Source organism: Mangrovibacter yixingensis (assembly GCF_020523985.1).
GTDB classification, from domain to species: domain Bacteria; phylum Pseudomonadota; class Gammaproteobacteria; order Enterobacterales; family Enterobacteriaceae; genus Mangrovibacter; species Mangrovibacter yixingensis.
Window position 1 is genome coordinate 748,484 of record NZ_JAIVKM010000001.1, and the last position, 461,373, is coordinate 1,209,856.

General features: G+C 48.9%; 410 protein-coding genes, 4 tRNA genes, 2 other RNA genes, 8 pseudogenes and 2 other annotated features (2 of these 426 only partly in view). Of the genes and pseudogenes, 248 read left to right on the forward strand and 176 right to left on the reverse strand.

What is annotated here, in order from left to right; genetic code table 11:
* Positions 1–164, forward strand: the end of a protein-coding gene (gene dacC / locus LC084_RS03555) for a serine-type D-Ala-D-Ala carboxypeptidase (RefSeq protein ID WP_226569409.1). Its footprint begins 1,045 nt before the window's first position; 164 of the gene's 1,209 nt are visible here — the last part of the coding sequence; its start codon lies off the left edge, out of view; its stop codon occupies positions 162–164.
* A gap of 61 nt (positions 165–225) precedes the next feature.
* On the opposite strand, the gene deoR is transcribed toward dacC, so the two are convergent.
* From deoR to LC084_RS03570, 3 genes are all read right to left on the reverse strand, one after another.
* Positions 226–993, reverse strand: coding sequence for a DNA-binding transcriptional repressor DeoR (gene deoR / locus LC084_RS03560; protein WP_226569411.1), 768 nt, complete (start codon positions 991–993; stop codon positions 226–228).
* A 69-nt stretch (positions 994–1,062) separates the two neighbouring features.
* Positions 1,063–1,671: an undecaprenyl-diphosphate phosphatase gene (gene ybjG / locus LC084_RS03565; RefSeq protein WP_226571122.1), complete on the reverse strand. Its 609-nt coding sequence runs from the start codon at positions 1,669–1,671 to the stop codon at positions 1,063–1,065.
* On the reverse strand, positions 1,668–2,285 hold the full coding sequence (locus tag LC084_RS03570) for a phosphatase PAP2 family protein (RefSeq protein ID WP_404808323.1): 618 nt from the start codon (positions 2,283–2,285) through the stop codon (positions 1,668–1,670). Before LC084_RS03570 ends, ybjG begins: the two co-directional genes overlap by 4 nt.
* A 289-nt stretch (positions 2,286–2,574) precedes the next feature.
* Between LC084_RS03570 and LC084_RS03575 the strand changes: the two genes are divergently transcribed.
* On the forward strand, positions 2,575–3,786 hold the full coding sequence (locus LC084_RS03575; RefSeq protein ID WP_226569415.1) for an MFS transporter: 1,212 nt from the start codon (positions 2,575–2,577) through the stop codon (positions 3,784–3,786).
* A gap of 25 nt (positions 3,787–3,811) precedes the next feature.
* Here LC084_RS03575 and LC084_RS03580 read toward each other — a convergent pair whose 3' ends face one another.
* Positions 3,812–5,017 (reverse strand): MFS transporter, encoded by a 1,206-nt coding sequence (locus LC084_RS03580; protein ID WP_226569417.1) that lies wholly within the window; start codon positions 5,015–5,017, stop codon positions 3,812–3,814.
* Positions 5,018–5,228: 211 nt separating this feature from the next.
* On the opposite strand from LC084_RS03580, the gene LC084_RS03585 reads away from it, so the two are divergent.
* Positions 5,229–7,460 (forward strand): TonB-dependent receptor, encoded by a 2,232-nt coding sequence (locus LC084_RS03585; protein ID WP_404808348.1) that lies wholly within the window; start codon positions 5,229–5,231, stop codon positions 7,458–7,460.
* 41 nt (positions 7,461–7,501) lie between these two features.
* Entirely contained in the window at positions 7,502–8,506 is a 1,005-nt protein-coding gene (locus tag LC084_RS03590) for an ABC transporter substrate-binding protein (protein ID WP_404808324.1), read from the forward strand.
* A gap of 61 nt (positions 8,507–8,567) precedes the next feature.
* On the opposite strand, the gene ykgO is transcribed toward LC084_RS03590, so the two are convergent.
* Positions 8,568–8,708, reverse strand: a complete 141-nt coding sequence (ykgO, locus tag LC084_RS03595) for a type B 50S ribosomal protein L36 (RefSeq protein WP_072567575.1) — start codon at positions 8,706–8,708, stop codon at positions 8,568–8,570.
* Positions 8,708–8,971 (reverse strand): type B 50S ribosomal protein L31, encoded by a 264-nt coding sequence (locus LC084_RS03600; protein ID WP_226569421.1) that lies wholly within the window; start codon positions 8,969–8,971, stop codon positions 8,708–8,710. Before LC084_RS03600 ends, ykgO begins: the two co-directional genes overlap by 1 nt.
* Positions 8,972–9,128: 157 nt before the next feature.
* Here LC084_RS03600 and LC084_RS03605 point away from each other — a divergent pair, with 157 nt between their 5' ends.
* Positions 9,129–9,734, forward strand: a complete 606-nt coding sequence (locus LC084_RS03605) for a class I SAM-dependent methyltransferase (RefSeq protein WP_226569423.1) — start codon at positions 9,129–9,131, stop codon at positions 9,732–9,734.
* 304 nt (positions 9,735–10,038) lie between these two features.
* Here LC084_RS03605 and LC084_RS03610 read toward each other — a convergent pair whose 3' ends face one another.
* A complete protein-coding gene (locus LC084_RS03610) occupies positions 10,039–11,721 on the reverse strand; it encodes an aspartate:alanine antiporter (RefSeq protein WP_226569425.1) in 1,683 nt (560 codons plus the stop codon).
* Between the two features lie 389 nt (positions 11,722–12,110).
* On the opposite strand from LC084_RS03610, the gene ybjM reads away from it, so the two are divergent.
* A complete protein-coding gene (gene ybjM, locus LC084_RS03615) occupies positions 12,111–12,500 on the forward strand; it encodes an inner membrane protein YbjM (RefSeq protein WP_226569427.1) in 390 nt (129 codons plus the stop codon).
* A gap of 183 nt (positions 12,501–12,683) precedes the next feature.
* Here ybjM and LC084_RS03620 read toward each other — a convergent pair whose 3' ends face one another.
* Entirely contained in the window at positions 12,684–12,953 is a 270-nt protein-coding gene (locus LC084_RS03620; RefSeq protein WP_226569429.1) for a GrxA family glutaredoxin, read from the reverse strand.
* 212 nt (positions 12,954–13,165) lie between these two features.
* Here LC084_RS03620 and LC084_RS03625 point away from each other — a divergent pair, with 212 nt between their 5' ends.
* The 10 genes from LC084_RS03625 (at position 13,166) to rlmC (ending at position 22,145) form a co-directional block, all read left to right on the forward strand.
* Entirely contained in the window at positions 13,166–13,474 is a 309-nt protein-coding gene (locus LC084_RS03625; RefSeq protein ID WP_226569430.1) for a YbjC family protein, read from the forward strand.
* Positions 13,458–14,180, forward strand: a complete 723-nt coding sequence (gene nfsA, locus LC084_RS03630; protein WP_226569432.1) for an oxygen-insensitive NADPH nitroreductase — start codon at positions 13,458–13,460, stop codon at positions 14,178–14,180. Before LC084_RS03625 ends, nfsA begins: the two co-directional genes overlap by 17 nt.
* Positions 14,181–14,271: 91 nt before the next feature.
* Positions 14,272–15,174, forward strand: coding sequence for a 30S ribosomal protein S6--L-glutamate ligase (rimK, locus tag LC084_RS03635; protein WP_226569434.1), 903 nt, complete (start codon positions 14,272–14,274; stop codon positions 15,172–15,174).
* An 87-nt stretch (positions 15,175–15,261) separates the two neighbouring features.
* The gene (locus LC084_RS03640; protein WP_226569436.1) at positions 15,262–15,741 is read left to right on the forward strand and encodes a YbjN domain-containing protein; all 480 of its coding nucleotides are present in this window, start codon (positions 15,262–15,264) and stop codon (positions 15,739–15,741) included.
* A 456-nt stretch (positions 15,742–16,197) separates the two neighbouring features.
* The gene (gene potF / locus LC084_RS03645) at positions 16,198–17,310 is read left to right on the forward strand and encodes a spermidine/putrescine ABC transporter substrate-binding protein PotF (protein ID WP_226569438.1); all 1,113 of its coding nucleotides are present in this window, start codon (positions 16,198–16,200) and stop codon (positions 17,308–17,310) included.
* Between the two features lie 152 nt (positions 17,311–17,462).
* On the forward strand, positions 17,463–18,596 hold the full coding sequence (gene potG / locus LC084_RS03650) for a putrescine ABC transporter ATP-binding subunit PotG (RefSeq protein WP_226569439.1): 1,134 nt from the start codon (positions 17,463–17,465) through the stop codon (positions 18,594–18,596).
* A gap of 10 nt (positions 18,597–18,606) precedes the next feature.
* Entirely contained in the window at positions 18,607–19,575 is a 969-nt protein-coding gene (gene potH, locus LC084_RS03655; protein WP_226569442.1) for a putrescine ABC transporter permease PotH, read from the forward strand.
* Positions 19,575–20,420 (forward strand): putrescine ABC transporter permease PotI, encoded by an 846-nt coding sequence (potI, locus tag LC084_RS03660; protein WP_036107653.1) that lies wholly within the window; start codon positions 19,575–19,577, stop codon positions 20,418–20,420. The genes potH and potI overlap by 1 nt, the downstream gene beginning before the upstream one ends.
* Positions 20,421–20,487: 67 nt before the next feature.
* Positions 20,488–20,961, forward strand: coding sequence for a YbjO family protein (locus LC084_RS03665; protein ID WP_226569446.1), 474 nt, complete (start codon positions 20,488–20,490; stop codon positions 20,959–20,961).
* A gap of 59 nt (positions 20,962–21,020) precedes the next feature.
* Complete coding sequence (rlmC, locus tag LC084_RS03670; RefSeq protein ID WP_226569447.1) at positions 21,021–22,145, forward strand: 23S rRNA (uracil(747)-C(5))-methyltransferase RlmC; 1,125 nt, start codon at positions 21,021–21,023, stop codon at positions 22,143–22,145.
* A 69-nt stretch (positions 22,146–22,214) separates the two neighbouring features.
* Here rlmC and LC084_RS03675 read toward each other — a convergent pair whose 3' ends face one another.
* The 6 genes from LC084_RS03675 to LC084_RS03700 form a co-directional block, all read right to left on the reverse strand.
* Positions 22,215–22,943, reverse strand: coding sequence for an arginine ABC transporter substrate-binding protein (locus tag LC084_RS03675; protein WP_226569449.1), 729 nt, complete (start codon positions 22,941–22,943; stop codon positions 22,215–22,217).
* A 162-nt stretch (positions 22,944–23,105) separates the two neighbouring features.
* Complete coding sequence (artM, locus tag LC084_RS03680; RefSeq protein ID WP_226569451.1) at positions 23,106–23,774, reverse strand: arginine ABC transporter permease ArtM; 669 nt, start codon at positions 23,772–23,774, stop codon at positions 23,106–23,108.
* On the reverse strand, positions 23,774–24,490 hold the full coding sequence (gene artQ / locus LC084_RS03685; RefSeq protein WP_226569453.1) for an arginine ABC transporter permease ArtQ: 717 nt from the start codon (positions 24,488–24,490) through the stop codon (positions 23,774–23,776). Before artQ ends, artM begins: the two co-directional genes overlap by 1 nt.
* 8 nt (positions 24,491–24,498) lie before the next feature.
* Complete coding sequence (artI, locus tag LC084_RS03690) at positions 24,499–25,230, reverse strand: arginine ABC transporter substrate-binding protein ArtI (protein ID WP_226569455.1); 732 nt, start codon at positions 25,228–25,230, stop codon at positions 24,499–24,501.
* A gap of 19 nt (positions 25,231–25,249) precedes the next feature.
* Positions 25,250–25,978: an arginine ABC transporter ATP-binding protein ArtP gene (gene artP, locus LC084_RS03695; protein ID WP_226569457.1), complete on the reverse strand. Its 729-nt coding sequence runs from the start codon at positions 25,976–25,978 to the stop codon at positions 25,250–25,252.
* A 226-nt stretch (positions 25,979–26,204) separates the two neighbouring features.
* On the reverse strand, positions 26,205–26,699 hold the full coding sequence (locus tag LC084_RS03700) for a lipoprotein (RefSeq protein WP_226569459.1): 495 nt from the start codon (positions 26,697–26,699) through the stop codon (positions 26,205–26,207).
* A gap of 192 nt (positions 26,700–26,891) precedes the next feature.
* Here LC084_RS03700 and LC084_RS03705 point away from each other — a divergent pair, with 192 nt between their 5' ends.
* Positions 26,892–27,722: an N-acetylmuramoyl-L-alanine amidase gene (locus tag LC084_RS03705; RefSeq protein WP_226569461.1), complete on the forward strand. Its 831-nt coding sequence runs from the start codon at positions 26,892–26,894 to the stop codon at positions 27,720–27,722.
* A 114-nt stretch (positions 27,723–27,836) separates the two neighbouring features.
* On the opposite strand, the gene LC084_RS03710 is transcribed toward LC084_RS03705, so the two are convergent.
* The 7 genes from LC084_RS03710 to aqpZ form a co-directional block, all read right to left on the reverse strand.
* Positions 27,837–28,847: an NAD-dependent epimerase/dehydratase family protein gene (locus LC084_RS03710; RefSeq protein ID WP_226569462.1), complete on the reverse strand. Its 1,011-nt coding sequence runs from the start codon at positions 28,845–28,847 to the stop codon at positions 27,837–27,839.
* A gap of 85 nt (positions 28,848–28,932) precedes the next feature.
* Positions 28,933–30,387, reverse strand: coding sequence for a DUF2867 domain-containing protein (locus tag LC084_RS03715; protein ID WP_226569464.1), 1,455 nt, complete (start codon positions 30,385–30,387; stop codon positions 28,933–28,935).
* A complete protein-coding gene (gene ltaE / locus LC084_RS03720) occupies positions 30,387–31,388 on the reverse strand; it encodes a low-specificity L-threonine aldolase (protein ID WP_226569466.1) in 1,002 nt (333 codons plus the stop codon). Before ltaE ends, LC084_RS03715 begins: the two co-directional genes overlap by 1 nt.
* A gap of 112 nt (positions 31,389–31,500) precedes the next feature.
* On the reverse strand, positions 31,501–32,472 hold the full coding sequence (gene hcr, locus LC084_RS03725; protein WP_226569468.1) for an NADH oxidoreductase: 972 nt from the start codon (positions 32,470–32,472) through the stop codon (positions 31,501–31,503).
* Between the two features lie 11 nt (positions 32,473–32,483).
* Positions 32,484–34,136, reverse strand: a complete 1,653-nt coding sequence (gene hcp, locus LC084_RS03730) for a hydroxylamine reductase (protein WP_226569470.1) — start codon at positions 34,134–34,136, stop codon at positions 32,484–32,486.
* A gap of 142 nt (positions 34,137–34,278) precedes the next feature.
* Entirely contained in the window at positions 34,279–35,178 is a 900-nt protein-coding gene (locus LC084_RS03735; RefSeq protein WP_226569472.1) for a lysine exporter LysO family protein, read from the reverse strand.
* Positions 35,179–35,363: 185 nt separating this feature from the next.
* Entirely contained in the window at positions 35,364–36,059 is a 696-nt protein-coding gene (aqpZ, locus tag LC084_RS03740) for an aquaporin Z (protein ID WP_226569474.1), read from the reverse strand.
* A gap of 394 nt (positions 36,060–36,453) precedes the next feature.
* On the opposite strand from aqpZ, the gene LC084_RS03745 reads away from it, so the two are divergent.
* Complete coding sequence (locus LC084_RS03745) at positions 36,454–38,112, forward strand: ATP-dependent nuclease (RefSeq protein ID WP_226571124.1); 1,659 nt, start codon at positions 36,454–36,456, stop codon at positions 38,110–38,112.
* 264 nt (positions 38,113–38,376) lie between these two features.
* Here LC084_RS03745 and cspD read toward each other — a convergent pair whose 3' ends face one another.
* Positions 38,377–38,598, reverse strand: coding sequence for a cold shock-like protein CspD (gene cspD, locus LC084_RS03750; RefSeq protein ID WP_036107699.1), 222 nt, complete (start codon positions 38,596–38,598; stop codon positions 38,377–38,379).
* A gap of 323 nt (positions 38,599–38,921) precedes the next feature.
* On the opposite strand from cspD, the gene clpS reads away from it, so the two are divergent.
* Positions 38,922–39,242, forward strand: coding sequence for an ATP-dependent Clp protease adapter ClpS (gene clpS, locus LC084_RS03755; RefSeq protein WP_226569476.1), 321 nt, complete (start codon positions 38,922–38,924; stop codon positions 39,240–39,242).
* Positions 39,243–39,270: 28 nt separating this feature from the next.
* Positions 39,271–41,550 carry an ATP-dependent Clp protease ATP-binding subunit ClpA gene (clpA, locus tag LC084_RS03760; RefSeq protein ID WP_226569478.1) on the forward strand — a complete coding sequence of 760 codons (2,280 nt, stop codon included), beginning with the start codon at positions 39,271–39,273 and terminating at the stop codon, positions 41,548–41,550.
* 297 nt (positions 41,551–41,847) lie between these two features.
* Here clpA and infA read toward each other — a convergent pair whose 3' ends face one another.
* The 5 genes from infA to trxB form a co-directional block, all read right to left on the reverse strand.
* Positions 41,848–42,066 (reverse strand): translation initiation factor IF-1, encoded by a 219-nt coding sequence (gene infA / locus LC084_RS03765; protein ID WP_001040187.1) that lies wholly within the window; start codon positions 42,064–42,066, stop codon positions 41,848–41,850.
* Between the two features lie 270 nt (positions 42,067–42,336).
* Complete coding sequence (aat, locus tag LC084_RS03770; RefSeq protein WP_226569480.1) at positions 42,337–43,062, reverse strand: leucyl/phenylalanyl-tRNA--protein transferase; 726 nt, start codon at positions 43,060–43,062, stop codon at positions 42,337–42,339.
* Between the two features lie 241 nt (positions 43,063–43,303).
* Positions 43,304–45,022, reverse strand: coding sequence for a heme ABC transporter ATP-binding protein/permease CydC (gene cydC, locus LC084_RS03775; protein WP_226569481.1), 1,719 nt, complete (start codon positions 45,020–45,022; stop codon positions 43,304–43,306).
* Positions 45,022–46,785: a heme ABC transporter permease/ATP-binding protein CydD gene (cydD, locus tag LC084_RS03780; RefSeq protein ID WP_226569483.1), complete on the reverse strand. Its 1,764-nt coding sequence runs from the start codon at positions 46,783–46,785 to the stop codon at positions 45,022–45,024. Before cydD ends, cydC begins: the two co-directional genes overlap by 1 nt.
* A 114-nt stretch (positions 46,786–46,899) precedes the next feature.
* The gene (trxB, locus tag LC084_RS03785) at positions 46,900–47,865 is read right to left on the reverse strand and encodes a thioredoxin-disulfide reductase (RefSeq protein WP_226569486.1); all 966 of its coding nucleotides are present in this window, start codon (positions 47,863–47,865) and stop codon (positions 46,900–46,902) included.
* 488 nt (positions 47,866–48,353) lie between these two features.
* Here trxB and lrp point away from each other — a divergent pair, with 488 nt between their 5' ends.
* The 5 genes from lrp to serS all read left to right on the forward strand — a co-directional run bounded on the left by lrp (position 48,354) and on the right by serS (position 56,459).
* Positions 48,354–48,848, forward strand: a complete 495-nt coding sequence (gene lrp, locus LC084_RS03790; protein ID WP_000228469.1) for a leucine-responsive transcriptional regulator Lrp — start codon at positions 48,354–48,356, stop codon at positions 48,846–48,848.
* A gap of 118 nt (positions 48,849–48,966) precedes the next feature.
* Entirely contained in the window at positions 48,967–52,947 is a 3,981-nt protein-coding gene (locus LC084_RS03795) for a DNA translocase FtsK 4TM domain-containing protein (RefSeq protein WP_226569488.1), read from the forward strand.
* A gap of 163 nt (positions 52,948–53,110) precedes the next feature.
* Complete coding sequence (lolA, locus tag LC084_RS03800) at positions 53,111–53,722, forward strand: outer membrane lipoprotein chaperone LolA (RefSeq protein WP_226569490.1); 612 nt, start codon at positions 53,111–53,113, stop codon at positions 53,720–53,722.
* 7 nt (positions 53,723–53,729) lie between these two features.
* Entirely contained in the window at positions 53,730–55,073 is a 1,344-nt protein-coding gene (locus LC084_RS03805; protein WP_226569492.1) for a replication-associated recombination protein A, read from the forward strand.
* Between the two features lie 93 nt (positions 55,074–55,166).
* A complete protein-coding gene (gene serS, locus LC084_RS03810; RefSeq protein ID WP_226569494.1) occupies positions 55,167–56,459 on the forward strand; it encodes a serine--tRNA ligase in 1,293 nt (430 codons plus the stop codon).
* 87 nt (positions 56,460–56,546) lie between these two features.
* Here the strand turns inward: serS and LC084_RS03815 are convergent, their stop codons facing one another.
* Both LC084_RS03815 and LC084_RS03820 read right to left on the reverse strand, forming a co-directional pair.
* The gene (locus LC084_RS03815) at positions 56,547–57,071 is read right to left on the reverse strand and encodes a GNAT family N-acetyltransferase (protein ID WP_226569496.1); all 525 of its coding nucleotides are present in this window, start codon (positions 57,069–57,071) and stop codon (positions 56,547–56,549) included.
* Positions 57,071–57,634: a helix-turn-helix domain-containing protein gene (locus LC084_RS03820; RefSeq protein ID WP_226569498.1), complete on the reverse strand. Its 564-nt coding sequence runs from the start codon at positions 57,632–57,634 to the stop codon at positions 57,071–57,073. The genes LC084_RS03815 and LC084_RS03820 overlap by 1 nt, the downstream gene beginning before the upstream one ends.
* Before the next feature lie 391 nt (positions 57,635–58,025).
* Between LC084_RS03820 and LC084_RS03825 the strand changes: the two genes are divergently transcribed.
* Positions 58,026–59,174 (forward strand): MFS transporter, encoded by a 1,149-nt coding sequence (locus LC084_RS03825; protein WP_226569500.1) that lies wholly within the window; start codon positions 58,026–58,028, stop codon positions 59,172–59,174.
* Positions 59,175–59,402: 228 nt separating this feature from the next.
* On the opposite strand, the gene pflA is transcribed toward LC084_RS03825, so the two are convergent.
* The 4 genes from pflA to ycaO form a co-directional block, all read right to left on the reverse strand.
* Positions 59,403–60,143, reverse strand: a complete 741-nt coding sequence (pflA, locus tag LC084_RS03830) for a pyruvate formate lyase 1-activating protein (protein WP_226569502.1) — start codon at positions 60,141–60,143, stop codon at positions 59,403–59,405.
* Between the two features lie 280 nt (positions 60,144–60,423).
* Complete coding sequence (gene pflB, locus LC084_RS03835) at positions 60,424–62,706, reverse strand: formate C-acetyltransferase (RefSeq protein ID WP_226569504.1); 2,283 nt, start codon at positions 62,704–62,706, stop codon at positions 60,424–60,426.
* Positions 62,707–62,757: 51 nt separating this feature from the next.
* The gene (gene focA, locus LC084_RS03840) at positions 62,758–63,615 is read right to left on the reverse strand and encodes a formate transporter FocA (protein WP_226569506.1); all 858 of its coding nucleotides are present in this window, start codon (positions 63,613–63,615) and stop codon (positions 62,758–62,760) included.
* A 392-nt stretch (positions 63,616–64,007) separates the two neighbouring features.
* Positions 64,008–65,777 carry a 30S ribosomal protein S12 methylthiotransferase accessory factor YcaO gene (ycaO, locus tag LC084_RS03845; RefSeq protein WP_226569508.1) on the reverse strand — a complete coding sequence of 590 codons (1,770 nt, stop codon included), beginning with the start codon at positions 65,775–65,777 and terminating at the stop codon, positions 64,008–64,010.
* 319 nt (positions 65,778–66,096) lie between these two features.
* On the opposite strand from ycaO, the gene serC reads away from it, so the two are divergent.
* The 13 genes from serC to LC084_RS03910 all read left to right on the forward strand — a co-directional run bounded on the left by serC (position 66,097) and on the right by LC084_RS03910 (position 80,174).
* Positions 66,097–67,185, forward strand: coding sequence for a 3-phosphoserine/phosphohydroxythreonine transaminase (gene serC / locus LC084_RS03850; protein ID WP_226569510.1), 1,089 nt, complete (start codon positions 66,097–66,099; stop codon positions 67,183–67,185).
* A gap of 85 nt (positions 67,186–67,270) precedes the next feature.
* On the forward strand, positions 67,271–68,554 hold the full coding sequence (aroA, locus tag LC084_RS03855) for a 3-phosphoshikimate 1-carboxyvinyltransferase (RefSeq protein ID WP_226571125.1): 1,284 nt from the start codon (positions 67,271–67,273) through the stop codon (positions 68,552–68,554).
* Between the two features lie 158 nt (positions 68,555–68,712).
* A complete protein-coding gene (gene cmk / locus LC084_RS03860; protein ID WP_226569512.1) occupies positions 68,713–69,396 on the forward strand; it encodes a (d)CMP kinase in 684 nt (227 codons plus the stop codon).
* A gap of 130 nt (positions 69,397–69,526) precedes the next feature.
* A complete protein-coding gene (gene rpsA / locus LC084_RS03865; protein ID WP_036107757.1) occupies positions 69,527–71,197 on the forward strand; it encodes a 30S ribosomal protein S1 in 1,671 nt (556 codons plus the stop codon).
* 87 nt (positions 71,198–71,284) lie between these two features.
* The gene (gene ihfB / locus LC084_RS03870; protein WP_036107772.1) at positions 71,285–71,569 is read left to right on the forward strand and encodes an integration host factor subunit beta; all 285 of its coding nucleotides are present in this window, start codon (positions 71,285–71,287) and stop codon (positions 71,567–71,569) included.
* Between the two features lie 171 nt (positions 71,570–71,740).
* Entirely contained in the window at positions 71,741–72,082 is a 342-nt protein-coding gene (locus LC084_RS03875; RefSeq protein ID WP_226569514.1) for a hypothetical protein, read from the forward strand.
* Entirely contained in the window at positions 72,072–74,102 is a 2,031-nt protein-coding gene (locus tag LC084_RS03880) for a DNA internalization-related competence protein ComEC/Rec2 (protein WP_226569517.1), read from the forward strand. Before LC084_RS03875 ends, LC084_RS03880 begins: the two co-directional genes overlap by 11 nt.
* A gap of 38 nt (positions 74,103–74,140) precedes the next feature.
* Positions 74,141–75,889, forward strand: coding sequence for a lipid A ABC transporter ATP-binding protein/permease MsbA (gene msbA / locus LC084_RS03885; RefSeq protein ID WP_226569519.1), 1,749 nt, complete (start codon positions 74,141–74,143; stop codon positions 75,887–75,889).
* The gene (lpxK, locus tag LC084_RS03890) at positions 75,886–76,866 is read left to right on the forward strand and encodes a tetraacyldisaccharide 4'-kinase (protein WP_226569521.1); all 981 of its coding nucleotides are present in this window, start codon (positions 75,886–75,888) and stop codon (positions 76,864–76,866) included. Before msbA ends, lpxK begins: the two co-directional genes overlap by 4 nt.
* A 36-nt stretch (positions 76,867–76,902) precedes the next feature.
* Positions 76,903–78,126, forward strand: coding sequence for a winged helix-turn-helix domain-containing protein (locus LC084_RS03895; protein WP_226569523.1), 1,224 nt, complete (start codon positions 76,903–76,905; stop codon positions 78,124–78,126).
* Positions 78,127–78,185: 59 nt separating this feature from the next.
* The gene (locus tag LC084_RS03900; protein WP_036107787.1) at positions 78,186–78,368 is read left to right on the forward strand and encodes a Trm112 family protein; all 183 of its coding nucleotides are present in this window, start codon (positions 78,186–78,188) and stop codon (positions 78,366–78,368) included.
* The gene (kdsB, locus tag LC084_RS03905) at positions 78,365–79,114 is read left to right on the forward strand and encodes a 3-deoxy-manno-octulosonate cytidylyltransferase (protein ID WP_226569525.1); all 750 of its coding nucleotides are present in this window, start codon (positions 78,365–78,367) and stop codon (positions 79,112–79,114) included. The genes LC084_RS03900 and kdsB overlap by 4 nt, the downstream gene beginning before the upstream one ends.
* 166 nt (positions 79,115–79,280) lie before the next feature.
* Positions 79,281–80,174 carry a YcbJ family phosphotransferase gene (locus LC084_RS03910; RefSeq protein WP_226569527.1) on the forward strand — a complete coding sequence of 298 codons (894 nt, stop codon included), beginning with the start codon at positions 79,281–79,283 and terminating at the stop codon, positions 80,172–80,174.
* Here LC084_RS03910 and elyC read toward each other — a convergent pair.
* Positions 80,154–80,927 carry an envelope biogenesis factor ElyC gene (gene elyC / locus LC084_RS03915; RefSeq protein ID WP_226569529.1) on the reverse strand — a complete coding sequence of 258 codons (774 nt, stop codon included), beginning with the start codon at positions 80,925–80,927 and terminating at the stop codon, positions 80,154–80,156. The genes LC084_RS03910 and elyC overlap by 21 nt on opposite strands.
* Positions 80,928–81,058: 131 nt before the next feature.
* Between elyC and cmoM the strand changes: the two genes are divergently transcribed.
* From cmoM to LC084_RS03950, 7 genes are all read left to right on the forward strand, one after another.
* Positions 81,059–81,844: a tRNA uridine 5-oxyacetic acid(34) methyltransferase CmoM gene (gene cmoM / locus LC084_RS03920; RefSeq protein ID WP_226569531.1), complete on the forward strand. Its 786-nt coding sequence runs from the start codon at positions 81,059–81,061 to the stop codon at positions 81,842–81,844.
* Positions 81,841–83,163 carry a chromosome partition protein MukF gene (mukF, locus tag LC084_RS03925; protein ID WP_226569532.1) on the forward strand — a complete coding sequence of 441 codons (1,323 nt, stop codon included), beginning with the start codon at positions 81,841–81,843 and terminating at the stop codon, positions 83,161–83,163. The genes cmoM and mukF overlap by 4 nt, the downstream gene beginning before the upstream one ends.
* On the forward strand, positions 83,144–83,857 hold the full coding sequence (gene mukE / locus LC084_RS03930) for a chromosome partition protein MukE (protein WP_226569534.1): 714 nt from the start codon (positions 83,144–83,146) through the stop codon (positions 83,855–83,857). Before mukF ends, mukE begins: the two co-directional genes overlap by 20 nt.
* Positions 83,854–88,314: a chromosome partition protein MukB gene (gene mukB / locus LC084_RS03935; protein ID WP_226569536.1), complete on the forward strand. Its 4,461-nt coding sequence runs from the start codon at positions 83,854–83,856 to the stop codon at positions 88,312–88,314. The genes mukE and mukB overlap by 4 nt, the downstream gene beginning before the upstream one ends.
* A 314-nt stretch (positions 88,315–88,628) precedes the next feature.
* Positions 88,629–90,401: a L,D-transpeptidase gene (gene ldtD / locus LC084_RS03940; protein ID WP_449826307.1), complete on the forward strand. Its 1,773-nt coding sequence runs from the start codon at positions 88,629–88,631 to the stop codon at positions 90,399–90,401.
* Between the two features lie 178 nt (positions 90,402–90,579).
* Positions 90,580–91,128 carry a YcbK family protein gene (locus LC084_RS03945; protein ID WP_226569540.1) on the forward strand — a complete coding sequence of 183 codons (549 nt, stop codon included), beginning with the start codon at positions 90,580–90,582 and terminating at the stop codon, positions 91,126–91,128.
* A gap of 29 nt (positions 91,129–91,157) precedes the next feature.
* Positions 91,158–91,805, forward strand: coding sequence for an MBL fold metallo-hydrolase (locus LC084_RS03950; protein WP_226569542.1), 648 nt, complete (start codon positions 91,158–91,160; stop codon positions 91,803–91,805).
* 88 nt (positions 91,806–91,893) lie between these two features.
* Here LC084_RS03950 and LC084_RS03955 read toward each other — a convergent pair whose 3' ends face one another.
* The 4 genes from LC084_RS03955 to pncB all read right to left on the reverse strand — a co-directional run bounded on the left by LC084_RS03955 (position 91,894) and on the right by pncB (position 97,687).
* Positions 91,894–93,084 carry an amino acid aminotransferase gene (locus LC084_RS03955; protein WP_226569544.1) on the reverse strand — a complete coding sequence of 397 codons (1,191 nt, stop codon included), beginning with the start codon at positions 93,082–93,084 and terminating at the stop codon, positions 91,894–91,896.
* Positions 93,085–93,270: 186 nt separating this feature from the next.
* Entirely contained in the window at positions 93,271–94,362 is a 1,092-nt protein-coding gene (locus LC084_RS03960) for a porin (protein ID WP_319004391.1), read from the reverse strand.
* A gap of 544 nt (positions 94,363–94,906) precedes the next feature.
* Positions 94,907–96,307, reverse strand: a complete 1,401-nt coding sequence (gene asnS / locus LC084_RS03965; protein ID WP_226569546.1) for an asparagine--tRNA ligase — start codon at positions 96,305–96,307, stop codon at positions 94,907–94,909.
* A gap of 177 nt (positions 96,308–96,484) precedes the next feature.
* A complete protein-coding gene (gene pncB / locus LC084_RS03970; RefSeq protein WP_226569548.1) occupies positions 96,485–97,687 on the reverse strand; it encodes a nicotinate phosphoribosyltransferase in 1,203 nt (400 codons plus the stop codon).
* 267 nt (positions 97,688–97,954) lie between these two features.
* Here pncB and pepN point away from each other — a divergent pair, with 267 nt between their 5' ends.
* The 3 genes from pepN (at position 97,955) to LC084_RS03985 (ending at position 102,589) form a co-directional block, all read left to right on the forward strand.
* Positions 97,955–100,567: an aminopeptidase N gene (gene pepN / locus LC084_RS03975; RefSeq protein WP_226569551.1), complete on the forward strand. Its 2,613-nt coding sequence runs from the start codon at positions 97,955–97,957 to the stop codon at positions 100,565–100,567.
* Between the two features lie 168 nt (positions 100,568–100,735).
* A complete protein-coding gene (gene pyrD, locus LC084_RS03980; protein WP_226569553.1) occupies positions 100,736–101,746 on the forward strand; it encodes a quinone-dependent dihydroorotate dehydrogenase in 1,011 nt (336 codons plus the stop codon).
* Between the two features lie 300 nt (positions 101,747–102,046).
* Entirely contained in the window at positions 102,047–102,589 is a 543-nt protein-coding gene (locus tag LC084_RS03985; protein WP_226569555.1) for a cell division protein ZapC, read from the forward strand.
* Here LC084_RS03985 and LC084_RS03990 read toward each other — a convergent pair.
* Positions 102,577–103,695 carry a YcbX family protein gene (locus LC084_RS03990; RefSeq protein WP_226569557.1) on the reverse strand — a complete coding sequence of 373 codons (1,119 nt, stop codon included), beginning with the start codon at positions 103,693–103,695 and terminating at the stop codon, positions 102,577–102,579. The two genes, LC084_RS03985 and LC084_RS03990, sit on opposite strands and share 13 nt — an antisense overlap.
* Positions 103,696–103,794: 99 nt before the next feature.
* Here LC084_RS03990 and rlmKL point away from each other — a divergent pair, with 99 nt between their 5' ends.
* From rlmKL to rmf, 6 genes are all read left to right on the forward strand, one after another.
* Positions 103,795–105,912: a bifunctional 23S rRNA (guanine(2069)-N(7))-methyltransferase RlmK/23S rRNA (guanine(2445)-N(2))-methyltransferase RlmL gene (gene rlmKL, locus LC084_RS03995; RefSeq protein ID WP_226571127.1), complete on the forward strand. Its 2,118-nt coding sequence runs from the start codon at positions 103,795–103,797 to the stop codon at positions 105,910–105,912.
* Positions 105,912–107,822: an ABC transporter ATP-binding protein gene (locus tag LC084_RS04000; RefSeq protein ID WP_226569559.1), complete on the forward strand. Its 1,911-nt coding sequence runs from the start codon at positions 105,912–105,914 to the stop codon at positions 107,820–107,822. Before rlmKL ends, LC084_RS04000 begins: the two co-directional genes overlap by 1 nt.
* A 16-nt stretch (positions 107,823–107,838) precedes the next feature.
* The gene (gene pqiA, locus LC084_RS04005) at positions 107,839–109,095 is read left to right on the forward strand and encodes a membrane integrity-associated transporter subunit PqiA (RefSeq protein WP_226569561.1); all 1,257 of its coding nucleotides are present in this window, start codon (positions 107,839–107,841) and stop codon (positions 109,093–109,095) included.
* A gap of 1 nt (position 109,096) precedes the next feature.
* Positions 109,097–110,734 (forward strand): intermembrane transport protein PqiB, encoded by a 1,638-nt coding sequence (gene pqiB, locus LC084_RS04010; protein WP_226569563.1) that lies wholly within the window; start codon positions 109,097–109,099, stop codon positions 110,732–110,734.
* Positions 110,734–111,303 (forward strand): membrane integrity-associated transporter subunit PqiC, encoded by a 570-nt coding sequence (pqiC, locus tag LC084_RS04015; protein WP_226569565.1) that lies wholly within the window; start codon positions 110,734–110,736, stop codon positions 111,301–111,303. Before pqiB ends, pqiC begins: the two co-directional genes overlap by 1 nt.
* A 254-nt stretch (positions 111,304–111,557) precedes the next feature.
* Positions 111,558–111,725: a ribosome modulation factor gene (rmf, locus tag LC084_RS04020; protein ID WP_072006934.1), complete on the forward strand. Its 168-nt coding sequence runs from the start codon at positions 111,558–111,560 to the stop codon at positions 111,723–111,725.
* 72 nt (positions 111,726–111,797) lie between these two features.
* Here the strand turns inward: rmf and fabA are convergent, their stop codons facing one another.
* Complete coding sequence (gene fabA / locus LC084_RS04025) at positions 111,798–112,316, reverse strand: bifunctional 3-hydroxydecanoyl-ACP dehydratase/trans-2-decenoyl-ACP isomerase (RefSeq protein ID WP_226569566.1); 519 nt, start codon at positions 112,314–112,316, stop codon at positions 111,798–111,800.
* 68 nt (positions 112,317–112,384) lie between these two features.
* Positions 112,385–114,151 carry an AAA family ATPase gene (locus tag LC084_RS04030; protein WP_226569569.1) on the reverse strand — a complete coding sequence of 589 codons (1,767 nt, stop codon included), beginning with the start codon at positions 114,149–114,151 and terminating at the stop codon, positions 112,385–112,387.
* Between the two features lie 174 nt (positions 114,152–114,325).
* On the opposite strand from LC084_RS04030, the gene matP reads away from it, so the two are divergent.
* Complete coding sequence (matP, locus tag LC084_RS04035) at positions 114,326–114,781, forward strand: macrodomain Ter protein MatP (RefSeq protein ID WP_226569571.1); 456 nt, start codon at positions 114,326–114,328, stop codon at positions 114,779–114,781.
* Positions 114,782–114,860: 79 nt separating this feature from the next.
* Here the strand turns inward: matP and ompA are convergent, their stop codons facing one another.
* Positions 114,861–115,931 (reverse strand): porin OmpA, encoded by a 1,071-nt coding sequence (gene ompA / locus LC084_RS04040; protein ID WP_226569573.1) that lies wholly within the window; start codon positions 115,929–115,931, stop codon positions 114,861–114,863.
* A 359-nt stretch (positions 115,932–116,290) separates the two neighbouring features.
* Positions 116,291–116,809 (reverse strand): SOS-induced cell division inhibitor SulA, encoded by a 519-nt coding sequence (gene sulA / locus LC084_RS04045; RefSeq protein ID WP_226569575.1) that lies wholly within the window; start codon positions 116,807–116,809, stop codon positions 116,291–116,293.
* A 216-nt stretch (positions 116,810–117,025) separates the two neighbouring features.
* On the opposite strand from sulA, the gene LC084_RS04050 reads away from it, so the two are divergent.
* Positions 117,026–117,664: a TfoX/Sxy family DNA transformation protein gene (locus LC084_RS04050; protein WP_226569577.1), complete on the forward strand. Its 639-nt coding sequence runs from the start codon at positions 117,026–117,028 to the stop codon at positions 117,662–117,664.
* On the opposite strand, the gene yccS is transcribed toward LC084_RS04050, so the two are convergent.
* Both yccS and LC084_RS04060 read right to left on the reverse strand, forming a co-directional pair.
* Positions 117,657–119,783 (reverse strand): YccS family putative transporter, encoded by a 2,127-nt coding sequence (yccS, locus tag LC084_RS04055; RefSeq protein WP_226571128.1) that lies wholly within the window; start codon positions 119,781–119,783, stop codon positions 117,657–117,659. The two genes, LC084_RS04050 and yccS, sit on opposite strands and share 8 nt — an antisense overlap.
* Before the next feature lie 17 nt (positions 119,784–119,800).
* Positions 119,801–120,247, reverse strand: a complete 447-nt coding sequence (locus tag LC084_RS04060; RefSeq protein ID WP_226569579.1) for a YccF domain-containing protein — start codon at positions 120,245–120,247, stop codon at positions 119,801–119,803.
* A gap of 122 nt (positions 120,248–120,369) precedes the next feature.
* On the opposite strand from LC084_RS04060, the gene helD reads away from it, so the two are divergent.
* A complete protein-coding gene (gene helD / locus LC084_RS04065) occupies positions 120,370–122,424 on the forward strand; it encodes a DNA helicase IV (RefSeq protein ID WP_226569581.1) in 2,055 nt (684 codons plus the stop codon).
* 3 nt (positions 122,425–122,427) lie between these two features.
* Here helD and mgsA read toward each other — a convergent pair whose 3' ends face one another.
* The gene (gene mgsA / locus LC084_RS04070; protein ID WP_226569583.1) at positions 122,428–122,886 is read right to left on the reverse strand and encodes a methylglyoxal synthase; all 459 of its coding nucleotides are present in this window, start codon (positions 122,884–122,886) and stop codon (positions 122,428–122,430) included.
* 179 nt (positions 122,887–123,065) lie between these two features.
* Here mgsA and LC084_RS04075 point away from each other — a divergent pair, with 179 nt between their 5' ends.
* Positions 123,066–123,482, forward strand: a complete 417-nt coding sequence (locus tag LC084_RS04075; RefSeq protein WP_226569585.1) for a CoA-binding protein — start codon at positions 123,066–123,068, stop codon at positions 123,480–123,482.
* A gap of 108 nt (positions 123,483–123,590) precedes the next feature.
* Here the strand turns inward: LC084_RS04075 and hspQ are convergent, their stop codons facing one another.
* Together hspQ and rlmI are read right to left on the reverse strand one after the other, a co-directional pair.
* Positions 123,591–123,908 (reverse strand): heat shock protein HspQ, encoded by a 318-nt coding sequence (gene hspQ, locus LC084_RS04080; protein WP_226569587.1) that lies wholly within the window; start codon positions 123,906–123,908, stop codon positions 123,591–123,593.
* A gap of 66 nt (positions 123,909–123,974) precedes the next feature.
* On the reverse strand, positions 123,975–125,201 hold the full coding sequence (gene rlmI / locus LC084_RS04085; RefSeq protein WP_226569589.1) for a 23S rRNA (cytosine(1962)-C(5))-methyltransferase RlmI: 1,227 nt from the start codon (positions 125,199–125,201) through the stop codon (positions 123,975–123,977).
* A 182-nt stretch (positions 125,202–125,383) separates the two neighbouring features.
* Here rlmI and yccX point away from each other — a divergent pair, with 182 nt between their 5' ends.
* Positions 125,384–125,665 (forward strand): acylphosphatase, encoded by a 282-nt coding sequence (gene yccX, locus LC084_RS04090; RefSeq protein ID WP_226569591.1) that lies wholly within the window; start codon positions 125,384–125,386, stop codon positions 125,663–125,665.
* Here the strand turns inward: yccX and tusE are convergent.
* The gene (gene tusE / locus LC084_RS04095) at positions 125,662–125,991 is read right to left on the reverse strand and encodes a sulfurtransferase TusE (protein WP_226569594.1); all 330 of its coding nucleotides are present in this window, start codon (positions 125,989–125,991) and stop codon (positions 125,662–125,664) included. The genes yccX and tusE overlap by 4 nt on opposite strands.
* 132 nt (positions 125,992–126,123) lie before the next feature.
* Positions 126,124–126,783 carry an FtsH protease modulator YccA gene (gene yccA / locus LC084_RS04100; RefSeq protein ID WP_226569596.1) on the reverse strand — a complete coding sequence of 220 codons (660 nt, stop codon included), beginning with the start codon at positions 126,781–126,783 and terminating at the stop codon, positions 126,124–126,126.
* A gap of 386 nt (positions 126,784–127,169) precedes the next feature.
* Between yccA and LC084_RS04105 the strand changes: the two genes are divergently transcribed.
* The 4 genes from LC084_RS04105 to LC084_RS04125 all read left to right on the forward strand — a co-directional run bounded on the left by LC084_RS04105 (position 127,170) and on the right by LC084_RS04125 (position 130,544).
* Positions 127,170–127,257: transfer RNA gene (locus LC084_RS04105), tRNA-Ser, on the forward strand.
* 352 nt (positions 127,258–127,609) lie between these two features.
* Positions 127,610–128,017, forward strand: coding sequence for a phosphoribosyl-AMP cyclohydrolase (hisI, locus tag LC084_RS04115; protein WP_226569598.1), 408 nt, complete (start codon positions 127,610–127,612; stop codon positions 128,015–128,017).
* A 30-nt stretch (positions 128,018–128,047) separates the two neighbouring features.
* Complete coding sequence (zigA, locus tag LC084_RS04120; RefSeq protein WP_226569600.1) at positions 128,048–129,268, forward strand: zinc metallochaperone GTPase ZigA; 1,221 nt, start codon at positions 128,048–128,050, stop codon at positions 129,266–129,268.
* 79 nt (positions 129,269–129,347) lie between these two features.
* Entirely contained in the window at positions 129,348–130,544 is a 1,197-nt protein-coding gene (locus LC084_RS04125; RefSeq protein WP_226569602.1) for a CobW family GTP-binding protein, read from the forward strand.
* Here LC084_RS04125 and LC084_RS04130 read toward each other — a convergent pair whose 3' ends face one another.
* Positions 130,545–130,781 carry a hypothetical protein gene (locus tag LC084_RS04130; protein ID WP_226569603.1) on the reverse strand — a complete coding sequence of 79 codons (237 nt, stop codon included), beginning with the start codon at positions 130,779–130,781 and terminating at the stop codon, positions 130,545–130,547.
* A 73-nt stretch (positions 130,782–130,854) separates the two neighbouring features.
* Between LC084_RS04130 and dksA the strand changes: the two genes are divergently transcribed.
* The 3 genes and pseudogenes from dksA to LC084_RS04145 form a co-directional block, all read left to right on the forward strand.
* Positions 130,855–131,274, forward strand: coding sequence for an RNA polymerase-binding protein DksA (gene dksA, locus LC084_RS04135; protein WP_226569605.1), 420 nt, complete (start codon positions 130,855–130,857; stop codon positions 131,272–131,274).
* A gap of 72 nt (positions 131,275–131,346) precedes the next feature.
* Positions 131,347–132,276: a GTP cyclohydrolase FolE2 gene (gene folE2 / locus LC084_RS04140; protein WP_226569607.1), complete on the forward strand. Its 930-nt coding sequence runs from the start codon at positions 131,347–131,349 to the stop codon at positions 132,274–132,276.
* Positions 132,266–132,535, forward strand: a pseudogene (locus LC084_RS04145) (gamma carbonic anhydrase family protein); the annotation flags it as partial. The gene folE2 and the pseudogene LC084_RS04145, both read left to right, overlap by 11 nt.
* 342 nt (positions 132,536–132,877) lie before the next feature.
* Here LC084_RS04145 and LC084_RS04150 read toward each other — a convergent pair.
* The gene (locus tag LC084_RS04150; RefSeq protein WP_226569609.1) at positions 132,878–134,617 is read right to left on the reverse strand and encodes an SgrR family transcriptional regulator; all 1,740 of its coding nucleotides are present in this window, start codon (positions 134,615–134,617) and stop codon (positions 132,878–132,880) included.
* A 97-nt stretch (positions 134,618–134,714) separates the two neighbouring features.
* Here LC084_RS04150 and LC084_RS04155 point away from each other — a divergent pair, with 97 nt between their 5' ends.
* Complete coding sequence (locus LC084_RS04155; protein WP_226569611.1) at positions 134,715–135,530, forward strand: shikimate 5-dehydrogenase; 816 nt, start codon at positions 134,715–134,717, stop codon at positions 135,528–135,530.
* Positions 135,531–135,590: 60 nt separating this feature from the next.
* Here the strand turns inward: LC084_RS04155 and LC084_RS04160 are convergent, their stop codons facing one another.
* The 6 genes from LC084_RS04160 to LC084_RS04185 form a co-directional block, all read right to left on the reverse strand.
* Positions 135,591–136,913 (reverse strand): ABC transporter substrate-binding protein, encoded by a 1,323-nt coding sequence (locus tag LC084_RS04160; protein WP_226569613.1) that lies wholly within the window; start codon positions 136,911–136,913, stop codon positions 135,591–135,593.
* On the reverse strand, positions 136,906–137,982 hold the full coding sequence (locus tag LC084_RS04165; protein ID WP_226569615.1) for an ABC transporter ATP-binding protein: 1,077 nt from the start codon (positions 137,980–137,982) through the stop codon (positions 136,906–136,908). The genes LC084_RS04160 and LC084_RS04165 overlap by 8 nt, the downstream gene beginning before the upstream one ends.
* Positions 137,976–138,812: a phosphodiesterase gene (locus tag LC084_RS04170; RefSeq protein ID WP_226569616.1), complete on the reverse strand. Its 837-nt coding sequence runs from the start codon at positions 138,810–138,812 to the stop codon at positions 137,976–137,978. Before LC084_RS04170 ends, LC084_RS04165 begins: the two co-directional genes overlap by 7 nt.
* Positions 138,813–138,825: 13 nt before the next feature.
* Positions 138,826–139,710, reverse strand: a complete 885-nt coding sequence (locus LC084_RS04175) for a carbohydrate ABC transporter permease (RefSeq protein WP_226569618.1) — start codon at positions 139,708–139,710, stop codon at positions 138,826–138,828.
* Positions 139,700–140,572 carry a carbohydrate ABC transporter permease gene (locus LC084_RS04180; RefSeq protein ID WP_226569620.1) on the reverse strand — a complete coding sequence of 291 codons (873 nt, stop codon included), beginning with the start codon at positions 140,570–140,572 and terminating at the stop codon, positions 139,700–139,702. Before LC084_RS04180 ends, LC084_RS04175 begins: the two co-directional genes overlap by 11 nt.
* Before the next feature lie 141 nt (positions 140,573–140,713).
* Entirely contained in the window at positions 140,714–140,941 is a 228-nt protein-coding gene (locus LC084_RS04185) for a YccJ family protein (protein WP_226569622.1), read from the reverse strand.
* Between the two features lie 449 nt (positions 140,942–141,390).
* On the opposite strand from LC084_RS04185, the gene LC084_RS04190 reads away from it, so the two are divergent.
* Positions 141,391–142,317 carry a DMT family transporter gene (locus LC084_RS04190; RefSeq protein ID WP_226569624.1) on the forward strand — a complete coding sequence of 309 codons (927 nt, stop codon included), beginning with the start codon at positions 141,391–141,393 and terminating at the stop codon, positions 142,315–142,317.
* A gap of 132 nt (positions 142,318–142,449) precedes the next feature.
* Here LC084_RS04190 and rutF read toward each other — a convergent pair whose 3' ends face one another.
* From rutF to rutA, 6 genes are read right to left on the reverse strand one after another with little or no spacing between them, the layout of a single operon-like run.
* Positions 142,450–142,935, reverse strand: a complete 486-nt coding sequence (gene rutF / locus LC084_RS04195; protein WP_226569626.1) for an NADH-dependent FMN reductase RutF — start codon at positions 142,933–142,935, stop codon at positions 142,450–142,452.
* Between the two features lie 8 nt (positions 142,936–142,943).
* Positions 142,944–143,534 (reverse strand): malonic semialdehyde reductase, encoded by a 591-nt coding sequence (locus LC084_RS04200; protein ID WP_226569628.1) that lies wholly within the window; start codon positions 143,532–143,534, stop codon positions 142,944–142,946.
* The gene (gene rutD / locus LC084_RS04205) at positions 143,519–144,346 is read right to left on the reverse strand and encodes a pyrimidine utilization protein D (protein WP_226569630.1); all 828 of its coding nucleotides are present in this window, start codon (positions 144,344–144,346) and stop codon (positions 143,519–143,521) included. The genes LC084_RS04200 and rutD overlap by 16 nt, the downstream gene beginning before the upstream one ends.
* Positions 144,343–144,741 (reverse strand): pyrimidine utilization protein C, encoded by a 399-nt coding sequence (gene rutC / locus LC084_RS04210; protein WP_226569632.1) that lies wholly within the window; start codon positions 144,739–144,741, stop codon positions 144,343–144,345. The genes rutD and rutC overlap by 4 nt, the downstream gene beginning before the upstream one ends.
* Positions 144,742–144,751: 10 nt before the next feature.
* Positions 144,752–145,450 carry a pyrimidine utilization protein B gene (gene rutB / locus LC084_RS04215; protein ID WP_226569634.1) on the reverse strand — a complete coding sequence of 233 codons (699 nt, stop codon included), beginning with the start codon at positions 145,448–145,450 and terminating at the stop codon, positions 144,752–144,754.
* Complete coding sequence (gene rutA, locus LC084_RS04220) at positions 145,450–146,541, reverse strand: pyrimidine utilization protein A (protein WP_226569636.1); 1,092 nt, start codon at positions 146,539–146,541, stop codon at positions 145,450–145,452. The genes rutB and rutA overlap by 1 nt, the downstream gene beginning before the upstream one ends.
* Positions 146,542–146,827: 286 nt before the next feature.
* Here rutA and rutR point away from each other — a divergent pair, with 286 nt between their 5' ends.
* Together rutR and LC084_RS04230 are read left to right on the forward strand one after the other, a co-directional pair.
* Complete coding sequence (rutR, locus tag LC084_RS04225; protein ID WP_226569637.1) at positions 146,828–147,466, forward strand: HTH-type transcriptional regulator RutR; 639 nt, start codon at positions 146,828–146,830, stop codon at positions 147,464–147,466.
* 400 nt (positions 147,467–147,866) lie between these two features.
* Complete coding sequence (locus tag LC084_RS04230; protein WP_226569639.1) at positions 147,867–150,473, forward strand: bifunctional diguanylate cyclase/phosphodiesterase; 2,607 nt, start codon at positions 147,867–147,869, stop codon at positions 150,471–150,473.
* A 127-nt stretch (positions 150,474–150,600) separates the two neighbouring features.
* Here the strand turns inward: LC084_RS04230 and LC084_RS04235 are convergent, their stop codons facing one another.
* The 15 genes from LC084_RS04235 to hisL form a co-directional block, all read right to left on the reverse strand.
* A complete protein-coding gene (locus tag LC084_RS04235; RefSeq protein WP_226569641.1) occupies positions 150,601–152,601 on the reverse strand; it encodes a methyl-accepting chemotaxis protein in 2,001 nt (666 codons plus the stop codon).
* Positions 152,602–152,884: 283 nt separating this feature from the next.
* A complete protein-coding gene (locus LC084_RS04240; protein WP_226569643.1) occupies positions 152,885–154,312 on the reverse strand; it encodes a hypothetical protein in 1,428 nt (475 codons plus the stop codon).
* Positions 154,313–154,573 (reverse strand): PAAR domain-containing protein, encoded by a 261-nt coding sequence (locus LC084_RS04245; RefSeq protein WP_226569645.1) that lies wholly within the window; start codon positions 154,571–154,573, stop codon positions 154,313–154,315.
* A 70-nt stretch (positions 154,574–154,643) separates the two neighbouring features.
* A complete protein-coding gene (locus tag LC084_RS04250) occupies positions 154,644–155,369 on the reverse strand; it encodes a T6SS immunity protein Tli3 family protein (protein ID WP_226569647.1) in 726 nt (241 codons plus the stop codon).
* A complete protein-coding gene (locus LC084_RS04255) occupies positions 155,366–157,519 on the reverse strand; it encodes a T6SS effector phospholipase Tle3 domain-containing protein (protein ID WP_226569648.1) in 2,154 nt (717 codons plus the stop codon). Before LC084_RS04255 ends, LC084_RS04250 begins: the two co-directional genes overlap by 4 nt.
* Positions 157,516–160,053, reverse strand: a complete 2,538-nt coding sequence (locus LC084_RS04260) for a type VI secretion system Vgr family protein (protein ID WP_226569650.1) — start codon at positions 160,051–160,053, stop codon at positions 157,516–157,518. The genes LC084_RS04255 and LC084_RS04260 overlap by 4 nt, the downstream gene beginning before the upstream one ends.
* A 337-nt stretch (positions 160,054–160,390) precedes the next feature.
* The gene (gene hisIE, locus LC084_RS04265) at positions 160,391–161,002 is read right to left on the reverse strand and encodes a bifunctional phosphoribosyl-AMP cyclohydrolase/phosphoribosyl-ATP diphosphatase HisIE (protein ID WP_226569652.1); all 612 of its coding nucleotides are present in this window, start codon (positions 161,000–161,002) and stop codon (positions 160,391–160,393) included.
* Positions 160,996–161,772, reverse strand: a complete 777-nt coding sequence (gene hisF, locus LC084_RS04270; protein ID WP_226569654.1) for an imidazole glycerol phosphate synthase subunit HisF — start codon at positions 161,770–161,772, stop codon at positions 160,996–160,998. Before hisF ends, hisIE begins: the two co-directional genes overlap by 7 nt.
* Positions 161,754–162,491 carry a 1-(5-phosphoribosyl)-5-[(5-phosphoribosylamino)methylideneamino]imidazole-4-carboxamide isomerase gene (hisA, locus tag LC084_RS04275; RefSeq protein ID WP_226569656.1) on the reverse strand — a complete coding sequence of 246 codons (738 nt, stop codon included), beginning with the start codon at positions 162,489–162,491 and terminating at the stop codon, positions 161,754–161,756. The genes hisF and hisA overlap by 19 nt, the downstream gene beginning before the upstream one ends.
* A 5-nt stretch (positions 162,492–162,496) precedes the next feature.
* Positions 162,497–163,087, reverse strand: a complete 591-nt coding sequence (hisH, locus tag LC084_RS04280; RefSeq protein WP_226569657.1) for an imidazole glycerol phosphate synthase subunit HisH — start codon at positions 163,085–163,087, stop codon at positions 162,497–162,499.
* Positions 163,087–164,154 carry a bifunctional histidinol-phosphatase/imidazoleglycerol-phosphate dehydratase HisB gene (gene hisB / locus LC084_RS04285; protein WP_226569659.1) on the reverse strand — a complete coding sequence of 356 codons (1,068 nt, stop codon included), beginning with the start codon at positions 164,152–164,154 and terminating at the stop codon, positions 163,087–163,089. Before hisB ends, hisH begins: the two co-directional genes overlap by 1 nt.
* Before the next feature lie 2 nt (positions 164,155–164,156).
* Entirely contained in the window at positions 164,157–165,242 is a 1,086-nt protein-coding gene (hisC, locus tag LC084_RS04290) for a histidinol-phosphate transaminase (RefSeq protein WP_226569661.1), read from the reverse strand.
* Between the two features lie 9 nt (positions 165,243–165,251).
* Positions 165,252–166,568, reverse strand: coding sequence for a histidinol dehydrogenase (gene hisD, locus LC084_RS04295; protein ID WP_226569662.1), 1,317 nt, complete (start codon positions 166,566–166,568; stop codon positions 165,252–165,254).
* 5 nt (positions 166,569–166,573) lie between these two features.
* Positions 166,574–167,473 carry an ATP phosphoribosyltransferase gene (gene hisG / locus LC084_RS04300; protein WP_226569664.1) on the reverse strand — a complete coding sequence of 300 codons (900 nt, stop codon included), beginning with the start codon at positions 167,471–167,473 and terminating at the stop codon, positions 166,574–166,576.
* Between the two features lie 46 nt (positions 167,474–167,519).
* Positions 167,520–167,642, reverse strand: a sequence feature (His leader region).
* Entirely contained in the window at positions 167,618–167,668 is a 51-nt protein-coding gene (hisL, locus tag LC084_RS04305; protein WP_110025554.1) for a his operon leader peptide, read from the reverse strand. (Overlaps the previous feature by 25 nt.)
* Positions 167,669–167,990: 322 nt before the next feature.
* On the opposite strand from hisL, the gene LC084_RS04310 reads away from it, so the two are divergent.
* Together LC084_RS04310 and LC084_RS04315 are read left to right on the forward strand one after the other, a co-directional pair.
* Positions 167,991–168,815 (forward strand): SDR family oxidoreductase, encoded by an 825-nt coding sequence (locus tag LC084_RS04310; protein WP_226569666.1) that lies wholly within the window; start codon positions 167,991–167,993, stop codon positions 168,813–168,815.
* 364 nt (positions 168,816–169,179) lie between these two features.
* The gene (locus LC084_RS04315; protein WP_226569668.1) at positions 169,180–170,529 is read left to right on the forward strand and encodes an APC family permease; all 1,350 of its coding nucleotides are present in this window, start codon (positions 169,180–169,182) and stop codon (positions 170,527–170,529) included.
* An 88-nt stretch (positions 170,530–170,617) separates the two neighbouring features.
* On the opposite strand, the gene sbcB is transcribed toward LC084_RS04315, so the two are convergent.
* The gene (gene sbcB, locus LC084_RS04320) at positions 170,618–172,042 is read right to left on the reverse strand and encodes an exodeoxyribonuclease I (protein WP_226569669.1); all 1,425 of its coding nucleotides are present in this window, start codon (positions 172,040–172,042) and stop codon (positions 170,618–170,620) included.
* Between the two features lie 256 nt (positions 172,043–172,298).
* Here sbcB and dacD point away from each other — a divergent pair, with 256 nt between their 5' ends.
* A complete protein-coding gene (gene dacD / locus LC084_RS04325) occupies positions 172,299–173,480 on the forward strand; it encodes a serine-type D-Ala-D-Ala carboxypeptidase DacD (RefSeq protein ID WP_226569670.1) in 1,182 nt (393 codons plus the stop codon).
* 10 nt (positions 173,481–173,490) lie between these two features.
* Here the strand turns inward: dacD and LC084_RS04330 are convergent, their stop codons facing one another.
* Positions 173,491–174,135 (reverse strand): helix-turn-helix domain-containing protein, encoded by a 645-nt coding sequence (locus LC084_RS04330; protein ID WP_226569672.1) that lies wholly within the window; start codon positions 174,133–174,135, stop codon positions 173,491–173,493.
* Between the two features lie 410 nt (positions 174,136–174,545).
* On the opposite strand from LC084_RS04330, the gene LC084_RS04335 reads away from it, so the two are divergent.
* The 4 genes from LC084_RS04335 (at position 174,546) to LC084_RS04350 (ending at position 177,332) form a co-directional block, all read left to right on the forward strand.
* Positions 174,546–174,911 (forward strand): hypothetical protein, encoded by a 366-nt coding sequence (locus tag LC084_RS04335; protein WP_226569673.1) that lies wholly within the window; start codon positions 174,546–174,548, stop codon positions 174,909–174,911.
* Between the two features lie 144 nt (positions 174,912–175,055).
* On the forward strand, positions 175,056–175,535 hold the full coding sequence (sbmC, locus tag LC084_RS04340; protein ID WP_226571129.1) for a DNA gyrase inhibitor SbmC: 480 nt from the start codon (positions 175,056–175,058) through the stop codon (positions 175,533–175,535).
* 230 nt (positions 175,536–175,765) lie between these two features.
* Positions 175,766–176,824, forward strand: coding sequence for an FUSC family protein (locus LC084_RS04345; protein WP_226569675.1), 1,059 nt, complete (start codon positions 175,766–175,768; stop codon positions 176,822–176,824).
* A 175-nt stretch (positions 176,825–176,999) separates the two neighbouring features.
* The gene (locus LC084_RS04350; protein ID WP_226569676.1) at positions 177,000–177,332 is read left to right on the forward strand and encodes a DUF496 family protein; all 333 of its coding nucleotides are present in this window, start codon (positions 177,000–177,002) and stop codon (positions 177,330–177,332) included.
* Positions 177,333–177,487: 155 nt separating this feature from the next.
* On the opposite strand, the gene putA is transcribed toward LC084_RS04350, so the two are convergent.
* On the reverse strand, positions 177,488–181,450 hold the full coding sequence (gene putA, locus LC084_RS04355) for a trifunctional transcriptional regulator/proline dehydrogenase/L-glutamate gamma-semialdehyde dehydrogenase (protein WP_226569678.1): 3,963 nt from the start codon (positions 181,448–181,450) through the stop codon (positions 177,488–177,490).
* Positions 181,451–181,868: 418 nt separating this feature from the next.
* Between putA and putP the strand changes: the two genes are divergently transcribed.
* The 5 genes from putP (at position 181,869) to phoH (ending at position 188,297) form a co-directional block, all read left to right on the forward strand.
* Entirely contained in the window at positions 181,869–183,380 is a 1,512-nt protein-coding gene (gene putP / locus LC084_RS04360; protein WP_226569679.1) for a sodium/proline symporter PutP, read from the forward strand.
* Between the two features lie 283 nt (positions 183,381–183,663).
* Positions 183,664–184,497, forward strand: a complete 834-nt coding sequence (efeU, locus tag LC084_RS04365; protein WP_226569680.1) for an iron uptake transporter permease EfeU — start codon at positions 183,664–183,666, stop codon at positions 184,495–184,497.
* A gap of 40 nt (positions 184,498–184,537) precedes the next feature.
* Positions 184,538–185,659 carry an iron uptake system protein EfeO gene (gene efeO / locus LC084_RS04370; RefSeq protein WP_036108022.1) on the forward strand — a complete coding sequence of 374 codons (1,122 nt, stop codon included), beginning with the start codon at positions 184,538–184,540 and terminating at the stop codon, positions 185,657–185,659.
* A 2-nt stretch (positions 185,660–185,661) separates the two neighbouring features.
* On the forward strand, positions 185,662–186,945 hold the full coding sequence (gene efeB, locus LC084_RS04375; protein ID WP_226569682.1) for an iron uptake transporter deferrochelatase/peroxidase subunit: 1,284 nt from the start codon (positions 185,662–185,664) through the stop codon (positions 186,943–186,945).
* Between the two features lie 563 nt (positions 186,946–187,508).
* Positions 187,509–188,297: a phosphate starvation-inducible protein PhoH gene (phoH, locus tag LC084_RS04380; protein ID WP_226569683.1), complete on the forward strand. Its 789-nt coding sequence runs from the start codon at positions 187,509–187,511 to the stop codon at positions 188,295–188,297.
* Between the two features lie 281 nt (positions 188,298–188,578).
* Here phoH and LC084_RS04385 read toward each other — a convergent pair whose 3' ends face one another.
* The 8 genes from LC084_RS04385 to lsrA all read right to left on the reverse strand — a co-directional run bounded on the left by LC084_RS04385 (position 188,579) and on the right by lsrA (position 196,337).
* On the reverse strand, positions 188,579–189,472 hold the full coding sequence (locus LC084_RS04385; RefSeq protein WP_226569685.1) for an SDR family oxidoreductase: 894 nt from the start codon (positions 189,470–189,472) through the stop codon (positions 188,579–188,581).
* A gap of 144 nt (positions 189,473–189,616) precedes the next feature.
* Positions 189,617–190,351: a beta/alpha barrel domain-containing protein gene (locus LC084_RS04390; RefSeq protein WP_226569686.1), complete on the reverse strand. Its 735-nt coding sequence runs from the start codon at positions 190,349–190,351 to the stop codon at positions 189,617–189,619.
* Positions 190,352–190,361: 10 nt separating this feature from the next.
* Complete coding sequence (gene lsrG / locus LC084_RS04395) at positions 190,362–190,652, reverse strand: (4S)-4-hydroxy-5-phosphonooxypentane-2,3-dione isomerase (RefSeq protein WP_226569687.1); 291 nt, start codon at positions 190,650–190,652, stop codon at positions 190,362–190,364.
* Between the two features lie 61 nt (positions 190,653–190,713).
* A complete protein-coding gene (lsrF, locus tag LC084_RS04400; RefSeq protein ID WP_226569689.1) occupies positions 190,714–191,589 on the reverse strand; it encodes a 3-hydroxy-5-phosphonooxypentane-2,4-dione thiolase in 876 nt (291 codons plus the stop codon).
* 57 nt (positions 191,590–191,646) lie between these two features.
* The gene (lsrB, locus tag LC084_RS04405) at positions 191,647–192,669 is read right to left on the reverse strand and encodes an autoinducer 2 ABC transporter substrate-binding protein LsrB (RefSeq protein ID WP_226569690.1); all 1,023 of its coding nucleotides are present in this window, start codon (positions 192,667–192,669) and stop codon (positions 191,647–191,649) included.
* Between the two features lie 52 nt (positions 192,670–192,721).
* On the reverse strand, positions 192,722–193,720 hold the full coding sequence (gene lsrD / locus LC084_RS04410) for an autoinducer 2 ABC transporter permease LsrD (protein ID WP_226569692.1): 999 nt from the start codon (positions 193,718–193,720) through the stop codon (positions 192,722–192,724).
* Complete coding sequence (gene lsrC, locus LC084_RS04415) at positions 193,720–194,769, reverse strand: autoinducer 2 ABC transporter permease LsrC (protein ID WP_226569693.1); 1,050 nt, start codon at positions 194,767–194,769, stop codon at positions 193,720–193,722. Before lsrC ends, lsrD begins: the two co-directional genes overlap by 1 nt.
* Complete coding sequence (gene lsrA, locus LC084_RS04420; protein ID WP_226569695.1) at positions 194,763–196,337, reverse strand: autoinducer 2 ABC transporter ATP-binding protein LsrA; 1,575 nt, start codon at positions 196,335–196,337, stop codon at positions 194,763–194,765. The genes lsrC and lsrA overlap by 7 nt, the downstream gene beginning before the upstream one ends.
* 253 nt (positions 196,338–196,590) lie before the next feature.
* On the opposite strand from lsrA, the gene lsrR reads away from it, so the two are divergent.
* The 3 genes from lsrR (at position 196,591) to LC084_RS04435 (ending at position 199,588) form a co-directional block, all read left to right on the forward strand.
* On the forward strand, positions 196,591–197,550 hold the full coding sequence (gene lsrR / locus LC084_RS04425; RefSeq protein ID WP_226569697.1) for a transcriptional regulator LsrR: 960 nt from the start codon (positions 196,591–196,593) through the stop codon (positions 197,548–197,550).
* Between the two features lie 78 nt (positions 197,551–197,628).
* A complete protein-coding gene (gene lsrK, locus LC084_RS04430; RefSeq protein ID WP_226569699.1) occupies positions 197,629–199,221 on the forward strand; it encodes an autoinducer-2 kinase in 1,593 nt (530 codons plus the stop codon).
* 16 nt (positions 199,222–199,237) lie between these two features.
* Positions 199,238–199,588: a cupin domain-containing protein gene (locus LC084_RS04435; RefSeq protein WP_226569701.1), complete on the forward strand. Its 351-nt coding sequence runs from the start codon at positions 199,238–199,240 to the stop codon at positions 199,586–199,588.
* 168 nt (positions 199,589–199,756) lie between these two features.
* Here the strand turns inward: LC084_RS04435 and LC084_RS04440 are convergent, their stop codons facing one another.
* Together LC084_RS04440 and LC084_RS04445 are read right to left on the reverse strand one after the other, a co-directional pair.
* Complete coding sequence (locus tag LC084_RS04440; RefSeq protein WP_226569703.1) at positions 199,757–201,916, reverse strand: heparinase II/III domain-containing protein; 2,160 nt, start codon at positions 201,914–201,916, stop codon at positions 199,757–199,759.
* Positions 201,917–201,918: 2 nt separating this feature from the next.
* Positions 201,919–204,072 carry a heparinase II/III domain-containing protein gene (locus LC084_RS04445; protein ID WP_226569705.1) on the reverse strand — a complete coding sequence of 718 codons (2,154 nt, stop codon included), beginning with the start codon at positions 204,070–204,072 and terminating at the stop codon, positions 201,919–201,921.
* Between the two features lie 371 nt (positions 204,073–204,443).
* Between LC084_RS04445 and LC084_RS04450 the strand changes: the two genes are divergently transcribed.
* Positions 204,444–204,782 (forward strand): cupin domain-containing protein, encoded by a 339-nt coding sequence (locus LC084_RS04450; RefSeq protein WP_226569707.1) that lies wholly within the window; start codon positions 204,444–204,446, stop codon positions 204,780–204,782.
* A 452-nt stretch (positions 204,783–205,234) separates the two neighbouring features.
* Here the strand turns inward: LC084_RS04450 and LC084_RS04455 are convergent, their stop codons facing one another.
* Positions 205,235–205,990: an oligogalacturonate-specific porin KdgM family protein gene (locus LC084_RS04455; RefSeq protein ID WP_226569709.1), complete on the reverse strand. Its 756-nt coding sequence runs from the start codon at positions 205,988–205,990 to the stop codon at positions 205,235–205,237.
* 493 nt (positions 205,991–206,483) lie between these two features.
* On the opposite strand from LC084_RS04455, the gene LC084_RS04460 reads away from it, so the two are divergent.
* Both LC084_RS04460 and LC084_RS04465 read left to right on the forward strand, forming a co-directional pair.
* Positions 206,484–207,746, forward strand: coding sequence for an alginate lyase family protein (locus LC084_RS04460; protein WP_226569710.1), 1,263 nt, complete (start codon positions 206,484–206,486; stop codon positions 207,744–207,746).
* Between the two features lie 455 nt (positions 207,747–208,201).
* Entirely contained in the window at positions 208,202–208,915 is a 714-nt protein-coding gene (locus tag LC084_RS04465; protein ID WP_226569712.1) for a FadR/GntR family transcriptional regulator, read from the forward strand.
* A 241-nt stretch (positions 208,916–209,156) separates the two neighbouring features.
* On the opposite strand, the gene LC084_RS04470 is transcribed toward LC084_RS04465, so the two are convergent.
* Complete coding sequence (locus LC084_RS04470) at positions 209,157–209,312, reverse strand: hypothetical protein (protein WP_226569713.1); 156 nt, start codon at positions 209,310–209,312, stop codon at positions 209,157–209,159.
* A 24-nt stretch (positions 209,313–209,336) separates the two neighbouring features.
* On the opposite strand from LC084_RS04470, the gene LC084_RS04475 reads away from it, so the two are divergent.
* Positions 209,337–211,238 carry a sodium:solute symporter family transporter gene (locus LC084_RS04475; protein WP_226569715.1) on the forward strand — a complete coding sequence of 634 codons (1,902 nt, stop codon included), beginning with the start codon at positions 209,337–209,339 and terminating at the stop codon, positions 211,236–211,238.
* Between the two features lie 623 nt (positions 211,239–211,861).
* Here LC084_RS04475 and LC084_RS04480 read toward each other — a convergent pair.
* From LC084_RS04480 to LC084_RS04495, 4 genes are all read right to left on the reverse strand, one after another.
* Entirely contained in the window at positions 211,862–212,743 is an 882-nt protein-coding gene (locus LC084_RS04480; RefSeq protein ID WP_226569717.1) for an NAD(P)-dependent oxidoreductase, read from the reverse strand.
* Between the two features lie 729 nt (positions 212,744–213,472).
* Positions 213,473–213,560 (reverse strand) — tRNA-Ser (locus LC084_RS04485).
* Positions 213,561–213,864: 304 nt separating this feature from the next.
* Positions 213,865–214,038 (reverse strand): hypothetical protein, encoded by a 174-nt coding sequence (locus tag LC084_RS04490; protein WP_226569719.1) that lies wholly within the window; start codon positions 214,036–214,038, stop codon positions 213,865–213,867.
* 270 nt (positions 214,039–214,308) lie between these two features.
* On the reverse strand, positions 214,309–214,530 hold the full coding sequence (locus LC084_RS04495) for a hypothetical protein (protein WP_226569721.1): 222 nt from the start codon (positions 214,528–214,530) through the stop codon (positions 214,309–214,311).
* On the opposite strand from LC084_RS04495, the pseudogene LC084_RS04500 reads away from it, so the two are divergent.
* The 3 genes and pseudogenes from LC084_RS04500 to LC084_RS23320 form a co-directional block, all read left to right on the forward strand.
* Positions 214,472–218,179, forward strand: a pseudogene (locus LC084_RS04500) (polymorphic toxin type 25 domain-containing protein); the annotation flags it as partial. The gene LC084_RS04495 and the pseudogene LC084_RS04500 overlap by 59 nt on opposite strands.
* A 4-nt stretch (positions 218,180–218,183) precedes the next feature.
* Positions 218,184–218,639, forward strand: a complete 456-nt coding sequence (locus LC084_RS04505) for a hypothetical protein (protein ID WP_226569726.1) — start codon at positions 218,184–218,186, stop codon at positions 218,637–218,639.
* A gap of 161 nt (positions 218,640–218,800) precedes the next feature.
* Positions 218,801–219,031 carry a DUF6911 family protein gene (locus tag LC084_RS23320; RefSeq protein WP_404808325.1) on the forward strand — a complete coding sequence of 77 codons (231 nt, stop codon included), beginning with the start codon at positions 218,801–218,803 and terminating at the stop codon, positions 219,029–219,031.
* 722 nt (positions 219,032–219,753) lie between these two features.
* Here LC084_RS23320 and LC084_RS23325 read toward each other — a convergent pair.
* Positions 219,754–219,904 (reverse strand): annotated as a pseudogene (locus LC084_RS23325) (Tn3 family transposase); the annotation flags it as partial.
* 81 nt (positions 219,905–219,985) lie between these two features.
* Between LC084_RS23325 and LC084_RS04515 the strand changes: the two are divergent.
* The 5 genes from LC084_RS04515 to LC084_RS04535 all read left to right on the forward strand — a co-directional run bounded on the left by LC084_RS04515 (position 219,986) and on the right by LC084_RS04535 (position 225,787).
* Positions 219,986–220,873 carry a LysR family transcriptional regulator gene (locus tag LC084_RS04515; protein ID WP_226569728.1) on the forward strand — a complete coding sequence of 296 codons (888 nt, stop codon included), beginning with the start codon at positions 219,986–219,988 and terminating at the stop codon, positions 220,871–220,873.
* A gap of 238 nt (positions 220,874–221,111) precedes the next feature.
* Positions 221,112–221,441: a DUF485 domain-containing protein gene (locus LC084_RS04520; RefSeq protein WP_226569730.1), complete on the forward strand. Its 330-nt coding sequence runs from the start codon at positions 221,112–221,114 to the stop codon at positions 221,439–221,441.
* A 2-nt stretch (positions 221,442–221,443) separates the two neighbouring features.
* Entirely contained in the window at positions 221,444–223,291 is a 1,848-nt protein-coding gene (locus LC084_RS04525) for a solute symporter family protein (protein ID WP_226569732.1), read from the forward strand.
* Positions 223,292–223,298: 7 nt separating this feature from the next.
* Entirely contained in the window at positions 223,299–224,339 is a 1,041-nt protein-coding gene (locus LC084_RS04530) for a carbon-nitrogen hydrolase family protein (RefSeq protein WP_226569734.1), read from the forward strand.
* Between the two features lie 590 nt (positions 224,340–224,929).
* Positions 224,930–225,787 carry a hypothetical protein gene (locus LC084_RS04535; protein ID WP_226569736.1) on the forward strand — a complete coding sequence of 286 codons (858 nt, stop codon included), beginning with the start codon at positions 224,930–224,932 and terminating at the stop codon, positions 225,785–225,787.
* A 580-nt stretch (positions 225,788–226,367) separates the two neighbouring features.
* Here the strand turns inward: LC084_RS04535 and fhuE are convergent.
* Both fhuE and LC084_RS04545 read right to left on the reverse strand, forming a co-directional pair.
* Positions 226,368–228,563: a ferric-rhodotorulic acid/ferric-coprogen receptor FhuE gene (gene fhuE / locus LC084_RS04540; protein ID WP_226569738.1), complete on the reverse strand. Its 2,196-nt coding sequence runs from the start codon at positions 228,561–228,563 to the stop codon at positions 226,368–226,370.
* A 362-nt stretch (positions 228,564–228,925) separates the two neighbouring features.
* Positions 228,926–229,113 (reverse strand): annotated as a pseudogene (locus LC084_RS04545) (methyl-accepting chemotaxis protein); the annotation flags it as partial.
* Positions 229,114–229,771: 658 nt separating this feature from the next.
* On the opposite strand from LC084_RS04545, the gene kch reads away from it, so the two are divergent.
* Complete coding sequence (gene kch / locus LC084_RS04550) at positions 229,772–230,941, forward strand: voltage-gated potassium channel protein (protein WP_404808350.1); 1,170 nt, start codon at positions 229,772–229,774, stop codon at positions 230,939–230,941.
* Here kch and LC084_RS04555 read toward each other — a convergent pair.
* From LC084_RS04555 to LC084_RS04565, 3 genes are all read right to left on the reverse strand, one after another.
* Positions 230,938–232,020, reverse strand: coding sequence for an NAD(P)H-dependent flavin oxidoreductase (locus tag LC084_RS04555; protein ID WP_226569743.1), 1,083 nt, complete (start codon positions 232,018–232,020; stop codon positions 230,938–230,940). The two genes, kch and LC084_RS04555, sit on opposite strands and share 4 nt — an antisense overlap.
* A gap of 375 nt (positions 232,021–232,395) precedes the next feature.
* Positions 232,396–232,524: non-coding RNA, RtT sRNA (locus tag LC084_RS04560), on the reverse strand.
* Positions 232,525–232,568: 44 nt separating this feature from the next.
* Positions 232,569–232,656: transfer RNA gene (locus LC084_RS04565), tRNA-Ser, on the reverse strand.
* A 201-nt stretch (positions 232,657–232,857) separates the two neighbouring features.
* Between LC084_RS04565 and ghrA the strand changes: the two genes are divergently transcribed.
* The 3 genes from ghrA to LC084_RS04580 all read left to right on the forward strand — a co-directional run bounded on the left by ghrA (position 232,858) and on the right by LC084_RS04580 (position 235,223).
* Positions 232,858–233,799, forward strand: coding sequence for a glyoxylate/hydroxypyruvate reductase GhrA (gene ghrA, locus LC084_RS04570; protein WP_226569745.1), 942 nt, complete (start codon positions 232,858–232,860; stop codon positions 233,797–233,799).
* 68 nt (positions 233,800–233,867) lie between these two features.
* A complete protein-coding gene (locus LC084_RS04575; protein WP_226569747.1) occupies positions 233,868–234,605 on the forward strand; it encodes a phosphatase in 738 nt (245 codons plus the stop codon).
* A 54-nt stretch (positions 234,606–234,659) separates the two neighbouring features.
* Positions 234,660–235,223 carry a TorD/DmsD family molecular chaperone gene (locus LC084_RS04580; protein ID WP_226569748.1) on the forward strand — a complete coding sequence of 188 codons (564 nt, stop codon included), beginning with the start codon at positions 234,660–234,662 and terminating at the stop codon, positions 235,221–235,223.
* Positions 235,224–235,287: 64 nt separating this feature from the next.
* Here the strand turns inward: LC084_RS04580 and csgD are convergent, their stop codons facing one another.
* Positions 235,288–235,935 (reverse strand): biofilm master transcriptional regulator CsgD, encoded by a 648-nt coding sequence (gene csgD / locus LC084_RS04585; protein WP_226569750.1) that lies wholly within the window; start codon positions 235,933–235,935, stop codon positions 235,288–235,290.
* A 667-nt stretch (positions 235,936–236,602) separates the two neighbouring features.
* Between csgD and LC084_RS04590 the strand changes: the two genes are divergently transcribed.
* On the forward strand, positions 236,603–237,133 hold the full coding sequence (locus LC084_RS04590; RefSeq protein WP_226569752.1) for an O-acetyl-ADP-ribose deacetylase: 531 nt from the start codon (positions 236,603–236,605) through the stop codon (positions 237,131–237,133).
* Positions 237,134–237,162: 29 nt separating this feature from the next.
* On the opposite strand, the gene mdoC is transcribed toward LC084_RS04590, so the two are convergent.
* Complete coding sequence (mdoC, locus tag LC084_RS04595) at positions 237,163–238,317, reverse strand: glucans biosynthesis protein MdoC (protein ID WP_226569754.1); 1,155 nt, start codon at positions 238,315–238,317, stop codon at positions 237,163–237,165.
* Positions 238,318–238,588: 271 nt separating this feature from the next.
* Here mdoC and mdoG point away from each other — a divergent pair, with 271 nt between their 5' ends.
* The 3 genes from mdoG (at position 238,589) to LC084_RS04610 (ending at position 243,001) form a co-directional block, all read left to right on the forward strand.
* Positions 238,589–240,124, forward strand: coding sequence for a glucans biosynthesis protein MdoG (mdoG, locus tag LC084_RS04600; RefSeq protein WP_226571131.1), 1,536 nt, complete (start codon positions 238,589–238,591; stop codon positions 240,122–240,124).
* Positions 240,125–240,138: 14 nt separating this feature from the next.
* Complete coding sequence (gene mdoH / locus LC084_RS04605; protein WP_226569756.1) at positions 240,139–242,652, forward strand: glucans biosynthesis glucosyltransferase MdoH; 2,514 nt, start codon at positions 240,139–240,141, stop codon at positions 242,650–242,652.
* A gap of 121 nt (positions 242,653–242,773) precedes the next feature.
* Positions 242,774–243,001, forward strand: coding sequence for a YceK/YidQ family lipoprotein (locus LC084_RS04610; RefSeq protein WP_226569757.1), 228 nt, complete (start codon positions 242,774–242,776; stop codon positions 242,999–243,001).
* Positions 243,002–243,056: 55 nt separating this feature from the next.
* On the opposite strand, the gene LC084_RS04615 is transcribed toward LC084_RS04610, so the two are convergent.
* Both LC084_RS04615 and LC084_RS04620 read right to left on the reverse strand, forming a co-directional pair.
* Positions 243,057–243,461 (reverse strand): MysB family protein, encoded by a 405-nt coding sequence (locus LC084_RS04615; RefSeq protein ID WP_226569759.1) that lies wholly within the window; start codon positions 243,459–243,461, stop codon positions 243,057–243,059.
* A gap of 128 nt (positions 243,462–243,589) precedes the next feature.
* A complete protein-coding gene (locus LC084_RS04620) occupies positions 243,590–244,510 on the reverse strand; it encodes a Kdo(2)-lipid IV(A) acyltransferase (protein WP_226569761.1) in 921 nt (306 codons plus the stop codon).
* A 217-nt stretch (positions 244,511–244,727) separates the two neighbouring features.
* Between LC084_RS04620 and trhO the strand changes: the two genes are divergently transcribed.
* Positions 244,728–245,777: an oxygen-dependent tRNA uridine(34) hydroxylase TrhO gene (gene trhO / locus LC084_RS04625; protein ID WP_226571132.1), complete on the forward strand. Its 1,050-nt coding sequence runs from the start codon at positions 244,728–244,730 to the stop codon at positions 245,775–245,777.
* Between the two features lie 49 nt (positions 245,778–245,826).
* Here trhO and solA read toward each other — a convergent pair whose 3' ends face one another.
* The 6 genes from solA to mdtH form a co-directional block, all read right to left on the reverse strand.
* Complete coding sequence (gene solA / locus LC084_RS04630; RefSeq protein WP_226569763.1) at positions 245,827–246,969, reverse strand: N-methyl-L-tryptophan oxidase; 1,143 nt, start codon at positions 246,967–246,969, stop codon at positions 245,827–245,829.
* A gap of 138 nt (positions 246,970–247,107) precedes the next feature.
* Positions 247,108–247,362, reverse strand: a complete 255-nt coding sequence (bssS, locus tag LC084_RS04635) for a biofilm formation regulator BssS (protein WP_036108130.1) — start codon at positions 247,360–247,362, stop codon at positions 247,108–247,110.
* Between the two features lie 270 nt (positions 247,363–247,632).
* Positions 247,633–247,878 (reverse strand): DNA damage-inducible protein I, encoded by a 246-nt coding sequence (gene dinI / locus LC084_RS04640; protein ID WP_226569765.1) that lies wholly within the window; start codon positions 247,876–247,878, stop codon positions 247,633–247,635.
* 68 nt (positions 247,879–247,946) lie between these two features.
* Entirely contained in the window at positions 247,947–248,990 is a 1,044-nt protein-coding gene (gene pyrC / locus LC084_RS04645; protein ID WP_226569767.1) for a dihydroorotase, read from the reverse strand.
* A 139-nt stretch (positions 248,991–249,129) separates the two neighbouring features.
* The gene (locus tag LC084_RS04650) at positions 249,130–249,687 is read right to left on the reverse strand and encodes a lipoprotein (protein ID WP_226569769.1); all 558 of its coding nucleotides are present in this window, start codon (positions 249,685–249,687) and stop codon (positions 249,130–249,132) included.
* Positions 249,688–249,823: 136 nt separating this feature from the next.
* A complete protein-coding gene (mdtH, locus tag LC084_RS04655) occupies positions 249,824–251,032 on the reverse strand; it encodes a multidrug efflux MFS transporter MdtH (protein WP_226571133.1) in 1,209 nt (402 codons plus the stop codon).
* A gap of 256 nt (positions 251,033–251,288) precedes the next feature.
* Between mdtH and rimJ the strand changes: the two genes are divergently transcribed.
* From rimJ to murJ, 4 genes are all read left to right on the forward strand, one after another.
* Positions 251,289–251,873: a ribosomal protein S5-alanine N-acetyltransferase gene (gene rimJ, locus LC084_RS04660; protein WP_226569770.1), complete on the forward strand. Its 585-nt coding sequence runs from the start codon at positions 251,289–251,291 to the stop codon at positions 251,871–251,873.
* Positions 251,874–251,884: 11 nt separating this feature from the next.
* Positions 251,885–252,523, forward strand: coding sequence for a DUF480 domain-containing protein (locus tag LC084_RS04665; protein ID WP_226569772.1), 639 nt, complete (start codon positions 251,885–251,887; stop codon positions 252,521–252,523).
* A gap of 1 nt (position 252,524) precedes the next feature.
* Positions 252,525–253,451: a Gfo/Idh/MocA family protein gene (locus LC084_RS04670; RefSeq protein WP_226569774.1), complete on the forward strand. Its 927-nt coding sequence runs from the start codon at positions 252,525–252,527 to the stop codon at positions 253,449–253,451.
* Positions 253,452–253,723: 272 nt separating this feature from the next.
* Positions 253,724–255,259: a murein biosynthesis integral membrane protein MurJ gene (gene murJ, locus LC084_RS04675; RefSeq protein ID WP_226569775.1), complete on the forward strand. Its 1,536-nt coding sequence runs from the start codon at positions 253,724–253,726 to the stop codon at positions 255,257–255,259.
* A 54-nt stretch (positions 255,260–255,313) separates the two neighbouring features.
* On the opposite strand, the gene flgN is transcribed toward murJ, so the two are convergent.
* The 3 genes from flgN to flgA all read right to left on the reverse strand — a co-directional run bounded on the left by flgN (position 255,314) and on the right by flgA (position 256,796).
* Entirely contained in the window at positions 255,314–255,742 is a 429-nt protein-coding gene (flgN, locus tag LC084_RS04680; RefSeq protein ID WP_226569777.1) for a flagella biosynthesis chaperone FlgN, read from the reverse strand.
* A 7-nt stretch (positions 255,743–255,749) separates the two neighbouring features.
* On the reverse strand, positions 255,750–256,040 hold the full coding sequence (flgM, locus tag LC084_RS04685; RefSeq protein WP_226569779.1) for a flagellar biosynthesis anti-sigma factor FlgM: 291 nt from the start codon (positions 256,038–256,040) through the stop codon (positions 255,750–255,752).
* Between the two features lie 93 nt (positions 256,041–256,133).
* A complete protein-coding gene (gene flgA, locus LC084_RS04690) occupies positions 256,134–256,796 on the reverse strand; it encodes a flagellar basal body P-ring formation chaperone FlgA (RefSeq protein ID WP_226569781.1) in 663 nt (220 codons plus the stop codon).
* 154 nt (positions 256,797–256,950) lie between these two features.
* On the opposite strand from flgA, the gene flgB reads away from it, so the two are divergent.
* The 11 genes from flgB (at position 256,951) to flgL (ending at position 266,858) form a co-directional block, all read left to right on the forward strand.
* A complete protein-coding gene (flgB, locus tag LC084_RS04695; RefSeq protein WP_226569782.1) occupies positions 256,951–257,367 on the forward strand; it encodes a flagellar basal body rod protein FlgB in 417 nt (138 codons plus the stop codon).
* A 3-nt stretch (positions 257,368–257,370) separates the two neighbouring features.
* A complete protein-coding gene (gene flgC / locus LC084_RS04700) occupies positions 257,371–257,775 on the forward strand; it encodes a flagellar basal body rod protein FlgC (protein ID WP_226569784.1) in 405 nt (134 codons plus the stop codon).
* A gap of 11 nt (positions 257,776–257,786) precedes the next feature.
* Positions 257,787–258,479, forward strand: a complete 693-nt coding sequence (gene flgD / locus LC084_RS04705) for a flagellar hook assembly protein FlgD (protein WP_226569786.1) — start codon at positions 257,787–257,789, stop codon at positions 258,477–258,479.
* 23 nt (positions 258,480–258,502) lie between these two features.
* A complete protein-coding gene (gene flgE / locus LC084_RS04710; protein WP_226569788.1) occupies positions 258,503–259,747 on the forward strand; it encodes a flagellar hook protein FlgE in 1,245 nt (414 codons plus the stop codon).
* A gap of 20 nt (positions 259,748–259,767) precedes the next feature.
* A complete protein-coding gene (locus LC084_RS04715) occupies positions 259,768–260,523 on the forward strand; it encodes a flagellar basal body rod protein FlgF (protein ID WP_226569791.1) in 756 nt (251 codons plus the stop codon).
* Between the two features lie 17 nt (positions 260,524–260,540).
* On the forward strand, positions 260,541–261,323 hold the full coding sequence (gene flgG / locus LC084_RS04720; RefSeq protein WP_226569793.1) for a flagellar basal-body rod protein FlgG: 783 nt from the start codon (positions 260,541–260,543) through the stop codon (positions 261,321–261,323).
* Between the two features lie 48 nt (positions 261,324–261,371).
* On the forward strand, positions 261,372–262,070 hold the full coding sequence (locus LC084_RS04725) for a flagellar basal body L-ring protein FlgH (RefSeq protein WP_226569795.1): 699 nt from the start codon (positions 261,372–261,374) through the stop codon (positions 262,068–262,070).
* 12 nt (positions 262,071–262,082) lie between these two features.
* Entirely contained in the window at positions 262,083–263,180 is a 1,098-nt protein-coding gene (locus LC084_RS04730; RefSeq protein ID WP_226569797.1) for a flagellar basal body P-ring protein FlgI, read from the forward strand.
* Positions 263,180–264,148 (forward strand): flagellar assembly peptidoglycan hydrolase FlgJ, encoded by a 969-nt coding sequence (gene flgJ / locus LC084_RS04735; protein WP_226569799.1) that lies wholly within the window; start codon positions 263,180–263,182, stop codon positions 264,146–264,148. The genes LC084_RS04730 and flgJ overlap by 1 nt, the downstream gene beginning before the upstream one ends.
* 76 nt (positions 264,149–264,224) lie before the next feature.
* Positions 264,225–265,883: a flagellar hook-associated protein FlgK gene (flgK, locus tag LC084_RS04740; protein WP_226569801.1), complete on the forward strand. Its 1,659-nt coding sequence runs from the start codon at positions 264,225–264,227 to the stop codon at positions 265,881–265,883.
* Positions 265,884–265,895: 12 nt separating this feature from the next.
* Positions 265,896–266,858, forward strand: coding sequence for a flagellar hook-associated protein FlgL (gene flgL, locus LC084_RS04745; protein ID WP_226569802.1), 963 nt, complete (start codon positions 265,896–265,898; stop codon positions 266,856–266,858).
* 78 nt (positions 266,859–266,936) lie between these two features.
* Here the strand turns inward: flgL and LC084_RS04750 are convergent, their stop codons facing one another.
* Entirely contained in the window at positions 266,937–268,166 is a 1,230-nt protein-coding gene (locus LC084_RS04750; RefSeq protein WP_226569804.1) for an MFS transporter, read from the reverse strand.
* Between the two features lie 94 nt (positions 268,167–268,260).
* On the opposite strand from LC084_RS04750, the gene LC084_RS04755 reads away from it, so the two are divergent.
* Entirely contained in the window at positions 268,261–269,220 is a 960-nt protein-coding gene (locus LC084_RS04755; protein ID WP_404808351.1) for a LysR family transcriptional regulator, read from the forward strand.
* 73 nt (positions 269,221–269,293) lie between these two features.
* Here LC084_RS04755 and rne read toward each other — a convergent pair whose 3' ends face one another.
* The gene (gene rne, locus LC084_RS04760) at positions 269,294–272,455 is read right to left on the reverse strand and encodes a ribonuclease E (protein WP_226569806.1); all 3,162 of its coding nucleotides are present in this window, start codon (positions 272,453–272,455) and stop codon (positions 269,294–269,296) included.
* A 573-nt stretch (positions 272,456–273,028) separates the two neighbouring features.
* Here rne and rluC point away from each other — a divergent pair.
* The gene (rluC, locus tag LC084_RS04765; RefSeq protein WP_226569807.1) at positions 273,029–273,988 is read left to right on the forward strand and encodes a 23S rRNA pseudouridine(955/2504/2580) synthase RluC; all 960 of its coding nucleotides are present in this window, start codon (positions 273,029–273,031) and stop codon (positions 273,986–273,988) included.
* 125 nt (positions 273,989–274,113) lie between these two features.
* Here the strand turns inward: rluC and LC084_RS04770 are convergent, their stop codons facing one another.
* The gene (locus tag LC084_RS04770) at positions 274,114–274,698 is read right to left on the reverse strand and encodes a Maf family protein (RefSeq protein WP_226569809.1); all 585 of its coding nucleotides are present in this window, start codon (positions 274,696–274,698) and stop codon (positions 274,114–274,116) included.
* 141 nt (positions 274,699–274,839) lie between these two features.
* Here LC084_RS04770 and yceD point away from each other — a divergent pair, with 141 nt between their 5' ends.
* From yceD to LC084_RS04880, 22 genes are all read left to right on the forward strand, one after another.
* On the forward strand, positions 274,840–275,361 hold the full coding sequence (gene yceD / locus LC084_RS04775) for a 23S rRNA accumulation protein YceD (RefSeq protein WP_226569811.1): 522 nt from the start codon (positions 274,840–274,842) through the stop codon (positions 275,359–275,361).
* Between the two features lie 16 nt (positions 275,362–275,377).
* Positions 275,378–275,548 (forward strand): 50S ribosomal protein L32, encoded by a 171-nt coding sequence (rpmF, locus tag LC084_RS04780; RefSeq protein ID WP_036108199.1) that lies wholly within the window; start codon positions 275,378–275,380, stop codon positions 275,546–275,548.
* A 12-nt stretch (positions 275,549–275,560) separates the two neighbouring features.
* On the forward strand, positions 275,561–276,595 hold the full coding sequence (gene plsX, locus LC084_RS04785; RefSeq protein ID WP_226569813.1) for a phosphate acyltransferase PlsX: 1,035 nt from the start codon (positions 275,561–275,563) through the stop codon (positions 276,593–276,595).
* Positions 276,596–276,601: 6 nt separating this feature from the next.
* Positions 276,602–277,555 (forward strand): beta-ketoacyl-ACP synthase III, encoded by a 954-nt coding sequence (locus tag LC084_RS04790; RefSeq protein WP_226569815.1) that lies wholly within the window; start codon positions 276,602–276,604, stop codon positions 277,553–277,555.
* Positions 277,556–277,572: 17 nt separating this feature from the next.
* Positions 277,573–278,502, forward strand: coding sequence for an ACP S-malonyltransferase (gene fabD, locus LC084_RS04795; protein ID WP_226569817.1), 930 nt, complete (start codon positions 277,573–277,575; stop codon positions 278,500–278,502).
* An 11-nt stretch (positions 278,503–278,513) separates the two neighbouring features.
* Positions 278,514–279,248, forward strand: coding sequence for a 3-oxoacyl-ACP reductase FabG (gene fabG, locus LC084_RS04800; protein ID WP_226569819.1), 735 nt, complete (start codon positions 278,514–278,516; stop codon positions 279,246–279,248).
* A 264-nt stretch (positions 279,249–279,512) separates the two neighbouring features.
* Positions 279,513–279,749, forward strand: coding sequence for an acyl carrier protein (gene acpP / locus LC084_RS04805; RefSeq protein WP_003857954.1), 237 nt, complete (start codon positions 279,513–279,515; stop codon positions 279,747–279,749).
* A gap of 87 nt (positions 279,750–279,836) precedes the next feature.
* Positions 279,837–281,078 (forward strand): beta-ketoacyl-ACP synthase II, encoded by a 1,242-nt coding sequence (fabF, locus tag LC084_RS04810; protein ID WP_226569821.1) that lies wholly within the window; start codon positions 279,837–279,839, stop codon positions 281,076–281,078.
* Between the two features lie 111 nt (positions 281,079–281,189).
* Positions 281,190–281,990: an aminodeoxychorismate lyase gene (pabC, locus tag LC084_RS04815; RefSeq protein WP_226569823.1), complete on the forward strand. Its 801-nt coding sequence runs from the start codon at positions 281,190–281,192 to the stop codon at positions 281,988–281,990.
* A gap of 10 nt (positions 281,991–282,000) precedes the next feature.
* Positions 282,001–283,020 (forward strand): cell division protein YceG, encoded by a 1,020-nt coding sequence (gene yceG, locus LC084_RS04820; protein ID WP_226569825.1) that lies wholly within the window; start codon positions 282,001–282,003, stop codon positions 283,018–283,020.
* Positions 283,010–283,663, forward strand: coding sequence for a dTMP kinase (gene tmk, locus LC084_RS04825; RefSeq protein ID WP_226569827.1), 654 nt, complete (start codon positions 283,010–283,012; stop codon positions 283,661–283,663). Before yceG ends, tmk begins: the two co-directional genes overlap by 11 nt.
* The gene (gene holB / locus LC084_RS04830; protein ID WP_226569829.1) at positions 283,660–284,664 is read left to right on the forward strand and encodes a DNA polymerase III subunit delta'; all 1,005 of its coding nucleotides are present in this window, start codon (positions 283,660–283,662) and stop codon (positions 284,662–284,664) included. The genes tmk and holB overlap by 4 nt, the downstream gene beginning before the upstream one ends.
* A gap of 9 nt (positions 284,665–284,673) precedes the next feature.
* Positions 284,674–285,471 carry a metal-dependent hydrolase gene (locus LC084_RS04835; protein WP_226569831.1) on the forward strand — a complete coding sequence of 266 codons (798 nt, stop codon included), beginning with the start codon at positions 284,674–284,676 and terminating at the stop codon, positions 285,469–285,471.
* Positions 285,472–285,768: 297 nt separating this feature from the next.
* Positions 285,769–287,202, forward strand: a complete 1,434-nt coding sequence (ptsG, locus tag LC084_RS04840) for a PTS glucose transporter subunit IIBC (RefSeq protein ID WP_226569833.1) — start codon at positions 285,769–285,771, stop codon at positions 287,200–287,202.
* 184 nt (positions 287,203–287,386) lie between these two features.
* Entirely contained in the window at positions 287,387–287,746 is a 360-nt protein-coding gene (gene hinT / locus LC084_RS04845) for a purine nucleoside phosphoramidase (RefSeq protein ID WP_226569834.1), read from the forward strand.
* Complete coding sequence (locus tag LC084_RS04850; RefSeq protein WP_264193401.1) at positions 287,746–288,120, forward strand: YcfL family protein; 375 nt, start codon at positions 287,746–287,748, stop codon at positions 288,118–288,120. Before hinT ends, LC084_RS04850 begins: the two co-directional genes overlap by 1 nt.
* A gap of 23 nt (positions 288,121–288,143) precedes the next feature.
* On the forward strand, positions 288,144–288,764 hold the full coding sequence (gene lpoB / locus LC084_RS04855; protein WP_404808352.1) for a penicillin-binding protein activator LpoB: 621 nt from the start codon (positions 288,144–288,146) through the stop codon (positions 288,762–288,764).
* Positions 288,718–289,545, forward strand: coding sequence for a thiamine kinase (thiK, locus tag LC084_RS04860; protein WP_226569838.1), 828 nt, complete (start codon positions 288,718–288,720; stop codon positions 289,543–289,545). Before lpoB ends, thiK begins: the two co-directional genes overlap by 47 nt.
* A gap of 22 nt (positions 289,546–289,567) precedes the next feature.
* Positions 289,568–290,596, forward strand: a complete 1,029-nt coding sequence (gene nagZ / locus LC084_RS04865) for a beta-N-acetylhexosaminidase (RefSeq protein ID WP_226569840.1) — start codon at positions 289,568–289,570, stop codon at positions 290,594–290,596.
* A 36-nt stretch (positions 290,597–290,632) separates the two neighbouring features.
* Positions 290,633–291,175, forward strand: a complete 543-nt coding sequence (gene ycfP / locus LC084_RS04870) for an alpha/beta hydrolase YcfP (RefSeq protein ID WP_226569841.1) — start codon at positions 290,633–290,635, stop codon at positions 291,173–291,175.
* 227 nt (positions 291,176–291,402) lie between these two features.
* Positions 291,403–292,707: an NAD(P)/FAD-dependent oxidoreductase gene (locus LC084_RS04875; protein WP_226569843.1), complete on the forward strand. Its 1,305-nt coding sequence runs from the start codon at positions 291,403–291,405 to the stop codon at positions 292,705–292,707.
* A 445-nt stretch (positions 292,708–293,152) separates the two neighbouring features.
* Positions 293,153–293,701: a glycine zipper 2TM domain-containing protein gene (locus tag LC084_RS04880; protein ID WP_226569845.1), complete on the forward strand. Its 549-nt coding sequence runs from the start codon at positions 293,153–293,155 to the stop codon at positions 293,699–293,701.
* Between the two features lie 495 nt (positions 293,702–294,196).
* On the opposite strand, the gene LC084_RS04885 is transcribed toward LC084_RS04880, so the two are convergent.
* The 4 genes from LC084_RS04885 to LC084_RS04900 all read right to left on the reverse strand — a co-directional run bounded on the left by LC084_RS04885 (position 294,197) and on the right by LC084_RS04900 (position 300,872).
* A complete protein-coding gene (locus LC084_RS04885) occupies positions 294,197–294,829 on the reverse strand; it encodes a TetR/AcrR family transcriptional regulator (RefSeq protein WP_226569847.1) in 633 nt (210 codons plus the stop codon).
* A 383-nt stretch (positions 294,830–295,212) separates the two neighbouring features.
* Complete coding sequence (locus tag LC084_RS04890; protein WP_226569849.1) at positions 295,213–296,217, reverse strand: L,D-transpeptidase family protein; 1,005 nt, start codon at positions 296,215–296,217, stop codon at positions 295,213–295,215.
* 146 nt (positions 296,218–296,363) lie between these two features.
* Entirely contained in the window at positions 296,364–299,810 is a 3,447-nt protein-coding gene (gene mfd / locus LC084_RS04895; protein WP_226571136.1) for a transcription-repair coupling factor, read from the reverse strand.
* A 225-nt stretch (positions 299,811–300,035) separates the two neighbouring features.
* Positions 300,036–300,872 carry an alpha/beta fold hydrolase gene (locus tag LC084_RS04900; protein ID WP_226569850.1) on the reverse strand — a complete coding sequence of 279 codons (837 nt, stop codon included), beginning with the start codon at positions 300,870–300,872 and terminating at the stop codon, positions 300,036–300,038.
* A 262-nt stretch (positions 300,873–301,134) separates the two neighbouring features.
* Between LC084_RS04900 and LC084_RS04905 the strand changes: the two genes are divergently transcribed.
* Positions 301,135–302,145, forward strand: a complete 1,011-nt coding sequence (locus LC084_RS04905; RefSeq protein WP_226569852.1) for a GlxA family transcriptional regulator — start codon at positions 301,135–301,137, stop codon at positions 302,143–302,145.
* A gap of 45 nt (positions 302,146–302,190) precedes the next feature.
* On the opposite strand, the gene LC084_RS04910 is transcribed toward LC084_RS04905, so the two are convergent.
* A complete protein-coding gene (locus tag LC084_RS04910) occupies positions 302,191–303,261 on the reverse strand; it encodes an acyltransferase family protein (RefSeq protein ID WP_226569854.1) in 1,071 nt (356 codons plus the stop codon).
* A gap of 157 nt (positions 303,262–303,418) precedes the next feature.
* Positions 303,419–306,931 carry a pyruvate:ferredoxin (flavodoxin) oxidoreductase gene (gene nifJ, locus LC084_RS04915; protein WP_226569856.1) on the reverse strand — a complete coding sequence of 1,171 codons (3,513 nt, stop codon included), beginning with the start codon at positions 306,929–306,931 and terminating at the stop codon, positions 303,419–303,421.
* Positions 306,932–307,512: 581 nt separating this feature from the next.
* On the opposite strand from nifJ, the gene nifH reads away from it, so the two are divergent.
* The 14 genes from nifH to nifM all read left to right on the forward strand — a co-directional run bounded on the left by nifH (position 307,513) and on the right by nifM (position 320,929).
* Positions 307,513–308,394: a nitrogenase iron protein gene (gene nifH, locus LC084_RS04920; RefSeq protein ID WP_226569858.1), complete on the forward strand. Its 882-nt coding sequence runs from the start codon at positions 307,513–307,515 to the stop codon at positions 308,392–308,394.
* A 62-nt stretch (positions 308,395–308,456) separates the two neighbouring features.
* Entirely contained in the window at positions 308,457–309,905 is a 1,449-nt protein-coding gene (gene nifD, locus LC084_RS04925) for a nitrogenase molybdenum-iron protein alpha chain (RefSeq protein ID WP_226569860.1), read from the forward strand.
* Between the two features lie 55 nt (positions 309,906–309,960).
* A complete protein-coding gene (gene nifK / locus LC084_RS04930; RefSeq protein ID WP_226569862.1) occupies positions 309,961–311,526 on the forward strand; it encodes a nitrogenase molybdenum-iron protein subunit beta in 1,566 nt (521 codons plus the stop codon).
* A 63-nt stretch (positions 311,527–311,589) separates the two neighbouring features.
* A complete protein-coding gene (locus LC084_RS04935) occupies positions 311,590–311,805 on the forward strand; it encodes a NifT/FixU family protein (RefSeq protein ID WP_226569864.1) in 216 nt (71 codons plus the stop codon).
* Positions 311,806–311,818: 13 nt separating this feature from the next.
* Positions 311,819–312,478 carry a NifB/NifX family molybdenum-iron cluster-binding protein gene (locus LC084_RS04940; protein ID WP_226569866.1) on the forward strand — a complete coding sequence of 220 codons (660 nt, stop codon included), beginning with the start codon at positions 311,819–311,821 and terminating at the stop codon, positions 312,476–312,478.
* Between the two features lie 278 nt (positions 312,479–312,756).
* Positions 312,757–314,133: a nitrogenase iron-molybdenum cofactor biosynthesis protein NifE gene (gene nifE, locus LC084_RS04945; RefSeq protein WP_226571137.1), complete on the forward strand. Its 1,377-nt coding sequence runs from the start codon at positions 312,757–312,759 to the stop codon at positions 314,131–314,133.
* A 9-nt stretch (positions 314,134–314,142) separates the two neighbouring features.
* On the forward strand, positions 314,143–315,528 hold the full coding sequence (gene nifN, locus LC084_RS04950) for a nitrogenase iron-molybdenum cofactor biosynthesis protein NifN (RefSeq protein ID WP_226569867.1): 1,386 nt from the start codon (positions 314,143–314,145) through the stop codon (positions 315,526–315,528).
* Positions 315,515–315,979, forward strand: coding sequence for a NifB/NifX family molybdenum-iron cluster-binding protein (locus LC084_RS04955; protein WP_226569869.1), 465 nt, complete (start codon positions 315,515–315,517; stop codon positions 315,977–315,979). Before nifN ends, LC084_RS04955 begins: the two co-directional genes overlap by 14 nt.
* 201 nt (positions 315,980–316,180) lie before the next feature.
* Positions 316,181–317,017: a Fe-S cluster assembly protein NifU gene (nifU, locus tag LC084_RS04960; RefSeq protein WP_226571138.1), complete on the forward strand. Its 837-nt coding sequence runs from the start codon at positions 316,181–316,183 to the stop codon at positions 317,015–317,017.
* Between the two features lie 29 nt (positions 317,018–317,046).
* Positions 317,047–318,255: a cysteine desulfurase NifS gene (nifS, locus tag LC084_RS04965; RefSeq protein ID WP_226569871.1), complete on the forward strand. Its 1,209-nt coding sequence runs from the start codon at positions 317,047–317,049 to the stop codon at positions 318,253–318,255.
* Positions 318,256–318,270: 15 nt separating this feature from the next.
* On the forward strand, positions 318,271–319,407 hold the full coding sequence (gene nifV / locus LC084_RS04970; protein ID WP_226569872.1) for a homocitrate synthase: 1,137 nt from the start codon (positions 318,271–318,273) through the stop codon (positions 319,405–319,407).
* A gap of 10 nt (positions 319,408–319,417) precedes the next feature.
* A complete protein-coding gene (locus tag LC084_RS04975; protein WP_226569874.1) occupies positions 319,418–319,684 on the forward strand; it encodes a nitrogenase-stabilizing/protective protein NifW in 267 nt (88 codons plus the stop codon).
* Positions 319,677–320,120, forward strand: a complete 444-nt coding sequence (locus LC084_RS04980; RefSeq protein WP_226569876.1) for a nitrogen fixation protein NifZ — start codon at positions 319,677–319,679, stop codon at positions 320,118–320,120. The genes LC084_RS04975 and LC084_RS04980 overlap by 8 nt, the downstream gene beginning before the upstream one ends.
* Positions 320,117–320,929, forward strand: coding sequence for a nitrogen fixation protein NifM (gene nifM / locus LC084_RS04985; RefSeq protein WP_226569878.1), 813 nt, complete (start codon positions 320,117–320,119; stop codon positions 320,927–320,929). Before LC084_RS04980 ends, nifM begins: the two co-directional genes overlap by 4 nt.
* Before the next feature lie 59 nt (positions 320,930–320,988).
* Here the strand turns inward: nifM and LC084_RS04990 are convergent, their stop codons facing one another.
* On the reverse strand, positions 320,989–321,519 hold the full coding sequence (locus LC084_RS04990) for a flavodoxin (RefSeq protein WP_226569881.1): 531 nt from the start codon (positions 321,517–321,519) through the stop codon (positions 320,989–320,991).
* Between the two features lie 358 nt (positions 321,520–321,877).
* Between LC084_RS04990 and LC084_RS04995 the strand changes: the two genes are divergently transcribed.
* From LC084_RS04995 to cobB, 8 genes are all read left to right on the forward strand, one after another.
* On the forward strand, positions 321,878–323,365 hold the full coding sequence (locus LC084_RS04995) for a PAS domain S-box protein (RefSeq protein ID WP_226569882.1): 1,488 nt from the start codon (positions 321,878–321,880) through the stop codon (positions 323,363–323,365).
* A complete protein-coding gene (gene nifA / locus LC084_RS05000) occupies positions 323,362–324,933 on the forward strand; it encodes a nif-specific transcriptional activator NifA (RefSeq protein ID WP_226569884.1) in 1,572 nt (523 codons plus the stop codon). The genes LC084_RS04995 and nifA overlap by 4 nt, the downstream gene beginning before the upstream one ends.
* A 163-nt stretch (positions 324,934–325,096) precedes the next feature.
* Positions 325,097–326,509, forward strand: a complete 1,413-nt coding sequence (nifB, locus tag LC084_RS05005; RefSeq protein WP_226569886.1) for a nitrogenase cofactor biosynthesis protein NifB — start codon at positions 325,097–325,099, stop codon at positions 326,507–326,509.
* Positions 326,509–327,030 (forward strand): nitrogen fixation protein NifQ, encoded by a 522-nt coding sequence (locus LC084_RS05010; RefSeq protein ID WP_226569888.1) that lies wholly within the window; start codon positions 326,509–326,511, stop codon positions 327,028–327,030. Before nifB ends, LC084_RS05010 begins: the two co-directional genes overlap by 1 nt.
* Positions 327,031–327,186: 156 nt before the next feature.
* Positions 327,187–328,386: a lipoprotein-releasing ABC transporter permease subunit LolC gene (lolC, locus tag LC084_RS05015; RefSeq protein ID WP_226569890.1), complete on the forward strand. Its 1,200-nt coding sequence runs from the start codon at positions 327,187–327,189 to the stop codon at positions 328,384–328,386.
* On the forward strand, positions 328,379–329,083 hold the full coding sequence (gene lolD, locus LC084_RS05020; protein WP_226569892.1) for a lipoprotein-releasing ABC transporter ATP-binding protein LolD: 705 nt from the start codon (positions 328,379–328,381) through the stop codon (positions 329,081–329,083). The genes lolC and lolD overlap by 8 nt, the downstream gene beginning before the upstream one ends.
* On the forward strand, positions 329,083–330,327 hold the full coding sequence (gene lolE, locus LC084_RS05025; RefSeq protein WP_226569893.1) for a lipoprotein-releasing ABC transporter permease subunit LolE: 1,245 nt from the start codon (positions 329,083–329,085) through the stop codon (positions 330,325–330,327). Before lolD ends, lolE begins: the two co-directional genes overlap by 1 nt.
* Positions 330,328–330,527: 200 nt before the next feature.
* Positions 330,528–331,358, forward strand: a complete 831-nt coding sequence (cobB, locus tag LC084_RS05030) for a Sir2 family NAD+-dependent deacetylase (protein WP_226571139.1) — start codon at positions 330,528–330,530, stop codon at positions 331,356–331,358.
* 98 nt (positions 331,359–331,456) lie between these two features.
* On the opposite strand, the gene potD is transcribed toward cobB, so the two are convergent.
* The 4 genes from potD to potA are packed head-to-tail and all read right to left on the reverse strand — an operon-like array spanning position 331,457 to position 335,247.
* On the reverse strand, positions 331,457–332,503 hold the full coding sequence (potD, locus tag LC084_RS05035) for a spermidine/putrescine ABC transporter substrate-binding protein PotD (RefSeq protein ID WP_226569895.1): 1,047 nt from the start codon (positions 332,501–332,503) through the stop codon (positions 331,457–331,459).
* Positions 332,500–333,291 (reverse strand): spermidine/putrescine ABC transporter permease PotC, encoded by a 792-nt coding sequence (gene potC, locus LC084_RS05040; protein ID WP_226569897.1) that lies wholly within the window; start codon positions 333,289–333,291, stop codon positions 332,500–332,502. The genes potD and potC overlap by 4 nt, the downstream gene beginning before the upstream one ends.
* Positions 333,288–334,145, reverse strand: coding sequence for a spermidine/putrescine ABC transporter permease PotB (potB, locus tag LC084_RS05045; protein ID WP_226569899.1), 858 nt, complete (start codon positions 334,143–334,145; stop codon positions 333,288–333,290). Before potB ends, potC begins: the two co-directional genes overlap by 4 nt.
* On the reverse strand, positions 334,129–335,247 hold the full coding sequence (gene potA / locus LC084_RS05050; RefSeq protein WP_404808326.1) for a spermidine/putrescine ABC transporter ATP-binding protein PotA: 1,119 nt from the start codon (positions 335,245–335,247) through the stop codon (positions 334,129–334,131). Before potA ends, potB begins: the two co-directional genes overlap by 17 nt.
* A gap of 322 nt (positions 335,248–335,569) precedes the next feature.
* On the opposite strand from potA, the gene pepT reads away from it, so the two are divergent.
* Positions 335,570–336,802 carry a peptidase T gene (pepT, locus tag LC084_RS05055; RefSeq protein ID WP_226569902.1) on the forward strand — a complete coding sequence of 411 codons (1,233 nt, stop codon included), beginning with the start codon at positions 335,570–335,572 and terminating at the stop codon, positions 336,800–336,802.
* Positions 336,803–336,854: 52 nt separating this feature from the next.
* Here the strand turns inward: pepT and LC084_RS05060 are convergent, their stop codons facing one another.
* The 8 genes from LC084_RS05060 to rluE all read right to left on the reverse strand — a co-directional run bounded on the left by LC084_RS05060 (position 336,855) and on the right by rluE (position 344,793).
* The gene (locus LC084_RS05060; protein WP_226569904.1) at positions 336,855–337,979 is read right to left on the reverse strand and encodes a ribosomal protein uL16 3-hydroxylase; all 1,125 of its coding nucleotides are present in this window, start codon (positions 337,977–337,979) and stop codon (positions 336,855–336,857) included.
* A gap of 81 nt (positions 337,980–338,060) precedes the next feature.
* Positions 338,061–339,527, reverse strand: coding sequence for a two-component system sensor histidine kinase PhoQ (gene phoQ, locus LC084_RS05065; RefSeq protein WP_226569906.1), 1,467 nt, complete (start codon positions 339,525–339,527; stop codon positions 338,061–338,063).
* Positions 339,524–340,198: a two-component system response regulator PhoP gene (gene phoP / locus LC084_RS05070; protein ID WP_226569908.1), complete on the reverse strand. Its 675-nt coding sequence runs from the start codon at positions 340,196–340,198 to the stop codon at positions 339,524–339,526. The genes phoQ and phoP overlap by 4 nt, the downstream gene beginning before the upstream one ends.
* 255 nt (positions 340,199–340,453) lie before the next feature.
* Positions 340,454–341,824, reverse strand: a complete 1,371-nt coding sequence (gene purB, locus LC084_RS05075) for an adenylosuccinate lyase (protein ID WP_226569910.1) — start codon at positions 341,822–341,824, stop codon at positions 340,454–340,456.
* Between the two features lie 20 nt (positions 341,825–341,844).
* Positions 341,845–342,474 carry a high frequency lysogenization protein HflD gene (gene hflD / locus LC084_RS05080; protein ID WP_226569912.1) on the reverse strand — a complete coding sequence of 210 codons (630 nt, stop codon included), beginning with the start codon at positions 342,472–342,474 and terminating at the stop codon, positions 341,845–341,847.
* 33 nt (positions 342,475–342,507) lie between these two features.
* Positions 342,508–343,608, reverse strand: a complete 1,101-nt coding sequence (mnmA, locus tag LC084_RS05085; RefSeq protein ID WP_226569914.1) for a tRNA 2-thiouridine(34) synthase MnmA — start codon at positions 343,606–343,608, stop codon at positions 342,508–342,510.
* 56 nt (positions 343,609–343,664) lie between these two features.
* Positions 343,665–344,123 (reverse strand): NUDIX domain-containing protein, encoded by a 459-nt coding sequence (locus LC084_RS05090; RefSeq protein ID WP_226569916.1) that lies wholly within the window; start codon positions 344,121–344,123, stop codon positions 343,665–343,667.
* 16 nt (positions 344,124–344,139) lie between these two features.
* A complete protein-coding gene (gene rluE, locus LC084_RS05095) occupies positions 344,140–344,793 on the reverse strand; it encodes a 23S rRNA pseudouridine(2457) synthase RluE (RefSeq protein ID WP_226569918.1) in 654 nt (217 codons plus the stop codon).
* A 110-nt stretch (positions 344,794–344,903) separates the two neighbouring features.
* Here rluE and icd point away from each other — a divergent pair, with 110 nt between their 5' ends.
* The 7 genes and pseudogenes from icd to LC084_RS05125 all read left to right on the forward strand — a co-directional run bounded on the left by icd (position 344,904) and on the right by LC084_RS05125 (position 350,023).
* Positions 344,904–346,154: an NADP-dependent isocitrate dehydrogenase gene (gene icd / locus LC084_RS05100; protein ID WP_226569919.1), complete on the forward strand. Its 1,251-nt coding sequence runs from the start codon at positions 344,904–344,906 to the stop codon at positions 346,152–346,154.
* Between the two features lie 294 nt (positions 346,155–346,448).
* Positions 346,449–346,577, forward strand: a complete 129-nt coding sequence (locus LC084_RS23195; protein WP_264193403.1) for a hypothetical protein — start codon at positions 346,449–346,451, stop codon at positions 346,575–346,577.
* A gap of 2 nt (positions 346,578–346,579) precedes the next feature.
* On the forward strand, positions 346,580–347,056 hold the full coding sequence (locus LC084_RS05105; protein ID WP_226569921.1) for a hypothetical protein: 477 nt from the start codon (positions 346,580–346,582) through the stop codon (positions 347,054–347,056).
* Between the two features lie 7 nt (positions 347,057–347,063).
* A complete protein-coding gene (locus LC084_RS05110; protein ID WP_226569923.1) occupies positions 347,064–347,534 on the forward strand; it encodes a hypothetical protein in 471 nt (156 codons plus the stop codon).
* A 65-nt stretch (positions 347,535–347,599) separates the two neighbouring features.
* Positions 347,600–348,349 (forward strand): annotated as a pseudogene (locus LC084_RS05115) (DNA circularization protein); the annotation flags it as partial.
* Between the two features lie 313 nt (positions 348,350–348,662).
* A complete protein-coding gene (locus LC084_RS05120) occupies positions 348,663–349,574 on the forward strand; it encodes a lysozyme family protein (protein ID WP_226569925.1) in 912 nt (303 codons plus the stop codon).
* Positions 349,571–350,023, forward strand: coding sequence for a lysozyme inhibitor LprI family protein (locus LC084_RS05125; protein ID WP_226569927.1), 453 nt, complete (start codon positions 349,571–349,573; stop codon positions 350,021–350,023). Before LC084_RS05120 ends, LC084_RS05125 begins: the two co-directional genes overlap by 4 nt.
* A 101-nt stretch (positions 350,024–350,124) precedes the next feature.
* Here the strand turns inward: LC084_RS05125 and LC084_RS05130 are convergent, their stop codons facing one another.
* Together LC084_RS05130 and LC084_RS05135 are read right to left on the reverse strand one after the other, a co-directional pair.
* Positions 350,125–350,553 (reverse strand): hypothetical protein, encoded by a 429-nt coding sequence (locus tag LC084_RS05130; RefSeq protein ID WP_226569929.1) that lies wholly within the window; start codon positions 350,551–350,553, stop codon positions 350,125–350,127.
* The gene (locus LC084_RS05135; protein ID WP_226569931.1) at positions 350,550–351,266 is read right to left on the reverse strand and encodes a hypothetical protein; all 717 of its coding nucleotides are present in this window, start codon (positions 351,264–351,266) and stop codon (positions 350,550–350,552) included. Before LC084_RS05135 ends, LC084_RS05130 begins: the two co-directional genes overlap by 4 nt.
* A gap of 564 nt (positions 351,267–351,830) precedes the next feature.
* Between LC084_RS05135 and LC084_RS05140 the strand changes: the two genes are divergently transcribed.
* Together LC084_RS05140 and LC084_RS05145 are read left to right on the forward strand one after the other, a co-directional pair.
* Complete coding sequence (locus LC084_RS05140; protein WP_226569932.1) at positions 351,831–352,280, forward strand: lysozyme inhibitor LprI family protein; 450 nt, start codon at positions 351,831–351,833, stop codon at positions 352,278–352,280.
* 187 nt (positions 352,281–352,467) lie between these two features.
* On the forward strand, positions 352,468–352,923 hold the full coding sequence (locus LC084_RS05145; RefSeq protein WP_226569935.1) for a tail fiber assembly protein: 456 nt from the start codon (positions 352,468–352,470) through the stop codon (positions 352,921–352,923).
* Here LC084_RS05145 and LC084_RS05150 read toward each other — a convergent pair.
* Positions 352,898–352,999: pseudogene (locus LC084_RS05150) on the reverse strand (tail fiber assembly protein); the annotation flags it as partial. The gene LC084_RS05145 and the pseudogene LC084_RS05150 sit on opposite strands and share 26 nt — an antisense overlap.
* Positions 353,000–353,043: 44 nt before the next feature.
* Between LC084_RS05150 and LC084_RS05155 the strand changes: the two are divergent.
* Entirely contained in the window at positions 353,044–353,385 is a 342-nt protein-coding gene (locus LC084_RS05155; RefSeq protein ID WP_226569937.1) for a DUF1493 family protein, read from the forward strand.
* Between the two features lie 3 nt (positions 353,386–353,388).
* Here LC084_RS05155 and istA read toward each other — a convergent pair.
* Positions 353,389–354,048, reverse strand: a pseudogene (istA, locus tag LC084_RS05160) (IS21 family transposase); the annotation flags it as partial.
* 267 nt (positions 354,049–354,315) lie between these two features.
* Here istA and LC084_RS05165 point away from each other — a divergent pair.
* The 3 genes from LC084_RS05165 (at position 354,316) to LC084_RS05175 (ending at position 356,190) form a co-directional block, all read left to right on the forward strand.
* The gene (locus LC084_RS05165; RefSeq protein WP_319004395.1) at positions 354,316–354,726 is read left to right on the forward strand and encodes a hypothetical protein; all 411 of its coding nucleotides are present in this window, start codon (positions 354,316–354,318) and stop codon (positions 354,724–354,726) included.
* Positions 354,727–355,146: 420 nt separating this feature from the next.
* Entirely contained in the window at positions 355,147–355,395 is a 249-nt protein-coding gene (locus tag LC084_RS05170) for a GlsB/YeaQ/YmgE family stress response membrane protein (protein ID WP_036108364.1), read from the forward strand.
* Between the two features lie 719 nt (positions 355,396–356,114).
* Positions 356,115–356,190: transfer RNA gene (locus LC084_RS05175), tRNA-Lys, on the forward strand.
* A gap of 15 nt (positions 356,191–356,205) precedes the next feature.
* On the opposite strand, the pseudogene LC084_RS05180 reads toward LC084_RS05175, so the two are convergent.
* A pseudogene (locus tag LC084_RS05180) lies at positions 356,206–356,526 on the reverse strand (tyrosine-type recombinase/integrase); the annotation flags it as partial.
* Between the two features lie 253 nt (positions 356,527–356,779).
* On the opposite strand from LC084_RS05180, the gene LC084_RS05185 reads away from it, so the two are divergent.
* The 8 genes from LC084_RS05185 to LC084_RS05220 all read left to right on the forward strand — a co-directional run bounded on the left by LC084_RS05185 (position 356,780) and on the right by LC084_RS05220 (position 364,747).
* Positions 356,780–358,549, forward strand: a complete 1,770-nt coding sequence (locus tag LC084_RS05185) for a copper resistance system multicopper oxidase (protein ID WP_226569938.1) — start codon at positions 356,780–356,782, stop codon at positions 358,547–358,549.
* 142 nt (positions 358,550–358,691) lie between these two features.
* Positions 358,692–359,510 (forward strand): copper resistance protein B, encoded by an 819-nt coding sequence (locus tag LC084_RS05190; protein ID WP_404808353.1) that lies wholly within the window; start codon positions 358,692–358,694, stop codon positions 359,508–359,510.
* A gap of 31 nt (positions 359,511–359,541) precedes the next feature.
* Positions 359,542–359,922, forward strand: coding sequence for a copper homeostasis periplasmic binding protein CopC (gene copC, locus LC084_RS05195; protein ID WP_226569940.1), 381 nt, complete (start codon positions 359,542–359,544; stop codon positions 359,920–359,922).
* Between the two features lie 4 nt (positions 359,923–359,926).
* On the forward strand, positions 359,927–360,847 hold the full coding sequence (gene copD, locus LC084_RS05200) for a copper homeostasis membrane protein CopD (RefSeq protein WP_226569942.1): 921 nt from the start codon (positions 359,927–359,929) through the stop codon (positions 360,845–360,847).
* 434 nt (positions 360,848–361,281) lie between these two features.
* Positions 361,282–361,842, forward strand: coding sequence for a helix-turn-helix transcriptional regulator (locus tag LC084_RS05205; protein ID WP_264193405.1), 561 nt, complete (start codon positions 361,282–361,284; stop codon positions 361,840–361,842).
* Entirely contained in the window at positions 361,829–362,638 is an 810-nt protein-coding gene (locus LC084_RS05210) for a PhzF family phenazine biosynthesis protein (protein WP_319004396.1), read from the forward strand. The genes LC084_RS05205 and LC084_RS05210 overlap by 14 nt, the downstream gene beginning before the upstream one ends.
* A gap of 107 nt (positions 362,639–362,745) precedes the next feature.
* Positions 362,746–363,165, forward strand: coding sequence for a winged helix-turn-helix domain-containing protein (locus LC084_RS05215; RefSeq protein ID WP_226569946.1), 420 nt, complete (start codon positions 362,746–362,748; stop codon positions 363,163–363,165).
* A 547-nt stretch (positions 363,166–363,712) separates the two neighbouring features.
* Entirely contained in the window at positions 363,713–364,747 is a 1,035-nt protein-coding gene (locus LC084_RS05220; protein ID WP_226569948.1) for an adenosine deaminase, read from the forward strand.
* A gap of 128 nt (positions 364,748–364,875) precedes the next feature.
* Here LC084_RS05220 and katG read toward each other — a convergent pair whose 3' ends face one another.
* The 4 genes from katG to LC084_RS05240 all read right to left on the reverse strand — a co-directional run bounded on the left by katG (position 364,876) and on the right by LC084_RS05240 (position 370,221).
* Positions 364,876–367,041, reverse strand: a complete 2,166-nt coding sequence (katG, locus tag LC084_RS05225; protein ID WP_226569950.1) for a catalase/peroxidase HPI — start codon at positions 367,039–367,041, stop codon at positions 364,876–364,878.
* A gap of 298 nt (positions 367,042–367,339) precedes the next feature.
* Positions 367,340–367,771 (reverse strand): hypothetical protein, encoded by a 432-nt coding sequence (locus LC084_RS05230; RefSeq protein WP_226569951.1) that lies wholly within the window; start codon positions 367,769–367,771, stop codon positions 367,340–367,342.
* Between the two features lie 88 nt (positions 367,772–367,859).
* Entirely contained in the window at positions 367,860–369,482 is a 1,623-nt protein-coding gene (locus LC084_RS05235) for an ABC transporter substrate-binding protein (RefSeq protein WP_226569953.1), read from the reverse strand.
* A gap of 286 nt (positions 369,483–369,768) precedes the next feature.
* The gene (locus LC084_RS05240; RefSeq protein WP_226569955.1) at positions 369,769–370,221 is read right to left on the reverse strand and encodes an NUDIX domain-containing protein; all 453 of its coding nucleotides are present in this window, start codon (positions 370,219–370,221) and stop codon (positions 369,769–369,771) included.
* Positions 370,222–370,426: 205 nt separating this feature from the next.
* Here LC084_RS05240 and LC084_RS05245 point away from each other — a divergent pair, with 205 nt between their 5' ends.
* Positions 370,427–370,894: a hypothetical protein gene (locus LC084_RS05245; RefSeq protein WP_226569957.1), complete on the forward strand. Its 468-nt coding sequence runs from the start codon at positions 370,427–370,429 to the stop codon at positions 370,892–370,894.
* A gap of 56 nt (positions 370,895–370,950) precedes the next feature.
* Here LC084_RS05245 and uspF read toward each other — a convergent pair whose 3' ends face one another.
* The gene (uspF, locus tag LC084_RS05250) at positions 370,951–371,385 is read right to left on the reverse strand and encodes a universal stress protein UspF (RefSeq protein WP_226569959.1); all 435 of its coding nucleotides are present in this window, start codon (positions 371,383–371,385) and stop codon (positions 370,951–370,953) included.
* 450 nt (positions 371,386–371,835) lie between these two features.
* Here uspF and LC084_RS05255 point away from each other — a divergent pair, with 450 nt between their 5' ends.
* The 4 genes from LC084_RS05255 (at position 371,836) to LC084_RS05270 (ending at position 374,358) form a co-directional block, all read left to right on the forward strand.
* A complete protein-coding gene (locus LC084_RS05255; RefSeq protein WP_226569960.1) occupies positions 371,836–372,621 on the forward strand; it encodes a DsbA family protein in 786 nt (261 codons plus the stop codon).
* Positions 372,622–373,024: 403 nt separating this feature from the next.
* On the forward strand, positions 373,025–373,255 hold the full coding sequence (locus tag LC084_RS05260) for a hypothetical protein (RefSeq protein ID WP_226569962.1): 231 nt from the start codon (positions 373,025–373,027) through the stop codon (positions 373,253–373,255).
* A gap of 248 nt (positions 373,256–373,503) precedes the next feature.
* Entirely contained in the window at positions 373,504–373,764 is a 261-nt protein-coding gene (locus tag LC084_RS05265; protein ID WP_226569963.1) for a hypothetical protein, read from the forward strand.
* Between the two features lie 156 nt (positions 373,765–373,920).
* Positions 373,921–374,358 (forward strand): DUF3574 domain-containing protein, encoded by a 438-nt coding sequence (locus tag LC084_RS05270; RefSeq protein WP_226569965.1) that lies wholly within the window; start codon positions 373,921–373,923, stop codon positions 374,356–374,358.
* Positions 374,359–374,406: 48 nt separating this feature from the next.
* On the opposite strand, the gene LC084_RS05275 is transcribed toward LC084_RS05270, so the two are convergent.
* Positions 374,407–375,591, reverse strand: a complete 1,185-nt coding sequence (locus tag LC084_RS05275; protein ID WP_226569966.1) for a NupC/NupG family nucleoside CNT transporter — start codon at positions 375,589–375,591, stop codon at positions 374,407–374,409.
* A gap of 902 nt (positions 375,592–376,493) precedes the next feature.
* On the opposite strand from LC084_RS05275, the gene LC084_RS05280 reads away from it, so the two are divergent.
* Positions 376,494–376,799, forward strand: coding sequence for a hypothetical protein (locus LC084_RS05280; protein ID WP_226569968.1), 306 nt, complete (start codon positions 376,494–376,496; stop codon positions 376,797–376,799).
* Positions 376,800–377,135: 336 nt separating this feature from the next.
* Entirely contained in the window at positions 377,136–377,846 is a 711-nt protein-coding gene (locus tag LC084_RS05285; RefSeq protein WP_226569970.1) for a CTP synthase C-terminal region-related (seleno)protein, read from the forward strand.
* Positions 377,847–377,909: 63 nt separating this feature from the next.
* On the opposite strand, the gene LC084_RS05290 is transcribed toward LC084_RS05285, so the two are convergent.
* Positions 377,910–379,076: an MFS transporter gene (locus LC084_RS05290; RefSeq protein WP_226569972.1), complete on the reverse strand. Its 1,167-nt coding sequence runs from the start codon at positions 379,074–379,076 to the stop codon at positions 377,910–377,912.
* A 91-nt stretch (positions 379,077–379,167) separates the two neighbouring features.
* On the opposite strand from LC084_RS05290, the gene LC084_RS05295 reads away from it, so the two are divergent.
* Positions 379,168–379,974 carry an AraC family transcriptional regulator gene (locus LC084_RS05295; protein ID WP_226569974.1) on the forward strand — a complete coding sequence of 269 codons (807 nt, stop codon included), beginning with the start codon at positions 379,168–379,170 and terminating at the stop codon, positions 379,972–379,974.
* Between the two features lie 21 nt (positions 379,975–379,995).
* Here the strand turns inward: LC084_RS05295 and LC084_RS05300 are convergent, their stop codons facing one another.
* From LC084_RS05300 to yeaG, 3 genes are all read right to left on the reverse strand, one after another.
* A complete protein-coding gene (locus LC084_RS05300) occupies positions 379,996–380,493 on the reverse strand; it encodes a YbaK/prolyl-tRNA synthetase associated domain-containing protein (RefSeq protein ID WP_226569976.1) in 498 nt (165 codons plus the stop codon).
* 257 nt (positions 380,494–380,750) lie between these two features.
* Positions 380,751–382,052, reverse strand: a complete 1,302-nt coding sequence (locus LC084_RS05305; protein WP_226571141.1) for a YeaH/YhbH family protein — start codon at positions 382,050–382,052, stop codon at positions 380,751–380,753.
* A 71-nt stretch (positions 382,053–382,123) separates the two neighbouring features.
* Positions 382,124–384,058 (reverse strand): protein kinase YeaG, encoded by a 1,935-nt coding sequence (gene yeaG / locus LC084_RS05310; protein ID WP_226569978.1) that lies wholly within the window; start codon positions 384,056–384,058, stop codon positions 382,124–382,126.
* 567 nt (positions 384,059–384,625) lie between these two features.
* Between yeaG and LC084_RS05315 the strand changes: the two genes are divergently transcribed.
* Both LC084_RS05315 and LC084_RS05320 read left to right on the forward strand, forming a co-directional pair.
* Complete coding sequence (locus LC084_RS05315) at positions 384,626–385,372, forward strand: MipA/OmpV family protein (protein ID WP_404808327.1); 747 nt, start codon at positions 384,626–384,628, stop codon at positions 385,370–385,372.
* Positions 385,373–385,505: 133 nt separating this feature from the next.
* Positions 385,506–386,360: an aldo/keto reductase gene (locus tag LC084_RS05320; protein ID WP_226569980.1), complete on the forward strand. Its 855-nt coding sequence runs from the start codon at positions 385,506–385,508 to the stop codon at positions 386,358–386,360.
* Positions 386,361–386,413: 53 nt separating this feature from the next.
* Here LC084_RS05320 and LC084_RS05325 read toward each other — a convergent pair whose 3' ends face one another.
* Both LC084_RS05325 and gapA read right to left on the reverse strand, forming a co-directional pair.
* Positions 386,414–387,295, reverse strand: coding sequence for a D-hexose-6-phosphate mutarotase (locus tag LC084_RS05325; protein ID WP_226569982.1), 882 nt, complete (start codon positions 387,293–387,295; stop codon positions 386,414–386,416).
* Between the two features lie 70 nt (positions 387,296–387,365).
* Positions 387,366–388,361 (reverse strand): glyceraldehyde-3-phosphate dehydrogenase, encoded by a 996-nt coding sequence (gene gapA, locus LC084_RS05330; RefSeq protein ID WP_036108473.1) that lies wholly within the window; start codon positions 388,359–388,361, stop codon positions 387,366–387,368.
* A gap of 343 nt (positions 388,362–388,704) precedes the next feature.
* Between gapA and msrB the strand changes: the two genes are divergently transcribed.
* The gene (gene msrB / locus LC084_RS05335; RefSeq protein WP_226569984.1) at positions 388,705–389,118 is read left to right on the forward strand and encodes a peptide-methionine (R)-S-oxide reductase MsrB; all 414 of its coding nucleotides are present in this window, start codon (positions 388,705–388,707) and stop codon (positions 389,116–389,118) included.
* 42 nt (positions 389,119–389,160) lie between these two features.
* A complete protein-coding gene (locus tag LC084_RS05340) occupies positions 389,161–389,442 on the forward strand; it encodes a YeaC family protein (RefSeq protein WP_226569986.1) in 282 nt (93 codons plus the stop codon).
* 239 nt (positions 389,443–389,681) lie between these two features.
* Here the strand turns inward: LC084_RS05340 and pncA are convergent, their stop codons facing one another.
* The 3 genes from pncA to sppA form a co-directional block, all read right to left on the reverse strand.
* Positions 389,682–390,323 (reverse strand): bifunctional nicotinamidase/pyrazinamidase, encoded by a 642-nt coding sequence (pncA, locus tag LC084_RS05345; RefSeq protein WP_226569987.1) that lies wholly within the window; start codon positions 390,321–390,323, stop codon positions 389,682–389,684.
* A gap of 11 nt (positions 390,324–390,334) precedes the next feature.
* Complete coding sequence (ansA, locus tag LC084_RS05350) at positions 390,335–391,348, reverse strand: asparaginase (RefSeq protein WP_226569989.1); 1,014 nt, start codon at positions 391,346–391,348, stop codon at positions 390,335–390,337.
* An 87-nt stretch (positions 391,349–391,435) separates the two neighbouring features.
* Positions 391,436–393,286, reverse strand: a complete 1,851-nt coding sequence (sppA, locus tag LC084_RS05355) for a signal peptide peptidase SppA (protein WP_226569991.1) — start codon at positions 393,284–393,286, stop codon at positions 391,436–391,438.
* A 176-nt stretch (positions 393,287–393,462) separates the two neighbouring features.
* On the opposite strand from sppA, the gene LC084_RS05360 reads away from it, so the two are divergent.
* The 4 genes from LC084_RS05360 (at position 393,463) to LC084_RS05375 (ending at position 397,355) form a co-directional block, all read left to right on the forward strand.
* Positions 393,463–394,014, forward strand: coding sequence for an NAD(P)H nitroreductase (locus LC084_RS05360; RefSeq protein WP_226569993.1), 552 nt, complete (start codon positions 393,463–393,465; stop codon positions 394,012–394,014).
* Positions 394,015–394,132: 118 nt separating this feature from the next.
* Positions 394,133–395,176, forward strand: coding sequence for a selenide, water dikinase SelD (gene selD, locus LC084_RS05365; RefSeq protein WP_226569995.1), 1,044 nt, complete (start codon positions 394,133–394,135; stop codon positions 395,174–395,176).
* Positions 395,177–395,179: 3 nt separating this feature from the next.
* On the forward strand, positions 395,180–397,153 hold the full coding sequence (locus LC084_RS05370; protein ID WP_226569997.1) for a DNA topoisomerase III: 1,974 nt from the start codon (positions 395,180–395,182) through the stop codon (positions 397,151–397,153).
* The gene (locus LC084_RS05375) at positions 397,074–397,355 is read left to right on the forward strand and encodes a YnjH family protein (RefSeq protein WP_226569998.1); all 282 of its coding nucleotides are present in this window, start codon (positions 397,074–397,076) and stop codon (positions 397,353–397,355) included. Before LC084_RS05370 ends, LC084_RS05375 begins: the two co-directional genes overlap by 80 nt.
* Here LC084_RS05375 and LC084_RS05380 read toward each other — a convergent pair.
* Complete coding sequence (locus LC084_RS05380; protein WP_226570000.1) at positions 397,312–397,728, reverse strand: pyrimidine (deoxy)nucleoside triphosphate diphosphatase; 417 nt, start codon at positions 397,726–397,728, stop codon at positions 397,312–397,314. The two genes, LC084_RS05375 and LC084_RS05380, sit on opposite strands and share 44 nt — an antisense overlap.
* 36 nt (positions 397,729–397,764) lie before the next feature.
* Positions 397,765–398,571: an exodeoxyribonuclease III gene (gene xthA / locus LC084_RS05385; RefSeq protein WP_226570002.1), complete on the reverse strand. Its 807-nt coding sequence runs from the start codon at positions 398,569–398,571 to the stop codon at positions 397,765–397,767.
* Between the two features lie 427 nt (positions 398,572–398,998).
* Here xthA and LC084_RS05390 point away from each other — a divergent pair, with 427 nt between their 5' ends.
* From LC084_RS05390 to LC084_RS05425, 8 genes are all read left to right on the forward strand, one after another.
* The gene (locus LC084_RS05390; RefSeq protein ID WP_226570004.1) at positions 398,999–400,219 is read left to right on the forward strand and encodes an aspartate aminotransferase family protein; all 1,221 of its coding nucleotides are present in this window, start codon (positions 398,999–399,001) and stop codon (positions 400,217–400,219) included.
* Positions 400,216–401,247, forward strand: a complete 1,032-nt coding sequence (astA, locus tag LC084_RS05395; RefSeq protein WP_226570006.1) for an arginine N-succinyltransferase — start codon at positions 400,216–400,218, stop codon at positions 401,245–401,247. Before LC084_RS05390 ends, astA begins: the two co-directional genes overlap by 4 nt.
* Entirely contained in the window at positions 401,247–402,728 is a 1,482-nt protein-coding gene (gene astD, locus LC084_RS05400) for a succinylglutamate-semialdehyde dehydrogenase (RefSeq protein ID WP_226570007.1), read from the forward strand. Before astA ends, astD begins: the two co-directional genes overlap by 1 nt.
* The gene (astB, locus tag LC084_RS05405) at positions 402,725–404,053 is read left to right on the forward strand and encodes an N-succinylarginine dihydrolase (RefSeq protein ID WP_226570009.1); all 1,329 of its coding nucleotides are present in this window, start codon (positions 402,725–402,727) and stop codon (positions 404,051–404,053) included. The genes astD and astB overlap by 4 nt, the downstream gene beginning before the upstream one ends.
* Positions 404,054–404,074: 21 nt before the next feature.
* Positions 404,075–405,061, forward strand: coding sequence for a succinylglutamate desuccinylase (gene astE, locus LC084_RS05410; protein WP_226570011.1), 987 nt, complete (start codon positions 404,075–404,077; stop codon positions 405,059–405,061).
* 399 nt (positions 405,062–405,460) lie between these two features.
* Positions 405,461–405,955, forward strand: coding sequence for an ATP-independent periplasmic protein-refolding chaperone Spy (gene spy / locus LC084_RS05415; RefSeq protein ID WP_226570012.1), 495 nt, complete (start codon positions 405,461–405,463; stop codon positions 405,953–405,955).
* A gap of 419 nt (positions 405,956–406,374) precedes the next feature.
* Positions 406,375–406,671, forward strand: a complete 297-nt coding sequence (locus LC084_RS05420) for a YfcZ/YiiS family protein (RefSeq protein WP_226570013.1) — start codon at positions 406,375–406,377, stop codon at positions 406,669–406,671.
* A gap of 445 nt (positions 406,672–407,116) precedes the next feature.
* Positions 407,117–407,665 (forward strand): HutD family protein, encoded by a 549-nt coding sequence (locus LC084_RS05425; RefSeq protein WP_226570015.1) that lies wholly within the window; start codon positions 407,117–407,119, stop codon positions 407,663–407,665.
* Between the two features lie 45 nt (positions 407,666–407,710).
* On the opposite strand, the gene yddG is transcribed toward LC084_RS05425, so the two are convergent.
* Together yddG and nadE are read right to left on the reverse strand one after the other, a co-directional pair.
* Positions 407,711–408,652 (reverse strand): aromatic amino acid DMT transporter YddG, encoded by a 942-nt coding sequence (yddG, locus tag LC084_RS05430; RefSeq protein WP_226570017.1) that lies wholly within the window; start codon positions 408,650–408,652, stop codon positions 407,711–407,713.
* A 126-nt stretch (positions 408,653–408,778) separates the two neighbouring features.
* Entirely contained in the window at positions 408,779–409,603 is an 825-nt protein-coding gene (gene nadE / locus LC084_RS05435; protein ID WP_226570018.1) for an ammonia-dependent NAD(+) synthetase, read from the reverse strand.
* A gap of 258 nt (positions 409,604–409,861) precedes the next feature.
* On the opposite strand from nadE, the gene osmE reads away from it, so the two are divergent.
* Positions 409,862–410,200 carry an osmotically-inducible lipoprotein OsmE gene (gene osmE, locus LC084_RS05440; protein ID WP_226570020.1) on the forward strand — a complete coding sequence of 113 codons (339 nt, stop codon included), beginning with the start codon at positions 409,862–409,864 and terminating at the stop codon, positions 410,198–410,200.
* A 194-nt stretch (positions 410,201–410,394) separates the two neighbouring features.
* Positions 410,395–410,628: a cell division activator CedA gene (gene cedA, locus LC084_RS05445; protein ID WP_226570022.1), complete on the forward strand. Its 234-nt coding sequence runs from the start codon at positions 410,395–410,397 to the stop codon at positions 410,626–410,628.
* A 100-nt stretch (positions 410,629–410,728) separates the two neighbouring features.
* On the opposite strand, the gene LC084_RS05450 is transcribed toward cedA, so the two are convergent.
* From LC084_RS05450 to hxpB, 4 genes are all read right to left on the reverse strand, one after another.
* Entirely contained in the window at positions 410,729–412,120 is a 1,392-nt protein-coding gene (locus tag LC084_RS05450; RefSeq protein WP_226570024.1) for an L-cystine transporter, read from the reverse strand.
* A 121-nt stretch (positions 412,121–412,241) separates the two neighbouring features.
* Positions 412,242–412,832 carry a metal-dependent hydrolase gene (locus LC084_RS05455; RefSeq protein ID WP_226570026.1) on the reverse strand — a complete coding sequence of 197 codons (591 nt, stop codon included), beginning with the start codon at positions 412,830–412,832 and terminating at the stop codon, positions 412,242–412,244.
* A gap of 105 nt (positions 412,833–412,937) precedes the next feature.
* Positions 412,938–413,699 (reverse strand): 2-dehydro-3-deoxy-D-gluconate 5-dehydrogenase KduD, encoded by a 762-nt coding sequence (gene kduD / locus LC084_RS05460; protein ID WP_226570028.1) that lies wholly within the window; start codon positions 413,697–413,699, stop codon positions 412,938–412,940.
* 96 nt (positions 413,700–413,795) lie between these two features.
* Complete coding sequence (gene hxpB, locus LC084_RS05465) at positions 413,796–414,461, reverse strand: hexitol phosphatase HxpB (protein WP_226570030.1); 666 nt, start codon at positions 414,459–414,461, stop codon at positions 413,796–413,798.
* 166 nt (positions 414,462–414,627) lie between these two features.
* Here hxpB and LC084_RS05470 point away from each other — a divergent pair, with 166 nt between their 5' ends.
* Positions 414,628–415,164 carry a YniB family protein gene (locus LC084_RS05470; protein WP_226570031.1) on the forward strand — a complete coding sequence of 179 codons (537 nt, stop codon included), beginning with the start codon at positions 414,628–414,630 and terminating at the stop codon, positions 415,162–415,164.
* 8 nt (positions 415,165–415,172) lie between these two features.
* Here LC084_RS05470 and LC084_RS05475 read toward each other — a convergent pair whose 3' ends face one another.
* Together LC084_RS05475 and pfkB are read right to left on the reverse strand one after the other, a co-directional pair.
* The gene (locus LC084_RS05475; RefSeq protein WP_226570033.1) at positions 415,173–416,033 is read right to left on the reverse strand and encodes a fructosamine kinase family protein; all 861 of its coding nucleotides are present in this window, start codon (positions 416,031–416,033) and stop codon (positions 415,173–415,175) included.
* Positions 416,034–416,190: 157 nt separating this feature from the next.
* On the reverse strand, positions 416,191–417,120 hold the full coding sequence (gene pfkB, locus LC084_RS05480; protein ID WP_226570035.1) for a 6-phosphofructokinase II: 930 nt from the start codon (positions 417,118–417,120) through the stop codon (positions 416,191–416,193).
* Positions 417,121–417,407: 287 nt separating this feature from the next.
* Between pfkB and LC084_RS05485 the strand changes: the two genes are divergently transcribed.
* The 3 genes from LC084_RS05485 (at position 417,408) to LC084_RS05495 (ending at position 419,285) form a co-directional block, all read left to right on the forward strand.
* Positions 417,408–418,166 carry a DUF481 domain-containing protein gene (locus tag LC084_RS05485; RefSeq protein ID WP_226570037.1) on the forward strand — a complete coding sequence of 253 codons (759 nt, stop codon included), beginning with the start codon at positions 417,408–417,410 and terminating at the stop codon, positions 418,164–418,166.
* A 266-nt stretch (positions 418,167–418,432) separates the two neighbouring features.
* Positions 418,433–418,675: a hypothetical protein gene (locus LC084_RS05490; RefSeq protein ID WP_226570039.1), complete on the forward strand. Its 243-nt coding sequence runs from the start codon at positions 418,433–418,435 to the stop codon at positions 418,673–418,675.
* A 271-nt stretch (positions 418,676–418,946) separates the two neighbouring features.
* Positions 418,947–419,285: a GlpM family protein gene (locus LC084_RS05495; protein WP_226570041.1), complete on the forward strand. Its 339-nt coding sequence runs from the start codon at positions 418,947–418,949 to the stop codon at positions 419,283–419,285.
* An 83-nt stretch (positions 419,286–419,368) separates the two neighbouring features.
* On the opposite strand, the gene LC084_RS05500 is transcribed toward LC084_RS05495, so the two are convergent.
* Positions 419,369–421,360: a methyl-accepting chemotaxis protein gene (locus LC084_RS05500; protein WP_226570043.1), complete on the reverse strand. Its 1,992-nt coding sequence runs from the start codon at positions 421,358–421,360 to the stop codon at positions 419,369–419,371.
* 309 nt (positions 421,361–421,669) lie between these two features.
* Between LC084_RS05500 and umuD the strand changes: the two genes are divergently transcribed.
* A complete protein-coding gene (umuD, locus tag LC084_RS05505; RefSeq protein ID WP_226570044.1) occupies positions 421,670–422,089 on the forward strand; it encodes a translesion error-prone DNA polymerase V autoproteolytic subunit in 420 nt (139 codons plus the stop codon).
* The gene (gene umuC, locus LC084_RS05510) at positions 422,089–423,351 is read left to right on the forward strand and encodes a translesion error-prone DNA polymerase V subunit UmuC (RefSeq protein WP_226571143.1); all 1,263 of its coding nucleotides are present in this window, start codon (positions 422,089–422,091) and stop codon (positions 423,349–423,351) included. The genes umuD and umuC overlap by 1 nt, the downstream gene beginning before the upstream one ends.
* Here umuC and LC084_RS05515 read toward each other — a convergent pair.
* Entirely contained in the window at positions 423,334–424,938 is a 1,605-nt protein-coding gene (locus tag LC084_RS05515) for an EAL domain-containing protein (RefSeq protein WP_226570047.1), read from the reverse strand. The two genes, umuC and LC084_RS05515, sit on opposite strands and share 18 nt — an antisense overlap.
* A 464-nt stretch (positions 424,939–425,402) precedes the next feature.
* The gene (gene betT, locus LC084_RS05520; RefSeq protein ID WP_226570049.1) at positions 425,403–427,397 is read right to left on the reverse strand and encodes a choline BCCT transporter BetT; all 1,995 of its coding nucleotides are present in this window, start codon (positions 427,395–427,397) and stop codon (positions 425,403–425,405) included.
* Between the two features lie 979 nt (positions 427,398–428,376).
* On the opposite strand from betT, the gene thrS reads away from it, so the two are divergent.
* The 14 genes from thrS (at position 428,377) to LC084_RS05590 (ending at position 441,338) form a co-directional block, all read left to right on the forward strand.
* Positions 428,377–430,305, forward strand: coding sequence for a threonine--tRNA ligase (thrS, locus tag LC084_RS05525; protein ID WP_226570051.1), 1,929 nt, complete (start codon positions 428,377–428,379; stop codon positions 430,303–430,305).
* A gap of 3 nt (positions 430,306–430,308) precedes the next feature.
* Positions 430,309–430,851 (forward strand): translation initiation factor IF-3, encoded by a 543-nt coding sequence (gene infC, locus LC084_RS05530; protein WP_226571144.1) that lies wholly within the window; start codon positions 430,309–430,311, stop codon positions 430,849–430,851.
* A gap of 90 nt (positions 430,852–430,941) precedes the next feature.
* Positions 430,942–431,139 carry a 50S ribosomal protein L35 gene (gene rpmI / locus LC084_RS05535; protein WP_001124225.1) on the forward strand — a complete coding sequence of 66 codons (198 nt, stop codon included), beginning with the start codon at positions 430,942–430,944 and terminating at the stop codon, positions 431,137–431,139.
* A 159-nt stretch (positions 431,140–431,298) separates the two neighbouring features.
* Positions 431,299–431,655, forward strand: a complete 357-nt coding sequence (gene rplT / locus LC084_RS05540) for a 50S ribosomal protein L20 (RefSeq protein WP_013366084.1) — start codon at positions 431,299–431,301, stop codon at positions 431,653–431,655.
* A 113-nt stretch (positions 431,656–431,768) separates the two neighbouring features.
* Positions 431,769–431,893 (forward strand) — a sequence feature (Phe leader region).
* On the forward strand, positions 431,774–431,818 hold the full coding sequence (pheM, locus tag LC084_RS05545; protein WP_106120997.1) for a pheST operon leader peptide PheM: 45 nt from the start codon (positions 431,774–431,776) through the stop codon (positions 431,816–431,818). It overlaps the preceding feature by 45 nt.
* A gap of 127 nt (positions 431,894–432,020) precedes the next feature.
* Positions 432,021–433,004, forward strand: a complete 984-nt coding sequence (gene pheS, locus LC084_RS05550; RefSeq protein WP_226570053.1) for a phenylalanine--tRNA ligase subunit alpha — start codon at positions 432,021–432,023, stop codon at positions 433,002–433,004.
* Between the two features lie 14 nt (positions 433,005–433,018).
* Entirely contained in the window at positions 433,019–435,406 is a 2,388-nt protein-coding gene (gene pheT / locus LC084_RS05555) for a phenylalanine--tRNA ligase subunit beta (RefSeq protein WP_226570055.1), read from the forward strand.
* 4 nt (positions 435,407–435,410) lie between these two features.
* On the forward strand, positions 435,411–435,710 hold the full coding sequence (gene ihfA / locus LC084_RS05560; protein WP_036108549.1) for an integration host factor subunit alpha: 300 nt from the start codon (positions 435,411–435,413) through the stop codon (positions 435,708–435,710).
* Positions 435,711–435,977: 267 nt separating this feature from the next.
* On the forward strand, positions 435,978–436,961 hold the full coding sequence (gene btuC, locus LC084_RS05565; RefSeq protein WP_226570058.1) for a vitamin B12 ABC transporter permease BtuC: 984 nt from the start codon (positions 435,978–435,980) through the stop codon (positions 436,959–436,961).
* Positions 436,962–436,972: 11 nt separating this feature from the next.
* On the forward strand, positions 436,973–437,524 hold the full coding sequence (locus LC084_RS05570) for a glutathione peroxidase (RefSeq protein WP_226571145.1): 552 nt from the start codon (positions 436,973–436,975) through the stop codon (positions 437,522–437,524).
* Positions 437,525–438,265, forward strand: a complete 741-nt coding sequence (btuD, locus tag LC084_RS05575; protein WP_226570060.1) for a vitamin B12 ABC transporter ATP-binding protein BtuD — start codon at positions 437,525–437,527, stop codon at positions 438,263–438,265.
* Positions 438,266–438,346: 81 nt separating this feature from the next.
* Positions 438,347–438,811 carry an NlpC/P60 family protein gene (locus LC084_RS05580; protein WP_226570062.1) on the forward strand — a complete coding sequence of 155 codons (465 nt, stop codon included), beginning with the start codon at positions 438,347–438,349 and terminating at the stop codon, positions 438,809–438,811.
* Positions 438,812–439,099: 288 nt separating this feature from the next.
* Complete coding sequence (locus LC084_RS05585) at positions 439,100–439,828, forward strand: EAL domain-containing protein (protein WP_226570064.1); 729 nt, start codon at positions 439,100–439,102, stop codon at positions 439,826–439,828.
* 55 nt (positions 439,829–439,883) lie between these two features.
* Positions 439,884–441,338, forward strand: a complete 1,455-nt coding sequence (locus LC084_RS05590) for a protein adenylyltransferase SelO (RefSeq protein ID WP_226570065.1) — start codon at positions 439,884–439,886, stop codon at positions 441,336–441,338.
* A gap of 4 nt (positions 441,339–441,342) precedes the next feature.
* Here the strand turns inward: LC084_RS05590 and LC084_RS05595 are convergent, their stop codons facing one another.
* Positions 441,343–442,404 (reverse strand): 3-deoxy-7-phosphoheptulonate synthase, encoded by a 1,062-nt coding sequence (locus LC084_RS05595; protein ID WP_226570067.1) that lies wholly within the window; start codon positions 442,402–442,404, stop codon positions 441,343–441,345.
* 112 nt (positions 442,405–442,516) lie between these two features.
* On the reverse strand, positions 442,517–443,347 hold the full coding sequence (gene ppsR / locus LC084_RS05600) for a posphoenolpyruvate synthetase regulatory kinase/phosphorylase PpsR (RefSeq protein WP_226570069.1): 831 nt from the start codon (positions 443,345–443,347) through the stop codon (positions 442,517–442,519).
* 646 nt (positions 443,348–443,993) lie between these two features.
* On the opposite strand from ppsR, the gene ppsA reads away from it, so the two are divergent.
* The 3 genes from ppsA (at position 443,994) to LC084_RS05615 (ending at position 450,412) form a co-directional block, all read left to right on the forward strand.
* Positions 443,994–446,372: a phosphoenolpyruvate synthase gene (ppsA, locus tag LC084_RS05605; protein WP_226570071.1), complete on the forward strand. Its 2,379-nt coding sequence runs from the start codon at positions 443,994–443,996 to the stop codon at positions 446,370–446,372.
* A 266-nt stretch (positions 446,373–446,638) separates the two neighbouring features.
* Positions 446,639–448,030 (forward strand): MFS transporter, encoded by a 1,392-nt coding sequence (locus LC084_RS05610; protein WP_226570073.1) that lies wholly within the window; start codon positions 446,639–446,641, stop codon positions 448,028–448,030.
* A gap of 3 nt (positions 448,031–448,033) precedes the next feature.
* On the forward strand, positions 448,034–450,412 hold the full coding sequence (locus LC084_RS05615; RefSeq protein WP_226570075.1) for a glycoside hydrolase family 3 N-terminal domain-containing protein: 2,379 nt from the start codon (positions 448,034–448,036) through the stop codon (positions 450,410–450,412).
* 69 nt (positions 450,413–450,481) lie between these two features.
* Here the strand turns inward: LC084_RS05615 and rprA are convergent.
* An RNA gene (gene rprA, locus LC084_RS05620) (antisense sRNA RprA) lies at positions 450,482–450,587 on the reverse strand.
* Positions 450,588–450,781: 194 nt separating this feature from the next.
* Positions 450,782–451,879 carry an AI-2E family transporter YdiK gene (ydiK, locus tag LC084_RS05625; RefSeq protein ID WP_264193406.1) on the reverse strand — a complete coding sequence of 366 codons (1,098 nt, stop codon included), beginning with the start codon at positions 451,877–451,879 and terminating at the stop codon, positions 450,782–450,784.
* A 232-nt stretch (positions 451,880–452,111) separates the two neighbouring features.
* Here ydiK and ydiJ point away from each other — a divergent pair, with 232 nt between their 5' ends.
* The 8 genes from ydiJ to sufE all read left to right on the forward strand — a co-directional run.
* Entirely contained in the window at positions 452,112–455,168 is a 3,057-nt protein-coding gene (gene ydiJ, locus LC084_RS05630; protein WP_226570077.1) for a D-2-hydroxyglutarate dehydrogenase YdiJ, read from the forward strand.
* Positions 455,165–455,575, forward strand: a complete 411-nt coding sequence (gene menI, locus LC084_RS05635; protein ID WP_226570079.1) for a 1,4-dihydroxy-2-naphthoyl-CoA hydrolase — start codon at positions 455,165–455,167, stop codon at positions 455,573–455,575. Before ydiJ ends, menI begins: the two co-directional genes overlap by 4 nt.
* A gap of 388 nt (positions 455,576–455,963) precedes the next feature.
* Complete coding sequence (gene sufA, locus LC084_RS05640) at positions 455,964–456,341, forward strand: Fe-S cluster assembly scaffold SufA (RefSeq protein WP_226570081.1); 378 nt, start codon at positions 455,964–455,966, stop codon at positions 456,339–456,341.
* Between the two features lie 2 nt (positions 456,342–456,343).
* Entirely contained in the window at positions 456,344–457,819 is a 1,476-nt protein-coding gene (sufB, locus tag LC084_RS05645) for a Fe-S cluster assembly protein SufB (RefSeq protein ID WP_226570083.1), read from the forward strand.
* A 23-nt stretch (positions 457,820–457,842) separates the two neighbouring features.
* Positions 457,843–458,589: a Fe-S cluster assembly ATPase SufC gene (gene sufC, locus LC084_RS05650; protein WP_226570085.1), complete on the forward strand. Its 747-nt coding sequence runs from the start codon at positions 457,843–457,845 to the stop codon at positions 458,587–458,589.
* Positions 458,564–459,850 (forward strand): Fe-S cluster assembly protein SufD, encoded by a 1,287-nt coding sequence (sufD, locus tag LC084_RS05655; RefSeq protein WP_226570087.1) that lies wholly within the window; start codon positions 458,564–458,566, stop codon positions 459,848–459,850. The genes sufC and sufD overlap by 26 nt, the downstream gene beginning before the upstream one ends.
* Positions 459,847–461,067 (forward strand): cysteine desulfurase SufS, encoded by a 1,221-nt coding sequence (gene sufS / locus LC084_RS05660; protein WP_226570089.1) that lies wholly within the window; start codon positions 459,847–459,849, stop codon positions 461,065–461,067. The genes sufD and sufS overlap by 4 nt, the downstream gene beginning before the upstream one ends.
* Before the next feature lie 23 nt (positions 461,068–461,090).
* Positions 461,091–461,373 carry the 5' portion of a cysteine desulfuration protein SufE gene (gene sufE / locus LC084_RS05665; protein ID WP_226570091.1) on the forward strand. It continues 134 nt past the right edge of the window, so the window shows 283 of its 417 coding nt (coding positions 1–283); it begins with the start codon at positions 461,091–461,093; its stop codon lies beyond the right edge, outside the window.

Below are 461,373 nucleotides of genomic sequence, written 5' to 3' on the forward strand. Positions count from 1 at the left end.
AAGGGGAAGTGGTTGGGACAATCAATTTCCAACTGAATGGGCAAACAATAGAGCAGCGCCCGTTAGTGGTAATGGAAGCAGTGGAAGAAGGCGGTTTCTTTAGCCGGATATGGGATTACATCCAGTTCAAATTCCACCAGTGGTTTGGTAGCTGGTTCTCCTGATTCTGGCGTATTGATTCCAAATCCTGTTACTTTATTGGCCCGGTTCGTCCGGGCCTTGTCATTATTTGCAGATAACGGTGATTGCGTTGGCGCGAGTGGCTTCCAGATACTCGGGCACAAGGGCCTTGTCTGTTACCAGTGAATCAAATGCACTTAGTTCACCCATGAATGCGCCACGAACTACGCCAAATTTACTGTGGTCGGCAACCAGAATATGGCGGCTGGCCGCTTTCATTGCCCAGTGTTTTACGGGCAATTCATTAATATTAAAACAAGTAATACCTTTTTGAAGGGAAACCCCGGCAGCAGAGAAAAATGCCAGATCAGGCCGCAGGTGATCCAGCGTGTCCTGAAAAGTGATGGGAGTAAAAACCGCGTTTTCATGGTGAAATTCACCACCACACAGAATGACCTTGCACAAAGGTTTTCCCTGCAGGCTGAGGAAGGTATTCAGGGAATAGCAAATACCGGTAAACGGCAAGTCATCAGGAATGGCATCAATAATTCGAGGGATGGTTGTGCCACAATCAAAAAAGACAGTGTGATGTGGTTTAACCAGTTTCGCTGCCAGGCGGCCAATTTGTTGTTTCTCTTTTACCTGACGGTGCTCTTGTACGCTGAGCAAATAATTACCGGCGTTAGCAGCACGCGCTGCTATTACCAGGTAACCACCTAATAACGAAACCGGCGCATCAGTGGTATTAATATCACGGCGGATGGTCATTTCAGACACCCCCAACAACCGGGCAGCCTCTTTTAAATGGAGTTTATCGCTGCGTTTAATTGCCAGCAGGAGTTGTTGGACCCGCTCGTCGTGTCGTGTTTCCATAGCGCTCTCATTAAAAAACCCGGCGGTCAGTGCCGGGTTAATGACAGCATATTAGCGCCATGTATGAGGTTAGTCACGCACCCAGCCTTTGTTGATAAGCGGGGAAAAACAGGCGCGATAAACACGTTGTGCAAGGTGGAAAAACTTAACACCCAGGCTTGGCCAGAGAATTTGGCTGGTAAGACAGGAAAGTAGACCCACCAGGAAACCACCTGCCATATCCAGTGGCCAGTGTATGCCAAGATAAACGCGCGACCAGGCAATGGCGCAACCTAAAACCAGCATGAGTATTCCGGACCAGACTCTGTGCCAGAATAAGAATGCAATTGCGAAGGTGAAAATAACGGTACCATGATCGCTGGGGAATGAATCATCAGCACTGTGGTGTAACCACTGGTAACCGATACCCTCTGCGAAAGGGCGCGGATGCGGGAAAGCCAGGCCCAGGCCCCAGGAAACGGCCAGGCTAACAGCCATCGCCACGGTTAGTTTGATAACCAGGTGCCGCTGGGTTGAAATCTGCTGGCGTGGGCCCCACAGCCACAAAGCGACTGCCAGTAAGGGCACAATTGAAATCATATCCCGCGCGATAAACACCGCAAGGCGGATCAGCCATTCCGGAGAAGCCGGTGTAGCGTTTACCAGCAAAAATAGTGTGGTGTTAAGTGTTTCCATTATCTCCCTCTTTTAAAACGCGCAATACCCTGAGATAACCCAAAATAACCGACAACCTGAACCAGCCACACCCACCAACCCGCCCACAGGTTATGGCTGAAAAAGTGTGCGCCACGCATCACCTGGCCATATCCCATGACAAGCCCTAACATGGCGCCACAGAACAAAACAAACCAGGCCAGCCGGGGTTTTTCTGGGTAAAACCAAAAGAAAAACGCCATTGCCATAAACCCGCTTGATGCATGCCCGCCAGGAAAACAACGCCCCGGCCCACTCAGTGCAGGCACATGGCCGAACAGTGGGTATTCCACTGCGTTGCCACCGAAAGCGAGCAAGTCCCATGGGCAAGAATGGTGGCTGGTTGCCTTCAATATGCCTACGGCAGCGGCACCAAGGCCCATTAATAGCGCGATAGCGACCATTCGTGAGTTCTTCTGCCATGCTCCTTTCACCAGCATGTAAGCAGCAGCGCCAATAACAAGGTACTTCAACAGCCGGTGATTAATCCTGTCGAGCCAGAGATTATCTTTCCAGGGAAAGTGGTGTGTTATTGGGTCGAACCAATAATTTGTCAGCGAGTAATCCAGTACCTCGTTACGCGAAAACCAAAAAAACACAACCCCTGATACGGCCAGGGCAAGAAGTTGATAACCATAAAAATGCAGCGGCAAAACGTAAAGGGAGTTTGTCCTGGTTTTTACCTGCGGATGGCTATTTTTGTAATGTGACATGGTTTATCAAAGGCACGGATTTAATAGTGGGCAATGCTAGACCGTTGTGCTTAAGAAAACCTTAAACAAAACTGACACAAAAGTGTTTTTTTTTATTCATTACAATTTGACTGGCACTTTCGCAACATTACCTTAAACTCTGCCCGACCGCTTATTGACAGTAATTAAGGATACAATGGGAAACAAGCGCAACTCATTCAGTTATATCGTTATTTTTCCACTTAGCCTGGTGCTGTATGAGTTTTCTACCTATATCGGCAACGACATGATCCAACCGGGAATGCTGGCCGTAGTGGCTCAATTCCAGGCGGATATTTCCTGGGTTTCTGGTTCGATGACTGCTTACCTTGCCGGTGGCATGGTATTGCAGTGGTTACTGGGCCCTTTATCTGACCGGCGTGGGCGGCGCCCTGTTATGTTGATGGGCGCGCTGTGGTTTATCCTCACCTGCCTGGCAACGCTGTTGGTGCATGATATTGTGACATTTACCGTGCTACGTTTTATGCAAGGCATAGGCCTGTGCTTTATTGGTGCCGTGGGGTATGCCGCGATACAAGAATCATTCGATGAAGTACGCTGTATCAAAATTACTGCGCTGATGGCCAATGTTGCGCTTATTGCGCCTCTGCTTGGGCCCCTGGTGGGGGCTGCATGGGTCTCTGTTGCGCCCTGGGAGTGGATGTTTGTGTTATTTGCGGTGTTGGCTTTAGTCGCCTTTATTGGGCTGCTGAAAACGATGCCTGAAACCGCCACTCGTATTGGTGAGCCGCTTTCATTGCCTGCGCTGGTTAAAGATTACAGGCAGGTGTTGCGTAATGGGCGTTTTGTTGCTGGTGCGCTGGGGGTTGGCTTTGTCTCATTACCTTTACTGGCGTGGATTGCACAGTCTCCGGTGATGATCATTGAAGAACAGGGGTTGTCTTCTCTGGATTATGGTTTGTTGCAGGTGCCGATTTTTGGCTCGCTAATTGCGGGGAACCTGGTGCTGGCAAAACTCACGGCGCGCCATGCTGTCCGCAAATTGATTTGGTTGGGTGGCTGGCCAATCACTCTGGGATTGCTACTGGCGGCATTGGCAACCTGGTCAAACCCACATGCCTGGATGTGGATGACCATCGGGCTGAGCCTTTATGCCTTTGGGATTGGTCTGGCTAATGCAGGGTTGGTGCGTTTAACTCTGTTTGCCAGCGACATGAGCAAAGGCACGGTTTCTGCTGCAATGGGAATGTTGCAGATGCTGATTTTTATTGTAGGGATTGAGTTCAGTAAACATGTTGAACTGGTGGGCGGAATAGGGGCGTTTTCTGCGGTAAACCTGGCCTGTGGTTTTATCTGGGCTGCCCTGACTACCTGGTTTTTGTGGGATAAATCCGCAGGTAGCAAGTAACAGCCCTTATCGAATGGATTGCGCTTTATATTGTGGTGCTGGGTGCCTGCTGGGGTTTTGCTACGGCACGGGCAACAACGGCAGCAACAATCATTAATGCCAGCACCACCACCATAGCGTTACGTAAACCGTAGTGCTCCCCGAGGTAGCCAAGCATTGGGGGGCCGACCAAAAAGGCAATATAGCCAGTTGCGGCAACCACACTCACCCGGGCTGGTGCATTGGGGCCAGTGTCGCTGGCAGCTGAAATGGTAAGCGGGAACCCCAGTGATGCCCCCGCGCCCCATAACAACACCGCACAACCCGCCACGAACGGGTTATCGACAAACACAATCAACCCAATTCCCAATGCGCCCAGTAATGCACTGGTGCGCACCACTGCAACCCGGTTATATCGGTCAATAAACCAGCCCCCGGTAAACCGGCCCAACGTCATTCCCAGTGTAAAGCCGGTATAGATTAATGTGCCGGATGTTTGGGAAAAACCATGCCCATCTACCATCAGTAAAGATAGCCAGTCGGTAGCAGAGCCTTCTGCAAGTGCCATCGCCAGAATCACAACCCCGATTAGCAGCAATTGAATATCACGCCAGAATGGAATATGTGCTGGCGGGTTACCTTGTTCTGTGGAAGTGGAATTGCCACTGTCATGAGGAGGAATGGCGCGCACAGCAATAACCAGTGGAACCAGGGCGGTGAGGCCAGCAGCAAATAAATGAAAACTAACGGGCAATTTCAATGCAGACAAGCCAATGCCCACACCCGCGCCGATTAATGTACCGAAGCTATAACACCCGTGCATCACCGGCAACAAGGTTTTACCCCGCAGGCGCTCAACAATGGCCCCTTCTACGTTCACCGCGACTTCCGATGCCCCAAGCCCGGCCCCCAGGCAAGCGAGACCCAGGGCAAATAACCTGGGCAGGCCAGGCAGTAATGCGACAGACATCAGCAAAATACCAGCAACCACCAACGACATCGCAAAACGAATGACCTTTCGGGTACCAAAGCGGTTGACCAGCCAACCTGAACTCAGAATGCCACTCATCGAGCCAAGTGAGAGCCCGAACAGCACGATCCCCATTTCACCAATCGAGACTTGCAAGTCATCGCGAATGGCCGGAGTACGAGAAGCCCAGGAGGCCATCAGCAGGCCGGGGAGAAAAAATAACGCGAACAGAGCCCATGTGCGCTGGCGCAAGGCGTGCGAAGAGGATAACGAGGAAAGCATAAAATCCCTGTAGCTAAGTTCCGAGAAATGCACAGTAACAACTGCATGAAAGGTTGTACATAAGTGTGCCAAGAAACTTTTTTGTTATGGCTATGATAACCAATTGATTATGTTTGCTTATATATAACTAATTGCCGGGAAAGTCTGATCTCGATCAAAAAGTGAGGCTCGTCACAGATCGTAATATAATATTTTATATTACGATGATGACATAATGAACAAAACAAAGCTTGCATTACTCATTCCGTTATTGGCAGGAACGATCCCCACTCCAGGGTTCAGCGCAGTTTCAGAAGACAGTTCGGCAGCCAGTAGTACGCCAGCAACCACCACTAAGTCTGGTAAAGAAGACAAAATAGTGGTGACGGCGAAGCAACAAAGTCAGGGCGACACAACTCAGGAGGCAAAATCCGGTGCCGGTTTTACCACGCAGCAGGTTAATTTAGGGCCGCTGGGTGATAAAAGCTGGACTGATACCCCGTATTCCACCACCACTATCACTCACCAAATGATTGATAACCAGCAGGCGAAAAGTGTCAGTGAGTTACTGAAATATGCGCCAAGTACTCAGATGGAAGCCCGTGGTGGTATGGATGTGGGCCGCCCACAAAGCCGTGGTATGGAAGGCAGTGTAGTGGCGAATACACGGCTTGATGGCCTGAACATGGTTGCCACCACGGCGTTTCCGGTAGAAATGCTGGAGCGCGTGGATGTGCTTAATAGCCTGACAGGTGCACTTTATGGCCCGGCAAGCCCGGCAGGGCAATTTAACTTTGTGGCGAAACGCCCTACAGACCAGCCTTTGCACCGCGTCACTCTTGGTTATCAGAGCCGTGGTGCCTACACCGGCCATGTTGATTTAGGCGGCCATGTTGATGACGGTAAATTTGGTTATCGAGTCAATTTATTGCACGAAGAAGGTGAAGGTGATGTTGCCGGTAGCACGTTGCGCAGGAAATTAGCCGCCGTAGCGCTCGACTGGAATATTCAGCCCGGAACCCAGGTTCAACTGGATGCCAGCCATTATGAGTTTATTCAGAAAGGTTATCCCGCCGGTTTCAGCTATGCCAATGGCATTAATCTTCCTTCGGCATCGAAATTAAACCCAAAAAATAGAAACTACGCGTTGGACACAGCAGGGGTTGATCTGACAACGGATACCATCAGCACCCGTTTGTTACAGGATTTCAATGATGGCTGGTCTCTGACAGCAGGTGTGGGTTACCAACAAGCGGACCGCGCAATGCGCTCTGTCTCAAATACGATTAGCGATAACAATGGCACATTGACCCGTAGCCTGTCAGATTCCAGTGCGGCCGGGCGTTTCAGAGTGCTGAGTAATATGCTCAGCCTTAATGGCCATGTTGATACTGGCAGTATTGGTCACGATCTTGCTTTCGCAACAACGGGGTATGTCTGGAGTATCTACTCTGCGAAAGGTAGCAGTGTGCGATACAACCTGGGAACAACAGATTTATATGACCCTGATTCTATGGATGAACCCGGTGATGGCAAAATTATCACCAATGGTGACCGTTATCGTTCCAGTACCAATACCCAGCAAAGCATCACCGCCGGTGATACCGTTACATTTACACCAAAATGGTCGGCCATGTTCTACCTTAGCCAGAGTTGGCTGGAAACTGCCAATTACTCCAGCTCCGGTACTAAAAGCAGCCAGGTTAACCAGGACGGCCTGAGCCCGAACGTCGCTTTAATGTATAAAATCACACCTGATGTGATGGCTTATGTGAGCTATGCGGATTCTCTGGAACAGGGAGATACCGTTCCCACCGGAGAAGGGCTGAGCAATGAAGGGCAGACCCTCGATCCGATTCGCAGCAAACAATATGAAGTTGGCCTGAAAGCCGAGGTGAACAACATGCACCTTGGTGCAGCGCTGTTTCGCCTGAAACGCCCCTTCGCCTATGTTGACTCAACCGACATGGTTTACAAAGAAGAAGGGGACCAGGTTAATAATGGCCTGGAGCTGACCGCATCTGGCCCGGTTATGGAAGGCCTGAATATCTACAGTGGCGTTACCTTCCTTGACCCGCAACTTAAAAATACTGTTTCCGAAAGCACCAGTAATAAATGGGTTGTTGGGGTACCAAAAGTACAGGCAAATATGCTGGTGGAATACAGCCTGCCGAGTATGCCGCAACTGGTCTATAGTGCCAATGTGCACTATACCGGTAAGCGCGCGGCAAACGATACGAATACCACCTGGGCCGGGAGTTACACCACACTAGATTTAGGTACCCGTTATTCCACGGTATTTGAAAATATTCCCACGACATTACGCCTTTCCGTTAATAACGTAACCAATCGCCGTTATTGGGCATCCATCTTCCCTGCATCCACTGATGGCTCAGGTACGTCCAACAGCGCTTTCCTGGGGACAGGCCGCGAAGTTCGTGCAACGGTAACGTTTGATTTTTGATTGATTCTGAGGCCGCTTCTTTATTGAAGCGGTAAAAACGAATGATACGATCTTTTCATGTAGTTGTTGCCAGCCTGATGGTGTTGCTGAACCTGGTTTTTACACCTGTTTTTGCCGCTCAACCATCACATAGTGATGTGCGCATTGCTACGTCCTGGCCTGCGCAAAACACCATTCTTGCCATGCTGGGTTACGGCAAAAATATTGTTGGTACTTCAGCAATAGCAAAACGTATTCCACTGTTTCGCCAGGCGCTACCAGATATTGTAAATGTGCCGGATGTAAGTATCACTTCCAGCCACGATATCAACCCTGAACAAATCCTCGCCCAACGTGCTCAATTGTTGTTTGTGCCTGAAAATATGCATATTGCTAAGCAGGATACTCTGGAACAGGCAGGCGTAAAAGTGCTGGCACTACCAGATAACTCGATGGCGGCAATGGTTGAACGGGTGGTGGAAACAGCACAGGTATTGGGGCCGGACGCGCAGCAAAAGGCGCAACTATTCCAGGCCTATTTTAATCACAATGTGGCACTGGTTCGCTCCCGCCTTGCTGGGATCCCAGACAACCAACGCTTGCGTGTTTACCATGCCATGATGACGCCGGTAATGACTTCGGGTAAACCCTCTTTAAATGATGACTGGATTACCCTTGCCGGGGGCAAAAATGTAGCGGCAACATGGTTTGGCGGCAAAGCCAATACTACTGGAGAAGTGCCGGTTGAGCGTGCTGTAGCTGCAGACCCGCAGGTTATCATCGCCATGACAAACCAGACTGCGCAAATGATAGAGCACTCACCTGAGTGGCAAAGCACCAGTGCGGTTAAAAACCATCGGGTGTTTGTGAACCCGCGAGGGATGTTCTGGTGGTGCCGGGAAACCAGTGAAGAAGCATTACAGTTTGTCTGGCTGGCTAAAAAACTCTATCCGGCGCAATTTCAGGATGTTGACATGAGCAAAATGACTCATGACTTTTACCAGAATTTCTTTGGGCTCAACCTGACTGCTGCACAGGTTCAAAACGTGCTGGCACCGCAGCGCTGATGCATTAAATTGAAAAGCCCCGGGTACAGTCCAGTTGTGCCGGGGCTTTTTCTTTACCACCTCAACGGCGTTTTTTCTTGCCCTGAACCGCTTTAAAGCGTGGGTTGCTCTTACAAATTACGTATACGCGCCCTTTGCGTCTAACCAACTGGCAATCCGGATGGCGTTGTTTAGCAGAACGTAATGAGTTCAGTACCTGCATTATTGCTTGTCCTTCGTATTAAAAAAACGACCAAAGCGCTGATTAAACCGGGCAGCGCTGCCTTCATTGGTGAAGGTTTTCTGCTTACCGGTGTAGTAGGGATGCGAAGCTGAAGAAACATCGATAGTGACATACGGGTAAGTGATGCCATCAAGTTCAATTTCGCGGTCTGTTTTAATGGTGGAACCCACTTTTATGTAGTGGTTTGCGCTGGTGTCATGAAACACCACTGTGCGGTATTCTGGGTGAAGTCCTGGTTTCATACTGCCTCATCAATTGCAATTAATGTTATAACATAACAATCATGATACGAGCTATGCTGGTCAAGTGCAAGTTGTCTGCTGTTTAACTATGTTGAATGGATGGTTGATAAGTTGAGCCTGTTCACCAGCCTGCTAAAAACAAAGGTGCAATAGCAAAATGAATAGATGGGATGAACGCTACAGCCAGAAAGGCTATGCCTATGGAACAGAACCGAATCAATTCTTAGTGGAGCAGGTTAATGCCCTTAACCTGGCAGCCCCACTGAATATTCTCAGCCTTGGTGAAGGTGAGGGACGAAATGCGGTTTACCTTGCCACTCAGGGCCACCATGTTCATGCAGTTGATGGTTCGGCTGTGGGTTTAGAGAAAGCCAAAAAACTGGCTGAGCAGCACCATGTTTCCTTAGTAACACAGGTAGCTGACCTCACCCATTTTTCCATCGAACAGCCTTGCGATGGGGTGGTAATGATTTTCTGCCACTTGCCTTCAACTGTACGCCATGCCATTCACCAGAAAATTATGGAAGCTCTGGTACCTGGTGGTGTTCTGATTTACCAGGCGTACTCAACCCGCCAGCTTAATTACCAAACCGGTGGCCCGCGTGAAGTGGATTTACTGGTGAATCTCAATGAGCTGGAAGAGAGTTTTAGTGATATGCGTGTCTTACATGCCTGTATGCATGACAAAGAAATTTATGAGGGTAAATACCATACGGGCCTGGCCTCAGTAACAGAATTTGTGGCAAGGAAATCATTCGAGTAGCTATTTTCTGGTAAGGGGAAATGACATTTTTAGCATGAGTTACAGCCACCATTAGAACGGACTGCCAGTATCTGCCGCTACTTTGCAGCCATTGGTACGATATGTGATAGGTAACTTGTTGATTTTACGACAGCTAAATCGCAGGCAATAAAAAACCCATCAATCTTGAACCAAAATGGCGTGATTGATGGGCTCCACAAATTTGGGGACATCAAAGAAAAGCAGTGGCACTAATTCAGACTGCATGCCCCAAAAAAAGTTCTTCGTTGACCTAAAAAAAATTTATTTTTTTCTGTGGTCAGCGTCACATACCCGGCCAGATAACAATAATCAGTGTCCCGGCCAGGGTTAACAACACGTTAGCGATAGCGTAAGTCCCGGCATAACCCAATGCCGGGATGTTACTGCGGGAGGCATCACTAATGATTTCCATTGCTGGTGCACAGGTGCGTGCGCCCATGATTGCGCCAAACAGCAATGCCCGGTTCATGCGTAGAACATAAGCACCAAACAGAAAACAAATTAATACCGGCACCAGGCTTACAACCAACCCAGAGGCCAGCATTTGCCCGCCAATAGCACCCAGGTTGTGGCCAATACCACCTCCGGCACTCAGGCCTACGCCGGCCATAAACACCATCAGGCCAAACTCTTTCACCATGTTGAGTGCGCCCTGGGGAATATAACCAAAGGTAGGGTGGTTGGCACGTAAGAAGCCGAGCATAATGCCGGCGAATAGCAGGCCTGCAGCATTACCAATGCCAAAACTGAAGGAGCTGAACTGAAAGGTAATCATCCCAATCATCAGGCCAATAATAAAGAAGGCGCAAAAAGCCAGCAGGTCGGTTATTTGGCTGTGAATGGAAATAAAGCCAATGCGTTCCGCCACAGTTTTAACACGGCGCGCATCGCCGCTCACCTGCAACACGTCGCCTTTGTTCAGAACGATATTATCGTCAATTGGCATCTCTATTTGGCTGCGGATAACACGGTTAAGGAAACACCCGTGGTCAGTAAGTTTAAGCTGTGCCAGGCGGCGGCCAACGGCATTGTGGTTTTTTACTACTATTTCTTCGGTAACAATGCGCATGTCGAGCAGGTCACGGTCAAAAACCTCTTTCCCGTTACGAAAACTGGGGTCAAGGCGTGCATGCGCATCGGGGTAGCCAACCAGGGCAATCTCATCACCCATTTGTAGCACCGCGTCGCCATCGGGGTTTGCCAGAATACCGTTGCGGCGAATACGCTCAATGTAGCAGCCCGTCTGGCGGTAAATACCCAGTTCACGCAGGTTTTTACCATCAGCCCAGGCAACCAACTCCGGGCCAACCCGGTAAGCGCGAATAACAGGTAAATACACTTTACGGTTAGAGTCGGTATCCAGACCACGTTCACGGGCAATTTGTTGGGCACTGGTTTGCAAATCCTGGTGCTGCAGTTTTGGCATATAACGTGCGGCAACAATCAGGCTGACAAGGCCAATCAGGTAAGTTAATGCATAACCCAGGCTCAAGTGATCAAGTGCGTTGACCAGTTCCGGGTGGTTCATTCCTGAATGGCGTAATGTATCGCCAGCACCAACCAGAACAGGTGTGGAGGTCATCGAACCTGCCAGCATACCGGCTGTAAGACCAATATCCCATCCGAAAAGCCTTCCCAGGCCCAGGGCTAATAATAATGCACTGCCCACCATCACCAGCGCCAGCATCAGGTAATTTTTACCATCACGGAAGAAAATGGAGAAAAAGTTGGGCCCCGCTTCCACGCCAACACAAAAAATGAACAACATGAAGCCCAGATTAAGTGCGTCTGTATTTATTGTGAAATGTTGTTGGCCTAATAATAAAGAAACAACCAGAACACCAATAGAATTACCAAGTTGGATTGAACCAAGGCGCAATTTACCCAAACACAGGCCAAGGGTGAGTACGACAAATAATAACAGGATGTAATTCCCGTTTAACAAATCTGCGACGTTTATGTTCACGGAAGCTAACTTCTTCTTTACTTGTAACTCGTTGAAAAAAATAATTGTTTTACGCACGCCTTTCGCATAAAAATAACACTATCTGGTGGTGTAAACTTCAGTGTTATATCGCCTGCAAAAAGTACGACGGGCGCTAGTGTAATCGTTATGGTTATCAACAGCCAGTAAGAAAAATGCTGGAAATGTCTTCTCTTGTTATAGCGGGAATAATTCACATTACCGGTAATGCCCATAGAGAAGATGCTTCATGTGAGGAGTACATGGCGCAGGCAGATTTTTTTGCACAGAAATAAGCAGTATGAAAGTGAGTGGGTAATACAGGCTTTTATAAGGACATTGTTAATGTGAGTACCTGTTGGGGGCTCAACGTAATGGAAAAGCAAAGGAGGATGACTTTGTTATTCAAACGTTCATGGGGAGGCGGTTTATGCTGTTTTATCCTGTTCATTCTGGCGTTTGTGATCCACAACCTTTTTTTAACTGACTCGGCCCCTGCCAGCGGCAAGATGGATCCTGGAATGCTGTTTTTTATTGTCCCCGGTGTGTTGGGAAGCTTTTGCGCACGTCGTGCGCGTTTCCTGGCTCCTATGGTGGGGGCATTGGTTGCCGTGCCAGTTTGTTTGTTGTTAATCAATCTGTTGGAGAAAGATGATGCTGGCCTGTTTCAGGAGCTTGCCTGGTTGTTAGGGGCGGTATTCTGGAATGCGTTGGGGGCACTGAGTGTGCTGTTCACTATCACCCTTGTCTGGCGGCAGGATGCCAGAAAACGCCGGGTTTAAATCTTAATCGGTTACACTGTAATGCTGTGAACAGGAAGGCGTTAGGTGTGGGCGACTGAAGAATCAGCAAACTGGTTTTCCTGATTTTTTATTTAACTTACCAGTTAATATTCCAAAATAGTTCACTGAATGGTCATCAATTTATCACCGGGTCAAAAGACCCGGTGTTTGTTTTTTGTTTTTTCAGTTTGCAGGTGAAAGAACAGGGTGTTGCTCAACCCAGGCAGCAAAGTCAGTAAAACCACCAATATGTTGTTTATCGACAAAAATTTGCGGCACTGTACTGACGGGTTTTCCGGCAGCTTGTTGCAGGTCAGCTTTAGTAATCCCTTCAGCATGAATATCAACATAGCGGAACTCAAAATCACTATGTGATGCACTGAGTTCTTCTGCCAGCGCTTTCGCACGGACACAATATGGGCATCCGGGCCGTCCAAAAATTACAGTAAGCACAGTTGCTCCTTAGCGGAAGTTATCTTGCTAACTATTTTGCTTACCTGAAAGCGTTGAGGGAAGTTGAGTTTGCCTGTTGCTTTGATAACTGAAAACAATGAAAGCCTTTAGAGTATTGATGCGGTTTTTTAATCCTGCGGGAGCCTGAAGCCAACTGTTGGCGGGGGGATGTTTCGGACTATACTGGTTAGCCACCACACAGGAGACTGACAATGCGTTCACTGGGGGCATTACCCAAATCTGTGCTGTTACTGGAAACTCTTGGTATTGTGCTGCTGTGTGTTGCCTGGCTGGTTGCTCATGGCGTGATATCCGTAACCGCCTTTCTTGCCACGGACATGGCTGTTATTTTGCTTATATTTAGCGGTATTGTATTGATGTTACCTGCTGCAATCGTGTTAATTGGCCAGATGGGGAAGCATGTGGCACCGTTATTATTCAACGGCTCGAATACGCAAACAGCAGAAAACAAAAAAGCTGCCGATCAGGCTAAGGATAAAAATAATGACGCCAACCATTGATTTATTGTGCGCACACCGTTCAATTCGCCATTTTATTGATAAGCCCATCAGTGATGAGCAACGTACAGCCTTGTTTTCCGCGGCACGTGCTACGTCTACATCCAGTTTTTTACAATGTACATCTATTATACGAGTGACAGACTCGGCCTTACGGGAACAACTGGTTACCTTAAGTGGTGGCCAGGCGCATGTTGCCAGTGCCGCAGAGTTTTGGGTGTTTTGTGCGGATTTTAACCGCCATTTGCAAATTTGCCCTGGCGCTCAGTTAGGTTATGCCGAGCAGTTGTTGCTGGGCGCGGTAGACACCGCGATGATGGGGCAAAACACACTGGTTGCAGCTGAGTCCCTGGGGTTGGGTGGTGTGTATATTGGTGGGATCCGCAATAATATTGAAGCGGTAACACGCTTGTTGAAGTTACCTAAATATGTCCTGCCGTTGTTCGGGTTATGCCTGGGCTGGCCGGATGAAATCCCGGAAGTAAAACCCCGTCTGCCGGAAAGCTTGTTAGTACATGAAAACCAGTATCAGCCGGTAGATAGCAGCGAACTGGCTGATTATGATGCAACCCTTGCGGATTACTACCTCAACCGCACCACACATAAGCGCAAGGATACCTGGAGCGATCATATCCGCCGCACGATTGTTAAAGAAAGCCGCCCCTTTATCCTGGATTTTCTGCATAAGCAAGGCTGGGTAACCCGCTAATTTTCTCTCTACTTTCCCCCTTACAGGGGGAAACGGGTGGTGGTACTATACGCGGGTTTTAAGGCTGGTCAGTCTCTTGCAGAGGTGCAGGGTGAAAATTGCCATTCTTTCCCGTGATGGAACACTTTATTCTTGTAAACGTTTAAAACAGGCGGCGCTCAATCGTGGGCATTTTGTCGATATTATCGATCCGCTGTCCTGCTATATGAATATCAACCCCGCCAGTTCTTCAGTGCATTATAAAGGGCGTCAGTTACCACATTATGATGCAGTAATTCCGCGTATTGGCTCGGCAATTACTTTTTATGGCACTGCAGTATTGCGCCAGTTCGAAATGCTGGGAAGTTATCCACTCAATGAATCGGTCGCCATAACCCGCGCCCGGGATAAGTTGCGTTCCATGCAGCTACTCGCCCGGCAAGGGATTGATTTGCCCATGACCGGAATAGCACACTCACCCGATGACACCCATGATCTTATCGAAATGGTCGGGGGCGCACCGCTGGTGGTGAAGTTGGTGGAAGGCACTCAGGGTATTGGTGTGGTGCTAGCAGAAACTCGCCAGGCGGCTGAGAGCGTAATTGATGCTTTTCGTGGTCTGAATGCCCATATTTTGGTGCAGGAGTTCATCAAAGAAGCACAAGGGCGGGACATTCGTTGTCTGGTGGTCGGTGGGCGTGTCGTTGCGGCCATTGAACGCCAGGCGAAGGAGGGGGATTTTCGCTCTAATTTGCACCGTGGAGGAAAAGCGGTTGTCGCCAGTATTACGCCACAGGAGCGTGAAGTGGCGATTCGGGCCGCGTCTACCATGGGGCTGGATGTCGCGGGGGTAGATATTTTGCGTGCCGCCCGTGGGCCTTTGGTGATGGAGGTCAATGCCTCGCCAGGGCTTGAAGGTATCGAAAAAACCACGGGCATTGATATTGCCGCACAGATAATCGGTTGGGTGGAAAGCCAGGCGCGGCCAGGCTTCTGCCTCAAAACAGGTGGCTAAGTGCTGTGTCGTTATCTGGTCGTGGTACAAGGCGCTATTTTTGCGTAAGCTATGGCGTCGATTTTTTATTGAAGAGGTTATACCCGTATGGATTCACTCGTCGTCCCTACCCTGGACACGCTGCGCCGCTGGCTTGATGATGCTGGCGTAAGCTTTTTCGAGTGTGATTCCTGCCAGGCGTTGCATCTCCCCCATATGCAGGATTTTGCTGGTGTATTTGATGCCAAGTTAGATTTGGTTGATAGTGTGCTGGTTTTCTCCGCCCTGGCCGAGGTCAAACCTTCTGCGCTTTTGGCTCTGGCAGGGGATATTTCGGCAGTTAATGCCAGCTCACTAACCGTGAAAGCTTTTCTTGATGTTCAGGATGATAACTTACCACGGTTGGTTGTTTGCCAGGCCTTACCTGTAGCGGTAGGGATTAGCCATGAGCAGTTCACACATTTCTTGCGCCAGAGTGAAGAGCAGATCTCAATGGTGATTTTGGAAGCCAGTGCCCAGCAAATGCTGTGGAGTGGAGAAGAAGACGAGACTTCCCGCAGCCAGGCAACCAGCCACCTGTTACATTGATTGTGCAATTAATTCCACAGTGAGCTATTTGCTCGCTGTGGTTTCTGTTTCCCCTGTGTTTATATCCTGTGCATCGCAGGTATGTCTTCACGCCTTTCAACCCACGCTTTAGCCTGCCAACATTCGGCGGTTCGTTTTCTGTGCTGCTATCGTCCCTACTTGATTTTTTTGGCTGTTTTTTATTCAAAGGGAGGTGGTGGGTATTTCTTGCTGTTCACTCATTTCCTGATTGATGCCTAAAAAATTGAAAAAAGGCGTTTTTTAATCCCGTCCAGCTCGCAAAATCCTGGCTACATTTACACTGCGTCATTGCTTGTTACTGGCCAGGCGCAAGTGCGAAATTTTTTTACGTCCGTATGACAAAGTATGCATGAATATTGCATCAGGTGAATGGCCTGATTTTACTCGACGCCATGCTGAGCGCGAGTTTTACCCTTTATTCAGAAGGAATAAGATATGTCCCGCCAAAGTAAAAAATGGTTGTCTGGTTTGGTGGCTGGCGTACTGATGGCTGCTTCTGCCTCAACGCTGGCTGCGGATGGAAAGACGCTGCATGTGTATAACTGGTCGGATTATATTGGGCCGGATACTGTAGCCAACTTCACCAAAGAAACCGGTATTAAAGTCGTTTACGACGTTTTCGATTCAAATGAAGTACTTGAAGGTAAGCTGATGGCTGGTAGTACCGGGTTTGACCTGGTGGTGCCTTCAGCAAGTTTCCTGGAACGCCAGTTGATGGCCGGTGTGTTTCAGCCCCTGGATAAAAGCAAACTCCCGAACTGGAAAAACCTTGATCCGGCACTGTTAAAGCTGGTTGCCAAACATGATCCAGGCAACAAGTATGCAGTGCCTTATATGTGGGCTACTACCGGGATTGGCTATAACGTCGATAAAGTTAAAGCGGTATTGGGTAAAGATGCGCCGGTAAACAGCTGGGATCTGGTGTTGAAACCCGAAAATCTCGAAAAATTAAAAAGTTGTGGTGTTTCATTCCTGGATGCGCCAGAAGAAATTTTTGCAACAGTGCTGAATTATCTTGGCAAAGACCCGAACAGCTCTAATGCCTCTGACTACAGCGGTGCAGCAACCGACTTGTTACTGAAACTGCGTCCGAGTATTCGTTATTTCCATTCTTCTCAATATATTAATGATTTGGCAAATGGCGATATTTGTGTGGCGATTGGTTGGGCAGGTGATGTCTGGCAGGCCGCTAACCGGGCAAAAGAAGCGAAAAATGGGGTGCATATCTCCTATTCAATTCCGAAAGAAGGTGCGCTGGCATTTTTTGACGTTTTCGCAATGCCTGCTGATGCGAAAAATAAGGATGAAGCATATCAGTTCCTTAACTACCTGATGCGCCCGGATGTTGTGGCTGATATCAGTAACCATATTTACTACGCCAACGCTAACAAAGCAGCAACACCGCTGGTGAATGCTGAAGTGCGTGATAATCCTGGAATTTACCCACCGCCTGATGTTATGGCAAAACTGTTTACCCTCAAAGTGCAGGACCCCAAATTGGATCGTGTTAGAACACGTGCCTGGACAAAAGTTAAAAGTGGTAAATAAGTCAGTAAGTTAATCGAATGAGGCAGTGCACCTTTTTAGTGCGCATTAAGGTGCAATTGCCTCTAAAGGATGCATTTGTGTTATGCATCCCAAGCCAGTGAATTGTACGCCTTTTAGCGTATTAGTTTGAGATTTGCCGGAGAGCACAATCAGTGAACGATGTCATTCCCCGCCCACAAGCGAAGAGTAGTAAGGCATTAACGCCATTACTGGAAATTCGGAATCTGACAAAATCCTTCGACGGCCAGCATGCTGTTGATGATGTCAGTTTGACTATCTACAAAGGTGAAATTTTTGCACTACTTGGTGCTTCAGGATGTGGAAAATCCACGCTGTTACGTATGCTGGCTGGGTTTGAACAACCGACAGCCGGGCAAATCATGCTCGATGGTGTTGACCTTGCCCATGTACCGCCTTATCAGCGCCCGATTAATATGATGTTCCAGTCTTATGCTCTGTTCCCACATATGACGGTAGAGCAGAACATTGCGTTTGGCCTCAAGCAAGACAAGTTACCCAGAGCGGAAATTAACAGCCGGGTGGAAGAAATGTTAAGCCTGGTGCACATGCAAGAATTTGCCAAACGTAAACCACACCAGTTATCTGGTGGGCAGCGTCAACGTGTTGCGTTGGCGCGCAGCCTGGCTAAACGCCCTAAATTATTGTTGCTCGACGAACCTATGGGGGCGCTGGATAAAAAACTGCGTGACCGTATGCAATTGGAAGTGGTGGATATTCTGGAGCGTGTAGGTGTGACTTGCGTAATGGTCACCCACGATCAGGAAGAAGCGATGACCATGGCCGGGCGCATTGCCATTATGAACCGTGGCAAGTTTGTGCAAATTGGCGAACCGGAAGAGATTTATGAACACCCGACAACAAGGTACAGCGCTGAATTTATTGGTTCTGTGAATGTATTTGAAGGCATCCTGAAAGAGAGCCACGAAGACGGCCTGGTAATAGATTCCCCAGGGTTGCGCCATCCATTAAAAGTGGACCCGGATGCTTCCGTAGTGGAAGGGGTGCCAGTCTGGGTAGCGTTGCGCCCAGAGAAAATCACTTTATGCGAAGACCCGCCAGCAGACGGTTTCAACTTTGCAGTTGGGGAAGTAGTGCACATTGCGTACCTGGGCGATCTCTCTATTTACCACGTGCGGTTGGGAAGTGGGCAGATGATTAGTGCTCAGTTACAAAATGAGCACCGGTACCGGAAAGGAATGCCTACCTGGGGCGATGAAGTGAAGCTTTGCTGGGATGCGGATAGCTGTGTCGTCTTGACCGTTTAGGAGTTGCACTATGAGTAGCTATACTGAGCCCACACCAACATCCACACCCCCCAGCCAAACGCCGTCAGGTTCTTTACGCAGCTGGTTGGGACGGATGCAAATGGCCCATGGACGCAAACTGGTTATTGCCTTGCCCTATCTGTGGCTGTGCCTGTTGTTCATGCTGCCATTCTTAATTGTTTTCAAGATTAGCCTTGCCGATATGGCGCGTGCCATTCCGCCTTATACTGACCTTGTCAGTTGGGCTGACCAGCAGCTATCGGTGTCAATAAATCTTGGTAACTTCCTGCAATTAACAGATGACCCACTGTATTACGAAGCCTACTTGCAATCGTTGCAGGTTGCGGCGGTTTCAACAATCTGCTGTTTACTGTTGGGTTACCCGCTTGCCTGGGCTGTGGCACACAGCAAGACATCAACACGTAATATTTTGCTGTTGCTGGTTATCTTACCTTCCTGGACATCATTCCTTATTCGTGTTTATGCCTGGATGGGTATTTTGAAAGAAAACGGTGTGCTGAATAACGTGCTGATGTGGTTGGGCGTGATTGACCATCCGCTGACTATTTTGCACACCAACCTGGCGGTGTATATCGGGATTGTTTACGCCTATTTGCCCTTTATGGTGCTGCCTATTTATACCGCGCTGACACGCATTGATTACTCTTTGGTAGAAGCTTCGCTGGATCTTGGCGCTAAGCCGTTGAAAACCTTTTTTAGTGTAGTTGTTCCGCTAACTAAAGGCGGCATTATTGCTGGTTCCATGCTGGTATTTATTCCCGCCGTTGGGGAGTTTGTTATTCCTGAATTACTGGGCGGCCCGGACAGCATTATGATTGGCCGTGTACTCTGGCAGGAGTTTTTCAATAACCGTGACTGGCCGGTTGCTTCCGCCGTCGCTATTACAATGCTGGTGGTGTTGATAGTGCCCATTATGTGGTTCCACAAATACCAGAACAAAGGCATGGGAGGGCATTAATGAATACGTTACCTGTTGTTCGTTCTCCATGGCGGATATTCATTCTGGTTGTCGGGTTTACCTTCCTGTACGCCCCGATGTTGATGCTGGTTATCTACTCGTTTAACAGTTCGCAATTGGTGACTGTTTGGGCGGGCTGGTCCACCAAGTGGTACGGCGAAGTGTTTCGTGACACCGCTATGATGAATGCTGTTGGGCTCAGTTTGTCCATTGCTGCGCTATCCGCCACGATGGCGGTTGTGTTGGGAACCATTGCCGCTGTGGTGATGGTGCGCTTCGGGCGTTTTCGTGGGTCCAACGGTTTTGCGTTTATGCTTACTGCGCCTTTGGTTATGCCAGATGTGATCACCGGGCTATCCTTGTTATTGCTTTTTGTCGCGATGGGCAGTTCGCTCGGGTGGCCGGGGGAGCGTGGCATGATGACTATTTGGCTGGCGCATGTGACATTCTGTACCGCGTATGTCTCGGTGGTGATAAGTTCTCGCTTGCGTGAGTTGGACCAGTCAATTGAAGAAGCGGCCATGGATTTGGGCGCAACACCGCTCAAGGTCTTCTTTGTGATAACAGTCCCGATGATTTCGCCAGCTATTATTTCCGGCTGGTTGCTGGCATTTACGTTATCACTGGATGACCTGGTTATTGCCAGCTTTGTTTCCGGGCCTGGTGCAACTACGCTGCCGATGCTGGTGTTCTCCAGTGTTCGTATGGGGGTTAACCCGGAAATCAATGCGTTGGCATCTATTATTCTCGGTGTTGTGGGGGTTATTGGCCTGATTGCATGGTGGTTTATGGCAAGGGCTGAAAAACAACGTATGCGTGATATCCAGCGTGCAAGGCAGCACTGAAAGGCCTAAAATCAGTGGGATATAGGCGTGCTGTTACAACAGCATGTACTGACAAGGAAACGAGGTTGTGGATATTTTGAGCAAATACCCCGCTGGTCAGGCAAAACTAAATGTGCCCACACTGGTTTATATTGCCGCTATTGGCATTATCACCACCCGCTGCCTGGATGTCCTGATGCTGTTTAACGCATTGGGTGTCCAGGGGAGTATTGATTTTATACAGCGCAGTGTCCAGACCTGGGCGCTGACGCTGATTTTCTTTGCCAGCCTGGTTTTACTCTTTATAGAAATACGCTGTGCTTTTGTTATCTTACGTGGGCGCAATTGGGGGCGCTGGGTTTTTCTGGCAACCCAGGTTATTTCTTCTGTGTATTTATGGTGCGCTTCACTGGGTTGGGGATACCCAGAGTTATTCAGTATTCCAGGTGAAAGTAAAAGTGCCATCCTGCACGACCTGTTCATGCAAAAACTACCGGATTTATTGGTTCTGGCCTTGTTGTTTGTACCGCCGCGCAGCCAGCGTTTTTTTCGGGTTCACTAAGCGGCAGGTAGCGCCTGGCCGTGGTAGAATCCCGTTCCGCGTATTTTCAGGGCTTTTTTATGCAGTGCGAACTCTATGCTGAAGGGCGTTGTCACTCTTGCCAGTGGCTGATGCTTCCCCTTGCTCAACAACTCGAAAAGAAAATGGCGCATTTGCGCGAACTGCTTGCTGCTATGCCGGTTGGCCAGTGGTGCCAGCCAGTAAGTGGCGCTGAACAGGCGTTTCGCAATAAAGCTAAAATGGTGGTGAGCGGCAGCGTTGAGCGCCCGATTTTAGGTGTTCGTAACAGGGATGCCAGTGTGGCGGATCTCACTGATTGCCCGCTATACCCGGCCGAATTTGCTGCGGTTTTTACAGCGATTAAACCCTTTATTGCCCGTGTTGGCCTTACGCCATATAACGTTGAACGGCAACGAGGCGAACTGAAATATATCCTGCTAACACAAAGCCAGTATGATGGCAGCCTGATGCTGCGTTTTGTTTTGCGTTCTACGGCTAAAATTGCCCGCCTGAAACAGGAACTGCCCTGGTTGCAGGAACAGGCTCCCCAATTGCGTGTGATTACGGCTAACATCCAGCCAGTGCATATGGCCATTATGGAAGGGAAAGAAGAAATCCTTTTAACCCAGGAAACGGGTTTGCGTGAAGAATTTAATGGCGTGCCATTGTGGATCCGACCGCAAAGCTTTTTCCAAACTAACCCACAGGTTGCCAGTGCATTGTATGCCACTGCCCGCGACTGGGTGCGTGCTTTACCTGTGCAACATATGTGGGATCTGTTCTGTGGTGTTGGCGGGTTTGGTTTGCACTGCGCCACGCCGCAAATGCAACTGACCGGGATAGAAATTGCCCCAGAAGCCATAGCCTGTGCACAGCAGTCAGCACAAGAGTTAGGGCTTAAGCATGTCGATTTTCAGGCGTTGGATTCCACATCCTGGGCAACGGGCCAGCAGGCGGTACCTGACCTGGTACTGGTTAACCCACCAAGGCGCGGGATAGGGCCAGAACTGTGCCGGTTTTTAACTGAAATGGCTCCGGGTTTTATTGTCTATTCTAGTTGTAATGCAGTGACAATGGCTGAAGATATTCGCCGCCTGGCGGGCTATGGGATTGAGCAGATTCAGTTATTTGATATGTTCCCCCATACTGCGCATTATGAAGTGCTGGCATTGCTACGCCGCTGAAGCTGCCTGTGCGATAAACAAAAAACCGCTGCACCAGAGTGACAGCGGTTTTTTTACGTCAGCTACTGATTATTGTGGGAACCATTTGTTACTGATTTTTTGGTAAGTTCCGTCAGCTTTGATAGCGTCCAGCGCCGTATTCAGTTGCTTCAACAGTGCGGTGTTTTGTGGGCGTACTGCAATACCCAGCCCGGTGCCAAAATATTGTGGGTCAGTCACATGCTCACCCACTGTTGCCAACCCAGGGTTGGTTTTCAGCCACTCATTCACCACCGCTGTATCACCAAAGACACCATCCAGGCGGCCATTTTTCAGGTCGATGATGGCATTCTGGTAACTGTCATAAGCCACAGTTTTAATCTCAGGATGTTTTTCCTGCAGATATTTCTGGTGAGTAGTCCCGTTTTCCATGCCAATCCGTTTGCCTTTTAAGTCTGCAAAGCTGGTGAACTGGCCTTTTTTGGCAATGACCACAGCAGAGTTAGCGTAATACGGTTGGGTAAAGGTGACTTGTTTGCTGCGTTCCGGGGTAATGTCCATGCCAGAGATAACGGCATCAAATTTGCGGAACTTGAGCGATGGAATCAGGCTGTCGAATGCCTGGTTGGTGAATGTGCAGTCTGCAGCCATTTTTTGGCATAAAGCATTAGCCAGGTCGATATCAAAACCAACAATGTGGTTATTGGCATCTAAAGATTCAAAAGGAGGGTAGGTGGCAGAAAGCCCAAAGTTAATCTTTTCTGCTGCACTCACCTGAAAAGCACTGGCCATCATGGCAACCAATAACCATTTTTTCATTGTGTGTTGCTCCTGTCTGTCATTGTTTTTTTATGTTCGTGATAGCGGGAGTATTATCTATAATGAATTTGTATGCAATTAAAATGTATAATTAGTTATTTGTATGGATAAAAAAAAGGCGACTTAAAGCCGCCTTTTGTACAGAAGTCTACTTTCGAAAAATTAATTTCGGCGTTCAAATGCCAAAGCGCGGCGTTCGATTACACGCATCAGTAATGTAAGAATACCATTTACTATCAGATAGATGATTCCTGCTGCACCGAACACCATGACATCATAAGTACGGCCATACAACAACTGGCCATAGCCCATCACTTCCATAAGTGTAATGGTATAAGCAAGCGAAGTACTTTTGAATACCAGAACAACTTCATTGGAGTACGAAGACAAAGCGCGTTTGAAAGCGAACGGCAGCAAAATTGCCAACGTGTCTTTACGGCTCATCCCCAGTGACTGGCAGGATTGCCACTGCCCGGCAGGGATCGCGCGAATTGCACCATAAAATAACTGTGTGGTGTAGGCCGCACTGTTAAGTGACAACGCCAGCATTGCACACAACCATGGCTCAGAAAGTAAATGCCATAGAACCGGGTAGTTTTGCAGCGAAGGGAACTGGCCAGGCCCATAGTAAATAAGAAAGATCTGCACCAGCAAAGGGGTGCCGGTAAACAGCGTTATATATCCGCGAACCAGCAGAGAAACTACGGGTGTTTTCAGCGTTAAAATTACCGTGAAAACCAGTGACAGAGCCAGTGCCAGAATAATTGAGGCAACGGTTAGTGTCAGGCTGGTGTGCAGGCCTTTTAATAACTCAGGTAAATAAGCGAACATTATTCCGGCCTCCGCTCAAAACGTGTCGTGCGCAGGTCAATACGTTTGAGAATATACTGGCTTATCAGCGTGATGACCAGGTAGATAGCGGCAGCAATGATATACCAGGTGAAAGGCTCCTGAGTCCGCGTAGCAATACTGCGGGTTTGCAACATCAGGTCGTTAACACTAATCAGTGAAACCAGTGCCGTGTCTTTCAGCAAAACCAGCCACTGGTTACCTAAACCGGGAAGCGCATGGCGCCACATTTGCGGCATAACAATGCGGAAAAAGATGGCTGCTTTGCTCAGCCCAAGAGCCTGGCCTGATTCACGTTGGCCATCCGGTACAGATTTCAGTGCGCCGCGCAGCGTTTGTGAGGCGTAAGCAGCATAGAGCAACGAAAGGGCGATAACCCCACACAGGAACGGGCTGACATCAAAGTTCTCAATCTGTACCTGAATATGGAGCTGAGTGAAGCCCAGTGGCAGGGTAAATCCATCTGAAAGCGTCAATAAAAGCTGTGAAGCGCCAAAATAGACGAACAGCACCACCAGAATTTCCGGCAGGCCACGCAATAAGGTGACTAACCCGGATGCCAGCCACGAAACGGCGCGCAGGCGTGATGACTCCAGCACTGCAAACATCATCGCCAGAGCAAGGCCTACTGCCAGTGCACAAACGGCAAGGCCGACGGTCATCCCGGCGGCACTTGCTAAAGGAAACATTTCGTTCATTCAGTTGCTTACTTCTGGAACCATTTGTTGTAGATGGCGGTGTATGTCCCGTCAGCTTTTACTTTGTCCAGCGCTGTGTTGAATTTTTGCTGCAATTCGGTGTTACCCATACGAACAGCAATACCCAGGCCAGTACCAAAGTAGTCTTTATCTGTCACTTTATCACCAACAGCAGCCAGTTTCGGGTCTGCTTTCAGCCATTCGGTTACCACGGCAGTATCACCGAATACTGCATCAATACGGCCATTTTGCAGATCCAGTTTAGCGTTCTGGTAGCTGTCATAAGGCACAACCGTGATTTCCGGATGTTTATCCATGATGAATTTCTGATGGGTGGTACCGTTCTGCACACCCACTTTTTTGCCTTTCAGTTCGGCAATGGTGGTGTATTTACCTTTCTGGCCAACAAACAGTGCAGAGTTGTCGTAATAAGGTTTGCTAAACAGCACCTGTTTTTCACGATCAGGAGTGATATCCATCCCGGCCATAACGGCATCAAAACGACGGAATTTCAGGCTGGGAATCAGGCTGTCAAATGCCTGGTTAGTAAAGGTGCAGGTTGCATCCATTTGTTTGCACAATGCGTTAGCCAGATCAACGTCGAAACCAACGATTTTGTTGTTAGCGTCCATAGACTCAAATGGAGGGTAGGAGGCTTCTGTTGCAAAGCGGATTGTCTGTGCGGCAGCCGCAGAAAGGCTCAGGCTGGCAAGCAGCGTGGCAATAATTACTTTTTTCATTGTCATTTCCCAAACAACATCAGTGAGAGAGATACTGTTTAAACGCATCGGTTTGCGGCTCGCTAAAGCAAGACGCATCGCCTTGTTCAACAATGTGGCCATTTTCCATGTACACAACACGGCTGGCTGTTTTACGTGCGACTTCCACTTCGTGGGTCACGATGACCTGAGTGATCCCCGTTTCTGAAAGCTCACGAATAATACTGACTATCTGCGCGGTAATTTCCGGGTCCAGCGCGGCAGTCGGTTCATCAAACAACAGAACCTGCGGTTCCATCATCAGTGCTCTGGCAATGGCAACACGTTGTTGCTGACCACCAGATAAATGTAATGGATAGCGGTCACTGTATGGGGTCAGGCGCAAGCGGTTGAGCAGCTTTTCCGCTCTGGAACGGGCTTCATCTTTGCTCAGGCCTAAAACCCGGCAAGGGGCTTCAATTAAGTTGTGCATCACAGACAGATGCGGCCACAAATTATATTGCTGGAACACCATACCCACATTTTGACGTAACAGGCGAATTGCCATATCACTGGGGGTTTTGGTGAAATTAAACTGGTTGCCCGCAATGTTCAGCGTCCCGGAACGTGGCATTTCCAGCAGGTTAAGTACCCGCAGCAGCGAACTTTTGCCTGCACCACTTGGGCCAAGCAGCACCAGCGTTTCGCCCTGAGGGCAATCCAGGGTGATATCGAACAGCGCCTGATGCGCGCCGTAGAAGCAATTAATGCTGTTTAGTTGAATACTCATGCGAAGCAGTCGAATAGCTATTGAGGCCGCAAATAGTAACGTTGGCAGAATACTTATGCAATATTTATGAGTTAAAACTTAAATTCAACTGGTAATGATAAGTAAATGTAGCATAAGATATCGGGGTCAGGGGGAGGTGAGTATAAATGTCGGTGATTTAACAAAATGCCAGACTATTTATACAGTTTACTTTTCCTGACCCGCAGAGACTGGCCGCTTGTTACTGTTAGTGGCGTTCAAGTGACTGGCGAAGTGTTCCGGCAACGGCTGTGCTGGAAGGTGTCAGGTAACGAACGTCATCCACTACCCAGCATTGACCTTCACGCACCATCAACACTTCATCTTTCCCGTTGTTTGTCCCTTGCTTAATACTCACACGCAGAGGGATGTTTTGCGCATCGCTATTGGGAATGGTTGACGCGCTGGCAACACTGGCGCTATCTGGGGCGGGAGTAAAGCTGGAGAATTTAAGCATACTGCTTTGCTGTTGTTGCACAAGTTGCCACAGGCTGTCGCTCAAATAAGGACGTAACCCGGTAATATCAGTTGCATTACGGTGGTCAGCCCGATAATCGTAAAATTGCTGTGCGACGCTGTCTGGACCGCCATCGACACATGGACCCACGCGAGTGCTGGTATCCTTAATGGCTGGGGTCACAGACGTACAGGCGCTGAGAACCAGCGTACTGGCAAGAGAGAAACCGGCCAATGTTTTACGCATTATTATTTCCTTATGTATTTTGAAAACGGATGTGAACAAGCAGACATCTTACAGAGGATAGCTTGTTAAGTGTTATTCGGTTGGTGCAGTTGTGCTAAGCGCGTAAGATAGTTGGACTTAACAGGATGTTTTTCCCCCAGTATTCACTGCGTTGGGGAAGCAAGAGTAAACAATGGCAGGAATGATTCGGTCATGATCAAGGCTTTTATTTATTTATCTTTGGCGCTGTTACTGGTGAGTTGCCGTGGCAATAATGATATTGAAGACCGGGGCGCCTACCAGGTTAATACCAGCCAGCATGCTTATGCTGCTTTTCCACGTGTACGGGTGCTGGTTATTCACTACACAGCCGGTGATTTCGACACATCCCTGAGCACACTGGTGGGTAATAATGTCAGCGCACACTATTTAATTCCGGAAGTACAGCCCAAACCGGGGGATAAACCTCTGGTGTGGCAACTGGTGCCTGAAAGTGATATTGCCTGGCATGCCGGTGTCAGTTACTGGCGTGGAACCACCCGGTTAAATGATGTTTCTGTTGGGATTGAACTGGAGAATGCTGGTTGGGTGCGGGAACACGGCGTGAAGCATTTTGCACCATTTCCTGTTTCGCAGATTAATGCTTTGATTCCTCTGGCGCGCGATATTATCCAGCGCTATCACATCAAACCGCAAAATGTGGTGGCCCATGCAGACATTGCACCGCAACGTAAACAAGACCCAGGCCCGCTGTTCCCATGGGAAATGCTGGCACACGAAGGCATTGGCGCATGGCCCGACGCAACTCGGGTTATGGCGTATCTTGCCGGGCGCCCGGCATGGCAGCCTGTACCTATGCGGGATATGCTGGCGTTGCTTTCACGCTATGGCTATGAAGTGACGCCCGGAATGAGCGATGCTGAGCAACACCGGGTTGTCGCTGCTTTCCAAATGCATTTTCGCCCAGCAAAATATGATGGCAAGCCAGATGCCCAGAGTGAAGCAATAGCTATGGCTTTACTGGAAAAATACCCACATCATTAATTCCCTTTACGTGCGCCTGGTCTGGTAATAACCCGGCTGTTGCGAGGCTAATAAATTAAGGGCGTAGCCATTTCTGGTTGCGCCTTTGGTTTATTCTCTATAGCTGAAAGCAAGTTAACGTAATCGCCCATGGTCTTTTAACCATTCAGCTGTCAGCCGTATGCCATCATCAAGGGAAACAATGGGTTGGTACCCCAGCTCTGTTTCAGCGCGCTGTGTATCCAGTGTGAAATCAAAATTAAGTTTAGAGACACCATAGTGGGTCAGAGCGGGTTCCCGTGAGGATTTATTGCCAAACCGCTCCATACCGCGGGCAAACATATCCAACATAGGGTAAGGCACTGAACGAATTCGGCACTTAATGCCCAGTTCATCAATCAAGCGTTGAACGATTAGCCGCAATGGGCGTGCTTCTTTGTTGGTAATATTATACGCCCGCCCGGAAGGAAGCTTGTCGCAAGCTTCACTGCTTGCCAGCCACATAGCATGTACGGCATTTTCCTGATAAGTCATATCGACCAATGCATCACCACCGCGTGGTAGCAAAATACTGCCATAGTGGCGCATCATTTGTACCAAACGTGGGAAAAACACTGTGTCATGAGGCCCGAACAAGCTTTGTGGACGTAAAACGGTAAAGCGAGTTTGCGGGTTGGACTGCGCAAGGTGGTGAATAACATCCTCTGCCGCTGCTTTACTGCGGGCAAACTCGTTGGCATAACGCACCGGGCGAAAATCTTCGTGTACGTTATGGTGGTGGTGGTAATCGAAATAGAGTGAAGGTGAGGAAATATGGACAAAATTCCGCACACCCCATGCCACAGCCCACTCACCCAGGCGGCGGGTAGCCCGGACGTTTGCCAGGTCAAAGGCATCCTGGGTTCCCCAGGGGGAAGTGAAACTTGAGCAATGCCATAAGGTATCGACACCTGTAAGCATTGCTTTGGCCTGCGAAGAGACGAGGTCTGTCAGGTTGGCATGGATAAATTCTGCACCCAGCTTTTCCAGCAGTTGCCCCATGGCTGCGTTATTCCCTGTGGCACGCACACTGACACCTTTGTGGCGCAGGTATTCCACCGCATTTCTGCCCAGGCCACTGGTTGCACCTGTGATCAGTACCTTCATGTAAACTCAGCTTTCTTTTGAAATGACGTGCGCATTTTTCCGTGAAAAGCGCATACATGCAATGGTTTGCTGGCAAGAAAGCAGGTTAATCCGAGGTTTTTTTACCAGATTGTTCGGCCAACTGAATGACTCGTCTGACCATGCCACGAAAAATAAACAGATGTGCGGGGATCATCACCAACCAGTAGAGCAGCCCAGGGAAACCATGAGGATGCCACCAGGCCCGAATATCCACTTCCCGGTAATCTCCTTTATCCCGCAGTGTAAAACACAAGCGCCCAAGTCCTGGGGCTTTCATGCCGAATAATAAACTTAACTGTTTCTCCGGGTCTGCTATCAGCACTTTCCAGCTATCCACCTTATCGCCTTTTTGCAACCAGAGCCTGTCGGGGCGCCCTTTGGGTAGCAGGTGGCCCAATAACCGGTCAATCAGGGCGCGTGTCGACCACAGTGGGCCTGCGAAGAAAAAGCCTTCTTTGCCTCCCACCTGGTTTATCACCTGCCATAAAGCGGCGGTTGACGCTGTGGTGTTTTGGGTGTGGCCAGCCTGTTTGGGATAGTAGCCATACTCAGGCTGCCAGCGGGCATGGGCGTGTTCATCAAACCCCCAGTCACTGGGGTGCGCCAGGTGTTTTTCTTCTTCCAGTGTTTGACGCACGGCGTCATCGAAAGAAGTTAGCTTACGTGGGAACAGTTGCTGCAGGCGACGGGCATCCGGAATCAGGTCATGGCCAATCCCCTGAATCAGGGCCTGGGCCGTGGCAGGGGGAACTGACGTTATCAGGTGCAAAAACCAAACTGAAATCCAGCGCACGGGAAGAGGGATAGCTAACAGTGGGCGGTGAACACCGCTGATAGCCATAAAGCAATGAAATTGTTCCTGGTATGAGAGTACATCCGGGCCAGCCGCTTCGAAAACCTGGTTATCTTTGGGAGAGTAAAGCGCAAATTGAGCCAGGTAATAGAGTAAGTCATCCAGGGCGATGGGGCTGGTACGTGAACGCACCCAACGTGGTGGTGTCAGCACTGGAAGGTTGTAAACCATATCACGCATGACTTCAAATGCTGCTGAGCCTGCACCAACAATAATGCCTGCCTGCAGCTCGGTGAGTGGCACGCCGGACTCACCCAAAATTTGTGCTGTCTGGTAACGGGCAAGCATATGGCCGGAACGCGCATTGGGTTCCCGGGATTGCAATGCGCTGAGAAAAATCAGGTGCCGAACCGGGTATTGCTTCAGCCCATCACGCAGGTGGCGGGCGCAACGGGCTTCCCGCTCAATAAAATCTGCACCATCGCCCATACTGTGAACCAGATAATAGGCAATATCGCACTGGCTCAAAAGAGGGGCCAGGCTGCGGCTATCCAGCAAATCAACCTGCTGGCACTGCACGTTTGCCCAGCGCTGTTCTTCAAGCCAGGTGATATTACGGGCTGCCGCAATGACCTGGTACCCCTCGGCTGCCAGGCGGGGAACCAGACGCTGGCCGATATAACCACTGGCCCCCAGAACCAGAACACGCAATGCGGGTTGTTTCATCAGCTATGGAAAAACGCACGCCAGTTATCTACCACGCTCTGTAACGCCGCACGGTCAACATCAAGGTGTGTGACTATGCGGGTAACCGGAGCGGCATTAAGTAAGATTCCCTGGCTGGAGAAGTAATCACTCAATCCCTGAACTTTATCCTGCGGGACCCGTACGAACAGCATATTGGTATCCTGGCGTGTGACATCTGCTCCGCTGTCACGTAATTGCTGTGCCAGCCAGGCGGCATTGTTGTGATCGTCCTGCAGGCGTTCAACGTTGTTTTGGAGCGCATATAAACCGGCTGCGGCAAGGAGACCTACCTGGCGCATTCCTCCGCCGCACATTTTACGCCAGCGCAATGCCCGTGAGATATAAGATTTGCTGCCTACCAGAAGGGAACCCGCAGGTGCACCCAGGCCTTTCGACAGGCAAATAGTCAGTGTGTCGCAATACTGGGCAAGTTCGCTTAGCTCACATTGGCAGGCTACAGCAGCATTGAGAATCCGCGCGCCATCAATATGCAGAGCAAGCCCTTGTTCACAGGTAAAAGACCAGGCACGGGCCAGATAATCTACGGGGAGAACTTTGCCGTTATGTGTGTTTTCCAGGCTGAGCAGGTGGGTTCGGGCAAAATGCACATCGTCTGGTTTGATTTTCGCGGCCACCTTATCCAGTGGTAATGTGCCATCAGGTGCGGCATCTATTGGTTGGGGCTGAATACTGCCCAACACAGCGGCTCCACCAGCTTCGTATAAGTAATTATGAGCACCCTGGCCGACAATATATTCTTCCCCGCGCTCACAGTGACTGAGTAGTGCCACCAGGTTTGCCTGTGTGCCTGTTGGCAAAAAAAGTGCCGCTTCTTTGTTGCACAACTGTGCAGCATAATCCTGCAAGGCATTAACTGTTGGGTCATCACCATAAACATCATCCCCTACCGGGGCATTCATCATGGCTTCGCGCATGGCAAAACTGGGGCGGGTTACGGTGTCGCTGCGTAAATCAATCACGAGGCTTCCTTAGTTTTTACGAAGGGAAGCCTTTGTTTTACCGGAACCGCCCGGTTTATGCCACTACTGGCATTTTGGTAACAATAGCTTTTCCCCATCTGTTGCTAATGAGTCAGGCCAGTTCCAGGTCACTTTGTGGCTGGCAAGCACATGCCAGCACATAGCCTTCAGCAATATCCTGGTCTGTCAGGGTGGCTGTGCTGGTTACCTGGTATTGGCCTTTGGTTATTCGTGTCTTACAGCAACCACATACACCGGCCCGGCAGGCACTGTTAACCGCAACCTTGTTTTGTTCCAGAGCTTCCAGCAGGCTCAGGCCAACAGGTGCCTGAAAGCGCCTTAGTGGCGATTGGGTTGTGAAAGTTAGCTTGCTACTGCCAGGTTGCCTGTCCGGAGGAACAAAGAAAACTTCTTTGCGTATTTCTGTTGCTCCTGCTTCCTGGGCCAGAGATTCGACTTGTGTCATGAAAGGTGCCGGGCCGCATGCCATTACGGTACGGCTGGCGATATTGGGTATGCTGTTCACCACCTCAGCGCTAATCCGCCCGCTCAGCATGCCTTTTTGCGCTTCCTGTTCTACCACCAGTGTAACTGGAACGGTTTCCCATTCACGGGCAAAGATAATGTCCTGTGTTGAGCGGGCACAGTAAATTACCTGAACATCGTCGTTCGGTCGTTTAGCCTGTAACCAGCGGTACATCGACATAATCGGTGTTACACCACAACCACCTGCTACCAGTAACCAGCTTTGTGCGGGGTTATCTGCGCAGGTAAATTCCCCTTGCGCATCTGACAGCCACAGTTCGTCACCGACATGAACGTTGCGGGTCAACCATTGTGACCCGGTACCATTTTCAATACGGCGAATAGTGAGCGACAGAAAAGGGCTGATGCCTGGAGTGGATGACAGGCTGTAGGCACGCACTGTATCGGGGGTATTACCGATACTCACCAGCGCATATTGCCCGGCTTTATAAGGGTAAAAGTCGTGGCAAATGAGTGCCAGCGTATACACATCTGGCGTCTCTTGAATAATGTGGTGTACCTGCATGCGGTGCTGGCAACGTGAATTAGGTGTTGTCATCGGCCCACTCCTTACGCGGTGAGTAACTGCTGCATATCCTGTTCAACGGAGGTAATTTGGCGCAGGCCAAATTTTTCGTTCAGGATAGCAAGCAGGTTTGGCGTGAGGAATGCAGGTGCTGTTGGCCCGGTGACAATGTTGGTCACCCCCAGCGAAAGCAGCGTCAGGAGTATCACAATGGCTTTTTGTTCAAACCAGGAGAGTACCAGGCTTAGTGGCAAATCATTGACGCCACAACCCAGTTTATCTGCCAGGGTGACAGCCAGCATGATAGCGGAATAGGCATCATTGCACTGGCCTGCGTCAATCAGGCGTGGCAGCCCTTCCAGTGTGCCAAAATCCAGCTTGTTAAACCGGTATTTACCACAAGCCAGAGTGAGCACCAGGCAATCATTTGGTACCTGGGTTGCGAAATCGGTAAAGTAACTTCTCTCACCTCGGGCACCATCACAGCCGCCAACAAGGAATACATGGCGTAATACACCACGGCTGACCATATCAATTAATGTGTCCGCTGCTCCCAGTAATGTCTGGCGGCCAAAACCCACTGTTATTAAGTGTTCTATTTCACTGTATGGGAAGCCTTGCATCTGTTGTGCCTGAGTAATCACGGGCGAGAAATCATCGCCTTCCAGATGTTTAACACCCGGCCAACCAACGATACTGCGAGTCCAGATACGGTCATCATAGGCTTCTCGGGTGGGATCAATAATACAGTTGGATGTCATCACAATGGGGCCAGGGAAACGGGCAAATTCGCTCTGTTGGTTTTGCCAGCCGCTGCCATAGTTCCCCACCAGATGGCTGTATTTGCGTAGTTCCGGGTATCCATGGGCTGGCAGCATTTCACCGTGCGTGTAGATATTGACTCCCATACCTTCCGTTTGTTGTAACAGATGTTGCAGGTCACGCAGGTCATGCCCGGAAATTAAAATACATTTACCGGCGACGGGTTTAACGTTTACCTGAGTCGGGGTTGGGTGCCCGTAGGCCGTGGTTTCACCGGTGTCCAGCATTTGCATAATTGCAAAGTTCATCTGGCCGATTTCCATCGCGCAGTCTAACAAGGCTGGCATATCGGCAGGCCATGTTCCCAGCCACGCCATAATTTTATGGTAACGGGCATAAATATCGTCGTTTTGTTGCCCCAGGACATGTGCATGTTCCATGTAGGCCGCAGCACCTTTGAGCCCGTACAGGCACAGCAGACGCAGGCCGAGAATATCTTCGCTAATCTCTGTTTTGTCATGGTTCGGAGCAAATTGAGCGGCCTGGCGCTGCAGTTCGCCCAGGTCATCACTGGCAAGGCGAATATCAGCCATTGGGTGTTTTACTACCAGGCCAGGGTTGCTAGCCAGGCAGCGCTGGCGCAGGGCTTCCCGGCGTTCAATCGCTTCATGGGCATAAGCCACAATGCGTGGGGAATCGAAGTTGACATTGGTGAGTGTGGCGAAAAAGGCACGGGGTGCAAAACTGTCAGTATCTTCATCCGTAATGCCTTTAGCTCGCGCTTCTGTTACCCATACCGATAGCCCCTGCAGGCAGGCAATCAACAGGTCTTGTAAGTCAGACGTTTGGGCTGTTTTTCCGCAAACCCCTTGAGCCCATGCGCAACCATTACCAGCTGGTGTCCGCATCGTTTGTTCACATTGCACACAAAACATAGTTGAACCCTTAAAGTTATATTTAAAATGCATGTTTAAGGGTAGGAGCAGGATGGGCTGGAGAAAAGGTATTTTAAATATAACTTTAGATTAGTTTGATTTACCGCAATTTTAGGGCGGTATTGCTACCGCCTGTGCTGGGTTAATGAGAAAAGAAAGCCATCAAAATAGGAACTAACAAGCTCAGTACGAAGCCGTGCACAATGGCGGGGGGCACTATTTCTATCCCGCCACTGCGTTGTAATACAGGTAGTGTGAAATCCATAGAGGTGGCACCGCAAATACCCAAAGCTGTGGAGCGGCTGCGGCGAATCAGGCCGGGAATAAGCATAATAGCAATCAACTCGCGGGCAAGGTCATTGAAGAACGCGGCACTGCCAATAACCGGGCCCCAGGATTCTGTCATCAAAATACCTGATAACGAATACCAGCCAAATCCAGAAGACATTGCCAGCCCGGCCTTAAGAGGCAAGCCCAGTAAAAAAGCATTAATCACGCCACCACACAGTGAGCTGGCTATCACCACGCCACTGACCATCATGCCCCGGCGGTTCAGGACAATCTGTTTGAGCGTCATACTGCTGTTACGTAACTGAATGCCAATCAGAAATAGCAAAAATATTAAGGTGTACTCACTGGCTTGTGTGGCATGGCGTAGCAGGCTCAGTCCACTCAGGCCGAGAATAAAACCGGCAACAACGACGCCGCAAAGTTTGAGTGATTCCAGAGCCATAGCAAGGCGTGATGGCAGGGCCTCTTGTTGGTGCTGGTGGCGCCATGGTCGCAGTGATTCCAGCAGCCACAATGCACCAATATTGAGAGTAAGAATGACAAAAACGCTAACGGCCGCATAGTGGAAAATTGATACCAGGTTGCTCCCCAGGTTATCCAAAAATGCCAGGCTGATCCCCATGAAAAACAAAATGATATAGACAATCCAGCTCAACATACGGTTGATGAGCTTCAACGCAGAACGGCTTTTGAACGGTAACAGATACCCCAAAATCAAGGGCAGAAGAATGATAAGCAGTCCCGCAAACATTTCAGAAGACATCCATGAGAGAGATAAAAGAGTTGTCACACTAACTAAAAAAAAGCAGTGAGTAAAGATTGATAATAAAATGTTAACGCAACAGTATTACGCAGGATAAAAAAAGCCCGGACAGACCGGGCATTAAAGGCAGGAAGGGTAACAACGAAATAATAAAGCGTTTTGCTGGTAAGTAATTACTGGCGCTTCTCTAATAAAGTACGGTAGATAATACCACCCAGGATACCGCCAATAATTGGCATTACCCAGAAGAGCCAAAGTTGTTGTAATGCCCAGCCACCCTGGAAAATAGCTACTGCGGTGCTGCGAGCAGGGTTAACAGATGTATTAGTGACTGGAATACTGATTAAATGAATCAGTGTTAATGCCAGGCCAATTGCAATAGGTGCAAAACCTGCGGGCGCTGCTTTGTCGGTCGCGCCATGAATAACTAACAAGAAACCACAAGTCAGGACAATTTCAATAATGATGGCGGAAGCCATTGAGTAATGGTCTGGTGAATGCTCGCCATAGCCATTTGATGCAAATCCACTTGCAGCTGCATCAAAACCTGCTTTACCACTGGCTATTAAATATAAAATAGCAGCGGCAATAATTCCGCCAATAACCTGAGCAACAATATAGCCAATAACATCTTTAGCAGGGAAACGCCCACCAGCCCATAACCCAAGCGTTACAGCCGGGTTAAAATGACCACCGGAAATATGCCCAACAGCGAAAGCCATCGTTAATACTGTTAAACCAAATGCCAGTGCCACACCCACAAACCCAATACCTAATTCTGGATAAGCTGCGGCAAATATAGCACTACCACAACCGCCAAATACTAACCAGAATGTTCCAAAAAATTCTGCTGCTAATTTTCTGGCCATATTCACCTCGTTAAGAAAGACAGATAATAAAATACGGATATAAGTTAAGAAAAAGCCATGCGTTACCATGGGAAAAATGATGGCGCATAATAGAAATACGAACCCACGCCAGAAAAATACTGGCGGTTGATGTAAAACTCATTCACTTTTTGTGGATATTATCACGAACAAAAAAAGTGTAGATGATTTTTGCTAGGGTGGTGGAAAATTCTTACTTATGGGTGATTTCTGTTTTATTGCTTTATTTCTGCCGCCGGGTAAAACAGATGCACACCATTATTTACCGGTTTTTACCCCGGTTGAGAGTTCAGGCATGTCTTCCGCTTTCTTGCGCCGCTATACTGAGAAAACAATGCGTTGCGTTGTGCATCGCCAGAAGCAAACAGGAGTGGCTATGCTGCTTGAACGTGTCGAGATAGTCGGGTTTCGTGGTATCAACCGTTTGTCGTTAACGCTTGAGCAAAACAATGTTCTGATTGGCGAGAATGCTTGGGGGAAGTCCAGCCTGCTTGACGCTCTGACGCTGTTATTGTCTCCGGGCCAGAAACTCTACCATTTTGTAAAAGATGATTTTTATTTTCCCCCCGGCGATGTCGCTGGCCGGGAGCACCACCTGCATATCATTCTTACCTTCCGTGAAACCGCACCTGGGCATTATCTTGGGCGACGCTACCGTTGCCTTGAGCCTCTGTGGGCAGAGGGTGGTGATGAACACCGGCGTATTTTCTATCGCCTTGAAGGTGCTTTGGGGGATGATGGCAGTGTTATTACGCTGCGTTCGTTTCTTGATCAACATGGACAGCCACTTAGTTTAGGTAACATCAATAATCTTGCTGAACATGTTTGCCGCCTGAACCCGGTGCTGCGTTTGCGGGATGCGCGTTTTTTGCGGCGTCGGCGGAGCGAAAAGCTGGCGCAACCTGTAGAAACCGAAATGACTGCCCAACAACTGGATATTCTGGCAAAAGAGTTGGTGAGGCGTCCGCAAAACCTAACCAATAATCAGCTTCGCCAGGGGCTCTCTGCGATGGTGCAGCTACTGGAACATTACTTTTCTGAGCAGAGTAATGATAACGGGCAATACCGCCTGATGCGTAAACGGTCTTACGATGAACAACGTAGTTGGCGTTACCTGGATGTTATCAACCAACTGATTGACAGGCCTGGTGGCCGCAATCATCGCATGATCTTACTCGGCATGTTTGCTACGCTTTTGCAGGCAAAAGGTGCTATCCACCTTCATCGGGATGCCAGACCACTACTGCTAGTGGAAGACCCTGAAACCCGTTTACACCCCATTATGTTATCGGTTGCCTGGCAGTTACTTAATTTATTGCCTCTACAGCGTATTACCACAACCAATTCAGGTGAGCTGCTATCACTCACTCCAGTCAAAGAGGTGTGCCGGCTGGTACGTGAATCATCCCGTGTTTCGTCGTGGCGTTTGGGGCCTGGAGGGTTAAATGCGGAGGACAGCCGTCGTATTGCATTTCACATCCGGTTTAACCGCGCGTCGTCGTTATTTGCCCGCTGCTGGTTGTTAGTTGAAGGGGAAACAGAAGTCTGGATGATGAATGAATTGGCCCGTCAGTGTGGTTACCATTTCGATGCCGAAGGGGTTCGGGTTATCGAATTTGCACAGTGTGGCCTGAAGCCTTTAATACGTTTTGCTCGCCGTATGGGGATTGAATGGCATGTATTGGTGGATGGCGATGAAGCAGGGAAAAAATATGCAGCAACCGTAAGAAGTTTGCTGGAGCATAATCGTGAACTGGAACGGGACCATCTCACGCCATTGCCTGCCCCCGATATGGAGCATTTTATGTACCGGGAAGGGTTTGATGATGTGTTTCATCGTATTGCGCAGTTGCCAGATAATGTGCCGATGAATGCCCGACGTATTATTACAAAGGCGATTCATCGTTCTTCCAAACCCGATCTGGCAATTGAAATCGCCGCTGTTTCAGCTCAGAGGGGGCTTGAGGCTATTCCGCCATTATTTAAAAAAATGTTTTCCAGGGTTATCTGGCTGGCTCGTGGCCGTGCAGATTAAGCTCATCAGATTTTTATTACACGGACATGGGGTGCATCACATAATCGGTATCAAGGGATACTGCTTGCTGCCGATACTTTGAATAAGTTCGGCGGTCAAGTTTTCAACAAGCTGGTTTGAATTTTATAGATGTGGCCCCATGTAATCAGAATGAGAAGTGCAGTACCTGGCTATAAACCGCAAGTTTGGTTTAAAAATCAAGAAAAATGCCAGGCTGGGTAGCTGGCATTTTGACAGAGGTGTGTTCACAATGAGAATGAAAGATTAAGTTACTGGTTCAGCTTCAACAGGAACGATAACACTTGCATGGTTGCCTTTAGGGCCTTGGTGTACATCGAACCTGACGACCTGCCCAGCCTTTAGAGTTCGGTAACCGTCCATCTGTATTGTAGAGTAGTGGGCGAAGATGTCCTCGCCGCCGCCTTCAGGGCAAATAAAACCGAACCCTTTGGCATTGTTGAACCATTTAACAGTACCCGTTTCCATGCTTCGACATCCTTTAGCTTTTTATTTAAGTAGAGATGGAATTGCCGGTAAGTGCAGTGGTTGCTGGTTAAAACGCCACCAATACACGACACTACAATTTAGATAAATCACGCACAGCGTCAAGAGATCTGGCTGCCGGAAGCATGAGAAATGCGCTAAAATTTGAAGCAGTTAACGCTATTTGCATAATTGTGAGCGAAGTCGCGAATGGCATTAATAGCTGATACTTATCTTGCATCTGAGTTAGATTCAGTATGTGTTTTATGAAACTCAAGGCTGGTTATTTTTTGCGGTCTGCTAACCTGAAATGATGAAGACTGGCGATGGGAAAAACGAACTCCGGGTTTGATTTTGAACAACTTGCGACAGATAAACTGGACGATGCGTTAAAGCCACCATCCATGTACAAGGTCATTCTGATGAATGATGATTACACACCGATGGAATTTGTTATTGACGTGCTGCAAAAGTTCTTTTCTTATGATGTAGAACGCGCAACGCAACTGATGCTTACTGTTCACTATCGGGGGAAGGCTATTTGTGGTGTTTTCACTGCCGAAGTAGCTGAGACCAAAGTTTCAATGGTGAACAAATATGCCAGGGAGAACGAGCATCCGTTGCTTTGTACGCTGGAAAAAGCCTGATTAAGGCAATCTATTGAGGGGGGTGCCTATGCTCAACCAAGAACTGGAACTCAGTTTAAACATGGCTTTCGCCAGAGCGCGTGAGCACCGACATGAGTTTATGACTGTCGAGCATCTGTTACTGGCTCTGCTCAGCAATCCTTCAGCCCGCGAGGCGCTGGAAGCTTGTACGGTAGATCTGGCAACGCTCCGACAGGAACTTGAGTCCTTCATCGAACAAACCACACCGGTTCTGCCCGCAACAGAAGAAGAGCGTGATACACAGCCTACGTTGAGTTTTCAGCGTGTGTTGCAACGGGCGGTGTTCCATGTTCAGTCTTCTGGTCGCAGTGAAGTTACTGGTGCGAATGTGTTGGTGGCAATTTTCAGCGAGCAGGAGTCGCAGGCGGCGTATTTGCTACGCAAGCACGAAGTCAGCCGTCTGGACGTGGTGAATTTCATTTCACACGGTACGCGTAAAGACGAATCAGGAAGTGCACCTTCCGGTGGTGCAGAAAATCCAGTCAATGAAGAGCAGGCAGGCGGGGAGGATCGTATGGAAAACTTCACCACCAACTTAAATCAGCTTGCCCGTGTTGGCGGGATAGATCCACTGATTGGCCGCGATAAAGAATTGGAGCGGGCAATTCAGGTACTGTGCCGTCGCCGTAAGAATAACCCGCTGCTGGTGGGGGAATCGGGAGTTGGTAAAACTGCGATTGCAGAAGGGCTTGCCTGGCGTATTGTGAAAGGTGATGTTCCAGAAGTGATGGCAGACTGCACTATCTATTCGCTGGATATCGGTTCGCTGTTAGCGGGCACCAAATACCGTGGTGATTTTGAAAAACGCTTTAAATCACTGCTTAAACAACTTGAACAGGATACCAACAGCATCCTGTTTATCGACGAGATTCATACCATTATTGGTGCCGGCGCGGCATCTGGTGGTCAAGTGGATGCCGCAAACCTGATTAAACCGTTACTTTCTAGCGGTAAAATCCGTGTTATTGGCTCAACCACTTATCAGGAATTTAGTAATATTTTCGAAAAGGATCGTGCTCTGGCGCGCCGTTTCCAGAAAATTGATATTACTGAACCGAGTGTTGAAGAAACCGTTCAGATCCTCAACGGTCTGAAGAGCAAATATGAAGCACACCATGATGTCCGTTACACCGCGAAAGCAGTACGGGCGGCAGTGGAGCTGTCAGTTAAATACATCAATGACCGGCATCTGCCAGACAAGGCTATTGATGTTATTGATGAAGCAGGTGCTCGCAGTCGTTTAATGCCGGTAAGTCGCCGTAAGAAAACAGTTAATGTGGGCGATATTGAGTCTGTTGTTGCGCGCATTGCGCGTATTCCGGAAAAAACAGTTTCTGCCAGTGACCGTGATACGCTGAAAAATCTTGGCGACCGCCTGAAAATGTTGGTTTTCGGCCAGGATAAAGCGATTGAGGCATTAACAGAAGCAATCAAGATGAGCCGTGCTGGTCTTGGTCATGAGCATAAGCCTGTGGGATCGTTCTTGTTTGCTGGACCTACTGGGGTAGGTAAAACGGAAGTCACAGTGCAACTGGCTAAAGCCATGGGCATTGAGTTACTGCGATTCGATATGTCGGAATATATGGAACGCCACACGGTAAGCCGCCTGATTGGTGCACCTCCAGGTTATGTTGGTTTTGACCAGGGTGGGTTACTGACAGATGCTGTCATTAAACATCCACATGCAGTTGTGTTGCTCGATGAAATCGAAAAGGCACATCCGGATGTGTTTAACCTGCTGTTGCAGGTGATGGATAATGGAACATTGACGGATAACAACGGCCGTAAAGCTGATTTCCGCAACGTGGTGCTGGTCATGACGACAAACGCTGGTGTGCGTGAAACGGAACGTAAATCCATTGGGCTTATTCAGCAGGATAACAGTATTGATGCTCAGGAAGAGATCAAGAAAGTGTTTACGCCGGAATTCCGTAACCGCCTTGATAACATTATCTGGTTCAACCACCTCTCTACTGATGTGATTCACCAGGTTGTCGAGAAGTTCATTGTGGAATTGCAGGTTCAGTTGGATGCGAAAGGTGTGTCACTTGAAGTTAGCCAGGATGCACGTAATTGGTTGGCTGATAAAGGCTATGACCGTGCGATGGGCGCACGTCCTATGTCGCGAGTGATTCAGGATAACCTGAAAAAACCACTGGCTAATGAGTTGCTGTTTGGTTCACTGGTGGATGGTGGCCAGGTGATTGTTGAACTGGATGAGTCGAAGGAGAAGTTGACCTACGATTTCCAGAGTGCTCAAAAACATAAACCAGAAACAGCCCACTAACAGGCATGTAGGCAGTAAGTAAGCTTTAACAAGTGGGTAAGCTAAAGACAAAAGGCCAGGTGAAAACCTGGCCTTTTCAATATGGTTGATGCCTGGCGCAGCTTACGTACACCAGATGATGGTTTTTCAGTACGCGGAAGGGGAGGTATTTACCGTAAACCTCTTTGAGCGACAAGCTGCAAAATCTGGCAAACCGTAATCGCTGTACCAGAGATCTTTCATCGAACATAAAGGCCAGGTTTCCAGCCTTTATGTTGTGCAAAACACACACCGCGTGACGCGGTGATAAAAAATCGCTTAACGACTACGGAAGACAATGCGGCCTTTGCTCAGGTCGTATGGGGTCAGCTCAACGGTAACTTTGTCGCCCGTCAAGATGCGGATATAGTTTTTGCGCATTTTACCGGAGATGTGAGCAGTTACAACGTGACCGTTTTCCAGCTCAACGCGGAACATGGTATTCGGCAACGTTTCCAGAACGGTGCCCTGCATTTCGATATTGTCTTCTTTGGCCATCTAATCCTCGGGGTATCACTACCATAGTTTTGAACCGGCAAGATAATGCCGAAGTTCTCGTATCATGTAAAGATTTCGTGTTTATTGTTCCATTACGCCACTTTTTCACGAGTTTGCTCAGGCCCAGCAAAGCTGTCCCCATCATCTGGCAAAAACACAAATGGAATACGCGCGGGGTTACCTGAAAGGCAATTCCTTTACGGTGAAAAGGTGTGCCGAAATCTGAGCGGCGATGATTATAACACCCTCAAGAAAAATATGCGTAACACATTATTCAACCCAGGATGGTTTCCAGTAAGGTCCGCTAAATATTACCTGAGGTACCCAGCATAAATGAGACAGAGGTTGCTTGCGCAGGCGGTCTAATTCATCAAGATAGGTTCTGCGTGGAATTTCTACTGCCCCAAGTGACTGGGTATGAGGGTTGATTACTTGGCAATCAATTAATTCACCACCCTGGCGGGAAAAATAATCGCAAAACACCAGCAGCGCTGTTTTAGACGCATTCTCCTGGCGGCTGAACATAGATTCACCACAGAATAATCTTCCCTGCATGACGCCATAAATTCCGCCTACCAGTTTTTCGCCATTCCATACTTCAATCGAATGAGCATGCCCCAGTTCATGCAGGCGTATCCAGGCACTTTTCACGTCCGGTGTAATCCATGTGCCTTCATCACGGTCGTCAGCACAGCCAGTAATTACCTGCTCGAAACAGTAATTTAGCGTGATGCGAAAAGGAGAGCGCTGATGAAACCGGCGCATACTTTTGCTGATATGAAATAAAGACGGGTAGAGCACTGCCCGGGGATCAGGAGACCACCAGAGAATAGGATCACCAGGTGAATACCAGGGGAAAATACCACGCTGGTAGGCCATCATTAACCGTGAGGGGCTCAGATCACCCCCTAACGCCAGCAACCCATTTGGCTCACGTAACGCAGTCTCTGGGGAAGGAAAATCAATAGAGTGACGAGAAAGTTGCACAAGGCGCATACAACCGGACTCCACACGACAAAAAGTTGCTAATAAACATTCAGATTCACTCTGCTTTATGTTACCGCTACCCGGCATCGTGCCGTGTTATTACCGGGTAATACTACAACAGATAAGTGAATAAGAGCCTGTCATCGTCACCATGTGTGCACAAAATATAATGCGCACCAATGATTATCGGCTGATACAGCCAGAAACTTCACCGGTAGCGAACAGATAATGAACTCTACCGGTAATGGTTTCACCGTTTGCAAAACTGTGCATAGCGGCCCATTTGTGCCAGTAACTCAGCGTGTGTACCTTGCTCAATAATGTGCCCGCTGTCCATCACAATTATTTTGTCAAAATTCACGAGCCCACTAAGGCGATGAGTGACCATCAAGACGGTTTTGCCCTGAGTAACACGGTGAATCAATTCGAGTATATGGTGTTCTGTCTGTGCATCAAGCCCTTCTGTTGGCTCATCCAAAAATAAAACCGGCGCATCATGTAAGAGGGCGCGAGCCAGGCCCATACGGCGTAATTCACCACCCGAAAGCTGGCGGCCACCTTCACCCAGCCACTGGTTAATGCCTTCACCTTCCAGTAATTTTTGCAGTGAAACTTGTTCCAGAACCGCAGTGATTTTCTCGTCACTGGCATCGGGTGAAGCAAGTAGCAAATTGTCGCGCAACGTGGCACTGAATAGGTGGATGCGTTGAGGAACAACACTCATTGATGCGCGCAGTGCCGCTTCATCAAAATGTTTTAGTGGCGTGTTGCCAAGATGGATATCGCCGCTTTGTGGATCCCAGGCTCGTGTGAGAATTTGCAACAAAGTGGATTTACCACAACCCGTTTGCCCTAATAAAGCAACATGCTCGCCTGAATTGATCTGTAGTGAAATATCTGTGAGAGCCTGCTGGTGCTGTTGCGGGTAGCTAAAGTTGACATGGCTAACAGCCAGTGTACCCGTTGAGGGTTGTGTGACACTTGCGTCAGCAAAGGCTACAGCGGGCTGCTGTTCGGTAAGTTGCGCGATGCGCACGGCAGAAGCAATCACCTGCCCAAGATGTTGAAATGCGCCTGTCACTGGAGCCAGTGCTTCAAAAGCGGCTAATGCGCAGAAAACAAACAAGGCAATCAAGGCTCCGGGAGACGAATCTCCTCCCACGCCGCCCGCAGCGAGCCACAACATAACGACCACTGCTATTGCGCCAGCCAGCAGCATAAGCGCCTGAGACAATGCTGTCAGCCCAGCCTGGCGGCGTTGCGCTTCATGCCACGCATATTCAGTTTCATCGAGTTCGTCACGGTAACGTTCATTCGCACCAAACAGGCTAAGCTCTGCCTGGGACTGTACCCAAGTTGTCAGGCGTTGGCGATAGACCCCTCGCAGGACTGTCAGCTGTTGGCCATTGTTTTTACCTGCCCGATAGAATACAGGAGGCATAATGAGCAGCGTTAACAGCATTATGCCGCCCAGTGTCAGCGCCAGATGAAGATCGAGCCAGCTCAACCCGTAAGTGACCACTAAAATAACAACCAGCGCGCCAATCAGTGGGGAGATAACCCGCAGATAGAGATGATCCAGCGTGTCTACATCTGCCACTACACGGTTCAGAACATCACCTTGACGGAACTGTTGTAAGCCAGCAGGGGAAAGGGGGAGCAATTTGCTGAATGTGAACACACGCAGATGTTCCAGTACGCGAAATGTGGCTTCATGGCTAACTAAACGTTCGAAATACCGCCCGGCAGTACGCAGAATTGCTGCAGCACGTACCCCAGCTGCAGGCAACATATAGTTAAAACTATACAACCCAGCAGTCCCAACGACCGCGGAAGCAGACAGGAACCATCCCGATAAGGTTAATAAACCGATACTGGCAAGCAAAGTGATAATTGCCAGAATAACACCTAAGAGCATCAGCCATTTATGGCGTTTCCATAACGCAAGCCAGGGAAGTAATGCTTTCATCAGATAGCCTCCTGACGATGTTGCAGCAGATCAGCAAACGGGCCAGTGTTACTACTCAGTTCAGCAAAGCAGCCTTGCTGCACGATTTTCCCATCCTGCATAACCCAGATTTGGTCCCAGTTTTTTATGTTATCAAGCTGGTGAGTCACCATCAGTGTACTTTGCTGCAAGGCGGCCTCGTTGAGCGCCTGCATAACACGTTGTTCACTTTGTGCATCCAGGCTGGCGGCTGGCTCATCCAATAGTAATAAACGGCAAGGTTGTATCAATGCGCGAGCCACTGCCACACGCTGTGCCTGGCCGACTGACAGACGAGATGCGCTATCACCAATATGTGTATCAACCCCATTGGGTAACTGGCCGATAAACTCATGTACCCAGGCGCGCTGCATGGCATCAGTGAGTTCTTCTTCACTGGCTTGTGGGGCCCCCAAGAGGATATTGTCACGCACTGTGTTTGCCGGTAATAGCGGGTTTTGCCCTACCCAACTTAAAAGATAGCGCCAGCTATTCAGGTCTAATTCCCTGAATTCGACACCATTGATAGTGAGTGACCCTTCATAAGCCAGAAAACCAGAAAGCAGGTTAACCAGGGAGCTTTTACCCGCACCACTCACACCAACCAGGGCAATTCGCTCACCAGGATTAATGGTGAAAGAGAGTGGCCCTGCAAGAATATGCCCTTCTGTTGAGAGAACCACCAGGTCTCTGGCTTCGAGAGTGACTGGCCCGTCTTCCAGTTGTTGTGTTCCTTGTTGCGGGTATTGCAACGGTGCTTCCATGAAGGTTTTCAAACTGTCAGCGGCCCCAATTGCCTGTGCTTTCGCGTGGTAAAAGGTACCCAAATCCCGTAATGGCTGGAAAAATTCCGGAGCCATAATTAGCGCCAGGAAACCGGCAAACAGGGTAATGCCAGTGCCGTAGTGGCCAAAATTAAATTCACCCAGATAGGAAAAACCAAAGTAAACGGCAACCAACGCAATAGATAAAGACGCAAAAAACTCCAGTACCCCGGAGGAGAGAAATGCCAGGCGCAGCACTTCCATCGTTCGTTGGCGAAAATCGCGGGAAACCTTACCCATTGCTTCAATTTCGGCTTCACCACGGTTAAAAATTCGTAATGTCTCCATTCCTCTCAGCCTGTCGAGGAAATGTGCGCTCAAGCGCGCCAGCGCCAGAAAGTTACGCCGGTTGGCATCAGCGGCACCCATACCGACCATTGCCATAAAAAGAGGAATGAGAGGTGCAGTACAAAGCAGAATTAATGCTGCAGCCCAGTTGACAGGAAACAGCGTAATCACAATTAACAATGGCACGATGGCAGCAAGTGACATTTGCGGCAAATACCGTGCATAGAAATCCTGCATATCCTCAATTTGTTCAACAATAAGTGTTGCCCATGCGCCAGCAGGCTTCCCCTGAATCCAGGCCGGCCCGGCTTGTTGCAGGCGTTCCAACGCTTGTTTGCGGATATGCTGGCGAATATGTTGCCCGGCATGGAAACCAGCCTTCTCACGTAACCAGACAACCCATGCACGCAGAATAAATACCAGAATCAGTAATGCGAAGGAGAGCAGCAAGGCTTCGCGGGGGATCTTCTCCATTATCATCTGGTTGAGTAGTGAAGCCAGTAACCAAGCCTGGGCAATAATCAGGATGCCACTTAACGTACCAAGGACACGGGAAATGCTGAGCCAGCGGCGTGAGAGAACACTTTGCTTTTTCAGCCAAAGAGTCAGTTCTTGTTGACGGGTTTTATTCATTGCGTTTGGTTTGCCGGGTTGATTAAATGCGCCGACGGGCGGCGAGGCCAGGCAATGTTACAACGCGCAGAAAAGAAAGGCGACCTATTCAGTCGCCTTATGTGTTTGGATCAATTACTTTGTTTCAGACAAACCATCCAAATACCGTTCTGCATCAAGTGCTGCCATACAGCCTGTTCCTGCAGAAGTGATCGCCTGGCGATAGATGTGGTCCATAACATCACCGGCAGCAAAGACACCGGGTACGCTGGTTTGCGTTGCGTTACCGTTAATCCCTGACTGCACTTTGATGTAACCATTTTCCAGTTCAAGTTGGCCTTCAAAAATGGCGGTATTGGGTGAATGGCCAATTGCAACAAATAAGCCTGCCACCTCGAGGTTTTCTGTTTCACCTTCAGGCAGAGTGCTGGCAAGACGCAACCCGCTAACCCCCATTTGGTCGCCGGTCACTTCTTCAAGCGTGCGATTGGTATGGAGCACAATATTACCGTTCGCCACTTTATCCATCAGGCGATTAATCAGGATTTTTTCCGCGCGGAATGTTTCACGACGGTGGATAAGGTGTACTTCAGAGGCGATGTTAGACAGATACAGCGCTTCTTCAACAGCAGTATTACCACCGCCGATAACGGCAACTTTTTGATTACGGTAGAAGAAACCGTCACATGTTGCACAGGCGGAAACACCACGTCCTTTAAACGCTTCTTCTGAAGGTAGCCCCAGGTAACGAGCTGATGCACCCGTTGCGATAATCAGCGCGTCACAGGTGTATTCACCGCTGTCTCCGACCAGCAAAAAGGGGCGTTGAGACAAATCAACGCGGCTGATGTGGTCGAAAATAATTTCAGTATTAAATTTAGTTGCGTGTTCGTGCATACGCTCCATCAACAGCGGGCCTGTCAGGTCGTTCGGATCGCCCGGCCAGTTTTCGACTTCAGTTGTGGTCGTCAATTGACCACCTTTTTCCATTCCGGTAATTAACACCGGGTTCAGGTTAGCGCGCGCAGCGTAGACGGCGGCAGTGTAACCGGCGGGACCGGAGCCAAGAATAAGAAGTTTGCTATGTTTAGCCGTGCCCATGAGATCCCCATTGTTGTTGGCAGACAGTGGGAGAGATTGTAGGAAATTTGTCACGCTAAAAAAAGAGTGCAGCGAAGTTGTTAACGAAATGTCTAATAGGCGAGACCTATGGATCGGGTGAAATTCGCCAAAATGAATAAATATCAGGCAAAAAACTGTTGTCAGACAAACACAAAGATGACGAATTATCACCTTTGGCAACTATAATCTGGCACGTTTCACTAAAAAATGATGTTTTACTTTGACAATCCGCTGGGCTTTTGCGAAAACATTTGTTGAAGAAAAGCATACTTGTTCTACGGAATGTCTGTTCCATATGAAAAGTTATGCATTTACCGTGCGATTGGCATCCTCCCATGGTGTGGACAGACGCCATGTGGGATTTCGATGGTAGCTTTCGGGCAAGCGGTCTTCTCAATCGTATCCTCGAACAGTGACGTAAAGGGGAAATGGCAGGAGTAGGGAAGGAATATAGAGAGACAATAATAATGGTAGATAGCAAGAAGCGCCCTGGTAAAGATCTCGACCGTATTGATCGTAACATTCTTAACGAATTGCAAAAGGATGGGCGTATTTCTAACGTCGAACTCTCTAAACGCGTGGGTCTTTCCCCAACACCGTGTTTAGAACGTGTTCGCCGTCTGGAAAGACAGGGCTTTATTCAGGGCTACACAGCGCTGCTTAATCCACATTATCTGGATGCATCACTTCTCGTTTTCGTTGAGATTACTCTGAATCGTGGTGCGCCGGATGTGTTTGAACAGTTTAATGCTGCTGTACAGAAACTTGAGGAAATTCAAGAGTGTCACCTGGTTTCAGGGGATTTTGACTATTTGTTGAAAACTCGTGTGCCGGATATGTCTGCTTACCGTAAGCTGCTGGGCGAAACTTTGCTGCGATTGCCGGGTGTGAACGATACCCGTACTTATGTCGTTATGGAAGAAGTCAAGCAGAGTAATCGTCTGGTTATTAAAACCCGTTAACACCAGACAGGTGCAAAATCGGCTGAGTTTGATTACACTCCTGTTAATCCATACAGCAACCGTATCGGGGAACCGGTACGGTTGTCGATTTTAGCATAACCCCCCTGGAGAGTTTTTCTTGAGCCAGGAATACACTGAAGAAAAAGATGTTGTACTCACTTCCCTCAGTAGCGGAAGGCGTGCACTGGAAGCCATTCTGATTGTGGTGGCCCTGTTCGCTGTCTGGCTGATGGTGGCGTTGTTGAGTTTTAACCCCTCAGATCCAAGCTGGTCACAGACCGCATGGCATGAGCCTATTCACAATTTATGTGGTAAACCCGGTGCATGGCTTGCGGACACGCTGTTTTTCATCTTTGGCATCATGGCGTATATCATTCCTGTCATCATCGTTGGCGCATGCTGGTTTGCGTGGCGGCATCGTGTGCAGGAAGAGTTAGTTGACTACTTTGCTGTTTCGCTACGGTTGATTGGCGTACTGGCGCTGGTCCTAACGTCATGCGGGCTGGCGGCTATAAATGCAGATGATATCTGGTATTTTGCCTCAGGCGGTGTGATAGGGAGCTTGCTGAGTACGGCGATGATGCCTTTGCTCAATAGCAGCGGTGGAACGCTGGCACTGCTTTGTGTCTGGGCGGCTGGGCTAACACTGTTTACCGGCTGGTCATGGGTCACTATTGCTGAAAAACTCGGTGCGATTGTACTGGGTATTTTAACCTTCGCCAGTAACCGCACGCGCCGGGATGATACCTGGCAGGATGATGACGAAGAATACGACGATTATGAAGAGCACGACGAATATGAAGAGGAACCACGCGAGCCAGTTAAGGCACAACAACGGGAATCCCGCCGGGCGCGTATTCTTCGTGGTGCTTTAGCACGCAAACACCGGTTGAGCGAGAAGTTTGCTAATCCACTTGGTCGTAAAACAGACGAAGCGCTGTTTTCTGGCAAGAGGATGGACGATTCTGATTTTGAGCCAACCGCGTCACCTTCAGCCTCTGCTGACGATGTGCTGTTTTCTGGAAATCGCGTAACTGATTCTTCAAGTGAGCCTGCGGATCATGACCCGCTGTTGAGCAGTTACCGTATTACTCAGGAAAATGAACATCCCCACCATGCTCAGCATACACAAGGTGTGGAGCCTGAAGTGGCAAGTATATTACCACCTGATGCCGGGCAAGCGGATGTTCTGTTGCAGGATTACTACTCCGGTATTGCGCCAACAGAAAACGTGCACCCGCAGCATGGTGTGCCGCCTGTATATGCACAGCAAGGCAACACACCTTATGCTGAACCCACCGCTCCCGCTGCGCAGCACTATCCTTCTGCTGGCGGGTACTCGGAGCCAGTTCAGAACACGGACGTGGCTTATTCACCGGTAGAAGAACCGTACTCTTATTCTGCAGAGCATTACGATGACGCAGAACAAACTGCTAATCTGCAAGATGCTTATCTCGCCCCTGAACAGGGCGTGAATACGGTAAATACCGAACAGGTGCAAGCGCCGTATCAAAAAAACGAGATTGGCAGTGAATATGGTGAAATGGCACCAACAGAGCAAAACAGTACTGTTGACCAGGTAGAACATAAAGCAGCACGGCCTCCTCTGTATTACTTCGAGGAGGTTGAGGCTAAGCGTGCAAAAGAGCGTGAGCAGCTAGCTGCGTGGTATGAACCTGTGCCGGATCCAGAACAATTGGCAGCAGAAGCGCGAGCACGTCAGGCTGCCCCATCATCAACGGGTTCATCACATACAGATAATGGCCCTTCGGTTTCTGCCGCTGCGGCGGTTGTAGCAGGTGCTGTCGGGGCAATGCAAAATTCTCATCAGTCTGCTTCTGGCACACATATTACCCCGCCCGTATTTGGCGTATCGTCCGATACACCACGTCCACAGGTGAAAGAAGGTATCGGCCCACAATTACCACGGCCAAATCGTGTCCGTGTTCCTACGCGTCGTGAACTCGCCTCTTATGGTATTAAGTTACCTTCACAGCGTGAAGCTGAGGCACGTATGAAGGCGGAAGCCGCTCGCCGTGAAGCACATCAAAACCATTCTGAATCTTCACCTGGGCAGGAAGACGACGATTCCCAATACCAGTCTGAACTGGCCGCACAATTTGCCGCTTCTCAGCAAGCGCGGTTTGGCCAGCAATATGAGCATGACTATGCATCTTCAGCTCCGGCCTCTACTCATGCCGGGCAAGACGAGGATGCAGAAGAACAGGCATTGGCTGCTCAGTTTGCTGCCACACAGCAAGCGCGTTATGGAGAAGAATATCAGCATGATTTCCATGCATCTTCCGCCAATAACTCCGCATCTGTAGGTGATTTTCTGGCACCCGTTACGCACCCGGTAGCTGACGGTCCATTTGAACCAGTTTTCACACCTGAATCTGTTCAGCCTGCAGTACCTTCGCAGCCTGTTGCTCCGCAAGGGTACCAACCTGCTGTGCAACCAAGTCAACCTGGTCATTCTACGCTGCAAGCCGAGCAACATGCCCAGGCTGCACACCAGCATGGGCATTCAGCTGCTCAATCATCACAACCGGGCCAGGATAGCCTGATTCATCCATTCTTGATGAGAAATGGTGACAGCCGTCCATTGCAACGTCCGACCACGCCGCTTCCTTCGCTGGATCTGCTAACGCCACCACCTTCTGAAGTTGAACCAGTGGACACCTTTGCGTTGGAACAGATGGCACGCCTTGTTGAAGCTCGCCTGGCAGACTTCCGTATTAAAGCGGAAGTGGTTCATTACTCACCAGGCCCTGTGATTACAAGGTTTGAATTGAACCTTGCTCCGGGCGTGAAAGCGGCTCGTATCTCTAACTTGTCACGGGACCTGGCGCGTTCATTGTCAACCGTTGCCGTACGTGTGGTGGAGGTTATCCCCGGGAAACCTTATGTTGGCCTGGAGTTACCCAATAAGAAACGGCAGACTGTTTACCTGCGTGAAGTGCTGGATTGCCAAAAATTCCGTGAAAACCCATCGCCACTGACTGTTGTTCTGGGTAAAGACATTGGCGGTGAACCCGTAGTGGCTGACCTTGCTAAAATGCCTCACTTATTGGTTGCCGGTACTACGGGGTCGGGTAAATCAGTGGGCGTGAACGCCATGATCCTCAGCATGTTATATAAAGCGACACCAGAAGATGTTCGCTTTATTATGATTGACCCGAAAATGCTTGAGCTGTCGGTGTATGAAGGGATCCCGCATTTGCTGACCGAAGTGGTCACCGATATGAAGGATGCTGCGAATGCACTGCGCTGGAGTGTTAACGAGATGGAACGCCGTTACAAGTTGATGTCTGCACTGGGCGTGCGTAACCTTGCCGGCTATAACGAACGTATTCTGGAAGCAGCACAAATGGGGCGGCCAATTCCTGACCCATTCTGGAAACCTGGCGATAGCATGGATGTTACCCATCCGGTACTGGAAAAATTGCCGAACATCGTTGTTCTGGTGGATGAGTTTGCTGATTTGATGATGTCTGTTGGCAAAAAAGTGGAAGAGCTTATTGCTCGCCTGGCGCAAAAAGCGCGTGCTGCAGGTATTCATCTTGTTCTGGCGACCCAACGCCCATCAGTTGATGTCATCACTGGGCTGATTAAAGCAAACATCCCAACACGTATTGCGTTTACGGTATCAAGTAAGATTGATTCCCGTACCATTCTTGACCAGGGTGGCGCTGAATCCTTGCTGGGCATGGGCGATATGCTTTATTCAGGGCCAAACTCAACCCTGCCTGTGCGTGTACATGGTGCGTTTGTTCGCGATCAGGAAGTGCACGCTGTAGTACAAGACTGGAAAGCGCGTGGCCGGCCACAATATGTGGATGGCATTACAGCTGACAGCCAGTCTGAAGGCGGTGCGGGAGGCTTTGATGGTGGTGAAGAGCTGGATGCGTTGTTTGACCAGGCTGTTGCTTTCGTTGTTGAAAAACGTAAAGCCTCCATCTCTGGTGTGCAACGGCAGTTCCGTATTGGTTATAACCGTGCAGCTCGCATCATTGAACAAATGGAAAACCAGGGCATTGTGAGTGAACAAGGCCACAATGGTAACCGCGAGGTGCTTGCACCTCCGCCATTTGAATAAGCTAGATCAGTTAAGATAAACCGGGAGCCGCTTTTGCGGCTCTTTTGCAAAGAAGCGTAAACAATTCAACTATCAGCTTTTTCTTCTGTTATTGCGATAGCTTTGAGGCCAGACTAGCCAGTTGAAAGACTTCACCTGGAATTGTGTTATTCGAGGATATGTAATGAAAAAAATCGCTATTGCCTGTGCGTTATTGTCAGTATTTACTGTCACTCAGGTGTGGGCGGATGCCGCTGGCGCTCTGAAAAGCCGTCTGGATAAAGTGAACAGTTTCCATGCCAGCTTCACGCAAAAAGTGACAGATGGCAGCGGCAATGAAATACAGGATGGCCAGGGAGAACTGTGGGTAAAGCGCCCGAATTTATTCAACTGGCATATGATTCAGCCTGATGAAAGCGAACTTATCTCCGATGGTAAAACGCTTTGGTTCTATAACCCGTTCGTCGAGCAGGCTAGTGCCACGTGGCTTAAAGATGCAACCAGCAATACCCCATTCATGCTGATTGCCCGTAACCAGTCTTCTGACTGGCAGAAATATAATATCAAACAGCAAGGGGACGACTTCGTTCTGACCCCGAAAGCCAGCAGCGGTAACCTTAAACAATTTACGATAAATGTCAGCCAAAGCGGGGCCATCCACCGGTTCAGTGCAGTTGAGCAGGATGATCAGCGCAGTGTTTACCAGCTTACTGGTCAGCAAGATGGCGCGATAGACATGAGCAAGTTTACCTTTACGCCGCCAAAAGGAGTAACGGTAGACGATCAACGTCAGTGAGGCGGTTGTGAGTAATTTGCCACTCGATTTTTCCGATAATGTTTTCCAGCCTCTGGCCGCGCGTATGCGGCCAGAAAATCTTGCTCAGTATATTGGCCAGCAGCATCTGTTAGGGCCAGGTAAGCCATTACCTAAAGCCATTGAGGCAGGCCAACTGCATTCAATGATTCTTTGGGGACCTCCAGGAACAGGAAAAACGACACTGGCAGAAGTAATTGGCCGCTATGCCAACGCGGATGTCGAGCGTATTTCTGCAGTTACTTCTGGTGTAAAAGAAATTCGTGAAGCTATTGAGCGTGCGCGGCAAAACCGCCATGCAGGTCACCGTACCATTCTGTTTGTTGATGAAGTTCATCGCTTTAATAAAAGCCAGCAGGATGCGTTTCTGCCACATATAGAAGATGGCACGGTAACCTTTATTGGCGCTACAACAGAAAACCCCTCATTTGAGCTAAATTCTGCACTGCTTTCCCGGGCTCGGGTGTATTTATTAAAATCTTTGACTACTGCCGATATTGAACAAGTGTTACTACAGGCCATGAATGACACTGAGCGGGGCTATGGCGGGCAAGATTTAGTATTACCCGATGAGACCCGTCAGGCCATTGCTGAGCTTGTGAATGGTGATGCGCGTCGCGCATTGAATACGCTGGAAATGTTGGCAGACATGGCAGAAACCGATGCCAGCGGTAAACGTATTCTGACTGAAGAACTGTTGCGGGAAGTGGCTGGTGAACGCAGTGCCCGTTTTGATAACAAAGGCGATCGTTTTTACGATTTAATTTCTGCATTGCATAAATCCGTCAGGGGCTCAGCACCAGACGCGGCATTGTACTGGTATGCGCGGATTATCTCAGCAGGTGGGGATCCTTTGTATGTTGCTCGTCGTTGCCTGGCTATTGCCTCTGAAGATGTTGGCAATGCTGACCCAAGAGCCATGCAAGTAGCGATTTCTGCATGGGATTGCTTTACCCGAGTCGGCCCGGCTGAAGGTGAACGGGCAATTGCACAGGCGATTGTTTACCTTGCGTGTGCACCGAAAAGTAATGCTGTTTATACGGCGTTTAAGGCGGCAATGCAGGATGCCAGGGAACAACCTGATTATGACGTTCCGGTACATTTACGTAATGCACCAACCCGGTTGATGAAAGAAATGGGTTATGGTGAAGACTATCGGTACGCACACGATGAAACAAACGCTTATGCGGCAGGCGAAAACTATTTCCCACCTGAAATGGCACAAACGCGCTATTATCACCCTACTAACCGTGGTCTTGAAGGCAAAATTGGCGAAAAGCTCGCCTGGCTTGCTGAACAGGATAAAAATAGCCCTATAAAACGCTACCGCTAATGCGGGCGTTGCGGTAAGGTTATCAACACTGCCCGTGATGCGTTTCACGGGTTTTTTTCTCCAATTCAATTCGATAACAAGCACAGGATAAGCATGCTCGATCCCAATCTGCTGCGTAATGAGCCAGACGCAGTCGCTGAAAAACTGGCACGCCGGGGCTTTAAGCTGGATGTTGATAAGCTGCGTGCGCTTGAAGAGCGCCGTAAAGTCTTGCAGGTAGAAACTGAAAATCTGCAGGCTGAACGTAACGCACGATCGAAATCCATCGGCCAGGCGAAAGCGCGTGGGGAAGATATTGAGCCATTACGCCAGGAAGTGAATAAGCTTGGAGAGGCGCTGGATAAAGCCAAGGCTGAGCTGGAAATCCTCCTGGCTGATATCCGTGAATATGCTCTGACCATTCCAAACTTACCTGATGATTGTGTTCCTCAGGGTAAGGATGAGAACGATAATGTCGAAGTATTCCGCTGGGGTGAACCGCGTCAGTTTGATTTTGAAGTACGTGACCACGTTACTCTGGGCGAAGCGCTGGGCGGTCTGGATTTCGCTGCTGCAGTAAAATTGACCGGGTCGCGTTTTGTGGTTATGAAAGGGCAAATTGCCCGCATGCACCGTGCTCTAAGCCAGTTCATGCTCGACCTGCATACTGAGCAACACGGTTATAGCGAAAATTACGTCCCTTATCTGGTTAACCACGATACGCTTTATGGTACCGGGCAGTTGCCAAAATTTGCTGGTGACTTGTTCCATACGCGTCCACTGGAAGAAGAAGCTGACAGCAGTAATTACGCACTTATACCAACTGCAGAAGTTCCTCTGACTAATTTAGCTCGGGATGAAATTCTCGATGAAGAATCCTTGCCTTTAAAAATGACGGCACACACACCGTGTTTCCGTTCTGAGGCGGGTTCTTATGGGCGTGACACTCGCGGTCTTATCCGCATGCACCAGTTTGATAAAGTCGAAATGGTACAAATCGTTCGCCCGGAAGATTCCATGGATGCGTTGGAAGAGATGACAGGCCACGCGGAAAAAGTTTTGCAGTTGCTTGGCCTGCCTTACCGTAAAGTGTTGCTATGTTCAGGTGATATGGGCTTTAGTGCCTGCAAGACTTATGATCTCGAGGTCTGGATCCCGGCACAGAATACTTACCGTGAAATCTCTTCATGCTCTAACGTGTGGGATTTCCAGGCTCGCCGTATGCAGGCTCGTTGCCGTAGCAAAACTGAGAAAAAACCACGCCTTGTCCATACTCTGAATGGCTCTGGCCTGGCTGTCGGTCGTGCGCTGGTGGCTGTGTTGGAAAACTATCAACAGGCCGATGGACGCATTCAGGTACCGGAAGTGCTGCGTCCTTATATGCGTGGTCTGGAATATATTGGTTAATCTGGTTTTCATCCTGTACCGATGTAAAACTCAGTGTAAAAAGCGCCTGTGGGCGCTTTTTTTATGGATTGAAAATATAAACCAGCTTCACAGCACACAGTACATCCAGGTTGTTGAATGAGTGTGTTTGCCATCAGTATCCAGAGCAAAACCAGGTGTCATTCCTGCAACCTCAAATCCGACGGACCGGTAGAGTTTTTCACCGGCATCACCAGTGCGGGTATCAAGAGTCATCAACGTTTTCCCCTGTTCACGGGCATACTGCATTATGTGGCGCATCATCGCGTGTCCCAAACCACATCGCCGCGCTTCAGGGTGCACAATCATTTTTGCTACCTCGCAACGGTGTGGTTGGTTAGGGGGCATGTTGGTAATCAATTGAACCGTTCCCAGTAGTTTGTTACCAAGGCATGCAGCAAAAAGTGCCCGTTCACCGCAGCCAACGGCAGGTTTCACACTCTCAAGCCAGAACTGTTGAGCATCTATTTGGTTGAACGGCTGGATAAAGCTGATTGATGCACCTTGTGCTACGCTCTCAACCAGAAGGGAGGTCAGTGGTTCAAGGTGTAGTTCCAGACCGGAACAATCAAGTTGTAACAGGGTGATAGTCACTACATGCTCCTCTTTGTCATAGCAATTATGTAACGTGCTGGCTGGTTGTGAGTTTTAAATTGCGAGCTGCCATATAGCCGATAACGCAGGCAGTCACCTTCATCCAATTGGTGAGTGGTATTTTCAATAGTCAGTTCAAGTGCACCTGCTAACACCACCAGATGGTGCTCATGGCCCGCAAATGCTGGTTGTGCATACTGAATGCATTGGTTTGCGAGCAAATTCCCTTCGATAACTTCCAGACACAGTTCAGCGCCAGGTGGTGAAACAATACGGCGCAGAAAACCGTTGTTATCATCTTGCCAGGTCTCCTGGTCTTTACGGCGAATCAGTGGTGTAAAGTTTTGCTCAAGGGGGGCAAGTAGCTGCGATATGGTCAGGGAGTAGGTACTGGCGAGCCGTCCGAGCGTATCTGCCGTAGGGCTGACTTCACCATTTTCAATACGTGACAAACTTGCGCGGCTAACGCCACAGTGTTCAGACAGTTGTTGTAGTGTCAAACCACGTGCGACTCGTAAGTTTCGTAATGATATGGCCAGCGCCTGCATGGGGAGGTTATTCATAACTCACCTTTATTTTCTCGTTTAAGGGAAAATATCCCTTAATTGAGATTATTGCAACAGAGAGACAGCAACAGGTATATATCCCTCATCTCTCATGGGCAGGATAAGGGAAAGAGAGCTGGCAGAGAATAAATGTGAATGGGTAAAATAAGGGAATACGCAAGGGAAATTATTCCATGAAATTTTTGATATTATTGTTTTTCGGTTTTCATATTTTTTATAAATAAAACAATTGGATAAAAAAATAAAGTGCAGATTTTTACGCATCTATCATAAGTAATTTGAATTAATGGATTATTCTTGCGCATACAGGGTTTATAGCGATATTGACTTTGTTTTTTTCAGTGGCATGATGCGCTCACTTTGTGGCCTCCCTCACGGTTTTACTTTAATGCGTACCTACTCTCGCCCAGTGCAATTACTGCTCTGTGGGCTACTTTTGTTGACTCTGGCGATTGCTGTTTTGAACACGCTTGTGCCGCTCTGGCTTGCTCATGAGCAATTGCCTGTCTGGCAAGTGGGGATTGTCAGCTCATCATATTTTTCAGGAAATTTATTGGGTACGGTACTGGCAGGATGGTTGATTAAACGCCTGGGCTTTAACCGCAGCTACTATCTTGCCGCAATTATTTTTGCCGTTGGTAGTGCAGGGTTAGGGCTCACAGTCGGATTTTGGTCATGGTCTGTTTGGCGTTTTATCGCAGGGATTGGCTGTGCATTACTGTGGGTCGTAGTTGAAAGCGCGCTTATGTGTGGTGGTACTTCTGCTAACCGTGGGCGTCTTCTGGCGGCCTATATGATGGTGTATTACGTTGGGACAGTTATCGGGCAATTGCTGGTCAGTAAAGTGAACACCGCACTGCTCAGCGTGCTGCCATGGGCTGTGGCGCTTGTTTTATCTGGAATGCTTCCACTGCTCTTTACCCGGATTACTGCGATGGAAAATATTAATCACCAGAGTACACCCGTATTTAGCATGTTGCGGTTGCGTCAGGCGAGACTGGGGGTTAATGGTTGTGTAATTTCAGGCGTTGTACTGGGCTCTCTGTACGGTTTAATGCCATTGTGGCTAAATCACCAGAATTATACTGATTCACAAACCGGTTTTTGGATGGCGCTAATGGTGAGTGCTGGCATTGTCGGGCAGTGGCCCGTTGGACGCCTGGCAGAGCGTTATGGTCGTTTACTGGTACTGCGCGTGCAGGTTTTTATTGTCATTATGGCCTGTGTTGCCATGTTATCTCAGGCAGCGCTCGCTCCTGCTTTGTTTATTCTTGGGGCTGCCGGGTTCACGCTTTACCCGGTTGCTATGGCTTGGGCATGTGAAAGGGTTGCCCCGCATCAGTTAGTTTCCATGAACCAGTCGCTACTGCTTAGTTATACGGTTGGTAGTCTCCTGGGGCCAATGTTAACTGCGATGCTGATGCAGCGTTACTCTGACAGCCTGTTGTTTATTACTATTGGTGCTGTGGCGTTTATTTACCTGCTGATGTTGCTGCGCAAGGCTGGAAAACACCCTACGCCTGTTGCTCATGCCTGATAAAAAAGCCTCTGCATAGCAGAGGCTTGAGCCTGATGACAAACCTCATGTACGCACAGACGAGAGGATGTCACCCAATAAAAAACCAGGAAAATCAATTCATTTATTTTCGGCTGCTAACTAAAAAGAAGGGAAAAACTACGCATTTCCCTTCTTTTTCATCAATCTGAATGCCTCTGCATAGTTGAGGCTTTCCAAATCTGTGAATGTGTACAGGCTGGCTCGGGCTTAGTACATCACTTTATGCCCATATTGCTCCAGAATCCCTTTAACACGCTCCATCGTCTCTTTCTTCGGTGGTTTGATGCCATCAAGTTTATATTCTTCACCCATCGCCACCCATTTGTGTTTGCCTAACTCATGGTAGGGCAGTAGTTCAATTTTCTCTACATTGCCCATATCGCGGGTGAATTCCCCTAAGCGGTGAGCCGAGTCATCATCGTCTGACCAGCCCGGAACCACTACATAACGAATCCAGGTGTTAATCTTGCGTTTCGCAAGGTAGCGGGCGAATTCCATTGTCCGGTGGTTAGAAACACCAACCAGGTTTTGGTGAATCTCGTCATTGATCTGTTTCAGATCGAGCATCACCAGGTCGGTTACGTCTAACAGTTCGTCAATCACTGGATCGTAACGCCTTACAAAACCATTGGTATCCAGGCAGGTGTGAATACCCTCTTTTCGGCAAGCCCGAAACCAGTCGCGCACAAACTCGGCCTGAAGGATAGCTTCACCGCCGGATGCTGTGACACCGCCTCCTGATGCATTCATAAAATGGCGATAAGTGACGGCTTCTTTCATTAACTCTTCAACGGTGACTTCTTTACCGCCGTGGGTATCCCATGTATCACGGTTATGGCAGTAAAGGCAGCGCATCAGGCAGCCCTGGAAAAAGGTAATAAAGCGAATGCCTGGGCCGTCGACCGTACCACAGGATTCAAAGGAGTGAATGCGACCAGTTACTGACATTGCGATGTATTCTCCCGTTCGGGCCTGAAATGTTCAGGCGCGTTTAGCGTGGTCAATCCGTAGAACGCCACGTCGAGTCTGTTTTGCGAGCTGGCCTGGCAGTCGAGTCAGCTTGCAAAACGGGCTCACAGAGGAGGTGCGGTTTACAAGAAAGGCCCCACCAGAGTGGAGCCTTTATTTTATACCCTTCATCTTCCAGGTTGTAGTACCGCCGTTACTTTATCCTTCCCGGCATGACCGGGAAGGGGAGCGACTAGTCTGGAAGGCGAAGCCTCAGTCATTACATGGACTGGGTGAAGGTACGGGTGATAACGTCCTGCTGCTGTTCTTTAGTCAGAGAGTTAAAGCGTACAGCGTAACCAGAAACACGGATGGTCAGTTGCGGATATTTTTCCGGATTTTCCATCGCATCAAGCAGCATTTCACGGTTCATAACGTTAACGTTGAGGTGCTGACCACCTTCAACAGACGCTTCATGGTGGAAGTAACCATCCATCAGGCCTGCCAGGTTAGTTTTACGCACTTCATCATCTTTACCCAGAGCATTCGGAACGATAGAGAAGGTATAAGAGATACCATCTTTCGCGTAAGCGAACGGCAGTTTAGCAACGGAGGTCAGAGAGGCAACAGCACCTTTCTGGTCACGGCCGTGCATTGGGTTAGCACCAGGACCGAACGGAGCGCCAGCACGACGGCCATCCGGAGTGTTACCCGTTTTCTTACCATAAACAACGTTAGAAGTGATGGTAAGGATAGACTGAGTCGGTGTAGCGTTGCGGTAGGTGTTCAGTTTCTGAATTTTCTTCATGAAACGTTCAACCAGGTCAACAGCCATGTCATCAACACGCGGGTCGTTGTTACCGAACTGCGGGTATTCACCTTCGATTTCGAAGTCGATAGCCAGACCGTCTTCGTCACGGATAGGTTTAACTTTTGCGTATTTGATTGCAGACAGGGAGTCAGCTGCAACAGACAGACCAGCGATACCACAAGCCATGGTGCGGATAACGTCACGGTCATGCAGAGCCATCAGAGAGGCTTCATAGCTGTATTTGTCATGCATGTAATGGATAACGTTCAGAGCGGTGACATACTGTTTTGCCAGCCAATCCATGAAGTGATCCATACGGTCCATAACTTCGTCGAAGTTCAGAATGTCGCCTTTCAGCGGTTCAGTTTTCGGACCAACCTGCATTTTCAGTTTTTCATCAACACCGCCGTTGATGGTATACAGCAGAGTTTTAGCCAGGTTAGCACGAGCACCGAAGAACTGCATTTGTTTACCAACAATCATCGGGCTTACGCAGCAAGCGATAGCGTAATCATCGTTGTCAAAGTCAGGACGCATCAGGTCATCGTTTTCATACTGAACAGAAGACGTGTCGATGGAAACTTTTGCAGCGAATTTTTTGAAGTTCAGCGGCAGTTTTTCAGACCACAGGATGGTCATGTTCGGTTCCGGAGACGGCCCCATGGTGTACAGGGTGTTCAGGAAACGGAAGCTGGTTTTGGTAACCAGAGTACGGCCATCAAGACCCATACCGCCCAGAGATTCAGTTGCCCAAATCGGGTCACCAGAGAACAGTTCATCATATTCAGGAGTACGCAGGAAACGAACCATACGCAGTTTCATCACCAGGTGGTCGATGATTTCCTGTGCTTCTTGTTCATTCAGGCGGCCAGCTTTGATATCACGTTCGATGTAGATATCCAGGAAAGAGGATACACGACCGAAGGACATGGCAGCACCGTTCTGTGATTTAACAGCGGCCAGGTAACCGAAGTAGGTCCACTGTGCAGCTTCACGAGCGTTCGCAGCCGGAACAGAGATATCGCAACCATATTTAGCTGCCATTTCTTTGATTTGGCCCAGGGCACGATGCTGTTCAGCAATTTCTTCACGCAGACGAATGGTTGCTTCCAGGTCTTCACCGTTTTCCAGTTTGGATTGCAGAGAAGTGAACTGAGCAAATTTGTCTTTCATCAGGTAGTCGATACCGTAAACGGCAATACGACGGTAGTCACCAATGATACGACCACGACCATAAGCATCAGGCAGACCAGTCAGGATACCTGCTTTACGGCAACGCAGGATGTCCGGAGTGTAAACATCGAACACGCCCTGGTTGTGAGTTTTACGGTATTCAGTGAAGATTTGTTTCAGGCGAGGATCCAGTTGGCGGTCATACGCTTTGCAGGAGTTCTCGATCATTTTGATGCCGCCGAACGGAATCAGACCACGTTTCAGAGGTGCATCAGTTTGCAGGCCAACAACTTTTTCCAGGCTTTTGTTGATGTAACCAGCATCGTGAGAAATGATGGTGGAAGCTACATTGGTATCAAAATCAACAGGCGCGTGAGTGCTGTTTTCGATTTTGATGCCTTCCATGACTTTGTCCCACAGCGCGGTAGTCGCGTCAGTCGCACCGGCCAGGAAAGCTTCGTCGCCTTCATACGGGGTGTAGTTCTTCTGGATGAAGTCACGTAAGTTAACCCCATTCTGCCAGTCACCTTTTGCAAAACCTTCCCAGGCTGTGGCTAATTTTTCATTAAGCTCGGACATGTAACACCTACCTTCTAATGTGGATTTCTTATTTACTGCTTAGCATTGACATTAATGCTTGTCGCCGCCACGCAGGTAAATTACCCAGTACGTCAATCCAACTAACAAGCCACCGCCAATAATGTTACCTATTGTTACTGGGATAAGATTATCAGTGATGAAATGCATCACAGTCAGATGAGGAAATTGTTCCGGAGTCAGGCCAACTGCAGACCAGAATTCCGGGCTGGCAAAGTTACGAACCACGATTCCCATAGGAATCATGAACATATTTGCAATACTGTGCTCAAAGCCGCTTGCGACGAACATCGCGACCGGTAATACCATAATGAATGCTTTATCCATCAGGCTACGGCCAGAGTAGCTCATCCAGACAGCCAGACAGACCATCAGGTTTGCCAGGATGCCAAGGCAAACAGCCTCAACAAAAGTGTGATGTAATTTATGGTCCGCTGTCTGGAGTACATTCAACCCCCAGGCGCCATGAGCTGTCATGTATTCACCGGACAGCCACATCAGCAATACAAAGAGTAGTGCACCAACGAGGTTACCGACATAAACATTTAACCAGTTACGGGCCAGTTGACCCCAGGTGATGCGCCCGCTTGCCTTAGCAACAACAATCAACACAGTTGAAGTAAACAGATCTGCGCCGCAAATGACACACAGAATAAGCCCCAGTGAGAAGCACACCCCGCCTATCAATTTTGCAACACCGAGCGGCATACCTGCAGTGCCGGTGGTTGCGGTTATATAAAAGACAAACGCAATTGAGATAAAGACACCCGCAGTAATTGCTAAATAGAAAGTCGTCAGCGGATGTTTAGTTGCTTTATAAACACCTGCATCTTCGGCAACTTTTGCCATGGCAGGTGGAAGTAAAAGATCAAAAGGGTTGTCAGCTTTCACACTAACTCTCTCTTAATTAATTCGGCGAGATGATACTAACAAAGCATTATAGAGTAGAATTTGATATGGATCATAACCCGCCAGTGTAATAGACCCGAAAACCACATGGATTCTTGCGGAAAACGGCATAACGTTATGAATCTAATGATAAAAATTTATTTTAAATTTTACAAATAGTTTTGAATTTTCTTTTAAACCCCCTGGTCAGCGTTAAAAAATCTGCCATAAATAAGCCAGATTAGTTACATATTATTCTGTGAGAATATATTTCAGTTACTCAATGTTAACCAATGAGTTACATATTAATAGTAATTAGCACAATAAAAAAGCGGGGCAAAAAAGTTGCCCCGTAATATAGCCTTTCGTTATCGCTGCGCCTACAGGCAAAAGCATTATTTATCCTGCTCACTCCACCAACGCTGTTTGGCGTTTTGTAGCTTCTGGTAAGCTGCCAGTAGTGACTGGTGTGCAGGCAAGGCTTTCAAGTCCTTATCTATTACTGGCAGGCCATAAAAGGCTGACTTACCAGTTAATGCGGCCTGTGCGTGTGCCAGCGTCTCTGCTCCGTACATACGAGTAAAGGCCGACTGATATTGTGCCGGGTCACGCTCTTCTTCATGTGCAAGCAATAATAAGGTTTGCAGGCAACGATAGTAGTTGGCGCGTTCATCGCTGAATATGGAAGCGTTGAACTCCATAGTCCATTCAGTCCAGATTAACGCCTGCTCCAGGGACCCACCAGCCAGTGCCAGCATCGCTTTTAACTCACCAATACGCAGGGTATACCAGCCATTTTTATTGCCGGTTGCCAGGCCTAACAACTCACGCACACGGGTGAAATCATCCAGGCCTTCATCGTCGAGTTGCTCAATCAGTGTCAGATATTCTTCGGGTTGCAGTTTACTGCCTGGCAACGCCATGATGGTTTCACGTAGATGGCTGCCCATATTGTTGTTCGCCAGCCACAAATCTTCAGCCGGGTAGATATCAGACATTCCCGGAACCAAAATACGGCATCCATAAACACCAAGGTGTTCATAATCGGCGATGTAGACTTCCTTGCCCTCAGTCTGGAAGATAGCCATCAGCGTGGCGAATTCTTCGTCGGTGGTACCTTTAAATGACCAGTCGACGAAAGGATAATCAGCATCGTCTTTAAACAGATCCCAGGAAATTAAGCCGCTGGAATCGATGAAGTGGGTTTCGAGATTAGCGTGCTCACCCACTTCTTCATCATCAAATGTTGGTGGGGTGAAGACATCGAGATCTTTCAGGCTGCGGCCCTGGAGTAATTCAGTGACAGTACGTTCCAGCGCAACACCAAAGTCAGGGTGCGCACCGAATGAGGCAAAACAGGTGCCATTGGCCGGGTTAAACAGCACCACACAGATGACCGGGTATTTTCCACCCAGAGAGCCATCATAAGCAAAGATAGGGAAACCTTCCGCTTCCAGTTTGGCAATGGCTTCCACTACGCCTGGGTAACGATCCATTACCTCATCAGGGATAGCAGGCAAGCTAATGGATTCGGCAATGATACGGTTTTTAATATGCCGCTCAAATACTTCGGATAACCCCTGAACGCGCGCTTCATAGCGGGTGTTTCCCGCAGACATCCCGTTAGAAACATACAGGTTGCCAACAATGTTCATTGGGATATAAATCGTCTGGTCGTCGGACTGGCGAGTAAAAGGCAGTGCACAAATACCGCGTTCTGTATTACCTGATTGCAGGTCAACCAACTGGCTGGCAGTCAGCGCCTGATCCGGATCGTAGAAGGCTCGCAGGTGTGCATCAAGGATCCCTTCAGGTAATTCATCATCGTCCGGCAGAGAAAACCACTTCTCGTTGGGGTAATGAACGAAAGGCCCATTAGCGATGGTGTCGCCTAACCAAAAGTCAGCGAAAAAGTAGTTAGTGGAAAGGCGTTCAAAATATTCCCCCAGCGCAGAAGCGAGAGCCGCCTTGCGGGTTGCACCTTTCCCGTTGGTAAAACACAGTGCACAGTCTTTGTCGCGAATATGCACAGACCAGACATGAGGAACAGGATTAAGCCATGAGGCTTCTTCAATATTGAACCCCAGATCGGCCAGTTTTTGCTGGAAGCGGGAGATAGAATCTTCCAGGGCGGCATCTTTGCCGGGAATATAAGTTTGAGTCATGGTGTCCACTTTGTTCGTACGAAAAGGGCGCAATGATACGTTTTTTCCCTTTCCTGTGCTATGGCTATGCCACTGAGCAAGGAAATCATCTTGAGTATGAACACAAAAAGTTTACTCATCTATAACATGCTGATTGCGTCACGGGTGTGACAAATAAAAAGATAAAATTATCAGTCAGACGGTATTTCCCCGAGTAATCTGCCAACCGTTGCTGGTCTGATGTTATCTGGCCTGCAGGAATAACCATTGCAGCATTGCCACGTGAGTGATAAAACCGGAGTCACAGGAAAAAACGATTGCTTTTATGTGGTGAGGGGAAATGACTCAGGTCTATAACTTTAGTTCTGGCCCGGCAATGTTGCCGGTAGATGTACTTCGTCATGCACAACAAGAATTGTGCGACTGGCAAGGGCTCGGCACGTCAGTAATGGAAGTCAGCCATCGTGGTAAACCATTTATTCAGGTGGCTGAAGAAGCAGAGAAGGATTTTCGCGACTTGTTGCAAATTCCCTCCAACTATAAGATTCTCTTCTGTCATGGCGGTGGGCGCGGTCAGTTTGCCGGTGTGCCACTGAACATTCTGGGTGATAAATCCACTGCGGATTATGTCGATGGTGGTTACTGGGCAAGCAGCGCAGTAAAAGAAGCCAAAAAATACCTCACACCCAACGTAATTGATGCGAAAGTGACTGTTGACGGTAAACGTGCGATTACTCCAATGCGTGACTGGCAACTGTCTGACAATGCAGCTTATCTGCACTATTGTCCGAATGAAACTATCGATGGTATTGCCATTGATGAAACGCCGGATTTTGGTTCTGATGTTGTTGTTGCTGCTGATTTCTCCTCAACCATTTTGTCTCGCCCTATTGATGTCAGCCGTTATGGTGTTATCTATGCTGGTGCACAGAAAAATATCGGTCCTGCTGGCCTGACTCTGGTGGTGGTGCGTGAAGACCTGTTGGGTAAAGCCAGCAAGGCTTGTCCGTCAATCCTGGACTATTCAGTGTTGAACGATAATGGTTCAATGTTTAACACTCCGCCAACTTTCGCATGGTACCTTGCTGGCCTGGTGTTTAAATGGTTGAAGGAGCAGGGTGGCGTTGCTGCAATGGATAAAGTGAACCAGCAAAAAGCTGACTTACTTTATAGTGTGATTGATAACAGCGATTTCTACCGCAACGATGTCGCTTCTTCAAACCGCTCTCGTATGAATATTCCGTTCCAATTAGCGGATAGCAAACTGGATGCGTTGTTTCTTGAAGAATCCTTTGCTGCAGGTTTGCATGCCCTGAAAGGCCACCGTGTAGTTGGCGGGATGCGTGCCTCTATTTACAATGCAATGCCGCTGGCTGGTGTACAGGCACTGACAGATTTTATGGCGGATTTTGAACGTCGCCACGGTTAATCGTCGTGTTTAATTCCTTGCCCCGTACCGCCTGGTGCGGGGTTTCTGCTTATTATGTTTTTTTGTTGAGAGCTTTACCTCCATGCTGGAATCCCTGACGTTACAACCCATCGCCCGGGTAGATGGAACCATCAACCTGCCAGGTTCAAAAAGTGTTTCTAACCGCGCACTGCTACTGGCTGCGTTGGCTCAAGGCACCACGGCGCTGGCAAATCTACTGGACAGCGATGATGTACGCCATATGCTTAATGCGCTCAGTGCGCTGGGTGTGAAATATACGTTATCTGCTGACCGTACCCATTGTGAAGTGACTGGACTAGGCGGCCCGCTGAAATCGACCAATGCCCTTGAGCTATTTCTCGGAAATGCCGGTACGGCAATGCGCCCATTAGCTGCAGCCTTATGTCTTGGCAGCAATGATATTGTGCTGACAGGCGAACCCCGCATGAAAGAGCGCCCGATTGGGCACCTGGTGGATGCCCTGCGTCAGGGGGGAGCCAGAATTTCGTACCTTGAGCAGGAAAATTACCCGCCATTGCACATTCAGGGTGGTTTTTCTGGTGGCCAGGTGGAAGTAGACGGTAGCGTTTCCAGCCAGTTTCTTACCGCTTTGTTGATGACTGCCCCGCTGGCCGCTCAGGACACTGTCATCACAATCAAAGGTGACCTGGTTTCTAAGCCCTATATTGATATTACACTGAATCTGATGCATACCTTTGGCGTGACGGTCGAAAATCAGCAATATCAAAAGTTTATCATCCGCGGTGGGCAAACTTACCAGTCTCCGGGTAAATATCTGGTCGAAGGGGATGCCTCTTCGGCATCTTATTTCCTTGCTGCTGCTGCCATTAAAGGTGGAACCGTCAAAGTTACCGGGATTGGCCGCAACAGTGTTCAGGGGGATATCCGGTTTGCCGATGTGCTGGAAAAAATGGGTGCTGAAATAACCTGGGGTGATGATTTTATTGCCTGTACACGTCGTGAGTTGCATGCCATTGATATGGATATGAACCATATTCCAGATGCCGCGATGACTATTGCGACCGCCGCTTTATTTGCACAGGGCACCACTACGCTGCGCAATATTTACAACTGGCGTGTGAAAGAAACGGATCGCCTTACCGCTATGGCGACAGAACTACGCAAAGTGGGCGCTGAAGTGGAAGAAGGGCATGATTTTATTTCAATCACTCCCCCAGCCCAACTGACCTTTGCGGAAATTGGGACATATAATGATCATCGTATGGCTATGTGTTTCTCACTGGTTGCACTATCTGATACGCCTGTGACGATCCTTGATCCCAAATGTACGGCAAAAACCTTTCCTGATTACTTCGAACGCCTTGCAAGCATCAGTGAATTAGCCTGATTAATGCGTGCCGCTCTGGGCGGCACGTGCTTACACAGCGTCTGGCTCATTCTCAAAAACGTGATATTTTCTTCTGAGGGTAACAGTCTGCGGCGATGCGGCGTATAATGCGCCGCGTTTATGCTAACGGCCTGTCACTCGTTACGAAGGAGAATACTATGACGCCACACGTTCCCGTAATTACCATTGATGGCCCAAGTGGCGCAGGTAAAGGAACTCTGTGTAAAGCGATGGCTGAAGCATTGCAATGGCATTTACTGGATTCAGGCGCGATTTACCGTGTCCTCGCATTGGCCGCATTACATCACCACGTTGATACTTCCAGTGAAGAAGCATTGGTCCCTCTGGCTGCACACCTGGATGTTCGCTTTCTCTCAGTGAATGGTAACCTCGAAGTGGTGTTGGAAGGCGAAGATGTCAGCGGTGAGATTCGTACTCAGGAGGTGGCCAGTGCAGCCTCTCAGGTTGCTGCGTTTCCTCGTGTACGTGAAGCTTTATTGCGCCGCCAGCGTGCGTTTCGCGAAGCACCTGGCCTGATTGCCGATGGCAGGGATATGGGAACAGTGGTATTTCCTGACGCACCTGTTAAAATTTTCCTTGATGCTTCGTCAGAAGAACGAGCGTTGCGCCGTATGCGGCAGTTGCAGGATAAAGGGTTTAGTGTTAACTTTGAACGCCTTTTGGCCGAGATAAAAGAGCGCGATGACCGTGATCGCAACCGGCCAGTTGCACCTTTGGTGCCTGCTCAGGATGCATTGCTACTGGATTCAACCCAGATGAGCATCGAGCAAGTAATTGAAAAGGCACTAGAATATGCGCGTGAAAAACTAGGGGATGTGTAAACATTCTTTTTTTGCGCAAGCATCAGAATTGTAGTACCTGCGGCAATGGAATGTTCGCGGGCATGTTAAACAACCCCATCCGGCACGGAGCCAGGTGGACGTTAAATAGAAGATCCTGAAGATTATCAACATGACTGAATCTTTTGCTCAACTCTTTGAAGAGTCCCTGAAAGAAATCGAAACCCGCCCGGGTTCCATCGTTCGTGGCGTTGTTGTTGCTATCGACAAAGACGTAGTACTGGTTGACGCTGGTCTGAAATCTGAGTCTGCCATTCCGGCTGAGCAGTTCAAAAACGCCCAGGGCGAACTTGAAATCCAGGTTGGTGACGAAGTCGACGTTGCTCTGGATGCAGTAGAAGACGGCTTCGGCGAAACCCAACTGTCTCGTGAAAAAGCAAAACGTCACGAAGCATGGCTGATGCTGGAAAAAGCATACGAAGAAGCTGCCACTGTTACTGGTGTTATCAATGGCAAAGTCAAGGGCGGCTTCACTGTTGAGCTGAACGGTATTCGTGCGTTCCTGCCAGGTTCACTGGTTGACGTGCGTCCAGTTCGCGACACGCTGCACCTCGAAGGCAAAGAGCTTGAATTCAAAGTGATCAAGCTGGATCAGAAACGCAACAACGTTGTTGTTTCTCGTCGTGCCGTTATCGAATCTGAAAACAGCGCTGAACGTGATCAACTGCTGGAAAACCTGCAGGAAGGCATGGAAGTTAAAGGTATCGTTAAGAACCTCACTGACTACGGTGCATTCGTTGATCTGGGCGGTGTAGATGGTCTGCTGCACATCACTGATATGGCATGGAAACGCGTTAAGCATCCGAGCGAAATCGTGAATGTAGGCGATGAAATCACTGTTAAAGTTCTGAAATTCGACCGTGAACGTACCCGTGTATCTCTGGGTCTGAAACAACTGGGCGAAGACCCGTGGGTTGCTATCGCTAAACGTTATCCGGAAGGTACTAAACTGACCGGTCGTGTAACCAACCTGACTGATTACGGCTGCTTCGTAGAAATCGAAGAAGGCGTTGAAGGCCTGGTACACGTTTCTGAAATGGACTGGACTAACAAAAACATCCATCCATCTAAAGTTGTTAACGTTGGTGATGTTGTTGAAGTTATGGTTCTGGATATCGATGAAGAACGTCGTCGTATCTCCCTGGGCCTGAAACAGTGCAAAGCTAACCCGTGGCAGCAGTTCGCAGAAACCCACAACAAAGGCGATCGCGTTGAAGGTAAAATCAAGTCTATCACTGACTTTGGTATCTTCATCGGCCTGGACGGTGGCATCGACGGTCTGGTTCACCTGTCTGACATCTCCTGGAACGTTGCAGGCGAAGAAGCGGTACGTGAGTACAAAAAAGGTGACGAAATCGCCGCTGTTGTTCTGCAGGTTGACGCAGAACGTGAACGTATCTCCCTGGGTGTGAAACAACTGGCTGAAGATCCGTTCAACAACTACGTTGCTGTGAACAAGAAAGGCGCTATCGTGACTGGTAAAGTCACTGCAGTTGACGCAAAAGGTGCTACAGTTGAATTAGCTGATGGCGTAGAAGGCTATCTGCGTGCTTCTGAAGCTTCCCGTGACCGCGTTGAAGATGCTACTCTGGTTCTGAACGTTGGTGATGACGTTGAAGCGAAGTTCACTGGTGTTGACCGCAAAAACCGCGTAGTAAGCCTGTCTGTTCGTGCGAAAGACGAAGCTGACGAGAAAGATGCAATTGCTTCTGTTAACAAACAAGAAGACGGCAACTTCTCTAACGCAATGGCTGAAGCGTTCAAAGCAGCTAAAGGCGAGTAATCGACCTTTCTGCTTAATCAGGGCGGCTTCGGCCGCCCTTGTTCAATGTAGCTGTAAACATTTTTCCTGATGGAAACCGGAGGAAACATGACCAAGTCAGAATTGATAGAAAGACTTGCCGGCCAGCAATCTCATATTCCAGCCAAGGCTGTAGAAGATGCGGTTAAAGAAATGCTGGAACATATGGCTTCTACCCTCGCGCAGGGGGAGCGTATTGAAATCCGGGGGTTTGGCAGCTTCTCATTGCATTACCGCGCACCACGCACCGGGCGTAATCCTAAAACTGGCGATAAAGTGGATTTGGAAGGAAAATATGTTCCCCACTTCAAACCAGGCAAAGAGCTACGCGACCGCGCCAATATTTATGGCTGATTTGCCTCTTTGGCTTAATTAGTTTGCACAAACGGCACCTCAAGGTGCCGTTTGCTTGTGCACAGAAAACCCCCAGCCAGGCTGGGGGGCAGTTTACCTGCTACCTGCCTTTTCCCTTCTCCCTGATTGATCTGGCCCAATTTCTCCTGTGGGCATCGCACAAAATATCCAGTGTTGCTGCAACCTCGCTTTATTCAGGAAGGCTGTACTCATAAATGGCAACTGGCTATGGGTTTTTCTTTCTGTATTGGCAAACTGGCAGCACAAGGAGAACATTGTGCTGCAATTACCCAAACTCAGTCTCTGGATTTTGGCAGGGATAAGCCCATTACTTTGGTTGCCAACCATTCCTCCATTCTGGCTTATTCTTGCGTGTACCTGCGCTGGAGTATGGGGGTTTTTGGGAAAACATTCTCTGATATGGCGTTATTGTGCCTGCTGCGCACTTGCGTTGAGCTGGGCGCTATTTCACGCGCAAACGGCCTTAACAACGATGGCCGAAATGAGTGGTAAACGGGAGACTTTCCTGGTCAGAATTATCAGCACTCAGGGAGAACGGCATCAGGGTAAAGTTGTGCAATGGGGGAGTGAAAAAATACTGTTTGCTCCTGGTGTAACACTGTATGGGGTTCTACCTGAATCTCAGCCTTGCCCCGGGCAGATTTGGCAGGTTAGTGGCACGCTGAGGCCAGTGCATGGGCAATATAATGCTGGAGGTTATTCACGGCAGCGTTCGGCACTGGCGAATGGCTTCGTGTTATCAGGACGCATGGCGGGTGTTCAGGTTATCAAGCCCACTTGTTCACTACGTAGTGCTCTGATTCACAGGGTAGAACAACAAACGGCACATTTCGTTTGGAAGCCAGTCATTCATGCACTGGCTTTTGGCGAGCGAGCTTCTGTTTCAGCAAATGTCAGGCAAATATTGCGAGAGACCGGAACTGCTCACCTGATGGCTATTTCCGGGTTGCACATAGCTCAGGCTGGTGGGGCGGGTTGGTTATTGGCGCGGTTGATTCAGTTTTTCCTGCCGGCTCACTGGATTCGACCATCGTTTCCCATTATTACCAGTATAATTTGTGCAGCAGGGTATACCTGGTTGAGTGGCGGAAACCCACCAGCGGTACGCAGCCTGATAGCGCTTAGTACGTGGGGGATCATTCGCTTATATCAGCGGCAGTGGGGGGCATGGGATGTTCTGGTTGTATGCCTGGCCTGTGTTTTATTATTCGACCCACTAACGTTACTTTCCGACAGTTTTTGGTTATCAGCCTTTGCTGTCAGCGCCTTAATTTTCTGGTGTCAGTGGCAACCGTTAAACGGAGCAAAAAAGAGTAGAAGAGTGCGTTTCGTTGTGGCTATGTTCCACCTGCAATGTGGTGCGAGCCTGCTGCTACTACCACTACAAGTTCCCTTATTCCAGGGGATATCTTTCACCTCACTGCCTGCTAATCTTGTTGCTGTACCTATAGTAACCTTTCTTATCGTTCCCTTAATATTTTTGGGCCTGCTGGCAAATATTTTTATGGCGCCCGATTTAATATGGCAGTGGGTGGATGTCCTACTGGGCGTGCTGTTTGGGGTACTGGCTATGCTGCCTGATGGGTGGTTACCCGTGGACTGGCGGATGAGCGCTGTTGCTTTTGTGCCCTGGTGCATGGTGATCATACTGCGGTTGCGGTGGTGGCGCTATTCGCCATTTACGTGTGCTGCTGTGCTTGTCGTTATTTGCACTCCCTGGTGGGGGCATAAGAATCAAAATAGCTGGCAAGTCCATATGCTGGATGTCGGCCATGGGTTGGCAATGGTTATTGAGCGTAATGGCTATGCTTTTCTGTATGACACAGGCAACCGGTGGGAAGGTGGTGATACCGGGCAGCAGATTATTTTACCCTGGCTTGACTGGCATAACCTTGTACCTCAAGGGGTGATTATCAGCCATGAGCATACTGACCATAATGGGGGGCTGGCTGCAATTCAGGCAAAGTGGCCGGGGATAACTCAGTGGCGTAATGGCCTGCATCCTGGGGCTTATCATTGCTATCAGGGCAGAAGCTGGTACTGGCAGGGACTGTCATTTGATGTTGTTTGGCCCCCACAGCAATATCAGGGTAGCGAGAATAACCGCTCGTGCGTTGTGAGTGTGAGTGATGGTATTCATCGAGTGTTGTTAACTGGTGACCTTGAGTTACCTGCTGAGTTATTGTTGACTAAAAACCCGAATTCCATGAAAGCCGATATCGTCCAGGTGCCACATCATGGTAGTAAAAGCTCTTCCGGAGTACGCCTTGTCAAGCGTGCAGAAGGCTCAGTAGCGTTGGCTTCAGTAGCGCGTTATAACCCATGGAATATGCCATCGCCAGCAGTTGTCGAACGCTACCAACAGAATGGCTACCAGTGGTATGACACCGCTTTGCATGGGCAGGTGAGTGTCAGTTTTTCGTTTTCAGGTTGGCGAATTTCTGCACAGAGGGCCCGCTTTTTCACCCCATGGTATCATCGCTGGTTTGGCGTGAGGCCAGATAACAGGTAGAATATGCGGCTATTTCAACAAGTGCTGGTTAATATTGAATGCATATCGATAAAGATCTCTCCACCTTACAGACCTTCCGGCGGCTTTGGCCGATAATTGCTCCGTTCAAATTAGGTCTGATTGTGGCGGGTGTAGCGTTGGTGGCCAACGCAGCCAGCGATACTTTCATGTTATCGCTACTGAAACCCCTGTTGGATGATGGTTTTGGTAAGACCGACCGTTCCGTGTTGATGTGGATGCCGTTGGTAGTTATTGGCTTAATGCTGCTACGTGGTATCAGTAGCTATGTTTCAAGTTATTGTATTTCTTGGGTTTCTGGTAAGGTTGTGATGAACATGCGACGCCGCCTGTTCAACCACATGATGGGGATGCCTGTTTCTTTTTTTGATAAACAATCTACGGGTACACTGTTATCGCGCATTACTTATGATTCGGAGCAGGTTGCTTCTTCTTCATCCAGCGCGCTCATTACCGTGGTTCGTGAAGGGGCCTCTATCATTGGTCTGTTTATCATGATGTTTTACTACAGCTGGCAACTATCTGTGATCCTCATCGTGCTGGCTCCTATTGTTTCTATGGCTATTCGCATCGTCTCTAAACGCTTTCGCAGTATCAGTAAAAGTATGCAGAATACCATGGGGCAGGTGACAACCAGTGCAGAGCAGATGCTGAAAGGCCATAAAGAAGTATTAATCTTTGGTGGGCAGCAGGTTGAACGTGAACGGTTTAACAAGGTGAGTAACCGGATGCGCCAACAAGGGATGAAAATGGTTTCTGCTTCCTCCATTTCGGACCCACTCATTCAGCTTATTGCTTCTCTTGCACTGGCTTTCGTTCTGTATGCGGCAAGTTTCCCAAGCGTTATGCAAAACCTGACTGCCGGGACCATTACCGTTGTGTTCTCTTCCATGATTGCACTGATGCGCCCATTAAAATCCCTGACAAATGTGAACTCACAGTTCCAGCGTGGGATGGCCGCCTGCCAAACACTGTTTTCTATTCTGGACAGCGAGCAGGAAAAAGATGACGGCACAAAAGTGATTGAGCGCTCAACGGGGGATATTGAGTTTCGTAATGTAACCTTTACCTACCCAGGCCGTGATGTTCCAGCTCTGCGTGATATCAGCCTGACCATTCCATCAGGTAAAACCGTTGCACTGGTAGGGCGTTCAGGCTCAGGTAAGTCCACCATAGCCAGTCTTATTACGCGTTTTTACGATATTGATGAAGGCCAAATTATTATTGATGGTCACGATATCCGTGAATATACCCTTGCATCATTACGTGACCAGGTTGCTCTGGTCTCCCAAAATGTACATTTATTCAATGACACCATCGCCAATAACATTGCTTACGCTCGTTCTGAACAGTACACACGTCAGGATATAGAGCAGGCAGCGAAAATGGCTTATGCAATGGATTTCATCAGTAAGATGGATAACGGGCTTGATACGGTGATTGGCGAAAATGGCGTTTTACTCTCCGGTGGCCAGCGCCAACGTATCGCTATTGCCAGGGCGTTGTTGCGTAACAGCCCAATACTTATCCTGGATGAAGCCACCTCTGCACTGGACACTGAATCTGAGCGTGCTATTCAGTCAGCTCTTGATGAACTGCAGAAGAACCGCACCTCGCTGGTGATAGCACATCGCTTGTCTACTATTGAACAGGCAGATGAAATCATTGTGGTAGAAGACGGGCGCATTGTAGAGCGCGGTGCACACCGTGTCCTGATCGAAAAAGCGGGTGTATACGCACAACTTCATCGGATGCAGTTCGGCGAATGATTTCCCGTATCTGGTCTGGTGAATCACCACTCTGGCGGTTGTTGTTGCCATTATCCTGGCTATATGGGCTGGTAAGCTATTGCATCCGGCTCAGTTATCGTATTGGGCTTCGCAAAGTCTGGAAAGCGCCGGTACCTGTTGTTGTGGTTGGCAACCTTACTGCCGGGGGAAATGGTAAAACTCCGGTTGCTATATGGTTAGTTGAGCAGTTACAGCAGAATGGGGTTTGTGTCGGAGTAGTTTCCCGCGGGTATGGTGGAAAATCCAGCCATTACCCTCTGCTTGTCGGTCCGGATACAGACACGGCGCAAGCGGGGGATGAACCAGTACTGATTTACCAACGCACTGGAGCACCTGTTGCAGTGGCGCCACGGCGTAGTGAGGCAGTTAAAGCTTTAATCGCCCGACATCCGGATGTGCAGATAGTTGTGACGGATGACGGCTTGCAGCATTACGCGTTGGGCCGCGATAAAGAGATTGTGGTTGTGGATGGTGTTCGTCGTTTTGGCAATGGCTGGTGGCTACCAGCCGGTCCAATGCGTGAACGCACTGCTCGCCTGAAAACTGTAGATGCGGTTATTGTTAATGGTGGCCAGGCAAAGCAGGGGGAAATCGCCATGCATCTTGCCCCTGGGTTAGCTGTGAACCTGGTCACAGGGGAAGAAAAGCCAGTCGCTGCTCTGGATGATCTGGTAGCAATGGCCGGTATTGGTCATCCACCACGTTTTTTTACCACACTTGAACAGCAAGGTGCGAAACTGGCAAAACGAATTTCACTACCGGATCACCAGTCACTTAACAGTGCACAGGTCGAAAGTTTACTTGGTAGCCACCAGCAACTGATAATGACTGAAAAAGATGCAGTAAAATGCCGCCGTTTTGCCCATGATAATTGGTGGTATTTGCCGGTTGATGCGCAAATGCACGGAGCAGGTGCTGACAAACTTCTGCAGGAGATAATTCGGATGGCACCCTGAACATGTGCCGCCATCTTCTGATTAATAAGGGGCAACATGTCTCAGGTCTATCTTTCCCGCAAAGCAGCCCGCCATTTGCACCTTGCAGCGCAGGGGCTACTAAATAAACCCTGCAAGCGTGCAGCACCTACTGATGTTCTCCGGGCCATACGCCAAATGGCCTTACTCCAGATAGATACGATTAATATCGTTGCCCGCAGTCCGTGGATTGTGTTGTTCAGTCGATTGGGGCGCTTCCCTTTTCCCTGGCTGGAAGCCGCACTGTCGCGTGGTGAATTGATTGAATACTGGGCTCATGAAGCCTGTTTCCTGCCGAAAGAAGACTTTGCACTGATACGTCATCGAATGCTTAACCCACATCAGATGGGCTGGAAATATTCCGCTGAGTGGATGGCTGCCCATGAAAAAGAGATAGCGGAACTGCTGGCGTGGATGGCCGAAAATGGGCCCGTGCGGGCGGCGGATTTTGCTCACCCCAGGCTCGGGAAAAGCGGGTGGTGGGAGTGGAAACCGCATAAGCGGCACCTCGAAGGATTATTCACTGCCGGGAAAGTGATGGTGGCATCACGCCATAATTTCCAACGTGTGTACGACCTGACACACAGAATCATGCCCGGTTGGGATGACGCACAGCAAGGGTTAACCCAAAGTGAAGCCGAAGGAGTGATGCTGTCACGCAGCGCGCAGTGCCTCGGTATTTTTAAACCGGCCTGGCTTGCCGATTACTACCGGCTTAAAAATGTTCAGGCAAACACAGTGACGGAACGTTGGCAGGAAGAGCAGCTTGTTACGCGAGTTGAAGTGGAAGACTTAGGAACAATGTGGCTCGATAACAGCCTGTTATCTCTATTGCCGCAGGCGGAGCAGGGGCGTTTGTATGCTACCCATTCAACAGTGTTATCTCCATTTGACCCGGTAGTGTGGGACCGGCGCCGAGCCTCACAGCTATTCCAGTTTGAATACCGGCTCGAGTGCTATACGCCCGCGCCAAAAAGACAGTACGGTTATTTTGTGCTGCCCATTTTACATCGGGGCCAGATTGTGGGGCGTATGGATGCCAAAATGCACCGCAAAACCAGCGTGCTGGAAGTGATGACACTATGGCTGGAGGAAGGAATTCGCAATAGCCAGCACCTGGAGCAGGGAGTCTGGCAGGCATTAGTTGATTTTGCCAGCTGGCAGGGAGCGACAGAGATAACATTAGGGCAATTGCCGCCAGCGCTCGCCAGCCTGAAAACGCGGAACATGCAAACCAACTAACCTTCAAAGCCAATTATGGTATGCTGAGCATAATTTTTCGGATCCATGACGGAGGAAATATGGATCACCGTTTACTTGAAATCATCGCCTGCCCGGTTTGCCAGGGCAAACTCTATTTTAATCAGGAAAAGCATACCCTTATTTGTAAAGTGGATGGTCTGGTTTTCCCAATCGATGAAGGTATTCCTGTCTTGCTCGAAACAGCAGCGCATCCGTTAGAAAATGACGAGGCTGGTGTATGAGTTTTGTCGCCATTATCCCTGCGCGTTATGCTTCCAGCCGTTTGCCTGGCAAACCGCTGGTGGATATTGCGGGCAAACCCATGGTGGTTCGGGTACTTGAGCAGGCACGGTTATCGGGCGCTGAACGGGTTATCGTTGCGACTGACCATGCTGATGTCGCTGCTGCAGTGCAGGCTGCTGGCGGCGAAGTTTGCATGACTCGTGTTGACCACCACTCTGGAACCGAACGCCTGGCCGAAGTCATCGAAAAATGCGCATTTGCTGATGACACTATTATTGTCAATGTGCAGGGTGATGAACCACTAATACCGCCAGTTATTATCCGTCAGGTTGCAGATAATCTGGCAGCCAGTGATGCTGGTATGGCGACGCTGGCTGTACCTATCGATTCGGCTGAGGAAGCCTTTAATCCCAATGCGGTTAAAGTAGTGATGGATGCCAAAGGGCATGCTCTCTATTTCTCGCGAGCGGCTATTCCCTGGGAGCGCGACCGTTTTGCTCAGTCCAAAGAGAGCATTGGCGATTGTTTTTTACGCCACATTGGAATTTATGCTTACCGTGCCGGGTTTATTCGCCGTTATGTAACCTGGGAACCATCACAACTGGAAAATATCGAAATGCTCGAGCAACTACGGGTACTGTGGTATGGCGAGAAAATTCATGTTGCGGTTGCGAAAGAAGTTCCAGGAACGGGTGTTGATACACCAAAAGATTTAGAACATGTGCGGGCTGTATTCCGCCAGTGATTATTTCGTGGCGGTACTCGCCGCCACGTTTCAATATAAATTCCCTATGCAATACAATCCCTTCAAATTTTCATCTCTTTTCTGCGCGTAAATTGATCTGGAAAAGTGACATCCCTGTTTATGGGGCTCATTATTACTAAAGCGGTTTTTCAATGGGCAGGTCAATATGCAGCAACTACGTGCAGAATTAAGCCATCTGTTGGGTGAACGATTAAGTCGCATTGAATGTATCAGTGAAAAGCCAGATACCGCCTTGTGGTCCCTTTATGACAGTACGGGTAATGCTTTACCTCTGCTGGCGAAAAGCTACAGTTCACCGGGTATGGCGTCGCAGATGGCAAGCAAAATCTCTTTATTAGCCCGTACAGGCACAGTTCGCATGCCAGTGGTATACGGCATTATCTCTCACGAAGAGCAACCCGGCCCGGATGTACTCCTGATGGAGCGGTTAAGAGGGATGCCGGTTGAAGCGCCTACCCGTACACCAGAACGCTGGACGCAGTTGAAAGACCAGATTGTCGAAGGGCTCCTGGCATGGCACCGACAAGATAGCCGGGGTTGTGTGGGTACTGTTGATAATACCCAAGAAAACCACTGGCCATCCTGGTACCGCCAACGCATCGAAGTGTTATGGAGCACACTGAATCAGTTCACCAATACTGGCCTGAGCATGCAAGACAAAGCCATTCTGCTCCGTACAAAAGAAAACTTACCCGGTCTTTTTGCTGGCTTCACCGATAACTGCGTGTTGGTGCATGGCAACTTCACCTTGCGCAGTATGCTGAAAGATTCAAGAACCGATCAACTTCTCGCTATTCTCAACCCCGGTATTATGCTGTGGGCTCCGCGCGAATTTGATCTGTTCCGCCTTAATGAGTCTGGGTTGTCTGAAAGCCTGTTTTGGCACTACCAGCAAAAGGCCCCGGTTGATGAGGCCTTTTTATGGCGGCGCTGGTTGTACGTTTTGTGGGATGAAGTCAGCCAGTTACTCAGCACCGGCCGTATGAATCGGGCAGCTTTTGATAAAGCCCGTAAAGAACTATTGCCTTGGGTGACCTAAAAACTTAAGCCATTGCCAGATGCGCCCCAAACTCTCATAAGCGGCACGGTCGCTGTGCATCAACCATAATGGCGATGGAATTATTTTCTCCCACGGGTTCAGGTCGGCGCTGATAGCCATTTGGTTCGCTGGCGCGGGTTGTGGATTAAGCCCTTGTTGGTGAAAGAAAATCACGGCTCTTGGCAAGTGAGATGCTGAACTTATCAAAATAAAAGGCTGTTGGCCGATAGCCTTTTTCACTGCTGCCGCTTCCTCTTGGGTGTCTTTTGGTTGGTCCAGCGTCATGATATGGCTGCGCGGTACCCCCAGGCTTTCAGCGACGCGCGCCCCAGCTTCTGCTGTACTTACCGGGTTTCCCTGCGCAGGTGCTCCAGTAAATATCAGTGTTGCATCCGGGTTTTTCAGCCACAATCTTACTCCTTCAGCTACCCTCGGCAGGCTGTTATTAATCAAATTGGAACTGGGCGCCCACTTAGGATCCCAGGTATAACCCCCGCCAAGAACCACAATATAGTGAACAGTCACCGGGCCTTGCCATGTCGGCCAGCTGGTTTCCAGAGGGCGTAATAACCGGTCTGCGACAGGTTGCAGGCTCAGGAGTAATAACCCTGCCCAACCTACAGTCATGATAACCTTGCCTGCTTTTTGCCAGCGGGTGAACCACAGCAAAATAAGTGCCACAGCCATTATGCAAAGAAAAAGCGGCAGAGGTAATAACATGCCGCCAATGAATTTTTTAAGGGTAAAAAGCATTATTCTGCATCCTTTTTGACCATATAACCGTTGATCAGGAATGATCTTACACCAGAGAGCTTCAATATCCTTGCGGCTGTGACAAAATAAGGGTTTTGCCATTTGCCCGTTTAGCGGGAGGAAGCAAGTTCGTGTCTGATCGTAACTTCGATGACATCGCGGAGAAATTCTCACGCAACATTTACGGCACCAGTAAAGGCCGTTTGCGCCAGGCCATACTTTGGCAGGATCTGGATTGTATTCTGCAAGGGTTTGGCACGCGTAAGTTGCGAATACTGGACGCGGGCGGCGGGCTAGGGCAAACAGCATGTAAATTGGCAGCAATGGGCCATGAGGTACTGCTGTGTGATCTCTCCGGCGAAATGATTAGCCGGGCAGAAGCGCTTGCCAGGGAGCAAGGTGTGAGCGGTAACATGCATTTTGTACAATCGGCAGTGCAACAGGTGCGCGAACATTTGGATTCCCCGGTTGATCTGATATTGTTTCATGCTGTTCTTGAATGGATAGAAGAACCCGAGCAAGTTCTGGCGAAACTGTGGGAATGCCTTGCTCCTGGAGGGGTGTTTTCGCTGATGTTTTATAACGCGAATGGTCTACTTATGCATAACATGGTCGCCGGGAATTTTGCCTATGTGGCGGCGGGTATGCCAAAACGTAAAAAGCGCACGCTTTCGCCAGATCACCCATTAAAGCCAGAAAGCGTTTACCTCTGGCTGGAGCAAATTGGCTGGAAAATTACCCGTAAAACCGGTGTGCGGGTATTTCATGATTACTTGCGGGAAAAACACCAGCAGCAAGACTGTTTTGAAGAACTGCTGGAGCTGGAAACTCGCTTTTGTCGTCAGGAGCCCTGGGTAAGCCTTGGGCGGTATATTCATGTGACGGCACAAAAGCCAGAAGCCAAGGATAAACTATGAGTGAATTTTCCCAGACAGTACCTGAACTGGTTGCCTGGGCCAGAAAGAATGACTTTTCAATTTCACTGCCTGTCGACCGGCTGGCGTTTTTGCTGGCAATCGCCACACTCAATGGTGAGCGGCTGGAAGGGGAAATGAGTGAAGGCGAACTGGTAGATGCATTTCGTTATGTTAGCGAAGCATTTGAGCAAGCCAGTGAAACTGTAGTCATGCGTGCAAACAATGCCATCAACGATATGGTACGCCAACGCTTAATCAACCGGTTTACCAGTGAGCAGGCAGAAGGCAATGCCATCTATCGTTTAACCCCTCTTGGGATTGGTATTACAGATTATTATATCCGCCAACGTGAGTTTTCAACGTTACGGTTGTCTATGCAATTGTCCATTGTGGCAGGGGAGCTCAAACGTGCGGCAGATGCTGCAGATGAAGGTGGTGACGAGTTCCACTGGCACCGTAATGTGTTTGCTCCCTTGAAATATTCTGTGGCGGAGATTTTCGACAGCATTGATTTAACTCAGCGCATTATGGATGAGCAACAACAACAGGTGAAAGATGATATTGCTCAACTGCTGAATAAAGACTGGCGAGCAGCAATTTCCAGTTGTGAGCTATTACTTTCTGAAACATCCGGTACGTTGCGTGAATTGCAAGATACGCTGGAAGCCGCGGGTGATAAACTGCAGGCTAACCTGCTGCAGATTCAGGACGCTATCCTTGGGCAGGATGATCTGGGTTTTATAGAGCGTTTAATTTTCGACTTACAGAGCAAGCTCGACCGTATCGTCAGTTGGGGGCAACAGGCGATTGATTTATGGATAGGCTATGACCGCCATATCCATAAATTTATTCGAACAGCTATCGATATGGATAAAAACCGGGTTTTCGCCCAGCGTTTACGTCAGTCGGTACAAAATTATTTCGATTCGCCCTGGGCGCTGACTTATGCCAACGCCGATCGTCTATTCGATATGCGTGATGAGGAGATGTCCTTGCGGGATGATGAGGTCATGGGTGAGTTACCCGTGGACCTTGAATTTGAAGAATTCAACGAAATTCGTGAACAACTGGCCGCGATGATTGAGCAGTCTCTGCAGGTTTACAAAACCAGAAACCTCCCACTGGATCTCGGCGTGGTGATGCGTGAATATCTGGCGCAATATCCACGTGCGCGGCATTTTGATGTTGCCCGGATAGTGGTTGACCAGGCTGTGCGGCTGGGTATAGCAGAAGCTGATTTCACTGGGCTGCCAGCTCAGTGGCAACTTATTAATGATTACGGAGCCAGGGTGCAGGCGCATGTCATCAACAAATATTGAACAAACGATGCCGGTAAAACTGGCACAGGCGATTGCCAACCCACTGTTCCCGGCCCTTGACAGCCAATTACGTTCTGGCCGTCATATTGGTCTTGATGAACTGGATAATCACGCCTTTTTAATGGATTTTCAGGAAGAGCTTGAACTGTTCTACATCCGTTACAACGTAGAGCTTATTCGTGCCCCTGAAGGTTTCTTTTATCTCCGACCCCGGTCAACAACCCTTATCCCACGCTCCGTGTTATCTGAGCTGGACATGATGGTAGGGAAAATCCTCTGTTACCTTTATTTGAGCCCGGAGCGGCTGGCTAATGAAGGGATCTTTACCCAACAAGAACTGTACGACGAACTGCTGTCACTGGCGGATGAAAGCAAGCTATTAAAACTGGTTAACAACCGCTCTACAGGTTCGGACCTGGACCGGCAGAAGTTACAGGAAAAAGTACGCTCTTCACTCAACCGGCTAAGAAGGTTGGGAATGATTTGGTTCCTCGGCCATGACAGTAGCAAGTTCCGCATTTCAGAGTCTGTTTTTCGCTTTGGTGCCGATGTTCGTGCTGGCGATGACGCGCGAGAAGCGCAGTTACGCATGATACGTGACGGAGAAGCCATGCCAGTAGAGCAGAGCCTGCAGCTTAATGATGAACAGGAAGATAATAATAATCAGGAGACAGCGGAGGATGAACAGGAATGATTGAACGCGGAAAGTTTCGTTCGCTAACACTGATTAACTGGAATGGTTTCTTTGCCAGAACGTTTGATCTCGATGAACTGGTTACGACTCTGTCAGGGGGGAACGGTGCCGGGAAATCAACCACGATGGCTGCTTTTGTCACAGCGCTTATCCCTGATCTGACTCTGTTGCACTTTCGTAATACAACCGAAGCTGGCGCAACATCCGGCTCTCGTGACAAAGGCCTGCACGGTAAACTCAAAGCGGGTGTCTGCTACTCCTTCCTGGACGTTATGAATTCACGCCATCAGCGAGTGCTGGTGGGGGTTCGTTTGCAGCAGGTTGCCGGGCGTGATCGTAAGGTTGATATCAAACCTTTCGCCATCCAGGGGCTGCCAATGGCGATTCAGCCCACTCAACTGGTAACCGAGGCGCTTAATGCTCGCCAGGCCAGAGTGCTGACCTTGCAGGAATTGAAAGACAAAACAGAAGCCATGGAAGGGGTGCAGTTCAAGCAGTTTAACTCCATTACTGATTACCATGCTCTTATGTTCGACTTGGGCGTTGTGGCGCGCCGTTTGCGCTCTGCTTCGGACCGTAGTAAATACTATCGTTTGATTGAAGCCTCACTTTACGGTGGGATCTCCAGCGCCATTACCCGCTCCTTGCGTGATTACCTGCTACCAGAAAACAGTGGGGTACGTAAAGCATTTCAGGACATGGAAGCTGCTCTGCGTGAAAACCGAATGACGCTGGAAGCCATTCGCGTTACGCAGTCTGACCGTGATCTGTTTAAGCACTTAATTTCTGAAGCGACAGATTATGTGGCGGCAGATTATATGCGCCACGCCAATGAACGGCGTATTCATCTTGATCAGGCTTTGGCTATACGTCAGGAATTATTTACCAGCCGTAAGCAACTGGCAACTGAGCAATATCGCCATGTTGAAATGGCTCGTGAGCTGGCTGAGCAGGCGGGCGCTGAAGGTGATTTAGAAGCCGATTATCAGGCGGCAAGTGATCACCTGAATCTGGTGCAGACGGCATTGCGCCAACAAGAAAAAATTGAGCGCTACGAGGCTGATCTTGAAGAGCTGCAAATTCGCCTGGAAGAACAAACTGAGGTGGTGGCAGAAGCTCAGGATCAGCATGAAGAGCATGAAGCGCGTGCTGAAGCCGCAGAGCTGGAAGTTGATGAACTAAAAAACCAGTTAGCCGACTACCAGCAAGCGTTAGACGTTCAGCAAACCCGTGCCTTGCAGTATCAACAGGCATTACAGGCCCTTAACCGAGCCCGTGAACTCTGCCATCTGCCAGATTTAACGGTAGAAAGCGCGGATGAATGGCTTGATACCTTCCAGGCAAAAGAGCAGGAAGGGACCGAGACGCTGCTTGAACTGGAACAGAAAATGCGTGTTTCACAGACGGCGCATGCACAGTTTGAAGAAGCCTGGAAACTGGTTTGCGCCATTAGTGGGCCGGTAAGCCGCAGTGACGCCTGGCAAATTGCCCGTGATTTATTGCGGGATGCAGCAGACCAACGCTACCAGGCCGAGCAAGTTCCGGCTCTGCGTATGCGCCTGTCTGAACTGGAGCAACGCCTGCGTGAACAGCAAGATGCTGAGCGCTTGCTGGCAGAATTCAGCCGTCAGCAAGGTCGTGAAGTATTAGCCGAAGAACTGGAAACCTGGCAGGAAGAATTTGAAGCTAAAATTGCCAGTCTGTCAGAGCGTGTATCTCAGGCCAGTGAAGAGCGTTCTTCTTTGCGCCAGGAACATGAACAACTCCAGCAGAAAATCCAGTTATTGACACAGCGTGCGCCAGTGTGGCTTGCCGCACAAAGTAGCCTGAGCCAGTTGTCTGAACAAAGTGGGGAAGAGTTTACTTCAGGCCAGGAGATAACTGAGCACCTTCAGCAACTACTGGAGCGTGAACGGGAAAACGTTGTAGAGCGTGACTCTGTCTCCGCCCGCAAACAGGCAGTAGATGACGAAATTGAGCGCCTGAGCCAGCCCGGTGGTGCTGAAGATGCTCGTCTGAACGCTCTGGCTGAGCGTTTCGGTGGTGTATTACTGTCAGAAATATATGATGATGTAGGGCTGGATGACGCACCTTACTTCTCTGCACTTTATGGGCCTTCCCGTCATGCTATTGTGGTCCCCGAATTATCGCGGGTACGTGAATATCTGGATGGCCTTGAGGATTGCCCTGAAGACCTCTACCTGATTGAAGGTGACCCACAATCATTTGATGACAGCGTCTTCAGTGTTGAAGAGCTGGAAAAAGCGGTGGTGGTGAAAATTGCCGACCGCCAGTGGCGTTACTCTCGTTTCCCTTCTGTGCCGTTATTTGGCCGTGCCGCTCGTGAAAGCCGTATTGAGAATTTGCATGCGGAACGCGAAGCACTGGCCGAAAAATTCGCCACACTCTCTTTCGATGTGCAGAAAACGCAACGCCTGCACCAGGCATTCAGCCGTTTTATTGGCCAGCATTTGTCTGTTGCGTTTGACGACGATCCGGAAGCCGCTATTCGCCAGCTGAATACGCGCCGCAGCGAAATTGAACGCACCCTGGCACAGCATGAGAGTGACAACCAGCAGCAGAAAACCCAGTATGAACAGGCTCGCGAAGGTGTCGCACTGCTTAACCGTCTGTTACCTCGTGCGAATTTGTTAGGTGATGACACTCTTGCTGATCGTGTTGAAGAGATTCAGGCGCGTGTTGATGAAGCGCAGGAATCTGCTCGTTATTTCCAGCAACATGGAAATCAATTGGCGCGTTTGGAGCCAGTTGCCAGCGTACTACAGAGCGACCCAGAGCAATTTGAGCAACTGAAAAGTGACTACGAGAATGCCAAACGTACTCAAACAGAGGCGCGCCAGCAAGCCTTCGCGTTGGCAGAGGTGGTGCAACGCCGGGCACACTTTAGTTACTCTGATGCGGTTGAAATACTCAGTGGCAATTCCGACTTAAATGAAAAATTGCGCCAGCGCCTTGAACAAGCAGAATCTGAGCGCAGCCGTAGCCGTGAATTATTACGTAGCCATGGTGCACAGCTTAATCAATACCACCAGGTTCTGGCTTCACTGAAAAGTTCATGGGAAACCAAAAACGAACTGCTGAGTGATTTGCATAAGGAACTGCAGGACATTGGTGTTCGGGCTGATGCTGGTGCTGAAGAGCGAGCCCGTACCCGCCGTGATGAATTGCATAACCAGTTGTCTGGCAACCGTTCTCGCCGTAATCAGTTAGAAAAACAACTGACGTTCTGCGAAGCTGAAATGGATAACCTGACCCGGGCATTACGCCGCCTGGAGCGCAGTTACCATGAAATTCGTGAACAGGTCGTGACTGCGAAAGCAGGCTGGTGCGCGGTGATGCGCCTGGTGAAAGAAAACGGTGTTGAACGACGGTTGCATCGCCGTGAGCTGGCTTATTTGAGTGGTGACGACTTGCGTTCAATGTCGGATAAAGCTCTGGGGGCATTGCGCCAGGCAGTAGCCGATAACGAACACCTGCGGGATGTGTTGCGCCTGTCAGAAGACCCCAAACGCCCGGAGCGTAAGATCCAGTTCTTTGTGGCGGTTTACCAGCACCTGCGTGAGCGTATCCGTCAGGATATTATTCGCACAGATGATCCGGTTGAAGCCATTGAACAGATGGAAATTGAGCTGAGCAGGCTAACAGAAGAACTGACCTCTCGTGAGCAGAAACTGGCAATCAGTTCTCGCAGCGTAGCAAATATTATTCGCAAGACGATTCAGCGTGAACAGAACCGTATTCGTATGCTTAACCAGGGGCTGCAAAGTGTTTCATTTGGGCAGGTTAACAGCGTGCGCTTGAATGTGAATATCCGTGAAGCTCATGCTACATTGCTGGATGTACTTTCCGAACAGCATGAGCAACATCAGGATCTGTTTAACAGCCAGCGCCTGACCTTCTCTGAAGCACTGGCAAAACTCTACCAGCGCCTTAACCCGCAGATAGACATGGGGCAACGTACACCGCAAACCATCGGTGAAGAACTGCTGGATTATCGTAACTACCTCGATATGGAAGTGGAAGTGAACCGTGGCTCTGACGGTTGGTTGCGTGCAGAGAGTGGCGCGTTGTCTACAGGTGAAGCTATTGGTACCGGGATGTCTATCCTCGTGATGGTTGTTCAAAGCTGGGAGGATGAATCGCGTCGCTTACGTGGAAAAGATATTTCACCATGTCGCTTGTTGTTCCTTGATGAAGCTGCTCGTTTGGATGCGAAGTCGATTGCGACACTGTTTGAATTGTGTGAACGCCTTGAAATGCAGTTAATTATTGCTGCGCCGGAAAATATCAGCCCGGAAAAAGGCACCACATATAAACTGATGCGTAAAGTGACTGCTCAGGGTGAACATGTTCATGTCGTGGGGTTACGTGGTTTTGCTCCACCGTTACCTGAAACGCCTCAAAATGAGGCCCCGCCAGCATCTGATGCTTCATGATTTTTAGATGAAAAAGTAAAACTGAAAACGGGCTACGGCCCGTTTTTTTACATGCAAAATATCACCTGGTGTGTTTGCCACGTGATATTTTTTTGATTTATCTTATCGCATTAAAAAATGCTGCTATCTGGCCTGTATTTAACTATCTTTACAAATCATGGCGACAAGCCGCCTGTCTCTTTATATACTTGGGGCAAGTATCACCAGGAGTTGTTAATTGATTTACCTGATGAAATAGCATTAAAGGGGGCAGGGACGTGCAAAGTAAGACGAAGCAAATCTTCCGTTGGTCAGTATTAAGTGCATCTTTTTTTGTGGGGCTGACAACGAGCGCACAGTTATGGGCTGATGAACCGGCCGTCATCCCCGATGATGCCAATGCGGTTGAAGTACCTCAGGTTGTAAGTGGTGATGACACTTCCAACACGGATACGCAGTCAGTGGCTGTGACTCCTGAATCAGTTGCTCAGGCTAAATTAGCGCTGCAGCAATTTGCAGGTGACTTCACTCCTGTTTACTTTGGTGAGCTGGCTCGGTTATATGCTTTACACCAAATGCAGCCTGTTTGGGATAATCGTGATGCGGTAAAAGCCTTTCAGCAACAACTGGCTGAAGTAGCGATGACGGGTATCCAGCCACAGTTTACGCAGTGGGTTGAACGGCTGACTGACCCTTCCGTAACAGGGATGGCAAGAGACATTGTATTATCCGATGCGATGTTTGGGTACCTGCAATATGTCGCAGGTGTGCCCAAAAACGGTAATGTATGGCTATATAGCTCAAAACCTTACAAATTAGCACCACCACCAGCCGCAGCTGTTGGTAAGTGGCAGGATGCTTTGCGTAATGGTTCTACCACCGTGTTTATCGATTCTCTTGCTCCACAGCACCCTCAATATGCTGTGATGCACAAGTCGTTGCTGAAACTGTTGTCTTCTTCGGCTACTGACTGGCCTCAATTGATGGCTAAAAAAACACTACGCCCGGGTGACCGTAGCCCGGATGTTTTAGTTCTGCGCCAGATCCTCAGTGATGTTGACAGTCTGTACAGCGCAGCTGGAATTGTTGCCCCGTTATCACCGTCAGCATCCCCCGCTACTGCTGTTAATGCAGCCGTAAGCCCTTCTGCGGTATCATCAGCAGGCGATAACAGCGAATCCATCGCTACGCCCGGCAGTGATATCTACGATAAAGCGCTGGTTGCACAAGTCGAACGTTTTCAAAAATGGCAGGGCCTTGCTGATGACGGTGTTGTTGGTCCGGCAACACGTAACTGGCTGAATGTTTCGCCAGCTCAGCGTGCGGCATTATTGGCGCTGAATATCCAGAGGTTGCGCCTGTTGCCTGGCAAAATGGAAACCGCCATTATGGTGAATATTCCTAACTTTTCGCTGACTTATTATTCAGGCGGTAATGAAGTGTTGGCGTCTCGAGTTATCGTAGGGCGACCGGACAGGAAAACACCGTTAATGAGTAGCGCGCTGAATAACGTGGTACTTAACCCACCATGGAATGTGCCGGGTACCCTGGCGCGCAAAGATATTCTGCCAAAAGTTTGGAATGACCCCGGTTATCTTGACCGCCATGGTTACACTGTCCTGAGTGGCTGGAGCAGTGATGCTGCAGTGATTGACCCGTTCATGGTTGACTGGGCAACAATTACGCCATCTAACCTGCCATTCCGTTTTCAGCAGAAGCCCGGCGCGCATAATTCCCTTGGTCGGTATAAATTTAATATGCCGAGCACCGATGCTATTTATTTACATGACACTCCAAATCACAATCTGTTCAACCGCGATGTGCGCGCATTGAGCTCTGGTTGTGTTCGTGTGAATAAAGCTTCTGAGTTGGCAAATATGTTACTGCAAGATGCAGGTTGGAATGATGCACGTATTTCCCAAACGTTAAAAGTAGGGGATACCCGGTATGTGCCTGTAAGGCATAAAATCCCGGTACGCTTGTATTATCTTACTGCATTTGTCGGCGCTGATGGGCATACACAATATCGAACAGATATTTACAATTATGACAACACTGCTGCTCTGGGGGCGAAAATATTGCCAAAAGCTGAACAGTTGATCCGCTAATTACCAGGCAAATAAGCAGTTTCTGGTTGTAAGAAATGTAATGAAGCGTAAAAATGGCCTGTTTTTACGCTTATTCCCCCGTTTACCCCACCTTGACTGTTCCCTGTATGCCAGGTAAGGTGCCTGAGTGCGCCTGAAATGGCTTTTTCTTACTTTTTTTACTTCAGAATACGACCAGATGAATAAATTAGATTATAACCGCCGCCGGTTACTGACGTTGGGCGGGATAGCACTGGGCGCGGCCGTATTACCAGGCCAGGCATTTGCAACCTTATCTACTCCTCGCCCCCGTATCCTGATGTTGAATAATTTAAATACCGGAGAATCCATTAAAGCAGAGTTTTTCGATGGTTCCCGTTATATCAAAGATGAACTTTCTCGCCTGAACCATTTCTTCCGTGATTACCGTGCTAACCGCGTTCGCGATATTGACCCCAAACTTTTCGACCAGCTATATCGTTTACAAGGCTTAGTGGGTACCCGAAAACCTGTGCAGCTCATTTCTGGTTATCGTAGCCTCGATACCAATAATGAACTAAGGGCGCACAGCAAAGGTGTGGCAAAGCAGAGCTATCACACTAAAGGGCAGGCAATGGATTTCCACATCGAAGGCGTTTCCCTGAGTAATGTGCGCAAAGCAGCCTTGTCGATGCGGGCAGGTGGTGTAGGATATTATCCTCGTAGCAACTTTGTTCATATTGATACAGGGCCGGTAAGGCACTGGTAAAAGTCCGGCACAGCCGGATGTGGAGAATTATGAATTATCACATTATTCCGGTGACCGCATTTGCGCAGAACTGTTCGTTAATTTGGTGTGAAGAAACCCAGCAAGCCGCTCTGGTTGATCCTGGCGGTGATGCGTCAGTCATTATTGATAATGTCACTCGTCAAGGCGTAAGCATAACGAAAATTTTGCTTACCCACGGTCACCTTGACCACGTTGGTGCCGCCGCAGAATTGTCAGCTCATTACAATGTTCCGGTCATTGGGCCGCAAAAGGAAGATGCATTCTGGCTGGAGGGGTTACCTGCGCAAAGCCGCATGTTTGGCCTTGAGGATTGCCAACCGTTAACGCCAGACCAGTGGCTTGAAGAAGGCGATATCGTCAGTGTAGGGAACGTGAACCTGGCTGTATTGCATTGCCCTGGGCACACACCTGGGCATATCGTATTTTATGATAAACAAAGTGAGTTGCTGATTTCCGGCGATGTGCTGTTTAAAGGTGGTGTAGGGCGTAGCGATTTCCCGCGAGGAGATCACAGCCAGCTGATTGCCGCAATCAAAAATAAACTATTACCCCTGGGCGACGATATCACTTTTATTCCCGGCCATGGTCCTCTTTCTACACTGGGCTATGAACGCCTTCACAACCCATTCCTGCAGGATGAACAGCCTGTCTGGTAGTTATCTGCAGATATAAAAATACCCGCTCAGATTGGCGGGTATTTTTGTTTCAGCACTATGATTGCTACAGGTGCGTTTTGTTCAGAAATTAAAGCACAGCCACAATAGCTTCACACAGCGGAGCCATATTATCAGGCGTCATCCCTGCAACGTTAATACGCCCTGAAGCCACGGCATAAATTCCGAACTCCTCACGCAGTCTCAGTACCTGCTCTTTACTCAGACCACTGAAAGAGAACATACCGTTTTGCTTGATAATAAAACTGAAGTCTTCTGTTGCGCCTTTTTCCTGTAGGGTATTAACAAACAGGTGGCGCATACGCTGAATACGCTCGCGCATCTCGGTCAGCTCTTGTTCCCACAGTGTACGCAATGCTTCATTGCTCAGGATAGTGGCAACAACCGATGCACCATGTGCGGGCGGGTTGGAATAGTTGGCACGAATACAAATTTTCATCTGGCTGAAAGCCCGGTCAGCGTTCTCGCTGTCAGCTGCAACCAGTGTACAGGCACCAACACGCTCATTGTACAGGCCGAAGTTCTTGGAGTATGAACTGGCAACAAGCAATTCTTTGTGCAGAGCCGCGAACAGACGCAGTCCCTGAGCATCTTCTTCCAGGCCACGAGCAAAACCCTGGTAAGCGAAGTCAAACAGAGGCAGCCAACCTTTTTCAACAGACAGTTTTGCCAGAGCCGCCCACTGCTCTTCGGTCGGGTCAATCCCTGTTGGGTTATGGCAGCAACCATGGAACAGTACCACATCGCCAGCCTGTGCTTGCTGTAAGCTGGCGACCATGCCATCAAAATCCAGACAATGGTTAGCCGCATCGTAATACTGGTACTCACACACTTCCAGGCCAGCAGCGCTAAAGACACTCTTATGGTTAGGCCAGCTTGGGTTGCTTACCCAAATACGTGGCGCAGAGGTGTTTTTAGCAATAAAGTCAGCAGCAACGCGCAGTGCACCTGTTCCACCTGGCGTTTGGGCTGTACGGGCACGTTTATCGGTAACGATGGCATTTCCCTGGCCAAACAATAATTCCTGAGTACAGCGGCCAAATTCCGGAATACCGTCAATGCCGAGGTAGTTCTTGGTGCTTTCATTTTCCAGCAAATAATGTTCTGCTTTCTTAACACTGGTCAGAACAGGGGTTTTACCGGTTTCATCTTTATAAACACCAATACCAAGGTTAATTTTCCCTGGGCGTTCATCAGCACGAAACAAATCGGCCAAACCCAGAATAGGATCAGCAGGCGCGGCAGTTATGTTCTCAAACATGACATTTTTCCATTGTGGTAACAGAAGGGAACTTCGCTATCAGGTTAACGGGAGTTAAGGCAATTGCCAACCGTTTGCCTTAAAAAGAGTGACCAGTGGCTAAAGTCAGGCTGTTGTGCTGGCTGGAATAAAAAAAACAGGGCCAAAGCCCTGTTTTTATATCCATAACAACAATGTTGTTCGGAATTAGAACTGGTAGGTTACGCCCACAGCAGCCATGTCGTCGTTACCGTTGATGCCGCCAACTTCTTTGGCATAAGCGGAGTTTTTGTCGATCAGGTTGATGTAGTAGTCAGCGTAAACGTTGAAGTTCTTGTTGAAGTAGTAGGTTGCGCCAACCTGGATGAATTCAGCCAGATCTGCATCGCCACCGTTGAAGTCGCCAGATGCTGCCAGGTCTTTCCCTTTGGTTTTAACATAAGAGATTGCCGGACGCAGGCCGAAGTCGAACTGGTACTGAGCAGTAACTTCAAAGTTCTGAGCTTTGTTTACGAAGTCTTTGTTGGCATCCAACAGCGTGTTGTGGCTTTCACCATAAGTTGCTGCCAGGTAGATGTTGTTGGCATCATATTTAGCACCAACACCCCAAGTTTCAGCCTTGTTGCCTTCGCCGTCAGCTTTCTGGTCAAGAGTACGGTTAGCGTTGGTGTAAGTAGAGATCAGACCAACACCGTTACCGAAGTCGTAACCCAGAGAGTAGCCAACGCCGTCGCCATTCTGCTGGTAAGTATTATCAAACTCATTTTTACCCTGGTACTGAACACCAAAGTTCAGGCCATCAACCAGACCGAAGAAGTTGCTGTTACGGTAGGTCAGCAGGCCAGAAGCACGGCTGGTCATGAAGCTATCGGTATAGTTACCGAACATAGTCATACCAGAGAAGCTCGGCGCCATATCGGTGTAAGCACCAACATCATAAGCGATACCGTAGTTACGGCCGTAGTCCAGTGAACCGTAATCGCCAGCTTTCAGACCAGCAAAGGCCAGACGAGTTTTGTTAGTCTGGCTGCCTTCCGGTGCGTTAGCGTAAGCACGGTATTCCCACTGGCCGTAACCGGTCAGCACGTCATTAATCTGAGTTTCGCCTTTGAAACCGATCTGAGCGTAGGAAGCATCAGAGCTGTCGCTGTCGCCATTAGTTACGAAGTCGTGTTCGCCAACAACTTTACCGTACAGATCCAGTTTATTGCCGTCTTTGTTGTAGATTTCAGCTGCGTTTGCAGCACCTGCTACGAGCAGAGCCGGGATTACCACTGCCAGAATATTGCGCTTCATCATTATTTATTACCCTCATTGGTTTTTTTGTAACACCTGTCACCTCCGTCAATAAACTCTGTAAAAAATTTACGGAACTTATGCCATTAGTGTGGTGTCTTTCTGTGTCTGAGAGGCATCTTTCCATCCATGTAACCGTTTCGCCAGCCTGAAAGTGCTACAAATGTCGCAATACCGTTTCAGGAAGAAAAAATGTGTAACAATTTATGTATTTTGAGGAACTTTGTGAAGTGCTTCAAATTTCGCAATCCTCTGGCTAATGAGAACGCAATAACCAACTTATATATATGAATTGCTTATGCATTATTCCCGATGAGCATTTTTGTGGGTAAAAAACAAACAATCGTGAGGGGATTTGCAGTAGGGATACAGGGGGGATTTACATTGCACAATATTTGTGCGCAATGAAACAAGTTGGTTAACGGTTACATTCCCGCACAGGTATTCAGGGTCAATTCTGGGTGTTTTATTAACAATAAGTGCAAAAAAAGACCGCAACTTGTGCGGCCTTTGTAGAAATATAACGAAAATTTTTCTCAATAACGCATCAGAAACTGGCGTTACGTGGTGTACGTGGGAACGGAATTACATCACGCACGTTCTGAACACCTGTTACATAGGCAATCAGGCGTTCGAAACCCAAACCGAAGCCAGAGTGTGGTACGGTGCCGTAACGGCGCAGGTCGCGGTACCACCAGTAATCTTCTTTGTTGAGGTTCATTTCAGCCATACGGGCGTCAAGTACATCCAGACGCTCTTCACGCTGTGAACCACCAATGATTTCACCAATGCCCGGTGCCAGTACATCCATAGCTGCCACGGTTTTGCCGTCTTCGTTCAGGCGCATATAGAATGCCTTGATGTCTTTCGGGTAGTTTTTCACGACAACCGGTGCTTTGAAATGCTGCTCGGCAAGGTAGCGTTCATGTTCAGACGCCAGGTCAACTCCCCAGTAAACCGGGTTTTCAAAGGGGTGACCGCATTTTTCGAGAATAGCAACGGCATCGGTGTAATCAACTTGAGCAAAGTCAGCCGCAACAAAGCGTTTCAGACGTTCAACCGCGTCACTATCTACACGTTGTGCGAAGAACTCCATATCATCCATACGCTCTTCAAGAACCGCATTGAAGACATACTTCAGCATCGCTTCAGCCAGCCCGGCTACATCATCAAGATTCGCAAAAGCCACTTCAGGTTCCAGCATCCAGAACTCGGCCAGATGGCGGCTGGTGTTGGAGTTTTCTGCACGGAAAGTCGGGCCGAAGGTATACACTTTCGATAACGCGCAGGCATAAGTTTCCGCATTAAGCTGCCCTGAAACGGTCAGGAAAGCTTCTTTGCCAAAAAAGTCCTGGTCAAAATCTACATGGCCTTTGTCATCGCGCGGCAGGTTTTCCATATCCAGGGTAGATACCCGAAACATTTCACCCGCACCTTCAGTATCTGATGCCGTAATCAGTGGGGTGGATACCCAGAAGAACCCTTGCTCATGGAAGAAACGGTGCAGTGCCTGGGCCAGACTATGGCGAACACGTGCAACTGCACCAATCAGGTTGGTACGCGGGCGCAGATGGGCTACTTCACGCAGGTATTCAATAGAGTGACGCTTGGCGGCCATCGGATAGGTATCCGGGTCGTCAACCCAGCCGGTTACTTCCACACTGGATGCCTGAAGTTCGACTGACTGGCCTTGACCAGCAGAAGCAACAACTTTCCCAGTGATAACAACAGAACAACCGGTGGTCAGGCGCAGTACTTCGTCATTGTAATTGGGCAGAGAATTATTAATGACGGCCTGTACCGGATCAAAGCAGGAGCCGTCATAAACGGCGAGGAAGGAAAAGCCAGCTTTTGAATCTCTTCGGGTACGTACCCAACCACGTACGGTGACTTCGCTGTCAACGCTTACGCGGCCCTGGAGTACGTCAGCTACAGGCACAACGCTCATAGTGTTCTCTCTGGTTAGTTATCAATAACGGTTAAATTGCATCCCGCAAAGGGGGATATCTATGTTACCTGGCGGACGCCAGCAAACAAGCAGAATTAGAAGGTGTGAAGCAATAAAACTGCTCTGTTGAGTAAAAAGGCACCAAAAGGTGCCTTTCTGACTGAGGAAATCCACGGCTTAGCTGGCTTTTTTCACCTGCGGCAGATCAAAAGCTTCACGCAGGGCACTGACAAACGCTTTATCATGGCAAATAGTTTTCCCAGGGCTGTCAGATAATTTTGCTACTGGCTTGCCATTACACTCCACCAGTTTAATGACGATATTCAGCGGTTTTACGCCGGGAATATCGCAGGTCAGGCGAGTACCAATCCCAAAACCCAGTTTCACTCTCGCCATAAAGTGACGGTAAAGCTCGATAGCTTTAGTGAGATCAAGGTTGTCGGAAAAGATCAGGGTTTTCGTCAGTGGATCGATTCCCATGCTCTCGTAGTGGGCAATGGCTTTCTCTCCCCATTCCACCGGGTCACCCGAATCATGTCGCAAGCCTTGGTAACGTTCGGCAAACTCCGGCCCAAAATCACGCAAAAATGCATCCATGGTGATGCAATCAGTTAGCGCGATACCCAGTTGATCCGGGTACTCTTCCAGCCAGGCTTCCAGTGCTGCTTTTTGGCTACTTGCAAGGTTCGGGCTAATTTGTTGATGTGCCTGGAACCACTCGTGAGCCTGAGTCCCCATTGGTGTTAATGAGAGCCGGCGGGCAAGGTCGTAATTACTGGTGCCAATAAACCATGGCTCATGGCTCAACCGTTCAACAATACTTTGCTGAATAACGCGAGAAAAACGGCGGCGAGTACCAAAATCCATTAGCTTAAAGCCAGACATATCAAGTGGGGCTGTAAGTGTGTTGAATTCCGCCAGTTTATGTTCAAGGTGGTCAAGCGCAAGAGCCTGGGGGACATCCGGTGTACGGAAGCGGTGTACGACTTCACTGATGACAGCCAGTAACGGGACTTCCCACATGATAACTTCACGCCAGGGGCCGCGTAGTCGAATATCTAGCTTACCGTTATTGTTACTGATAAGAACTTGCCGTGCGTCGTAGCGGAAGGTTCGCAGCCAGTTCAGATAATCGTCTTTAAAGAAAGGCAAACTTGCCAGCCAGTGGTATTCATCATCGGTCAGCGCCAAGTCCTGCATTGCTTCGACTTGTTCGCGAATCGCATCGGCATAGATCCCAAGCAGATCATCGCCGCGGCATCGAAATTCCGCAGCAACATCGACATCATAATAATGATGAAAAACTGCCTGCTGCATATGAAGCTTATAGGCGTCAGTATCCAGCAGAGAGTGTAAAATTGGGGAAGCGAAATGTGTCATGGTGCGTTTCAGCATCCTCTCACAGGAGCGTTTCCATTAATGGCCAACAGCAGCTAAAGATGCAGGAGTATACCTGGATTATCCGTTTATTAAAGCTGGATCACACCACAACTCGTAATTCTGGTCGAGCGCATTTTGTGCCTCATGTTATGAAAATGTATATTTTTACAGCTTAAATGCTGAAAAGCTGACGATTCTGCATGGAAACAACCCTGCAACAGGAATAGACTGAACCATCATAACCGCAGACTGCCTTAAAGGTGTTTTATGACACAACAGCCACAAGCTAAATATCGCCATGATTATCGTGCGCCGGATTATACCATTACTGACATTGAGTTAACGTTCGAACTAGATGCCGGGCAAACCCGGGTTACTGCGGTCAGCCAGGTACAACGGCAGGGGGAAGATGGGGCGGTTTTACGCCTTGATGGTGAGGATTTGACTCTGGTTTCCATTGACGTGGATGGGCAGCCGTGGGCGGATTACCAACAGGAGAGCGGAGCTTTGCTTCTAAGCAATCTCCCGGTACGCTTTACCCTGACTATCGTCAATGATATTCACCCGGCACAAAATACTGCGCTGGAAGGGTTGTACCAATCAGGTGAGGCGTTGTGCACACAGTGTGAAGCTGAGGGTTTTCGCCATATTACCTGGTATCTGGACAGACCTGACGTTCTGGCACGCTTCAGTACCAAAATTATTGCTGATAAACAAACTTATCCGTTCTTGTTATCCAATGGTAACCGTATGGGGCAGGGCGAACTGGATGGTGGTCGCCACTGGGTACAATGGCAAGACCCATTCCCGAAACCCTGTTACCTGTTTGCCCTGGTTGCCGGGGATTTTGATGTATTGCGCGACACTTTTAAAACCCGCTCCGGGCGCGATGTGGCGCTTGAATTATATGTAGACCGCGGCAATCTTGATCGTGCTGATTGGGCGATGGAATCGCTTAAAAACAGCATGAAGTGGGACGAGCAGCGCTTTGGGCTGGAATACGACCTGGATATTTATATGGTTGTGGCTGTCGATTTCTTCAACATGGGCGCCATGGAGAATAAAGGCCTGAACGTCTTTAACTCGAAATATGTCCTGGCGCGTGCGGAAACGGCAACGGATAAAGATTATTTAAATATTGAACGAGTTATTGGCCACGAATATTTCCATAACTGGACAGGCAACCGCGTGACTTGCCGTGACTGGTTCCAGTTAAGCCTGAAAGAAGGGCTCACAGTATTCCGTGATCAGGAGTTCAGTTCTGATTTGGGTTCCCGCGCAGTCAACCGTATCAGCAATGTGCGTACCATGCGGGCGATGCAGTTTGCGGAAGACGCCAGCCCCATGTCACACCCCATTCGCCCGGATAAAGTTATTGAAATGAATAACTTCTATACCCTTACTGTGTATGAGAAAGGGGCGGAAGTGATTCGCATGATGCATACGCTTCTGGGCGAAGCCGCTTTCCAGAAAGGGATGCAGCTTTACTTTGAGCGCCATGATGGCAGTGCGGCAACCTGCGACGATTTTGTTCAGGCGATGGAAGATGCTTCCAATGTTGATTTGTCACATTTCCGCCGCTGGTACAGCCAGTCAGGAACACCGGTTCTGAGTGTCCAGGATGATTACGACCCGGCAACGGAGCGTTATACCCTTACTATCAGCCAACAGACACCGCCAACTGCCGACCAGCCAGAAAAATTGCCGTTGCATATCCCGTTCGATATCGAACTGTATGATAACGAAGGTAAAGTGATTCCTCTCCAATACCAGGGTAACCCAATTCATCATGTACTGAATGTGACCCAGGAAAAACAGACATTCGTATTTGATAATGTCTGGTTCCAGCCGGTTCCCTCTTTGCTGCGTGAATTCTCTGCACCGGTGAAACTGGAATATAAATGGAGTGATCAGCAATTAACCTTCCTGATGCGCCATGCCCGCAATGATTTCTCACGCTGGGATGCGGCTCAAAGTTTACTGTCTACTTATATTAAGTTGAATGTGGCACGCCAGCAGGCTGGGCAACCGCTTTCACTGCCACTGCATGTTGTGGATGCCTTCCGGGCCATCTTGCTGGATGAGTCCATTGACCCGGCACTGGCTGCGGAAATTCTGACACTGCCTTCGCAAAATGAAATTGCTGAATTGTTCTCAGTGATTGACCCCGGCGCAATTGCTGCGGTGCATGAAGCACTCACACGGGCGCTTGCGGTTGAACTGGCTGATGAATGCCTGGCTGTGTTTAACGCAATGAAAGTCGATACTTACCGTATTGATCATGGTGATATTGGCAAACGTGCTCTGCGTAATACATGCCTGCATTTCCTGGCATTCAGCGACCCTGATTTTGCCGATAAACTGGTTAGTGCGCAGTATCACCAGGCAGATAACATGACCGATGCCCTGGCTGCATTGTCTGCCGCAGTCAGTGCGCAACTGCCTTGCCATACGTCACTCATGGCTGAGTACGATGAAAAATGGCACCAGGATGGCCTGGTAATGGATAAATGGTTCATTTTGCAGGCGACCAGCCCGGCAGAGAATGTACTGGAAAACGTTCGTGGGTTATTGCAACACCGCTCGTTCAGTATGAGTAACCCGAACCGTATTCGTTCCTTGATTGGTGCATTTACCAGTGGGAACCCGGCAGCTTTCCACGCTGCCGATGGCAGTGGCTATGCATTCCTGACGGAGATGCTGACTGAGTTGAACAGCCGTAACCCGCAGGTAGCTTCACGCCTGATTGAACCGCTGATTCGCCTGAAACGCTATGATGCCTCTCGCCAGACATTGATGCGCCAGGCGCTTGAAACACTGAAAGGGCTGGATAACCTTTCTGGCGATTTGTTCGAGAAAATAACCAAAGCACTTGGGTAATCAGTTCAGCAGGTTTGTCCTCAGGCAAGCCTGCTATGCCATTTGAAACTAACCGGGCAGTGAAACGTTTGCTTGTCCGGTTATTTTTTGCTGCAAGTCAATTCCCTTTCCTGTGCAGATGAATAATAATACTGCCCCGGTTTGCACACCGGGAATCCAGGAGAGTTCATGTACTACCCCTTCGTTCGAAAAGCCTTGTTTCAGCTCGACCCTGAGCGCGCGCACGAATTTACCTTTCAGCAATTACGCCGGGTAACAGGCACACCGCTGGAGTGGCTGGTTCGTCAATCCGTTCCGGCAAAACCCGTGACTTGCATGGGGCTGACATTTAAAAACCCACTCGGTCTTGCTGCTGGGCTAGATAAGAATGGTGAATGCATTGACGCCCTTGGCGCTATGGGCTTCGGCGCAATTGAAATCGGTACTGTCACACCACGGGCACAGCCAGGAAATGACAAACCACGTCTTTTCCGCCTGGTTACCGCAGAGGGGTTAATCAACCGGATGGGATTCAATAACCTGGGGGTTGATAATCTTGTCGAAAATGTAAAAAAAGCCCATTTTGATGGCGTCCTTGGGATTAACATTGGCAAGAATAAAGACACACCGGTTGAAAATGGCAAGGATGACTATCTGATCTGTATGGATAAGATTTATCCTTATGCCGGGTATATCGCAGTCAATATCTCGTCACCCAACACGCCTGGGTTGAGGTCGCTACAATATGGTGAAGCGCTAGATGATCTGTTGTCTGCCATTAAAAAGAAACAGCAACAGTTAACCGATATTCATCATAAATATGTGCCTGTGGCTGTTAAGATCGCGCCAGATCTTTCCGAAGAAGAATTGATCCAGGTAGCAGATAGTTTAATGCGCCATAATATTGATGGTGTGATTGCAACCAATACAACCTTAAGTCGTGAATTGGTTCAGGGCATGCCGAACTGTGATGAAACAGGCGGGTTGAGTGGGCGTCCGTTGCAATTGAAAAGCACGGAAATAATTCGTAGCTTGTCTGTTGAGTTAAAAGGTCAGATACCTATTATTGGTGTTGGTGGGATTGACTCTGTCATCGCTGCTCGCGAAAAAATGGCCGCTGGAGCCTCACTGATTCAAATATATTCCGGCTTTATTTTTAAAGGCCCACATCTGATTAAAGATATCGTTACTCATATTTGATTCCAGCCGATTAAGACAACCAGGGCTTTATTTTTAGCTCTGGTTGTTTTATATTCCTTTTTTGTTGCTTATTTGTGCTTTATAGTCTTTCATTGAAGAGTTGATATTTAATCGAAAGAACAGTTAAGCGACACCCCAAAATAACTCAGGTGGCAGGTTTGCAAGGCGTTTGCCTAATCTGCAAAGTTTTGTCAAGTTAGATGCCTACCATCTGAAGTACCAAAAGGGGATTTTGATTTTATTGTATGAAATATTGTATGAAAATTGTGTGAATAATTGTGTGAATTACGGGGTCGATTAATGAATATAAAACCCAATGATGCCTGGCAATGGTATTACGATGAAGAACATGACCGCATGATGCTTGATCTTGCGAATGGCATGGTTTTCCGCTCCCGTTTTCCGCGCAAAATGCTCACTCCCGATGCTTTTGAAACTAATGGATTTTGTGTTGATGATGCGGCGCTCTGGTTTTCATTTGAAGAGAACTGCCGTTGTTTTGACTTGAATGCAGAGCAACAGGCTGAATTAGTGCTGAATGCATTAGTTGCTATTCGTTACCTTAAACCCCAAATGCCAAAAAGCTGGCATTTTGTTGCTCACACCGAAGAGTGGCAGCCTGCGTTAGCATCCCCCGCCAATGTATGGCTTAGTGATGACAAGCAATGTGTCAGCCTGCTGGTGGTTGAACCCGGTGAAAACGCGGCATTGTGCCTTCTGGCGCAGCCAGTATTAACCCTTGCCGGGCGCACAATGCAATTAGGGGATGCCATTAAAATAATGAATGACCGGTTAAGGCCATTCACTGATGAGAATGCACTGAGCCTTGATCAGGCTGTTTGATTTTCAGTGACTTTGATATCGCCGCATGGCACGCAACTACAGGCAAGAATTGTGTCGCCGCTGATGGCGTTTTTTTTCAGTGGGGTGACTTGCCCTTCCACTAAACGCACCCGGCAACATCCACAAACCCCCGCCCGGCATGAATAGGGTACTTTTATTCCCTGTTGTTCCAGTTGCTCCAGCAATATTTGCTGGTTGTTCCCCCGGAACTCAGTACCTTGCCAGTCTATGTTTATTCCGGCCGCCTGAGTCGTAACTTCAACACCTTCATCTTCTGTTTCCCCAGCTATATAAACTTTTGCCGGTTTGGTTGCCAGAATTTGTACTTCATCGCCCTGGCGAATGATGCCACTGGTACGGGCAACCAGGTTTTGGCCGAAATCAACATCGCCATTGTCCTGAGCCGTGCGAAACCCTTGTAACGTTTTAAGTGGTTCGCCAGAAGGATGTTTGCGGCCTTTTTCCGGGCTGACAGTGGTCAGAACACAGCGGCTGCAAGGTTTTACAACATCAAATACTACACTGCCAATTCGAATAACCTGCCAGGTATCTTCATCCCATGGAGCGGCTCCGCTGACCACCAGGTTAGGCCGGAATTGGTTCATACTCACCGTTGCGGGGCAGCGTTTTTGTAAATCACGCAGCGAACTTTCACTGGTTAATAAAAAAGGGTAGCCATCAGCAAATCCTAAAGGAACATCATCCCGCTGTTTTACCCGGCGTGTCAGCGTTGGCCCAACCCAGCGCAGCTCTACAGGGTGAGGAAAAAATGAGCTTAACCAGCGGTTAACGTCATCTGGTGCAATCAGAGCAGTAAAATGATTTCCCCAAACTTCTGTGGGCGCCGGTGTGGGCTGAAAGTCGTTAAACAAAACGGTGGCATTGGAGCCATCAGGAGCCTGGAGAAACAGGCCATTATTCAACAGACCAGGCGTAAACAACACCATGTTTGGATACTGGCGCGCCGTGACGAAGGTGCCGTCGGTTTTGGTAATCATGAAGATGCGGTCAAAAGCCGGCCCCTGAATATCTACCTGGCTGTGTGAGACTTGTATCCCCCGCATCGACTTGACTGGATGAATAAACAAACGAGATAACGTAACCACATTGCCACCCTGTACGAATAAATAAAGGGGCAACTTTATGACATGTGTGCCGGATTAGCTATAATGCGCAACAATTTTAATGAAAGACAAAGTGAAACTATGAACTCTCTGTTTGCCAGCACGGCGCGTGGGCTTGAAGAACTCTTAAAGACCGAACTGGAAAACCTTGGCGCACAGCATTGCCGTGTTGTTCAGGGAGGTGTCCATTTTGATGCGGACACACAGTTGGTGTATCAAAGCCTGATGTGGAGCCGGCTGGCTTCGCGCATTCTGCTGCCTCTGGGCGAATGCAAAGTCTACAGCGATTTGGACCTCTACCTTGGGGTTATGGCTATCAACTGGCCGTCGTTGTTTGTGGAAAACGCCACGTTTGCTGTGCATTTCAGTGGGCTGAATGATGTCATTCGTAACAGCCAGTATGGTGCACTGAAGGTGAAAGACGCCATTGTTGACAGCTTTACTCGCAACAATTTAGCTCGCCCGAATGTTGACCGGGAAAAACCGGATGTTCGTATTCAGGTGCGTCTGGAAAAAGATGTTGCCAGTATTGCCCTCGATTTGAGTGGTGATGGCTTGCATCAGCGTGGTTACCGGGACAGCACCGGTCTTGCTCCAATAAAAGAAAACTTGGCTGCGGCGATAATTCTGCGTTCTGGCTGGGCACCTGGTACGCCACTACTGGACCCAATGTGCGGTTCCGGTACCTTACTGATAGAAGCCGCTATGATGGCAACAGACCGTGCGCCAGGGCTTTACCGCCAGCACTGGGGGTTTACCGGCTGGGCAGGGCACGATGAAGCGGCCTGGAAAACTGTTCGCACCGAAGCACAGGTACGTGCCCGACGCGGTCTGGCAGACTACACATCACGCTTTTATGGCAGTGATATTGATGGCCGGGTCATCGAACGTGCTAAGACCAATGCTCGCAAAGCGGGGCTTGCCGAAGTTATCCGTTTCACCGTAGGTGATGTGGCACAACTTACCCGCCCTCAGGAAGCAGAGCAAACAGGTACTATCATCAGCAACCCGCCTTATGGTGAGCGGCTGGATAGTGAGCCGGAACTCATTGCACTGCATCACGTACTGGGGCGCGTCGTTAAACAGCAATTTCCTGGCTGGGCCCTGTCTTTGTTCAGCGCATCGCCTGAGTTACTCAGTTGTTTACAGTTGCGTTCCGAGCGCCAGTTTAAAGCGAAAAATGGCCCGCTGGACTGCGTACAGAAAAACTACCAACTGGCTGCCACTGCACCTGAACAGGCAGGGCAGTTTGCACAAGATTTTGCTAACCGCCTGCGCAAGAATGCCAAAAAACTGGATAAATGGGCAAAACAGGAAGGTATCGAGTGTTACCGCCTGTATGATGCAGACCTGCCGGAATACAATGTCGCAGTTGACCGCTATGCAGATAACATTGTTATCCAGGAATATGCACCGCCTAAAACCGTCGACCCGGTAAAAGCCCGCCAGCGCCTGTTCGATATTATCGCTGCCACAATTGACGTTCTCTCTCTGGCTCCTGGGCAGCTCATCCTGAAAACCCGTGAACGGCAGAAAGGGAAAAATCAGTATCAGAAGCTTAGTGAAAAAGGGCAATATAAAGAAGTACATGAATATAATGCCCGCTTTCTGGTTAACCTGACTGATTACCTTGATACTGGGTTATTCCTTGATCACCGCATCGCGCGGCGTATGCTTGGGCAAATGAGCAAAGGGAAAGATTTTCTCAATCTATTCTCCTATACCGGGAGCGCGAGTGTTCATGCCGGTCTGGGTGGTGCAAGAAGTACAACAACTGTCGATATGTCACGCACTTATCTTGAGTGGGCTGAACGAAACTTACGGCTTAATGGCCTGAGTGGGCGTGCTCACCGCCTTATTCAGGCAGATTGCCTGGGCTGGCTTGCTGAGTCGAACGAACACTACGATCTGATTTTTATCGATCCACCCACATTCTCTAACTCCAAACGAATGGACAACACATTTGATGTCCAGCGAGATCATATTGCCATAATGCGTGATCTCAACCGGTTGCTGCGTGATGGCGGCACCATCGTTTTTTCCAATAATAAACGCGGTTTCAGAATGGACCACGAAGGGCTTGCCGCTATGGGCCTGGAAGCACAGGATATTACTGCTAAAACCCAGTCTCAGGATTTTGCCCGCAATCGTCAGATTCATAACTGCTGGCTTATTCGCCGCGTAACCAGGAAATCATAATGTCGTTAATTAGTATGCATGGCGCGTGGCTGTCTTTCAGCGATGCGCCGCTTCTCGATAACGCGGAATTACATATCGAGACTAACGAGCGTGTTTGTCTTGTCGGGCGCAATGGCGCGGGCAAATCAACGCTGATGAAAATTTTGAACAAAGAGATCCCACTTGATGATGGCCGCCTGATTTATGAGCAGGATTTGGTTGTCGCCCGCCTGCAACAGGATCCCCCGCGAGATGTGGGTGGCACTGTATATGACTTTGTTGCCCAGGGTGTGGAAGAGCAGGCGGAATACCTCAAGGAATATCATGAAATCTCACGCCTGGTCATGCAGGATCCCAGTGAGAAGAATCTAAATGCGATGGCCCGGGTGCAGGAACAACTCGACCACCACGGTTTGTGGCAGCTGGAAAACCGCATTAACGATGTTCTGAGCCAACTGGAACTGGACCCAAATACGGAACTGGCTGCGTTATCTGGCGGCTGGTTACGTAAAGCGGCATTAGGGCGTGCACTTGTCAGCGCCCCGCATGTTTTGTTGCTCGACGAACCAACTAACCATCTCGATATCGAAACCATAGACTGGCTGGAAACGTTCCTGAAAAGTTACCAAGGCAGCATTGTCTTTATTTCCCATGACCGTTCTTTTATTCGCAATATGTCCACACGGATTGTCGATCTCGATCGCGGTAAATTGGTTTCCTACCCAGGCGATTACGACAAATATCTGGTTGCACGTGAAGAAGCGTTACGGGTAGAAGAGTTACAGAATGCCGAATTTGACCGCAAACTGGCTCAGGAAGAAGTGTGGATCCGCCAGGGCATTAAAGCTCGCCGCACCCGTAACGAAGGGCGGGTAAGAGCACTAAAAGCCATGCGCCGTGAGCGAGGGGAACGCCGTGAAGTGATGGGGCGTGCCCAAATGCAGGTCGAAGAAGCCAGCCGTTCCGGCAAAATTGTCTTTGAAATTGAAAACCTGCATTACGCCATTGAAGACAAAGTGCTGGTGGATAATTTCTCTTCACAAATACAACGTGGCGATAAAATTGCGCTTGTTGGCCCAAATGGTTGCGGTAAAACCACCTTGCTTAAGCTAATGTTGGGGCAATTACAGGCTCAGTCCGGGCGAGTGCATGTGGGAACTAAGCTGGAAGTGGCCTATTTTGACCAGCACCGCGCTGAGCTTGATCCTGACCGTACCGTTATGGATAACCTGGCGGAAGGTAAACAGGAGGTTATGGTCAATGGCCGTTCTCGCCATGTTCTTGGCTATCTTCAGGACTTCTTATTCCACCCCAAACGCGCCATGACACCGGTGAGCGCATTATCTGGTGGTGAGCGTAACCGTCTGTTACTGGCCCGGTTATTCCTGAAACCCAGTAACTTATTAATTCTCGATGAGCCCACTAACGACCTGGATGTTGAAACGCTGGAATTATTAGAAGAATTGATAGACAGCTATCAGGGGACCGTTTTATTGGTGAGCCATGACAGGCAATTCGTTGATAATACAGTAACTGAGTGCTGGATCTTCGAAGGCGAAGGGCGTATTGGTCAGTACGTTGGTGGTTATTTCGATGCCAAGGGCCAGCAGGCTTCTGCACAACCATTAAAAACAACGGTTAATAATACGCCAGTTGAACAACCAAAAGTGCCAAAAGCAGAAACAGTCAAACGGCAGGCCAACAAATTAAGTTATAAACTCCAACGTGAACTGGAACAATTACCTGCTCAACTTGAACAGCTTGAAGCCGATATCGATGTGCTCCAAAGTCAGGTGAGCGATGGTGGTTTTTTTAACCAGCCTCATGACGTTACCCAACGGGTTTTGGAACAACTCTCTGCTGCAGAGCAGGCGCTTGAAACGGCTTTTGAGCGTTGGGAATACCTCGAAGGTTTGAAAAACGGCGATTAACACAAAGAGGCAGGATATGTGTACGAACCACCTGACACAGCAGGCCATTTTATGCGGCCATTGCGATATGCTGGTTGCTCTTCCTGCCCTTGGCACAGGCGAGAAAGCCTGTTGCCCACGTTGTGGAAATACGCTGACTACGCGTTGGGATGAACCCCGAAAGCGGCCAACAGCTTATTCGTTGGCCGCACTATTTATGTTACTACTGGCAAACTTATTTCCTTTCGTGAATATGAGTGTTGCTGGTGTGAATAGCGAAATTTCGCTGTTATCCATACCTGGTGTGATGTTTTCTGAAGATTACGGCAGTCTGGGGTCATTATTTATGATTTTGGTCCAGGGTGTGCCCGCTTTATCGCTTGTTGCCATACTGCTACTGGTTAATCGGGTGCGGCTTAGCCCGGTGTCAAAACGGCGCCTTGCCTGGCTATTATTTCACCTGAAAAGCTGGGGGATGGCAGAAATATTCCTTGCCGGTGTCCTGGTTAGTTTCGTGAAACTCATGGCTTATGGTGATATTGGTATCGGCCTGAGTTTTATTCCCTGGTGCCTGTTTTGTGTATTGCAACTGCGCGCAGTACAGTGCGTAGATCGCCGCTGGCTGTGGAATGATATTGCCCCTGTTCCTGCTATTCCCCTGCCATTTCAACCGGGTAAAACGGGCATGAAACAAGGGCTACGTTCATGTTCATGCTGTACTGCAATTTTACCGCAGGGTGTTGAGAAGTGCCCGCGTTGCCATAGCCATGGGCATGTACGCCGTCGGCATAGCCTGCAGTGGACGATGGCATTGCTCTTTACGTCTATTATGCTGTATTTCCCCGCTAACATACTGCCCATCATGGTTACCGACTTACTGGGAAGCAAACTGCCATCCACCATTATCGCAGGGGTAGTATTGCTGTGGAGCGAAGGGTCTTATCCAGTGGCGCTGGTTATCTTCATTGCCAGTATTATGGTGCCGACCTTGAAAATGATTGCTATTGGCTGGCTTTGCCTTGATGCCAAAGGTTTTGTGCAGCGTGACAGCGAAAGAATGCATTTGGTCTACGAAATTGTTGAGTTTGTTGGGCGTTGGTCGATGATTGATGTCTTTGTGATTGCCGTATTATCGGCACTGGTCCGCATCGGTTCATTAATGAATATTTACCCGGCGATGGGAGCGCTTATGTTCGCGCTGGTGGTCATACTTACAATGTTTGCTGCAATGACATTCGACCCGCGTCTCATCTGGGACAGGAAACCAGAATCAAGCCAAGAGGAGTTGTCGTAACATGGATTCAAACCGTGGGGAAGCAAAAGTGCATAAAGTGAAAAAATGGTCTCCAGTTTGGATCTTCCCGATCGTGACTGCTTTGATTGGTGCGTGGATCTTATTTTATCACTACAGCCATCAAGGGCCGGAGGTGACACTTATCACCACCAATGCAGAAGGTATTGTTGCTGGTAAAACGGCAATTAAAAGCCGCAGCGTGGATGTCGGGGTCGTGGAAAGTGCAGTGCTGACAGATGACCTGCACCATGTGGAAATCAAAGCACGCCTGAATACCGGCATGGAAAAACTTTTGCACAAAGATTCTGTGTTTTGGGTTGTGAAACCGCAGATTGGTCGTGAAGGTGTCAGTGGATTAAGTACGCTCTTGTCTGGTGCGTACATTGAGTTGCAGCCCGGAAAGAAAGGAGAAGCGCCAGAGCGTTATGACTTACTGGATTCTCCGCCACTTGCTCCTCCCGATGCGAAAGGGATTAGGGTTATCCTCGATAGTAACAGGGCGGGGCAACTTAACCCCGGAGACCCGGTATTGTTCAGAGGTTACCGTGTGGGGTCTGTTGAAACCAGTACGTTCGATGCTCAGAAACGCACCATGCAGTACCAGCTATTTATCAGCGCACCAAATGATCGCCTGGTCACCACAAATGTCCGTTTCTGGAAAGACAGTGGTATAGCCGTCGATCTGACATCGGCTGGCATGCGTGTTGAAATGGGTTCTTTATCCACCTTGTTCAGTGGCGGGGTAAGTTTTGATGTGCCGGATGGGCAATTAACCGGTGAGCCAGTGGCTGATCACAGCGAATTTCAGCTATTTGATGATCAAAAAAGCATTCAGGATTCGTTCTACACCGAGCATGCTGATTACCTGATGTTCTTTAAAGACTCCATTCGAGGCCTGCAACCGGGCGCGCCTGTAGAATTCCGTGGTATCCGCCTGGGTACGGTGCAGAAAGTGCCTTATCTGGTGCCGCAACTGCAGCAAAAGATTAATGAAGATTACCGCATACCGGTACTGGTACGCATTGAGCCGCAGCGTATTGAGAATGAGCTGGGTGAAGCGCCTGAAGTTCAGGGGCACCTGAAAATGCTGCTTTCCCGCGGGCTCAGGGCATCCCTGAAAACCGGTAATATTGTGACCGGGGCATTGTATATAGACCTCGACTTCTATCCTAAAGAAGCTGCTTATAAAGGCCCGCTGGAAATCGGTGCCTACCAGGTTATTCCGACGGTGAGTGGTGGTCTATCTCAAATCCAACAGAAATTGACGGATGCACTGGATAAAATCAACGCACTGCCACTTAACCCGATGTTAAACCAGGCAACCAGTACGCTGAAAGAAACGCAAAATACCATGAAGTCGTTGCAGTCTACGTTGAACAACCTGAATAAAATTACAGGCAGTGAATCCATGCAGGGGCTGCCAGCAGATATGCAAAAAACGTTACGTGAGCTTAACCGGAGTATGCAGGGCTTCCAGCCTGGGTCTGCTGCATATAATAAAATGGTGGCGGATATGCAGCGTCTTGATCAGGTTTTACGCGAGTTACAACCGGTTCTGCAAACCCTCAATAATAAAAGTAATGCATTGATCTTCGAGGCAAAAAGCAAAAAAGATCCACAGCCGAAGGGGGCTAAATAATGAAACAATGGATGGGGTTCGTGATAGCACTGGCTCTTTCGGCTTGCAGCAGCACTACTACCACTAAAATGTACCAGTTACCGGTGGATCACAGCCCGGTCGCATCTGTAAGTGGCAGCAGTGGAGCAGCTCAAAAACTTCTGTGGGTTTCGCAGGTTAATGTGCCAGATTTTCTGGCTGGAAGTGGTGTGGTTTATCAGACTTCTGATGTGAACTACGTGGTGGCTAAGCAGAACCTGTGGGCTAGTCCGCTGGACCAGCAACTGCGTGATACCCTGGTCGCAAATCTCTCTACTGCATTGCCCGGCTGGGTAGTATCTTCTCAACCACTGGGTAACGACCAGGACAGCCTGAGTGTGGTAATAAGCGGTTTCCAGGGGCGGTATGATGGGCAGGTTGTAGTGAGTGGTGAATGGCTGCTAAACCATCAGGGTGAGTATACGCGCCGCCCATTCTCCATTACTTTGCCGCAACAGGGTGATGGCTATGACGCCATGGTGAAAGCGCTGGCAGTTGCCTGGCAACAGGAAGCACGTAGTATTGCTAACCAGCTGCAGTCCCAACACTAATTTACATTTCTTTTATTCAGCACCTGTCTGGCATTTTTGTCGGCAGGTGCTTTTTTTTGCATCAGAGACTTATCTGCCTGGAGGATAATTTGAGGTGAAAGATTATGTCAATTATGCCTCATGAATATGACATTGGCGTGAATTTTGCGCATTGACGCTGCCCTGAAATGAGCGTATTCGTTATTAGTGATTGCACATATTGTAATCACTGTTTTCTTTTCCACCAGACAACAAATGAATGAGGGAAACGAGGCATGAAGAGACAAAAACGAGATCGCCTGGAAAGGGCTCACCAGAGAGGCTATCAGGCTGGTATTACTGGCCACTCAAAAGAGATGTGTCCTTATCAGACGTTAAATCAGAGGTCTCATTGGCTGGGAGGCTGGCGAAAAGCCATTGAGGACAAGGTGTCATTCGCTTGACCCTGTCTCTTTAGAGCAAAAAGAAACCTCCGCATTGCGGAGGTTTCGCGTTTTAGCCGGGTGGAGGCTAAATCAGAATGCAGACGTGTCTTTAAACAAGCCTACTTTGAGGTCTGAGGCGGTATAAATTACACGGCCATCAACCAAAACCTCACCATCAGCCAGGCCCATGATCAGGCGGCGGTTTACCACACGTTTAAAGTGAATGCGGTAAGTGACTTTTTTCGCAGTAGGCAGTACCTGGCCGGTAAACTTCACCTCGCCAACGCCAAGTGCGCGGCCTTTACCTTCACCGCCGAGCCAGCCCAGATAAAAACCGACCAACTGCCACATTGCATCCAACCCAAGGCAGCCAGGCATAACGGGGTCACCGATAAAGTGGCAGCCAAAGAACCATAAATCAGGATTAATATCGAGTTCGGCTTCAACATATCCTTTGTCGAAATTGCCACCGGTTTCAGTCATTTTGACAACCCGGTCCATCATCAGCATGCTAGGTGCTGGCAGTTGTGGACCTTCGGCGCCAAATAATTCGCCACGACCAGAAGCAAGTAGATCTTCTTTTGAATAAGATTCGCGTTTATCAACCATGTCTACAATAAGCCTTATTTTAGTGAAGCACGCAGGTTAGCGAACACGTGTACGCTGAACAAGTCCGATCAGTTGTGGTTGAACCAGTTCAACCAACGTAACGGCCATGGCAATCGATGCCTGGCATCCTGCTGGCTTGCCAGAGCGATGCGTTCCTGTACTAACTGCATAAGATTGTTACGCCCCTGGATTTCATCACCCCAGGGTAAACCTGTTAATAAAGGTAGAGCATCGAATACATCCTCGATAGCCCATATATAAAACTGCTCTTGTTCTACTGCGTTACGTAAAGGTTCACACAGGCTAAGATGTCGCACATTTGCCAGAGGAATAATAACGCCCTGGTTACCTGTAAGCCCACGCGCCGCACACAAAGCAAAAAAGCTTTCAATTTTCTCGTTGAGCCCGCCAACCGGCTGAGCACACCCAAATTGATCAACAGAGCCGGTAATGGCAATGTTTTGGGAAACAGGCACATCTGCCAGCGCACTAATAAAGGCACAAAGTTCTGCCATTGAAGCGCTGTCGCCATCAACTTCGCTGTAAGACTGCTCGAACGTTAACGACGCAGAGAAAGGCAACTGTTGGTCCAGATCCAGCTCAGCCATCAGAAAGGCCTGCATAATCATCATGCCTTTGGCATGAATATTCCCGCCAAGTTCCGCTTTACGTTCAATGTCTGTCAGTTCACCGTCCCCAACGTGCACAACGCAACTAATGCGTGATGGCTCACCAACTGGGCGGGGGTGGCCTGGAAACTCGATGACAGACAATGCATTGATTTGCCCAACCCGTTCACCCTGCGTTTCCACACGAACCTGATCGTCGAGAATATCATCCAAAATACGTTCTGCGAGATACCCCTCGCGCCAGGCTTGTTTATCCAGTAACCCTTGAAAGGATTCACTACTAAAGATAGTGGCATCCGTTGTGGTGGCGATGGAAGTGAAAAGGCGCTCGAACCACAAAGGGTTAACTGGCAGAGAGTATTGGTCTTCGGTATAGCGTGTTGCCAGCTCCAGTAGCCGTGGCCAGGCATCACTTGCAGGTTGTGGGAGGCCTTTTTGCAGTGCCCTGTTGTGTATCCAGTTGCGCCAGCGAATAATGTCCTGTTCATCATTAATCAGAATTTCATCTTCGTATTCGCTATAAACCGCTATTTCCGTCATTTCTGGTGTAAGCGCTTCTAACTCCGCCAGTTCATCACGGTCGCCAACTAAAATCAGGCGAATATTCAGTGGAATGGGTGGCATTGCTATGGGCAGTGGTTTTGTCTCATCAGGTGAAAACCAGGTAAATTCCTGACGAGTTACCCACTGTTTTACTCGTAACCACAGCAAAGGTTGCTCAAGAAGTAGGCGCAAACTAAGAATAAGCACACCGCCATTGGCACGGTGCAGTAGCCCTGGGTGGGCAGAAAACACGCCATTAAACTGGCGTACACAGCCACTAATTTGTTCTGTTTCGGCCCAGGCTGTGCTGAGTATATTTGGCCGGGTACAAAACAAGGCATCTTCTGTTTTCGGTGCTTCAAATGCTACGTCTGTACCGGAGAAACTATAGTGGCCTCCATACAGGGTATCTTTTCCAGAAAATTGCTGGGTAACCAGCTCATGAATTGTATCCAGATAAGGTTGTGTACCGGGTGCCTTGATTACCATAAAGCGTGAAGGTACAGAAGGATGCAGGAAGTGCGCCAGTGTATCTGTAAGGCGTGGCTGTATGCTCGCTAATGCCTGGGTAATAGCATCGTTATCACCTGGTTGTGTAAGCAGAGAGCCGTATGGCGTTGCATCCAGGGTAAGTGCTTGTGATGTCAGTCGATTAATGGTCAATGTGATATTTATAAGTTAGTTGCCAAAACAGCGATTATACAATAAGCCACTTCGTGGCACACCTTAAACAAGAATGCTTTCCCCGGCAGATAAACAACTTATCATTTCAGGTACGCGAACAGGCTTAAAAGCTGATATTCTGTAGCGGGTTAACACGGTTACGCTGAGATCATAATGAAATATCAACAACTCGAAAATCTCGAAAGCGGCTGGAAATGGAAATATCTGGTAAAAAAACACCGCGAAGGTGAGGCTATCACTCGCCATATGGAAGCCAGTGTGGCACAGGAAGCAGTCTCTGCTTTGCTGGAACTTGAAAATAATCCTGTGCGCGTTCTTAGCTGGATTGAACAGCATATGAACCCGGCACTTGCTAACAGGATGAAACAGACTATTCGTGCTCGCCGTAAGCGGCACTTTAATGCCGAACATCAGCATACGCGCAAAAAGTCTATAGACCTGGAGTTTGCTGTTTGGCAGCGTCTTGCATCACTTGCCCGGCGCCGTAATAGCACGTTATCGGAAACAATTGTTCAGTTAATTGAAGATGCAGAGCGGAAAGAAAAATATGCATCAAAAATGACAACACTTAAAGATGACCTCAGAGCATTACTTGGCGATAAAAAATAACCTGTCATTCGAGTGCTATTTTTCTCAATACTGAAAAACAAAAAACCCACTTAAAGTGGGTTTTTTGTTGCGCGGTAACTTAAGCCTGAGGCTGAGTTACAACGTCTTTAACGCCTTTAACTTCGATCTCAACACGACGATCCGGAGCCAGGCAATCGATCAGCGCTGCACGTGCTTTCACGTTGTTGCAGGTGCTGCCGGTAACCGGGTTAGATTCGCCCATACCACGTGCAGAGATTTTGTTAGCCGGGATACCTTTAGAAACCAGGTAATCAACAACGCTTTGTGCGCGCTGTTCAGACAGTTTCTGGTTGTAGGAATCAGAACCGATACGGTCAGTGAAGCCCAGAACAACAACAGAACCATCTTTAGGATCCAGGTTGCTCAGCTGAGTGTACAGCTGGTCAAGAGCCTGGCGGCCTTCAGGTTTCAGGCTGGATTTGCCGAAAGTAAACAGCACATCAGATTTCAGAGTGAAGTGCTTAGTGCTTACTTCAGGAGCCGGAGCCGGAGCAGGAGCCGGAGCAACTACCGGAGCGGGTTCGCTCTGACCGAAACGGTAGGAAACACCAACACTCAGCATACCGTTATCAGGACGGGTACCAACGGTACCAGCATCACCGATATTGTTAACCCACTGGTATTCCAGGCGGGTTGCGATTTCCGGAGTGATTGCATATTCAACACCGCCAGCGAATACTGGAGAAACGCCAGTATCGTGGTTTTTCAGGTTTTCTGAGCCATTGTTCAGTTTAGAATCAGCACGCCATACCATGCCACCCAGACGAGTATAAACATCCAGATCGTCCATTACTGGGTAGCTCAGTTTAGCAGTCAGCTGAACGCCTTGAGCTTTGAATGCACCGTTAGTTTCACTGCCTTTGTAAGGCATGCGACCTAACCAGTCATAACCCATTTCAAAACCAACGTACGGGTTAACCTGGTAACCGCCATATGCACCAGCACCCAGTTGGCTTTCATGGGTCGGGCCATTGTTTGCAGAATAGCCATTGCCATAGAAACCGGTATCGTGGTACTGGGACCAACCCAGTTTACCACCTGCATACCAGGTGTTATCCATCGGTGCTGCCTGTGCTACGGTAGCGAAACCAGCCAGTGCCACTGCAATTGCGATAGCTGTCTTTTTCATTTTTTGCGCCTCGTTATCATCCAAAAGGCCATAGGTCTTTAAATCAATCAAAACCCACGGTTAAATCCTTCACCCGGGTTATAGCTCAATTGCCACTCTACCGATAAGCTCGGTTTATAATGAGCAACCCTGGCGAGTTAAAGTCTACAACTTAGTTAGAAACTTACAAGTGTGAACTCAGTCAGACATATGAAAAAAATCTGACGATAGATTAAATTTTTACGGCAGAATGGACACGAGGTACTGCGCACAAAAAGTGAATCTTTTTGTGGAAATCCCGTCAGACACGGCTTTTCTGATGCTGATTATTTCCAGTTATTCAGATGAATCGCCACGTCCAGGAATTATCCTAAATTTACTTAGTGATACAAATTTGATTGAATTTTTATCCCGAAATTTTGTCTCTCGCTCAAATTAACCTGAGAAACAGGGCGCATGATAAACCCAATCGCCTGCCCTTCCTCGGCTGATTGCTGCAATAATGACCGTTCTTGATCACTCAATTCCTCTGGCAACCAGCCAATAACTACACTGTAGTTACCGGATTTTAAGGCTCTGGCCATAGCCGAAACAGTTGTGGGTTGTTGTTCCTGCCGAGCCTGAACATGCATAATTTTGGACAGGGGCAAGCCCGAAGAAACCAGCCATTGGCGGTTGAGTTTTTGCCCTGGTGTTATCCATAGTTGCCAACGCGCTTGTTGGCTTAACTGACGCAGCAGTGGTAAGAGGATCAATTGAGACATCCAGGGTTGGTCTTCACGAAACACCATTTCACTGACAATACCTTGTGAGATAACGGGCTGTTCTTCTAAACCAGCCTGATAATGCTCATTACGATGGTGAGTGACACTTCGGTTTTGGTAAGCCAATGCGTTCATAATGAATACCGCCTCTGTTACTGTATGAATATACAGTAATGCGCAATGCGCGAAAGATCAACAAAAAATTTTGGAAATTCCCTCGCAAAATAAACAACAACTAACATGAGGATGTAATGGAACCTTGCCCTGGAAGGGTAACTTTTTTATGGTTAATGCAGGCTATCCCGGTAAAGGGATTACTTGTTATTACATAATGAAATGTAAGGATTTTTTATGGGAAAGGTCTCCACTCCGCGCATTAAGGCTTCAATAGCAAAACTTTCTTCCCTTGGGCACATTTCTTCACGGACATTGTTTGGCGGGTACAGCATTATGTCTGACAGTGTTGCATTTGCCATGGTAAGTAAAGAGCAACTCTATTTAAGAGCCTGTGAGGAAAATGCGCGTTACTTTACATCGCGTAACTTGCCTCTTCTGGTCACACATAAGCGTGGGCGACCCTTGTCATTAAACTATTTTTGTGTCGATGAAGCGTTGTGGAACGATGATGCACAGCTTATTACACTGGCGAGTAATGCGCTTGATGCAGCTAAAAAAGAAAAGCAGGAGAAGCAGGCTGTCAGGCGCATAAAAGATTTGCCTAATGTGACTTTTGGGCTGGAAATGATGCTCTGGGAGGCCGGTATCCGGGATATTGAAACGCTAAAAAACAAAGGGGCTAAGGCATGCTGGATGATCCTGCGTCAGCGTTGTAATACCCTGGGGGCAAAAGTGCTTATGTCATTAGAAGGCGCGATTACGGGCTCCCATAGTGAAGCGCTCCCACGCCAAAGGCAGTGGGAGCTAAACGAATGGGCCAAACAACAACTAGAGCAAGAGGCAAAAAATAAGGCGCGGGGCAAATCTAACTGATCTGAGTACGTAGTTTTGAAAGCTCGGGCAATATTGAAACCAACAAGCCAATTTGTTGGAGAACTAAAGGTTCTTTGCCATCAGCTTTCTGGTCCTGATGCCCGATGCGTTGCACCAGCCCTGTAAGGGCTCGTTGAACTTTTTCTTCATCGTCAGGTTCGTGATGCAACGCATCATCCACATAACAGACGGCATCATCGAGAATAGCCAGGATGGTGTCGTTACTGAGCTTTTCCCGGTGAGCCCCAAGTGCAGAGATATAGCTATTAAATGTATGGTTCAGGCACAGCAAGCGGAAAGCTGCTTCACGAACTTGTGGTGTCATATGCGGCTCAGAAGACATGTTTGATACAACAGACGCCAGTTCGGCATCACGGTTGTAGGCATCCCGGCGCGCAATACGGTAAGCCAGGCGGTTATCCCTCCCCTGGTGATATTGCTCAAGTATCGCATCAAGATAACGGCAGTTAGCACTAATAGCGCGCTCAGCTACCTGTGGTAACCGCCTGAAACGCCAGTCTGGCCATATGAATGACACTGCAGCCCATGCAATAGCGCAACCCAGTAGTGTGTCAATAACCCTCGGTAGTGCAACTTCAAAGCCTTCACCCAGCAAATTAAAACACAGCAATACCAATAGCGTGATAAACATGGTGGCGTGAGCGTACTGAACATTACGGAATGCGAAAAATAATACGCCAGTGATGACTATTAAAATCAATTGGCCTTCCACCGAAGGAACTAGCCACAACACAGGGATACCGATAGCGACACCAACCAGTGTGCCGATGACGCGTAAAGCCAGGCGGTGCCGGGTGGCGTTATAGTTGGGCTGGCATACAAACAAGCTGGTTAACAGAATCCAGTAACCATGGTTCATCCCGGTAAATTGTATAAAAGCGTAGCCAATACACAATACAACGGACATCCGAATTGCATGGCGGAAGAGTGCTGATTCTGGTGTGAAGTTACGGCTTAATCGTGACCAGATATCACTGAACCCAGTTATCCCGTCGTCAGCCAGGCGGTTATCTGTATCCAGTTTTATTCCAGCTTCTGATTGCTCAGATTCAATGGTCGCCAGTTGTGCATCGATAGCACGTAAATTGTTTATCAGGTATTCCAGCGCAGTTAACTCGGGCATTAATGGCTGGCTGGCCTTAATGCGTGCCATTGCTGTATCCAGGTGAGTGAACGCATTGTCAAAGCGGGTATCGTGCGTATAAGGAGTGCGAGACAAAATGCATTGTGCGAGTTGGTTGCAGGCCTGAGACTGCATAAACAATATGCGCTGGAAGCGGAACATAATGTCGCTGTGGCGAAACTTATCTCTCAGGCTCTGATACTGAATGTGTGAAGAGTTAGCCCTTTCATGAATATCCTGGGCAACAAAATAATAGTGTAGTGTGCGACGGGTATTTTTTTGCCCCCGGTCTCCCCGCAAACGGGTAAGCAACGATGCTTTTGTCTGGTTCAGGGTGTTGACCACATCACTGTTAGCCATTGCCAGCTGGTAGAGTGGGGCCTGTGCGTCACTCTCAATATCGGGGTCAAATAAACGCGATTTAATTTCTAAAAAATGCGCCAGTTGTTTGTAGCAACGAGACAGGTTGTCCTGTAGTGGGCGTACCGGGAAGATTAAATGACCAGACAGGGTCAACAAGTTGTACCATATTGCACCGGCGAGCAAAAACAGAGGCTGCTGGTACCAGTGTTCGTACAGCGAAACACCGAGCATGGTATAGATAGCAATAAGCAGAGCACCAAAGGCGATGGTAGCATAACGCTGCCCAAGCCCACCGAGCAGAATAAAACCACAAGTCGAGCTCATCAGGCCCAGAGTGAATAACCAGGGCCAGGGGAATAACAGTTCAACAGATGCCGATGCGATAAAAAAGCACAGTAAGGTGATGAGTAGATTTTTGAGCCGGCCGGTCAGCCTGTCGTCCAGGTCGGTAAGTGCTGCGGCAACCACACCAAGTGTTAGCGGAATAGTGAGGCGGACTTCGCCGAGCCACCAAGGGAAAGCCGCTGCACCAAACAGAGCAACAAAAATTCGCAGGTTATAAAGCCAGCTACTTTTCCAGGTATAACGGTGCAGCCATTGGGATATTAACATCACTGACAGCGCCCCGTTTACTGGAAGCGGCCGCGGGCATTGGCTTCCCGGGCTGCCTGGGCTACTTCAACGGAAACAACACGACGGCCTACGGGCCATAAGGCAATAGCTGCCAGTTTAAAATTGGCGATACCAACAGGAATACCAATAATACTCAGGCATTGTATTATCCCGGTGCTGATATGCAGCAGGCACAACCACCAACCGAACACTACAAACCAGAAGACATTAAGCAGCGTTCCACCCGCATTCATCAGCTCATTTTTGCGCTCCGGGTATAACACATCAACATGTACAGCTTCATTGCCAAATGGGAAAAGTGAAAGGCGTGTAATTTCCCAGCATGAACGGGTCAATGGCAAAGTGAAGATCAATACAATGCTTACCAGTGTTGCCAGAAGCCAACTAAGAGTAGTCAGAAAACCACCCAGAACGAAGTTAAGAATGTTTAATACTGTTCTCATAATATCTCATAGGTATGTGACATGGCGGAGAATAACCCTAATGATTGTATCGTGTTTTTACTCTGGAGCACGATTTCTCTCGCAGGTACACTTACATAAAAACCGGATAATCAGGCCTGATAATGGAACTTAAAGCAACTGCACTGGGAAAACACCTGGCCCAGCACCCTTATAATCGGGTCACATTACTCAATGCTGGCGTAAATGTAGCTGGCGATAAGCATGAATATCTTATCCCTTTTAACCAACTGATTGCCATTAACTGTAAGCGGGGCCTGGTGTGGGGCGAACTGGAGTTTGTCCTGCCCGATAATAAAGTTGTCCGCCTGCATGGAACGGAATGGAGCGAAACTCAACGTTTCTGGCATCACCTCAATGAGCGCTGGCAACAGTGGGGCGAGGAAATGAGCCAGGTTGCCGCAGGGGCACTGAATAATCTGGTGGCCTGGTATCAGGAAGTTGCTCCCGAAGATAAATGGCTCAGCCTGGATAAGGTTGATGAAGTTTGTCAGCGTACACGGCAAGTGCTGCAGGCATTGCCTCTGCCTGACCAGCGGATCCCTGCCTTTGATGTTTGCCGTGATTCCTGGCTAACCTGCAAAAGCTGGTTGGATGATGCACAGGCTAAACGCCTTACGCATAACCAGCATTACACCGATGTTATGCTGGAACGCCATAAGGATTTCTTCGCTCAGGTGGAAAGTGCGCCGTTAAACGCTTCTCAAGCCCGTGCTGTGGTTAATGGTGAAAAAAATATGCTGGTACTGGCGGGAGCGGGAAGTGGGAAAACCTCTGTTCTGGTTGCCCGCGCAGGTTGGCTAATCGCACGTAATCTTGCAAATGCAGACCAAATTTTGCTGCTTGCGTTCGGCCGTAAGGCCGCACAAGAAATGGATCAGCGTATTCAGTCCCGGTTACATACCAGTGATATTACAGCACGTACTTTCCATTCCCTCGCGCGCTATATCATTGAGCAGGGGGGCCGTAAAGCACCACAAATCAGTGAACTGGAAACTAACACTTCACTGAGGCACCAACTGCTGCTTGATACCTGGGTAGAACAATGCCAGGAGAAGAAAGCACAGGCAAAGGGATGGCGTCAGTGGCTTGAGGATGAGCTTGAATGGGCTCTGCCAGAAGGTGATTTTTGGCAGGATAATGACGTTAAAAAGCGTCTTGCTCCACGGCTGGAGACCTGGCTTGGGTTAATTCGCATGCATGGCGGAACCCAGGCCGATATGATTTCCAGTGCACCAGAGGACATTCGTGACACTTTCCAAAAGCGTGTTCGCCTGATGGCACCATTAGTAAAAGCATGGAAAAAGTCATTGAAAGATGCCAATGCGCTCGATTTTTCAGGACTGATTCATCAGGCCGTGAATGTGCTGGAAAAAGGGCGCTTTATCAGCCCATGGAAGCATATTCTGGTTGACGAATTTCAGGATATCTCACCACAGCGTGCCGCTCTACTTGGCGCACTCCAACAGCAAAACTCACAAACATCACTCTATGCCGTGGGTGATGACTGGCAGGCTATTTATCGTTTTAGTGGGGCATCACTTGATTTAACTACCTCATTTAATGAGCATTTCGGCCAGGGAGATGAATGCGCGCTTGATACAACCTACCGTTTTCATTCCCGCATTGGTGAAATAGCTAATGCTTTTATCCAACAAAACCCAAACCAACGGGAAAAACCGCTGAACAGTGTGCGTAAAGGGGATAAAAAAGCGGTTAACTTACTTGATGAAACACAACTGCATGCTCTGCTGGACAAAATGAGTGGGTATGTTAAGCCCGATGAAACCATCCTTGTGCTGGCCCGCTACCATTTCTTGCGCCCGGAACTATTGCAACAGGCCGCTACACGCTGGCCTAAATTGCAGATTACTTTTATGACGGTTCATGCCAGCAAAGGCCAGGAAGCTGATTATGTAATTGTCTGTGGGTTGCAGGAAGGGAAAGATGGTTTCCCGGCACCGGCACGTGAAACCATTCTTGAACAGGGCCTGCTGCCAGCCGCTGAAGAGTTTGCCGATGCCGAAGAGCGGCGTTTACTCTATGTCGCTATGACCCGGGCAAAACAAAAAGTGTGGCTGCTGTATAACAAAAAGCAGCCATCCCGTTTTGTCGAAATACTGAAAGAGCTCGGTGTACCCGTTTTGAAAAAGCCCTGATAATTATTTCAGGCGTTCTGCCAGGTAGCGTTGATAATCCGGGATCTGGATATCAACTTCCTGGCTGAACTCCGGCGATTCAATAATAAAGTTTGCGGTAGAAGCATTGGTTGCGACTGGGATATTCCATACAGTAGCAAGGCGTAGCAATGCTTTTACATCGGGATCATGCGGGACGGCATTGAGCGGATCCCAAAAAAAGATCAGCACATCAATTTTCCCTTCAGAAATCATCGCACCAACTTGTTGGTCACCGCCCATCGGGCCACTGAGCATGGCATGCACGTTCAGCCCGGTCTCTCTTTGAATCAAGTTACCAGTGGTTCCTGTTGCATAGAGGGTATGTTTTTCAAGAATGGACTGATGCTTCCGGGTCCAGTTAAGAAGAAGTGTTTTACAGTGATCGTGTGCAACCAGCGCAATATGTTTGCTTTCGTTGAGCGTGCGAGTAGTCAGTTCCATAAAGAGTTCACCAGCCTGATAAAAGTTCCTACAGATTACTGGATGCAGCCCCAGCTTCAATACGCTAGCGCAAAAAAAATGATGTTGTTCAACTGGCTGACTAGTTTTTCCCGGTCTGCGCCAGGCTATAAAGGTAATGATATAGTAAACTCATAACAGGTTATGATAAGGAAAATACGATGACTGATAGTGAAATAGCACAGATTCTGCAACAGGCTCGCACCATTGCGTTGGTAGGTGCCAGCGATAAAGCTGACAGGCCAAGTTATCGGGTCATGGCCTTTTTACTTGATCAGGGCTATCACGTTATTCCTGTATCACCAAAGGTGGCAGGTAAAACCCTAATGGGCCAACAAGGTTATGCGTGTCTACAGGATATTCCTGAGCCGGTGGATATGGTTGACGTGTTCCGTAATTCAGAAGCGGCTTATGAAGTGACGCAGGATGCCATCGCTGTAGGGGCGAAAACTGTATGGATGCAGTTGGGCGTAATGAATGAACCTGCTGCGGTGCTCGCTAAAGACGCCGGGTTGAATGTTGTCATGGATCGTTGCCCGGCCATTGAAATCCCCCGCCTGGGGCTGAATAAGCAGTAATACTGCAATAGCCTTAACCGGTATTTAGCACAGGAATAATTACAGGCAGGAGAAAATCAGCCAGCCAGATATATGCCCCGAAAAGGGCTCGTATCTGGCTTGAGCCAGTTAGTTACGAAGTACGGGAGAAGCCAGTTTACGTTGTATGGTTGCAGCCAGTTCATCCATCGAGGGTTGCTCTGGGTGCTCATCGGCAATTTCCCCACTAAGTTGCGCCTCTGCCAGGTAAGTATGAACAGGCTGGCCTTCGTCATCTTCCATCACAACATGATACCAGGGGGCTTTACGCAAAGAGTAATCAGCCCCCAGTTCATCTTCTGCGGGTTCTTCCAGCGAATATTCTGCGTCAATATCCACTACCACACCGAGGTAACCCAGCAAGGAGTGACGCACTTGCTGACCAATACCGAATTTGCTGGCAATCATATATACCTCCCCGGGGTCTTGCCTTTACTATTACTCTAGATGTGGGCAAGACCTTTCCGTTTCAAGTTACATGATGCGACAGGCAAACCCTTTAAGGTATAACCCTTCCGGGTAAGTTGCGATAACCGGGTGGTCCGCTGCCTGACGGAACTGCTCTATAAATTGTATATCACGCCCGGCATCAATGGCGGCATCAGCAACAATTTTCTGAAATAAATCACTGGTCATCAGGCCAGAGCATGAGAAGGTAAGTAACACACCGCCCGGGTTGAGTAACTGGATAGCCAGCATATTAATATCTTTGTAACCCCGACAGGCCCCCGCCAGTTGGTTTTTGTTTTCAACAAACTTTGGCGGATCCATCACGATAACATCGAATTTTTCGCCCTGATCACGGTATTTGCGCAATAGCTTGAAAACATCATCGCGAACAAACTGAGCTTTGCTTAAATCCAGTTTATTCAGCTCGATGTTTTGGCGAGCGACATCCAGCGCTTCCTGTGATGTATCAACGCTGACAACTTCTTTACACCCACCGATTAATGCGGAAACTGCGAACCCTCCGGTGTAAGAAAAACAGTTCAGCACTCGCTTGTTTTCAACATAGCGGCGGGTAGCCAGACGGCTGTCTCTTTGATCAAGGTAATAGCCAGTTTTGTGGCCCTGGCGAATATCTACCAGTAATTGCATTTCATGTTCTTTAATCGGAAGCAGTGCTGGTGGCATGTCACCACTGATAAGCCCCTGCGCAAGTGGCAGACCTTCTTTTTTACGAACAGCCACGTCTGAACGTTCATACAATGAGCTTTCCGGATAACAAGTTTGTAATGCAGTAATCAGAGCTTCTCGTTGGTGTTCAGCACCCGCTGAGAGCAGCTGTAACACTAAAAAGGTTCCAAACCTGTCAATGGTAATTCCCGGGAGCCCGTCGGATTCACCGGCAACCAGGCGGTAGCTATCAAGGCCATCTTTTTCCGCCAGCCAGTCACGCCAATACTGTGCCTGGCGTAATTTACGGATAAAGAAGTCAACATCAATCTGCTCTGTAACATCAAATGTCCAGACGCGGGCACGGATTTGTGATGCCGGTGACAGCGCACCTCTGGCAATCCACTTCCCTTGATGGTCAACAATATCAACAGTTTCTCCGCTCCCGGCGTTCCCTTCAATCCGGGATACAGCCCCAGAGAAAACCCATGGATGGCGGCGCAGAAGTGATTTTTCACGGCCTTTAGCCAGTACCAAACGGGGTAGAGAACCAGACAACGAAGTAGAAATTGAGGGTTTACTCATCAAGGGTTACCTTAAACGCGAAACAGCATAGTGATTAATATCGGAAAGGTGCGTAGCGTAGCACATTGCGTGCCAGGCAGCATTATCGAACCGTTTACTGTTACGTTCGCCACCAGTAGATGCGAGCAAAACCAAGTCTTGTATATACTTACTTAAACAGATTTGAGCCGTGGAGAAGCGAAATGGCAGCATATTGTGTAATGGCTTGGGTTCATGGCCGTGTTCAAGGGGTAGGGTTTCGTTACAGTACGCAGTATGAGGCTAAAAAGTTGGGGGTGACGGGCTATGCTCGTAATATGGATGATGGCAGTGTAGAGGTGCTGGCTTGTGGGGAACCCGGGGCGGTGGACACACTGATTAATTGGCTAAAAGCGGGTGGCCCACGCAGCGCAAGGGTTGAGAAGGTACTGACAGAGCCTCATCACCCTCAGCGTGAGTGGACCAATTTTGGTATTCGCTATTAGATGCACTTAACCGGCTTTGGCAAACCAGCAATTTTAGTCGCCTGTTTGGCCGGGCCTTTAGGAAAAAGGCGGTAGAGATAGCGGCTATTTCCTTTTTCTTCCCCGAAAGTTTTTGCCATTGCTTTGACCAGCATGCGAATAGCGGGGGAGGTATTAAATTCCAGGTAAAAGTTGCGAACAAACATAACCACTTCCCAGTGTTCTTCACTCAGCGAAATACCTTCGTTTTGAGCAATAACTTCTGCCAGCGGTTTACTCCACAGCCCCGAGTCTTTCAGGTAGCCTTCGGTGTCTGTGTCAATTTCGGTGCCGTTAAACATCAACATACTATTTCGTTCACTAAACTCAGTCATCAACCAACAAGAATGGCACTCAGTGTAGCACTTTCTTTGCTGGCATAAAAAATTGCCCCGCTCAGTGGCGGGGCAATTCAGTAAAACAAATGCAGGGCGATGGAACTAGTCGCGGCTGGCAAAGCCCAGAATACTGAGCAGGCTGACGAAGATGTTGTACAACGAGACATACAGGCTCACAGTTGCACGAATATAGTTCGTTTCCCCACCGTGGATGATGTTACTGGTTTCATAAAGGATAGCCCCTGAAGAAATCAGAATAAACACAGCGCTAATAGCCAGGTGCAAGGCAGGAAGTTGTAGGAAGATGTTGGCGACCATGCCAATCAGCACCACAACAACCCCAGCCATTAACATACCGCCCATGAAAGACATATCTTTGCGGGTTGTCAGCACATAAGCGGAGCAGCAGAAAAACACCAACGCTGTACCACCCAACGCCATACCAATCACATCGCCCATTCCGGCAGACAGATAAGCGTTTAAAATCGGGCCCAGGATATAACCTAAGAATCCGGTAAAGGCGAATGCCGCAATAATGCCTGTAGGCTTATTAGCAAGGCGGTAAGTCAGGAACATTAAACCATACATCCCAACCAGGGTGAGGATAAGGCCGGGAGAAGGTAAGGCAAGCACTGTACTGGCGGTTGCAGTAATAGCTGAAAACGCCAGTGTCAGGCTCAACAGGAAATAAGTGTTTCTCAGCACCTTGTGGGTACTGAGTAGCGATGAGCGATCGCGGGTAGAGGTAACAATACGATCCATTTTTACTCTCTCTATAAACAGGTGTTATAGCGTTCAGAATAGGTAAGGCTATTTCACTAGAAAAGCGCGTTTACCCATCTTTACCTCTTCTGATGTGTTTCAGAGCCAGGCTGATGTTTTCATGACTTTTGGGCTGTAAGTTACCTGTCGGTTGCGATTAACCCATGGAACATTTGCACTAAAGCAAATACGCTTACCCACAATTGCCTGGTTCGGCTGGTTATAGTCAGGTAAGTAATAACGCTTTGTTGCTGATTTTATTGCCGAATAACTAACCATAATGCCGTATTTTCATGCAAATAACCCCGTTTTGTTGATTTTTAAAGCAAACGAACAAATTGGTGCTTTACATGACGCAAGGGGACGTTTATAGTGCGCCTCATTCCGGAAGTGTGGCCGAGCGGTTGAAGGCACCGGTCTTGAAAACCGGCGACTCGAAAGGGTCCCAGAGTTCGAATCTCTGCGCTTCCGCCATATTGAGAACCCCGTGATACATCAGTATCACGGGGTTTTTCTTTTTGTGCTGTGCCGCCATAAAAACCGTTTCCGCTATTGCGCGACGGCTATACTCCGTTGTCCATTTCCACCGCACATGACTTCCGCACACTCCCTGGTTCGCAATTGCACGGTTACCATCTACATACACACCCGGCCAGTAACCCGTCCTCTATCGGGGCGCGATTCCCCACCGCTAACCCTGTTTGATTTCTTCTAACCATATAATAAATAATGTTTTTAATGGTGTGGAAATACCTGTCGGTAGTAAAACGAGTGGTAAATGTAATTGTTATGTTATAACGTATCTGTAAAGTGTAGGGGGAGCTTAATGTTTCAATTAATAGAAAACGCGCAGGCTGGCGCAATATTCGCCCTTAACGAAGTCATACAGGCGATTCCCTGGAATGAGGACGGCCTGATTACCGCGATTGCTCAGCAGTATGACTCCGGTGAAGTGTTGATGCTGGCCTGGATGAATCTACAAGCGCTGCAAGAAACATTAACAACCCGGCGGGCATGCTACTGGTCTCGCTCCCGGCAAATGTTATGGCGCAAAGGTGATACTTCCGGGTGCATACAACAGGTACATGATATTCGCTTTGACTGTGACGGAGATGCACTACTACTGCTGGTGGATCAAACGGGTGGTGCCTGCCACACCGGCCGTCGTAGCTGTTTTTATAATGCAGTTAGGGGCGATGGAGTGGTTGTTCTGGCGAGCCCACTCAGGCTCTGACTAGTAAAAAATGATGTAGAGGAGCTGCAAATGTCGCAACAAACAACACTCAACCAGGATAAACGCTTACCGGTAACGGTACTGTCGGGTTTCCTGGGGGCAGGTAAAACAACACTGTTGAATTATATCCTGAACAATCGTGAAGGAAGACGTGTTGCTGTTATCGTCAATGATATGTCAGAGGTCAATATCGACGCGGCCCTGGTTCGAGATGGTGGGGCACAGTTATCCCGCACTGAAGAAAAATTGGTTGAAATGAGCAACGGTTGCATTTGCTGCACGTTGCGCGAAGACCTCCTTATCGAAGTCAACAGGTTGGCGAAAGAAGGGCGTTTTGACCACCTGGTCATTGAATCCACGGGAATATCAGAACCGCTTCCGGTAGCTGAAACCTTCACGTTTGATGACGAAGATGGCAGTAATTTATCGGCGGTTGCAAGGCTCGATACCATGGTCACTGTGGTAGATGCTTACAACTTCCTTAAAGATTACCAGTCTGATGACAGCATCCAGTCCCGCGGCGAATCTCTGGGAGAAGAAGATGAACGCAGTGTGGTTGACTTACTGGTCGACCAGATAGAGTTTTGTGACGTACTGGTCTTGAATAAAGCAGACCTCATCACCGCTGCGCAAAAAGATCAATTGATGGCTATTTTACGCTCACTCAACTCACGTGCTGAAATTGTGGTGGCGGAACATGGCAAAGTTGCCCTGGATAAAGTGTTAAATACCGGCTTATTTGATTTTGAAAATGCGGCGCAATCGCCTGGCTGGTTGAAAGAATTGCGGGGTGAGCACACGCCAGAAACAGAAGAGTACGGCATTACCAGTTTTGTTTTCCGTGCCCGGCGTCCTTTTCACCCAGAGCGATTTGCACAGGTTATTGATAAATCACTGACCGGGGTTGTGCGCTCGAAAGGTTTCTTCTGGCTTGCATCGCGCCCGGAATATGCAGGTTCCTGGTCGCAGGCCGGTGGTGTGGCCCGTCAGGGGTTAGCGGGCATGTGGTGGGCAAGCGTACCTCGTGAACGCTGGCCTCAGGATGAAGACTCCCTGAATTTCATTTTGTCTAACTGGGTGGATGGCATAGGTGATGCCCGGCAGGAAATAGTGTTTATTGGGATGAACATGAATGCAGCCGCCATTACTGAACAGTTGAATAATGCACTGTTAACCGACCAGGAAATGCAACAAGGGCCAGAACAATGGCGTAACTATGTTGACTCACTCGAACCCTGGTTTGTCCATTAAATATGCACGAAGTAATTCTCCTGTGAAACGACTTAGTTATGCATCATGGAGCCCGGCATTTGGGCATAAGGCTTAGTGTATGCGCAAAATACCGCTAACAATTTTGAACGGTTTTCTCGGTGCCGGAAAAACCACGTTGCTCAAAAGTTTGTTGGTACAGGCAAGTAAACAGCGACTGCCGGTGTGCGTTATTGTCAATGATATGAGTGAGCTGGATGTAGATGGTGTATTGATTTCTAATACAGAAGTTGTTAGCGCCAGCCAGCATAATTTCGCCAGCATTTCTGCTGACAGTATCAGTAGCCCTGATGGAATCAAAAAACTGGATAGTGCGTTACAAGCTATGCTGGCAGTAGCCCGGCCAGCCCTGTTCTTACTCGAGACATCCGGCAGTAGCCATCCATTACCATTAATTCGCTATTTTCGTGACCACCCTGACATCCAACTCACGGGCGTATTGGCGCTGGTCGATGCTGTGATGCTCAACAATGATTTTCACGCAGGGGAAACACTGATTCCACGCCTGGAAAACAACTTGCGGCAAGGTAAACGGAATATCGAAAACTTGCTGGCTGAGCAAATCATGTTTTGCAGCCAGTTACTACTGACTAAGCATGACAGGCTGGATAGCGCTACGGTAACGAGAGTCGCACAGGCCATTCACCCACTTAACCCTTATGTTCCTGTTAGTGCGGTTCCTTGGGGAAGTATGGATCTGGGCACAATTCTCAATCTGCCTGAGTATGATTTCCACCGTGTTGCGCTATTGATTAACGAACTGGCGCCAATAGTGGATGTGCCTGCCAGAGAACAGCAAAACGCCTGGTCTATGAATGCGTTGGTTATCAACGATAACAGGCCATTCCATCCACAACGGTTGTGGGATACCTGCCACCGCTTCATGGGAATGAGTATTTACCGTAGTAAGGGTTTTTTTTGGTTGCCAGGCCGGGCTGATCTTGCGCTGCTATGGAACCAGGCGGCAGGCAGTATCAGCCTTGAAGTGGTTAGCTACTGGAAGGCCGGTGTGTTGGAGAGTGCCGATAACGGACTGACTGCAGAGGAAATTGCTACCTTGCGACACCAGGTCGAGCAGTCACCAGGCCGATTTGGCGATCGTCATTGCCGTTTGACAATTATTGGTGAGAAACGGGAAGCCGAAGCCTTCACGGCCGAATTACAGGCCTGTTTTTTGACTGAAGCCGAAATTGCCTGGTGGCAAGCGGGTGGCGTATTTGAAGACCCCTGGCCACAGCGTATGGCCCGGTTGGTGTAGTTAGCCTGATATGGCGCGCATTTGGCTGCAAAAAGCACACTGGCAGCCGGCGACAGGAATGGCAGACCAGGTATGAGGAACCAATACCAAAGAAGACAACTTCAGCGGTGGTGTGTTGGTTGCATATTGGCTGGTCTGTGGCTTTATGATTAACGGTGAGTGTTCGATTTTTACCTGGAAGGCAACCGCTTTTGCTGATGCAAACGTGATGAGTAGCAGAGGTAAAGTCGTTTTCATGGCGATATTCCTGAATATCCGTGATTCATAAATGTAATGATATAACATAATTTTTAGGGTTGAGGAGTCAATTATGACGAAACCTTCCAATGCTGAGTTCCAGTCGTTGCTGGCTATGCCTCCCGAGGATTATATGAATTCGTGGCAAACCCAGTTTTTCCAGCGTTTGCTGCAGCATGAACGGCAGGCGCTTATCGAAAGCATTGCTGAGCTGAAATCACAGCTTCAGCACAGTGAACAACAAGGTGATGAAGCCGATAAAGCGATTCGTGAAGAGGAACTGAGGCTGCTTTTTCGCCAAATAGACAGAGAAAGCCGGTTACTGCCTAAATTTGATGCTGCATTAAAGCGGCTGGCACAGGGGGAATATGGCTACTGTTTGCAAACCGGGGAGCCCATTGGCCTCCCGCGCTTGCTACTGCGCCCAACAGCAGAACTGTCCATTGATGCCAAAATGAAGCAGGAGAAAGTTGAAGCACAGTATCGCAAATAACTGCATCCCAAAAAATTAATCTGCACTGCACATGAAATAAGAGACATTAAAAATAGAGTAAGGAAATTAGCTATGCCTGAGCCATCATCGCTCCGCTTGCCTGTCCTGGCTGATATTCAGTCTGCACAGAGTGAGTATCAACATATTGCACTTAACTGGGTTGGTATGGAGCAAATCGACTTGCCGCTTGAGTTTGAAGGGCGTCCTGTTATGGCTAAAGTGAATGCCGGTATCAACTTATTAAACAACCAACATGCCGCTAAAGGCATTCATATGTCACGGCTTTATATGCAACTGGATGACCTTACTCAGGGCGAGGTTACTCCTGGTGCAGTACAGGGGGTACTAAAAGCATTTCTTCGTTCGCATGAAGGCCAGAGCAGCGAAGCCAGCCTGAGTATTAAAGGGGAGTTGTTGCTGTCCAGAAAATCACTTATCTCAAACTATTATGGCTGGAAAGCATACCCCATTGAACTGACTGCAACATTGAATGAAGCCTGCGTATTTCACATCAAAGTGGGTATTCCATATGCGTCGACCTGCCCTAATTCAGCCGCACTAAGCCGCCAGTCGGCACAAGTTGCTTTTCAACGCGATTTTGAAGGCCAGGAAGATAACCTGACAATGGAAGCGGTCAATGAGTGGTTGGGAACGAAAGGTATGCCTGCGACACCACACAGCCAGCGTAGTTGGGCCTGGCTCGAGGCTGAATTAAACATGCAGGCAACACAATTCCCGTTTCGTCAGTTGATTGATGCAGGCGAAAACGCCTTAGGCACAGCGGTGCAAACAGTGGTTAAGCGTGGGGATGAACAGGCTTTTGCACAAGCCTGCGGAAGTCATCTTATGTTCTGTGAGGATGCCGCTCGCCGTCTTCACCAGAGGTTACTGAAAGAAAGCGGTTTCGCTGGGTTCTCAATTCGTGTTGAACACCAGGAAAGCTTGCATGCCCACAATGCAGTGGCTCGGGTTCGTTTTCAGAGAGTAGGCCATGTTGCGTAAAAAACCTTCCGGCCATTCACCACAGGTTTCAGTGAAAGCCTTTATTGACCCTACAGCGGTGATATGTGGGCATGTCATCATTCATGATTATGTCTATGTTGGCCCTTATGCTGTTATTCGGGCCGATGAACTGAATGAGCACGGAGATATGGAGCCTGTCACTATCCATTCTCATTCTAATATTCAGGATGGGGTGGTGATTCACTCTAAAGGTGGTGCGGCCGTCACTATAGGAAGCCATACATCTATTGCGCACCGGACTGGTCTTTGTGTCAGCACACTGCGTTGTTGCCGCACTGTGCTTCCTGTTTGTTATGGGGCCAATTGTACGTGTTGGTGAAAATGAACCGGCAGCAGATACAGATAAACAAATTTCACGGCCGCAATTACCCAACCGCAGTCACATCTGTAGTGTCATTGCGTAGTGAAACGGTGTAATGCTGCTGGCAGTATCCCCGGGCGTATTAATGCCCGGGTACAGATACTGGTGGAGTGGCTTATTTTGTCTTTGGTTTCATATTGCTACAAAGAATGAAACTGTAGCCGATGAAGACTTGATGGCGGGGGGATTGCAGCAGCACCATCCCGTACCTTCGCCTGGTTAATCAGGCATAATCCACGCCGAAGTAAAGTCAAACCACCCCAGGTTATTCAGGTGCAGCCCCTGTACACCCGCAGGGCCTTTCAGCCGCATCCAGTGGTGAAAAAGCGGTTGTAACCAGCCTGATTCAGTCACTTCCCCAATTAATTGCCTGGCACTTACCGTCCCAGTTCGCCAGTTTGAGAGCTGGGTATCAACCCTGGCTGTTTCGCCACCGAAAGCACAGCGCCGCAGTAATGGTGAACCCAGTAACCATGAAGCAACATGCCAGTTTTCTGGAACCGTGAAGTTAACGGTGCCCAGCCAGATATCGGCACGATGCTCCCCCGAGGCCCAGGTTGAGTAAGGTAGCGCTTCCCCTTGCAACTCGACGCCTTGTTCGGCCAACAACCCAGCCATGATGTTAAACAACATGGCGAATTCAGGGTGTGTCTGTGGGTATACCAGGCGCAAAACAGGGCGAGAGCCGCCGCCCGTAAAAGGGGAAACACTCGGTCCATCTTCCAGCGTATGGAACCAGTCTGGCAATACACTGCCGCCAGGCACCCATAGTGGGCGGATCTCTGCCTGTAACCGGGGCTGTATGTTCCATGGATTAAGAATGCTTCTCAGCCAGCGCCGCTGGCTGTCTGTTTGCCAGAATGCTGAACGGTTATCACACAGTAAAAAGTAACCGCCACGTTCCAGGAACATCTCCGGGTTTTCATCTGTGGGTTTTCCCGTCAGCTTTCGGGCAAGCCCGGCAATCCAGGCTTCATCACTCAGGCTGGAACTGAGCCAGGCAGAGGTTTTAATATCCAGCGGGGGGGCACCTGGCTCTGTAGAGGTTAAATCCGGCCAGGTAAAGACTTCGATTTCATCCAGCAGGCCACGCAGCCCATAGTAGTTATCAAAAGCTTTAAACCGCAGGAGCCAGTCGGTGTTTTTATCTACCTGATAAGGCCCTGAACCCACCGGTGTTGCCGGAGTCAGTCGGTCTGTACGCACAATCAAGGCATCAACATGTGCCAGTAGCTGTGGCAACTGGTTGTCTGGCTGGGATAATTCAATCTCCAGGCTGAGTGGGCCTGTTGCCCTGATTGCCTTCAGGTGGGAAAACAACGGCAGCCCGGCACTGCGTGCCAGTGATTTCACCACATCGCCGCTTGTTACCTGTTTGCCATCATGCCATTGCACACAAGGGCGCAGGAAAAAACGCCAGTTCATGGGCGTTGTTTGGTGCCAGCGGTGAGCCAGGTCTGGCTCCACTTCACCTTTTTCCTCATTTATTCTGGTTAACCCACTAAAAACTTGCCTGGCCAGATGTTGCTCTGAGCGGCGCAGGGCTGTGCCCGGTAGTAAACAAGGCATGGTGCGGTAATAAGGGATACGTAAGCGCTGGTAATCTGCCTGCACACTGTAGCCGAGTTTTGAGCGCAACAGTTGGGTCACCTGCTGTTTATCCTGCCCCAGTAACGCAACGGCTTCATCCAGCCGCCCGGCATCCAGCAACTGTTCGGCTTCGGCCTGGCTGAGTTGCGTGGGGGTGCGCAGAAGGTGTAACTGGGCCCGCATACCGCGACCGGGGCGTGATTGCCAATTAAGCCAGCCATTGCCCTGCATTTGTTGCAGCAATGTGCGCATATGGCGGCGGGTACAAAATAGCCGGTCTGCCAGTTCTTGTAGTGTCACACTGGCCGGTGTATTGCCATAAACCGCCAGTAACTTGAGGTATTTCTGTTCAGTGAGCCGGTTAGCCATAAAAGAGGAAGTTTTTCTCGCTAAAGTGAACAATTTTTCAGGTCATCTTTTTATTCAATACTCCACAGCAGAGAAAACTGCAACTCAGGAATCCACCATGACAAAAAGACTGAACAAAGATACCCAGATATGCATGTCACTGGCGGCTCGCCCCAGTAACTTTGGTACCCGGTTTCATAACTACCTGTACGATGCACTGGATTTAGATTATCTGTACAAAGCCTTTACCACCCAAAACCTGGCAGGTGCAATACAGGGGATACGGGCACTGGGTATTCGCGGGTGTGCTATTTCCATGCCTTTTAAAGAAGCCTGTATCCCGCTGGTGGATGAAATGGATGCCTCGGCACAGGGCATTCAGGCAGTGAATACGATTGTTAACACCAATGGGCATCTCAAGGCCTACAACACGGATTACATCGCGATTCGTCAATTACTGGCAGAGTACGCACTGGACCCGAACAAAGCCTTTGCTTTGAAAGGCAGCGGTGGGATGGCGAAAGCGGCAGCCTGCGCACTGAAAGATGCCGGGTTCAGTAAAGGCTATATTGTTGCCCGTAATGCCGAAGCAGGCCAGGCTCTGGCGGCATTATATGGTTATCAATGGTGTGCAACAGAAACGCAGTGCGCGGCAGAGATATTAATCAATGCAACACCCCTTGGCATGGATGGCGCACAGGCAAACCAACTTGCATGGGCGGAAGAGAAAATCCAGGCGGCCAGCACCGTGTTTGACATGGTGGCATTACCTGCCGTCACCCCGTTGATTCACTATGCTCAGGAACTGGGTAAAACAGTAATAACCGGTTCTGAAGTCTTTGCTATTCAGGCTGTTGAGCAGTTTGTACTGTATACCGGTATTCGCCCGTCAGCCGAACTTTTCAGCCAGGCTGCAGCCTGGTCTCGCCAGTAAAGAGTCCGTCAGTTAGCAGCCACGTCCTTGTGGCTGCCGGGTATTGCCAGCCAAAAAAGGTTATTTCACGGGAGCCAGCGCAGTGCTGTCTACATAGGGCTTCATGATGGTGTCTGCCTGTTCCTGCGCAGTTTTAGCGGCACTTTCCGGTGTTACTTTCGGGTCGTTAACCACTGCTGCTAACTGGTTCTCCATCGCCTTACGTACCGCAACCGTTTCATAGGTGGCATACCAGGGGTGAGCGTACTGTAACTGTTTAAGGGCAATTGCGGCTCGTGGGTCGTTTGCCAGGTAGGCTTTCATTTCTGGTGTGTCATAGGTGGCTTTACGTGGTGAGAAGTAACCCGTAAAGCGGCTCCATTCGCCATTGATTTTCGGGCTGACCAGGTAATTCAGAAATTCCCAGGCCGCTTTTTTCTGAGCGTCGGAAATACCTTTAAAGCTGACCAGGCTGGCACCGCCAATGGGCACAGCGCGCTGCTCTTTGGCAGGCAGCATGGCGACCCCTAACTCAAAATCTTTACTGTTATCACGCATAAAGCCCAGCGCCCCGGTACTGAGCATCGCCATCCCCAGTTTCCCGGAAAAGAATGCCGCGCTGATTTGTTTGGCATTCAGCACGCCAGAGGGCATGACATGGTCCTGGTATATCAGGTTCTGCCAGAAACGCAGGGCGCCAATAGTGGTGGGTGAGTTGTAATACACTTCGCCAGGCCAGGTGTCGTTAAAGTAGTTACCGCCATTGGCGCGAACTAATGCAGAGAGGATCCAGCCGCCGTAATCGTCATTGGTAGAAGGCATCATGATTCCCCATTGCCCTTCGTCTTTGTTGGTCAGCTTAAGCGCATCGGCGCGTAACTCTGCCCAGGTTTGAGGCGGCTGGGTTATACCAGCTTTAGCAAACAGTGTTTTGTTGTAATAGAGAATTGGCGTGGAGTTGTGGAACGGAATGGCATAAGTTTCACCCATCACCTGGGCATTTTTCCACATGGCAGGCCAGAAATTCTGCTCCAGAAAATCATTCGCTTTCAGGTTGCCGTATTTCAGAATCTCATCCATGGGCAGTATTTCTTTTTTCAGCGCCAGGTCGGTGGTGAAGTTGGCGGACATAATCACCAGCGCAGGTGGTTGCCCGGCTTTTTGGGCTGATTCTGCTTTAATTTTTGTGGTGTCGTAATTGCCGGTAAAAATACCGCGCACCTCAACATCTTGTTGTGAATCATTAAAGGTTTTAATGATACGGTTCATTTCCATGGTCAGCTTACCGTCAACCGGTGCCGGAAACATAAAATCTATCTTTTCTTTTGCCAGTGCGCTGGCAGTGAACGCCAGAGTTAAACTGCATACCAGAGCCGGTAACCGGGAAGGCGTGGCCTTAAACATGAATAGTCTCCTGATGTAATAAATTGAGCTGTGTGTCAGCATCAAAAAAGTGCAGATCTTCGGGGGAAAAGCCGGGCTGAATAATGTCGCCACATTCGGGGATGCTGCCTCGGTGGCGGCGGCAGTAGCGCATATTCCCAAACGGGGTGGCCAGGTGGAGTAAATAGTCGGCACCCATTAGCTCTCGCTGGCGAAGGGTGGCGGCAAAGGTGAACTGGCCGGGTTGTGGGGTATCGGTAATATGTTCTGGGCGAATCCCCACCCATACCCGGCCAGCCGGCCTGGTACTTACAGGCAAAGGAAGTGCTTGTTCCCCAAAAAAGACCTGGCCGTTTTTGCAGGGTAACAACAGCAGATTCATGGCGGGCGAACCAATAAACCCGGCAACAAAGACATTTGCTGGATGGTGGTAAATGTCAGCGGGGCGGCCAGTTTGCTGAATCACGCCATCTTTCATCACCACAATCCTGTCTGCCATTGACATCGCTTCGGTTTGGTCGTGGGTGACATAAATGGTGCTGATGCGCAGCGTTTGGTGCAGCGCCATGATGCTGTCGCGCACCTCGGTACGCAGCTGCGCATCCAGGTTTGAAAGCGGTTCATCCATTAAGAACAACTTCGGATCACGGACAATCGCACGAGCCATCGCAACACGCTGGCGTTGCCCCCCTGAAAGCTTGCCGGGTTTACTGTCCAGTAATGGGCCCAGGTGCAGCATTTGTGCAGCTTTTTCCAGGCGCGGTTGCCACCCGGATTTTGCCTCTTTGCGCACTTTCATGCCGAAGGTAATGTTGTCCCGCACCGATAAATGGGGAAACAGCGCATAGTTCTGGAAAATCATCGCAAAGTTGCGCTCACCGGCTGGCAGGCTGTTGATGGGTTCCCCATCCAGCCAGATTTCGCCGGTGGTGGCGTCTTCCAGCCCGGCAATCAGGCGCAGCAGGGTGCTCTTCCCACAGCCAGATGGCCCAACCAGCACCACAAACTCACCATCATGAATGTCCAGTGCCAGCGCGTGCAGGGCGGTTTTCCCATCAAAGGTTTTACTCAGGTTTTGCAACTTCAGCATGGCGATGACGGCTCCTCAGTGGGGCAACTGGCTTGTGGGTCATACAGCCAGGGGCCAGCAAAGTGCGCCAGAGAGTGCTGGTAACTCACCCATTGCTCACCTACCTGGCGGTGCATGGTGCACGCAGCGGGCGACATATCGTAATACGGGCGGTTATCTTCATGGTGGTAAGGAACCTGGTGTACGGTGCCGGGCACGGTGGCAATAATGGCCTGGCGGTATTGCGTCATACACAGGTTATGGTTATGGCCACAGAACACGCGAACAAGGTTTGGATGGCGGGCAATCAATTCCAGCAGTAAATGGCCATTTTCACAGGCGATAGGATCCATTTGCGCATTGCCCAGCGGCAAAGGCGGGTGGTGCATAAAGACGGCAGCCGGTTTGTCTGGGTTGTCGCCCAGTTGCTTATCGAGCCATGCCAGTGTTTCCGCAGTCAGCCAGCCACTTGATGTACCCGTCCTGCTGGTATCAATAAACAAAAGCCGGGTGGCAAAGTGGTCAACCGCATAGCGAATGTTGTCCGGATCATTTCCCAGTTGGGGGCATAACGGGCGCAAAAACTCCAGAAAATGGGCTTTATCATCGTGATTACCCGGAATCACCAGTAGCGGGTAACGCAAAGCACCGAGCACCTGGCGGGCCACCTGGTACTCTTCCGGGCGGCCACAATTCACAATATCACCACTGACAATCACGGCATCAGGCGCTTCGCGCAGTGCATTCAGTTGAGCCACCACATCTGCGTTGCCGGCATTTACATCAATAAACCCGTACAGTTTCTGGTTGTGGCTGCGAAAATGGGTATCAGAAATTTGTGCTAACAGCATAAAAAACACCTCGTTATTTAATACCCGAAAAACCAAAGCTTCTCAGGAACTGCTTTTGAAACAGAATAAAAACCAGCATTAACGGCAGGCACACCATCAGCGTACCGGCACTGATCATGCCCCATTGCCCGCCAGACTCCGCCCCCATGGCAAAGGACACCAGGCCCACAGTAAGCACTTGTTTATCCGGGTCGTTGAGAATCATCAGTGGCCACAAATACTCATTCCAGTGGTAGGTGATACTGACGGTGGCAAAGGCAAGAATGGAAGGCCACGAACCCGGCAACATGACGTGATACAACACCTGCCACCAACTACAGCCTTCCATTAGTGCCGCTTCTTCAATCTCTTTAGGGATAGCCATAAAAGCCTGGCGCATCACAAATACGCCGAAAGCAGAAGTGAAGTAGGGCATCATGACCCCGGTAAGTGTGTTGAGCAGGCCCAGACTTTTCAGTGTGAGCATGTTGGGCACCATCATGACGACGGGCATTACCATCAGTTGCACCAGAAACAGGGCGAACAGGGTTTGTTTGCCACGGAACTGGTGGCAGGCAAACACATAGCCTGCTGTGGTGGCAGTCACCAGTTGCACCACAAATGTTCCGCCAGCAAAAAACAGGGTGTTGGCATACAGGCTGAGCCAGTTGGCGCTCTGCCAGGCATCGCGAAAGTTATCCAGAGTGAGTGGCCCGCGGGGAAGCAGCGATGCCATATCGTCGCCAAAAGTTGTGGCACTGAATGCTGATGAGAGCATCCAGAGAAACGGGCTTACCCACAGCAAGGCCAGGCACAGTAACAGGAGTGTTAATGTGAGTGCGGGTACGGGCGTGGTGCGGGAGCGAGGCAGGGGGCGTGCCCGGGTTGCCAGAGTAACCGGAGATATATCAGCGCTCATAGTGGGCTCCTTTCTCCATCCACTTCAGGTTGAACAGTGAGAAAGCGAATAACCCGGCCAGTGTCAGGAAGGTTGCAGCTGACGCTTTACCCAGGTCATGGGTTTCCCAGGTGAGGTTCTGGATGTAATAAAGCAGCACAGTGGTGGCGTTATCCGGGCCGCCCTGAGTCATTACGGCAACGTGGTCGATTTGAGTGATGCCGTAAATCAATGCGGTGGTCAGGACAAAGCTCAGCGTTGGGCGCAGTAAAGGCAGAGTAACCAGAAAGAAACGCTGTGTGGATGAAGCACCTTCCATGCGCGCCGCTTCATGTGTTGAAGCTGGTATCCCCTGTAGCCCCGCCAGGAAAAACAGCATGTAATACCCAGCAAACTTCCAGACACCAATCAGCGCTAATGCAAACAACGCTGTATTGCTGCGCCCCAGCCAGTTGTTATTTTGTGGGCCAAACCACACAGACAGGTAATGGTCCAGTAACCCAAGCCCCGGCATAAAAATAAACAGCCACAAGGCAGCAGCGCTTACCATAGGCACAATCATGGGGAAGAAAAACGCAGTGCGCAGCCAGCGGTTCAACCGGTGGTTTTCCCACAGCGCAACGGCCAGTAATAACGCCAGTGCAATACCCGGAACTACGGTCAGCAGGATATACACCAGGTTATTGGTCAGTGCGCGCCAAAAGACCGGGTCTGCCAGCAGACGGGCAAAGTTCCCGAGCCCAACATAGGCGGGGTTTTCACTGGATAGCCGGGTATCAAACAGGCTGTCATAAACTGACCGCACCAGGGGAAACCAGGTAAACAGCACTAAAAAAAACAGCGATGGGGTAAGGATTAACCAAATTTGCCAGGTTCTGCGCATAACAGCATTTGCCTTATTACCACTCTCAGAAGGCAAACAGTCTGGTAAGGAAACACTGCAACAGCATGGCGTAAAGATGACGGTTTAATGAAAGGAACATATTGGCAAGGAGCAGCATTATGCTCCTTGCCGTTACAGCAATTAGACGTTTTGCCGTTCTATGGTTTGTTCTCCCCAGAACAGGGTTTGTTTATCGCTACTGGCGAAGGCTTTGATAAGTGCCATATCGTTGCCTTCTTCCCACATTTTCTCGGCCAGTTGTTCGTCATAATTGACTAATTCAAAAATCGCCTCAGCAATTTCTGGTGACGTGTTGCGCAAGGCGGCCCATTCGCCAACGTGGTGTAATTTACTTGCCTGGTTTGTCATAACGCCTCCTGTAACAGGGTATTTAGCCAAACATGTTTACCGCCACCCTGAGAGCTTTTCGCCACAAGCAGTGAGCAATGGCGTATTTATGTTGCGCATTGGTGGCAGCTGTTGCCATGCAGCATCAGGCGAGTACCACCCAGGGTTGCGGTATTGTAATGCCAGGGCGGCACAGGTGGTGAGAGCACTATCTTCTGTAGTGAAACTGCAGCATTTGGGTGAGTGCCGTTAGCCGGTACCCGATGTTCCCGTTACCTGTATCGACTCCCTGTTCTATTAAAGATAAGTGCCATGGTACAGAGTGCAAATCTTGCTGTGTTTTTTAGCCAGTGAGCGCGTATTACTCTGGGGAAAATGATATTTTTTATTCCCTCTTGAAGCGCAGGCTTCCCCGGCGCAAACTGGGCGCAATCTTTTCGTATAACAGGTTTTTTGCAGTGCAATCTTTGATGAAATTCTCTATTAAACCCCAGGAAGCCATTCTGATGCTTATCACGATGTTCTGGGGGGGAACATTCCTTGCTGTGCAGTATGCAACGGCAGACAGTGGCCCATTTTTCTTTGTCGGGTTACGTTTTGCTGCAGCGGCTGTAGCTGTGGGGTTGCTTTCGTTTCGCTCGCTGCGTGGGCTGACTTTACTGGAGCTGAAAGCCGGGGTGGCTATTGGGATTGCGATTGCTTTCGGGTACAGCCTGCAAACCTGGGGGCTGCATTTTATTCCCAGCAGTAAATCCGCTTTTATTACCGCGATGTATGTGCCGTTAGTGCCATTATTGCAATGGGTTTGCCTTGGCAAAATGCCCGGTGTCATGGCCTGGATAGGGATTGCACTGGCTTTTGTCGGGTTGGTATTGCTGGCAGGCCCACAAGGCTCGCTGCTGTCTCCGGGCCATGGAGAGGTGATAACGCTGGTTAGTGCACTGGCGATTGCAGCGGAAATCATCCTGATCAGTGCCTGGGCGGGCAAAGTCGATGTCAAACGCGTTACGGTCGTGCAACTGGCGACGGCGTCGTTAGTGGCGTTTGTGACTATGCTGCCTGCCGGTGAATCTGTACCGGCAATGACGCCGAGGTTGTGGGTTGTGGGCATTGGCCTGGGGATTTTTAGTGCCATTATTCAGGTGACTATGAATTGGGCACAGCGCAGTGTCTCCCCTACACGAGCGACGGTTATCTACACGGGTGAACCGGTCTGGGCGGGTGTGTTTGGGCGGTTTGCAGGTGAACGCCTGCCGTTGCTGGCTCTGGTTGGTGGGGTATTGATTGTGCTCGGGGTGCTGGTGAGCGAAATGCGCCTGAAGCACAGAAAAAAAGCGAAAGATGAGCCTGATGACAAACATCATGTTCGTACAGAACGAGAGGATGTCACCCTATAAAAAACCAGGAAAATCAATTCATTGATTTTCGGCTGCTCACTAAAAAGAAGGAAAAACCACGTTTTTCCCTTCTTTTTCATCAATCTGAAGATGCTGTTGTTCCTGTTTCTCAGGCGCCAGATAACTGAAGGCTCAAGCGGCGCTAATTAGTGGGTGGTAGCGGCGGTCAAACCACATCAGCCCATGGGGTTCACCTGCGCTCACAATGTCCTTGAGCTGGCAAAACAGAATATCGTGTGTGCCAACACTGACCACCTGGCTTATTTGGCAATCGAAGCTGACCAGAGCCCCTTCGAGCAACGGGCAACCCGTTACTCCAGTTTGCCATTGGGCTGCAGCAAACCGGGTTTCCATTGGGGTTTTGCCGCCAAACAACGTAGACAGTTCAGACTGGTTAGCCGCAAGGGTATTCACACATAAATGGCGGTTTTCTTTAAATACCGGCCACACGGAGGCCTGGCGGTTGAGGCAAACTAACAGCGTCGGTGGGTCGTCTGTTACGCTGCAAACGGCAGATGCGGTGAACCCGGCACGCCCGGCCGGGCCATCGGTAGTTATGATATTCACTGCCGCGCCAAGGCGCGACATGGCATCACGAAACAGTGTTTTCTCCAGCATGTTGCCTCCTACTCCAGCCCGCAGGCCACGTCGAAATCCAGCCTCGGCAGGCGCGCATGTACTTTGCTGCTGTCGCCATAACCAATATTGATAAGCAGGTTACTTTTCCAGCCTGAATCCGCGAAGAACGTTGTGTTAACTCTCTCCTGGTCAAATCCGGACATTGGCCCGGTATCCAGCCCCAACGACCGGCAGGCCATTATCAGATAAGCAGCCTGCAGACTACTGTTACGAAACGCGGTTTCTTCTGCCAGGGCCGGGCTTGATGTGAACCAGGCACGGGCATCTGCATGGGGAAAGAGTGTAGGGAGTTGTTCATAAAATGCCGGGTCCCACGCCACAATAGCGGTAACCGGGGCCAGCATGGTTTTTTCCAGATTTCCGCTGGACAGTGCGGGCTTCAGGCGTGCTTTCCCTTCCGCGCTTCGGACAAACAGAAAACGGGCAGGCGAACAGTTGGCGGAAGTTGGCCCCATTTTGACCAGATCATACAGTTGAACCAGTAACGCGTCCGGGACAGGCTTTTCCAGCCAGTGTCCGTGGGTGTGCGCACCAGTAAACAGTGTTGCCAGTGCCTCTGGTGTTAAAACTTCTTGCATAACATCTCCTTGTATCTTTCTTCGGCCGCGTCCGGGAGTAATAGAGCCAGCCCGTCAAGTAACAGGCTGTTAAATGTGTCACTGGCGGTAACGTTGCAGGCATGTGCTCCCCAGGGCATCACGGACAGGTGGCTCGTGGGAAGGCATTCATGCAACATTTGGGAGCAGTGCCAGGGCACCAGTAAGTCGTCCCGGGCGCAGATTAACAGCACAGGTTGGGTTATCTGGCCTGCTGTTTGGGTAAAGTCGGCCTGCTTCAGGGCGGATAAGCGAGCCCGTAAATTCGCTTCACCCTGAAAATGGGCATTGTGCAGCGCCTCTTCTGCTTCAAGGCGGGGCTGCTGTTCACCCAGCCATTGTGCCGGGTAGAGAAACAGCGGTTGCGCAAGGTTCCAGGCTGCGGGCCCGCCACTGCTTAATAGTTGCTCGCGGATGGCAAAACAGCGCCGGGTTTGTGCGTTCAGGCTTAACCAGCCATTGATTATCACCAACGCAGTAATAGATTGTGGGTAACTCAGAGCCAGTTGTATGCCAATCAAGCCGCCTAGCGCGTGGCCGATAACTGCGTAACGGGTCACACCCTGTTGCGCCAGCGCATGATGTAACTCATCAGCCATCATCGCCATGGTGTAGTCAGCCGGGAGTTCAGCCTGGTTTTCCCCAGTACCTCGCTGGTCATAAGTGATGACCTGGTATTGGGTTTTGAGGGCACTGATTTGCGCCACCCAGTAACCGCCACTGCCTCCCAAACCGGAACTGAGCACCATCACAGGTGCGCCGGGGTATGGCGCATCATGGATGTGCAGTTTCATGCAGAGGCTCCATTGCCAATATGGGCTGTAGTGGCGATTTCCACCAGGGCTTCAGGTTTAACCAGACCACACTGGATGCAAAAACGTGCCGGTTTATCGCCTGGAAAAAACTCTGCGTAAACTTCGTTAATCGCGGCGTAGTGATTCCAGTCGGTGATAAAAATAGCGTTGAATGTCACATCCTCCATCGTCCCGCCCGCTGTCTCGATAACGGTTTTGATCGTTTCTAAAACGTGGCGGGTTTGTGCCTTTGGGTCGCCGGGGTATACCACATTATTTTGTTTATCAAATGGCAGTGTGCCGGAGACATAGACCACACCATCTGCCAAAGTACCGGGTACAAAAGGTGCAATAGGGGTTGTGGTGCCTGGCGGAATAATGACTTGTTTTGGCATGGTATGTTCCTTACGCAATACGGGCTAATGGTTTGGTATCAAGGGTGTCGCAGAATGTTTGAACATTGCTGACCCAACCGAAGAAGGTTTCAATATTGAATAACGCGGCCTGTTGCGCGAACGCAGGGCCCGCCTGGTGCGTGGCGTCCTCCAGTACGATGCCAAAATATTCAAGGAAGAAGCCGTCGCGCAGGGTGGATTCCACACAGACATTAGTGGCAATGCCAGTAAAGAACAGTTGGCGAATTCCCCGGCTGCGTAAAATGCTGTCGAGCGGTGTATTAAAAAAGCCACTGTAGCGGGGTTTAGGGAGCAAAATGTCACCAGGTTCCGGTTTAAGCGCATCCACCAGTTGGTAATCCCAGCCACCTTTTGCCAGTAACTTACCTTCGAGTTCCGGGCGCTGACGCATGGTTTTTAGCGCGTTGGACTTGTGCCAGTTAGGTGACCCTGGTCCACCTGCCTCAACATATTGTTCATCCCAGCCATTCTGGAACCAGATAACCGGGATTCCGGCGGCCCGTGCGGCACTGACGGCAATGTTGATTTTTTCAATCACCGGGCCAGTAGCCGAAACATCAAACCCGGCAAGGTCGAGATAACCCCCTTTGCTGGCGTAAGCGTTTTGCATATCGACGACAATTAATGCACTTTGTGCGGGAGAAAACGTAATTGCCTCCGGACGAGCTTCAAGCGTCAAGTCTTTCATCAGGCAACCTCCTGTTGAGTGGGAAGAATGGCTTTACGGCAAGTCATTAATGGCTGGATGTGTTTGCCAAAGTTTTCAATACCTGCCAGGAAATCATCAAAAGTCAGCAGTACACCTTCACAGCCAGGGACGCTCGCCACTTCATCAAGCAGCCGTGCAACGGTAGACCATGAACCCACCAATGTGCCCATATTGATATTGACGGCAGAAGTCGGGTCGGCCATTTGGCGTACATTGGTATCGCTGCCAGAACGGGTATCTTTCTGGCTTTGTTCTGTAAGCCAGGACAAAGCGCCTTCGTCGGCACCGTCTTTGTAGTGTTCCCACTTGGCGCGGGCGGCTTCGTCTGTTTCATCGGCTATCACCATAAACAACACGTAGGAGCCCACATCACGCCCGGCCTGTTCTGCCGCGGCTTTCATGCGAGCGGCGGTGGGGGCGAAGGCGGTGGGGGTGTTGACACCTTTCCCAAAACAGAAGTTGTAATCGGCGTATTGCGCTGAAAAAGCCATTCCGGCATCACTTTGCCCGGCGCAAATAACTTTGACGGGTTGTTCCGGGCGCGGGCTCAGGCGGCAGTCGTTCATGGTGAAAAATTCACCTTTGAAGTCGCTCTGGCCTTTACCCCATAAATCCCGAAGAACTTGTACGTACTCGGTCAGGTAGTCATAACGGCGGGAGAAGTATTCATCCCCTGGCCACATACCCATTTGTTCGTATTCGGGTTTTTGCCAGCCAGTGACCAGGTTTACCCCAAAACGCCCACCGGATATGGAATCCACAGTGGATGCCATGCGGGCGACAATCGCCGGGGGCAAGGTTAGCGTTGCGGCTGTTGCGTAAATCTGAATTTTTGACGTAACAGCCGCCAGGCCTGCCATCAGAGTGAATGATTCCAGGTTGTGATCCCAAAATTCAGTCTTACCACCAAAACCACGCAGCTTGATCATAGAAAGGGCAAAGTCAAAGTGGTAATGCTCAGCCTTTTGCACAATGGCCTTATTAAGCTCAAACGTTGGCATGTACTGTGGTGCATTGGTTGAAATCAGCCAGCCGTTGTTACCGATAGGAATGAATACACCGATTTTCATCGCGGACCTCGCACGTCTTGGTTGAGTGAATGCATGGGCCTGGCATCCTGCCGGCATTTCCTGTCACCACGCTGTAGCTAAAATGTTGCAATTGTGATGCCAAAAATAAAAAGTATTTATTATTAAATAGTTAATAAATAACGTAAAAAAAGTAAGGTTAATAAAGTGGACTATTTGGTCAAAAATGGTGCACAAAAAAGCACCATCAGGGCGCACAAGCTTCAAGCTTGTCGAGTGGTGAGGCGGATTTTGTTATGCTGTCTGCATCCCTAAACGGAGAGTAAATATGGCCGGTGAAACGGTAAAAACAACAGGGCGGCGCTCCCGGGCGGTCGCTGCGAAAAAACAGGCAATTCTGGCCGCGGGGTTAGCTCTTTTTTCTCAATATGGTATTCATGGCACCAGCCTTGACCAGGTGGCAGAACAGGCCGGTGTTTCCAAGACGAATATGCTCTATTACTACCCGTCGAAAGAAGCGCTGTATGTCGCTGTGCTTAAAGAAATTTTGGAAATCTGGCTGGCACCTTTCAAGTCCTTTAGCGCTGACCAGGAGCCGTTGGTAGCAATAGGTGATTACATTCGCCGAAAACTGGAGGTCTCCCGCGACCATCCCCAGGCATCCCGTTTGTTTTGCCTGGAAATGTTGCAGGGCGCACCGTTATTAATGGCCGAGTTGTCTGGTGATTTAAAACAACTGGTGGATGAAAAATCTGCGATTATTGCTGACTGGGTTGCCAATGGGAAACTGGCTCCCGTTGACCCACAGCACCTGGTTTTTATGATTTGGGCCACCACCCAGCACTATGCTGATTTTGCCACGCAAATAGAGGCGGTTACCGGAAAAAATCTCAGTGACCCGCAATTTTTCGCCGATACCGTGGCAAGTGTGCAGCGCATAATCACCGACGGTATTCGGGTACGTTAACGGCCTGGGGGCAGGTAAACCTGTGGTAACCGAGCTTACCAGGGAACTATTTCAGTATATAGTTTGCGCCATCTCCCCCGTTATACCGTGCCTGCAGTTCCCCTCCCGAAAAACCGTTGATTCAGCACAATTGTACTTCCTCTATTTCCCTACTTCCCTTGCGTCTACTTGTTTTCCCACAGTTATTAATCATGTGGACTATCTTTAGTTTTATTACCAGGGGATAGCTGCAGACTGTGATGCATTGCCTAAAGTAACAGCAGTTAATGCCGATACTTCCAATACCTTTCGGTGCATCCCTCTTGAGCCGTAAATCCAGGTTGCAGCAATGGGTGAATGAAAACCGATGATACAGTCCGGGTTAAGGACGGTTTTGCTTCAAGACGAAAGGGCTGATGCCATGTACGAAAAAATACACAATGCCGGTACAAGTGGGCAGGGTGTTACGCCAGCATTGAGCCAGTTACAAGCGCTTGATGACGTACTTGCCATTGCTGAGTTCGATGGCAACGGATGCGTGCGCCAGGTGAATGAAAATTTGTTGAATCTGTTTGGCTACCAGTCAGAAGAAGTGGTAGGGCGCCATCATAGTGAGTTTTGCCTGCCTGATTTTGCTGACCACCCGCGCTACCTTGTACTGTGGCAGGATTTGATGCGCGGTATTTCGGGCTCAGGCCTGATTATTGCGTTGCACAAAACAGGACGTTTTATCTGGATTGATGTTACTTGGGTGCCTGTTGCTGATATAAGCGGGCAGATTACTGGCGTGCTGGCATTGGTTCGCCCGGCTAACGAACAGACCCGGCATGATTTTGAACAACCCGCGCTGATGTACCAACAATTCCAGGTCACCGAAGTGATTCACACCGCCGTAATGGTGAGCGATGGTGCAGGCCATATTCGCTATGTCAGTAAAGGCTTCACACAGTTACTTGGCTGGGAACTTAACGGGCTTAATGGCGTAAGCTCGGTTGATTTGTTACTGAGCGAACTTGATGAACCTGCCCGCCAGGCGGTTATCCGCGAACTGAGTAGCGGAGAGCCACTGGAAGGTGAATACTTAATTGAAGATAAAAGCCATCACCAGCATTGGGTAAGATTGGTGTGTTACCCAATAGTCAATCCCCAGACCCGGCAAGTGTTGCACCAGGTGTGGATGGTATACAGCGTCACACACAGTAAAATCTACGAAGCACTGCAGCAACAGGTTCTGGAAGCGCTGGTTCAGGAGCGCCCGCTGGTGGATGTGCTTGAGCTGATTTGTAATGAAGTTGAGCGTATCGCCCCGGATATTACAGCCACCATTCTTGAGCTGGATAACCGGGGGCGGCTGTTTCCCCTGGCAGGCCCTGGCATGGCAAAATCCTACTCGCGCCAGCTTGAAGGGTTACAGATTGGCCCCAATGTAGGTTCCTGTGGCTCTGCCGCCTGGTTTAACCAGCCTGTGCTGGTTACTGACATAGCCACAGACCCTCGCTGGGACGCCTTTCGCGATTATATCTTGCCGCTGGGTTATATTGGCTGCTGGTCAACACCTGTGTGTAATAACCAGGGCAAAGTGATTGGCACCTTTGCGTTCTATTTCCGCCAGCCGTTAACGGAGCGCATCTCATTACTGCACCAGTATCTGATTGATGTCTCGACCCATTTATGTTCACTGGCACTAACCCGTGAGCATGCGCGCCAGCGAATCAGCCAGTTGGCGTTTTACGACAGCCTGACTGGGCTACCAAACCGCAGCCTGTTACAGGCCAAACTGGACCAGGAAATTGAAGCAGCAGCATATCGCAACGAAGCGGTGGCTGTACTGTTTATTGACCTGGACCGTTTTAAACAGATTAATGACTCATACAGCCACCAGTTAGGGGATGATGTCCTGGTACAGGTTGCGCAGCGCCTGCAATGTGCATTACGCGTAACGGATATTGCAGGCCGCCTTTCCGGGGATGAGTTTTTAGTGGTGATGCCACAGTGCGACAAAGACCAGGCGCAGGAAGCTGTATCCCGTTTACAGTCGGTACTCCATGAGCCGCTGGAGTTACCGGGAACGGCGTTGTCAGTAACGGCAACTATTGGTCTTGCTATGTATCCTAACGATGGCAAAACAGTGGATGAGCTGATTCAGCATGCTGACCTGGCGATGTCTCAGGCCAAAAGTTGTGGTCGTGGGCAGTGGGCATTTTTCAGTAATGATATGGGCCAGACAGCACAGGAGCGCATGAAGCTCGAAAGTGCTTTGCGCCGGGCGGTGAAACAGAGTGAGTTGCAGCTCTATTACCAGCCCCAAATTACACTGCGTGATAACAGCATTTATGGCGTTGAAGCGCTGGCCCGTTGGATCCATCCTGAATTTGGCATGGTGCCGCCTTCGCGTTTTATTCCCCTGGCTCAGGAGTGTGGGTTGATTGCTGAGTTAGGTATCTGGGCGATGGATACAGCCTGTGAACAACTTGCCGCCTGGCAGGCTCAGGGCATTCCCGTACCGGCGGTGTCGGTTAATCTTTCTTCCACCAGTTTTCATGACCTGTCATTACCAGTTACTGTGGCAAAGATCCTCGAAAAGCATGGGCTGGAGCCCCATCACCTTACACTGGAATTGACGGAAAGTGTTTTGCTGGACAGTAACGTGAATACGGTGACATGCCTGAATGAAGTCAACGCGCTGGGCGTCCGTCTATCGATGGATGATTTTGGTACGGGTTACTCCAGCCTGAGTTATTTGCGCCGGTTACCGTTCAGTGAGCTGAAACTGGATCGCAGCTTTGTGGCAGATCTTGAAAACGATGAGATAGCCTGCTCCCTCAGTAAAGCAATTATGGGCATTGGGGAAAGCCTGAGGCTGATTGTGGTCGCTGAAGGTGTGGAAACCTGCGAGCAATTTAACCGTTTGCGTGACCAGGGCTACCCGGTAGTACAGGGGTATTTGCTTGCCCGGCCAATGACACCACAAGCACTACTAGCCTGGCTGGATGAGCGCCAGATGATAGCCAGTATACAGGGCAATTAATCTTTGCCCGTATCGGGCGCTTGCACGCGCTGAAAGAGATAAAGAGAGCCTGGTGACAGGCTCTCTTGCTATTAAAAATGCGGTAACGCTAACAGGAAATGGCACCATCCTGTGCCATTCGGGCAGATTATACGGGTGCTGGCAGGGCAGATACCTGCACTGGCCTCATCTGAACCTCGGGTGTTTCCAGTTCCTGCTCACTAACACGGAATACCGCTATTTCGCTGGCGAGTTCCTGCGCTTCCTGGCGTAATAGCGTGGTGTTATGGGCTGTCTGGTTAATCGTGGCAAGGTTTTCTGCTACGGTTTGCTCCATTTGGCTTACCGCCCGGGTGACTTCATCAATCCCTTTGCTTTGCTCATCTCCGGCCACACGAATTTCCGCCATGATATTTTTTACCTGTTCCACATCATTGACTAACTGAGCCAACTGCTTCCCGGCATTGTCGATAAACTGGCTTCCGGCTAAAACATGGTTGTTTGAATCGTCAATCAGCGCTTTTATTTCATGAGATGCAGTGGCACTGCGTTGTGCCAGTAACCGCACTTCTCCCGCGACAACGGCAAACCCCCGGCCTTGTTCACCCGCGCGGGCGGCTTCCACTGAAGCATTTAGTGCCAGGATATTGGTCTGGAAGGTGATGTCATCAATAACACGCAAGATTTCGCCAACTCTGCCGGATGCCTGGCGGATGTTATTCATGGAACTGATAACCTGCTTCATTACCTGGTCATTTTGTTGCGCAGTACCCGCTGTTTTTTCGGCCAGTTGGTCGGCAACACGCACGTTGTCGGCATTCTGTCGCACAGTAGCATTGAGTTGCTCCATTGCCGCGGCGCTTTGCTCCAGTGCGGCTGCCTGGCCTGCGATTTTATCCGCCAGCCCACTGTTGTTGTCTGCCAGAGCAGCAGCCCCCTCTGCGACAATTTCGCTGGTGCTTTGGGCGCTACGCACCACACTGGCGATTTTATCGGCAAACTGGTTAAAGGCATGGGCAATACCCGCTAACTCATCTTCGCCGTTGTCGTCCAGACGCCGGGTAAGGTCACCATCGCCGTGGGCAATTTCGTGCAGTGCCTGTTGTGTGGCATTCAGTCTGCGTGTCATGGTTTTACTGATTACCCAGAAACCCAGCATCAGCACAGCCAGAACGGGAACCAGAATAAACAAAATACCGTGGGTAATGGTTGCGGCCAGGCCCGATACCCTGGCATCAGGGGTAACCAGGCCAATAACCCAGCCAGTGCTCTTCATGTGAAACAGGCTGACCTGCGTATGTTCCCCCAGTAACGGGTCTTTCAGGTTGCCCACGGCGGTAACACTGGTGTCATCGTGAAACTGGTTAACTGCATTATTTACCGGTGTGAGCCAGGGGTGTTTTTCTGCCAGTTGTGCCAACGACATCAACTGTTTTTCATGGGCAACTGGCGAAAAAATAATTTGTTTGGTGGCGTCCAGAACAAAAGTATAGCCGCCGGTAACTGTTCCGCTTTTTTGCAGGTAAGCGCCGAGATTATCAAGCTGGACATCAATGGTGGCGACCCCGGCAAACTGGCCTGCTGCATTATGGTAAGGCACGCTGCAGGTCACCATATTCACACCAGAGACCGGGTCCTGGTAAACTTCAGACCAGGTGCACTGGTTACCTGGCGCATTTTTCACTGCGGTGTACCAGCTTTCGTTATGGTAATCCGCAGTAGACGGGTCGTTATAGCCATTAGAAAAGGTCAACTTACCGTCATTTCCTCGTGCCCAGAAAAAGCTGTGCCGGGCTTCACCCTCGCTGAAGGCATTCGGCTCAGGCCAGATACCGCCGCCCGCTATGGTGTTGTTTTGCTGGGCATCAATCATACCTGGCAGAACGTCTTTATAGAGGGCGTCCTGGTGAGGAAGTTGTTCCGCCAGGCGGGCCATACTGATGGCCTGGCCTTCAATTTTTTTCAGTTGCTGGTCAATATTGGCAGACAGGTTATTTCCCGCCTGGAGAATCAGTTGGTTGCTGGCATCAATGATTCGCGGCCGGGCGAACCACTGCATGGTGAAATACACAATCAGCACTGTGACGGCCAGAATAATGACGCCACCGGAAAGCAACTTTCCGGATAAACGCGCCGGAATGAATCGCATACAGACTCCTTAACACTTAAATAGAATACTTGCGCACAGCGGCCAGGGGACAGAAACGTCTAATGCGCTTCTGTTCCGGTGGGAGCCAGAAAGTTAAGCAGGGTAGTGATGCAGGTTTTTTTTATTGAATCCTGAAAGAGCTATCGGCAATGGCGTGATAAACCTGAGGGTAATAGGGGTGTTATAAGTATTTACTATGGAAGTTGTTCAGGTTGTGTGGGTAGCGGGCGGTTTCTTGCCCGGAAAGTACCGGGCTTATGGGTTGAGTAATAGGCTTATGAGTTTAGTAATAATAGCATTTGAGCTGCCTGAATAATGCGTTTTGGTACCGGAACTCGTTGAATACAATTATCGCCAATATGATGAGATAGAACACTAATATACTTGAAATCAAGTAATCCGACATATTTCCCTCCCCGGCTCCGGTTAAAAAGATGGCGCTAAATAAGTTACTGGCGAAAATGGTACATAACCCCATTGAAAGCGAGGCGAACAGGGTATATTTAAAGCTTTGAGCTTCCCGTGTCTCATAGTCAGTTTCATGGTAAGGCACATAGCTGCTCAGGTGGGTGATATTGATTTCACTGAGTGAAGGTGCTGCCGCCAGTAGCTGCCCTTGCTGGCCATGGCGAACCGCACTGGCGGCCCATTCCAACATAAGCCAGAGGTAACCCGTACTCCATTGGTCAGTAGGTTGCAGGGTATGCCACTTTTGGCTGCTGGCAGGAAACCCTGCGGCATTTATTGCCTCCTCCAGTAAATATTTCCCTTCTCCGCTGATGTTGGTGCGCCACAGGTGGCGTAACTTAGCACTGGGTACACGTTCTGTGGCAAACAGTATTTGTACTGTTTCTGTTAACGTATTTAATGGGCTGGTGACACTGCTAAAGTACCAGACCGGGACATGCTGTGATGCCACTTTCTCATTCCAGCAGAACAAAAAAGCTGTGCCGTGCTCACAAAATTCATCTTCTGGTTTCGTGTGTAGCTCGAGCGAAACCAGCAACCTGAACCCTGTGAAACCCTTTGCTATCCACTCATCCAGCATACTTCTGTCGGGGGTGGTCGCCTGGGTGTGGACAGCAACATCATTAAATTGTGGGTAATATTGCCTGAACAGTGTGACAGCATCCTGAAATACCTGATCATTGCCATGGCGGATAAATAACCATATTTCACTCAGCGCTTCCGGATTTTTCAATGCAGAAAAGGACAGTTTGCTCAGGAGTAATGACAAGGCCTGTTGGGTACGGCTAAGGCCATTATGTTCATCCGGCGTGATAGGCAATTTACGGGGAATATCTTTACTGGCAGGCATTTCTCCTTCCAGATTAAGTATTTTTAGTGTTGCATTATCTACCGGGAAGAGCGAAGCGTGCTCAGCGATTTGTATCGCCTCAGATGTTTTGTTTTTCCACCATATAAGATGCTGACCATAAAGCGAGTCACGGTTCCAGTGCCGTAGTTTTCTGAATAAATAGGCACAGAGAAACAGGCTTATAACCAGAGCCCCAGAAAAAAACGGGAGTAGTACGGTTTGTTGCAACAACCTGGATAATGTAAGTGTTGTTTCATCCAGTGTTGTTAAACCGAGTACCAGCACAACGATAGTGGTGCACAGTACCGTAATCCAGGCTGTTTTGTGAGGGAAATGAAGCGTATTCGCACTGGGATAAGGGTTTTTTGGTAAGGGATGACGTAAGTATATCATTCAGCATACCCCGGCATCGGGTAAGGAAGAGATGAGTGAACAACCACATTGTGTATGGCATTGTTCAACGGCTACAGGGCGACTATTCATCAGCCATCCAGGGGAGCCTTCTGTAACAATGGTTGGGCCGTGAATGGCACACAACGCCTGATCGCCCGCCAGCACAATAGGTATTCCGCCAAAGAGTGCACCGCTGGCTTGCGTAACGGAGCCACCTCTGCTGAGTTTATCGCCCAGGCGAATAACACGTTGTCGAATCATCTGAAAATCCTTTTATATGAGTGATGGTTAATGGTCTGAAAGAAAAAATTTTATTGCCAGGTATGAGCTACTATTCCAGCCCGGCACCCAGATCGCAGCGCATATGTGTCCAGCCGCGGTAATCCTTCACTTCCGGAATGGCTTCCGGCAGGTTCTGGAAGTTGGTGTAATGTTTATAAACCAGCTGGTTAAGCACCCGTGGCGGATCGATATATTCAAGGCCCCACCCTCTCCCGGGCGAACGGGGTGAAATATGGTACTGACGAGGCTTGCCACGAAACATAATGGAGTAATCAATACCGGGGCCGCCGGGCGCCAGCCTGGGGTCATCAAAGGGGTGGGAGGACATATAAATCCGGCCCTGTCTGGTCAGCAGGAAGCCCTGATCATTAACCACGGTGACTGAGACGATGTCATCATAAGAGGGAGTTTCCGTACCATCATCTTCATCGCCTTTGAACTTAACGCCTTGCCATGTTTTTCCATAGTCTTTGGAAACTCGCATACCGGCCTCACCCCAAATAGGCACCGCCATATACCGCTCCGATGTGTTAATCAGTTTACGAGTGAATATCCGATAAGACTGGTAATAAATTTGGCTGCGGATATCATTTTTTTGGTCAACAAACCACAGTTCACCTTCACAGTGCCAGCCTTTAAGCTCCAGCCAGCGGTGCTCATCGAAGCGGTACACCACCTGCACCGGTGGCTGGCGCGGGTGGCAGGCAGCGAGTAACCCGCAGGCCAGTAACGCTAACAGGCTGCGCCGTAATACTCTTTTTTTAACCGGGTTCATGGTTTGCTCCATCTGTGGTTGGCATTGGGCAACGGGGTACCCGCTGGGGCGGGCATATCCCACTGGGGCAGGGGGGTAACTTGTGGGTGTGGGTCTCGTGGGTGGCGCGGGGGTTCTGTGCGCTCTGCGGGTGCATATTCATTAACAACCCCAAACTCTCCACTGGGTAAAATATCATTGGGCTTATTCATAAAGTCTTTTGTGTCTTCCTTTGGTAATTCCCCCGTTTTGTAATACTTTTTGGTAAATTCATCCGGGTTATTCCAGTGCCGCCAGTCTGCCTGGCGAATCAGGCGTTGCCAGAAATCCGGGTCTTCAAAGGCCATGCAGTTGCCTATTGCCAGGTCCCAGGCCATTACTTTTTCGGGTACATCCGGGCTCATCACTATTGAAGAGTGCTGGCTCAGTTTTACCGGGTCGCCATATTTTTCCATCTGGTCAATCTCTTCATCGGTTTTATTACGAAACAGCACATACTCCCTATGCTGCGGGTTACCGCCCACATAACCTGAAGTGAAGGTGGTTTGGTAATGGGCGTTAATTTCCGCTATCTCTTTATCGGTCAGTTTCTGCCCAGGTCGGGGTGGTTGGCCGTACAAATTGATAACATTGCGGTTCTCTTTCACCTGCCAGACCAGGCTGTATGACCGGGCAGAATAGTCAATGTAGCGGTCTTCGCGCCCAATACCGCTGTGGTAGCGTTGTTTGCCTTCATCGGGGGTATGGCCCATCAGGGTAAAGGTGAACACTTCAGGCAGGGCATCACCGTTAACGGTGACCTCACTGTTCCATGGGTAACTGGCATTGGTGGGCCAACTGTCGTAGATAAAATCGCCGGGCTGTTCAGGGAGTTTTTCAAACGGTGCCTGCGCCGGGTTCCCGCCCACTGGGTAGCGCTGGCTGAAGACGCGCTGGAACAGATTGGGGTGCTTGCGGGCAAGCGGGTCTGGAATGCCACGCCAGCCCATGCCCTGCACATTGATAAGTGAAACCGTGCCGTCGTCCGGGCAAAAGTAGTTATATACCCGGCCAAAGTTATTCCGGCTGTGGCGTGGGTCGCTGTGCCAGTGGTGGTTAAGCCCCAGTGTGCCGTCATTGACCATGGCCTGGAGAAAATCCGGGGCGTAGTGCCCGTCTGGGGCATATTTCGGGTTAGTGGCCATCAGGTTGCAGAAGTTGGCGAAGGTTTGCTGGCGGGCGCGGGTGGTCTGCTGGCGGCCGGGCAGGCGGTTTTCCATAAAGCGTTGTTCAAGGGAGTAGGGTGAATGGCACAGAATCACACAGTCTGCAGGGGTTCTGTCTGCCCGCTTTACCAGCATATTGGCCAGCATTGCCAGCAGGGTGCCCTGGCTGTGTGCCACAATATTGATTGTATCAAACTCAGTATCTTTATTACCGCGGATTGCCAGGATCAAATCTGCCAGGCGCTGGGCGGCAAAAAACTGGTAAATGCGGTGCGGGTTTTGGTAAATCGGGTGGGTGAAATCATTGTGGTTAAATTTTGAGTGGCGGCTGTATGCACCGGCAAGCCAGGTGGCAACACCGCCAGCACCAGGGCCCAGCATATCAGGCAGGCAAGTCGTGGCGTTGGCAAAGGTGCCGCCGTCTTTTGCCCCGGCAAGGTTAAGAACATTGCCAAAGTTGTCGTTAAGAAAACCGCGCCCTTCAGGGTTAAGTTTTTTCAGGCGTTTGGCATCATTTTCCAGCCAGGCATCATAAGGCAGCATGGCGTCCGGGCCCAGTTTACGCACTTCTTCCCGGTAACGGCGCTGGTCTTCAAGCCAGGTGGCGTGGTCAACCGGGCGGTAGCCCCAGTGAAAAGGGATGACGGGTGAACGGCCACTGCCGGTAATACGCTGCGGCGGGTTGCTTAAGTCGGTTTGCCCGCCAAGTTCCCCCCATTGGTGAATATGCAGATCATTGCGTGCAAGGCGGGTATTCAGCCCGGCAACAATGCCTTTTTCCTGGTGCTGGTAGGCTTCACCTGTGTCGTTTACCCCATGAACCAGAATCACAATACAGGGCAGTGGCCGGCCCGCTGTAAATTGCTGCACCAGCATGGCACCGCTGGTTTCAACCGGCACACCAATAAAGTTCCCCAGTTCATGGTTGTTGTAAACCGGGCTGGCATTATCCTTATGCGTACTCATTGTTTGGCTTCCCGTTTGAGTGAAACAACGCAGGCTTCTGTTTCGGTGAGAGAAAGGAGTGGCGAGTGCCCGTTGGCATCGGTTTTCCCTTCAACCACCGAGCCGTCGGCTCTTTTTATTCTGAACGCCTGGTTTACCAGCACTTGCCCCGGCTCCCCGTCACAACACAGTTGCACCTTGCGCCCTAACGCTCCCGGGTTGAAAGCAGGCGCGACTAGTTTGGTGGTATCCCCTGGGTGCCACGCCAGTGTGGGGGATTTCTGGTCTATGCTGACAGGCGAAAATATTTCAACACTGCCGTTAGGGTGAATACGTATCCCGCCCCCACCACTGTGGAGGAATATGCCATTTTTGGCGCTGAGTTGGAGTTCGCCCTTGCTGCTGGTAAGTTGCATATTCTGCTCGGACAGCGCAGATAACGTGCCACGCTGCGCCTGGAAATTAAGATTACCGCTGGCCGCAATAAGCTTAATTCCAGCTTTACGCACAAAAGCGGAAATCCCCTGGCCTGCGGCAAGAGAAAGTGTTTTCAGAATATTGATACTGCCATGGTTTTCGGCGGTAACGATGGCATCTTTACCCGCAGAAAGTTGCAGGTTTTTGGGGGTGGCCTGGGTGATCCCTGCATCGCCCCAGGCGACAATTCCCGGTTGGTTGAGGTGTTGCAGCGCCTGGTTTGCTTCTTGCTGAGAGCCTGTATCTACGGTATCGCTCCCTGCCTGTTGCGCACTGCCTTGCAGACTGCGCGCCAGAACAAGGGCCTGCTCCAGTTGCCGGATGGTCTCCGGCATATCCAGTTGCTTACCCTTTGCACCCGGTTGGGAAGCCGTGGTCAGTAAGATGCCTTTTGCGGAGCGAATCGCGGTATGGTTATCGGTACGCAATTCTGCACCTTCTCCACGCGGCTTGCGCTCAGCATCCACCATTCGCCCCAGGTTGAGTTGCGATTTACCCGGCTCAGTAGCCAGTTTGATATGCTGCTCGCCCTTTTTATCTTCCATGCGCAATTTGTTCTTGCCATGGGTGCGAATAACATTGCGGGTACTGTTGGTGTAGTTAACCACGTCGGGATTAAAAGCGTTATGCAACACATGGGCGATATACGGGCGTTCGGGGTCGCCGCCTTCAAAAGCAACCGCAACCTCCATGTTATCGAGCAGTGGGAAGTGAATACCATATTGGTCACCGGCGTAAATTCGGGCCAGGCGTACGGGCATACTTTCTTCACCTTTATGCCATTCATCACGGTCAAAACTAAATTTCACTTTATAACGGCCAAATTTATCCGGCCGGGCTAGTTGGTCGTTGCGTTTTGAGCCTGAAACCCGTGCCGGAACAGTGCCGGTAATCACCGGACGAGGGCGATATGCGGGCCGCCATACCACTAAGTTGTTTTTGGGCATACCGGACAATTTCGCCTGGAAACCATGCCCACGCCCACCCTGGCAGACCAGTGACGTAACCAGAAAACCGGGCTCAAATACTTGCGGTGTATCCCCCGTTATCTGCACCAGCATTCCTGGCAAAATTGCCGGGTCGTCTGCTGTGGCATGCAACTGCACACGCGCACATAAATGGCGTTCGTGGCGAATACGGGCATAGAACCATGCGCTCTCTGCCACTTCACCGGGTGCCACCGCATAGCGGTCGCCCATTGATTGGGTGTTGTCGCCATACTGGTAATCGCAGCCCACCGTAAAGGGGGCTTCGCGCCCTTGGTCTGCGGTGGATTCCGGGAAGGGTTCTTCTTTATTGTGGTAGTAATAATTACGGCTGTGAGCGGCGCGCGGGGTTACCTGTGCATGGCTTACCATATCGCGAATAGTTAAGGTATCGCCCACCAACCCGGCTTCAGGAAGCGCCTGAATGGTATGGCCTCTGATATACATTTTCAGGCTGTCGCTAAAGACAATAACCGTCACATTTTCAACTTTTTCATGGGGCTCAAACCGAAACCAGATACCGGTTTCTGATAATACCCGTAGCACAAAGTCGTAGTCCGATTCGCCCCACTGGACCATCATTTCCCGCAGTGGATAGCGCCATGACAAGTTGTCCATATTAATTTCATAACCATGCAGGCCATGGGATTTTAAAATACGGGTGACAACTTCTGGTACGGAAACCTGCTGGTAAATAGCATAGCGGCGAGAATGGCGCAGTAATACCAGTGGGTGCTCAAGTGTGGCTTCATAATAGGATTCATCTTTATTGGCAGACAAACGTGAAAATGCGGTAATTATGCCGTGTACTTCCCGTAAGCATTGCCATTTGGGTAGGTTTTTCCTGTAGCGAGAATAATCCGGGTTAGGGCTGCGCATCACAAATATGGCTGGCTGCAGCATAATATTTTCAGGAGAAATATCTTGTTCAGGAGAAGTGAAGCGCAATGTATAACACCAGGGTTCACTCAGCGCTTCCTGCCCGGTAAATGACTCTATATCTGTTTCTATGGTGGTACGTTTAAATAGCAGTAAATAACGGTTGAGAGTGTCTGCCTGAATTTGTTGGTGCTTTTGGGGAATGTCCGCCATCTGAGCTTTCCATGATAATCGCGCTCGTGAAAGTTGGGCGGAGAGTAAGCCAGGAAAAAACAGCGGTAAATACGTTATTTATATGGTTATTCATCAGGAAAAAATAACAAATCCGCCTGAGGCCAGGAAGCGTGTGCGTTGGTGAGGTGTTTTATTTTTAATGAAAATGGCAGGCTGTTAATAATTTTATAATGGAGCGGTTTGTTTATTATTATACTGTTAGCCGTATTATGAATACGGGCACCTGTATTCAACATGTTTTTTGCAAGGTTGTTTGTTCAGCAAAATAAAACGCCGCAGTTGCAGCGTTTTATTGTGTCACGGAAAATAGAAGAGATTATTTATGCCGCGATTTCAGGTTATCAATTACTGTGCCTAAATCCAGTTCCTGATCCTGCAACAGTACCAGTAAGTGGTACATCAGGTCAGATGCCTCATTCGTCAGTTCATGCTTATCATGCACCGTTGCGGCGAGCGCGGTTTCCACACCTTCTTCACCCACTTTCTGGGCAATGCGCTTGGTGCCGCTGGCATAAAGTTTGGCGGTGTAAGAACTGGCCGGGTCCGCGTGTTTGCGCTCTGCCAGCAGGCTTTCCAACTCGTACAGGAAATGCCACTGATGGTGAGTATCACCGAAACAACTGGAAGTCCCTTTATGGCAGGTGGGGCCAATGGGGTTCACCATAACCAGCAGAGTGTCGTTGTCGCAGTCAGCGGTGATACTTACCACATTGAGAAAATGGCCGGAAGTTTCGCCTTTGGTCCACAGGCGCTGTTTAGTCCGTGACCAGAACGTCACTTTGCCATTTTGCTCTGTCTGCGCCAGGGCTTCCTGGTTCATATAACCCAGCATCAGGACTTCACCGGATACGGCGTGCTGCACGATAACCGGTAACAAGCCATCGGTTTTTTCCCAGTCCAGTTGCGCACGTTGTTGTTCTGTTAACACACTCGAATCTCCACACCTTGCTGCGCCAGATACGCTTTCAGTTCACCAATATTGATTAACTGTTTATGAAACACGGAGGCGGCGAGCGCACCATCCACGTTAGCGTCACGAAATGCCTCGAGGAAATGTTCCATTGTGCCAGCACCGCCAGAAGCAATCAGCGGGACATGGCAAACCTCGCGCACTTTTTTTAACTGAACCAGGTCGTAGCCATTACGTACACCGTCCTGGTTCATCATATTCAGGACGATTTCGCCCGCACCGCGCTTTTGCACTTCCTGCACCCAGTCCAGGGTTTCCCATTGGGTGACGCGGGTACGGCTTTCATCGCCAGTATACTGGTTAACATGGTATTTCCCGGTTTCATTGTCAAACCAGGTATCAACGCCCACCACAATACACTGAACGCCAAAGCGGTCAGCCAGGCGAGTGATGAGCGTTGGGTCTGCCAGTGCCGGGGAGTTAATCGAAATCTTATCTGCCCCGAACGACAGGATCCGTGCCGCGTCTTCCAGCGACTTAATGCCGCCAGCCACACAAAATGGGATGTCGATGACTTCCGCAACTTTGGCTACCCAGCTTTTGTCGACCACACGGCCATCACTGGAGGCGGTGATATCATAAAAAACCAGTTCGTCGGCACCTTCTGCCGCATAGCGCTGGGCCAGCGGGACGATATCGCCAATAATTTCGTGGTTACGGAACTGCACGCCTTTTACCACCTGGCCGTCTCGTACATCCAGACAGGGGATTATCCGTTTTGCCAGCATTCGATTGCCTCCGTTACGCTAAATTTACCTTCCAGCAGGGCGCGTCCAACAATCACACCTTCCACACCACTGCCACGCAAAGCGGCGATATCTGCCAGGCCACCAATGCCCCCAGAAGCCTGAAAGGCCACTTGCGGGTAATGTGCACACACATCGCGGTAAAGGCCGACATTGGAACCCGCCAGGGTACCGTCACGGGAAATATCGGTGCACAGCACATGTTTCAGGCCAAAAGGCAGAAAGCGCTCAACAACATTCTCCAGAGACTGGCCGGAGGTTTCTTGCCAGCCACTGACCGCGACTTGCTTATTTCCCTGCTGGTCAATGCGCACATCCAGAGCCAAAACCAGGGCGTCAGCGCCGAATTTAGTGAACCATTGCTCAACTGTTTCCGGCGATTTTACCGCAGTTGAACCCACCACCACTCGGGTGGCTCCGGCATTAAGCAGTGCGGCAACATCGTCTTCGCTGCGCACACCACCACCAACCTGAACCGGCACATCCACACCCGCCAGCAGGTTTTGCAGTAAAGGAATCTGGCGTTTCGCCGGGTCTTTTGCGCCGGTTAAATCCACCAGGTGCAACACTTGTGCGCCCATACCAGCGTAGGCCTGCAGGCGCGGCAGGGGATCGCTGCCGTAGTCGCGTTGCTGCCCGTAATCGCCCTGATGCAGGCGAACCACTTTGCCATCAATTAAATCCAGTGCGGGAATAATCATCTCGCTTACATCTCCAGAAAGTTTTTGAGCAACTGCGCACCGGCGGAACCAGAACGTTCGGGGTGAAACTGCACGCCGAAGAAGTTGTCTTTTTGCACGGCGGCGGTGAAGGCTTCGCCGTAACTGCATTGTGCAATGGTGTTGGCGCATACGGGCATCGCATAACTGTGAACAAAGTAAAACCAGGCACCCGGTTCGATGCCACGAAACAGGCGGTCACCGGCTTTAGGGTAAACCTTGTTCCAGCCCATATGGGGCAGCGGCAAGCCTGCGTCTTTCATTTTTAATACCGGCTGGTCAACCAGCCCCAGGGTTTCCACACCGTTATTTTCATCACTGGCGGTACCAAGCAACTGCATACCCAGGCAAACCCCCAGCAAGGGCTGAGTGGCGGTTTTCACCAGTTCAACCAGCTCGCGTTCACGCAACTGGTCCATGGCGGCTTGTGCAGTGCCTACGCCGGGCAGGATCAGTTTATCTGCCTGGCGGATAACATCCGCATCTTTACTGATGGTTGGTTCATAGCCCAGGCGTTGTACCGCAGAGCGGACAGACGACAGGTTGGCACACCCGGTATCAATAATGACGACATTCATTACAACACTCCTTTTGACGAAGGCAGTGCATCCCCTTCCACGCGAATGGCCTGGCGCAGTGTGCGGCCAAAGGCCTTGAACAGGCTTTCAACGCGGTGGTGATCATTTTTGCCTTTGGTTTTCAGGTGCAATGTCACGCCCATGGTATAAGAGAGCGAGCGGAAGAAGTGCTCGACCATTTCGGTGCTCAAATCGCCCACGCGCTGGTAATTGAACTCGGCTTTATATTCCAGGTGCGGGCGGCCAGAAATATCCATGGCGCAGCGTGCCAGGCATTCATCCATGGGCAGCACAAAACCAAAGCGCGCAATACCACGTTTGTCGCCCAGGGCCACACGCAGTGCTTCACCTAAGGCCAACCCGGTATCTTCAACGGTGTGGTGGTCGTCAATGTGCAGGTCGCCATGGACTTTAACGGATAAACGGAACCCGCCGTGGGTGGCAATTTGGTCCAGCATGTGGTCGAAGAAACCTACACCCGTGTTGATGGTGCTTTCACCTTCGCGATCGAGCCACACTTGTACGTCAATCTGGGTTTCGCGGGTATTACGCTCAACCCGTGCGTACCGGTCGCGCTGGGTGAGTTTGGTGCAAATATCGTCCCAGCTCAGGTTATCGGGTGCGTATTGCAGCCCCTGAATACCCATATTGCTTGCCAGCGCGATATCGGTTGCGCGGTCACCAATCACATAGCTGTTGGCGGCATCCATCACACCGCGTACCAGGTATTTTTCGACCAGCCCGGTTTTAGGTTTGCGGCAGGTGCAGTTGTCCTGCTGGAAATGCGGGCAGATAAGAACCTCTTCGAATTTTACGCCCTGCGAGCTGAGAACCTGCATCATCAGGTTATGCGGGCCATCGAAGTCTGCCTGTGGGTAGCTGCTGGTACCAAGGCCATCCTGGTTGGTGACCATCACTAACTGCCAGCCTGCTTTTTGCAGTTGCAGCAGGGCCGGAATAACACCGGGCTCAAAGGCGAGTTTGGCATAGCTGTCCACCTGGAAATCTTCCGGTGGTTCGGTAATCAGGGTGCCGTCCCGGTCAATAAAAAGATACTTCTGGCTCATACTTACTCCGCTGTGATGCTGGCTGACAATGCGTTCAGGGCGGTAACAACACGCTGGCATTCTGCTTCAGTGCCAATAGTGATGCGCAGGCAACCGCCAAGACCAGGTTGTTTACTCTGGTCACGTAAAATAATGCCTTGATCCCACAGGGATTTAAAGACAACACTGCATTCACTTAACTTGAATAACACATAGTTAGTGTCAGAAGGGTAGACTTGTTCTACACCCGGCAACGCCTGCAATGCACTGACCAGTTCGCGCCGGTTGCGTAAAATTTCTGCCACCCGGCCACGCATGGCGGTTAAACCTGCTTCACTTAATGCCTGGGCTGCAATATCAGCAACCGGTGTGCTCAGCGGATAAGGCGCAATTACTTTTAACAGCAAGTCGATAACGGGTTTGTTGGCGAGTGTAAAGCCACAACGCAACCCGGCCAGAGCAAACGCTTTCGACAGGGTACGCAGTACAACCAGGTGCGGGTAATCCTGCAACCAGGTGGTCAGTGTGGCTTGTGGGCAAAACTCAATATAGGCTTCGTCGGCAACCACAATGGCACGGTCGCGGGTCATTTCAAGCAGTGATTTCAGGTCTTCCGGGTTAATTACCTGGCCGGTCGGGTTGTTCGGGCTGCACACAAACACCACCTTAACGCCATCCAGTTGTGCCTGCATGGCGGGCAGGTCAAGCTGCCAGTTGGCGAGAGTAGGAACTTTGCGGCATTCCACACCAATGGTTTCTGCACTCACACTGTACATGCCATAGGTGGGAGGGCAAATCATAATGGCGTCCTGGCCTGGTTCACAAAATGCCCGCACCACCAGTTCAATACCTTCATCGGCTCCGCGGTTAACCAATACCTGGTCTTTATTCAGCCCGGCATAAGCGGCATAGCGGGTGATAACTGCTTCTGGCTGGCATTCCGGGTAACGGTTCAGGGTTTGTTGGGTCAGTTCGAATGCGACAGGGGTCGGGTATTCGTTAGCATTCAGCCAGACATCGCCTTTGCCGCCTAAACGGCGGGCTGACTGGTAAGGTGTTAACTGGCGTACATTTTCCCGTGCCAGTGCTTCAATAGACTTGCTGCTCATGTGTTTCCCTCAACCCTGTTTGTTGTTTTGCGCCAGTGCGGCAACACGCAATGTCACGGCATTTTTGTGTGCGGTTAATTGTTCCGCGGCGGCCAGCGTTTCAATGGTTTGCGCCAGGCTGGCGAAGCCTTGTGGCGACAGTTCCTGTACCGTCATACGTTTTTGAAAATCCGCCAGGCCAAGGCTTGAGCAGGTGGCGGTATAACCGTATGTGGGCAATACATGGTTGGTTCCGGATGCATAATCACCGGCAGATTCTGGTGACCAGTCACCCAGGAACACAGAGCCTGCACTGGTGATGTCATCAACCAGGCTGCGTGCTTCGCGGGTTTGAATAATTAAGTGTTCCGGACCATACAGGTTAGATATTTCCACGCACTGCGCCAGGTCACGCGCCACAATCAGGCGGCTTGCTGACAACGCCTGACGGGCAGTTTCAGCACGCGGCAATTCAGCCAACTGGCGCTCAACGGCCAGTGCCACACGGCTGGCGATGTCACGGTCTGGTGTCAGTAAAATGACTTGTGAATCCGGGCCGTGTTCCGCCTGGGAAAGCAGGTCGGAGGCAACAAAGTCTGGGTTGGCACCACTGTCGGCAATCACCAAGACTTCTGAAGGCCCGGCAGGCATATCAATGGCTGCACCATCAAGCCGCTGGCTGACCTGGCGTTTGGCTTCGGTAACAAACGCATTGCCAGGGCCAAAGATTTTGTCTACGGCAGGCACTGTTTCGGTACCGAATGCCAGCGCCGCTATCGCCTGAGCCCCACCGGCCTGGAAGACTTCTTTCACGCCACACAGGCGGGCGGCATAGAGAATTTCATCGGCAATTGGCGGCGGGGAGCACAGTACAACCCGGCGGCAACCGGCAATACGTGCCGGGGTTGCCAGCATTAATACTGTTGAAAACAAAGGCGCTGAACCACCAGGAATGTAGAGGCCAACCGCCGCAACCGGGCGGGTGACTTGCTGGCAACGCACGCCTGGCAATGTTTCGATATCAACCGTTGCCAGTTGCTGGGCACGGTGGAAGGTTTCAATATTTTTGACCGCTACAGCCATTGCCTGTTTAACGTCGTCACCCAGGCGTGCCACTGCAGCATCAATCTCAGCGTCGCTGACGCGCAATTCACTGACGGCGGTTTTATCAAAGCGGGCGCTGTATTCACGCAAGGCGTCATCACCACGATTTTTGACGTTATCGAGGATTTCGCTCACGGTGCGGGTGATGCTGTCAGAGGCAGAAATCGCCGGGCGCATCAATAGTGCGCGCTGTTGTTTGGCATCGCACGTATTCCAGTCAATCAGGGTATCGAAGCGGCTCATAGTCATTACTCCATCATTTTTTCAATGGGCAGGACGAGGATAGAACTGGCACCCAGCACTTTCAGTTTTTCCATGGTTTCCCAGAACAGGGTTTCACTGCTGACCATGTGCATGGCAACACGCTGTTTGTCGCCAGCCAGCGGCAGAATCGTGGGGCGTTCAGCACCTGGCAGCAGAGCAATCACTTCTTCCAGACGGTCACTTGGCGCGTGCATCATGATGTATTTGGATTCGCGTGCCTGAATCACGCCCTGAATACGGGTCATCAGGCGGTCGATCAACTGTTGTTTGGCACTGTCCATTTCGCCATCACGCTGAATCAGGCAGGCTTTGGAACGGTAAATTACTTCTACTTCACGCAGGCCGTTCGCTTCAAGCGTTGCCCCGGTAGAGACCAGGTCACAGATGGCATCAGCCAGGCCGGCACGAGGGGCCACTTCAACGGAACCATTCAGTAAGCAGGATTTGAACTGGATATTTTTTTGGTCGAGATAACGTTTGAGCAGGTGCGGATAAGAAGTAGCGATACGTTTGTTATTCAGGGCAGCCGGGCCATCCCAGGTTTCGTCTGCCGGCAGGGCCAGGGAGAGGCGGCAACCACCGAAATCGAGGCGGCGCAGTGTGAAGTAACGTGGGTCTTCACCTTGTGCCCGGCGAGTCAGCAGCTCTTCTTCCAGCACATTCTCACCAATAATCCCCAGGTCCACAACACCATCCATAATCAGGCCCGGAATATCGTCATCGCGTACACGCAGAATATCGATAGGCATATTCTCAGCCAGTGCAATCAGGCGTTGTGTGTGCAGGTTCACCTTAATGCCGCAGCGGGCGAGCAGTTCGCGTGAATCATCACTTAAACGGCCTGATTTTTGAATAGCTATGCGTAAACGTGAATTATCTAACATTATGTTGTTACCTCTTAACCTGTTTAACTCTGCCCGAAAAACGTAATAAAAAAGCCCCCGGAAGTGTGACCTTCCGGGGGCTTTCATTGCGTTCATGCACCACTGGAAGATCTGAATGTCTTCCAGCACACATCGCCTGAAAGACTAGTCAGGATGATGGTGATGATGGTGGTGTTTAAATTGAACGCTTTTCATAAAATTCTCTGTATGAATGACTATTCATTAAGTGGTACTTACCGTAAACCAGGTTAAGGGCTGAACGCAAGCCCTTTTTTTACAAGATTAAGAACTTTCATTTTCATCCTGACATTGTTGGTAACCCGCGACAGGCGTAGCGTAGTACTATGATTACTTGATTGTGCGATTAAGCCATCGGGTCAGAATTTAGCTATTAAGGAATGAAGCAGTTTGCGCCTGGGTTATTGTTACTGGCGGTAACATTGCAGAAAAAGCTCATGGCTTACCAGGAAAATCCTGATTTATACATAAGGTATCAACACCGTTAAGGAGAGCAGGCATGAAAAAGGTCGCCATTGTCGGTTTGGGCTGGCTGGGAATGCCTTTGGCATTGTCGCTTATGGCGCAAGGGTGGGAAGTGAAGGGCAGTAAAACGTCACAAGATGGTGTGGAAGCGGCTCGCATGTGTGGTGTCAGTTGCTGCCAGCTCCAACTCGAGCCTGAACTAACCTGCGATAACGATGCGCTGGATGAATTACTGGATGTCGATGCTCTGGTCATTACATTACCAGCCCGGCGAACAGGGCCTGGCGATAATTTTTACCTCACGGCTGTTCAGGAACTGGTTGATAGTGCTCTGGCACGCCATGTGCCGCGGATTTTGTTTACCAGCTCAACCTCGGTATACGGCGAGGTTGACGGTACGGTTAAAGAAAACACACCGCTAAACCCTGTCACGGCCAGTGGCCGAACGTTACAAGAACTTGAACGCTGGTTGCATAATTTGCCCGGAACTTCGGTGGATATTGTACGCCTGGCAGGCCTGGTGGGGCCACGACGCCACCCGGGGCGTTTCCTGGCCGGGAAAACGGTGTCGGGTGGCAATAATGTGGTGAACCTGGTGCATCTGGAAGATGTGGTGGCGGCAATTAGCCTGTTGTTGCAGGCCCCCAAAGGCGGGCGTATCTATAACTTGTGTGCTCCTTCACACCCAACCAAGCGGGACTATTACCCGACGATGGCTGAAAAGCTGGGTGTGGCCGGGCCGGTCTTTACGGATGAACCGGGGCAACCGGGCGGGAAGAAAGTGGATGGGAACCGGATTTGTAATGAACTTGGGTTTGAATACTTGTGGGCGGACCCATTTGTTATGCCGGTAGAATAATCTTAAAAATTCTGAAAAATAACTTATTCTCAATGAGATAGTTTAATGCGCTGAGTGGATTCTGAACCGGCTAAACAGTTTGGTGAACGGAAAGTGCGTTTTCATCCATTGTCAGTGTTTTGTCAGCTTGATTTTACACTCTGCAATGTGCAGAATACGCGCCCTGTAAAAATGATGATTAACCGACGTTTATTTCACGTCGGTTATTTTTTTGCATAAAAAACACTTCGTTTAAATAAGAGGCCGGGCTTTTTGTACCGGATAGATAGTCACTTTTAGATTTCGACCGTCGTGTCGCTCAAGGATACCAATATGGGGCAATTTATTGCTATTGCGATGGCTCATGCCGTAAGAGGTAACGTTCATGTCGCATAATGCCACTTCAGGTGCAACCCCTCGCGTGGGTTTACGTAAAACGCTTACCCTGCTCCCTGTCATTATGATGGGGCTGGCGTATATGCAGCCTATGACCCTGTTTGATACGTTTGGTATCGTGTCAGCGAAGACCGATGGTCACGTCGCCACGGCTTATGCTTTTGCATTAATCGCTATTTTGTTTACGGCGTTGAGCTACGGCAAACTGGTGCGCCGCTTTCCGTCAGCAGGCAGTGCGTATACCTATGCACAAAAATCTATCAGCCCGGTGGTTGGGTTTATGGTGGGTTGGTCTTCACTGCTGGATTATCTGTTTATGCCGATGATCAACATCCTGTTGGCGAAGATCTATTTTGAAGCCCTGGTGCCCAGCATTCCTTCATGGATTTTTGTTGTGCTGTTGGTGGGTTTCATGACTATCTCCAACCTGCGCAGCATTAAGGCTGTTGCCAACTTTAATACAGTGATTGTCGCTCTGCAGCTTTCGCTGATGGCAGTGATTACTGGGGTACTGATATATGGTGTATTCCACGGCCAGGGCGCCGCTACGCTGACCAGCAGCCAGCCGTTTTGGAACAGTCATGCCCATGTGGCACCCATGATTACTGGTGCGACGATTCTGTGTTTCTCTTTCCTGGGTTTTGACGGGATCAGTTCACTGTCTGAAGAAACCAAAGATGCCGACCGGGTTATTCCCAAGGCGATTTTCCTGACTGCGCTGATTGGCGGTGTGGTGTTTATTGTGGTGTCTTACTTCCTGCAATTGTGGTTCCCGCGTATTGCAGAAGAAGCGACCCAGCCAGACATCATGCTGGCGGTTGCCGGTAAAGGCTTCCAGTTTGGTGTGGTGGTATTCTCTACGGTAACCGTGCTGGCATCAGGGATGGCTGCGCATGCCGGGGTTTCCCGCCTGATGTATGTGATGGGGCGTGATGGCGCATTCCCGTCGCGTTTCTTCGGTTACCTGCACCCAGTATGGCGTACACCTGCAATGAACGTTCTGTTAGTGGGCGCGATTGCACTGTTGGCTATTAAGTTCGACCTGGAAACTGCAACCGCATTGATTAACTTTGGTGCGCTGGTGGCGTTTACCTTTGTGAACCTGTCGGTTATCTCGCAGTTTTGGATCCGTGAAAAGCGCAATAAGACACTGAAAGACCATCTCCAGTACCTGGTCTTGCCTGTGTTGGGTGCGCTTACTGTTGGCGCATTGTGGATTAATCTGGAAGAAAGCTCGATGATCCTTGGCCTGATTTGGGCGGCGGCTGGTCTGATTTACCTGGCCTGCGTGACCCGAGTCTTCCGTAATCCAGTGCCACAATACGAAGATATTGCCTGAGATTAACCTGACTCACCTGCCATAATAAACGGCCCCAATGTTGCTGCATTGGGGCCGTTATTTTTTGTAGGCTTCTTGCCAGAAGGCGTCAGTTCACCAGTTCCTGCACATATTGGTAGAGTGCTTTCAACAGTTGTTGTTTGTCTGCCTGGCCTTCGTATTGTTGCCAGAGTTGCGCCAGTTCGCTGGCATAGTGCTCCAGGTTTTCTGGGGAGAACACTTCGCGGCGATGTGCCAGCCAGCGCTGTTGTTCGGCTTCATCCAGTGTGCCGGGGAAGTTACGCGCACGGTAGTTAAACAACAATTTTTCAATTCTTGGATCGGCAAAGGTAATATCCAGCGCAGGCAGGTTTTTCGGCTCAGTTTCCTGAATAATCTTCATGCTATTGCGGTCTGCGTCGCTGAAAAAGCCATTATAGAGTTGTGCATCGACATTCTCTGCTGGGGTAAATGGCTCCGCGCCAGCAAATATAGCCACCACTTTTTCCCGCACCTCGGGGTTGGCCTGAAGCAGACGCAAGTTGGCCAGGCATTGTTCACGGTCAATATTCAGACGTTGTGCGTCTTCCGGGCGGAGTGTGCGCGCTTGAGCCAATACCGGGCATTTATTCAAGTGTATGAGTTTAACTGGCACAGGCAGGTGTTCGCCCAGTTCTGCTTTAGGGGTATATAACCGTTCACGCAGAGTATCTGCATCCAGCTCCAGCAGGGGAGAGACATCGGCGGCCAGGTCCACCATAATTACCGCGTTACGGTTGTCCGGGTGCCATGCCAAAGGCGCGACCCAACTGGTATTGCCGCGCCAGGCACCAAACATACCGGAAACGTGCACTAGCGGGGCCATTTTGGGAATATCAATCAGTGTCATCAGCTTTTGTTTGCTGCGGTACTGCCATAAATAGTCAAACAGCCGTGGCTGATGTTTTTTCACTAACTGCGCCATGGCGATAGTCGCCCAGACATCAGCCATCGCATCGTGCGCGTTGCTGTGCTCTATGCCATTGGCGGCAGTCAGGTGCTCCAGGCGGAAACTGGGCAAGCCATCTTCATTTTCTGGCCAGTTAATCCCTTCCGGGCGTAGCGCATAACAGGCGCGCATAACATCCAGCAAATCCCAGCGTGAATTGCCGTTTTGCCAGCTCCAGGCGTAAGGATCGTAGAAATTACGGTAGAAAATATTGCGGGTAACTTCGTCATCGAAGCGCACATTGTTGTAGCCCACGATACAGGTCTTTGGCACGGTGAAAATATCGTGAATACGCCGGGCAAACAGTGCCTCATTTTCACCCTGTTCCCGCGCCTGCTGTGGTGTAATTCCGGTAACCATTACTGCGCCAGGTTGTGGCAGGTAGTCATCCGCAGGCTGGCAAAAGAACACTTCCGGCTCACCTACGGGGTTGAAATCGCTGTCTGTGCGTATTGCCGCGAACTGCGCTGGCCTGTCCAGCGCCGGGTGCGTGCCGAAGGTTTCGTAATCATGGAACAAGAAGGTTGGTTGAGCGGCGTCAGTCATTGCAGGTAGTGTCCATCTTCGGTCAATACAGTTAACCATGAATTATGGCGAGTTAACGTTGTGATGACCACCGCTATCCGGCAGATAGCCGATTATTTGTGCTGTATGCAGTGGCTTTTAAAGCGCAAAGGACATAATAAGACAAACCGCAGCAGGTGTTTGTCACATTTTCTTGCAATTTCAACAGGAAACGACACGCCAGTTTCCGTAAAAAGAGCGGCGAGAGAAATAATTGACGTTGAATGAGGAAATTGCGTTGAAGCTCCGTTTTTTAATCACCGCCACATTACTGGCTACGTCCGTCGGCACGGCATGCGCGGCACCGGCCCAGGTACCAGATTTTTTCTCTGGTCCGCCAGCACCGCCTGCTATCCAGGCGGCTTCATGGGTGTTAATGGATTACACTACAGGCCAGGTACTGACTGCGCATAACGAGCATCAACAACGCGACCCAGCCAGCCTGACTAAACTGATGACGGGCTATGTGGTTGACCGTGCCATCGACAGCAAACGAATTACTGCTGATGACATGGTTACCGTGGGCAAAGATGCCTGGGCGAAGGGCAATCCGGTATTTGATGGTTCTTCACTGATGTTCCTTAAACCAGGCGACCGTCTGTCTGTTCACCAGCTAAGCCTTGGCCTGATTGTCGACTCCGGTAACGACGCTTGTGTGGCGCTGGCAGACTATGTGGCAGGTGGGCAGCCCCAGTTTGTCTCCCTGATGAACCAGTATGTCCAGAAATTACACCTGAACGACACCCACTTTGAAACAGTTCATGGCCTGGATGCCCCCGGCCAGCACAGCTCGGCCTATGACCTGGCCGTGCTTTCGCGAGCCATCATTCATGGCGAACCTTCGTTCTACCAGATGTACAGTGTGAAAACACTGAGCTGGAACGGTATCACCCAGAACAACCGTAACGGCCTGTTGTGGGACAAATCCCTGAATGTCGACGGGCTAAAAACCGGGCACACTTCGGGAGCGGGTTTTAACCTGATCGCCTCCAGTGTAAATGGCAACCAGCGCCTGATTGCGGTAGTTATGGGGGCCGATAGTGCCAAAGGCCGTGAAGATCAGGCCCGGAAGCTGCTCACCTGGGGCCAGCAGAATTTCCAGACCGTGGAAGTGATGCACAAAGGGCAAAAAGTGGGTGATGAGCGCGTTTGGTATGGTGATAAATCATCGGTACAGGTAGGCACAGATCAGGATCACTGGATGGTGTTACCTAAAGATGAGCTGCAGAATATCAAAGCGAAATATAGCGTCACACAGACCACCCTTGAAGCGCCGTTGAAGGCAGGTTCTACAATTGGCCAGATAACGTTGTACGATAAAGACAAAGTGCTGGCTCAGTGGCCGTTGGTGGCACTTAATTCAGTAGACAAAGGCGGCATGTTCTCGCGCCTGAGTGATTGGGTTCACCTGAAATTGTAATCTGTTGGAGTTAAACCAGCGGGCTTGTTGTATGCCTGCTGGTTGTTCTCAGACATAGCGAGTTTAAGGCAATGTTCTCTTTATTTGAGGAAAACAGCTCAGCCTTGAACTCGGGCTGTTTCAATAGAACTCGCAGGATATTTAAATTACGGGCATTGAGCTTGATACCTAATTTATTGAGTGAGTTCTTTCGGTAATTCAGTACGCTCTTTTCTTTCACTCTGAGTACCCGAGATATTTCTTTATTGGTAACGCCATTGATATACAGATGTAAAACCTTAAGTTCTTGCCCGGATAAAACACTATTTCTGAAAGCAGGTTGGCAGCCATCTTCTGAATTATGTTTTTTATCGAAAGATAATATATAATGCATAACTTGTATTATCTCGCTGACTTTTTGGTTGAGTGAAATGAAGAATGCATTGCAGAAGTTATACAGATGGTGCAGTACATTAAGCTCTGCCTGGCTTTTATAGAATAAAATAAAACAGTCACTTGGTTGGGTTTTTCCTATATCAAAGGGAAAAGAAAAAGAGTGACAGTCAATAATATAAAAATTGTTTACAGGGCGGGAGTGATTTCCTGGCAGGCAGTAAATAATAGAGTCAATACCAGCTTTAAGTGTATTATTGTCGGTTATTACTACAATAGCCATTGTCTTGTACTCATGCATTAAGCGTAACTGCGAATCATTACTATTTCATGTATCAATAATCGGTATCAATGGTTCGCTAATGGAATAGCCAAATGATAAGTGATAGTCGCGCCATGGTACATTTATTAAAAATTATTAATTACTATTTAACTTGTTGTTTTTAAATAAATTAATGTATTTAGAATTGTATGTTATAATTTGCTGATGAGAAATAACCTGCTGGCTAAAGGAAATGCAGTATATCAAGTGGCACTTTGGTGAATTTATTTTTGCACCACATTTACAACTTCTATTAAGAAAACATGCGAATACGGAATATCGCCTGCGCTTGTCTACTGCTGAAACCGCAATCCTTGAACAACTACTGGCTCACTGTGGTAATTTGTGCGAAAAAGAGACTCTGACGGCTTATGCATGGCAAGGGCGCCCGGTTAGTGTGGGGGGTATTACATATAGTGGAGGCAGATATCCTCACAGGTAGCCGCTGGGTAGTCAGTGCACGCCAACTCAGTTTTATGAACCAAATTATTTATCTGGTACATACCCGGCATCAACTAAATGCTGGTGATAAACAAAGCAGTTTAAATACCTATAATCAACAACAAAGTGGCTTTACCGTTTTTAATTATAGCTGGCGTTCGGTAAGCGAAAACGAAATAGTTATTTTCCAAGTGTCGCCGCATCATGAAGTATTGAAGGCGAAAGTTGATGGTTATATTGATGCCTGGGATAACCTGGTTGACAATAAAAAGACCTGGCTTGCTAAACACCAGTAATTTTTCTGCACAAGCCAGTTACTGCCGGCATATACCCGGCAGGAATTAAAAGCGATATCCTTCATGGTTTTCATTACACAGGTTGGTGATTTGCTGAACATTTGCTTAACTCAGTTGCAGGTGTGTCGGGTTTAACAGGAGAGTATTATGTACCAGATTCGTGATGTGCCTGTGCGCCATGTTGCTGGTTTTCACCTGGTTGGCCCCTGGGATGTTACGGTGAAGCAAGGGTTTGAACAGCTCATGTTATGGGTGCGCACCCAGCAACTCGACCCGGAAGAGTGGGTTGCCGCTTATTACGACAATCCAGATGTCGTTCCTCCTGAAAAGCTGCGTTGTGCAACCCTGATTCGGGTGAATGCAGATTTTACCGTACCGCCGGCAAGTGAAGGGGTGATTTGTACTGCGCTGGCAGGGGGAACTTACGCCGTGGCCTCCGTACAGGTCGATAATAATGATTTTGAAACACCCTGGCGGGCTTTTTTTACGGAACTATTGCAGGACAACTATTACCAGCCAGATGCTAAACCCTGCTATGAAGTTTACCAAAACGATGGCTCCCAAACTGGAACCTGGATGATAGATATGTATGTTCCGGTAATGAATAAACCTGCTTCGGTATAAGGCTAAACAAAGCATACCCGGCAACCAGTGGGGCACAGCTGCCGGGTAGCAAATCTCACTAGTTGATGAGTATCAGGGCTGTTTTTTCATAACCCCGCCTTTTTTTAACTACAAAACCCAATCGGCCGGTTAATTTCGGTTGCAAAAAATATGCTGCTGTTTGTAACAATAGGGATGAGCATTGAGAAAAAGAGAGTACAATTGCGCTTTTTGTATTCTGGAGAGCGGGTGTGCGTCCCGACAAGTCTTTAACACCATTTGAAATTCGTATCTACCGGCATTATCGCCTGGTACATGGCATTCGTATTGCCGTTGCTTTTGTGCTGGCTTTTATTCTGGTTCGGATGCTGAATATTCCCGAAGGCACCTGGCCTTTGATCACACTGGTTGTGGTCATGGGGCCAATCTCTTTTTGGGGCAATGTTGTGCCACGCGCTTTTCAACGTATTGGCGGCACGATATTTGGTGCATCACTCGGGCTGGTGGCCTTGAAACTTGAGCTGTATTCTCTGCCGCTGATGTTTTTGTGGTGTGGTATGGCGATGTTTATTTGTGGTTATCTCACCCTGGGGAAAAGGCCATACCAGGCTCTGCTCATTGGGATTACGCTTTCTGTTGTGGTAGGTGCACCTCCGGGAGACATGGCGACTGCGTTGTGGCGTAGTGGCGATGTTATCTTCGGCTCCCTGTTGGCTATGTTGTTTACCAGTTTGTACCCGCAAAGGGCATTTATTCACTGGCGTATTCAGATGGCTGAATACATTCATACCTTCAGTAATCTCTACCAGACCAGTGTCTCGCCTAACTTAGTTGAACGCCCCAGGCTTGAACGCCACCTTAACCGCATGTTGAATAATGTGGTGAAATTTCGTGCGCTGATAACGCCCGCCAGCAAAGAGACCCATATACAGAAAAGTATTTTTGAAGCAATTCAAACTATCAGCCGTAATATTATTTGCACGCTGGAGTTACAAACTAATGCGCACTGGGCTTCTCGTGAAAGCCACTTTTTGATGATTAACTCGCGTAAACTGCGTGATGCTCAGGCGCTGACTTATACCACGCTCACGTCGATTTCACAGGCGTTATATGAGGGGAACCCCTTGCCAGTGAAGGCCAACAGTGAGCGGCTTACGGAAATCATTGCCGAACTGCGTGAGCTGATGAAACAACAACCCCCTGGCGCATTACAAGAAACGTCGATTCACGGTTATGTGTGGCTTAACCTGGAGCTTGCACGCCAGTTGGAGTTGTTGTCGCAATTAATCTGTAAAGCATTGCGCAAATAACCCGCAACCAGTCGCAAATTAGTGGTGGCTTGTTTCGATTCAGCATGATTTACGGTTATGATGGCGAAAAGAGGGTGAACCCGTAAAAACATTGTCATCGACGGCCTCAGTCAGTATTTTAAAGACAAGGCGGTCTGCTTAACGAATCCGAGACTCAATAATTAGGGGTGTGAAAATGGAAAATGCCAAACCTTCATTCCAGGATGTGCTGGAGTTTGTGCGTCTGAATCGTCGTAAAAACAAACTGCAACGTGAAATCCAGGACGTTGAGAAGAAAATCCGCGACAACCAAAAACGTGTATTGTTGCTTGATAACCTGAGTGATTACATCAAACCGGGTATGAGTGTTGAAGCTATTCAGGGCATTATCGCCAGCATGAAAAGCGATTATGAAGACCGCGTTGATGACTACATCATCAAAAATGCGGAAATTTCGAAAGAACGCCGTGATATCTCTAAAAAGCTCAAAATGATGGGTGAGCTGAAAGAAGCTGAACCTAAAGCCTGAGTCTGAGAGCCGTAAGCCAGGCTTACGTACAACAGAAAAATAAAAACGCCCTCAAATTCTGAGGGCGTTTTCTTATTATACGTGATACGTGAGCTGGCTATTTTGAACACTGGCGGCAACTCTTTGCCGCTCAGGGTTCACGGGTAACCCGCTGTTTAGCCAATCGTCATCAGGCTGGCATTTCCACCAGCGGCGGCTGTGTTGACACTCAATGAGCGCTCTACATACAGGCGTTCCAGCAGAATGTTGGTTTCCCCACGAGCAAAACCCTGCACCGAAACAATCGCCCCGGCGCGGCTGGCAACGGTGACACAGAGGTCACGCAGTTGATCCGAGTCGCCGTGGAAAATTACTGCATCATACTGTGCATCGGCCAGTGTATCGGTAGCGGTAAAGGCAACACGTTCGGCAACAGCTTTGGGCAGTTGTTTCGCCAATTGTTGGTGTAAGGCATCGTCCGGCCACAATACCTGGCAACCCACACTGGTCACCGCAGCCAATTGCACCAGTGCATCCTGCTCGTTATCTGCCATACACAACACAGTTTCCCGCGGCAGCAACAAGTATGCATTACGCTCACCCGTTGGCCCAGGTAACAGGCGGCGGGTTCCACTCTGAGCCTGCTCGCCAAATTGCGCACAAAGTGACGCCAGCTCAGGCTTGCCAGCAGCCCACTCAGCCAGTGCTGTGTGTGCCGTCTGGATGGCTTGTTTGCTACCCGCTTCAACGGCCAGTTGCGTGTCGTTACGTGAAAGCGTGGCCAGAACGGCAGTTTCCGGGCGGTGTGACAACAACCGGTACAGGTACAACGGACCACCCGCTTTAGGGCCGGTGCCGGACAACCCTTCACCGCCAAAGGGTTGAACACCAACCACAGCCCCTACCATGTTGCGGTTAACATACATATTCCCGACATGGGCAGAGCCCGTCACCTGCGCAATGGTTTCGTCAATACGGGTATGTACCCCCAATGTCAGGCCATAACCGGCAGCATTAATTTGCTCAACCAGGCTGCTAAGGCTGTTACGGTTATAGCGCACCACGTGCAGAACCGGCCCGAAGATCTCACGTTGCAGTTCATCAAAACTGTTGAGTTCAATCAGTGTGGGTGGAACAAATGTGCCGCTTTGCCATTCGCGGGCATCGTCGCTGTTGTCACGTACTGCCTGGTAAACAGCATGGCCTTTACTGCGCATTGCCTGAATATGCTGTTCAATATTGGCTTTGGCCTCGGCATCAATTACGGGCCCTATATCGGTAGTCAGGCGGCCTGGGTTACCCATACGGCATTCTGCCATGGCACCTTTGAGCATGGTCAGTGTATGTTCGGCAACATCTTCCTGTATGCACAGAACGCGCAGCGCTGAACAACGTTGACCAGCACTGTCAAATGCGGAAGCAACCACATCCATCACTACCTGTTCAGTCAGGGCGGAGGAATCAACAATCATGGCATTCAGGCCACCTGTCTCGGCAATCAGTGGCGTTGGGCGACCCTGTGGGTCGAGGCGGGTGGCAATATTGCGTTGCAACAGGCTGGCGACTTCGGTTGAACCCGTAAACATGACCGCACGGACACGGTTATCTGCAGTAAGCTGCGCACCTACGCGCTCGCCACTGCCTGGCAATAATTGCACCACACCGGCAGGCACACCGGCCTGCAACAGAATTTGAATGGCCTGGGCGGCAATCAGCGGTGTCTGTTCAGCGGGTTTTGCCAGCACACTGTTCCCGGCTGCCAGCGCCGCGGCGATTTGCCCGGTAAAAATGGCCAGAGGGAAGTTCCATGGGCTGATACATACCACCGGGCCTAACGGGCGGTGGGTTTCATTATCGAAATCATGCTTCACCTGGTCTGCGTAATAACGCAGGAAATCTACCGCTTCACGCACTTCTGCAATGGCATTGGCAAAGGTTTTACCCGCTTCACGGACCAGAATACCCAGAAGAGCCTGTAACTGGTCTTCCATCAGCACCGCAGCACGTTCGAGAATAGCGGCCCGCTCAACAGGCGGGGTGGCAAACCAGATAGGTGCATTGTTAACCGCGTTGTTCAGTGCCAGATCAACTTCTTCTTTGCTGGCCTCGCGAACATAACCTACTGTGTCGGCAGGCTCTGCCGGGTTAATTACTGGCTGGAGTTCGCCTTCTGTTACATTACCTTCCAGTATTGGCAGGGCGCGCCATTTTTCATTGGCGGTGCTCAGCAAGGCAGAAGAGAGGGATGCCAGACGGTGTTCGTTTGCCATATCCAGGCCGTTCGAGTTATGGCGGTTTTCGCCATAGAGATCACGCGGCAATGGAATTTTTGGGTGAGGTAGCCCTGGCAATCCTTCCTGGTGTGCCAGTTTTTCAACGGCTTCTACTGGGTCTGCCACCAATTCATCAATTGGCAACGCGGTATCTGCAATACGGTTAACAAAGGAAGTGTTCGCCCCGTTTTCCAACAAGCGGCGTACCAGGTAAGCCAGCAGTGTCTCATGGGTGCCAACGGGCGCATAAATCCGGCATGGGCGGTTAAGTTTGCCTTCGGCAATTTTGCCCACAACTTGGTCATACAAGGGTTCTCCCATGCCGTGCAGGCACTGGAACTCATATTGGCCTGGGTAGTAATTCTGCCCGGCAAGGTGGTAAATAGCTGAAAGCGTATGAGCGTTATGGGTGGCGAATTGCGGGTAAATCAGGTTAGGGACTGACAGTAATTTGCGGGCACAAGCCAGGTAGGAAACGTCGGTGTACACTTTGCGGGTATAAACCGGGTAACCTTCCAGCCCGTCAATCTGCGCACGTTTAATTTCACTGTCCCAATACGCACCTTTCACCAGGCGGATCATCAGGCGGCGGCGGCTGCGGGTTGCCAGGTCAATCAGGTAGTCAATAACAAACGGGCAGCGCTTCTGGTAGGCCTGAATAACGAAACCAATGCCGTTCCAGCCAGCCAGTTCCGGTTCAAAACAGAGTTTTTCCAGCAAATCGAGCGAGATTTCCAGGCGGTCAGCTTCTTCGGCGTCAATATTAATGCCGATATCATACTGGCGTGCCAGCAGGGTGAGGGATTTCAGGCGCGGGTAGAGTTCCTCCATCATCCGGTCATACTGCGCACGGCTGTAACGCGGATGCAGGGCAGACAGTTTGATTGAAATCCCCGGGCCTTCATAAATACCACGCCCATTGGAAGCTTTACCAATTGCGTGAATCGCCTGTTGGTAAGAAACCATATAAGCCTGAGCATCGGCTTCAGTCAGTGCAGCTTCACCCAGCATATCGTAGGAATAACGAAATCCTTTCTCTTCCAGTTTGCGGGCATTAGCCAGCGCTTCAGCGATAGTTTCGCCGGTAACAAACTGCTCGCCCATCAGGCGCATCGCCATGTCCACACCTTTACGCACCAGCGGCTCACCACTTTTACTGATGATGCGGTTAAGAGAGTGAGAGAGATTCGCTTCGTTATGTGTGGCAACCAGGCGGCCAGTGAACAGCAACCCCCAGGTGGCAGCATTAACAAACAGGGATGGGCTGCGGCCCAGGTGGGAGTGCCAGTTACCATTGCTGATTTTATCGCGGATCAACGCATCACGAGTTGCCTTATCTGGAATACGCAATAAGGCTTCAGCAAGGCACATTAATGCCACACCTTCCTGTGATGAAAGTGAGAACTCCTGGAGCAGTCCTTGCACCATTCCGGCGCGTCCACTTGCACCTTTTTGGTTCCGAAGCTTGTCGGCAAGCTGCCAGGCAAGCTTATGTACCTGGCTAGAAAGTTCACCAGACAACCGTGCTTGTTCCAAAATCATCGGTACGGCATCGGTTTCCGGGCGCCGCCATGCTGCAGTAATTGCGGCTCGCGTCACAGATTGTGGTAGTATTTGCTCGGCAAATTCGAGGAATGGTTGATGCTGGTCATCACCACTTGCGGACGGTTCTTCACTTTCGTTCGCAGCACCCGCCAGTAAAGCCGGCAGTTCAGGCAACTCATCGTTGTTCTCCAGCCGTTCAAGGTAATTAAAAATTGCCTGCTTAATGAGCCAGTGAGGTGTGCGATCAATACGTGACGCAGCGGTTTTGATGCGTTCGCGGGTTGCTTCGTCCAGCTTCACCCCCATAGTGGTGGTCCCCATACCCTCAACTCCTGTGTTTGCGTTGTTCGGTTATTGTTAGTTATCAGGCAATATCCTCCATGTTGCAACTTTGTGCAACCTTGTTAAATGTGATTTAGGTTGCAAGCTTAAAAAAAGCTGATTTGTTAAAATTAAAAAACAGGTATGTTTATTGCTTAAGATCACTGTGAAGGTTGTTTTATGTGGTTCGTATGGCAGTTTTTTAAGGTGCAACTCGCAAAAGTGTGAGCGGGTACAACCAGGTGGCAAAAAAACACCTGGGCAGGGGTGAAATAATTGTAATCACCGTGTTAAATCAATTGTGAACACAACGATGCCTGCTGCGTTAACAATGTTGCAGAGTGATAACAAGGGTTGCGACCACGTTCCGGTGCAACCATCCGGGGTATAACCCGGCATAATAATCAGGAGAACTTTAATGTCTATGAGTACACCAATGCTGGTGACTTTCCTTATCTACATTGGCGCAATGCTGCTGATAGGGTTTATTGCCTGGCGTTCGACGAAAAACTTCGACGATTACATTCTGGGTGGACGCAGTCTGGGGAGCCTGGTTACTGCGTTATCAGCAGGCGCTTCGGATATGAGTGGCTGGCTGCTGATGGGCTTGCCCGGTGCGATTTTCCTGTCCGGAATTTCAGAAAGCTGGATTGCCATTGGCCTGGTTATTGGTGCCTGGGTTAACTGGAAACTGGTGGCAGGGCGTTTACGTGTGCACACAGAGCACAACAATAACGCACTGACTTTGCCGGATTATTTCACGGCACGTTTTGAAGATAACAGCCGTGCTTTAAGAATTATTTCTGCACTGGTTATCCTGCTGTTTTTCACCATTTATTGTGCCTCCGGGATTGTTGCTGGTGCGCGTTTGTTCGAAAGCACTTTTGGAATGAGCTATGAAACTGCACTGTGGGCGGGGGCTGCAGCAACCATTCTCTACACCCTGATTGGGGGCTTCCTGGCGGTAAGCTGGACTGACACCGTACAGGCATCACTGATGATTTTTGCATTGATAATCACGCCAGTGATTGTAGTGGCGTCTGTAGGGGGCCTGAGTGATTCACTGGAAGTCATTCGCCAGAAGAGCATCGAAAACGTCAACATGCTCAAAGGGCTCAACTTTGTGGCCATTATCTCTCTGATGGGCTGGGGGCTCGGGTATTTCGGCCAGCCACATATTCTGGCACGTTTTATGGCTGCCGATTCACACCACACTATTGTTAAAGCACGCCGCATTGGTATGGCGTGGATGATCCTGTGCCTGGCTGGTGCGGTTGCGGTTGGCTTCTTCGGTATTGCCTACTTCCAGAACAACCCGGCTCAGGCAGGGGACGTTAACCAGAATGGTGAGCGCATCTTCATTGCACTGACGCAAATACTGTTCAACCCTTGGGTCGCCGGGGTGCTGCTCTCAGCCATTCTGGCTGCGGTGATGTCGACATTAAGTTGCCAGTTGCTGGTGTGTTCCAGCGCAATTACCGAAGACTTGTATAAAGCATTCCTGCGCAAAGGGGCTTCACAGCGTGAACTGGTGTGGGTTGGGCGGATTATGGTTCTGGTAGTGGCTTTGGTGGCTATTGCACTGGCTGCGAACCCGGAAAACCGTGTGCTGGGCCTGGTAAGCTATGCCTGGGCTGGTTTTGGCGCGGCATTTGGCCCGGTGGTCCTGTTCTCTGTTATGTGGAACCGTATGACGCGTAACGGGGCACTGGCCGGGATGATTATTGGTGCTGTAACCGTTGTGGTATGGAAACAGAACGCCTGGCTTGGTCTGTACGAAATTATTCCAGGCTTCATCTTTGCAAGCATTGGGATTGTGGTGTTCAGCCTGTTGGGTAAAGCACCTTCCAATGCAATGGCTAAACGCTTTGCCGAAGCTGATGCACATTATAAAGGTGATGCGCCCGTTTCTCTGCAAGCGGACAGCTAATTCACTCTGCATTTTTAGCACTTGAATTCAGGCCTGGCAGCATATTGCCGGGCCTGTTTTTTTCTGGCTCAGCTCCCTGGTTTGTCTGCCTCCTGCCAGCACTTTAGTTGTAGATAACTGCGTAGCCAGCGCAGTTTTTTGCCGAATAACAAAATTTTTCCGGATTCTGTCGATTTTAATTAACATCCACTCTTGTTTTTCCGTTAAGACTAATGATAATCACTATCAGTGATATTTACTTTTCTTTACTGCAAAGATTTTTTCCTCGCACCGGGAGTGATTCATGTTTGTCCCCTTTTTGATCATGTTGCGTGAAGGGCTTGAAGCCGCATTGATCGTGAGCCTGATTGCCAGTTATCTGAAACGCACCAACCGTGGAAACTTGATAGGTGTGATGTGGGTCGGGGTTCTGCTGGCGGCCGGGTTGTGCCTGGGGCTGGGAATCGTTATTAACGAAACCACCGGTGAATTTCCGCAAAAACAACAAGAGCTGTTTGAAGCGATTGTTGCAGTTATTGCCGTGATTATCCTCACCTGGATGGTGTTCTGGATGCGCAAAGTCGCCCGTAACGTGAAAGTCCAGCTTGAGCAGGCTGTTGAAGTGGCGCTCAAAAAACAAAACGGGCAGGGCTGGGCATTAATACTGATGGTGTTTTTCGCGGTTGCGCGTGAAGGGTTGGAATCCGTGTTCTTCCTGTTAGCTGCATTCCAGCAGGACCTGGGGATATGGCCACCTTTAGGCGCCATGCTTGGTCTGGCAACCGCGGTGATACTGGGCTTTATGATTTACTGGGGCGGTGTCCGCCTGAACCTGGCTGCGTTCTTTAAGTGGACCAGCCTGTTTATTCTGCTGGTTGCTGCCGGTCTGGCTGCTGGTGCCATTCGCGCCTTCCATGAAGCAGGCATTTGGAACTACTTCCAGGACATCGCATTTGATATGAGCGGCGTGCTCTCCACGCACTCACTGTTTGGCACTTTGCTGGAAGGCATGCTCGGTTACCAGGAAACACCCAGCGTGAGTGAGGTGGCGGTGTATTTCCTCTATTTAGTACCCGCACTGTTTTTCTATTTTTTCCCTGCGCGCCCGGCGGCTCAGCCTGCCAGGAGCACTCGTTAATCTTTTTGTTTGCACTCTGACTTTGATAGGGATGGGTTTGATGAAACATTTTCGACACAGCACTCTGACACTTTCTTTAGCCGCGCTGTTTTATTCCGCAACGTCCCTGGCGGCGGATATTCCCCAGGTTAAGGTTACCGTTAATGACAAACAGTGTGAGCCAATGAGCATCACTGTGGATGCGGGTAAAACGCAATTTCTTATTCAGAACCACAGCCAGAAAGCGCTGGAGTGGGAAATCCTGAAAGGGGTGATGGTGGTCGAAGAGCGGGAGAACATCGCCCCGGGCTTCAGCCAAAAAATGACGGCCAACCTGCAGCCCGGTGAATATGAAATGACCTGTGGATTGCTGACCAACCCGAAAGGTAAGCTGATTGTGCGGGCAAACGGCACTGCGGAACCTGTCGCGAAAGATAATATCCTGGCGCTGGGCAACGCTATCACTCAGTACAAAGCCTGGGTGACGTCTGAAACTGCTGCGCTGGTCACTGGTACCAAAGCCTTCACCGACGCGGTGAAAGCGGGTGATATCGAAAAAGCACAAGCACTGTATGCCCCAACCCGCCAGCATTATGAACGTATTGAGCCAATTGCTGAATTGTTCTCTGACCTGGATGGCAGCATTGATGCCCGTGAAGATGACTATGAGAAAAAAGCTGAAGACCCGAAATTCAGTGGCTTCCACCGCCTGGAAAAAGCGCTGTTTGGCGACCATTCCACCAAGGGTATGACACCGTACGCAGACCAGCTGTACAAAGACGTTCTGGATCTGCAAACCCGTATTTCCGAACTGGCATTCCCGCCAGGCAAAGTGGTTGGTGGCGCGGCAGACCTGATTGAAGAAGTGGCTTCCAGCAAAATCAGTGGCGAAGAAGACCGTTACAGCCGTACCGACCTGTGGGATTTCCAGGCCAACGTTGATGGCTCCCAGAAAATTGTTGACCTGCTGCGCCCGCAACTGAGCAAAGCAAACCCGGAATTGCTGGCAAAAGTGGACGATAACTTTAAACGTGTGGATACCATTCTGGCGAAATACCGCACTAAAGATGGTTTCGAAAGTTATGAGAAACTGACTGATGCCGATCGCAAAGCGCTGAAAGGCCCGATTACCGCACTGGCGGAAGACCTTGCATTGCTGCGTGGCGTGCTTGGGCTGGATTAATCATGGCTGATAAACATTTATCCGCTGACGCCGAACCGGGGCGTCGGCGTTTACTGAAAGGGCTGGGGATGTTGGGGGGCGCACTGGCGATGGGCGGTTGCCCGGTCGCTCATGCGGCACCTGCCGCTCCGGCGGAGAAGACCACCGCTGATGAAGACGCCCGCAAGCAGGCAGTGGATTTTTACGGCGAGCACCAGGCTGGTATTCTGACTCCGCAACAGTCTTCCATCATGCTGGTGGCATTCGATGTGCTGGCAGCAAACAAAGACGACCTGGTTCGGCTGTTTAAGCTTCTGACCAAACGGATTGCTTTTCTGACTCACGGCGGTTTAGCTCCGGCCACGCCAAACCCACAAATGCCCCCGTTGGATTCCGGTATTCTGGGGGAGCATATCTGGCCGGATAACCTGACCATTACCGTATCCGTCGGCAGTGCGTTGTTTGACGAACGTTTTGGCCTGGCGGCGCAGAAGCCTAAAAAGCTCCAGACCATGACCCGCTTTCCTAATGATTCACTGGATGCGTCTTTATGCCATGGCGACCTGCTGATGCAGATTTGCGCCAACTCCGTGGATACCGTGGTGCATGCTGTGCGTGACATCATCAAACACACGCCTGATTTGTTAAGTGTCCGCTGGCGACGCGATGGCTTTATTGGCGAGCATGCTGCGCTGAGCAAAGGGAAGGTGACGCCGGTTAACTTACTGGGTTTTAAAGATGGCACCGGCAACCCGGACAGCAAGAACCAGCCGCTGATGAATGAAGTGATTTGGGTGACGCCCGGCCAACAGGAACCGGCCTGGACCCATGGCGGCAGCTACCAGGCCGTGCGCATCATTCAGTTTCATGTCGAGTTCTGGGACAGAACCCCGCTGCGTGAACAGGAGAATATCTTTGGCCGGGATAAAATCACCGGTGCGCCGCTAGGGATGAAGCATGAGCATGATGTGCCGGATTACGCCAGCGACCCGGATGGCAAAGTTATCCCTCTGGATGCGCATATGCGCCTTGCCAACCCGCGTACAGCACAAACTCAGGACAGCCTGATGATGCGACGGGGGTACAGCTATTCCCAGGGGATCACCGGTTCCGGGCAACTGGATATGGGCCTGCTGTTTGTCTGCTATCAGCATGATCTGGAAAAAGGGTTTATCGGGGTACAAAAACGCCTGAATGGCGAGCCGCTGGAAGAGTATGTTCGCCCGATTGGCGGCGGTTACTTTTTTGCCCTGCCCGGTGTGGCAAATGCACAGCACTACCTGGCACAGCAACTGCTTGAAGCCTGATTCAGACGGTGATGTGACGCTCCTGCCGGACTGGGGGCGTCAGAATTTTTCCTCACTTATTAATGCCTTATTGCCCGCTTTTTTTTTGCCATTCGGTCATCAGAATTTACTATGAGTTCTTTACTGTTATAAAACGGTAATATTTGTGTGCAATAACATTCACAGTGAATGGATGTGATGCAAGAAGTACAACGTAAAATAAATGTTGCATTTGTAATAGTTTTTGGTGTACTTAAAGCATAGCGTAACTCAACGAAGTGCGTTTTTACGCCGGAGATCGCGAATGGTTGTAGCGTCCTGTTATGGACTAAGTTGTAGAAAACACAGCCTTCTTCACAGGCCCGGGGCTTCCGACCCCGTAAAAGCCGTCACCCCTGAATACTCCCTGATGTTCAACTCTGAACCTGTTTTCACTGGTCTGCCTTGTGCAACCTATCGCACAGCAGTACCTGCTCCTCAGGCAATCTATGGCTTACAAGGAAGCCAACAACAAACCTCAACGTTAGTTAAAATCGTGTCTGTGCGCCAGATACGGGAATTGAAACCAACAGAAGGTGCCATCCATGGGAAGACAAAAAGCAGTGATCAAAGCTCGTCGTGAAGCCAAACGTGTGCTCAGACGGGATTCACGCAGCCATAAGCAACGTGAAGAAGAATCGGTCACCTCGCTTGTGCAAATGAGTGGTGTTGAAGCAATTGGTATGGCGCGGGACAGCCGGGACAGTTCGCCAATTGTTGCACGTAATGACGCTCAGGCGCAGTACCTGCATGCTATCGACAACAAACAGCTGATTTTTGCCACCGGTGAAGCCGGTTGCGGAAAAACCTGGATTAGTGCCGCTAAAGCTGCAGAGGCCCTGGTTCACAAAGAAGTGGACAGGATAATTGTCACCCGCCCGGTATTGCAGGCCGATGAAGACCTCGGCTTCTTACCAGGGGATATATCAGAGAAGTTCGCACCCTATTTCAGGCCGGTTTACGATGTCCTCGTCCGGCGTCTGGGGGCCTCATTCATGCAGTATTGTTTGCGGCCAGAGATTGGTAAGGTGGAGATTGCGCCCTTCGCCTATATGCGCGGGCGGACGTTTGAAAATGCGTTCGTCATCCTTGATGAAGCGCAGAATGTTACAGCCGCGCAGATGAAAATGTTCCTGACCCGCCTGGGGGAAAATGTCACGGTTATCGTTAATGGGGATGTCACCCAGTGCGATTTACCTCGTGGCGTGGCTTCCGGGTTAAGTGATGCGCTGGCGCGCTTTGCTAACGACGATATGATTGGCGTTGTGCGGTTTGGTAAAGATGACTGTGTGCGTTCTGAGTTGTGCCAACGCACACTGCTGGCTTATGACTAACCCGGTATAACACCGCGGTCGCAAGCCAGGCAGAACCTCTCCCTTCGGGGAGAGGTTCTGATTGATGAAAAAGAAGGAAAAAACGTGGTTTTTCCTTCTTTTTAGTTAGCGGCTGAAAATCAATGAATTGATTTTCCAGGTTTTTTATAGGGTGACAACCTCTCATTCTGTGCGGGCATGAGGTCTGTCATCAGGCTCAACCTCTCCCTTCGGGGAGAGGTTTTTTACATGTTGTGTTTCTTCGGTTGCGGTAAAGACCTGCCTTTCACGGCGTTTCGCCACTAAGCACCGGTAAGCTCCAGGTGCTGCAAATCTGCCAGTAATCCAGGCCCTTCAGGTATCCAGCCTAATTGTTGTTGCGTCCAGCTGGCGCTTGCGGTCAGGTTCATGCCAACAAACATGGCGAACCAGCCAAAATGGGCTTCTGCCTGCTCAGGTGCCAGCGACGTAAGCGGTAACCCCAGGCGGGTGGCAATGGTTGATGCCAGCGCATTCATCGACACACCTTCCTCGGCAACCGCATGGTAGCGCTTGCCCGCTTCCCCTTGCTCCAGTACCAGGCGGTATAGCCGCGCCACATCTGTAACATGGCAGGCTGAAAAACGGTTAGTCCCTTCGCCGGTATACGCGACTGTGCCTTTTCTCAGCGCTAGCTGAATATAAGGTGTCAGCAGGCCCTGTTTGCGGGTGTCGTGTACCTGTGGCAACCGCATTACCCGCACATCAATGCCCTGTTCCAGTAACTGGTTACCGGTTTGTTCAGAAATAATGCGTGGGTTAGGGTGGTTGAAATTCTGCACGGCTTCGGTTGCTGGCAGGCCGCCCCCGGCATCGCCAAGACCTACGCCAGAAGTCATTACCAGCGGGCGGTGGGTACCCTTGAGCACGCTTCCCAGCGCTTCAATTACCCGTCGGTCTTTTTCACAATTGGCGGCAAAGTGGGTGAAATCATGGTCAAACGCGGTGTGAATCACAGCATCTGCCTGATCAACACCGGGCAGCAGGCTGGCAGGGGATTCTAAATTTCCCCGCACCACATCCACCCCTTTGGCGCGCAATACCTGCTCGCCATTGTCTGAACGGGCAAGTCCAGTCACCTGGTGCCCCGCAGCCAGCAGTTCAGTAACAATATGGGAACCAATAAACCCTGTCGCACCAGTAAGGAATACACGCATAGTCAGTCTCCTTTATGTTCGGACACTGAGTGTGGCGTGAAATGGCAGGTGCGAACAGCCGTGAGGTTATCAGGGTATAAGGACTAACAGGTTATTCAGTCGCGAACGGCTAACAGGGCCTGCCATACCGGCAGGCGCAAGTTGTCAGGCAGAGGTTAATACAGCAAGCCATTCCGTAAGGTTTTTATCCAGCATATCCCCCCTGAACAGGGCGCTGCCTGATACGACACGGTCGACACCACAAGCACGCAGACTGGCGGCATCCTGCAAAAGAAGTGAGCCATCCACCGCAATGATTTTGTGTTGCCGCGTATTAGCTAACAACCGGAGTAAGTCTGCCAAACGCTGTTTCAACACTGGAACAGCGAGTTTACTGCCAAAGCCTGGGTTAACTGCCAGGATCTGAATCACTTCAACCTGGTCCAGCAATGGAACCAGGGTTTCCAGTGGTGTGCCCGGGTTCAAACTGATTCCGCGTATTACCGGCATTTCCCCGCCATCCACCGGCACAGTTTGCTCGCCCAGCCAGTGCAATACCGCATGTACGTTGCCGGGGGATTCGGCTTGTAGCGTAATGCAGTGTGCGCCTGCTGCCACGCAAGCCTGTGCAATGGGAAAAGGGTTATTCACCATCAGGTGTGCATCTTTCAACCATTCTTGTGGAAGCTGTTCTACCGCCCAGGGGCCGACTGTGAATTGCGGGCAAAACTGCCCGTCCATAATGTCAACATGGAGTAGTGGCTGTTCCCGTTGGCGGAGTACCTGCAAATGGTCGTTGAGGTGTAACCACTTCCCGGCCAGAATGCCGGTACTCAGCGGGTAACGCCGCAGCAACTGGACACAGGCAGCCCTGTCCAGCCCGGCAAAATGTGCGTTCATTGCGTGCTCCTTAGGGCAGAATACCAATAAAGGCAGTCTTCTTACGTGGGCAGGTCATCAATGGTTCAAGAGCTGCCACGCAGGCCAGGTAGTGCGGGGTGGTTTTATGAAATGACACGGCCTGCTCATTGACATAGGCTTCATAGATATAAAAACGTGTAGGGACTTCTGGGTCCTGCAGAACATCAAAGCGCAGGTTGCCTGGCTCCTGAACTGAACCCAAATGATTCAGACGGAATACGTCCAGAAACTGTTCGACTTTGTCTTCATGCACATTAATCTCAACCAGTGTGACATGCATATTCATTCTCCTTTGGGGCTGGGCCAGCATGGAGACAGCACTGGCCCTTATCACCGGTTTTTTAGCCTTTTTCACTCAGGAAAAGTTCATAAGCCTGCTGGACCGTGAAACCATCATGCACAATGGCATGAACGGCTTTAATCATGGCGACCGGGGCATCAGACTGAAAAATATTCCGCCCCATATCCACGCCACTGGCACCCTGATCGATAGCGCGGTAGCACATATCCAGAGCATCACGTTCCGGCAGCTTTTTCCCGCCAGCAATCACAATGGGAACCGGGCAACCTGCGGCAATGCGTTCGAACCCCTGGTCTACATAGTAGGTTTTGATTACCTGAGCCCCCATTTCGGCGGCTATTCGGGTGGCGAGCGAGAAATAACGCTGGTCACGTGCCATATCTTTGCCCACACCAGTAACTGCCATGGTGGGCATACCCACCCGCAACCCGGCATCCACAAGCTGGATAATGTTTTTGATGGACTGGTGCTCATGCTCACTGCCAATGTAGACCTGAGCGGCAACGGCGCAGGTGTTCAGGCGCACGGCATCGTCCATGGCGACGGCGACTGCTTCATTGCTGAGTTCGGTCAGAATCGAGTTGCCCCCGGAGGCTCTCAGTACAACGGGTTTATTGGTTGCAGGGGGGATTACACTGCGTAACACGCCACGGGTGCACATCAGCACATCTGCATGTTCAAACAGCGGTGCAATCGAAATATCGATACGCTCCAGCCCGGTTGTCGGCCCCTGAAAATAGCCATGATCAAAGGCCAGCATCACGGTTTTACCTGTTTTCGGGTTAAAAATCCGCGACAGGCGTGATTGCATGCCCCAGTCCAGCGCACCACAGCCTTTCAGGGCAAACACCGTGTTACGCTGCGCCTGGTCGGTGTGAAAGTTCTTGCCATCTTTGATGTCGTCTAAGTCAGCCATTTGTTCACTCCATCGGATAATAAAGCGGTAAAACCACGCCTGAAGCGTGCCGGAAAGTTAAAAGTCGTATTTATCGATATTGTCTTTGGTAAACACCACGCGTTCGGGCAGCAGGACAATCCCATTGCCTTTTGCTTCGTAGCTGTAGCCCTGCACACTATTTGGTGAGACTTCCACCTGGCCAACACCGGGAATATCCAGTTTGTCGCCAGCGTTCAGTTCACCTTTTTTCAGCAAGGTATTCGCAACGTAAACAGCAATTTTCCCCTGATTGACGACATCCCAAAGGCCAAAGGCTTTAACGGTATCTCGCTTAACATAGGGGCGCATAACATTGGGGGTGCTGAAGCCGACAATAGCGATATTGTTGCGTTTGAGGTTTTCGGCCGCCTGAGCTGCGGCGGGAAGAGCATTGGCATCCGGGGCGATAATTGCATCCAGATCAGGCCAGGCCTTGATAATCCCTTCGGCAGTTTGCAGTGATTTAGTGGCATCGTTATAGCCAAACTGGGTGGTGACGATTTCCCAACCAGGGTGCTCACTGGCAATTTTTTTCTTCGCTTCGTTCACCCACTGGTTCTGGTCGGTTACCGTTGGGCTGGAGTAAAAGAAGGCGACTTTGGCTTTATCTTTCTTCACTTGTTGTGCCGCCATATCAACCAACATGCCGCCTAACTGAGTCGGTGTTCCCTGGTCGATATAATAAGAGCGGCATTCGGGGCGGGTATCTGAATCCCAGGTAAGCACTTTTACGCCACGTTGCATGGCTCGCTTCAGCGCAGGGCACAGGCCATCAGGTGACACTGCCGAAATAATAATGGCGTTGTACCCCTGGTTTACGAAGTTATTAATTAACTGCACCTGGCCGGACACACTGGGTTCTGTTGGCCCATCGTAAGTGACATCCACGCCGAGTGCTTTACCAGCTTCTTTGGCACCATTCCCGCCACTGGTGAAAAAACCCACACCGACCAGTTTGGGAATAAATGCGATGCGCTCAGCAGCCTGCACAGACAGGCTTAATGTTGCCAGGCCGACAGCCCCCAGCCAGGCGATTTTTTTGATGCTTTGCATAGTCATTATTTGTTCTCTCCGAATAGTGCGTTGCATTGGCCGTGAAAAGTGGTAATCGCTAGCGTTGCCAGGCAGCCTGGGTACGCCGCAGCCAGTCGCGAATTTGCCCGCGATGAAGGCTGACGGAACGCCCGACAACAACAATAATGAGCAGTGCGCCAGACAGGGCGCTGGAAATTTGGTTGGGTACCCCCACCATCTGTAAACCTTGTTGCAGGAAACCCACCAGCAAGGTTGCCAGTGCTGTGCCCAGGATTGAGCCGGAGCCGCCGTAAATATTGGCGCCCCCCAGCACAGCCGCAGTAATCGCTGGCATTAAGAAGGCACTGCCCAAATCAGAACGGGCTGAGCCAAAATAGGAAACCTGCAAAATGGCAGCGATGGATGCGGCAAAACCGGTCATGGCGTAGAGCAAGAACAGTGTGCGGTTAACCGGTGTGGCGCTGTATTGGGCTGCTCGGGCGTTCTGGCCAGTCAAAAATACGTTGCGCCCCTGGTGGGTGTTATGCAGCCAGGCCCAGCAGAGCAGTACGCTGAATAAGAAGAACAGCAGAGGAACCGGTAGCCCCAACACCGACAGGTTGGCGAAGTTGGTGAAACTTTCCGGGAACCCCCCAATGCCTTCATAGCCGGTGGCACCTGCCAGGCCGGAAAGCAGCAGGGCACTGCCACCGAACAGGTACATGGTGCCGAGCGTTATCACCAGTGGGTTAATACCGGTGTAGAGAATCAGCGCGGCGTTGATAAGCCCACACACTGTGCCTGCCAGTACGGTGAGCACAATTGCCAGCGGTAGCGGAACGCCTGCCTGAAACAGCATCCCGAACGTAATGGCGCATAACCCAATGGTGGAGCCAAACGAAATATCAATACCACCACTGATAATCACCATGGTTAGCGGCAGGGCAACAAGGCCAATGCAGATAAAATCGCTGGTGCTGAACAGCAGCACATTGATGTTCAGCATTTGCGAATTAGCTGCACCAAACCCGAGAATTTCAATCACCAACAGTGCGGCCAGTGCCAACTCCCAGCCATAACGTTTGAGGTTATTCATCAGGCTACCCTCCGTTTTTTGTCATGGGAGGTTATTTCTGGCGGGGTTATCGCGTTCTTGCTGGCCGGGGGCTTTGGGGTGAAACGCGCATATTTCTGTTTGCGAATATTACGTGCCAGCGCCATACGTAACCGGCCATCAAAGACCAGTACGCCCAGTAACACCAGCCCGGCAATAAAATCATTCCACCAGGCGGGGATACGCAGCAGCACCAGTACGCTGTCTATTTGGGTGAGAAAATAAGCGCCGAGCACCGCGCCAATAATGCTCCCGGAACCGCCGAGCAGGCTGACACCACCCAGAACGCAGGCTGCAATGGCTTTCATTTCCAGCCCGGTACCTGCCTGGTTAGGAATAAAGCCGATTTGCGAGGCGAAGACGATCCCGGCAAGTGCGGCCATCATGCCATTAAACGCAAAGGCGGCCAGGCGTACTGATTCTGTACGCACCCCCAACTGGCGGGCACCCTGAAGGTTATCTCCCGTGGCGTAAAAATTGCGGCCCGTTTGTGTTTTTGCCAGGATCCACGCGAAGCCCAGCGCAAGGAAAATAATCACAATGCCAATAGGGGAAAGGCCTGGAATCAGCGGTTCGGAAAGGTTTTTTAATTCCGGGGGCAGGCCTTCAATCCATTTTCCACCTGTCCAGAGCAGCATAATGCCGCGATACAGGCCGAGGGTTCCCAGTGTGGCGACAATCGCCGGAATTTTCAGCCAGGCAACCAGAATGCCATTCACCAGGCCGGCACTCAGCCCCAGTAAAAGGGTGGCGGCAATGGCAGCAGGCAGGCTGTAACCGGCGTTGAGCATCAGCCCCAGTAATACTGCGCACATCCCGGTGATGGAACCCACGGAAACATCGATATTGCGCGTCAGCATGACCAGCGCGGCACCCATTGCCAGCAGCATCAGAATTTGCGCGCTGCTGAATACCATGGTGACTGTACCAATACCAAAGTAATGGCTGTCGAGCGCACCGGGTAGGGCAAACAAACACAGAATGGCGATAAACGCGGTCACTTCCCGGTTCTGCTGGATAAATTTCAACATACATGTTTCCCCTGTGTGCTGGCTAACGAGTCAGTTCGAGGCTGGGTTGCGGTGCGGCCTTCGCCAAAGGCGAGGCGCATAATGGTATCGACACTGATGTCTGCACCGCTCAACGGCAGGTTGTTGATTTCCCCCTGATGCATGACATAAACCCGGTCAGCCATCATGCTTATTTCCTCCAGGTCGGAAGAGATAAACAGGATGGCGACATTCTGGTCGGCAATGCTGCGGATCAACTGGTAAATGTCGTTGCGGGCACCCACATCCACACCGCGGGTGGGCTCATCCACAATCAGAATTTGCGGCGAGGCTTCCAGGCACTTTGCAATCAGGATTTTTTGTTGGTTGCCACCGGATAAGGTTCGTACTGGTTGTTCGGTATCGCTGAATTTAATATCCAGTGCCCGCCGGTAGCGCTCGAGCGTAGCGTTATCACGCTGTGTATGGGACCAAAAACCCTGCTGGTTGTGAGTAAGGGAACAGACATTCCACACCAGCGAAGCATCCAGATATAAGCCAGAGGATTGCCTATCTTCAGGCAAATACACCAGGCCGCGCGCCAGCCGTTGGCGGGTATTCAGGTGTGTGATATTCAGCCCGTTAAGGCACAGTTGCCCGGCAGATACCGGGCGCAAACCATACAGTGTTTCCGCAAGTTCGGTGCGCCCGGCACCAACAAGACCGGCAAGCCCCAATACTTCGCCTGCACGTACTTCCAGCGAAATATCCCTGAAACCTTCACCGCTCAGTTGTTCAACTGCCAGCACCGGGCTGCCTTTATCAATGTCCGGGCGGGAGCCGGGAATGTTGAGCCACAGTTTCTGGGTAGGAGAAAGGGCTTCATTGCGTGCCGCTGGTGTGATTGCCTGAATAATGTCGTCAGTAGAGAGTTCCTGCGTTTTTCCATTCAGGGCAATTTTTCCATCGCGCATCACGCTTACGACATCGGCAATCTGGCGGATCTCCGGGAGCTTGTGGGAGATAAACACAGTACCCACACCTTTGCGCTGTAGTTCCCGCACTCGGGAGAACAGGCGTTCAGTTTCGGCTGGCGTTAATGAAGCTGTAGGCTCATCAAGAATAAGAATGCGGGAATCACGCATTAGCCCGCGCATGATTTCCACCATTTGCCGGTCGGCGACATCCAGCATTCCCGCCGGGCTGGCGGTATCGAATTTACAGCCCAGTTCATTCAGTAACAGCGCCATTTTTGCTGTGGTTGCCTGAGAACCTTTCAGCCCAAACAGAATGTTTTCTTTTACTGTCAGGCTGGGGAACAGCAACGGCTCCTGAGGAACAAGGTAAATCCCCAACTGGTGTGCTTTAACTGGGGTTAACCGGCTGCAGACCGCACCATCAATAGCAATCGTGCCTGAATCTTGTGGCGTGACTCCGGCAATGATTTTCATCAGGGTGGATTTCCCTGCGCCATTGCCACCGAGTAACGCGTGTACCTCACCCCGTTGCAGTGTGAAATCGATCCTCTTAAGCACATCGACACCGGAAAATTGCTTACACAACTGGCTTACCTGTAAGAGTGGTGGGGCTGTCAGTTGACTGGTTTGCATTGCGCCTCCGTTCGTAACTGAACTCGGGGGGTTGAACAAATGTATTTTGAAAAAATAATTGTTCATAAACATAGTTGTGGGATGGGGATAAAACCTCAGAGTGGATCACGTTTCTGGAATATTTGTATTTTTATTTTTTATTTGTTCATCAAGAAAGTGAAGGCTGTGGTATATGTCACAGATATTAGTTGTCGCAATGAGAACAATTGTGTTTAAAATTTAAAAATGTTCACAGTAAAGCGAAATAACCACAATGAGTGAAACCACATTTATCCCTGATAATGAAATGAGTGAAGAGGAGCTGGTGGCGCGTATCGCCTGGTTCTATTACCACGACAGCTTAACGCAAAGTGAGATCAGCGAGCGCCTGGGGTTGACCCGCCTGAAAGTGTCCCGCTTGCTGGAGAAAGGGCACCAGTCAGGCATTATTCGGGTGCAGATTAATTCGCGCTTTGAAGGGTGCCTGCAATATGAAGACGCACTAAAACAGCACTTTGGCTTGCGCCAGGTGCGGGTGCTCCCAGCGCTACCCGATGCTGATATTTGCGCCCGGCTAGGGATTGGTGCCGCACATATGTTAATGGAGTCACTCAGCGCGCAACAGTTGTTGGCGGTGGGGTTCGGTAAAACCACCATGAGCACACTGAAGCGCCTGAGTGGTTTTATCTCTTCACAGCAAATTCGCCTGGTCACGTTGTCTGGCGGAGTTGGCCCTTATATGACCGGGATTGGTCAACTGGATGCCGCCTGTAGCGTCAACATTATTCCGGCTCCATTACGGGCATCATCAGCGGATATTGCCAAAACACTCAGAAATGAAAACAGCGTGCGTGATGTGCTGCTGGCCGCGCAAGCTGCCGATGTGGCCGTTGTCGGGATTGGCTCTATCAGCCAGCGGACGGATGCCACCATTTTGCATTCGGGGTATATCACCGAAGGCGAACAACTGATGATTGGCCGTAAAGGCGCGGTGGGTGACATTCTCGGGTATTTCTTTGATGCGCAGGGGCAAATTGTGCCAGACATGCGTATTCATAAGGAATTAATCGGGCTCAGCCTGGATGCATTAACTACTATCCCCCTGGTGATTGGTGTGGCAGGGGGAATGGAGAAAGCCGAAACCATTCTTGCCGCCATGAAAGGCGGTTATATCAACGCACTGGTCACAGACCAAAATACTGCAGCAGAAATACTGAAACTGATTGAAAAATAAATATTTTAATAATGAACACTTACCCTAATACACGGAGCAGTCAACGGCAGGAAGCGACATAACGCCGAGGATCTTTTTATGGCCCGACTCTGTACTCCTAACCTTTCACCACACTACCTGATGGCGTTGGATGCCGGTACAGGGAGTGTCCGCGCGGTTATTTTTGACTTTGACGGTAATCAAATCAGTGTAGGCCAGGCTGAGTGGCAACACCTGGCCGTGCCGGATGTACCGGGGTCAATGGAGTTTGACCTCACTAGAAACTGGCAACTCACCTGTAACTGCATTCGCCAGGCTTTGCATAATGGCAATGTTGCCGCGGAATCTATCGTTGCCGTTTCTGCCTGTTCAATGCGCGAAGGTATTGTGATTTATGACAGCAATGCCACGCCAGTATGGGCCTGTGCGAATGTTGATGCCAGGGCTGCCCATGAAGTCAGTGAACTGAAAGAACTGTATGACTACACATTCGAAAACGAGGTTTACCGTTGTTCCGGGCAAACGCTCGCACTGAGTGCCATGCCGCGTTTGTTGTGGCTTGCTCACCACCGGCCAGATATCTACCGCCAGGCTTCCACCGTGACAATGATCAGCGACTGGCTGGCCTTTATGCTCAGTGGCGAACTGGCGGTGGACCCTTCCAATGCGGGCACTACCGGGTTACTGGACCTGGTAACCCGGGACTGGAAACCCGGCCTGCTGGAAATGGCCGGGTTGCGCTCCGATATTCTTTCGCCTGTCCGGGAGACTGGCAGCTTACTGGGTGTTGTTACCGCTGAAAGCGCTGTAGCCTGTGGCCTGAAAGCGGGCACGCCGGTAGTGGTGGGCGGTGGGGATGTGCAACTGGGTTGCCTGGGGCTGGGTGTAGTTCGCCCGGCACAAACCGCTGTGTTGGGTGGTACTTTCTGGCAGCAGGTGGTTAATTTGCCTGAGCCGGTCACCGACCCAAACATGAATGTACGTATTAATCCCCATGTTATTCCCGGTATGGTGCAGACGGAGTCCATCAGCTTCTTTACCGGGCTGACTATGCGCTGGTTCCGTGATGCATTCTGCGCGGAGGAAAAACTTATTGCTGAGCGCCTGGGGATTGATGCGTATACCCTGCTTGAAGAGATGGCGGGCCGGGTGCCTGCTGGTGCATGGGGCGTGATGCCCATCTTTTCAGATGTGATGCGTTTTAAAACCTGGTACCACGCCGCGCCTTCGTTTATTAACCTGTCGATTGACCCTGAAAAATGCAATAAAGCCACGTTGTTCCGCGCTCTGGAAGAAAATGCAGCCATTGTCTCGGCCTGTAATCTTAAACAGATTGCTGAATTCTCCGGTGTGGAAGCAGATTCACTGGTATTCGCAGGTGGAGGCGCAAAGGGCAAACTCTGGAGCCAAATTCTGGCGGATGTCACCGGCCTTACAGTACGGGTTCCGGTAGTAAAAGAGGCGACGGCGCTGGGCTGTGCCATTGCTGCTGGTGTGGGGGCCGGTATATACCCATCACTTGCTGAAACCGGTGAGAAACTGGTGCGCTGGGACCGGGAACACCAGCCAGACCCGGCCAATTATGCGGTGTACCACGAAGCCCAGGAGAAGTGGCTGGCGGTTTATCAGGACCAGCGCGGGCTGGTGGACCATGGCTTAACCACATCAATGTGGAAGGCACCCGGTTTGTAACCCAGGAGAGCGAATCATGCTGAAAACCAGTGAACAGCAGCACCAGTACCGTTTTGGGGATAACGGGCCCAAGTACCTGGTTCGTGGCCCACAGTGCGATATGGGCGTAGTGGTACTGAATCCGGGCCAGTCGTTTCGCAACCATCGGCACAAAGAGGCTTGTGAGGTTTTTTATACGCTAAGCGGTGAGGTGTGCCTCTACCTGGAAGGGGTGCTGCATGTGTTGCAGGAAGGGGATGTTATGCAGTGTGAACCCGGCGAAGCACATTACCTGGTTAACCGTGGCGATGTTCCCTGGAAAGGGGTGTTTGTTAAATCCCCGCATTTAATGAATGACAGCCACCCGGCTGAGCCGGAAGCCTGGTAGCAAGCCGGGTGAATGTAATGCGGGTTGTTGCCGTATTTTGCGAACAGGGCAGAGGATTTGTCGTGTAACGGTTTGGCTCAGGGGAAAGGGCTTGCGGCAAAGACGTGTTCGAGCAACTTGCCCCGGCACCTGCAAAATCAGGTGCCGGGATGAGAACCCAGATAACTATCAACTCAGGTTAATTTCCGCGAATGCACCTTGCCAACGGTAAGTCGTCCCATCGAACACCAGGCTATGGGCCTGATTCTGTTGGTTTTCATCAAGGTTACAAATACCAAAGTAGTATTTATTCATTGTGGTGGTTTCAATGCAAATAACTGTACCTTGCTTATTAGAGCCTATTACGGTTACTGAGGTAACCAAACCACGGGCACCCACAGAGGCTTCAATAGATTCATTGAAGTAGCCGTGTGTTTCCAGCACAGATGCAAATACGTGATTTTGACCAGACTGGCGAATGATCAAGGCGGGCTCGCTACGAAGATTGAAATCAGGGTCATTGGCGCCTGTGCGAGTGAAGAAGACTTTGCCGCCCTGGGCTCCGCTGGTTACCAGTGAGTAATAGCTATTGCCGTGTAACCAGCTAACAAGTGAACTCCCTGCTACATTACCTGACCCCAGATTCCATAAATGTTGGTAGCCGTTATTTTCACCCATTGGGCGTAATTGGCTTTCCACGTTGTACTCAAAATTGGTACGCATGATTTGGCCGGAATAATGTACCGGAAGGTCGTACTGGTGCGGCTGGTCTGCATCAATACGGTAAATATCGATGATCAGCGGTTTCTCAAACTCTGGTAAGTCAGCGAGAAGGATACTGCGTTGCATGTCTGTGCCCGGGTAGTAACCAGAAATACGACCGCTCATTCCTTGTAACTTATTGTTTTCTGAGTTGAAAAAGTGTTTAGAACCAAATTTTGTTTCTGCCAGTGAAGTGTCGAAGTTATTTTGTGTCTTCTGGTCAACAGTGACAGTGTTATGCGCCACAGTTTGTTTACAGTAAGACTTATTCTCGGGAATATAACGGCCACCAAATTTAGGTTCAACGTTTACCCAGCGACCGAAGCCGTAGTCATGCAGAACTTCGTGGCCTCGATTAAATACACTCAGGTGCAGCCCATCATAGTGGCCATGATCCAAAGCTGAATGGTATTGATTATCTGAGCCGTGTTGACCAAACCAGAGCAGCGCCATGGTATCGTCATTTTTTTCATCGCGGTGGCGTAGAATACTTACGCCGCCTTTTTCGCCCTTAGGGCCGTCCGTCACAAATAAACTGCCCCAGTTGAACGGTTTGATATGATCTGCTGCTTCAACGGCATCTGACAGGGTCTTACCTGATGTATGAACCCAAACGTTTTGTTGGTGGGCGGCCATTCCCAGCAGTGTTTCAGACTGCTCGTAACGATGGAAACACACCGATGTTGCCATTATCACGCCTTCATCGTTGATAGAAATGGTTTTAGATGAATCATTTAGCGCTGGCAATGTGCCATCGGGGAAGGCTGTTTTGAACACCGCATATGATGTTGTTTTGATGACGGAGTCATTGAATGCGTAAATATTAAGTTCAGGTTGGCGACGCTCAATGGCTTCTGCAAACAAGTATATTGGACGCAATGAAAAACGATGGTAGTAAGGCCCCTCCATATAATAGCCATCGGGTGAAAACAGCTGCCCCAGTTGGGCTAAAAAGCCGCCACTGACTTTGTCAAGCTTCAAGCCATAAAGCGCTTTATTTACAGAATCTTGATCGTTAATTGCGTACCCACAAATCCCAACAGCCGCAACAGCCCATAAACCGTGGTTGTGAACAATATCGAAATCATGGCCATAAGTGACGACGAACAGGTCAATCATCTGCCTGAACAGGTCATTTTCAATCAGCGATTTTTGGTTTTCTTCCAGTGTGTGGTAGATACAGCTGTACGCACAAGAGGCATACAACATCCACATATTCTCGTTTAGCGTTTGGTGGAAGATTTTGCCTGGCGGGTTAGAGTCACGGCTGGTATTACTTTCCAGAGTCGGGTAAATCTTTGCATAGGCCGTTAGCATATCCACTATGTAATCCCGGTACTTTTGCTCTCCGGTAATCAGAAACAGACGGCCTGCCAGGTCTATGTGAATGTAGTTTTGCTTGTGGCGGTTATGTTCGTAACCGCCGCCTTCGCCATGCCCAGGTACTTCGATACCCACCAGCGCCATGTAATCATCCGTTTGTTTGATGTCACGGGCTAATGCTCTTCCTAGTATACTGTTAGTGTTAAGCGCTTTTTTGAGCTCTGCAGCTTCGTCAAAACTCAGTAAAAGTGGTTGATAATCCATGCTTATTTCTCCTGCTCTAATGCATATACTTCCAGTGAGTAGAAGCCATTCCAGTGGTATGTTTTACCGTTAAGTTCTACCTGATGCGGAGTGTGGTCATTCGCGCCGGGGAGGTTGCTGACCATCACTGTGACTAATGACTTCGCTGTTATAATTTCTACTATGCTGCCCACGGCGTTATATCCAAGGATGCGGATGTTTTTAACCTGGCCCCTTGCATTCACAGACTGCTCAAATTCTTCGTTGAAGTAACCGTGAGTTTCAAGTACAGAAGCAAACAGGGTGGATTCACCTTCGCTTCGCAATATAAACGCGGGTTCGCTACGCAGGTTAAAGTTTGGGTCATTTGCGCCAGTGCGGGTGAAGATAATTGCGTTGTGGTTGTTACTACTTGTACCTAACCAGGTGTGGTAAGCGTGGTTTTGTAACCAGGTCACCATGGCAGCCTCTTGCGCTTTGCCACTGGCCACTTTCCAAAGGTGTTGGTAACCAAAATCCTCACCAAGTGGGCTTAATTCACTGAAGCTTTGATAGTTGAAATTCGTGCAGACTATCTGGCCGTCATAGTTGTGTGCGTAGTCGTACTGGTGTACTCCTGTCGCCTGGATTCGGTACAGGTCAAGTAATAACGGTGATTCTAACTCTTCGATATTGAGCATAAAAACACTGCGTTGCATGCCAGTATTCGGGTAGTGGTCATTGGCAAATGCACTCATCCCCTTGATTTCACTGCTTTCAACTTTAAAAAAATGTGGGAGGCCATGAACGGAATCGGCGCGTTCGACATCAAAGCCATTCTGACACTGTTCATCAATGGTAATTGCGTTATGGGCAATAGTTTGGCGGGCGAAAGATTTGTTTTCTTCAAGGTAGCGTCCCCCAAATTTGGGTTCTGCATTGACCCAACGGCAGAAACCGTATTCACGTAATACTTCCTGGCCACGGTTATAAAAGGTGATACCAAGTGTGTCGAAGTGGCCATGGCCCATACCATGTTGGCCGTAATTCATAACTAACTGGGATACATCGCCCGTTTTATCCTGCATACGTATGAAGCCTTGCGCACCGGAACGGCCATCCGGGCCTTCGTTGAGCTCAACACCTGGCCAGAAAGGCAGGCTAATTTCGTGCTCTGCGGTGGCTTTTTCATAGGCATTAGAAAGCACAAGGCCACAGGGATGCATCCATACGGCATCCTGAATTTTCGCCATTCCCAGGATATTGTCATTCAACCCGTAGTGTTTGCTGTACAGGCTTACTGCAATTTGCACGCCGGTATCTGTAATCGCCATCGTACGCGAGGCATCGTTCAGTGCTGGGAATTCACCATTGGGGTAGGCTGTTGAGAGTAACGCTTGTACGGTATTCCCGATCACGCCATCTTTGTAATTGAAAATATCAACTTCAGACATGTGCCGGTGAACCACTTCAGCAAAGAGACAAAGTGGGTGAACCGCATAACGATGGTAGTAAGGCCCCTCCATGTAATAACCCGATGGTGCGAATAACTGAGAGATTTGAGCAAGAAACCCACCGGTATTGTTGTTATCTAAGCCGTAAACGGACATTTCCAGATATTCACGTTTGTTTATGGCTAAGCCACAAATCCCAACGGCTGCAACTGCCCAAATACCATGGTTATGGATACGGTCAAAATCATGTGAGTATTTGACTGTGAACATTTGCAGCATGGGTTCGAAGAGTTGTTCGACAACGGCTGTCCGCTCTGTTTCTGTCATGGTCGAAGCCACACAAGAATAGGCGAGACTGCTGAACATCAACCAACAATGTTCATTGAGGATTTGGTGGAAAAGGCGGCCTGTTGGGTTGGTGTTTTTCTGTAAATGGTAATTGAACGTGAGATATTTTTCGGCATAAATAGCCAGCAAGTCTTTAACAAATTGCGCGTATTTTTGCTCTTGCGTGATCAAAAACAGATGACCGGCTAAGTTCATGTGAGTGTAATTTTGCTTGTGGCGATTATGTTCGTAGCCACCTGCTTCACCATGCCCCGGCACATCCAACGGCAACCGCATGAAAGCATCGACTTTTTTACGGTTCTCTTCGATGGTTTTACCCATCAAACTTTGCCTTCCGACTTCGTTTCTTAGTCGTGCAATTTCTGTTTCAGCCAACAAAATCGGTTGTGTCGTCATTTCTTTATCACCATCAAATGAAGTATGTGTGTAACTTACCTCCTTATAAAGTAATACAATATTAATTTTGTTTGAAGTGTAAGGGACGAAAATGGCGACAAAAGTCACGTTAAGTTATCTATCATATTGTTTTTAATGGTATATTTAATGCGTGTTGTGGTTTTTTATAGGGTGAATATTAGTCTTCAATGGGAGATTCTGGCTTTTCAGCGTGATTTTAATCACATAAAATTTGAGTTATTGTATTATTAATTAGTGCAATAAGATACGATGATAATCGATTTACTAGTGGAAAGTGTTACCTCGAGTTTATTATTTTTAATAAACAGATGAATGGGATGCCATAAACGGAAACGGCCAGGAGTATAGCAATGAATGCTTTTTTTCTATTGGACAAGCACCCTTGGGAAGAACTGGGTGGTGGAATAAAACGTAAGATTGTAGCCTACACAGATGATCTAATGGCTGTCCATTTATGCTTTGACATAGGCGCTGTTGGTGCACCTCACACGCATGAAATTCATGATCAGATTGGGTATGTGGTTCGCGGAAGTTTTGAAGTGGAAATTGAGGGTGAGAAAAAAATCCTTAAAGAAGGCGATGCTTATTTTGCGCGCAAACATATGATGCATGGTGCGGTCGCTTTGGAACAAGATAGTATCCTTTTGGATATTTTTAATCCTGCCCGCCAGGATTTTATTAATGCATAATTAAATATAAAAATATTGAATAGCAGCATGTAGGGTAATTACATCGTCAAATAAATAATTAATCTCTCCTGAGTTAATTAATTTTCGTATTTTAGTGGCGCTGTTATGTAGCCCATGAGTGTATTACTCTATTGAAATGCTTTCAGGTAATATATTTAATTTTTCTATTGGCCGAAATCTGTATTTCGGCCAATATTTTTTCTTAAACAGAATACTTCCGGTTTTTCTGTAAAATATCTGGCAGCGCCCATCAGAAGATAAGTTGCTGCCAGATTAATGCTTAGAGCCTGTCCCATTAGGGCTATTTTACTTGCCATTTTGAACCTGGGCAGTGCTCGAAATCCTCATGTACTCCGTGTACGCTCCGGTTTCTGCACGCTGTCAGTGTCCAGACTGGTTGCGACAATAACGCCTGCTGGGATAGGCTGTTAGTGGGAATAGCTTGTCATTGATTATGAGCTGTATTTTATGCCAAGGCGCGTTCTTAACTGGCGGTCATCATTTGCGGACGATCCATAATCAATCGTCCAAAGTTCAACATAGGGCTGAAATTTCCCCATCTGATAGCCAACAATGATACCGGCATCCCATTGGGTATCCTTTCCGTCAGAAAGGCGCACTTTGTCATAGTTTTTGTTGTAGTTAGCCTCATAGGATAATCTAAGGTTCTTTAATGCTTCATCGGTAAATCTGTAAGAGCCAGTGAGTGTCCATTTGCCTTGTTCAATAGTTTTACCTGCAACACTCATTTTTGTGCCATCGGTCAGTGTCTTATTTCCAGCATCATCAGTATAAACTTGAAATTCGTGGCGGTACCTTAGTGCTGTAGTTAAGCCAAAAGAGGCAATATATCCCACACGAAATTGCGGTTTATATGTTGTTTTGGCATCACCAAAGGTAACTGGCATACCAGGCTGGACAAACCATTGTTTATTTATTCGGTAACGGACACCCCAGTCAAACTCTGAATCTCCCGCTTCGACTTTGTCCCAAAACTTTGTTTGGTCGCTACTGTGAAATTTTTGCTCAACGCCGTAATTCAACGTGGTGTCATTTGTGATTTTTGTCTGCCCACTAATTTTTATTCGGTGAGCATACTTCTCATCATCATGTTTATACTCCGTGCGGTAGTCTAATGTTGCAGCAGAAGCAGCACCAACGAAGCATGATGTAGCAAAAAATAAAGATATTTTGGCCGCTGATTTCATGATTTTCTCTCTGTAGAGGAAGGTGAAGTTATCTGTTTTTTGCTTTATATAATATTGAATTAATGTATTACAAATAAAAAAGGGGTTTGGAGGGGGATATTGTGACTGTAATCATGAAAGTCAGCTTGTTAACATTTTTGACGCGTCTTCATATAAAGAGAACGGATAGTAAGTTACATAAAATAAACACTTAACCACTTTTTCTAATATTAATGTCTGTTACTGGCCCTGTTTTCTTGTTTATATTCCGCTATATCGATGTTCTTAGATTTCAATGCCAAGGGAACGCGTGTTTTAGATCTCATTCAGGCGAAAAATATTGAGAAGCAGATACTGTATCAGTGGCTATTTTTGTTTAGTTAAAACAGGTAGTTATTTTTTTTCTGGGGAATGCAGCCTGCTTCCAGAGACATTGCAATTAGACTTTTGTCACAGACCAACGCTTTCTATTGATGTATTTGTATTATTTTATTATCAATAAAAGGGACTTAACATGACTAAACTTTTCAGCTATCGGAACCTTGCGACTTGCATCGGTGCCATTCTGGTTAGTAACAATACCCTGGCCGCCAACTTTGTATTTCTTGATGAAGCTATGTTGGAGCAAAACCGCACTGTTTTACAGTCAAATCAAGCAAGTACTTCAATGAAACAGGCTTTCGAACGTTTAATTGAAGAAGCTGACGTGGCTATGCAGGATGGGCCTTTCACAGTGACGGATAAAATCATGATGCCACCAAGTGGCAGTAAAAATGATTATCTGAGTATCAGTCCATACTGGTGGCCTGATGAGTCAAAAGCCGATGGACTGCCCTGGATTCGCCGGGATGGTAAAACGAATCCAGCATCTAAAACCACAGAAACCGACTCAAACCGAATAGGCCACTTTACGCGTTCTGTGCGCGCACTTGCTTTAGCTTACTATTTTAGCCAGGACGAGAAGTATGCTCGGCAAGGTATTGATTACGTTAGAGTCTGGTTCATGAATGATAAAACTAAGATGAACCCTAATGTCAATTATGGCCAGGGGGTGCCAGGGATTGCCGAAGGGCGGCGCAGTGGCATTATTGATACACGTGGCCTGGCAGAGCGTATGCTGGATTCAATTGCAATTCTTTCTCTCTCACCAGCCTGGACCAACGAAGATGAGCAGCGAATTACACAGTGGTATAGCGAATACCTGAACTGGTTGATTGTTGATGACTTGTCTGGCGGGCCTGCAGGTGAAGCGTATTCTGAAAATAACCATGGGACGTGGTACGACTACCAGGTTGCCAGTATTTCGTATTTTCTGGGCAACGAGGCGCTTGCAAAGCAAATGGTAGAAAAAGGAAAAATGCGGGTAGATACTCAGTTTGAGAAGGACGGCTCACAACCTCATGAAATCGCGCGTACTCGTGCTTATCATTACCATTACTTTAACCTGGATTCATTAGTTGGTATTGCCCAAATTGGAGACAAGCTGGGTATTGATCTCTGGCAGTATGAAAATAAAAAAGGCGGTTCTCTGGCGAAGGGGATCCAATTGATGGCTTCATTTCAGAACCCAGCCTCTCATTGGCCATATAGTGCTCAGGATAACCCGCGCCGGGTTGAGCGTATGGCGCCCATTTACCTGAAAGCAGGTGTGGCGATGAATAAACCTGAATGGATAAAATTAGCGAAAGATACTGATTTCGAACGTTTTACCGTGCAGAAACATCTGGCTGAAGTGTGGGCGCAACGGGATATCGAATTACTCTATGTGCAGCACTAGAATTTAGCCGAAATGCGAGAATACTTGTTGTGGCAGGAACCCGGAAAGCAAGCTTCGTCTACTTATGCGGGTTCACGATCTCGTGTTTTTTAATGTTTTGAATTATATAGAGTTACCTGTTTCTTTGGTGGTAGAGATGCCGTATACAAAACAGCGGGTAACTCTAAAACGTCTGGCCATGATAATCACCGCATCAGTATTTTATCGTGAGAAATTAATATTGTAGTATTTTTTGAACGCTAATTTACCCATACAGGGTATGAAAATTGTTAAAATAGTAGATTGGAATGTGATCATAATAAACCAATTTCATTGGAAACAGGATTTATAAAATAACATTAACTGGTTGATATATATGGTTATATTTTCCATTCCAGTAAACACTGCTTGGTGTGCTACATCTGGAATGCTATAGTTACACTTAAATAATACATATCTAACTACTAAGTGATTATATGTCTGGTGAATTTCATTCTATTTCTGGCTCTAAAAGAAGCCTGCATGTACAAGTAGCGCGCGAAATTGCCCGTAGCATTTTATCCGGGAAGATTACACAAGGGTCAATTCTTCCTGGCGAGATGGTTTTGTGTGAACAGTTCGGCATCAGTCGCACTGCGTTGCGCGAAGCAGTAAAGCTACTCACTTCTAAGGGTTTATTAGAGTCACGCCCTAAAGTGGGGACGCGTGTGGTAAACCGTGCCTATTGGAATTTCCTGGATTCCCAATTGATAGAATGGATGGATGGGCTCACAGAAACAGACCATTTCTGCCATCAGTTTTTAGGGTTGCGCCGTGCTATAGAGCCGGAGGCTTGCGCTCTTGCGGCTAAGAATGCAACAGCTGAACAACGTATTCAGCTTTCCGAAGCATTTCAAGAAATGGCAGAAGTCGCTGAATCTGCTGAATTGGATAAAAGACGTTGGATGGAAGTTGACATTCGTTTCCACAGCATCATTTTTAATTCCACTGGGAATGATTTTTTTCTGCCTTTTGGGCATGTTTTGACAACGATGTTTATCAACTTCATTGCTCATTCTTCAGAAGAAGGCAGCACTTGTATTAATGAACATCGCCAAATTTACGAAGCAATCATGGCTGGCAATGCTGACAAGGCACGCCAGGCATCAGTTAACCATTTGCTTGATTCAAAACATCGTTTGTCTTCATGACAACAGACTGTGCCATGGTTGAACAGTGACCATGGCAATAGTTTCTTCCAGATAAACTATTCTGACACCCACCTTTGTTAATGCTTCCGGTGTTGTTTCGCTGTGTGCCCTTTCGTCATTTCAATGAGTCCATGTTAACTGCTTTCGGGACAGGGCCGTTCAGACAGAAGAGCGTAATTGTTGCTTGTGTTGTCTGTGGTCGTTTTCCAGGTGCGTACTTATTTTGTCTCAGGTTCGTTAATTACAACATACTGTAGGCCTCACATGTAATAACCGGGATTTCAACAACCTGTTTCACAACAGTTCCTTCTTGCCGTACACCAGGTTTTAGCATGGCAACTATCATCCATTCACACATGCCGAGACGCACAGAGCCGGGGATACTTAACTCAGTCATTAATTTCAGATCCTGATCACTTGTATGATTATTTGCATCTATCATTATGCCTTTCCTGTCACGAATTTGAGTTATAATACTACAAATAGAGTTGATAATAGTTACTATACGGTAGCTGTTAAACAACTATCAAAGGTCATCAAGATGGAACTGAATACCCTTATTGTAGGCATCTATTTCCTATTCTTAATTGCAATAGGTTGGATGTTCAGAACGTTTACAAGTACCACCAGCGATTATTTTCGCGGTGGGGGCAACATGCTTTGGTGGATGGTCGGTGCAACTGCGTTTATGACACAGTTCTCGGCATGGACATTTACAGGTGCAGCAGGTAAAGCATACAGCGATGGTTTCTCTGTCACGATGATCTTTCTTGCTAATGCATTCGGCTATTTCATGAATTACGCCTATTTCGCGCCTAAATTCCGGCAATTACGTGTTGTTACAGTAATAGAAGCAATAAAAATGCGTTTTGGCACGACAAACGAGCAAGTGTTTACCTGGTCGTCCATGCCTAACAGCGTTGTATCTGCCGGTGTGTGGTTAAATGCGCTGGCTATTATTGCATCAGGTATTTTTGGTTTTGATATGACAGCGACAATCTGGATAACCGGTTTGGTTGTACTTGCCATGTCAGTAACTGGCGGTTCATGGGCTGTCATTGCATCAGATTTTATGCAAATGGTCATCATCATGGCGGTAACAATTACATGTGCTGTCGTGGCGGTAGTGCAGGGCGGTGGTGTTGGTAACATAATGTCTAATTTCCCTGTTGCAGACGGAGGCTCTTTTATTGCAGGTAACAATCTTAATTACCTGAGTATTTTTGGTATCTGGGCATTTGTTATCTTTGTTAAGCAGTTCTCTATTACAAATAATATGTTGAACTCTTACCGTTATCTTGCTGCAAAGGATTCGAAAAATGCCAAAAAAGCAGCATTACTTGCCTGTGTTCTCATGTCTGGTGGTGTATTTGTTTGGTTTATGCCTGCCTGGTTTATTGCCAGCCAGGGTGTTGATTTAGCAGCATCGTACCCTGAAGCAGGTAGCAAAGCAGGGGACTTCGCTTATCTTTATTTTGTTCAAGAATACATGCCAGCGGGAATGGTTGGGTTATTAGTTGCGGCAATGTTTGCAGCAACAATGTCTTCAATGGACTCTGGTCTGAACCGTAATTCAGGCATTTTTGTTAAAAACTTCTATGAAACGGTTGTACGTAAAGGTAAAGCATCAGAAAAAGAGCTGGTCGCGGTATCTAAAGTAACGTCAGCCGTATTTGGTATTGCAATAATCCTCATAGCGCAGTTTATTAACTCTCTGAAAGGCCTTAGCTTATTTGACACAATGATGTATGTTGGCGCGTTAATTGGCTTCCCAATGACTATCCCGGCATTCTTAGGTTTCTTTATCAAAAAGACACCTGACTGGGCTGGATGGGGTACGCTGATTGTGGGGGGGATTGTCTCTTATGTGGTCGGCTTTGTTATTACCGCTGATATGGTTTCATCAGTTTTTGGCCTTGAGAAATTGACCAGCCGTGAGTGGGCTGATGTTAAAGTTGCAATTGGCCTGGTCGCTCATATCGTTCTGACTGGCGGTTTTTTCATCCTGTCAACCATGTTCTATAAGCCGCTGAATGACAAGCGTCAGGCAGATGTTGATAAGTTTTTTGAAAACCTGTCAACACCACTTATTGCTGAGTCTGTACAACAGAAGAAACTTGATAACAAGCAACGGCAAATGCTCGGTAAACTTATCGCAGTAGCCGGTGTTGGTGTTATGTTCATGGCTTTGTTATCTAACCCGGTTTGGGGGCGTTTGGTCTTTATCTTGTGCGGTGCAATTATTAGTGGCATTGGTTTGTTGCTGGTTAAAGCAGTGGATTCAAATGTCGAAAAAGTTTCAGCGCCAGTGTCAGAAAGTTAATATTTAAAACACATTACTCTCTTTACGAAGCCAGTTGCTTTAATTAGCTGCTGGCTTTTTTTTGAGTGCAAGCCCCAGCCAGTGAGAGCAGATAAAGAACTGGCTATATGCCACAAAGAACGCGCCTGACAGATATCATGTGAATTGGCCGCGTTACAAGTTAAACAACAAAGGATTCCCGTGAGAAAGCAGAAGGGTTAATCACCCATAATAATGGCGCTGTAAATATTCATACAAATACCCTGTACAGGTGTTTATGGCCGAAAAAGCAGAGCTACCGGTATCAAGCATATAAGCAGCACTGCCGAATACAGAAAGGCTACCCAGATAAATATGGGCACTGTTGTCTGTATACTGCAGGGTATTAATAAGGATTATCTGGAGTGGGAAAGACGTTGGTTTTTCTGTTAATAAATGAGAGGCGTTAAATTGAAAACAGATATTGAGAGGCCTTGATTCTGGGTATATAGCGTATAGACCAGCAAACTTACAACGCAATGACCACTGTGGTTCAAAATAATTCTGGCTGGGGGAGGGGAGTATTAAAACAGTAGTAACAGCATTACTTCATGAAAAGTAGAAAAGCCCTGTTACTGGGCTTTTCTACTGAGGTATTTCTGTTATTAAGCGTTGAGTTCAGAAAAGTAGTCGAAAATAACAGGTACATCGTGCTGCCCGAGCCCTTTATCAACAGCAGCTTGCAGGCTTTTAGCTGTACCCTCTGCGATTAAGGATTCAGTACCGAGGTCCTTAACCATTTCAAGGAAGTAACCCAGATCTTTGTTTGCGTTAGCAATAGAGAAACCAAGCTTTTCTTCACCATCGACGGCGTAGAATTTGCAAAACTGCATAAACGGAGAATTGGACGGGCCTGCAGACATAATATCAAACAGTTGTTGACCATCAACACCTGCACGCTTCGCGACAGCAAAAGCCTGAGACATTGTGGCAACAGTGGTCATACCCATAAAGTTATTGACCAATTTAGTTACGTGCCCGGAGCCTGGCGCACCTAAATAGAATACGTTCTCGCCTTGCTCGTTCAGTATGGGTTTCACTTTGTTGAATGTGTCAATATCGCCAGCAGCCATAATGTTCAGAAGACCCTCTTTCGCATGCGCGGGAGTACGGCCTAAAGGTGCATCGATCATACCCGCACCAATTGCGGCAAGATCTGCACCTATCTTCTTCGTAGAAGCTGGAATAGATGTACCGAAATCGATGAGCGTTTTACCTTCCGACATACCGGCCAGAATACCTGTATCACCGTATACGACTTTTTCTACAACTTCAGACGTGGTCAGGCATAGCATAACGATGTCGCTTTTCTCTGCGAGAGCCTTACCTGAGGTTGCTTCAGATGCGTTGCCACGAGCCAGAACGGCGGCAACAGCTTCTTTGTTGAGGTCCATTACGTTAACTTCGTAGCCACGATTTTGTAAGTTTTCAACCATGTTGCCGCCCATCAGACCCAGGCCGATAAAACCAATGACAGGTTTAGTCATTTTATCTCCAAATGTGATATTGTATGATTATATTATTTTAATGATAATGTCCATTATGAAATTTGCAATCGAAAATGATGAGCCCTAAGACCTAGAGCACAGTTTTTTAGCTTAAGAGGTAAACGCGCCCTGGTTTCTTAGCCGACAGCCAGGCGTTGTTGCCAGGAAAAACGTCTGTGTATGAGCAGGTTTGCGAACAGGGCAGGCAATACACCAGCAGGTGGAATATGAACGGAAAGGGTAAAGAAATAGCGATGAGCTTATTATTCAGGCCTTAACACTTTCAACAAAACGCCTGTTTACAAGCCACATTTGAGTGATGTATTCCCCAAAATAATTCGCCGTGCAGGAAGGCGGCAGCGCAGAGAGTTGCCGGGAGCTTACTGGAGTAAGTGACCGGTGCGAACGAGCACAGCCAGTGTAGCTACAGTGTGAACGCAGCAAGGAATAGCTAGTGAGAGTAGTGTGCCGGTCTTAAAACTGGTAACAACCATCTGTTTACAAGCCACATTTGAGTGATGTATTCCCCAAAATAATTCGCCGTGCAGGAAGGCGGCAGCGCAGAGAGTTGCCGGGAGCTTACTGGAGTAAGTGACCGGTGCGAACGAGCACAGCCAACGCACCTGCAGGGTGAAGTATGCAGGGGAATGGCGAGGGTTCTCACCCTCCCTCGGGGAATTTCAGGCAATAAAAAAGCCTGTACGTGAGTACAGGCTCTTCTATGAAAGATGGCGGTGAGGGAGGGATTCGAACCCTCGATACGTTGCCGTATACACACTTTCCAGGCGTGCTCCTTCAGCCTCTCGGACACCTCACCAAATTTTTGTGTTACTGCGTGAGCAGCAACGGTGCGCTACTATAGGGAGTCATCCCCACACGGTCAAGAAGAATTTAGGGTTTACATACCGTTCGGTTAAAGCGCGAGCAAATCAGCGTTTATCTGGATTTACCACACAACCAGCCAGGAGAGCGGAACAGAACAGTGCCAGCAAAAAGACTATAAGGTAATGGGGTAGGAAATAAAAAAAGGCGAAGTTCGTGCAGGCAAATGCCCCACAAAACCTCGTCCGGTGTTATTAACGGGAAGTGATTACAGGTGTGCAGTAACCTGACTTGGTTGGCTAGTCATCATAAAAACCATGCAGGTCCTCAATGGGCTGAGTGGATTCTTCACTCCAGAGCGTCAGCCTTAATTCTCGTATTTTCATTGCCAGTGCTTCCGCTTCGTCATCCATCACGGTATCCGGAAACTTGTCGGTACTGTACTTGCCTGGGATTGCAGGAAAAAACATCACATAGTCCTCCGCAGATCACTGGAAGGGTTAGCATGGCGGACTTATGTGTGAAAACGATGACAGTGACGTGATGGTTTTAATGCAATAAATGAAATCCACAACCCAAACGGGATCAAGTACTGATTTACCTGCTTATATTGATGTTCTTTTAGGTCCTACCAATATGATTGCCCAGGATGTTGTCAGGACCCTGGAGCCATTCCTTCATCTGATCTGAAATCGTTCCTTTCCTGGGCCAAAGCGAGTGATGATTTTATTCGCTATACGCTCTCAGACGGTACCTCTGAAACCCAGGATAACGGCGAACTCTACCGCGCTGTTATTCAGGCAGGCGGAATTATCACTGCCAGTTTCACCAATAATCTCAGCAACACCACCTCTGGTGCCGGGCATGTTGGTACCACCATCGCCACCCCAACCCTTCCGGCACTGAGCCAGCATTACTGCAGAGGATGGCCTGGCGCTGTCTGCCGGGAAAAATATTACGGTCACCGGCGCAACGCTCACGTCCGGGGGCGATATGTTAATGCAGGCCTGGGGCGATATTGCAGTGAATGCCCAACAGGTTGATGACCAGTACACCACGTCTGGTTTACGTGGCCGCAAGGATACCAATAACGCATCGGTTACCTGGCAGGGCAGTAACGTAACCGCCGGGGGTAACCTTAGCGTGCAGGCAGGGCATGACCTCACCCTTGCTGCCAGCGATGTGAATGCCGGAGGCAGTGCGCAACTGGCTGCCGCAAATGATCTCAACCTGAACAGTGGGCAAACCAGCAAAAATACCCGTAATGGTGCGTCTGAAACCCACAGCACCGGGCTGGACCGCACCACGGTTTCTGCGGGTAATAACCTGGTCCTGCAGGCCGGGCAGGATATTAACGCGCACTCTGCGGCACTGGCGGCTGAGCAGGGTGTTGGCCTGCAGGCCGGGCGGGATGTCAACCTGCTGGCAGATGAAACCACTCAGGGCGACAGCTACCGCACCAAAAAGAAAACCGTGATTAACGACCAGGTGCGCCAGCAGGGCACTGAAATCGCCAGCGGTGGTAACACCGTGGTCATCGCCGGGCGTGATGTGAACAGCCAGGCGGCGCAGGTGACTGCCCAGGGAGATATTGGCGTACAGGCTGTCAACGATATCAACCTGGGGACTGCAACTGAAAGTGATTATCACTACCAGGAAGAAACAAAAAAGAAAAAAGGTTTTCTCAGTAAAACAACCACCCATACGATTTCAGAGCAAAGTGCCACCCGTGAAACAGGCTCACTGTTAAGTGGAGATAATGTCAGTGTCAGTAGCGGGCATGATCTGCTGGTGCAGGGTTCTTCGGTGGTGGGCGATGGCGCAGTGTCACTTGCTGCCAGTAATAATGTTGATATCACGGCAGCGACGAACACCGACACAAACTGGCAGTTTAAAGAGAAGAAGAAAAGCGGCCTGATGAGCTCCGGCGGAATCGGCTTTACGATTGGCAGCACGAAAACCAAACAGGACCTGAAAGAGAAGGGCACCACTCAGAGCCAGAGTACCAGCATCATCGGCAGCAACGGCGGCGATGTAACGATCACTGCCGGTAATCAACTCCATATTGCCGGTTCGGATGTGGTGGCCGGGCAGGACCTGGCCCTGAAGGGCGACAGTGTGGTTATTGACCCGGGACACGACAAACGTACCACTGACCAGACGTTTGAGCAGAAAAGCAGTGGGCTGACGGTGGCGCTTACGGGAGCTGTAATTGATGCTGTAAATAGTGCCGTCAGCACAGCTCAGGCTGCCAGCAAACAAAGCGACTCCCGGCTTGCCGCACTTCAGGCGACGAAATCGGTACTTTCAGGTGTTCAGGCGGTTCAGGCTAATTCTGTAGCGAATGCCACCGGACAGCCGGATGCGGGAATACATGTCAGTGTGTCTCTCAGTACGCAGAAATCAAAATCCACACAGCATCAGGAATCGGACACAGTCACCGGCTCAACCCTGAATGCCGGGAAAAATCTGTCTGTTGAAGCGACAGGCCGACAACAGCAGAGTAACAGTGGTGATATCGTCATAGCTGGCAGCCATGTGAAAGCAGCCGGAGACACCAGCCTGAAAGCTGAGCGGGATATCATTCTCACTGCAGCGGCAAATACCCAGAAGACAACGGGCAGCAACAGCAGCAGTGGTGGTGGTGTGGGTGTGAGCATTGGTGCCGGGCAGGGTGGTGTTGGTATCAGTGTGTTCGCAAGTGTCAATGCGGCGAAAGGGCATGAGAAAGGTGATGGTACGGACTGGACAGAGACCACTCTGGACAGTGGTGGAAAAGTTTCTGTGTCCGGCGGCAGGGATACCACACTTACCGGGGCTCAGGTTAATGGGAATCAGGTCACAGTTGATACAGGCCGTAATCTGACCATTACCAGTCTGCAGGACAGCAACAACTATGACTCCAAACAAAGCAGTGTCAGTGCCGGAGGGAGTTTTACCTTTGGTTCAATGAGCGGTTCTGGCTATATCAACTTCAGCCAGGACAAAATGCACAGCATTTACGACAGTGTGGCCGAGCAGAGCGGTATTTTCGCGGGAGAAGGAGGCTTTAGTGTTACCACCGGAAACCATACACAGCTGAATGGTGGTGCAATAGCCAGCACAGCTTCGGCGGCAGATAATCATCTGGATACCGGCACTCTGGGGTTCAGCGATATAGTCAATAAGGCAGATTATAACGTTTCACATACCGGTGGCGGGTTCAGCTCGTCCGGCAGTATCGGTGGTCAGTTTGCCGGTAACATGGCAACCACTCTATTATCCGGCATGAGCAGTTCAGGGCACGCAGAAGGCACCACGCAGGCTGTTGTCAGTCAGGGAACAATTACCGTACGGGACAGCTCAGGTCAGCAGCAGGACCTGAGTGGTCTGCAACGTGATGTGACAAAAGCTAACGATGCCATCAGTCCGATATTTGACAAGGAGAAGGAGCAGAACCGCCTGCAGGCTGTGCAAATGATTGGCGAAATCGGCTCTCAGGTTGGTGATATTGCCAGAACAGAAGGGCAGCTTCGTGCCATAGAGGCGGGTAAGGCCGAACTGGCCAAAAATGGAACTAAAGAGCCGGAGGAAGGAGCAAGTCAGGATGAATGGAATAGATACAATAAGTCAGTTGAAAATACAGAAAGTTATAAATCAACAGCGCAACGGTATGGTACGGGCAGTGACCTGCAACGGGCGATTACTGCTGCCACTGCGGCAATAAGTGGCCTGGCGAGTGGTAATATAAGCAGTTCGGTGGCTGGCGCAGCAGCGCCGTATATTGCGAATGAAATAGGGAAATACATCACCCCGAACAGTGCGATAGCAGGTGTCATGGCGCATGCGGTGGTGAACGCTGCCCTTGCACGGGCACAGGGGCAGAACGCACTGGTGAGTGCAACCGGCGCAGCAGCCGGTGAAGCGACAGGGATATTACTGGCGCAGGAGATATATGGAAAACGCCCAGAAGCGCTGACGGAGTCAGAACGGCAGACAATCAGTGCATTATCGACCCTGACAGCAGGTCTGGCTGGCGGGCTTGCAGGGAACAGCACAGGTTCGGTAGTATCAGGCGCTCAGGCCGGGAAGACGACGGTTGAGAATAATGCAATGTCTGGGCTTGTGCCGTCTCGCGTACAGCAGGATGCATCTCTGGCTTTTGATCTCGGTAGTAAAGGGGTCACTGACGATGAAATTATCAAAGCGGTAGACAAATCACATATCGATCCGTCATTAGGGGATACTGCAAAAATTCATGGGGATGTAAAGGGTCAGGTCGCTGGAGGTTATGTCGCAGGTGGATATCTGGAAGGTGTGCTTTCAGAGGATAAATTTGCAATTAATGCTGGGGTTACTAAGGTGTTAGGCTGGCGTGCAGATGCGTCTGCCGGTTTGACTTTTGGACCTTACCCGATTAAAGATTTCAATTCTACCTATGATTATTCTGGTGCCATATCGGCAGGTATTTTTTCATTTGAAGGGAGTATTGGTAAAGACGGCATTGGTGGCTCTTTCAGAGTTGGTGGAGGAATTGGTGCGAGTATCCGACAAAGTGAAAACAGTAGCAACCAACCAGAGATTAACGGTTCTGGTAGTACCGAACTAATCTCCTGGCCTATCAAAAAGGACTAACCAAATGATTTATGTGTTGTTAGGCATTGCACTTTCTGCTTTTGCCGTCGGAACGGTCATGTTTTATCGGTTTAGTAAAGTGACAGGAAGAAGCGTCCAATCACCTTTTACCCCGATGTATTTTTTTGATGCGCTCTTTTTTGGACTGAGCAGTAAACGTGAGATGAACATTGCTGCCTGTTCTTTTATGGTCTTTTTACTGAGCATTTGGGGGATCACCTATTTAAAATTGCGGACCAATTTTTGGGGGAGCCCTGAAAGTTATTTTGGTTTAGGGATTGCAGGGATTTTTTTTCTGATAATGCATTGCCGCTATGGTGCAAAGGATGTTGTTATCAAAAAAGATGGCCTTGCACCAATGAGGGAGTTAACCAATATCCGTCGGTCTGGCCTCACCAGCCCATTTTTGTGGTTAAGTCGGGCTGGGTACCTCGGATGTTTAATTGGCATGATACGCTGACGCAGTTTACTGAAATCTGCGATTAATCCCAATTCATCTGGTTGGGATTGTTGTTGAGAATAACTACCTGAGTGTGTCGGATAAGACAGAGCCTGGACTGGCAAAACAGACAATTAAGAACAGCAAAGACCCAGTAGAGCGCGAGAAATCTCAGCAGAAATATGACGAACTGCTTGAGAAAAACATTGCCAGTAATAATCACGTTAGGTGAAATCCTTGAAGACGAATATCAAGTAAGGACTTGCTGGGATACTTCTAAGCCTGATGCTGGAATAATGATACTTGGTGATTACTGGCCAGCAAGTCAGCTTACAAAAAATTATGACCTTGTTGTCAGGATCTTTAGGGAGTTCTTCGATACTGGCAACGTATCAAAAGAACTTCTTAATTGATATAAAAATCCCGCCCTCAGTTGGCGGGATTTTTTGCTCAGTAATTCTATTTGTTAATAACTGAATTCATCCCGGCAGGTTATTTTACAATGGCCTGCTTCTTACTTCTAAAGCCCCACAACCCTCGCAAGATTTTATCTTGCATGATTCTCCTTTTATTTTAATGAATTACGATTAATATAGGGTTGTATTTTTAACCCCGGATTAAAATATAGGGTCGTTGACGACTCTATGCAGACTCTCCCCTTGTGGTGTAAGCATATCTCTTTTTGTAAGCATACCTGTTTTAGTTCTATGCACTTTTTGAGATTTCCGGGGTTTCAGCCATCAGCCAGCGCTCTGTAATTTCCCGTGCTTCATCATCTTCGAAAAGTGAATCCAATTATTATGGTGAATTTGCAACAGGCAGCAATTTGAATGCCCCTGTCAATATTCAGCTTAATGCTTCAGATAATAAAGGTGTCGGGAATGCCTTAATCGGTGGTAGCCGCTCTGGATATCCAATAACTACCGCGATATTCATAATGAAGCAAAATCGGGCGGCAGCCAGTTTGGGCTGAGTCTGTCTGGCGGCGTTCAACAAAATGAAACATCAGGGCAATATAACGCCATGTCCGGGAGTACGCCATCAGCCACGCTTGCCATGGTTTCTGACAGTAGCGTCTTCGGTCCGAAAACGCGCGTCGGGGCAAAATGCCGCCAGCGTCAGAATGTACTGGCAAATGCCCCAGCATATTGATAGGCCTGTGCGCCAGGGGGTGACAGCCGGGTAAAATGTTCATCCTCCGGTGTTTTACCCGTTATTGTCCTTATATGCGAAAGTGCTTCCTGCATGTAGAGTGAGTTCCACAGCATCACAGCGTTATGTATTAATATCTGTATCCGTATTTTGGCGCAGCCACGTTAACTGACCATGGAACACTTATGCCCCCTTCAATGCCCGACTGGAACGATATGAGAATATTTCTGGAAGTTTATCGCAGTGGTAGCCTGTCGGCGGCCGCCAGGAAGTTGCGCATTGATGTTTCCACAGTATCACGCCACATTGCCAGTCTGGAAAAGGCGCTGTCAGCCCCGGTATTCCAGCGGTTGCCCTCCGGCCTGAAGGTAACCACGCGCGGGCGTGAAATTGTCAGCCATATTGAGTCAATGGAGTCACATTCACTGGCGATGGTCCAAACGGATAAAGCCATTCTCAGCGATTTGCCTGCCGGAGAAATCAGGATTGGTACGATGGAAGGTATTGCCTCATTTTATTTGGCCAGCCAAATTGGCAAGTTTAATGAAAAGTACCCCGACATTATGGTCGAGTTACTCACTTCACCTCATCAAGTACATGTGAACCGCCGCGAAGCTGATCTATTTCTTAGCTTTTATGCTCATGATGTTAAAGGGCTTGATATTCTCCCGGTAGGTAAATTCAGGCTGTATTTGTATGCCCATAGTGATTACTTGCAACAATATGGTGTCCCTGCAAACGTCAGTGATTTATCCCACCATAAATTCATCAGTTATATCGGCGACCTGATCCAACTTGATACCGTACGATGGCTTGATGATGCCATTAATAACCCGAAAATTATCTTTAGTTCCAGTAGTCTGGTAGCGCAAATGTTTGCAGCAGCCAGTGGGACAGGCATTGCGATGCTGCCTGAGTTTATGAAAGCAGAGCGATTTGGACTGCAGCGCGTGCTGGAGAACACGGTAGAAGTCAGCCGTGTCGTATGGCTTTCTGTTCACAGCGAACTTCGGTATCTGCCGAAGATGAAGGTATTCATCAACTTCTTACTGAATATATTCGAAAACGATTATCCAAACACACCAGGAATTCGTCTTGAATAGACGCATTGCACTTAAATAGTGCGGTTGCTATCGCGGAAAATATAAATTAACTCATTGTTTTTCAATTGGATAAGATATTAATGAGCCTGCTTTCCCTGTAGGAAACCTATTTATGAGTAGTTAATCCCATTCCTGGTGCATATTCACCTTTGCAAAAATGCAAAGGTGAATGCTAAATCACCAGTTTGTTGCAACTTTCCTCTTTGTTAGGATTTACGTACCAGATGAGGGGGTATGCATGCACAATGAAAAAAAAGTGACAGAACAGATAATTAATAATTTGTATTCATCCGCGGAGTTTAAATCATATAAAAACAATAAAGGTTTTACGGTTTTTACTCTAATGATTTTGACTTTCATTTTCTTTTTTTCACTACCGCTACTTAATTCGCTTTTCCCTGATGTGATGAAATACCAGATTGCAGGTTCATTTAATATCGGTTTGCTGTGGGTAATTCTTCAGTATCCATTGGGAGCTGCAATTGCATGGGGGTATGCAAAAAAGATGATGCATTATGACGATCCTGCATGGGTCAAACAATATCTGGAAGGTGGTGAGGCGAAATGAAAATGAAATGTCTTGTAGCTGCAATCATACTTTCTTTATTTTCTGCAACGGCGAATGCCGCCGATAATAGCATAGCCCAGCATCATAGCTTGATGACCTTTGCTATTTTTATCGTACTGTTTCTGGCCTCGCTGTCCATTACCTGGATAGCCTCACGGAAGAACAGTTCCGCCGGGGATTTCTATACCGCTGGGGGGCAAATTGGGCCGTTAAAGAACGGGCTGGCCATTGCCGGGGATTACCTCTCTGCGGCTGCGTTTCTGGGGGTTTCTGGCCTTATCGCACTGTATGGTTTTGATGGTGTGAACTATTTGATTGGTTTTTTTATCGCCTTTATTCCCGTGTTGTTACTGGTTGCGGAGCCATGCCGTAACCTTGGGCGTTATACCCTGGGCGACGTCCTGGCCTGGCGCAATGGTTTCAGGAGCACCAAGTTTGTTGCGGCAATCTCAAGCGTTATTGTGGCACTGTTCTATATGGTTCCGCAGATTGTAGGAGGCGCGGTGATCGTCAGAGCGCTGATTGGTATCCCTTATGAGATTTCCGTCATTGCGGTTGGCGTGCTAATGCTGATTTATGTTGCATTTGGCGGTATGCGTGCCACCACCACTGTGCAGGTCGTCAAAGCAGTGTTGCTGATATCCTGCTGCTTTATTTTGGTGGTGTTGTCCTGGCTACCTTTTAATTTTAACGGGCTGGCCTTCCTCAATACCCTGACCTCCGACCCGCGCCTGCAACACTATGTGATGACACTGGTCAGCGACCCGTCCTTCACCCCACAGGAAGCTGGGCAACGGTTTTTAGAGGCCGGGCTATACCTGAAAAAACCGCTTGAGCAGGTCTCACTCGGGTTGGCACTGCTGTTAGGCACAGCGGCAATGCCCCATGTTCTGATGCGCTTCTTTGCCGTGAGGAACGCGGTGGATGCCAGAAAATCTGTGTTGTGGAGCATGTTGTTCATCGGTGTCTGCCATCTGTTTATTATCGTGATTGGCTTTGCCTGTGCCCATTATCTCGGGGCGGATGCAGTCAAAGCTGCAGATAAAGGTGGCAACCTGGCAGCCCCTCTGCTTGCTCAGTATCTTGGGGGCGGCACGGACAGTTTGCTGGGGAATTTTATGCTGGCGCTGGTTGCGGCAATTTCATTCGCCACGATCGTTGCTGTTGTTGCCGGGCTGACACTGGCTGCCGCCTCCGCCATTGCGCATGATGTGTATGTCGGCACTATCAAAAATGGGGCTGCCACCGAGCGTCAGCAAGTTGCCGCCGCCAAAATAGCCACCGTATTGATGGCCGTTGTCGCTGTCATTGCGGGTATCGAAGCAAAAGGACAGAATGTTGCCCACCTGGTGGGTCTTGGCTACGCGGTCGCGGCATCGGCTAACCTGCCTGCGTTGGTGATGTCCCTCTACTGGCGGCGCTGTAACACCGCTGGCGTTATCGCGGGCATCGTCGGCGGCACTCTTCTGGCCATCTCAATGGTCATGATTTCACCATCGATGACCTACCCACTCCATCAACGCGCAATGCTGGAGAACCAGTTGAACACATTGGTTGCCAGTAACGACGGGTCACCTGCCACCTTAGCTAAGCGGAGCATGCTGGAAGCGCAGATTGCTGCAATACCGGACAATGCCACCAGTATTGTCGGGCTTAAAGCGCCACTGATCGAACTCAGTAACCCGGGCATTATTTCCGTACCGGCTGGTTTCCTGTTGGTTATCGTCTTCTCGCTTCTGTTCCGCGATGAACGTTCAGAACGTTTATGGAAAGAACTGGCTGTGCGCCGGGAACTGGGACCGAAACTGAATTTACTTTCTCACGTCAACGCGCTTCAGCGGAATGAATAAGGACTGAATGATGTTTTTACCTGAAGTAAAAGTGGCCGCTGTGCATGCAGCATCCGTGTATATGAATGCACAAGCCACACTGGAAAAAGCACTGGCTTACATTGCAGAAGCAAGCCGCAATGGCGCTGATCTTGTGGTATTTCCTGAATCCTATATTCCCGGATTCCCTGTATGGGCGGCCCTTTGGGGCCCTATACATAACCACCGCTGGTTTGAAAAAATGGCAGAAAACAGTCTGTTGATTGACGGCCCAGAAATAAGGGCGCTGTGCAGTGCCGCGGCGCGCCACGATATTCTGGTCTGCATGGGGTTCAGTGAACGCAGTCCGGTAAGTGTCGGCTGCCTGTGGAATTCCTCGGTGCTGATTAATCAGGACGGGAAAATCATTAACCATCACCGTAAGCTGGTTCCCACATTCTATGAAAAAATGGTCTGGGCACCGGGGGACGGCGCTGGTCTGAAAGTGTGTGAGACCCGCATCGGACGGGTTGGTGGGCTTATCTGCGGAGAGAATACCAATCCACTCGCGCGGTTTTCATTAATGGCTCAGGGAGAGCAAATTCATATTTCACAGTGGCCCTCTATCTGGCCAACAAAACGCCCCTCCACCGGGGATAATTTTGATAACCAGGCTGCCAATCGTATACGTGCCAGTGCGCACTCATTTGAAGCGAAGTGTTTTGGCATCATGAGCGCTTCGGTCATGGATGATGACATGAAAGCCATGCTAACAGCCCAGGATCACACGGTTGCTGATATTCTGGAAAACACGCCTCAGGCCGCCACCATGTTTGTCGACCCGACAGGTACGCCCATCGGGGATATGTTGCAGGATGAGGAAGGTATTGCCTGGGCAACCTTTGATTTAAAAAAGATCATTGATGTAAAACAGCTGCACGATGTCGTTGGCTATTACAACCGTTTTGACATTTTTAATCTGGAAGTCAATCGGAGCCGACATGTACCGGCAACCTTCATCGGAGAGGGAGAAATGCAGGACACCCTGCCGGGACAGCCCGATATTGTACATAGTCTGACAGAATCATAACGATGTCGGTGGTAGTGAACAGGTCTGGCCTGATATGCCAACTGTTGACTACTGCACCTGGCAGGGATATCCCCACTGATGGGGATATCCTGATACGTGCTCACTGTATAATGTGTCAGGTGGGCGGTTAATTGTGTAAGCTATCCGATACTCAGTTAAGGGGTTTGAAGGGCAATGATGTAAAAAACTATGCCAGGTACATATCTATTTGAATTTTATTGATTTATATAACCCTTATGCCTCCGGTACTTAAGCACCATAATCTGCGCAGAAGAGTGAGCACCAAAAGTTTCTGTTACGATAATGCGTGCCAAAAAACCGGACATGTTATTCAAACCGAGAAAAAATAACCATAAAGACACTGATGTTGTTTTCTACCTTAAAGAGATAGAGCAGGGGAGTAATAAAATATTAGAGATATCAGGAGATATAAAATCAGAAGAGTTTATATTTTTCAAATAAAAACAGCACGTTAACCGACTCCCCCCTAAATTTAATAGCTAAATTTTATTTCACTACCGCATAACTACCCTTTAACCTTAAGCGGGTGTCATTCAATGAGTTCGTATTTAACGTTTAAGGAGAAACAAGTGTTAAAAAGAATAACTCTTTTGGGGGCCTGTATTGCATTGACAGCCTGTTTTGGTGACAACAAAGAATTTCTCATTGATAACCCTACCGGGCAACCATTAGCTATTTCTATTGACGCTCAAAAAATAACGGTACCGGCAAAGGAATCACAAAGTATTAAACTGAGCGCTGGTCAACATACGTTGACATTGGCGAATGGTGAAACGGTAAAATTCAGCGTGTTTGACGCCTGGCCTCGATCGGGTAATAGCGGTATCATCAACCCTACACGCACCCGTTATATTTATGTGATACAAAAATATCTGGCCAAAGGCATAGAACCACAGGGTGAAAGCGGTGATGTTCACACCCTTTCTATTGACGGGCAAACTGTTACTGGCCCGTTCGAAGATCTGGGGAGTGAGATCTTTATTGATAATTCCCTCCATTATTGGGACCTTAACCCGACAGAGTCATTCCCGGCATCAATGTCATCTACATCTAAGGAAAATTATAAAACCAAAGTTTATCGCATTCAGGACTTTACGTATTATTATAATAATGAATTCTCTCCTTCAGCCGATTATAGTCAACATATACGTATCACCGAGTCGCGTTATCAGCCTCCTGAAATAACCGCACATTTTAGTTCTGCAGAACTTCAGAATAACCTGAGTGATGCCACCAAAATTTATACCGCTTTTATCCATGCTAAGTCTGCAGGGGAACAAAAAGATTTGCTGGAAGAGTTTCAAAAACAGGACCGAGAAAAATGGCACAAAACTAAAACAGATGGTAAGGAAGTGTCTCACTATTATGACGTTATGGTTAATCTCGAGTATATAATGATGGGTTCAATTCTCGAGCTTAAGCAGTAGCGTATTGTGCCCGGGCATCTACATCAACGGGATGTGGATGCCATAAATATCTGTATGTGGCTAATATTAAAAATAAACTTAAATAGAGAGCTAAGTAATTAAATTCAACTGACACTAGGAGAAAGCCACGAAGATATTGCGCATATAAAAATTTGGATGAAGAATCATTGTTGGTGATGGTCTTAATATTAAACTAAATAACTGCGCTGCATAATAGAACACTTAAAAGGCCCCTGCCTGGATTATGCTATCTGAACAATCGCCAGACATCTCAAATTACCAACTGAATATACCGGGCAGCAACCCTGAATCACCTGGTGCCGGAAGAGCACTGGCTGATGGTTTAAAAACCGTAAATCTCACAAGATGCCTGTAACCAGAACAGGTGAGCTTACAGTATCTGTTGTTATGATTAGCCGGCATGGTGTGAAAGGCTTTTCCGCACGCGCCGGTGTGCTGGTGAAGGGCTAACATCGCCCGGCGTTGCCGTTGCTCCGGGCGAATCAGTTAATTCGGCAAGCTAAGCTTTTACCCGCCGCAATGTGGCCTGCTGGCGGGAATATGCTGGTTGCCGTTACGCTTAAAACCGGTAATTTGCCGAAACACTGAAGTTACGCGGTTCACCGTACACCACGGAACCATTCAGGTTTTCATCATAGGTTTTATCGAACAGGTTATTAATATTGGCCTGCACCGCCAGGTTTTGGGTAACCTGGTAACGGCTGAATAAATTCACCACAGCATAGCTGCCTTGCTCAGCACGCCATGTGCCGTAAGCGGTGGACACATCTTTATAGGTCCGGTCCTGCCAGTTCACACCACCGCCAACGGTCAGTTTCGGCATGGCAGGCAGGCGGTAGCGAGTAAACAGTTTCACCGAAGTGCGCGGCAGGTTGGGGTTAACGGCGTTGCCTTCGTTGTCATCGGCAACATAACGCGTTGCACCAAAGGTCATCTGCCAGTTGTCTGTCAGTGCGCCATTTAGTTCGAATTCCACACCTTTACTTACCGTACCGTTTACGCCGCGGTAAGCCGAATCTGTTGAGCCAGAAATCAACTGCCCGGTGCTTTCCGCCACGTTATCCTGTTCAATTCTGAACACCGACAGGGTGGTGGTCAGGCGGCTGTTCATCCAGTCTGATTTCAGGCCAATTTCATAGTCATTGCCGGTAACAGGCGACAAATATTTCCCGCTGCTGTCACGGTAATCTTGCGGCTGGAATATTGAGGTATAGCTGGCGTAAGCAGACCAGTTGTCATTGATATCAAAGATAAGCCCGGCATAAGGCGTAGTATGGTTTTTCTCCATACTGTAGCTCAGAGTATCAATTCGCCAGTTGGTATAACGCGCGCCAAGGATCAGGTGCAGCGGGTCGGCCAGTGAAATACGCGTAGCGGCATACAGGGACTTCATGTGAGTGGTATCGTCCTGGGCTACAGTTTGCTGGCCCCACTGGGTTTCCGGGAAGTTTCCATCGTAATCATAAAAGCTGCCGAACTCATCCGGGAAAATATTGGCCCAGGTATTCAGGTAGCGGTTGGTTTGTTTACTGTAGCTGCCGCCAAACATCAGGTTATGCTGGCGGCCAAACAGGTCGTACGTCCCCTGAGAATAGAGATCCAGAGCATCCATTTTGCGTGTTCCGGAGTTCCAGCCGGTACCACCCACATAATCATAGCCTGCGCCATAACTGCCATAAGGCCCAATCAACTGGCCAGTATCTTTATTGACGACAGCATCCAGGTACATCATTTTGCTGTCGAATTTCGTTTGTGAATGGGTGGCGTTCAGGGTGGCTTCCCAGGTGTCTGCAAAGCGTTGTTTTAACGTAATAAAGAACTTATTGAATTCTTTATCGTTATACGCCCAGTCCGGGGCGGTACTGTGTGAGCGGTCATAGTGGCGTGTGCTGCCATCACTGTTCCACCATGGCAGGCCGTTCCAGGTGGGGCTGTTCACGTCAATACGCTGATATTCATAGCCAGCGGAAAGCGAAGTCGTGTCACTCAGGTCTGCATCAATAATGCCGGAGAAAAAGGTTTTTTTATTGTTATAGCGGTCCAGCCATGAGTCGTTATCCTGGTAACCGGCAATCAGCCTGGCGCGCACACTACCACTTTCAGTTACCGGGCCCTGCAAATCGGCAACGTAGCGTTGTTTATTCCAACTGCCATATTCGGCGGAAAGGTTGCCAGTGAAGGTGCGGCTGGTGGCGTGTTTGCGAACCATGTTGATAGCCGCGGATGGGTTGCCGGTGCCGGTCATCAGCCCGGTTGCGCCTCGCACCACTTCAACGCGTTCATACAGGGCGGTATCGGCCAGAGCGTCTCCCAGGTTCCACTGGGATTCAAAATAAGTGGGAATGCCATCAATCATGTAGTTATCAATTTGAAAACCACGCGAATAATAAAGACTACGGTCAGAGTCAGTAGTGCTTTTGCTAATCCCTGTGGTGTTTTCCATTACATCACCCAGGGTTTCCAGTTGCTGGTCTTCCATGCGTTGCTGGCTGATGATACTGACAGACTGGGGAATATCCCGCTGGATCAATGTCATTTTGGTGCCAACAGAGGTGGCAGGCACGCTGTAATCTTGGCTTTGCGCCGTGGAATTACGGGTGGATGTAGTGCCTTCAACAATCACCGTGTCTTCTGTATTGTCTGTTGTAGCCGCAAGGCCAGCCATGGGCATCAGTGCCAGAGAAATACTGGTTGTCAGCAATGAATAGCCGCTTTTGCGCAATAGTGGTTCCTTCCTGAATGGAAGTGCGAACATGAATATCCCCTTAGAACAATAAGTTGTTAAATTCCGCCCAAAGCTCGCCTCACCGATATATTGCGGCGGACAGAAAATTAATTATGCAAATAATAATGAGAATAATAACTATTAGTGGTTATGGATGTAACCACATGTGAAACTGGGTTTCAAGAAAAGTTTTTATTTACAGGCAGGAGGGAGTTTTTCGCCGGAATGTTGCTGTGCTGAACGTTAAGCCTGATTCGGGTGTGCCATGGGCTTCGCTGTTGCGGGTCTGCTCCAGACCCGCATTGGGATGAATAAGCTGCTATTACTTACCTACCTGGACTGGTGAGGAAAGAAGATCCCGGGGCGATAGCAGCCCGATGATTACTGGCCAGCTAACAATAAGTGAGGCTCCTGTATTTGGTCGCAGGCAGAAATACTGAGACGGCTTCATTCAGAACATGTGACTGGTCTTTAAGTGACTGGGCTGTAGCATAAGCCTGCTCAACCAGTGTCGCACTCTGCCGGGTGACGGTGTCCATTTGTGCGAAGCCTGGTTGATCTGCTCAATGCCACGGCTTTGTCTGCTTCAACGGGAACATTCAGCACCAGTATATTGGTCTGAAAGGCAATGATTTCGATAATACTGATAATGCTGAATGGGCGCCTGGCGTAATAGTCATGCTCAACTGGCCCCGGACAATGTTGTCACACAACGACTTCGCCTGCTCCAAAGGTGACAGAACCCGTCGGTTATCCATATATTACTTAAAGGTGTTGTCGACACAACGATTGCCTGATTGAGTGAGTTGCCAGAGCTAGCCATATCGCCTTTTCGGCGTAATCCATGGCTTTAACTCGCATAGTCCGGTTATGGTTAATTGGGGCGAAGATGGACAGCACTACGTGGAATTCTTTATTCACTTTATCCAGCGATTTATTACTGCCTGTCAGGGACTGGCGGTTGTACTGCTACTGCAAAGGTAAATAATCAGAAAAACAGTGAAGGTGATGAGAGAAAAGCGTCCAACAGTCATGAGCAATTCCTTTAGTAATTAAGCTCATTCTTGGTTAAGAAGTGTAACTTGATAATAGTTATCGGCCAGGGATATTCCTGGGCGTAACCGGATTTGTGCCAGTGAAAGTTTTTTTAACACTTATCATCTAAATACCCGGCCAGAGTGTGTGAAGCTCGCTACACTGGTTAACAGGGTTTAGTAAGAACTAACGGTATGAAATTTCTGTTGAATAAATTCAGGTTTGTTTTGGGGTGGTTGAAGCCACACTACTGGTTGAGTCTGTTAACTCTGTTCATTGGGGGGATTTTTCTGCGTCCGGTCCTGATGCAGGTGTGGCACACATTGCCGGTAGACATGGAGTATTTTACAGACTGGAAAGACGCTATTTCTACTTTTGGGCTGCTAAGGTTGCCCCAGGTGGTACTGGGTAGTGCAATTGTGCTGATGAGTATTGGGTTGTTTTTGCGGGCCAGGGTGGCATGGACTTTCGCGCTGCTACTGTTGGTAGTGGTGACACTATTCAACTTTTGGCTTACCGCGGGTAATTTGCGTATTGGCTATCTGGCCCTAATTGACACCTTATGTTTGCTTTATTTCTGGCGCGATTTCAGCCATTCCAGCCTTGCCGCAGGCACGCTATTCGCACTTATCAGCTTCGCGTCATTACTGACTTATGCTCTGTTTGGTTCACTTTACCTGGGGGCACAATTTCACCCGCCTATCACTGAGTTTGCTCAGGCTCTCTATTTTTCGACGGTCAGTATGTCGACAGTCGGGTATGGCGATATTATTCCGGTCACCAGTACGGCACGCTTTTTTACTGTATCCATCATTATTATGGGGATTACGGTCTTCGCGACATCGGTCAGCGCAATTATTGGCCCGGTGATTGGCGGTAATCTTAACCGTATGATAAAAGGACGAATTTCACACGCTATGCGTAAGAATCATATTATTATTGTGGGAGCCAGCCCGCTGGCAATGAGCGTTTATTCGGGTTTAAAACAACGTAATGAAACCGTGACAGTCATCGTCCCACCGGGGATTCCTCATGAATACCCGGCAGATGCAGACGTGATAGTCGATGACCCTTCGGCAAATCAGACATTACTTAACGCTGGTGCAAATAAAGCCAGAAATATTCTGGTACTGCGGGATGACGACTCTGATAACGCCTTTATTGTTCTGGCGGCCAAAGAAGTGGTTGCACCAGAAACAAAAATAATCGCACTGGTAAATTCCGACAAAAATTTGAACAAAATTAAGAGGGTTCAACCCGATATTGTTTTTTCACTGCAAACGCTGGCAAGCGAGATGCTGCTTGCCAGACTCAGTGGCGAAAAGATGACAAACCAGGATCTGATGCAACTGTTGTTCCACGAAAACCATTAGTGAGGCGTCTCAATTGTGTCTGCCGAGTTTTGCCACTCCTGGGCGAGTATTTCAACCAGCCGGGCTGCACTCTCTTTACGGGCCCGGTGTGCACCGGTTCCGGCCCACTGGGCACCAAAACCCGCCACACCAGATGACTGCGCAGCCGCTGCCAGTGCTTTACCCAGAGAATAGGCAACCGGGTAATCCGGAATGTTGTCAGGCGAAATCATATGAGTAGCCTTGCAGAATGCGTTATTCAGGCTACGTGCCGGGCGGCCTGAAATAGCTGAAGTCATGAATGTTTCATCGGGCTTTGCCTGGCCCAGGGCTTCACGGTAAGCGGTATTGGCAGCGGATTCCGGGCAGAGAATAAATGCTGTTCCCATCTGTACGCCCACCGCTCCTTGCTGAATTACTTTTGCGATATCTTCCCCGTTCATAATGCCACCGGCACAAATCACGGGCAGCGGAGTGGCCTCCTGTATCAGTGGCAATAACTCAGAGGTGCTTAACCGGGCATCTGTCTCTGTGGCCAGAAATGCACCACGGTGCCCACCAGCTTCAAACCCCTGCGCAATAATAAAATCCACACCAGCAGCGGCAATCAACCTGGCTTCACTAGGTGATGTGGCGCTGGCGAGCGTTAAACAGCCTACGGCCTTGAGTGCCTGAATGGCTTCTGGTTCTGGCAGGCCAAAATGGAAGCTTACCACTGCCGGTCGTGTATCCAGCAATACCTGCAACATTGCGCTGTTGTGGCAAAAGGTGGCGTATATTTCGTCCAGTGTGGTGGGTGCAGCGCTGCCAAAGTTGTGGAACATCTCGCTGAACTGCTTTATCCACGCCTGCTCTTTAGTGGGGTTGCGCGTGGCTGGTGGGTGGCAAAACACGTTCACATTAAAAGGTGCCCTGGTCAGTTCCTGAGTTTGGTTTATCATCTCCCGGGCCTGTTGTGTTGTTGCTGCACCAACGCTAATGGAACCCAGCGCACCACTATTACTGACTGCGGCAGCCAGCGCTGGTGTAGATACGCCAGCCATCGGTGCCTGAATAATGGGGTATTTTAGGTTTAAAGCATCACATAATGGATTCGTCATGGTAATCAGGTTGTTAGAAAGCACAGACCACCAAGTGTAGAAGACGAGACAGATATTGCCTGGGTTAGGTGCCTGAGCCGGGGGAGTTTTGTTGATTGTGGTGGTAACTCAGTTCAGAACGCAAAACCGGCAACAAAACGCCTGTTTATAAGCCACATTTGAGTGATGAATTCCCCAAAATAATTCGCCGTGCAGGAAGGCGGCAGCGCAGGGAGTTGCCGGGAGCTTACTGGAGTAAGTGACCGGTACGAGCGAGCACAGCCAACGCACCTGCAGGGTGAAGTATGCAGGGGAATGGTGAGGGTTCTCACCCTCCCTCAGGGAGTTTCGGGCAAAAAAAAAGCCCGTACATAAGTACGAGCTTCTCTATGAATATGGCGGTGAGGGAGGGATTGATTCGCTACGCTCACCCCTGCGGGGCAACCTGTTACACAGGTTGTCCTGATACCTGCGGTATCAGTCGAACCCTGACGAGGGTTCTCACCCTCCCTCAGGGAGTTTCGGACAATAAAAAAGCCCGTACATAAGTACGAGCTTCTCTATGAATATGGCGGTGAGGGAGGGATTCGAACCCTCGATACGTTGCCGTATACACACTTTCCAGGCGTGCTCCTTCAGCCTCTCGGACACCTCACCAAATTGTTGAACCACCAGAGTGGAACGGCGCTTAATTTAGGGAAAAGCGACGCCAGCGTCAATCAACTTTTTTGTAAAAAGAACCGTTTAGCCAAACTTCCAGCAAAATGCTGGCAAAACCAACAAAAAGCGCTGTTTTTTATCGCAGGGCTCTTGTGTTAATACCACTTTGCGGTAAGCCTGTACAAAACAGGAGGCTAAATGCAGATACTTTTCTACCACCCCGATTTTGATTCATCGCTCTGGGTTCGCAGTCTGGAGCAGGCTATACCCGGTGCTACAGTACGCATCTGGAAACCCGGTGATAACGCAACTGCAGATTTTGCATTGGTTTGGCACCCGCCGCGGGAAATGCTTGCCGGGCGGGATAACCTTAAAGCCGTTATTGCCCTTGGCGCTGGTGTGGATTCCGTGCTTAACCAGCTCAAACAAGACCCGGATTTTATCCCGGCGCATGTGCCGCTGTATCGCCTTGAAGATGCCGGTATGGGAAAACAAATGCAGGAATTTGCTGTAAGCCAGGTATTGCGCTGGTTTCGCCGGTTCGATGATTACCAGGATTTGCAGCGGGAAGGGCGCTGGGAACCCCTTGAAGAGTACCAAACCAGTGAGTTCACCGTTGGAATCTTAGGGGCTGGTGTGCTGAGCAAATGTGTGGCAGAAAGCTTGCTGCCCTGGAGTTTTCCAGTACGAACCTGGAGCCGCCAGGTAAAAGACTGGCCTGGTGTGCACAGTTTCGCTGGCAAAGCATCACTGAGCGACTTTCTATCAGAAACCCGGGTACTCATCAATTTGTTACCCCATACTCCGCAAACAGAAGGCATGATTGACCAGCAGTTACTGGCTTGCTTACCACAAGGCGCGTTTCTACTGAACCTTGGGCGTGGTGCGCATGTTGTTGAGGATGACTTGCTGGCAGCAATGGAGTCCGGCCAGATTACACGTGCTACGCTTGATGTTGTGCGGGAGGAACCATTACCTGCAAGCAACCCATTGTGGCGACATCCGCATGTAACAATTACCCCGCATATTGCCGCTTCCACAAGGCTTGAGGATGCTGTCATCTACTTAGCGAAGTTGATGAATGCGCTTGAACAAGGTGAAATTCCTCCCGGTCAGGTTGATAAGGTGCGCGGTTACTGATGTGCGGCTGTATCAACATCCGGAAAGATAACTGTTATCATTGTGGCTGTTTTTAACAGGAGATTGCTATGTACCCCGTAGATTTGCATATGCATACGGTTGCCAGTACCCATGCATACAGCACCCTTCACGATTACATCGCGCAGGCGAAAGCCGCGGGTATCAAACTGTTTGCTATTACCGACCACGGGCCTGAAATGGCGGATGCTCCACATTACTGGCATTTCGTTAATATGCGTATCTGGCCGCGGTTGGTTAATGGTGTAGGTATTTTGCGGGGTATCGAAGCGAATATTAAAAACACCGATGGTGAAACGGACTGCGTGGGGCATATGCGTGATTCACTGGATTTGGTTGTTGCGGGTTTTCATGAGCCTGTTTTCCCCCCGGCAGATAAAGACACCCATACCACCGCAATGATTGCAGCTATGGCATCGGGTAAAGTCCATATTATCAGCCACCCCGGTAACCCGAAATTTCCCGTCGATATACCGGCTATTGCCGAGGCCGCCGCGCGTTACAACGTGGCACTGGAGCTGAATAACTCCTCGTTTACGCATTCACGTAAAGGGTCTGAAGGTAATTGCACTGAAATTGCCGCGGCAGTTAAAGAAGCTGGAGGCTGGTTGTCATTAGGGTCTGATTCGCACACAGCCTTTACTCTCGGGCACTTTCATGAGTGTGAAAAAATCCTCAATAAAGTCGCTTTTCCCCGTGAACGCATTTTGAATGTTTCTCCACGCCGTTTATTGGATTTTCTTGAATCCCATGGTATGGCGCCAATTGAAGAGTTCGCAGAACTCTGATTTTGCTGTAATTGAGCTAATCCTACAGGCTAGTGCTTGAACAAGGTCATGATAATGAATGAGTTTTCTATTCTTTGCCGTATTTTAGGTTCACTTTTTTACCGTCAACCTCAGGACCCACTATTGGTGCCGTTATACACAGCGATTCAGGAAGGTAAGTTGGCGCAAAGCTGGCCGTTAGAGCAGGACGAATTGCTGGTTCGCCTGCAACAGAGCAACGATATGGCGGCAATAAGCGAAGACTTCCATACACTGTTTGTTGGTGATGAGTGTCGTGTTAGTCCTTTTCGCAGCGCCTGGGTCGAGGGAAGCCGCGAAGCAGAAGTTCGTGAGTTCTTGAGTAGCCGAGGCATGCCATTGTCAGACGCTCCGGCAGATCATTTTGGTGGCATATTGCTGGCTGCATCCTGGCTTGAAGATCAGGCTCAGGAAGATGAGTCCCTTGCTTTGGAAACGCTGTTTGACAGTTTTCTGCTTCCCTGGTGTGGCACTTTCTTGGGCAAGGTTGAAGCTCATGCTACAACAGCATTTTGGCGCACATTGGCACAGGTTGCCCGTGAAGCTATTCAGGCCATGTGGGACGAACTACAGGAAGATGGTGAGCAACCACAATCATAGCTCATTGCATCCTGTCGATTTATACAAAATTATTGATGTAAAAAACCGGCTTTATGCCGGTTTTTTACATCATATGGTTATTTGCCCAGGACACAGCCTGAGTTCGATTTTTTACTGAAATTTTACGGAACAGGTTATACAAGTGGGTCTTCACTGTATTTTCACTGATAAACAACGAGCGGGCGATTTCATTGTTAGAGGCACCGATACGCAGTTTATTAAGGATCTCTTTTTCACGCTGTGTCAGGGTGGAGGATTCATAGATATAAGGTTCTGAACGCGGAGAGGACTTCATCCAGTGGCTGGCAATCTGGCTTGAAAAGTCGTGTTCGCCACGCAAAATACTGCCAATACCTTCCAGTACGCTCTTTTCACTCTCACTGACAAAAAATACGCCCGCAATACGCTGCCAGTTACTGACATTATGCTCCGGCTGTGTGTTCGGCATATTGATGAGTAAAACCTGGCTGTTTGTTGAAGTATGGCTGAGTACCTCTTGCCAATAATGAATATAGTTACGTTCAGCAAATGCCATATCAAACAGGATAAGCGTATTGCCCGGAACCGCTTCCAGAGGCTGCTGGATGTTATGAATATGGCCATCCAGGTCGAGTTCTGTGCGCAGATACTGGAACAGGGCCGTGGAAAGCAATGACGGCCGTGTTATTAACAACAATGTTTGGGTATGTAAGCGATGGAATTCATGATACATGATGTAACTCCACGGGTTTATGGCACCTGCAATAGAACATATTCACAATTACGGTAAACCTTTTTCAACTGACAGGTGACGTGCTGCTGTGTGACGTTAATACCCTATCCATCCATTGAGGGCCCGAAATCAAAATGGCAATTAAAAGCTATTGTTTAAATCTATTCAGTTAGCTTGTTCAGGCAAACCTTTTGGCTGTAACATTTAGTAAAAATAGATTTAAAAATGTTTCATAGTGGTTTGTTGAATGAATAAAATCGAATTTATCTGAAAATAAAAAACTACTATATTTGGTGGGGTGTGTTTATTTAAGTTATTGATTTTTCTTCTATAAATATATTCAGTTTATGCTTTTTATCGAAAGGGAATAGTGCTTAATAAGTCAGTTTTCTTTTTTATAGTTTTCTTAAGATAAAACTGTAGTGGTGACATGATTTTATTTAGGTAATCGCAATGTTAATACTTGGCTTAAATCTGAAACAAGAGGTTGTATCAGTGAATTTCGTTGGATAAAAGACATGCCTGCTGGAACGGCATGGGCACCATTGAGACAAAACTGGGAGGCAGTAAGCAGTTTATGGTGAGCGGCCTGGCTACCCTTAAAAGATAGCCCATTGGGACTCACCGTTGGACAGGTGTTTTGTTCTGCCGTAGGGGAGGAATGTTTATGTCTCGTATTTCGGTTATTTCTGGTGATATCACCTCACTTGATGTCGATGTTATTGTCAACGCGGCTAATGCGCAGCTGCAAGGCGGCGGAGGGGTTGATGGGGCAATTCACCACGCAGCAGGTCCTGAATTATTGGAGCAGTGTGCTGCTATTTACCGGCAGAATGGCGCCTGCCCAACAGGGCAGGCGGTTATCACTGGAGCAGGCGACCTCCCAGTTAAAGCAATTATCCACGCTGTTGGCCCGGTCTGGCATGGAGGTGACCGCGACGAAGCTGGGTTACTGGCTGATGCTTATCATAACAGCCTGCAGTTGGCTGCTTCTCATGGTTTCCAGCGTATTGCTTTTCCGGCAATCAGTACGGGTGTCTATGGTTATCCTAAACCGGCTGCTGCACAGATTGCGATGAGTACCGTGTGTGATTTCTTGCATAACCACTCTTTGCCACATCAGGTGGTTTTTTGTTGTTACGATCAGGAAACCCATGATTTGTACCAACACTTACTAATGAATTGTGATGTGGTCTGACAGGTGACTGCTGCCAGACCAAAAGGTGATTATTGTGTGGCTTTAGTCTGCGTGCGCTGAGGTTTGCCGGAAAACAGAAACCGCAGTAACGGAATGCGCAAATGAACTTCATACAAAAGGATGGCAATACCCATTACAAACACCATACCGGTAAGAAAACCCAGCGTGTTGGATGCAATATGAGGCATGATAAAACCACCGAAAATAAGTGTCAGTGGGTGGTGTACCAGGTAGATAAACAATGACGCATTAACGAAATAGGTTACACGTGGTGAGTGGCTGTTAAGCAACGTGTGCCCGAAAGAAAAGACGACATTGACCATCCAAATACCCAGCAGCATTGTTATCACGCTGTCGGTTTCATAAAGCCACTTATCACCACTGCCATAGTGCTGGTTAAGCATATAAGCGATAACACCAGCCAGAGCGCCAGCCCAGCATCCCTTGTGGGGGGTGATAAAACGGGCTTTCAATGCCGGGTACTTGAATGCCAGTGCACCCAGTAAGAAAAAAGGCAGGTAAAACAGGGTTTGCATAATGGTGAAATTAAACAACCCATCCGTAAGAATTTGTGGCGCAAAAATAAAAATTGCACGGCGAAAGGCGGCATAAACTAACCCCAGTAACAAAAAAATAACTGAGAGTTTTCCCAAAGTTAATCTTTGTGGGTCAGGAAAGAGCCACGGGAAACCGTTGCCGTTTTTTATTCTTTGAAACAAAACCAAACCTAAGGTCGTCAGAATAACCAAAACCAGCAAGAACCACAGATGAGAAGTTAGTTCCCAAACCAGCGTGTTATATTTCTGGTACAGCGTAAAGCTATTCCATGATTGGTTTTTACCACTTACATGCTGCAACAGAAAGAACTGGGGCAGAGTCAGGAGCGGAATAGACGCCAGCATAGGAATGGCAACGCGCTCAGTGCGTAAGACCCACCAGCGTTTCCGGTTGTAACGCAGGTAAAGCATGTAGGAAAAGTAGCCCGAAATAACGAAAAAAACCTGCATTCTGAATGCGTGGATGAAGTCATTAAAAATGGTCAACCACATTGATGGTGTGGCGCTGTTTATGTGCCACTGATGTGTGGAATAGATTAACGATATATGGAATGGAATACCTAATATCATTAACCATGCCCGGATAGAATCGAGAAAAAATTCCCGTTGCACAGGTGTATTACTCATAAAACTCCAACAATCTCAGACTTTTCACCTTATCCTTAAACGGTGAATTGTTTACAGTCCGGGCTAACTTACACGAACAGATAGGGGCTGTCTCCAGGATTAAAGGACGTATTGGGAGCAAACTTGTTGCCAGTTGTTTAATCCATGAGCCAGCGTGTTGAACCAGGAGGGGATTTGGTTGTCGGAAGCCTGAAGTATACTTTAGAATGGATCGGATTGATTTAAGCACACAAAGGGGGATGTGCTGGTTAATATGAAACATAAACTAGAAATGATGAAAATGCGTTGGGTTGGCGCGGCAGTATTAATGTCGCTTTATACCTCATCCGTGTGGGCGTTCTCCATCGATGATGTCGCAAAACAGGCAAAATCCCTTGCGGGCAGCAGCTACCAGGCGCCAAAGAGCAATCTGCCGTCTGTGTTCAAGGACATGAAATTTGCCGATTACCAGCAGATTCAGTTCAATCACGATAAAGCCTACTGGCATAACCTCAAAACCCCATTCAGACTCGAGTTCTACCATCAGGGTATGTATTTCGATACGCCAGTCAAAATTAATGAAGTGACGGCGACCAGTGTGCATCAAATCAAATACAACCCGGATTATTTTAATTTTGGTAATGTGAAGCACGACAAAGACAGTGTCAAAGACCTGGGCTTCGCAGGATTTAAAGTTCTCTATCCTATAAATAGCAAAGATAAAGAAGATGAAATCCTCAGTGTGCTGGGGGCCAGTTACTTCCGTGTGATTGGTGCAGGCCAGGTATACGGGCTTTCTGCCCGCGGTCTGGCAATTGATACAGCTTTACCTTCTGGGGAAGAGTTTCCGCGCTTTCGTGAATTCTGGATTGAGCGCCCCAAACCGGAAGAAAAACGCCTGACTATATACGCATTGCTGGATTCTCCACGTGCGACAGGTGCTTACCGTTTTGTTCTGTTCCCCGGCCGGGATACGGTGGTTGATGTGCAGTCTAAAATCTACCTGCGCGATAAAGTGGGTAAATTGGGCATTGCACCGCTGACCAGTATGTTCCTGTATGGGCCGCAACAACCTTCACCAACAATTAATTATCGCCCTGAAATTCATGATTCAGATGGCTTGTCCATTCACGCTGGTAATGGCGAGTGGATTTGGCGCCCGCTCAATAACCCGAAACATTTGGCGGTGAGCACCTATACCATGGAAAACCCACAAGGCTTTGGCTTGTTGCAGCGTGGCCGCCAGTTCTCTCGTTATGAGGACCTGGATGACCGCTATGACGAGCGCCCAAGTGCATGGGTAGAGCCGCAAGGAAACTGGGGTAAAGGGCATGTCGAGTTGGTGGAAATTCCAACCAATGATGAAACTAACGATAATATCGTAGCGTTCTGGACGCCTGACCAATTGCCAGATCCTGGCAAGGAAATGAATTTCAATTACAAGCTGACCTTCACTAAAGACGAAAGCAAACTTCATGACCCGGCGAATGCGTGGGTGACGCAAACACGTCGTTCTACCGGTGATGTGAAACAAACGAATCTTATTCGCCAGCCCGATGGCACTATCGCATTTATTGTCGATTTTGACGGGCCGCAGATGAAAACACTGCCGGATAATACACCAGTGGCCTCTCAGGCCAGTATTGGGGACAACGGAGAAATCGTTGAAAACAGCGTGCGTTATAACCCGGTTACCAAAGGCTGGCGTTTAACACTGCGCGTTAAAATTAAAGATCCGAAAAAGACCACAGAAATGCGGGCTGCCCTGGTCAATGGTGATCAGACATTAAGTGAAACCTGGAGTTACCAACTCCCTGCTAATGAATAAGCTGACTGTAAACTATGCCTGATTATATTGATAATCTGCCGTTGCCGGACACGCAGAAATCAGCTCTGAAGGGGCTGGAAATTAAAGCGATACACCAGGCTCTGGAGCCTCAGTCTGGAGCTTTTACAAGGGATGATGATTCGCCATTAAGTTCCGTGAAGTCTCGCCTGGCCTTTAACTGGCCGGGTGTTGTGAACAGTAGTGTCATGGTGAAAGATAAAGAAGGCCGGGACCAGTTGCAGGCGATGCCTGCAACTCACCGTTCTTCAATGGCGCCGGAACCCTGGCGCACCAACCCTATTGGGCGTGTTTGGGATCGTTTGCTGGGGCGTGAACGTTCTCCTCGCCATCACTCCTTGTCTAAAGAAGAGCAAAAAGCAGAGCAGAAGTGGCGTATGGTGGGAACCCTGCGCCGTTATATCCTCCTGTTACTCACCATCTCTCAGACTGTTGTGGCAACCTGGTATATGAAAACCATTTTGCCTTACCAGGGCTGGGCGATGATTAATCCTGCGGATATGGTCGGGCAGGATTTATGGGTTTCGTTTATGCAGATACTGCCTTATGTACTGCAAAGCGGCATTCTGATTTTGTTTGCTGTGTTGTTCTGCTGGGTTTCAGCGGGTTTCTGGACCGCGCTGATGGGCTTTTTACAACTGCTTATTGGGCGGGATAAATACAGTATTTCTGCTTCGACGGTTGGCGATGAGCCGATTAACCCCGAGCACCGTACTGCGCTTATCATGCCTATCTGCAATGAAGATGTTAACCGGGTCTTTGCCGGGTTACGCGCTACCTGGGAGTCGGTAAAAGCAACGGGGCAACACGCACACTTTGATGTTTATATTCTGAGCGACAGCTACAACCCGGATATTTGCGTTGCCGAGCAGAAGGCCTGGATGGATTTGTTGGCCGAGGTTGGTGGAGAAGGGCAGATTTTTTACCGCCGCCGCCGGGTGAAACGTAAAAGTGGCAACATTGATGATTTTTGCCGCCGCTGGGGCAACCAGTACAGTTATATGGTTGTACTGGATGCTGACTCTGTGATGACTGGCGACTGTCTGACTGGCCTTGTGCGGTTAATGGAAGCAAATCCTAACGCCGGTATTATTCAGTCTGCGCCACGTGCATCTGGCATGGATACGTTGTATGCCCGTTGCCAGCAGTTTGCGACACGGGTCTATGGGCCGCTGTTTACTGCGGGTTTGCACTTCTGGCAGTTGGGTGAATCCCATTACTGGGGCCATAACGCTATTATTCGTGTCAAACCCTTTATCGAGCATTGTGCGCTGGCACCGTTACCAGGTGAAGGTTCCTTTGCTGGCTCTATTCTCTCGCATGATTTTGTTGAAGCAGCGTTAATGCGCCGTGCAGGGTGGGGTGTATGGATAGCCTACGATTTACCGGGCTCCTATGAAGAGCTACCGCCGAACCTGCTGGATGAACTGAAACGCGATCGTCGGTGGTGCCACGGCAACCTGATGAACTTCCGTTTGTTCCTGGTTAAAGGTATGCACCCGGTTCACCGCGCTGTCTTCCTGACTGGGGTGATGTCTTACCTGTCCGCGCCGTTATGGTTTATGTTTCTGGCGTTGTCCACCGCTTTGCAGGTTGTACATGCCCTGACGGAACCGCAATACTTCCTGCAACCACGGCAGTTGTTCCCCGTGTGGCCGCAGTGGCGTCCGGAATTGGCCATTGCATTGTTTGCGTCAACGATGGTGCTCTTGTTCCTGCCTAAACTGCTGAGCGTATTGCTGATTTGGTGTAAAGGTTCCAAAGAGTTTGGCGGGGCGTTTCGCCTGTTGATCTCGCTGATTCTGGAAGTGCTTTTCTCTGTGCTTCTGGCTCCGGTTCGTATGTTGTTCCATACCGTGTTTGTGGTCAGTGCCTTTTTGGGCTGGGAAGTGGTGTGGAATTCCCCGCAGCGTGACGATGACTCCACGCCCTGGGGAGAAGCTTTCATGCGCCATGGCTCTCAATTATTACTGGGCCTTGTTTGGGCGATTGGTATGGCGTGGCTGGATCTGCGTTTCCTGTTTTGGCTTGCGCCTATTGTGTTCTCGCTGATCCTCTCGCCGTTTGTTTCGGTGGTATCCAGCCGGGCAACTAACGGATTAAGAACCAAACGCTGGAAGCTCTTCTTGATTCCTGAGGAGTATTCACCTCCGCAAGTACTGGTGGATACAGAAAGGTATTTGAAAAGTAACCGTGAAAGTGAGTTGCTCAATGGCTTTATGTTGTCTGTTTTTCATCCAACATATAATGCACTGGCTACGGCAATGGCAACCGCCCGCCATGGTAAAAGTAATGTGTTGGAAATAGCACGTGACCGCCATGTTGAGCAGGCACTGAATGAAACGCCTGATAAACTTAACCGCGACCGCCGCCTGGTGTTACTCAGTGACCCGGTGACGATGGCAAGAATGCATTATCGCGTCTGGACTGCACCGGAAAAATACTCTTCCTGGGTAAATGCCTGGAAGCACATATCTGGGGATTCACAAGCCAGTCAGACACAGGCTTAGTTCAGTTTATTTAGCCGGCCTCGCGCCGGCTTTTTTCACTATGTTTAATTAAACGGCACACTATGTTTAATCAAACGACACATATGCATAACCAAACGAAATGATGATAAGGGCTGTAAATTTGCGAATTTTGGTTGTCTTGTCTATGGCCATGATATTGAGTGGTTGTGGCAGTATAATTAGCCGAACAGTTCCCGGGCAAGGGCACGGTAACCAGTATTATCCTGGCGTGCAATGGGACGTGAGAGATTCCTCATGGCGCTACCTGACGGTAATCGATTTGCCTTTTTCTCTTATTGCCGACACATTGCTATTGCCAGTTGATGCGCATCATGGGCCTTATGAGTGATACTTTCCGGTAAGTGTTGATTTTGCATGGTACTTACCGCAGGGCGGTGCGCCCGTTATTCCCGTTCATCCCACTCATCCATCGCTTCACTGCCTTCTTCATCATCATCTAAAGGTGACTCGTACTGGAATTCGCCTTCATCCCATTCGTGCAGCGTGTTTTCGTCAACCCACTCCTGCCGCAATTCTGTTTCGTCAAAATCACCATCGAACACGGCCTGCGCTGCGGGCCCGTACAGCACGGGAATATAGTCACCCTGTTCGTCGGCTTCATTTTCATCATCAAAAAAGCAGGCAACCCACATCTCTTCACCATCCTGAAGGATATATTTTTGAATATTAAGTTGCTGGATTTCGACATCATCTTCATTGAGGTCGGGGTGACTGGCAAAATACTCTTCACGGGCGGCATCAAGGGCTTCATCAAGCGTGGAGTAGTAGTTCAGTTCGCTGCCGGTCATACATAAACTCCTGTCACCATGTTGTCGGGGGTATCAGGAATTTATAGACAGCACTTTTAGGAGCGTCAACCAGATGTCGGTGAGAAATTAAAGTGAAACCTCTCAGTGTCAGGCTGAGAGGTGAATATTCAGTAACGGGAAGGTGTCCCTTCCGGGCGCGTTTTGAAACGGCGATGCAACCACATGTATTGATCCGGGGCGAGTAAAATACATTTTTCCACCACCTTATTCATCCAGGCGGCAGTTTGTTCAGCAGAGCCCAGTGGAATATCGAGTTCGGGTTCTAACACCAGCAATTCATAGCCTGTGCCGTTAGGTTTACGACGCGGAACAAAAGGCACAATACAGGCTTTAGACATCCTTGCCAGCATCCATGTGCCAGAGGTGGTTGCGGCTTGTTCGACTTCGAAAAAGGGAACGAATACGCTACTGCGCGGGCCGTAATCATGGTCGGGCGCATACCAGACAATTTCTCCACTTTTGAGTGCTTTCACCATGCCTTTAAAATCCTTCCGGTCAAGCATGGTTTTATTGGAGCGCATACGGCCCCATGTTTGCAGCCAGTCAATCAAGGGGTTGTCATTTGGGCGATACACACCAATACCTGGAGTTTGTATTCCAAAAATACGTGCGCCCAGTTCCAGTGTCAGAAAATGCACACCAATCAGCAAAATTCCTCGTTTCTCTGCGAGTAATTGCTTAACTTCTTCAACGCCAGAAATATCGAACCAGCGGGCAACACGCCAGTCGGGCCAGAACCAGGCCATTCCTGTTTCCATTAATCCCATACCGACAGATTCAAAATTTTTAACAATCAGTTCCTGACGCTCTGCGTTACTTTTGTGCGGAAAGCATAATTGCAGGTTACGTTGTGCAATACGGACTCTGTCTTTCATTACGTGCATCGCGACACGGCCCATGAAGCACCCGAGGCGATAAATTAGCGGATAGGGGAGCAATACCAGCACCCAGAGTAAACCAATACCAAGCCAGGTGAGCCAGTATTTGGGGTGAAGAAGTGAACGGGTGAATTGGGGTAAATGTGTCATGCAGCTCCCATCAGAAATAACTGATTTCCATAAGTCCTATTGTGGCATTCTTTGGGTAATGCCCAAAATATCTCAATACAGAACGGTTGTTTTAACACCAGTTATGCCACTAGTGCATAATTATAGCTGTGAAATGTAGCGTATTTTGTATGGATGTTATTTAGCGTAGATTGCTATATCATGCCCGGCTATTTTCCCCAGGAGCAGAATGAACACCATGCCAGTGTTACATAACCGTGTTTCTAATGAGGAACTGAAAGCCCGCATGTTGGCGGAAACAGAACCTCGCAAAACCCTATCATTTTATAAATATTTCGCCATTGAAGACCCAAATGCCACTCGCGATGCCTTGTACCAGGCGTTCAGCCAACTTGCAGTATTTGGCCGCGTTTACCTGGCACCAGAAGGGATTAATGCGCAAATCAGTGTGCCCGAGAGCAATGTAGAAGCTTTTCGTGAGCAGTTATATCGTTTCCATCCTGCCCTTGATGGTTTGCGTCTGAATATTGCTCTTGATGACGATGGCCGTTCATTTTGGGTTCTGCGCATGAAAGTTCGCCAACGTATTGTGGCCGATGGTATTGATGACCCTGCATTTGACCCCAGTGATGTGGGTGATTACCTGAAAGCTGAACAGGTCAATCAGATGCTCGATGACCCGGATACCGTTTTTATAGATATGCGTAACCACTACGAATATGAGGTGGGGCATTTCGAGGGTGCGCTGGAAATTCCGGCAGATACTTTTCGTGAGCAGTTGCCCAAAGCGGCTGAGATGATGGCGCCTTACAAAGATAAAAATATTGTCATGTACTGCACTGGTGGGATCCGCTGTGAGAAAGCCAGTGCGTGGATGAAGTACCAGGGATTTACCCGGGTTTCTCATGTGGAGGGCGGCATTATTGAATATGTGCGCAAAGCAAGAGAACAGGGGCTTCCTGTGCGGTTTATTGGTAAGAACTTTGTATTTGATGCCCGTATGGGGGAACGAATTTCACCGGATGTGATTGCACATTGCCATCAGTGTGGGGCTGTTTGCGACAGCCACACTAACTGTAAAAACGAAGGCTGCCATTTGCTGTTTATTCAGTGCCCGGCTTGCGCTGAAAAATATGATGGTTGCTGTAGTGAACAATGCCAGCAAGAGATGAAGTTGCCTGAGGCTGAGCAGCGTCAGCGAAGGGCCGGGCGCGAAAATGCTGCCCGCATCTTTAATAAATCCCGCCAGCGTCTGAAGCTCACACTGAATAACCAGGAAGATGAATAACGGACCCCGGCACAGCCTGAAACAGGTTGTGCCGGGAAAACAGAGTGCGTTATTTATCTTGCGCTGCAAACCTGCTCAGGCTGAAGGGATTTAAATCAAATGGGCTGTTTTTCCCCTGAGCAAACAGGCTGGCAATTTCACCCAGCACGGGAGCAAATTTGAAGCCATGGCCGCTAAGCCCGGTGATTACCATGACATTCGGGTTTTCGGGCAGTGTATCAATGATAAAGTCTTCATCGGGAGAGTTGTCGTAAGTGCAGGATGCACCATACAGGCATCCACCAATACCGGGCAGGAACTGGCGTAAGAAGGCAAAACACTCTGAGCCATCACCTGACTCAGCGCCGAAGGGAGTACGCTCTTCAGGTGTGTTGATTGGCTGCCCGCCATTATGTTTACCAATCTTTAATGCATTGTCGTTGGCTGGGAAACCATAAAACTGGTTACCGTCAGGCAGTTCGCCAGTAAATGCGGGAAAGCCGTTATCGGCACTGTAGCGCCCATCAGCCTGGAACCAGCCAAATACTTTACGTACCGGGCTGACTGGCAAAGAGGGAAGTAATTGGGTTACCCAGGTTCCCGCACTGACCAGCAGACGGCCTGCTGTAAAACTGCCGTCAGCGGTATCTACCTGAATGTTACCGTGCTGGTAATGTATGGCACTGACTGCACAGTTAAACAATTGTGCACAACCCGCTTCCCTGGCGAGTTTAATCCAGGTTGCTACGGCATTTTCACTTTTCAGTACACCGGCATTGGGTTCAAACAATGCTTCATAGTCATCGGGGATTTGCAGGGCAGGCCAGCGCTCAATGATGCTTGCCGCTGTCATGGTCTCTAAGGGAATGGACCACTGTTGCGCACTGTGGCGCATGTTGGCTAAAAATTCTGAGCCCTGGGGGCCAACATTAATCACGCCAGTACGCTGGAAGAGAGGCAGTTCTGTGTGCTGTTGCAGGGCATCCCATAAGGTTTGTGCGCGCAGTACCAGTGGTACATATTTCTCGCCTTCACCATAAGCATGGCGAATAAGGCGGGTGTCTCCGTGATGGCTACCTTGTTCATGAGGGGGAATGGCACTGTCAATCATTAAAACGGACAGGCCAGCCAGGCGGGCATAACAACCTGCAGCTGAACCAACAGAACCGCTGCCAACAACGATGAAATCGTAGTGGGTCACAAAAGTCTCCAAAATTAATACCCCTGCTGAAACAGGTGATAATGACAGAGTCGATATATAGCAGGGTAATTAACAATCGCGGGACAAACAACCCAGAAAATATGAAAAAGGCATCACAATGGATGCCTTTTGTTTACAGTTAACAACCGATTAATGCTTACGGTAATCGTTTTCCTGGTAATCATTTGATTCAATTTTTGCAATACCGGCTTCGAGAATGGAAATAAATTGCCGGGCGACATCTGTCGTTAGCCATAAGGTCTGACCAACTTCAGTTTCTTCTGGATCTTGATGATTTGCCGTCAGATAGTGTAAGCGCAACATAAGCGCATCGTAACTGTCTACGGTACTGATATCCCACCCTACGAGGGGATGAGTCTGGATCACATCGTTATTTTTTTCCATCATAACCCCCTTATACGTAACTACGGCGACGACGTTCGAGGTTTAATGCATGTTTATATGTGAAGCAGAAGTAAGTATATCAATAAATAAATATTGATGGGAGTGATAAACTAAGAACTAAACTTTTTTTACAATAATTTAGCGTTGTAGCACAATTAAGCATCAATTATCTCGGAGAAAACTGATTACTGCCGATAATAGCTCAGATAAAGACGAAAAAAGCCGGACGGCGTGCCCGGCAAAAATACCAAAAATGGAAAATGAGTAGTGTTATTCTCCGCAGAACCAGTCATCTGCGCTTTCCCAGGTTTCCTGCAAAATCTCGCTGATGCGCTCTTTGTCTTCCTTTGCACCACCAAAGACAGAAAGCTGATTGGCACCAGCATACCGCACAGAAACACTTCCTGGTTGCTCAGGAAACTGTGCTTCAATACGGCGGGATAATTCATTGGTCAGTGCTTCAATAGCACCGGGTGGCAGTGGCGAGCTTTTCGCCAGAGTAATTTCAATACGCATAACAAACCCCCCCTGTAAATATACTGTTTATATATACAGTAATACTTGTTGGGGGGCAAGTCAATTAATCAGGGCTTAATACTCCAGTTAAGTACTTCCCCGGCAAGGAACGGTACCAGTGTATCGCTTTCAAGCGAAATTTCTTCCGGCATGACTTCTTCACGGCGCACCAGTGTCAGCTGGTCTTCATTTTCCGGCAGGCCATAAAAGCGCGGCCCGTTCAGTGAACAAAATGCCTCGAAGTGCTGCATTGCATTCATTTCTTCAAATACAGTGGCATAAATAGCCAGTGCAGAAGGGGCATTAAAACAACCAGCGCAACCACAACTTGCTTCTTTACGGTGTTTGCCATGAGGTGCAGAGTCTGTGCCTAAAAATACCCGGTCACAGCCGCTGGCAACTAACTCGCGCAGCGCAACCTGATGCACATTACGCTTCAGTATTGGCAGGCAATAGAAATGAGGGCGAACACCGCCAACCAACATATGATTGCGGTTGAACATTAAATGCTGAGGCGTGATGGTGGCGGCTAATAATGAATTGCCATCGCGTACATACTGGGCAGCTTCTTTTGTGGTGATATGTTCAAACACCACACGCAGTGCCGGGAAACGCTGGCGCAGTGGCTCCATTACCGTCTCAATGAAGCGGGCTTCTCTGTCAAAAATATCAATGTCTGCATGGGTTACTTCGCCATGTACCAGTAACGGCATCCCAATTTTTTCCATACGGGCAAGAACTGGGTTGATGGCATCAATACTGCTGACACCGTGGCTGGAGTTGGTAGTGGCATTGGCCGGATACAGTTTCGCTGCGGTGAATACACCCTGGACAAATCCCTTTTCCAATTCATTCGGGTCCAGGTTGTCTGTCAGGTAGCAGGTCATCAGTGGTTCAAACTGGTGGTCGTCGGGTACGGCATCAAGAATGCGCTGACGGTAAGCAATCGCTGCTTCCACTGTGGTAACTGGCGGCACCAGGTTAGGCATGACAATCGCACGGCGATAAACGGCGCTGGTATAAGGCACAACGGCGCGTAACATATCGCCATCACGCAAGTGGAGGTGCCAGTCATCTGGGCGGCGGATGGTTAATACCTGGGGTGTGGTCATGAGATGCTCCGGCATTGAAAAAGTCAGTCACGTATTAGTGGGCTTTAGCCGGGCACAAAGGATAAGCGGAAACGTTTACGTTTGCACCTTTTTCCGTATAAATTTACTTGCCCGCCGGTTGGGCGGGCAAGTGTGGGTATTAAAGCAAGGGAATAACAATTTCACCGGGTTTCACTTCAATACCTTTGGCATATTTCTTCGCCAGTTTTTCACCGTTACTGCGATCATCTTTCAGGACATATGCTGGGTGTTTTTCAAACCAGGCACGGAGTGAGTCATTGAGATACGGATTTAGCGTTTGCAATACGGTTTGCATTTTTTGTGGTTCAACATCTGTATCAGTGACTTCGAGATCTTTGAGGTAAATAGCACCTTGTTCTGCATCAAAAGAAGGTGTTGCCTTAAGCGTCAGTTTCATGAGCGCCTGTTGATTGCCGAAAATGGATGTCAGTTTGATATCTGCATCCCCAGTGAGCTTAACTTTGCCAGGCTCTTCGCGGCCAATTTGTGTTTTCAGGTTTGACAACACAATGTGCGCATCAGCCACGCCAGGCAGGCCGATGGTTTTGTTGTACTGGTCATGTTTCACCAGTGCCTGGTTAATTTCCTGCTCACTGATGGTGTACTGTGTTAGCTGGTTGCAGGCAACCAGAAATAAAGCGCAAAACGCCACCATACCTAACAACACTTTCTTCATGTATATCCTCGATTTTCTTCATGAGTCAGCTTGCTGACGCAGAGCATCAAATATTTTTGCCTTAAAGGCCAGAAGAATAACCTGAAATATCCGGGCAGACCATCGGCTGTAGCTGCCTGTAGGCGGTTGCAGAAAGCTATGGGTTTGGTGCCATTCCTTGCTCTGAAGATGCCGATGAGCTGAATTGCCACCATAACCCGGCAAAAGTGGCTATACCAATAAAGGCCAGAACCAGCCAGGGCAACGTCGGAAGGTGCAGCGCTTTGCCTGTATCCAACAGCCAGCCGCCACCGGCATAACCAAGTGCACCGCCAAAAGCCAGCCCTAACCGGCTGAACCCCATATAACTACCACGGGCTCGTGGGTCTGCCAGTGATGCACTTAAGGTTTCCCTTGCGGGTTCTGCAATAATTGAACCGAGATAAAACAGGCAGATAAGGAGTAATAGTTGGTGCAAATTCGCTACCAGTCCGATGGGTAACAGGCTGAGGCTCATGAGCAGCAGGCCAGCCATCAGACGCTGCTCAAGGCGAAAATGCTTTTCACTCCAGCGGGCGATGGGGTACAGAAGTGTCAGTGACAGGCAGGCCTCAATGGCGTACATCCATTTTACTGCGCCTGGGTTGCCCGCAATATCATTGACCATCACTGGCAGCATCAGCATCACCTGAACGCCCAACATGTAGTATCCGGTAAGTGTCAGAACATATGCCACAAAGCGGCGGTCCTTCATGACACGCTGCATGCCAGCACGCAACGGAGTCCGGGTGGTGGAAAGCTTATAACGGGGCAGCAAAAACGCATTACACCCTGCACACACAATAAAGAGTGCAGCGCCGGCCCAGCAAACCAGACGAAAATCATATTGCAGTAACCAGCTTCCTAACATCGCGCCAATTACAGCACCAGCGCTGTCTTGCATCATCAGAATAGAGAAAAAACGCCCCCGTTGTGTCGGGCGAATCAGTTTTACAACCAGTGCTGAGCGGGGCGGGTCAAACAATGTCCCGCCAAGGCCAGACAGCAGGCAGGATACCCACAATACCCAGGGTTCATGGGCGACTGCCATGGCAGCAAAACCGCCAGCACGCATCAGCATCCCAGTGACAATCATGGGGCGGGCACCGAAACGGTCGGCGAAAGCACCGCCGAAGATCCCTAAGCCTTGTTGAATCAGCTGGCGTAAACCCAGGCCAATGCCTACCAACAGTGCAGCCCAGCCGAGCTTGTCGACAAAATGAATTGAGATAAGTGGAAACACGACAAAAAAGCCAAGTACTACCAGCATATTGTCGAGAAGAAGGAATGCTTTACCCAGGTTCCTTGCCTGCCTGACGCGCACCATTTCCCCTCCAGGGGAATGAAAGATAAGAAAGTTATCATCGCTGATTTCACTGTTTTTGCCCAGAGACATGCAAATAAATTTTTATTGGCTGCGATAACTCTCATTTGTGAATAAAATCAAAAAAGTGCCTGGTTCTTTACAGGCAGCGTAGCGCGCTTTTTATTATGATGCTCTGCACTATACTCGTCATCAGTATGCGAGTGAGGTTAATGACAGGGGATTTTGGCACTGGAAGCCCTGAAACAGGAGTGGGGAGATGTTTGGCTATCGTAGCAATGTACCAAAGGTCAGGCTGACCACTGACCGGCTGGTTGTACGGCTGGTGTATGACAGAGATGCGTTTCGGTTAGCAGAGTATTATGCACAAAACCGTTTGTTCCTTAAGCCCTGGGAGCCTATACGCGATGAAAGCCATTGTTACCCATCAGGGTGGCAAGCAAGACTGAGTATGATCAATGAACTGCATAAACAAGGTGGGGCTTACTATTTCGCATTACTTGACCCAGATGAAAAAGAAATCTGTGGTGTCGCGAATTTCTCCAATGTAGTTCGTGGTGCCTTTCATGCTTGCTACCTGGGTTATTCGTTGGGGGAAAAGTGGCAAGGCCAGGGGTTGATGTATGAAGCATTGACCAGCGCGGTTCGTTACATGCAGCGCACACAGAACATTCACCGTATTATGGCGAATTACATGCCGCATAATAACCGCAGTGGTAACTTACTGGCGCGCCTGGGGTTTGAAAAAGAAGGTTATGCCAAAAATTATTTGCTAATAGATGGTCAATGGCAGGATCACGTTCTTACGGCCCTGACTACCCAAGACTGGACCCCTGGGCGCTAAAAGGAGTAGGTATGAAACATCAATTTTCCCCTGAAGAAGCACGTGTGATTGGCGTTTTGCTGGAAAAGCAAGTCACTACACCGGAACAGTATCCGTTATCACTCAACGCCATTGTCACTGGCGCTAATCAAAAAACTAACCGTGAGCCAGTGATGTCATTAACTGATGCTGACGTTCAGTCTGTAGTTGATGAGTTGGTGCGCCGCCATCATATCAGCCCGCAAAGTGGTTTTGGTAACAGGGTAACTAAATATGAACAGCGCTTCTGTAATTCAGAATTTGGGCAATTAAAACTATCTGGGGCTCAGGTAGCCTTGCTGACGACATTGTTACTGCGTGGCCCACAAACGCCCGGTGAATTACGCATGCGTGCTGCTCGTATGCATGATTTTGTCGACATGCAGGAAGTGGAGCAAACACTGGAAGCCCTGGCCTGCCGCGAAGATGGCCCAATGGTAGTGAAACTGCCTCGTGAACCGGGTAAACGCGAGAACCGTTACCAACATTTGTTTGGTGATGGAAGTGAGCCAGTTATTGCGCATGGCAGTGATGAGGGTGAAACGGCTCCAACTGGGCTTGCGCTGCGTGTTGCTGCTTTGGAAGAAGAACTGGCCGCATTAAAAACACGGCTTGAAGCGGCAGGATTATAAAATGGCCAGGCTGCGGGTTGGTATCGCTGGGTTGGGCAATATTGCTCAAAAAGCCTGGTTGCCAGTGCTGGCACATGAACAGGGGTGGGAAATAACCGGTGCCTGGTCTCCCAACCAGGAAAAAGCCCGGCATGTTTGTCAGGCCTGGCGTATTCCTTGTGTTTCCAGCCTGGGCGATGTACTCGCTGGCTGCGATGCGTTATTTGTGCATACGGCGACGCACAGCCATTATGATGTGGTGAGCACAGCACTGCGGGCTGGGGTGCATGTTTGTGTAGATAAACCACTGGCGGCTACGCTTGGTGACGCCGAAAAGTTGGTTGACCTGGCACGGAAAAAACAGTGTGTGCTGATGGTCGGTTTTAACCGGCGTTTTGCCCCGCATTACCAGGCTTTGAAGGCGCGAATCGCGGGTAGCCTGGCTTCTCTGCGTATGGAAAAACACCGAACTGATAGTGTTGGACCCCAGGATTTACATTTCACTCTGTTAGATGACTACCTGCATGTAGTGGATACTGCACTTTGGTTGTCTGGCAGCGAAGGCCGGGTAACAAGCGGGCGCATTCAAACCAGTGAACAAGGCGAAATGCTGTATGCTGAACACCATTTCTCCGTGCAACAGGCTCTGGTCACAACCAGTATGCACCGCCGGGCTGGTAGCCAGGCTGAAACTGTTCAGGCGGTGACTGACGGTGGTTTGTTATGGGTAAAAGAGATGCGTGAGTGGACTGAAGAGTGTGGGCAAGGGGTTGTGTCTGTCCCGGTTCCTGGCTGGCAATCAACACTTGAACAACGCGGATTTTATGGTTGTGTACAGCACTTTATCAGTTGTGTGGAAAACCAAACAGCACCTCAAACTTCTGGCGAACAGGCATTGTTGGCCCAGCGCATTGTAGAAAAGTTGTGGCGTGAAGCGATTAGTGAATAGTGGGTTGGTTATGTCCTGTAACGCTCTGTGGCTGGTTTTTTGGGTTTTTACTCAGGTAGACTAAGCGCCTTTGTGCCCATGATGTATCGGTTTTGTTGTGTTCATCTTACTGATAAGAAAAATGTTTCATGGGCCTTTGTGTGTTGGTAGTGAATAAAAATTGTGCGTAATTATTCTGTGATGGCATGCGCTGGTTTTTTCAATATCAGTGTTTGCCGTCAGTCTGGCGCCTGCTTTGCAGGCGTTGCTGTTTTTGTGGAAACCGTACTGTAATGAACTTGTTAAAATCGCTGGCTGCAGTCAGTTCGATGACGATGTTTTCCCGTGTTCTCGGGTTTGCCCGTGATGCAATCGTGGCTCGAGTTTTTGGCGCAGGGATGGCAACAGATGCGTTCTTTGTTGCCTTCAAACTACCCAATTTGTTGCGGCGTATTTTTGCTGAGGGGGCATTCTCCCAAGCCTTTGTCCCAATTCTTGCTGAATATAAAAGCAAAGAAGGAGAAGAAGCAACACGGATTTTTATTGCTTATGTTTCCGGTTTGCTTACTTTAGCGCTGGCGTTGGTAACTGTGCTGGGGATGCTGGCTGCTCCTTGGGTCATTATGGTTACCGCCCCGGGCTTTGCTGATACCCCCGACAAATTTGCGCTTACTTCACAGCTTCTGCGAATAACCTTTCCGTATATTCTGCTAATTTCTCTGGCATCACTGGTTGGTGCCATTCTCAATACCTGGAATCGGTTTTCCGTTCCGGCATTTGCACCGACATTGCTTAATGTCAGTATGATTAGCTTTGCGCTGTTTGCTGCGCCGTATTTCCACCCGCCAGTGCTTGCCCTGGCGTGGGCAGTAACGGTTGGTGGGGTGTTGCAGTTGTTTTATCAGTTACCTCACTTGCGCAAAATTGGCATGCTGGTACTGCCGCGTATCAGTTTCAAAAATGAAGGCGCGATTAGAGTTTTACGCCAGATGGGGCCTGCCATTCTTGGTGTGTCCGTTAGCCAGATTTCGCTCATAATCAATACGATTTTTGCATCATTCCTGGTATCGGGTTCGGTTTCCTGGATGTATTACGCTGACCGGCTGATGGAGTTCCCTTCCGGTGTATTGGGTGTGGCTTTGGGGACCATTTTGTTGCCTTCATTGTCGAAAAGCTTTGCCAGTGGCAATCATGAAGAATATAACCGCCTGATGGATTGGGGCCTGCGCTTGTGCTTTCTGCTGGCGTTACCCAGTGCAGTGGCTCTGGGGTTGCTCTCTAAACCGCTAACAGTATCGCTGTTCCAGTATGGAAAATTCACGGCATTTGATGCGCAAATGACTCAACGGGCGTTGATCGCTTATTCCGTCGGTTTGATGGGGCTGATTGTCGTGAAGGTACTCGCTCCAGGGTTTTATTCCCGTCAGGATATTAAAACGCCCGTAAAAATAGCCATTGTTACGCTCATCATGACGCAGGTAATGAACCTGGCGTTTATAGGCCCACTTAAGCATGCCGGCTTGTCGTTGTCTATTGGCCTTGCTGCCTGCCTGAATGCTGCGTTGTTGTACTGGCAATTGCGTAAACAAGGTATTTTTACACCAGAGCCGGGCTGGCGGATATTCCTGTTTCGTCTGGTGTGTGCCGTTGTCGTTATGGCGGCGGTGCTGATAGGTGTGATGTATGTGATGCCTGCCTGGCATCATGGTGGAATGCCTGAGCGTTTGCTGCGCCTGGTGGCAGTCGTTATTGCCGGTGTGGTGGCCTATTTTGCTACTCTGTTGGTGTTGGGATTTAAGCTTAAGGAATTTGCCCGCAGAACACTGTAAGGCAGAAATGCGTGTGGGTAAGCTTGTGCCCCCTGGAAGCAGGGGGCTCAATAATCAGACGCTAAATTTTTTACCGTTGCGGTTAGGTGCCGCCGTTTGCCCATTAGCGCCATAAAGGCCTGGCTCTTGATGGGGGCGTAACACATCCAGCGCGTCTTTATTTCGCTCAAGCTGGCCTTCAAGTAACCAACCGTTGTGGGTGTTCAGGTCGTTCAGGTAACGCGTTTTTTTCTTGATTGTTTGCCAACGCAATTCTATCTGGTCATCATTGGCGGCAGCATGCCGGGGCCGTTGCTCCAGTCGCCGTTGTTGCTCCAGATAGTCGAGTGTTGCGAGTAGCGAGCTTTTCTCTTCAGTGACGCGCTGCAACGCAACGCCATTGACAAAACCCGCAGAGAGCTGGGCCTGTTCTGCGTCTAAAACGCGCTTAAGGTCATTCAGCACTGAAGTCATTTGATCCATCAGTTCTAACAGGCGGCTCATGGCTGAATTACTCTTCTAAATAGCTTTTCGCATCCTGAATCAGTGCATCGGCAATTTTACCGGTGTCCATTTTCAGTTCGCCATTTTTGATGGCCGTCTTGATAGCTTCAACACGTTCCATATTGACATCACTGGGGCCGGGTTGCATCAGTTTAGCCTGAGCATCGCTCAGGGTGACAGTGCTGCTGGTCTCAGAGCCTGTTTTGTTCAGGCGGACTTTCGCCGAAGTTGTGTCACTGCTTTCGCGTGTTTGAACAGTGCTCACGGGTTTTAGTGGTGATGTGCGCTCAATGCTCATATCTGTGTCCTCTGTGGTGGTCGCGCCAGGCGATACCTGTCATCTCGTTTCGTTGCTAAATTTATCGGCAGTCTGAACAGAATCTTTAAAAGATTATAGATTAATAAGAATATTCCCATCACTATCGACAATCCCACTGACCACCTGGCCTGAAGTCATTCTGACACGGGCATTTTGCGTAACGGCGGCATTGTTCAATGCCTTGCCTTCACTGTTCACGCTAAACCCTTGTCCCGACGCGATAACTTGTACTTTTTGCCCCGCCTTTACTCGCCATTGAACACGCAACATAGTGCGCATAATGGGCTGGCCCGCAGCAATATTGCGCAGTGTAACGGCATTAAGCGCATCTTCTACAGAAAACAGCGTATTTGGCGGTAACAGATCAAGACGGCCATATTTTAGCTCAACATCGCCCGGTGTCACCGGCGCTCCACGTTCTAAAACCTGGCTTGCCACCACATAGTTTCCCCTGGCCTGTACCGATACCAATACATAACGTTGCTGGTTACCACAACGCATCATCACGCTCAGATTCCCCCAAAAACGTCCTGTTGAAGGCAGGCGAAATTCAGGTGCAGCACACTGAGGCAACTGTGACTGGGGCGAGTTGATTTTCACCTTCACATCATCACTGACCCCGGCAAGGCGTTGTTGGAAAAACGCATTCATCTGGGAGTCGAGGTCACCTGCAAAACAGGTAAGCGGCAGCGCAATGAGTAGCACCGCTGCAGTGCTGAGTATTCGGGAAAACATAAGCACCTCCAGTTAGGGATGCTAAGGATTTTACCTGGAAGCAAAGAATTTCAAGGCGACAAATAGCGAAGCATTTTGCGTTTATTCCGGCGATAAAGCGCGCGCAAGGAGAATTAAGCTGTCGGCTATAACTCATCGTCTGCGCGGAGGAAACATGCTCGATAAACTGGATGCTGCACTGCGCTTTGGGCAGGAAGCACTCAACCTGCGGGCTCAGCGTCAGGAAATTCTCGCCGGGAATATCGCGAATGCCGATACCCCGGGTTATCAGGCCCGTGATATCGACTTTTCCAGTGAACTGAAAAAAGTCATGGATCGCGGCAGGGCGGCGGAAGGGGGACTTTCCCTGACGCTGACATCATCACGGCATATTGCTGCCGAGACATCGTCGTCACCGGCTATGGATTTGAAGTACAGGATTCCGGATCAGCCAGCCGCAGATGGCAATACCGTGGATATGAACCGTGAGCGAACTGCTTTTGCTGACAACAGCCTGAAATACCAGATGGACATCACCGCTATTACCGGCCAAATCAAAAGCATGATGTCGGTATTGCAACAACAGGGGTAACAGATGGCGCTTCTTAATATTTTCGATATAGCAGGTTCAGCGATGGCAGCGCAATCCGCCCGTCTGAACGTTTCAGCCAGTAACCTTGCGAATGCTGACAGCGTCGCCGGGCCAGATGGGCAACCTTATCGGGCCAAACAGGTTGTCTTTCAGGTGGATGCGCCGGTCGGTGCGGCAACTGGCGGTGTGAAGGTTGCAGGTGTCGTGGAAAGCCAGGACCCGTTCAAGATGGTTTACCAGCCGGGCAACCCGCTGGCGGATACCAATGGCTATGTGCGGATGCCAAATGTGGATGTTGTCGGTGAAATGGTTAACACCATGTCTGCATCGCGCAGTTATCAGGCTAACGTCGAAGTGCTCAACACCGTGAAAAGCATGATGTTGAAAACACTGACACTTGGTCAATAAAGGGGGAAACAATGTCTGTTTCAGTCAGTGTTAATGATACCAGTAGTGCGCTGGCGTCCAGTACCGCAACCAGTTCGACCACTTCGTCCAGTGGCCTGACAACAAGCAGTGCAGACGATTTACAAGACGAGTTCCTGACGTTGCTCGTCGCACAGATGAAAAACCAGGATCCGACCAACCCAATGGACAACAGCCAGTTGACCTCTCAGTTGGCACAGATAAGCACCTTGAGTGGTATTGAAAAACTCAATACCACGCTGGGTTCTATTTCCGGACAGATTGACGACAGCCAGCAATTGCAGGCTTCTTCACTGATTGGCCATGGTGTCATGATTACCGGCTCTACCGTACTGGCGGGCAGTGGTGCGACCACGCCGTTTGGTGTTGAACTGGAACAGGCATCAACGTCAACCACAGCCACAATTACCGACAGTACCGGCAAAGTGGTGCAAACCATTGACCTCGGTGCACTGAGTGCGGGTGTCCACACCTTCTCGTGGGATGGCACAACCTCAGATGGTTCAACGGTTGCAGATGGCTCTTACACTGTCACGGTTACAGCTACCAATGGCTCGACACAATTGACAGCGCAGCCGCTGCAATATGCGTTGGTCAATGGCATCACCAGTAGTGACAGCGGTAATTTGCTCGATTTAGGTACCTACGGCACCACTACGCTCAGCGAAGTGCGGCAGATTCTCTAACTTAACCATCAGGGGTAGGACACATGTCTTTTTCTCAAGCGGTCAGTGGCCTTAACGCTGCTTCCAGTAACCTGGACGTTATCGGCAACAACATTGCCAACTCCGCCACATACGGGTTTAAATCCTCCGGGATTGCTTTTGCCGATATGTTTGCCGGTGCCAGTTCCAAAGTGGGCCTGGGTGTAAAAGTAGCGGCTGTTATTCAGAACTTCTCGGATGGTACGGTAACCAATACCAGCCGTGGTTTGGATGTGGCCATTAACCAAAATGGTTTCTTCCGTATGACGGATGACGCTGGCTCGGTTTACTACAGCCGTAACGGCCAGTTGCAACTCGATGAAAACCGTAACCTGGTTAACTCACAGGGTTATTATGTAACGGGTTATCCGGCAAGTGGCACTCCACCCACCATTAACCAGGGGGCAAACCCAGTCACTTTGTCAATTCCCAGCTCACCTATGGCTGCACAAATCACAACGTCGGCGGACATGGAAGTGCAGTTGAATTCATCGGATGATGCGATTACCAGCACTTTCGATTCAACAGACTCCACGACATACAACAAGAAAGGCACGATCACGGTATATGATTCTCAGGGTAACACCCATGATATGAACGTGTACTTCGTGAAAACCGCAGATAACACTTGGGATGTCTACACCCAGGACAGTAGTGTTAGCGGCAGTACTTCTTCTCTGTTAGGCACGATGACCTTTGATGCCAACGGAAATCTGACTAGCACCGCGGACAGCTCCGGTACGGCCACTACGACTGCAGGGATTTTCACCGGTCTGACCACGGATACCACCAGTGGTGCAACGCCTGCCACTTTCTCGCTGGATTTCACCGGTTCTATGCAACAGAACTATGGTAGCAGCAACATTGTTTCTACCTCTCAAGATGGCTATGCACCAGGCGAAATGGTGAGCTACGCCATCAATGACGACGGCACTATTACCGGTACTTACTCTAACGGTGAATCCCAGTTGTTGGGCCAGATTGCCCTGGCAAACTTTGCTAACCCGGAAGGTTTGCAGTCTGAAGGCGACAACCTGTGGAGTGCGACTGCATCTTCAGGGGCTGCATTACTGGGGATTGCCGGTACCGGAACATTCGGCACGCTGACCAGTGGGGCGCTGGAGTCTTCCAACGTTGACCTGAGTAAAGAGCTGGTGAATATGATTGTTGCGCAACGTAACTATCAGTCAAACGCCCAGACGATTAAAACTCAGGATCAGATCCTTAACACGCTGGTTAACCTGCGTTAATCGACTGACGGGGTGGCTTAATGGATCACGCAATATATACCGCTATGGGCGCGGCCAGTCAGACACTGGATTTACAGTCTGTCACGGCTAACAACATGGCTAACGCGTCGACACCTGGTTTTCGCAAACAACTCGAGGCACTGCGTGCAGTGCCGGTTGAGGGGTTATCGCTACCAACTCGTACGCTGGTTGCTGCGTCAACACCGGGTTCGGACATGAGTCCAGGTTCGATGGATTACACCGGCCGTAATCTGGATGTGGCAATGCAGCAAGACGGCTGGCTGGCTGTTCGGACGCCAAATGGCCAGGAAGCCTACACCCGAAACGGTAACATGCAGGTGAATATCAACGGGCAATTAGAAGTGAATGGCAATCTGGTCATGGGCGATGGTGGTCCCGTTGCGGTTCCTCAGAATGCTCAACTGACAATTGCTGCAGACGGCACTATCACTGCACTTAACCCTGGAGACCCGCCAAATACAGCTGCGCCTATTGGCAAGTTGAAAATGGTGAAGGCCACCGCCCAGGAAGTTGAACGCGGTGATGACGGTTTGTTCCATCTCACCCAGCAGGCACAGGCGACACGCGGCGCTGCACCCGCAGCAGACCCAACGTTGAAAGTGATGGCCGGTGTGCTGGAAGGTAGTAATGTCAACGCTGTTGAAGCAATGGCTGACATGATTAGCAATTCACGCCGTTTTGAGATGCAAATGAAAGTTATCAGCAATGTTGACGGTAACGAACAACGTGCGAACCAATTGCTGTCACTGACTTAATAAAACAGGATTTCACCATGATCAGCTCACTATGGATCGCGAAAACAGGCCTGGATGCACAACAAACGAACATGGATGTGATTGCCAACAACCTGGCAAACGTCAGTACTAACGGCTTCAAGCGCCAGCGTGCGGTGTTTGAAGATTTATTGTATCAAACGATACGCCAGCCTGGGGCACAGTCTTCAGAACAAACCACGCTACCTTCCGGTCTGCAAATTGGTACCGGGGTTCGGCCAGTGGCAACGGAACGTATTCACAATCAGGGGAACCTGAACCAAACCGACAATAGCAAAGACATTGCAATTAAAGGTGAGGGCTTTTTCGAAGTTCAGTTGCCCGATGGCACCACAGCTTATACTCGTGACGGTTCCTTCCAGCTCGATTCCAATGGGCAGTTAGTAACTAACGGCGGGTTCCCTGTGCAACCGGCTATCACTATCCCCAGTAACGCGCTAAGCATTACCGTAGCACGTGATGGCGTGGTCAGCGTCACTCTGCAAGGGCAGACGGCTACGCAGCAGGTGGGGCAGTTGAACCTGGCGACGTTTATTAACACTTCCGGGCTCGAAAGTATTGGCGAAAACCTTTACACCGAAACACAGGCTTCCGGTGCGCCGACAGAATCAACCCCGGGCCAGAATGGCGCAGGGCTGTTGTATCAAGGGTATGTGGAAACCTCTAACGTTAACGTTGCCGAAGAACTGGTCAATATGATTCAGGTTCAGCGTGCTTATGAGATTAACAGTAAAGCAGTTTCCACGACGGACCAGATGCTGCAGAAACTGTCACAACTTTAAAATCTGGCCGGCTTTGCCGCCGGCTAATATTTTCTGAAGATAAACGTAATGCAAAACCGTAACCAGTGGTATCGACCGCTTGCCATTAGCCTGAGTGTTGCCCTGTGTGGCTGTTCACTGGTCCCGAGTAAGCCGCTTGTTCAGGGGCCGACTTCGGCACAACCTATTCCGGGCCCGGTTCCGGCGGTCAATGGTTCTATTTTCCAGACTGTTCAACCGATTAATTACGGGTATCAGCCGTTATTTGAAGACCGACGCCCACGTAATATTGGTGACACGCTCACCATTAATCTCCAGGAAAATGTCAGTGCCAGCAAATCTTCTTCTTCAAACGCATCGCGTGATGGAAGCAGTAGCCTGGCGGTAACGACCGCTCCACGCTATTTGCAAGGGCTGTTTGGCAATGCGCGTGCAGACCTCGACATGGAAGGTAAAAACGATTTCACCGGCCAGGGTGGCTCCAGTGCAAAAAACACCTTTACGGGTACTTTGACTGTGACGGTAGATCAAGTTCTGGCTAACGGTAACCTCCATGTGGTGGGTGAAAAACAAATTGCGATTAATCAGGGTACTGAATTTATTCGTTTCTCTGGTGTGGTGAACCCACGCTTTATTTCAACCAGTAATACCGTCATATCAACCCAGGTGGCGGATGCCCGTATTGAATATGTCGGTAACGGCTATATCAATGAAGCACAGCAAATGGGCTGGTTGCAACGTTTCTTCCTTAATGTCGCGCCGTACTAAGCGAGGTGAAGTATGTTTAAGTCAATTTTCGCAATCGGATTGCTGCTGGTGGCAACACTGGCTCAGGCAGACCGCATTCGCGATCTCACCACTGTACAGGGCGTGCGTGATAACTCACTTATTGGCTATGGCCTGGTCGTAGGGCTTGATGGTACGGGTGACCAGACAACCCAAACGCCTTTTACCACGCAGAGCCTGAATAACATGCTGTCACAACTGGGTATAACCGTTCCCAGTGGCACTAATATGCAGTTGAAAAACGTGGCGGCAGTAATGGTCACCGCGGATTTACCGGCGTTCTCCCGCCAGGGGCAGCGTATTGATGTAGTGGTTTCATCACTCGGTAATGCGAAAAGCCTGCGTGGCGGCACTTTGCTGATGACGCCACTTAAAGGGGTGGATAACCAGGTCTATGCGTTGGCACAAGGGAATATCCTGATTGGCGGCGCGGGGGCATCAGCAGGTGGCAGCAGTGTTCAGGTTAACCAACTCAATGGTGGCCGGATTACCGGTGGGGCGGTGGTTGAGCGTGAGTTGCCCAGCAACTTTGGGCAAGGTAACAGCATCAACCTGCAACTCAACCAGGAAGACTTCAGCCTTGCGCAGCAGATTTCCGATACCATTAACCGTTCCCAGGGCTATGGCGTCGCTCAGGCTATTGATTCCCGTACCGTTCAAATTCGAGTTCCCCAAGGCAATAGCTCTCAGGTGCGTTTCCTGGCAGATGTGCAAAACCTGCAGGTTAATGTGCCGGTTCAGGACGCCAAAGTGATTATCAACTCGCGTACTGGTGCTGTGGTGATGAACCGCGAAGTCACTCTGGATAACTGCGCAGTTGCCCAGGGTAACTTGTCGGTAACCGTTAACCAACAGAATGTTGTGAACCAGCCGAATACGCCATTTGCTGGTGGGCAGACCGTGGTAACACCACAAACGCAGATTGATATGCGCCAGAGTGGCGGTGCACTGCGCCGTATTAACTCAAGCGCCAATCTGAACAATGTGGTGCGCGCCCTTAATGCGCTGGGTGCAACACCTATGGATTTGATGTCTATCCTGCAGGCTATGCAGAGTGCGGGTTGCCTGCGGGCGAAACTGGAGATTATCTGATGATTAATGATACCCAGTCCATGGCAGGTGCTGCGTGGGATGCGCAATCGCTGAATGAATTGAAACGGGCAGCAGCAAACAACCCTCAGGCTCACCTCAAAGAGGTTGCCAAAAAAGTAGAGGGGATGTTCGTGCAAATGGTACTGAAGAGTATGCGCCAGGCATTGCCGAAAGATGGCCTGCTCGACAATGATCAAACCCGTTTGTACACCAGTATGTACGATCAGCAGATTGCCGATGATCTCAGCGCCAAAGGCCTTGGGCTGGCAGACATGATGGTAAAACAGATGACCAATGGCACGCAGACACCGTCTGAGAAAGCGGGGACCGTGCCAATGAGACTCGATATGAATACTGTCATGCAGTATCAAAGTCAGGAATTTACTCAACTGGTGCGTAAAGCCATACCCAAAGTTCCGCCCAGTAGTGGGCCGATTGTTTCGTTTGCGGACAAAGAGCTTGATGGAGACAGTAAAAACTTTCTGGCGCAGTTAGCGTTGCCTGCCAAACTCGCCAGCGATCAGAGTGGTATTCCTCACCACCTGATTCTGGCGCAGGCTGCGCTGGAGTCCGGGTGGGGGCAGCGCCAGATTCGTACTGCCAGCGGCGCGCCCAGTTTCAATATTTTCGGGGTGAAAGCAACCGGAAGCTGGAAAGGTCCAACCACTGAAATCACCACAACTGAATTTGAAAACGGCCAGGCGAAAAAGGTCAAAGCGGCGTTTCGTGTGTACAGTTCGTACCTTGAAGCACTGTCCGATTATGTGAACTTGCTGAGTAGAAATCCGCGTTATGCAGCAGTGACTACAGCGGCGACAGCAGAGCAGGGTGCGCAGGCATTGCAACGTGCGGGTTATGCAACAGACCCAGGGTACGCAAATAAACTTACCTCATTGATTCAGCAGCTAAAATCCATGAGCGATAAAGTTTCTAAAGCCTACAGCAATGATTTAAGCAATTTGTTCTGATTAGCCTCAAGTCCTGGCCTGTGCTGCCGATAATCTCAGTCAGGACCCGTGATTAAAACGCTCAAAAGGAAACACCATGTCCAGTAGCCTGATCAACAGCGCGATGAGCGGACTGACTGCCGCACAGACCGCGCTGAATACGGTAAGTAACAATATCTCAAACTATAACGTCACCGGTTATAGTCGCCAGACCACCGTACTGGCCCAGTCTAATAGCACCCTTTCTGGCAATAGCTGGGTGGGTAATGGCGTGTATGTCAGTGGCGTTCAGCGTGAATACGATCAGTTTATTACTAACCAGTTGCGCCAGGCATCGAATCAGAGCAGTGCGTTGACTAGCCGTTATGATCAGATTTCACAGATTGATGATCTGCTTTCGAGTACAACCACCAGCATTTCAACGTCGTTGCAAAACTTTTTTTCTGCGCTGACCACATTGACCAGTAATGCCAATGACTCGTCTGCCCGTGAAGCGTTAATCGGCCAGGCACAAGGTTTGGTCAACCAGTTCAAATCTACAGATACTTATCTGCGCAGCATGGATAGCCAGGTTAACTCAGCTATTGAATCTGATGTTGCTCAAATTAACACTTACACCAGCCAGATTGCCGATCTGAACAAAAAGATTGCACAAATGACGGCAACCGGTGGTGGCGCGAGCCCAAACGATTTGCTGGATCAACGTGACCAACTGGTTAACGAACTCAATGACATCGTGGGTGTGACAGTCACTGTCCAGGATGGCAACACTTATAACGTGAGCCTGGGGAATGGTACATCTCTGGTTCAGGGATCGCGTTCATTCGAACTGGCAGCCGTTGCGTCAAGTGCTGATCCTGGCCGCACGACGGTTGCATATGTTGATGAAGCCGCGGGAAACGTCGAAATTCCCGAAAGCCAGTTAACAACCGGTTCTCTGGGTGGATTACTGACTTTCCGTTCAACCGACCTGGATGCCGCCCGTAACCGCCTTGGGCAGTTGGCTTTATCCTTTGCTGATGCGTTCAATACCCAACACGAAGCGGGTTATGATGCGAACGGTGATGCAGGTGAAGCATTCTTTACAATTGGTTCGCCTGCGGTGGTGAGCAATGCGAAAAATACCAGCTCCACTACGTTGACCGCCGAAGTGACAGACAGCTCCGCTGTACTGGCAACCAATTATAAAGTGACCTGGAGTGGTTCAGCCTGGACAGTCACTCGTACCTCAGATAACACAACGGTGACGCCAACAACCGGCACCGACGGCAGTGGCAATACGACACTGGCTTTTGATGGATTGACCGTGACAGTTGACGGTACACCTGATACCAAAGACAGCTTTATTGTTAAACCTGTTACCAACACTATCGTCAATATGGCCGTTTCTGTAACGGATGAAGCGAAAGTGGCGTTGGCAAGTTCAGCAACATCAGGTGAAAGTGATAACACCAACGCTCAGGCGCTGCTTGATTTACAAAATCAGAGCCTGGTGGGGGGCAATAAAACCTTTAACGATGCTTACGCAAGCCTGGTGTCTTTGGTGGGCAATACCACCAGTACGCTTGAAACAACCAGCACGACTCAGGCGAATGTGGTGACACAACTGACCAACCAGCAACAATCCGTTTCTGGTGTGAACCTGGATGAAGAGTATGCCAACCTGCAGCGTTTTCAGCAGTATTACCTGGCAAACTCACAGGTGTTGAAAACAGCATCAACGATTTTTGACGCGCTGCTATCCATTAATTCATAGGAGTCATGACCAATGCGCATCAGCACGCAGATGATATTTCAACAAAACGTTCGCGGAATCACCCAGTCACAACAGAAGTGGCTGGATTACGGTGAACAGTTGTCCACGGGCAAGCGGGTTAACAACCCGTCTGATGATCCGGTTGCGGCCTCTCAGGCAATTGTGGTTTCCCAGGCTCAGGCTCAAAACAGCCAGTTTGCAACAGCGCGGACATTCGCAACGCAAAAAGTGTCCCTTGAGGAAAGTGTACTCAGTCAGGTGACCAGTAGCATTCAGACCGCACAGGAAAAAATTGTTTATGCCAGCAATGGCACGCTCAGTGACGATGACAGGGCTTCCCTGGCGACGGAGTTACAAGGGGTTCGTGACCAGTTACTGAACATGGCAAACAGCACTGACGGTAATGGACGCTTTATTTTTGCTGGTTACAAAACCGAGACAGCGCCTTTTGTCGATTCAGGTACCAGTGTCGATTATGTTGGTGGAACCGATAATATCACCCAGCAGGTTGATTCCGCGCGCACAATGGTTATTGGTCATACCGGTTCAGAAGTGTTCGACTCAATAACCAGTAACGCTGAAGCAGAGCCTGATGGCAGTGCCAGTGAAACGAATTTATTCACCATGCTGGATACCGCTATTGCAGCACTGAATACGCCACAAGAAAGTCTCGATCAGACTGGCAAAGACGCTTTACAGGCAGTGGTTGATAAAACCAGCCGCGGTCTGAAAAATTCATTGAACAACGTACTGAAAGTCCGTTCAGAACTGGGTACTCAGTTGAATGAGCTGGATAACCTTGATTCACTGGGCGATGACCGTAGCCTGCAGCAATCCCAGCAAATGAGCAACCTGGTTGATGCTGACTGGAACTCACTCATTTCATCGTATGTTATGCAACAAACTGCGCTTCAGGCCTCTTACAAGGCCTTCAGCGATATGCAGGGGATGTCCCTTTTCCAGCTCAATAGTTAGTGGCTTTGCTCTTTTGGGTATGTCGTGAAACTGGGCATACCTTGTCTGCCCGTACTGGCACCCCGGTACGGGCTTTTTTTATTCTCCTGCAACACAGTTTGCTACGCTGGCACAATGGCGGCGAATAGCCCACCAACGAATAACCAGACTCAGTAAGCCCGTCACACTGGCAAGTACCAGTACGCCAAACCAGCCACCTAATATCCAGGCTTTACTGCCCAGCACAGAGCCTGCTGCCATTCCAATAAATACGACAGTAAATAGCAGGGCATTCAACCTGCCACGTGCTTGCGGTTCAAGGCTGTACACCAGCGTCTGGTGGGCAATTAAAGTTGACTGCAGGCCAAGGTCAAAACCAATTGCAGCCAGCGCTATCAGGCACAACTGTGCATGCAAAGGTAGTAATGGCAGCAAAAACATGCTGGCAAAGGAAACAGTGACCAGTGCAGCCCCCATCACAGTGACACGTTCCGGGCCAATTCGGTCTGACAAAGTACCAGATAACGGTGCGGCCAGTGCACCAGCGGCACCCGCCAGGCCAAACCCACCAGCAACTGCACTGCCAAGATGGTAGTTTTCCAATAACATGAGTGCCAGCACCGACCAGAATGCGCTAAAGCCGATGGAAAGCAGCCCCTGAGCGACAGCAGCCATTCGTAACCCGGGGTAATGACGCCATAATGTCACCATGGAACGTAGCAGGCCTGGGTAGCTCAGCTCAGAGTGCGTGGCAAAGTTGGGCAGAACGCGCCAGAGCACTAAACCGATCAACAAAATACTGATGGCCGCCAGTTGGTACATTGCGCGCCAGCCAAGCCAGGTGGCAACCAGACCGCTAACGGTTCGGGACAGTAATATCCCCAGCAGTAAGCCGGTCATTACCGTCCCGACGATTTTTCCTTGCCTGCCTGCCGGAGCCAGGATAGCGGCGGCAGGAACAATATCTTGAGCGATCGTCGCAGTCATGCCAATCAGCAGGCTGGTAACCAGCAGGCCGTGTAAAGAACCTGTGAAACTGCAAGTGGCAAGTGTCAGCGCCAGAATAATGCATTTCAGCAAAATGATAGCCCGACGGTCATAGCGGTCGCCAAGGGGGATCAAAAACAAAATACCTAATGCGTAACCCATCTGCGTCAGCGTTGGAATTAATCCCATACCATCAACCGATAATGATAATGACTGCCCCAGTAAAGGCAGAATTGGTTGTGCATAATAAATCGATGCAACACTCAACCCCGCACCAGCAGCCAGTGAAAATATCAGGCTTGTTGTGAGCGGTCGATCAGTGTGTATTGTATCTGCGGGCATGGTCGTTTCCTCATCGGGATAAATCGTGTATGGCAGGTATTGTGAAGGTGAAACCTCTGGTGGTGTAGCCCATGCCGGTGTAAAACAGTTATACGTGAAACGTATAACTGGCCTGAATGTGAAAACATCTGAACGTATAGACAGAATCGAATTGCTACAAACTTTTGTGCGTATTGTTGAAGCTGGTTCATTATCAGCAGCGGCTCGCCAACTTACTCTGACTCAGGCAACGGTGAGCCGGCGCTTAAAAACGCTGGAAACGATGCTGGGCGTTAAACTGTTGCTGCGTACCACCCACGCAATGAATCTGACTGAAGATGGTGAGCACTGCTATCAACATGCTCGCCATGTTGCAGGCTCCTGGTCTGCACTGGAAGACCAGCTAAGCAACGCTAATAACCAACCTTCAGGTTTGTTGCGTGTCCGTGCGCCTCATGCTTTTGGCCAGGACCAGTTGATGGCTCCGCTTATTGAGATGCTTGCCCGCTACCCTGGGCTGGATGTTGAGTGGCTACTGAATGATAAATCGCCGGATTTTATCGCTGATAATCTGGATTGTGCTATTCATGTCGGGGATGTAACTAATCCGGATACTGTAGCTATCCAGATTGCAGAGGTGCCACGTATAGCCGTTGCCACTCCTGAGGTCGCAGCCCTGGTTCATCAACTAACAACCCCCGCTGAGCTAAGTCAATTACCCTGGGTCGCAGTAAGCTCGTTTTATCGGAAAGCGCTTATTCTGGAGAACCAGAAAGGAGAGAATGTAGAAGTTACACTCTCTCCACGCCTGTATACGGATAGCCTGTATGCAGCACGCAGGGCTGCACTTGGCGGGGTGGGGGCTGTGGTTTTGTCAGCATGGCTGGTTGAACAGGATTTACGAAGTGGCGCGCTGGTTCATGTACTACCGGAGTGGCAGGCCTGGCCGTTACCTGTTTGGCTACTTTACCCCTGGGCGAATTATTACCCTGTACGTCTACGGATGTTTATTGAGTTAATGCGCTCGGTGATGCCAGACATTAGTGGTATGCAGGCCGGAAAGCGCCAGAGGTGACAGTTTTGTTTCGTTGAATATAAAAAGGCCTGCTCATTTAGCAGGCCTTTTCGGTTATTACTGTTATATCCAGCTATGCTTGCGCTTGAGGCCTGGTCGCTGGTGCAGTAGCCTGGTGGCTTGCACTGTGACCACCAGCAGAACCTTTACCTTCAAATTCCCAAGCCGGGCGTACCCAGTCACTGTGGCGAGCCGGCTCTGGCACATATACCGGAGCAGGTGCACGAGTGGCCGGCGCAGTCGCTGTACCATGGAGATGGCTGGCTTCGGTGTGAGTTTCCTCAACCGGGTTAGGCTTCACTTCTGCAACCTCAGCTGCCGCGACAGGTTTGTCTTCTGCCGTAACTTCTGCTTCAGGTTCGGCTGTAGTCGTTTCAGTTTGCTGAGCGACGGCAGATGCAGCCGGTTCTTCAACAGGTTCAACGACAGGTGCAGCAGGCTCAAGGACAGGCTCAGCTACGGTTTCTTCATTGCTAAGCATTGTGTTATCAACCGCCTGAGTTGCAGTTTCTTCTTTGCTAACAACAGGCGCTTGCGGCGCGATATCTACGTGTTCAACCGGTGCCGCTTCAACATGTGCAGTATCAGCTGCAATTGGCAGTGAAACGCTATCAGTTACGCCTGGAGTGGTTTCAACAGGAGCCTGAACTTCCTGAGAAACTTCTTCTGCCGGGCGAGCTACAGGGTAGCGAATCCACACTTTACCGGATGCCATTTCAGGTGAGGCGCAGGCAACGGCTAACGGCATTGGAGACTGAGAAGGATAACGCTCGTCACGATAGCGACGACGGCGTTGCCCACTGACGCGCAGATGGCGTGGAGAACGGCGAGAGCGGCGTGGCATATTGTTTTCGCGTGACTCGGTGTTCTCTTCACCTGCTTCAGGTTGCTCAGTTTGTACTGCTGGCAGTCGTTCTGCCGTTTCCTGAAGTGCTGGTGTGCGTTCAGTCTCTGCAGGGCTTTCAACCGGCGCAACTGGCAAGTTGCTAATGGTTTCAGCATCGGCAGCACTTTCAATGCGCACTTTTTCAGTAAGCTGGCGTTGTTTGCGACGTGGCATTACCTGAACACGCGTTTCTTTCTCAGCAACCACTGCAGGTTCTTGCGTGTTCTCAGTTTCATCACGCTGCAGGTTTTTTACTTCCTGCTGAGCCTGACGTTTCTCCTCAGTACGGCGACGATTACGATCACGGCGAGACTGAATTTGCTCTTCACGCGTAGCTGGCTTGTTACTGCCTTCTGGCGTGGCGCCACGAGCTTCACGTACTTCAGTATTTTGATTCTGACGGCGACCACGACGGTTTTCATCACGAGACTGCGTGGTATTGTCAGATTCATTACGTGGATTACGTTCGTTGCGTTCAGACCGTTCATTACGGTCACGGCGCGGGTTACGTCGATTGTTGCGACGGTCCTGCTGGCGCTGGCCGCGTTCGTTTTTCTTCTCAGCTTGAGGTTCAGAAACCGCGGCTTCTTTAGTGGTGTCTTCACTGGTACCGAAAAGGGATTTCAGTGCGCCAGCAATGCGACCAAAGAACCCTGTGCCAGCCGATGCTGAATTTGCCGTGGTTGCAGATTTTTCAACCGTTGCTGCACGACGCGTTGTTTCTGGTGGTGCTGGTGGTACATCAGGCATGGCGAAGGTTGCCAGAGCAGGCTGCTCGGGGCGCTTACGTTCAGCTTGTTCTTCCTCTGACGGCATGGCCATTGCTTCTTCATGCAGTTTAGGCAGCAGATAGCTGAGTGTCGGCGTTTCTTCGCCTTTGCGTACACGCACTACAGAATAGTGTGGTGTTTCCATATCATCGTTCGGCACGATAACACAGCGGATATCGGGCTGGCGCTGTTCAATTGCGCTAACCGCTGAGCGTTTCTCGTTCAGCAGATAAGAGGCAATAGGCACCGGAACAATGGCATGAACTTCTTTCGTATTCTCTTTCAGCGCTTCTTCTTCAATCAGACGCAGAATAGAAAGCGACAGCGATTCGTTGTCACGAATGGTGCCAGTACCGCTACAACGTGGACACACATGGTGGCTGGATTCGCCCAGAGACGGGCTGAGGCGCTGGCGAGACATCTCCAGCAGGCCAAAGCGAGATATATGGCTTATCTGGATGCGAGCGCGATCCTGACGTACTGCTTCTCGCAGACGATTTTCGACAGCACGCTGATGGCGAACTGGCGTCATATCGATGAAGTCGATAACAATCAGGCCACCCAGGTCACGCAAGCGTAACTGGCGGGCGATTTCATCAGCCGCTTCCAGATTGGTATTCAGCGCAGTCTCTTCGATATCGCCACCCCGTGTTGCGCGCGCGGAGTTAATATCAATTGCGGTAAGTGCTTCAGTAGAATCGATAACAATTGAGCCGCCTGAAGGAAGACGCACTTCACGCTGGAATGCAGACTCAATTTGCGATTCAATTTGGTAATGGCTGAACAGCGGGATCTCACCGGTATACAATTTGATTTTACTGGAGAAATCCGGACGACCTAACGCAGCAACATGCTGGCGGGCCAGTTCAACAATTTTCGGGTTATCAATCAGAATTTCACCAATGTCCTGGCGCAGATAGTCACGAAACGCACGGACAATGACATTACTTTCCTGATGAATAAGGAACGGTGCAGGGCGGCTTTCTGCAGCTTTCTTAATAGCTTCCCAGTGGCGCAGACGGAAGCTTAAGTCCCATTGCAGGGATTCAGCCGATTTCCCAACACCCGCTGTACGCACAATCAGCCCCATGCCGTCCGGCAATTCAAGGGAAGACAGTGCCTCTTTCAGTTCGGTTCTGTCTTCACCTTCAATACGCCGCGAGATACCACCAGCACGGGGATTATTTGGCATCAGAACCAGATAACTGCCTGCCAAACTGATAAAGGTTGTCAGTGCGGCACCTTTATTACCACGCTCTTCTTTATCAATTTGAACAATAACTTCCTGACCTTCGCGCAAAACATCTTTAATGTTTGGGCGACCATGAGAGGAGTAATTGGACGGAAAATATTCGCGGGCAATCTCTTTTAGAGGGAGGAAACCATGCCTTTCAGCGCCATAATCAACAAATGCTGCTTCCAGACTTGGTTCAATGCGGGTGATTTTACCTTTGTAAATATTCGCTTTTTTTTGCTCATGCCCGGGGCTTTCAATATCCAGGTCATAAAGACGCTGGCCATCTACCAGGGCAACGCGCAACTCTTCCTGCTGAGTTGCGTTAATTAACATTCTTTTCATCGTAACTTACTCGTTATTCTTACATTGACGACAGAACTGCGGGCAAGGTAATCGCTGACCGGATGTGAACCGATGGCCTCGTGACTATTCGCTAAGTCGTCAACCTCACGGTTGTCGCTTGCTGAGAGGCGCAGCGTGTCGGTAGCCTGTATTTCAAACGGAAAAACAGCGCTGTTTATAGGGGAACTGCCTGGGAATGTTTTCGCCAGAGAAGCTTCCATTTACCGGCCAGACTGCAACCCGCAGCCCGCTAACTGCCTGAAAGTACAAAACGTCTTACGCCATTGCTGCGTTGATGAACATTCAGGCAAAATTGGTAATTCCGTAAAATTCCTTGTTCTTACAGGTCTCAACACGGAAAACCGCAACATTATTCCACTGCTGGGCCAGTTATAGCAAGATGACATTTGCCATTTATCACCTGGTTACTCACAGTTTTTTAACGTCACATTTCTGATTGTTGCAAATAGCAGCAAAAAAAAGCCCCAAAGCATTTTTCAACTGCCTGCGCAATAATATAAGCACAGAAAAATAAGTGGCGCTATGAGTCTGGGGTAATTAGAATCGCGCACCATGAAAACCGAGACACCGACCGTAAAAATAGTTGCTATTTCCGAAGAGGAAGCCGGGCAACGAATTGATAATTTTTTGCGCACTCAGCTGAAAGGCGTGCCAAAAAGTATGATTTACCGCATCTTGCGTAAAGGTGAGGTACGGGTAAACAAAAAGCGTATCAAACCAGAATATAAGCTGGTGGACGGCGATGAAGTGCGTATCCCTCCAGTGCGGGTCGCTGAACGTGAAGAAGATGCGGTGTCGCCTCATTTACAGAAAGTAGCGGCCCTGACCAACGCCATTTTGTATGAAGACGACCATATCCTTATTCTCAACAAGCCTTCTGGCACGGCTGTGCATGGTGGCAGCGGTCTGAGTTTTGGGGTTATTGAAGGCTTAAGGGCATTGCGCCCGGAGGCGCGTTTTCTTGAGCTTGTGCATCGTCTCGACCGGGATACTTCAGGTGTGTTATTGGTAGCTAAAAAGCGTTCAGCCCTGCGTTCACTTCATGAGCAACTTCGGGACAAAGGTATGCAAAAAGACTACCTTGCCCTGGTGCGCGGTCAGTGGCAGTCTCATGTAAAAGTTGTTCAGGCACCGCTTTTAAAGAATATTCTGAAAAGTGGTGAGCGTATGGTAAAAGTCAGTAGCGAAGGTAAACCGTCAGAAACCCGCTTCAAAGTGGAAGAACGCTTTGGTTTCGCCACATTGGTGCGTTGTAGTCCGGTAACCGGGCGAACTCACCAGATTCGTGTGCATACGCTTCATGCAGGCCATCCTATCGCTTTTGATGACCGCTATGGTGACCGGGAGTTCGACAGCCAGCTAAATGGCAGTGGGTTAGGGCGCCTGTTTCTTCATGCGGCCGCACTGCGATTCACTCACCCGGCAACGGGGGAGACCATACGCATCGAAGCCCCGCTTGATAATGAACTGAAGCAGTGTCTAACCTTTTTGCGCAAAACCAGCCGCGGCTGATTCTTATTTTACGCCGGGGTATATTTACCCGGCGTAAACCATCTACCCAGTCACATAAGTAATAACACTGCTTTATTATGGGGGGGCACGATGGTTTTATTTCTAACTGGTGTAACCTGTAAGCATTATTCAGCTAACGGATCCGCACCTGCCGCACGCAGCATTTCACATAGACGAATCAACGGTAGCCCAATCAGTGTATTGGGGTCCCGGCTGTCAATGCGTTCGAATAGCGTTATTCCAAGCCCTTCACATTTAAAGCTACCAGCACAATGTAATGGTTGCTCTAATGTGACGTAGCGACGTATTTCAGACTCAGACAAAGAGCGAAACCAGACATCAACATGTTCAACATCAACCTGAATGTGATTTGTTTGTGTATTAAGCAAGGCAATACCTGTAGAAAAACGCACTTTTTTCCCTTGAGCGGCTAATAATTGTTTTACCGCGTTTTCGTCCGTATGCGGTTTACCTGTGATGGTATTATTGAGTAAGCAGACCTGGTCTGAACCAATGATTAAATGATTAGGATAAGTCTCTGCCAAAGAACGCGCTTTATCTGCCGCCAGACGGGTGACCAGTTGGTCGGATGTTTCTCCCACCATTGGGGTTTCATCTGTATTTGGGCTGGCACAGGTGAAAGGCAGTGCAAGGCGATTAAGCAGGTCACGGCGAAACACAGAAGTGGAGGCCAGAATAATTGGAAGCATATTTTTTCTGTCATCTATAGCGAATTTATTCGCCACATTCTAAACTGTGCAGCCGCAATGTGTGCGAATAAATGGCAAAAGGTGAGTCATAATGCCTTTTTCTTTGACTCTAAGACGTTACAAAGTTAATATGCGCGCCCTATGCAAAAGGTAAAATTACCCCTGACACTGGATCCGGTACGTACCGCTCAAAAACGCCTCGACTATCAGGGTATTTATACCCCTGAACAGGCGGCGCGCGTTGCTGAATCCGTCGTCAGTGTGGACAGCGATGTAGAATGCGAAATGTCGTTCGCAATTGATAACCAGCGTCTCGCCGTTATTACTGGTGAGGCAAAGGTGTCGGTTACTCTGACTTGTCAGCGCTGCGGCAACACATTCCCGCATCACGTTCACACAACGTATTGTTTTAGTCCGGTCGTTTCTGACGAGCAGGCTGAAGCACTCCCGGAAGCGTATGAACCGATCGAGGTTAACGAGTTCGGTGAAATCGATCTACTGGCTATGGTTGAAGATGAAATCATCATCGCTTTACCAGTAGTTCCGGTGCATGATTCTGAACACTGTGAAGTGTCCGAGGCGGACATGGTCTTTGGTGAATTGCCTGCAGAGGCAGAGAAACCAAATCCATTTGCCGTATTAGCAAGTTTAAAGCGTAAGTAATTGAGGAGTAAGGTCCATGGCCGTACAACAGAATAAACCAACCCGTTCCAAACGTGGCATGCGTCGTTCTCATGACGCGCTGACCACTGCCAGCCTGTCTGTAGATAAAGTTTCTGGTGAAACGCACCTGCGCCACCATGTAACTGCTGACGGTTTCTACCGTGGCCGTAAGGTAATCGCTAAGTAATCTGGCGATACTTTGACACGTCTAACCCTTGCGTTAGATGCCATGGGGGGCGATTTTGGCCCTGCTGTGACAGTGCCTGCAGCTTTGCAGGCACTGGAATCTAATTCGCAATTGAACCTTCTTTTAGTCGGCAATCCCGACGCCATTACTCCATTACTTGCCAAAGCTGATTTTGACCAACGGTCGCGTTTGCAGATTATTCCTGCTCAGTCAGTTATTGCCAGTGATGCCCGGCCATCGCATGCTGTGCGTAACAGCCGTGGCTCTTCCATGCGCATAGCGTTGGAACTGGTGAAAGAAGGGCGGGCTCAGGCCTGTGTCAGCGCGGGTAACACTGGCGCATTAATGGGCCTGTCAAAATTATTATTAAAACCGTTGGACGGAATTGAACGCCCGGCTCTGGTCACGATGTTACCACACCAACAACGTGGAAAAACGGTGGTGCTGGACCTTGGTGCTAATGTGGATTGTGACAGTGATATGCTGGTTCAATTCGCTATTATGGGGTCTGTCCTTGCGGAAGAGCTGTTAGGGCTGTCTCAACCACGTGTTGCGTTGCTGAATATTGGCGAAGAAGAAACCAAAGGTCCTGAGCCGATTCGTCGTGCTGCTACAGTGTTGAACGCACTGCCTGCTATTCAGTACATCGGGTATTTAGAAGCAAATGAATTACTGACCGGGAAAACGGATGTGCTGGTTTGTGACGGGTTTGTTGGTAATGTGACACTAAAGACCATGGAAGGTGTGGTAAGAATGTTCCTTTCGCTGCTTAAATCGCAGTCGGAAGGGAAAAAAAGGGCGTGGTGGCTGATTTTATTAAAGCATTGGTTACAAAAGAGCCTGCAAAGGCGATTCAGTCACCTCAACCCCGACCAGTATAATGGCGCCTGTCTGTTAGGATTGCGCGGCACTGTAATTAAAAGCCACGGTGCGGCCAATCAGCGAGCGTTTGAGGTCGCGATTGAACAGGCAGTGCAGGCGGTGCGGCGGCAAATCCCTGAGCGGATTGCTTCTCGCCTGAAATCTGTATTACCCAAGAGTGACTGAGCGTACATGTATACAAAGATTATTGGTACGGGCAGCTATTTGCCTGAGCACGTGCGTACTAACGCCGATTTGGAAAAACTGGTAGAAACCACTGATGAGTGGATTGTTACTCGTACTGGGATCCGTGAGCGCCGCATTGCTGCGCCGGAAGAAACCGTTGCGACCATGGGCTATCAGGCTGCGTGTAATGCGCTGGACATGGCTGGTGTTGATAAAACACAAATTGGCTTAATTATTGTTGCCACAACGTCTTCGACGCATGCATTTCCAAGTGCAGCATGCCAAATTCAGGCGCAGCTTGGTATTAAAGGTTGCCCTGCCTTTGATGTGGCTGCAGCCTGTGCTGGTTTTACTTATGCGCTAAGCATCGCTGATCAATATGTAAAAAACGGTGATGTTGATTATGCGTTGGTGATCGGTTCTGACGTGCTGGCTCGTACCCTGGATCCAGAAGACCGTGGCACCATCATTTTATTTGGTGATGGTGCGGGTGCTGTGGTGCTGTCCAAATCTGAAGAACCCGGTATCATTTCTACGCATCTGCATGCTGATGGCTCTTATGGCAACCTGTTAACGTTGCCAAACCTGGATCGTGTTAACCCGGAAAACCCATCCTGGTTGACGATGGCAGGGAATGAAGTCTTCAAGGTAGCCGTTACCGAACTTGCACATATCGTTGATGAGACTCTGGCGGCCAATAACCTCAGTCGTGAAGCTCTCGACTGGCTGGTGCCACATCAGGCGAACCTGCGTATTATCAGTGCAACCGCAAAAAAACTGGGCATGTCTATGGACAATGTCGTGGTAACGCTGGACAGGCACGGGAATACGTCAGCGGCATCAGTGCCCTCAGCACTGGATGAAGCGGTTCGTGACGGGCGTATTAAGCCGGGTCAGTTAGTTCTGCTGGAAGCCTTTGGTGGTGGTTTCACCTGGGGTTCTGCACTGGTTCGCTTTTGATTAGCAGGGACAAAAAAATGACACAATTTGCTTTTGTTTTCCCGGGGCAGGGTTCTCAGTCAGTTGGTATGTTGTCTGAGCTTGCTGCACAGTATCCGGTGATTGAAGAAACATTTCGTGAAGCCTCTGATGTGTTGGGTTATGACTTGTGGGCGTTGGCTCAACAAGGCCCGGCAGAAGAATTGAACAAAACCTGGCAGACACAGCCTGCATTGCTGACCGCTTCTGTCGCCTTATGGCGTGTTTGGCAGCAGGCAGGCGGAAAAACACCGGCGCTGATGGCCGGGCACAGCCTGGGCGAATATTCTGCTCTGGTTTGCGCAGGCGTTATCGCATTTCGTGATGCAGTACGTCTGGTTGAACTGCGCGGTAAATTCATGCAGGAAGCAGTGCCGGAAGGCACTGGTGCAATGTCAGCTATTATTGGCCTTGACGATGCATCCATCGCTAAGGCTTGTGAAGAGTCTGCGCAAGGTCAGGTTGTTTCCCCGGTTAACTACAACTCGCCGGGCCAGGTTGTTATCGCTGGCAATAAAGAAGCAGTGGAAAGAGCAGGGGCTGCCTGTAAAGCTGCTGGCGCCAAACGCGCACTGCCTTTGCCGGTTAGCGTACCTTCCCACTGTGCGTTAATGAAGCCAGCGGCTGAAAAACTGGCAGTTGAACTGCAAAATCTCGCATTTAATGCGCCAGCCATTCCCGTTGTTAACAACGTTGATGTAAAATGCGAAACCTCTCCGGACGCTATCCGGGAAGCATTGGTTCGTCAGTTATACAGCCCGGTATTGTGGACACAGAGTGTTGAGTTCATGTCTGCTCAAGGTGTAAGCCAGTTATTTGAAGCAGGCCCAGGTAAAGTACTCACCGGGTTGACTAAACGTATTGTTGACACCCTGACTGCATCGGCCATCAATGAGCCGGCCGCACTGTCAGCGGCGCTTGAGCAATAATGAGGAACATTATGAGTTTTGAAGGTAAAGTCGCTCTGGTTACTGGCGCAAGCCGTGGTATCGGGCGTGCAATCGCAGAAAACCTGGTTGCACGTGGTGCGAAAGTGATTGGTACGGCAACCAGCGAAAATGGTGCCCAGGCAATCAGCGATTATTTAGGTGATAACGGGAAAGGTCTGGTATTGAATGTGACCGACCCGGCATCTATCGAGTCTGTTTTGGAAAACATCCGTTCAGCGTTTGGTGAAGTCGATATTTTGGTTAATAATGCCGGAATAACTCGAGATAACTTGCTCATGCGCATGAAAGATGATGAGTGGAACGATATCATTGAAACCAACTTATCATCAGTTTTCCGTCTGTCTAAAGCAGTAATGCGCGCTATGATGAAAAAGCGTCATGGTCGTATTATTACTATCGGTTCTGTGGTTGGTACCATGGGAAATGCTGGTCAGGCCAACTATGCTGCGGCAAAAGCCGGTCTGATTGGCTTTAGTAAATCACTGGCACGCGAAGTGGCGTCACGCGGCATTACAGTAAACGTTGTTGCTCCGGGCTTTATTGAAACGGACATGACGCGTGCGCTGTCTGATGATCAGCGTGCAGGTATTCTGGCGCAGGTTCCTGCGGGTCGCCTGGGCGACGCGAAGGAAATCGCCAATGCGGTTGTATTTTTGGCCTCTGACGACGCAGGTTACATCACTGGTGAAACCCTGCACGTCAATGGCGGAATGTACATGGTGTAACCACGCTATACTTTTTCTGCCCGGAGCTTTGCTGAATACAGATTGTCCACTTGCCTGAGTTATAATCAGGGAATGTGCGAAAATTCTGCGTTTATTGAGTCTGAGTGCGGAGAAGTAGAAAATTATTTGCGTTATTAGCGGGAATACCCGCAAAATAGCGTAAAATCGTGGTAAGACCTGCCGGGATTTAGTTGCATCTTTTTCAACATTTTATACACTACGAAAACCATCGCGAAAGCGAGTTTTGATAGGAAATTTAAGAGTATGAGCACTATCGAAGAACGCGTTAAGAAAATTATCGGCGAACAGCTGGGCGTTAAGCAGGAAGAAGTTGTTAACAGCGCTTCCTTCGTTGAAGACCTGGGCGCCGATTCTCTTGACACCGTTGAGCTGGTAATGGCTCTGGAAGAAGAGTTTGATACTGAGATTCCGGACGAAGAAGCTGAGAAAATCACCACCGTTCAGGCTGCCATTGATTATATCAACGGACACCAGGCGTAAGTGACATCTCCAGGCGGTCATTCGACCGCCTGAGTTTTATCTTTTAGTCCCACGCGTATCAATAATTTCCCTCCCTGGAGGACAAACGTGTCTAAGCGTCGTGTAGTTGTGACCGGACTGGGCATGTTGTCTCCTGTCGGCAATACTGTAGAGTCTACCTGGAAAGCTCTGCTTGCCGGTCAGAGTGGCATCAGCCTGATCGACCATTTCGATACTAGCGCCTTTGCAACTAAATTTGCTGGCTTAGTAAAGGATTTTAACTGTGATGACTTCATCTCGCGCAAAGAACAGCGCAAGATGGATGCTTTCATTCAATATGGAATTGTTGCTGGTATTCAGGCCTTTCAGGACGCCGGCATTGAAGTTACCGAAGAAAATGCCCATCGTATCGGTGCCGCTATTGGCTCAGGTATCGGCGGCTTAGGCTTGATTGAAGAAAACCATGGTTCACTGGTTAAAGGTGGCCCACGGAAAATCAGCCCATTCTTCGTTCCGTCTACCATTGTTAATATGGTTGCCGGGCACTTGTCTATTTTGTTTGGTTTACGTGGTCCAAGCATCTCTATCGCTACTGCCTGTACTTCTGGTGTTCATAATATTGGCCATGCCGCGCGTATTATTGCCTATGGCGATGCAGATGCGATGCTTGCCGGTGGGGCTGAAAAGGCCAGTACACCATTGGGTGTTGGTGGTTTTGGTGCCGCACGTGCTTTGTCAACGCGCAACGATAATCCTCAGGGAGCAAGCCGCCCATGGGATAAAGACCGTGATGGTTTTGTCCTGGGTGACGGTGCTGGCATTCTGGTACTCGAAGAGTATGAGCATGCCAAAAAACGTGGCGCTAAAATTTATGCCGAGCTAACTGGTTTTGGCATGAGTAGCGATGCATACCACATGACTTCACCACCGGAAGATGGCGCAGGTGCTGCGCTGGCGATGGTTAATGCACTGCGTGACGCGGGTATTACACCTGAGCAAGTGGGGTATGTGAATGCCCACGGAACTTCCACTTCTGCGGGCGACAAAGCAGAAGCTCAGGCTGTGAAAACAGTCTTTGGCGAAGCAGCACAACGTGTTCTGGTTAGTTCCACGAAGTCTATGACCGGGCACTTGTTGGGTGCGGCTGGCGCGGTTGAGTCAATCTTCTCGATTCTCGCGCTGCGCGACCAGTCTGTTCCGCCAACCATCAACCTCGATAATCCTGATGAAGGCTGTGATCTTGATTTTGTGCCTCATGAAGCACGTCAGGTATCAGGTATGGAATATACACTGTGTAACTCTTTTGGTTTTGGCGGTACTAACGGTTCGCTGATATTCAAACGTGTTTAACACAATGACTTCAGGCCCGTATTTTTCGGGCCTTATCTGTCTCAGACTCCTTCTCTTGCCCTCAACTTCTCTGCCTGTCACACTATCGCCTCCATGATGTGAGGATGAGTGATGTTCTTGATTAATGGCGAATACCAGTCACACCTGCCAGCGAACGACCGATCGATTCAATTTGGTGACGGTTGCTTCACAACTGCCCGAATTACCGCCGGAGAAGTGCGTTTTTTATCCCAGCATATTGCCCGTTTGCAGCAAGCTTGCCAGCGCCTGGCGATTCCTTTTACCCAATGGCAAATATTGGAAACAGAAATGTCAGAGATGGCTCGTTCCCACAATACTGCTGTATTGAAAGTGATAATCAGCCGTGGGAGCGGTGGGCGTGGCTACAATCCGGCACAATGCGAATATCCGGTGAGAATTCTGTCCGTATCGGGTTTTCCATCCTTTTACACAGAATGGAAAACAAACGGTATTACGTTGGCCCTGAGTTCTGTGCAAATGGGGATTAACCCATCTCTTGCAGGTATCAAACACCTTAACCGGCTTGAGCAGGTTCTTATTCGGGCGGAACTTGAGCAGACAAACCAGCATGAAGCCATTGTTCTTGACAGTGATGGCATGATGGTGGAATGTTGTGCCGCTAATTTATTCTGGCGCGAAGGTGACTCTGTATACACGCCTTACGTTAACCGGTCAGGTGTTAACGGAACCATGCGTCAACATATTATGGCCGAATTAGCGCAGCAGGGCAGAGTGGTACATCAAGTACGGGCTAAGCCTGATGCGTTGCTCCACGCAGATGAAGCCTTCATTTGCAATGCCCTGATGCCAATAATCCCGGTTCGGCAGGCTATTACCACGCGGTACACATCACGAGAGTTGTTTACCTCCCTTGCCCCACTATGCGAGTAAAAATATTGTCATGAAAAAAATGCTGCGCCTCGTTCTTGTGCTCATTCTACTGCTGGCTGTTGCTGCCGGAGTGGGCTACTGGAAAGTCCGTAAGCTGGCAGTAAGTACACTGCTGATTAAACAGGAAACGTATTTTACCCTGAAACCCGGCACCGGCCGGTTAGCTCTGGGTAACCAACTTTATGCTGAAAAAGTAATTAATCGCCCGCGTGTTTTCCAGTGGTTGTTGCGTCTGGAACCGCAACTGGCCAACTTCAAAGCGGGGACATACCGGATCACACCTGAGATGACAGTCAGGCAATTAATGGCGTTACTGGCGAGCGGTAAAGAAGCCCAATTCCCGTTGCGCCTGGTTGAAGGGCAAACTGTGCATCAATGGTTAGCTCAACTGCGGGATGCCCCTTATATTCGCCATACACTGAAAGATGATAGCTATGGTGAGGTTGCCAAAGCGCTGAAAATTCCCGAAGACGAAGTAGAAGGGGGATTTTATCCGGATACCTGGTTATATACCGCCGGAACCACGGATGTGGCTATGCTTGAGCGAGCACATCGAAAAATGGTGAATACAGTGGATAGCATCTGGGCCGCGAAGGCAGATAATCTGCCATACAAAAATAAAGAGCAGCTGGTTATCATGGCATCCATCATTGAAAAAGAAACCGCCGTTGCCAGTGAGCGTGAATTGGTTGCATCGGTATTCATTAACCGCCTGCGTATTGGCATGCGTCTACAAACAGATCCCACGGTCATTTACGGAATGGGTGCCGACTGGAATGGAAAACTGACTCGTAAGGATCTTGAAACGGCAACACCCTATAACACTTATGTGATTAGTGGGTTGCCACCAGGTCCGATAGCGATTCCGAGTGTGGCTTCATTGCAGGCTGCCGCTCACCCGGCAAAATCCCCATACCTTTATTTTGTTGCTGATGGTAAAGGTGGGCACACGTTCAGTACCAATCTGGCGAACCACAACAAGGCTGTACGCGCATGGATAAATACATTAAAGGAAAAAAATGCACAGTAAATTTATAGTGATTGAAGGCCTTGAAGGCGCAGGTAAAACCAGTGCTCAGAATGTCATTGTCGAGGTGTTGCGCTCTCGCGGTATTACCGACCTTGTGTTCACGCGTGAACCCGGTGGTACTGTTCTGGCAGAAAAGCTGCGTAGCCTGGTGTTGGATATTAAATCTGTGGGCGATGAAGTCATTACGGATAAAGCTGAAGTGCTGATGTTTTATGCTGCGCGAGTTCAGTTGGTGGAAACAGTCATTAAACCGGCACTGGCTCGTGGTGCCTGGGTTATTGGCGATCGCCATGATTTGTCTACCCAGGCGTATCAAGGCGGGGGCCGCGAAATTGATGCTCAGTTATTACAAACTCTGCGTAATGCCGTGTTGGGTGATTTTACGCCAGATTTAACGCTTTACCTGGACGTTGAGCCCAAAATTGGTCTGGCTCGGGCCAGAGCCAGGGGTGAACTCGATCGTATCGAAACTGAATCACTGGCATTTTTTGACCGCACACGCGCACGTTACCTGTCGCTTGCCGCACAGAATGAACGCATAGCGACAATTAACGCCAATGCGTCCCAGACAGAGGTCGCTGAATCTATTCGCCATACATTATACGAAACGCTGGCTCGCTGGGGAAAAGGTGGCAGTGAATGAAATGGTACCCATGGCTACGGCCGGCATTTGAGAAATTGTCAGGGCAGTACCAGGCCGGGCATGGGCACCCTGCGTTACTTATTCATGCCATACCCGGGATGGGAGAAGATGCCTTGTGTTATGCGCTGGCCCGTCTGAAGATGTGTCAGTCTCCACAAGGTAACAAAAGCTGTGGGCATTGCCGTGGGTGCCAGTTAATGCAAGCAGGGACACATCCGGATTACACGGTTGTCGTACCAGAAAAAGGAAAACAGAACCTGGGCATTGACGCCATTCGCGTTGTCACCGAAAAATTGTACACTCGCTCCAGCCTGGGTGGGGCGAAGGTGGTGTGGATCAAGGATGTCACGCAACTGACGGAATCCGCAGCCAATGCATTATTAAAAACTTTGGAAGAGCCACCCGAAAATACCTGGTTCCTTATGGCCTGCCATGAGCCGGATAAGCTATTACCTACATTACGTAGTCGGTGCTTTTACTTCCCATTAGGTATTCCTGATGAATCCTGGGCTCAGGCCTGGTTACAACGTGAATCCGGTGCTGATTCGGTCCAGTGTCTTGCTGCATTAAGGTTATCCTGTGGCGCCCCTGCGGCGGCGGTGTCGTTGTTGCAACCTGACAGCGCCGCGCTGCGCAGTAAATTTTGTGAACAACTTGCCCGGGCGCTTACTCACCAGGAGTTCTACAGTTTACTACCTGTTATCAACCAGGAGCGCGCCGGAGAAATATTGTGGTGGTTTTCGACATTACTCATTGATGCGCTTAAACTCCAGCAGCAGGCAGGGCAATCCATAATGAATGTGGATAAAGTGCCACTAGCGGAACAACTGGCCGGGTATCCAGGGATGGTACTTCAGGCAATTTGCACAGCAGTGTTTCAGCTGCGCGGGCAATTGCTGTCTGTACCCGGCATTAATCGTGAACTGTTGCTGGCAGAACAACTGCTTGCCTGGGAGCATTACCTGCAACCGGGAGCATCCCTCCCGCCAATACACCTGTAAGAGACAATTATGTTTTTAGTTGATTCCCACTGCCATCTTGATGGCCTCGATTACCAAACTCTGCATAAAGATGTGGATGATGTTCTCAGCAAAGCGGCGGCACGTGATGTCAGTTTTTGTCTGGCAGTGGCGACAACGCTTGATGGTTATGTTGCGATGCGTGAGCAAATTGGTGAACGCGATAACGTGGCGTTTTCATGTGGTGTTCACCCGCTGAATCAGGATGAAGAACTTGATGTTGATCGCCTGCACTCCCTGGCTGCTCAACAGGGTGTAATAGCTATGGGGGAAACCGGGCTGGATTATTACTACACCCCGGAAACCAAATTGCGTCAGCAATCTTCTTTTAGTCACCATATTGCAGTTGGCCGTGCGTTGAAAAAACCGGTTATTGTTCATACCCGCGATGCACGTGCAGATACACTGGCAATTTTGCGCCATGAACAGGTGATGGATTGTGGTGGGGTGCTACACTGTTTCACGGAAGATAAAGAAACGGCTGGCAAGTTACTGGATATGGGGTTCTATATCTCCTTTTCGGGCATTGTGACTTTCCGTAATGCTGAGTCGTTACGTGATGCGGCCCGCTATGTTCCACTGGACAGAATCCTGGTCGAAACTGACTCACCGTATTTGGCCCCTGTTCCTCACCGTGGTAAGGAGAATCAGCCCGCTTTGGTGCGTGATGTTGCTGAATATATGGCTGTACTGAAAGGTGTGGGCGTTGAAACTCTGGCAGAAATCACCACGAACAACTTCTCATCACTTTTCAATGTTGACCTTTCTGCTTTACGTCAAGCCAGGTAAATCCTTGTTATTTTAAGGCTCGTAATTAATCCGTAAAGCGAGTAAAGTTCACCGCCACAAAACAGGCGGTGAACGCCTCTTTTGTAACATCTGTATACGATTTGAGTGGTTAAATGCGATTTTTCTGCATGTCTGTCATTGAAACGTGACTGCCATCAAACAATAAAATCGCTATTTATTTTACTCTGCGTAATAAATAAAGGGCACTTAGATGTCCTGAAGAGAGTCTGTTTCTCCCCCAGACTCAAAGCGCATATCGCGTACAAAAAGCACAAATACTCAGGAGCACTCTCAATTATGTTCAAGAACGCATTTGCTAACCTGCAGAAGGTGGGTAAATCGCTGATGCTACCGGTATCCGTACTGCCGATTGCAGGTATCCTGCTTGGTGTGGGTTCCGCTAACTTCAGTTGGCTGCCAGCCATCGTTTCTCATGTTATGGCCGAAGCGGGCGGTTCCGTTTTCGCCAATATGCCACTGATCTTCGCAATCGGTGTTGCACTGGGCTTCACCAATAACGATGGTGTTTCAGGCCTTGCCTCTGTGGTCGCCTACGGCATTATGGTTAAAACCATGGCAGTTGTTGCGCCAATGGTTCTGCATCTTCCGGCTGACGAAATTGCAGCAAAACACCTGGCTGATACCGGGGTGTTAGGGGGTATCATTTCTGGTGCCATCGCTGCTTACATGTTCAACCGGTTCTACCGTATTAAACTGCCTGAGTATCTTGGCTTCTTCGCGGGTAAACGCTTTGTTCCGATTATTTCTGGTCTGGCAGCGATTATCACTGGGGTTGTCTTGTCCTTTGTATGGCCGCCAATTGGTTCTGCTATTCAGGATTTCTCCCAATGGGCAGCTTACCAAAACCCGGTTCTGGCCTTCGGCATCTACGGCTTTGTAGAACGTTGCCTGGTTCCTTTTGGCCTGCACCATATCTGGAACGTACCTTTCCAGATGCAGATTGGTGAATTCACCAACGCTGCGGGTCAGGTTTTCCATGGCGATATTCCGCGTTACATGGCGGGTGACCCGACTGCGGGTAAACTGTCTGGTGGCTTCCTGTTCAAAATGTATGGTCTGCCGGCTGCTGCCATCGCGATCTGGCATTCTGCAAAACCGGAAAACCGCGCCAAAGTTGGCGGTATCATGATTTCAGCTGCGCTGACATCATTCCTGACCGGTATTACTGAGCCAATCGAATTCTCCTTCATGTTCGTGGCACCAATCCTGTATGTGATTCACGCAATCCTGGCAGGTCTGGCTTTCCCGATTTGTATCCTTCTGGGTATGCGTGATGGCACCAGCTTCTCACACGGTTTGATTGACTTTATCGTACTGAGTGGTAACGGAAGCAAACTGTGGTTGTTCCCGATTGTCGGTCTTTGCTATGCCGCTGTTTACTACACAGTATTCCGTGTGCTTATCAAAGTTCTGGATCTGAAAACGCCTGGCCGTGAAGATGCCACCACTGAAACGCAGTCTGCTGCGACCAGCGAAATGGCACCAGCATTAGTCAATGCGTTTGGCGGCAAAGAAAACATCACTAACCTTGATGCCTGTATCACTCGTCTGCGTGTAAGCGTGGCTGATGTGGCTAAAGTTGATCAGGCTGGCCTGAAAAAATTAGGTGCAGCTGGTGTTGTTGTCGCAGGTTCAGGTGTTCAGGCTATTTTCGGTACTAAATCCGATAACCTGAAAACTGAAATGGATGATTATATCCGCAACAATTAATGTTGCCGGGGAGAGCGGAAAGGGGGCCATTGGCCCCCTTTTTGTATTAGAGGCAGGAAGAGTCTGGTTCATCAGCGCAGGCTGTGTCCTCAGGATGAAAAGCGTTACAATAAAGTGTTTTTACAGCAAGGTGTTGCGGGGCTTGTTATACTCCCATCACTGCGATTGACTAAAGGACACTAACATGGCTGAAGAGACCATTTTCAGTAAGATTATTCGTCGTGAAATTCCCGCGGATATTATTTGGCAGGACGAGCTGGTTACCGCGTTTCGCGATATTTCCCCCCAGGCACCAACACATATTCTGATTGTGCCAAATATCCTTATCCCAACAGTCAATGATACGTTGCCTGAACATGAGCAAGCGCTGGGTCACTTAATTACCGTCGCGGCAAAAATCGCTGAGCAGGAAGGTATTGCTGAAGATGGTTTCCGCCTGGTTATCAACTGCAACCGCCATGGCGGGCAGGAAGTGTATCACCTGCATATGCACCTGCTTGGTGGCCGTCCGTTAGGCCCATTATTGTCCCATAAAGGCGCATAATGATTCTGCGAGTGTTGTGCCTGGCCTGTTTTGCTGCTGTGTTAAGTGCATGCAGTTCAGGGGCGGTTATTCCAGTAAATAACAGCCAGACTTTAGTTATTGAGTCTTCGTTGCTGGTTGCTGGGATAACCGCCGAGCGCCCGGTAATTACCCATGCCGGAGTGAATACACTGGCGACGACATCACTTTATAACGAAAGTAATAAACCAGTGACAGTCCATTACCGCTTTTACTGGTATGACAAGAAAGGCCTGGAGATGCACCCATTAGATACGCCACACAATGTTATTGTGCCACCGGCGGCGTCAGTGGATATTCATGCAATTACCCAACAGCCTGGTGCAGACCAGGCCCGGGTGTATCTCTATCTTTGAAGGGGGAGATTTTGAAACAACGTATTTATCGTTATTTGTCTGTACTCAGCTTTGCGCTGGTGCTGTCTGGCTGTGTGCTGCGTAATGAACAGCAGCCTGCGCCAGTTGAGCCAGCTAAACCCGCACCAACACAGCCTGAACCCACGGTACCTTCCGTACCTCAAGTGCCGGCTCAACCAGAGCCAGTCATGCCAACATTACCCGTGACTCCACAACCCAGAGTACGCCATTACGACTGGAACAGTGCCTTTCAGCCGATGGTTGCACAAATGCTCAAAGCTGATGGTGTCACTGCCGGGAGCGTGCTGTTGGTTGATTCAGTGAACAACCGTACTAATGGTAGTTTACCGGCTAGTGAGGGGACACAGGCGTTACGCAACGCTCTGGCAAATAACCGCACCTTTGTTTTGGTGACTGACCAACAACTTGCAGTGGCTAAACAGCAACTGGGCCTGTCTGCACAAGACAGCCTGGGGTCACGCAGCAAAGCAATTGGTATTGCACGCAATGTTGGGGCGCAGTATGTGCTCTATACCAGCGCGAAAGGAAATGTGAATAATCCTGCCATTCAAATGCAGCTTATGTTGGTGCAAACAGGTGAAATTATCTGGTCTGGTAAAGGTGCCGTACAGCAAACGCAGTGATGCGGTGTTGCATCACAGTAACCCGGCGGCATTTGCCGCCGGCTCTGTTTCTGCAATTCAAGGGTTGAGTGGGAACAGTGTGTTGGTTGAACACGCTGGAGGAAAGTCGGTACGGCGCACTGCACCCACATTTGCAGAATTGCACCGTCAGTACCGGGTATTACAACGATTACCCCATTCACTGGCCCCGGCTCCTGTCTTTCTGACTCCACCCTGGTTGTATGTTGAATGGGTTGAAGGGCAGGTTGTTGAATCATACCCGCAACCAGATTTACTGGCCTGTACTCTGAGCAAGTTACATCGCCAACCTTTGTTTGGCTGGCGCATTGTTTTAATGCCTTTGTTACAGCGCTATTGGCAGAATGCTTCGCCAGCCCGGCGCTCAGTCTTGTGGCTTGCACAATTGAAGAAATGCCGCAAGCATCGGGAGCCAGCACCTATTTGCCTGGCACCGCTGCATATGGATATTCACCCAGGTAATATCGTCCACCATGGTGGTAGTATACGCCTCATTGACTGGGAGTATGCAGGTGATGGTGATGTGGGGCTTGAACTCGCAACACTCGCTATTGATGAATCTCCACAGTTTGCAGCATGTGTTGCGTCTTATGCCAGGCTCATGCACCTTAATGAGGTTACTCTTTGGCGTCAGATTCACCACTGGCTGCCATGGGTTCATTTATTGATGGCCTCTTGGTATGAGTGCCGTTGGCAGCAAACAAAATCCAGTGAATTTATTCAGCTTGCAGACCAGGCATGGTGCAAGTTGAAAAACACATAACAAGAAATAAGAGAGGTTGGCCGTGGGTCCGGTAATGTTAGATGTCGCAGGTTATGAACTGGATGCGGAAGAGCGAGAAATTCTGGCTCATCCTTTAACTGGCGGGCTGATACTGTTCACGCGCAATTATCATGATCCCGCCCAGTTACGGGAACTGGTGCGCCAGATTCGGGCCGCTTCCCAGAATCGCCTGGTCATTGCAGTGGATCAGGAAGGTGGGAGGGTACAGCGTTTTCGTGAAGGATTCACCCGCATTCCTGCCGCACAATCCTATGCTGAACTATTGGGCGTGGAAATAGGCGGGCAGGTAGCGGAAGACGCGGGCTGGTTAATGGCGAGCGAAATGATTGCCATGGATATTGATATCAGTTTCGCACCGGTTCTGGATATTGGTCATGGCAGTGCGGCAATTGGCGAGCGTTCTTTTCATGCTGATGGGCAGATTGCGTTGGCAATGGCACGCAGTTTTATGCAGGGTATGCACCAGGCTGGCATGAAAACTACTGGGAAACATTTTCCAGGACATGGTGCAGTCAGTGCTGATTCCCACAAAGAAACACCGGTTGATAATCGCCCTGCGAGCACTATTCGTGAACATGATATGGCGATTTTCCGTTCCCTTATAAATGAACAGGCGCTGGATGCTATAATGCCTGCTCATGTCATTTATTCAGAGTTCGATAACCGCCCTGCCAGTGGTTCGCCTTGGTGGTTGCAGAAAGTATTGCGTCAGGAGTTGGGTTTTAATGGCGTCATTTTTTCTGATGATTTGTCCATGGAAGGGGCTGCTATTATGGGAAGTTATCCTGAACGGGCTAAGGCTTCCCTTGATGCAGGTTGTGATATGGTTCTTGTTTGTAATAATCGCAATGGCGCTGTTAGTGTTTTGGATAACCTGTCACCGATCAATGCAGAGCGTGTTACGGGTTTGTATCATAAAGGTTCTTTTTCCCGTCAGGAACTCCTGTCATCAGAGCGTTGGAAGTCAGTAAACAAGAAACTGACAGAGCTTGATGCACAATGGCAGGCAAGGAAGGCGGGGCAGTCATAGTGCCTGAGCGGCAAAAACTGGTACGGTGAGGATGCGATGATTATCTATTTACACGGTTTCGACTCAAACAGTCCTGGTAACCATGAGAAGGTATTGCAACTCCAGTTTATTGATTCAGATGTCCGTTTGATCAGTTACAGCACGCTGCACCCGAAACATGATATGCAGCATTTGCTTAAAGAAGTGGACAAAATGTTGCAGCTTAATGTTGATGAACGTCCGCTGATTTGTGGTGTTGGCCTTGGAGGGTTTTGGGCTGAGCGCATAGGGTTTCTCTGCGATATTCGCCAGGTTATTTTTAACCCTAATTTACATCCTTATGAAAATATGGAAGGGAAAATAGACCGTCCGGAAGAGTATCTTGATATCGCCACTAAATGTGTTGATAACTTCCGCGAGAAAAACCGTGATCGCTGCCTGGCTATTCTTTCTCGGCATGACGAAGCGCTGGACAGCCAGCAATCTGCTTTGTTGCTGCACCCTTATTACGAAATAGTCTGGGATGATAGCGAGACACATAAATTTAAGAATATTTCCCCGCATCTGCAGCGTATTAAAGCTTTCAAAACTCTCGGCTAACGCCTCCATTACTTTCCTGTAACCCCCTCAGGCTGGCCATTGTCCAGCCTTTTTGCTTCAAATTTAGCCAGAAAAATTTGATTCATATCAAATTTGGTATGACCAATGCACCGTTCGTGATATTCTCAGGCAGTTTTGAATGATTCGATTCAGCAACTTGTTGTTAATTAAAAGTTATTTTTTATAACCATTACTTAACAATTGGTTAATAATTTGAGGGGGTCACGTTGACTACACCATTAAAAAAAATTGTGATTGTTGGCGGTGGTGCTGGCGGACTTGAGCTGGCAACTCAGTTAGGAAAAAAACTGGGCCGCAGCAAAAAAGCGAAAGTGACATTGGTTGATCGCAACCACAGTCATTTATGGAAACCTTTGCTACATGAAGTGGCAACGGGTTCGCTGGATGAAGGCGTGGATGCCCTGAGTTACCTTGCCCATGCACGTAATCACCATTTCCAGTTTCAATTGGGTTCTGTCGTGGACATCAACCGCGAAGCGAAAGTGATTACCATCGCTGAATTGCGCGATGAAAAAGGTGAGCTGCTGGTTCCTGAGCGCAATTTGCCTTATGACACACTGGTAATGGCGTTGGGCAGTACGTCTAACGATTTCAATACACCTGGTGTAAAAGATAACTGTATTTTCCTTGATAACCCACACCAGGCACGCCGTTTCCATCATGAAATGCTTAATCTGTTCCTGAAGCACTCTGCTAACCTCGGTGCCAACGGGAAAGTGAATATTGCCATTGTTGGTGGTGGGGCGACAGGGGTTGAGCTTTCTGCCGAACTTCATAACGCAGTGAAACAGTTGCATAGCTATGGCTATAAAGGCCTGACTAACGAAGCGCTGAATGTCACACTGGTTGAAGCTGGTGAGCGTATTCTTCCAGCCTTGCCACCAAGGATTTCTGGTGCAGCGCATAACGAGCTGACCAAAATGGGCGTTCGTGTTCTCACCAAAACGATGGTAACCAGTGCACAAGATAACGGCCTGAATACCAAAGATGGCGAATTTATCGAAGCGGACCTGATGGTATGGGCTGCGGGTATCAAAGCACCCGATTTCATGAAAGAAATTGGTGGTCTGGAAACAAACCGAATTAACCAACTGGTTGTTGAGCCAACATTACAGACCACTCGTGATCCGGATATTTTTGCGGTGGGTGACTGTGCCTCCTGCGCCCGACCGGAAGGTGGTTTTGTCCCGCCTCGCGCTCAGGCCGCACACCAGATGGCAACTTGTGCAATGAATAATATTTTGGCGCAAATGAACGGCAAGGAACTGAAGCCATACACCTATAAAGATCATGGTTCTCTGGTATCACTGTCGAACTATTCAACCGTAGGCAGTCTGATGGGTAACCTGATGCGTGGGTCAATGATGGTTGAAGGGCGTATTGCGCGTTTTGTCTATATTTCACTTTACCGTATGCACCAGATAGCGCTGCACGGTTATTTTAAAACAGGGCTTATGATGCTCGTTGGGCGAATCAACCGCATTATTCGCCCAAGGTTGAAGTTGCACTAATTGTTACGGTTATCCGTATTAGAAAGGCTCCTGAAAAGGAGCCTTGAGTCTGGTGACAAACCTCATGTCCGTACATAACGAGAGGATGTCACCCAATAAGAAATAAGGAAAATCAATTCATTGATTTTCGGCTGCTAACTAAAAAGAAGGAAAAACCACGCTTTTCCCTTCTTTTTCATCAATCTAAAGGCTCCTGAAAAGGAGCCTTTTTGCTTTTAGACGATAATACCTCCCAAAATAATCTGTTACTCACAGCCTGTGAAAAAGCGATAACTCTGGGAAAACCTTATTATTTGGAGGGGAAATTATCTCTTGATATCTGTTATTACTCTTAACCAGGATAAATCTCAATTATATTCAGATACCCTGATTTTCTCTTTTCGTCTGATCCCGGTTCCCTGGATTTTTAATCACAATGTAAACCTGTCTTATCAGGAGGTGTCCTGTGAATAAATCAATGTTAGCGGGGATTGGTATTGGTGTAGTTGCGGCTACGGGAGTGGCGGCTGTTGCCGGGCTCGATGTATTCCACAGTGGGCCGGAATATGCACAAGTGATTTCATCAAAAGCCATTACTTCCACAGTGAAGACTCCCCGCAAAGAATGCCGTAACGTGACTGTTACCCATCGCCGCCCGGTGCAGGATGAAAACCGCATTGCCGGTTCAGTTCTTGGTGCGGTCGCCGGTGGTGTGATAGGCCACCAGTTTGGCGGTGGGCACGGTCGCGATGTTGCGACTGTCATTGGTGCATTAGGCGGTGGTTATGCTGGAAACCAGGTTCAGGGATCAATGCAGGATAAAGATACCTACAGCACCAGTGAACAGCGTTGTAAAACGGTTTACGATACCAGCGAGAAAACGTTGGGGTATGATGTCACTTACCAAATCGGTGATCAACAAGGCAAAATCCGCATGGATCATAACCCAGGTAGCCAGATACCGCTGGATAAAAATGGCCAACTAGTTCTGAGTGATTCAGCGAATAGGTCCTGAATTACTCTCCCGGCATAACTATAAAAGACCTGCGTCAAGACAGGTCTTTTTAGCGGTTAGTCAAAGCAAATCCTGCCTTTTAAACCAAAGTCCGCCCGTAATAATAACGGCAAGAATAGCGAACAAAGAAGAGCTACCACATATCAACCAAAGTCCGAACAACAACGAAATAACGGCCAGTACTTTGAGCATGGGTAATAGCAAAATCATTCTGTCTTCCTTCTGCTGTGTGTCCAATAAATTGCTTTGTATAAAGCAAAGGAATGAAATGCTTGTTCAGTGTAGGGCGCGGAGTGAACTAGGTAAGATAATTATTAGTGTGTAAATAATCCGCATTGTACCTATTAAATTTAGGTTAACAATATGGATATATTTAATCGTTTTTGCCTATTTATTGGAGGGAAAGAGAGTGATTCTCTTTTGCAATGGATACGTCAACAGGTGAAGGAGAACTGAGGCTAAACACGCAGCCTCAGTTCAGATTTGAAGCTAATTCTAATTGGTAACACCTGGTAGTGAAATGAGGGATGTATTAATTATTGCTTCAAGGGTTTCAAACGATGCACCTTCACGGGCACTGACAGACATACCCTGTACCACACAGGAAAGATAATTCCCCAGGACTGTACTTTGGCAACTTGCGGATAACTCACCCCGGGCCTGGCGTTGTGCCAAAAACGTAATCAGGGTTTGAGCCTGTTCTGCATGGCGCAGCCTGATCATTTCCGCCACTTTAGCGCTTGATGCAGCCAGTGCTGAAGAGGTGGTGACAATAAAGCAGCCTTGTGGTGTCTCTTTGCTGGTGTAACACAGCGCTATAGCCACCATATAATCTTTTAATGCCTGAGCCAGCGGTTTATCACTGGCAAATAATTGTGCCTCATGTTGCGAAACGAAACGCGTGATGTATCGGTCAAGAACAGCCCGGAATAATCCTTCTTTATTGGTAAACTCTGCATAAAGCGTGGGTGCTTTTGCACCTGTCGCTTCAACTAAATGTGACAGTGATGTGGCCTCATAGCCATGCTGCCAGAATAATGCCATGGCTTTATCCAGTGCGTCTTCCCTATCGAACACTTTTGGACGGCCACGGCTTTTTTTTACACAACCAGGAACATCAGTTGTCATGATGCCGTTTTACCTTTATGTCGTTAAGTGAGGCAACATTATAGGGCTCTGGACATTTATGAACCAGAAGAAAAACGAAAAATAAAAAATACCTATGATATTGAATATACTATTTTTATTTATTTTATATCGATTGTTAATAAATTAATACCGAAAGCAGTGAGGTGTTATATTTAACTATTAATCATTGCGTAAAATTAACGCTAACCTGCAAACAATTAAAAATGAGGGAAACCATGTCGGTTTCCCTACAGCGGCATTGGTCGTTGTAACCGCCAGCGTTGTTTTGCTGTACTGGCGGTTGAGTATCGCCTAGCGGGAAATTATGCGTGGTGGTGTCTGGCTGAGTCTGTTTTACACCCGTTAAGGCAGGCCTTTTGTTATTACAACGGTTGAACTTCTTCCCAATGTTGGTGGAGGGTTACGTTGACTGGCATACCCGCTCTTAACTGCAAAACTTGCTGGGTAACATCTGTGTTGACTTTCGGGGAACCCAGCACAGACTGGTCGCGTACCGATACAGTTAATGGCAAGGTCTGTGGGTCGTCATCCAGAGACTGGGAAAGGGGTTGATGTACTTCAACCCAGTATTGTCCGCCAGGTTCATGGCTGGTTTTGACTGGTTCATTAATAATACGAACGGGCGTGCCCGGTTTCACTTGCTTAAACAGCGTGGCAATATCGTTGTCTCGCAGGCGAATACAACCAGAACTGACTCGCATACCAATTCCAAAGTCAGCATTGGTACCGTGAATCAGATAAACCCCGCCATATGCCGCCAGGCGAATAGCATGGTGGCCCATCGGGTTATCCGGCCCGGCAGGGACCACTGCTGGCAATTCAATACCCTGCGCGAGATACCGTGTACGAATATTTTTTGTCGGTGTCCAAGTGGGGTTCTCCCGCTTTTCAGATACCTGTGTAACCATTGTCGGGGTGAAGGTATCGCCACCTAGCTGGCCAATACCAATCGGGTAGATATTCACCCGGTTGCTACCGGGGGGATAATAGTAGAGGCGCAATTCCGCAAGATTTATCACTATGCCTTCACGCGGGGCTTCGGGGAGTAATACCTGATGTGGAATGGTGATAACACTACCGGGTAAAGGGAGCCAGGGGTCGACACCTGGGTTTGCCTGTAATAAAGCGAGAAAACCAACATCGTACTGGCTGGCGATGTTCTCCAGTGAGCCGCCATCATCCTTCACGACATGGAACTTATTTTCCCCAACCAGGCGGCTTCCCGCAGTTGGCAAGGGCCAGCTTTTAGCATAACTGGTGCTATTGCACAGGGTGGCTAACAGTAGCAGAGCGCCACCGGCAAGCGATTTGCGTTTCAGGAAAAACCAACGACGGCTTCTTGATGATTTCTGCTTGTTTACTGACATGCCCAAAGGTTTCCTTCACTTATCGAACCCAAAAGCAAAATTATGGTGCAGGCGGGTGTGAGGATTTCCTGGTGTAATGCAATATTTTGTAAAACTTAACGCAGCCACCAGCAACTGAGAGGCCGCTGGTGGCAGGGTACAGGCCATCAGGCCAGGGCGTTTTCTGCAAGTTGTTGCATGAATTTCCTGACCCAGTCAATACGCGTTTTACGCTCAGACAAATCAACAAAGAACTTTAGGCGGGTGGGCCCATCAAGGCGCCAGGTCTGGGGTTGCTTTTGTAACAGTCCGATTAACCAGCCAGGATCAACACTGTTTTGTGGCGCAAACTCCAGCATACCGCCTTTCTCATTGGCCTCTATTTTGCGTACTCCCATTTTTTGAGCTTGCTGGCGCAAGGCTGCAATATCCAGCAGATTGCGTGCCGGGTCAGGTAATAAACCGAAACGGTCAATCAGCTCCACTTTAATTTCATCCAGTTCACCCGGCAGTTTCGCGCTGGCAATGCGTTTATAAAGCGAAAGCCGTGTATTGACGTCGGGAATGAAATCTTCAGGTAGCAAGGCTGGCATACGCAATTCAACCTCAGTTTGCTGGCTGGTCAGATCCTCAAGAGAGGGCTCGCGACCTGCTTTCAGCGCGTCAACCGCATTTTCGAGCAGCTCCATATATAAGGAGAAGCCGACAGTTTCCATCTGCCCACTTTGGTCTTCACCCAGTAATTCACCCGCACCGCGGATCTCAAGGTCGTGAGTTGCCAGTGCAAAACCAGCACCTAAATCTTCCAGAGAGGCAATGGCTTCAAGCCGCTTTTGCGCATCGGGTGTCATCGCTTTTGGATGGGGGGTAAGCAGCCAGGCATAAGCCTGGTGGTGAGAGCGACCAACACGGCCGCGTAACTGGTGTAATTGAGCCAGGCCGAAATGATCGGCGCGCTCAATGATAATGGTATTTGCTGTCGGGATATCAATGCCGGTTTCGATAATCGTTGTACACACCAGCACATTGAAACGCTGGTGGTGAAAATCGTTCATGACCCGTTCCAGTTCCCGCTCACGCATTTGGCCGTGACCAATGGCGATACGTGCTTCTGGTACCAGTGTGGCCAGGCGCTCGGCCGCTTTCTGGATATTTTCGACATCGTTGTATAAGTAATACACCTGGCCGCCACGCAAAATTTCGCGCAGGATGGCTTCACGAACAACCAGACTGTCGTATTCACGGACAAAGGTTTTCACTGCGAGGCGGCGGGCAGGTGGTGTGGCAATAATGGAAAGATCACGCATACCACTCATAGCCATATTAAGTGTGCGGGGGATTGGTGTCGCAGTCAGTGTCAGAATATCGACATCGGCACGCATGGCTTTGATTCGCTCTTTATGGCGAACACCGAAGCGGTGCTCTTCATCGACAATTAATAATCCCAGGTCTTTCCATTTTACGTCACTTTGCAATAACTTGTGCGTGCCAATCAGAATATCGATTTTCCCCTCGCTTGCCTGTTCGAGGATCTGGGTTTGCTCTTTAGCGCTGCGAAAACGGGAGAGCATTTCAATACGCACTGGCCAGTTGGCGAAACGGTCGCGGAAGTTGTCGAAGTGCTGTTGCGCCAGCAATGTAGTGGGAACGAGTACAGCCACTTGCTTATGGTTTTCGACTGCCAGGAAGGCAGCGCGCATGGCGACTTCTGTTTTACCAAATCCCACATCACCGCACACCAGGCGGTCCATTGCCAGAGGCTGGCACATATCGCTCAGCACGGCATTAATAGCCTGAGACTGGTCGGGTGTCGTTTCAAAAGGAAAGCTTTCACAAAACATTTGGTACTGCTGGCGGTCATGTTTAAAAGCAAAACCAGCTTTAGCAGCGCGTTGAGCATAAATATCCAAAAGTTCCGCCGCTACATCACGCACTTTTTCTGCTGCTTTCTGCCGTGCCCGGCTCCAGGCATCACCACCTAATTTGTGGAGCGGTGCATTTTCTTCGGCACCACCGGCATAGCGGCTAATCAAATGTAATGATGAAACGGGTACATACAACTTGGCGTCATTTGCATAGGTGAGCATCAGGTATTCAGCAGTGATCCCACCCGCTTCCAGTGTTGTCATCCCGGCATAGCGGCCCACACCATGTTCCAGGTGAACGACGGGTTGGCCCGGATGCAATTCGGCAAGATTACGAATCAGTGTGTCGGGATTTAGTGTTCGGCGGTTATCCTGGCGACGGCGGGCTACACGTTCACCCAGCAAATCGCTTTCGCAGATAAATGCCCGCTGGCGTGCCGTATCTATAAAACCTTTCTCACTGGCTCCGATCATCAGGTAGCGGCCATTACCTGTTGCTTCGCTGAGTCTGTTAATCGTGGTTAATCGGAGCTTGATGCGCCCCATTAATTCCGCCAGTGTTTCACGGCGGCCTTCACTTTCAACCGAGAACACGACTGGCCCGGTGAATTGTTCTAAAAATTTGCGCAGATTATCAAGCGGCGCTTTTTGCTGAGCCTGAACAGCCAGGTCAGGCAGCGCATGGTAGCCAAGGTTTGTATTGGCTGATTTCTCCGCTAACAACTCCGTTTTTAGCTGGACGCGTGGCCACTCTTTCAGGGCGGCGAACAGGCCATCGGTTTTCAGCCACAGTGAATCCGGTGGTAATAATGGGCGCATAGGGTCCACGCCCCGGCTGCTAAAGCGCGCAGTTACATCCTGCCAGAAGCGCTCGGCACTGCCTTCTGTATCTCCGGTTGTCACAATCAGGCTGTTTGCCGGGAAATAACGGAACAGGTCGCTTAGCGGCTCGTTGAAAAACAGCGGTTGCCAATATTCAATCCCGGTTGGCAGAGTACCTTTACTGATTTGCTGGTAAATATGCTCCGGGTCGCGTTTTACTTCGAACTTATCGCGCCACTGGCTGCGAAAAATTTCGATAGCAGCCTGGCTGGTGGGGAATTCATGGGCAGGCAGTAAGTGGATATTTTCCACTTCTTCCTGAGTCCGCTGGCTGTCGACATCAAAGATGCGCAGGCTGTCTATCTCGTCATCAAAGAAATCAATGCGATAAGGGTTTTCGCTGCCCATCGGGTAGAGATCCAGTAATGCCCCACGGGTAGCGTATTCACCATGTTCCATAACCTGATCGACATGACGGTAGCCGGCCTGTTCCAGTTGGTCGCGCAGGATATCCCGTGACAGACGCTGGCCTTTTTTCATCAACAACGCATGGCCATGAAGAAAACTATGTGGGCAAACACGCTGCATGAGCGTACTGACGGGCAGAATTAATACCCCTTTATCCATTGCTGGAAGCTGATAAAGCGTGGCGAGGCGCGCAGAAATAATATCCTGATGGGGTGAGAAACTGTCGTAAGGCAGGGTTTCCCAGTCAGCAAGGTTGGACACCGGGCCATTATAAAACTGGCGAATTTCATCCTGAAGGCGAAGTGCATTTTGCATATCTTGCGCAATCAAAATGACAGGGCCTGTATGGCGTTCAGCCATTTCAGCAACTTCGGTGGCACAGGCAGCCCCGGTTAATTCACCAAGCTGGCGGACATCACCTGCACGCACGGGCAGGGTATAACGGTAGTTTTCCGACATAGCAGATATAAGGGGTCTCATTGCTGGCCCGGGAACAGCAACGGCTGCATCCTCGCTGGGCGTGTTCCTGAAATCGTGCCGTTATTATCCTTGTTCGTTGGCGAGAAGCAACCCGGTGTCGGGGGATTCATTATGAGTAAAAGCTGTGTAGCCAGGATAATAAATGCCCCCTCGTTGCGTGCATACATTGTGGTAAGGGGGCAATTAATTTTGATAATACCTTACTCATCCTTTAATAAATGCAAGGATATCATTATTGATTGTTTCCGCATGGGTTGTCAGCATGCCATGAGGGAACCTTGGGTAGATCTTCAGTGTGCTGTTTTTCAGCAGTTTATCCTGCAACAGTGCGGCATCTTTATAAGGCACCACCTGGTCATCATCTCCCTGCATTACCAGCACTGGCACAGTAATCGCTTTCAGGTCTTCTGTCTGGTCTGTTTCTGAAAAAGCTTTGATACCCTCATACTGTGCCAGTGCAGAACCCATCATGCCTTGCCGCCACCAGTTAGAAATCATGCCTTCCTGCACTTTCACATCTGGCCGGTTAAAGCCATAGAACGGGCCGGATGCGACATCGAGATAGAACTGAGAACGATTATCTGCAAGTGCTTTACGAAAGCCGTCGAACACGCTGAGCGGTGTGCCTTGCGGGTTACTGTCTGTTTTAACCATCAAAGGTGGTACGGCGCTCATCAGAACGGCTTTAGCAACACGGCCATTTGGCTGTCCATACCTGGCGACATAACGTGCTACTTCACCACCACCCGTTGAGTGGCCCACATGAATGACATTGTGTAAATCCAGGTGGGCAACAACAGCTGCAGCATCAGCGGCATAGTGGTCCATATCATGGCCGCTACTGATTTGAGAAGACCGGCCATGCCCCCGGCGGTCGTGGGCGATAACACGGAACCCCTTGCTCAGGAAAAACAGCATTTGTGCATCCCAGTCGTCTGCACTTAACGGCCAACCATGGTGAAACATAATTGGTTGGGCATCACGCGGGCCCCAGTCTTTATAGAAAATTTCCGCGCCATCTTGAGTCGTCAATGTAGCCATGTTCATTTCTCCAGTTGTGGACTGAAATAGTTGGGCTGCAGATGTAAAGGGTAGTACAACCATTAGTGCTGTAGCTGTTCCCCACTTAATAACATCCCGCCTGCTCATATTTGCAAAGTGTGTACCGGTAGTTTCATTCATATCCGGTCTTCCTCCCGGCGCTTGTTCAGAGACCGGTAACGTTTTGACAGGGGTTAAGATAGACTGCCGCACTGGGTTTGAAACGAGGCGAAAATGACATTGTAAGGGGCAAAACAGACAAATGATAAAAACAGCGAACGTGGTGGCTGAAATCGGCCTGCTGATTTACCCAGATTGCCAGTTAGCCGCGATTTATGGGCTGACTGACCTGTTCAGAATCTCTGGAGAGTGGGCACAGGGCGATACTGAGTCTGGCTCTTTTTCGGCTATCCGGGTATCTCACTGGCAAGTTGAAAATGAGGGCGAAACCGTAACCTGCATCTGGGACAGCCACCCAGATGAACCCCATGTGCTGGCGCATATCATCGTACCACCGAGTATTGTTATGCCTGAAAACATGCATATTCCACACGCCGCTGCTACCTGGATGAAAGCGCAGCATGCTCAAGGGAGCACGCTTTGCTCGGTGTGCGCGGGCGCATTTATCCTGGCAGAAACCGGGCTGATGGATGGCCGACGCGTCACGACTCACTGGGCGTTTGCCCGGCAACTGGCTGCCCGCTACCCCGAAGTTAATGTAGCTGAAGACAACATGGTCATTGATGATGGTGACATCATTACCGCGGGTGGCATTCTTGCCTGGGCTGATCTGGGGTTATCCCTTGTTCAGCGCTTTTTGGGGGCAGAAGTGATGCTGTCAACAGTGCGTTTCTTGCTACTCGACCCACCGCGCCAGTATCAGCGGCCTTTTGCCGTTTTTATTCCCCAGTTTAACCATGGCGATGACGTTATCTTGCGTGTTCAGCACTATTTACATGCCAGCGCTGGAGAACCGCAGGTGATTTCTGCACTGGCTGAAAAAGAAGGGATGTCTGAGCGAACATTTTTACGCCGCTTTACTAAGGCGACAGGGCTACGTCCGGTTGAGTACCTGCAACAAATACGCATTATGAAAGCGCGTGAAGCGCTTGAACTGACCGTGCAGCCTGTGGAACAGATAGCCTGGCAAGTTGGCTATAAAGACCCGGCGGCTTTTCGCAAAATATTCCATAAATTAACTGGATTGACACCAGGCACCTACCGCCAGCGGTTCAGTGTGCTTGCCGCAAATTTAACCGGTGACATGCAGTAAGTGCACAGAGCGGATACGGCAATGTACCCGCTCTGGCATAGGGAGTTAACGTGCGGGGCTTTGTTCTGCCACAGGTAATGGTGGCGTAAAGAGAACATCGCTGAACAAGCGTTGGGACACTTTGCGCGCCGCCATCCCCACGGCGGTACAAATAGCCAGGCTGACAAACGGATAGACCAGAAGAATTCCGAGAATCACGGGGGTAGAAAGCACATCGCCTTTGATTAACGACAACGTCCACAAACTTAATGCTTCGATGAGAATACGGTGCGTGGTGTAAATTGCGATGGTGTTGGTACCTAGCTGATTCATCACACTACGCTCTGTTGGCTGCAACTTGCCTTCCAGTAACCAGAATGCGCGCATGATCAGCACAATCGACAGTAGCGAGAGGAACAAGTTAATTTTCAGGTTATACATGGCAAAAGACAAAACAATTGCAGCCGTGAACCACAATAGATTATCCCGTAATGCATGCGTTTTTATCCAGGGAACCAGTTGCGCACCGAACCATGCTCCGGTGGCATAGTAGACCAGGTTGCGAATAACACTGTTCATGCCCCAAAACGGTGTCGGGAAAAAATTAATAGCAATGCTTATTAGCATAATTAAAGGCAATAACACGGCCTTATAGCGGGAAAATAACTTGCACAGCGGAAAGTAGACAATCAATGCGTACAAATACCATAAACTGGTGCTGGCTGTGCTCATTCGAGCCATGAAATCAGCCGTTGTTTCAGAGTAAGCGGCATTTTTGGTACTTAATATTTTTTCTGGTGCCAGCCACTGGTTAATACTCACCAGCGAAAGCCACTGAATTACACCCCATAAAGCCAGAACATAGAGTATCGGCCACACGCGTTTACGCATACTGTTCCCCCAGGGAACATCATTGATATAGCGGGTGATTAAAAAACCAGAAATAAAGAAAAACACCGGCATACGAAATGGTGCCATATACAGGTTCAGGTAAACCCAGCACTTGGCTAAAAATACGCTGTGGCTATCCTCCATTTGTAGCAGATACGGATAAAAGGTAATCACAGAGTGGTAAATAACAACCAGACAGATACATAAACCTTTTATCTGGTTAATCCAGAGGGCTTTGGCTTTCATAATTAATCCTGCAATACAACGAAAACCACAGCATAAGAAAAGTTCCGGAAATACACCCATAGCATAAGTCTGTATTTCCGGCAGTCTAAAAGACTTTAAGAAAATCCTCACAAGCCGGGAGGAAATGCCGAATGTCCTTATTCGGCTCAGAGGGCGGTTATCGGTCGGAAAGTTGTTGGTACTGGGCAAAACGTTGTTTGGCGTCCTGGTGCGTTTTTTCAAACAGTTCGTTTGCCATTTCCGGATACTGGCGGGCGAGTGCGGCATAGCGAACTTCGCCCATAAGAAATTCCTGGAAATCTTCTTCCGGCTCTTCGGAATCCAGGGTGAACGGATTTTTCCCCAGGGCCTCACGGGCAGGGTCGTAGCGCCACAGGTGCCAGTATCCTGCATCGACCGCTTTTTTCGCTTCCCGCATACTGCATCCCATACCGGCTTTCAGCCCGTGGTTGATACAAGCTGCATAAGCAATAACCAGCGAAGGGCCAGGCCAGGCTTCTGCTTCCATAATGGCTTTGAGAGTTTGTGCTTTATCTGCCCCCATAGCAACTTGTGCGACATAAACATTGCCGTAACTCATTGCCATCATCCCCAGGTCTTTTTTGCGAGTGCGTTTCCCATCGCTGGCAAATTTGGCTATCGCTGCTACTGGGGTTGATTTGGATGACTGGCCACCCGTATTGGAGTAAACCTCGGTGTCAAACACCAGAATATTAATATCTTCACCACTTGCCAGCACATGGTCGAGGCCACCAAAACCAATATCGTAAGCCCAGCCATCACCACCAAGGATCCACTGAGAGCGACGAGTCAGATAATCTTTGTTCTGATAAATGCGCGCCAGTGTGGGATGGCTTTCGTGTTCACTTGCCAGATAAGTCAGCAATTCATCACTCCACTGACGGCTGCCTTCGCCTTGTTTCTGGTTTTCAAGCCAGGTGGCCATTGCATCACGCAGCGGTTGACTGACCGGTAACGAAATAGCGGCTTCCACATCGCTGACCAGTTGTGAACGAATTGCCTGCCCGCCTAATGCCATACCCAGACCAAATTCGGCGTTGTCCTCAAAGAGCGAGTTGGACCAGGCTGGCCCATGACCTGCATGGTTAGTGGTATAAGGTGTCGAAGGTGCGCTGGCACCCCAAATCGAGGAACATCCGGTCGCATTGGCAATCATCATGCGGTCGCCAAACAGTTGCGTGATAAGCCGGGCATAAGGGGTTTCACCGCAACCGGCACAGGCACCTGAAAATTCCAGTAACGGGGTTTCAAACTGGCTACCCTTAACCGTGCTCTTACGGAATGGATGCGGTTTGAGGGGCAGTTCCATTAAGCGAGCCCAGACTTCGGTTTGCGCATTAGGCACACTGAGTGGTTCCATCGCCAGCGCTTTACCCCGTGACGGGCAAACATCCACGCAGTTACCGCAACCGGAACAATCCAGCGGTGATACAGCCAAATGATAGTGCCACTCTTTGGCACCTGTTGCCGGGCGGGCAAGCAGTGTTTCAGGCAATGTTGCGCGCTCTTCTTCTGTCATTAATACCGGGCGAATAGCCGCATGGGGGCAGATGAAAGCACACTGGTTACACTGTGTACAACCTTCAGCCTGCCAAACCGGAACAGACAGAGCGATGCCGCGTTTTTCCCATGCACTGGTGCCGGAAGGGAAGCTGCCATCTTCACGCCCCTGGAAAGCACTTACCGGCAGGCTGTCACCTTGCTGGCGATTCATTGGCTGAACAATATTGCGAATAAATTCCGGTACCAGCATCGTTGAAGCGGGTGTGTGGTCGCTGGCATCAGCCCAACTTGCCGGGAGCGCAATTGCAGTGATAGCACCCATTCCTTTATCAATTGCCGCATTGTTCATTGCAACAATTTGCGGGCCTTTTTTCCCGTAACTTTTTTCTACGGCGGCTTTAAGATAACCTGCCGCTTCTTCTTGCGGCATAATCCCGCTGAGTTTGAAGAACGCCGCCTGCATTATCATATTAAACCGCCCGCCAAGGCCAAGTTCGCGGGCAATATCTACTGCATTGATGGTGTAAAGGTGAATATCCCGTTCTACCAGAGCACGTTTCAATGACGCCGGTAAGTGTGCATCCAGTTCTTCGGGTTGCCAGGTGCAGTTAAGCAGCAATGTTCCGCCAGGTTTAATCCCTTCCAGTAAGTCGTACTGGCTGACATAAGACTGTTGAGAACAAGAAACAAAATCCGCCTCCTGAATCAGGTAGGGCGAGGTGATGGGATGCTTACCAAACCGCAGGTGAGAAACGGTAATCCCCCCCGATTTTTTCGAATCGTAGGAAAAATACGCCTGAGCATACAGCGGTGTATGGTCACCGATAATTTTAATGGCGCTTTTATTGGCACCAACGGTGCCATCAGAACCCATCCCCCAGAATTTACAGGCAGTGATATCGTCAGATGCCAGGCGGGGCATAGCGGGAGGCACAGGCAGAGACATGCCTGTTACATCGTCGTCGATACCCACCGAGAAGTTATCCTGCGGGATACGGCGTTGCAGATTTAAAAAGACAGAGACCAGATGGGCAGGAATAATATCTTTGCCACCCAAACCGTAACGGCCACCGATTATCAGTGGGCGTTTTTCCTGTGCGTAGAAGGCGTTACGTACGTCCAGGCACAATGGCTCGCAGGGTGATCCTGGCTCTTTGGTACGATCGAGCACGGCAATACGTTTAACGCTTGCAGGTAATTCTGCCAGAAAATGGCTGACAGAGAACGGGCGGTAAAGGTGTACATTCAGAAAGCCGGTTTTATGGCCCTGCTGATTAAGGTAATCCACAGTTTCTTTCAGTGTTTCACAAACCGAGCCCATAGCAATGACAACATCTTCCGCATCCGGGGCACCGTAATAATTAAATAAACGGTAGTCACGCCCGGTAATGGCGCTGATTTGCCGCATGTAGTCCTCAACCAACTGCGGCAAAGCAAAATAGAAGGGGTTAGCCGCTTCCCGGCCCTGAAAATAGATATCCGGGTTTTGTGCGGTCCCGCGAACTACCGGGTGATCTGGGTGCAGTGCATTGCGGCGGAACTGGTTTACAGCATCACGGTCGAGTAACGGTTCCAGTTGGCTGTGTTCCAGCACCTCAATTTTTTGGATTTCGTGGGAAGTCCGAAATCCATCAAAGAAGTTAATAAAAGGCACCCGGCCTTTTATTGCGGCCAGATGTGCAACAGCAGATAAATCCATGACTTCCTGGACACTGCTTTCGGCAAGCATGGCACACCCGGTCTGGCGTACTGCCATTACGTCCTGGTGGTCGCCGAAAATGTTCAGTGCATGGGTTGCCAGTGCACGGGCACTGACATGAAATACACCGGGCAGCAGCTCCCCGGCAATTTTGTACAAATTGGGGATCATTAATAACAATCCCTGAGAAGCGGTGTAGGTGCTGGTTAAGGCACCTGCCTGCAATGCGCCATGTACGGCACCTGCCGCTCCACTTTCCGATTGCATTTCCACCAGGCGAACAGGCTGGCCAAACAGGTTTTTTTGCCCTTTGGCTGCCCACTCATCCACGTTTTCCGCCATCGGGGTGGACGGCGTGATGGGGTAAATTGCTGCGACATCGCTAAATGCATAAGAAATCCAGGCGGCGGCGGCGTTACCATCCATCGTCTTCATTTTCTGCGCCATATCATCATCCTCTTGCGAGACAGGAACCAGACCGCTGAGGTCTGATGTCAAAGGCGGGTAAGTTCCGCTATCAACCCAGAAAGCATGGTCTGTGCCATCCTGGTGTGTCGTTTTTAATCTTTTATTTTTCAGATAGATAGGATTTAACCTGCTTGGCAGGTAACGAAATTGTTATGGTGAGTTTGGGCGAAACAAGACATAACAGGCGACAACCTGTCGTGCTGTGAACAATCTGTGGGGTTTATCTCCTGATGTGGGTGGCCTGCAGCCATTTACCTTGAAAACAGGGTGCGGTGCATAAACTTTGTTAGCCTGCCACGCAATATTCCCTTCTCTATTACCGCGTATTTTTCCAACCGGGATCACATTGTGCCAGTGAGATTGCGCGCGCTGTCCACTTTGTCTTATTTACCACAACATACCTGACAATTGGTTCGGAGTTTGTCTTGTCTGCTGCGTAAATGTGACACAAGCGTACATAAAATAACCATAAAAATCATGGTGATATAAGTTTTTGTTCACGCTGGTACATTCTCTGCACTTATAGGAGTGGTAACACATCACTCACAGGAGAAATGATTATGGCAATGCGTCAATGTGCAATTTACGGCAAAGGTGGGATTGGTAAATCCACCACAACTCAGAACCTGGTTGCTGCCCTGGCTGAACTGGGCAAGAAGGTGATGATTGTGGGCTGCGACCCAAAAGCAGACTCAACTCGCCTTATCCTGCATGCAAAAGCACAGAACACCATTATGGAAATGGCGGCTGAAGTGGGCTCTGTAGAAGACCTGGAACTGGAAGATGTTCTGCAAATTGGTTACGGCAACGTTCGTTGTGCTGAATCAGGTGGTCCGGAACCGGGTGTGGGTTGTGCTGGCCGTGGTGTTATTACTGCTATTAACTTCCTTGAAGAGGAAGGGGCTTATGAAGACGACCTGGACTTTGTGTTCTACGACGTACTGGGCGACGTAGTATGCGGCGGGTTCGCCATGCCAATTCGCGAAAATAAAGCACAGGAAATCTACATTGTTTGCTCTGGCGAAATGATGGCGATGTATGCCGCCAACAACATCTCCCGCGGCATTGTGAAATACGCAAAATCCGGGAAAGTACGTCTGGGTGGGCTTATCTGTAACTCTCGCCAGACAGACCGTGAAGACGAACTGATCATGGCACTGGCAGAAAAACTGGGTACCCAGATGATTCACTTTGTGCCGCGCGACAACATCGTTCAGCGTGCAGAAATCCGCCGTATGACCGTCATTGAATATGACCCAACCTGCAACCAGGCCAACGAATACCGCGCACTGGCAAGCAAAATCATCAATAACACCATGAAAGTGGTTCCAACCCCGGTAACGATGGATGAACTGGAAGAGTTGTTGATGGAATTTGGCGTGCTGGAAGAAGAAGACACCAGCATTATCGGGAAAACGGCAGCTGAAGAAAACGCAGCCTGAGTCCATTTCACCTGCGGCGCAGGCTGTCTAAGGTCTGCAGCCGCGGAGATGAGGAGTAGAACATGTCAAGCACACTGACAGAGCAACATCAGGCGATTGTCGAGGAAGTCCTGGAAGTCTTCCCCGAGAAAACGCGTAAAGAACGCAGAAAACACATTATGTCCACCGACCAGGAAATGGAGTCTGTTGGCAAATGTATTATTTCTAACCGTAAATCCCAGCCAGGGGTAATGACGGTGCGTGGCTGCTCTTACGCAGGCTCCAAAGGCGTGGTCTTTGGGCCAATCAAAGATATGGCACACATTTCTCATGGGCCTGTTGGTTGTGGGCAGTATTCCCGTGCCGGACGCCGGAACTACTACACCGGTATGAGCGGTATCGACAGCTTTGGGACAGTGAACTTCACCACCGATTTTCAAGAGCGTGACATCGTGTTCGGTGGGGATAAAAAACTCGATAAAGTCATCGACGAAATCGAAATGCTGTTCCCGCTGACCAAAGGTATCAGTATTCAGTCTGAATGCCCGGTCGGGTTAATCGGCGACAACATTGAAGCCGTAGCCAATGCCAGCCGCAAAAAAATTGGCAAGCCGATTATCCCAGTGCGTTGTGAAGGGTTCCGTGGGGTATCCCAGTCTTTAGGGCACCATATTGCGAATGACGTCATTCGTGACTGGATCCTGGATAATCGCAAAGACCAGCCGTTTGAATCCACGCCTTACGATATCGCGATTATTGGTGATTACAACATCGGTGGGGATGCCTGGTCGTCACGTATTTTGCTTGAAGAAATTGGCCTGCGGGTTGTTGCTCAGTGGTCAGGTGATGGCACATTGATTGAAATGGAAAACACGCCACGGGTGAAACTTAACCTCGTGCACTGCTACCGTTCCATGAACTACATCGCACGCCATATGGAAGAGCAGAACAACATTCCGTGGATGGAATATAACTTCTTTGGCCCGACCAAAATCGCTGAATCATTGCGCAAAATCGCTGCTCAGTTTGACGAAACTATCCAGCAAAAAGCAGAAGAGGTGATTGCCCGTCATCAGGTCATGGCAGACACCATTATTGCCAAATACCGGCCACGGCTGGAAGGGCTCAAGGTGTTGCTCTATATCGGTGGTTTGCGTTCCCGCCATGTGATTGGGGCTTATGAAGATCTGGGTATGGAAATCATTGGTGCCGGGTTCGAATTTGCCCACAACGATGACTACGACCGCACATTACCAGAGCTGAAAACAGGCACATTGCTGTTTGATGATGCGAGCAGTTACGAGCTGGAAGAGTTCGTGAAAGCGCTCAAGCCTGACCTGGTTGCTGCTGGTATTAAAGAAAAATACATTTTCCAGAAAATGGGCATGCCTTTCCGCCAAATGCACTCGTGGGATTACTCCGGCCCGTATCACGGCTATGACGGCTTTGCCATTTTTGCCCGTGACATGGACATGACCTTGAATAATCCGAGCTGGAGCGCCCTGACGGCACCCTGGTTAAAAACCGCCTGAATTATCCTGATGACCCGTCAGTTCACAGATTTGTGGCGCGGGAGGAGCGAAAAAAATGAGTCAATCTGCTGATAACATTCAGCCCTGCTACCCCTTGTTCGAGCAGGATGAATACCAAGATTTGTTCCGGAGCAAACGGGCCCTCGAAGAAGGCCATGACCAAAAACGTGTCCAGGAAGTCTTTGAGTGGACTACCACTCAGGAATACCAGGATCTTAATTTCAAACGCGAAGCCCTGACCGTTGACCCGGCCAAAGCCTGCCAGCCATTAGGTGCAGTGCTGTGTTCTCTGGGTTTTAGCAATACCTTGCCTTATGTGCATGGTTCGCAGGGCTGCGTGGCATATTTCCGGACCTACTTCAGCCGCCATTTTAAAGAACCTATTGCCTGTGTATCGGATTCGATGACCGAAGATGCAGCGGTGTTCGGTGGCAATAACAACATGAACAGCGGATTGGAAAATGCGGCTGCATTGTACAAACCAGAAATGATAGCTGTATCAACGACCTGTATGGCGGAAGTTATCGGTGATGACCTCCACGCGTTTATCGGTAATGCGAAAAAAGATGGCCATGTTCCTGAAGATATGCCTATTCCCTTTGCCCATACGCCGAGCTTTATCGGCAGCCATGTGACGGGCTGGGACAACATGTTTGAAGGTGTTGCTAAAACGCTGAACGACCCGAATAAACCTGCAGCACCAGGAACGCGCCAAAAACTGAATGTGGTAACCGGTTTTGAAACCTATTTGGGCAACTACCGGGTTATTAAACGCATGATGGCGCAAATGGGCGTAGCTTGCAGCATTTTGTCAGACCCGTCTGAAGTGCTGGATACCCCGGCAGATGGCCACTACCGCATGTATGCGGGCGGCACCAGTCAACAGGAAATGCGTGAAGCAGGTGATGCTATCGACACGCTGTTGTTGCAACCCTGGCACCTGACTAAAACCAAAAAAGTGGTTCAGGAGTTGTGGAACCAACCTGCAACAGATGTTGCGGTTCCTATTGGCCTTGATGCGACAGATAAACTGCTGATGACCATCAGCTCGCTGACAGGGAAACCTATCGCCGACAGTCTGACACAAGAGCGTGGCCGGTTAGTCGATATGATGATTGACTCGCACACCTGGCTGCATGGTAAACGCTTCGCACTGTATGGCGACCCGGATTTCCTGATGGGGATGACTCAGTTTTTAATGGAACTTGGCTGTGAACCCACCACCGTTTTGTGCCACAACGGTAACAAACGCTGGATGAAAGCCATGAAAAAAATACTGGCAGACTCCCCTTACGGGCAGGAAGCTGAAGTGTATATCAACTGCGACTTGTGGCATTTCCGCTCATTGATGTTCACCAACAAGCCTGACTTTATGATTGGTAACTCCTACGGCAAGTTCATTCAGCGCGATACATTGGCAAAAGGTGAGCAGTTTGAAGTGCCTTTGATTCGCCTGGGCTTCCCGATATTTGACCGTCATCATTTACACCGCCAGGCAACCTGGGGCTACGAAGGTGCTATGACCATCCTGACAACGCTGGTCAATGCCGTCCTCGAAAAACTCGACAGGGACACCATGAAACTCGGCAAAACTGACTACAACTTTGACCTGATTCGTTAATGGTTTATGTCGCTGATCAAAGACCCGACGTTTTGTCGGGTCTCATAATGAGGAGGATGCCCTGTGCCAATGGTGATTTTTCGTCAGCGCGAACAGGCGCTGTATTGCTACATTGCAAAACTTGATCTTGAAGCCAAAGTGACTGCAATCGAGTTTGATAAGCATGATCACTGGGGCGGCCGGATTGAGCTGGAAGGCGGCCGGGCATATCACGTCCACCCGCAGGTACCCAGACCCGTTTTCCCTGTTTCACTTCGGGCCACACGTGCTGCGTTATAACAGGAGCAAGACAATGTCCAGTGATGATGAACTGTTCTGGCGTCTGTTTGCACTGATTCAGGTGCTGCCAGAGCTTCCCCCTAAGCAAGTGATTAGCTGGCTGGGTGGCGATAAAGCACAATCGTCCTCGTTAGGCTGGCTGGAAGGGCTGTCCATTTCGCAACTGGAAGCCACCTATCCTGGTGATGCTGACTGCATGACGTTTGCCCGCTGGCAACAGGTCTCGGCCTGTTTGCACGGTGAATTACCTGAACATTTAAGTGTTGTGCCGGCAACTCACCGGCCAGCGCAAATTCAGGCGGCGTTTGCCTCTCAGGATGGTCTCAATATTGATGGTCATTTTGGTCAGTGCCGGTTGTTCTTTATCTATGGTTTTGATGAAGACGGTTACTGGTTAACCGGACTGCGGCGTTTCGCCGCTGTTGCGGACCAGGAAGACAACGAAACCCGGGCAAGGCTGGTGGACGATTGCCAGTTGCTGTTTTGTGAAGCAATAGGCGGGCCAGCGGCGGCAAGGCTGATTCGCTATAACATCCATCCCATGAAAGTTACCGCCGGAACCACTATAGAAGATCAATGCCAGAGTGTGCTGCAAATGTTGACCAGCAGCCTTCCACCCTGGCTGGCACGTCGCCTTGGTCGGGATAACCCGCTGGAGCAACGTGTTTTCTGATAACGGCAACAATGAAGTCATAAAGATAAGTTCGGCAAAAAATCATTGCTTCTGGCAATGGATAAGCGGCTAAAAACCGCACGGTGTCACCGCCAGGTGCACCAAAAGTAGTACGTGATTCACACACTTCGGCGACAGACACTGTCGCCATTTTTTTGTGATGTCCATTCCTTTTGTTATAAATCCTACAAAATAAAAACAATAAAAATCAATAAGTTGATAATGGAATGACTATTGCACCTTACTTGTTACTGGGCCAACAACAAGGTGAGACTGCAATGAAAGGTAATGAAATACTGGCATTACTTGATGAACCTGCCTGTGAACATAACCACAAGCAGAAAATGGGATGCAGCGCACCCAAGCCCGGTGCGACTGTTGGCGGTTGCGCCTTTGATGGCGCCCAAATCACACTCTTACCTCTTGCTGATGTTGCGCATCTTGTCCATGGGCCAATCGGTTGTGCGGGTAGTTCATGGGATAACCGTGGGAGTCAAAGCTCTGGCCCGGATATCAATCGGCTGGGATTTACTACAGACCTGAGCGAGCAGGATGTCATCATGGGCCGTGGAGAACGGCGTCTGTTCCATGCAGTAAGGCATATTGTGGAGCATTACCATCCGGCAGCCGTATTTATTTACAACACCTGCGTACCGGCAATGGAAGGGGATGACATTGAGGCGGTTTGCCGGGCGGCAGAGCAGGATACCGGAACGCCCGTCGTGTGCGTTGATGCCGCCGGTTTCTACGGCAATAAAAACCTTGGTAACCGCATTGCTGGTGAAGTGCTGGTGAAAAAAGTGATAGGTCAGCGCGAGCCAGCGCCCTGGCCTGAGACCAGCCAGGTTGCGCCAGAACACCGCCATGATATTGGGTTGATTGGTGAGTTTAATATCGCCGGGGAGTTTTGGCAGGTACAACCTTTGTTGGATGAACTGGGTATTCGGGTTCTTGCCAGCCTCTCCGGGGACGGACGCTTCCAGGAAATCCAGACTATGCACCGTGCACAAGCGAACATGTTGGTTTGTTCTCGTGCGCTTATTAACGTAGCCCGCCTGTTGCAAGAGCGTTACCAGATACCCTGGTTTGAAGGCAGTTTTTATGGCATCCGGGCGATGCGTGATTCACTGCTCAAACTGGCGTCCTTGCTCAACGATGAAGATTTACTCAAACGTACAGAAGCGGTCATTGCTCGCGAGGAAGCCTGGGTTGAACAGGCATTACAACCGTATCGTGCACGCCTGGCTGGCCGAAAAGTCCTGCTCTACACCGGTGGTGTGAAATCCTGGTCAATCGTTTCGGCACTACAGGATTTAGGGATGCAGGTTGTGGCGACAGGGACACGAAAATCCACCGAAGAAGATAAGCAGCGTATTCGTGAATTGATGGGGGAAGACGCCATCATGCTCGAAGAGGGCAATGCGCGCACGCTGCTGGATGTGGTGTACCGCTATAACGCCGACATGATGATTGCAGGCGGTCGCAACATGTATACCGCGTGGAAAGCCCGCCTGCCATTTCTGGATATCAACCAGGAACGTGAACACGCCTATGCCGGTTATACCGGCCTGGTGGCAATGGCACAATCTTTGTGCCTGACGCTTGAAAGCCCTGTCTGGGCGCAATCCCATCAACGTGCGCCCTGGCTGGGCTAAGGCTGTGTTATGGCAACCGTAATTCGTAATCAAAAACCGCTGGCAACCAGCCCAATAAAAAGTGGGCAACCTTTGGGGGCTATTCTGGCAAGCCTTGGCCTGGAACATGCCATGCCGCTGGTTCACGGCGCCCAGGGATGTAGCTCTTTTGCCAAAGTGTTTTTTATCCAACATTTCCGTGAACCTGTTCCTATTCAGTCAACCGCGATGGACCCGACGACTACCGTCATGGGGTCTGACGAAAATATTGTCACGGCACTGACTACGTTATGCGGGAAACATTCGCCGGGCATTATTGTTGTGATAAGTACTGGATTGTCAGAAGCGCAGGGCGCTGATTTATCGCGGGCAATTGGGCAATTTCGGGAAACAGAGACGCGTTTTAAATCTGTCGCAATACTCACAGTGAATACGCCAGATTTTTACGGCTCGCTGGAAAATGGGTTTAGTACGCTGGTGGAGCAGGTTATCACCCAATGGGTGCCCGCTGAACCGCAACCACGGCAGCGGAACAAGCGCGTGAATATTTTACTGAGCCACAGTACAACTCCTGGCGATATCGAACTGATTCGCACCTATGTAGAAGCTTTTGGTCTGCAGCCTGTCATCCTGCCGGATTTGTCGATGTCGATGGACGGCCACCTGGCACTGGGAGATTTTACACCAGTCAGCCAGGGGGGCACGGCGCTGCGGGCGATAGAGCGAATGGGCCAAAGCATGGGCACCGTCGTGATAGGCGGATCATTGAGCCGGGCAGCAAGCCTGATGCAACAACGCAGCCGCGGCGATGTTCTGGCATTGCCGCATTTAATGACACTTGCCGAAGTCGATAAGTTTATCAGCTATTTGCACCAGCTTTCCGGCCATGATGTGCCTGACTGGATAACCCGCCAGCGCGGGCAACTGCAGGATGCCATGATTGACTGCCATTTGTGGCTTCAGGGGCGGCATATCGCGCTGGCAGGCGAAAGTGATGTGCTGTCTGCCTGGAGCGATTTTGCAGTTAGCCAGGGCATGGTTCCCGGCCCGGTTATTGCAGCCACCAATCAACAGGGGTTGGCAACACTGCCCGTTGACCAGGTAAAAATTGGTGACCTGGAGGATATGGAGAACATGCTGGCGTCCGTTCCGGCTGATTTATTGGTGTGTAATTCTCACGGAGCCGACCTGGCACAGCGCATGAAAATCCCGCTGATTCGTGCCGGTTTCCCCATTTATGACCAGATAGGCACGTTCCGACGTATGCGTCAGGGCTATGCCGGTATCCGCGATACATTATTTGAACTGGCGAATCTGATGCAGGAACGCCATCACCACACGCCAGTATGGCGCTCTCCTCTGAAACAACAATTTGCCGGCTCAGCCGATAAGGAGCAGGTCCATGCATCCTGTTAACCGTAATTTTCGTACTGTGTGCACCAGCGACTGGTCAATGCGTGTGGCATTCGCCAGTTCAGATTACCACCATGTTGACCAACATTTCGGTGCTACGCCAAGGATTGTGGTGTACGGCGTGCGTGAAGACCAGGTGACATTGTTAAAAGTGGTCGATTTCACCGTGGTATGTGGGCACCAGGAACAAAAACTCAATAGCCGTATTGAAGCCCTGGAAGACTGTGTATCTCTCTACTGCGTGGCAATAGGTGATGTGGTATTTCGCCAGTTGTTGCAGGTGGGCGTAAGGGCGGTTCGTGTCAGCCCGGGAACGCCTATCGCTCAATTGCTGGAACAAATTCAGGCCTGTTGGGCGGAAAACGAACAACGTACTCAACGTCGCCAACGTGAACCAGACCGTTTCGAACGTCTGCTGCAAGAAACGCATTGGGAAGAAGATGCCAGTCAGTAGGGCTGATGTCATTTCTGTGACAAACCCGACATAAATGCCCACATTGCGGATTTACAAACTTGATGATTTTTACTTTTCTGATTGTTTTAAAAGAGTTTTTTATATGGCATCGCATTTGCTGATACTTAAAGCGCAGGCTGATAAAACACAGCAGGCGACATGACAACAACGGGGGCCAGTCCCCCTATTGGGAGCCAGGCTATGTGGAATTACTCAGAGAAAGTGAAAGACCATTTTTTTAACCCGCGCAACGCCAAAGTCGTAGCAGATGCCAATGCAGTGGGGGATGTCGGCTCGCTGAGTTGTGGTGATGCATTGCGGCTGATGCTGCGGGTTGATCCTGAAACGCGGGTCATTCTTGATGCCGGGTTTCAGACCTTTGGCTGCGGGAGTGCAATCGCGTCATCTTCCGCACTAACTGAACTGATTATTGGCCATACGCTGGAAGAGGCCGGGCAACTGACCAACCAACAAATTGCAGATTATCTTGATGGTTTACCGCCAGAAAAAATGCACTGTTCGGTTATGGGCCAGGAAGCATTGCGTGCGGCTATCGCCCAGTATAACGGTGAAACCCTTGAAGACGACCACGAAGAAGGTGCGCTTATCTGCAAATGTTTCGCGGTTGATGAAGGGCAAATCCGGCGTGCGGTACTTGCCAACGGGTTGACGACATTGCAGGAAGTTATCAACTACACCAAAGCGGGCGGGGGATGCACAGCGTGCCATGAAAAAATTGAACTGGCACTCGAACAAATTCTTAAAGACGCCCCGGCAGTTGCAACCCAGGCCGTTGCACCTGTTGCTGCAGGTAATGACCCTGCCTGGCAGGCAGTGGCAGACACTGTTGCGGAGTTACGGCCTTATATTCAGGCCGATGGCGGTGATATGTCACTGGTCAGTGTTGAAGGTAGCCAGGTGCGTGTTTGCCTGAGTGGTAGTTGTAGCGGCTGCATGATGACTGATATGACGTTGAGCTGGCTTCAGCAGAAGTTAGTTGAACGGATGGGATGCTACATGGAAGTGATCGCTGCCTGAGCGTTTATTGACTGAGAGAGGAAGTCGGAATGAAACCTGTTTATCTTGATAATAATGCAACAACGCGTCTTGACCCAATGGTGCTCGAAGCAATGATGCCTTATCTCACTGAGCACTATGGTAACCCGTCCTCTATCCATGATTTCGGCGGGCCGGGACGTGTGGCTCTGGCCCGGGCAAGGTCACAGTTGGCTGCACTATTAGGGGCGAGCTATGAGAGCGAAATCGTTTTCACCTCTTGTGCAACTGAAGCGACATCGACTGCCATTCATTCGGCGGTGACATTGGCACCTGAGAAAAAAGAGATAATCACAACAGCGGTTGAACACCCCGCAACGCTGGCAGTTTGCGAAAACCTTGAACGAATGGGCTATACCATTCATCGCCTTGCCGTCAATGAACAAGGCGCGTTGGATCTGGAACAGTATCGTGCTTTGTTAAACCCCAACGTTGCGCTGGTCACTGTTATGTGGGCTAACAATGAAACAGGCGTGGTTTTTCCGGTTCCTGAAATGGCTGAAATGGCCCATGAACAGGGCATTCTTTTTCACTGTGACGCGGTGCAGTATGTTGGGAAATGCCCAATATCATTGGCGAATACCGCCATTGATATGCTCTCTTGCTCGGGCCACAAATTCCATGGGCCAAAAGGTATCGGCGCGTTGTATATCCGGCGCAATACGCGTTTTCGTCCTTTCTTGCGTGGTGGCCATCAGGAACGTGGCCGCCGTGCCGGGACTGAAAATATCGCCGGTATTGTAGGAATGGGGGCGGCCAGCGAACTGGCAGATATCCATATGCCCATGATGCAAAGTGGTGTAGTGGCGCTGCGAGACCGCCTGGAACAAGGGCTTGTGGCTCAGATTCCTCATGCGTTGATTATGGGCAAGGGCCAGCCAAGAACACCCAACACACTGAATATGGCATTCGAGTTTATCGAAGGTGAAGCCATTTTATTGTTGATGAACCAGGTAGGTATTGCCGCGTCAAGTGGTAGCGCTTGTACGTCAGGTTCACTGGAACCGTCCCATGTTATGCGGGCAATGTCGATTCCCTATACCGCGGCTCACGGCAGTATTCGCTTCTCTTTGTCACGTTATACCCGCGAAAAAGAGATTGATCATGTCATTGAGCAATTGCCAGATATTGTCTCCCGGTTGCGTACACTATCGCCTTACTGGCAAGAAGGTAAGCCTCAGGCTGCGATTACTCAGGACTTTTTGCCGACTTACGGTTAATAAGGCAGGTTTGCGATGGATGTGGTTATCAACGATACAACATTGCGGGATGGCGAACAGAGCCCCGGTGTCGCATTCCTGGCAAATGAAAAATTAGCTATAGCCCGTGCGCTGATTATGGCCGGGGTTAAGGAACTGGAAGTCGGGACGCCAGCGATGGGCGAGGAAGAGTGCCGGCGCATTCGGGAACTGCGTGATCATCTGCCAGATGCAACGATGATGACCTGGTGTCGAATGAATGCGCAGGAAATTCTGGCAAGTGCAGAGCTGGGTATGAATTGGGTGGATATTTCCATTCCATCTTCCGGTTTTCTTATGGCCTATAAGCTACACCAGCCCTGGTCGGATGTTGCCCCGCGTCTGCGCAAACTGATTATGCTTGCCCGTGAACAGGGTATGCAGGTTTGCATTGGGTGTGAAGACGCCTCTCGGGCGACTGATGATGAGCTACAGCGTATAGCTGAACTGGCGAGTGAGGCGGGTGCTCAACGCCTGAGGTTTGCCGACACACTGGGCATTATGGACCCTTTCAGTACCTGGAACCGTATTTCTACCCTGCGTTCACACTGGCCTGGTCAGCTGGAAATGCATGCTCATAACGACCTGGGGCTGGCAACCGCGAATACACTGGCAGCCGTTCGTGCCGGAGCAACTCATGTTAATACCACCGTGCTGGGGTTAGGTGAACGCGCGGGGAATGCGGCGTTAGAAAGTGTGGTTGTCTCGCTGCTAACCTGCCTTGGTGCAAACAGTGGTGTCAATTTGACCCACTTGTATGACTTGTGCCAACTGGTCGCGGTTGCGGCCGGGAGGCAAATAGATGCCCAGCAACCGCTGGTGGGTGGCCAGGTGTTTACTCATGAATCCGGCCTGCATGTGGCGGCATTGCTGCGCCATAAACAGAGTTACCAGGGAATAGACCCGGCGATACTGGGACGGGAATACAACCTGGTTCTGGGCAAACATTCCGGGCACCAAGCAGTAAGTGGTGTTTTCGCCCGGATGGGGTATGTGTTGAGCGAGCAACAATGTGATTCATTACTGCGTGCTGTTCAGGGATTTGCTGAACGTTTAAAACGCAATCCGGGTGATTTGGAATTGTTGCAAATGTACCAACAAACCTGCCCGGGCGACCTGGCCTGCTCAGGTTAAGGGGGCGACAGTGGAATGGTTTTATCAATTACCAGGCGTAAATGCGCTGGATTCGTTGGAAAGTTTTTTCTCCTTTTTTGACGTGCCCTGTGAACCTGAACGGTTACAGCGCGCATCAGTTCTTATTCTGCGAGAGTTTCGCCAACGCCTGCAAGATGCGGTCCCACTGCGCAACAGCCTGGAAAGTGACACTGACCCGGCCTGGCAGCTGGCCCGGCGTTTGCTCAATGAGAGCTATCTTGCAGTTTGTGAAGAACAAGGGGTATTACATGACTAAACCACGGTTTTCCTTTGGTGATGAAGTTCGTGTTGTGCGTGCTGTGCGCAATGATGGCACTTATCCTGGGCTGCAAAAAGGTGAGCTTCTGGTGCGCAGAGGCAGTATTGGCTATGTGCGCGAGTGGGGCGTGTACCTTCAAGAGCATATTGTCTACCAGGTCCATTTCCCTTCTGAAGGGCGAGTAGTAGGCTGCCGTGAGGGTGAGCTGATTGCTGCAGAAGTGTTCTGGGATGCCGGGTTATTCCAGTATGGCGACCAGGTTGAAGTGAACGCGACGCTGACGCTTAAAGGTCAGGTCGTTGCCGCTCCAGGGGCGATAGGCAAAATAACGGCAACCGGCCAGGGTTTGCAGGGCGAGAGTTTTACCGTCCAGTTTGGCGACCGCTTCTTACAAGTCCCGGCCCGCTTACTGCGACAGGTGGAGGTCGGATGAATACAGCCCAATTGCCCTGGCAACGCTTTGCCGCGTTGCAACTGGCAAAGCGCCACTGGAATTGTTTACCCGAAGAAATCACGGCAGATCAACAAAGCGCATTTCAGGCACAACTTGCCCGCCAGGTAACGCTGGAAATGGCTATTTGCCGCCATTACCCGGCCGACAATACTGTTGGGCAATTAGCGGCTCTGGTGCGCAAAGAACAGGCGGATTTTATGGAAACTCATGGGTTTACTCATGATGAACAACTGGCTGTTGCTGCCCACCAGGCACATGTTACTTCGGTAATGAATCGTATTGCCCGCAAGGCTCCGCCACCCGATGACCAGGAAGTGGTTGCCTGGTACCAGGCGAATGCAGCGCGTTTTTGCCGCCCGGCGCAAAGAAAAGCCAGGCATATTCTGCTTACTTGCGACAACGATGAAGACAGGTCGCCAGAAAGAGCACAAATCGCTGGAATTATTCAGTCTATTAGCGAAGACCCCGAAAGTTTTGCCGACCAGGCTCTGCGATTTTCCCATTGCCCAAGTGCAATGGATGGCGGATTACTGGGCTGGATAAGCCCAGGGCTGTTATACCCAGAACTTGACAGTTGCCTGTTTTCCCTTGAAAAAGGCCAATTAAGTGAGGTGGTGGAAACGGTGTTGGGGTTGCATATTCTACTCTGTGAGGATATTCGCCCGGCCGAAGCACTGGATGAAGCTGTGGCACTGGAAAAAGCACGTGCCTGGTTAACCGAACAAACAAGAAAGCGCTATCAACAACAGTGGCTGTCCAGCCTGCTAACGTTACCGGCCGCCCACTGAAAACTCTCTGCCAGCAGGCAGAGAGCCTTTGTTTTATGGGAATGTTTCACGGGAACGTTTTACGCGAACAGTGGGGTAATTTGCTCCAGCCAGCTATCGAGGCGTTCTTCACTCAGGTCATATTGATTATCCTGATCCAGAACCAGACCAACAAATTTCTCACCAACTAATGCGGCAGAATGGTTAAAGCTGTAGCCTTCATTGGGCCAGTCGCCAATCAGTTTTGCTCCACAGGCGCTCAGCACGTCATACAGTGGTTTCAGGGCGCTGACAAAGTTATCCGGGTATGCGACCTGGTCACCCAGCCCGAACAAAGCAACATGCTTACCCGTCAAGTCCACACCTTGCAGTGAATCCAGAAACTCCAGCCAGGATTCCGACTCACACCCTGATTCAATGCCGGGTAATTGCCCGTCGCCTAATGTGGGTGTCCCCAGCATCAAAACCGGATAAGACAAAAACGTTTCCAGAGATGTCCGGTTAATGTTTACGGGCGAATCTGCAGCGTCTCCCAGCTTTTTATGAATCAACTTCGCAATCTTGCGGGTTTTACCCGTATCAGAACCAAAAAAAATGCCGACATTTGCCATAACAGACTCCTTAGGTGGGCGTAACGCCAGGAAACTGACGCCATGATTTTTACCTGATAGTGCGAACAACGTGCCAGAGTTTCAGGTGCACAAAACTGGCGCAAAAATGCACTAAAAATGATCGTGATAGTGGGTATTGCGAGCAAAACAGTTGGCAAAAAAGCCAGTGGATCACAGCCTGGTGGTGAAAAAATGAGCTAAATTTGCGCTACGTCAATACCCACGCAGAAAATGGGACTACTGCTTGTTGGATTGCACGTTTTTCGCATGTGTAACGCAGAACCAATTTTGTTGTCTTTACGCACCAAATATTGTCGCAAAAGTGACAGGCCAGGTCGTTAACCAGAAGGGGGAGAGGATGAGTGATACGTTATCGTTCGTATCGGATGTTTATCCACAGGGTGAAATTGCCGATACGCTGTTACACCAGCAAAACGCGCTGTTCACTGCACTGGTGGCACAATCCGCCGTGGCTATCTCTCTTACTGATGCCGATGCGCGTATTGTTTATTGTAATACGGCATTTTGCCAGTTGACTGGCTACAGTGCTTCGCAATTAATCGGGCAAAATCACCGTATTTTGGCCAGCAGGCAAACACCACGTACTGTTTATGACGATATGTGGCACCACCTCACTCAGGGTACTCCATGGCGGGGACAGCTGATTAACCAGCGTTGTGATGGCAGCCTTTATTTAGGTGAAGTGGATATCACACCCATATTTGGTGGCAGCGGCAAAGTTGATTACTTTTTGGCAATGCAAAAAGACATCAGCGACAACTATGCGTTGCAACAACGCCTGCGCAACCATATGACACTCATCACAGCCGTTCTGAACAACATTCCGGCGGCCGTTGTGGTGACGGATGGCGAAGGCAATGTGGTTATGGACAACCTGGCCTATAAAACACTCTGTGCAGACTGTGGGGGCATGGAAGCTTTGTCGCTACTGGGTTACCAACATAATGAAGCCCGGCAGGAAGAGGGCAAAATCTTGCCGCTTATTGTCCGGGGAAAACGGCGTTGGTTCAACCTGAGCTACTGGCCTTTACCTGGTGTTAATGAAGAAGCAAGCCTCTACTTTACCGATAACGCTCAACCCCGCACTTTGGTGCTGGTAACCGACTGTACCGAACAGCATCAGCAACAACAACAAGGGCGACTTGACCGCCTGAAACAGCAGTTAACCTACGGTAAATTACTGGCAGCAATTCGTGAATCAGTGGATGCCGCTTTGGTGCAGCTTAATTGCCCCATCAATATGCTGGCAGCCGCCCGCCGACTAAATGGTGATGACCATGGCAATATGGCGCTGGAGTCTGCCTGGCGTGAAGGTGAGGCCGCAGTAAGCCGCTTGCAGGCGTGCCGCCCGGAATTAGATAACGAACCTCCAGGATGGTGGTTGTTGCAATCATTACTGGCTGATCTTTCAGCATTGTATCTTACCCGTTTCCAACCCTGTCATACGCTTAATGTCTCACTTGAAGACAGAGCAATTCAGGCGTTTGGGCACCGTATTCAGGTGCTGGCTGTCCTGAGCCTGTGGCTGGACCGTGCATTGGTCCTTGTGCAGGATTTACAACCTTTTCAACTGGAAATGCAAATTATTGGCAGCCGTGATGAGCGCTGGCTGACTCTCTACCTTACTGACAATATTCCCGTTCATCGGGCTCGATATAGCCAGACGACAGCGACCAGCCCTGGGCAGGGCATGGAACTGCGCCTGATGCAAACGCTGGTGGCCAACCACCAGGGGGCTATAGACCTGACAGCCGATCCCGATGGCGGAAGTTGCTTAACTATCAGGCTGCCGTTTCCGGCAGCTCCGACAGGAGGTACAAAATGACCCAGTCCCCGGATACGGGCAATGTCGTTTGGCGTTTTGATCTGTCGCAACAATTCACCGCAGTTCAGCGTATTAGCCTTGAACTCGGCCGCTGCAACAGTGTCAGCGATACTCTGCAGGCAGTGTTACGTATCCTGCATGATGATGCGTTTATGCAACACGGTATGATTTGCCTGTTCAATCATGAACGCGGCGCACTGACCGTTGAAGCCTTACATTGCGACAGGCAGCATATTGTCGGTAGCAGCAGCCAGGTACGTTACCGTCCTGGTGAGGGGCTGGTGGGCACAATTTTAAGTTCTGCTCAGTCAGTGGTTTTGCCTCGCGTGGCAGATGACCAGCGCTTTCTTGACCGGTTAAGCCTGTACGATTACGACTTACCCTTCATTGGCGTTCCGATCCCTGGCGATGACAAACCAATTGGTGTACTGGCGGCACAACCTATGGCTTTGTTTGAATCACGCCTTCCTGCCAGCACCCGTTTTTTAGAAACTATTGCCAGCCTGATTGCGCAAACAGTACGTCTGACTCACTACAGCCAGCCGAAAACCACAAGCGCTGTTCAACAACCGCCTCAGCCTGCAAATTGCCAGACGCCACGCAGCTTCAGCTTCGAAAATATGGTAGGCAGCAGCCCAACGATGCGCCAGATTCGTGAAGTTATCCAGCAGGTTGCTCGCTGGGATACGATGGTGCTGGTGCGTGGGGAGAGTGGCACGGGTAAAGAACTGGTCGCCAATGCCATTCATTATTCATCGCCACGGGCATCTGCGCCCTTTGTAAAATTTAACTGTGCGGCACTGCCCGACAATTTGTTGGAAAGCGAATTGTTTGGCCACGAGAAAGGCGCGTTTACCGGGGCAGTGCGTCAGCGGAAAGGGCGTTTTGAACTGGCAGACGGTGGAACACTGTTTCTTGATGAAATCGGTGAAAGTAGCCCGTCTTTCCAGGCAAAATTGTTGCGTATCCTCCAGGAAGGGGAAATGGAGCGTGTGGGCGGTGATGAAACCATCAAGGTGAATGTGCGTATTGTCGCCGCCACCAACCGTAATCTGGAAGAAGAAGTCCGGGCAGGGAATTTCCGGGAAGACCTTTATTATCGCTTGAATGTTATGCCGGTATCACTCCCGCCACTTCGTGAACGACAGGATGATATAGACCTGCTGGCACGGCATCTGGTTAACAAAATCGCGGCACATCAGGGGCGTTCATTACGTATCACGGATGGTGCCATTCGTCTGTTGTTGAACTATGCATGGCCCGGTAATGTGCGTGAGCTGGAAAACTGCCTCGAACGTGCGGCAGTGATGAGCGACAACGGTGTGATAGACCGCGATGTCATTTTGTTCAACCACAATGAAGCCTTGCCACTGGTCAGTAAAATGTCTGCCGGCCCTGTGTCGGATGAAGACTGGCTTGATCAAAGCCTGGATGAGCGCCAGCGCATTATCGCCGCGTTAGAAAAAACAGGATGGGTTCAGGCGAAAGCCGCCCGTTTGCTGGGGATGACTCCACGCCAGGTTGCCTATCGTATCCAGATTATGGATATCAATATGCACCGTTTCTAAAAAATTGTGATCTTTGGCACATTGTCAGGTCTGTGCGGTAATGTTGACAATCTTTTATGGCATGGATGCCATTTAATATGTTGTTTTTAAATGGTTTTATTTCTGTGTGGAACTGGTTCAGCCTTTGCAATAGTGGGATATCATTCACGAACCGGAAGAGATTATGGCGCCTTGTCCTTCATCACAAACTGCGCGTAGCTGCCGTACTGACAACAGTGCACAGTTCACCGCGCTACAGGCCAGCAAAGTTGCGCATCACCCGTGTTACTCATCCAGTGCACATCACCAGTATGCCCGCATGCATCTGGCTGTGGCGCCCGCCTGTAATCTGCAATGTAACTACTGCAATCGTAAATATGACTGCAGCAATGAATCCCGTCCGGGTGTGGTGTCACAAGTGCTGACACCTGAGCAGGCAGTGGCAAGAGCGGTAGCTGGTGCCAGCGTGATGCCGCAATTATCCGTGGTGGGTATTGCTGGTCCCGGCGATCCGCTGGCAAACATTGGCCGCACGTTCTCCACTCTTGCTTTACTGCGTGAACAATTGCCAGATATCAAACAGTGTCTTTCCACTAACGGGCTGATGTTGCCGGCAGTAACCGACCGCATTATTGATAGTGGCGTTGATCATGTCACTGTCACTGTTAACGCGATTGACCCGGATATTTCTGCAAAAATTTATGCCTGGCTTTGGGTGGATGGTGAGCGCTACAGCGGCCGGGAGGCAGGGGAAATCCTGCTGGCACGCCAGGAAGAAGGCGTCAGGAAGCTGACAGAGAAAGGCATACTGGTGAAAATCAATTCCGTGCTTATTCCGGGAATTAATGACCGCCATTTAGCCCGGGTAAGTGAAGCCGTTCGTGGCTGGGGCGCGTTATTACACAATGTTATGCCGCTGATTGCACGCCCTGAACATGGCACGGTGTTTGGTCTTAATGGGCAGCCAGAACCCGATAGCGCGATGGTGGATGCAGTGCGTGCCGAATGTAGCCCAATGATGCCGCAAATGGCACATTGCAAACAATGTCGTGCAGATGCCATTGGCATGTTGGGTGAAGACCGCAGCCAGAGTCTGCCGTTGGCTGAAATGGAAAAACAAGCACGTCCGGGCCCGGACCAGGTGCATAAACGGGCCGCTATCCAGGCGCGTATTGCAACCCGTGGCGCTTCCGATGACCCGTTGGCTTGTCTTGTTGCGGTGACAACTTCCCGTGGGGATGTTATCGACTGCCATTTCGGGCATGCGCAACGAGTGCAAATCTACAGTCTCTCTGATGCCGGTGTCGTTTTGGTTAATGAGCGCTTTATGCCGCAATACTGTAAAGGGCCGGATTCTTGTGAAGGCGATGAGCAGCAGGCACCAGAAGCGCGTATGGCCGCAATTCTGGCGCTACTTGGCGATGTAAAAGCGGTATTCAGTGCACGTATTGGCTATGGCCCCTGGGTCAAACTGGAGCAGCAGGGGATCCAGCCTTGTATTGAAGGTGCCTGGCAGAATGTAACTGATGTGCTGGCCCGGTGGTGGGCGGTGCGTCGCCAGGCAGGAAACTTGCTTAATGAACAGGGGGCCGCCTGATGCCGGAAGCCATTTACTGGTTACAACGCCTGTACGACAACTATGCCAGCGGGCGTGGGCATTTTCCTGAAACAATGGGCCTCGATAGTGGGGCCTGGTCGCTTTTAGCGCGCACATTGCAGTGTGATGAAGCACCACCCGTTATTGCGGAAATAGCCGCGAGGCGAGCGCTTGCCACCACGTTGCTGCAACCGCGCCTTGCGGAGCGGGACCAACTGGCTTTGTGGCTAAAAGGGTATGCACAAAGCCCATTGCCTTTGTACTGGCTTCTGGCCAGCGCAGCAATGGGCTTCAACCATTTGTGGGAAGACCTGGGGCTGGATTCCAGGTCGGAACTGGGCGACTTGATGAGCGACTGCTTCCCTCAACTGGTTGTAATGAATGACAAGAAAATGCGCTGGAAAAAATTCTTTTACCGTCAGCGTTGCCTGCAACAAGAAGGTGACCTGGTTTGCCGTTCGCCAAGCTGCGACGACTGCTGTGAATGGGTACACTGTTTCGCGCCGGAAGGTGAACACTAAAAGGGTGTAATGTGTGGTTACGGTTTCTTTAACTGGCTGATTCTAAAATAATAAAATTAAGCGATATGGGCGAGCTTCAGCTATATCTCATTTACTTGGCTGGCGTTCACTTATATACTCCTCAAAATTTTGGAAAACCGCAACCAGACGGACTTCATGTACCAACCTGTCGCGTTATTTATCGGGCTACGTTATATGCGTGGCCGTGCAGCAGACCGCTTCGGTCGTTTTGTTTCCTGGCTTTCTACCATCGGCATTACGTTGGGTGTGATGGCGCTTGTCACAGTGCTTTCTGTGATGAATGGGTTCGAAAAAGAACTGCAAAACAATATCCTTGGCCTGATGCCTCAGGCTGTCATTTCTTCGTCTTCCGGGTCAGTTAACCCAGAAAAACAACCAGCCAGCGCATTACATCTTGCTGGCGTGAAGCGTATTGCGCCATTAACAACAGGCGACGTAGTTCTGCAAAGTGCCCGCAACGTTGCGGTTGGTGTCATGCTGGGCATTGACCCCGCGCAACCGGACCCGCTTACACCATATCTGGTGGGCGTGAAACAGAGCCAGTTAGCACCTGGAAAATACAACATCATTTTGGGTGAGCAGCTTGCGGGCCAGTTAGGTGTGCGCACGGGTGATGAAATTCGCCTGATGGTGCCATCTGCCAGCCAGTTCACGCCAATGGGCAGGATCCCGAGCCAACGCCTGTTTACTGTGGTGGGTACCTTTGCCGCTAATAGCGAAGTGGATGGCTACCAGATGCTGGTCAATATTCAGGATGCTTCCAGAGTTATGCGATACACCCCGGGTAACATAACCGGGTGGCGGCTATGGCTGGATAATCCATTGTCGGTAGATACCCTGAGCCAACAGGCATTACCTGCTGGCATGGTCTGGCATGACTGGCGTGAGCGCAAAGGCGAGCTTTTCCAGGCGGTACGCATGGAGAAAAACATGATGGGGCTGCTTTTGAGCCTGATTGTGGCCGTTGCTGCGTTCAACATTATTACCTCACTTGGCTTGCTGGTAATGGAGAAGCAGAGTGAGGTTGCCATTTTGCAAACCCAGGGGCTGACCCGTGGCCAGATTATGGCGGTATTTATGGTCCAGGGTGCTGGTGCCGGTATCATTGGTGCACTGGCAGGTGCAGGGCTGGGGGTGCTGCTCGCCAGCCAGCTTAATACACTGATGCCGATTATTGGTGCCATGCTTGATGGTGCTGCACTTCCTGTGGATATTAACCCGGTTCAGGTAACTGTAATTGCGCTGGCCGCCATGGCTGTTGCACTGTTATCAACGTTGTACCCTTCCTGGCGCGCTGCCGCCACTCAACCTGCTGAGGCTTTACGTTATGAGTAACCCTAACCTGTTGCAATGCGACAATTTGTGCAAACGCTACCAGGAAGGTGCGGTGCAAACAGATGTACTGCATAACGTAAGCTTTGCGATGGCACCTGGCGAGATGATGGCGATTGTCGGGAGTTCTGGCTCCGGCAAAAGTACATTGCTGCACTTGTTGGGTGGGCTGGATACGCCAACTTCCGGTGACGTAGTGTTCGGCGGTAAATCCCTGAGTAAGATGTCCTCTTCAGCGCGTGCAGAATTGCGTAACCGAGAACTGGGCTTTATTTATCAATTTCATCATCTGCTGCCCGACTTTACGGCGCTGGAGAATGTTTCGATGCCTTTGCTGATTGGCAAAGGCAAACCGGCTGAAATTGAAGCAAAAGCCCGTGAAATGCTTGCAGCGGTTGGGCTTGAGCATCGTGGTCATCACCGCCCGTCAGAGCTGTCTGGTGGTGAGCGTCAGCGTGTGGCGATTGCGCGTGCTTTGGTCAATAACCCGCGTCTGGTACTGGCAGATGAACCCACGGGTAACCTTGATGCCCGTAATGCGGACAGCATCTTCGCACTGCTTGGTGAACTGAACCAGCGGCAGGGCACGGCATTTTTGGTGGTTACCCACGATTTGCACCTGGCAAAACGCATGTCACGCCAGCTAGAAATGCGTGACGGGCACCTGAACCCGGAACTGACTATTATGGAGAGCCGCTAATGGCATCGCCTCTGTCGCTACGAGTGGCGCTGCGCTTTAGCCGTGGGCGCCGTAAAGGCGGGATGGTATCGCTAATTTCGGTGATATCAACCATTGGCATCGCTCTTGGTGTTGCGGTTTTGATTATCGGCCTGAGTGCAATGAATGGCTTTGAACGCGAATTGGATAACCGCATTCTGGCCGTGGTTCCACATGGCGAAATTGAGCCGGTAAACCAGCCGTTTGTGCAATGGCAGTCTGTTCTGGGACGGGTTGAGAAAGTCAAAGGTATTGTCGGTGCGGCACCTTATGTGAACTTCACCGGGCTGGTAGAAAGTGGAACCAGCCTGCGTGCTATTCAGGTCAAAGGGGTGGACCCCGCGCAGGAAACCCATATCAGTGCTTTGCCGCAATTTGTGCAAAACCATGCATGGGATAATTTCCGGGCGGGAGAACAGCAAATTATTCTGGGTAAGGGTGTGGCTGATGCGCTGAAAGTTCATCAGGGTGACTGGATATCAATTATGATCCCGAACTCAGACAGCGCCGGAAAACTACTGCAACCTAAGCGTATTCGTTTGCATGTCAGCGGTATTTTGCAACTGAGCGGCCAGCTTGATCATAGCTTTGCGATGGTGCCTATGGCTGACGCTCAACAATATCTTGATATGGGTGATAGCGTCACTGGTATTGCCATTAAAGTGAAAGATGTTTTCCACGCCAATAAACTGGTGCGTGATGCCGGTGAAGTCACCAATGCGTATGTTTATATCAAAAGCTGGATTGGTACTTACGGTTATATGTACCGTGATATCCAGATGATTCGCGCCATTATGTACCTGGCTATGGTGCTGGTTATCGGCGTGGCCTGCTTTAACATTGTTTCCACCCTGGTGATGGCGGTAAAAGATAAAAGCAGCGATATTGCGGTACTGCGTACTCTTGGTGCGAAAGATGGTCTGATTCGCGCAGTGTTTGTCTGGTACGGTTTAATGGCCGGGTTAGTTGGCAGCCTGAGCGGTGTAGTAATCGGTGTGCTCGGTGCCTGGAACCTGACTGCCATCATTGGTGGTATTGAAAAATTGATAGGCCACCATTTTTTATCCGGCGATATCTACTTTATTGATTTCCTGCCCTCGGAACTGCATTGGGAAGATGTGGTGATTGTATTGCTGACAGCAATTGTACTGAGCCTGTTAGCCAGTTGGTACCCGGCACGGCGCGCCAGCCGTATAGATCCAGCCAGAGTGCTCAGTGGTCAATAAAGAGAGGGAGTTGCAGGGAGAGGCGAAGGCTTCTACCCTGAACACCAGAAGCGGCGATGCTGCTTACCACCCTGGCAGCAAATAGCCTTATTTTTCAAGCACACGCTGTTTTGCTAATGGTTTACTTTGGTAACACTGTGCGCAAGGGTGAAGATGGAGAGGGCGTAGCCCGGCATTCAGGAATACAACCAGGGGTTGATATGCAATCGCGGCGTTTACACCAACAGTGCCGTTTCAAAAAAAATAAGCGCCGCCTCCGGGAGCGGTTACGCCAACGTATTTTTTTCAGAGACAGAATGGTACCGGAAACGATGGAAAAACCAAAAGTTGTCGTCCTTACAGGCGCAGGTATTTCAGCAGAATCAGGTATCCGTACTTTTCGTGCAGCTGACGGGCTGTGGGAAGAGCACCGGGTGGAAGATGTAGCAACCCCCGAGGGGTTCGCACGCGATCCGAAGTTAGTGCAGGCATTTTATAATGCCCGCCGTAGCCAGCTTCAGGCACCAGAGATAAAACCTAATGCCGCACACCTGGCGCTGGCTCGACTGGAAGCCGAGTTAGGTGATAATTTCTTGCTTGTTACGCAAAATATCGACAATTTGCACGAACGCGCCGGTAATAAACACATTATTCATATGCATGGTGAGCTGCTGAAAGTTCGCTGCTCTCAAAGTGGCCATATCTACAAGTGGAACCAGGATGTAACGCCCCAGGACCGGTGCCATTGCTGCCAGATTCCGGCTGTACTGCGGCCACATGTTGTATGGTTTGGTGAAATGCCGCTGGGTATGGATGAAATTTACCACGCACTGGCTGGTGCGGATTACTTTATCGCGATTGGTACATCTGGCCATGTATACCCGGCTGCGGGTTTTGTACACGAAGCACGCCTTCAAGGTGCACATACCGTAGAACTGAACCTTGAGCCAAGCCAGGTAGGTAACGAATTTGAAGAGTGCCATTACGGTCTGGCAAGTGAAGTGGTGCCGGAGTACGTTGAAAAATTGCTGCAGAGCCTGAAACTGGCCTGAGATTCAGCTTTCTGTGAGTAATAAAAAACCGCGGTGAACGCGGTTTTTTATTGCCTGAATGGGCCACCTCAGCAAAATGTGGCCCGGACAGTTGAGCGTTACCGCCCAGCTTTCAGTTTTTGGAACAGCGATTCGTACAATGTACTGGCGTCGCCCACATCATTTTGCCATTCACCTTTTTCCAGCACATCGGCGTCCGGGTAGAGCGATTTGTCTTCAGCGATGTTTTTCGGCAGAAGTTTCCGTGCTGCCAGGTTTGGTGTCGGGTAACCAATGGTTTCGGCAACCTGTTTGGCAATATCCGGGCGCAGCAGGAAGTTAATCAGCTTCAGGGCACCCTCTACATTTTTCGCATTAGCCGGAATAGCCAGGTTATCCATCCAGAAAATTCCACCTTCTTTAGGCCAGATGACATCCAGTGGCGTTCCAGCCTGGCGAGCTACATATGCGGAGCCATTCCAGATCATACCCAGGTTAACTTCCCCTTCCATATAAGGGTTGGCCGGGTTGTCGGAGTTAAATGCCGCGACATTGGGCATCAGTTTTTGTAGTTCGTGGTAAGCCGCTTCAATTTCTTTAGGGTCGGTGGTATTACCGGAATAACCCAGTTTACGCAGAGCAATCTGGAAGACTTCACGCGCATCGTCGGTCAGCAACAAGCTGTTTTTATATTTCGGATCCCACAGATCTGCCCAACTGGTGACTGTTTTTGGGTCAATTGCATCGGTATTAACCCCAATGGCGGTTGCGCCCCAAATATAAGGAATTGAGTAGTCATTGTTTGGGTCAAATGGCTTATTGAGCATGGCCGGGTCAAGATTATGGAAGTTGCTCAATTTGCTTTTATCAATTTTCTGCAACATGCCTTCTTTGCGCATTTTCGCCACATAGTATGTAGAAGGCACCACCAGGTCATAGGCCCCGGTTTTGTACGTCTTGAGCTTTGCGTACATGGTTTCATTCGACTCGTAAGTCGAATAGATAACTTTGATACCTGTTTCTTTGGTGAACTGCTCCAGCAGGCCCGGCGGCACGTATTCAGTCCAGTTGTAGAAATAGACTGTATCTTTGTCGTTTGCATGGGCGGCGCTGGCACCCAGCATGAGCGCGCCAGCGGCAAGCAGGTGGCGTGACCATTTTTTCATTTTAACGTCCCCTGAATTTTCGTTTTATCACGAAGGATGAGTTGACTGGCAAAAACCAATGCCAGTGAGAGCACCAACAAAATGGTAGCCAGCGCGTTCACTTCAGGTGAAACGCCGACTTTTACCATCGAGTAAATCTTCAACGGCAGAATTTCATAACCTGGACCGGTTACAAAGGACGACACAACCACGTCATCCATCGAGAGCGTAAAGCTTAATAACCAGCCAGCAGCAACGGCAGGCATAGCCAGTGGCAAAATAATCTTACGCAGGATAGTGACTTCACTGGCCCCCAGGTCTTTAGCCGCTTCCAGCATACGCACGTCAAACCCTTTGAGCCGTGAATAAACGGTAACGACGACAAAAGGAAGGCAGAAGGTAATGTGAGAAAACAGCAGTGACCAGAAGCCAAGGGAAATCCCCAACAACATGAACAACACCAGCAATGAAATCGCCATGACAATATCGGGCGACATCATCACCACAAATAACATGCCACTCACAAAAGGCTTACCGCGGAAATGATAGCGGTAGAGCGCTACTGCTGTTAATGAACCAATCAGTGTGGCAAATGTGGCGGAAAAAACAGCCATTGTCAGTGAGTGCTGTGCTGCCTGAATAAGGCTGTCGTTGTTGACCAGCAGGTTGTACCATTTGGTGGTAAAACCCTGCCAGTTGATCCCAAAGCGTGATGTATTAAACGAGTTAATAATCAGAATAATAATAGGGATATACAGATACGCGTAAATGGCGGACATAAAACCGCCGCGCAACAGGCGACCGATCATTCTAGTTCCACCTTCTTATTCAGCAGGCGTGCAGCACGCCAGTAAACCAGTAGCATCAGCCCCATGACTAGCGTCAGTGTAATACTGGTGGCCGCGCCGAACGGCCAGTCGCGGATATTCAGGAACTGGCTCTTAATCACATTACCGATAAGCAGGTTTTTTGCGCCGCCCATCAGGTCGGAGACATAAAACAGCCCCATCGCAGGAAGCATAACTAGCAGGCAACCGGCGATAATACCTGGCATGGTGAGAGGAATAATAATGCGCATAAATGTTTGGAGTTTACTGGCCCCCAGGTCTTTTGCTGCTTCCAGTAATGGTTTATCCAGTTTTTCGATGCTGGAGTACAGCGGCATCACCATAAACGGCAGCAGGATATATACCAGGCCAATAATGACTGCTGAAGGGGTGTACATAATGCGTATCGGGGTATCGATAATCCCGGTCCACAGCAGAAACTCGTTCAGGTAACCGCGGGTGCTGAGGAAAATTTTCAGCCCATAGATACGAATCAGTGAGTTGGTCCAGAACGGTACAATCAGCAGAAACAGCAATAACGGCCGAACTTTCTCTGGCAGACGCGCCAGAAACCACGCGAAGGGATAACCCAACAGCAGGCAGGCGAGTGTCGCCATAAATGCCATATTCAGCGAGTGTAGCAGCACCTCCGCATAGAGCGGATCCAGCAGGCGGGTATAGTTATCCAGTGAGAAAACCAGCTTGACGAAGTTGGCGTCATCACGGGTCAGGAAACTGGTGGCGATGATCATCATATTGGGCAGGAAAACAAACAACAGCAGCCAGCCAACGATGGTCGCGATAACAATATTCTGGAATTTACGCGAGCTCTTCATCTGCCAGCACAACCTCCCAGCTTTCTACCCAGTTGATAGCCATTTTTTGATCCAACGAGTGGTCAAAGTCAGGATCATCTTCGTTAAAAAACTCACTGACCATGACCATTTTGCCGTTTTCGAGTTCAACCGTGGATTCCAGTGTCATCCCTTTATAGTTGCGCTCGCGGACATAACCAATCAGCCCTTCAGCCTTAGCCTGACCATGTACTTCCTCAACCCGCAAGTCTTCCGGGCGCACCAGCACGTTCAGTTTCTGCCCTGGTACTATGGGGAAGTTGACATAAATATGGCATTCACGGCCTTCAACATCGGCGCGCACGCGTTGTTCATCCACCCGTTCAATTGCAGTCGCGGAGAAAATATTTATTTCGCCAATAAAACTCGCGACGAATAAATTCTTCGGCTCTTCATAGATTTCTCTCGGGCTGCCATCCTGCTCAATTTTGCCGTCACGCATGACCACAATACGGTCACTCATCGTGAGTGCTTCTTCCTGATCATGAGTCACAAACACAAATGTAATACCCAATTTACGCTGCAGCGCTTTGAGTTCATTTTGCATTTGCTTGCGTAGCTTATAATCCAGCGCTGACAATGATTCGTCCAGCAGTAACAGGCGGGGTTTATTTACCACTGCACGAGCTATTGCCACACGTTGCTGCTGGCCTCCCGATAACTGGTGAGGTTTGCGCTGTGCAAAACTTTCCAATTGCACCATTTTCAGTGCTTCCATCACTCGTGGGGAGATTTCTGCTGACGGCGTTTTCTGCATTCTCAGCCCAAAAGCAACGTTATCAAACACTGTCATATGCGGGAAAAGGGCGTAGCTCTGGAAGACGGTATTAATGTGGCGCTGCTCAGCCGGAACCTGGGTGATATCGTGGTCCTCAAGGCGGATAGCCCCGGCATCAACAGTTTCAAGCCCCGCAATCAGTCGCAGGACCGTGGTCTTCCCACACCCGGAAGGGCCAAGGAGAGTAAGAAATTCGCCATTATTGATGGTCAGTGACAAATCTGAAATAACTGTTTTACCATCAAATGCTTTTTGAATCCCCGCCAGTTGCACTAACGGTGAGAGCGAATGTGATTGTGTGTTCAATTGTGCTTCAGTCCCTAAATGACGTATCAGTGCCGATACGGGGTTTGTGATTAACCACCTTGAGGTCGGGTTCATGATTAAGGGCTGGCATTCTACGGCAAACGGCCCCTACATCCAATGATTGTTCCGCCTGGCTTAGGTGAAAAACACCATATTTAAACTACGTTTAATCAGAGCACCTTGTGATGACAGGGGGAAGCACAGTAATTGATCCACAACCAGAAGATTATTTATTGACGATTGCCCGGAAAAAGTGACCTGAAACAATATTTTGGTTTTATGGCTTCGTGATAATAAAACGACAGAGAGTGAGGGTGACTACATGGATAAATTACTTGAGCGTTTTTTGCAGTATGTTGTGCTGGATACTCAGTCAAAGGCGGGAGTCAGGCATGTGCCCAGCACAGAAGGCCAGTGGAAATTGTTGCACCTGTTAAAGGAGCAAATGGAAGAAATGGGCCTGCAAAATGTCACGCTCAGTGAGCATGGAACGGTGATGGGCACACTACCCGCAAATGTGGCTCAACCAGTTCCAGCTATTGGGTTTATATCCCATGTTGATACTGCGCCCGATGCCAGTGGCAAGAATGTGAATCCGCAAATTGTTGAAAACTACCGGGGTGGCGATATTGCCCTGGGTATGGGTGATGAAATTCTCTCTCCAGTGATGTTTCCTGTGCTACACCAGTTGCTGGGCCAGACGCTGATTACTACTGACGGTAAAACCCTGTTGGGTGCCGACGATAAAGCAGGCGTAGCTGAAATCATGACTGCACTGGCCGTGCTAAAAGGCAAAAACATTCCCCATGGTGATATTCGTGTTGCATTCACGCCCGATGAAGAAGTAGGCAAGGGCGCAAAACATTTTGATGTCGAGGCTTTTGATGCCCGCTGGGCTTATACCGTTGATGGTGGTGGCCTGGGTGAGTTAGAAGCAGAGAACTTCAATGCGGCTTCTGTGAACATTAAAATTGTTGGTAATAATGTTCACCCGGGGACGGCCAAGGGCGTGATGGTAAATGCGTTGTCTCTGGCCGCACGGATCCACGCAGAAGTGCCAGCAGAAGAGGCGCCAGAAACAACAGAAGGTTATGAAGGGTTTTACCACCTGCATTCCATGAAGGGCACGGTTGAACGGGCAGAGATGCAATATATTATTCGTGATTTCGATCGTAAACAATTCGAAGCGCGCAAACGCCGGATGATGGATATTGCGAAAAAAGTGGGTAAAGGCCTGCATCCTGACTGCTATATCGAGCTGGCTATTGAAGACAGCTATTACAATATGCATGAACACGTTGCTGCACACCCGCATATTGTTGAACTGGCACGCCAGGCCATGTTGGATTCAGATATAGAACCAGTGCTTAAACCTATTCGTGGTGGCACGGATGGAGCCCAGCTCTCCTTCAAAGGGTTGCCTTGCCCTAATTTGTTTACCGGCGGGTATAATTACCATGGCAAACATGAATTTATCAGCCTTGAAAGTATGGAAAAAGCAGTCAGTGTCATTGTGAGAATAGCTGAACTGACTGCTCAACGTGGGGAGCCATAACCGGGGGTTGGAACTGGACTGCGCGCAGTATCATATGCGCGCAGTTATTGCGTTATTCCGCTTCAAAAAACCAATATCCGCTGTTCACCAGTGCCGTCAGCATTGCCAGAAATGAAGGGTCTTCCAGTGCATCGCCCAGCTTATCTTTCCCAATTGACAGGTTATCTGCCATTGCTAAAAGTGCATGTTGGTGTGGGCTTTGCAGTTTCTCGCCATTGACGAACACGGCATCATTAATGCGCAATACACGCAGCCCTCCGGGGCGGTTCAACTCTTCGCCTTGTTGGAGTGAGTCATACACTTCATCACTTTGATAAGGTGGCTCTGGCGGCACAATCTCCAGTTCATGGCGAGACTGGCTGATAAATTCCCCAAACCAACTCTGGAATTCACTTTCATCATTAATTAGCGCCAGCATCATGGCTCGAATACCATCGAGTTCTGAAGGTAAAATCTCTGCCGGATGAGCACGTGAAGGAACGTCCGGGTCTTCAAAACGTTTGCCACCTAATTCCCGCTGTAAAATATGGTCAGCGAAACCGCTAATCAGCTCGCGCCCGCTTGGTGCCCGGAAACCCACCGAGTAGTTCAGGGCATTTTCCAGGGAATAGCCTTCATGGGGAAAGCCCGGTGGGATATACAGAATATCGCCGGGTTCCAGCTCTTCATCAATAATGGCAGTGAAGGGCGAGACTTGCAGAAGATCGGGGTGTGGGCAGTGTTGCTCAAGGGGCGTTTTATCGCCCACACGCCAACGGCGGCGGCCAGTACCTTGAATAATAAACACGTCATACTGGTCCAGGTGTGGCCCTACACCACCACCGGGTACAGAAAATGAAATCATCAGGTCGTCAATCCGCCAGTCAGGCAATACACGAAATGGGCGCATAAGTGCTGCGCTGGGTTCATGCCAGTGGTCAACGGCCTGCACCAATAATGACCAGTTTGTTTCGCCTAAATGATCGTAGCTTTCGAATGGCCCGTGGCTGACTTGCCATTGCCCGTCCTCGTGGCTGACCAGACGGCTGTCGACTTCATTCTCCATTGCCAGACCCGCTAACTCATCGGGTGAAATCGGGTCGATAAAGTTTTTTAGCGCACGTTTAAGCACTACCGGGCGTTTTTGCCAGTAACGCTGAATAAAATCGGGCCAGTTTATATCTGCGTGGTATTCCATATCAGTTCCTGAGGGCGATGACCTTGGGCGGATTATAACGGATGATGATAAGGATGCACGGTGAACTGTAACGTTTTTTTACTAGAGTGAGGCTGGAGTGATGCCATCCTGACGGCGGAACAAGATCCTCATCGAGAGGCCTCCAAGGTGGCTTGTTGCAAGGTGGATATCGCCATCATATTGTTCAACCACATCCTGTACCACTGCCAGCCCCACGCCCTGGCCGGGCCTGAGTGTATCAATACGCTGGCCCCTCTCGAACACCTCAGCCTGGCGTGATTCTGGAATGCCTGGCCCGTCATCATCCACTACAATTACCAGGCCATCATCACAATGGCTGGCCTGCACTTCAACAAACTCCAGGCAATATTTACAGGCGTTATCAAGCACGTTACCCATCACTTCCATGAAGTCATTTTTTTCGCCAATGAAAGCGACTTCTGGAGAAATATCGAGGCGAATATCCACGCCTTTGATTTGATAGACCTTGTTAAGTGCGGATGCAAGGCTATCAAGTAATGGAGCCACTGGGTGAAGTTCGCGATTAAGCAGCACGCCGCTTCCCTGGATACTGGCGCGGTGAAGGTAATAGCCAATCTGGCCCGAAATGCGGCCGATTTGTTCGAGCATAATGCCTTCTGCCTGGCTCACATCCATTTTTTCTGTGCGCAGGGCCCGGAGTGTGGATTGCAAAACAGCCAGGGGTGTTTTCAGGCTGTGAGTGAGATCGGTCAGTGTTGTGCGGTATTTGTTATAGCGCTCACGTTCTGATGTAACCAGGCGGTTCAGGTTACGCACCAGACTGGTCAGTTCGCGTGTAGTCTCTGGGTTGAGGTGTTCACGGTTACGTGATTCCAGCTCTCGTACTTCTGCTGCAAGGGATTCGATGGGGCGTAAACTCCAGCGAGCGGCCAACCAGAGCAGGGGAATAACCAGCAGCACATTGGCAACCAGCACATACATAAACCAGTTCCAGACTTTATTGGCTCGTTTTAACTCCGCTGGTATTGCATCAACCACTACAATGGTTAACTGGGGTAATGTGGCGGTTGCCGGATAACGGTTAATGGCGACAGAGTGCGTCATTGATGCACTATTTCCATTGTTATTAAGTGTTTGCAGGGCTTCCTGCATTTCGTTGTTGTTACTCAGCAACGCCTTGCTGGCGCGCAACGATGATTCAATTTCATGGAAACCATCTGACCTGAGCCACTCTGGGCGAATATTATCCGTTACCCAGGATACCGGGCGTTGTTGCCAGAGTAGTTTGCCGTGTTTATCGTAAATCATGGCAAGTGTTGGGCTTTGCGCATCCAGCGCTGGGGGAAAATCAACGGTTAGCTGATCACCATGGATGTGAACAAACGTGTAATACATATTGCTTTCGCCACGCAACAGGCGAAATGTGTTTTTATCAACACTAACGGTATAACCAGCAATAGCGACAAAACCGTAGGCCAGCGACAGTATGGTGACAACCGCCGCTGTGGCCAGCAAAAAACGCAGGCGAAGGGAAAGGGGAAATAACCATGCGTAAACTCTTTTCATGGCACCAATTCAAAACGGTACCCCTGGCCCCGTACTGTGACAATGACTTCACCTGTAAACTGTGACTGTATCTTTTTACGTAAACGGCCCATTAATACATCAATTGTATGGCTTTCTCTCAATTCTGCATCCGGGTAAAGCTGAAGCATTAATGCTTCTTTACTGACAACTTTTCCGTTATTTCGAATTAACATTTCCATAATGGTATATTCAAAGGCAGTAAGCTTGATAAGTACGTCATTAATGGATAATTCGCGACGAGACAAATCCAGGTGAAATGGGGCCAACGTAATAACTTGTGATGCCAGACCGCTATTTCTGCGCATTAATACCTGCATTCTGGCAACCACTTCTTCCAGGTGGAAGGGTTTGGTCACATAATCATCTGCCCCGGCACCGAGCACTTCAACTTTCTCCTGCCAGCTCTCGCGGGCAGTGAGCACCAGAATAGGTAGCGTGATATGCGCGCTACGCCAGCGGCTTATCATTGATACGCCGTCTTCATCCGGCAGGCCAAGGTCAACAATGGCGATATCCGGCAAATGCTCCTTAAGGAAGTAATCTGCTTCTTTGGCATCTTCCGCTGAGTCAACCTGATGGCCCAATTCACGCAATTGAACTTTCAGGTGATGGCGTAATAACGCGTTATCTTCCACAACCAGTACGCGCATTGGTAGTCCTCATAACTTCACTTGTTTCGTTTTGCCATTTTCGCACATAAGGTGAATTTATTGAAACAGCTTCATGGAGAAGTGTTTCTGGCAAAATAATGAAGAGATTGTACGTGACTTATTTGGGGTTGTATGGCGAGAAGTGTAAATGTTTTCAGTTAATCAGCAGGTAAAACAGGGGGATAAATAAACAAGAGCTAAACATGAATGATAAATGTGAACGCCACCAGGTAGCAGCGCTCACATTTACTACGATTATTTCAAGTCATCAACCATTTGAATAGCACGGCCAATATAGTTGGCTGGTGTCATGGCTTTCAGGCGAACTTTCTCTTCTTCTGGTAATTCCAGCCCGTCAATAAACTGTTTCATACCTTCAGCATCCACGCGTTTGCCACGAGTCAGAGCCTTAAGTTTTTCATACGGTTTTTCAATACCATAACGGCGCATAACAGTCTGGATAGGTTCAGCCAGCACTTCCCAGTTATGGTCCAGTTCGTCTAACAGGTGGTCGCGGTTGACTTCCAGTTTATTGATGCCTTTGAGTGTGGACTGCCAGGCAATAAGTGCATAGCCTACACCGACACCGAGGTTACGTAATACGGTGGAGTCAGTCAGGTCGCGCTGCCAGCGTGACAGCGGGAGTTTACTGGCCAGATGCTGCATAACCGCATTTGCCAGACCCAGGTTACCTTCTGAGTTTTCAAAATCGATAGGGTTAACCTTGTGAGGCATGGTTGATGAGCCAATTTCACCTGCAATGGTTTTCTGTTTGAAATGATTCAGAGCAATATAACCCCATACATCGCGGTCGAAATCGATAACGATAGTATTGAAGCGGGCGACACAGTCAAACAGTTCGGCAATATAGTCGTGTGGTTCGATTTGCGTGGTGTACGGGTTCCACTGTATGCCCAGAGAAGTCACAAATTCTTCGCTGAATTTATGCCAGTCAATATCCGGGTAAGCCGCCAGGTGCGCATTATAGTTACCTACTGCACCATTGATTTTACCCAGAATTTCGACCTGTTCTAACTGACGATACTGGCGCTCCATACGGTAAGCAACGTTAGCCATTTCTTTACCAATAGTGGATGGCGTCGCGGGTTGACCATGGGTACGGGATAACAGCGGAATATCGCGGTATTGCTGTGACAGGTCTTTAACGGCATCGATAATTTTACGCCACCACGGCTGAATAACTTCAGCGCGTGCGGTTTGTAGCATCAATGCATGAGAGAGGTTGTTGATGTCTTCAGATGTACAGGCAAAGTGAATAAATTCAGAAACAGCATGCAGTGCCGGCACCGAGCTGACTTTCTCTTTCAGAAAGTATTCAACCGCTTTAACATCGTGGTTCGTTGTACGCTCAATCGTTTTGATTCGTGCAGCGTCTTCTTCACTAAAGCCGGTAACGATGGCGTTGAGGAAATCGTTTGCGTCTGCATCAAAAGCAGGAACTTCCTTGATCGCTGTGTGGGCGGCCAGCTTCTGCAGCCAGCGAACTTCGACCTGGACGCGAAATTTCAGCAGACCAAACTCGCTGAAAATAGCGCGCAGGGCGCTGACTTTATCACCGTAGCGTCCATCAACGGGGGAAACGGCGGTCAGAGAGGATAATTCCATCAGTAGTAACTCCTGAGAGGTTAACATTGAGCAAGAATTTGCCGTGCCTGTGTGGACAGGCGATTTCGGGAAAACATGAGTTGCAGGCGGCTGCCGCCTGACTGGCGCCACAGCACAGCAGCACGTATGCCAGCGAGCAGTGTGGCACGCACTTTAGCCTGCACTTGCGCGCTTTGTAGCACTGCGGGCGAGCCCGTAACCTGAATACGCGGCCCCAGTGGACTGATTACATCCACATAAATACCGGCCATTGCGCTTATTAAGGTATCGGACATGAGGTCAAAATGTTCCAGTTGGCGTTGCAGCCCTTGGATACGCTCACCGAGAGTGTTAAGTGCCTGGGTGTTTGCCGAGAGTTTTTTCTCGAGCACCACAAGGCTCAGTGTATAGCGAGTAATATCAGCAACAATACCATGACGCTGGCCTGCGTTAAGCACACCCAGCAGGGCCTCAAGGCCTGGTTTCAGGTTAGTTTCCTGGCCGCCATATACCGCCAGCATTGACGGAGGGTTCAGGTCCAACACACTGTTTAGCGAGACATGCAACGCATCCGTGTCACAATGCCCCTGGTGGGCAAGCTGTTGCACTAACATTGCCGCCTGGCTGACGCCCGCAAGCGCCAAAGTGATGTCATGATATTGCTTAGCCACGCAAACTCCTTTCTTTTGTGCAGCGGGAATAATTTACAGAGGAATACGTTGTTCGATTACCCCACCGCCCAGACAGATTTCTCCGGCGTAAAATACCGCAGACTGGCCTGGCGTGACTGCCGCAACGGGTTCGGCAAAACGAACGTCTATTCTGTCGTCACCTAACGGAGTAACAGTACAAGGGATATCTTCCTGGCGATAACGTGTTTTCACCGTGCATTCCACGGGGGCAACCAGTGGCTCACGGGATACCCAATGTAATTGCTGAGCAATCAGCCCGGTAGACATCAAACGCGGGTGTTCATGGCCCTGGGCAACAATCAAAATATTGTTGGCCACATCTTTATCCACCACATACCACGGGTCTTCGCTACCTTCTTTCGTACCACCGATTCCAAGGCCTTTGCGCTGGCCGAGAGTGTGGTACATCAACCCTTGATGATCACCAATTTCATCGCCATCAACGGTGATTATTTTTCCCGGTTGTGCAGGCAAATATCGGCCAAGAAACTCGCGGAATTTACGCTCGCCTATGAAACAAATACCGGTCGAGTCTTTCTTCTTCGCTGTAACGAGATTTAGCTCTTCGGCGATTTTACGGACTTGTGGTTTTTCCAGCTCTCCAACAGGGAACAGGCTTTGCGCAATTTGTTCATGGCTGAGAGTGTAGAGAAAGTAACTTTGGTCTTTATTGGCATCAAGGCCACGCAGAAGCTGGCTTTTACCGTTGACATCTGCACGGCGCACGTAGTGGCCCGTTGCTATGTAATCGGCACCGAGATCTTCCGCAGCGAACTCAAGGAAGGCTTTGAATTTAATTTCTTTGTTGCAGAGAATATCCGGGTTCGGTGTGCGGCCAGCTTTGTATTCTGCGAGGAATAATTCGAATACATTATCCCAGTATTCAGCGGCGAAATTGACGGTATGCAACTCGATACCAAGTTTATCGCAAACTGACTGCGCATCTGCGAGGTCTGCAGCGGCCGTGCAATACTCCTCGCCATCATCCTCTTCCCAGTTCTTCATGAACAAGCCTTCCACCTTGTAACCTTGTTGCAGTAACAGGTAAGCGGAGACGGAAGAGTCAACACCGCCGGACATACCGACGATTACTTTTTTTTGGCTTTCTGACATGGAGATACTCACGACTATCAACTTCGAAGCGGCGTATTCTAGCACGCACAGAACCGTTAGGCACTCTTTGTGAAGGGCCAGTTAAAAGCGCCAAGCAAAGCCAGTGGATAACGTTCACCCTTGCGATAGCAATGCAGGCTTTCGGCAACCAGTGGTGAACGCAAGTTTGTGGCCTGTAATAAGGTTTGCTCATCCACCCACAAGCAACGATCAATATCACTGTCATGTGGTTCGGTTGGGCATATTTGGGGTAGGTCAATAGTGAACAGGAAACGTAAAAATGCCGTGTTATCAGGAGCTATCCATTGGTGTAACTGCAAAAAATGCTGCGGTTTAGCAATGATGCCGGTTTCTTCATACAGTTCCCGTTCTGCGGCTTCAACCAATGTTTCCCGGGCTTCAAGATGCCCGGCAGGCTGATTCCAGGTTGCTTTACCACGTACTTTTTCTTCCACAACCAGAAACTTGTTTTCAGCCTGAACAACACAGGCAACTGTGACATGGGGTTTCAGCATTGTTTTTTTCCTTATATTACACGGGTAATTCCCGCCATTCCCCACAGGGAATATTCTCCAGTGTATAAGGCCCAATAGAGTAGCGAATCAGGCGTAGTGTCGGGAAGCCGACATGCGCCGTCATCCGGCGTACTTGCCGGTTACGCCCTTCATAGAGCGTGATTTTAATCCAACTGGTAGGAATGGATTTTCGCTCACGAATAGGCGGTATACGAGGCCAAATCCACTCTGGCTCAGTAACTCGTTCTGCACCGGCAGGTAAAGTGGGACCGTCTTTTAGTGTAACGCCACTGCGCAGGGCTTCCAGTGCTGTTTCATCGGGTTCGCCTTCAACTTGCACAAAATAAACCTTACCTGTTCGTTTGCCTGGCTGAGTTAGGGCTGCCTGTAATTTTCCATCGTTTGTTAACAGCAGAAGACCCTCACTATCGCGGTCCAGCCGCCCGGCTGCATAGATGCCTGGTAGTGATATATAGTCTTTCAACGTCGGGCGGCCCGAGTCATCAGTAAATTGAGGCAGTACATCATAAGGTTTATTGAAGAGAACTAGCCGTTTAGGACCACAAGGTTTGCTATTTCTGGTGCCTTGTTTTGAGCTGAATCGTTTATCCTGGTGATTTCTAAAAGAAGTTTTATTCATGGTATTTTCAGGTAAGGTTGATTCACGCATTATAACGTAAACATAAGTGCCTGGCATGGCGTAAAACATTCAGGTAGTATTGATGCGCCATTACAAATTATTAACAAAAGAGTAACCAGAAGCGCTCGAAGGAGAGGTGAATGGAAAGCAAAGTAGTTGTTCCGGCGGAAGGTAAAAAGATCACCCTGCAAAATGGCAAGATTGACGTGCCAAATAACCCGATTATTCCATTTATTGAAGGTGACGGTATCGGGGTGGACGTTACGCCAGCAATGCTGAAAGTGGTCGATGCCGCTGTCGCAAAAGCCTATAACGGTGAGCGTAAAATTTCCTGGATGGAAATTTATACCGGCGAGAAATCTACCAAAGTTTACGGCCAGGATGTCTGGCTGCCACCTGAAACACTTGATCTGATTCGTGAATATCGCGTTGCCATCAAAGGCCCTCTGACTACCCCAGTCGGTGGCGGTATCCGTTCCCTGAACGTTGCTTTGCGCCAGGAGCTGGACCTGTATGTGTGCCTGCGTCCGGTGCGTTATTATCAGGGCACTCCCAGCCCGGTAAAACACCCAGAACTGACTAACATGGTTATCTTCCGTGAAAATTCCGAAGACATCTATGCTGGTATTGAGTGGAAAGCCGACAGCGCAGACGCTGAAAAAGTTATCAAATTCCTGCGTGAAGAAATGGGCGTGAAGAAAATTCGCTTCCCGGAACACTGCGGTATTGGCATCAAGCCTTGTTCTGAAGATGGTACTAAACGCCTGGTGCGTGCTGCTATTGAATACGCAATCACTAACGATCGCGATTCCCTTACGCTGGTGCACAAAGGCAATATCATGAAGTTCACTGAAGGTGCCTTTAAAGACTGGGGTTACCAACTGGCTCGCGAAGAGTTTGGTGGTGAACTGATTGACGGCGGGCCGTGGGTGAAAATTAAAAACCCTAACACCGGCAAAGACATTATTGTTAAAGATGTGATTGCTGATGCTTTCTTGCAGCAGATCCTGTTGCGCCCGGCAGAATATGATGTTATCGCCTGTATGAACCTGAATGGCGACTACATTTCTGACGCGTTGGCGGCTCAGGTTGGTGGTATCGGTATTGCTCCAGGTGCCAATATTGGTGATGAATGCGCACTGTTTGAAGCAACACATGGCACAGCGCCAAAATATGCAGGCCAGGATAAGGTAAACCCGGGTTCTGTGATTCTGTCTGCTGAGATGATGCTGCGCCACATGCAGTGGTTCGAAGCAGCTGACTTAATCGTTAAAGGTATGGAAGGTGCAATCGCTGCCAAAACCGTAACCTACGATTTCGAACGCCTGATGGATGGCGCTAAACTGCTGAAATGTAGCGAGTTTGGCGACGCGATTATCGCGAACATGTAATCTGCGTGGCTGGTTAGTGAAGAACGGGAGCCGGTGGGTTCCCGTTTTTTTATGGCTTCGAAAATTCTTCTGCAATGAGCCGTTATCTTCGACTCAGAAAGATCAGGTTCTTGCTGCAATTGTTAAGTCATCAGGAAAATCGAATCCAAAAATCAACGTGAAGTTAACTCGTTGGGGGATTGCGGGTAAGGGGTTCTCTTCTTAACGCTTGCAGTAGCTATTTATCAGATTTATTCCTCTGATGACAAACTGGCGGAATCAGGGCATCAGGCTGCAATTGCGGGGGCTGGTGTTATGGGGGGATGGCTCGGTGGTGCGGCTGCAGGTTTAGTTTGTGGCCCGGGAGCGCCAGTGTGCGTTGTGATAGGTGCCTTTGTTGGTGGTGCGCTGGCAGCATGGGAAATGGACAGCATCTGGAACTGATAATGAAGCAAGTTGATAATTTTTCTCTTCAGGTTGTCAGGGAGTCTCAGGACACCCAGATGGGGGAATATAATGTTCTTTTTGATGGCAATATCACGGGAATTAACGTTCCATATTGTGTGGTAGAAGCAGCGGTTAAAGTTGATGAAGATCTGTTTTTGCTGTTTCTCACCGATGATGTTCCCTTTGAAGAAATGCTGCACATTGCATTGATTCATATGAAACAAGGGATACTTGAAATGATTGACCTTGGTGGTGCATATACCACAGGGTCCTTTAAACACCTTGAAATAGAGAACGACAGGGTTGATTTCCATTTCATTGGTGATACCACATGGACAGTACGTATTGCAGACAAACCATTTTTTCGCATGCCATTTACCGGTGACCCACGGGGTATCTCACGCCCGATGGCAATGAAACACTACATCCTGATTTCTGCTAATCCACCACCCGCAAGAGCAGATGGAATCCGCTGATACATTTATGATGAAACAGGTTGATAATTTATCTCTTCGCATGGTCAGGGCTCCTGTACCTGAAAAAAATAAAGATGGAGAGTATGAGGTTCTTATTGATGAGCAACCAACGGGAATAACCGTTCCTTACTGCGATATAGAGGCTGCGGTTAAGGTTGATGCGGATAGATATTTATTGTTTCTGACTAACGATACGTTGTTTGAGGAAATGCTCCGTATTGCATTAATCCGTCCTGGAGAGGGTGTTATCGATATGCTGGTGGTTGGCGCCCCATATTCAACAGGAATTTTTGAAGAGCTTGATGTCCAGAAGACTGCTGTTAACTTTCGTTTTATTGGTGATATAACCTGGACAGTAAGCATCCCGGACAAACCGTTTTTCCGTATTCCGTTTATTGGTGACCCTCCTTGCGTATGGCATTCATTTACGCCGAAGCGTTACATCCGGATTTCTGCTAATCCGCCAAAATGGCAATGACCATTGCTGAGTCACCCCTTTTAATATGACCCGCTGCGGCGGGTTTTTTTATGCCCGGAGAAACCATGAGCTGGACAGATAATCTCCAGGATGCCTCGCTACGGGGTGTTCCGTTTAAAGTGGACGAGGATGAAGCCACCTTTGGGCGACGGACACAGACACATGAATATCCTGGCCGGGATAAGCCCTGGGTGGAGGATTTAGGCCGGGCTACGCGCCGTTTCAGTGTCCAGGCTTATCTGGTTGGTGACGATTACTTTGAGCAGCGTAACCGCCTGATTGAAGCCATCGAGAAACCGGGCTCCTGCACACTGGTCCACCCGTATTATGGTGAAATGACGGTGACTGTCTCTGATGAAGGACGTGTCAGCCATACCCGGGAAGAAGGGCGCATGTGCCGCGTCAGTTTCAGCTTTATCGAAACGGGGGAGTTGTCATTTCCTTCAGCAGGTATTGCGACCGGAACCAAACTGGCCGACTCCTGCTCCTTACTGGATGACTGTATTTCTTCGGCATTCTCATCCTTTGGTCTGGACGGGTTGTCTGATTTTCTTCAGAGCGGCGTTCTGGACGATGCTTCTGCCATGATGGACACCGTCACCAATGCGTTTAAGTACGTGGATTCCGGTATCAGTGCGGCATCCCGTTTGTTGCAGGGTGACCTGTCGGTGTTGCTGATGCCGCCTTCCAGTGGCATGAACTTTGTCAACCAACTGCAGACTCTGTGGCGGGCCGGTACCCGTCTCAGTGGAAACACGTCGGATCTTATCTCCATGGTCAAAGGCCTGTCAGGTGTCACGCTGGACAGTGGCGTGGTTGGATGAGAGGGCTGGTGAGTAATACAAGCAGCATTGATGTGCAAAATTTGAGTGCAGTTTAATTGAAAAATTGAATGCATTTTATTGTGAGCCTATCAGAAATGGTGGGCAGCAATATATAGATAATACAGAATTATCTTATAGGCAATTTTGATTGCCTTGTTTTTATTTTTGGTTAGAAGGGACAGTTATGAGCGTTTTATTTTGATAACATATCATTACATATAATCAGTTTTTTTCGCCACTATGATATTAGTGGTTAACTCGCTTTCTGATATATTTAGTCTCCTATTTATAAGGAGATTTAAGTGTGAAGTACCATCAACCCATGGTCTTTAAGTTAATTGCATCTGTTGGCCAGTGTGGAACAAATGATCCGAAGGATGTTGAGAAAATACAAACAGCACTTATTGATGCTGGTTATAATGTAGCCACTGGACGTAATCTTGCAGCTAACGGGCGTTGTTCAGTTGATACAATAGAAGCAATACGTTGGTACCAAGTGTTACTCAGCATGTCGCCCTCAGGGCTGATTCAACCAGTTGATACTTGGTTTTTAAAGGCAATTAGTGGGGCAGGCAATACACTTAGGAACCCCCATAAAGCGGGGACTTTAACAGTCAGGGAAGGACAATTTACGTTTGATAACGAAGGTGTTGACTACATTACGGCGATTGATCCATTCCGGCAACCTCTAAGGATGCCATATTTTTCTCGTGTATTACATTGGCCTGGTGGGGTTTCCGGTGTAACTCTTGGCCGAGGGTATGACATGGGTTCTCGTAGTGTCGGGAGTATCTTATCCACTTTGAGGCAGGCTGGATTAGAAGAATACAAGAGTGTTCTCTGCTCAAAAGCTGCAGGGTTTAAAGGGCGCCAGGCATTTCACTTTGTTCAGGCCTACGGACAGTTTGTGGGTGAGATAACACATCAACAACAAGTAAATTTATTTGAAATAATTTATCCAGAATATGTGAAAAGATCTCAACATTACTATAACAAATATCTTTCTTATTCTTCTCATAAAACCTCATGGGATAGTCTCGACATAAAAATCCGAGAGGTGTTTGTTGATATAGTTTATCAGGGTGTTGATGATATAAAATTGTTGGTGAAGGCAGCCAGTTCAAATAACAAGGAAAATATGGTCAATTTGATATTGAATAGCCACCTTTACATCAAGTATGAAAAAAACAGGAATAGAGTGAGGTTTTTAAGATGAGAGTTTTTGTTCTGTTGTTGGCTTTCTATTCATGTTTTGCCTGCTCTGCAGGACGTGACCGTATTGATGATGCTACTGATGCTAAAACAAAAGCATGTTTTAATGAAAAACAATCAGAAACTACTACAACGTGTCTGGATAAACAGAGGCAGGTCTCCGAAACAGTATTATCCAATGAAATAAAAAGCCTCAAGAAAAGAGTGAATGAAAATTACGATGATCCATACCATCTTGATGATGCGGATGGGGATACAATAAATGACGTGTTTGTAAGCAAATTTAATGCATCACAGGCAGCCTGGGAAAAAGCAAGGGATGCATTGTGTGATGCGAATGCCAGCCTGATGGGCGAATGGGCTGCAACTCGTGGGGATTCAATGATGGTATGCGAAATTAATATGAATTTGCAAAGGGTCGCCGTGCTGAAAATGATTGCGCCAGGGGATTAATAGCCCGGAACGAACAGTGGGAGCATGTGTTCACGCACGTATAACCGATAATAAAGCGGGGTATAGCGGTTCTGATACCGGGCCTGAAAGGGCCCAGTCAGTTATTCGGGAAAGTTTTCGCTTAATGAAACTTGTAATGATTCTGGCGACTCCAGCTTACTGACAGTAATCTCAGCCTGCGGATCACCTGCCTGCCAACAGTCAGCTTCAATATTGCAGCTCTGTTGTTTTTTATAGCCGTTACTGGATAAGTAATCGTCAATCTTACTGGTATCGTGAGTACCATAAAACGTCACTGAATAGATATGGGCTGCAGGGCCGGATATGTTCGCAAAGTGAAAATCATACTGTTCAGCGATACGCGGCATTTTTTTCAGTAGCTCTGGCGTATAAAAATTATATTCGCGCTTGTCATTCTCAGTGTATTGAGCGCTCTCCGCCAGTTCCATTTTGATGACAGGGGTGAAGTAAGCAACTAATCCACCAACCAGCACAATAAAAATGACCAAAAACTTTATGCGTTTACTCATAGTGGTAACGTGCCCCCTTTGGCTTTATCTGCAAAAGTTCCGTCTTTCGTGGAAATACTGACGTTACCAGACTTAAAGTTGTTATAGGGTCTAATTGTTTGCATAACATTGAGTAGAACACCACGATAAGGGCGTGCATTGGGCGATTTATCTGGGTCTGGGAATAAGTTAAGTGTGAAGCTTCCGTTTTTAAAGGAACCCATGGGGCCGTAGTGATCCCAGCGTTTGAGAGCTTCCTCTTTACTTACGGGTTTAAGTTGACTGAATGGGTTCTGGATAGACACCACCCGGTAAAACCCCAATAAGTCAGAAACAAGGTCTTCTCCACTGTAACCGCTATCTGTTATCAGATTATTGGGGAATGTCCCCTGGAACGCTTCAAATTTTCTGGCAACAGTCATCATCATTGCGAGCGCTATGCTCTGACGTTCAGCATAAGAACGGCCATGTTTGATATTCCATTTTATAAATTTGCTAACTTTAACGGTATGCGAGGGATCTACCATGGACTGGGAATAGATAACATTGTAGTGGCTCTGGCCAGAGGATTCACCTTCGTTGATTTTACCCAGCAAATTTACGATGTCCTTTCCCTGAGCGTGGCCCAGCTCAATCCAGCCGTGTACCTCTGTATAAATGAGGCCATAAGAAACTCGGGCCGCATTATTCCCGTCAAAATTATTTCTGACCGCATATTCATCCCTAAACGCCATTTCAAAATAGGTGTGTGGTATTGAGGGACTGCTGATTCAGGCAGTAAAATGAGATGATTTATAAGTTTTTCACAATTTTCAATGGGGAGCGTTGCGAGGTATGTCGGAATGTTCCTAATTAAAGTTCCATCACCTGTATCCATCGCATTGCATTCCAGATGGGGCTGGTAATATAAACAGTATCAGCGCCTGAACAACTCTGGCCTGATTTCCGGTGTCATGAAGAACACTGTGACGCAGTTACAACTGGTTAAACACACCTCTGGTTGGTGAAACCAACCTATGAGCAGAAAATACAACTTTTTTAGCTTATAGAGTGAAGCTTAATGAAGCTCCAAACCTTTATAAGCGTGTTTCTGTGGATATTCAGGGAGCCCCGACATGGGATAAACTGGCTCAGAAAATCCGAGATATTACAGTAGATATTTTCTATCAGGGCGTTCACAATGCCAGAGATCTCTTTAAAGCGGCTATTCAAGGTAAAACAGCCTTAATTTCCCATATAAGAAATTCATCAACCTATATGTCCTTTGAATGTCACAGGCACAGAATAAGGTATCTTCAGTGAAAAGATTTATCATCGTTCTGACCTCCTTGCTTGCTCCGTTGGTTGCGCATGCGGAGCTTTCGACAGGTACAGAGCGCGATACTTGCTTTAAGAAAAATACAGATATTTCATCTGATTATAACTGTTTGTCAGCTAAAAGAGAGGCCAGCAGTAAAAAACTGGACGAACTTATAGCCGAGACCGTTAAACGGATAAAAGCCAATAACATCGGTCCTTTTAATGGTAAAGAAGGCAGTTCTGAGACAGCTGGTGATGTATACAGCCACCGTTTTCTTGATGCACAGAAAAAGTGGAAAGAGTACAGAGATGAACTCTGCCTTTCGGTGGCGACAGAGCTGGATGAGGATTCAGACGATTACCAATCTTACATTGATCAATGTGTAATTAACCTGAATAAAAATCACACAAATGAAATAATTCAGATGAACTTACCACCGGTCAATTAACTCAATATTTTTTACAATTAGGGAATCGTGTAAAGTTAAACATTATTCCCTTTCCCTGAGTATTCTCCCGGGTCAGGTGGAATTTTATCCACCTACGCAGAAACAGCATCTGGATTTTATGCATATTCCTCGCTGGCAACCACATCATCAACCGTTGCCGGGTCTTTCATAGCGATTGGGATTTAACATGAGCGGAAACTATTTTAGTGCAGATAAATGCCAGTTCTTTATTGGCACATTGAAAGACTCATATATTGCAGCGGGAACATGGCCTGATGATGCTGTTGAAGTTGACTCAGAAATAGAGGCGAAATATTCAGCTTTGCCGCCTGATGATAAAATTCTGGGAGCTGATTCATCAGGATTACCAGTGTGGTCTGATAAACCTGCTCCAACTCAGGATGAACTGATTTCTGAAACTAAAGACCAGCAAGAAGTAATGATAACTGAGGCCAAAGACACTATATCAATTTGGCAGTCAGAATTGTTACTGGGCACAATCAGTGATGATGACAAAGCATCACTTACAGCATGGATAAGTTATATCAACGAACTCCAGTCGCTGGACTTCAGCTCAATAACAGATGAAGCCAGCTATAATGCCTTTGTCTGGCTGACTAAACCGACAACTCAGGCCATGTAATATCGGGTGCAGTGTTGGTATCAATAGCGGTTACCGCATCAATGTAATCCAGCACTGTATTGAGCCTGGTTGTTTCATCATTGCCAGACCGAAAGATCGTATTCAGTGGACGTCATTTTGATGAGTGAACAAAACATTGAAGAACAGGTATTAGATTTTTTCCGCGATGAGCTTTCACATCCCCTGGATGATGATTTCAAACCGGTCACACTGGAAATGGATACGGTGCTCCAGAATTACGCAGAGCCTGATGAATTTCCTTATGCGATTGATAAATATGATGAAGTATTCGGTGTGGATGTTTCAGCCATCAATATGGCGCATTACTACCCATGGGAAAACCTGTCGCGTCTGACGCGATGGTTTAAGGCAAAACGAGACGAAGTTGAGAAGACCAGAAAGCCGCTGACAGTAAAAATGTTTGCGGAGTCAGCAAAGGCGGGGCGCTGGTTGTACGACTAGGTTTGGTTTTATCAATCGTGGCGTGAAGCCATAGTGTTTTGCCAACTGGAGGAAGCCGTTGTTGAAGATAACCTCGCCACTGTTGTCATGCCTGAGCACGGCTGCTTTCTGGTTATCAACCAGTACCGTTTTGACGCTGCCGCCACAGTAGGTAAAGGCTTTGACCAGTGATTCATAGGTATGCTCAGCATCCTGGCTATCAGTTGCCCATGCATAGAAGTGCCGGGAGTAACCGAGGGTGTTAACGGCGAAGCTCACTTTACAGCGCTGGTTGTTGACAACAGTCTCGATTTCACCCCAGTCGTGCTGGAGTTGCTGACCTGGCTGCGTCTCGAAGCGTACGGTCTGTTTGGACGCACGCAGGGCGCGTTTGGGATGCACATACTGACGCGACGAGGAACGGCAGCCGTCATAACCCTGTTGTTTTATCTCCTGATAAATGACCTCAGTGTTCCAGACATGCTCGCGCAATCGCAGATCAACATAGTTCATGAACGGACGAAGTTTTTTCATGGGTTCACGCCGTCGGGCGTTAACGGTTTTTTCAGTGAGATGTCGTCGAACCGTGCGCTCAGAACATCCGATGTGGTGGTCAATGTCGATAATGTGCGCGCCGTGAATACGCATCTGCTTTATCATGAGAAGGTCCTCTCTGCTTAACATGCGGCTTCTCCGTCTGGTGTAGGAACCTTAAGAGAAGCCTGTGTTGGGTGGAGTGGACAAAATTCATGCTGTTTTCCGGTCTTATATCAGTGTTGCCGACATACGATCCGTTTTACTGTTTGATGCGGGTTTTGTCATGAGTAATCACCTCTGGTTGAGAGTTTACTCACTTAGTCGTGTGTCCACTAATGCTAGGTAGGATCATAGTCAGATCTGGCAGTGAAGATGGAAATTATATCGATAAGGCTAAAGGGGGAACACTGCCTTATGCGTAAAAAAAATAGAATATTATGCATCGTTATTCTTGTCTGCATATGTGTGGTTGCGTATACCATTCCTTACATCAAGATGGAATTCGTAGGTAGCGCACATTATACAGAACAGGATCGACGTGAGTATAAATTTTATACTCCTGATATATTAAAAAGGATGCCAAGGATATCTGATCATTATGATTTTGATTTTTCTAATATCACAGGTCCTGCAAATCAAGTGAATGCTATTAAATTCTATGGAACAGATGATACAAGCATAATTAATTCATATCTTGCATCGTTAGGTTATAAAAAAAAAGGGGGGGATGCGACATTGAAGCTACCTGCTGGAAAGGATCTGACCCACAAGAAACTATTTACGTCAGCGCCCTTAAATCAGAAAAAACTATCATTATTCAAGTAGTCATTGATTTATCATAATAGTATATTAGCCCTTATTCCGTAGAAATGCGTGATAGGGGGATTTTCAACCAATCATACTAATATTATTTTTGGTTAATGCTTATTTAAGGGTGTTTAATTATAGCCTTCTACTTTTACAACTCACAAAACTATCTCTATTGAGACTCTCACACCAAAATCAACATTACATCCATTAAAATTAATGAGTTTACCAATACCCTTAAGTTAAATTTTAAGAGTAAATAAAAAACCACCAAAAATAAGTCTGGTTGCTTTCTAAGTGGGGGTAATGATGGTATCAATACAGCGGTGGGATGAATCTTAGTTTTGCTAAGTGTAAATAGTATAACAAATATATTTTCCAAATTGTGCTATGCTTATTTTTTCTTGTGAATAACCAGCGTATAAATGGAGAAAAATCATGGGGATTATTTCATGGATTGTGTTCGGACTCATAGCGGGTATCCTGGCTAAGTGGATTATGCCTGGTAGAGATGGCGGTGGTTTTATCGTCACTGTTATTCTGGGGGTTATCGGTGCCGTTGTCGGTGGCTGGATAAGCACGTTCTTTGGTTATGGCAAGGTTGATGGTTTTAACCTCGGGAGTTTTGCAGTTGCAGTAATCGGGGCACTGGTAGTGCTTTTTATATACCGAAAAATAAAAGCATAATAATGCCTTTGTATTCAGAATCTCTCAGGGGCCGCATCTGCGGCCTCTGCCACTATTCCCCATGCACAGAAAAATGATTGGCAACATGTTGATTTCTATTGCTGATTTTAGCTCTCTGAGAGCCAGGCACATTGACATGTGTCAGCGGTGACTTCGCCAACTTCATCATTGCCCTGGTATGCTGCCAATGCTGTGTGCCAGTTGCCTGGATCTCCGACAAAATTTCAGGTTGGGGTGATATGTATTTTTTGTGCAGAACATCAACTTTGATACTGTGATCAATGCGGTCTGACAGGTGGTCGGCATCTTCCGGGCTGTTATCCCAATTAAATATAAGTGCCAGCCAAAAGAAAAGCATTGCTGTTGCCAGCGTACACACTATCCGAAATATCCACATTATTCGTTATAACGTTAATCCGATTTATCTGTACGACAGCAATGCGAAATGCAAAGTTCATTTTCTTATGCATCTGGTAATAAGCACATAATGTACAAACGAGTGATTAATGAGCAATTTAGTTTATTCTGAATGTTAATTGAACATTTTTACCTGAAATTGCTCATAAATTAGTCTTTTTTGGGTCGAGAGTAAAACAGAACTGCGGGCATAAACTCGAGTATATAATCCCTTGTAATTAGAAGGGGGTTTTTATTACATATTGGTGTTGCGACGTATTCATCAGAAGAGTACATTCTTGCCTCGAATTAGTTTCCCTTATGGGCTGTTAGCTCAGTTGGTAGAGCAGTGGACTCTTAATCCATCGGTCGCGGGTTCGAATCCCTCACAGCCCACCATTGATTTTCAATGGTTTATAAACACTCCTTCGTTTCCAAAAAATCGCATTGTGACTTTTTTGTGTCCGACTCACTAAAAATCGCATCAATTTTTTTTGCGTGTTCAGATAAGTGGTTCGGGGCCAGGTGTGCATAACGGCGCGCCATATAGATACTCTCCCATTTCCTGCAAAACTGAAAGCGGTACGCCTGACTGTATTAACCAACTTGCCCAGGTGTGTCTCAGGTCATGAAAACGAAAGTCTTCGATGCCAGCCCGTTTCAGTGCATTTCTCCAAGCTGTATTATCATCAACCCGCATTTTCTTACTGCCGGCAGTAACGTTTTATCACGTCGTCTTGTTGACCCTCGGATTTACTGTCGCTCTTGAGATTTCGATACTGAAATCAGCATGTATTAAATAAAAGATAATTCCCCCCTCAAAAGAATTGATTAAAAAAAAATTAAATAACATTACATGATTGAACATGCACATCTTTTTGTATGTGTACTAGATTTATGTAACAAGAAGTTATTTTCAGTAAGGGGGGGCTTCATTGATGTGGAGCAGACTCTTCAAGTGATTCGGTGAGTAGCGAGGGGTTAAGCCATGCAGCTTAAAAGTTCACGGCGTAATTTCATTAAAGGGATTACCGCTGCCAGCATTGTGAGCGGTCTTGGCCTGAAAACGTTCGATGCTTTTTCTGCTGTGAGTCTGGTTTCGTCTCCTGCACTTAGGGGTAAAGACTTTGACCTGTTTATTGGCGAGACACGGCTTAATATCACGGGTAAAACCCGCTATGCCAAAACCATTAATGCTGGTCTGCCTGGGCCGTTATTACGCTGGAAAGAAGGCGATACCGTAACGTTAAGGGTTAAAAATCGCCTCAAGGAAGCAACCTCCATTCACTGGCATGGGATTATTCTTCCTGCAAATATGGATGGTGTGCCTGGGCTCAGTTTTCACGGTATCGAACCTGGTGGCACATATATCTACTCCTTTAAGGTCAGGCAAAACGGCACATACTGGTATCACAGCCATTCTGGTCTGCAGGAACAGGAAGGGGTTTATGGACCAATTATTATTGATGCCGCTGAACCTGAACCCTTTACCTGGGACCGGGAACACATTGTGATGCTGACAGACTGGTCAGATGAAAAAGCATCGGACATTCTCGCGAAGCTTAAAAAACAGTCGGACTATTACAATTTTGCCAAACCCACAGTGACAGATTTTTTCCGTGATGCCAGAGATAAAGGTCTTCGCAGCACGTTGGCAGACAGAAAAATGTGGGCAGAAATGAAAATGAACCCCTCAGATTTAGCTGATGTCAGTGGTGTCACTTACACCTATCTCATGAACGGTCAGGGCCCAGGTAAAAACTGGACAGGCCTGTTCCGTAAAGGCGAGAAGCTACGCCTGCGTTTTATTAATGGCTCTGCCATGACCTATTTTGATGTGCGTATTCCTGGCCTGAAAATGACAGTTGTTGCGGCTGACGGGCAGCACATCACCCCTGTCGAAATTGACGAATTTCGTATAGCCGTGGCTGAAACCTACGATGTGTTAGTGGAACCGAAAGAAGATGCTTACACCATTTTTGCTCAGTCTATGGACCGAAGTGGTTACGCCCGTGGCACTCTGGCCGTTCGTGAAGGCCTTTCTGCACCGGTTCCCCTACCAGACCCTCGCCCCTTACTGACTATGGATGATATGGGCATGGGAAATATGGATCATGGCACCATGGACCACAGTCAGATGCAAGGAATGGACAGCGGTGATATGATGAGTATGGATGGTTCTGCTGTTCCTGGCACTTCAACAGGCCATATGGAAGGTATGGACCATAGCAACATGCAAGAACACCCCGCATCGGAAACAAATAACCCTCTGGTAGACATGCAGGCGATGATGCCAGCCCCAAAACTAAGCGATCCAGGCATTGGTCTGCGCCAAAACGGTAGAAAAGTACTCACTTATGCCAGTCTAAAAAGTACATTTGAAGATCCAGATGGCAGAGAACCATCACGCACAATCGAATTACATTTGACAGGCCATATGGAAAAATTTGCCTGGTCATTTAACGGTATCAAATTTTCTGATTCGGAGCCGATAACTCTTCATTATGGCGAGCGCATACGCATCGTGCTGGTTAATGACACCATGATGACTCATCCCATTCACCTTCATGGTATGTGGAGTGACCTGGAAGATGAATCCGGAAACTTTTTGGTACGTAAGCATACTATTGATATGCCGCCGGGAACGCGTCGTAGCTACCGTGTGACGGCAGATGCACTCGGCCGCTGGGCTTATCACTGCCACCTGCTTTTTCATATGGAAACAGGCATGTTTCGTGAAATTCGCGTCATTGAGTGAGGGAGTGCTGATGTCATTTTCAACGTGGCGAGATATGGCAAAAAAGATGGCTTTCACCGCTGCCAGGTTGATGGTTTTTCCCTGCACTATTTTAGCAATGTTTATGCCTGCTTTTGCCGCTACTACAGCGTTGACGCATGACATGCAACACGGGGACGTGGCAGACATGAACCACTCTGTAATGGAGGGAATGTCATCGGATCCGGAGATGTCCGGTATGGAGATAATGCAGCCTGCAGCTCTTTCAGAAAGCCGTACGCCTATTCCTCCAGTTACCGATGCAGATCGTAAAGCAGCTTTCCCGGACGTGCAGGGTCACAAGGTTCACGACAGCCAGGTCAATGGCTTCCTGCTGTTTGACCAGTTGGAATGGCACAAAAATAATGACTCAGATGGTTTTAAATGGAATGTGAGTGGCTGGCTAGGTGGGGATATCGACAGGCTTTGGCTGCGCAGTGAAGGGGAAACGCTTCAGGGCAAAACGGAGTCTGCCGAAGTTCAGGCTTTGTGGGGGCATTCATTAACGCCCTGGTGGGATATGGTGGCAGGTGTCCGCCAGGATTTTAAACCCGGGAAGCCTCAAACATGGTTTGCGGCCGGTTTTCAGGGCATGGCACTGTACAACCTGGAGACAGAACTAACAGCTTTTGCTGGAGAGCAGGGGCGTACGGCACTCAGGCTGGAAGCGGAATACGATGTGCTACTTACTAATCGTTTGATTTTACAACCTTCCTTTGAAGCCAATATTTATGGAAAGGATGATGAAGAGCGAAACACTGGCAAAGGATTGTCCAGTACCGAGCTGGCACTGCGTCTGCGCTATGAAGTGCAAAGAGAGTTTGCGCCTTATGTAGGGGTTTCATGGAACCAGCTCTATGGCAATACGGCCAACATGGCTGCACGTGAAGGTGACAAAGATAATGAAGTTCGTTTTCTTCTCGGCGCTCGCATGTGGTTCTGACACAATTAATTTGAACAGGACGGGTATCATTATGAGACATTCAACTGCTAAGTATTTTCTCGCTGTTGCAATTTCCATGGCAACCTTTGTTGCTCAGGCTCATCCGGAACTGGCATCAGCCAAACCAGCAGACAAAGATAATGTCCAGGCACCATCAAGAATTGAGCTCCATTTTACTGAAAATTTGCTGACAAAGTACTCTGGTGCCCGCCTGGTGATGACGGCAATGCCTGGCATGTCTTCACACTCGCCTATGCCTGTCGCTGTTAAAGTTTCGGCAGGTAGCGACCCGAAAACGATGGTTATCACGCCGGTAAAACCACTGCCGACAGGTACTTATAAGGTCGAGTGGCGAGCGGTATCTTCAGATACGCATCCTCGTACCGGCAACTACAGCTTCAGTGTCAAATAATGTTATGAGCATTCAATTGCTTAATATCATTAGATTTTTTCTTTACTTTGATCTCATGCTTCTTTTTGGCCTGTTATTATTTGAAATCTATGGTGTGCAAGGGATCATCAAAAAGTCGGCTGCCTTATTCAGTGCCCGGTCTTTCATTTTTGCGTTGATTGTTGTTGGTGCTGGGCTGTCTCTGGCACATATGATGTTTGTGGCACACGCCATGAGTGGGGAAAGCGATCCCCGTGAATTACTCATTCATATTAAGGACATGGCTGGAGAAACTGCGGTCGGTATGAGTTGTGCTATCCGGCTTGCAGCACTGGTCATCGCTTTTATTGGGCTCGCTATCAGCAGCAAGTATCAGGCGTTTTCACGTTATCTACTGATATTTTCCGGGGGTACCGCGCTGGCAACTCTGGCATGGGGGGGACATGCCGTAATGAATGATGGGACCCACTTTTATATTCATTTAACAAGCGACATTGTGCATCTGTTTGCAGCTGGGGCTTGGGTTGGCGCGCTGGCGGCTTTTTCTTTTCTGTTATGCACGCAAAATTCGGTATCCGATGCCTGGGAACTGACAGGTGCATTAACGGCGTTTTCACGTGTTGGCACCTGCATTGTGCTAAGTATTGTGGTTACTGGTGCGGTTAACTTCTTATTTATTTCCGAAAAACCGCTGAACACTTTGTTAGGTAGTGAGTATGGCAGCTTACTGCTGATAAAAATTATGCTGTTTTTCCTGATGATGATTCTGGCCTCAGCTAATCGTTTCAGGTTTGTTCCAGGTGTTGAAAATGCGCTGCATCATGGCAGTTATCAAACGGCTATTAAATTGATACGTAGAAGTATTTTTATGGAGTTTATTCTTTCGATATTAATAATTGCAATTGTTGCCTGGCTTGGCACACTGTCAGCCAATACAGGAATGTAGCCCTTCGTGATGAAATAGTCTTTCACACCCGGAGTTGATCGCCACGAATTCAACAAACAACTCGAAGAGCATGACTAATATGTTTTAAGTGGAACTCATTTACCCTGAAGTCCATAAGGTCCATTTGGGGTTGTAAGTTCCCGAGCCGATGCTCTGCAACCTCAGGTAGCTCTGGCATTCTCTGCTAAAGATTACACCTTGAAACATTACATAGCCCGCGTCTGTTCAACCCAGAGTAGTGGTTCAGGTGGAAGTGTTCCCATTACGTTCTATTTCTTCGCCAATAGGGTGACAACACCATCCCAGTAGGCTTGCTTTTGGGCTGAATGTTGAAATCGAAGTACAGGCGGTAGAACCATGTCTGATTTGCTGATTACGCTGCAGGGAACAATGGATGCTCTGAGTACTACACTGCGGCAAATACAGAAGTTGTGTTGCGCGATTTAACACAGCCCAGAAATTCAGTCGTCAGTATTGTTAATGGCCATGTGAGTGGGCGAAAACCTGGCGATGCACTGTTATCCGGGCCAGATGATGACGAAGGTTTTTTAGGATTACTGAGCCCTGCTGAACGGGTGCCATTTAAAGTTTTTGATAACTACAAAACAACGACGAGGTCAGGAAAAGAACTCAATAGCGCCTCAACAATATACTACAGCGACGATGGTGTACCTCTGGCAGCCTTTTGCATCAATGTGGATATGGATGCCGTAAACATGCTAAAACGTGAATTGGATATATTGTTACCGCTGCCATCACCGCATGAGCAAGACACGTTAAATGACATTATTCCTGCCCAGTCTTTTGATGAGATTATTGCGAAATTCCGCCAAACTGGCGCAGAAAATAATCTTCAATACAGGAAGCGAGTCGTGTCTGAATTACAAGACATGGGATTCTTCAAAGTTAAAGGCAGTGTTAATCATATCGCTCAGGCACTTGGTGTTTCCCGGTACACTATTTATAACTATCTGGAAAAGAATGATGACAAATAATAAGCCAAATACTATTCCTTTTTATCAGGTGGATGCTTTCACCACTGAGCCATTTGGTGGCAATCCTGCAGGCGTTTGTCCATTAACAGAATGGCTGAGTGATAAAACATTACAGGCAATTGCTGCCGAAAATAATCTGTCAGAAACTGCGTTTTTTGTCCCGGTTGAAGGCGGTTACCACTTGCGTTGGTGCACGCCTGCTGTTGAGGTTGACCTGTGTGGTCATGCAACACTTGCGGCCTCTTGGGTATTGTTCAATAAACTGGGTTTTACCGGTGAAGTGATTCGTTTCTTTACTCGCAGTGGGGTATTGGAAGTTTCCCGGCACGGGAACGAATATTGTATGGATTTCCCGGCGAAACAGATGGTACCCATTGAAACACCAGCAGGCCTGTTGGCTGCGTTGGGTATTTCTGATGGTATCGTTGGTGTCTGGCAATCAGATGATCTGGTTGTGCTGGTGGAGAACAAAACCATTATTGATGGGTTATCACCGGATTTTAATGCACTCAAAGTTTTCAAAACCCGTGGTGTTGTGGTGACTGCTCCCGATGAAGAGTTTGATTTTGTTTCGCGTTGGTTTGGACCGCAAGTGGGTGTAAATGAAGACCCGGTAACAGGTTCCGCTCATACTTTCCTTGCCCCTTTCTGGGCTAATCGGCTGGGTAAATACACGTTATCAGCACGGCAAGGTGGTGTGCGTCAGGGGGCTTTGCGTTGTGTAATACGCGATAACGGGCGTGTTGCAATATATGGTTCAGCGCGTATGGCTATTGAAGGAATTTTTAGTTTGTGAATCAAAATAGCCCCAGTTATGTGGCTATGGTGGTTTGTGCTGTCTGGTTCAGCCAGAACCGGAACACAATCTGTGTAAGATGAGTTTTATATTGAAATATGGTTCTGATGGACGAGTTCGATTGGTATATTGACAGCTGGAAACTGGATTTTTCTGGCGAAAGCCTTATTCATCACGATACCGGTGAAATCAGAAAGCTGGGTGAATACCCGTTCCGGCTATTGACTGAACTGGCAGGCAATGCCGGTAAGGTACTTTTAAAGGAAGAGTTACTTGCTGTTGTCTGGCCTGGACGCATTGTCGGTATCAATAGCTTGCCGGCCGCGGTTCATTCAGTACGCAAAGCGGTGGATGATGATGGGCGTAAACAAAAAATCATCCACACTGTGCCAGGTGCAGTCTACTGCCTGTCTGAAGCGCACTTACGCCAGGAGCCCAGAAAACACGCCGGGCAGGTAGAACCTGACGCAGCATTTGTTTACTTTCGGGCAGTTGCTGCCATCCAGAGAGTACGTGTTCTGCTTTAGGCCAGCACCAGCAATTGCTGCTTCGGGAAGAGTACAGCGGAGTGTGATTGAGCGCAGTGTCATCGCTCTTATTATCATTACTGCCTGGATCACTATTGGGTTGGATTTATTCTGGTAGCAATATGCTGGTGCTCATTGCTTTCCATTGGTAACTTCTCGCTGCATCTACATAAATCAGGTTAAGGTTCTTCTGAAAAGGCAAAACTGATAGCCGGTAAGCCAGTTTGTACTCCAGCCGGGTTTACTCGTTGTGTGGTTGTAAGCCTGAATGGGATTAACACGTAACCTGCTGCGCAATATCGCTCACAAAATCTGCTGTCATTTCGCTGATGCTCATTCTCTATTGATTAACGGAGACTTTCATTGTATTTGATATTTTTATACCTGCGTTGTTGCTGCAGCATCATGCAGGGAGATGGCTATAATTTTGCTTATTGGCACTGTATCCGGGCAACATTATTGACTGAATAAAATTGATTCCGCCTGTATGAATATAGGGCGAAGTTTTTCATCTCTGATGAATAATAACTAAACATAGAGAGTGCTTATGCAAAATATGCCATCGCTAATTGAAAAAGTGTCACGTGCTCCTAAGGCTGAGTTGCATGTCCATATAGAAGGCACGCTGGAGCCAGAACTGATTTTTAAGCTGGCACAACGGAATAATGTTGCTCTGGCCTGGTCAAAGGTTGAAGATTTGCGCCAGGCATATCAGTTCACTTCTTTGCAGTCTTTCCTTGATATCTATTATGCTGGCACCAGCGTGTTGCAAACGGAAGAAGACTTCTATGAAATGACAGCAGCCTATATCGACAATGCTCATCAGAATGGCGTCATTCATGCTGAAATTTTTTTCGACCCGCAAAGCCATACATCCCGTGGCATTGGTTTTGATGTGTTTATTCCCGGAATGATCAGAGCACTCGAAAGCGCTCGTGAAAAAGGAATGACAACTCAACTGATAATGTGCTTTTTACGCCATTTACCAGAATCAGATGCACTGAAAACCTTTGAAGATTCACGTGAATGGTTCAGCCGCCATCCGGAATGGCTGACAGGCGTTGGCCTTGATTCTTCCGAGAACGGGAATCCGCCCGAGAAATTCGCCCGTGTGTTCGCCATGGCAAAAGAGGCTGGTCTGCGGCGAGTTGCCCATGCGGGTGAGGAAGGGCCGGTTGAGTATATCTGGCAGGCATTACAACTACTTGAGAGCGAACGTATTGATCATGGGGTCAGAAGCCTTGACGACCCTGAGCTTATCGCACATCTCAGTGATACCCAAATGCCACTGACCGTGTGCCCGTTGTCTAATGTCAAATTACGGGTATTTGATACGATGGCCGATCATAATTTACGTGAACTGTTACAGGCAGGGGTGAATGTCACCATCAACTCAGACGACCCTGCTTATTTTGGCGGGCATGTTAATGAGAACTATCAATCTATTATCAGCGCACTGCAACTGACTGAAAACGAGTGTTACACCTTACTCAAAAATAGCCTGATATCTGCTTTTGTTAACGCGCAAGCGCGTGACAAGATGCTGATGCAACTGAATGCGTTTTGGCATGCGGATGCCTGAAAGCTGTAACCATTGGCCATTCAGGCGGGTTCAATAAAAAAACCGGCAGTGCTTGCCGGTTTTTGTACAACACTGAGTAAAAACGGTAAACACTGACATGAGTGTGTGTTTACCGTTGTCGTTACCGTTTACAGCAAGTCAAAACGATCCAGGTTCATTACTTTAGTCCAGGCCGCAACAAAGTCCTGGGCAAATTTCTGTTTTGCATCGCTGCTTGCATAAACTTCTGCCAGTGCACGCAGTACAGAGTTAGAACCAAATACCAGATCAGCGCGGGTTGCTGTGTAGCGCAACTCACCACTGTTACGGTCATGTCCTTCGTACAACTCTTTACTGTCATCCGCGGCTTTCCATACATTGCGCATATCCAGCAGGTTAACAAAGAAATCATTACTCAATACGCCGGGCTTATCAGTGAATACACCGTGTTTGCTGCCGTCAAAGTTGGTTCCCAGCACACGTAAACCACCAACCAGTACAGTCAGTTCTGGCGCGGTTAATGTGAGTTGCTGGGCTTTATCGATCAGCAACGATTCTGTGCTGGCAGCACCGGCTACACGGCGGTAGTTACGAAAACCATCCGCAACAGGTTCCAGTACGGCAAAACCGTCAATGTCGGTTTGATCCTGACGGGCATCTACACGTCCTGGTATAAAGGGCACCGGTACTGAAACACCAGCAGCTTCCAGAGATTTTTCAATACCCACGACACCCGCCAGAACGATGACATCGGCCAGTGAAATTTTGCCGGAGGCTTGTTGAATGGCTTCAAGTTTTGGCAATACCTGTGCGGGAATAGTGTTTACTTCCCAGCCTTTTTGAGGAGCAAGTGCCAGGCGGGCACCATTAGCGCCACCACGTTTATCTCCACCACGGAAAGTAGAAGCTGAAGCCCATGCTACAGAAACTAATTCACCAGTAGATAACCCTGACTCGGCAATGGCGTTTTTAACGGCAGTAATATCTGCGGCGGTTGGTGTATGCACCGCTGCAGGTAACGGATCTTGCCAAATCAAATCTTCTGCAGGCACTTCAGGGCCAATGTAGCGTGATTTAGGCCCCATATCGCGATGGGTTAATTTAAACCATGCACGAGCGAAAGCTTCATTGAACGCTTGTGGATCGTTCAGAAAACGGCGGGAAATCTTTTCAAATTCCGGGTCGAAACGTAAGGTCAAATCGGTCACCAGCATGGTTGGTTTCCGTTTTTTACCGGGTTCAAAAGGATCTGGAATCAAATCTGGTGCATCTTTAGCTTCAAACTGAATTGCACCCGCCGGGCTGCGTGTTTGTGTCCATTCGAACTGGAACAAGTTCTCAAAGAAGTAATTGCTCCATTGGGTCGGCGTTTGGGTCCAGGCAACTTCTAAACCTGAAGTGATAGCATCCGCGCCGGCACCAGTGGCATAGCTGCTTGCCCAACCGAGCCCTTGAGCTTCTATTGGGGCAGCTTCTGGTTCCGGACCAACGTGCGTTGCCGGTCCTGCTCCATGGGTTTTCCCTAAAGTATGCCCGCCTGCGATCAGTGCTACGGTTTCTTCGTCATCCATGCCCATATTGCCAAATGTGGCACGAATAGCAGGGGCTGCTGAACGAGGGTCACCGCTGGCGTCCGGGCCTTCAGGGTTTACATAAATCAGCCCCATTTCAGTAGCTGCCAGGGGATTTTTAGCTAACGCTTCAGGGTGACGATGGGCCAGCCAGGTTTTTTCTTCACCCCAGTTAACATCCATGTCTGGTTCCCATACGTCTTCACGGCCAGCACCGAATCCAAAAGTACGGAACCCGGCATTTTCCAGCGCTACGTTGCCCGCCAGAATAATCAGGTCTGCCCAGGAGATTTTTTGCCCGTATTTCTGTTTAACAGGCCACAACAGGCGACGGGCTTTATCCAGGCTTACGTTATCGGGCCATGAGTTAAGCGGCGCAAAGCGTTGTTGCCCACGACCTGAACCACCACGGCCATCTTCCATCCTGTAAGTACCCGCACTGTGCCACGCCATACGAATAAACAGGCCAATATAGCTACCCCAGTCGGCAGGCCACCAGGATTGGGAGTCCGTCAGTACGTTTTTGATATCACCTTTCAGGGCGGAAAAATCCAGCTTTTTGAATTCTTCGCGGTAATTAAAGCTTTCACCTAAGGGATTGGAACGATTGGAGTGTTGATTTAACAGATCTACACGTAACTGATCAGGCCACCAGTCAGAGTTATGTGTGCCATCACCTGCAGATTGTGTCGCTTCGTTGCTGTGGAAGGGACATTTTGAAACGTTTTCACTTGAGTTGCTCATTTCTGGCTCCGTATGCTTCCTGAGGATTGTCTGGTATTACTCATTCATTCCTGTAGAGGATGTTCCTAACCTATCTTTTCCTTTCAATAATAGATAATTGAATCAACCCACGGATTTGATAGTTTTTTCCTTTGTGCACAATCTAGCATTTATAGATAAAAACAACTGTAAGTATAAGGCTATTTTTGTCAGTAGAATCTGAATCCAGAGTTTTCTACTGTAGCCTTTTAATAAATGAGGAAAATAAACAAACGACTGATTTAGCCATCGGAGGGGGCCAGCACCGTAGCTGGTTTTGTCAATCGTGTAACAGGAATGTTTGAATGTTCAGGTGATGGGAAAGTTCGCGCAATATTGTGACATAAGCTATGAATTCTGGCTCATCTGGAAACTCTCCCTGGCGCTTTGGCCGCCCAGCGATAATGTCTGCAATATCGTTAAAAAGGCATTCTATTTTTTCTTGGGTAAGCACTTTCTGGCTGTTAGTGCTGAGGGCAACTGACTGAATGTAGGCATCGCTACACACCTGATTTGGTGCCAGATTACGCAACTGCTTTTCCGTATGGATGCAATTTTCAACGGCCATTATCGCATTTTCTACATCCTGTTCACTGGGGTAAGGTTTTTGGGTAAATTTGTTGGAAAGAGAGGCGTACCCAAGCGCGAGTATGAGTGGGGGAGTGCTAAGTTCAATCTTATCAGGGCCAATGGTGAGCTTGTTGATTGCCATAAATGATTATCCTGGCGGTATTGTTATTAGCATAGTCCTTTGACTGACAAGAAAAAAGTGCGGCATATACTGCCGCACTGGTAAAAGGTTAGTGCTTGATAATGTACATATCTCGAGTTAGGTAGAACCCAAGCGGAGAAACGTTAAAGCCTCCGACAAAGGGTTTGACGAGTTGGTTTTGGACGTAATAGTAAACAGGAATTGCAGGAATATCATGAGACAAAATGTCACTGGCAACCTGGTAATCCTGTTTTATTTTGGCAGGAGAGCTGTCTTCACTGGCTTGTTTAAGTGCTTTATCAAAGTTGGGGTTACTGTACTTGGTGGTATTTTGAGTATCGTTAGTACGGAAAGTATTGAAGAATGTCGATGGTTCATTGTAATCGGCAAGCCACGTGTAACGCACCAGATCAAAATTCCCCTGGCGCATTGTTTCAAGCATGGTCTTCCATTCTTGGTTACTCATACTGACATTTGCCCCCAGGTTTTTCTTCCACATTGATGTGGCTGCAATAGCTATCCGCTGGTGATCCTGGGAAGTATTGTAGAGCAAATTGAGTGATAGTGGGTGTTGGGCATTGAATCCGGCTTCAGCAAGCAATTTTTTGGCTTCGGTATTTCGTTTTTCTTGTGACCATGCTGAATAATCAGGTGGGGTAAATTTCATTCCACCAATATTTAATGGCATAAGAGTGTCTGCAGGTTTTTGACCCTGGCCAACAACTTTCTCAGCAATGATTTTTTTGTTCAGTGCCAGGTTAAGTGCTTCACGAACTCGAATATCATTAAACGGAGCTTTGGCTGTATTAAATTTGTAGTAATAGACTCCGAGCAGGTCAGTGCTGTGAATCTGGTCGGTATATGTTTTTTTAAGTGACTGGTACTGAATAGTAGGAATGGTATCAGTGATATCTATTTCACCGGTTTTATAGCGGTTAATCATTGCCGCCTGATCAGCAATGGGCAAATATGTAACCTGATTAATAACTGTTGCTTTATTATCCCAGTATTTATCATTGCGCTCAGCAACCAGTTTTTCATTTACTACCCATTGTGTGGGTTTATAGGCACCACTGGTGACGATATTCTCTGGCTGTGTCCATTTATTCCCATATTTCTCAACATCTGCTTTGCTTACAGGAAACAGTGAAGGGTGCCCGACAAATTGTAAAAAGTACGAAACAGGTTGCGACAGCGTTACCTGAATTGTACTGGCATCAAGCGCCTTTACACCAAGTGCTGATGCTGGCATTTTGCCATCTGAAATGGCGTCAGCGTTAAGAATGTGCGCATTAGCGGCGAATGATGCGTAGGGCGATGCTGTCTTAGGGTCAACAAGACGTTGCCAGCTAAATACGACATCATCTGCTGTGATTGGTTTTCCATTTGACCATACAATCCCTGGACGCAAATGAAATGTCCACACAGTGTTATCTTTATTGTTCCATTTATCGGCCAGGTCGGGCACGATTTTCCCTTTCGGAGTGATGTTTACCAACCCACTGAAACAGTCCAAAATAATATTAAATGCTTCATTACTTTCAGCTAATTGCGGGTCTATTGTCGCAGGCTCTGAACCATTATTTCTTACCAGTATTTGCTTGCTGGAAAGTACAACGTTGTCAGGCACTGTTGCAGCACTAGCCTGTGCTACAGGTAAAATAGCAGCAATTATCGTGCAAAGAGCAAGTTGTTTCTTATAATTTTTCAACTAACTATCCTCATTATAGTGAGAGCGAAACGCTCGTGATGTGGTCGTTGTGATTGCACTAATGCAGTTGATTCAGTCAGAGGAAAATGACTTAACATCTGACACAATCAAAGACGATATTAGGCGTGTGATATGCAAAAAAATGCGACAAAGAATGACAAAATATTGTTATTACCACACATAATCAAAAGTAATGGCTTTGGTTATTCTGGATAGAATGTGAGCTAAAATAAGCTAAATCCATGTATTTTTTATATGGCCTTGCGTTACGTAATAATTGACAGCTTTAGAATTTTCCATTGTCAAAAAAATATTTAAATACTGGGCGTTGCCAGGGAACCAGTTTGAGTTGCGAAAATTGTTCTGCCAGCATAAAGCCAAACCCTGCGCCTTCATGTAATTGAATATCGGCGGGAGTTATTGCCAGATTTAGGTGGTAAATAAATATTAATTCACGCCCTGTTTTTGATGCAAGAGTAACAGCCAGAGGGTGAAAAGAGGCCGGAGGGGGAACAAGGCCAGTTTCTTCTTCCAACTCGCGCCGGGCAGCATCCAGAGGCGCTTCACCTGCTTCAATTGCACCACCAAACAGTGACCAATGGCCAGGGAAACGAATGGGTTTATGTTCATCCCGTAGTTGCAACACTATGCGTCCCATTGTGTCGGTAAGTAGTAACATTGCTGCCTGTTTTTGCCCTGGATTGTGGATATCGGTAAGTACAAAAAAATCTTCGTTCACAGGACTACCTCATTTTTGATTGCTCGCATAGTAGATTACTAAAACGCTTTGGGAGAACAATGCCTGAATGCCATTTTTTATCAGACCGTTGTTTATTGCTGATTTGTAAAGACGTGAATTTATGTGAATACGGCTATTGCTCAAGGCCAAAAAACCGATTACTGTACATATATACAGCTAATGGGTGAGTAACAAGGAAAGGGATATGAATGATTCTCCAATGATGAGTGTGATCCATGCGAAAATGGACCTTCTTGAGTTAGCTTCTTTGTGCGAGTCACTGGTGGGGGAACTGGTGGAGGTTATACATTCACCCACCCGAATTGCATTATGCGGAAAATTATTGTGCGCCCTGGAATCATTAAAATATGCCCTGGATGCACCTATTCCAGCGCATTGCGTGCAGTCCCTAACTGCAACTGCGCAAGAAGTGGAGAATATGCCTTTTCTGTTGGGGGCTGAGTCTCAGACACTGAGGCAATATTGTGCGTCACTGACTTTAGTGCTGCTCAGTGGAACGTTACTTGCCGAGCAGTGGACAATCATAACGGGGTTGCTTTTTGACCTGGTGAATCATCTTCGGGATGATATTTATACACCATGTTTTATTAAAACGGCGAACGGCATCGTCAATGTGCAAGGCGAGTGTGTTGAAAGCTTTTCTTATTCGTAAAAACCAACCCGGTGGGGTAAGCCTCACCGGGTTGATAATGTATGGCAGTTATACACTTAACGGACAACCAGCACTGGGCAGGTCGCGTGGCGTACTACAACTGCCGCATTTGAACCCAGTAAATACGTTGTCACACTGGGTTTATGGGATGCAATAACAATAACATTCGCACCGATATCTTTGGCAAGACTTAAAATTTGGTCCTTAGGTGCTCCCCAGGTGACATGTTTTTCAATCCGGTCTTCGGGTATTGAAAAACGCGCAATAACATCATCCAGTTTCTTGCCGGCTTCACCGATAATATCTTCTTTTTCTGGCAATTCAGCGGAATAAGCAAGGCCTAATGTTGTGTAGTAAGGAAGCGGTGGGATAACTGTTAGGAAATGCACCTGAGCATCTTCCAGTTTTGCCAGTGTTTCGACGTGAGGAACAACCATTTCAGTCAGTTCAGGTTCCGTAACATCAACGGGCACCAGTATCGTTCGATACATAAACAACCTCCTTTTTATGTTAATGCATTATGAGGGTAGCCTTTATCCTTTCTGCGAGGCGAGATACAGGTATCAGAATTGAGAGAAATTGCTATGCAGATAATTGCACCAGCAAACCAAATGTACCGGGTAAATTGTTATAAATGAAACAATAATGGAACAATTTGTTAATGTTCGGAGGTGTCAATTCTTTGATTCGCTAAAATTCGCGCACCTTCTGGTCTGATGGCTGCTATCTCCTCAGAAGTGAGTAAACATAGACAGCAAACATAGACATAGTAACGCGTTGCTATGTCTGACCACACGTAGCGTTCCAGCGCAGGTATTCGCAACGCAGGTATTCGCAACATAGTGGCTAAAATATGCTTGTTACATCGTGCTCTGGCCAGGGACAATTTGTTCATTAGCCGGAGGTTAACGTAATACGTTCCTAACACAAGAAGAGTCTTAATGCTGAAGAAAATGATCTCTGTTGCTGTATCCGGTTGCCTGCTGGCAGCATTTACCGCGAGCGCTGCAGATACGCCATCTGGTTTCACTGCTAAACAACAAGAACAAATTGGTAAAATTGCCGCGGATTACCTGGTTGCCCATCCTGAAGTTTTGGTACAGGTCAGCCAGAAGCTGCAAGAGCAACAACAAGCTGAACAACAGCAAACTATGCTGAAACAAGTGTTAGAAAACCAGAAAGCACTACTGGAAGATAAAAGTACGCCGACAGTCGGGCCTGCGGATGCCAAAGTTGCTGTGATTGAGTTTTTTGATTACCAGTGTGTGTACTGCAGCCATTTAGCTCCAGAGCTGGAAGCTACGATGAAGAGTAACCCTGGTGTACGCTATATTTTTAAGGACTGGCCAATCTTTGCCCAGCGCTGGACCAATTCATTAACAGCGGCTGAACGTGGGTTGGCTGTCTGGCAACAAAAAGGGCCTTCAGCATACATTACTTACCATAACGCTGTGTACAATACTGGCCACTTTGAAGGGGCTCTTACAATCAAAGATATTGATTCAGCTACCCGTGCCGCAGGGGCCCAGCCTGGTATTAAAGCCAAAAATGCTGAAAAAATATTCACTGCAAACAGTGAGCTTGCACAAGCGATCGGCCTCACGGGAACACCCGGGCTTATTGTAATGCCAGCTTCTGGTGCTGATGAGCACAATACTACCGTGTTGCCTGGTGCAGTTCCTGCCGAAGAGTTGCAGGCTGCTATTACGAGAGCTATGCACCATTAATTCAGGGCCAGGTTCACTGCCATGTCTTGAACTACAGCGTGAACCTGGGCATGAGTTCTTTTCGAATCCTCTCATTGTACACAAAAAACTCACCTACACTTTATTGCAAGGTCTTAATACAGCATTAACTTAATGGTGCAACTGGTGTTATTAAGGGCTGGCTGATTGTCTGTGAGAGAGTTATGGGTGGTTATTTTTTTGAAGACAGGTCTGATAACCAGAATTTATTTCTTTAATTAGCTATAAGAATATTTAAATACCCTTATAAATCAATGGTCTTTTTGATAAATCATACTTTTTAATTAGAGACTTTTATTAAGCCGAATGATATGCCATTAGCCTGACTGCAGGGAATATTTTGTTTCCTGCTGGTGCGTAAGGTAAGGATGAAGTCGGGGTACCCATGAAAGAAGATCAAAAGTACGAAACTTTCCCATTAGCTGGGTTAGATATTCGCATCGCAAAAGATTATGATGCGCTGATTGTTACCCCTCAATTCCTTGCCACACCGACAGATCCCACTGTTCACAGCGATAAAAACTTTTTACTCAGTAAAGAAACTGCGCTGGAATTGATTGATCTATTGCAAAATGCCGTTGGTATGCTCAATTCACCTCCCGACATGAAACATTGACTTGCTGCAGGTATGGCAGGGCTGCGAGTAGTCTGGTGGCACGGACTGCGAAATGTGGGGGTCTTGCCAAAATAGTTTCTCTCAATGGTGTGAATCATCTCGCGTTATTCATTTTTCTATGCAGGTTTTTCTGTTCCGGGCCGATAATGAAAATATAACCACGCTCAGTGGTAAGGTTGAGTGACCTCCTGCCCGGACAATTGCAGGACTGGTACTTTGTTTCATTAAATAACAAGAGGGTAAACCTGATGGATGCTGTTGTCGTATTACATGAGCACCGTATCGGTTTCATTGTGTTGCGTGATGAAGACGGAGGGTTTATCGTCGCAGAGTTACAGTCCAGCGATGATATTCAGCGGGGTGACATCATCAGTGGCGTGTTTGACGTTGCGCAAACACAAACCTACAAAAACAAAGCGAATGAAGACGACGTCGACTTACTCGTTCACGGTATGGGAATGACAGAGGAAGACGCTATAAAGTTCATTCAGACCAAAACTGCGAGCTAAGCGATAGTTATTTCAGGAAGGCAAATAATAGCCTTCCTGAACACTCTGCCAGCCTGTTTACTTGCTATTCCTTTGTATTTCGTATTTTATGCTGAGTGCAGTTTTGACTGTATACACCCATAACAACGATTCAGATGATAGTAAGACAGGTGAATAATGAACAATGCATTTGTGGCGGGTATTTCTGCAGCCTTAATGGCTTTCTCATTGGTGGGTTGTACTCACCCTGCAACCCATACAGCGGCAAAAACGGATGCTGTCTGCACCGTGGGTGATCCCATGGTGCAGACAACACTTTATTTTGGTCTGAGCCGTGCTGGCGGGCCAGATATCAGCAATACCCAATGGCAGAATTTTGTCGATCAGGACGTGACGCCACGCTTTCGTGATGGGCTGACGGTGTTTGATGCTCGGGGGCAGTGGTTGGGTAATGACGGAAAACTGGCGAAAGAGGGTAGCAAGGCGTTAATGTTAATTCATAGTAACGAACCAGCAGAAAACCAAAAAATCGAAACATTACGCACTATCTATAAAACACGATTTGCACAAGATTCAGTTATGCGTGTAGATGATACCGTTTGCGTTGGGTTTTAATATCAACGGGTGGCGGATTTTTCCGCCACACATCAATACCTTGGCGGGTTACAGAACCAGGCCTGCAAAAGCAGCTGACAACAGGCTAACCAGTGTTGCTCCGTACACCAAGCGCAAACCATAGCGGGAAACGGTATTCCCCTGGCGCTCATCAAGGCCTTTAATTGCCCCAGCCACAATGCCAATTGAAGCAAAATTGGCAAAAGAAACCAGGAATACAGACAAAATCCCCAGCCCCCTTGGTGTCATGGCTTGTGATATTTTTTGTAAATCGATCATCGCCACAAATTCGTTAGCGACTAATTTCGTCGCCATAATGCTTCCCGCCTGCAAAGCATCAACTTGTGGTATGCCTACAAGCCATGCCAATGGGTAAAACACAAAACCTAAAAGCTGCTGGAAACTGTAACCAAAGAGCATGGAAAACAGAGCATTAATAGCACTAATGATTGCAATAAACCCAATCAGCATAGCCAGAATTATCATCGCGACTTTAAAACCAGCCAGGATGTATTCCCCGAGCATTTCAAAAAAACTTTGTGACTCATGGAGTTTTTCTAATTGGAGCTCGGGTTCCTGGTCTGGTGGAGTTGGGTTGATGACAGACAAAATGATGAACGTACTGAACATATTCAGTATTAGCGCGGCAACAACATAGCGTGGTTCGAGCATTGTCATGTATGCCCCGACAATGGATAGCGACACTGTTGACATCGCTGTTGCCGCCATAGTGAACATCCGCTGAGAGGATAGTTGGGCAAGTATTCCTTTGTAGGCAATGAAATTTTCAGACTGGCCAAGTGTCAGGGAACTGACAGCATTGAATGACTCCAGCTTCCCCATGCCATTAACTTTTGACAAAACCGTGCCAAAGATACGAATCAAAACGGGAAGAATACGCCAGTGCTGTAAAATACCTATCAGTGCTGAAATAAAAATAATGGGGCACAATACCCCCAGAAAAACAAATGCCAGGCCTTGTTTCCCCATGCCACTAAATACAAAATCGGTTCCCTGGCTCGCGAAATGAAGCAGAGAGTCAAATAAACTGGCAACACGTTGAATAACAATGAGCCCACTTTCTGAATGCAGGAAAAACCATGCTAAAAGCGCCTCGATAACAACCAATTGAAGAATATAACGGATGCGAATTTTCTTGCGGTCAAAACTTACAAGCCAGGCAAGAGCAAGGATAACAACCAGGGCAAAACAGAAATGAAGTATGGTTAGCATAAATATTGTCATGCAGGTGAAAAGGAAGCTATTAGGCCATAAATTATCACCCAGGTAAATCACTGTAGCTATGTGAAATTAGTATGAAAAACACACTGCTGGCATGTTGTTTTCTTGGCGGTATCCATAACATTTACCTGTGCTTGATAGTGATTTACTCGAGAGTAACGTGATTTTACTTCACATTATCAATGTCCTACGGGGAGGTGGCATGCTTTTCAGCTGTATTGATTCAGTCTGTTGCCTGGTTTATGCGGCTTGTTTTCGATAAAAAAACCCCATCCAGACTGGATGGGGAAAAATGATTTATCAATAGGGAATGATGCTCTCTGGTTTTCAATGAGAACATGACAAATGTACTTGGTAATAGTGAGCAGAACATGGAGAAATTATGGATTTTTTATCCATGCTTATGAATATATGTCAAAAAAAGCGCTTGCGGAAATGTCAGCAGTATGAAGAAGAAAAAAAAGGCCCCATTGCAAGGGGTGGGGCCAAAGTCAACTTATTGATTATGGAATGAGGTTCGGGGAGTTATCCCTGAACAAATAAAATGTAGCAGTAAAAAAAGAATGAATAATGGAGACAATGTGGAATTTGTGTTAAGTGGAGTTTCTAAACTGTTTTTTTTCTGATAATTAAAATTTTATTTTGGGGGGCTTATGGTGGCTTTTACTGTAAAACATAACCTGCAGGTGAATTGAAATGGGGCTGCTGGATTCATACTCATCCATCATTGATGCACTATTTTGATTTTGAGACGCATTATCAATTCCGAGAGATTATTAATAGAGGGATGTATGTAATATAATCGGTTTTTGTACAAAAAATATTTACTTTTTGCACCAGGAATGCTCTGATCTACGCCGTCAAAAATCAGTGTAAGAGAAAGAGAAAAGGAAATGAACGCGCTAAAACCTGGTAGCCTGGCCTTGATTATTGGAGCCAGAACCCTGTCCGGTCGAATCAATATTGGTAAGTCTGTCTGCTTGTTTGAACGTTACCGTCCCGGTGAACGTTTCATTAACCCGGTAAATGGTGTTGAGACTGTTCTGCCAGTAGACTCCGGATGTAGCCTGTGGCTGGTGACTGGTGATGTCATCGCTTTTGACAAACAACCCGGTTTTGCGTTTGTGCGTGATGAGCATTTGATGCCTCTTGATAGTGATTTTTCATCCAGCGATGTGCTGGAAAGAATGATGGACTAAATTACTGCCGTTCCGGTTGTTCCCTGCTGTAAAAATTGTAGGAATAACCGGGTTGCTCACCTTCTTCGTGCAGTCAACGGGGATTTTCAATCTCGGGTCAATTCAATAAATATTCCGTTCATTTGTACTCACTCCTTCCAGCCAGACTTATCATAAATTTTTAATCCCGATGTCAGCTGGTTAACTGACTTTTCATGCAGAAATACCTTAAGTAATGTGATCGACTCAGCAATACAGTTGTAGAGTAAATAAACAGGTCGCTTATTGGCTATTTGAGTTCCTGAGTGTCATGTAAAATTATTAAGTAAGCCCTTACTGTGTAATAAGGATTTCCCTATGACAATCTCACTGCCGAAGTCCACGCTACGTATCGCCCTGGTTGGTGACTACAACCATGAATCCGTAGCACATGATGCCATTCATTTAGCGTTGGATGACGCTGCTGCTGTGCTTGGTGTGACGGCGGATTATGACTGGCTTGCAACTGAAGAGATAAATTCTGGTGAAGACCTGGTGGGGTATGATGCCATCTGGGTTGTTCCCGGAAGCCCTTATAAAAAAACTGAGGGAGTGTTACTGGCTATTCGTTATGCTCGTGAGCATGGTGTACCGTTTCTGGGTACATGTGCGGGGTTTCAGTATGTCCTGATTGAATATGCTCGCCATGTCATGGAAATGCCAGATGCTGCACATGCAGAGACAGGTTCTGGTAGCGATATTATTATCACACCACTTTCTTGCCCTCTTGCAGGGAAATCCGAAGTTGTCTTACTCCACCCGGATACACAGATTTCCAAAGCGTATGGGAAGTCCGAAATTACTGAGCACTATAACTGCCACTATAGTGTTTCAACTGAATTCATCGCCCGTCTTGCAGGGCAGGATTTGGTAGTAACCGGAACAAACAAAGCGGGCGAGGCAAGGGTAGTTGAGTTGTCATCTCATCCTTATTTTGTAGCGACCCTGTTTCAGCATGAACGCTCATCACTTGATAAGCGCCCATCACCGCTGGTGCAAGGTTTTTTAAAAGCGGTTCGTGTTCTTTAACGTTAACTGGCACGTTTTTTTGCCCGGCCCCGAAACCAGTGACTGTGTTTCGGGGCAACATTCTTACTGGTGTGCTTTTCCTGCAACTGCACCAAAAATGGCCATCACAACACTCAATACCGCGCAGCCAAGCACAGGCCATGCCCAGGAGTGCGTGAATGCATGGGCATTACCGGCTAATGGTGGGCCAAAGGCAGCCAGTAAATAACCAACAGACTGAGCCATGCCCGACAATGAGGCCGCTTCATGTGCCGTTGAGGTTTTCAGACCAATAAATGACAACCCGAGGATCATTGTCGCGCCAGATCCAAATCCAAACAGGCATACCCAGATGGAAGCTGCAGATGGGAAAAACCACAACCCAGCAAGACTAAAACTGCAAAGTAAAGAGACGCCGGCAGCGATAGTGCGTTGATCGCGCATCCGGCTAATTACCATGCCAATAAACAAACCGGGTACCGCACAGGCCAGTTGCATTAATCCATGCAATGAGCCGGCCTGGACCTCGCTGTACCCTGCATCCATCAGTATCATGGGGAGCCAACCAATCACCACATAGTAGATAAGCGAGTTGATGCCTAAAAAGAAGGTAATGAACCAGGCAAGTGAATTGGACCAGATTCGTGGGGTTGAATATGTGGGTTGCTGTGCAGTAGAGCCCTGGTTACCTTTACCAACCTGATCCCACCACATAGCAAGTGCGAGTATCGGAAAAATCATCAGACATACCAATGCTCCTTGCCAGCCAAAATGAATAGCCAGTGGCACCATTGCAGCCGAACCCAGGCCAGCAGCAACGCCCATGGTCAGAGAATAAGCGCCAGTGAGGCGGGGAATATGCCCAGGGAAATCTCGTTTTATCAGCCCCGGTAACAGTACGTTTCCTACAGCAATGCCAGTACCAATCAATACCGTACCTAAATAGAGCCCCGAAAGGTTGCCACTGGAGCGCAGTAAAATGCCAGTGCAAATAATCAGCAATGCAGTAACCAGGCTTCGTTCCGGCCCAAAGTAGCGGGAAACTCGGGCTGCAAGTGGTGAAATAAAGGCAAATGCAAACAGAGGTAAGGTGGTCAGTACACCGGTTTGTGTGGCTGATAACGAAAACTGGCTGCTGACCTGATCAAGCAGTGGGGCAAGTCCGGTAAAAGAAGCACGCAGTGTGGCTGCAATCAGCAGTATTCCGGCAATCATACGCCAGGGCGCAATTAAACGAAGTGCGGTAGTCATTGTTTCTCCTCATCTACCAGCATGATACGCTGTAAAACTGTATGAAGAATTAAGCTAAAATGACATTTTATCGCTGTAATCGGACAAAATAATGGCTCGTGACCTTGCACTAAGTGGGTTTATTCCGGATGAGAACCATGACCCGGCTGTCGCATTTTTTATTGAGATAGAAGAGGGAGAAGAGCAATTTTTTCCTCCTCACCAGCATCGTAAAGGGCAATTGATTATGGCGCTGCATGGAGGAATTTCGTGCGAGGTTGAGCAGGGGATGTGGATTGTTCCACCGGGTTATGCGGTGTGGATCCCTGGTAACACGATGCACAGTAACCGGGTGATGGCGCGTGCAAGGTTGTGTTTCCTGTTTCTTGAAATGGGAGAAGTACCAATGCCAAATCATTGCTGCACATTGCAGGTTTCCTCGCTTGTCCGGGCGTTGGTTTTGTCGCTGGCACAAAGAGGGCTGTCACGAGGTGATCGGAGCCGTACAGACAGGCTGGTTGCTGTGCTGCGTGATGAGTTACCTGAACTACCAGTGGCCCCTTTGCAGCTCCCTTCCTCGGGCCATCCTAAAATTTGCCAGATGGTAAGATTCATGGCCGATAACCCGGAAAACCGAAGAACGTTGTCTGAATGGGCGAAACACCTTGCAATGAGCGAAAGAAACTTATCACGGCTCATTTTGCGTGAAACCGGCATGACGTGGCGCCATTGGCGCCAGCAGTTGATAGTGATTATGGCAGTTCGTTATTTAATTACAGGCGAAAGTGTCCAGATGGTGTCGCGCACACTCGGTTATGAATCAACAACTGCTTTTATTAACATATTTCGCCAGGTGTTGGGCACCACGCCTGGCCGCTATCTGGATCAACAAATGAGCCACTCAGGGAAGTCGGCCTGAACAGTGCTACTGTGAAAAGGCTTAGCGGGTAAAGTTCACCAGTTGGGGGCGTGCAATACGCAAGTAATCTTCAGTATTGAGGATAATCGATTTTTCCAGTCGGCCCGCATTGAAGGCAATTTCCTGTTGCTGAAAAAATAGCCCAGGGTCAGCAATCAGGGTAAGACCTGGGTGAAAACTGAACGGTGGAATGGCACCAAAAACGCACTGAGTGAGTGTTTCCACTTCCATTGGGCTTGCCAGCGATGCTTTTAGTCCGCCAAAGTGGTGTGCGACTTTACCCAGGTCAGCTTGTTGTGCCGCACTCAGAATAGCCAGCACATGGCGTTTAACACTGTTCCCTTTCACCTTGCAAACCAGTGCCTTGGCACCTTGTTCCAGGCGGGTACCCCGGACAGCAGAAACGGCCTCACATTTACCAACAGGTTCGTGCTCCATAATGCGAAAGCGTGCGCCTTCGTGAGTCAGTAAAGAGACAAGTTGGTTATAGATATCCTGATTAATTTCGTACTCTGACATACCGTTATCTCGCATGCTGCTGGATTATCAAGTGTATACCGCACACTGTTCTTTGCCACTGTTTTGCTGTTGTTTGGTAAAGCAATGGAATGATGCCTGAATGGGAATTACAGACAGAAGGTGAAGTGCTGATATTCAGACATTTAAAAAATCACAGGGTATTAAACGGACAGGGGAGAGTGACAGAGTAAATTGCGGGCAATTAAATAACAGAAAATCAGCCAGAAAAGAGATCTTAACTGGCTGATTATAATAGATTAGCTGCTCATTTCAGCTGCTTGCTTATGGAACAGCTCTCTGAATACCGGGTAAATATCATCCTGGTCACGAATATGCTGCATTGAGAAATTTTCGAACATTGACTGCAAATGCTCATATTCCCGCCATAACGTCTGGTGCGCTCGCCGCGTTATTTCAATATAACAGTAATAGCGCACCATAGGCAGTAAGCGTTTAGCCAAAATTTCGTGACAAAGAGGTGAATCATCAGCCCAGTTATCACCATCGGATGCCTGTGCGGCATAGATGTTCCATTGGGCAGGGTCATAACGTTCTTTGACAACTTCATCCATCAGCTTTAATGCACTGGAGACGATAGTTCCCCCGGTTTCCTGAGAGTAGAAAAACTCATGCTCATCGACTTCTTTGGCCTGGGTATGGTGACGAATATAAACCACTTCCACATTTTTATACGTTCTGCTCAGGAACAGATAAAGCAGTATATAAAAACGTTTTGCCATGTCTTTGGTTGCCTGATCCATTGAACCGGACACATCCATTAAACAAAACATCACTGCCTGGCTGGACGGTTCTGGGCGTTTCTCAAAGTTTTTGTACCTTAAATCGAATGTATCAATAAAGGGTACTCGGGCAATTTTTTCACGTAATTCTGCAATTTCTTTGCGCAGTCGCTCTTCTTCCAGCAACTGTACCGGCTCAGTATGCTCAACTACCTCCAGTGCGGCCTCCAGTTCCCGCAACTGCCTGCGTTTGCCCGCACTCATTGCTGTGCGACGAGCAAGTGAATTTTGTAGTGAACGCACTACACTGATGTTGGCTGGCACACCGTTTGCGGTATACCCAGAACGGTGCGTCTTGAATTCATTTAACTGCCGTTGCTGATTTTTCTTCAGGTTTGGCAGCGCCAAATCTTCAAAGAGCAGATCCAGATATTCATCTTTGGATATCTGAAACACAAATTCATCCTGGCCCTCGCCATCATTACTGGCCTGGCCTTCACCACTCCCTGAACCGCCTCCACCGCCCTGAGGGCGTTCTATGCGGTCTTTTTCGACAAAATGGTCATTGCCGGGATGAACACGCTGGCGCATCCCACCACGCCCCTGATGGAACATTGGCTCATTAATGTCATCGATAGGTATGGAAACGGATTCTCCGTTCTCCACGTCGGTTACCGAACGCTTATTAATGGCCTCGGAAATCGACTGCTTGATTTGCGCTTTATAACGGCGCAAAAAGCGCTGGCGGTTAACCGTGCTTTTATTTTTACCGTTAAGACGCCGGTCAATAAAATAGGCCATATTTCCCCCAAACTGCATGCCAAAGCGCAGATTTATCACTGCATATTCTGCAGTGAACAGGCGCCGTGCTTAGCCGGCGCCAGTCATGGTTATGAGGACTTCCGTACTCGCAGATACCACTCGCATAACAAACGTACTTGTTTACGTGTATAACCTTTTTCCATCATACGGTCGACAAAGTCATCGTGTTTTTTCTGCTCATCGGTTGAGGTTTTGGCATTGAACGAGATAACAGGTAACAACTCCTCAGTGTTCGAGAACATTTTTTTCTCAATCACTGTGCGTAGTTTCTCGTAACTGGTCCAGTTCGGGTTACGCCCACTGTTATTGGCTCGGGCACGTAAAACGAAATTGACAATCTCGTTACGGAAATCTTTCGGATTGCTGATGCCTGCTGGTTTTTCAATTTTTTCCAGTTCTGCATTGAGTGATTCACGGTCAAATAACTGACCGGTATCCGGGTCGCGGTACTCCTGATCCTGAATCCAGAAATCTGCATAAGTAACATAGCGGTCAAAGATGTTCTGACCATATTCAGAATAAGATTCCAGATAGGCGGTCTGAATCTCTTTGCCAATAAACTCAGCATATTTGGGAATCAGATAACCTTTCAGGAATTCAAGATACCGTTCAGCCTGCTCCTGTGGGAACTGTTCACGTTCGATTTGCTGCTCAAGTACATAGAACAAATGTACTGGGTTTGCGGCAACTTCTGCATGGTCAAAGTTAAATACGCGAGACAAAATCTTGAAGGCAAAACGTGTCGAAAGCCCGTTCATCCCTTCATCCACGCCCGCGTAGTCCCGGTATTCCTGATAAGACTTCGCTTTCGGGTCGGTATCTTTGAGGCTTTCACCGTCATAGACACGCATCTTCGAATACATACTGGAGTTTTCCGGCTCTTTCAAACGTGAAAGAATTGAGAAACGAGCCAGTGTTTCCAGCGTACCCGGAGCACAAGGTGCATGAGTCAGTTCACTGTGATTAAGCAGTTTTTCGTAGATTTTGATTTCTTCAGAAATCCGCAGGCAATAAGGCACCTTAACGATATAAACACGGTCAAGGAATGCCTCATTGTTTTTGTTATTACGGAACTGCACCCATTCAGATTCGTTCGAGTGGGCAAGGATAATGCCGCTAAAGGGCAGTGCGGAAATCCCTTCAGTACCGTTGTAGTTGCCTTCCTGTGTTGCTGTCAGCAGAGGGTGGAGCACCTTGATGGGTGCTTTGAACATTTCCACAAACTCCATGATCCCCTGGTTAGCGCGGCACAGTGCACCGGAATAACCATAAGCATCAGGGTCATTTTGAGCAAAATGTTCAAGTTTACGGATATCCACTTTACCGACCAGTGCGGAAATATCCTGGTTATTTTCATCGCCTGGCTCAGTTTTGGCTATCGCCAACTGTTCCAGAATGGATGGCCAAACTTTGACCACCTTGAACTTGGTGATATCACCACCGAATTCATGCAAGCGCTTAGCTGCCCAGGGGGACATAATTGTGCCCAGGTAGCGTTTAGGTATTCCGTACTCTTTTTCAAGTATTTCGCCATCCTCTTGTGGGTTAAACAAGCAGAAAGGATGATCATTGACTGGACTGCGTTCTCCATTGGCACTCAGGACATAAATGGGAACACGTTGCATCAATGACTTCAGGCGTTCAGCGAGTGAAGATTTACCGCCACCAACCGGCCCCAACAGATATAGAATCTGTTTCTTTTCTTCGAGCCCCTGAGCTGCATGTTTCAAATAAGAAACAATCTGCTCAATAGCTTCTTCCATGCCATAAAATTCTTCAAAGGCAGGATAGCGTGCGATGACACGATTCGAAAAGAGACGGGATAGCCGTGGTTCTTGTGCCGTATCCACCATCACCGGCTCGCCGATGGCCATCAACAGCCGCTCTGCCGCGTTAGCATAGGCACTGCGATCTTGCCGACATGTGGCGAGAAACTCCTGCAGTGTGAATTCTTCGTCCTTGGCAGCTTCGTAACGCTGACGATAGTGATCGAATATATTCATGGCGTACCGTCCTGTTATAAATTCTGGGAACATGTTACAGCTATCAGTTTTTCCTACTTTTAGCGGTGGTATGCAACGGCATCCAAAAACACAATACCGTCCTATTTGTTATGAGCGTCTATTGTCGATTGATCAAGTTCTTAGCAAGGAGGGATATTGCCATGATTGGTTAAAAATTGAGCTTGAATTGGTGTTTTTGTTTGTTTTATTTATTTATTTGGATTTTATATCTGATTTTTTTATTTTAGTTAACACAATTAACCAACATTGAAAGATGGGCAAATGTTGGTAAATTTTTAAATGATGTGCTGAAAAGCAAGTTTGGGACACAATTGGTTTGTCATTACCTCAGAAAAACATTCTATTTCTGGTGAAACAAAGAATGATTAGCACTCAATTGGTTGTTAATAAAGAAATAACTTAGGTGATTATAATTAGCAGATAAGAATGAATAAAAAATGACAGCCAGGAAAAGTCTTTACTCACGAAATGGGATTATCTGAATTAAGCACAAACCTGGCATCTGCTACACTTTGTGCGTTTTTACTGCTAAGGAATGAGCTAAAAGTGAATATGCGTTCTGTCATAGTAATGAGCACATTGGTTCTTGGGGTTTGCCAGAGTGCACATGCAGCAAATTGGTCTCTGGGGGCCGGTGCGCTGGTTTCGCCAGACCCTTACGTGGGCTATAAAAATAAAGTTTATCCCGTTCCTATGATTGGCTATGAAGGTAAGAGCTTCTATTTTCGTGGGTTTAATGGTGGTTATTATTTATGGAATGATGAGAGTGACAAAGTTGCGTTAACCGCATTTTATTCCCCCATTCACTTCCGGGCCAAAGACAGTTCGAATCATCAAATGAAACGCCTTGATAACCGTTATGCCACGGTTATGGGAGGCATTTCATGGACACACGTGACAGCACAGTTTGGTTCCCTGCGTACTGTGCTGGCAGGTGATATGTTGGGTAACAGTAATGGCATTACTTGGGATAATACATGGATTTACCATTACCAATATGCCCGCTGGCGTTTGAGCCCGGGGGTGGGTATACAATGGAATAGCGCTAACCATAATGATTATTACTATGGGGTAAGCCGCTCCGAATCAAGCCGCAGTGGTATGCATACCTGGGATGCAGGCAGTTCCTGGAATCCTTATGTTGAACTGTCCGTAAATTACGCTATAACGCCTTCCTGGAGTATTTTTGGTATGGGGCGGTATGTCCGCCTTGGTAAGGCCATTAAAGATAGTCCTATGGTGGACAATTCATGGACCGGTGTGTTGCTGACTGGGGTGAATTACAGATTTTAAACTGAAAATTCAGGCATTTTGACGGGGCGCTTGCGTCCCGTTTGTTTTACAGTCAATGTGAGACAGGCTTTTTGTTTATAACCAGAAGGCATGTTTTGCTCTGCCATGGCTTGAAAACAGGAGATGTCAGAAGATGGATAAACGAATGGTTGTGCTACCGGATAATACAGTTCTACCCACAATCGGTTTGGGAACATGGTACATGGGTGAGCGCAACAGTGATACGGCCCAAGAGGTACGCGCGCTTCAGGCTGGCGTTGATACTGGGCTTAGGTTGATTGATACTGCTGAAATGTATGCAGACGGCGGTGCTGAACGCGTGGTTGGCAAGGCGATTGCCGGGCGACGTGACGATGTATTTTTAGTATCAAAAGTCTACCCCTGGAATGCCGGTGGGCAAAAAGCGATTGAAGCTTGTGAAGGCAGCCTGAAACGACTGGGTACCGACCACATTGACCTATGGTTGCTGCATTGGAGGGGAAATATCCCGTTGGAAGAAACGGTACGGGTGATGGAGCACCTGGTCAAGCAGGGAAAGATTAAGCGCTGGGGAGTATCCAATCTTGATACCAGCGATATGCAGGAGTTGTGGAATATTCAGGGGGGTAAGGCCTGTATGGTCAATCAGGTGCTTTACCACTTAGCTTCACGTGGTATTGAATATGATTTATTACCCTGGTGTAACACTCACCAGATACCGGTGATGGCCTATTCGCCACTTGCTCAGGCAGGGCGTTTGCGCAGGGGATTAGCGCAACATAGCGGGTTGCAGAAGGTCGCTGCAGAGTTGGGTATCACCGTTATGCAGTTGCTGTTAGCCTGGGTTATTCGCCAACCTGGTGTTATGGCTATTCCTAAGGCTTCTTCCGTTGAACATGTTCACCAGAATGCACAGGCAGCCAGTATTGTACTAACCAAGGAACAGTGTGAATTACTGGATTCGTTTTTTGCGCCGCCAGAGCATAAGATGCCGCTCGATATGGTATGAATAAACGGGGCGCAACCTGGCAGGTTGTGCCTCGTTTTACATATTGTCAGATGTTATTTGCTGACGGAAAGCACACAAGCCAGTCGGCCTGGTTGATTGGCGGATACTTTCTGCGGAATTGTGGCGTTAACGGCTTCTACACACACATACGTTTTATAACCGTCATCCGGAACATCGCTCATACTGATGGACAGCGCAGGGCCTGGGTTCCAGGCAACAACGTTGCAGTTATGGCGGTGAACAACATCAATACGGCGTGGCAGGCTTTTATCGTGAATCACACTACAGGCTTCAGGTTCAAGGTAAATTCTGTCAACCCTGTCAGGGAATGTCTGGATACCGTCGCTAAGTTGGTCTTCAATACCGTCTTTTACTTTGTCAATGAACCGGTGGCCAAGACCACTCACGCTCACCGCGTCGATATCGCCAACAGTGAAGTAGGTATGCAGTGCTGATTGTGTTTCAAATTCGCCGTGAGATTCCAATTCCATTTCACATGTTGCACCCAGTTTAAAACGGGCATAAAGAGTGAAATCATGGGGCCAATACTTCCGTGATGCATCACTGCTTTTTAGTTCGAATGTTAATGCAACACCGTTACTGTCTTCATTGTGGGCACTGAGTTGCCAGTCAAGATTACGGGCAAAACCATGGGAAGGCAGGGTGGAGTCTTTTGCCGGGCCAAACCAGGGCCAGCAAATGGGAACACCACCGCGAATAGCCTGGCCATGTTCAAACAGAGAGGCCTTACTCAGCCATAGCACTTCTTTTTCCCCTTTGGGTTGCCATGACAGGAGGTGTGCGCCCTGAAGCGCAACGGAAGCTTTCACGGCTGGATGGTCTACGACCAAAATATCCAGTTCTCCTAACTGCCGGCGAGATATTGTCGGTGTAACCTGTTCCAGTACCGGTAGTGCAAAGATTTTTTCAATCATTACTGCCTTCCTCTGTGATGAAATAAAAAAGGGCGACCGAAGTCGCCCTTAAGAATCAGATGCTCATCGCTTATTTAGAGATGTGAGCAATCAGATCCAGTACTTTGTTGGAGTAACCAGTTTCGTTGTCGTACCAGGATACCAGTTTCACAAAGTTGTCGTTCAGTGCGATACCCGCTTTGGCATCAAACACGGAAGTGCAAACTTCGCCGTTGAAATCGGTAGATACAACGTCGTCTTCAGTGTAACCCAGAACGCCTTTCATCGGGCCTTCGCTAGCTGCTTTGATAGCGGCTTTGATTTGTTCGTAGGTCGCAGCTTTTTCCAGACGTACAGTCAGGTCAACAACAGATACGTTCGGAGTAGGAACGCGGAACGCCATACCAGTCAGTTTGCCGTTCAGTTCTGGCAGTACTTTACCTACTGCTTTAGCAGCACCGGTAGAAGACGGGATGATGTTCTGAGCAGCGCCACGGCCACCGCGCCAATCTTTGTGAGACGGGCCATCAACAGTTTTCTGAGTAGCGGTAGTTGCGTGAACAGTAGTCATCAGACCTTCGATGATACCGAAGTTGTCGTTGATAACTTTAGCCAGCGGAGCCAGGCAGTTGGTGGTGCAGGATGCGTTAGAAACGATGTCCTGGCCAGCATATTTTTCGAAGTTAGCGCCGCGAACGAACATCGGAGTGCTGTCTTTAGACGGGCCAGTCATAACAACTTTTTTGGCACCAGCAGTGATGTGTTTACGAGCGGTTTCGTCAGTCAGGAAGATACCTGTTGCTTCAGCAACAACATCAACACCAACTTCGTCCCATTTCAGATTAGCCGGGTCTCTTTCAGCGGTAACGCGGATTTTTTTACCGTCAACAACCAGGTGGCCGTCTTTCACTTCAACGGTACCGTCGAAACGGCCGTGAGTGGAGTCATATTTCAGCATGTAAGCCATGTACTCAGCGTCTAACAGATCGTTGATTGCAACAATCTCGATGTCAGAACGTTTCTGAGCAGCACGGAAAACAATGCGACCGATACGGCCAAAACCGTTGATACCTACTTTGATAGTCATATATTCCACCAGCTATTTGTTAGTGAATAAAAGGTTGGCTGTAAAATTACAAAAACCTTACGCAGCGTCAAGCGGAATCGTGTCAATCATTGCGACAAATCAATCCTCTGCGTAAGCTTTGTGCGACTGACTGCCTCTTCATCCATTTGGGCTACAAGTCTCTATGGGGACTGCGCCCAGAATTTTAAAGTCAGCTCTATAGAATAATGTGACGTAGATCACAAATGAAATTGCGTCGCTTTTACAGGCTACAGTTTAGAACAAAAGTCGCGCCTTGAGTGTTAATGTTTTGTTAGAATCCTTGAGAGAATTTGATCAACCCATTAATACCGGAAGTACACTTATGAGCAATTCATCCCATAATGGCGATATAAAAAAGACACTGACTGAAATGCAATTTTTTGTCACTCAGGAACATGGCACAGAACCACCATTTACCGGGCAATTATTGCACAACAAACGTGATGGCCTGTATCACTGCCTGGTGTGTAATACGCCACTCTTCAGGTCTGAAACAAAATACGATTCTGGTTGTGGCTGGCCCAGTTTTTTCGAGCCGGTCGACAGTAACGCTGTTCGTTATCTGAATGACTATTCACACGGGATGCAGCGTACTGAAATTCGTTGTGCACATTGTGATGCGCATTTAGGGCATGTTTTCCCGGATGGGCCGCGCCCAACTGGGGAGCGCTATTGTGTTAATTCTGCGTCTCTGAGCTTCACCGACGGGCAGTCTGGTGAACAGACAAAAGGTTAGTTGAAACGCTTCAGCAAATTATTCCAGCAGGGGAGAAATAATATGGATTTTGAGGCGGTATTATCCACGATGACGCCAGAGATTTATCAGCGTTTGGCAACAGCAGTTGAGCTTGGAAAATGGCCTGATGGTGTAGCCCTGACTCAGGAGCAAAAAGAAAACTGCCTGCAGTTGGTAATGCTCTGGCAACAGCGCACAAACGCTGACCCTGAACATATGACAATTGGCACTGATGGCCAGATTATGATGAAGAGCAAGCAACAATTAAAAGCGGAATTCGGTATTGAGCAGGCATCAATCGCTACCTTGAAACCACGAGACTGACGATGTATTTAGCCCATAGTTGAGGTTATTGGCTTGCAATAGTATAAGTGACACTGTCACCTTTTAAACATTACTGACGGCTTGCTCTTACTAAACCGTCAGTAATGGGGGTTAATACATTGGATGTCGAAAAAAGATGTCGCGAAAAAAGGGATATCGCGAAAAAAACGTAAGCCGATTATGCGCGACCAGCAGGCAATGGAAAACTGCACGCTACGAAGATGAGGAAGCTTGTAGCCTCAGCCATGCAATTCGAACCATTCCTCCAGCGTATAGAGGGTTGCACCAGCGCAAGCCATATCCTGGAATGCGCGGATGCTGTCACCTTCCTGCATTTCAACTCCCCGGCATCCGTCCACAATCACTGCAACCTGATACCCGAGTTTCAGGGCATCAAGCACTGTGAATTTGACGCAGTAATCGGTTGCTAAACCCATAATAATTAATTGATTTACATGGCAATGCTCGAGCCAGGTGCGTAGCTGTGTTTCTTGCCGGTGCCCGTTGTCAAAAAATGCACTGTAGCTATCAATTAGCGGGTTTTCACCTTTCTGAAAACAGGCGGAGATAGCCTCTTTTTTCAGTAATGGATGCAATTCGGCACCAGGTGTGTGTTGAACACAATGATCCGGCCACCAGGTTTGCTCCAGCCCGTCCAGTACACCAGTTGTGAACGGCTCCGAGCCCTGTACGCTGGCAAAACTACCGTGGTCCTGCGGGTGCCAGTCCTGGGAGGCGATGACTATTTCTCCTCGTGTCCGGCACCATTTGATCAGCTGATTGGCGACTTCAACGGTGGCATCGCCTTCGGCGACAGCCAGAGCGCCCCCAGCACAAAAGTCATTCTGGATATCAACCAGCAATAAGGCTCTGTGTGCCATGTAAACCTCCATCAATCCGGGGTCAGTTCACCACGTAAGTTGCTCATCATCTGCTGACGTACTGTTTCGCTGCCCAGGTTTTGGCTGAGCAAGTAATGCAACTTAGTCAGGGTTGCTTCAACCGTCATATCGAAGCCACTAATGACTCCTGCTTGTGCCAGTGCATTTCCAGTAGCATAGCCCCCCATATTGACTTTACCAGACATACACTGTGTCAGGTTTACAACAACAATACCCCGGTCACAAGCTTCCTGTAGTGTTTCGGTGAATGCCGGGTTTTGTGGCGCGTTACCAACACCATAAGAACGCAGAATAAGCGCTTTAACGGGCTGACGCACAAAGTTACGAACCACATCGGCTGCGATACCAGGGTAAATCGTGACGACACCAATCGGTTGTGGAGTTATAGGGTGTACCACTAATTCCCCAGAACCTTTGGGTGCTGGAGGAGTATTGAGACGGCGAATATGAATACCGGCTTCCAGCAATGGCGGCAAATTAGGTGATGCAAAAGCATCAAAACCATCTGCATGTGCTTTGGTTGTTCGGTTACCGCGGTAAAGGCGGTTATTAAAAAACAGCGAAACTTCGTTAATTGGGTAATTAGCTGCGATGTACAACGCATTAAGTAAGTTTATCTGGCCGTCGGAACGAAGTTCTGCCAGGGGAATTTGCGAGCCGGTGACAATCACTGGCTTACCGAGGTTTTCCAGCATAAACGAGAGTGCGGAAGAGGTGAATGCCATGGTATCCGTGCCATGCAGGATAACAAAACCATCGTATTCGTCGTAATGTGCGGCGATATCATCGGCAATATGTTGCCAGTCTTCTGGCGTCATATCGGATGAGTCCATCAGCGGTTGGTACTCATGGATAGTAAATGCGGGCATTTCTGGCCGGTGAAACTCTGGCATTTGCGCAAGCTGGTGCTGTAAATGACCAGATACAGGTATGTAACCATTCTCAGAACGTTGCATACCGATGGTGCCGCCTGTGTAAGCGACATAAATAGATTTTTTTTGCATATCAGGGCCCTGGGCGTGCATAAACAGGCGCAGTATAGAGAGGAATTGGCAAAAAATCAGCCCGGATCTACCGGGCTGATTGCTTGATTAATGAATGTCGGAACAATTAAGACACCAGGCATAACGGTGCCGTGGGTCATTAAAGAGAGCCAGGCTGTTACTTTGCGCCATAATCTCCTTGCTGGCAGTAGCCAGGGGGGCAGGTAGCATGGCCTGTAACGCATTGGGAAGCATGGCCCGAACTGAGCCGTCAAACATACCTATGACTTTGTCCAGCATACCGGGCTCAGCCTGGTAATAAACTTGATGCCACTGTTTGAGCTTTGCCAACTCTGCAGCTTTTTTCAGCGCATCGTCGAAATCACCCAGGCTGTCAACCAGACCGTTGTTTTTGGCATCCTGCCCAGTCCAGACGTGGCCCTGAGCAATTTGGTCTATCTGGTCCGGGGTTTTGTGGCGTGATTGTGCAACCAGAGTGATAAAACGCTTATAGCCATTTTCAATACTCAGTTGCATCATCTGTTGCACTTCAGGCGGTAAAGCCTGGGTCATGGAGACCTGTGCCAGCGGGGATGTTGATACCCCATCTGAATGAACACCAATCGAATTCAGGCTATTTTCGACGGTGTTGATAACACCGAAAATGCCAATTGAGCCGGTAAGTGTGTTGGGGTTAGCAATAATGTAGTTGGCGGGTGTGGAAATCCAGTATCCACCTGAAGCCGCCATACCACCCATAGAAACCACGACTGGTTTACCTGCCTGGCGTGCTGCGGCCAGTTCTTCACGAATCAATTCAGAAGCGTTGACACTACCACCTGGGCTATTTACACGCAGTACAATCGCTTTCACTGTTGGATCCAGACGAGCTTCCCGAATCTGTTCTGCAGTGGTGTCACCACCTACATTTCCTTGTGTTTCCGGGCCATCCATAATTGCGCCATTTGCGAAGATGACTGCAATTGCACCACCGGCATCAGAAGGAGTGTGTAAAGGATAGTCATAAATACTGACTGCCCGGAACTGATGGTCTTTTTTGCTCCAGCCAAACTGTTTAGTTAGTGCTTTTTCAACCTGCGCATGGGTTGCCAGCTCATCGACCAGTTTGTTATCCAGTGCATATTTGGCTGTGTCGCCACCGGTTTGCTGCAAACCTGCCAGTAACGCCTGTGCGCCGGGGAATACTTGCTGTGCCGTGATGTTTCGGTTAGCTGCAAGTGTATTCAGGTAGTTTTGCCACAGCTCGCCAATCCAGCGGCTGTCTGCATCGCGAGCCGCAGGTGACATATCGTCACGAATAAAGGGTTCAACTGCAGATTTGTAAGTACCAACCCGGAAAACATGGGTGGTGATTTTTAGCTTATCCAGCAGGGATTTATAGTAAAGCCCGCTGGTGGCGAAACCGTGCAGGTCAACGGTACCTTGCGGTGCCAGATAAATTTTATTTGCGAAGCTTGCCAGGTAATACTGGCCCTGGCTGTAATTGCTGCCATACGCAATAACAGGTTTGCCGCTGTCGCGAAATTCGCGCAGGGCTTTCCCGATATATTGCATGGATGGCTGGTCTGCACCTGCAAAATCTTTTAAATCCAGCACGATGCCTGTGATGTTGTGATCATCTTTTGCCTGGCGTATTGCATCCACAATATCAAACAGCGAGTTTTCTTGTAGGCGGTCGGAATTAGCGCCCAGTAACTGGCGGCTGATAATGCCTAATTTATTTGTTACTGAGGGTTTATCGACAATGACGCCGGTAATATCCAGAAGCAGGGCTCCGCGCTGTGGGACCTCTGGTGGGGTACGTAATTGGTACCACACGCCAACACCAACTAGCACCACCAAAATAAATATCAGGTTGAGTACCAGGTTGCGAAAAAAACTTAGCAAACGCCATGTCCATGTAAAAAAACCACTAATAATTCGCCAAAGAGTGCGCATGTATTCTCCATATTAATTTCGGTCGGCTCGCCTGGTTCGGATTCAGTGCTGCACCGCACAGTGTGGTTATCCTAAATAGCTCTTGCGCAGTTGTCAGCATGAATCGCGGCGGACGCTGTAACAAAACCTGTTGCTGTGTTAATTTTGTGAATAAAAATTAACACAGGAGCTAACAGATGGACGCACTGGAATTACTGGTTAACCGCCGTAGCGCTTCACGGCTGGCAGAGCCTGCACCGCAAGGTGATGCGCTGACACAAATATTACGCGCCGGGATGCGAGCACCCGACCATGGCGCTCTTCAACCGTGGCGTTTTGTGCTGATTGAGGGTGAGGGGCGTGACCGCTTCAGTTCTCTGCTCGAACAGGCTGCACTGGCAGAAAATATGGATGAAAAAGCAGTAGACAAAGCAAAGAATGCGCCGTTTCGGGCACCGCTGATTATCACTGTTATCGCACATTGCGAAGTGCACCCCAAAGTGCCCGTTTGGGAGCAAGAAATGTCTGCTGGCTGTGCTGTTATGGCAATGCAGATGGCTGCAGTGGCACAAGGGTACAACGGTATCTGGAGAACAGGTTCATGGACTGAGCACCAACAGGTACGTGAAGCAATGTCCTGCCGCGAGCAGGATAAAATTGTTGGTTTCTTGTACTTAGGTACACCACAGTTAAAAGCGGCCTCAACGGTTGCGACTCCAGATATGACAAATTTTGTCCGACATTTCTGAGTTATTGTTATGACTGTCTGATAGATAAGCAAATTTGTAATTATTCAGACAGTCATACTTACCTCTCTGTCAGAGAATCGTTACCATAGCGGGCAAAGAGACTGACAGGAGGTTCTCCATGAGTGAAAAACCTATTCGTTTAACGCAATACAGCCATGGTGCTGGTTGTGGGTGTAAAATCTCGCCAAAAGTTCTGGAAACAATCCTTCATTCGGAGCAGGAAAAATTTTGCGACCCGCAATTGTTGGTCGGTAATGAAACCCGCGATGATGCCGCCGTTTATGACCTGGGTAACGGAACCTGCATAATCAGTACCACTGATTTTTTCATGCCCATTGTTGATAACCCTTTTGATTTTGGTCGCATAGCTGCTACGAACGCCATTAGTGATATTTATGCCATGGGTGGTAAACCTATTATGGCTATTGCCATTCTTGGCTGGCCCATTAATACACTGGCTCCGGAAATTGCTGCACAGGTGGTTGATGGTGGGCGGTTTGCCTGCAGGGAAGCCGGTATTGCACTGGCGGGTGGGCATTCAATTGATGCACCTGAACCTATCTTTGGGCTGGCTGTTACTGGTGTGGTCCCAACCGAACGCGTGAAACAAAACTCAACCGCCATTGCGGGTTGCCAATTATATCTAACCAAACCTCTGGGGATTGGTGTGCTGACAACGGCAGAGAAAAAAGGTCTGTTAAAAACTGAGCATGTTGGTCTTGCCACCGAAGTCATGTGCCGGATGAACAAAGCAGGTGCAGATTTTGCCGCGCTGGATGGGGTAAAAGCTATGACTGACGTAACCGGTTTTGGCTTGCTGGGGCATTTAAGCGAAATGTGCCAGGGGGCAGGTGTTCAGGCAGAATTAGTATACAGCCAGGTGCCAACCTTACCCGGGGTGGAGGAATATATCGCGCAGGGTTGTGTGCCTGGCGGCACTGACCGTAACTTCGCCAGCTATGGGCACTTAATGGGTGAAATGCCAGCAGCATGGCGTAATTTGCTGTGTGATCCACAAACTTCTGGTGGTTTGTTGCTTGCCGTCAGCCCACAGGCAGAATCTGAGGTAACTGCTGTTGCTGAACAGCACGGCATCACACTACAGGCGATTGGTGAACTGAAAACCGCACGAGCCGGGCGCCCTATGATTGAGATCCGGTAATTTATGCGGCTGTTTATTGCAGAAAAACCCAGCCTTGGGCGTGCTATTGCCGATGTTTTGCCAAAGCCACATCGCAAAGGTGATGGTTTTATTGCCTGTGGGGATAACCAGACGGTGACCTGGTGCATTGGTCACTTATTGGAGCAGGCAGAACCTGATGGTTATGACACGCGGTTTTCTCGCTGGAACCTTGGGGATTTACCTATTGTTCCGGAAAAGTGGCAACTCCGGCCTCGTGCGGCTTCTGCCCGGCAATTAAAAGTTGTGGAGCGGTTGCTGGGTGAAGCCAGCGAAGTGATTCATGCAGGTGACCCGGACCGGGAAGGGCAACTGTTGGTAGACGAAGTTCTCGATTACCTGCAACTCGCACCACAAAAACGTCGTGAAGTTAAACGTTGTCTGATCAATGACCTTAACCCTCAGGCGGTTGAGCGAGCTATAGGGCGATTACGTGATAACAGCGAGTTTGTCCCACTGTGTGTGTCCGCACTGGCACGCTCGCGAGCGGACTGGCTTTATGGCATTAATATGACCCGCGCCTGGACTCTGGTAGGGCAGCGAGCCGGGTTTAAAGGTGTGCTGTCTGTGGGGCGAGTACAAACGCCAGTATTGGGGCTGGTGGTGCGGCGTGATGAAGAAATAGCCAATTTTGTTCCAAAGGATTTCTTTGAAGTAAGGGCGCACATCGTGACCGCCCAGGATGAGCGCTTTATTGCTATCTGGCAACCCAGCGAATCTTGTGAGCCCTGGCAGGATGAAGAAGGGCGGTTGCTACATCGCCCACTGGCCGAACATGTTGTCGCACGAATCACAGGGAAGCCCGCGCTGGTTACTGGCTACAGTGATAAACGCGAATCTGAAACGGCGCCGTTGCCGTTTTCACTTTCCGCTTTACAGATTGAAGCGGCAAAACGTTTTGGATTAAGTGCCCAAAATGTGTTGGATATTTGCCAGAAACTTTATGAAACCCACAAACTGATTACTTACCCGCGTTCTGATAGCCGTTACTTGCCGGAGGAACATTTTGCTGGCCGCCATTCGGTGCTGAAGGCAATAGGTGTTCATGCTCCTGCGCTACTCCCCCAGCCCGCAGTGGATCCAGAACGGCGTAACCGTTGTTGGGATGATAAAAAAGTGGATGCCCACCATGCCATTATCCCAACGGCTCGTACTGCCTCCGTGAAGCTTTCTGAAAATGAAGCTAATGTTTATACATTGATAGCCCGGCAATACCTTATGCAGTTCTGTGCTGACGCCTGGTACCGCAAGTGTGTTATTGAACTCGACATTGCGGGCGGCAAGTTTATCGCCAAAGCCCGTTTCCTGGCGGATGCGGGTTGGCGAGTATTGCTGGGTGGCAAAGAGCGTGATGAAGAAAACGATGGCATGCCGTTACCTGTGGTGAGTGAAGGTGACTCATTGCTCTGTGAATCAGGTGAAGTTGTGGAGCGGCAAACGCAACCTCCACGTCACTTCACTGATGCCACATTACTCTCTGCTATGACCGGTATCGCGCGTTTTGTGCAGGATAAAGACCTGAAGAAAATTCTTCGTGCAACTGATGGTTTAGGGACAGAGGCAACTCGCGCAGGTATCATTGAGTTGTTGTTTCGGCGTAGTTTTCTGGAGAAAAAAGGGCGCTATATACATGCAACGCCTGCCGGGTGCGCGCTAATTCATTCGCTGCCTGAAAGTGCCGGACGCCCTGATATGACCGCACACTGGGAGTCTGTGCTGACACAGATCAGTGAGAAGCAGTGCCGTTATCAGGATTTTATGCAACCACTGGTTGCAACCTTACATCAACTTATTGAACAGGCGCGCTCTGCTCAGCCTTCACAATTTCGGGGTATTCGGTCTACGCAGAACGCCACAAGTGGGAAAACAGAGGGGAAACATGGTAATAAAACATCTGTTCGCCGTAAGCCTCGTGCTGGGCGTAAGCCTGGCGGCGGGAGCCCAAAACCGGCAGCCTGACGTGCAAGTAAATGTCCCTGCTGAGGTCTTTACCACTCAAGGGCAACAACAAACTCCACCGTGTAATCAGTGCTGTATCTACCAGAACCAAAACTATTCGGAAGGTGCGGTGATTAAAATGGAAGGGGTTCTGCTGCAGTGCCAGCGTGATGACCGGGTTATGGGAACAAACCCGCTGATGTGGCGGCGGGTGAAGCCATAAAAGCGTTAAGTAAAGGGACATCTGCCGGTGCCATTGGGTACTGGCAGGCTTCCTGAGGGGTAACCCATACCAGCGCAGTATGGTGCCGGTTATCCGGGGTGCCAATAAAAGTGGGGACAAACCAGCCGTGAAGGTTAATCACCCGCCCATTGACCGGGTGGCTGTGGCTGGTTATATAACTTTCAGGGTGTACATCTATACCCAATTCTTCATTCAGCTCCCGGCACAGAGCTTGTTGCTGTGTTTCACCCGATTCCATTTTCCCGCCAGGAAATTCCCACAGCCCTGCCTGGTCTCCTTGGGGAGGGCGTTGTGCAAGTAACAATTTGCCATTGTTCACGATAATGGCTGCAACAACTTCAATCATATCCATATGTATCTCCCCAAGAATGTTTTACTGACTGTTACCTCAGAGTGAAAACTCGGCCCACACAGGTGCATGATCGCTGGGTTTTTCCATTGAGCGAATTTCGTAATCAATCCCCACACCAGTACACCGGCTTGCCAGTGGCTCACTTGCCAATAATAAATCGATGCGCAGACCACGGTTTTCGTCAAAACCCCGAGAACGGTAATCAAACCACGAAAATTTGTCCTGCGTTTCCGGGTGTGCAGCCCGGAAAGTGTCCACCAGGCCCCAATCAAGCAGGCGTGCCATCCATTCGCGCTCTTCTGGCAAGAATGAACATTTGCCTGTGCGTAACCAGCGCTTACGGCTGTCTTCGCCAATACCGATATCGTTATCGGTCGGGCTGATGTTCATATCGCCCATAATCAGCACTGGATTGGTGTTACTCAGAGAGGTTGTCAGGTAATCCTGGAGGTCAGCGTAGAACCGTTGCTTTGCCGGGAATTTCACTGGGTGCTCACGGCTTTCACCTTGTGGAAAATAGCCGTTAATGACAGTCAGTGTTCCCAGTGCGGTTGGGATATCCGCCATGATAAGGCGACGTTGCGCATCTTCCTCATCGCCAGGAAAGCCACGTCGCACCGCCAGAGGTTCTGCTTTAGTTAGCAGTGCTACACCATAGTGGCCTTTCTGGCCGTGGTAAAACACGTGATAACCCAGCTTTGCTACATCTTCGAGCGGAAACATATCGTCATGTACTTTGGTTTCCTGCAGCCCTATCACATCTGGCTGATGTTGTGCCACGATGGCTTCCAGTTGATGTGGTCTTGCACGCAATCCATTGATATTAAAAGAGATAAATTTCATCGCTCTGCTCCACCCTGAAACAAATTAAAAACGGGATGTTAACAGAAAACCTGTAGTTGTGCTCTTCATTCCTGACAGTTACTGCTGTTGGTGTGAAAGGTTTTTGCTCTTGATTGGTGCACAATGCACTGAAAATGCGCATTTGGGGTGAATATATTCCGCTCCTGATCACAGAATCAGCATGATCTTTTATACATGCATATATTTTCTTTTTTTTATCTTGCAACTGGCGGTCTAATGTAAATTTATTCACTTTTTATGCAAAATAAGTGAATAGAAAGCTTTGTAACTTATTGATTTTTGGTTTACGAAAATGAGTTATTCACTTTTTGCTATTGGCTGGCACGTTCCCTGCAATCTACATTAGTTATCAGTAATTCTTTTTTTACATAAATAAAACATTTGATTAACTAAGGCAGGCGTAATTATGGTTCAGCAAGTTACTCGGGAACAATTCGATGAGTTTATGGTTCCTGTCTATGCTCCGGCACCTTTTATACCGGTGCGAGCTGAAGGTTCACGTCTGTGGGATCAGCAGGGTAATGAATATATTGATTTCGCTGGGGGTATTGCTGTTAATGCGCTGGGCCATGCACATCCAGCCTTGAGGGATGCACTTGCAACCCAGGCTGAGAAATTATGGCATACCGGCAATGGCTATACTAACGAGCCTATTTTGCAGCTTGCACGCCAGATAACCGAAGCCACCTTTGCAGATAAGGTTTTTTTCTGTAACTCCGGTGCTGAAGCCAATGAAGCTGCAATGAAACTGGCACGTAAATATGCCCATGACCAGGCAAATAGTGAGAAAAGCCAGATTATTGCGTTCAATAATGCGTTTCATGGCCGTACATTGTTCACTGTGTCTGCGGGTGGGCAACCGGCTTATTCACGGGATTTTGCGCCGCTTCCCCCGCATATTGACCATGTGACATTTAACGATCTCGAGTCAGTCCGTGCGGTGATGAGTGAAAAAACCTGTGCGGTCATTGTTGAGCCAATCCAGGGAGAAGGCGGGGTAATCCCGGCTTCACCAGCTTTCCTGCAAGGTTTGCGTACATTGTGTGACCAGTTTAATGCACTGCTGATATTCGATGAGGTTCAAACGGGTGTCGGCCGAACTGGAGATTTGTACGCTTACCAGCATTATGGTGTGGTGCCTGATATTTTGACTACGGCTAAAGCGCTCGGGGGAGGCTTCCCGATTGGTGCAATGTTAACCACTGCACGGATTGCTACACACTTTACACCCGGCACGCATGGTACTACCTATGGTGGTAATGCGCTGGCTGGTGCTGTTGCCGGGTGTGCATTCTCCCTCATCAATACCCCTGAAATGCTTGATGGTGTGAAGCATCGTAATGCTCTGTTTGTTGCCCAACTTGATGAACTCAATCACCACCTTGGGCTGTTTCGCGATATTCGTGGTATGGGGTTGCTGATTGGTTGCGAACTGAATGAAGCGCATGCCGGGAAAGCCAAACTGATTTCACAGCGTGCGGCGCAGGAAGGCGTAATGATTCTGATTGCCGGAGCGGGTGTTGTACGCTTTGCTCCCGCCCTGAATATCCCCGAAGAAGATATTCGCGAAGGACTTAATCGATTGCAACGCGCCTGTGAAGCCTTGATTGCGGAGGGCGCGTTATGATGGTCATTCGTCCGGTCAGGCATGATGATTTGGCCGGGTTATTGCACCTTGCCAGCAAAACAGGGGGGGGACTGACTTCGCTGCCTGAAGATGCCGATACACTGCGCACCCGTATTGCACGCTCTGTAGATACCTGGGCTGGTGTATTACCTCGCGCTGAACAGGGGTATGTGTTTGTTCTGGAAGATACCCAAAAAGGCCAGATAGCAGGTATATGCGCTATTGAAGTTGCCGTTGGGCTGGCTGAGCCTTGGTATAATTACCGGGTGGGAACGTTGGTTCATGCTTCAAAAGAACTGGATATTTATAATGCGTTACCCACGCTGTTCCTCAGTAATGATCACACCGGCAGCAGTGAACTGTGTACACTCTTTTTGGATCCGGACTGGCGTCATTCTTCAAATGGTTACCTGCTTTCAAAATCCCGCTTCTTATTTATGGCTGCTTTCAAAGACGCGTTCAGTAATAAAGTGGTCGCAGAAATGCGGGGCGTCATTGATGAACAGGGGTTCTCACCGTTTTGGGAAAGCCTGGGCCAGCGCTTTTTCTCGATGCCTTTTTCTCGTGCTGATTACTTGTGCGGGACCGGCCAGAAAGCATTTATTGCCGAGTTAATGCCCAAACACCCCATTTATACCGACTTTCTCTCTGAGCAAGCGCGTGCGGTTATTGGAGAGGTGCATCCGCAGACGGCACCAGCCCGCCGCGTGTTGGAAAAAGAAGGTTTTCGTTACCAAAACTATGTCGATATTTTCGATGGTGGCCCAACCCTGGAGTGTGACCTGGATGCTATTCGGGCTGTGGCCGAAAGCCGGCAACTTACCGTAAAAATTGGTGAAGCTCCTCATGCTTCATGGCCAGTGTGCCTTGTGGCAAATGAAGATTACGAAAATTACCGTGCAACATTAGTGCATGCAGACCCGCAGGCATCATGCCTGGTAATCGATACAGCAACAGCCGATGCGCTGAAATGCCAAGAGGGCGGTACTGTACGCCTGGTGCAGCTATGCCCGGAGGAGACAAAATAATGACACAGTGGATTAATGGTGTGTGGTTATCTGGTAACGCAAGTGCTATGGAAAAACACGATCCTGTAAACCGGGATTTATTATGGCAGGGCCGCAGTGCCGACAGCCACCAGGTCGAACAGGCCTGCCAGGCTGCACGTGATGCATTTCCCGGTTGGGCTCGTCTTACGCTGGCTGAACGCCAGGAAATCATTGAAGTTTTCGTCGGGTTACTGGAACAACACAAAACCAGGCTTACTGCAACCATTGCCCGCGAAACAGGCAAACCCCGTTGGGAAGCGGCGACAGAAGTGACGGCGATGATCAATAAGCTGGCTATATCTGTTAAAGCGTATCACCAGCGAACGGGTGAGCAGGTGTCACCGATGGCTGATGGTTCTGCTTCATTACGCCATCGTCCCCATGGTGTTCTGGCCGTTTTTGGACCCTATAATTTCCCCGGTCACCTGCCTAACGGCCATATCATTCCTGCATTATTGGCTGGGAATACGGTGGTTTTTAAACCCAGTGAGCAGACGCCGGGCACGGGCGAGAGTGTTATGCGGTTATGGGAGTTAGCTGGTATCCCGGCAGGTGTTATCAATCTGCTACAAGGAGGCCGGGAAACTGGGCAGGCACTGGCTGCACACCCAGAACTGGATGGATTGCTGTTTACCGGAAGCTCAGGTACGGGTTTCCAACTGCACCGGCAATTCGCCGGGCAGCCTGACAAAATTTTAGCGCTGGAAATGGGGGGGAATAATCCTCTGATAGTAGACGCGCCTGTCGATATAGACGCGGCTGTGCATATCACTATCCAGTCGGCTTTTATTACTGCCGGTCAACGTTGTACTTGTGCTCGCCGCTTGTTGGTAAAAAATGGCAAGGCAGGGGATGATTTTTTATCTCGGCTGGTGGAAGTTGCGGGCCGTATTCAACCCGGTGCGTGGGACGATGAGCCACAGCCCTTTATGGGGGGGTTAGTTTCATCCCATGCAGCGCAACATGTATTAGACGCCTGGCAGGGGCATCTTGCTCGAGGTGGTAAACCGTTACTGACACCTCGTTGTCTTGAAACAGGAACCTCACTGATAACCCCGGGAATCGTTCAGGTCAATGCCGCCAGTCAGGTACCCGATGAAGAAGTGTTTGGCCCGTTGTTGACTGTATGGCGTTATGACACATTTTCTGAGGCCATTGCCTTGGCTAACCAGACACGCTTTGGCCTGGCATGTGGACTGATTTCACCAGAGCGTGCGCTATTTGACCGATTACTGGTAGAGGCGCGTGCCGGTATTGTTAACTGGAACAAACCGCTAACTGGCGCAGCCAGTAGTGCACCCTTTGGTGGTGTTGGTGCATCGGGAAATCACCGCCCCGGTGCCTGGTATGCCGCAGATTACTGTGCATGGCCTGTGGCTTCATTGGAAAGTGATAGTTTATTAATGCCTGAAACACTCAACCCCGGGTTGGATTTTAGTGCCGGAGAGCTGCAAGCATGAGAGTACGTGAAGCAAATTTTGATGGATTACCTGGGCTGACTCACCATTATGCTGGCCTGTCATTTGGGAATGAAGCATCCACGCGCCACCAGTACCAGGTGTCTAACCCTAAACTCGCCGCCAAACAAAGTCTGCTTAAAATGAAAACGTTGGCTGATGCCGGGTTTTGGCAAGGCGTGATTCCGCCGCAAGCCCGGCCCAATATCCCGGCATTACGCCAGCTTGGTTTTACCGGGAGTGATAGTGAGGTATTGGCCAAAGTGTGGAAGCATTCGCCAGATCTGTTGTCTGCGGTGAGTTCAGCATCATCTATGTGGGTAGCAAATGCTGCGACTGTCTGCCCTTCCGCCGATGCACTGGATAACCGGGTTCATTTTACTGTTGCCAACTTGAATAATAAGTTTCACCGGGCATGTGAAGCACTGCAAACAGAAAGAACCCTGCGGGCTATCTTTGCTTCCGGGCAGTATTTTGCTGTTCATGAGGCGCTGCCACAGGTAGGGTTATTTGGCGATGAAGGGGCAGCAAACCATAATCGCTTCGGCGGTTCTTATGGTGAGCCGGGCCTGCAGCTCTTTGTTTATGGGCGTGTTGGTAATATGGATGGACTGGCTCCTTCCCGTTACCCGGCCAGACAGACACTGGAGGCCAGCCAGGCGGTAGCCAGGCTCAATCAGGTTAAGCCTCAGTCGTTACTTTTCGCTCAACAAAACCCTGCGGTAATTGACCAGGGGGTCTTTCACAATGATGTGATTGCGGTCAGTAATAAACAGGTGTTGTTTTGCCATGAAGAGGCGTTTGTCGACCAACAGGTTTTGCTTAACACGCTTCATGAGCGTGTTCCGGGTTTTTGCCCGCTGGTTGTACCTTCCCGTGATGTATCCGTTGCTGATGCGGTAAATACCTATCTCTTTAACAGCCAACTGCTCAGTAACGAATCGGGTACGATGACTCTGGTTTTACCCCAGGAAGCGCGTGAGCATGAGGGTGTTTGGCAGTATCTGAATCTCCTGCTGGCGGAAGATAACCCGGTTGAGATGCTGCAAGTTTTCGATTTGCGGGAAAGTATGGCTAATGGCGGTGGCCCAGCTTGCCTGCGCCTGCGTGTGGTTTTGACGGAAGCGGAATATCAGGCAGTCAACCCAGCAGTAATGATGAATGATACGTTGTTTACAGTTCTAAATGAGTGGGTTGATCGTTGGTATCGTGACCGGCTGTGTCAGGCAGATTTGGTGGACCCTCAATTGTTACTGGAGGGGCAGAGTGCACTTGATGAACTGACCCGGATACTTAACCTTGGGGCTATTTATCCATTCCAGCAATAACTCCCACAGGAAGATGTAAAAATGGATGATTTTGTACAAAAGACACTGGCAGATTTCGTGCCCGCGCAAACTGAAGGTGAAGGCCCTGGGTTTGACTGGAAATGGCTGGCGCAGGGCGTGCTCCGGTTAACACCCCACAGCCAGGTTGAGCAATCTTTAGTGCTGTCTGCGGGTATCCATGGAAATGAAACTGCGCCAGTGGAAATTTTATCGCAAGTGCTGGACGCTTTGTGGCGTGGTGACATGGATTTATGCTGGGATGTGCTGGTTGTGTTGGGTAACCCTAAAGCCTTGCAAACGGGCAAGCGTTACCAGGCGTGTGATCTTAACCGCCTGTTTGGGGGGCGTTGGAAAACGATTGATCAAGGAATTGAGCGTGAACGGGCGGCTCAGCTTGAACAGGTTGTCAGCGATTTTTTTTCTGGTAGCCCACCCACGCGCTGGCATCTCGATATGCATACGGCAATTCGTGGTTCATTGCATTCCCGGTTTGGGGTTTTACCTGCCCGTAATGCCGCCTGGCCTTCTGCTTTTCTACAGTGGCAGGAAGAGGCTGGTCTGGAAGCATTGGTTTTCCACCAGACACCAGGCGGGACTTTCACACATTTTACGGCGCAATATTTTGATGCCCTCAGTTGCACCATGGAACTGGGCAAGGCAATGCCATTTGGACAGAATGATCTGAACGCATTTTCAGCTACACGTTTCGCACTGACGCAACTGTTAGCCAATGGCCCTGTATCTGTGCAAGACAGCGGAAAATCTGTTCTGCGCTGTTACAAGGTGTGCCAGCAACTGACAAGAACAGGAGATGATTTTATCCTGCATATTCCTGATGACACATTAAACTTCACGCCATTCCGCCAGGGAACATTATTGGCGGAGGATGGCAACCATAAACAGGTGGTTCAGCAAGACACAGAATATGTGCTATTCCCTAACCGGTTAGTTGCACCAGGGCTTCGTGCAGGGTTAATGCTGGCCGAAATACCCCATCCGTATGGGTAAGTTTTTGCCTGGTCTGCTTTTATGCGCCATGGATGGTGCAGTCACACCGCTTAGCCATTGTTGCTTCAACACAACCAGATGTTATGCGTAAGCTATTGAGCGCTATTCTGGCTCACGAATGTGGTGTGAATAAATAAATCAATGAATATGCTTTTTCTCTATGCTAAATTAATACTCAATTATGAATTCTTTCCTATGATTTAAATATATCCTCACTAATTCTCCTTATTTACATCATAATTGGCTTGTTTTTGTTTTTTATCCTTTCACGGCTTTACTCTCGCTTTGGTTTGTTGACGAATTAGTGCGTAGAATTATTTTCGTCAACGCAACAGAACGTTGTTGCCTATTTAAATGAATCCGTAAATTCGGGTTTGTTCTATAAAGAAAGGATAATATATGCGTAAGTTAACTGCGATTTTAGTAGCATCTGGTCTGGCCCTCGGCGCAGCTAATCTGGCCCACGCTAATGATACCTCTGCACAGACATCAGATAATGGCCGTCCAATGATGAAGCACCACCGTGGTCACCCTGGTGGTCCTGAAGGGATGATGTTCCGTGGACTGAATCTGTCAGATGTTCAGAAACAGCAAATCCGCGACATCATGAAAGCGCAACGCGAAGAAATGAAACGCCCGTCAGTGGAAGAGCGTCAGGCAATGCATGACATCATTGCCAGTGATACATTCGATAGTGCGAAAGCACAGGCTCAGGTTGACAAAATGGCCGAGCAGAACAAACAGCGTATGCTGGCTCGTATGGAAACGCAAAACAAGATGTACAACATTCTGACGCCTGAGCAGAAAAAACAATTTAATGCCAATTTTGAGAAGCATCTTAAAGATAAAGGCCCGGCAGAAGGTAAAATGCCTCCTCCACCAGCAGGTGAATAATCAGATTTATCTGCTCAACAGATAAACTGGATTAACAGTGGTGTTACTACGGCAAGACACAAATCGTGCGATACACCATATAATATCTAAGTCTGAACCTATTCAGAACCGTCATTTTTGCTCATCAAATCAGTAGCGGTGAGCATGGATGGCGGTTCTTTCCATTTATCGGCGGATGATTCTTATTTTTCCATCACTTTTATTTTTGTAAAGTCATTAGCAAAACATGTCGGCATAACCAGGATCAAAAAAAAGCGCGGGATAATTGTATGCGATCGCTGGTTATTATGATCCTGGTCAATCTACACTGAAAGGCATTACGGTTTATACTATCACCATGCTTATATGCCAGTAGGCTTTCAAGTTCTAACCTTTTTAGCATCTGGCATGTTGTATCAACAATAACCATGGAATAGCAGATGAAAACAACCTGTGATAACACGTCAACACGTGAAAAAGAGACCTGCGGCTGCATGGATGTCGGCACCATTCTCGACAATGCAGATTGCATCGCAACTTACAGCAAACAATTTGCGACAAAAGAGGAAGCTCTTGCTGCGCAGGAGTCACTAACAGCGAAAGCTCGGGGTATCGAATCTGAGCCTTGCCAGATTTCCGCTGATTTAGCTCAGGCGGGCGATGTTTACCAACTTGATATGAGCTTTGTATTCAGCTGCCAGGCTGAAACGCTGATTTTTCAGTTAGGTACTCGTTAATTCTTTGCCACAGGGTGGGGGAAACTTCATTCCTGTGGTTTGCGCTCCACTCTTTTCCCTTTCCTTTCCATCCCAGAGTTTGCCCCAGATCGTGTTTTTACGCCGCCAACGTCCAAAAAAACAGCACTGATTTATAGTGCCTATTGCCAGCAGATTTTTTATAGATATTCTCATATATTTGCGACACAGCATGCATGGTGGTTGGGTATATCAATCCTGTACCTCCCTTTACCATGTTAATAGCACAATAAAGCAGGCCCTGACTAAGCCAGTAGCAATTTTGTATGCCAGTTAATACGGCTCTGGGGAATGCGAGAATATGCGCAGTACTTGGTGCCAGAAGCGGCTATACCTGGGGTTCAGGGGATTTTTCACGTTTCATTACGTGTTTTTGATGGTGGGTATGAGAGCCGGCTAAGAATGGCCGCAGGCTCCAGGAGTCACAATGGAATTTTTCGAACTGAGCAAACTCCCGGTTAACTTGTGGCGCAATGGCGCGGGTGAATCAAGGGAAATCTGTTGTTTCCCTCCGGATTCAGGCTATTTTAACTGGCGAGCAAGTATTGCTTCACTGGCCAGTAGCGGTGAGTTTGCCTCCTTTGACGATGTGGACCGGGCGATTACATTGCTGGAAGGCGGAGAAGTATTGCTCGATGGTGTGGGGAACTCCAGCCATGTATTAAAACGCCATCAGCCATTTTTTTTCCCTGGAGATAAACCGGTTTATGCGGAGTTAACCCAGGGCGTGATGTCGATGAACTTTAACCTGATTACACAGCGGTCACGTTGCAAGGCACGAACATATATAGCCGACAGGACCTTCACCACACTGGGTACGCGGGGAGGAATAGCTTACGTACTGAGTGGGGAATGGCAGTTCGGCGACAAATTATTACGTCCCGATCAAGGTGCCTGGTGGGAAGATGGTCTGCATACAGTCAGATTATTGCAAAATACTGGCACATTGCTTTATAGCGAGATTACCTACCTTTAGCGATGCAAGCAGATGGCACCGGCATTAAAACCGGTGCCATTAGTCTTATTCTTTGGCTGGTGGTACAGAAGCAAACTTCGATGTGGCTGAGGCTCTGCGAGTTGCCAGCCAGCACAACAATGAGCCCGCCACGACCAAAAATACCCCTTGCCAGAAACCCCATCCAGGTGTCAGCCCCAGCCATAGTGAAGCAATAAACGCGGAAAGCACTGGCGTGAAATAAGATGCCGTAGCCAGTAATGTCAGGTTGCCATGTTGCAACCCATGGTTCCAGGCAGAATAGGCGACTGCGGTAGAAACCCCCATAAACAACAGCTCGAGTGTTGTTCCTGTATTGATATGCATGGGTGGTTGTGGAAAAAGTAGATATTTCACCCATAATACCAATGCCGTGGTGCAGAAAAAAAGCGGCACAGGATTTTGCCCATCAGACCAGCGTCGCGTAAGGTTACAATAGAGCGCCCAGATAATCGCTGCACCAAACGCCAGCCCATAGGCGACCGGGTTACCCGCCAGGTTATGTAACAGCATCGCCGGGCTCCAGTCCGTATCACCCCGCATAACTTGTATTACACCACCAAGAGCCAGTAATAAACCAGGGGCAATAAACCACTGTGCACGTTGCTGGTTAATATACAGTGCAAACAGCAACGTCAAGCCAGGCCACAAGTAATTAATCATGCCCATTTCAAGCGCTTGTGTGCGTGTACTGGCAAGGCCAACAGCCAGCGCAAGGCTGATTTCATACAGCACAAAAAGTGTTCCTGCGGCCAGCATTCGCCATGACAGTACCAGTGAAGACAATGCGCGCCTGTTACTGATAACCAGGCAAATCGCGCTTACAGTATAGATAAGTGCAGCACCTCCAGTGGGGCCAAGTGCTTCACTAATACTGCGCAGCAACCCAACCGAAGTACTCCAGAGTAATATAGCCAGCAGCCCGGCAACCGTGGCCTGGGAGCCAGTTAAACGCGGCATAGTCGACATCCTGAAAGGAAGAACGGCCTGTTTCCAGACCGTGATAAGAGAAGAAATATCTGCTGGAACAAAAAGACGTTATCGTTCTGGTTCGACCGCCTGCACCTGCTGAAAAACGCTAATCATGGAAGGCGCTTATTTCCAGAAATCATCGAATACAGTAATTGGTGGTCGGCGTTTGTGCTCGGTTTTAACATACCAGCCTTCAATAATTTGGCTGACTGCATGGTCGAGTGTTTTCCCTTCCAGGTAATCGTCAATTTGTGCGTATGTCACACCCAGAGCGGCTTCATCGGGCAGAGAAGGGCGGTTATCTTCCAGGTCTGCCGTTGGTGCTTTGATATATAAATGCTCCGGGCAACCCAGTAATTTCAGCAGTTGCTTACCCTGGCGCTTATTCAACCGGAAAATAGGGTTGATATCGGTACCACCATCGCCGTATTTGGTGAAGAAACCAGTGACCGCTTCTGCTGCATGATCGGTTCCGACAACAACACCATGGCTCATGCCTGCAATACTGTACTGTGCTTTCATGCGCTCACGCGCTTTTTCGTTTCCGCGAACAAAATCACTCAGTGTAATACCAGCATCTTTCAACGTTTGTTCGCTCGCCAGTACGGCAGCTTTGATATTCACTGTTAATACACGGTCTGGCTGAATAAAGTTGATAGCATCCTGGCAATCCTGTTCATCAGCCTGGACACCATAAGGCAGGCGAACTGCGATAAACTGGTAGCTGTTGTCGCCAGTTTCTTCGCGCAATTCACGAATGGCCATTTGGCAAAGTGTGCCCGTGAGTGTGGAATCCTGGCCACCACTCAGGCCCAGAACCAGGCTTTTTAAAAAGGGGTAACGCAAGAGGTATGCTTTGAGAAAGTCAACGCTACGCCGAACTTCCTGCTGAGCATCGATTTGTGGTTGTACGCCTAATGCCTGAATAATTTCTTGTTGCAGAGTCATTTGAGCCTCTCCGATCAGCGAGCCTGATAAGGCCTGGTGGCAAAAAATAGATATGGTAAAACTACCGCTTTGCCATGGAAACAACAAGCCGTGTTCAATAGTAAAAACCTCTGAGTGCTGGAAATTAAAGCAGTTTTATGCAAATTCCCCTGGAAAAGAATAGTCTTAAAGTGGTTCAATTTCCGCTATGAGGTTGAAAAACCGGGCTCAGTCAACCAGGCTTGACTGGAACCGCATTGAATGAAAGGAGGATATAAGATGAATAAAAATGTAACAGGGTTAGTCACGGTAGCGGCGGCACTGGCAGTTCTGGCTGGTTGTACTACTTACGACAGAGCAAAAGATCAATTCACTGAGCCTGTTGTGAAAGATGTCAAAAAAGGTATGACACGTGAGCAGGTAAGCCAGATTGCAGGTAAACCCTCTTCAGAGGTCACCATGATTCATGCCCGTGGTACTTGCCAGACATACATTCTGGGTAAGCGTGATGGGCAAATGGAAACCTATTTTGTGGCGTTGGATGATACCGGTCATGTCATGAATTCTGGGTATCAAACCTGTGCTGAATATGACTCAGATCCACAGACCCATAAATAAACTGTTCCGGTGCCGTCAGTTCTGTGTCTCAAATGCCAAAAAACAGATTTCGTGATGTTTTTTGGCATTTCCCGCCAAAGATACTTGCTGATGTGATTGAGAATGCTGAAGTCGCCATTTTCAGAGAAAGCACTGTAAGAAAAAATCCGTTATTATGGTTGCCACTGTTAACGTGTTTTATTGTATTTTCCGTTATGAAAACATTTCGTCACCCCAATAAAGCGATTATTACTTATAAACCGCGTGTAGAGCCCGCCCCACCTGATCATGCATGGCGTGTTGAGGGGTTCAAGGATGTCTATTTATTGCGTGGCAACTATGTCGCTTTTGTACTGGTGGGAAACAGTTTCCAACGTTCCCCCGTTTTCACGTTACCTGAATCGGCTCAGCGTTGGGCAAACCAGGTACGGCAGGAAAATGATATTTAAGTCGGCAGGGATTGTTACTGTTCCTGCAAGTATCTGTAACCGCCACCAGATTCGGCGGCGGTTTGACTCGTTATTAATGGTTCAGCTTGTTATTCGGCACTTAAAGTTGTGCCAGTTCAGCGTCATCATCACTGTGCAAGCGGGTAGTCTCTGTTTGCTTCATTAGTTGGCTGGTTACTGTACCGGCAGTCATAGCACCATTTACATTCAGTGCGGTTCTCCCCATATCTATTAACGGCTCAACTGAAATAAGAAGTGCGACCAGGGTTACTGGCAGCCCCATCGCAGGTAATACAATCAGAGCGGCAAATGTGGCTCCGCCCCCGACACCAGCAACACCTGCTGAGCTAAGAGTCACAATCCCTGCGAGCGTGGCAATCCATACAGGGTCCATGGGGTTGATGCCGACAGTTGGCGCGACCATCACCGCAAGCATAGCCGGGTACAGGCCCGCACAACCATTCTGACCAATCGTTGCCCCAAAAGAGGCAGCAAATGTAGCAATAGATTCTGGGACACCCAGCCGACGCGTTTGCGCCTCAACATTCAGTGGAATGGACGCCGCGCTAGAGCGACTGGTGAATGCAAAAGTCAGCACAGGCCACACTTTACGGAAATATTTCACTGGGCTGACACCCACAATGCTCAACACAATGCTATGTACAACAAACATAATGGCGAGCCCCAGGTAAGATGCGATAACAAAGCTCCCCAGTTTGATAATGTCCTGCATGTTTGACCCGGCAACGACTTTTGTCATTAGAGCCAGAACACCATAAGGCGTCAGTTGCATAACGAGGCGCACCAGTTTCATGACCCAACTTTGCAGCACATCAATACCAGCAATAACCCGCTCACCTTTTGATTTATCATCGGCAAGAAGTTTCAGGGCCGCCATACCTAAAAATACAGCAAAAATTACAACGCTGATAATGGACGTCGGGTTGGCACCAGTCAGGTCAGCAAAAGGGTTTTTGGGGATAAACGAAAGTAATAATTGTGGCACACTGAGGTCGGACACTTTACCTATATACTGGGTTTCCAGTGTGGTTAGACGGGTACTTTCAGCCGCACCCTGAACCAGGCCTTCTGCAGTGAGACCAAACAGGTTGGTTACCATAATCCCAACCAGTGCAGCAATCAGTGTGGTAAACAGCAGGGTGCCTATCGTCAACACGCTTATCTTACCGAGGGATGACGCATTATGCAGGCGCGCAACCGCGCTGAGAATAGAAGCAAACACCAGCGGCATCACAATCATCTGCAGTAACTGGACATAGCCATTACCCACAATGTTGAACCACTGTACAGATTGTCTCAGTACCGGGCTGCTGTCGCCATAAATTAGCTGCAACCCAAGGCCAAAAAATACCCCCAGTACCAACCCCAATAAGACTTTCTTGGCCAGACTCCAGTTCGTTTTGCGGGTTGTGGCAAGCCCCATGAGCAAAATAACAAACACAATAAGGTTTGCTACAAGCGGAAGATTCATCTCCATTCTCCTGATTCTATTTTTACCCCTATCTGGGATCGTGTGCAGAATAGCAGATGAAGATCGCTACTGATTATAACTAAAAGCTATTTATTATGTTTTTTGTTAGTTTGTTGGCGAATTATTCTTCTTTGTGTGGCATTACGTAGCGATAAAATGTGCTTTGCAACGTATTAATTGTTTGCGATGACCAGCGAACAGCGCTGTTTTCCTGTAATGACTGCGGCATCCATAATGCAAAGCTGAACAAAGCTATACAGAGTACGCGTTCAAGCTGGTTGCCCTTTTGTGGGCGAATGACTGGCAGGCAAAAACGCCAGCGGCACGGCCACAATAGCGGAACCCCTGCCGGAGTAAGCATATCCGCGAGAATATGGCTGAGGTAACCTATCACCATACCTTGCAGTACATCGGCCGGGATAATCCAGCTCTGGGGAACTTTTAAGTAAAACAATGCCAGGGTAATGAATACCGCTAACAAACTGTGAGTAAATCCGCGGTGGCCGAAGGCCCGGGCGATAGGTTTTGATAACCAACTAAGACGTTGGCCGAGAAATGACTTTGGGTGGTCAATATCTGGCAATAAACAGGTCAACACTGCTGCAGGTACGACATGCCACCAGTCACCATCGGTGAGAACAGGTGTCAGTTGCGCGTTTTTTGCAAACACGGCACAGGCAATAGAAAAGAGCAGGTGACCTTCGGCCGTCATGATAAAACCCGGTATAACTGTCAATTCATCCAGTATAGGGTTTTTATACAGTAGGAGAAAGAGGTGACGTTGTAACACTTTGTCAATATCACCTCAAGTGGTTAATTATCGTGCTAGCCAGCCACCATCCACGGCCAGTGTATAACCATTGATATAATCAGAAGCGGCTGAGGCCAGAAATACAACAGGGCCTTTCAGGTCCTGAGGTGTACCCCATCGGCCTGCGGGGATTCTTTCCACAATGGCCTGGTTGCGTGCTTCATCATCGCGTAGCTGCTGAGTATTGTTGGTTGCCATATAACCCGGAGCAATAGCATTTACATTTATTCCGAGTGCGGCCCATTCGTTTGCCATCAAGCGAGTTAATCCCAGCACACCACTTTTGGACGCGGTATAAGAAGGAACACGGATGCCTCCTTGAAAAGAGAGCATAGAGGCAATGTTAATGATTTTCCCGCCCGAGCCTTGCGCAATAAATTGCCGTGCAACGGCCTGAGAAAGAAAGAAAACTGATTTGAGGTTCAGGTTGATGACATCGTCCCAGTCTTTTTCGCTGAAGTCGATGGCATCATTGCGGCGAATCATCCCAGCATTATTGACCAGAATATCCAGATGGCCCATTTCGTTGACAGCTTGCTGAACCAGACCGGGGATAGGCTCCTGGCTGCTAAGGTCTGCCTGTAATGCCAGAAAACGTCTGCCCAGCGCAAGGACTTGACTGGCTGTTTCATGAGGGATTTTACGGTTGACGCTGATTATATCGCACCCGGCTTCTGCTAGTGCCAGCGCCATTCCCTGACCCAGGCCCGTATCACAGCCAGTTACCATGGCGACTTTCCCAGCCAGGTTAAATTCGTTCAATATCATATTTACCTCGGATTATGCTGTGCAGGTCGTTATACCTACACAGCATAGATCGGGCAAAAGCTTAATTCAAATAAAATGAAACTACGTTTTGTTTTTTTATTTGAGGTGCGCGACAGTCAATTCTTTAAGGCTCTCCAGGCAAGTATCGGCCAGTACCCAGCGGGGGTTACCAATATTTTCCCTGGCGGGTACGACAATTGAACGCATGCGGGCTGCTTTTGTGGCAATCATCCCATTAACTGAGTCTTCCAGGGTGACACAGTTAGGTGGGGCTATGCCCAATTGCTCTGCTGCATTGAGGTAAACCTGTGGATGTGGCTTGCTCCAGGGCAGATGTTCGGCAGAAGCCAGTGTGGAAAAGTAGGGCCGCAATGAAAACATTTCTAATACTTGCTCTAGCATATGCAATGGGGATGCTGAAGCCAGACCAATCTTCAGTCCAAGGTTTTGGCATAAATCCAGCGCTTCTTGCACACCAGGCAACAATGGGCGGGTTTCTTCAACCAGATTAATGGCCCGGCGTATAATTTGTTGTGTCACAGCTTCGCGAGATACGCCTTTCCAGGGTTGTTGTGCGTACCAAAGGTCAACAACCACATCAATTCGCAACCCCAGTAAGTCCGGGAGTTCATGGCGACGTGTAGTATCCACACCCAGAGAAGCGATCACCTCCAGTTCAGCCTGATCCCATAAAGGCTCTGAATCTATCAGTAATCCGTCCATGTCAAATATTGCTGCAAGGGTTCCGGTTACACCAGACATATGCCATTACTCCTTTTACGATACGTTTTCCCTGAAAAGTAACATATAATTCATGGCCCTGGATGAGAGCATCAAAAAAAACAGGCATAATTTGGCTGTCTGGATAGAATTGATGACGTAACGTGAATACTTCAGCTTTCAGTACGGAAGCTGGTGAGGGGAACAAATGACTTACCAACAAGCTGGACGCCTGGCGATTGTAAAACGCATTGCAGGATGGGTGATATTTATTCCTGCTGTTATCTCTACGTTGATTTCGCTGCTGAAGTTCATGGATCAACACAGTGAAAAAAAAGCGGGCATTAATGCAGTGATGTCTGATTTTGCGCATGTCATGATAGACATGGTTCGGTTTAACACGCCATTTTTGAACTTCTTTTGGTATAACTCACCATCGCCAGATTTTGCTCACCAACTCAATGTGTTGTTCTGGGTTATCTTTGTGCTGGTTTTTGTCGGTATGGCGCTACAGGCCTCCGGTGCACGAATGAGCCGGCAGGTGCGTTTTATTCGCGAAGGGCTTGAAGACCAATTGATTCTGGAGAAAGCAAAAGGAGATGGCGGGCTCAGTAAAGATTCTCTGGAAGCAAAAATTATTGTGCCGCACCATACCATCCTTCTGCAGTTTTTCCCGTTATATATATTGCCCGTCATTGTCATTGTGATTGGTTATGTCTTTTTCTCCCTACTTGGCTATATATGATTTATAGGTTAATCCGCCAACATCTGTTCCAGAGCCTGTTGAGCTACAGACAGATGCTGGCCACCAAATAACCTGGCCCGGTTCAGTAATGTATACAGTTGGTAGATGGGCTGTCGTTCAATAAAATCGACGGGAAGGGGACACACTGACTGGTAGCCATCATAAATTTGCGCAGGTTGTTCTGGGTGCAGAGGAAGCATTGCCAGGTCACACTCCCTGTCGCCCCAGTAACAGGCCGGGTCGAAGATATAAGGCCCGTTGGGCCCTACCGCACAGTTACCAGACCACAAATCACCATGAAGTAACGATGGTGCAGGTTGGTGTGAAGAAAGACGCTGACGAACTCTTTCAACGATTACATCGATATTCCCAAACGTTATCCCTTTTTCGGCTGACAGCTCAAGTTGCCAGCCAATACGTTGTTCTGCAAAAAATGTTGACCAGCGCCGTTGCCAGGTATTGGGCTGTGGTGTGGTGGCGAGATGGTTGTCGTAATCCAGCCCGAACTGTAGTTGTTCGCTCCATTGATGAAGCCTTGCCAACTGTTGGCCCAATAGAAATGCATTGTGTGCATCAAATGGTTTGGGAGGGAGGTAATCCAGAACTAAAAAGCTTTGCTCGCGATCGCTGCCTACAGCCCACACCTGTGGAACATTTACTGTCTGGCTGCGGGCTAATAACAGTAATTGATCGGCTTCAGCAGTGAACTGCGGTAATAACGCCCGGTCATCACATTTAATAAACAAATCATGGCCTGCATACCTGGCGTGCCATGCACTGTGTACCTCACCTCCTGGAAGGGAGCGCTGGTCTTCGAACGTGGATTCACCCAGTGGGTCCTGGAGTAAACGACTGATGGCCTGCCACATAGCATCTCTCCCGTGTCGTCCGATAGATCATAAAGTTAGCGTATTTATTGCAATTAAAAGGCGATACAACGCACATCTGAGCGGCAAGGCCACATAAAGCATCGGCTATTATGTGGCCTGAAGAGAATAATGGTTACCCTTGTGAAAATTGCGTCACTTAATTTTGCAATAGGTAACGGTAAATTTTCTCTGTATTTTCAAATGAACACAGGCGTGTCCCTTGGTTTAATGTGGCTGCGCTACCTGCTGCGACACCATAACGCACCATATCTTCCAGACCGGCCCCTGCTGCCAATTTTAGTGTGATCGCACCAACCATGCTGTCGCCCGCACCTACAGTGCTTTGACTGCGAACTGGTGGTGGAACCACCTGAACACTGGTATCACGGTTGATACCCATCGCACCTTGTGGGCCCAGTGAGACAACTACGTTTTGTGCTTTGCCACTTTGAATAATTTCTTGTGCTGCAAGACGAACGTCATCAGGTTGGTTGAGAGGATGTTTGACCAGCGCACTTAATTCTTTCTGATTAGGCTTAACCAGTGCAATATTACCAACCTCCAGAGCAGCACTGAGTGCATCGCCGGAACTGTCTATAATGCAACGAATATTTTGTTTCTGAGCCAGGTGAATCAGGCTGCATAAATAGTCAGTATCTGTTCCTGGCGGTAAACTGCCGCTAATAACCAGCAGTGAATCACCAGGAATTGTTTTAATTTTATTCGCCAGCTGCTGGCATTCAGCGTTGCTGAGCGCAGCCCCTGGCATCACAAAACGGTACTGTTCACCACTGGTGTCTATATGAACGTGCAGATTCTGCCGGGTCCATTCTTGAGCAGGAACCGAAATCACTGCCACATCATCATCCTTTAACAAGTGGCACAGGTGTTCACCTGTCGCTCCACCTGCTGGAAAAATAGCTGTCGCGTTTCCTCCCAAATGGTTGATGGCACGTGCCACATTAATACCGCCGCCTCCTGGCTCAAACACTGGGGCGCTACAACGTAATTTACCTTCAGGATAGATTTGATTGGTGCTGGTTGCACTATCCAAAGAAGGGGCCAGCGTCAGTGTATAAATGTTCACTTTTTTCCTCCTGTTGCAGTTTCTCCTAAAGGGTAGCACTACCTTAAAACCTGCGCTCAAAATAACTCAATGATTTATCGATAGAATTGTAAAAGACTGCGTGGCTTTATATATAAGCATAATCTCTTTTTAAGACACGCCTTATTCAAAAAATGAAATAAGAATTTATTGCTATGTTATTCGGAGATTTTTATAATTTGTAACCTTTCCCCGGCCCATAATTCATTGATCCTCGGGAAAGTTTCCGGGACCTTTGTGGTCTCTTTTTTTGTTGTGCGGACATTATAATGAAGCTTTTTAAGACAGTACCTGCAGCGGTTTTGCTGGCAGGGGGAATGCTGGTTAGCCATATTGCCAGCGCAGATGATTCTGTTTTTACTGTCATGGATGACCCTTCTACGGCAAAACAACCGTTTGAAGGATCTGTTAATGCAGGTTACCTGGCGCAGACAGGTAACACTCGCAACTCTTCTTTAACGGCTGACAGCACGTTAACCTGGTACCAAACCTCTACCGCATGGTCTTTGTGGGGCACTGCGAATAATACGTCTTCCAACGATGAGCGCTCTTCTGAGAAGTACGCAATCGGTGGGCGTAGCCGGTATAATATGACAAGCAGAGACTATCTGTTTGGTCAGGCCAGCTGGCTAACAGACCGTTATAATGGCTACCACGAACGTGATGTGCTTACGGCTGGTTACGGTCGTCAAATCCTGAATGGCCCTGTTCATAGTTTACGGCTGGAATTCGGTCCTGGTATCCGTTACGACGAGTATACGGATGGCACGGATAAAACCCAGGCATTAGGCTATGCTGCCGGATCTTACTCTTGGCAGTTTACTGACAATGCTAAGTTTATCCAGGGGGTCTCGGTTCTGGGCAGCGATGACACAACTGTCAACTCAGAAACGGGGCTGGAAGTTGCGATTAACTCCCACTTTTCTCTGAAAGTGGCATATAACGTGACCTGGAACTCTAATCCGCCTTCAACGGCACCTGATCACACTGATACCAAAACGTCAGTGACATTGGGTTATAAAATGTAAATCAGTGGGCCGGTTATATCGGCCCGTTTTTTTATTTTTTTCTATTTTTGTTTTAATTGCTTTAAAAAATAAGTTTAAATTAATTTCTTTAAATAGCCTTACATTACACTCCATTCTTTCTTCATCTTTTATCGTTAATGTTCCTGCATATAATATTTTTGGCACAAATAGCCAAATAATTAGTCTGGAAAAAAGTGTGATCCGGAACTACCATAATGGTATGGCTTTCCTGGCCAGAATAAATGAGTTAACAGAGAAGAAATATTATGAAAACTGTAAACATTACCGCCGCAGCGCTGGTGCTGTCAGCAATGTCTTTTAGTGCATTCGCCGCACAGCCAGCACAAACCACACCGCCCAATACAACTGTTACAGCAGCAACTGCCAATGTACAACATGCCAGTGATATTGAAGCTGGCTCTAATATCGCTCCCGGCTCACAAAGTACGGGGCAGTCAATGGATGATGCATTTAATGTATACACACTGGTTGCTGGTGGGTGGTCATAATTACACTGTATTATTGATACTAAATTACCTTAAGTAAAATAAAAACCGGAGTATGTTGTCCCGGTTTTTTGTTTTTAAATACCTGTTGTTTTTCTGATGGAAACATTTTTTTCTATAGTAGCCATTCTTGATGATTTGCGGATGGGAGATATTTATCTATTCGGTTATTTAGATTATTAACCCATTACCATTCGTTATTTATTGTTTTCTGGTGTTGGTATTCTCCTGTTGGTATGCTGTTATCTTTATTACCGAATATCGGATGGAGTAGATGGGGTTATTGTTTAAATCGGTGATTGGGGCAGCGGTTGTGGTCCTCATAGCACTGCTGTCACGTACCCGCAATTACTATATTGCTGGGTTAGTTCCGCTGTTCCCAACTTTTGCTTTGCTGGCACATTATATCGTCGCCTCTGAGCGTGGAACTGCCGCATTGCGTACCACGGTCATTTTCGGTATGTGGGCGATTATCCCTTATTTTGTCTACCTGCTGGCGCTGTGGTATTTGAGTTCGCTGATGCGGGTGCCGTTGGCATTGGGGAGTGCTGTATTGTGTTGGGGCGTGGCGGCCTGGTTACTTATAGTATGCTGGTCTCGCTGGCACAGTTAAACATGTAAATGACGTGCGATCGTGCATACAAAAGAGCAGGGGGATAACCTGAAAGTATCCCCCTTGCCAATGAATAGTAAATATTAGTGGGTTGTGCCCGCCAGTAACCGTACTTCCTGGTGTTCTATTACATGTGACGAAGCCGTCAATCGGAAAAATGCCATCGCTTCTTCCAGTACCTTTGCTTGCTCTTCCAGTGACATTGCAGCCGCAGAAATTTGTTGTACCAGCGAAGCATTTTGTTGTGTGGCCGTGTCCATTTCGTTTACTGCGATAGTCACCTGGCTTATACCTTGAGTTTGTTCATCCAGTGCCTGAACAATGCCTGTAATGACATGTTGAATGTCTTCAACAGCCGTCATAATTTGCTTCATCATTTTCCCTGTATTATTGACCAACTCCACACCGTGAGTAACGCGTTGCGCTGATTCATCAATGAGTACAGAGATTTCTTTTGCTGCATCCGCACTGCGTTGCGCCAGGTTTCTCACTTCCCCTGCGACAACCGCAAATCCACGGCCTTGCTCACCAGCACGCGCAGCCTCGACAGCCGCGTTAAGTGACAGAATATTTGTCTGGAAGGCAATACCATTAATGATATTGGTAATATCATTGATTTTGCTGGAACTTTCGTCAATTTGCGACATGATTGTGACTACCTGATTGACCAGGTCGCCCCCTTGTGCGGCAATGCGGGTTGCATCATTTGCCAGTGAAGTGGCTGTGTGTGCGTTATCTGCATTATTTTTCACGGTTGATGTGAGTTGTTCCATGCTGGCTGCTGTTTGCTCAATTGCGGCTGCCTGTTGCTCTGTGCGCGAAGCAAGATCCAGGTTACCTGCAGCAATTTCAGCACTACCGGTACGTACTGAGTTACTGGCAACGTTAATATTACTGACCATATCATGTAGCCGAGTTTGCATTGTGCTTAGCGCGTAGAAAATACTTTGGTTATCGGTGGGAGCGACTGGAATTGAGTTACTCAGGGTTCCCTGTGAAACTGACAACGCTATCATGGCTGCATCACCGGGTTCACCACCGACAGGACGGGCCACTTTTCGGGTGAAAATTAGCCCAATCACTACACTGACTACAACAATGCTCACCAGCATCAGTAAGAGTGATTGTGTCAGGTCATGCCAGGCCTTTGCCATTACCACACTTACTGGGGTGACGATTGCTAATGTCCATGGTGTATTGCTGTTGCCTACCACAATGGGCTCCCAGGCAATAAATACAGGTTCTTTCAGAACGGGATCATCAAAACGTGTGACCTGTTCGCTAAATGGCCGGCCTTGCCACTTTTTACCTGTTTGGGCAGCTACCGGGCTTGCTACAACCAGTTGCCCGGCTGACAGTAACATGGCGTAACCCGCGCCATCCCAGGGTTTAATCGCGTGGATAGTTTTTTGCAGTGTTTCCAGTGAAAAATCGGAGGTAACTGAACCCATAAATTCGCCATTACGAACAATCGGCGCGGCAATAGATGTCAGCATGACATCCACACCGTTGTAAGGGTAGACATAAGGTTCAATAATGACGTCAGTTTTGCGCTGTTTTGGCAGTAAATAATAATCGCCAGCACCAGGTGTATTGTAATCGTCCAGACTGTGCAGAGCTGGCTGTCCATCCGGGGCATGATCAACATATTTTACATATGTACCATGGGTATTTTGCTCAGGCTTCCCGGCAAAATCTGCGTCTTTTCCATCAAATACGTTGCTTTCAAAGCCTAACGACATTGAGAGAAAACTGGGATGGGTAGAGAGATAAGTTTTCAGTAGTTGGTCCAGGCCTGTACGGTCTGTTATCCCGGCCTCTTTCAAGGCCCATGCGCTGTTCCCTAAATCACGCGCGGTTATCAGCGCATTGTTGAGCTGTCTTTGAACCTTCAGTGATTCACTTTGGGCTATCTGTTGAATATAACGTTTGGCAACAATCTCCTTTTGTGTCATTGACTGCCAGGTCAGATAACCAATTGTGAGGACAAATCCCAGAGTGATGGTGAGAAAACTACTGACCAACATGAGTGTACGGGTCTTAATTTTCCGTGATGAAGTCGTAATAAGAGCCATGGTGCCCCCAAAGATAAAATCAAAAATGCTCCTGCAGCGATACTCCTTTCTGTTGTTATCGGTTTTTGTACGAAGAACGTTACAAATAAATTTCTTACCACATACAAATTAGTAACAGAGGTATGGGCGAACTGAAGAGCTGAACTCTATGTCTGGCCGGGTGGTTGAAGGCATGAACGCACTACATTGGCTGATAACACGTAAATTCAGCAGAAAATCAGTGAGATTCGTCCATGTGTGGATAATCCACTTGAATTATCCTTGAATGACTAATACTGTATTAATATACAGTATTAGTGAGGTGTTGTTATGCCATCCCGTCCATTTAGTTCTTCCTGCGAAGTTTTACTGCCACCACTTTTTCTGGCGCGCGTTCCTTGTGGTTTTCCCAGCCCTGCGCAGGACTATGTTGAAGCGCGTATAGATCTGAATAAGCTGGCGGTCCGCCATCCCAGCGCGACCTATTTTATCCGGGTGAATGGCGAATCAATGGTTGGTATCGGAATTGGAGATGGCGATCTACTGGTGGTTGACCGTTCTCTGGAGGCTACTCATGGCGATATTGTTGTCGCAGCAGTTGATGGCGAATTTACAGTTAAAGAATTGCATTTACACCCCATAGTGAAATTAGTTCCACATAATCCCCTGTTTGCTCCCCGCGTGTTTGGCAATGAAGAACAACTGGAAATTTTTGGTGTGGTGACATTTACGCTGAAGGCATTTAAGTGATGTTTGCGTTGGTTGATGTTAATAGTTTCTATGCCTCTTGCGAGGTTGTTTTTCGCCCGGATTTACAGAAAAAACCGGTAGTGGTGGTATCTAATAACGACGGGTGCATCATCTCTCGTTCAGCTGAAGCCAAAGCGCTGGGTATAAAAATGGGGGAACCATTATTTAAAATAACGCCTTTGATACGGGCGCAAAAAGTGCATGTTTTCAGCTCTAACTACGCACTGTATGCCGATATGAGCGAAAGGGTTATGTCCACGCTGGTAGAACTGGCTCCGGTAGTTGAAATATATTCTATCGACGAAGCTTTTGTGCACCTTTCAGGTATTGAAAATTGCTGCTCTCTTGAATCATTTGGGCGGTTATTACGAGAGCGTATTGCCCGTTATACAGGGTTAACGGTTGGGGTTGGAATAGCACAAACCAAGACATTAGCCAAACTGGCTAATCATGCGGCAAAGACATGGAGCAAGACCGGTGGTGTGGTTGATTTGTCGAGTGCTGTTCGTCAACGGAAATTATTGGCGCTGGTACCTGTTAACGATGTGTGGGGAGTGGGGCGGCGAATTAGTAAGAAACTGAACCTGATGGGAATTAACACTGCTTTGGAGTTGGCAGAGTGTTCTCCCTATTTTATTCGAAAGCACTTTAATGTGGTGCTGGAGCGTACTGTGCGTGAGTTACGCGGTGAGCCTTGTCTGCAAATGGAGGAGTTTTCCCCGGCTAAACAGCAAATCATTTGTAGCCGGTCATTTAGCCAGCGAGTAACTGACAGTAACGCAATGCATGAAGCTGTTTGCGCTTACGCTGAGCGGGCTGCTGAGAAATTGCGTATAGAGCACCAGTATTGTTGCATGGTGAGTGTTTTTCTTCGCACCAGCCCTCACTCGGAAAGTGATCCTTTCTATGCAAACCAGGCTTCATGGCGGTTATCTGTTCCAACGAATGATACGCGGGATATCATTGCCGCAGCGGTCCAGGCGCTGGCACAAGTCTGGCGGAATGGTTACCGATATATGAAAGCCGGGGTCATGTTGAGTGACTTTTATTCTCAGGGTGTCGCTCAGTTAAACCTGTTTGATACCTGTCAACCCAAAGCGAATAGTGCAGCGTTAATGGAAGTGGTTGATTACCTAAACCATTCAGGGAAAGGGAAAGTTTGGTTTGCAGGCCAGGGGGTTCAGCAGGAATGGGCGATGAAAAGAGGCATGCTATCTCCAGCCTGGACTACACGTTACCTGGATTTACCGCAAGCCAGTTAACCCCCCCGGTATTGGGTGAGAATGTTCAGCATGACTCTCCAAAGAGAGCTTCCTCTGTATTTCAGGCAACTCCAGCGCCTTTGAAAAAAACCACCCCTGGCCAAGGGCATTGGGAAAGTGTGCTAACAGGTAATCAACCTGCTCTTGTTTTTCAATACCTTCAAATACCACTGTAGGGTGCATATCTTTTAATAAATTAATCAAGTTGGGGAGTAGTACCTTATTGAGTGAGTCTGTTTCAATAGAATCGGTTATCGATTTATCAATTTTTATTTCATCAATAGACAGGTGAGAGAGCCAGTTCAGGTTGGAATACCCGGTACCAAAATCATCAATTGCGATATTAAAACCACTGAGCTTGAAACGTTCAACCATCTCTTTAAGTGAATTAGTGTTCGCACCCTGACGCTCTGTAATCTCAAGAATAAGATTGCTGGCTGGGAATTGTGCATCTGCAATTGCATGTTGTAAAAATAGGAGGTAATCAGGCGAACTCAGGTCATGTGAGCTGATATTGATACTGATATACAGGTTGTGTTTCTTGACCAGATCACCAGTATCATGAATGGCTTTACGGGTAACTAATTGGGTTATTTGTGTCATCATCCCTTTTGCTTCAGCCAGAGGAATGAAAATATCGGGGGAAATGAAACCAATATCCGGGTCTTTCCAGCGTAGCAAAGCTTCAACACCAATAATCTTATTCTTTTTAAGGTGATAGATTGGCTGGTAAACCAAGTGTAGTTTGTTTTTGTTAATGGCATCGAGTAAGCGTTTTTCCAGAGAACGCTTTTTATCAATATACAGATTAATGCTTAATGAAATGAGTAGGCCTATAAAGATAGAAATAAAGGAAAGAGATGAAATAAGTACCACGCCAGCATCCTGAATACTGTCAGGCTTTCCTCCTGAGGTGACACAAAAATCATATTGTTGTGAGCAGGTTTTCCATGTTATAAAACTCAGGCTATTAATATTTTGTTTTTCACTCTCCAAACGTTTTAGCTCACTGCCATATTTGATGATGTCGTGATTCTGGCTTTTATTACTAATTATGAAGCTTAATTGATGTGGCGTTTTGTCATCCTGGAAATTACTAAATACATGAGGCGATAATACAATAACATAATTTCCGAATAGCACCAGGTTACCATAAATGTTTTCATCAATACTCGCATTAATGATCCATGTGCTGTTTTTTAATTGTATTTTTTGATTATATAAATTGATTGCTAGTGGAGGCGATAGCTTGTCCCACAGTGCAGTACATATCATGGTGTTATTCTGTACCCAGCCAATGTCCTTGATCAAGGTAAATGACCACAAGTTGAGACGTAACCGCCTCAAAAAAGCCGGGCTGCACGGGGTATACAATTCAAATGACTGGCTTTTGAGCTTTACGGTATTAATTTCGTTAAACAGGACATCACTCCTGTTAGTCAATGCTTCAGAAAAAGCTTGCATACGTTGCTTACTGGCGGAGTAAAACGAGGCTTCGGCCAGAATCATGACAACCGCCAGGGTCACAGCTGTAGTGACAAGAGTAATAGGAAGACGTCTGTATATAACACGAATAAATGTTTGCACTACTCACCTGAACAAGTCAAATTGCCAGTATGTAAGTTACAGATTGATAGGGAAATCAATAAAAAGCAAGTGGTAAAAAAATGAAGATGTGAAGTATGCCATGAGTGTTATGAGATTTAATTTATGTACAGGGATATCTATAGGCTATAAAAATAAAGTGATTAATAACAGCTAACGGCTGGTTTGAATTAAATACCTGGTTTTTCAATGGGATTGGCAATTTATATTGTTGAACCTGATGGTGTCGGTATAACGGGTAGGGTTAGAAAATAGGGTGGGGATATTTTTACAAAGGAAGAAGGGCAGGTTTTCCTCAGGGGCAGGTTTGAAAACGTAGTCGATTTATATGATGGCTACCATTGGTAAAGCAGAATGTGGTAGCTATTAGAAAAAGAAGGAAAAACCACATTTTTCCTTCTTTTTCATCAATCTGAGCCCCTTTATTGAATAAAGGGGCATGTGCATTAGCGCACTAAGTGCAGGAAGTGTAAATGTTTTTCATACTGGTCAAGAATGTCGTGAATGATCTGTTCCTGGTTCCAGCCCATCAGGTCATAATCCTGGCCACCTTCTTTCAGGTAAACCTCAGCACGATAATAACGGTGCTGCTCAGCATTCTGGTCGTCATCCAGGCCAGACATAGCAAAGGCCGGTTGGCTGTAGCCGCGTAAGCGGACTTCATAGATAAAGTTGAGTGCTTCACCTAAATCAACCTCTAAATGCAGACGGTCGTCAGAAGATGAATCAATGACACTCCGGGTACCCTGCTTGCCCAGCTCTTCTTCAACCAGCACCATGGCAGGCTGAATAACTTCATCAAGGAAGCGTTTAACCTGAGAGCGCTTAGGAAGATAAGAGATATTCCGTAACCTGCGCTGCCATGGAATCGGGTTACGCGAAGCGGTAGGCGCTATGGTTGCTAAAGTCTGGCTGTCGCGTTTGGTTATATCCACTCTCAAGGCTTTCAGTAACCCATAAATGGAAATAAGTAGAATAACTGAGAAGGGTAATGCACTGGCAATTGTCACCGTTTGCAATGCACTCAAGCCGCCAGCCAGAAGCAGTGCTATAGCCACAATACCCATTGTGGCTGCCCAGAAAATACGTTGCCAAACAGGTGTGCGTTCGGCGCCACCAGATGCCAGTGTGTCAACTACCATTGCACCAGAATCAGCTGAAGTGACAAAGAAGACAACAACCATTGCCATAGCAATGAAGGACAACACTGTGGAGAACGGAAAATGTTCAAGGAAGTTAAACAGGGCGAGCGACACATCCTGCTGTACCGTATTGGCGAGGTCAACAGCACCTTTATCTTTAATCAGATGAATTGCACTGTTACCGAAGAATGTCATCCACATTAATGTAAAGCCTGCAGGAACAAACAATACGCCGGTAACGAATTCACGGATGGTGCGGCCACGAGACACTCGGGCAATAAACATCCCTACAAACGGCGACCAGGATAGCCACCACCCCCAGTACAGCAAGGTCCATCCCCCAAGCCAATTACTGGATTTTGGTTCATAGGCATAGAGATTAAATGTTTTACTGACTATCTCAGAAAGATATCCCCCAGTATTCTCGACAAAGGATTTCAGTAACAATACTGTTGGCCCAAGAATGGCCACCAACAGTAACAGTAAAACGGCTAAACCAAGGTTGAGCTCCGATAATATTCTGATGCCTTTATCAAGGCCGGAAACAACAGAAATTGTTGCCAGAGCTGTAATAACAACTATCAGAATAACCTGAACTGTTTCATTTATAGGCACACCAAACAGGTGATGCATCCCGGCGTTGACCTGCAAAACACCATAGCCGAGTGAAGTGGAAACACCAAATACCGTACCAATAACGGCAAAAATATCAACAGCGTGCCCCAGCGGGCCATAAATGCGTTCGCCAATTATTGGATAGAGTGCTGAACGTAATGTCAGCGGCAATCCGTGGCGATAACTGAAAAAGGCAAGGATGAGTGCGACAATTGCGTAAATGGCCCATGCATGGAGCCCCCAGTGAAAGAAGGTCAACCGCATGGCTTCTTTGGCGGCCTCCACTGTTTCGGGCGTGCCCACTGGCGGTGAAAGGTAGTGCATCACCGGCTCGGCAACACCAAAGAACATTAGACCTATCCCCATACCGGCTGAGAACAACATCGCGAACCAGGAAACATAACTGAAGTCAGGCAAGGCATGGTCCGGCCCAAGCTTGATGTTGCCATAGCGTGATAACCCAAGGAAAGTCACGGTCAGGAGAATCAGCGCAACGGTGAGAATATAAAACCAACTGGCATTGGTGAATATTTGCTGTTGCAGAGCTTTAAATTTTTGGTCAGCGAGTTCAGGGAACAACGCGGCAAAAGCCACGACAATAACAATGAGTGCAGCAGAGGTATAAAACACGGGAGGGTTAATTTGCTTTCGGGGAACACCCGCATTGAATTCAGTCTGAGACATGGCGTTTATAGTCCGTTAAGTTAAAATTAGGTGGCTTTCTCCATTTGACAAATATGCCAGAATGCACGGCAATAATAGCGTAATTGACTGTTTTTTGCAATTTTAGTGGTTTTAGATATTGAAATTTCTCATTTTAATGGGCTGGAAAATAATGAATATGCCCATTAAAACGTATGCGTGTATCCGTGTTTTTCGAAGTAGCATGCAGAGACAAACTCAATAGTAAAAAACTCACAGAACGATCATAGCTCATATTTGGGAGATAGTCGGCTGAACGGAGGTCTGATTTCATACAACGGTTTTTTACTGGCCGACCGGAACCTCTATGGCTGGTGGTGTTCTTGCGCGTGTTGCAGGTGTGCTCTCCGCTGGAAGAAATGAGACCGTAAGGCGTTTAACTCCAGTTATAAATAAACGTATAAGGTAAAAAGAAGAGTAAGAAGCCTGTATCAATAAGTCATGTGTTCAAGGAGTAATCACACCCGTTTTCGTTCCAAACACTTGTTTGGGATTTCCATACTTTGATCCCTTCCCAATATCGGTACCAGATTATTCAGGGAGTTATGGGGATTGAGGAAGATCTCTAAAAGTGAATGGTGGGTTTTGCCAGGATGCTTACAATCGGTCTGAATAAAATTAATCTATCTCTCAGGTCCGAATAATAACCCGATGTGGCAAAGGGAGCAGCAGCACGAAAAATCAGTGGCGGAATACTGGGCAAGGTACCACTCTCTTATTGGTCGAATAGGCGATGACGATTGAAACCAAAGGAAAACATGGTTGATTGACCTCAAAACGTGTACTATTCGGAGCGAGCTTATCAATAGCCCACAGGGTACATTTGGTAATTTTTTCACTGAAATGTACATATTCCGCAGAGTGAAGCGAGAATTCCTGTGTAACCTACTGATAAATATGTTAAATATGATTTTGTATGTGATCTTTCGTGTGGGTCACCACTGCAAATTAAGGAATTAGAATGCCTGTAATTACGCTTCCTGACGGCAGTCAACGTAGTTTTGACCATGCTGTAAGTCCACTGGATGTTGCGCTTGATATTGGCCCAGGGCTGGCAAAAGCCTGTGTTGCTGGGCGGGTAAATGGTGAACTGGTTGATGCAACCGATTTGATCGAGAGCGACGCAACCCTGGCTATCATTACCGCAAAAGATGCTGAGGGGCTTGAAATCATTCGCCACTCTTGTGCTCACTTACTGGGGCACGCCATCAAGCAACTGTGGCCTAAAACAAAAATGGCTATTGGCCCGGTGATCGACAATGGTTTCTACTATGATGTCGACCTGGACCATACATTGACTCAGGAAGATATTGACCAGCTTGAAAAGCGTATGCATGAGCTGGCAGAGAAGAATTACGACGTCATCAAGAAAAAAGTGTCATGGGCCGAAGCACGCCAGGCATTTGTTGAACGCGGTGAAAGCTACAAAATCGCTATTCTTGATGAGAATATCAGTCATGATGACCGCCCGGGGCTTTATCATCATGAAGAATATATTGATATGTGCCGTGGGCCGCATGTGCCGAATATGCGTTTCTGCCACTATTTTAAATTGATGAAAACGGCAGGGGCATACTGGCGTGGCGACAGCAATAATAAAATGCTGCAACGTATTTACGGCACTGCCTGGCCGGATAAGAAACAATTAAACTCTTATCTGCAACGCCTGGAAGAAGCGGCAAAACGTGACCATCGTAAGATTGGTAAGCAGCTGGACCTGTATCATATGCAGGAAGAAGCGCCGGGTATGGTGTTCTGGCACAATGACGGCTGGACTGTCTTCCGTGAACTGGAAACCTTTGTTCGCTCTAAGCTGAAAGAATACCAGTATCAGGAAGTGAAAGGGCCGTTCATGATGGACCGTGTGCTGTGGGAAAGAACAGGGCACTGGGACAACTATAAAGATGCTATGTTTACTACTTCTTCAGAGAACCGTGAATATTGCATTAAGCCAATGAACTGCCCTGGTCATGTGCAAATTTTTAATCAGGGTTTGAAATCTTACCGTGATTTGCCATTGCGTATGGCTGAGTTCGGTAGTTGCCACCGAAATGAGCCATCAGGTGCATTGCATGGCTTGATGCGTGTTCGTGGCTTTACCCAGGATGATGCGCATATCTTCTGTACTGAAGATCAGGTTCGCGATGAAGTGAACGGCTGTATTCGTATGGTCTACGATATGTACAGCACGTTCGGTTTTGAAAAAATTGTTGTTAAGCTGTCTACGCGTCCTGAAAAGCGTATTGGTTCTGACGAAATGTGGGACCGTGCTGAAGCAGATCTTGCAGTAGCACTTGAAGAAAATAATATCCCGTTTGAATATCAACCGGGTGAAGGCGCGTTTTACGGGCCGAAAATTGAATTTACTCTGTATGATTGCCTCGATCGTGCATGGCAGTGTGGTACTGTCCAGTTGGACTTCTCGCTGCCGTCTCGTTTGAGTGCATCTTACGTGGGTGAAAATAACGAACGCCAGGTTCCGGTTATGATTCACCGTGCAATTCTGGGTTCAATGGAACGCTTTATTGGTATTCTGACTGAAGAGTTCGCCGGGTTCTTCCCAACATGGTTGGCTCCTGTTCAGGTTGTCGTTATGAATATTACTGACGGGCAGGCAGAATATGTGAACGAATTGACCCAAAAATTGCAAAATGCGGGCATTCGTGTAAAAGCAGACTTGAGAAACGAGAAGATTGGCTTTAAAATCCGCGAGCACACTTTACGTCGGGTGCCCTATATGTTGGTCTGCGGTGATAAAGAGGTCGAAGCTGGCAAAGTGGCCGTTCGTACCCGCCGCGGTAAAGACCTTGGCAGTCTGGACGTAAATGAAGTGATCGAGAAGCTGCAACAAGAAATTCGCAGCCGCAGTCTTCATCAAATGGAGGAATAAGGTATTAAAGGCGGAAAACGAGTTCAAACGGCGCGTCCGAATCGTATTAATGGCGAGATTCGCGCTCAGGAAGTTCGCTTAACAGACATCGATGGCGAGCAGATTGGTGTAGTGAGTCTGAGAGAAGCTCTGGAAAAAGCTGAAGAAGCCGGAGCCGACTTAGTAGAGATCAGCCCTAACGCCGAGCCGCCAGTTTGCCGTATTATGGATTACGGCAAATTCCTCTATGAAAAGAGTAAGTCTTCTAAGGAACAGAAGAAAAAGCAGAAAGTTATCCAGGTTAAGGAAATTAAATTCCGTCCTGGTACTGATGAAGGTGACTATCAGGTAAAACTCCGCAGCCTGATTCGCTTTCTCGAAGATGGCGACAAAGCCAAAATCACCCTGCGTTTCCGTGGGCGTGAAATGGCACACCAACAGATCGGTATCGAAGTGCTTAATCGCGTGAAAGAAGATCTGAATGAACTGGCAGTAGTCGAATCCTTCCCAACGAAGATCGAAGGCCGTCAGATGATTATGGTGCTTGCGCCGAAGAAGAAACAGTAGGCTACCAAGTAACCAGGCCGGTAGAGCTTGCTCAACTGGCCCGGTTCGCCTTTGTTTCATTTATTAACAATGCGAAGTGGAAGTAAAAAGATGCCAAAAATTAAGACCGTACGCGGTGCTGCTAAGCGCTTCAAAAAAACCGGTAAAGGTGGCTTTAAGCATAAGCACGCTAACCTGCGTCATATTCTGACTAAAAAAGCGACCAAACGTAAACGTCACCTGCGTCCGAAAGCCATGGTTTCTAAAGGCGATCTGGGCCTGGTAATTGCGTGCCTGCCGTACGCATAAGTCGTTAACTTTTAACTTTTTATTGCCCAACAGGTTTGTATTTTCCGGCAACAGTAACTGCTTTTCTGGCTGTTTAAACAAACAGTCTGCACGAAAACAGTTAGTCTGGCTGAGCAATACGCAAACCGGGCTTACAGAATATAGATACAGGAGAGAGCCATGGCTCGCGTAAAACGTGGTGTGATTGCACGTGCACGTCATAAGAAAATTTTGAAACAAGCTAAAGGTTACTACGGTGCGCGTTCTCGCGTATACCGCGTTGCCTTCCAGGCTGTTATCAAAGCAGGTCAGTACGCTTATCGTGACCGTCGTCAGAAAAAGCGTCAGTTCCGTCAACTGTGGATTGCACGTATCAACGCAGCAGCACGTCAGAACGGTATTTCTTACAGCAAATTCATCAACGGCCTGAAAAAGGCTTCTGTTGAAATCGACCGTAAGATCCTGGCTGATATCGCAGTATTTGACAAAGTGGCATTCACTGCACTGGTTGAAAAAGCGAAAGCAGCTCTGGCGTAAGCCAGATGGAGAGGGAGCGTTTGCTCCCTCTTTACATTTGTTGCAAACGGGATTGACATTTCGCAACAAAATCAGTTGAATAGACACGTTTCACCTGACCAAAAAGGTAACTGCAAGCATGAATGCTGCTATTTTCCGCTTCTTTTTTTACTTTAGCGCCTGATTCAGGGGGGCTTTGCGCGTAAGAAAAGAAACGGAAAATAAGCGCTAAAAGCCTCCAGATGGAGGCTTTTTTTTTACCTTTTCTGGCCCCATGCCAGGCTTTTGAGCAGCATGATGATAGCCGGGCAATAAAAGGCTAAGGCTTGTCGTTTTCGAACCAAGACTAACTACTCCGGCAATTGTGCCGGCACAAGAGGAATACCATGCCACATCTCGCAGAGCTGGTTGCAAGTGCAAAGGCAGCCATAAACGATGCCCAGGATGTTGCCGCGTTAGATAATGTACGCGTTGAATATCTGGGCAAGAAAGGGCACCTGACCCTCCAAATGACAACCCTGCGTGATCTTCCTCCGGAAGAACGTCCTGCAGCTGGCGCGGTAATCAACGAAGCCAAAGAACAGGTTCAGCAGGCAATTAACGCACGCAAAGATTTTCTTGAGAGTGAAGCCCTAAATGCCCGTCTGGCTGCAGAAACCATTGATGTGACCTTACCGGGGCGTCGTATTGAAAATGGTGGGTTGCATCCGGTAACCCGCACAATAGACCGTATTGAAAGTTTCTTCGGTGAGCTGGGTTTTACCGTGGCAACCGGCCCGGAAATTGAAGATGACTACCACAACTTCGATGCCCTGAACATTCCGGGTCATCACCCGGCACGTGCTGACCACGACACTTTCTGGTTTGATGCTACGCGCCTGTTGCGTACACAAACATCTGGCGTACAGATCCGCACCATGGAAAACCAGCAGCCACCGATTCGTATCATTGCTCCCGGCCGTGTATACCGTAATGACTATGATCAGACTCATACGCCGATGTTCCATCAGATGGAAGGGCTGATTGTTGATAAGAACATCAGTTTTACCAACCTGAAAGGTACGCTGCATGATTTCCTGCGTAACTTTTTTGAGGAAGACCTGCAAATCCGTTTTCGGCCGTCTTACTTTCCATTCACTGAACCTTCTGCCGAAGTGGATGTAATGGGGAAAAATGGCAAATGGCTTGAAGTGCTGGGTTGCGGGATGGTGCATCCGAACGTTTTACGGAATGTGGGCATTGATCCAGAAGTGTATTCCGGTTTTGCGTTCGGTATGGGGATGGAGCGTTTGACCATGTTGCGCTATGGCGTAACTGACTTGCGTTCATTCTTCGAAAACGACTTACGTTTCCTCAAACAGTTTAAATAAGGCGGGGCTCTGCAATGAAATTCAGTGAACTTTGGTTACGTGAATGGGTTAACCCGTCAATTGACAGTGATGCGCTTGCTGGCCAGATAACCATGGCCGGTCTTGAAGTTGATGGTGTTGAGACGGTTGCTGGTGCATTTACTGGCGTAGTAGTGGGTGAAGTTGTGGAATGCGGACAGCATCCCAATGCCGATAAACTGCGTGTTACAAAAGTGAATGTAGGCGGCGAACGCTTGCTTGATATTGTCTGTGGTGCGCCTAACTGCCGCAAAGGCCTGCGTGTTGCGGTTGCAACGGTTGGCGCTGTATTACCGGGCGACTTTAAAATTAAGGCTGCCAAATTACGTGGTGAGCCTTCAGAAGGGATGCTGTGCTCTTATTCTGAGTTGGGTATTTCCGAAGACCACAGCGGAATTATCGAATTGCCTGTTGATGCCCCTGTCGGGACTTCACTGCGCGACTACCTGAAGCTTGACGACGTTGCCATTGAAATCAGCGTGACGCCAAACCGTGCCGATTGCCTGAGTATTGCGGGTGTTGCTCGTGATGTAGCAGTACTGAACCAATTACCCGTTACTGAACCAGAAATTGCGCCTGTGGCTGCAAGCATTACGGATTCTTTCCCGATTACTGTTGAGGCAACAGAAGCTTGCCCGCGTTACCTGGGCCGTGTAATTAAAGGTATTAATGTTGCGGCGCCGTCACCATTGTGGATGCGCGAGAAGCTGCGCCGCTGCGGTATCCGTTCTATTGATGCCGTTGTAGATGTGACTAACTATGTTCTGCTTGAACTGGGCCAACCAATGCATGCGTTCGATCTTAGCCGGATCGATGGCGGTATTGTCGTGCGTATGGCTAAGCAGGACGAAAGCCTGGTTCTGCTTGATGGCAGCGAAGCCAAACTCAACAGTGATACGCTGGTGATTGCCGACCAAAGCAAAGCACTGGCTATGGGGGGGATCTTCGGTGGTGAGCACTCTGGTGTAAACAGTGAAACCCAGGATGTCCTGCTGGAGTGTGCCTGGTTTAATCCGCTGGCTATCACTGGCCGTGCTCGCCGTTATGGCTTGCATACGGATGCATCACACCGTTATGAACGTGGTGTTGACCCGCAATTACAGTACAAAGCGATGGAGCGTGCAACCGCTCTGTTACTGGCCGTGTGTGGTGGTGAAGCAGGCCCGGTGATTGATGTGACTGCACAAGGCAAACTGCCGCAGCCTGCAACGATTACTTTACGCCGCAGTAAGCTGGACCGCCTGATTGGCCATCATGTTCCGGATGAGCAGGTTGGCGATATTTTACGCCGTCTTGGTTGCCAGGTGACGGAAACTGAAGGTCAATGGCAGGCTGTTGCACCGTCCTGGCGTTTCGATATGGAAATCGAAGAAGATCTGGTAGAGGAAGTTGCCCGTATTTACGGTTACAACAGTATTCCTGACGAGCCGGTCAATGCTTCGCTGATCATGGGCCAGCATCGTGAAGCTAATCTGTCTATGAAGCGCGTGAAAACCCTACTGGTGGATAAAGGTTACCAGGAAGTCATCACCTATAGCTTTGTCGACCCGAAAGTTCAGCAAATGTTGCATCCAGGCGAAGATGCGCTGATTCTGCCAAATCCAATTTCTGCTGATATGTCGGCTATGCGCCTTTCTTTACTGACAGGCTTGCTCAGCACACTGGTGTACAACCAGAACCGTCAGCAAAACCGTGCACGTATTTTCGAAACTGGTTTGCGGTTTGTCCCTGATACACAGGCAGACCTGGGGATCCGTCAGGATGTTATGCTGGCTGGCGCAATTTGCGGTAACCGTAATGAAGAACACTGGGATTTGGTAAAAGGCAGCGTCGATTTTTACGATCTGAAAGGCGATTTGGAGTCACTGTTAGAACTGACGGGTAAATTATCTGAAATTGAATTTCGCGCAGAACGCCATTCAGCACTGCATCCAGGGCAGAGTGCTGCAATTTATTTACACGGTGATTATGTTGGATTTATTGGTGTTGTTCACCCAGAGTTGGAACGTAAACTGGATTTGAACGGCCGTACACTGGTGTTTGAATTGTTGTGGAACAAGCTCGCAGACCGCGTCGTGCCTCAATCTCAGGGGGTTTCGCGCTTCCCTGCGAACCGCCGGGATATCGCTGTTGTGGTCGCTGAAAACGTGCCTGCAGCAGATATTCTCGCAGAGTGTAAGAAAGTTGGCGTAAATCAGGTAGTTGGCGTAAACTTATTTGACGTGTACCGCGGTAAGGGTGTGGCAGAGGGTTATAAGAGCCTTGCTATCAGCCTGACTCTTCAGGATACCAACCGTACACTGGAAGAAGAGGAGATTGCTGCTACCGTTGCAAAATGTGTGGCGGCATTAAAAGAGCGATTCCAGGCATCATTGAGGGATTGAACCTATGGCGCTTACAAAAGCTGAAATGTCAGAATATCTGTTTGATAAGCTTGGGCTTAGCAAGCGGGATGCCAAAGAGCTTGTAGAGCTGTTTTTCGAAGAGATCCGTCGCGCTCTGGAGAATGGCGAACAGGTAAAACTCTCCGGCTTTGGTAACTTTGACCTGCGGGACAAAAACCAACGTCCGGGTCGTAACCCCAAAACGGGAGAGGATATTCCTATCACCGCCCGTCGAGTGGTTACGTTCCGCCCCGGCCAGAAGTTGAAAAGCCGGGTGGAGAATGCAACCCCCCAGAATGACTAATCTGACATGATTTAAAAAGGCCGGTTTATACCGGCCTTTTTCTTGTCTGCAGAAACCCCCAACCAGCCTGGAGGGCTGTAAAACTTCCGGCATTGAACCAGAGATAAAAAACTTTTGATTGTTTCGTCGCCTGCGCTTTTAACCTGTCCCGGTTACTGAGGCAGTTTCCTGGTTCAGTAAACCATAACTTCGCATCTGTCATGCTTCACCTGTGTTGTATGAACACGTAGAATCACGGCAGGTTATTCACCAGAAACGTTTTTTCTTATGCATCTATTACTCGAACGGCAACAGCGATGGGCGCGTTATATATTAGCCGGGCTGATGACAGTGTTGTTGGTCGTAGCACTTCTCAGCCTGTCCAGTGGTGAACGGTGGATCTCACCATGGCACTGGTTATCTGCGGATAACACATTATTTGTTTTGCAAATTCGGTTACCACGTATGGTCGCTGTAGTGCTGACAGGTGCTGCGTTGGCTGTTTCCGGTACTATGATGCAGGCATTGTTTGATAATCCATTAGCAGAACCGGGCTTATTGGGTGTTTCAAATGGCGCGGGGCTTGGGTTGGTGACTGCCATGTTATTAGGGCGGGGCCATATTCCAGACTGGGGGCTGGGAATAAGCTCAATGGTGGGGGCTTTGCTTATCACATTACTGTTGCTGCGTTTTGCACGGCGTCGGCTTACTACCAGCCGTTTATTACTGGCAGGGGTTGCGCTGAGTATCATCTGTAGCGCACTGATGACCTGGGCCGTTTATTTCACAACCAGTGCCGACCTACGTCAGTTAATGTATTGGATGATGGGGGGATTCGGTGGTGTGGACTGGCGCGCAAAAGGGTTCATGTTAGCAATTGTGCCGGTTCTGTGGTGGGTAATACGCCAGTGGCGGCCATTGAATATGCTGGCACTGGGGGAAGTGCCAGCAAGGCAATTGGGCCTGGCATTGCACCGCTGGCGCTGGGTGCTGGTCATCGCAACCGGCTGGTTGGTTGGGGCCAGCGTAGCGCTGGCGGGTTCCATTGGGTTTATTGGCCTTGTTATTCCTCATTTATTACGCCTGTGTGGCGTAACAGACCATAAAACATTGCTCCCTGCCAGCGCACTTGCGGGAGGCGTGTTATTGTTAATTGCGGATATGGTGGCCAGGCTGGTTCTGGCTTCAGCTGAATTACCTGTTGGTGTTGTCACCGCTTCCCTGGGTGCACCAGTGTTTATCTGGCTACTATTAAAAGTCAGGCATGAATAAAGGAGAAAATGATGCAGGCTGATGTTCTTACTACTGATGTTGTCACTATTGATGGGCAGCCGGGTACATTAACTGCCTGGCAAAGGAAAGTGTTGTTGATTGTAAATGTCGCATCAAAATGCGGCCTGACACCGCAATACGAACAGCTGGAAGCATTACAGAAGCAATACTCCAGTCAGGGGTTTTCTGTGCTGGGGTTTCCGTGTAACCAATTTTTAGAACAGGAACCCGGGAGTGAACAGGAAATTCAGGCCTTTTGCCGCATGACATATGGCGTCACTTTTCCTATGTTTAGCAAAATCGACGTTAATGGTGAACAGCGTCATCCGTTGTACCAGAAACTGGTTGCCCTTGCGCCAGTGGCTCAGGCACCACAAGGCAGCGGGTTTTATGACAGAATGGCGAGTAAAGGGCGTGCACCGAAACAGCCTGGCGATATTTTATGGAACTTCGAAAAGTTTCTGGTTGACCGCCAGGGGCAAGTAATTGGGCGCTTTTCACCGGACATGTTGCCCGATGCCCCGGAGTTAGTGGCTGCAATTGAGCGTGCTCTGGAAAAATAGATGTCGCTATTGTCGTTAAACCATGTTGCTGAAAAAGGCCGGCTGGCAGCTGTATCGGCAGATATTCAACCGGGCTGCTGGCTGCATTTGGTGGGGCCAAACGGGGCAGGGAAGAGCACATTACTGGCTCGTATGTCAGGTATGAGTGAAGGGCCTGGTGATGTTTATCTTGCCGGGCAGCCTGTTTCTGCCCGGTCTGGCCCGGAATTGGGTATGCTGCGGTCATGGTTGCCACAACAACAAACCCCTCCTTTCGCGATGCCCGTCTGGCATTATCTGTTATTGCATGCCCACGGTGCTCCGCTAGAACAACTCTCCCCTTTAATTGATGCGTTATGGCTGGCTGATAAATTGCCCCGACAAGTTGCGCATTTATCCGGTGGGGAATGGCAACGAGTGCGCCTGGCCGCCGTTATCGCCCAGATTCATCCTGATATCAATCCTGGTGGGCGGCTATTATTACTGGATGAGCCTATGAATAGCCTTGATGTTACCCAGCAATCAGCACTGACTCACTTGCTTAATGACCTGGCACAAAAAGGGGTGGCGATTATTATGAGTAGCCATGATCTTAATTACTCATTGGCGCACGCTCATCAAGTCTGGTTAATGTTGAAAGGTCATGTTGTAGCCCAGGGAAATGCCAGTGAGGTGTTAACACCTGAGAATTTGCGCTCCGTTTATGCCTTGCCATTCAGGCGGGTGGAGGTAGATAACCATAAAGTTCTTATTTGTTCATGAGAGAGTTGAAATACTTGCCAAATTAAATCCTGAAGAGCTACATTGCACTGGTGAAAAATAGCCTGTAGGTAGGACTCAGTTATGAAATTATGGGGGCTTGTCCTGTTATCGTTATTATTAGTTGGGTGCAGTCACCACCGGGCCCCTGCACCTGCGGGGCAGTTATCGGATCCTATTATGGTTATTGCCAGGCTTGACTCGCAATTAAGTGAATGGCGTGGAACACCTTATCGATATGGCGGGGTATCCAGGCAAGGCATTGATTGTTCAGCGTTTGTTCAATTAACATTCCGTGATCAATTTGCTCTTCAGCTTCCTCGTAGTACCCGGGCTCAGGCAAAAATTGGTACCCGTATTGATAAAGATGAATTATTACCTGGAGATCTGATTTTCTTTAAAACAGGTTCAGGTGAAGAAGGCTTGCATGTGGGTATTTATGATACCGATAATCAGTTTATTCATGCCTCAAGCAGCCATGGTGTTGTACGCTCATCACTGAATAATGTTTATTGGCGGGAAAAATATTGGCAAGCCAGGCGTATTTAACCCATTAGTTCGTGCATACCCTTCTGATTTTGGTTGTTTTAACGGAGTGCTGAAGATCATTCTTTTTTAATATGACTATGTGATTAAGTTGAATCTCGGTGCTTGTTTTAACTTTTTCATGGTGCATATAAACACACTTAATGTTGCGTTCTGTTGCCAAAAATACCTGCAAAAACCGTAAGTTTGTTCAACTGTGCGGCGATATGCTGTTATCCAGAGTAACTCGATTGAATTCTTTTCCCATTTCAGTCAGGATGAAGCAAACAGCCGGGTAGTAGGACTGCTTTCATGGTCGTGATTCTGGAGTGCGCATACTATTCTCAATGCTTGTTCCAGCCACTCAGGCGGAGCGATGGTTCTTTGTATGGTGTTGAACTTGTCACCCGTTTTGTGACAGAAGATGGCGTGGTTCAGATGCCCGAGTCGCTGGTTAGTGCAAGGCTATCTCCCCGCCAGCACAGCCAGCTCCTTGAAGAAAAAGTAGCGTTACTACGCAGCTTCCAGTCTACATTTTTAAAGCATCGCCTCGTTATATGGATGCCAGTTGAACAAAACAGTGTGCGCTGTATTTTATCAGATGAAAGCCTTGCCGAGTATTTAACCAGTGTTCCCGGCTTACATTTGGGAATAACAGAACAATTTCTCGCTTCTGGCGACCATTATTTAGAGAATCTTTTTTCTTTACTTGAACGCCGTTTTTTACTGGCATTGTTAAATTATGGTGCCGGGCATATTTCAGGTCAGCATATTTTTCAGCAGCAATTTAATGCCATCATGCTGGATAAACAGTTTGTGCAATCACGCCTGAAAAAAGCAACATTCCAACCTGTGATGTATGCGATTCTTAACCAGGTTGGCCCTGCCTGCCGTGCGTTAGTCATCAATGGTATTGATGACAAAGAAAGCTTTGCTCGTGCCTGCTCTTTACCCTTTACGGCAATGCAAGGGGCGCTGTGGCCCCCCGTTATGCCAGAACACCTGATGCTATTACTGTATGGCAACCCCCTATACCCCTGATAACTGCCCGTATTTAGCTGGCGCAACTGCCACTACACTATAGGCAGGAGGGCTTATGGCTGAACAACCTGTATTTACCCATGCCTGGCATGATTTATTGCCCGGCTTTTCGCAGCAAGTGACCCCGCAACCTTTGTTGTCTGCTCGTTTGTTGTGGCATAACCGTGAGCTGGCAACAGAACTGGGGCTGGCAGAGAATTTATTTAACTATACAGGGCCTGCTGGCGTGTGGGGCGGAGAAGCGTTGCTGCCAGGCATGTTGTCTGTTGCTCAGGTATACAGCGGTCACCAGTTTGGTGTCTGGGCCGGGCAATTGGGCGATGGTCGCGGATTATTACTGGGTGAGCAGCAAATTGGCGGCGGCAGGCAGTTGGAATGGCACCTGAAAGGCGCCGGGCTAACACCATTTTCCCGAATGGGGGATGGCAGAGCCGTTATTCGTTCGACGGTGCGGGAATGCCTGGCTTCAGAAGCGATGCACTATCTCGGCATTCCTACCACGCGTGCACTCAGCATGGTTATCAGCGAAACACCGGTATACCGTGAGCGTACTGAAAAAGGTGCCATGATGATGCGCCTGGCAGAGAGCCACGTACGCTTTGGCCACTTTGAACATTTCTATTACCGTCGTGAACCAGAAAATGTCCGGCGGCTCGCTGAATATGTGGTTGCCCGGCACTGGCCCCATTTACAGGAAGAGCCGGAGGAAGATAAATGGCGGTTATGGTTTGAGGATGTGGTTGCTCGCACTGCCTGGTTGATTGCGCAATGGCAATGCATTGGGTTTTCTCACGGCGTAATGAATACGGATAATATGTCTATTTTGGGGCTAACTATCGATTATGGGCCTTGGGGGTTTATGGATGATTACCAGCCTGATTTTATTTGTAACCATTCCGATTACCAGGGCCGCTATTCATTTGAAAATCAACCTGGCGTTGGCTTGTGGAACTTACAACGACTGGCTCAGGCGCTGTCGCCCTTTATCAGCGCAGATACACTGAATGCTGTTTTGGACGGATATGGGCAACACCTGCAACAGGCCTGGTCGAGCCAAATGCGTGCCAAACTTGGACTGACTCATGTTCAGACTGATGATAACGCTATTCTGTCAGAGTTATTTAGTTTAATGGCACGGGAAGGGAGTGACTATACAAGAACTTTTCGGTTGTTAAGCCACACTGAAAAAGGGTCTGCGCTGTCGCCTCTTCGCGATGAGTTTATTGACCGCGATGCATTTGATGCGTGGTTTGGACGTTACCGACAACGTTTAGAGCTGGAACCGATGGATGATGCCGCGCGCCAGCAAGCGATGCAGGCTGTCAATCCTGCAGTGGTGTTACGTAACTGGCTGGCACAAAGAGCTATTGAAGGTGCAGAGCAAGGAGATGCAGGCGAAATGCATCGCCTGCTTGCTGTATTGCGCGACCCATTTAGTGAACGGGCTGATGACTATGTACAACGCCCGCCAGATTGGGGAAGGCGGCTTGAAGTCAGCTGTTCGAGCTGAATAATCAACGCCCAGACTGATCCAGCCGGTGTTTCACCGCATCGGATAGCATTGCCAGCAGGGTTTCAGTATCTTCCCAGTTGAGGCAGGGGTCGGTAATGGACTGACCATAAACTAATGGTTTACCAGGCTCTATAGCCTGGTTTCCAGCTTCGATAAAGCTTTCAGCCATTACGCCAGCAATCGCAGTTGACCCATCACGAATCTGCTGGCAAATATTCTGCGCAACTTCCAGTTGGCGACGGTGTTGTTTCTGGCAATTACCATGGCTGAAGTCCACTACCAATTGTTGTGGTAACTCGAAGCTTTCCAGTGCGTTACTGGTCGCTGCAATATCTTCAGGATAGAAGTTAGGTTGTTTACCGCCGCGCAATATAATATGCCCGTAGGGGTTACCACTGGTTTGGTAAACCACCATTTTTCCGTGTTTATCCGGGGAAAGAAACATATGGCTGGCACGCGCTGCGCGAATGGCATCAATAGCAATTCGCGTATTACCATCTGTTCCGTTTTTAAAACCTACCGGGCAAGACAGGGCTGAAGCCATCTCTCTGTGAACCTGGCTCTCCGTTGTACGGGCACCAATTGCTCCCCAACTGATCAAGTCGGCAATATATTGCCCAACAACCATATCAAGAAATTCCGTTGCAGCTGGCAACCCAATAAGGTTGACTTCGTGCAAGAATTTACGTGCCAGCTCAAGACCTTTATTTACACGGCAACTTCCGTTGAGGTCCGGGTCTGAAATAAGCCCTTTCCAGCCAATCACCGTGCGTGGTTTTTCAAAGTAGGTGCGCATAACCACTTCCAGCGTGCCCTGGTATCGATCATGCAGTGTTTTTAGCCTGCGGGCATAATCCAATGCTGCTTCAGGGTCATGGACCGAGCAAGGTCCGACAATAACCAGTAAACGGGCATCCTTACCTGCCAGGATGCGTTCAATACGTCGGCGGGAATGGGTGATGTGGTCTGCAAGGGGAGGCGTTACAGGGTAACGCTGGCTAAGTTCATCTGGCGTGACAAGAAAGCCAATTTGCGCGATGCGCAACTCATCTGTTTTATTCATTTGCATCTCAATACTGGGCTGGTAGGCGCAAACGCCTTAGCAAAAACGGTAAACTGGTTGTCCAGTTAAAGGCATAGTATGCCACAATAAAAAGTACCACTAAACTAGTTTATTAGTACATGCGCCTGTTCAAGCCCATCAAGTCCAGAATTTTTGTTGCTATTTCTTCCACGGAATAGTTTGTGCTGTTGATGTATCGAATTTGATGCTTGCGATAAAGCGCTTCAACCTCGGCAACTTCCATACGGCACTGGCGTAAGGACGCATAGCGGCTGTTTTCCCGGCGTTCCTCCCTGATAGCGGCCAGTCGTTCAGGGTTGATGGTCAGGCCAAACAGGCGTGTGCGAAGTGGTTGCAATTCTGCAGGCAGACGCAGGTTATCCATGTCATCGGCAATGAATGGATAATTGGCGGCTCGAATGCCAAATTGCATTGCAAGGTAGAGGCTGGTGGGTGTTTTCCCACAGCGAGACACGCCTAATAAGATCACTTGAGCCTGGTCAAGGTTGCGCATAGAAATGCCATCATCATGTGCCAGTGTGTAATCTATTGCGGCAATACGTGCATCATATTTCCCCAGATTTCCGGGGTTAAGCCCATGCGTTCTGTGAGCAATGGGGACAGGATCAACATCAAGCTCTTGCTGAAGTGGCGCGACAAGTGCCTGTACAATGTCCTGACAAAACCCCTCACTTTGCAAAATAATGGTGCGAATTTCAGGCAGCACAATCGAGTAGAAGACCAATGGCCTGCAACCTGTTTGCTGGTAAATGGCATCAATTTGCTCTTTTACAGCACGGGCCCGGGGTTCAGTCTCAACAAACGGCAGAGTCACGCTGTGTATGCTTACCGGGAACTGAGACATTACAGCATGGCCCAGAACTTCAGCTGTAATTGCAGTACCATCGGAAATATAGAATACATGTCGGTTTGGTATATTCACCGTTTACGTTTCCTGGTTGTTTTTACATGGTAAAGCATAAAGTAAAACAACACAGGGTGTGAGCTTTTCCCTCTAAATAACAGGTATGACTCACGCAGTTATGTCGTTAATGGGTTGGCATAATCATCCAGACGTTTTGACGTCTGTAACCCAGCCGTTGGCAATTGGCCTGTGAAAACGGTATTTTTTGAACAATACTTGTATGGCTTGTGATGTCATTAATTAATATACCGTTGTTTATTCGGATTTTTTATTAATTTTGACATGCGATCAAGAAAAGTTAAATAGATTTTTTAGTAAAAGTGAATAAGGCGTTTCATTTTTCATGCTTTTGATTTGTCTGCAAATAATAACTATTGTTTATTTTTTTTGTTAAGCTGCATTTCATCTATTAAGGTTGTTCTGAAATAACTGTTTTTTATTTGCTTGAACGATTCACTGTTTTTAACTCTCCAATAATTGTGCCAGACTAATTTTGTGGCCCATTCAAATAAGCAGCGTCTGGCTGGTAGATTTCTGGAAAGATGTTTTTGTTTGCGTTGTCACTAACTCAATAGAAACATCTGATTGGTTCGAAATCGGTGAATGAGCCTGAACATTTCCATTATTTCTGTACCTGTTCATAATCAAAAAAAGGATTGTTTCGATGTCCAATCATGGTGTGTCACCGCTCGTTCTTTGGTATAACCAGCTTGGCATGAACGACGTAGAAAAGGTTGGGGGGAAAAACGCCTCCCTTGGTGAGATGATTACCAACCTTTCCGGTTCGGGGGTTTGTGTTCCTAACGGGTTCGCAACAACTGCCGATGCTTTTAACCAGTTTTTGGATCAAAGTGGTGTCAACCAGCGCATCTATGCTCTGCTGGATGAAACCGATATAGATGATGTGCAGGCACTTGCAAAAGCAGGCGCCACGATTCGGCAGTGGGTTGTTGAAACACCATTTACTCCCGCTCTGGAGGAGGCGATTCGCAGCGCTTACGCTCAGCTTGCGGCAGATAATGACCAGGCGTCTTTCGCTGTTCGTTCATCAGCAACGGCAGAAGATATGCCAGATGCTTCGTTTGCCGGCCAACAAGAAACCTTCCTCAATGTGCAGGGCATCGATGCCGTGATGGTTGCGGTAAAACATGTCTTTGCATCATTGTTTAATGACCGCGCCATTTCTTACCGGGTTCATCAGGGCTATGACCACCGCGGCGTTGCGCTTTCAGCGGGTGTTCAGCGCATGGTTCGTTCAGACCTTGCTGCTTCCGGGGTAATGTTCTCGATTGATACAGAATCCGGTTTTGACCAGGTTGTGTTTATTACCGCAGCCTGGGGGCTCGGTGAAATGGTCGTTCAGGGTGCGGTTAACCCAGATGAATTCTACGTGCACAAACCAACGCTGGAGGCTGGGCGGCCAGCCATTGTGCGCCGTACTCTGGGCTCGAAAAAAGTGCGCATGGTCTATGGTGAAACTCAGGAGCATGGTAAGCAAGTCCGCATTGAAGATGTTACACCAGAGCAACAGTCGGTTTATTGCCTGAGCAGCGATGAAGTCGAGGCACTGGCACACCAGGCTATGCTTATTGAGCAACATTATGGCCGCCCGATGGATATTGAATGGGCGAAAGATGGGCATACTGGTGAACTGTTTATTGTTCAGGCCCGGCCAGAAACGGTACGCTCGCGCAACAAGGTGATGGAGCGTTACACCCTGCATTCCCAGGGCGATATTTTGGTAGAAGGGCGGGCCATTGGGCAACGTATTGGTGCAGGAAGCGTCAAAGTTATTCACGATATTAGTGAAATGAACCGGGTTGAAGCCGGTGATGTACTGGTTACGGATATGACCGACCCGGATTGGGAGCCTATTATGAAAAAGGCCGCCGCGATTGTAACCAACCGTGGTGGCCGGACTTGCCATGCAGCAATTATAGCGCGTGAGCTGGGTATTCCGGCTGTGGTGGGTTGTGGCGATGCAACGGAGCGTCTGAAAAATGGCCAGCGGGTTACTGTATCCTGCGCGGAAGGGGATACCGGTTATGTGTATGCTGATTTGCTCGACTTTTCAGTCAGCAGTTCCAGTGTCGATACCATGCCAGACTTACCCTTAAAAATTATGATGAACGTTGGTAATCCGGACAGAGCATTCGATTTCGCCTGCTTGCCAAATGAAGGAGTGGGCCTGGCGCGTTTGGAATTTATTATCAACCGCATGATAGGCGTGCACCCACGCGCATTGCTTGAATTCGACCAGCAAGAACCCGCATTGCAGGCAGAAATTCGTGAACTTATGAAAGGGTATGAGTCCCCGGTCGAGTTTTATGTCGGCAGGCTAACTGAAGGCATTGCCACCCTTGCGGCAGCATTTTGGCCCAAACGGGTCATTGTGCGGCTGTCTGATTTTAAATCCAATGAATACGCCAATCTGGTGGGGGGAGAACGTTATGAACCCCACGAAGAAAACCCCATGCTGGGCTTCCGTGGCGCAGGCCGTTATGTCTCCCCTGATTTCAGGGCGTGCTTTGCCCTTGAATGTGAAGCTGTTAAGCGCGTACGCAATACAATGGGGTTGACCAACGTTGAAGTGATGATCCCCTTTGTTCGTACTGTCGACCAGGCGAAAGCCGTAGTTGATGAACTGGCAAGTCAAGGGCTCAAACGAGGTGATAATGGGCTGAAAGTAATAATGATGTGCGAAATCCCCTCAAACGCCCTGTTGGCCGAGGCGTTCCTCGAACACTTTGATGGTTTCTCCATCGGGTCAAATGACATGACTCAGTTAGCGCTGGGGCTGGACAGGGATTCTGGCGTAGTATCTGAGCTGTTTGATGAACGTAATGATGCAGTGAAAGCGTTGCTTGCTATGGCGATTAAAGCTGCGAAGAAACAAGGTAAATACGTGGGTATTTGTGGTCAAGGGCCTTCTGATCATGAAGATTTTGCCGCCTGGTTAATGGAACAGGGTATCGACAGCTTGTCACTTAACCCGGATACAGTAGTACAAACCTGGCTCAATCTGGCCGAACTTACCAAATAATCTACCATCGTATTTTATCTTTTAAACGCTATGCAAATGCATGGCGTTTTCTTTTGTTAACCCCTGTTAACCCCGCTTTACTTCACACTTACACCTATTAAGCAAAAAAACATAATAGCCGGATAAATTTCGGCAATTGTTGTTTCCCACCTGCTACGAAACAATTAATGCGTACCTGCTTATTACCTACAAACAACAAAAATAACAGACTCCTTAGGTTTGTACCCGAAGTCTTAAGGAGTGCAACTGACGAGAGGTGGAGCATTATGAATACTGTACCTGTTCTTACAATAAAAGATAAAATTGGCTATGGGCTGGGCGATATGGCCAGCGCACTCGTCTGGCAGACCGCAACACTGTTTTTAGCCTGGTTTTATACCGATGTCTTTGGGTTGCCCGCGGCAATTATGGGCACCATGTTTCTGGTAGTACGGGCAATTGATGCAATTACTGACCCTTGTATTGGTGCCATTGTTGACCGCACTCGTACCCGTCATGGGCGCTTTCGCCCATGGTTACTGTGGTTTGCCATTCCCTTTGGCGTGAGCTGCCTGATTACCTTCTATGTCCCGGATGTTGGCCCAACAGGGAAAATTATCTACGCCTGTGTAACCTATACACTCCTTAGCCTGGTGTATTCCGCTATCAATGTACCTTATTGCGCAATGCCTGGTGCTTTAACCCTGGATCCTACCGAGCGGCATTCACTGCAGTCGTGGCGTTTTGGGCTGTCATTTGCTGGTGGGTTAATCGTTACAGTGCTGGCTTTGCCTTTGATGGAGTGGCTAGGGCAGGGAAATCAACAGAAAGGTTTCTTTCTGGCTATGAGCCTGATGGGGCTGTTGGGAATCGGTCTGTTTTTCTGCTGTTTTGCTATGACCCGTGAACGCTATGTACCTGAAAGCAGCACGTCAGGCAGCATGCTTGCTGATCTGAAGTCACTGGCGAAAAACAGCCAGTGGCGGCTGGTTTTTGCGCTGAATATTCTGTTATTGACGGCGGTAGTGGTGCGTGGCTCTACCACAATGTATTACGTCAAATATCTGCTAATGCGCCCAGACATGACGTTTGTCTTTATTGTCAGTGGAATGGTGGCTGCCATGGCAGGTGCATTGCTGTCTGGTTGGGTGCTGGGCCGTTTGGACCGGGTAAGAGCCTATCAATATACCGTCCTTGCCTTTCTGGTGCCTTGCATCGCAATCTTTTTTGTCCCACCGGCTTATATAGGCTGGATACTCGCTTTGAATATTTTGTTCAGTTTTGTTCAAAACCTGACTACACCGTTGCAGTGGACCATGTTGTCGGATGTCGTCGACTATGAAGAACATCGCACAGGTCGTCGGCTGGATGGGCTGGTCTTTTCCACCGCCCTGTTCGCAATCAAAATGGGGTTGGCGTTGGGCGGTGCTGTCGTTGGTTGGATCCTTGGGCTGGTAAGTTACCAGGCCAATGTCACCGAACAGGCTCCGGCTGTTCTGCATACCATCAACGCACTATTTACTTTCATTCCTGCAGCGTTGTTTTTCTCCATCGTCGTACTGTTGTGCTTTTACCAACTAAATAACCGCAAAGTGGTAGCTATCGCGAATGAACTGGCTGAAAAGCGCCAGCATATCACCAATTCGGAACCCGGTTTAAACCCGGCAATACAGGAGTAACACATGACGATTTATACTGATGCCCGCCAACCAGTAAAGGCTCGTGTGGCCGATTTACTGGCCCGTATGACACCAGAGGAAAAATTTGCCCAAATGGGGGCGATGTGGCTGGTGTTATCGCCAGAAGGCTTACATAAAGAACGCCTGGATATGAGTGATACGTTTTCAGGTGCCACGCAACAGTTGGCTTTGGCGGAACAGTTAAAAAAAGGAATTGGTCAAATAACCCGCCCTTTAGGGACCCACAGTATATCTCCACGTGAAGGCGTAATGGCGGCGAATTGCCTGCAAAAAACACTGGTGGAAGAGAGCCGTTTAGGTATCCCCGCGTTGTTCCATGAAGAGTGTCTTGTCGGGTTATTGTGCAAAGACGCAACATTATTCCCATCGCCACTTAACTACGCATCAACCTGGGATCCGGAACTGATTAACGCTGTAGCTGGAGCTATTGGCGTTGAGGCAAGAGCGATTGGCTGCCATCAGGGGCTTGCACCGGTTCTGGATGTCTCACGGGATGTCCGTTGGGGGCGCACGGAAGAAACCTTTGGTGAAGACCCTTATTTAGTTGGCGTCATGGCCACACAATATGTGAAGGGTTTACAAGGGCCAAAACGGGATTTGTTGGCAACCCTGAAGCATTATGTTGGTCACTCTTTCAGTGAGGGGGCGCGTAACCATGCTCCAGTTCACTTGGGCTTTTGTGAATTAAATGACACCTTCTTATTGCCTTTCGAAATGGCGGTACGCCTTGCTAACGCAGGATCAGTTATGCCTGCTTACCATGACATCGATAATCAGCCAACGCATAGTGATGCTTTCCTGTTAACGAAAGTGTTGCGTGAACAATGGGGCTTTGACGGCCTGATAGTCGCCGATTACGGCGGAATAAGTTTATTGCATCAACATCATGGTGTAAGCCACAGCCCAATGGAATCTGCGGCGCTGGCATTCAATGCCGGGTTGGATATTGAACTCCCTAAAGCAGATTGTGCAAGCCACCTCGCCCAAGCGGTAAGTGAAGGGCTGATCTCCATGGACAAGATTGATGAAATTGTTGCCCGTGTGCTGACCGAAAAGTTCCGCCTTGGTCTGTTTGAACACCCTTATGCCGATATTGACAAGCTTGCTTTACAAGCGCCAGAAACACGTCATCTTGCAAGAGAATGTGCAGCACGCTCTGTCACCCTGCTTGAAAATCAGGGCATTTTACCGCTTAAAAATAACCCTTCTCTGGCGGTAATTGGCCCGGTTGCCGACGATCCTTTAGCACTATTGAGTGGTTACAGTTTTCCGGTTCACTTAATTATCAGTGATGCTCAGGAGCAGGCAGAGCAGGTTGTAACATTACTTTCTGGTATTCGGCAGCAGTTTGGTGAACATCAGGTGCGTTATGCCAAGGGGTGTCACATTATTGAGCAGCGCCAGGCGGGTGCTCCGGTTTTTCCCGGTGAAAGCGAAGGAAAGGCCCGCCAGACATCCCCTGTTTCGCAAGATACAGGCTTAATTCCTGAGGCGGTAGCTGTGGCTCAGCAGGCGGATGTCGTGGTTGCCTGTGTGGGTGATTTGGCAGGTTTGTTCCAAAGTGGTACCTGCGGTGAGGGCTCGGATACTGATACTCTGGCGTTACCTGGCGTACAGCAGGCATTGCTTGAGGCACTGGTGGGGACAGGAAAACCCGTTATTGTGGTTATGACTGGCGGCCGCCCCTACCATCTGGGTGGGCTGGAGAAACAGGTCGCAGCCTTGTTAATGGCGTGGGCACCAGGCCAGGAGGGTGGTTATGCTGTAGCCGATATCCTGGCAGGGAATCGGGAGCCGGAAGGCAGGCTGGTGTTGTCGGCACCGAAAAGTGCAGGAGCGATGCCTTATTACTATAACCACAAGCTGAAAAGTGGCGGCACACCTTTTGCGTTTCATTTCGGGGCTCGTTACCCGTTTGGGTTTGGCCTGGGGTGGGGGAATTTTGCCTTAGGGTCAGCCGAATTACACGAGAAACAGGTACCGGCACAAGGCGGGGCTATCTCAGTAACTTTGCCCATAACCAACCAGGGTAAGCGTGCTGGCAGTGAAGTTATTCAACTCTATGTGCATGACAAAGTTGCTTCGTTGGTGAGGCCAGTTAAGGAGTTAAAGGCATTCAGCCGTGTCAGGTTGGAACCGGGTGCTTCAACCCGGTTAACGTTTACCATACCAACCGATATGCTGAATTTCACTAACAGGCAAGGCCAGCGGGTGGTTGAACCCGGCGAGTTTGAGCTGATGTTAGGTACCAACAGTGAAGCTATTCATCAGCGTGTTAGTGTGCGCCTTACAGGGGACAAACCAGTTGTCTTGTCTCGGGACTGGCGTATGTTAAGCCATGCAAAGGAAGAGGCAAAGTAATCATAAAGTTGCATGCGCCTGCGGATGTGGGTGCGTGTAAAGCCTGGGTGATTAACCAAATTGCTACAACGAAAAAAAAGCCCATCGTGGGAGATGGGCAAAGACTACACACAGCAATTCGTTGTTTCACTCAGGGGATTCATGTTTATAAACCAGATGTGATTTATAAGACTGAGCTAATAGTAGTCATCCTGCCCCAGAGTCGTCGATCGGATTCGTCTCAATAGTTAAATGTTTATAAATAGTAAAAAATGTTATTCAGAGTGATAGGTTGGACAGGGGAATAAGTGTGGGTAAAAAATAAACAAACCGATAAGCGTTACTGAACAATCGGGTGGAAGAGTACGTACCCGATTGTTCAGGTCATCATTACGCCTGAGAAGATGGCGTCGTGCCTGTAGGTGGGGCTTCCTCAGGTGGAACCTTTTCGTTAACCCAGGCGGCAAACAGCCGGTAAGATACCGCCAGCACAACCGGGCCGATGAAAACGCCAATCATGCCAAAGGCAATTAACCCACCAATAACACCGGACAACACTACTATCATTGGCAGGTCTGCACCCATTCGAATAAGCATAGGGCGAATCACGTTATCCAGCGTACCGACCACAGCACTCCATACCAGCAATACAGTGCCCCAGGTGTTATCACCACTCCAGTACAGCCAGAGGATTGCAGGTATCAGCACCAATAATGGGCCAATCTGCACCAGGCAACAAAGTACCATAACCACAGTGAGCAGCGTGGCATAAGGAATACCACTAATAGCCAGGCCAATACCCCCCAGAATCCCCTGCACCAACGCGGTTACCACGACGCCAAGCGCAACGGCTCGTATTGCCTGAGCGGCCAACACGACAGAAGCATCACCGCGCTCAGCTGCCAGGCGCCGGGCAAAACGGCGGAAGCCGCCAGCAACATCTTCACCACGCCAGTAAAGCAATGCGCTGAACAACACCATCAGGGCACAGTGCATCAGAAAACGCCCCAGGTGTGCCGCCTGGCCAACAAACCAGGTAGTCGTCGCGCCAATATAAGGTTTCACTTTGGCAAGCAGTGTTGTACCGCCGCCATCCAGCAGAGCATGCCAGGAGCTATATAGCTTGTCCCCAAAGAACGGTATGCTTTGCAGCCAGGCAAAATCGGGTGGAGACAGTTGGCCGGAGCTGGCCGATTTCACCAGTGGGGCACCTGTATCCACCAGGCTATTGACTAACAATGAGATGGGGATGACAAACAGCAGTATCAGCAACACAGTCATGACCAGAACGGCAAGAACACGTTTGCCCCATAGTAGTTTCTGCAGCCGAATTAATACCGGCCATGTTGCAATAACTACCGTGCCTGCCCAGGCGAAGCCAAGGATAAATGGTTGAACAATCCAAATACACGCGATAATCATCAACGAAATAAACAGCACGGAGATAAGGACCCGTGCAATGTCCTGGTGAGGCTTTATCGTTTCCATAATTGTGTCATCAGCCAGTAATTACGCCATGATGCCCGGTAAAAAGCATCGTGATTAGCATAAGTGTCCATAAGGTATCGCAGATCTAATGATGATGTATTCCGCTATCTTTTTACAACTCAAAAGCGAAATAAAATCCCTCAAGCGTGACATACAAAAATGTGATAAAACCATCAATGCGTTACGCAAACGATAACTCATCTCTTTTTTCGTCAGACAGAGTCAAGTGCGAATGATCCCACAAATTTCTCAGGCGCCAGGTTTAGTGCAACTGGCGGTGAATTTTTTAGAAGCACTGGAGCAACAGGGTTTTACCGGTGATACCGCGACAAGTTATGCCGATCGCCTGACTATGGCGACAGATAACAGCATTTACCAGCTACTCCCGGATGCCATTCTTTTTCCGCGTTCCACCGCCGATGTGGCGTTGATTACCCGCATTGCCAGTGAAGAACGTTTTTCAAGCCTGGTGTTCACCCCACGTGGTGGTGGCACGGGGACCAATGGGCAGGCACTGAACCACGGCATAATCGTCGACCTGTCCCGGTATATGAACCGTATCATTGAGATTAACCCGGAAGAAGGTTGGGTAAGGGTTGAAGCCGGGGTAATTAAAGATCAACTCAATCAGTTTCTGAAACCTTACGGTTATTTCTTTGCGCCGGAGCTGTCAACCAGTAACCGGGCAACGCTCGGGGGCATGATTAATACCGACGCTTCCGGCCAGGGGTCACTGGTCTACGGAAAAACCTCTGATCATGTGTTAGGTGTCAGGGCTGTTCTGCTGGGCGGTGATATTCTGGATACTCGCCCAATGCCCGTAGCCTTGGCCGAATCTCTAGCTGAAGAAACAACTACAACGGGGCGCATCTACAATACGGTGCTGAATCAGTGCCGTAATCAGCGTGAATTGATCCTCGAAAAATTTCCTAAGCTAAACCGCTTTCTCACTGGGTATGACTTGCGCCATGTATTCAGTGATGACATGCAGCAATTCGATCTGACACGTATTCTGACGGGTTCTGAAGGTACGCTAGCATTTATTACCGAAGCAAAACTGGATATAACGCCGATTCCCAAAGTTCGCCGTCTGGTTAATGTAAAATATGACAGTTTCGATTCGGCACTGCGCAGTGCGCCTGTCATGGTAGAAGCCAGTGCTTTATCGGTTGAAACCGTCGATTCTCGGGTACTCAATCTCGCGCGTGAAGATATTATTTGGCATTCGGTTAGTGAACTTATTACCGATGTGCCGGATAAAACAATGCTGGGCCTGAACATTGTCGAGTTTGCTGGTGATGACGAAGCATTAATAGACAGCCGGGTCAGCGAATTGTGCGAACGCCTGGATGGGCTGATTGCGCGTGGGGAATCTGGGGTTATTGGCTGGCAATTATGTACTGAATTACCTGGCATCGAGCGCATTTATGCCATGCGGAAAAAAGCGGTTGGCCTGCTGGGTAATGCCAAAGGTGCCGCGAAACCTATTCCGTTTGCTGAAGATACCTGTGTGCCACCAGAACATCTCGCCGATTATATTGTAGAATTTCGCGCTTTGCTGGATAGCCATAATTTGAGTTATGGCATGTTTGGCCATGTCGATGCCGGGGTTTTGCATGTCCGCCCGGCACTTGATATGTGCGACCCGCAACAAGAAATGCTCATGAAGCAGATTTCTGATGAGGTGGTAGCGCTGACCGCTAAATATGGCGGGTTGTTATGGGGTGAACACGGTAAAGGTTTCCGCGCAGAGTACAGCCCCGCATTCTTTGGCGATGTTCTTTATAATGAGCTGCGGAGAATCAAAGCAGCATTCGACCCGGAAAACCGCCTCAATCCGGGTAAGATTTGCCCACCATTGGGTGTGGATGCACCCATGATGAAAGTGGATGCCCTCAAGCGTGGCACCCTCGACCGCCAGATCCCTGTCGCTGTGCGCCAGTCATGGCGTGGGGCAATGGAGTGTAACGGTAATGGCTTGTGCTTCAATTTTGATGCGAAAAGCCCAATGTGTCCTTCAATGAAAGTCAGCCAGCACCGTATCCACTCGCCGAAGGGGCGAGCAACTCTGGTACGTGAATGGTTGCGCTTATTGGCAGACAGAGGCATCGACCCTAATAAACTGGAAAAAGCTTTACCCGATGGGCACAGCAGTTTACGAAATCTGGTGGAGCGTGTACGCCACACCTGGCATGCCCACAAAGGCGAGTATGATTTCTCCCATGAAGTAAAAGAAGCTATGTCCGGGTGTCTTGCCTGTAAAGCGTGTTCCACACAGTGCCCGATCAAAATTGATGTGCCTGAATTCCGTTCGCGCTTCCTGCAACTTTACCATACCCGCTATTTGCGCCCGGTGCGGGACCACCTGGTTGCCAGTGTGGAAAGCTATGCACCGTTAATGGCGCGGGCACCAAAAACATTTAACTTCTTCTTGCGCCAGAACTGGGTGCGGGATCTTACGGCAAAACACATTGGCATGGTGGACCTGCCTTTATTGTCGACCCCCACGTTGCAACAACAGTTGGTTGGGCATCGTTCGGCCAATATGACACTGGAACAGCTTGAAGCGTTGCCTGCTGAAGCCCGTGAAAAAACGGTGCTGATAGTCCAGGATCCGTTCACCAGTTATTACGATGCTCGTGTCGTGGCGGATTTTGTCAGCCTGGTGGAAAAACTGGGTTACAAGCCGGTAGTCCTACCGTTCTCCCCGAATGGTAAGGCACAACACATCAAAGGGTTTCTGACGCGCTTTGCCCGAACAGCGCAAAAAACATCAGAATTTCTCAACCGCGTTGCACAACTCGGTATGCCAATGGTGGGTGTGGATCCGGCAATTGTGCTTTCTTACCGTGATGAATACCGCCAGACACTGGGTGATACACGGGGAGATTTTTCGGTTTTGTTAGTACATGAATGGTTGTCTCAGTCACTGGGTACATTCACTGAACGTGAGATTTCCGGAGAAGCCTGGTACCTGTTCGGCCACTGCACGGAAGTTACTGCACTTCCTGCATCGACTGGTCAGTGGTCAAGTATTTTCAGGCATTTCGGAGCCCGGCTGGAGGGCGTCAGTGTCGGTTGTTGTGGCATGGCTGGCACCTATGGGCATGAAAAGCTAAATCATCAAAAATCCCTCGATATTTACGCGCTTTCCTGGCAACAAGCCATTGAACGCCTGCCACGCAAGCGCTGCCTTGCAACAGGTTATTCATGCCGCAGCCAGGTGAAACGAATCGAAGGCTCCGGGATGCGCCATCCCTTGCAAGCTTTGCTGGAGATATTGTCATGATTTGGCTGAGAGCAACGACGTTACAAACCCTCAATAGTATGGGGGAAGGCAATATGGTAGGGCACCTGGGTATTTGCTTTACACAGTTGGGTGATGACTACCTGGAAGCCACTATGCCGGTTGATTCGCGCACGCAGCAGCCCTTCGGGTTATTGCATGGCGGGGCATCAGTCGTTCTGGCTGAAACACTGGGCTCGGTGGCTGGGTATTTATGCACTGAAGGGGAGCACAAAGTGGTGGGGCTTGAAGTTAACGCCAACCATTTGCGTGCTGTCACTCAGGGGGAAGTTAAAGGTCTCTGCCGGGCAGTACATCTGGGGGGAAGGCATCAGGTCTGGCAAATTGATATCTATAATGATGAAAACCAGCACTGCTGTGCTGCTCGTCTGACCACGGCAGTTATCTGATAACACCCGCCATAAACAAACTGCACCCTGCGTGAAGGTGTTCGCCAGGGTGTAGTATCTCACTGAAAATACGTAATTTTCCCCATGTTTTAATGTTATATCCCTACGGCAGTTCAACGCTGTTTTGCCTCACCTGTTTGATAAATAGGTATTGCCTATACATGTTTTATTTCCCCAAGGCTAATGCTGTTCTGGAAAATAAAATATGTTTTTTATCAATTACTTAAAAAACATGCCAAACAACAGGTAGTACGTTTTTTGAACGTCTATGCTTATTAAAAACCCGTAAAAACATTAATCGCTTAATATCCCTGATGTTGCGGGGTTGAAGTGATAATACGTATCATTAACATTAGCTTTACAAGCTAAAGATAAGTTGAGGTGATACATGACAACAGGTTCTGATTTGTTTGACCCCGCAGATATGAACTGGCAGGGCGTGACGCTGACAGATGCGGCTGCGCGCCAGATAGCGCATTTAGTTGAGTCAACGCCTGGGCTTCAGGGGTTGCGACTTGGTATTAAAGCCTCGGGCTGCGCGGGGTTTGCTTATGTATTGTCCGAAGTGACTGTACCACCACCAGATTGCCTGCTGTGCGAACAAGGCAACGCCAAACTCTGGGTTGAACTGGCAGCTCTGCCAGTCATCGATGGTACTAACCTCGATTATGTGCGTGAAGGCCTGAATCAAGTGTTTAAATTTCACAACCCAAAAGCACGCCATGAATGTGGATGTGGCGAAAGCTTTGGTGTTGAAGCGGAGTAATTATGGCTCGAGACACACAAGAAACCGGTTACTGGCAAGGTAAGCTGAACTACAAAGAGGGATTTTTCACACAGTTACAAACCGATGAATTGGGCAAAGGCCTGAACGAAGAGGTAGTCAGGGCGATTTCTGCACGGCGTAACGAACCTGACTGGATGCTGGAATTTCGCCTTAATGCCTTTTATGCCTGGCAGAAAATGGCAGAACCTCACTGGCTCAAAGCCCACTATGACAAACTCAATTACCAGGACTTCAGCTATTACTCAGCGCCTTCTTGCGGGCATTGCGATGATAATTGTGCATCACAGCCTGGCGCCGTTCAGCAAGCCAGTGGCGAAAATTTCCTGACTGAGGAGGTCGAAGCTGCGTTTAATCAGTTAGGTGTACCGGTTCGAGAAGGTCAGTCAGTCGCTGTTGATGCAATTTTCGACTCGGTGTCGGTTGCTACTACCTATCGTGAAACTCTGGCTGAGCAAGGCATTATTTTTTGCTCCTTTGGTGATGCCATCGCGCACTATCCGGAACTGGTAAAGCAATACCTGGGAACGGTGGTGCCAGCCAATGATAACTTTTTTGCAGCGCTTAATGCGGCGGTAGCGTCCGATGGCACCTTTATCTACATACCTAAAGGTGTTCGTTGCCCAATGGAGCTTTCCACCTACTTTCGCATTAACGCGGAAAAAACTGGCCAATTTGAAAGAACCATTCTGGTTGCCGATGAGGGCAGCTATGTCAGTTATATCGAAGGTTGTTCAGCGCCAGTGCGTGAGAGTTACCAACTCCATGCGGCAGTAGTGGAAGTCATCATTCATCGAGATGCTGAAGTGAAGTACTCAACGGTACAAAACTGGTTTCCTGGGGACAACAATACCGGCGGCATTCTGAATTTTGTAACCAAGCGAGCGTTGTGCGAAGGGCAAAACAGCAAAATGTCATGGACCCAATCAGAAACCGGTTCAGCAATTACCTGGAAATACCCCAGCTGTATTCTGAAAGGCGACAATTCTATTGGTGAATTTTTCTCGGTGGCATTAACGAGCGGGCATCAGCAGGCTGATACCGGCACAAAAATGATTCACATCGGGAAAAATACCCGCTCGACGATTATTTCAAAAGGGATTTCCGCCGGGCAAAGCCAGAACAGTTATCGTGGCCTGGTGAAAATCATGCCAACCGCTTCCAATGCCCGCAATTACACCCAGTGTGACTCCATGTTAATTGGCGCGGATTGTGGTGCTCATACTTTCCCTTATGTGGAGTGCCGCAATAACAGCGCTCAGCTGGAGCATGAAGCGACGACATCACGTATAGGTGAAGACCAACTCTTTTATTGCCTGCAAAGAGGGATCAGCGAGGATGATGCTATCTCAATGATTGTGAATGGATTTTGTAAAGATGTGTTCTCAGAATTGCCTCTTGAGTTTGCCGTCGAAGCACAAAAACTACTGGCTATCAGCCTTGAACACAGCGTTGGTTAAAGCTCAAAGGTAAGGAAAAATGTATGTTGAAAATTGAAGATCTTCATGTGAGCGCTGAAGGAAAAGCGATTCTGCAAGGGCTGAGTTTGTCCATCAAGCCAGGCGAGGTCCATGCCATTATGGGCCCGAATGGTTCAGGTAAAAGCACCTTATCAGCCACTCTCGCCGGGCGCGAAGACTATGAGGTCACTCAGGGAAGTGTCCTCTTTAAAGAGAAAGATTTATTGGCGTTATCGCCCGAGGACCGGGCCGGAGAAGGGGTTTTCATGGCTTTTCAGTACCCAGTGGAAATCCCCGGTGTCAGTAACCAGTTCTTCCTGCAAACTGCACTGAATGCTGTCAGAGCCTACAGGGGGCTTGAAAAACTGGACCGTTTCGATTTTCAGGACTTATTGGAAGAAAAAATCCAGCAACTGGGGATGCCTGAAGATTTACTTGCTCGCCCGGTGAACGTTGGGTTTTCTGGCGGTGAGAAAAAACGTAATGACATCCTGCAAATGGCTGTACTGGAACCCAGTTTATGTATTCTCGACGAAACAGACTCCGGGCTGGACATCGATGCGTTGAAAATTGTCGCTGCAGGTGTCAATGCACTGCGCGATGGGAAACGTGCATTCATTATCGTTACTCACTACCAACGTATTCTGGACTATATCCAGCCAGATAAAGTGCATGTGCTTTACCAGGGGCGCATTGTCAAATCGGGTGATTTTAGCCTGGTGAAACAACTGGAGGAGCAGGGTTATGGCTGGCTTAGCGAAGGGAAATAATCCACTGCAACAGTGGCACCACTTATTCGTTGCCAGTGCTAACAGCCGAAACGGTGAAGCACAGGCACATATGCAACAGTTGTTGAGAGAAGGGTTACCAGACCGTAAACAGGAAAACTGGAAATACACCTCGCTCGATACGTTATCACGCTATGAGTTTGTTTCACCGGGGTTGGCGCTACCTGGGCGCGATGTTCGTGATGGCCTGGGCTTGCCCATGGATGCTGTCTGTGTTGTGTTGGTGAATGGCCGGTATGCTCCTGCATTAAGTGATGATCCCGGTGCCAGTGGTTTTCGTTTACAGTGGCAAAATCATCCCGGAGGGGTGCCGGATGCAATCCAACCTGAGGTTTTCTTACACCTGACTGAAAGTATGGCCCCAGGCGTTTTACACATAGAAGTGCCACCAGAGCGGATTACTGATAAGCCGCTCGTGGTGATGCATATCAGTATGAGCGATGAGGGAAATAGCCGCGACACCTTACCAGTGAGCCATACGCGTTGCCACCTCACTCTGGGGCGCAACAGCAAGGCGACAATCATCGAATATTTTGCCAGCCAGCACTCACACCCACACTTTACTGGTGCGCGATTAAGTGTTGTGGCGGGGGAAAACAGTGAGTTGCACCACTTTAAATTGGGGTTTGAAAACCCGCAGGCCTGTCACTTTTCACATAATGACTTCTGGGTAAATCAAGATTGCCGCGTGTTCAGTAACAACTATTTGTTAGGTGGTCAGCTGGTACGCCATCACACCAGTGCACGCATTGATGGAGAAAATACCACAGTGCGGTTGAATAGCCTGGCCTTACCTGTGGGACGTGAAGTATGTGATTCCCGTACCTGGCTTGCGCACAACAAGGGTTATGGTAATAGCCGGCAACTGCACAAAATGATTGTTCAGGATAACGGGCGGGCAGTATTCAACGGGCAAATTACAGTTGCGCCTCATGCCATCAAAACCGACGGGCAGATGACCAATAATAATTTGTTAATTGGCCGTTTGGCGGAAGTTGATACCAAACCACAGTTGGAAATTTATGCTGATGATGTGAAATGCAGCCACGGAGCGACTGTCGGGCGGATAGATGACGAACAGTTATTTTACCTGCAAGCCCGTGGAATAAGCCGTTCTGCAGCCCGCCGTATGATTATTTATGCATTTGCTGCAGAGCTGACCGATACGATAGGCGATGAATCTCTGCGCAATATTGTGCTGGAGCGTATCGGGTTACGGCTGCCGGAAGGAGGGCAATTATGAATGAAAAAATAGCACTAGCCCGGTCTGATTTCCCGGTGCTGGCCCGGAAGGTAAACGACGCGCCATTAGTTTATCTCGACAGTGCTGCCAGCGCCCAGAAACCGCAATGTGTTATCGACGCTCAGGCGGATTTTGAGCAGCACCATTATGCTGCCGTGCATCGTGGCGTACATTTCTTAAGTGCTGAGGCTACAGCACGTGTCGAGGCGGTGCGCCAGCAGGTTGCCAGCTTTATCCATGCACAGAGCGCCAATGAGATTGTATTCACCAGTGGAACCACGGAAGGGATTAACCTCGTGGCAAATAGCTGGGGAAACCAGAATATCAGTGCCGGAGACAATATTGTTATTACTGAGATGGAACATCACGCAAATATTGTTCCCTGGCAAATGTTGTGTGAGCGAACAGGAGCCTCTCTACGCTTTATTCCGCTTAACCCTGATGGAACACTTCAGATTGAAGCGTTAGACACGCTTATCGACAGTAGAACGCGCCTGCTGGCTATCGCACAGGTATCCAATGTGTTGGGTACCATTGCGCCACTCGATCTGCTGATAGCTAAAGCAAAACAGGCTGGTATTACTGTGCTGGTGGATGGCGCTCAAGGGGCGGTGCATGGCTCGGTTGATGTCCAGACAATGGGCTGTGATTTTTACGTATTCTCAGGTCATAAGCTCTATGGGCCTTCAGGCACAGGAGTGTTATATGGCCGGGCAGATCTTCTGGAATCAATGCCGCCATGGTCTGGTGGTGGTGCAATGATTGAGTCAGTCAGTTTGACTGAAGGAACGTATTACGCTCGTCCACCATGGCGTTTTGAAGCTGGTACACCCAATATCACCGGGATCATTGGTCTGGGTGCTGCAATAGACTATGTCACACGTATAGGCATGGCTGCTATTCATGACTGGGAGGCGGAATTGATACACTATGCAATGGACGCGCTGTGCAGTGTATCTGGCCTGCGTATTTATGGCCCATCGAACCGTGAAGGCGTTATCGCTTTCAATCTTGGCCAGCACCATGCGTATGATGTTGGCAGCTTTCTTGATAGTTACGGTATTGCTGTTCGCACCGGCCACCACTGCGCTATGCCGCTTATGTCATTTTACCAGGTGCCAGCAATGTGCCGGGCTTCGTTTGCGTTGTACAACACGCGGGAAGAGGTGGATAAGCTGGTGGCGTCATTACATCGTATTCAGCAATTACTAGGTTGAATAAGTGCCAATGGAGGAATCGCGTGGCAGTGTTACCTGATAAAAACAAACTGGTTAAAAATTTTTCCCGTTGTGCAAATCGCGAAGAAAAGTACCTTTACATGATTGAGTTGGGGCAACGGCTTGACGTCCTGCATCCTGATTTGCACACCAAAGATAACCTGATTGCGGGTTGCCAGAGCCAGGTATGGCTTGTTATGGGCATAAAAGAGGATGGCTCGGTTAGTTTCTGTGGCGACAGTGATGCCGCTCTTGTCAAAGGCTTACTGGCAATTGTCTTTGCCCTGTATCAGGGGATGACACCCG

What these genes read in the sequence shown, in the direction of transcription:
- deoR (WP_226569411.1), bottom strand. Translation starts at nt 993, where the DNA reads ATGGAAACACGACACGACGAGCGGGTCCAACAACTCCTGCTGGCAATT.
- LC084_RS03575 (WP_226569415.1), top strand. Translation starts at nt 2,575, where the DNA reads ATGGGAAACAAGCGCAACTCATTCAGTTATATCGTTATTTTTCCACTT.
- LC084_RS03580 (WP_226569417.1), bottom strand. Translation starts at nt 5,017, where the DNA reads ATGCTTTCCTCGTTATCCTCTTCGCACGCCTTGCGCCAGCGCACATGG.
- LC084_RS03590 (WP_404808324.1), top strand. Translation starts at nt 7,502, where the DNA reads ATGATACGATCTTTTCATGTAGTTGTTGCCAGCCTGATGGTGTTGCTG.
- ykgO (WP_072567575.1), bottom strand. Translation starts at nt 8,708, where the DNA reads ATGCAGGTACTGAACTCATTACGTTCTGCTAAACAACGCCATCCGGAT.
- LC084_RS03600 (WP_226569421.1), bottom strand. Translation starts at nt 8,971, where the DNA reads ATGAAACCAGGACTTCACCCAGAATACCGCACAGTGGTGTTTCATGAC.
- LC084_RS03605 (WP_226569423.1), top strand. Translation starts at nt 9,129, where the DNA reads ATGAATAGATGGGATGAACGCTACAGCCAGAAAGGCTATGCCTATGGA.
- ybjM (WP_226569427.1), top strand. Translation starts at nt 12,111, where the DNA reads ATGACTTTGTTATTCAAACGTTCATGGGGAGGCGGTTTATGCTGTTTT.
- LC084_RS03625 (WP_226569430.1), top strand. Translation starts at nt 13,166, where the DNA reads ATGCGTTCACTGGGGGCATTACCCAAATCTGTGCTGTTACTGGAAACT.
- nfsA (WP_226569432.1), top strand. Translation starts at nt 13,458, where the DNA reads ATGACGCCAACCATTGATTTATTGTGCGCACACCGTTCAATTCGCCAT.
- LC084_RS03640 (WP_226569436.1), top strand. Translation starts at nt 15,262, where the DNA reads ATGGATTCACTCGTCGTCCCTACCCTGGACACGCTGCGCCGCTGGCTT.
- potF (WP_226569438.1), top strand. Translation starts at nt 16,198, where the DNA reads ATGTCCCGCCAAAGTAAAAAATGGTTGTCTGGTTTGGTGGCTGGCGTA.
- potH (WP_226569442.1), top strand. Translation starts at nt 18,607, where the DNA reads ATGAGTAGCTATACTGAGCCCACACCAACATCCACACCCCCCAGCCAA.
- potI (WP_036107653.1), top strand. Translation starts at nt 19,575, where the DNA reads ATGAATACGTTACCTGTTGTTCGTTCTCCATGGCGGATATTCATTCTG.
- rlmC (WP_226569447.1), top strand. Translation starts at nt 21,021, where the DNA reads ATGCAGTGCGAACTCTATGCTGAAGGGCGTTGTCACTCTTGCCAGTGG.
- LC084_RS03675 (WP_226569449.1), bottom strand. Translation starts at nt 22,943, where the DNA reads ATGAAAAAATGGTTATTGGTTGCCATGATGGCCAGTGCTTTTCAGGTG.
- artM (WP_226569451.1), bottom strand. Translation starts at nt 23,774, where the DNA reads ATGTTCGCTTATTTACCTGAGTTATTAAAAGGCCTGCACACCAGCCTG.
- artQ (WP_226569453.1), bottom strand. Translation starts at nt 24,490, where the DNA reads ATGAACGAAATGTTTCCTTTAGCAAGTGCCGCCGGGATGACCGTCGGC.
- artI (WP_226569455.1), bottom strand. Translation starts at nt 25,230, where the DNA reads ATGAAAAAAGTAATTATTGCCACGCTGCTTGCCAGCCTGAGCCTTTCT.
- artP (WP_226569457.1), bottom strand. Translation starts at nt 25,978, where the DNA reads ATGAGTATTCAACTAAACAGCATTAATTGCTTCTACGGCGCGCATCAG.
- LC084_RS03700 (WP_226569459.1), bottom strand. Translation starts at nt 26,699, where the DNA reads ATGCGTAAAACATTGGCCGGTTTCTCTCTTGCCAGTACGCTGGTTCTC.
- LC084_RS03705 (WP_226569461.1), top strand. Translation starts at nt 26,892, where the DNA reads ATGATCAAGGCTTTTATTTATTTATCTTTGGCGCTGTTACTGGTGAGT.
- LC084_RS03710 (WP_226569462.1), bottom strand. Translation starts at nt 28,847, where the DNA reads ATGAAGGTACTGATCACAGGTGCAACCAGTGGCCTGGGCAGAAATGCG.
- LC084_RS03715 (WP_226569464.1), bottom strand. Translation starts at nt 30,387, where the DNA reads ATGAAACAACCCGCATTGCGTGTTCTGGTTCTGGGGGCCAGTGGTTAT.
- hcr (WP_226569468.1), bottom strand. Translation starts at nt 32,472, where the DNA reads ATGACAACACCTAATTCACGTTGCCAGCACCGCATGCAGGTACACCAC.
- hcp (WP_226569470.1), bottom strand. Translation starts at nt 34,136, where the DNA reads ATGTTTTGTGTGCAATGTGAACAAACGATGCGGACACCAGCTGGTAAT.
- LC084_RS03735 (WP_226569472.1), bottom strand. Translation starts at nt 35,178, where the DNA reads ATGTTTGCGGGACTGCTTATCATTCTTCTGCCCTTGATTTTGGGGTAT.
- aqpZ (WP_226569474.1), bottom strand. Translation starts at nt 36,059, where the DNA reads ATGGCCAGAAAATTAGCAGCAGAATTTTTTGGAACATTCTGGTTAGTA.
- LC084_RS03745 (WP_226571124.1), top strand. Translation starts at nt 36,454, where the DNA reads ATGCTGCTTGAACGTGTCGAGATAGTCGGGTTTCGTGGTATCAACCGT.
- cspD (WP_036107699.1), bottom strand. Translation starts at nt 38,598, where the DNA reads ATGGAAACGGGTACTGTTAAATGGTTCAACAATGCCAAAGGGTTCGGT.
- clpS (WP_226569476.1), top strand. Translation starts at nt 38,922, where the DNA reads ATGGGAAAAACGAACTCCGGGTTTGATTTTGAACAACTTGCGACAGAT.
- clpA (WP_226569478.1), top strand. Translation starts at nt 39,271, where the DNA reads ATGCTCAACCAAGAACTGGAACTCAGTTTAAACATGGCTTTCGCCAGA.
- infA (WP_001040187.1), bottom strand. Translation starts at nt 42,066, where the DNA reads ATGGCCAAAGAAGACAATATCGAAATGCAGGGCACCGTTCTGGAAACG.
- aat (WP_226569480.1), bottom strand. Translation starts at nt 43,062, where the DNA reads ATGCGCCTTGTGCAACTTTCTCGTCACTCTATTGATTTTCCTTCCCCA.
- cydC (WP_226569481.1), bottom strand. Translation starts at nt 45,022, where the DNA reads ATGAAAGCATTACTTCCCTGGCTTGCGTTATGGAAACGCCATAAATGG.
- cydD (WP_226569483.1), bottom strand. Translation starts at nt 46,785, where the DNA reads ATGAATAAAACCCGTCAACAAGAACTGACTCTTTGGCTGAAAAAGCAA.
- trxB (WP_226569486.1), bottom strand. Translation starts at nt 47,865, where the DNA reads ATGGGCACGGCTAAACATAGCAAACTTCTTATTCTTGGCTCCGGTCCC.
- lrp (WP_000228469.1), top strand. Translation starts at nt 48,354, where the DNA reads ATGGTAGATAGCAAGAAGCGCCCTGGTAAAGATCTCGACCGTATTGAT.
- lolA (WP_226569490.1), top strand. Translation starts at nt 53,111, where the DNA reads ATGAAAAAAATCGCTATTGCCTGTGCGTTATTGTCAGTATTTACTGTC.
- serS (WP_226569494.1), top strand. Translation starts at nt 55,167, where the DNA reads ATGCTCGATCCCAATCTGCTGCGTAATGAGCCAGACGCAGTCGCTGAA.
- LC084_RS03820 (WP_226569498.1), bottom strand. Translation starts at nt 57,634, where the DNA reads ATGAATAACCTCCCCATGCAGGCGCTGGCCATATCATTACGAAACTTA.
- LC084_RS03825 (WP_226569500.1), top strand. Translation starts at nt 58,026, where the DNA reads ATGCGTACCTACTCTCGCCCAGTGCAATTACTGCTCTGTGGGCTACTT.
- pflA (WP_226569502.1), bottom strand. Translation starts at nt 60,143, where the DNA reads ATGTCAGTAACTGGTCGCATTCACTCCTTTGAATCCTGTGGTACGGTC.
- pflB (WP_226569504.1), bottom strand. Translation starts at nt 62,706, where the DNA reads ATGTCCGAGCTTAATGAAAAATTAGCCACAGCCTGGGAAGGTTTTGCA.
- ycaO (WP_226569508.1), bottom strand. Translation starts at nt 65,777, where the DNA reads ATGACTCAAACTTATATTCCCGGCAAAGATGCCGCCCTGGAAGATTCT.
- serC (WP_226569510.1), top strand. Translation starts at nt 66,097, where the DNA reads ATGACTCAGGTCTATAACTTTAGTTCTGGCCCGGCAATGTTGCCGGTA.
- cmk (WP_226569512.1), top strand. Translation starts at nt 68,713, where the DNA reads ATGACGCCACACGTTCCCGTAATTACCATTGATGGCCCAAGTGGCGCA.
- rpsA (WP_036107757.1), top strand. Translation starts at nt 69,527, where the DNA reads ATGACTGAATCTTTTGCTCAACTCTTTGAAGAGTCCCTGAAAGAAATC.
- ihfB (WP_036107772.1), top strand. Translation starts at nt 71,285, where the DNA reads ATGACCAAGTCAGAATTGATAGAAAGACTTGCCGGCCAGCAATCTCAT.
- LC084_RS03880 (WP_226569517.1), top strand. Translation starts at nt 72,072, where the DNA reads ATGAGTGGTAAACGGGAGACTTTCCTGGTCAGAATTATCAGCACTCAG.
- msbA (WP_226569519.1), top strand. Translation starts at nt 74,141, where the DNA reads ATGCATATCGATAAAGATCTCTCCACCTTACAGACCTTCCGGCGGCTT.
- lpxK (WP_226569521.1), top strand. Translation starts at nt 75,886, where the DNA reads ATGATTTCCCGTATCTGGTCTGGTGAATCACCACTCTGGCGGTTGTTG.
- LC084_RS03895 (WP_226569523.1), top strand. Translation starts at nt 76,903, where the DNA reads ATGTCTCAGGTCTATCTTTCCCGCAAAGCAGCCCGCCATTTGCACCTT.
- LC084_RS03900 (WP_036107787.1), top strand. Translation starts at nt 78,186, where the DNA reads ATGGATCACCGTTTACTTGAAATCATCGCCTGCCCGGTTTGCCAGGGC.
- kdsB (WP_226569525.1), top strand. Translation starts at nt 78,365, where the DNA reads ATGAGTTTTGTCGCCATTATCCCTGCGCGTTATGCTTCCAGCCGTTTG.
- LC084_RS03910 (WP_226569527.1), top strand. Translation starts at nt 79,281, where the DNA reads ATGCAGCAACTACGTGCAGAATTAAGCCATCTGTTGGGTGAACGATTA.
- elyC (WP_226569529.1), bottom strand. Translation starts at nt 80,927, where the DNA reads ATGCTTTTTACCCTTAAAAAATTCATTGGCGGCATGTTATTACCTCTG.
- mukF (WP_226569532.1), top strand. Translation starts at nt 81,841, where the DNA reads ATGAGTGAATTTTCCCAGACAGTACCTGAACTGGTTGCCTGGGCCAGA.
- mukE (WP_226569534.1), top strand. Translation starts at nt 83,144, where the DNA reads ATGTCATCAACAAATATTGAACAAACGATGCCGGTAAAACTGGCACAG.
- mukB (WP_226569536.1), top strand. Translation starts at nt 83,854, where the DNA reads ATGATTGAACGCGGAAAGTTTCGTTCGCTAACACTGATTAACTGGAAT.
- LC084_RS03945 (WP_226569540.1), top strand. Translation starts at nt 90,580, where the DNA reads ATGAATAAATTAGATTATAACCGCCGCCGGTTACTGACGTTGGGCGGG.
- LC084_RS03950 (WP_226569542.1), top strand. Translation starts at nt 91,158, where the DNA reads ATGAATTATCACATTATTCCGGTGACCGCATTTGCGCAGAACTGTTCG.
- LC084_RS03955 (WP_226569544.1), bottom strand. Translation starts at nt 93,084, where the DNA reads ATGTTTGAGAACATAACTGCCGCGCCTGCTGATCCTATTCTGGGTTTG.
- LC084_RS03960 (WP_319004391.1), bottom strand. Translation starts at nt 94,362, where the DNA reads ATGATGAAGCGCAATATTCTGGCAGTGGTAATCCCGGCTCTGCTCGTA.
- asnS (WP_226569546.1), bottom strand. Translation starts at nt 96,307, where the DNA reads ATGAGCGTTGTGCCTGTAGCTGACGTACTCCAGGGCCGCGTAAGCGTT.
- pncB (WP_226569548.1), bottom strand. Translation starts at nt 97,687, where the DNA reads ATGACACATTTCGCTTCCCCAATTTTACACTCTCTGCTGGATACTGAC.
- pepN (WP_226569551.1), top strand. Translation starts at nt 97,955, where the DNA reads ATGACACAACAGCCACAAGCTAAATATCGCCATGATTATCGTGCGCCG.
- pyrD (WP_226569553.1), top strand. Translation starts at nt 100,736, where the DNA reads ATGTACTACCCCTTCGTTCGAAAAGCCTTGTTTCAGCTCGACCCTGAG.
- LC084_RS03985 (WP_226569555.1), top strand. Translation starts at nt 102,047, where the DNA reads ATGAATATAAAACCCAATGATGCCTGGCAATGGTATTACGATGAAGAA.
- rlmKL (WP_226571127.1), top strand. Translation starts at nt 103,795, where the DNA reads ATGAACTCTCTGTTTGCCAGCACGGCGCGTGGGCTTGAAGAACTCTTA.
- LC084_RS04000 (WP_226569559.1), top strand. Translation starts at nt 105,912, where the DNA reads ATGTCGTTAATTAGTATGCATGGCGCGTGGCTGTCTTTCAGCGATGCG.
- pqiA (WP_226569561.1), top strand. Translation starts at nt 107,839, where the DNA reads ATGTGTACGAACCACCTGACACAGCAGGCCATTTTATGCGGCCATTGC.
- pqiB (WP_226569563.1), top strand. Translation starts at nt 109,097, where the DNA reads ATGGATTCAAACCGTGGGGAAGCAAAAGTGCATAAAGTGAAAAAATGG.
- pqiC (WP_226569565.1), top strand. Translation starts at nt 110,734, where the DNA reads ATGAAACAATGGATGGGGTTCGTGATAGCACTGGCTCTTTCGGCTTGC.
- rmf (WP_072006934.1), top strand. Translation starts at nt 111,558, where the DNA reads ATGAAGAGACAAAAACGAGATCGCCTGGAAAGGGCTCACCAGAGAGGC.
- fabA (WP_226569566.1), bottom strand. Translation starts at nt 112,316, where the DNA reads ATGGTTGATAAACGCGAATCTTATTCAAAAGAAGATCTACTTGCTTCT.
- matP (WP_226569571.1), top strand. Translation starts at nt 114,326, where the DNA reads ATGAAATATCAACAACTCGAAAATCTCGAAAGCGGCTGGAAATGGAAA.
- ompA (WP_226569573.1), bottom strand. Translation starts at nt 115,931, where the DNA reads ATGAAAAAGACAGCTATCGCAATTGCAGTGGCACTGGCTGGTTTCGCT.
- sulA (WP_226569575.1), bottom strand. Translation starts at nt 116,809, where the DNA reads ATGAACGCATTGGCTTACCAAAACCGAAGTGTCACTCACCATCGTAAT.
- LC084_RS04050 (WP_226569577.1), top strand. Translation starts at nt 117,026, where the DNA reads ATGGGAAAGGTCTCCACTCCGCGCATTAAGGCTTCAATAGCAAAACTT.
- yccS (WP_226571128.1), bottom strand. Translation starts at nt 119,783, where the DNA reads ATGTTAATATCCCAATGGCTGCACCGTTATACCTGGAAAAGTAGCTGG.
- LC084_RS04060 (WP_226569579.1), bottom strand. Translation starts at nt 120,247, where the DNA reads ATGAGAACAGTATTAAACATTCTTAACTTCGTTCTGGGTGGTTTTCTG.
- helD (WP_226569581.1), top strand. Translation starts at nt 120,370, where the DNA reads ATGGAACTTAAAGCAACTGCACTGGGAAAACACCTGGCCCAGCACCCT.
- mgsA (WP_226569583.1), bottom strand. Translation starts at nt 122,886, where the DNA reads ATGGAACTGACTACTCGCACGCTCAACGAAAGCAAACATATTGCGCTG.
- LC084_RS04075 (WP_226569585.1), top strand. Translation starts at nt 123,066, where the DNA reads ATGACTGATAGTGAAATAGCACAGATTCTGCAACAGGCTCGCACCATT.
- hspQ (WP_226569587.1), bottom strand. Translation starts at nt 123,908, where the DNA reads ATGATTGCCAGCAAATTCGGTATTGGTCAGCAAGTGCGTCACTCCTTG.
- rlmI (WP_226569589.1), bottom strand. Translation starts at nt 125,201, where the DNA reads ATGAGTAAACCCTCAATTTCTACTTCGTTGTCTGGTTCTCTACCCCGT.
- yccX (WP_226569591.1), top strand. Translation starts at nt 125,384, where the DNA reads ATGGCAGCATATTGTGTAATGGCTTGGGTTCATGGCCGTGTTCAAGGG.
- tusE (WP_226569594.1), bottom strand. Translation starts at nt 125,991, where the DNA reads ATGTTGATGTTTAACGGCACCGAAATTGACACAGACACCGAAGGCTAC.
- yccA (WP_226569596.1), bottom strand. Translation starts at nt 126,783, where the DNA reads ATGGATCGTATTGTTACCTCTACCCGCGATCGCTCATCGCTACTCAGT.
- hisI (WP_226569598.1), top strand. Translation starts at nt 127,610, where the DNA reads ATGTTTCAATTAATAGAAAACGCGCAGGCTGGCGCAATATTCGCCCTT.
- zigA (WP_226569600.1), top strand. Translation starts at nt 128,048, where the DNA reads ATGTCGCAACAAACAACACTCAACCAGGATAAACGCTTACCGGTAACG.
- LC084_RS04125 (WP_226569602.1), top strand. Translation starts at nt 129,348, where the DNA reads ATGCGCAAAATACCGCTAACAATTTTGAACGGTTTTCTCGGTGCCGGA.
- LC084_RS04130 (WP_226569603.1), bottom strand. Translation starts at nt 130,781, where the DNA reads ATGAAAACGACTTTACCTCTGCTACTCATCACGTTTGCATCAGCAAAA.
- dksA (WP_226569605.1), top strand. Translation starts at nt 130,855, where the DNA reads ATGACGAAACCTTCCAATGCTGAGTTCCAGTCGTTGCTGGCTATGCCT.
- folE2 (WP_226569607.1), top strand. Translation starts at nt 131,347, where the DNA reads ATGCCTGAGCCATCATCGCTCCGCTTGCCTGTCCTGGCTGATATTCAG.
- LC084_RS04150 (WP_226569609.1), bottom strand. Translation starts at nt 134,617, where the DNA reads ATGGCTAACCGGCTCACTGAACAGAAATACCTCAAGTTACTGGCGGTT.
- LC084_RS04155 (WP_226569611.1), top strand. Translation starts at nt 134,715, where the DNA reads ATGACAAAAAGACTGAACAAAGATACCCAGATATGCATGTCACTGGCG.
- LC084_RS04160 (WP_226569613.1), bottom strand. Translation starts at nt 136,913, where the DNA reads ATGTTTAAGGCCACGCCTTCCCGGTTACCGGCTCTGGTATGCAGTTTA.
- LC084_RS04165 (WP_226569615.1), bottom strand. Translation starts at nt 137,982, where the DNA reads ATGCTGAAGTTGCAAAACCTGAGTAAAACCTTTGATGGGAAAACCGCC.
- LC084_RS04170 (WP_226569616.1), bottom strand. Translation starts at nt 138,812, where the DNA reads ATGCTGTTAGCACAAATTTCTGATACCCATTTTCGCAGCCACAACCAG.
- LC084_RS04175 (WP_226569618.1), bottom strand. Translation starts at nt 139,710, where the DNA reads ATGAGCGCTGATATATCTCCGGTTACTCTGGCAACCCGGGCACGCCCC.
- LC084_RS04180 (WP_226569620.1), bottom strand. Translation starts at nt 140,572, where the DNA reads ATGCGCAGAACCTGGCAAATTTGGTTAATCCTTACCCCATCGCTGTTT.
- LC084_RS04185 (WP_226569622.1), bottom strand. Translation starts at nt 140,941, where the DNA reads ATGACAAACCAGGCAAGTAAATTACACCACGTTGGCGAATGGGCCGCC.
- LC084_RS04190 (WP_226569624.1), top strand. Translation starts at nt 141,391, where the DNA reads ATGAAATTCTCTATTAAACCCCAGGAAGCCATTCTGATGCTTATCACG.
- rutF (WP_226569626.1), bottom strand. Translation starts at nt 142,935, where the DNA reads ATGCTGGAGAAAACACTGTTTCGTGATGCCATGTCGCGCCTTGGCGCG.
- LC084_RS04200 (WP_226569628.1), bottom strand. Translation starts at nt 143,534, where the DNA reads ATGCAAGAAGTTTTAACACCAGAGGCACTGGCAACACTGTTTACTGGT.
- rutD (WP_226569630.1), bottom strand. Translation starts at nt 144,346, where the DNA reads ATGAAACTGCACATCCATGATGCGCCATACCCCGGCGCACCTGTGATG.
- rutC (WP_226569632.1), bottom strand. Translation starts at nt 144,741, where the DNA reads ATGCCAAAACAAGTCATTATTCCGCCAGGCACCACAACCCCTATTGCA.
- rutB (WP_226569634.1), bottom strand. Translation starts at nt 145,450, where the DNA reads ATGAAAGACTTGACGCTTGAAGCTCGTCCGGAGGCAATTACGTTTTCT.
- rutA (WP_226569636.1), bottom strand. Translation starts at nt 146,541, where the DNA reads ATGAAAATCGGTGTATTCATTCCTATCGGTAACAACGGCTGGCTGATT.
- rutR (WP_226569637.1), top strand. Translation starts at nt 146,828, where the DNA reads ATGGCCGGTGAAACGGTAAAAACAACAGGGCGGCGCTCCCGGGCGGTC.
- LC084_RS04230 (WP_226569639.1), top strand. Translation starts at nt 147,867, where the DNA reads ATGTACGAAAAAATACACAATGCCGGTACAAGTGGGCAGGGTGTTACG.
- LC084_RS04235 (WP_226569641.1), bottom strand. Translation starts at nt 152,601, where the DNA reads ATGCGATTCATTCCGGCGCGTTTATCCGGAAAGTTGCTTTCCGGTGGC.
- LC084_RS04240 (WP_226569643.1), bottom strand. Translation starts at nt 154,312, where the DNA reads ATGATATACTTACGTCATCCCTTACCAAAAAACCCTTATCCCAGTGCG.
- LC084_RS04245 (WP_226569645.1), bottom strand. Translation starts at nt 154,573, where the DNA reads ATGATTCGACAACGTGTTATTCGCCTGGGCGATAAACTCAGCAGAGGT.
- LC084_RS04250 (WP_226569647.1), bottom strand. Translation starts at nt 155,369, where the DNA reads ATGAACCCGGTTAAAAAAAGAGTATTACGGCGCAGCCTGTTAGCGTTA.
- LC084_RS04255 (WP_226569648.1), bottom strand. Translation starts at nt 157,519, where the DNA reads ATGAGTACGCATAAGGATAATGCCAGCCCGGTTTACAACAACCATGAA.
- LC084_RS04260 (WP_226569650.1), bottom strand. Translation starts at nt 160,053, where the DNA reads ATGGCGGACATTCCCCAAAAGCACCAACAAATTCAGGCAGACACTCTC.
- hisF (WP_226569654.1), bottom strand. Translation starts at nt 161,772, where the DNA reads ATGCTGGCAAAACGGATAATCCCCTGTCTGGATGTACGAGACGGCCAG.
- hisA (WP_226569656.1), bottom strand. Translation starts at nt 162,491, where the DNA reads ATGATTATTCCCGCACTGGATTTAATTGATGGCAAAGTGGTTCGCCTG.
- hisH (WP_226569657.1), bottom strand. Translation starts at nt 163,087, where the DNA reads ATGAATGTCGTCATTATTGATACCGGGTGTGCCAACCTGTCGTCTGTC.
- hisB (WP_226569659.1), bottom strand. Translation starts at nt 164,154, where the DNA reads ATGAGCCAGAAGTATCTTTTTATTGACCGGGACGGCACCCTGATTACC.
- hisC (WP_226569661.1), bottom strand. Translation starts at nt 165,242, where the DNA reads ATGAGCAGCAAGTCTATTGAAGCACTGGCACGGGAAAATGTACGCCAG.
- hisD (WP_226569662.1), bottom strand. Translation starts at nt 166,568, where the DNA reads ATGAGCCGCTTCGATACCCTGATTGACTGGAATACGTGCGATGCCAAA.
- hisG (WP_226569664.1), bottom strand. Translation starts at nt 167,473, where the DNA reads ATGTTAGATAATTCACGTTTACGCATAGCTATTCAAAAATCAGGCCGT.
- LC084_RS04310 (WP_226569666.1), top strand. Translation starts at nt 167,991, where the DNA reads ATGAAAAAGGTCGCCATTGTCGGTTTGGGCTGGCTGGGAATGCCTTTG.
- LC084_RS04315 (WP_226569668.1), top strand. Translation starts at nt 169,180, where the DNA reads ATGTCGCATAATGCCACTTCAGGTGCAACCCCTCGCGTGGGTTTACGT.
- sbcB (WP_226569669.1), bottom strand. Translation starts at nt 172,042, where the DNA reads ATGACTGACGCCGCTCAACCAACCTTCTTGTTCCATGATTACGAAACC.
- LC084_RS04330 (WP_226569672.1), bottom strand. Translation starts at nt 174,135, where the DNA reads ATGGCTATTGTAGTAATAACCGACAATAATACACTTAAAGCTGGTATT.
- LC084_RS04335 (WP_226569673.1), top strand. Translation starts at nt 174,546, where the DNA reads ATGCATGGCAAGGGCGCCCGGTTAGTGTGGGGGGTATTACATATAGTG.
- LC084_RS04350 (WP_226569676.1), top strand. Translation starts at nt 177,000, where the DNA reads ATGGAAAATGCCAAACCTTCATTCCAGGATGTGCTGGAGTTTGTGCGT.
- putA (WP_226569678.1), bottom strand. Translation starts at nt 181,450, where the DNA reads ATGGGGACCACCACTATGGGGGTGAAGCTGGACGAAGCAACCCGCGAA.
- putP (WP_226569679.1), top strand. Translation starts at nt 181,869, where the DNA reads ATGTCTATGAGTACACCAATGCTGGTGACTTTCCTTATCTACATTGGC.
- efeU (WP_226569680.1), top strand. Translation starts at nt 183,664, where the DNA reads ATGTTTGTCCCCTTTTTGATCATGTTGCGTGAAGGGCTTGAAGCCGCA.
- efeO (WP_036108022.1), top strand. Translation starts at nt 184,538, where the DNA reads ATGAAACATTTTCGACACAGCACTCTGACACTTTCTTTAGCCGCGCTG.
- efeB (WP_226569682.1), top strand. Translation starts at nt 185,662, where the DNA reads ATGGCTGATAAACATTTATCCGCTGACGCCGAACCGGGGCGTCGGCGT.
- phoH (WP_226569683.1), top strand. Translation starts at nt 187,509, where the DNA reads ATGGGAAGACAAAAAGCAGTGATCAAAGCTCGTCGTGAAGCCAAACGT.
- LC084_RS04385 (WP_226569685.1), bottom strand. Translation starts at nt 189,472, where the DNA reads ATGCGTGTATTCCTTACTGGTGCGACAGGGTTTATTGGTTCCCATATT.
- LC084_RS04390 (WP_226569686.1), bottom strand. Translation starts at nt 190,351, where the DNA reads ATGAACGCACATTTTGCCGGGCTGGACAGGGCTGCCTGTGTCCAGTTG.
- lsrG (WP_226569687.1), bottom strand. Translation starts at nt 190,652, where the DNA reads ATGCATGTCACACTGGTTGAGATTAATGTGCATGAAGACAAAGTCGAA.
- lsrF (WP_226569689.1), bottom strand. Translation starts at nt 191,589, where the DNA reads ATGGCTGACTTAGACGACATCAAAGATGGCAAGAACTTTCACACCGAC.
- lsrB (WP_226569690.1), bottom strand. Translation starts at nt 192,669, where the DNA reads ATGACTATGCAAAGCATCAAAAAAATCGCCTGGCTGGGGGCTGTCGGC.
- lsrD (WP_226569692.1), bottom strand. Translation starts at nt 193,720, where the DNA reads ATGAATAACCTCAAACGTTATGGCTGGGAGTTGGCACTGGCCGCACTG.
- lsrC (WP_226569693.1), bottom strand. Translation starts at nt 194,769, where the DNA reads ATGTTGAAATTTATCCAGCAGAACCGGGAAGTGACCGCGTTTATCGCC.
- lsrA (WP_226569695.1), bottom strand. Translation starts at nt 196,337, where the DNA reads ATGCAAACCAGTCAACTGACAGCCCCACCACTCTTACAGGTAAGCCAG.
- lsrR (WP_226569697.1), top strand. Translation starts at nt 196,591, where the DNA reads ATGAGTGAAACCACATTTATCCCTGATAATGAAATGAGTGAAGAGGAG.
- lsrK (WP_226569699.1), top strand. Translation starts at nt 197,629, where the DNA reads ATGGCCCGACTCTGTACTCCTAACCTTTCACCACACTACCTGATGGCG.
- LC084_RS04435 (WP_226569701.1), top strand. Translation starts at nt 199,238, where the DNA reads ATGCTGAAAACCAGTGAACAGCAGCACCAGTACCGTTTTGGGGATAAC.
- LC084_RS04440 (WP_226569703.1), bottom strand. Translation starts at nt 201,916, where the DNA reads ATGGATTATCAACCACTTTTACTGAGTTTTGACGAAGCTGCAGAGCTC.
- LC084_RS04445 (WP_226569705.1), bottom strand. Translation starts at nt 204,072, where the DNA reads ATGACGACACAACCGATTTTGTTGGCTGAAACAGAAATTGCACGACTA.
- LC084_RS04450 (WP_226569707.1), top strand. Translation starts at nt 204,444, where the DNA reads ATGAATGCTTTTTTTCTATTGGACAAGCACCCTTGGGAAGAACTGGGT.
- LC084_RS04455 (WP_226569709.1), bottom strand. Translation starts at nt 205,990, where the DNA reads ATGAAATCAGCGGCCAAAATATCTTTATTTTTTGCTACATCATGCTTC.
- LC084_RS04460 (WP_226569710.1), top strand. Translation starts at nt 206,484, where the DNA reads ATGACTAAACTTTTCAGCTATCGGAACCTTGCGACTTGCATCGGTGCC.
- LC084_RS04465 (WP_226569712.1), top strand. Translation starts at nt 208,202, where the DNA reads ATGTCTGGTGAATTTCATTCTATTTCTGGCTCTAAAAGAAGCCTGCAT.
- LC084_RS04470 (WP_226569713.1), bottom strand. Translation starts at nt 209,312, where the DNA reads ATGACTGAGTTAAGTATCCCCGGCTCTGTGCGTCTCGGCATGTGTGAA.
- LC084_RS04475 (WP_226569715.1), top strand. Translation starts at nt 209,337, where the DNA reads ATGATTATTTGCATCTATCATTATGCCTTTCCTGTCACGAATTTGAGT.
- LC084_RS04480 (WP_226569717.1), bottom strand. Translation starts at nt 212,743, where the DNA reads ATGACTAAACCTGTCATTGGTTTTATCGGCCTGGGTCTGATGGGCGGC.
- LC084_RS04505 (WP_226569726.1), top strand. Translation starts at nt 218,184, where the DNA reads ATGATTTATGTGTTGTTAGGCATTGCACTTTCTGCTTTTGCCGTCGGA.
- LC084_RS23320 (WP_404808325.1), top strand. Translation starts at nt 218,801, where the DNA reads ATGACGAACTGCTTGAGAAAAACATTGCCAGTAATAATCACGTTAGGT.
- LC084_RS04515 (WP_226569728.1), top strand. Translation starts at nt 219,986, where the DNA reads ATGAGAATATTTCTGGAAGTTTATCGCAGTGGTAGCCTGTCGGCGGCC.
- LC084_RS04520 (WP_226569730.1), top strand. Translation starts at nt 221,112, where the DNA reads ATGCACAATGAAAAAAAAGTGACAGAACAGATAATTAATAATTTGTAT.
- LC084_RS04525 (WP_226569732.1), top strand. Translation starts at nt 221,444, where the DNA reads ATGAAATGTCTTGTAGCTGCAATCATACTTTCTTTATTTTCTGCAACG.
- LC084_RS04530 (WP_226569734.1), top strand. Translation starts at nt 223,299, where the DNA reads ATGATGTTTTTACCTGAAGTAAAAGTGGCCGCTGTGCATGCAGCATCC.
- fhuE (WP_226569738.1), bottom strand. Translation starts at nt 228,563, where the DNA reads ATGTTCGCACTTCCATTCAGGAAGGAACCACTATTGCGCAAAAGCGGC.
- LC084_RS04555 (WP_226569743.1), bottom strand. Translation starts at nt 232,020, where the DNA reads ATGACGAATCCATTATGTGATGCTTTAAACCTAAAATACCCCATTATT.
- ghrA (WP_226569745.1), top strand. Translation starts at nt 232,858, where the DNA reads ATGCAGATACTTTTCTACCACCCCGATTTTGATTCATCGCTCTGGGTT.
- LC084_RS04575 (WP_226569747.1), top strand. Translation starts at nt 233,868, where the DNA reads ATGTACCCCGTAGATTTGCATATGCATACGGTTGCCAGTACCCATGCA.
- LC084_RS04580 (WP_226569748.1), top strand. Translation starts at nt 234,660, where the DNA reads ATGAATGAGTTTTCTATTCTTTGCCGTATTTTAGGTTCACTTTTTTAC.
- csgD (WP_226569750.1), bottom strand. Translation starts at nt 235,935, where the DNA reads ATGTATCATGAATTCCATCGCTTACATACCCAAACATTGTTGTTAATA.
- LC084_RS04590 (WP_226569752.1), top strand. Translation starts at nt 236,603, where the DNA reads ATGTCTCGTATTTCGGTTATTTCTGGTGATATCACCTCACTTGATGTC.
- mdoC (WP_226569754.1), bottom strand. Translation starts at nt 238,317, where the DNA reads ATGAGTAATACACCTGTGCAACGGGAATTTTTTCTCGATTCTATCCGG.
- mdoG (WP_226571131.1), top strand. Translation starts at nt 238,589, where the DNA reads ATGATGAAAATGCGTTGGGTTGGCGCGGCAGTATTAATGTCGCTTTAT.
- mdoH (WP_226569756.1), top strand. Translation starts at nt 240,139, where the DNA reads ATGCCTGATTATATTGATAATCTGCCGTTGCCGGACACGCAGAAATCA.
- LC084_RS04615 (WP_226569759.1), bottom strand. Translation starts at nt 243,461, where the DNA reads ATGACCGGCAGCGAACTGAACTACTACTCCACGCTTGATGAAGCCCTT.
- LC084_RS04620 (WP_226569761.1), bottom strand. Translation starts at nt 244,510, where the DNA reads ATGACACATTTACCCCAATTCACCCGTTCACTTCTTCACCCCAAATAC.
- trhO (WP_226571132.1), top strand. Translation starts at nt 244,728, where the DNA reads ATGCCAGTGTTACATAACCGTGTTTCTAATGAGGAACTGAAAGCCCGC.
- bssS (WP_036108130.1), bottom strand. Translation starts at nt 247,362, where the DNA reads ATGGAAAAAAATAACGATGTGATCCAGACTCATCCCCTCGTAGGGTGG.
- dinI (WP_226569765.1), bottom strand. Translation starts at nt 247,878, where the DNA reads ATGCGTATTGAAATTACTCTGGCGAAAAGCTCGCCACTGCCACCCGGT.
- pyrC (WP_226569767.1), bottom strand. Translation starts at nt 248,990, where the DNA reads ATGACCACACCCCAGGTATTAACCATCCGCCGCCCAGATGACTGGCAC.
- LC084_RS04650 (WP_226569769.1), bottom strand. Translation starts at nt 249,687, where the DNA reads ATGAAGAAAGTGTTGTTAGGTATGGTGGCGTTTTGCGCTTTATTTCTG.
- mdtH (WP_226571133.1), bottom strand. Translation starts at nt 251,032, where the DNA reads ATGGTGCGCGTCAGGCAGGCAAGGAACCTGGGTAAAGCATTCCTTCTT.
- rimJ (WP_226569770.1), top strand. Translation starts at nt 251,289, where the DNA reads ATGTTTGGCTATCGTAGCAATGTACCAAAGGTCAGGCTGACCACTGAC.
- LC084_RS04665 (WP_226569772.1), top strand. Translation starts at nt 251,885, where the DNA reads ATGAAACATCAATTTTCCCCTGAAGAAGCACGTGTGATTGGCGTTTTG.
- LC084_RS04670 (WP_226569774.1), top strand. Translation starts at nt 252,525, where the DNA reads ATGGCCAGGCTGCGGGTTGGTATCGCTGGGTTGGGCAATATTGCTCAA.
- murJ (WP_226569775.1), top strand. Translation starts at nt 253,724, where the DNA reads ATGAACTTGTTAAAATCGCTGGCTGCAGTCAGTTCGATGACGATGTTT.
- flgN (WP_226569777.1), bottom strand. Translation starts at nt 255,742, where the DNA reads ATGAGCCGCCTGTTAGAACTGATGGATCAAATGACTTCAGTGCTGAAT.
- flgM (WP_226569779.1), bottom strand. Translation starts at nt 256,040, where the DNA reads ATGAGCATTGAGCGCACATCACCACTAAAACCCGTGAGCACTGTTCAA.
- flgA (WP_226569781.1), bottom strand. Translation starts at nt 256,796, where the DNA reads ATGTTTTCCCGAATACTCAGCACTGCAGCGGTGCTACTCATTGCGCTG.
- flgB (WP_226569782.1), top strand. Translation starts at nt 256,951, where the DNA reads ATGCTCGATAAACTGGATGCTGCACTGCGCTTTGGGCAGGAAGCACTC.
- flgC (WP_226569784.1), top strand. Translation starts at nt 257,371, where the DNA reads ATGGCGCTTCTTAATATTTTCGATATAGCAGGTTCAGCGATGGCAGCG.
- flgD (WP_226569786.1), top strand. Translation starts at nt 257,787, where the DNA reads ATGTCTGTTTCAGTCAGTGTTAATGATACCAGTAGTGCGCTGGCGTCC.
- flgE (WP_226569788.1), top strand. Translation starts at nt 258,503, where the DNA reads ATGTCTTTTTCTCAAGCGGTCAGTGGCCTTAACGCTGCTTCCAGTAAC.
- LC084_RS04715 (WP_226569791.1), top strand. Translation starts at nt 259,768, where the DNA reads ATGGATCACGCAATATATACCGCTATGGGCGCGGCCAGTCAGACACTG.
- flgG (WP_226569793.1), top strand. Translation starts at nt 260,541, where the DNA reads ATGATCAGCTCACTATGGATCGCGAAAACAGGCCTGGATGCACAACAA.
- LC084_RS04725 (WP_226569795.1), top strand. Translation starts at nt 261,372, where the DNA reads ATGCAAAACCGTAACCAGTGGTATCGACCGCTTGCCATTAGCCTGAGT.
- LC084_RS04730 (WP_226569797.1), top strand. Translation starts at nt 262,083, where the DNA reads ATGTTTAAGTCAATTTTCGCAATCGGATTGCTGCTGGTGGCAACACTG.
- flgJ (WP_226569799.1), top strand. Translation starts at nt 263,180, where the DNA reads ATGATTAATGATACCCAGTCCATGGCAGGTGCTGCGTGGGATGCGCAA.
- flgK (WP_226569801.1), top strand. Translation starts at nt 264,225, where the DNA reads ATGTCCAGTAGCCTGATCAACAGCGCGATGAGCGGACTGACTGCCGCA.
- flgL (WP_226569802.1), top strand. Translation starts at nt 265,896, where the DNA reads ATGCGCATCAGCACGCAGATGATATTTCAACAAAACGTTCGCGGAATC.
- LC084_RS04750 (WP_226569804.1), bottom strand. Translation starts at nt 268,166, where the DNA reads ATGCCCGCAGATACAATACACACTGATCGACCGCTCACAACAAGCCTG.
- rne (WP_226569806.1), bottom strand. Translation starts at nt 272,455, where the DNA reads ATGAAAAGAATGTTAATTAACGCAACTCAGCAGGAAGAGTTGCGCGTT.
- rluC (WP_226569807.1), top strand. Translation starts at nt 273,029, where the DNA reads ATGAAAACCGAGACACCGACCGTAAAAATAGTTGCTATTTCCGAAGAG.
- LC084_RS04770 (WP_226569809.1), bottom strand. Translation starts at nt 274,698, where the DNA reads ATGCTTCCAATTATTCTGGCCTCCACTTCTGTGTTTCGCCGTGACCTG.
- yceD (WP_226569811.1), top strand. Translation starts at nt 274,840, where the DNA reads ATGCAAAAGGTAAAATTACCCCTGACACTGGATCCGGTACGTACCGCT.
- rpmF (WP_036108199.1), top strand. Translation starts at nt 275,378, where the DNA reads ATGGCCGTACAACAGAATAAACCAACCCGTTCCAAACGTGGCATGCGT.
- LC084_RS04790 (WP_226569815.1), top strand. Translation starts at nt 276,602, where the DNA reads ATGTATACAAAGATTATTGGTACGGGCAGCTATTTGCCTGAGCACGTG.
- fabD (WP_226569817.1), top strand. Translation starts at nt 277,573, where the DNA reads ATGACACAATTTGCTTTTGTTTTCCCGGGGCAGGGTTCTCAGTCAGTT.
- fabG (WP_226569819.1), top strand. Translation starts at nt 278,514, where the DNA reads ATGAGTTTTGAAGGTAAAGTCGCTCTGGTTACTGGCGCAAGCCGTGGT.
- acpP (WP_003857954.1), top strand. Translation starts at nt 279,513, where the DNA reads ATGAGCACTATCGAAGAACGCGTTAAGAAAATTATCGGCGAACAGCTG.
- pabC (WP_226569823.1), top strand. Translation starts at nt 281,190, where the DNA reads ATGTTCTTGATTAATGGCGAATACCAGTCACACCTGCCAGCGAACGAC.
- yceG (WP_226569825.1), top strand. Translation starts at nt 282,001, where the DNA reads ATGAAAAAAATGCTGCGCCTCGTTCTTGTGCTCATTCTACTGCTGGCT.
- tmk (WP_226569827.1), top strand. Translation starts at nt 283,010, where the DNA reads ATGCACAGTAAATTTATAGTGATTGAAGGCCTTGAAGGCGCAGGTAAA.
- holB (WP_226569829.1), top strand. Translation starts at nt 283,660, where the DNA reads ATGAAATGGTACCCATGGCTACGGCCGGCATTTGAGAAATTGTCAGGG.
- LC084_RS04835 (WP_226569831.1), top strand. Translation starts at nt 284,674, where the DNA reads ATGTTTTTAGTTGATTCCCACTGCCATCTTGATGGCCTCGATTACCAA.
- ptsG (WP_226569833.1), top strand. Translation starts at nt 285,769, where the DNA reads ATGTTCAAGAACGCATTTGCTAACCTGCAGAAGGTGGGTAAATCGCTG.
- hinT (WP_226569834.1), top strand. Translation starts at nt 287,387, where the DNA reads ATGGCTGAAGAGACCATTTTCAGTAAGATTATTCGTCGTGAAATTCCC.
- LC084_RS04850 (WP_264193401.1), top strand. Translation starts at nt 287,746, where the DNA reads ATGATTCTGCGAGTGTTGTGCCTGGCCTGTTTTGCTGCTGTGTTAAGT.
- ycfP (WP_226569841.1), top strand. Translation starts at nt 290,633, where the DNA reads ATGATTATCTATTTACACGGTTTCGACTCAAACAGTCCTGGTAACCAT.
- LC084_RS04885 (WP_226569847.1), bottom strand. Translation starts at nt 294,829, where the DNA reads ATGACAACTGATGTTCCTGGTTGTGTAAAAAAAAGCCGTGGCCGTCCA.
- LC084_RS04890 (WP_226569849.1), bottom strand. Translation starts at nt 296,217, where the DNA reads ATGTCAGTAAACAAGCAGAAATCATCAAGAAGCCGTCGTTGGTTTTTC.
- mfd (WP_226571136.1), bottom strand. Translation starts at nt 299,810, where the DNA reads ATGTCGGAAAACTACCGTTATACCCTGCCCGTGCGTGCAGGTGATGTC.
- LC084_RS04900 (WP_226569850.1), bottom strand. Translation starts at nt 300,872, where the DNA reads ATGGCTACATTGACGACTCAAGATGGCGCGGAAATTTTCTATAAAGAC.
- LC084_RS04905 (WP_226569852.1), top strand. Translation starts at nt 301,135, where the DNA reads ATGATAAAAACAGCGAACGTGGTGGCTGAAATCGGCCTGCTGATTTAC.
- LC084_RS04910 (WP_226569854.1), bottom strand. Translation starts at nt 303,261, where the DNA reads ATGAAAGCCAAAGCCCTCTGGATTAACCAGATAAAAGGTTTATGTATC.
- nifJ (WP_226569856.1), bottom strand. Translation starts at nt 306,931, where the DNA reads ATGGCGCAGAAAATGAAGACGATGGATGGTAACGCCGCCGCCGCCTGG.
- nifH (WP_226569858.1), top strand. Translation starts at nt 307,513, where the DNA reads ATGGCAATGCGTCAATGTGCAATTTACGGCAAAGGTGGGATTGGTAAA.
- nifD (WP_226569860.1), top strand. Translation starts at nt 308,457, where the DNA reads ATGTCAAGCACACTGACAGAGCAACATCAGGCGATTGTCGAGGAAGTC.
- nifK (WP_226569862.1), top strand. Translation starts at nt 309,961, where the DNA reads ATGAGTCAATCTGCTGATAACATTCAGCCCTGCTACCCCTTGTTCGAG.
- LC084_RS04940 (WP_226569866.1), top strand. Translation starts at nt 311,819, where the DNA reads ATGTCCAGTGATGATGAACTGTTCTGGCGTCTGTTTGCACTGATTCAG.
- nifE (WP_226571137.1), top strand. Translation starts at nt 312,757, where the DNA reads ATGAAAGGTAATGAAATACTGGCATTACTTGATGAACCTGCCTGTGAA.
- nifN (WP_226569867.1), top strand. Translation starts at nt 314,143, where the DNA reads ATGGCAACCGTAATTCGTAATCAAAAACCGCTGGCAACCAGCCCAATA.
- LC084_RS04955 (WP_226569869.1), top strand. Translation starts at nt 315,515, where the DNA reads ATGCATCCTGTTAACCGTAATTTTCGTACTGTGTGCACCAGCGACTGG.
- nifU (WP_226571138.1), top strand. Translation starts at nt 316,181, where the DNA reads ATGTGGAATTACTCAGAGAAAGTGAAAGACCATTTTTTTAACCCGCGC.
- nifS (WP_226569871.1), top strand. Translation starts at nt 317,047, where the DNA reads ATGAAACCTGTTTATCTTGATAATAATGCAACAACGCGTCTTGACCCA.
- nifV (WP_226569872.1), top strand. Translation starts at nt 318,271, where the DNA reads ATGGATGTGGTTATCAACGATACAACATTGCGGGATGGCGAACAGAGC.
- LC084_RS04980 (WP_226569876.1), top strand. Translation starts at nt 319,677, where the DNA reads ATGACTAAACCACGGTTTTCCTTTGGTGATGAAGTTCGTGTTGTGCGT.
- nifM (WP_226569878.1), top strand. Translation starts at nt 320,117, where the DNA reads ATGAATACAGCCCAATTGCCCTGGCAACGCTTTGCCGCGTTGCAACTG.
- LC084_RS04990 (WP_226569881.1), bottom strand. Translation starts at nt 321,519, where the DNA reads ATGGCAAATGTCGGCATTTTTTTTGGTTCTGATACGGGTAAAACCCGC.
- LC084_RS04995 (WP_226569882.1), top strand. Translation starts at nt 321,878, where the DNA reads ATGAGTGATACGTTATCGTTCGTATCGGATGTTTATCCACAGGGTGAA.
- nifA (WP_226569884.1), top strand. Translation starts at nt 323,362, where the DNA reads ATGACCCAGTCCCCGGATACGGGCAATGTCGTTTGGCGTTTTGATCTG.
- nifB (WP_226569886.1), top strand. Translation starts at nt 325,097, where the DNA reads ATGGCGCCTTGTCCTTCATCACAAACTGCGCGTAGCTGCCGTACTGAC.
- LC084_RS05010 (WP_226569888.1), top strand. Translation starts at nt 326,509, where the DNA reads ATGCCGGAAGCCATTTACTGGTTACAACGCCTGTACGACAACTATGCC.
- lolC (WP_226569890.1), top strand. Translation starts at nt 327,187, where the DNA reads ATGTACCAACCTGTCGCGTTATTTATCGGGCTACGTTATATGCGTGGC.
- lolD (WP_226569892.1), top strand. Translation starts at nt 328,379, where the DNA reads ATGAGTAACCCTAACCTGTTGCAATGCGACAATTTGTGCAAACGCTAC.
- lolE (WP_226569893.1), top strand. Translation starts at nt 329,083, where the DNA reads ATGGCATCGCCTCTGTCGCTACGAGTGGCGCTGCGCTTTAGCCGTGGG.
- cobB (WP_226571139.1), top strand. Translation starts at nt 330,528, where the DNA reads ATGCAATCGCGGCGTTTACACCAACAGTGCCGTTTCAAAAAAAATAAG.
- potD (WP_226569895.1), bottom strand. Translation starts at nt 332,503, where the DNA reads ATGAAAAAATGGTCACGCCACCTGCTTGCCGCTGGCGCGCTCATGCTG.
- potC (WP_226569897.1), bottom strand. Translation starts at nt 333,291, where the DNA reads ATGATCGGTCGCCTGTTGCGCGGCGGTTTTATGTCCGCCATTTACGCG.
- potB (WP_226569899.1), bottom strand. Translation starts at nt 334,145, where the DNA reads ATGAAGAGCTCGCGTAAATTCCAGAATATTGTTATCGCGACCATCGTT.
- pepT (WP_226569902.1), top strand. Translation starts at nt 335,570, where the DNA reads ATGGATAAATTACTTGAGCGTTTTTTGCAGTATGTTGTGCTGGATACT.
- LC084_RS05060 (WP_226569904.1), bottom strand. Translation starts at nt 337,979, where the DNA reads ATGGAATACCACGCAGATATAAACTGGCCCGATTTTATTCAGCGTTAC.
- phoQ (WP_226569906.1), bottom strand. Translation starts at nt 339,527, where the DNA reads ATGAAAAGAGTTTACGCATGGTTATTTCCCCTTTCCCTTCGCCTGCGT.
- phoP (WP_226569908.1), bottom strand. Translation starts at nt 340,198, where the DNA reads ATGCGCGTACTGGTTGTGGAAGATAACGCGTTATTACGCCATCACCTG.
- purB (WP_226569910.1), bottom strand. Translation starts at nt 341,824, where the DNA reads ATGGAATTATCCTCTCTGACCGCCGTTTCCCCCGTTGATGGACGCTAC.
- mnmA (WP_226569914.1), bottom strand. Translation starts at nt 343,608, where the DNA reads ATGTCAGAAAGCCAAAAAAAAGTAATCGTCGGTATGTCCGGCGGTGTT.
- LC084_RS05090 (WP_226569916.1), bottom strand. Translation starts at nt 344,123, where the DNA reads ATGCTGAAACCCCATGTCACAGTTGCCTGTGTTGTTCAGGCTGAAAAC.
- rluE (WP_226569918.1), bottom strand. Translation starts at nt 344,793, where the DNA reads ATGCGTGAATCAACCTTACCTGAAAATACCATGAATAAAACTTCTTTT.
- icd (WP_226569919.1), top strand. Translation starts at nt 344,904, where the DNA reads ATGGAAAGCAAAGTAGTTGTTCCGGCGGAAGGTAAAAAGATCACCCTG.
- LC084_RS23195 (WP_264193403.1), top strand. Translation starts at nt 346,449, where the DNA reads ATGGGGGGATGGCTCGGTGGTGCGGCTGCAGGTTTAGTTTGTGGCCCG.
- LC084_RS05105 (WP_226569921.1), top strand. Translation starts at nt 346,580, where the DNA reads ATGAAGCAAGTTGATAATTTTTCTCTTCAGGTTGTCAGGGAGTCTCAG.
- LC084_RS05110 (WP_226569923.1), top strand. Translation starts at nt 347,064, where the DNA reads ATGATGAAACAGGTTGATAATTTATCTCTTCGCATGGTCAGGGCTCCT.
- LC084_RS05125 (WP_226569927.1), top strand. Translation starts at nt 349,571, where the DNA reads ATGAGAGTTTTTGTTCTGTTGTTGGCTTTCTATTCATGTTTTGCCTGC.
- LC084_RS05130 (WP_226569929.1), bottom strand. Translation starts at nt 350,553, where the DNA reads ATGAGTAAACGCATAAAGTTTTTGGTCATTTTTATTGTGCTGGTTGGT.
- LC084_RS05135 (WP_226569931.1), bottom strand. Translation starts at nt 351,266, where the DNA reads ATGGCGTTTAGGGATGAATATGCGGTCAGAAATAATTTTGACGGGAAT.
- LC084_RS05145 (WP_226569935.1), top strand. Translation starts at nt 352,468, where the DNA reads ATGAGCGGAAACTATTTTAGTGCAGATAAATGCCAGTTCTTTATTGGC.
- LC084_RS05155 (WP_226569937.1), top strand. Translation starts at nt 353,044, where the DNA reads ATGAGTGAACAAAACATTGAAGAACAGGTATTAGATTTTTTCCGCGAT.
- LC084_RS05165 (WP_319004395.1), top strand. Translation starts at nt 354,316, where the DNA reads ATGCGTAAAAAAAATAGAATATTATGCATCGTTATTCTTGTCTGCATA.
- LC084_RS05170 (WP_036108364.1), top strand. Translation starts at nt 355,147, where the DNA reads ATGGGGATTATTTCATGGATTGTGTTCGGACTCATAGCGGGTATCCTG.
- LC084_RS05185 (WP_226569938.1), top strand. Translation starts at nt 356,780, where the DNA reads ATGCAGCTTAAAAGTTCACGGCGTAATTTCATTAAAGGGATTACCGCT.
- LC084_RS05190 (WP_404808353.1), top strand. Translation starts at nt 358,692, where the DNA reads ATGCAACACGGGGACGTGGCAGACATGAACCACTCTGTAATGGAGGGA.
- copC (WP_226569940.1), top strand. Translation starts at nt 359,542, where the DNA reads ATGAGACATTCAACTGCTAAGTATTTTCTCGCTGTTGCAATTTCCATG.
- copD (WP_226569942.1), top strand. Translation starts at nt 359,927, where the DNA reads ATGAGCATTCAATTGCTTAATATCATTAGATTTTTTCTTTACTTTGAT.
- LC084_RS05210 (WP_319004396.1), top strand. Translation starts at nt 361,829, where the DNA reads ATGATGACAAATAATAAGCCAAATACTATTCCTTTTTATCAGGTGGAT.
- LC084_RS05215 (WP_226569946.1), top strand. Translation starts at nt 362,746, where the DNA reads ATGGACGAGTTCGATTGGTATATTGACAGCTGGAAACTGGATTTTTCT.
- LC084_RS05220 (WP_226569948.1), top strand. Translation starts at nt 363,713, where the DNA reads ATGCAAAATATGCCATCGCTAATTGAAAAAGTGTCACGTGCTCCTAAG.
- katG (WP_226569950.1), bottom strand. Translation starts at nt 367,041, where the DNA reads ATGAGCAACTCAAGTGAAAACGTTTCAAAATGTCCCTTCCACAGCAAC.
- LC084_RS05230 (WP_226569951.1), bottom strand. Translation starts at nt 367,771, where the DNA reads ATGGCAATCAACAAGCTCACCATTGGCCCTGATAAGATTGAACTTAGC.
- LC084_RS05245 (WP_226569957.1), top strand. Translation starts at nt 370,427, where the DNA reads ATGAATGATTCTCCAATGATGAGTGTGATCCATGCGAAAATGGACCTT.
- uspF (WP_226569959.1), bottom strand. Translation starts at nt 371,385, where the DNA reads ATGTATCGAACGATACTGGTGCCCGTTGATGTTACGGAACCTGAACTG.
- LC084_RS05255 (WP_226569960.1), top strand. Translation starts at nt 371,836, where the DNA reads ATGCTGAAGAAAATGATCTCTGTTGCTGTATCCGGTTGCCTGCTGGCA.
- LC084_RS05260 (WP_226569962.1), top strand. Translation starts at nt 373,025, where the DNA reads ATGAAAGAAGATCAAAAGTACGAAACTTTCCCATTAGCTGGGTTAGAT.
- LC084_RS05265 (WP_226569963.1), top strand. Translation starts at nt 373,504, where the DNA reads ATGGATGCTGTTGTCGTATTACATGAGCACCGTATCGGTTTCATTGTG.
- LC084_RS05270 (WP_226569965.1), top strand. Translation starts at nt 373,921, where the DNA reads ATGAACAATGCATTTGTGGCGGGTATTTCTGCAGCCTTAATGGCTTTC.
- LC084_RS05275 (WP_226569966.1), bottom strand. Translation starts at nt 375,591, where the DNA reads ATGCTAACCATACTTCATTTCTGTTTTGCCCTGGTTGTTATCCTTGCT.
- LC084_RS05280 (WP_226569968.1), top strand. Translation starts at nt 376,494, where the DNA reads ATGAACGCGCTAAAACCTGGTAGCCTGGCCTTGATTATTGGAGCCAGA.
- LC084_RS05285 (WP_226569970.1), top strand. Translation starts at nt 377,136, where the DNA reads ATGACAATCTCACTGCCGAAGTCCACGCTACGTATCGCCCTGGTTGGT.
- LC084_RS05290 (WP_226569972.1), bottom strand. Translation starts at nt 379,076, where the DNA reads ATGACTACCGCACTTCGTTTAATTGCGCCCTGGCGTATGATTGCCGGA.
- LC084_RS05295 (WP_226569974.1), top strand. Translation starts at nt 379,168, where the DNA reads ATGGCTCGTGACCTTGCACTAAGTGGGTTTATTCCGGATGAGAACCAT.
- LC084_RS05300 (WP_226569976.1), bottom strand. Translation starts at nt 380,493, where the DNA reads ATGTCAGAGTACGAAATTAATCAGGATATCTATAACCAACTTGTCTCT.
- LC084_RS05305 (WP_226571141.1), bottom strand. Translation starts at nt 382,052, where the DNA reads ATGCAGTTTGGGGGAAATATGGCCTATTTTATTGACCGGCGTCTTAAC.
- yeaG (WP_226569978.1), bottom strand. Translation starts at nt 384,058, where the DNA reads ATGAATATATTCGATCACTATCGTCAGCGTTACGAAGCTGCCAAGGAC.
- LC084_RS05320 (WP_226569980.1), top strand. Translation starts at nt 385,506, where the DNA reads ATGGATAAACGAATGGTTGTGCTACCGGATAATACAGTTCTACCCACA.
- LC084_RS05325 (WP_226569982.1), bottom strand. Translation starts at nt 387,295, where the DNA reads ATGATTGAAAAAATCTTTGCACTACCGGTACTGGAACAGGTTACACCG.
- gapA (WP_036108473.1), bottom strand. Translation starts at nt 388,361, where the DNA reads ATGACTATCAAAGTAGGTATCAACGGTTTTGGCCGTATCGGTCGCATT.
- msrB (WP_226569984.1), top strand. Translation starts at nt 388,705, where the DNA reads ATGAGCAATTCATCCCATAATGGCGATATAAAAAAGACACTGACTGAA.
- LC084_RS05340 (WP_226569986.1), top strand. Translation starts at nt 389,161, where the DNA reads ATGGATTTTGAGGCGGTATTATCCACGATGACGCCAGAGATTTATCAG.
- pncA (WP_226569987.1), bottom strand. Translation starts at nt 390,323, where the DNA reads ATGGCACACAGAGCCTTATTGCTGGTTGATATCCAGAATGACTTTTGT.
- ansA (WP_226569989.1), bottom strand. Translation starts at nt 391,348, where the DNA reads ATGCAAAAAAAATCTATTTATGTCGCTTACACAGGCGGCACCATCGGT.
- sppA (WP_226569991.1), bottom strand. Translation starts at nt 393,286, where the DNA reads ATGCGCACTCTTTGGCGAATTATTAGTGGTTTTTTTACATGGACATGG.
- LC084_RS05360 (WP_226569993.1), top strand. Translation starts at nt 393,463, where the DNA reads ATGGACGCACTGGAATTACTGGTTAACCGCCGTAGCGCTTCACGGCTG.
- selD (WP_226569995.1), top strand. Translation starts at nt 394,133, where the DNA reads ATGAGTGAAAAACCTATTCGTTTAACGCAATACAGCCATGGTGCTGGT.
- LC084_RS05370 (WP_226569997.1), top strand. Translation starts at nt 395,180, where the DNA reads ATGCGGCTGTTTATTGCAGAAAAACCCAGCCTTGGGCGTGCTATTGCC.
- LC084_RS05375 (WP_226569998.1), top strand. Translation starts at nt 397,074, where the DNA reads ATGGTAATAAAACATCTGTTCGCCGTAAGCCTCGTGCTGGGCGTAAGC.
- LC084_RS05380 (WP_226570000.1), bottom strand. Translation starts at nt 397,728, where the DNA reads ATGGATATGATTGAAGTTGTTGCAGCCATTATCGTGAACAATGGCAAA.
- xthA (WP_226570002.1), bottom strand. Translation starts at nt 398,571, where the DNA reads ATGAAATTTATCTCTTTTAATATCAATGGATTGCGTGCAAGACCACAT.
- LC084_RS05390 (WP_226570004.1), top strand. Translation starts at nt 398,999, where the DNA reads ATGGTTCAGCAAGTTACTCGGGAACAATTCGATGAGTTTATGGTTCCT.
- astA (WP_226570006.1), top strand. Translation starts at nt 400,216, where the DNA reads ATGATGGTCATTCGTCCGGTCAGGCATGATGATTTGGCCGGGTTATTG.
- astD (WP_226570007.1), top strand. Translation starts at nt 401,247, where the DNA reads ATGACACAGTGGATTAATGGTGTGTGGTTATCTGGTAACGCAAGTGCT.
- astB (WP_226570009.1), top strand. Translation starts at nt 402,725, where the DNA reads ATGAGAGTACGTGAAGCAAATTTTGATGGATTACCTGGGCTGACTCAC.
- astE (WP_226570011.1), top strand. Translation starts at nt 404,075, where the DNA reads ATGGATGATTTTGTACAAAAGACACTGGCAGATTTCGTGCCCGCGCAA.
- spy (WP_226570012.1), top strand. Translation starts at nt 405,461, where the DNA reads ATGCGTAAGTTAACTGCGATTTTAGTAGCATCTGGTCTGGCCCTCGGC.
- LC084_RS05420 (WP_226570013.1), top strand. Translation starts at nt 406,375, where the DNA reads ATGAAAACAACCTGTGATAACACGTCAACACGTGAAAAAGAGACCTGC.
- LC084_RS05425 (WP_226570015.1), top strand. Translation starts at nt 407,117, where the DNA reads ATGGAATTTTTCGAACTGAGCAAACTCCCGGTTAACTTGTGGCGCAAT.
- yddG (WP_226570017.1), bottom strand. Translation starts at nt 408,652, where the DNA reads ATGTCGACTATGCCGCGTTTAACTGGCTCCCAGGCCACGGTTGCCGGG.
- nadE (WP_226570018.1), bottom strand. Translation starts at nt 409,603, where the DNA reads ATGACTCTGCAACAAGAAATTATTCAGGCATTAGGCGTACAACCACAA.
- osmE (WP_226570020.1), top strand. Translation starts at nt 409,862, where the DNA reads ATGAATAAAAATGTAACAGGGTTAGTCACGGTAGCGGCGGCACTGGCA.
- cedA (WP_226570022.1), top strand. Translation starts at nt 410,395, where the DNA reads ATGAAAACATTTCGTCACCCCAATAAAGCGATTATTACTTATAAACCG.
- LC084_RS05450 (WP_226570024.1), bottom strand. Translation starts at nt 412,120, where the DNA reads ATGAATCTTCCGCTTGTAGCAAACCTTATTGTGTTTGTTATTTTGCTC.
- LC084_RS05455 (WP_226570026.1), bottom strand. Translation starts at nt 412,832, where the DNA reads ATGACGGCCGAAGGTCACCTGCTCTTTTCTATTGCCTGTGCCGTGTTT.
- kduD (WP_226570028.1), bottom strand. Translation starts at nt 413,699, where the DNA reads ATGATATTGAACGAATTTAACCTGGCTGGGAAAGTCGCCATGGTAACT.
- hxpB (WP_226570030.1), bottom strand. Translation starts at nt 414,461, where the DNA reads ATGTCTGGTGTAACCGGAACCCTTGCAGCAATATTTGACATGGACGGA.
- LC084_RS05470 (WP_226570031.1), top strand. Translation starts at nt 414,628, where the DNA reads ATGACTTACCAACAAGCTGGACGCCTGGCGATTGTAAAACGCATTGCA.
- LC084_RS05475 (WP_226570033.1), bottom strand. Translation starts at nt 416,033, where the DNA reads ATGTGGCAGGCCATCAGTCGTTTACTCCAGGACCCACTGGGTGAATCC.
- LC084_RS05485 (WP_226570037.1), top strand. Translation starts at nt 417,408, where the DNA reads ATGAAGCTTTTTAAGACAGTACCTGCAGCGGTTTTGCTGGCAGGGGGA.
- LC084_RS05490 (WP_226570039.1), top strand. Translation starts at nt 418,433, where the DNA reads ATGAAAACTGTAAACATTACCGCCGCAGCGCTGGTGCTGTCAGCAATG.
- LC084_RS05495 (WP_226570041.1), top strand. Translation starts at nt 418,947, where the DNA reads ATGGGGTTATTGTTTAAATCGGTGATTGGGGCAGCGGTTGTGGTCCTC.
- LC084_RS05500 (WP_226570043.1), bottom strand. Translation starts at nt 421,360, where the DNA reads ATGGCTCTTATTACGACTTCATCACGGAAAATTAAGACCCGTACACTC.
- umuD (WP_226570044.1), top strand. Translation starts at nt 421,670, where the DNA reads ATGCCATCCCGTCCATTTAGTTCTTCCTGCGAAGTTTTACTGCCACCA.
- umuC (WP_226571143.1), top strand. Translation starts at nt 422,089, where the DNA reads ATGTTTGCGTTGGTTGATGTTAATAGTTTCTATGCCTCTTGCGAGGTT.
- betT (WP_226570049.1), bottom strand. Translation starts at nt 427,397, where the DNA reads ATGTCTCAGACTGAATTCAATGCGGGTGTTCCCCGAAAGCAAATTAAC.
- thrS (WP_226570051.1), top strand. Translation starts at nt 428,377, where the DNA reads ATGCCTGTAATTACGCTTCCTGACGGCAGTCAACGTAGTTTTGACCAT.
- rpmI (WP_001124225.1), top strand. Translation starts at nt 430,942, where the DNA reads ATGCCAAAAATTAAGACCGTACGCGGTGCTGCTAAGCGCTTCAAAAAA.
- rplT (WP_013366084.1), top strand. Translation starts at nt 431,299, where the DNA reads ATGGCTCGCGTAAAACGTGGTGTGATTGCACGTGCACGTCATAAGAAA.
- pheS (WP_226570053.1), top strand. Translation starts at nt 432,021, where the DNA reads ATGCCACATCTCGCAGAGCTGGTTGCAAGTGCAAAGGCAGCCATAAAC.
- pheT (WP_226570055.1), top strand. Translation starts at nt 433,019, where the DNA reads ATGAAATTCAGTGAACTTTGGTTACGTGAATGGGTTAACCCGTCAATT.
- ihfA (WP_036108549.1), top strand. Translation starts at nt 435,411, where the DNA reads ATGGCGCTTACAAAAGCTGAAATGTCAGAATATCTGTTTGATAAGCTT.
- btuC (WP_226570058.1), top strand. Translation starts at nt 435,978, where the DNA reads ATGCATCTATTACTCGAACGGCAACAGCGATGGGCGCGTTATATATTA.
- LC084_RS05570 (WP_226571145.1), top strand. Translation starts at nt 436,973, where the DNA reads ATGCAGGCTGATGTTCTTACTACTGATGTTGTCACTATTGATGGGCAG.
- btuD (WP_226570060.1), top strand. Translation starts at nt 437,525, where the DNA reads ATGTCGCTATTGTCGTTAAACCATGTTGCTGAAAAAGGCCGGCTGGCA.
- LC084_RS05580 (WP_226570062.1), top strand. Translation starts at nt 438,347, where the DNA reads ATGAAATTATGGGGGCTTGTCCTGTTATCGTTATTATTAGTTGGGTGC.
- LC084_RS05585 (WP_226570064.1), top strand. Translation starts at nt 439,100, where the DNA reads ATGGTCGTGATTCTGGAGTGCGCATACTATTCTCAATGCTTGTTCCAG.
- LC084_RS05590 (WP_226570065.1), top strand. Translation starts at nt 439,884, where the DNA reads ATGGCTGAACAACCTGTATTTACCCATGCCTGGCATGATTTATTGCCC.
- LC084_RS05595 (WP_226570067.1), bottom strand. Translation starts at nt 442,404, where the DNA reads ATGAATAAAACAGATGAGTTGCGCATCGCGCAAATTGGCTTTCTTGTC.
- ppsA (WP_226570071.1), top strand. Translation starts at nt 443,994, where the DNA reads ATGTCCAATCATGGTGTGTCACCGCTCGTTCTTTGGTATAACCAGCTT.
- LC084_RS05610 (WP_226570073.1), top strand. Translation starts at nt 446,639, where the DNA reads ATGAATACTGTACCTGTTCTTACAATAAAAGATAAAATTGGCTATGGG.
- LC084_RS05615 (WP_226570075.1), top strand. Translation starts at nt 448,034, where the DNA reads ATGACGATTTATACTGATGCCCGCCAACCAGTAAAGGCTCGTGTGGCC.
- ydiK (WP_264193406.1), bottom strand. Translation starts at nt 451,879, where the DNA reads ATGGAAACGATAAAGCCTCACCAGGACATTGCACGGGTCCTTATCTCC.
- ydiJ (WP_226570077.1), top strand. Translation starts at nt 452,112, where the DNA reads ATGATCCCACAAATTTCTCAGGCGCCAGGTTTAGTGCAACTGGCGGTG.
- menI (WP_226570079.1), top strand. Translation starts at nt 455,165, where the DNA reads ATGATTTGGCTGAGAGCAACGACGTTACAAACCCTCAATAGTATGGGG.
- sufA (WP_226570081.1), top strand. Translation starts at nt 455,964, where the DNA reads ATGACAACAGGTTCTGATTTGTTTGACCCCGCAGATATGAACTGGCAG.
- sufB (WP_226570083.1), top strand. Translation starts at nt 456,344, where the DNA reads ATGGCTCGAGACACACAAGAAACCGGTTACTGGCAAGGTAAGCTGAAC.
- sufC (WP_226570085.1), top strand. Translation starts at nt 457,843, where the DNA reads ATGTTGAAAATTGAAGATCTTCATGTGAGCGCTGAAGGAAAAGCGATT.
- sufD (WP_226570087.1), top strand. Translation starts at nt 458,564, where the DNA reads ATGGCTGGCTTAGCGAAGGGAAATAATCCACTGCAACAGTGGCACCAC.
- sufS (WP_226570089.1), top strand. Translation starts at nt 459,847, where the DNA reads ATGAATGAAAAAATAGCACTAGCCCGGTCTGATTTCCCGGTGCTGGCC.